Genomic DNA, 461,373 nt, shown 5'->3' on the forward strand with positions numbered 1-461,373 from the left:
TCGTCGTCGGCACGTTTTTTAAGGTAGCGGCGCATGGCGACGGCAGGGGCATCACTGGCAACAGATATTTCGTAGGTGTGGTCATCTACATCACCGAGTACAGCCTCCAACGCGCCCAAGCCCTCAACATCCTCATTGAAGGCGGCGAACAGTTGTTCATGCATGAACTCACCAACCGCCCGGTCATCCTGGGCGAAGTCACGACCGTGGACAATGAAGTAATGCATGGTGCTGTGAGTTTCCGGGGTCAGAATATGGGCCGTGCGGATGTGAAACTCCTTGCGATTTAACGGCGCTATCGCCGAGTCGTAGAATGTGACGCTGACTTGATGCAGCCCGGGTGACAGGAACTCGGAAGTAGCGATGCGTGCAGCGGTACTGCAATCGTCCAGGCCAGTCGTTTTGGCCCATACCGGAGACAGGGTGGTGGGCACTACATTGCGCATCAATTTGTAATGTCCCTCTTTGAGATCAAGTTCGTACGGGGCGCTGGCATAATCTGGCGTGCCAATAGTGGCGGCGTGCAGGAAGGTTAGATGGGTCAGGTCCATCAGATTTTCATGCATGCTGACGTAATTGCCTGGGTGATGGAAATAGCCTGAGGAACACTCCCAGTCGGGTGTCTCGGTCCAAGCCAATTCAGGAGGGCGTCTGGAGTCTGCAAGTTCTGGATCACCCATCCAGATCCACAATAGTGAGCCTTGCTCAAGCAGGGGGTATTCGTGCACACCGATACCCCGAGGGCAGCTACGCTGTGAAGGCACGTTAATCAGGTTGCCTTGAGTGTCATACCGAAAGCCGTGATAGCCGCAGACCAGGACATCACCCTCTAGATGACCACGTGAAAGCGGATAGGAACGATGAGCGCAGCGATCTTCAAGTGCAATGGCTTTGCCGGTTTCGCTGCGATACAACACTACGCGCTTGCCGAGCAGTTTTCGCGATAGCAACTCCCGTGTAACTTCGTTACCGAAAGCGGCTACGTACCATTCGTTAAAGATGAACGGGGTGTCGCGGGTAGCAAGTGGACTCATGGCTTTGCGCGAATTGGCAATGATGTTATTGACAGGCAGGCTCATGGATAGGCTCCTTGTTATTCAGGGTTTACAGGTCCAACACCAACGACTCGGTGCGCGCGCGGGACACACAAATCATCAGGGTTTCACCGCTCGCCTGCTCGGCGTCGGAGAGAACGTAATCACGGTGATCGGGTACTCCGCTGCAAATTGTGGTTTCGCAAGTACCGCAAATACCGGAGCGACAGGAGAACGGTACGTCGATGCCATGGGCTTCCAACGCTTCGAGAATGCTCTGATCTGGGCCTACCTCAATATCCAGGCCACTGCGTTGCAGCGTTACGCTGAAGCAATCGAGTGCTTGCGGAGTCGCGTCACTGGCAGGTTCGGGGGCCGAGAACCACTCAAAGTGAATACGCGGCGCCGGAATGTCTGCGGTGGCGGCCTTGACTGCCTGCATCAGGGGGGCAGGGCCACAGCAGTAGACATGTTCGTCGTCCTGCAGCGAACTGACGAGCGACTCGATATTTAGGAACTGACCGGCGCACTCATCGTTGAAGTGAAAGTGCACTCGTTCCGAGTCCAGAGCCAGCAGCGTTTCGTAGAACGCAGCCCGTTGGCGGTTACGTACAGTATAAAAAAGTCGCCAGTTCTTACCCTGGGCCATGCACCAGCGGATCATCGCCAGGATGGGGGTAATACCAATGCCACCGGCCACAAAACAATAACGCTTGGCGTTGGCATCCAAAGGGAAATTGTTGCGCGGAGCGCTGACCTGAAGCACATCACCCTGGCGTACTTTCGCGTGAATTAAGCGCGATCCGCCGCGACTGGCCGGAGCCAAGCCGACCGCAATGACATAGCGATGGCGCTCGCTGGAATCGTTGAGCAGCGAGTAATGTCGAATTTGACCGTTTTCCAGGCGCACTTCGAGGTGCGCTCCAGGCGTGAAGATCGGTAGCTCCCGAGCGTCGGGGGCTTGTAGTTCTATCAGGGCCACCTCTTTGGCTTCCGCCACGAATTGGGTGACTCGTAAATTCAGGCTGGGCTGGGTCATTGTTATAGGGTCCTGAGGTACTTGGCCGCGAACGCAATGAATGCGCCGCCTGCCGGCTGTCTGACCTGAATAAGCTTACGTAGCATGGGTATTGTTTGCAGTCCTCCCAGAGGAGGACAGGTGGACAGTCGAGTTAGATGCGTCTGGAGAGAACTACGATGATCGGTCCGGGCGTTGTATTTCGGCTGGTTGAGAGAGGCCATACGTGGCGTTTGTCGTCGTGGGATCTAGCTACGTCGAGGGGGGGAAGGGGAGACGCACGCTCAGATGGGTGACGGTTCATCGGCAATCCCAGTTATTGTTGTTGTCCTTGTCAGCTTACTGGGCCTGCAGGGCGAAGCTGTCCTCCGGGAGGTGGACAGGCACGATGATTGTCGGCATGCTATTGGTTAACAAATTAACTATCTGGCTTTTTTCCAGTAGACCTAACACCTGACAATAATAAATATCAGGCAATCGCCATGATCCGTCTCAGTACCCCGCAGGTTTCGACCTTGCCCCAAGGAGTCCGTCATTTCGCGGAGTTGACCAGTCGTTTGGGCACGCCGGAATTTCCCGCTGCGCTGCTGGACTACCTTGGCCAATGGGCGAACTGTCAGCATTTTTCAGTTCTGCGTATGGATGGCGAGCGGCCGCAATTGCTGTCTTTCGGCACCCGGCACCCGGACGCCAGTCTGGTGTTGCGTTGCGGTCAGGCCTATATCGAGCGCTACTATCGACACGACCCTTTGTTCGAGCCGTTACTTGCCGCCCCTGGCCAAGTTGGCCATCTGCTGGCCCAGGATATCCGCTTTATGCCGTATCGAGAGTCGATCTATCAGCGCAATGGCATGATTGAGAGGCTATCGAGCCTGTATCTGGACGAACAAGCGCGGCCGGTGCTGTTCAATCTCTACCGACACCGCGATCAGGGGTTCTTCAGCGACGGTGAGCTGGAGATGTGCGAGTCGCTCAGCCCTTCGTTATTGCAATTACTGCGTGGTCATCTGGCGCTTACCGGATTGAGCGGTACAGTCGATCACCACCAGCAATTGCTCCAGCGTTGTCCTGACCTCACGACGCAAGAGTTGAATATCTGCAGCCGATTACTTCGAGGAATGACTCATGCAGGGATCGCGGCTGATTTGGCAATAAAGGAAAGCACTGTGAAAACCTACCGTAATCGGGCGTTTGATCGACTCGGGATCCACTTTCGCAGTCAGTTGTTTGCGCTGTTCTCTGCGACGAGTTGAAACTTGCGGTGGTTTGTCCGCGGATTCATACCTTGAGATGCACTGGATGAAGTCCCACTCCAAAAGACCATAGAGATTGCGGAAAGCCTGGGGGAGCAGCCGGCAGTGCGGTTGGCGGGTGAGTTGCCGTGCGATTATTCATAATGCAACCATAAACATCTCGTTTAACATAATATACATTATGTGTAATCATGACCAGCTCAGTTGACGCCCTGTGCTGTCGAGATTACTGAAATTCGTTTTACCTTGGCAACGCGTCGGTTCCGGAGGAGTCATCACTGTGCTCTAACTCTTCCGCCACGGCGCGCTTGCCCAGAGCAATTGGCCCATCCGCCTATCGCCGCCACTAGCCCTCCCTGGCAAAATCGGCGGCATGACTTCGCAGTCGGTCAACGAGAAACTTGCCCACGAGATCGCACTGCTCAAACGCTTCAAGTTTGCCAAGCGCAGCGAGCGGTTGAGCCCGAATCAAGCCAGCCTGCTCGACGACTTGATCGATACGGATAATCGCCTATGAACCCGGGAGCGCCACATCACGTTTGTGCTGCAAACGGCGGGTCAGCATTGCAAGCGTCACGGCCAACGCACCGCACGAGCTGATGACCAGCGCCATTGGCAACGCCGTGCCATCGTGAAGCACACCCACCAGCGCGGCCGCTGCTGCCGCCACGCTGAACTGCAGGCAACCGAGCAATGCCGACGCGCTCCCCGCGCGCGCCCATTGCCCGTTCATGGCGCAGGCTGAGGCATTGGGGGCGATGGAGCCCAGGTTGGCAATGCAGATAAACAAGGGCACCAGCAGGTGCCAGAGCTGTTCGGTGCGTAGGCCGGCAATCGCCAACAATGCCAGTGCAGCAGCGAGGTACATCCAGATAACCCGCGACAGCAGGAACGCAGGCCCCTTTTTGCCCACCAATCGGGCATTGAACTGCGAGACCAGAATAAAACCTGCCGCATTGGTACCGAACAGCCAGCCATAGTGCTCAGGCGGCACACCGTACAGCTTGATGAACACGAACGGCGAACCGGCGATGTAAGAAAACATCCCGGCCATGGCGATCCCGCCAGTGAGCGCGTGCCCGAGAAAAATACGATCGCCCAACAAGCGGCGGTACTGCGTCAGTGCGCCAGATAAAGGCAGGCGCGGATGAGTGGCGGGCATGCTTTCCGGCAGGCCCAGCGCCACGGCTATTGAAGCCAGCGCACTGAACGCCGTCAGGCTGATGAAGATCGACTGCCACCCATAGAGGTTGACGAGCAAGCCGCCGAGCATGGGCGCCAGAATCGGCGCCAAGCCCATCACCAGCATCAATTGCGAGAACACTTTGGCCGACTGAACGGCATCGCACCTGTCGCTGACGATCGCTCGGGCAATCACCATCCCAGCACAGCCGCCCAGCGCCTGAACGAAGCGCGCGCCGATCAGCCATTCCAGATTCGGCGCGAAGGCACACGCCAGCGATGCCAGGGTGAAAAGCGAAGCCCCGAAAAGCAGCGGGAAACGTCGCCCGAAGCGATCCGCCACCGGCCCGTAAGCCAGTTGGCCGATGGACAAGCCCAGAAAATATGACGCCAGGGTCAACTGGACATGCTTCTCGTCAGTGCCAAAGGCCAGGGCAATGGCCGGGAAGCCAGGCAGGTAAAAGTCGACGGCCAAAGGGCCGAAGGCGCTTAAGGCACCGAGAATAAGGATCGCGCGCAGGTTCATCAGAGATCCAGACAGTATTCGGAGCAGTTGGGTGCCCGTTGGCAACGGGCATCAAGACGCTAGTTCAAGTCGAGACCTTCCTCGAGTATGGACTGCTGCACGGCTTCACGGCTCTTCACACGCTCGTACCAAGCTTGCAGGTGATGAAGACTGTCAAGATGAAGTGGCGTGTCCTCGTAGGACTTCAGCCAGGACGCCTTAGCCCATCCAGTCACCGCAAACAGGTAGGTGTCAGCGACCGTGAATTGGTCACCCATAAGAAACTGTTTGTCTGAGAGATGCTCGTTAATCCAAGCGTAGCGTTCCTCCAACTTCGGTCTTGCAATCTCGATGTAATCCCCTGCCGGAGCAGCATAAAAGAGCGGAATAAAGCCCTTATGGATCTCCGTTGAAAGGAAGGCGAGCATCTCCTGAAGCTTGTATCTTTCAAACGTTCCGTTGGCTGGAGCAAGGCCTGTTTCGGGATGCTGGTCCGCAAGATATTGAATGATTACAACGCCCTCTAATAGCATTTCACCATTATCCAGCTCAAGCGCAGGAATGTAGCCGTGCGGGTTGACCTTGTAAAAGTTCTTCCCCTGTTCTGTTGTATGATCTTTGAGGTCGACCTTGATGAATTCGACCTTGAGGCCAAGTTCGTTTGCAACGATGTGTGGCGAAAGGGAGCAGGCGCCAGGCTTATAGTAGAGCTTCATTCTGTGATCTCCATGGAATTAATTGTCGTGTTTTAAAATGTGAAGCCTATGTTAGTTCGCTTTGTAAGCGACTCGCTCGCTACGTTTTGCACCGTTTGCATGGTTGAATTACCCATGTGCCACCTTCCCCACAGCCAGAGACAGCGAGTCACCAAGAACGCGCCACAAAGCGGCAAGACGCCGACAGTAGGTGCCTTCACTACAGTAAATCAACTCGACATGAAGGCTGTCGATAACGCCGATATAAGCATCCTGAAACATCGAAATCTCGTTCGCCGACAGGGCTGGATACCTGTTCTCAAGGCTTACGCCAAAGTGTTCACGCAGGCGATCAAGATAGGCCTCAAAGCCACTTGTAACCGATGCCTTCAGCTCCGAAGGCGGAAAAAATGCCGTGCGCAGCAGGAAACGCAGAGCCGCGGAAGATTCGTAGCGGTTTGAAAGGCTGTCCGTGTACAGCTTGCCGGGCTCATCGTTATTCGCCGGGATGCTTGCAAACATCTCTTCGATATAGTGCCTCTCCGTCACCAACGCCAGATTCAGCACGGCGTCGAACAGATCATCCTTGCTTTTGAAGTGCGCATATAACGAAGGCTTGCGCATACCTGCAACGACAGCAATATCATTGAGCGACGAGGCGTCGTATCCACGCTCAGCGAAATGCACCAGGGCGATGTCACAGATTCTGGCTGCCGAAGGGCTCAGCACTTTCATCAGGATATCCTTTTAATCAGTGATTCAACGCGGTGATGTGCTCGGCCCTGCCCTGGCGCACACTGACCCAGGTCAGCGCGCCCACCAGAACGGCGCAGATGATCAGGAATGAGCACCAGGCAATGGCGCCATGGCTGCTCGCCCAACCGGTCAACGGTGTGGCGAAGGCCGAGATGCCAAGCTGAAAAGCGCCCAGCAATGCAGCCGTTGAACCCAGCGCAGTGGTTTGCGAAGACATCACCAGGGTCGTCAATGTGGCTTCTGCAATCCCCAATCCGAGCAGTGCTATCGCGAAACTGGCGGCCAGCCAGTACAAACCTGAACCAGATACCGCTGCGCCGTAGGCCATGACAGAACCTGCAAAGATGCAAAAAGCCCCCGCCGTTGCCATGCGGGCCAAACCGTACTTGCCCACCAGTCTGGTAGACACGACGGCCCCGATAATAATCGCTATGCCGGTTGCGCCAAACAGCGTACCAAACTGGGCAGTAGGCAGCCCGTATTCATTCTGATAAACAAATGTAGCGCCGCCTATATAGGCAAAGAGGAAAAAGAAAACGGCTGACAGCGCTAAGGTAGGCCGTAGAAAACGACTGTCTTTTGCGATGCGCGCATACGTGCGTATCGCCAGTCTCATATTCAATGGCTCGCGCTTTTGCATGGGGAGTGTTTCAGGCAAAACAGCCACCGAATTGACCGCCACCAGCGCACCGAGAACAGCCAGTACCAGCATGACGGCTCGCCATCCGAAATGCGCATCAATGTACCCACCCAACCCCGGGGCGATAATGGGAGCAACACCTTGAATGGTCAGCAGCAAGCCAAAAAGCTTTGCTGCCTGAACGCCCTGAGTGACGTCACGCACTATGCTCATGATGACTACGAACGTCAAAGCACTGCCTATGCCTTGGGCAAATCTTGCCACGAGTAGCCATTCAAGGGTCGGTGCCGCACCTGCAGCCAGCGCACTCATGCTGAACAGCAACAAGCCTGCCATCAGTGGGCGTCGACGGCCCAAGGCGTCGACAACCGGCCCGAACAGCAATTGCCCAAGCCCCATTGCCAACAAAAAGACCGTGAGCGTCAGTTGAATACTGGCAACACTGGTCGAATATTCGACCGCCATTTCGGGCAGGCTTGGCAAATACATCTCGGCGGCTAAGGGTCCCAGTGTGGCGATGGCGCCCAAGGCAATGGCAAACTTCAGCGAAGGATTGCCGGAATGACTCTTTTCCATAACAAACTCACGATTAGCTTCCTACCGGAAGGTAGGAAGGCGTAGCGAGGTTAGCGAGAACCTGGAGTCAAGGTCAAGCCGTTATTTTTCGGTGGTGAGGTTGCAAGGTGTCTAAAGAAACCGGGGCGATTGAATTCCAGCTTCTAACGAAAACGGGTGACATCAGTCACCCGCCAAACATCAAAATGTCGTAGCAAACACCAACTGGGTGTAGACATTTCTATCGTTGTTACCCAACTGCGTCCCCCCCTGTTCTGCGCTCTTGTCTGGCTTGTAGAAACCTACTAACGGCAAAACAGTCAAGTGCTGATTAACGCGCCATTCAGCATACAAGTCGATTTCATGACCATCGGTGTTACTCACATTACGGTCGATGGTGTCGTAGTTGAAGTACATTGCCCCAATGGTCAGATTCTCTAAAGGGGAGGCCTTCAGCGTGACGTTCTGGATACGGGAATTATTGTTGAAGGGGCCAGCATAGTTACTTGCCACTTCACCTTGGAACCATGTGCCGTAGCCACGGCCCGTCCCATAAAACAAGGTGTCATAACCTTCTGAAAAGCGACTGTAGCGATAGCTGGTGCTCGGCACCCACATAACCTCAGCAAAGGTCCATCCGGCTTCCAAATACCAGGCGTCCTCATTCGCCGCATTCGGTTTGTTTTGCCTGGCATATTCACCCGACAAAAACAGGTTTGGCACGCCCGCATTGCCCGCCGCGCGCACGCTGTAGGTCTTCATGCCGTCACGCTCAAGCTGCAGGGGGGAAGCGTACTGTTCAGCGACATTTTTGGTGTTGATGTACGTCAGGCCAACGGTACCCTCTGCAGCCACGTGCTCCAGCGTGCCAACGTACATCTCGGTATTGGCCTGAGAAGGGTTATCGGATTTGAGCCACATCAGATCGCTGCGCCAGCCCTCTTTCCCACCAATGCGCAACACTGCTGTCTTATCGAACGCTTTACGGGCAGCCACGTAGAAAGCGCCCCCTCGGTTGTATTGGCCGTCGCCGAGGCCGCGGCCCGCACTGAACGCGTCGCCCTGAATAAGGAAGCCGTCGCCCACTGCGATATTTTGTCGGCCGAACGAAAGATCGATACCGTCTTTACCAAGGACCTCAAACAAGTTGCCCGAACGCCATCCCAGATAAGCGTCCTCAATCTTGGTCGTGCGTTCAGAGCCATCAGTGTAGCCCGCAGCGTCCCCCTCCCCCCAGGTTGCAGAACTGACTAGCGAGAAGGCACCATAGGCGGTCCCTGCCTCTCCTATCCCTTGTTCGGCACTTACGCCATACTTGATGTAACCCTCCCGCCACGAGGACGATCCCGGTTCTAATCGACCAGAGGCCGGGTAACTTTCACGGCTGTGGAAAACGCCAAACACCGCATCCAGATTAGCATTCAGATGGGTGTCGCCTTGGGAAAAAAGCTCGTAAGCGTGCGCAGGAGTTATCGTATTGAATAGTGCGGCGAGGGTAAAAAAGTGAAGCATGGAATATCGGCGCATGGTTGCATTTCCATTTTTGTTATTGAGTTGAGCGATGCATTAAATGGGTCATCCATCAACCTGCATTTAAATACCGCCAGGATTCTGCAGTCGTTGAAGTAGTTAATGCGAGCGACTAATTAATAGTCGCGATACCTATACCTTCATTCATCTGTTGCGTAGCTTCTTACCACTTCCTCCCAACGATAGGTCGCTTGAGTATTTTTATACCGCGCCTAACGAAAACACTATTGCGTTTACGGCAGCAGCATGAACGCAGCATGATGTATGTAGACCAGTGAACGAGCTCCAAATGGGCTGAGCAACAAGGAATACGGATGCCTACATGAGCACTTACTTTTAAATCTATCACCGGCATATCAGCAGACTTTGCGAAAAACAGTCCGACATAAAAGAACGGATGCTTGTTATGAGCAAGCGCTCGTTAGTTACAAGTACTCCATACTGAAAACGTTGACGTCTAGCTTACTCAGCCCCTCTACGGCACCTTCCGATCAAGCTTTGTTAGCAGTTGTCAGAAGGTACCGTTTTTATATCAGCCAGCCGCTGTGTGGGTACACGCCGTGTGAAGCATCCGTCAATATCAACTCAAAGTATGTAACCTATGCCTGCGAGGGCATCGTCAGCGTTGATCAAACGGATCAACTTGCGCTCAATTTTGAAAGTGTTACTGATACGCTCAAGTTCGTAGACGATGTCCGCGCTGTAATGTTTAAGCGAGTCCTTGCGGAACTCGCGCAGGTTTTGCGCACACCGCACCGTCACTTTCTCATCGCTTTCGAACAGCACCCGAAAGCGAGACAAGCTGCGCACGGTCCGCGGCTGCGGGCTGGTGGAAATCGATTCACCTCCGGTCAGACGCTGGATTCGCAACTGACGCATGTGATGGTCGTCATAGGCATAGTTGAGGGTGTTTTCGAAGTCTTCCTCTTTCGGGTCGATGGGGATGATGTAAGTCCCCTTCTCGCTCCACAAGTTTAACCAAGTGTCGAAGTCGCCATGGTCGAGCATGTCGCCTTCAGCCCAGATAAAAGCGGTGACCTGATTCAGTAATTGCAGGTTCATTTACTTAGTCTCTGCCGTCATCATCTTTTTCCACTGCTGATAAGCAGCACGCATCCCGGTCTCGGCGCTTACGTCGCTGACCAGCCCGTCTTCGGTCGGTTGCTCACCTGGAAGGCCACGGTTGAGCATGATCCACAAGTCATCACCGGCGCTGGCGCCTTTCTGCACACGCTCCCAGGCTTCGGAGTCGTCCGGAGTGCCAAATCCCATAGGCCCCTGGAAGTGCTCGTGCAGACGCAGGCGGTAGCGGTTGGCTACAGCAGGTCCGCCATCCATGGTGATTACGGAGTGATGAATTTCCGTCTCTGTCACCGATATCGGTTGCAACACGCGGAAAAACGCCATGGAACAAGCAACGTTGGGAAACAGGTTGAGGTTGAAACCCGACCCACCGACCGCACGAACAATGCGGCGTACTTGCTGCTCTTCGATGCCGTCTTCGCGCAATTGCGCAGCTAGATCCTCGAAACGCTCTGGAATAGGCTTTTCGAGGTCAGCTTCCAGATCCACCAAGTCGGGAATCATCACCATTACGCTATGCCCATTACCAAGGTCTTCGACATAGCCCGGCCCTTCAACGAAATCGAAAAGCTTAAGAGTTTGCTCATCGACCGATGCCAGAAATGACTTGTGCACCAGCGGGAAGTGGTAGGCGTCGGTGGTGTTCTCCAACTGAATTTTCCAGTTGCCCGGAAAACGGAAACGGTGCTCGCCAGGGACCTTGATCGGATAACCGGCCCCTTGTTTCATGAACAGATCGATCCATTTCTTGGCCGGCCCGAGGAAGTCCACCAGTGGTTCGATATCGTCCTTGAGCGTAGCAAACAGCATGCCTGCGTATTCTTCTACACGCAGGCTGACCAGAGGCAGCTCGCCTTTGTCCAGGCAATCGCCGTAGCTTTCAGGGCTTGGGACGCCACGCAATGAACCATCCAGTGCGTAACTCCAGCCGTGGTAAGGGCAGACAAAACTGTTGGTCTTGCCTTTCTTGTGCTCGCAAACCGTAGCGCCGCGATGGCGACAGCGGTTGAGGTGCACATGGACTTGTTTTTTGCGGTCGCGCACCACAATCACGGGTTGTTTACCGATATAGGTACTTTTGTAGCTACCCGACTCAGGGATTTCGCTGACGTGCGCGACCCAGACCCAAGTACTGTAAAAAATCTTTTCCAACTCGATGTCAAACAGCTTGGCATCGGTGTAAACCGATGTGTGCACACGGTCTGATTTGATCAAGCTTGCAGGGTCCATATCAAGCCCGACAATGTTAATTAAATCGCTCACAATTAATTACCTTTTATCGCAATGTGACGAGAGTCATTTGAAATAACTTTAAGACAGCACACAATGCTCATCAATCGCCGACCGAGAGAGATTTATTGTTTTAAAGACAACAAACGTCCTTCCTCTTGGATCAAGCTTAACGGCAGTGTCGGCAGGCGCTATATCATTTGATCCAGGGTGCCTTAGCGTTCCTGGAACCGCCTTTGAGTAGCCCGTAGAGAAATAAGACAACAAGAAGCAATGGAGTGCCATTGACCCAGGCAGACTCACTGCCCGTTAGCATGCCGTAATTATCGTAGATCAGATAAACAGCAGCACTCAGTCCAGCCAATGCGAGCAGCGGGCTGATTAACGTTTTAAAGTACCGTTGATCGTTGGCTTTTTTGAAGTGAACGACGACTCCCAAGGCAACGAATGTCTGAAGCCCTATCAAACCCAGCGTCGACAACGCGACAGTCACCGGAAATAAGAATACAAAGGCGTCATAGCCCAGGGACGAAGAAACGATAATGGTCAACGAAACCAGAACGGTCACAAGAAGGCTTGCATTGGCGGGGGATTTTTTCTTTTCATGAACAGTTGAAAGAACAACAGGTAAGTGTCTATCTTTTGCCAAGACTTGAACGTACCGAGTCGCCGCATTATGAAGGGATAACAAACAGCAAAAGTTGCTGGTGCATAACATGAGGGCAACAATGGTCGCCATCGTGCTACCCAAGCGGGTTGAGAACAAATTAATGACCAACCCACCCTTCGCTACCGCCGCCTCGTCCTTAATGACGTCAAACCCAATTTCGCCGATGATCAGCCAGATAATGAAAAAGTAAGCAACGCCTACCAACGCTACCGCCAAACGCGTCGCGTGGGGAATGGATTTTTCTGGCTTTCTTGCTTCCATCGCATAAAGCGCAGCAGACTCAACACCGAGGAATGATGCCAGCGCTACCATGAGTCCAACCCCCAGCCCCGGCATCACTATTGCGTCTACCGATATGGCTTGAACCGGGAAAGCGTTAAAACCTTTATCCAAAAATATGGCCAGACCCAGTAAAAAAAGCACAAAGAACTCTGCAAGCACCAAAGGCACCAAGATCTTTGCGGCAAAATCAATATTCGACCGCCCCAGGTAACAGATCGCCCCCACAAATAACACGGTCCATGCTGCAGAGCCGATATCAATCCCAAATGCCTGCATGGTTATGTTCGTGTAATACCCGGACGCCACCGCAATCGCTGTGGTAATCGCCATGTAAGAGGCTAAGGCAACCCATGCAGCCCCCGCACCTACGCGTTGTCCAAAGATCGCCGAGAGGTATTTGTAAAATGCTCCTGCGCCCGGGACCGCACGGATCAATTCGCCATAGCCTATCGCGAAAAAAATCATCAGGATTCCCGCCAGCAGGAATGCTCCGGCAAGACCGGCACCGTTACCGTGCTCAAAAGCAATGGGGGCCGCTGTGAGAACTGCCCCTAACGGCCCGGCGGCTGCAATCACCAATAACGCGATTTTATAAGCACTTAGATTACCTTCGAGTTTCTGGCCGCCTGCACGCACATCTCCAGATAGGGGGTCGGTTAGCTCTGTCATCACAGTTCTCCACTCTATTATTGTATGAATAACGGAAATAAATCGATGCAGCAGCGTCCTTGCGGACCAACGCGAACGCTCCTCAAGCACAAGCGATACCCGCCCGCCGCTCCTTAAAGCCGCAGCTTGGCTGTTCGTCACATCGGTCTTCACTCGTTGCCGAGTTAATGAAACCCTTATCTATTGACTTGCCAAATAAGTATTCAGGAGGCCAGTTCGATCATCCGTCTTCGGTGGCACGACTCATGACGTCTATTCAATCCGGCGTCCAAATAGAGCGTGTCGTCGTCATTTCGGTAATCGGATCGACTCTGGCTCAAGCGCCACGTCGTAATTCGGCACTCTGTAAATTACGCATCACAGGGAATCAGGCTTCATATTGATATGCGGTCTACCGTTATCCTTGCAGCCCTGCTCCACGAAAACGATGACCCCGTGAGCGACATTCGTTGTACTAATTGCAACGCTGCAACCTCTTGGGTGACATACCTGCTCAGATCATCCATCGCCGGAGAAAGAGCTGAGTCGCTTTTTAATTGAACCGCTTGGCCTGGGTGTTTACTGCGCTCGATACCGAGCGCTGATTTTTTCAAAGGAAGGTGCCAGCAATAGCACACAGTCGTGCGTCCTCCCCCTTTGCTCCAATGAGTTGCAGGCTGGTTTTGAGGGAGGAACCCGGGTAGGGAATTGGCACACTCAATGCTGGGTGCCCGCTCAAGTTGAATGGCCTGAGGAAGCGGGTCAGATCGATCACCGATTCACCTTTGAGTACATCAACCAACAGCGGCGGCAGACGAGGCAAACTAGGTAGGACAAGAGTGTCGAAGCGCTCCAGCAAACGATCAACCTGTTCGCTGAATGCAACGCGCACCGCTTCCGCAGCTTGCAGGGCCACGGTATCGGTCTTGGCTGCACGCAGTAACCTCGCCTCAATATCGGCACCCAGCAAAGCATGCCCTGTGTAATGACCATAAGCAGCCCACGTTTCAGCATTGATAACGGTCAATGCGGCTTCGAATGCCTGATCAAGAACCGGCAGCGTGACGACTTCCCAGGTCCAGCCGCGGCGAACCATCTCGTCCCGAATGGCTTCCTCAACAGCCGGATCGCAAGCGACATCGACCAAACCTACCCGGACCTGCCCAAGGGGCTTGTGCGCCGCGAAAGATGAGTCCATTGAAGTCATCGCAGCGACGATTCCCTCAAGATCACGAGCCATTGGCCCTACAACATCAAGAGAACTGGAAGTCGGATACACCCCGCGACGGCTCAAGCGACCGAACGATGGTTTGAGGCCGAACACCCCACAGCAGGCTGCCGGCATGCGAACAGAACCGCCTGTATCAGTGCCCAATGCCACATCCACTTTTCCCTGAGCGACGATGACCGCTGAGCCGCTGGAAGACCCACCAGGTATCCGATCCGGTGCCTGTGGATTAATTGGCGTTCCAGCCCATTCATTAATACCAGTGACACCGAAAGCCAACTCATGCAGCACAGTCTTGCCCATGATTTGCCATCCATCAGCGAGAAGTGCCTTCACAACGGTTGCGTGGTCTTGTGCTGGCGCGGCGTGTTCGAAAGCGCGACTTCCACACCGTGTTGGCCAACCTGCCACATCCAGAGAGTCCTTGATCGCGACTGTCCGGCCCGGCCCGCCGATGCGACATTCAATGACCAGCGGGCTCACAGTGACGCTCCTTGAACATTCTCGAGACGATAGGCGTCAACGCGTTCAGTTGAAAAAGAGGAGATGCGCCAGGCACCTGCGTCCCAGAAAAATTCCACGCTGAGGGCGGCGACAATTGATTCGGATTGGCCAGATTCGTACCGACTGAGTTGTTGCATTACCCACCGCCCTTTCGCTTGAAAACCATCGACCGTTATCTGTTCACCGGAAAGAAAGTGCATGTTTGACACAAAGTGGGGAGCCGGCGGCAGGTAATTCATGAGCATGGCAACTATCGCTTTGCGCCCTTCTAAACGCCCAAACTTAGCGGCATATCGAGATCCGACCCCCTGCCACACTGCGTCCTGGCAGAACAATTGGCCCAGCGCGCTATCGCGCGTGGCAGGTCCGGGAACGTCGCACAAAAACATATACCGACTCAGCAAATGGCGAATCGCAGATTCGGCCTCAAGCACCCGAATACGCTCTTCCAGTAAGGAAATGTCAGAAATAGAGGAAATCATGAAAAGGCTCCTGTCAATTGTGCAAACGAGAGAAGGAAATTAGGGACATACAAACCGAGCAACAATCACAGGAACGAGGGATCGTGTTGCTTTTTAGGCAATGGCATCGACTGATCCTAGACGGAAATATCGCCTGTGCACCACTGGATCAAGCGTTGCCATTACCACAACAAGTGTCGCCTCGAATGTTATCGAGTTCGATAAATCGAACTGTAGGATAAGCGTTGTCTCTTACCTCGTTTAGCCCAAGCACCAGAACTCATGACCCCAATGCTCCAACGCGGATGTGGAGCCGTTAAGCGCAGAAAAAAGCGCAGGACCTTTATGGCTCAGCCAATTGTTCTCAGGCGCTGCGATTTGGACCGTCCGATTCCGATGACAACGGTGTTGAAGGTGAGAGTGCAACCGATCAAATCACGCCCCCGCTGAGAAGGGTTCGCATCAGCGCAAAGAGCAGTATTTCAAAGTGAGAATCAACGACTATGCACAACTCCCCAAATATTGATTTTATATACCTCTCCGAACCGGACATGATTCAGGCAGGCGTTACCAATATGGCCGCCTGCGTGGACACGATGGAAGAGATGTTTTCCCTTATGTACCACGGCGACTACCGCATGGCAGGCCCAAATAACAACTCCCACGGATCGGTTGTCGTATTCCCTGAAAATTCGCCTTTTCCGGACATGCCCAAACCGACCCCCGATCGGCGTTTCATGGCGATGCCTGCATACCTTGGTGGTCGATTTCGGACAGCCGGGATGAAATGGTACGGATCCAATATCGCGAATAGAGAGAAGGGCCTCCCCCGCTCCATCCTTCTATTCGTCCTCAACGATGCCGATACCGGCGCTCCTCTGGCAATCATGTCAGCGAATCTGCTTTCTGCTTATCGAACAGGCGCCGTGCCTGGCGTAGGTGCCCGCCATCTGGCCAGAAAGAATTCGAAGGTGGTTGGCATTCTGGGTCCAGGCGTGATGGCGAAAACCTCGCTTTCGGCATTCGTTGCCGAATGCCCTGGCATTGACACCATTAAAGTAAAGGGACGCGGCCAAAAAAATATTGATGCGTTTACTTCGTGGGTCAGTGAAACTTTTCCTCAGATTGTCAATATTCATGTGGTTGACACCAACGAAGCTGTGGTACGCGACTGTGACATCGTCACCTTCTGCAATTCCGGAGCAATTGGTGATGCCTCTGCCTATCCTGTGGTGAAGCGTGAATGGATAAGCCCTGGTACATTTCTTTCCATGCCCGCCTTGACGAGTATTGATGAAGGCATGGAGACGCCCGACATACGCAAGGTTCTGGACAATCCTGCTCTGTACCAGGCATGGCATGAAGAAAATCCCAAGCCAGTGCACAACATTGTGCCAGTAGTCGGCATACAATTTCTGGATCTGATCGACGAAGGAAGAATGTCACCTGAACAGCTCGAGGATCTGGGCAAGATTGTTGTCGGTGAAGCACCTGGCCGCAAAAATGACGATGAAATAATCATCATGTCAGTCGGTGGCATGCCTGTAGAAGATGTTGCGTGGGGTACTGTGATTTATCGGAACGCGTGTGAAAAAGGCATAGGCGTCAAACTTAATCTCTGGGAGACCCCAACGCTAAGTTGAGGCCGCACGGCCACCGCGCCTTCTGAACGTCATTTGAGTATCGGACAATCCACATGAAAGAAGTTATTAAAGTTAAAACTGGATCCAAGTTTGAAGAGCTGGGTAGCTATTCGCGCCTGGTCGCCGTAGGAGATTTGATTTTCGTTTCTAATACCGCCGGCCGCAATCCCGTAACAAAGGAAATGCCGGAAGACCCGGCTGAGCAGACCCTCCAAGTGCTTGCCAATATAGAACATGCCCTGTCGGCCGTTGACGCTTCGCTTGGCGATATCGTTGCCGCGCGCGTGTTCATACCGTTCGCAAAGGATATAGATATTGTAATGGCCACCTACGCGGAAAAAATGCGCGGCATTAATCCAACGCTGACGCTGACCAGTCCACCGCTTGGATCTGAGATATACAAAGTTGAAATTGAAGTTACCGCCTATCGCGGCGTTTCGCAGGCCACTGTTAAAGAAATCACGATGACTCATAACAACACGTGAAGCTTAGCAGCCCAAGCGCGTAGCCCTTCAGTGCACTTTCGATAACGTCTTCAGTCCCAAGGATAAGAAACGTGGCCCCCTCTATCTCTCCCGTTCAGACTTCTGTCGCTCTTCCTGCCGCCACGACAGTGGTGGTAATCGGAGGGGGCATTATCGGACTCACTGCGGCACTGACGCTGGCAGAACGTGGCATTCCCGTGACGGTACTTGAAAAAGGCAGGATTGCTGGTGAACAATCCTCGCGCAATCTGGGATGGATACGGAAAATGGGGCGGGACAAACTGGACCTCCCCCTCTCGATCGCCGCGGAAAACCTGTGGGGCGCAATGGCGCAACGGCTGAATGCTGATGTCGGCTACAGGCAAACCGGTATTTTGTATACCGCCAGTACAGCCTCGGAGATGGCTTCACATCAAGAATGGTTGAACTCAGTAGCCGGTGCCTCGCTCGACTCGCGCCTGGTCACAGCGAGAGAAATCGCTGAGCTTTCTCCAGGATGCACCGTCGATTGGGCAGGCGGGCTTTATACCGCCTCTGATGGTCGAGCAGAACCTACGCTTGCCAGCAGCTCCATCGCACGAGCGGCTATCGCAAAAGGCGTTACCATCGTGGAGAACTGCGCGGTGCGAGCGTTATCCATGTCAGCCGGCAGAGTAAGCGGTGTTGAAACCGAGCGGGGGGAAGTGCGTTGCAGCCATGTAATCCTCGCCGGCGGTATGTGGTCGAGACGCTTCCTCGCTAGCTTGGGTGTTCCGCTGTTGACGTTGCCGGTAGTCGCCTCGGTCCTTCGAACTGCTCCCCTCACGATAGATGGGATGACGGAGGTCTCAGTAGGCACGCCAGATTTCTCTTTTCGCAAACATCAGGACGGCGGATACATAATTACTAATCGGGGATCTTTCATGGTGCCAATCGTGCCTGACAGCTTGCTGATCGGACACCATTATCTGTCCACACTGCGTTCCCAATGGAAAAATATGAATCTTTCCTTGGGGCGAGAGTTCATGACGGAACTGGCCCTGTCGCGACGCAGCTCTAAGCAAGGTAGCTCTGCTTTCGAGCAGATACGGACAATAGAACCAAACGTCAATCATGGACTGAATCGGGCTGCATTACGCAATCTCACTGAAGCTTGGCCCGCTTTTAAAAAAGCCACCATAGAGCTCGAATGGGCTGGCATGATCGATGTAACACCGGACGGTCTCCCAGTGATATCGCCCGTAGATAAAATTCCGGGTTTGACGCTTGCTTCCGGATTCTCAGGGCATGGCTTTGGCACCTCGCCAGCTGCGGGACAATTGGCAGCTGATCTCGTCACTGGAGACACACCGATTGTTAACCCCGCACCGTATCACCTCAAGCGCCAGCACAACTGATGCCGATAGGAAATCAAGATTAGCTCAGTAATGAAGAGCGCCAAAACGTTAAATTGGCAATGCAGAAGAAGCTATTTCCGTCAGGAAATAGCTTCTTCCTCGCGCTTATACACTGCTTGGAATAGCCAGCTTCCGCTTAACGCACTGCCCCAATAAAGAACCACGCGGAACACATTTAGTCGACTTGACCGCCCTCTTGTTCTCGTCTCCTTTCATACCATGACAGAATAGAAAAACGATTGGTAGATAATTGCGTGCACAGCATCGAGACCACCAAAGTCTTTCTTGCACACACTCGCCCTACAAGCCCCCATCAAACGCCAACTCACCTAGTTTCATTACGCGCAATACAGTGCCGTTTTGCGCCCTCCCCCTTGATACTTCACCGCTTCTTTCTTGCCTTGAATGACATCGATTTTAGATCGTCAAAAGCAACGCGGTGAGACGTGCTAATTAGATCAAAAAGCTATAAGCAGCTTGTAGGTCACTGACCAAAAATACTAAAGGATGCTATTGCTTCGGGGCATTCAGTAGCTTAGATTTATCAACATAATAAAAACCTGATATTGCTTACCGTGCGAGGCACCCATGATAACTTCCCAAACTGAGCTTCAAGACCAACGATTCAAGTATTTGTATTTGAGCTCCAGACTGGGAACCATGCGCGCTGCGGCCGAAGAGTTGGCGCTCGCGGTATCCTCGATCAGTCGCCAGATTGCAAAGCTGGAGTCAGATCTCGGCATTCAACTTATACAAGAAGGTACTCATCGGATCTGCTTAACCGCCGCGGGTCAGGCAGCCGTAGACTACTATATTGAACGCATGGGTCATCACAATCAACTTCTAAAGAAACTTGAACAGCTTAAAGAAGGTTATTTAAATAGAACGAGCATTGCAGTCGGTGAAGGGCTACTGAGTACCCAGGCGATAGGAGAGCTTTATGAATTTTTCAAAGCCAACCGACAATCGCACACTGAGCTTTTAATTGCGCCCTCCCATGAAGTGGAGAGAATGGTCGCGGAAGACGAAGCAGACATCGGGGTGGTATTTTCCCCTACCAAGACTGCGAACATTAATAGACTGCATTCTTTCGACCAGCCCATGAGAGCTATTGTGCACCCCGGTCACCGTCTCGCGGGAAGATCGATACTCAGTCTTCTAGACCTGGCGGAAGAAGATATTGTGTTGCCTCCCAACGAGTACCGCATCAGAGGGATTATCGATCAATTACGAAATGAAAGCAGTGCTTATTTTCAGCCTTACATTACTTCAAACTCATTGAAAATAATGCTGGATCTCACGCGCAACGGTATAGCCTCGACGATACTGAGTGACTTTCCTGTCATCGATGAGTTGTGCAACGGCACCTTAAAAGCGATTCCTATTGATTGCCATGCGCTGAATGTGACGCAGGTTCAAATCATTTCACGCCAATCTAGGAAGCTCTCCCCGCTTTCGCGTGATTTGGTGCATCACTTGGCAATGGCGATAAACGCACAAATCAGGAGAATTCGTAATTTCAGCAGCCGAAATTCCGATAATATTTTCTCGATTCGCAAAAATGCTCTGGCTTCGACCGCGGACTGATCTATTTTTCTTGAGTGATACTTTCCATGATGTGCCAAATAACGGATTTTGCATCCCGAACAATTTTTTCATAGTTCTGCGAAGAGGGCCAATCCACCATGTAAAGCACCATAATCCCATCGACATGCGCGAGCACCTGGGTTGCCACCCGCTTAATGGTATCCCGGGAAACGTCAGGATAAAGCCTCGTAAGGATTGTCGAAAACTTTCGTCGGTAGACTCTGTAGAGCTTACGCTGAAACAAACGAGCCTCTAAATCCCTGAGTGCCATTCCCCAGAGTTCAACGAACATGGCGGTAACATCCAGCCGAGTGAGATCAATAAACAAATAATCCAAAACAGCAGACATCTGTTGCTGCGGACTGCTATAAGCCTCGGCCATAATTCGTTTATAGTTTCTCAAATAGTCATTCACCGTATACCTGACCATCTCGAGAAAAAGTTGATCCTTGGTCGGAAAAAAATACTGAAGATGACTGAGCGACATGTCGACTTTTTTAGCGACACTCCTCATGCTGAAGCCAGCGTTGCCTGAGTCGAGAAACAATACCCGTGCTTCGACTAGAATAGCGGCACGTCGATCTTCAGTCTTTTGATTATTTTTAGCAACCCGCATAGAGAACTTCCTTTTTGCATACTATATGCTCGCGATTATACGACAGTCCCAAGTCGCCTTAAAGGCCTTAGATGATTTATTACGGCCAAGCACAGAGCGTGCCTGGCATGAATGCAGGTACTACGCATCACCCCTTATCGTTAATGCGCGCTCCACACCTCCGCATGATCGGTAAAAAACCACTCGGCATGACACGCAAGTGTAGCATTGAACAATGCCCACCCGGCGGAGTCGCCCTTGTTGCAGCAAGGGCAACAATATGTACCTCTGCTGTCATTGTTGAAGTCTTTTCGGTGAGACATATTAATTCCCAGTACATTTCGCTAGTACGGTAGCGGACCCTGAAATATTAACGATGGGCACTCGATCATGACATTGGCAAATAACTATAAACATCTCTCAGCCGGCGCTAAATCCAGGATTGGAAAACGCACTCAACTCTTTATTAATGGTGAGTTCAGGGACCCGCACTCAGAAGAATATTTTCCTATCCTGGATCCCAGTAACGCTCTTGAATTAGGACAAATTGCCCGGGCAGACCAGTTTGACGTAGACATGGCAGTCGCCTCGGCACGCAAGGCTTTTGAAGATAGCGCCTGGTCTCGAATGAAGCCTTATCAACGTGAAGCGTTGATGTTGCGGCTCGCCGATTTGATCGCGGAAAATGCTCAGGAGCTTTCTGAGCTCGAGACGCTCAGCAGCGGCCGCCTTATTCGTAATACTCGCGCATTCGATGCGGACCTGTCAGTTTATACGCTGCGTTATATGGCGGGCTGGTCCACCAAAATCTCTGGGAAAACCCTGGATTTATCCGTTCCTTACCTGCCGGATCAAAAATTCTTTGGCTTTACCAAGCGATCGCCATTAGGTGTCGTCGCAGCGATCACACCGTGGAACGTGCCGCTTTGCCAAGCGGTATGGAAATTAGCGCCTGTTCTTGCAACGGGGTGCACTATTGTTCTCAAGCCTGCTGAGCAAACCCCGCTCACTACATTGCGTCTAGCTGAATTGTGCAATGAAGCGGGTATTCCACCTGGCGTCGTCAATGTCATTACCGGTTTTGGCCATGAAGTTGGCGCTGCGCTGGTTGAGCACCCTGGCGTTGACAAGATAAGTTTCACAGGCTCGACTGAGACGGGCAAACGCATCGCCGCTATTGCAGCGCCGCTGATGAAAAAATACACGCTTGAACTCGGCGGTAAGTCTCCGGTGGTCATCGCCGAAGATGCTGATTTGAACATTGCTATACCTGGCGCTGCCTGGGCTATTTTCGGTAACCATGGTCAAAATTGCTGCGCAGGTTCTCGACTGTTCGTCCACGAACGACACTACGCTGAAGTCACTGCGGGAGTCGCCGAGATTGCACGTAACATCAAGATTGGCGCAGGTTTGGATTTAGGCTCGCAGATGGGCCCACTCGTGCACCACGCCCACCGGGACAAGGTCATGAGCATGATCCACCAAGGCATTGAGTCTGGCGCAGAGGTGCTGTGTGGAGGCGAAACGATCAACGGCCCTGGTGCTTATATTCAACCTACTATTTTGACCGGTGCCGCGCACAATAGCTTCATTGCCCAAAAGGAGATTTTTGGACCGGTACTGACCGCTTTTTCCTATAAGGACGACCTTGAGGTTATCCAGCGTGCCAATGCCACATCGTTTGGTTTGGGGGCCAGTATCTGGACCAAAAACGTCGACCGGATCACTACCTTTTTCAGCGGTGTGAAGGCAGGCACCGTCTGGATTAACAACCACAACGTGCTGGATCTCAGTCTACCCTTTGGCGGCATGAAGGATTCGGGCGCGGGTCATGAATTGGGTGAGGAAGGTTTACTCGCACACACGTCACTTAAGGCCGGTGTCATGCGTGTTTTTGATCAGACTCAATGAAGATTGGCGAGTCTTCTTTAAACCATCCATATGAATTGTCTTCCCGCGTGCGTACAGGTACTACCCGATGAATGAACTCCTAAACGTAGTCGTGCTTAAACGAGTGCTGCAAGGTGATGATGTGGTCGTCATCGATCTGGCGCGGGCAGACCGCGGCAATTTACCGGCCTTCGAGGCTGGCGCTCATGTTGATGTGCACCTTCCCTCAAGTCTGATCCGCCAATATTCGTTGTGTGGGGATCCGGCTGACGCAGGAATCTATCGCCTAGGCGTTCTGAAAGATCCTCAATCCAGGGGCGGATCCGTTTCAGTCCACCAGCAATTGCGTGAAGGCGTCACGGTGGATATCAGCCTGCCTCGTAACCACTTCCCGCTCGACTTGAATGCCAAGCGCTCAATCCTGCTGGGAGGGGGCATTGGCATCACGCCGATGCTGGCCATGGCATATGCGCTTGAAGCCAAGGGCAAGGCGTTTGAACTGCATTATTGTGCACGCTCACGTAGCCGAAGTGCGTTCCTTGAGGAGTTGGAGCGTTCCAGATTCTCCCATGCCGTCCACCTGCACTTCGACGATGAACCTGAAAGCAAACTGGACCTTAAGCGCGTATTGGGAGGCGGACAGGAGACTTCGCACATTTATACATGTGGACCGGGCGGCTTCATGGAGTGGGTTATCAACAATGCGCTCGAACTCGGCTACCCCGATGCACACATTCACCGTGAATACTTTCAGGCCGACATTGATACCAACGGGTTGGGCTTTGAGGTTGTAGCGGCGCGCAGCGGTAAGAAGGTCAATGTCATGGCCGGGCAGACGATCCATCAGGCACTGGCTGAAGTAGGTATTGCCGTCGAAATATCCTGCGAGCAGGGTGTTTGTGGCACATGCCTTTGTGACGTACTAGAAGGTGAACCGGACCACCGCGATGTCTACCTCACTGCTGATGAAAGAGCGGCGAACGATACGATATTAGTCTGCTGTTCACGATCAAAATCGCCGCGGTTGGTCCTGGACATATAGGCAAAAAATGTTGTCCCGCTGTCACCCTCTCATCGCGGACGCTGGCAAGTGGGCAATGACTATCACGCGCTGTACCGCAGCGCTTATCACGCTCACGCAAACGCATTGAGCACACCAGGTTTTCCTACCCAATTGGTGGTTGGATTTCCTCCGATTTACGCATGACTACTGCCTTGTGCCGGTGACTGTTGGTGCTTTTCAATTCGGCAGTTTCAATCCCATACGGCTTTGGACAAGGGTAGCTGAGAACTTTATGCTTAAAAGAAACCTTCAGAGCTTATGGAAATTTCGATTCCCGTTGCTGCGCATTCTGAGTATCGCGATGGCTCTTCTGCTGGCCTTTGCCTGGGCAGGCGGACTCGTGGGCCCTGGCACTACTACAAAAGAATTTCTGGGTGATTCCCTGGAGAACTTTCCGCCAGGCTATCGACGTGCGCACGGTAAGGGTATTTGTTTCAACGGGACTTTTCAGACCAGCGGCGCGGCCGCCCTGCTGTCGACCTCACGTATTTTTCTACCTGGCAAAATCCCCGCTGTTGGGCGTTTTTCAATCGGTACTGTGGACCCTCATGCGGCCGACAATTCGACGGCGACCGTCAGCATGGCACTCATGCTGGTGGCCGACGATAAGTCACAGTGGCGAATGAAGCTCAACAACGAACCCTACTTCGCGACTCACGATGCAGAGGGTTTCCTGGCGCAGGTCGAAGCCTTTGAACCGGCGGCGGGTACCGGACAACCCTCTCCGGACAAGGTGGCCGCGTTTTTTCATAAATATCCCGAAGCGCGTAAGTATGTCGAGCGAGAGGCGAATGCGACCTGGCCGGCCAGCTTTTCTGGAGCCGAATATAATTCGATCAACGCGTTCGTGCTCATTGCGGCGGATGGGAAGCGTCAACCTGTGCGCTGGTCCATGCGCCCGCGTGCAGCCTTAGCGCCATTGAGCAAAGAGGCTCATGCGCAAGCCAGTCATGACTTCCTGTTTGATGAAATAACTCAGCGTGTGAGCATGGCACCCGTGTATTGGGATCTGGTATTCCAACTGGCCGAGATAGGAGATCCGGTAAACGATCCTTCTCAACCATGGCCAAGCAACCGAAAGGAGCTAATCGCTGGAACGCTAGAGATAAACCAGGTTGTAGAGCAAACCCGTGGGGAATGTCGTGACATTAACTTTGACCCTACGCTTGTACCTCCAGGAATAGCTCTTTCAGACGATCCGGTGCTTGCAGCCCGTGCAGGTATTTATTCCCAGTCCTATAACGCCAGATTACGAGAAATCGGTTTTGGTAAAGCCACTGACGCGGTCGGCAAGAAGGAAATCAAATAATGCATACCCCGCAGAAGCACAACGGTGTGCGGAACTTCAATTTTGCGGCACGCGCTCTGCATTGGCTCATGGCTGTCCTCATCCTGGCCATGCTGTTTATAGGCGTCGGCATGATGTCTTCGCTAACCCTGCGTCCCTGGCTCATAGATCTGCACAGGCCCTTGGGTATAGCCATTCTTCTTTTGGCAATCCTGCGCTTGGGCAATCGGCTCTTAAGCGCCACGCCACCATTGCCTGCCAGCGTCCCTTACTGGCAGGCAATGGTGGCGCATGTATCGCATCTGCTGCTGTACATGCTGATGCTCTGCCTGCCACTGCTCGGTTGGGCAACGTTATCTGCCGGCAATTGGCCGGTTACCATGGTTACGGGCTGGAACCTTCCGCCGATTGCTCCCGTCAGCTCCGTGCTTTACGCCTGGTTTAGGGCCGCACATGGGCTTTTCGCCTGGCTTCTGTTTGTACTGGTAGTAGGACATCTTTGTGCCGCGCTGATGCATGCCTGGATATACCGCGACGGTGTCTTCTCCAGCATCACGCGTAAGGCGCCTGGTGAATAACACGCACCAAGCCGTGCAAAAACGCCAGAGGAGTCCGAAGCAAAAGTCAGGTGGGGTAAAGCAATGACACACATCAACATGGCCACGATCGACCTGAACCTTCTCAGGACTTTTGTGACTATTTGGGAACACCGCAGCCTGACGATCGCCGCCGACCGCCTGCACCTCAGCCAGCCAGCCGTCAGTCATGCACTGCGCCGTCTACGTGATGTTTTTGACGACCCGTTGTTCGTACGAACCGCGACGTCGATGGAGCCGACTGACGCAGCTATTCGCCTGCATGGTCCAGTCGAACACGCGCTGACGATCATCCACAGTGCATTAATGATGTATTCAAACTTCGAACCGAAAACAGCGGATCGCACCTTTCGCATCTCGATGTCGGATATGTCGCAGCTTTATGTGCTGCCGACGGTGATGGAAGTGTTAGCGCGCGAGGCACCGAATGTACGCCTGGATGTGCTCCAAATGCCTATAGAGCAATTGGCCATGGCATTGCGCAAAGGTGATATAGATATTGCCGTGGGCTATCTGGTGGAGCCCGGCGAAGAGTGCATCTACGAAAGCTTGCTAGACGACGAGTTCATTTGCCTATTGCGCAAAGACCATCCCTTTCGTGAAGATGAATTGAATGTCCAGGACATACGCGCCCTGCGCTATGTTGACGTTTCGAGCAACATTACCGGCCATGGTCTGACCGCCGATGCAGCATTCGGTAAGGCCGGCATTCCGCGCGAAATCGCTCTGAAGGTACCCAACTTCACGATTGCCCCGAAAATCGTTGCCAACACAGACCTGGCATTGATTCTGCCACGCGCTATTGCGATGCAGCTTAACCGCGACCAACGCTACCGGCTGTTCAGCCTGCCTATCGAATTGCCATCAATCTCCGTGGGCCTGTACTACCACAGCCGGTTCCTATCGGACGTCGGTATCACCTGGCTGCGGGGGCTATTGATCAGTCTGTTTGCCTCCGACACCACTGGGATTCATAGCGAATGATCCGTACGGCCGTTACGCATGACACCACATCGCATCGGTAAGCTTAAACACCCTTACTCGATTCCCTGTTCAGCAGTTGAAACGAAAGCCCAATTGAACCGCGGGGACCTGAGCCACTCGAAATACAAGTTTTTGCAGCATTCGATTAGGTCCCCCATCAGCAGTGGATGACCCATTGATTTAGGACGCCGAAGTGGCCAGGTCGACGGCTGCAACCCGCCCCAAACGGTGAAAGTTGCGACTAAAATAAATCAGGCTCTCACCATCTTCACGCACCTGAATGTGGTTGATTTCGACAAATAACACCGAGTGCGATCCGACTTCCTTGACATCCACTATGGTCCCTTCAAGGCTTGCCAACGCGTCGTTCAACACGGGTAGGCCCGAGGAACCGGTTCGCCAGTCCTGGTCGGAAAAACGTTTCGCAGGCGGTAGGTCGGTCATGCCAGCAAACTGTCGTGCAACCCCCTCCAGTTGACCGGTCAGAATATTTACGCACAACGCTTTGTTGCCAAGCACCGCCTCATGAATGGAACTGTTGCGGTTGATGCAAACCAGCAACGTGGGAGGCGTATCAGTGACCGAACACACTGCACTGGCAGTTAACCCGAAGCGACCATGGGAGCCGTCGGTAGTAATGACATTTACCGCAGCCGACAACAATGAAAGCGCTTGCCGAAAGTCTTGTTTAGATTGATCGCTTACCATAATCGCTCACCTGAAATAATTAACGTGGTAATGAATGGTGAGACGTCTCACTTGAACGGTCAAATGCGCGTTAGTTATACGAACTATTGATTACAAGAATAGCCATATTTGAAATGCGAAACCGCTTTTTGATAAGCATGGCAAGGCGGTGAATTCCCGCAGATTATTATGATTATTCATATTTCGAATTTGAGTTATCCATGCCCCCCATTCATGCTGGGCGTGTTTACACTCAACCCGGCAGGGACTTATATGAACAGCCAAAACCATTTCGATGTACGCGGCGCAGGCGAACACACGCCCATTAATATCAAGGCGATAACCCTGGATGATGTGATTGCGGAGATTGTCGAGCGCCGTAGCGAGTTTAATCAACTTTCCCATGTCCCGCTGGACATGATCGAAAAAATGAAAACCGTCGGCATCTTCCGCGCCAGTACCCCCAAGTGTTTTGGTGGCGATGCGCTGGCTCCAGGCGAGTTCCTGCGCATTGTAGAGCGGATTTCCGAGGCCGACGGTTCGGTCGGCTGGGTGACCGCGTTCGGCTCAGCCAACATCTACTTGGCGTCGCTCCCCCCGGCGACCCAGGATTTGATTTATGCCAACGGGCCAGACCAAGTCTATGCTGGAGGCCTTTACCCTCTACAACCGGCCAAAGAGATTGAAAATGGCTGGGAAGTCAGCGGTCACTGGCGGTTTGCCAGTGGGTGTAAAGGGGCCGACTGGATTGGCGTTGGCATCGGTGGCACACCGGCCAACGGGGGTGGAGCGGCAGCTGGCAAACCGCTCACCGCAGTGTTCCCCGCAGGCGAAGTGCAGATCGTCGATAACTGGAATGTTGTCGGGATGCAAGGCACGGGTAGCCACGACCTCAAATTGCATAAAAAGACCGTCGGACGCGAGTGGACATTCGTGCGTGGTAGCGCTTCCACCATTGACGAACCCCTCTATCGTTACCCATCCGTGTCCTACCAAGCGCAGGTCCACGCCGCCGTTAACCTTGGGCTGGCACGCGCAGCACTGGACATGGTGATCGCAATGTCGGGCAGCACCAAGACTGTCACCGGTGCCCCACGCTTGGGTGATCGTGCTTATTACCGCAGCGAACTGGGAAAGGCAGAGGCGATGCTGCGCAGTGCACAGGCTTTTTTCTACGAAACGGCCGACGCTGTATGGGCATCGCTTTTGGCCGGTAATCCGGTAACCCTGCATCAGGCAAACTTATTGCGCCTCAGCGCCACCCATGCCGCTCATACCTGCGCAGAGGTCGTCATGAAGGCTTATCGGCTGGCTGGGACCGCGGCGATTTTCAAGGAGAATCGTCTGCAATGGATCGTACGCGACTCCATGGTGGTGACACAGCATGCTTTCCTCGGCGAGTCGACTTATGACGGCGCTGGCGCGCTGTTCGCCGGCATCGAGCCGACCATGCCCTACCCGTGAGCGCCAATCTGCACAGCTGCTTCTACCAAGCAGCTTCAGCGCTCCAAACTGATTCCGTACGAGAAGTACATAACGTTTGTCAGCGAATGCTTACCCGAATGAACGAAGATCGCATCCCGGCTGCTTGGGTTGCAGATGCTCGTAATCGAGTTGCCTCGAACCAACGTCATTCCTGTAAGAAAGTCGGGGAGTGAGCGTTATCGCTTTTAATTCACGTCACGCAGCTTTTTTCGCTCAAGTGCGCCATCAGGTGAACGATAAAAGTTTATGCGCTGGAACATCCGCCGCTGTTTGCGTGGAGCACATTCCATGCCTTGGGAAAAAACATGTCATTACGAAACATGAATATCGCACCGCGCGCATTTCTCGGGTTTTCACTGATTGGCGCGCTCATGCTGATTCTCGGCCTTTTCGCCCTGTCGCAGATGAGCAAGATACGTGCAGCGGGCGATGACGTCGCGCAAAATGGCGTCCCTAGCTTCCAAAGCCTGAATGCCCTCACGGTGGCGGCCGTCCGCCTGCGGGTGCTGTCGTATCGCCTGTTGACTGATCGCGAATCAACTGCCCAGAACAGGACCATCGAATTATTTGCGGAACAAAACCAACAGCTCAACACGTCCCAGGCAACCTACGCCAAACTGATTTCATCCCCCAAAGAACAGTCCGACTACGATGACTATCTGCGGCTGCTGGCTGAATATCGGAGGATCGAGACGCGCCTTGTCAGCCTAAGCCGGGCCGGCAATCTGGAGGAACTGGCCCGCCTGCTGAACACCGAGGCTGCAGCCAACGCCGAACAGATGAACGTGGCGCTGGGCAAGCTTACTGACTTCAATAACGCCCAGTTGGCGATCATCAATCAATCCGCTGCCGACGAGTATAGATTGGCCTTCAATCTGGTTGTCGGCCTCCTCATTATCGCCTCTGTACTGACCGTGTTGTTTGCCTGGCTGCTGACCAAGAGCATCACCCGCCCCATAGCTTTGGCACTTGAAGCGGCTGAAACCATCGCCGAAGGTAATCTGACACGCCCGATCAAGGTCGATGGCACGGACGAAGCGGGTCGGTTGCTGCTCGCCATGCAAAAAATGCAAGAGAAACTGCGCGATACTTTGATGCGTATTTCTGGGTCCGCAACACAGCTGGCTTCGGCTGCCGAGGAGTTGAACGCAGTCACCGATGAAAGCGCCCGTGGTCTGGCGCAGCAGGACAACGAAATAGAGCAAGCCGCGACTGCAGTCAACGAAATGACCAGCGCCGTCGAAGAAGTGGCGCGTAACGCAGTGAGCACTTCCGAGGCGTCAAAAAACGCGACGGCGTCGGCAGCCGATGGCCGGGATCTGGTTCAGGAAACCGTCAACGCTATCGACCGCATGAGCAGCGATGTGCAAAGCACGGCTGATCTGATCGGCGATCTTGCGGAAGAGTCCCGCGACATCGGCAAGGTTCTGGACGTGATTCGCGGCTTGGCGGATCAGACCAACCTGCTTGCGCTGAACGCAGCCATCGAAGCGGCCCGTGCCGGTGAAGCAGGTCGCGGCTTTGCGGTTGTTGCCGATGAAGTGCGCGCTTTGGCCCATCGCACCCAACAGTCCACCAGCGAAATTGAACGCATGGTTGGCAGTATTCAAGGTGGCACCGAAAAAGCGGTCGGTTCAATGCGTAACAGCACTGACCGTGCTGAATCCACCCTGAACATCGCGAAAGGCGCAGGCCTGGCGCTGGAAACCATCAACTCTGCTGTAGTCCAGATCAACGAACGTAACTTGGTCATCGCCGCCGCCGCAGAAGAACAGGCTGCAGTCGCCCGTGAAGTGGACCGCAACCTAATCAACATCCGCGACCTGTCGGCGCAATCCTCTAACGGCGCCGCACAGACCAGCGCCGCCAGCGGCGAGTTGACCCGCTTGGCGGTTGACCTGAACAGCATGGTTTCGAGGTTTAGTTTGTAAGAGAAATCGGAGTCCATCTGTTGGAGCGAGGCTTGTCCGCGAGAGCGATGAGGAGGTATGCCTGATATAGCAAAGCGCCTGTTTCGCAGGCAAGCCAAACCTCGCTCTCACAGGGTTCAATTTTAAACTTGTGAGAGCGGCGTTAAACTGGACGCCAGTTGCAGCTTTATGCCGTATTTCTCTCGGTAAATATCGACGGGTGGTTGTGGTTTTCTTCCATCCGCGCCCTAGGGAAGGTCTGAAGTAATCAGCGATTTTTGATGCCCTCGTTGGCAGAGGTTCAAAAAACGCTGGCTAATCAGAAATCAGACCTCTCCTATTATCAGCTCATCGTTTCACCCTTAAGCGACGCCTCTTCAAGGCGCTTTTCCCTCGTTGCAGACACACCTGTCACACAAACAGAAGCCGTTTTCGCATCATCCATAGGTTCGACAGGGCAATAGCGTGGCCTGCTGCGCGGTGTTTTTCATCAGGCCGCGAAAATGCACTTTCGTGTAGCCAAACTGACACTTGATTACCCGAAACAGGTGTTCGACTTTGACGCGTACCTGGGTCTTGGCGTATTCGATCTTGCGCCGCATACGACCGATCAAACTCTTTTTCCCGCGATTTTTTTTAGCTGCTGGGCCGCGCCTTAATCGACTAGATCATCTTGCAATTTGATGCTCGCGACTCTTGTCCACGCCGGGGTAACCGGCATCTCCAGACACGTACGATTCCTCGCCATGCAGCAATTGATAGACCTGCGTCACGTGCCTCACATTGGCCGCCGTGCCCACCAGGCTATGCACCAAACCCCGACTCGATTTCTCCAAGAAAAATTACGACTAATTCACCCGTACTGATGTCGATAGCTTGTATTTTACTCGAAGACAAGGCGACTACAATTTCCAGCTGCCTATTACTAGCGAATATGAGGGAACCCTTTTTTATGCTTATTTGTAGCAGGGGTTCGCCCCACGACAAAATATGCAAAATTCAGCTGAAAAGATAGTTATAGGTGCGGAATTATCAAGAAAGCCAGCAGCACGATAAATCTTTATTTTTAATTTCTTGCCTTTTTAAGGACATAGCAGTTCTACCGATTTCGTAAATCTCGACATGTGCAGGCTTCTCCGCTGTGCAAGCTGCCCGAGATTCGGGGTTTCAAATTCTGTCAGTTCATATCGCCTCGTTTCCTGAGCCGCTGCGGCAACGGCGATACTTTCTCCGTCTGCCTCCCATTTTCATAGGCCCAACCCTAGGCTTCTCAATTGGCAAAAGTCTCCTGAAACACTAGCGTGTTACCCGCACCGGCAAACGGGACATTTGAGGTATGACTAAGGACAAAATTCACGAACAGATGAAACAGCTCGGATTGGCTGGAAATGCCGAGCTTGAAATACAGGTGCTTGCGATGGTTTTTTACCGTGCCCTCCGCGATACCAAGGTGCAGTGAAATCGAAAGGCTGGAGTGTCCACGCAGGATCATGCTGACGATCAATTGTTCACGGGGGGTTAGTTGATCAGCGGCGAATCGCGAAAAAGCGTTATTCAGGTGCTCTTTCAAGGCTGATGCACTGTCGTCGTGATGAGCGCAAATGCCTTGATAGTGGCGTTGCAGCAATACATCGACCATCGCACGGCAACTCTGTAAACCTTCGAACTGCAAAGCGGAAAACGTTGGAGAAGCGTTCTGTCGCATCAGTGAATAAGCAAGGTGGCCGATGCCCGGCAACGCAGAAATAAATACAATTTCTTCAGCTAATGTGCCCGACTGCATGGAAATACAGGGATGCACATCGGGGGAATTGAAGTAATCACCCTCGAAGAAAGCGTCAGGGGCCAATTCGCTCATGCGATAAAGTCCGGTCGCCTGACCGTGAGCGCAGGCGGTATAAACCGGGTCCAGCAAATACGTACCGTTAAGATAGCTGTGCATCGCCCCCGGTTCGCAAATACCTTGCAGATTGTTGTGCAGTAACACCGGTGAGCCATCCGTTGGGTAAAACAGCACGCAGCTCTGGTCGAAATTCACAACGGCCCACAAAGCCTCATCCAACTGTCGGGCAAAGCCATCACACTGCAGCAATGCGACCAAACCGGGCGTCGCGCAGTGCCATGCGTCAAGGACGGGTGCGGCATCCATGCCACATCTGCCATCCGGAACTGAAATTGCCATGCCATCCCCTTGTCTTTATCCAGTGCGCCCAACCAGCGAGCGCACCCTTAACCCAGCGATAAAGAGCAAGCATATTTCTTGCCACGATTGGTTTAAACCGCTGAAAAACCATTGTCCACAAACAGCTGCGCTCCACTGACAAATGAGGCATCGTCGCTGGCTAAAAACAACGCGGCACGTGCGACCTCCTCCGGCTCGCAAAGCCGCCCTTGCTGCAACTTGATTGCCGCTTCACTGGCATCCACTCCCATCAGTTGCAGATCGCGCAGTTCCCGCTCGCCGTGAGGGGTACGGATAAAACCCGGGGCGACTGCGTTGCAGCGGATACCACGATCACGAAACTCGACGGCAATGGCTCGCGCGAACATCTGGCATGCGCCCTTGCTGGCGTTGTATACGACCTCGCCTGGGGTCGCATACTGCGCGGAGATCGACGAAGTGCACACGATACTGCCCGAGCCTTTGGCGAGCATATGTGGAAGCACCGCCTGAGTGACCAGGTACATGCTCTTGACGTTCACGGCCATAAGCCAGTCCCACTCATGCTCCTGCACGTCCAGAAAAGGTTTCACGATCAAGGTGCCGGCGTGGTTGAAAAGCACGTCCGCCGGGCCAAATTCTGCCAGCCCTCGGGCGATAGCTTCACGAACCTGAACGGCTTGCGAGACATCGGCGCCTAGCCCCAGTGCTTGGCCACCATCGGCAATGATTTGCGACGCCAAGTTGACGGCGGCATCCTCATTCAAGTCGATAATGATTACCTTGGCCCCTTCAACCGCGAACAACCGGCTTGCGGCAGCGCCGCATCCACCGGCGCCGCCGGTGATAATGGCCACTTTTCCGGCCAGACGGCCCTTGCCTTTGGATCGTTCAACATTAGTCATTTTGCGGATTTCCTTCACGACCGCCACTTACGGCGAATGCTTCTTCAGGTGACAACACCAGGCGATGACGACGATAGAAAGCGAAATAGGCAATCCCGATCAGGTACCAGCAAGCAGCTGCGAGGGCCGCCCATTTATAGAGAGGATCGAGAAACTGATAAATCAGTGTCGCGACTGCAATGATGATCACCGCGACTGCTCCGAATATTCCGTAAGGACTGCGATAAGGCCGATGCAAATTAGCGAAGGAGCGCTTCAAGCGAATGTAAGCGAGGCTTTGCAAGATGTAGGAAATCATTCCGGCGAACACAATCATGCTCACCAGAATTCCGCCCATCAGTGCGTTGTTATCCTTGCCGAAAGTAAACCAGCAGAGCATCAGGATACCCAGGGCAGCCAGCGCCCCGGTGGCCAGTGCAATATTCGGCGTATTGCGGGTCGGGTGCGTAACCGATAGCCCGGTTGGCAAGTAACCGGCACGCGACAGCGAATAGATATTGCGTCCTGCGGCAAAGCTGCCCGCCAGGAACGACGCCGCCAGACCCAGCACGGCCACTGCTGACAACAGCTTGCTTGCGGTGTGCCCGAAAATCTCCCGGAAGCCATCGAGTAGCGGCTCCGAGGACGTACTCATGAAGAAGCTGCCGCCGCCGATCGATGCACTGAAAAACAACACACCCAATGCCAATACCGCAAGAATCACGGTGCCCCAAACCAATGCCAGCGGCAAATGCCGGGTCGGGTTATGCGATTCCTCGGCAGTCAACGGCAATTGTTCAATGGCCAGAAACATGTAGACGGCAAACGGCAATGCCAGCATGACGCCGGTCAGTCCGAACGGCAGCCACGGCCCGTTACCGCCCTGCACTTCAACTGGTTTGCCTGCGGCGTCAGCTGCAAGGTTCAGGGCATTACCGGTGAAATCCATATGCGGGTAAGCCGCAATAAAGAACACCACCAACACCGACACCGCCGCGATGGTAATGAGCACGACCGCGCGCATCGAAACCCCTAGACCCCGATTCGAAAGCAGCAGCATGCAGGCATAACCGACGACCCACCAGACAGGTTGCCATTCGGGGCCAGTACCGAAAATTGCAGTCAGGTAGGCCCCCATGAAAAACATGTTCCCCGCAGGGGCCAGGATGAATTCGATGTTCTCCGCAAGGCCTGTACTGAATCCTCCCCATGGGCCCATTGTCGTACGCGCAAAAGAATAGGCGCCGCCGGTATGCGGCAGCGCAGCCGCCATTTCACCGATCGACGAGCAAAGAAACAGATACATGACGGCAATGATCAACAAGGCCAGAAACATGCCACCGAAGCCTTGGGCCAAGCCAAGGTTCCAACCGGAATACTGACCCGCCACCACCGCACCGACGCCAAGAATAAGCAGAGTGAAGAACCCTGCGTGACGCTGCAGGCGACGTTGTTCAAAGTAACCGTTTTCTACGGTTTGGTAACTGATCCCTGATGGGTTAACTGCCGCCGTCGCCGCCGTCGGCGCTTTTGTTGTCGTTCTGTCCACGCGGTGATCCTCCGATATCTCGTTCAGGGCAAACTCCCCGACCGTCATCTTCGAATGCACCGTGCAAGCTGCCTATGTCTCCAAGGGGACATGTCGACGCAGCGTTCTCATCCCCCCTGTCAGATCCTGTAATAAATCGCCTCGTATGAAGTATTGGAAACCGTTGTAGGATTTCTTTCCCAACTATTTCCAGGTCTGTATGAACACCCTCCAGGAACCTCCCAGTCGCCTTTCCAAGAACCGTTTTCTCTCTTGCGCCCCTGCGGTCTGCATACGCGTGTTGCAGCCCCCTTCCCTCGCATTGATCGTCCGAGGGAACGAATAAGCCATGGAATGGATCGTTGACCCCACGGCCTGGTTGGGCCTGCTGACCTTGATCGTGCTGGAGCTGGTGCTCGGCATCGATAACCTTGTATTCATCGCCATCCTGGCCGACAAACTTCCGCCCGAACAGCGCGACCGTGCCCGTATCATCGGCCTGTCCCTGGCATTGCTGATGCGCCTTGGCCTCCTCGCCAGCATCTCCTGGATGGTGACGTTGACCAACCCGCTCTTCGAGGTCTTCGACAAGACATTCTCGGGCCGGGACTTGATCATGCTGTTCGGTGGTGTGTTCCTGTTGTTCAAGGCAACCATGGAGTTGCATGAGCGACTCGAGGGCCACGTGGCGCAGCGTTCCGGCAATGCCGCCTATGCGATGTTCTGGCCGATCGTTGCGCAGATTGTGGTACTGGACGCGGTCTTTTCCCTGGATGCGGTGATCACGGCCGTGGGTATGGTGGAGCACCTGTCGGTCATGATGATCGCGGTGATGTTCTCCATCGGTTTGATGATGATTGCGAGCAAGCCGCTGACAAAATTCGTCAACGGCCACCCTACCGTGATCATGCTGTGCCTGGGCTTCCTGATGATGATCGGCTTCAGCCTCACGGCTGAAGGCCTGGGTTTCCACATTCCAAAAGGCTACTTGTACGCCGCGATTGGTTTCTCGATCCTGATTGAACTGTTCAACCAACTGGCGCGCTCCCGTCGCAAGAAAAGCCTGCAAGGTCTACGGCCGATGCGTGAGCGTACCGCCCATGCGGTGTTGCGCCTGCTGGGCGGCCAAAAGCTGGGGGCCGATGAAGTCGGCGAGGAAATCGCCGACATGCTGGAAGGCGACGAACCGGAGCAGGTTTTCCATCGGCGCGAACGGGTTATGATCAGTGGCGTGCTGCAATTGGCCGAGCGCCCGATACGCAGCGTGATGACGCCTCGTGCGCAAATTGACCACCTCGACTTGGCCAATACAACGGAAGAAATCCGTACGGCGCTGATGCACTCATCCTACTCACGCTTGCCGTTGATTCGGGAAGGACGCGTGGATGAGCCGCTAGGCTTTGTCCATAAGAAAGAACTGCTCAAGGAAATACTGGCGGGCAATCAGCCGAATCTGGAAGTCATGGCGCGCAAAGCCATCAACCTGCTCGACAGCTTCACGATCCTCAATGCACTGGAGCAAATGCGTAAGGAGTCGACCCACATCGCGTTCGTGGTGAACGAGTTCGGTGACTTCGTCGGCCTCCTCACCATGACTGACATCCTGGAATCCATTGCCGGTGAACTGCCGGATGCCAGTGAAATCGAAGGCCCGAATATTGTCGCTCAGGATGGAAGTTTCCTCGTCAGCGGTGCCCTGAACCTCAGTCAGGTCCGCGAGCACATTGGCTTCCAGGCGAAAGCGACAGAGAATTACCAGACGCTTGCCGGGTTGGTGATGAGCCTGCTGGATCGTTTGCCGATCATTGGCGACACGCTCAGTTGCCAAGGGTGGAGCATGACCGTGATGGAGGTTGAAGAGCGTCGGGTGACCAGGGTGCTGTTGCGTCAGGAATAAGCACGGAACGAGGCCGCAGATGCGGCCTTGTTTATTCTCGCCTCGCCTGCCCCAGCGTTTCGTTTACTGTGTCTTGATGAACTCCAGCATCATTTCATTACCGTCGAGAATGTCCGTACAGATCGCTTGCCTCGCTGCGGTGCCGTCGCGATTCTTCAAGGCCGTTAAAACTTCCCAATGGTGCTCGATCGCCATTTGCTCGGAGAAATGGTCATAAGCCAACGCCAGAAGCGGTCCGGTGCGCATCCATAAGCTGTCCAGGAAGCCCCTCAACAGCGGCATTTGGGCAATGTCTGCAAAAAAGAAGTGAAAGGTCTGATTGAGTTTCAAGGCTTCAGTCATGTCTTTACGGTGAATGGCCTCAAGGTTCGCCTTGATGTTGGATTCGATACGCTCCAAGTCCTCTTCGGTAACCATCGAAGCCGCCGTCTCCGCCGCCAACCCCTCCAACGCCAGACGCACAGCGCGAATTTCCAGAAACTGCTGGCTGGTCAAGATAGGCACCCGGATGTCCTTGGGCGTCTTCATGACAAGTGCCTGCTCTTTCGCAAGTTGAAGAATGGCATCGCGCACCGGCGTCACGCTGGTACCCAGCTGCATGGCCAGGTCACGAATGCGGAGCTTGTCATCGGGTTTAAGCTTGCCCGTGACCAAGGCTTCCCGTAGCGATGAATAGACGCTGGTGCCGAGATACGCGTGTTTTATTTCGCCGATTGGGTAGCTCATTTCAGATCCTAATGGTGGGGCTCTTTTGGCGGGAAGCAACGGCCCGACAGCATGAAATGCATGATCGCGGTTTTATGACGAAAAAACCAGCTACACAACATGATGCATCATGCATTATGCTTCATCTTGCAGTCCCATAAAAACCAGCGAGATCATCATGACCACGACACGTTCCTCTCTAGCCGATAAAGACATGCGTCACCAACTGCACCCTTACACCAACGCCCGGGCTCACGAAGAACTGGGGCCTTTGGTGATCGATCGAGGGGACGGCGTGTTCGTCATCGATGAAAACGGCAAACCCTATATCGAAGCCATGGCCGGGTTATGGAGCGCGGCATTGGGATTCAGCAATAAACGGCTGGTGGCGGCGGCTGAAAAGCAGATGTCGACCCTGCCCTTCTATCACCTGTTTGGCCACAAGGCGCACGCCCCCAGCATCGAGCTGGCAGAGAAACTGATCAATATGGCACCGGTGCCGATGAGCAAGGTGTTCTTCACCAACTCCGGCTCCGAAGCCAACGACACCGTGATCAAGCTGGTGTGGTATCTCAATAATGCCCAGGGCAAGCCCGCCCGTAAGAAAATCATCAGCCGTATTGGCGGGTATCACGGTATTACGCTTGCCAGTGCCAGTCTCACCGGTCTGCTCGCAAACCAGCGCGGCTTCGATGTTCCGCTGCCAGGTTTTCTGCATGTGGGTTGCCCGCACCACTATCGCCATGCGCTGCCCCATGAAACCGAAGAACAATTTGCCGATCGCCTGGCCGCTGAACTCGACGCGTTGATCGTGAAGGAAGGCCCGGAAACCATCGCTGCTTTCGTCGGAGAACCCTTGATGGGCGCCGGCGGCGTGATTGTGCCGCCACGTACCTACTGGGAAAAAATCCAGCGAGTGTGCCGCAAGCACGACATCCTGGTGGTGGCGGACGAGGTGATTTGTGGTTTTGGTCGTACCGGGAAGATGTTCGGCAGCCAGACCTTCGGCATCGAGCCGGACATCATGATCCTGTCCAAACAACTGTCTTCGTCCTACCAGCCCATCTCCGCCATCCTGATCAATGACCGGGTGTACCAGGGCATCGCCGACCAGACCAAGTCCTTCGGCGCATTGGGTCACGGTTTTACCGGCGGCGGCCACCCGGTTGCAGCAGCGGTAGCCTTGGAGAACCTGAAGATCATCGACGAGGAAAACCTGGTCGTGCATGCCGCGCACATGGGCGAACTGTTGCGTCGCGGGCTCCAGGGCTTCAGCGATCATCCGCTGGTGGGTGAAGTGCGTGGCGCAGGCCTGATTGCAGCCGTCGAGCTGGTTGCCGATCGCGCCACCAAGGCCCCTCTGGACGCGCCAGGGACGCTGGGGCGCTTCCTCGCTGGCCGTGCTCAGGAGCATGGCATGATCACCCGCAACATGGGTGACGCCATCGCGTTTTGCCCGCCGCTGATCATCAATGAAGATGAAGTGCAGTCCATCGTGGACAGGTTCGGCATGGCGCTGGACGACACCAGCAAGTGGGTCAATGGTTAAGTGAATGTCAGTAAAAAGGCCTGGTGTGAACCAGGCCTTTTTTTATCGCTTGTTGTTTGAGCCGCCGTTGCGTCAGCTCAACTCAGCCAGGAACTCAGGCACCACCTCGAACAAGTCCGCTACCAGGCCGTAGTCGGCCACCTGGAAGATCGGCGCCTCTTCATCCTTGTTGATCGCCACGATCACCTTGGAGTCTTTCATGCCAGCCAAGTGCTGGATCGCGCCGGAGATACCGACGGCGATGTACAGCTGTGGCGCAACGATCTTGCCGGTCTGGCCGACCTGCATGTCGTTGGGCACGAAACCGGCGTCGACCGCGGCGCGGGAAGCACCGACGGCGGCGCCCAGCTTGTCGGCCAGGGCGTAGAGGTGCTTGAAGTTGTCACCGTTCTGCATGCCACGACCGCCGGAAACGACGATCTTGGCCGCGGTCAGTTCAGGACGGTCGGACTTGGCCAATTCTTCGTTGACGAAGCTGGAGATGCCGGCGTCATGAGCAGCAGCGACTGCTTCAACGGCAGCCGAACCACCTTCGGCGGCAACCGGGTCGAAACCGGTGGCACGCACGGTGATGACCTTGACCGCAGCGTTCGATTGCACGGTGGCAATGGCGTTACCGGCGTAGATCGGGCGCTTGAAGGTGTCGGCGCTTTCGACCGAGATGATTTCGGAGATCTGGTCGACGTCCAGTGCGGCGGCCACGCGCGGCAGGATGTTCTTGCCGTTGGAGGTGGCGGCAGCCAGGATGTGGCTGTAACCCTTGCCCAGCTCGGCGACCAGCGGAGCAACGTTTTCCGGCAACTGATGCGCGTAGGCGGCGTTGTCGGCCGACAGCACTTTTGCCACGCCAGCGATTTTCGCAGCGGCTTCGGCAACGGCGCCAGCGCCCTGCCCGGCTACCAGGACGTGGACATCACCACCGATTTTGGCAGCGGCTGCAACGGTGTTCAGCGTGGCCGGAGCCAGCGCTTTGCTATCGTGTTCGGCGATTACCAAGATAGTCATAGTCAGATTACCTTCGCTTCGTTTTTCAGTTTCTCGACCAGTTCAGCCACCGACTTGACCTTGATGCCCGCGCTGCGTGCAGCCGGCGCTTCGACTTTGACGGTCTTGTTGGTGGAGGCGGTGGAAACGCCCAAAGCGTCCGGAGTCAGCACTTCAAGCGGCTTCTTCTTGGCTTTCATGATGTTTGGCAGGGACGCGTAGCGCGGCTCGTTCAAACGCAGGTCGGTGGTGACGATGGCCGGCAGTTTCAGGGAAACGGTCTGCGCGCCGCCGTCGATTTCGCGGGTCACGGCAACGCTGTCGCCGGACACTTCGACTTTCGACGCGAAGGTGCCCTGACCGTAGCCGCTCAATGCCGCGAGCATCTGGCCGGTCTGGTTGTTGTCGCTGTCGATGGCCTGCTTGCCGAGGATCACCAGCTGTGGCTGTTCCTTGTCGACTACGGCCTTGAGCAGCTTGGCCACGGCCAGGGAAGTCAGGTCTTCGGCGGATTCGACGAGGATGGCGCGATCGGCACCCAGTGCCAGCGCGGTGCGCAGTTGTTCCTGGGCGGTGGTCGGGCCGATGGAGACGACGACGATTTCCGTTGCCACGCCCCCCTCTTTTATAGAGAGCTCTTTCAGGCGTACGGCTTCTTCCACGGCGATTTCGCAGAAGGGGTTCATCGACATCTTGACGTTGGCGAGGTCGACGCCGGAGTTGTCCGCCTTGACGCGAACCTTGACGTTATAGTCGACCACTCGCTTTATAGAGACTAGGACCTTCATCAATTACCTCAGTAAGCACAACAGGGTTGTGGAAATGACAGGTCAAACAGCACTGCTGCCGCGGAGCTTTTCGTTGCGCCGGCGCAACCATTCCATCAACAGTAAAAGCACGGCAGAGGCACCGATCATCAACGTGGCTGCAGCCGCGATGGTGGGATTGAGGTTCTCGCGAATGCCGCCAAACATCTGCATCGGCAACGTTCGTTGTGCGGGGCTGGCCAGGAATAACGTCACGACCACCTCGTCAAAAGAAGTCGCGAAGGCGAACAAGGCACCGCTGATGACCCCAGGTGCAATCAAGGGCAGCATCACCTTGCGAAAGGCCATGAGAGGCGGCGCTCCCAAACTGGCGGCTGCACGAGAGTAATTGCGGTCATAGCCCTGCAGCGTCGCCGCCACCGTAATTACAACAAACGGCACCCCCAGCGCCGCGTGAGCCAGTACCAAACCCAGGTAGCTATTGAGCAGATTCAACTGGGCAAAAAAGAAGTACAACGCCACGGCAATGATCACCACGGGCGCAATCATTGGCGAAATCAATACCGCCATGATCAGGCCCTTGCCGCGAAATTCGCCCCGAGCAAGCCCCACCGCCGCCAAGGTGCCGAGCACAGTCGCCAGCAACGTCGCGGCCGGAGCGATCACCAAACTGTTGCGCAACGCCCGCATCCACTCCTGGGAACCAAGAAACTCCTGATACCAGCGCAGAGAGAATCCGCTCAGCGGATAACTGAGGAACGAACCTTCGTTGAAGGACAGCGGCACGATCACCAGGATGGGGACAACCAGAAAAATCAGCAGGCTGAGGCTGAAAAAACTGAAGACCGGCGACCATAAGCGCTCAATCAATGTGGAATGATGATTCATCGAACACCTCATGCGCACTGGGCAGGGTTGGCTGGGCGAGTGATGCGCGAATACACCCAATAAAGCAGCAGGACGATAATCAGCAGCTGACTGCCCAGCGCCGCGGCCATCCCCCAGTTGATGGTGGTATTGGTATAGAACGCGACAAAATAACTGAGCATCTGGTCACCGGGTCCCCCCAGCAATGCCGGCGTGATGTAGTAACCGATGGCCATAATGAACACCAACAGCGCCCCAGCGGTAACGCCGGCAAATGTCTGCGGCACATAGGTCGACCAGAACGCCCTGAAGGGATGGGCGCCCAGTGAAACCGCAGCGCGGACATAGTTGGGCGAGATGCCTTTCATGACCGCATAAAGCGGCAGGATCACAAAGGGCAACAGTATGTGGGTCATGGAGATGTAGACCCCTACCCTGTTGAACACCAGTTGCAGCGGCTGTTCGATCAACCCGAGGCCGATCAACGAACTGTTGATCAACCCGCCGTTCTGCAGCAATACGATCCAGCCCGCGGTACGCACGAGCAAAGAAGTCCAGAACGGCAGCAACACCATGATCAGCAAAAGATTGGCACGACTGCTCGGTTGTTTGGCCAGCCAATAGGCGACCGGATAGCCGAACAGCACACACAACAGCGTGACCACACTGGCCATCCATAACGTACGTAAAAGCACCGACAGATACAGCGCCTGACCTTTAGGCAGTTCAACGATGCTGCCTGTCTGGACGTCCACCTGACGGTCGAAGGCGGCCAGCACGTAATAGGCGGTGATCGGGCGTCCGGCACGCTGGAGGCTGCGCCAGGTACTGGGCTCTGCCCACATGGTCGATTGAGCAATCATCGCTCGACTGATGGATTCAGCGTCAGGTTCAGGCAACTTGCGCAACGCCATCGAGAACAGCGTCCGATAACGGCCATCCTCATAACCCAGCCGTTTGATCAACCCCGGTATCTGTCCTTGGGCCTTGGCTGTTTGCAGATCTTTCACCAGCGCCGAAAAGACCTTTTCATCGGGCCTGCTCTCCCCGTCCCAATCTTGCAATGCCTGGAGCGTAGTCGGTAGCGCCCTGCTGACTTCAGGGTTGTCCAGGCTCTTCCAAAGTATGTTGCCGATGGGAAAGACAAAGCTGATCAGTAGAAAAATCAGTAAGGGCGCGATCAACAGGATTGAACGCTTACGATAAGTCCGTTCGGCGCGCAGCAACCGCTGTTTGAGCGACGAGGACTTTTCGGTTGAATGATCGATAGCCGTCAGGCTGACTTCTGACATGCTGGTCTCCAGATGTGAGGCTGAACCGGCTTCAGGAAACTGAAGCCGGTGGATACTGATTAGTTCGCCGCCCAGGCGTTGAATCGCTGCTCCAACTCTTCGCCGTGCTCGATCCAGAACTCGGTATCTACGCCGCGGGCGCCCTTGAGATTGGCAGGCGCGGTTGGCAAGTCAGGACGTACCTTGGGATCGATCTGCGCAATGGCCTGCGTATTTGTCGGGCCATAGGGAATGGTTTCAGCGAACACCTTCTGATTCTCGGCACGGTTGGCAAAGGCAATGAACTGCTCAGCCAGCGCCTTGTTCTTCGAGCCTTTGACGATCGCCCAGTTATCCAGGTCGTAGAGACTGCCGTTCCAGACAATCGAGAATGGGTGGCCTTCTTTCTGTGCCGCCGTAACGCGCCCATTGTAGGCCGAGGTCATGACCACATCCCCCGAGACCAGCCATTGCATCGGTTGCGCACCGGCTTCCCACCACTGGATGCTCGACTTGATTTCATCCAGTTTTTTGAACGCGCGGTCAACGCCTTCCGGGGTTTCCAGGACGCTGTACAGCTGTCCCTGGGAAACGCCATCGGCGAGCAAAGCAATTTCAAGGGTGAACTTGGCGCTTTTACGCAGTGCGCGTTTACCCGGGTAGGTTTTCACGTCCCAAAAATCCGCCCAACCCGTCGGTGCCTTGGCCAATTTTTTCGAATCGTAGGCCAACACCGTGGACCAGATAAAAATGCCCGCGCCACACTCGCTGACGGCGGTATCGACGAGCTGCTTTTTATCCCCCAATTTCGACCAGTCCAGGGGTTCGAACAGCCCTTCGCTACAGCCCCGCACCAACTCTGGACTTTCCACTTCAACCACATCCCAGCCCACTTGCCCGGTTTCAACCATGGCCTTGATCTTGGCCATCTCGCCATTGAACTCCCCGGCTTCGATGTCGACGTTGTGGGCCTTGGAGAAAGGTTGATAAAAGGCCTTCTCCTGGGCCTGTTTGTTGAGGCCTCCGAAAGACACCACCGTCAGTTGCTGTGCCTGCACCTGGCTTGCCACGCCAGCCATCAATGCTATTACCGCGATTTTCTTGAACATGGGAACGCTCCTCAGCTGTTTTTTAAACGCTTTTTTTATTGATGAACCAATGGATCAAGGGCACTTGCGTCGTGACTGAACCAACTGACAGGGACCGCATTACCCGCAGACCAGTCATCCTGCATCTCGGCGATGGGGACTTTTGCAGTGAACCCCTTGTACCCGGCGACGTTGAGTCGAACCCGAACGTGATCCCCCAGGTAAATCAGTTCTTCGATTCGACCGCTGAGGCTGTGGGCAGAAGATTTATTCAGTTCAACGCGCTCCGGACGAATCGACAGCGAAGTCGCAGCTCCAGCACGTAGAGCCGTGGTGGAACGGGCGCCAACCTCAGAGCCATCAGCCAACCGTACCCGGCACTCGGGTCCTGAAACGGAAACGACCGTGCCTGGCAGTGCGTTGTTTTCACCGATGAAATGGGCGACGAAAGAGTTGCTGGGATGCTCATAGAGCGCTTTGGGCGTATCGATTTGCTGGATCACGCCATCATTGAACACCGCGATACGGTCAGAGAGCGTCAGCGCCTCGGCCTGGTCATGGGTGACGAAGACAACGGTCAGGCCCAACTGGCGATGCAAGCGACGGATTTCGAGCTGCATCTGTTCACGCAGCTGTTTGTCCAGAGCCCCCAACGGCTCATCCATCAACACCAGGCTGGGTTCGAACACCAGCGCGCGAGCCAGGGCGATCCGTTGCTGTTGTCCGCCGGAAAGCTGCGCCGGGTATCGTTCAGCCAGATGCCCAAGCTGAACCATGTCCAAAGCGCGTTTAACTTTCAGCGCTATATCGGCGTTGCTCATGCGCCTGACCTTCAAAGGAAACGCCAGGTTTCGCGCAACGGTCATGTGTGGGAACAGCGCGTAGTTTTGAAACACCATCCCAATCCCACGCTTATGCGGCGCCACCGTATGCAACGGCTGGCCGTCGAGCAAAATCTCACCCTCCGTCGGCGTTTCAAAGCCTGCCAACATCATCAGGCTGGTGGTTTTCCCTGACCCGGAAGGCCCAAGCAGCGTGAGGAACTCACCACGCTGAATATCCAGGTCGAGTTTCTTAACCACCAACTGTTCGCCGTCATAACTCTTCTGCACGCCTCGGAAGCGCACATAAGGAGAGGCAATATTCATGGCATCACCTGCTTATTGTTGTTCTGAAAAAGGGGCTCGGGGTTGCTCGCATTCATTCTAATCACATCTCGCTTTATGATGCATCATGTTTTATGTTTCATGCATCCAAGCAGGAAACGTGCCTACCAGACGCCCTCCTCGCTGCCGGCCCGGCACAACGGGAAACGGTCAGCACGAGGCGCCCTCATCGAGGCGAAAAAAGGGTAAGCGCACCGAACTAGTGCAATCGAAAGCCAGAGAAGATTGGGTTGACAGCCTATATCTGATTCAACATGATGCATCAAACATCAATAAATCATGCGTAACCGGGGACTCTTCCATGAGCGAGAAAAAGACACTCCTGCTGACAGGTGCCAGCCGAGGCATCGGGCATGCGACGGTGAAGCATTTCAATGCGGCGGGTTGGCGTGTGTTTACCGCTTCCCGGCAAAGCTGGGGGGATGAATGCCCATGGGCGGACGGGCAGGACAATCACATTCATCTTGATTTGGAGAACATTGGCAGCATCGAAGCGAGCATCGAGTTGATCAAGCAAAAGCTGGGTGACGGCAAACTGCATGCGCTGGTCGATAACGCCGGTGTCAGTCCAAAAGGGCCTGAAGGCGGTCGGTTGGGTGTTCTGGAGACCGACTATGCAACCTGGTTGCAGGTCTTCAACGTCAATCTGTTCTCAACCGCCCTGCTCGCCCGCGGGTTGTTCGCTGAATTGAAGGCCGCACAAGGCACCATTATCAATGTGACCTCCATTGCCGGTTCAAGGGTGCATCCCTTTGCCGGTGTCGCCTATGCCACTTCAAAAGCCGCGCTGTCGGCCCTGACTCGCGAAATGGCCTATGACTATGGCCAGCACGGGATCCGGGTCAATGCGATCGCCCCAGGTGAAATCGATACGTCGATTCTCTCCCCAGGCACCCAGGATATCGTCGAGCGCAACATTCCAATGCACAGGCTCGGCAAGCCCGAAGAAGTGGCGTCGCTCATTCATTTCCTTTGCACCAATGGCGCTTCGTATATCAATGGCGCCGAGATTCAAGTCAATGGCGGCCAGCATGTCTGAGCCGTCCCGTCTCTTGCTTCACCCATGCGTTTAACTGGAGTCCTGTATGAACTTGCGTGATAGCCGTCTGTTCCGCCAACAAGCCTATATCGCTGGTGTCTGGAGCGACGCGGACAACGAACAACACATCGTGGTCAATAACCCGGCAACGGGCCAGACCTTGGGCCATGTGCCGAAAATGGGTGCCGCCGAAACTCGCCGCGCCATTGAAGCCGCAGAACAAGCACTGCCCGCCTGGCGAGCCCTGACCGCCAAAGAGCGTTCGATCATATTGCGCCGTTGGTTTGACCTGATCCTGGCGAACCAGGATGACCTCGCCCGCCTGATGACCCTCGAGCAAGGCAAGCCGCTTGCCGAAGCCAAGGGCGAAATTGCCTACGCCGCCTCCTTCATCGAGTGGTTTGCCGAAGAAGGCAAACGCGTTTATGGCGACATCATTCCAGGTCATCAACCTGACAAGCGTCTGCTGGTCATCAAGCAGCCCATCGGCGTGACGGCGGCCATTACCCCCTGGAATTTCCCTTGCGCGATGATTACCCGCAAAGCCGGCCCGGCCCTGGCCGCGGGTTGCACCATGGTGATCAAGCCAGCCAGCCAAACGCCCTTCTCCGCCCTGGCGCTCGCAGAACTGGCCTCCCGCGCCGGCATTCCTGACGGCGTATTGAGCGTCGTGACCGGATCGGCTGCACAGATCGGTGCGGAGCTGACCGGCAATCCGATCATCCGCAAGTTGTCGTTCACGGGCTCAACTGAAATCGGCCGCCAGTTGATGGCTGAATGTGCCCAGGACATCAAAAAAATATCGCTGGAACTTGGCGGCAACTCGCCGTTTATCGTGTTCGAAGATGCCGATCTGGACGCGGCTGTCGCAGGCGCCCTCACCTCCAAGTACCGCAATGCCGGCCAAACCTGCGTCTGTGCCAACCGTTTGTATATCCATGACAGCGTCTACGATGCGTTTGCCGATAAATTGCAAACGGCCGTTGCCAAGCTGCGCCTGGGCAATGGGCTGGATGAGGGCATCACCACGGGTCCCTTGATTGATGAGCACGCGGTGTCGAAAGTCCAGGAACACATCGCCGACGCCATCAGCAAAGGTGCACGGATCATCGCAGGCGGTGAGCCCCATGCCCTTGGAGGTACCTTCTTCGAACCGACTATTCTGGTGGACGTGCCCAAACACGCGCTGGTTGCACGGGAAGAAACCTTTGGCCCACTGGCACCGCTGTTCCGCTTCACCGATGAGGCGGATGTGATCGCCCAGGCCAACGATACCGAGTTCGGCCTTGCCGCTTACTTCTTCGCCCGCGACCTCTCCCGGGTATTCCGTGTGGCCGAGGCGCTCGAGTACGGCATCATCGGAATCAACACCGGGATCATCTCCACCGAAACCGCACCTTTCGGCGGTATGAAAGCCTCCGGTTTGGGTCGTGAAGGTTCCAAATACGGCATCGAGGATTATCTGGAAATCAAATACATGTGCCTGGGTGGCATCTAACGATTCAAAGGAGCCGTGACGGTGAGTGTCGATATCGATTGCGTAGTAGTGGGTGCGGGTGTCGTCGGTCTTGCCGTCGCACGCGAAATGGCCCTGGCAGGTAATGAAGTGCTGGTGATTGAAGCCGGAGAAGCGATTGGTATCGGCACAAGCTCGCGTAACTCAGAGGTGATCCATGCCGGGATTTACTACCCGCCCGGCAGTCTTAAGGCCCAGTTGTGCGTCGAGGGCCGGCATGCACTCTATGCCTACTGCGACAGCCATGGCGTCAGCACCCGTAAAACGGGAAAGCTGATCGTCGCCAAGGATGAAGCGCAAGTTCGCCAGTTGGAAGTCTTGCTTGAACGAGGACTGGAGAACGGCGTGGAGGATCTACGCCTGCTCGATCGCGAGCAGGCCCTCGCGCTGGAGCCGGCGCTTGAATGCATCGCCGCTTTGTATTCGCCCTCGACCGGCATCGTGGATTCACATGCATTGATGTTGGCGCTGCAGGGCGACGCCGAAGCGGCGGGCACCACCATTGCATTCTACTCGCCCCTGATCAGCGCCCAGGTTATCGCCGACGGTTTCCTTCTCAATGTCGGGGGCGCGGCACCGATGACGCTGTCCTGCCGCCTGCTGATCAACGCGGCCGGCCTTAAAGCGCCCGCATTGGCCAGGCGCATGGAAGGCTTGCCGCAACAAACGGTGCCTCAGGACTACCTGTGCAAAGGCAGCTACTTCAGCCTGGCCAAACGCGTGCCCTTCACCCATCTCATCTACCCCGCGCCGGAGGCCGCCGGCCTCGGGGTTCACATGACCGTGGACCTGGGCGGCCAAGCGCGTTTCGGCCCGGACACCGAATGGGTCGAGACCGAGGACTATCAGGTCGATCCGGCGCGGGCCGAGGTCTTCTATTCAGCGATTCGCAGCTATTGGCCTGATTTACCGGACAACAGCTTGCAACCCGGGTACAGCGGGATTCGCCCGAAAATTTCCGCCCCGGGCGAACCTGCCAGCGACTTTCTCATCAGCAGTGAACGGCAGCATCACGTTCCGGGCTTGATCAATCTGTTCGGGATCGAATCGCCTGGGTTGACCTCCTGCCTTGCCATTGCCAAGCGGGTTCGGGCGCTGCTTGAGCGCTAGCGGCACGACACTTTTTACACTCAAACGCATCTGTGGCCGACAACACCTCCCTGTGATTGTTGGCGAAGCCCTGTGCGCCCCTAAATAGCCAACGAGCATGCCGATGAAATTCAGCCATAAAATACTGCTGGCCGCCGCCTTGGTCATTACGCTGGCGTTTGCCTCGTTTGCCCGATACAGCGTGCAACTTCAACAGAACTACATCTTGAGCACGATTCAATCCCGTCTCACCGATACGGGCCAAAGCACCGCCAGTCACGTGCAAAACTGGTTTGACGCACGTGTACTGTTGATCCAGAACTTGGGCCAGAACATCGCCCTTGATCCACGTCCGGAACAGATCAAGGCGTTGATTGGACAAAAAGCGCTGACGAGCGAGTTTCTGCAAAACTTCATTGGCCTGGCCGACGGCAGCGTGGTCATGGACCCGGTGACCGACCTGCCCGCCAATTACGATCCACGCACTCGTCCCTGGTACAAGGATTCCGTCGCAAGTAACACGCTGAACTTGAGTGAGCCTTACGTCAGCCAATCGACCCAGCAGTTAGTGCTTTCGATCAATACACCGTTAACCAGCAACGGCCACCTTATCGGTGTCGCCAGCGGTGATCTCAGTCTTGATGCCTTGGAAAAGATGATTGCAAGCCTGAACCTGAACGGCCTCGGCTATGCCTTCCTGGTGAACGCGGATGGAAAGATCCTGGTGAGCCCGAACCGCGAGCACGTGATGAAAACCCTTGGCGACGTCTATGGACAACAGGTGCCTCAACTCAATAATCCGCTCAATATCAGCGTGGAAAACGGCCACGAGAAAATCATCGGTTTCACGCCCATCCGTGGGCTGGCCGGCGTTCAATGGTATGTCGGGATTTCCATCGATCAAGAGAAAGCCTATGCAGCCCTGAGTGAATTGCGCACGTCCGCCATCATCGCAACGCTTGTCACCATTGCAATCGTCATCGCGTTGCTGGGTGGCCTGATTCACTTCTTGATGAAGCCGCTACGGACAATGGGCCAGGCCATGCAAGCCATCGCCGAAGGTGAAGGCGATCTGACCTTGAGACTGGTCGTTCAGAACCGAGATGAATTCGGCACGGTCGCCCTGGCGTTCAACAAGTTTGTCGAGAGGATTCATCGCTCTATTCTCGAAGTGGCCTCTACCACCGAACACATCAATAAAGTGGTGGAACAGGTTCACAGCAGTTCCACCACATCGATGGCCAGCTGCGACAGGCAAACGATCCGAAGCAACAGCATCGCCACTTCGCTCAACGAATTGGGCGCCAGCGCCCAGGAGATCGCACGGAACGCCTCTGACGCTTCCATGCAAGCTTCAACGGCAAAATCTCAAGCCCAGGAAGGCCAAGTCGTGCTATCCAGGACGCTGGCTGCGATCAATGAACTGTCGAACAAAATTCAAATATCGTCGGGCCGGATCGCAGTGTTGAACGGGAAAACGGTCGACATCGGGCGAATCCTTGAAGTGATCAAAAGTATCTCCCAACAAACCAACCTATTGGCGCTGAATGCGGCGATCGAGGCAGCGCGTGCGGGGGAAGCCGGTCGCGGATTCGCTGTCGTCGCAGACGAAGTCAGGAGCCTGGCCCACAGGACCCAATCCTCGGCGGAGGAAATTCAGCAGATGATCGAAGAACTTCAGTCAGACTCCCAGACCTCGGTGACCACCATGGGCGAAAGCCAGCAGTTCAGCGCGCAAAGCATCTTGATTGCCACCCAGGCAGGCGAGCATTTTGATGCCGTGGCCGTTGGGATCGCCTTGATAGATGCGGTGAATCAATCAGTGGCCGCTGCCACAGAAGAGCAGACTTCAGTGATCGAGTTGCTCAATGTCGACATCGTTGAAATCAACACGTTGAACGAGCAATCAGTCCAGTGTCTGAATGCGACGCTCAACGCTTGTCGGCAATTACAGCAGCAGTTTTCTGGACTGTCCCAGCTCGTTGGTTCTTTCCGCGTCTAGGGTACGAGAATTGACGAAGCCAGTGACTCAACCCTGTAAATGACAGCGCACACACTGCTGCTCATCTCCCAGCAAGGCCTGAGGTTTCTCGCAGCCAACGGTGCATAGACTGCACCGTTCGCGGAAGAAGCAGCCACTCGGTAGTTGGCGGTTCCCTGGTAATTCGGTAGGCGCCGCGACTTGCTCGTCGTGCAGTGGCACGCCCAGTCGTGGTACCGCCTCAAGCAACAAACGGGTATAGGGGTGACGTGGCTGATCGAGCACTTGAGCCGCACTGCCCAGTTCAACGATTTGCCCCAGGTACATCACCGCCACCCGATTAGCCATATGACGCACCACTGATACGTTGTGGGATATCAGGATGTAAGTCAGATTGCGCGCACGTTGCAACTCGGCCAACAGGTTGAGAATCTGCGCCTGGACCGAGATGTCCAGCGCCGAGGTGGGCTCGTCCAAGACAATGATATCCGGGTCTGACGAAAGGGCTCGGGCGATGGCGATACGCTGACGCTGCCCCCCGGAAAACTGGTGCGCGAAGCGGTCCAGGTACTCCGGACGGATGCCGACCTGGGCCGCGACCCTGGCGGCTACCTCACGCATCTGCGCATGGTTGACGTGGCCTCGGGCGTATAACGGCTCGGTGATGATTCTCCAGATAGGCAGGCGCGGATCAAGGGACGACTGTGGGTCCTGGAAAACGATCTGAACGTTGCTACGGCCTTCGCCGCTGCGATTGGCCCAGTTCAGCGCCCCGCTGCTGGGCGGCACCAGGCCCATCAACAGCTGGGCCAAGGTGCTCTTGCCGCAACCTGACTCGCCGACAATACCCAGGGTTTCGCCTGCCCGCACCTGAAGATCAATACCGTTCAGGGCGTGGGCATATCCACGTGGCCGCCCCAACCAGTCATTGCTTACGGGGAAACGAACGTGAACATCGTCAAGTTGAAGAATCGTGGAGGCCATCTGAGTGATGGGTCGAAGCACGGCACTGTTCATCACGAAAGCTCCTTGACCGGTAACCAGCACGCACTTTTACGTTGATCATTACCGTTGATGGTGTTGAGACTCGGGCGCTGGGTACAAACCGGCATGGCGTACGCACACCGCTCCTGAAACGTGCAGCCCACGGGCAGAGAGGCCAGGTTCGGCACTTGACCGGGAATGGTCAGCAGCGGTTGGCCCGGCTCGACCATTTCCGGCAGACCACTGAGCAAACCTTGCGTATAGGGATGTTGCGGATTTCCCATGACATCGGCCGTGCGGCCCTCCTCGACCACTGCCCCTGTGTACATGACGTAGACCCGGTCGCAGAACTGCGAAACCAATGCCATGTCATGAGTGATGAGCAAGATGGCCGTGCCCCGCTGCCTGGCTTTTTCTCGTAACAGCAACAGCACCTGGCGTTGCACGGTCACGTCGAGAGCCGTTGTCGGCTCGTCGGCGATCAGCAATTGGGGTTCGCAGGAGAACGCCAGGGCGATCATCACCCGCTGGCGCATACCGCCAGACAGTTCGAAAGGATAACTCTCCAATACCTGTTCCGGACTGGCGATGTGCATGTCGCGCAACAGTGCGATCGCCTTGAGACGGGCTTGGGCGGCGCTGATCTTCTGGTGATGAATGATCACATCGAGCATTTGCCTGCCGATACGCCGGGTCGGGTTCAAGGCGGTCATCGGCTCCTGGAAAATCATCGCGGCATCGCGCCCACGAATCGTCAGTAACTCTTTTTCAGGCGCTGCCAGCATGTCGCGACCGAGCATGCTCAGGCTGCCGGCGGTGATGCGATAGCTGCGCTCGGGCAACAATCGCATACTGAGCATGGCCGTGACTGATTTGCCGGACCCGGACTCGCCGACGACGCCGACGATTTCGCCGGGATTGACGTGCAGCGACACGCCGTTCAGGGCTTTGACATTGTTTTTGTAAGCCGGGAATTCCAGGCTCAGGTTGTCGATGGACAATACTGGACTCGACACATGCATGGTCATTTCCCCTGTTGCCGTGGGTCGAGCAGATCGCGTACGCCATCGCCCAGCAAGTTGAACCCGGTGGCCGTGATCAGAATCGCCAGGCCTGGAAAGGTCGAGTACCACCAGTTATCGAGGATGTAGTTGCGCCCGGTGGCGACCATCGCGCCCCATTCGGCCGTAGGCTGCTGCGCCCCCAGGCCGATAAAGCCCAAGGCCGAGGCCATGAGGATCGCGCTGCCGATATCCAGGCTCAACTGCACCAGCAATGGCGGCATTGCGTTGCGTGCCACGTGCCAGTGCACCACGTGCCAGCGCCCTGCCCCGAAGGTTTGGGCGGCCTTGACGTAACCCATCTCGCGGATGCTCAAGGCTTGGCCACGGGCTAGTCGGACATAGGAAGGAATTCGTACAAGCGTAATCGCCAGCATCGCGTTGAACAGGCTCGCGCCCAACGCAGCCGCCAAGGCCATGATCAGCACCAGCGATGGCACCGACAGCATGATGTCCATCAGGCGCATGATCAATGCGTCGAAACGACCACCGATGACCCCGGAAAAACATCCCAGCAACCCGCCGATAAAACAGGATGCAAAAGCCACGAACAGACCGACACCCACCGACTGCTGGCTACCGAACAGTACGCGGCTGAACAGGTCGCGCCCGACTTCGTCGGTGCCGAACCAATGGGCGCTGGACGGCGGCGCCAGGCGTTCGGCCAAGTTCAGCGCGTTGGGATCGTGACTGGCGAGCCAAGGGGCGAAGACCATGCACAGCAGGACAATACAGGTGATCGCCAGGCCCGCCATGGTCAACGGACTACGGCGGACGCGGTAGGTCAGATAGGCGAGTTTTTCGTTCCAACGCGGGCGACGCGTGGCCATCAGGGTAGCGGACATTTCAACTTACCTCGCCGATGCGTGGGTCGATCACGCGGTACACAATATCGATGGCCATGTTCAGCAGCACGTAGATGAACGAAACCAGAATGGCGAAGCCCATCACCGCCGGGAAGTCCAGCGACTGGATCGACTTGACGACATAGGCACCCATGCCGGGCCAGGCGAAGACCGTTTCGGTCAACACCGCGCCATACAGCAAATCTCCCAGGGTCAGCCCAAGGACAGTCACCGAAGGGATGAGCGCGTTAGGCAGTGCATGGCGCAGGATCACAGTCCATCGGGACAAGCCGTAGGCGCGGGCGGTGCGAATATAGTCTTCGCCGAGTTGATCAAGCATGGCTGAACGAATCTGCCGTGCGACAACGCCCAAGGTCACGAACCCCAGGGTCGCCGCCGGCAGGATCAGATGCTCCACGGCATCGAGAAACAGCGTGCCCTCACCGGCGAGCAGCGAGTCGAGCAGATAAAAACCGCTGATTGTCGGCGGCGGAGCAAGCCCTTCGGACAGCCGCCCGCCTCCGGGCAACCAACCCAGATGCCCGTAGAACAGAACGATTGCCCCCAGGCCGAGCCAAAAGGCTGGCGTTGAAATACCGGTGACCGCCAGGGTCCGGGCGATCTGGTCAATCGCCCGATTGTGGTAAACCGCTGATAGCACGCCAAGCGGCACGCCGGCCAGGATCGCCAGCACCAGCGCTACCAGCGCCAGCTCCAGTGTCGCCGGGAAGAACGTCTGCAAGTCTTCCAGAACGGGACGGCTGGTGCGTATCGAGGTTCCCAGGTCTCCTTGCACCAGGTCCATCAGGTAACGACCGTATTGTTGATACAACGGCAGATCCAATCCCAGTTGATGACGTATGCCGGCCACTAATGCATCGCTGGCACGGTCGCCGGCGATCAATCGAGCAGGATCACCCGGGATCAGGTGCGAAATTGCAAAGGTAATCAGCGAAACGCCGAACACGACCAGCAACAGGCCGAGCAGGCGCTTGCGCAACAAAGTCAGGAAGGCCATTTTGGCACCTCAGTAACACCCGAGACGAAAATCAGAAGCCGCGCCAGCCACGAATGACCAGCGCGAAGGAGCCGGTTTACTTGCTCATGCTGCCCAAGTTGAACACCTGCTCGAGCATGGGGTTGAACACGTAACCCTTGACCGAATCACGCATCGGCAAGGTATAGCTCTTCTGATAGAGGTAGGCGTAGACGCTGTCCTTGAGCACCATTTTCTGCGCGGTCTGGTACAGTTCGACGCGCTTCGCGGTGTCGCTGTTAGCGGCCGCTTCTCGGATCAGTTTGTCGACTTGCGGGTTGCTATAGAACGAGCGGTTGCCTTGCAGACCCTGCATCTTGGAGTCGAACCAGAAGTTCATGAACATGTACGGGTCGGCAAAGTCCGGGCTCCAGGCACCGACCGCGATGTCGTAGTCCGCTTGGCCAACGCGCTCACGCAGCGTGGCATTGGCGAGTTTTTCCAGTTTGAGGTTAATGCCCAGAGGCGCCAACGCAGCTTGCAGGGTCAGGCCGATCGGTTCCCAGTTAGGATCCTTGTCTGAATACATGTAGCTGAGATTGGTGATTTTCTGCGGTGTTTTGGCGAGGCTGTCCTTGGCCGCTGCCATGTCCTGCTTCATCGACGGCAACGAGCTGTCATACGCCCACATGCCGTCCGGGATCGGTCCGTTCAGGAGCTTGGCCTTGTCCCTGAGAATGCCTTTGACAATGCCGTTGTAGTCCACCGCTTCGGTGATCGCACGACGCGCATCGACGCTGGCCAGGGGCCCCTTTTTGTTGTTCAGGTAGAGATAGGTGACCCGTAGCGACGGGAACTCCTTCACCACCACGCCGGGCTTGCTGGCAAGCACGCCGAGCTGGTCTTCGGGCATGTCTTCGATGATGTCCAGGTCACCCCGCTCCAATTGCAAGCGACGCACGGAGGGCTCACCGATGATCTTGATGACCACGGTTTTCAGCGCAGGTTTGGGACCGGCGAAATAGGTGTTCGGCTCCATGGTCAGCGACTGGCCTTTTTGCCAGTTGCTCAAGCGGAAGGGACCGGAGCCTGCGGTATGGCTCGACAGCCAGGCATTGACGTCCGCGCTTTTATTGACCACAGCGGGGTTGATGATCGAAGCGCCATTGTGGGCCAGGGTAAACAGGAACGGCGAGAAAGGCGTCTTCAGGGTGAACCGGATAGTCAGCGGGTCGACAACCGCGACCACCATGTCCTCCGGAAATGCTCCGGAAGGTCCCTGCTTGAGAGTCATCAAGCGATCAAAGGAAAACTTCACCGCGGCGGCATCTACAGGGGCGCCGTCGTCAAATTTGTTGCCTGGTTTGATTTTGAATTCCCAGACCAGATTGTCCGGAGAAACGGTCCAGCTCTCGGCCAGGTCGCCTTGGACTTCGGTGCTGCTTTTGTCGCCTTCGACCTTGTAGCCGACCAGGCGCTGGTACGACGGGTAGGTAATGGTCCAATCGTTGTTATCGAAGGTCACGGCCGGGTCGAGGGTCTGGGGATCAGCGGGCTTGCCGATGACCAGGGTGTCTTGTGGTACAGCCGCTGTCGCGGCCTGCCAGGTACCAAGGCTCAATGCACTGCACAAAATGCTCAGCAATAGCTTGCCGGCGCCGGGAAAGGGTTTGCTGGTCACGGTGTTCATTGGGTTCATGCCGGTTTCCTTGATCATTCGATAGAGGGAAGTACGTCAGGTTTTTTATAAAAGCTATAACCGGGCAGTTGCAGGTAAAACGTAAGTCACGCTGTCTTGTTATTGTTATCAGCCGCACTGAACGTGGGCTGCGCGGTGCTATCTGTTGGTCAATCCGTGGTTTAAACGTCCTCCAGCAAGGGGTAATCGTCGGCATTCGGAAGTTCGTAATGCCACCACTCGGTGGCAATCGCCTGGAAGCCGGCGGCGAGCATGATTCCCACCAACAGCAGTCGATTGCGTTGCACGTCTACTGGCAAGTCGGGATAGAACTGGTGGGACTTCTCTTCCATTGCGTCGAATTCAGTCCCCATATTCAGCGGCTCGCCATCAGCACCGACCAGGGTCAGGTCCACTGCCACGCCACGGCTGTGGTGGGAGCCCAAATGCGGGTCACGCACATAGTCGTTGTTGGGCAGCGCGTCCCACAGCAGGTACTGGGCATAAGGCGGCCGATAAGCGTCATAGATGCGAAGGGTAAACCCGGCCTGACGCGCGAGCTGACTGGCCTTGTACAGACAGCCGGCAGCCTGGTGATGTAACAGGCAACGCGCATCTGGATAAATCACTCTTCCTGCCAGGTTGTCTGCACCGGCGTAGATCAAATCGATTTGCACCTGGTAGCGCTGGGCATCGATCTCTACAAGGGGGCTGTTGTTCACGCCAATACTCCAGTTGGGATTCGGTGGGACAATGAGGATCAGCCTTCGAACTGACCGAAAGCTTTTTGCAATTGACGGTTCTTGGCCAGGCGCTCATCGAGCCGATCCCCGTATTTCTCGGCGACGGCTGACACGATGAGGTTTAACAGGCAGGCCAATGGCGCTGGAGAATCCCAGAACTGCCCGACATCGGTTTTCAGTTGCAAGAGGTCGAGTGGGTAGTCTCGGGCCCAGGGGCACTGCAGGTCGGTGATCAGCGCCAATGGGAGTTTGTCGTCTTTGGCCGCGTCGCAGAAGGTCTGAGTCACGCTGGAATAGGCACGGAAATCCGCAATGATGGCGTAGGGATTGGCGAAGCCGGAATTCAGGGTTTCTGCATAGATGCCGGATAGACCATCGACGTAGTAGACCTTGGGGCGGATGTACTCAAGGTGGCTATGGAACGCGGTGAGAATTCCTCGCGTGGACTGAATGCCGAGAATGAACACTGCGTCGGCTTCGTAGATACGTTGCACGATATCGGCGAAGGCGTCGCTGCGCGCCAAACCGTAGACATACCGAATGGCCTCGAGCTCGCGGCTCAGGGAACGATCAAGAGCATCTTGCTGATTGTTTTCGGCACGAAAGGCGCCGATGCGATCAGTGATAAGCCACGACGCCGGTGTTTCAACGCGCAGGCTTTGTTTGACTTCATCAATGTTCTGGTAGCCAAGGGATCGAAAAAAGCGCCCGACGGAAATCCCAGTGGTGGAGGTCTGCTGCGCGATGCTATCAGCCGACTCGAACGGAAGCTGTTCAGGGTTACCCAACAGATAGCTGGCGATCCGCTTGCCCGTCGGGGTCAAGTTGGAGAACTCTCGCTCCAGCAGCTGCAGGAAGCTGTTCTTTTCCATGGACTTGCAGAACTCCCAAGCGCGAAATGTTACTTTTCTGTCATTATTTTAAACCGTGTTATGAGATTAACATTCGATTTCGAAGCAATACAATGACTATTTTTTTAACCAGACTTACTCCACTCCTCCACCATCGCCTCATAAACCTCTTGGCAAGCGAACTCCGCCGAGACCTTCGCGTCGGCAAAAACCTGATCGCCTGCTGGCGTGAGGCAGGCGTAACCTACCCGCGCATCCCGTGGGTCACTTTGGCGAGACACCAATCCTATTTTTTCAAGCGGCAGCAGGGATTTGGTGACCGCCGATGCTGTCAGCCCCATGCTGTCAGCCAGGTCCGCTCGCCGCAGCCGAGCATTGTGCGCATGTTTCAAGTGGTACAGGATCATGAAGTCACCGAAGCTCAGGCCATGGACGGCAGAGAGCTTGGCATCAACCCGCCGCGCTGCGGAGGTGTATGCCCGGGAGAAGCGAATACAGCGGTCAAGCGTCGAGCCGTTCGCAACAGGTGCAGTAGATTCGTTGTCAGACATTGCAACATTGCTCCAATTCTTGTGGAGAAGGATGTTCAAATCGGGACTCCATAAAATCAAACATGGGCCCCGTTACCTCAAAAGCGTAGGTCTCGCCTTTATCGATATTGCTTCGCATGACCCGCTCACGCCGCAGTTGGGCTCCGCGTCGACTTAGCTGCCTGGAGAACGTCGATTTCCCTGCCCCCAAAGGGCCTAAAACCATATGGACTAATTGCATGCTACCTACTTTCTAGATACTTGAATGCTACAGTATCAAGAAATAGAGCTGACATAACCCGCATCGGATGAACGGCGAAGCCGTCCGAACCACGAAATGGGGCCAGCCAATTGCCCTTCACCTAACCGGCGATCTTTTTTCGAACCATCTTCATCAGGTTCTCACCGACGCCCTCGATGCTTTTGTTCTGCGAAACGACCTGAGCCCCCTCCATCAGGTAAATGAGTTCCATCGCCGCTTCGTTCGGCTCGGGCAAATCAGCCTTGACACAGAGATCCACCAGCCGGAGGAACTGACGTTTCTTATGTTCTTCGATGAGGCGGCGGGCAGGACTTTCTGGCTCAGGTATTTCCGCCAGTGAATTGGTAAACGGACAGCCCCTATAAGACGCCACCGAAAGATCGTGCGCGATGAACGTGGCAAACCCGAGAATCTGCGCCTTGGGATCGCCGACGTACTGTGTCGAAAGCGCTTCAAAAACCTCGGAATATTTATCGACGAGCAGCCGCAGCCACTCAAGCACCAGAGCGTCTTTCGAATCGAAATGCCGGTAGACGGTCATCTTGGTTGACTTGGCCTTTGCCGCGATGGCGTCCACCGTCACTCGACTGATGCCTTCATTGAAAAATAGCTCTTCGGCTGCATCGAGAATCCTTTCTCGGGGGGCTAACTGTGGAATTCGTTCGGGCCGCATGGTGCTCTCCGCTTGACATCGATACTAAACGGTATCTTACTATACCAATAGGTATCGTACGATACCGACAAGTAATCATACCGCTTTGCCAGGTAAATGGCTCGGAGAACGCGATGAGAACCGCTGAATACGCCGAATACGATGCACTGGGTCTCGCTGAGCTGATCGCCAGCGGTCAAGTCACCCAAGCCGAAGTCAATTCTGCGGCACTGTCCGCTATTGAGCAGCTCAATCCAAAGATCAATGCGGTGGTTGAGGTTTGGGAGAATGAACCTCAGGCAGCTACCGGGCCGTTCATGGGCGTACCCTTTCTGGTCAAGGACTTGGGTCTTACCGCCAAAGGGCACTTGAATGAACTGGGCAGTCGCTTGGCTGCCGGGTGCATCGCCGAGGAGGACTCGAACCTGATGACCCGCTTGCGGCAGGCAGGTTTGGTTACCATTGGCAGAACCACCACGCCCGAGTTGGCTGCCAGTACAACCACTGAGTCGGTATTTTCGGGGCCGACACGCAACCCATGGGATCTAAGCCGCAGCGCTGGCGGATCAAGTGGTGGCTCGGCCGCTGCGGTGGCCGCTGGCCTGGTACCTGCGGCGCATGCCACCGATGGCGGTGGTTCTATCCGCGTCCCTTCGGCCTCTACCGGATTATTTGGGCTTAAGTCCAGTCGGGGCAGAGTTTCAATGGGACCGGCGGTGGACGAGGTTTGGGCTGGGCTTGCAGTGCATGGTGTGATCAGTCGAACCGTGCGCGACAGTGCCGCTTTGCTGGATGCAATCGAGGGGGTAGCCGTCGGTGATCCTTTTGAGATTGCCAAGCCACAGCGTTCCTATTTAGCGGAAACGACTCGCGAGCCCGGATCACTACGGATTGGCCTTCTCCTGCATCCATTGAACGCCACTCGCTCCGTCGAACCGGTCGCAGAAGCGACCCGCGATGTTGCTCTCCAGCTCCAAGGCCTGGGTCATTGTGTGGAAGAAGTCTGTTTGGACATTGGTCTGAGTTGGGACAACTTTGTCGAAATGAATGCGCGGTTCTGGTCAGCCAATACCGCTGCCTGGCTCAACGCCATCGCGGCAGGAACTGGCCGCCCCATTGCCGCCAGCACTCTTGAGCCCGCCACTCTTTCGCTGCATCAGATGGGCAGTCAACTTACTGCCATTGATTTGCTTGAGGCCATGCATTTCAGAAATCTCGTGACCCGCAGCATGGGGCACTTCTTCTGCAAGTATGACGTCCTGTTGAGTCCGACGTTGCCAGCGCTGCCCCCTGCAATAGGCACCTATAACGAGGGTCAGCAGCACCTGGATGGCAGGGGCTGGATGGATCGCGTATTCACCCACTCCCCCTTCACCGCGTTAGCGAATGTGACTGGATCTCCGTCCATGTCCATGCCATTGGCGTTTGATCCAGAAAGTGGTCTGCCTATAGGCATGCAGTTCTCAGGGGGCTTTGGTCGAGAGGACGTGCTGTTGCGTCTGGCAGGTCAGCTAGAGCGTGCTTTGCCTTGGACAGCACGCAAACCTGAGGTTTGGGCCGGAAAGCTGTAGCCCGGTGGGTACCTCCCCGCAGTCGGATGCAGTTAAACTGCGCGCCCTCTAATGTCACCTCCAGGAAGGATTCGATGACGTTTCGCCTATTGGGAACTGCTGCGGCCCTACTGCTGCTCTCCGCTTGCTCTAACTATCAGTACAGATCTTTTGCCGGCAATTTAGAGGATCCGACCCTTCGGGTCCTGGACTTGTCCGATGGAGTGGCCGATGCCCCGGTTATCTACTTCGAGACGATGCAGTATCGGGACCTCGGTGTGCCGTTCCATCGCCTGCTCCTGGCAACCCGGGTTGATGGCCAGTCCTTACCTTATGCCGGTAAGCATTCAATCCTGGAGTACTTCGGTTACCAAGCCATTCGGCTGACGCCAGGCACGCACTCTTTGGAATGGTGTTGGGTCTCGATGAATAAACTGGGTACCGGCGGAGGCAAATGCGGCTTCAGTGCCCCGGACATCCGTTTGGAAGCTGGCAAGCGCTACCTGGCCACGTGGTCAGCGTCGACATCGATGATCGGTGTCTCTGGGAGCGAGCAAATGCAGATTAAGGTGAACTCCTACGTGCTTGACAGAGATACCAAGAAGCAGGTCTACCCCTGATAGCAGAATCTTGGCCAGCCCGGTTGGTCGCCGTATGGATTCACAGCCTGCGGCTACGCCAAGCGAAGGCACACCGGGCATAGCCATTGAGTCAAGACCGTCAGGCCGTCACCTCAGGCGGCCTGACTTTCGAGACCCGTGTCTTTTTGAGAAGCCACCGAGGAAACGGTCAGCACACGGGATTGCCTGGTTGATTACGCCTGCAGCCTGCGTAACTCACCGCCCTCCTCCTGCAGACGCTCCAGATACGCGGCGGCGTCCAACAGTTGATAAGGGAAATAAAGCCCTGGCGGAGTCGGTGGCTGGCCGTCCAAGCCGAGCAGCCGTTCCAGAGTCATTGCGACGCTGAGGCCGGTCAAAGGTGCAGCGCCTGCCGGGTGGATGACCGCATGACGTGTATGCAGCGGCTCGCCCTTGAGGCCCTCGCCAACGAGTTCGATGATGATCTCGGTAGACATCGGCCTGCCTTGGCGTCGGCTTGAGCTCACCGCGGTGGCCAGGTTGAACTGGACATTCGGCGCGCCCGTCGCCGTCGCCAGGCCGACGACATCAATGGACGAGAAGCCGGAAGCCTCGATTTCCGTACCATCCACCGCATGGAAGCTTGCCTTGGACGCCTCCCCTTCGCGCCAGACGAAGACACCGTCGCGCCGTGTCAGCGCGGCAGGCAGCATTTTGTTCAGGTGTTCAAAATCGCTGGCGACGGTCGGGCCGCCCGTGTCCTGCTCATCGACCAGTGCGTTGATACGGATGTCGTGAACCCGGCCGAATGCCTGGGCAATGCTCAGCGTCGACACTGTCGTCGCGCCTACCAGCCATTCGTAACCGAGGACAATGGGCGAGGCGTCAGGCCTGTGCATGTACGTCGCAATTTCCGGCGCGATCTCGAAAACGCCGGAGGAAATGCTGAGGTGCGGCACGCCGCGCTTTTGCGCAAAACGCAATCCGGCAAGGGCGTGGTCCATATAAAAGACCACGACGCCGCTGACCGGGCGATCGCCGAGGCCCAGGTCATCTGCGGCGGAGTCAATCAACACGCCCCGCGCCCCGCCCATGTGCTCGGCGGCGCGCTGAGCCTTGGCAAGGTCGCGACCACCGATCAACAGCGGTACGTCGGGATGAGCGGCGCGCAGCGCCCGGGCGGTGTGATGGCCAATGGCGCCAGAACCACCCATTAGCAAGATAGGATCAAGTGACATGGTGTGTTCTCCTTGTCTCTGGTTTAAACCTACTTTCAGTAGGTAAGCTAACACACCATCACATACTTGAACCTACCATTGGTAGGTTTTTATCGGCCAGGAACGAAAACGTGCAGAAAAACACTGAGCACAGCCCCATCAGTTCCCCTCCCCGCCGGCTTGCCAAAGCCGAACGGCGGCGACAGTTGCTGGATACCGCGTTATTGATCGTGCGCGAGGAAGACGCGGATCGCTTGACCTTGGGGCATCTGGCCGTTCGCGCCGGCGTGTCCAAACCGGTGGTCTACGATCATTTCGGTACCCGTTCGGGTCTGTTGATCGAGCTCTACAAGTGGATCGATACCGAGCGGGTCAGCGCTTTCCGTGACGCCATGTCCAAGACTGCCCGGAGCCTGGAAGAGACGGCCCTGGTCCTTGCCAGCGCCTACATTCATTGCGCTGCCGATAACACCGATGAATTCCATGCCGTGGGCGCAGCCCTGGCAGGCAGCGAAGAGAAGGCGGCGGTGTTCCAGGAGCTCTTGGATAACTGTGTGCAGATGTTCATGTCTGTGCTCGAACCTCACACGACGTGGCCAGCGGACGAACTTGAGCGATGCTGCATTGGCCTGGTTGGCGCGGGAGAAGCCCTGTCCGGCGCGTTGGTACGGGGGCGCCATGGCGAGGACGAGGTCATTGAAACATTCGCTTCACTGATTCGCAGCGTCGTAAGGCCGGCTGCGGCGCAGCGTTAGGCACTGGGCATGCTGGTGTTTTCGCCAGGCTCGGTGGATTCATCGCGAGAGACGACTGTTGCTATCAGATAGGCCCGGACTGTAACTGACGCCCTCCTCGCCCTTCGCTTACTGTCGTGGCTCATCCCACGGAGTGATCCCCATGCCGGATACCGCCAATCTCTACCTGTTCGTGGTTGCTGTCGTGCTTCTGCTGATCGTTCCGGGGCCCAACATGGCCTTCGTCACCAGCCACGCGTTGGCCCACGGCTGGCGTGCCGGTGTCGCGGCCGCCCTCGGCATTTCCTTTTCGGACGTGCTGATGACGTTGATGGTCAGTGCTGGCATTGGCGCGCTGGTGATGAGCTGGGCGCCAGCGTTCGACGTGCTGCGCCTGGCCGGGGCCGGGTATCTGCTGTGGCTGGCCTGGCAAGCACTGAGAACGCCGGCCGCGACGCAGGATAGCCAGCTCCAGGCGGCTTCGCTGTGGAAAATCTTCTGCCGAGGCGCCCTCAACAGCCTCTTGAATCCTAAGGCGCTGCTGTTCTTCATGGTGTTCCTGCCGCAGTTCGTCAACGTCAAGGCCGGCGGCGTGAGCCTGCAGTTGATCTTCCTCGGAGCGTTGCTGGCACTGATTGCCCTCGTCTTCCATACCCTGCTGGGTGTTTGCGCCGCGCAGCTCAGGGCGAAACTGGCAAGCGGCGGGATTTCAAGGCGCCTGGGCACATATGGTTTTGCCGGGGTCATGGCAGCGCTGGCGGCACGCCTGTTGTTTCTTGATCGGCCGCTGTGACCTGGGCCAACGATTGTCCTATGCTGACCCCATTCACTGCGGAGCTGGATCCATGTCGACCTCCGAAACCACTCTCCTCCAAAGCTGGCACCACAACGCCCAAGCCTGGATCGAAGCCATCCGCACCGGTGCCATTGAAAGTCGTCAAACGGTCACCGACCAGGCCATGCTGCTCGCGGTACTGAGCCGTCAGCCCGAGCGCGCGCTGGATCTGGGCTGCGGCGAAGGTTGGTTGTTGCGAGCGCTGGCTGAACGGGGCATCGAAGCAGTGGGTGTGGATGGCGACGCGACGCTGGTCGATGCGGCTCGGACGTCAGGTTCCTCGCCGGTGCATCTGGCCAGCTATGAAGCGCTGGTGGAGGCTAAGGTGGACGTCGGCAGCGGCTATGACCTGATCTGCGCCAACTTCGCCCTGTTGCATCAGGACATCATCCCGTTGTTCACCGCGATGAACGCCCTGCTCCGCCCGGGCGGCGCGTTAGTGATCCAGACGCTGCATCCCTGGACGGTGGCGGCGGGTAACTATCAGGACGGCTGGCGCGAAGAAACCTTCGATGGGTTCAAGGGCCAATGGCAACCCATGCCGTGGTACTTGCGCACCTTGTCCAGTTGGCTCAATGCCCTGGACATGGCGGGGTTTCGACTGGTGGGCCTGCAGGAACCGCAGCACCCACAAAGTCCGGTGCCGCAGTCATTGCTTTTGGTGGCCGAGCAATCCCCGTCATGGCGTTAACGACTCGACGGTAAAACACCCCGACCGATATATCCTGCGCGCCTGCATGCCGCGCTTTTGCAGGGTTTTCCTGACGGTTCTGAGGAACATGCCGTGGGAGACAATGATTGTGATCTTCCCTGGCTCATCGCAGCTGTTGTAAAGCTCATCGGCCACACCAAGCGCCCGTTGGTGTTCGGCTTTTCGGGTCGCGGCCCCCAGTGAAATCCCCAGCAACCACAGAATCCTGTGCAACGCGAACCAATGCCTCAAGCCCATCCTCAGGACGGGAATACTGCTTAAGCGCAGGTCATACTCGCGTAATCGAGCATCCTGTCGGATACGCGCCACGTCGAACAACCTACATGCCGTCGCGTAGGCTCTATTGACGGGCGAGGACAGGATGTTGGCTTCGCTCGCCAGGAGCACTTGAGACACGTCCGGCTGGCTCAGGAATGCTGCAATTTCAGCCTCATCAATAGAGGAGGTCTGGTTGTATTCATCCAGCAGAAGCTTGGCCGAACGGGCATTGCAGGGCTGGTAGTCGATCAGCGGGGTGGCATGGCGTATCAGGTAAATCACAGCAACAGCTCCTTGTTTTCCCGGTAAATCCCTTTAGACGCGCACCTGTATACAGGCAACGACGCCATTCATCGAGTGCCATGCTGTGTTATTCAGAGGTAGTGACCCTGTGGCGAGGGAGCTTGCTCCCGCTCGGCGGCGCGGCGTCGAAGACGCGGTGGCCACTTCCTCGCCACAATTTGCCGGTGGGTTTCTTACCACAGCGCCATCGTGTAGCTGACGATCAATCGGTTCTCATCCAGATCGTTGCCAAAATTCGAGCGCACCGTCGCGTTGCGCCATTTCAAGCCCAGCCCCTTCAATGTGCCGTCTTGCACCACATAGGCAATGTCCGTGTTGCGCTCCCATTCCTTGCCTTCGCCCGCGGCGCTGCGCTGGACGTTGTCGCCTGTGATGTAGCGAGTCATGAAGGTCAACCCGGGTACGCCAATGGCCGCAAAGTTGTAGTCATAGCGCGCTTGCCAGGAGCGCTCGTCGACGTTGGCGAAGTCGCCGATCTGCACGAAGTTGACCAGGTACGGATCACTGCGACCGATGTAGGGGAACGGATCGTCGCCGCTCATGCGCTGGTAGCCCAGGCCCAAGGCATGGCCCGCCAGGCTGTAGGTGAACATGGCGCCGAAGGCCTGGTTGTCGAGTTCGCGAAAATTACCGTCTTCGGTACTGCGCGAATAACGCACGTCACTCTTGAATGACTGGCCTGCGCCCATGTCCAAGGTGTGGACGAACCCGAGGTAGTTTTGCTGATAAATGTCTTGCAACTGGCTGTAGCGGTATTGCGCCGTGAGGTTCGGCAGGAACTGATAGTCCGCCCCGGCGAACTGGAACCTGTCGCTGCTGCCGCCGATGCGGTTGGCGGTCATGTCCTGGTAGTCGGTGGAGTCGACAAAGTTGATCTGCGTGAGTTGCCCGGCGGTCAGTTTCAAGCGCTCGATTTCCTGCACGCTCAGTAACCCACCCTTGAACGTTCCCGGCAACAGGCGCGTGTCGTTGGAACTCACCGCCGGGTCCTTGATCTGCAACGTCCCCAGTTTCAAGGTGCTCTTGGACAGGCGCACCTTGGCGGTCAGGCCCAGTTCGCCATAACGGTCTTGGGAACCGCCCGACAAATCCGCTGGCAACAGATTGGTGCCGGCCGTGCCGCCCCCGGAATCCAACTTGAAACCAGCCATGCCCAAGGCATCGAGGCCGAACCCCACGGTCCCGGCGGTGTATCCCGACTCCAGCCGCAGCAGAAAGCCCTGGGCCCATTCCTCGGCCTTGTCCCGTGCCCCTTCCTGGCGAAAGTCGCGGTTGAAGTAGAAGTTGCGAGCCTCCAGGCTGCCCTTGCTGTCGGCGATGAAGTCAGCCTGGGCGCACGGCACGCCGATCAGGCTCAAGCCGAGCAAGGTGCCCGCCGAGGTGCAGGTCCATCGAGGGAATGTGGCGTGTTGCATGGCGCGCTCCTTTTTTGGGCGCGAGCGAACCCTCCAGGGGCTGTGCGCACGCCTCGTTATTGTTGTCATGGGGATGCCGGCGCAGTGGGGCTGCGTCGTGGAGTGGATTCTTTGCGGCGGATCCGCGCAGCGTCAAACGGGAAAAAAGCCGGATCGGACATAAGAAAAATTGATGCGCTCGATGGCCCGATCTGGAGTAACAATTGCAATCATAAGAACCACACGCCTCCCGAGAGCCTTCATGAACCTCAAATTCCTCGAAACCTTCGTCTGGGTCGCCCGGCTGCAAAGCTTCAGCCTCACCGCCGAGAAGATGTTCAGCACCCAGGCGGCGATCTCCAGCCGGATCGCCTCGCTGGAGGAGGAATTGGGCCTGCGCCTGTTCGTGCGCGATTCACGTGGGGTTTCGCTGACACCTGAAGGCCTCAAGGTGCTCGACTACGCCGAACAGATGCTCGACGTCCAACGGGCGTTGAAGCAGTCACTGGACACCAGCAGCCCGCAGCAAGGCCTGGTGCGCATCGGCGTGATGGACACGGTGATCCACACCTGGCTCAGCCCGTTGATGTCGATGCTGATGCAGGCCTTCCCCGCCGTGGAAATCGAAATCACCGCCGACGCCGCCCGCAACCTCTGTGAGCAATTGCAGAAAGGCTACCTGGACATCGTGTTCCAGACCGATCTGGTCCGCCACGAAAGCGTGCGCAACCTGGAATTGGGGCATTACCCCATGCACTGGATCGCCGCCAGCCAGTCGATCTATGCCCGGCCCTATGCGTCGCTGGTGGAGATGGCCAGTGAGCGCATCATCACCTTCGTCAAGCATTCGCGACCGCATCAGGACGTGCTCAACCTGCTGTACGCCCATGGCGTGAGTGCGCCGCGGGTCAGTTGCGTCAATTCGGTCTCAGCCATGACCCGGCTGATTCGCGACGGTTTCGGCATCGGCGCCTTGCCGGCCGCGCTGGTGGCCAAGCCCCTGGCCAGCGGCGAATTGATCCAGCTCGAACCCGGTACCGCCCTGCCCCAATTGGACGTTGTTGCGTCCTGGCGCGCTGGCGTCGGCCTGGAGTTGATCGAGAACATCGTCCAGATGAGTCGCCAGGTGGTCAGCCAGTACGCCGTCGATGTCGGGCCGCAGCGCATGGTCGCGGCCCCCGGTCTGAACAGCCAAGCGCCGCTCGAATAACTTTTAGTTGTCGCGGGGTACCAATATTCCTTGTTGGACGTCATCGCCACGGTGTTCTCAAAGTAGCGAACGAACACTTGGAGAACCCGTGATGACGTCCTTCGAACAACTGCAGCAATGCACGCCTCTGGCCCTGCGCCAAAGCATCGCCGCCGGCCAGTACCAGGGCCATACCAGTGGCCTGTGCCAGGGTCGCGTACAAGCCAATATCGTGATTCTGCCCGGCGATTGGGCCAATGAATTTCTGCGCTACTGCACCCTCAACCGCCAGGCCTGCCCGGTGCTGGACGTGACCGAGCCAGGGGATCCGTTCTTCCGCAACCTGGGCGCCGCCATCGATATCCGTCATGAAGTGCCTCAATACCGGGTCTATCGCCACGGCGAATTGAGCCAATCGCCGCTGGACATCGAACACCTGTGGCAGGACGACTTGGTGGCCTTCGCCCTCGGTTGCTCGTTCTCCTTCGAACAACCCTTGCTGGAGGCCGGCATCCGTTTGCGGCACATTGAGTTGGGGCGCAATGTCGCGATGTTCCAGACCAACATCGACACGCGCCCCACCGCTCGCCTGTCTGGCAAGATGGTGGTGACCATGCGGCCGATGAAAGCCGCCGCCGCCATCCAGGCGATCCAGATTACCGGGCGCATGCCCAATGTTCACGGCGCCCCGGTGCACATCGGCGATCCGTCACTGATCGGCATTCAATCCCTGGACGCGCCGGATTACGGTGATGCCGTGCCGGTTGAAGCGGACGAGATCCCGGTGTTCTGGGCCTGCGGGGTGACACCTCAATCGGTGGTCCAGGCCTCGCGTCCACCGCTGTGCATCACTCACGCCCCTGGCTGCATGCTGGTGACGGACTTATGGAACAGTGATTTGTAGGCCTCGGACGAGGCTGTTTTTCAACCTGAAGGGAGACACGATGAACACTGCTCAGCGCTCGATTCAACAGTACATCCGTGCCAAGGACAGCAACCGCCCGCACCTGCTGGACCAGGCCTTTATCCCGGCTGCTATTCTGGACATGGTCGTGCGCACCGGTTCCATCAGCTTTCCCGACCACCTTGAGGGCCGTACCGCCATTGGCGATGTGCTGGTCACTCGCTTCGGCCAGACCTTCGAAAACGTCTATACGTTCTGCCTGGCCGCCCCGCCACCAGCCAACGTGGAGGCGTTCCAGTGCCGATGGCTGGTGGCGATGTCAGACAAGAACAGCGGCGAGGCGCGGGTCGGTTGTGGCCTATATGACTGGCAGTTCGATCAGCAGTCGCGACTGGTCGAGGGATTGACCATCACCATCGAACACATGAAGACCCTGCCGGCGACCGATCTGCCGATGGTCATGGCCTGGGCATCGAAGTTGGACTATCCATGGTGCCGGCCGGAAGCGGCCATCGATAATGTTCCGGATTTAGCCGAGTTGCGAGAAGTAGTCCTGTACATGGCTAATGCCGAGCAATGAAGAATATGAAACCTGCCTGGCCACTGTGGGAGTAAAGCTTGCTCGCGATGCACGCACCTCGAGTTCCAGGAAGAGCGAGTTATCTTCATCGCGGGCAAGCCATGCTCCCACAGGTTGGGGATAGGCCCGTCGCCACTGTTTCCATGTTTCATGACTGTGCCAAGGGAACTCCGAAGTGAACATCAAGTTTCTCGAAACCTTCGTCTGGGTGGCCCGCCTGAAGAGCTTTCGCCTCACCGCGGAAAAGCTGTTCACCACCCAGGCCTCCATTTCCAGCCGGATCGCCGCCCTGGAGGACGAAATGGGCGTGCGCTTGTTCGTGCGCGACTCCAAAGGGGTGTCGCTCACCTCCGAAGGCCAGCGCGTGCTGGAGTACGCCGAGCGCATCATGGACACCATGCAAAGCATGAAAGCCGTGATCAAGGACCCGCGCCAGGTGCGCGGCCGGATCCGCATTGGCGCGATGGATACGGTGATCCACACCTGGCTCAGCCCCTTGGTGACACGCCTGATGGAATGCTACCCGGCCCTGGAGATCGAACTGTCGGCCGATACCGCAAGCAACCTCTGCTCACAGCTGGAAAAAGGCTACCAGGACATCATTTTCCAGACCGACATCCTGCGCCTGGACAGCGTGCGCAACGCACTGCTGACCCGTTATCCGATGCACTGGGTGGTGCGCACCGGCTCCGCCTATGACCGACACTATGCGTCACTGGAAGACCTGTCCCAGGAACGCATCGTGACGTTCTCGCGCAACTCGCGGCCCCACCAGGACATCCTCAACCTGCTGCACTCGGCCAACATCGTCTCGCCGCGCATCAACTGCGTGAACTCAGCCTCTGCCATCACCCGCCTGGTTCGCGACGGTTTTGGCATCGGCGCCATGCCCGCGGCGCTGGTGGTCGGCGAGCTGGCCCAAGGCACATTGACCTTGGTGGACGGCGTGCCGCTGCCATCGGTCATGGACATCGTCGCCAGTTGGCGGACCGGCGCCGGGATGGAGCGGGTGGAAGACATTGTCAGCCTGACTCGGGAAGTGGTGGGCGAGTTCGTCGCGCAATTGCCGGCAGCGTACCGATTGACGGCGCAAGACTTCAGCGGACTGTAAGTGAACTGCAATATCCCCGACTTATTCTGAACCAAGCGCACTGCGGCGAACGCTGGTTGTGCATGTCGCTTACTCGGAATGATCCAGGGAATCCGCCATGAAGATCAGTGTATTCGGAAGTGGTTACGTAGGTTTGGTGCAAGCCGCCGTGTTGGCCGAGGTAGGCCATGACGTGGTGTGCATGGACATCGACGAACGCAAGGTCGACAGCCTTCGGCAAGGCCAGGTGAGCATTTTCGAGCCCGGCCTGGCCACGCTGGTGCGTGAAGGCCTGGAGGCCGGACGCTTGCACTTCACCTGTGACGAACAGCTTGCCGTGCAACACGGCCAGGTGTTGTTTATCGCGGTGGGCACGCCTTCCCGGGACGATGGCAGTGCCGACCTGAGCCAGGTCCTGGCCGTTGGCGAGGCCGTCGCCCGTTATCGCGAGCAACCGCTCATCGTGGTGGAGAAGTCCACCGTGCCGGTGGGCACCGGTGACGTTCTGCGGGCGCACATCGACAAATGCCTGCTCAAGGCCAGTCGTTTGCTGCAGTTCGATATCGTTTCCAACCCCGAATTCCTCAAGGAAGGCTCGGCGGTCGCCGATTGCCGTCGTCCGGATCGCATCGTGATCGGCTGCGAACGTGATGAAGTGCGCGAAACCATGCGCGACCTGTACGCACCGTTCAACCGCAACCACGACCGGGTCCTGTTCATGGACCTGCGCAGCGCCGAGCTGACCAAATACGCCGCCAACGGCATGCTGGCGACCAAGATCAGCTTCATCAACCAGATCGCCGAACTGGCCGAACACCTGGGGGCCGACATCGAATCCGTGCGCTTGGGCATCGGTGCCGACTCGCGCATTGGCTACCACTTCATTTACCCGGGCTGCGGCTACGGCGGCTCGTGCTTTCCCAAAGACATGCGCGCGCTGATCCACACTGCCGAGCAGGCCCACTGCTCCAGCGACCTGCTGCAAGCGGTGGAAGCCATCAACGGTCGGCAGAAACACAAACTGTTCGAGCGGATCAAGGCGTTCTACCAGGGCGATCTGCGCGGCAAGACCTTCGCGTTGTGGGGCCTGGCCTTCAAGCCCAACACCGACGACATGCGCGATGCGCCGAGTCGCACCCTGTTGGAGTCGCTCTGGGCCGCGGGGGCCAGTGTCCGTGCGTTTGACCCGGAGGCGATGCAGCAGACGCAACTGCTCTATCCCGACGAGACCCGACTCATGCTGATGGGCACGCCAGAGTCGGTGTTGCCGGGGGCCGACGCACTGGTTATCTGCACAGAATGGCAGCCCTTCAAGGCGCCGGACTTCGACTTGATCCGGCAGCGGCTCAAGGCCCCGGTGATTTTCGACGGTCGCAACCTGTTCGACCCGGAACGCATGGCCGACAAGGGCTTCACCTATTTCCCGATGGGTCGCGGCCAGTCACGCAACCTGCCCATTGCCCAGCAAACGTGGTTTCCTGCCTCAAGAAGCGCTTGAGCCCGAGCCTTACCTCAAAATTAATGCACTCAACCAGCATTAATATGAATTTGTAAGCGGAGGTTGTGAGCGGCACACTGTGTACCGTTCCTCCCCCAACTGTTGGAACACTTAAAGGGCTTTCTGGGACTTTCCCGTAAGCCCCTTTTTTTGTTCGTTTTTTGGATTTTCGCTTAATGCTTTCTCGCTGGTTCCCCGCCGCTATCAATACCCGTCCCACCGAATGGAGCCGCGCCGCCATCGGCATGGCGTTGGGGACGATGTTCAGTGTCTGGCTATGTGGCCAGGTCTTTGGTCTTGAGGTAGCGCAGCACCTGATCGGCCCCCTCGGCGCCTCGGCCGTACTGTTGTTTGCCGTGTCCTCGGGCGCCCTCGCCCAGCCCTGGTCGATTGTCGGCGGTTACCTGTGTGCGTCGGTCGTGGCGCTGTTGGTGGCTCATGTATTGGACCGAACCCTGGGCAGCGCCTGCCTGGCGGCCGGCATGGCACTGGTGTTGATGTGCTGGCTGCGTTGCCTGCACCCGCCGGCAGGCGCCCTGGCGGCGACCTTGGTGCTGGCGGACTCGGCCATCATTGCCCTGGACTGGCAGGCCGTCGGCGCGGCCATGCTGGCGGGCTTCGGGCTGCTCTCCTTTGCGCTGGCCTACAACAACCTGACGCGGGTGCGCTATCCCAAGCGCGCCAGCGAGCCGGTGGCCGTCATACCGGCCGACCACCCTCCCGTCGACCGGCAGGCCATCACCGCAGAAGACCTGAAACTGGCTTTGGCGGAAATGGAAGCCTTCTTCGACGTCACCCCGGAAGATCTCGAACAATTGATCCACGTCAGCGAACGAAATGCCAAGCGCCGCAGCATCACGGAGGTTCTTTCACGTCGCGGTTGAGCCTGTGGCTGCTATAAATATGCAGACAGGACCTGCACGTATCCCGGTTGTGCAAGGCAAATTTGCACTGGTACGATCCTGCATGGGTACGCGCGACACAATTCATAAAAAACAATAAAAGCAGGGAGTTAGCGATGACAGCTCAGGTTTCATCCCAAGCTGCGGAAACCATCGAATCCGTGACCCATGAGGTGCTGGTCGACGTTCGCAATCACATTGGCCATTTGACCCTGAACCGCCCCGCCGGCCTCAATGCCCTCACCCTGGGCATGGTGCGCAGCTTGCAGCAACAACTCGATACTTGGGCACTCGACCCACACATTCACGCCGTGGTACTGCGTGGCGCGGGCGACAAGGCCTTCTGCGCCGGCGGTGACATCCGCTCGCTGTACGACAGCTATAAGCAGGGTGACACCCTGCACGAAGATTTCTTCGTCGAGGAATACGCCCTCGACCTGACGATCCACCACTACCGCAAACCGATTCTCGCCTTGATGGACGGCTTCGTGCTGGGCGGCGGCATGGGCCTGGTGCAAGGCGCCGACCTGCGGGTCGTGACCGAACGCAGTCGCCTGGGCATGCCGGAAGTGGCCATCGGTTATTTCCCGGACGTGGGCGGTAGCTATTTCCTGCCGCGCATTCCCGGTGAGCTGGGGATCTACCTGGGTGTCAGCGGCGTACAGATCCGGGCCGCCGACGCGTTGTATTGCGGGCTCGCCGACTGGTACCTCGACAGCCACAAACTTCAGCAACTCAACGAACGTCTCGATCGGCTCGAGTGGCACGACATGCCGCTCAAGGACCTGCAGAACCTGCTGGCCAAACTCGGCCAGCAACAGCTCCCTGCGCCCCCTCTGGCCGACTTACGGCCGGCCATTGACCATTTCTTTGCCCTGCCCGATTTACCGAGCATGGTCGAGCAGTTGCGCCAGGTCACCGTCGCCAACAGCCATGAATGGGCGCTGAAGACCGCCGACGTGCTGGACAGCCGCTCGCCCCTGGCCATGGCCGTGACCCTGGAAATGCTGCGGCGCGGCCGGCATTTGAGCCTGGAAGACTGTTTTGCTCTGGAACTGCACTTGGACCGGCAATGGTTCGAACGCGGTGACCTGATCGAAGGCGTGCGCGCCTTGCTGATCGACAAAGACAAGAGCCCGCGCTGGAACCCGCCGACCCTGGAGGCGCTGGACGCCGACCATGTGACGAGTTTCTTCGACGGCTTCGACGACCACGGGAACTGAGCCATGCACGACCTCGAACTGACCGAAGAACAAGTGATGATCCGCGACATGGCCCGGGACTTCGCCCGTGGTGAAATCGCCCCCCATGCCCAGGCGTGGGAAAAAGCCGGCTGGATTGACGACGGCCTGGTGGCGAAGATGGGCGAACTGGGGCTGTTGGGGATGGTGGTGCCGGAAGAATGGGGCGGTACCTACGTCGATTATGTGGCCTATGCCCTGGCGGTGGAGGAGATCTCCGCCGGCGACGGTGCCACCGGGGCGCTGATGAGCATCCACAACTCGGTGGGTTGCGGGCCAGTCCTGAATTTCGGCACCGATGAACAAAAACAGACGTGGCTGGCCGAGCTCGCCAGTGGACAGGCCATTGGCTGCTTCTGCCTGACCGAGCCCCAGGCTGGCTCCGAGGCCCACAACCTGCGCACCCGGGCCGAACTGCGCGATGGCCAGTGGGTGATCAATGGCGCCAAGCAGTTCGTCAGTAACGGCAAACGGGCGAAACTGGCAATCGTGTTTGCCGTGACCGACCCGGAGCTGGGCAAGAAAGGCATTTCGGCGTTCCTGGTGCCTACCGATACGCCGGGGTTCATCGTCGATCGCACTGAACACAAAATGGGCATTCGCGCCTCGGACACCTGTGCGGTCACCTTGAGCAACTGCACCGTTCCCGAGGCCAACCTGCTGGGGGCTCGCGGCAAAGGCCTGGCGATTGCGCTCTCCAACCTGGAAGGCGGCCGCATCGGCATCGCGGCGCAAGCCTTGGGCATTGCCCGCGCAGCGTTTGAAGCGGCGCTGGCCTACGCCCGTGATCGCGTCCAGTTCGACAAGCCGATCATCGAGCACCAGAGCATCGCCAACCTGCTGGCCGACATGCACACCCGCATCAACGCCACCCGCCTGCTCATCCTCCACGCCGCCCGCCTGCGCAGCGCCGGCAAGCCGTGCTTGTCGGAAGCCTCCCAGGCCAAGCTGTTCGCCTCGGAAATGGCCGAGAAAGTCTGCTCCTCGGCCATACAGATTCACGGTGGCTACGGATACCTCGAGGATTATCCGGTAGAGCGCTACTACCGGGATGCGCGGATCACCCAGATCTATGAAGGATCGAGCGAGATACAGCGGATGGTCATCGCCCGGGAGTTAAAAAACTACCTGGTGTGATGGCTGGGAAAGCATCGCGAGCAAGCTCGCTCCCACAGGTTTGGTGGTGTATGCAGATGCTGAATACACTCCAGATCCCATGTGGGAGCGAGCTTGCTTGCGATAGCGGTGGGTCCGTCACTGAGATGCTGGATGTATCGGCCTCTTCGCGAGCAAGCCCGCTCCCACAGGGTCCGGTGATGTACATAAAAATTGCCTACACCGCAGATCCACTGTGGGAGCGAGCTCGCTCGCGATGGCGTCAGTGAGTACGCCGCATTACTTGTCCTGAAACTCCGCCGCCCGCTTGGCCACGAACGCCGCCATGCCTTCCTTCTGATCCTGCGTCGCGAACGCCGCGTGGAATACCCGGCGCTCGAAACGTACGCCTTCAGACAGGCTGACCTCAAAGGCGCGGTTGACGCTTTCCTTGACCATCATGCTGATGGGCACCGACTTGGAGGCGATCAGCGCGGCGGTTTTCAGCGCATCGTCCAGCAGTTCATCAGCCGGCACGATCCGCGCGACGATGCCGCAACGCTCGGCTTCCACCGCGTCGATAAAGCGCCCGGTCAGGCACATTTCCATGGCCTTGGCCTTGCCCACCGCCCGGGTCAGGCGCTGGGTGCCGCCCATGCCCGGCAACACGCCGAGGTTGATTTCCGGCTGGCCGAACTTGGCATTGTCACCGGCCAGGATGAAATCGCACATCAACGCCAGCTCACAACCACCGCCCAAGGCAAAACCATTCACCGCCGCGATGATCGGCTTGCGGCGGTTGGCCACGCGGTCGCTGTCGCTGAACAGGTCGTCCAGGTAGATCTGCGGGTAAGTCAGCTCAGCCATTTCCTTGATGTCGGCACCGGCTGCGAAGGCTTTTTTCGAGCCCGTCAGCACGATGCAGCCAATCTTCGGATCCGCCTCCAGGCTATCCAACGCCTGGTTCAGTTCGCTGACGATCTGCGCATTCAAGGCGTTCAACGCCTGGGGACGGTTGAGGGTGATCAGGCCGACGCGGTCCTTGATCTCCAATAAAATCGTTTCGTAGCTCATGCAGGACTCCTGTTCAAAGATTGCGCGAAATGACCATGCGCTGAATGTCGCTGGTGCCTTCGTAGATCTGACAGACCCGCACGTCGCGATAAATGCGCTCCAGCGGGAAGTCGTTGAGGTAACCGTAACCACCCAGGGTCTGCAACGCCATGGAGCAGACCTTTTCGGCCATTTCCGAGGCGAACAGCTTGGCCATGGACGCCTCTACCAAAGCCGGCTGGCCACTGTCCCGCAGGGCGGCGGCGTGGTGCACCATTTGCCGGGCTACAGCGATCTGGGTCGCCATATCGGCCAGACGGAACGCCACGGCCTGGTGCTCGATGATCGGCTTGCCGAAACTGGAGCGCTCCCGGGCATAGTCACGGGCAGCCTCGAACGCAGCGCGGGCCATGCCCACCGCTTGCGCCGCGATGCCCACCCGGCCGCCTTCCAGGTTCGCCAGGGCGATCTTGTAGCCCTCACCCTCCTCCCCCAGGCGATTCGCCAGCGGCACCTTCACCTCCTCAAAGAGGATCTGGCACGTGTCGGACGCGTGCTGGCCGAGTTTGTCTTCGACCCGCGCCACGCTGTAGCCCGGCGAATCGGTCGGCACGATGAACGCGCTGATGCCACGCTTGCCGGCGCTCGGATCGGTCACCGCGAACACAATCACCGCCCCGGCGTTCTGCCCGGAGGTGATGAACTGCTTGCAACCGTTGAGCACGTAATGATCGCCCTCCAAGCGCGCCCGCGTCTTGAGGCTGCTGGCGTCCGAACCGGCCTGGGGCTCGGTCAGAGCGAAAGCGCCAAGCATCGCACCGCTGGCCAGAGGCGTGAGGAATTTCGTTTTCTGCTCATCGTTGCCGAACTTGAGGATCGGCACGCAACCCACCGAGTTGTGCACGCTCATGATGGTCGAGCAGGCGCCGTCGCCGGCGGCGATTTCCTCCAGGGTCATGGCGTAGGCCAGGTAACCGGTGTCACAACCGCCCCACTGCTCCGGCACCAACATGCCGAAAAAGCCCAGTTCGGCCATTTCAGCGATGGCTTCTCGGGGGAAACGGTGCTCACGGTCCCATTCGGCGGCGAACGGTTTCAGGCGTTCCTGGGCGAACTGCCGGGCCATGTCGCGGATTTGGGTCTGTTCTTCAGTCGGGAGCATGGGGGTTCCTTAATACAGGCATTCGACGGCCATGGCCGTGGCTTCGCCGCCGCCGATGCAGATCGCCGCGACGCCGCGCTTCAAGCCTTTCTGGCGCAGGGCCGACAACAATGTCACCAGGATCCGCGCGCCAGACGCGCCAATCGGATGGCCCAGCGCGCAGGCGCCGCCGTGGACGTTGACCTTGTCATGGGCGATTTCCAACTTGTCCATGGTCACCAGCCCTACCACGGCAAAGGCCTCGTTGACTTCAAAGAGGTCGACTTGGTCCAGCGACCAACCGGTCTTTTGCATCAGTTTTTTCACGGCACCAATCGGCGCGGTGGGAAACAGGCTCGGAGTATCGGCAAACGCCGCATGGCCGTGGATCACTGCTAGGGGCTTGAGGCCACGCTGGGCCGCCTGGCTCTGGCGCATCAGCACCAGGGCAGCGGCGCCGTCGGAAATGGAACTGGCGTTGGCCGCCGTCACCGTCCCGCCCTCGCGGAACGCCGGCTTGAGCGAGGCAATCTTGTCGATCCGCGCTTTGGGTGGCTGCTCGTCGTGGCGAATGGTCACTTGTTCCTTGCCGACCATGACCTGCAGCGGCACGATCTCGGCGTCGAAACTGCCGTCCTTGATCGCCTGCTGGGCGCGGGTGGTGGACGCAATGGCGAAGGCGTCCTGGGCCTCGCGACTGAAACCGTTGGTTTCGGCGCAATCTTCGGCGAAGGTGCCCATCAATCGACCTTTGTCGTAGGCATCTTCCAGGCCGTCGAGGAACATGTGGTCAAGCACCCGGCCATGGCCCATGCGGTAACCGCCACGGGCGCGATCCAGTAGGTACGGCGCGTTGGACATGCTTTCCATGCCGCCGGCCACCACCACCTCGGCGCTGCCGGCGATGAGCATGTCATGGGCCAGGATCGCCGCTTCCATGCCCGAACCGCACATCTTGTTCAGCGTGGTGCAGCGGGTCGACTTGTCGAGCCCGGCGCCCAGCGCGGCCTGACGTGCCGGTGCCTGGCCCTGGCCAGCGGCGAGCACGCAACCGAACAGCACTTCTTCAACCGCACCCGGCGCGATGCCGGCACGCTCCACGGCGGCCTTGATGGCGAGGGCACCCAGTTGCGGGGCGGTGAGGCTTTTCAGTTCGCCCTGGAAACCGCCCATGGGGGTGCGGACGGCGCTGACGATGACAATAGGATCGTTGGACATCATGAATCCTCCAGACTTATTTGGCTGCCATGCGCAAGGCGCCGTCGAGACGGATCACCTCGCCGTTGAGCATGCTGTTCTCAATGATATGCCTGACCAGCGCCGCGTACTCGGAAGGTTTCCCAAGGCGCGGCGGAAACGGCACGCCGGCGGCCAGGGAGTCGCGCACCTCCGGGGTCATGCCGGCCATCATCGGGGTTTCGAAGATGCCCGGCGCGATGGTCATCACCCGGATACCGAAGCGCGCCAGTTCACGGGCGGCCGGCAGTGTCAGGCTGGCGATGGCGCCTTTGGAGGCCGCGTAAGCCGCCTGGCCGATCTGGCCGTCGAAGGCTGCTACCGAAGCGGTATTGATGATCACCCCACGCTCGCCGTCGGCGTTGGCCTCGCTTTCGGCAATGGCCGCAGCCGCCAAGCGCAGCAAGTTGAAGCTGCCGATCAGGTTGACGTTGATCACTTGGCTGAAGCTGGCCAGTGCGTGGGGGCCGTTCTTGCCGAGGATCTTCTCGCCGCGCACGATACCGGCGCAATTCACCAGGCCATTCAGACCGCCGAACGCATCGACGGTGGCCTTGACCGCCGCTTCAGCCGCCGCTTCGTTGCTGATGTCGGCCACCACGCTCTGGCAACCCAGCTTTTGCGCCTGGGCAGCCACAGCGTCGGCGTTGAGGTCCACCAGCATCACTTTGGCGCCGGCCTTGACCAGCATTTCACCGGTGGCCGCGCCAAGGCCGGAAGCACCGCCGCTGACGAGGAAAATCTTGTTGTCGATCTGCATCATGGTTTCCTTGGGTTCAAGCTGAAACGTTGTGCGCCAAAGTCTCTTGAACCTTGGCGATCTCCTGGTTGCGCAAGATGAAGCGCTGCAACTTGCCGCTTGGGGTTTTCGGCAAGTCGCTGACAAATTCGATTTCACGGGGATAGGCATGGGCCGCCAGGCGCTGGCGCACGTGCAGGCGCAGTTCCTCGGCCAGCTCCGGTGAGGCGCGGTATTGGGTGCTGAGCACCACGAAGGCCTTCACCAACTCGGTGCGTTCCGGATCAGGCTTGCCGATCACCGCCGCTTCCACTACGGCCGGGTGTTCGATCAGAGCGCTTTCCACGTCGAACGGACCGACCCGGTAGCCGGAGGTGGTGATCACATCGTCGCTGCGGCCGACGAAGCTGATGCTGCCGTCCGGGTTCAGTTCCACGGTGTCGCCGCTCAAGTAGTAATCACCAACGAAGGCCTTGGTCGGCGCGCCTTCGTAACCGGCGAACCAGCACATGGGCGACTGGCTGCGGTCCACCGCGAGAATGCCCGGTTCGCCCACGCCCAGCTCGCGCTGGTTTTCATCCAGCACCACGATCCGGTGGCCCGGCGAGGCGAAACCGGCTGCGCCCAGGTGCACCGGGTGTTCCAACCCATGGTGGTTGCACAGCACCATGCCCAGTTCGGTCTGGCCGTAATGGTCGTGGATTACCACGTTCAGGTTGTCGGCGAACCAGCGGATCACCTCCGGGTTCAACGGCTCGCCAGCACTGCTGACGATGCGCAGCTTGCCCTTGATCGAGCGGGCAAACTGCTCGCCGCCGGCAATCAACAGGCGATAGGCCGTGGGTGAGCCGATCAGGTTGGTGATGGCGTATTTGTTGATGATCCGGCAGGTGCTTTCCAGGGTGAACGGGCCATCGTAGAAGGTAATCGGATGCCCCATGGCCAGCGGCCCGGTCACGCCAAAATAAATGCCGTAGGCCCAACCGGGGTCGGCGACGTTCCAGAAGGCGTCTTCAGGGCGCAGGTCCACCGCGTCGCGCATGTAGCTCTGGAACGCCGCGATGGCCTTGAGCGGCACCGACAGCGCCTTGGCGGGGCCCGTGGTGCCGGAGGTGAACATCAGCAGGAACGGGTCTTCGCCGGTGAGCATCAGCGGTTCGCACTCACTGGAAAGGTTCGCCACTTCGGCCCAGAAACTGTAGTCGCCGCGCACGATGCCCTGGCCCTTTTCGCCGCCGACCGTGACGATGGTGGGGCAACCGGCAACTTCGTTTAGCTTGGGACGGTTGACGGCGTCGGTGACGACGACCCGCGCGCCCGAGCTGCCGAGGCGGTGTTCGATGGCCTTGGGCCCGAACGCGGTGAACAGCGGTTGATACACCGCCCCGATGCGCCAGGTGGCCAGTACCACGATCAAGAGTTCCGCGGTACGCGGCAGCAGGCCGGCCACTTTGTCGCCCTGGCCGACGCCTTGGGCGCGTAGAAAATTGGCGAACCGCGCGGCGTTGTCCTGCAGGTCACGGTAGGTCCAGGTGGCGTCGCTGCCGTCACGGCCCTCCCAGAACAAGGCGATGCGACCCGGCAACGCATGCCGGTCGCAACACTCGACACAGGCATTGAGCGCCTCGAGCGAGCCGTGCAGTGCGGCGTTGACGGTGGGCAGGTAATCGAACTGCGACGTGGCGGACGAATAATCGCGCATGACCAGAATCCCTCTGTACTTTTTATTGGTTGGGGGAACCGTGAAGAGCAGGCAAATACTCGCGCCGAAGGGCGGTCGCGGCAATGGTCAAAGCCATCAAGTTGCTTGACTGGTTTGGCCATGGTTCGAGGGATGTGGTGCCAGCCAGGCCGTCATCGCGAGCAAGCTCGCTCCCACAGGGGATTGGTGGTGGGCCTCGATTCTGTGACCGCCCAAGCACTCATGTGGGAGCGAGCTTGCTCGCGAAGGCGGCCTGACAGTCGATCATGATGTGTCTGAACCACCGCTTTCGCGAGCAAGCCCGCTCCCACAGAGGATATGTGGTGGACACGAGTTTTGTGAACGCCCGCAACCCAATGTGGGAGCGAGCTTGCTCGCGAAGGCGGCTGTCCAGCCACTACAAGGGCTGCTTCCAGGCAAATGAATAAACCTTCTCCGGCGCTGGGGACTGGCAGCGCTGGTTATCCGCATCCGCCCCCACCAGGAACCACTCGGCCCGCGAGGTATCGCCAACCCGACGCGCCTTTTGCGGGTCGTAGCAGCGGGCCAGGTCCCGCCCTGGCACCAAGGCAAAGGCCTGCGGGCGGCTGCGCAGCCAAGTGGCAGATTGTTCCAGGGAGTTGCCGTTATAAAAGCCAAAATGCACGATGGGTTGCCGGGCGAACAGCCAATGACCCTCGCGCCATCCCACGAGCACCAACTCGGCATTTGAAGTCAGCCCCGCGACATCACGCATCAAGGTCTGGTGGGGGTTGACACCTTCTCTGTAGGGCTCGATGAAACCGCGCGCAAACCAGGCGCACAACCACACCACCGTCAAGGCAGCGAATACCGCCCTGCCCCTCGGCCACCGGCTGAACCAACGGTGCAGCATCCACGGCACAAGCGGCGCCACCAGCAGGATCAAGGCCGGCAACGCGGGAAAGATATACAGCTTGCGCTTGCCACTGCTCAGGCTGAAGAACAACAGCACCAGAACCACCCACCCCAGCAGCACCAGCACCCGACCGTCGTGCTTGAGCAACTGCCTGCGCCAGGCCGGCACCAGCCATGGCAGCATGAAAAAGATCGGCAGCCAGTACTTCGGAATCACCTGGACAAAGAAGTACCAGAAGGGTTCGCGGTGCTCCCAGGCATTGGCATAACGCCCCGCCGTCTGCTTCAGCAGGATCTCCTGGGCATAGGCCAGGCTGTCGGGACTGCCCTGCCACACGATCCACAACAAAGGCCCGAGCCACAGGGTGATCGCCGCCAGCGCCACAACCAGCCCCAGCCACCAGGCGCCCGCCTTGCCCGGCATGGACACCAGGCCTTTCCACCCTCGGCGCAGCCCATAGGCATAGGGAATCAGCATCAATACCGGTAGGAAACCCACGCCTTTGCTGATGATCCCCAGCCCCATCGCCCCACAGGCCAGGTAATACCAGCGCCACGCCGGGCCGAGCAGCAAATGCCGGCACAAGCCATAGATCCCCAGGATGGTCCAAAGCGCAAGGAAACCATCGATTTGCCCGGTACGCAGGATGCTGTAGGTCTGGTAGGTGGCGAGAAACAACAGCGCGGCGATCACCCCCACGCGTCGCCCCCATAAGCGCCGGCCCAGGTCATACAGACACGCGGTGGCGACGGCGCCGGCCAGCAACGCAGGCAGGTACAGGGCGACTTTCGGCAGGTGGGTCAGTTGCACGAACGACGCCACCGCCCACATGAACAGCGGCGGTTTGTCAGCGTAGATTTCCCCGGCACGATGGGGAATGAACCACGAGCCGTTCTGCAGCATCTCCAGGGCAACGCCGAGGAAGCGCTCTTCATCGACGTTCATCGGTTGGCGCCAGCCCAGGCCCGCGCCGACCATGATCAAAGCCAGCACCACAAGCGCCAGAAGCTCCAACCGCGAGGAAGACAATCGTATTCGCACCGTCTCAGCCTTTCTCGACCAGTTCGCGGTTTTTCTGCCCGTGCTGCTTGGCGATCAACTGCAAATTGCGCAGGTACACGATGAAGCCGAAGGACTGGCCGACAATGAACACCGGGTCTTCGCGGTAGATGGCATAGGCCAGCAACAGTGCGCTACCGATGATGCTCAGGTACCAGAAGCCCACGGGAATCACGCTGCGCTTCTTGTATTCGCTGTACAGCCATTGCAGGGCAAAACGCCCGGTGAAAGCCAGTTGCCCGCCGAAGCCAACGGCCAGCCACAACGTTTCTCTGCCCATGTCACACCTCGGTTTCTTGCGCGTGGATATCCAGTCGGGTGCGCTTGATCAGCCACCACACCCCGAACAGATCGACAATGCCCACCAGCGCCCGGTCGAGGTTGCCGTAATTGGACACCCCGGCCCCACGCTCACGGTGATTCACCGGATGCACCAACATCCGGCCGTTGTGACGGCGGATCAGCGCCGGAATAAAGCGGTGCATGTGATCGAAATACGGCAGGCGCAGAAACGCCTCGCGCTCGATCAATTTGATGCCGCAGCCGGTATCGGGCGTCTGGTCCTTGAGCAGGCTGGCCCGCAGTTTGTTGGCGAACCGCGAGGCCCACCGCTTGCTCGCCGTGTCCCGGCGGTTGACGCGATGCCCCGCCACCAGCTTGACGCCGGCGGGTGTGCCCTCCGAACCGCGTACCAGGTCGAGCATCTTCGGCAGGTCGGCCGGGTCGTTCTGCCCGTCGCCGTCCAAGGTTGCCAACCAATGCCCGCGGGCCAACTCAGCCGCGTGGTAGATCGAGGTGCTCTGCCCGAGGGAGCGGGCGTGGCTGAGCACCCGCAACTGGCGATAGCCACTGCCTTGCAACGCCCGCAGTTCAGCGGCGGTGGCGTCAGTGCTGCCATCGTCCACCACGATGACTTCAAAGGCCTCGTCGGCCAGCGCCGCACGCACTTCTTCCAGCAGCGCAATGAGGTTGCCGGCTTCGTTCTTTGCCGGAATCAGGACCGACACATAAAGGGTTTCGTGCATGACGCTCCTGTAAAAAGCTGAGGGGTTAAACGCGGTAATACGCGCGGTACCAATCGACAAACGACTGCACGCCGACGGGCACCGCAACCTGCGGGCGAAACCCTATGTGTTCTTCCAGTTCACGTGTGTCCGCCCACGTGTCGACCACGTCGCCCGGTTGCAACGGCAGGAAATGCTTGATCGCGGGGATGCCCAAGGCCTCTTCCAGGCACTCGACAAACTGCAAGAGCTTCACCGGCGCGCCGAAGCCGATGTTGTAGAGCTTGTGGCGCACCCCCGTTTCATTGGCCGGCGGCCGCGGCAACAACCGCACCAGGCCTTCGATGATGTCGTCGATATAGGTGAAATCCCGCGACATGGCGCCGTCGTTGTAAAGGTCAATGGCACGACCGTTGAGGATGGCCTCGGTGAATTTGAGCGGCGCCATGTCGGGCCGCCCCCAAGGTCCATACACGGTAAAAAACCGCAGGCCGGTGGTGGGAATGCCATAGAGATGCGAGTAAGCGTGGGCCATCAGTTCATTGGCGCGCTTGGTCGCCGCATAAAAAGACACCGGCTGATCCACCGGGTCGGTCGTGGCATACGGCAGGCGTTCGTTCAAGCCATACACCGAGCTGCTCGAGGCGAACACCAGGTGTGCCGGCCGATGGGCACGGCAGGCTTCCAACACGTTGAGGAATCCCACCAGGTTGCTTTGGGCGTACAGGTCGGGATTGTCGATGGAATAGCGCACGCCAGCCTGGGCCGCCAGGTGAACGACGTACTCGAATGGGGTTTGCGCAAACACCTCCAGCAGCGCCTGTTTGTCGGCCACGTCCAGCCGCAGGAAGCGGAAATTGCGGTATTCGGCCAACAACGCCAGTCGCGCCTGTTTCAACTCGACGCTGTAGTAGCTGTTGAGGTTGTCGATGCCGATGACCTGATGGCCCTCGCGGCACAACCGCCTGGCCGTATGAAAACCGATAAACCCTGCGGCGCCGGTGACCAATACGTTCATGCGTTGCCCAAAACGGTCACGTGCATACACTACCCTGATGGATGGCCCGGCTTTTCCGGCACCTGCACAGGCTTTTATCAAAGAAAAATGACGGTTTTATGAGCGAGCCAGTCAGCTAAGCAAAATCCCCTGTGGGAGCGGGCTTGCTCGCGAAAGCAGTGTGTCAGTCACAGAGATGCTGGTGTTGCCGACCTCTTCGCGAGCAAGCCCGCTCCCACAGGGATTTTCGGTGTCGGATCAGTCGGATTCGTTGAGAATCAGGCTGCGATAATGCCCCGGGTTGGACCCGGACCATTTGCGAAACGCCTTGTAGAAGGAGCTGGCATCGGCGAAGCCCAGGCGCGAGGCGATTTCGACGAAGCTGATGGAGGGCTCGGCCAGCCAGGTGATCGCCAGATCCTTGCGCACGCTGTCCTTGAGGCCTTGGTAGGTCTGGCCCTCCTCCGCCAAGCGGCGGCGCAGGGTCGAGGCGGATACGCACAACTGCTGGGCCAGGGCCTCGGTTTCCGGCCACTGTTCGGCAGGCAATAGCCGCAGGTCGTGGCGGATACGGCTGGCCAGGCTTTGCGGATCGCGGTATTTGACCAGGATGTTGGCCGGGGCCCGGGCCAGGAAGCGCTTGAGTTCATCGGCGTTGCGCCGGATGGGCAGGTCGAGGCATTCGGCGGCGAAAATCATCCGGGTGCGCGGTCGGTCAAAGCGCAGGTTCTGGGAGAACATCACCCGGTAGTCGTCGCAGAAATCCGGCGCCGGGCAACGCAGCTCGACGGACAGAATGGGAATGCGCCGCCCGGCCAGCCAGCAGGCCACGCCATGGACGATCATCCAATAGGTAAAATAGGTAAACGCCCGGCGCGGCGCCTGGTCATCTTCCAGCAGCACGATCTCCGCCAGGCTTTGCTGGCGCATCCACTGGGCCGGCAGGTGTTCGAGCATCAGCGACAGAAACCCCAGTCCCGCCGTCAAGCCGCTCGCCAGCGTGGGCTGGGTCATGGCGCACTGGCAGAGAAACGCCAGGCTGCCGGACTTGAGCTTGCGCGGGTCCATGCCAAAAAACTCGTCATCCAGGCGCTGGGCCAGCAAACGCCAGAGCCGCGCATAGGCATGGGCCGGGACCCGCGCCTGGGCGTCGTCGAGCAGCGCCGGGTCTATGCCGACCTTGCTCAGGACCTCCTCGGTAGCCGTCCCGGGTGCGCAGCTTTGCAACAACGCCTCACGCACCAGCTGGATGGAGATGGTGTCTTTTTCCGACATGGCGCGGGTGTTCACAGGATCCGGTAAAGCAGCCGTTCTATCCGCACCCGGCTGACCCGTTTCAGGAACCGGGCCACGGCCTCGGGGTAATCCGGCAGAGCTTCCAGGTCCAGGTAACGCTCGATCCGGCGGGTGTGGCGGTAGATCTGCTCAAGCTCGGCCTGGCGCGGCGCCAGCAGCTCGCCCTTGGGATCGTCCAGCAACAGCGCGTTTTCCAGGTCCAGGCGAAAGGCCCGCGGGTTGAGGTTGTTGCCGGTCAGCAAGGTGTAGCGCTCATCGACCCACATGCCCTTGAGGTGGTAGGTGTTGTCCCCGTCACGCCACAGATGCAGGTTCAATTGGCCGCTGTCGATCGCGCGCTGATGCCGTTTGGCGAAGCGTCGCAGGCTGATTTCGTAGAGGTATGGCAGCGCCGCGATGATCTTGAATGGCTCGCTCGGCGGAATGTAGAAGTCGTTGGCGGTCTTGTCGCCGACGATGATGTCGATCTTGACCCCACGGGCCAGGGCGCGATTGAGCTCCCGGGTCACGGCCAGGGGCAGGTTGAAATACGGTGTGCAGATGGTCAGTTGCTGGCGGCTGCTGGCAATCAGCTCGCCGATTACCCGGCTCAACGGATTGTTCTTGCCCACGCCCAGCAACGGGCTGACCGACAGGCCGCTCTTATCGAGGCTGCCGACGCTGGTGTCATAGGTCGCGTATTTGAGGCGGCTGCGCAGATCACCGATGTCCTTGCGCAAACTGCGGGTGCTGGGCAGGTTCGGCAGGTCCAGACGATGCACGGCCCTGGAGGTGATCAGGCCATGCTGCACCAGGTGATGCATCGAGTCGGCCAGTGCCGTGTTCTGCAGCAAGTGATAGCGGTCGTAGCGGTATTTGTCGAACTTGTGCAGGTAGACGTTATTGAGGCTGGCGCCGCTGTAGAGCACGCAGTCATCGATCACGAAACCTTTCAAATGCAATACGCCGAACAGTTCACGGGTCTGCACCGGTACACCGTAGATCGGCACTTCGCTGGCATGGGTGCGGGTCTGTTCCTGGTACCACGCCGAGTTGCCCGGCTGCTTCTTGGCGCCGATCAATCCGCGCTGGGCCCGTAGCCAATCCACTACCACGACCACGTCCAGTTCCGGACGCGCCGCTTTGGCGGTATGCAGGGCATCGAGAATTTCCTGGCCGGCCTCGTCCTGTTGCAGGTACAGGGCGACGATGTAGATGCGCTGGGTGGCCTGGGCGATTTTCTCCAGCAGGCAACGGCGGAACTGGGCAGCGCCATCGAGGATGGTCACCGCGTCGGCGGTCAGTGCAAAGCTGCGCAACTTGGGCAGCTGGGAGCGTTTGAAGAGCGACGGCATAGGGCTCGCAAAAGGTCGATTCCGAAGAACGGATGAGCTTACACCATGGATGGGTTCGGGTCTTCCTGTCGGTCGAGAAAAAAACACTTGACCAAGGAGAACGATCATTCTACTTTAGCCAAATGAACGAAATCACTGGTAATGAAACACGAGACATCATCCTCGATGTCGCCGAAAAGTTGATCTATAGAAGTGGCATTGCCGCCACCGGCATGGACCTTCTGGTGAAAACCGCCGGCGTCTCCCGGAAAAGTGTCTATCGCTACTTCGCCAACAAGGACGACCTGATCGTGGCCGCCCTCAAGCGGCGGGACGAGCGCTGGATGCAATGGTTCAGCAGCGAAGTGGACAAGGCGCCCACACCGACTGCGCGGCTGCTCAATTTGTTTACCGTGCTCAAGGGCTGGTTCGACAGCGAAGGTTTTCGCGGCTGTGCCTTCATCAATACCAGCGGCGAAACCGGCGATCCACAAGATCCGGTCCGTCAGGTGGCGAAGATGCACAAACAGAAACTGCTCGATTACGTGACCCGGCTGTGCGTCGAACAACGTGTCGAAGACCCGGAGGCCCTGGCCCGTCAACTACTGATCCTGATCGACGGCGCCATTACCGTGGCGCTGGTCATGGGCGACCACAGCGCAGCTGACCACGCCCAGGACATGCTCAAGATTTTGCTACACGCCTGACCGTTGAACCCTGTGTCATTCATCAACTCATTGGAGATTCGCCATGTCTGCCTCTTCTGAAGTTCGTCCGCCGTTGCCGCCGTTCACCCGTGAATCGGCGATCGAGAAAGTTCGCCTGGCCGAAGACGGCTGGAACTCTCGCGACCCACAAAAAGTATCCCTGGCCTACACGTTGGATACCCAATGGCGTAACCGCGCCGAATTCGCGCACAACCGCGAAGAAGCCAAGGCGTTCCTGACCCGCAAGTGGGCCAAGGAATTGGATTATCGACTGATCAAGGAACTCTGGGCCTTCACCGATAACCGCATCGCCGTGCGTTACGCCTACGAATGGCACGACGACTCGGGCAACTGGTTCCGCTCCTATGGCAACGAAAACTGGGAGTTCGACGAGCAAGGCCTGATGTACAACCGCTACGCCTGCATCAACGACATGCCGATCAAGGAAAACGAGCGCAAGTTCCACTGGCCCCTGGGCCGCCGGCCGGATGATCATCCGGGGTTGTCCGAGTTGGGGTTGTAATCTCCTCGACTGCCCACCGCTATCGCAAGCAGGCTCGCTCCCACATTTGGATTTCAGCGAACACACCTGTTGTGTCCGCCATGGATCCCCTGTGGGAGCGGGCTTGCTCGCGAAAGCGGTGTATCAGCTGGCATTGATGCTGAATGTACCGCCCTCTTCGCGAGCAAGCCCGCTCCCACACTTTTATCGAGTACTTTCAGAAAAAGCTGGTGAATGCATAGCCAGACCAGCGGCCGCTCCAACAGGCTTGACCCACATGCCGCCAGGCATCACATTGCCTGGGCCGGCGATAAGCTCGCTGTTTCGTTGTGCAGCAGACTTTGTGGAGCCCATGACCGCGTCGATCCCGATCCGCCCCCCCTGCCCGCCCGGCGTCTGCGATTGCGGGCGTGATGCCTTGCTGCAAGCGCCTGGCAGCGACCTGCGCATCCTATGCCTGAACCGCCAGGAAGAAAAACGCCTGCTCGAGCGCCTTGAAAACATCCAGAGCCTCGACGAACTCCAGCGCCTGCAACAGCGCCTGTATGAAAACCTGGGGATCCGCCTGCGCGTCGAGCCTGGCTACAACGAAGTGCGGACCATGCGCGGCATCGCCATCGAATTCCAGGACCAGCCCGGCCTGTGCCGCAAGATTCGCCAGTCGATTCCCGCCGCCATCCGCCGAGGGCTGGAAAAACGTCCCGAGATCGCCTGGCGACTGTTGGATGCCCACGATCTGTTTCGCGACATCTGAACCCAGTCAGCTCTTCCTTGGAGCGGCACATCGGTCTAGAAATCCACCGTCGCGGAAAGCAGGTAGGTGCGCGGGGTCGACAGCGTCAAGCCGGGCTCGCTGTCATCCGACGCGCCGGCCGAACTCCAGTAGCGCTTGTCGGCCACGTTTTCGATGTTGGCCCGCAGGGTGATGTTTTTTTCGTCGACCTTGAACCCGTAGCGAGCCCCCACGTCGAAGCGCGTCCAGGCATCGATTTCCTTGGTGTTGGACTGGTCCAGGTACTGCGAGCTGGAATAAATGCCGCGACTGGTCAGGGTCAGGCCCTGTACCGTCGGCACGTCCCACTCGGCGCCGAGGTTGACGTTGTATTTCGGTGTGGCCGGTGCGCGGTTGCCATCGAAACTGCCGTCGGTGGTGTCAGTCAGTTTACTGTCGATGAACATCACGCCGCCGAGCAAGCGGGTTCCCTTCAGCGGCTCGCCAAACACACTCAGCTCCACGCCGGTGTTTTCACGCTTACCGTTCGGGCCGAAGACGCGTGTCGTGGCGTCGGTTGCGTAAGCTGGCTGCTTGATCCGGAACACCGCAGCGGTGACGGCGAACGGACCGGCGTCATACTTGGCACCCACCTCGACCTGGCGGCTGATGAACGGCGGGAAAATCTCATCCTCGTTCACCGCCGTCGATGGCGCGATCTTGCCTTGGCTCAGGCCTTCCATGTAGTTGGCATACAGCGACAGCTTGTCAGTCGCCTTGAACAGGATGCCACCCGAGGGCGAAACCTTTTCCTCATCGTAGGCGGTGTCGCCCTTGACGTTATTCGTCCAGTCATCAACCTTCACCCGTTGCCAGCGAGCGCCGAGGGTCAGCAGCAAGCGATCCTCGAACAACCCAAGGGTGTCGGACAACGCCACGCCGCTGAAGCGGTTCTCGGTGTAGACCTTGTCGTCCTGGCGGGTCGGGTTGCTTGGCGTCGGGGTCTGCACCGGGTCATACAGGTTGCTGCGACCGTTGGCGTAACGGGCGCCGCCATTTTCGAAATCCATGTAGAAATAGCTGGCCGCCAGGTTGACCTCATGGCTCACCGGACCGGTATGGAACCAGTTGCGCACCCCGGCCGTGGCCGTGCGGACATTTTCTTCCCGGGTAAAGTCACGGGGCTGGACAGTGAAATCCCCTGCGTCGTTGGTCACCGAAACGTTGTGCCGAAGGAAATCGTGGTCGCTTTTGCGCGCGCCAACGCCGCCATACAGCATCACCGAATCACTGACATCGAACTCAGCGTTCACCGTGCCAAAGGTGTCCTGGGTGCGCGCCTTGCTCCAGGACTGGGCGTAGTTGTCGCGCACATCACTGGCGTGAGGGATCTGGGCATTGACGCCGACCTGCACGCGTTCCTGGGGCGCGTCGGTGTTACGTTCGGTGTGGCCGATGTCCGTCGAGAGTCGCAGGCGTTCACCGCGAAAGTCCAGGCCCAGTACCGCCATCTCGCGATCCACACTCTGGTGATCCCATTCGGTGTCGCCCGCCTGCTTCACGCCATTGAAACGAATCCCGAACTTGTCTTCTTCACCAAAGCGCCGCCCCACATCCACCGCCCCGCCAAGCTGGTTATTGGAGGCATAGCTGCCGGTGAACGAAGTGATGGGCTTGTCGGTGGCGCGTTTGGGCACCACGTTGATCCCGCCCCCCACGCTGCCTCGCGGCGAGATACCGTTGATGAGCTGGCTCGGCCCCTTGAGGATATCGACGCGCTCGGCCATCTCCATGTCGATCGTGTACGTTGGCAGAATGCCGTAGAGACCGTTGTACGCGACATCGCTGTTGAACAGGCTGAAACCGCGAATGGTGAACTGCTCATAGCGCCCACCCGCCGGGTTGGTGGTGCGGACCGAGGGGTCGCTGGCGATCAGGTCGCCCAGGGTGCGCGCCTGCTGGTTCTTGACCGTCGTGCTGGTGTAGGTGGTCATGCTGAACGGCGTTTCCATGAAATCCCGCGAGCCCAGCAAGCCTTGCGAACCACGCCGTGCCACCTGACCGCCGGCGTACACCAGGCTGTCCGTCGACGCCGTGGCACCGAGAATCGAAGTGGGTGCCAGCTGCAGGCTGCCGCCTTCTGGCGCCGGCATCAGGATGTAGGCCTGCTCCCCCACCGGCTGCAATTGCAGGCCCGAACCCCGCAACAACCGGGCAAACCCCTCTTCCACCCCATACTCCCCCGAAAGCCCGACGCTGTTGCGCCCGCTCACCAAGGCCGGATCCACCGACAGGTTGACCCCCGCCAACCCGGCAAACCGGGTCAACGCCGCGCTGAGGCTGCCGGCCGGCACCTGATAACTGCGCCGGGCGGCTTCTTCGGCTTGGCTCGATGATATGAAAAATGGGCTGGCACCCAGGCTCAGCATGAGGCTCAGGTTCAACAACGGACGCCGGCCGGCAAAGGCCGGGCGCACACGCAAAGGGACAACTGCGGACATTGGAAAGCGCTCTCGTTTTTGTTCAGTTGCCTTGAATGACAAGCGAGACAAAAAAAGGGGACACAAAATCGGAACAGGCCTCAAACCCCGTGGCGAGGGAGCTTGCTCCCGCCGGGGGGCGCAGCGCCCCCAACGAGGCAGACTGCATCAACCTGACACATCGCGGCGGCGGGTTTGGGGTTGCTACGCAACCCAGCGGGAGCAAGCTCCCTCGCCACAGGGGGTTACCGCAAGCCTCAGGCCAGAGTCTGACGAAGCGTCAACGTGACCCAGTAACGGGTGCGCATGTGCACGTCCAACGGCAGGCTGGCCGCCAGCAGCGTGAGGATTCGATCGGTGTTGTCCAAGCGGAAGCTGCCAGTGATTCGCAGGGATTCCAGGGTTTCGTCCCAGCGCAGCACGCCGGGGCGATAGCGGCTCAGTTCCCGCAGGAATTGCCCCAGCGGCTGATCCTGCGCCACCAGTACCCCGTCACGCCAGCCCAGTTGTGCCACGTCGAACGCCCGCACCGGGCCCGCGCCTGAGGCTTGGACGTTGGCCTGCTGACCTTCTTCCAGGCTCAGCGATGGCCCGTGCAGGGGTTGCAGTTGCGCCGAACCGCTGACCACCGACACCCGGCAGTCGCGCTCGCCCAAGTGAAGGCAGACCTCGCCACGCTGGACCGTAATGAGCCCATAAGGTGACTGAACGGACAGCGGTGTGCTCCCGGCGAGTTTGAGGGCCATCTCACCGCGCAGCAGCACCAGGCGCCGTACCTTGAGGTCCAGATCGACGGCGCTGTCGGTGTTCAGTTGCAGCGCACTGCCATCCACCAGCGCCCAGCGCCGTCGCTCGCCTGTGGCGGTGTGCAAATCAGCGCGCCAGGCCTCCAGCGGCAGCTCCCGTCCCAGCAGCCAGGCGGTCGGGACCAATGCCGCGACGCCCAATGCCCGCTTGAGCACCGTTCGCCGGGCCAGCGTCGGGCGGTCCAGGGTTGCCATGCCCAGGGAGGCTGGCACCCCGGCAAAGCGCTGGCGCAATCGCTGGGCCTTCTGCCAGGCCGCCTCGTGGTGAGCGCTGCTGTCGCGCCAGCGTTGCAGGGCCGCCGAGTCGAACGCGTCCCCATCGAACTCCATCAGGGTCAACCAGCGGGCAGCCGCCCGTGCCGCTTCACGCGCCTCGGGGGATAGCGTCGACGACATCAGAAGTCCACCAACAGGCAATGCTCATAGGCCTGGGCCATGTAGCGCTTCACGGTGCGCTCGGAGACTTGCAGGCGCTCGGCGATCTCGCGATAACCCAGGCCTTCAAGCTGACTCCATAAAAAAGCCCGCCGCACCAAGGACGGCAGGCCATCGAGCAATTCGTCCAGGGCTTGCAGGGTTTCCAGCAGCAGCCAACGCTGTTCCGGAGACGGCGCGCAGGCGTCAGGCAGGTTCGCCAAGGCGTCGAGATACGCCTGCTCCAGATTGCGCCGGGTGTAGAAATTGCTCAGCAGGCGTTTACCGACGGTCAGCAGATAAGCCCGGGGTTCGTGCAGATCCGCCAGGGTCTGGGAGCTGGCAAGCACCCGCAGGAAGGTATCCTGGCGCAGGTCCGCCGCATCCCAGGCATTGCCCATGCGCCGGCGCAACCAGCCTTCCAGCCAACTCCCATGGTCACGGTACAACGCATGAAGGGATTGCTCCGTCGGCGTAACTGCATCACACATGTCCAGAAGCCTGCGCAAAATCTCAAATGAGACTGATTCTAATTAATGTTCGCGCAGGAATCCAAGTTGTTTATGCAAAGGATGTTTAAAAACGGGGATGGAATTGGTCGAGAGTCCTGTGGGAGCGAGCTTGCTCGCGATAGCGGAGTATCCGTCAGCCTCTATGTTTCTGACAAACACCGCCATCGCGAGCAAGCTCGCTCCCACAGGCAGGTCTTTTGCGAGCGCTGTTGTCAGTGACTGGCATGCAAGGTCTTCGGCACTTCCGGCATGGCCGAAGAGTGGTGGTTGATGATCTTCCACTGGCCATCGAGTCGCTCATAGAGGAAGGTGTAGCGCGCCTGGACTTCGCGCTTGGAACCATCGGCCTGGGTCAGCGTAAAGGTGTAGACACCGCTGTCCATCGCCGCGTCGGGACCCAGGTGACGGATTTCCCGGTAGTTGATTTGTCCGACCGGTTTGCCCGCCAGGAAATGCTCGAAGTAATCCTGGATCTGCGCCGGCGTGTTGCGCACCTTGTTGGAAACCGTCGGTTGCAAAATCGCATCCGGGGCATAAAGACCGGTCACGGCGGTGGCGCTACCGGTTTGCAGCGCGGCGTTCCAGCGGTCGAACAGCGCGGCGATTTCCCGGTCGTTCACATTCTTGGGTTGCTCGGCCACTGTGCGATACACATAAGGTGTGGCCTCGACAGCCTGGACAAGCGGCGCGCTCAGCAGGAAAAAAGCAGCAATGGCACAGGTTTTCATTTTCATCGGAAGACTCCTTTGGGGTTCAATGAGCCCACTTTGCCGACCTCCCGAGCCTTCGCCATCGGCCAACCGGTGCCAATCGCCTATGCCATTCGGCAGATAGGCCCGGTGCCGGTGACACGGTCTAATGGCATCACCGCGAACCGTTCGATCTTTTTCCATGCTGGAGCCCCCCATGCAAAGCCCGCCCCATGATCCCGGCAGCGCCCTGGCCATCCGCAGCCAGTATCGCCAGTCGCAAAGCCGTGCCGCGCGCCTGGGCCTGCTGCTGGGCACCGGCCATGAATTGACGCAGTTGCCACTGCCGGCCATGCGTCAGCGTGCGCTGCAACGGGCGTGCGCGTTCATGGCGATGGACCACGGCCTGCTGCTGGAATGGGCGCCGGACAACGCGTTGCGCACCCTCGCCAGCCACGGCAGCGCGGAGCGCGTCGACCTGCTCGCCAACCTGGCCCAGCCGCAGATACTCGGCCCGAATTGGCTGGAAGCCCCCGGCAGTGCCCTGCCCCAGGTCCTGCGCATTCCCCTGCGCACCTCAGAGGGCGTGGCGTTCGGGGCATTGCTGCTGGGCAACAGCGTGGCCCTCGGCGCGCCGGACAACGAAGACATCGAGTCGCTGCAATTATTGGCGACGCTGTTGGCGGCGCACCTGGAGAACAGCCGCCTGCTCGAAGCACTCCAAGCCCGCGAGCGAACCATGTCCGAGCTGGTCCACCGCTTGTTCAGCGCCCAGGAAGACGAACGCAAGCGCGTGGCCTACGACCTGCACGACGGCCTGGCGCAAAACCTGGCCGGCTTGCACCAGCGCTTGCAGGGCTTCGCCGGTCGTTGCCCGTCGCTGCCGCCGGCGCTGGCGAGCGAGTTGCAAGCCATCCTCGACCTGGCCCAAGGCTGCGTCGGCGAGGGCCGACAACTGATCGGAGGCCTGCGCCCCCATGTGCTGGACGATTTCGGCTTGTACAAAGCCGTCGACAAGGAGGCCGACCGCCTGCGTGACGCGGGGCTGACCGTGAGCTGGGCCGAACACAGCAGCGTGCGCCTGCCGGGCAACACCGAGATCGCCCTGTTTCGCATTGCCCAGGAAGGCATCAACAACATTCTCAAGCACGCCCAGGCCAGCCGCGTGGGCCTGGGGTTGGCGGTGGAAGATGGCCACGCCAGCCTGCGGGTAGAAGACGATGGCCGTGGTTTTGCTCTGGAACAACCCATCGAGACCAACGGTAGCCGCCACCTGGGCCTGGCCGCCATGCAGGAACGCGCCAACCTGCTGGGCGGCCACCTGGCCTGTTGCAGCCAACCCGGCGCTGGCACCCGCTTGCTCGCCAGCGTGCCGCTACCGTCCGCCGGAGTACAGCCATGAACCGTCCTTTGCGCCTGCTGCTGGCCGATGACCACGAAGTCACCCGCACCGGGTTTGTTAGCATGCTCGCCGACAGCCCGGGGTTCGAGGTCGTCGGCCAGGCCCGCGATGGCCAGGAGGCTCTCGACCTGTGCGAGCGGCTACAGCCGGACATCGCGATTCTTGACATTCGCATGCCGGTCCTCAACGGCCTGGGCGCGGCGCGACTCCTGCAGCAGCGTCAGCCCGGGATCAAAGTGGTGATCTTCACCATGGATGACAGCCCCGATCACCTCGAAGCTGCCATCGGCGCGGGCGCGGTCGGTTACCTGCTCAAGGATGCCAGCCGCGATGAAGTGCTCGACGCGCTCAAACGGGTCGCCCAGGGTGACGAGGCGCTGAACAGTTCCGTCAGCGCGCGTCTGCTGCGGCGCATGGCCGAGCGTGGCGCCAGTGGCACGCCCCAGGTCCAGGCCCTGACCGCCCGTGAACGCCAGGTATTGGGGCTGGTGGCCGGCGGTTTCAGCAATCGAGAGATCGGTGAAAAGCTGGGCATCGCCCCCGGCACGGCCAAGGCCCACGTCGAGCGGGTCATCGGCAAACTGGGCGCCGCCGACCGGACCCAGGCCGCCGTGCGCGGTGTGGCCTTGGGGCTGGTGGCGCAACCCACCGGACAATGGCCATGAGGTTTGTCGCCGCCCGCCGCTGGGCCGACCTGCCGTTGCGGGGCAAGGCCCTGGTGGTGATTTCCCTGCCCCTGGTGGTCCTGCTGCTGTCGCTGGTGCTGATCTACATCACCGAACGCCAGACCGCACGGGCCGAAGAGGATGTGCGCCGGGTACTGCTCGTCCAGGGTGATATCCAGACGGTCCACACCCTGCTGGCCGAGGCCGCGGCCAGCGTGCGCGGTTACCTGCTGACCCGGCGCGAAGATTTCCTGCCCAGCTACGAACAGGCCACGCCGCTGATCCACGCGGCGTTGCAGCGCCTGGACCACAACATTCGCGATGCCAGGATGCGCGAGCACCTCAAGACCATCACCCCGCTGATCGCCGACAAACTCGACGGTTTGCTCGCCTTGCGCAACGGCAAGCGTGACGACCCCGACGCCATCACCGCGATCCTGATCGAAAACAAACAAGTGCTGGACGTTCTGCGCGAGCAGATCAGCGCCATGCGCGTACGTGAGGATGGCTTGCTCGCCGAGCGCAGCGCCGCCGCCTCGGCCACACGCATGCGCCTGCTGTTCGCCACATTGCTGGCGGCGGTGTGCGGATTGCTCGGGGCCATTGTCGCAGTGCTGTTCCTGTCCAAGGGCATTGTCGCCCGGGTCCAGCAGGTGCAAGGCAACGCCCAGCGCCTGGCCTTGGGCCAACCCTTATTGCCACAACCGCCGGAGCAGGACGAAATCGGCCAGCTCGGCACGCGGCTGGTGGAGGCCGGACAGTTGCTCGCCGAACGCGAGCGAGCCCTGCGCGATAACGAGGAGCGCTTGCGGTTGATCATCGACGGGGTGAAGGACTACGGGATCTTCGCCCTGGATGCCCAAGGTTACGTCACCACCTGGAACGCCGGCGCGCAGCGGATCAAGGGCTACACCGAGCAGGAAATCATTGGCCAGCACTTCTCCCTGTTCTACCTGCCCGAGGAATGCCCGGCGCACCCGGACATGGCCCTGCGCGAAGCCACCCGCGACGGGCATTACATGGAGGAAGGCTGGCGTTGCCGTAAGGACGGCAGCCGCTTCTGGGCCAGCGTGGTCATCACCGCCCAGTACGACGGCACGGGCGCCTTGCGCGGTTTTTCCAAGATTACCCGCGACATCACCGACCGACGCGCCGCCGAGATCGCCCTGCGCACTGCCCGCGAAGAAGCAGAAAGCGCCAGCCGGGCCAAGAGCGAATTCCTGTCGCGCATGAGCCACGAACTGCGCACGCCATTGAACGCCATCCTCGGTTTCGCTCAACTGCTGGACATGGACTCCACCGCCGGCCAACGTCCCCAGGTCAGCCACATCCTGCGGGCCGGCCAGCACTTACTGGCGTTGATCAACGAGGTGCTGGACATCGCCCGGATCGAGGCCGGACGCCTGCCCCTGAACATCGAACCGATCGCCCTGGCGACCGTGCTGCACGAAGCCTTGACGCTGGTTTCCCCCATGGCCGCCGACGCCGGGATCCACTTGGTCGACCTGCCTGCACTGCCCGAAGACAGCGGTGTGCTTGCCGATCGCCAGCGCCTGGTGCAGGTGTTGCTCAACCTGTTGTCCAACGCCATCAAATACAACCGACCCGGCGGCAAGGTGCGCCTCGAAGTGAGCGTCCAGGCCCACCAGGTGAGCATCGCCGTCCACGATACCGGCCATGGCATCGCCCCTGACCAGTTGGATCAACTGTTCAAGCCCTTCGAACGCCTGGGCGCCGATCCGCAGGTCGAAGGCACTGGCCTTGGCTTGTCCTTGAGCAAGAACCTGCTGGAGATGATGCAGGGCAGCCTGCAGGTCCACAGCGAGCCCGGGCACGGGTGCTGTTTTACCCTGCGACTGCCCGCCACCCAAGTGATCGGCACGCATTTACCGCCCATCGCCGCCCTGACAGTGACGCGCCCGCCCGTGGACTATCACGGCAAAATCCTCTGCATCGAAGACAACCTGTCGAGCCTCGCGCTGATCGAGACCTTGATGCAGCGCCGGCCCGGCATTCAGCTGTTATCGAGCATGCAAGGCCAGATGGGCCTCGACCTGGCTCGCCAGCACAGCCCACAACTGATCCTGCTGGACGTCACCCTGCCGGACCTGGAAGGCCTGGAAGTCTTGCGGCGCCTGCGCCAGTCCCCGGCCACCGCGGCAACGCCGGTGCTGATGATCACCGCCGATGCCAGCGACCTGACCCATCGTGCCCTGCGCGACGCCGGGGCCACGGCGATTTTGACCAAACCCATCCATATCCAGGCCTTTCTCGGCCACCTCGAGCACTATCTACCGGAGCCCGCATGAATCGCGACTTGCGCATTCTGATCGTCGACGATCAGCGCCCCAACCTGGACCTGATGGAACAACTGCTGGCCCGCGAAGGGCTGCACAATGTGCTGAGCAGCACCGAGCCTTTGCGTACGCTGGACCTGTTCAACAGCTTCGAGCCGGACCTGGTCATCCTCGACCTGCACATGCCGGCGTTCGACGGCTTTGCCGTGCTGGAGCAACTGAACCGACGCATCCCGGCCAACGACTACTTGCCGATCCTGGTCCTGACCGCCGATGCGACCCGAGATACGCGCCTGCGAGCCCTGGCCCTCGGCGCCCGGGATTTCATCAGCAAACCCCTGGATGCGCTGGAAACCATGCTGCGCATCTGGAACCTGCTGGAAACCCGCGCGCTCTATAAAGCGTTGCGCGAGTTGATCCCGTCCCAGCAGATCGAACTGCTGCGCCAGCACCGTCCCGCTGCCGATCCGGTCTAGGTTGGCGGCCGATTCATTAAGGCCATCGAAGCATGGAGGTCACCGAACGAACAAATGAGGTTCTTGGTGGTGATGGGAACGATCAAGTGGCCACACACAAGCCACTGTGGGAGCGAGCTTGCTCGCGATAGGGCCAGGCCAGTCAACATCAATGGCAACGGGTCCACCGCTATCGAGAGCAAGCTCGCTCCCACAGGTATATCTGGCAAGCATGTAGTTCATTTGATCCGGTAGTGAAAGGAGTCATCGGGGTTTAGTGCCCGCGAATGTAGTGCTCCAACTGCCGGATCAAGTCCGCCTGCTCGACAATCGCTTCTTTCACCAGGTCACCGATGGACAACAGGCCGATCAACTGCCCGTTATCCAGCACCGGCAAGTGTCGCAAGTGGCTGTCGGTCATGACTTCCATGCAGCGGTCGATGCTCTGCTGGCTGTCGGCGGTGACCACCGGTGCGCTCATGATGGTGCGCACCGTCGTCCCCACCGATGACCGCCCCTTGAGCACCATCTTGCGCGCGTAGTCCCGCTCGCTGAACACGCCCACCACCTGGCCGTCCTCGATCACCGGCAGCGCGCCGACATTTTTCTCGGCCATGATCTGCAGCGCTTCGAGCACCGTCTGCTCGGGGGCGATGCTGTGAACCTGCTGGTTCTGCACACTCTTGAGTCTCACCAGTTGGGCGGCGGTTTTCATTGTTCATCCCCACATTTAGCTAAAGGCATGTTTGAACCCAGGCCTGTCAGTCAAGGCTTTACCCTGTGGGAGCGAGCTTGCTCGCGATAGCTTTGGGTCAGCAACATCAGCATTGATTGATAAACCGCTATCGCGAGCAAGCTCGCTCCCACAGGTCTTCATGCAGTTTTCAGGTCACCCGATGGTTAGGATCAGTCTTCGCCAATCTCCACCACATCACCATTGAGCCGCACCGGCCACACCCGCAAGCTTTGCTCCGGGTACTCCAGGCAATGGCCGTCTTCCAAGCGGAAATGCTGCTTGTACATCGGCGAGGCAATCACCAGGTCGCCCTTGATGCTGCCCAGCAAGCCACGGCCGATGACGTTGGCACCGGACTTGGGGTCGCGGTTGTCGATGGCGTACAGCGGCTTGTCCTGATGCTCAGGCAGGTACAGCAGCGCCACTTGGCTGCCGTCGTGCCAGGCGACCACGCCGGAGTTGGGCACCAGATCGTCGCGGCTGCACAGGGCCCGCCAGTGCAAGGGTTGCTGGGCGACATCGCGGACGGGAATACGAACGACGTTTGACTGGCTCATCAGAGCACCTCCTCGGTAACGGGAATCAGGTGGAGTTCATGGGCGTGAACCGGCCGACGCTGGCCGCGCTCGCGGACAAAGTGAACGTCCGGATCGCCGCGCTGGTCGTTGACGAAGGTGCGGAAGCGCTTGAGCTTCTCCGGGTCCTTCAAGGCATTGGCCCATTCGCATTCGTAGCGGTCGACCACCAGTTGCATCTGTGCTTCAAGCTCGACGCCCAGGCCCAGGCTGTCGTGGATGATCACGTCCTTGAGGTAATCCAGGCCACCTTCCAGGCTTTCGCGCCAGACCGAGGTCCGTTGCAGCTTGTCGGCGGTGCGGATGTAGAACATCAGGAAGCGGTCGATGTAGCGGATCAGGGTCTCGTCATCCAGGTCGGTGGCGAACAGCTCGGCGTGGCGCGGGCGCATGCCGCCATTGCCGGCCACGTAGAGGTTCCAGCCCTTCTCGGTGGCGATCACGCCGACGTCCTTGCTCTGGGCCTCGGCGCACTCGCGGGTGCAGCCGGACACCGCGAACTTGAGCTTGTGCGGCGAGCGCAGGCCTTTGTAGCGATCCTCAATGGTCAGGGCCATCTGCACGCTGTCCTGCACGCCGTAGCGGCACCAGGTGCTACCCACGCAGGACTTCACCGTGCGCGTGGATTTGCCGTAGGCATGGCCGGTTTCGAAACCGGCTTCGATCAGCTCGGCCCAGATGTCCGGGAGCTGGTGCAACTGGGCGCCGAACAGGTCGATGCGCTGGCCGCCGGTGATCTTGGTGTAGAGATCGTATTTCTTGGCGACCACGCCGATGGCGATGAGTTTGTCGGCGGTGATTTCCCCGCCGGCGATACGCGGCACCACAGAATAGGTGCCGTTTTTCTGCATGTTCGCCATGAAGGTGTCGTTGGTGTCCTGCAACGCCACCAGGGATGGGTCCATGATCGGCTGGTTCCAGCACGACGCCAGGATCGAGCCCACCGCCGGTTTGCACAGGTCGCAGCCGGTGTGACCACGACCGTGCTTGGCCAGCAGTTCTTCGAAACTGATGATGCCTTCCACCCGCACCAGCGCATACAACTCCTGGCGGGTGTAGGCGAAGTGTTCGCACAGGCTCTTGTCGACGCTGACGCCGCGGGCAATCAATTCATGCTCGAACACTTGCTTGACCAGGGCCGCGCAACCACCGCAACCGGTACCGGCCTTGGTGTCGCACTTGAGCTGGCCCAGATCGGTGCAGCCGCCGTCGATGGCCGAGCAGATCGAGCCCTTGGTGACGTTGTGGCACGAGCAGATGGTGGCGGTTTCGGGTAACGCCGCCGGGCCCAGGGTCGGGGCGCCTTCGGACGATGGCAGGATCAGGCTGGCCGCGTCCTTGGGCAAGGCGATGCCGTTCTGCATGTATTGCAGCAAGGTGTCGTAGTAGCTGTTATCACCCACCAGCACCGCGCCGATCACGCGTTTCCCGTCGGCGTCCACCACCAGGCGCCGGTAGCTGGCGCTGGTTTCGTCAATGAACTGGAAGCTGCGCGAACCCGGGGTGTTGCCATGGGCGTCGCCGATGGAGCCGACGTCCACGCCCAGCAACTTGAGCTTGGTGGACATGTCGGCGCCGGTGAAGGCTTCAGCACTTTCGCCGCACAGCCGGGCCGCAACGTTGCGGGCCATCTGGTAGCCCGGGGCGACCAGGCCGAAAATGCTGCCGTTCCAGGCCGCGCATTCGCCGATGGCGAAAATGTCCGGATCGCTGCTCTGGCAATGGTCGTCGATCACCACGCCGCCGCGCGGGCCGATCTGCAGGTCGCTCTGGCGAGCCAGGGCATCCTGGGCGCGGATACCGGCAGAAAACACGATGAGGTCGGTTTCGAGGAAATCGTCGTCGCCGAAATTCATCCTATAACGGTACTGCTCACCAATGCTGATGGACTGGGTGCCCTTGGACAGGTGCACGCCGACGCCCAACTTCTCGATGCGTGCCTTGAGGGCCAAACCGCCCTGGGTGTCCAACTGCACCGGCATCAGCCGTGGGGCGAATTCCACCACATGGGCCTCCAGGCCGAGGGTCTTGAGGGCGTTGGCCGCTTCCAGGCCCAGCAGGCCGCCACCGACCACCACGCCGCGGCGGGCGTTGCTGGCGGCGGCGCGGATCGCGTCCAGGTCCTCCAGGGTGCGATAGACCAGGCACGAATCGCCTTCGGCGCCTTCAATCGGCGGCACGAACGGATAGGAACCGGTGGCGAGCACCAGTTTGTCGTAGCTGATGCGATCCTGCGCGGTCACGACCTGATGCGCATCGCGGTCGATTTCCAGCACCGGCACACCCAGGTGCAACGTGACACCGGGGGTCTGGTACAACGAAGCTTCACCGAGGGCCAGGGACTCGGCGTCACGGCCCGAGAAGTACTCGGACAGGTGCACGCGGTCGTAGGCACGCATCGGCTCTTCACTGAACACATGCACGCGGTAATGATTGAGGGCACCGCGCTCGATCAGTTGCTCGACGCAGTGATGGCCGACCATGCCATTGCCGATCACGATCAGCGTTTGCAGCTTGTTCAGAGAAGCAACGTTGGAATTCATAGAAAGCACCCGACAAAAGCCCATCACGATTTTGAAAGCAAAAAAAAAGACGCCTGAAACCTTGCGGTTCCAGGCGTCTTTGCCTGTTCTGTGCGGTATCGGCCCGGCGACTGCGCCCCGACCTACCGTTATCCCCCGGCCTGCTGGCACTCGATCTTCGTTGACCGACGGGGCTGCCCACTCGACTGTGTTCGCGGTGGGTCTGGATAGCCTCTTGCAGCGAGCGTGCCAAACCTGCTCCACACCCTATTCACGATCGAGCATTCACCGCTAATCCCCTGTGGTAGCGGGCTTGCCCGCGAAGGCGTCAGCTCAGTCACCGCAAGCCAACCGGCGCCCGCCACCGCTGCGCAAGCACCGCCAACTGCCTTGGGATGGTGCGATCACCGCGCCTGCGGCTTCATAAAAGTGCAGTCCGCCATCAGGAGGGGCTTGCTCTGGATATCAGTCGGTCAGTTGGCAGATGGCTGAATGTGCCGCCATCATCGCGAGCAAGCTCGCTCCCACAAGGGTAAGTGATGAGTGCATGTTCAGTTGTGGGAGCCGAGCTTGCTCGCGATAGCCATGGGTCGGCTTGCGCAGATGTTGAATGCACTGACGTCATCGCGAGCAAGCTCAGCTCCCACAGGGGATTGTGGTAATGGCAGGAGGGGCTCGCCAGCATTCCATTGTGGGAGCGAGCTTGCTCGCGATGGCGGTGGGTCAGCTTGAAGGGTTATCGGCGGTCCTGGTCACCATCGCCACAATACTGGCCAGCAGCTCTTCCTTCGCCTCGGCAGCGCTGATTTCCCCGGTGGCGGCGGCATTGGACAGTGCTTCCGCCGCCCCCAGCATCGCCCGCAAACCGGCCTGGGTGATGCCCTTCGTGCCAGCGAACGGTTCCAGTACCGCGCGACACTTGTCGAGAAAAACACCCTCGTATTCGCGCTTGATGCGCTCCAGCTCCGGCGAACTGGTCAATGCCGCGATCACCCCGGGAATCTCCCGGCCTTGCAGCAGCACGCACTCGACGTAGGAAGACGCGATCACCGCCGCCCGGCTTTGCAGGGTGGCGTCGCTGGCGTCGAGGGCCGCATCCATCAGCGCGGTCTGGCGGGCGTCGAAATCCTGGTAAAGCGCTGCCAGCAGCCCGGATCGGCTAATGAAGTGGTCGTAGACGATGGGCTTGGTCACCCCCGCCTGGTCCGCCAATCGGGCCAGCGTCAGGGCGTCGCTGCCCTCCTCGCGCACCAGTCGCCAGGCGACATCGAGCAATTGGCGCTGCCGGTCATGCCGGGATAAACGACGACGAGGTGCAGGCTGCGAATGTGCGTCAGTGCTTGACATGCTAACTTTACCAACCGTAACTTACTAAGCGTAACTTAAGCATACCTGTCATCAAGACCTCGTGACCAGAAGGAGTTTCGCCATGCATGCACTCATCGTTGTGGCTCACCACGATCCGCGCTCCCTCACTCATAGCCTGGCCGGGAAAATCGCCGAGGGCATCACCCGCGCCAACCCTGCCGATACGTTCGAGATCGCCGACCTGGCTGCCGAAGGCTTCGAGCCACGCTTCAGTTTTGCCGACCACGCTGTGCACCACCGCGAGGCCTTGCCACCCGCGGATGTGCTGGCCGAGCAAGCCAGAATCGACCGTGCCGACGCGTTGGTGCTGGTCTATCCGATTTATTGGTGGTCCATGCCCGCGCTGCTCAAGGGCTGGATCGACCGGGTGTTTTCCAACAGCTGGGCGTTCGATTTCAGCCTCGACAAGCCGTTTATCCAGAAGCTGGGGCACTTGCGGATCCATTTGGTAGGCGTCGGTGGCGCCGATGCCGACAGCTTCCAGCGCCACGGCTACGGTGAGGCGATGACCACGCAAATCGACCATGGCATTTTCGGTTATTGCGGCGCCCAGGTAGTGAGTTCCCAGCGTTTGCTCGACTCGGAAACCGCCGATCCGCAACAACATTTGCAGGCCGCCGATGTTATCGGACAGCGCTTGTTCGCAACGCTCGACGAAAACACCCACGCGCCCGCGACTGTATGTGCCTGAGCTCGGAATTAAGCGCTCAGAGCGCCCGACCATGGGCGGCCGACAGCGTCACGTCACGCCCATAGATATCCGGGATGTACACCGCCTGGCCCTGGCTGTCCGCTTGTACTGTCCAGTACCCCAGCAGGATCGGCACGGGTCGGGCCAGCCTGAATTCATGGGTCGACTCAGTGGCCAGCAAGGTGTCGGTGCGTGCGCGTTCGGCCGGGTTGACCAGCAGGTCGCGCAAGTGCATCACTTGCTCGATCCGCACGCAGCCCGAGCTGAAGGCCCGCGGGCCTTTGCTGAACAACGACTGGCTCGGTGTGTCATGCAGGTACACCGAAAACGGGTTGGGAAAACGGATCGCCATTTTGCCCAACGGGTTCTTCGGACCTGGATCCTGACGCAGCATGAGGTTGCCCGGGTGCTCCCAGTCGATATCCTCCGCCAGCAACGGCAGGCCATCACTGTCGAGGATCCTCAGGTTGTGGCGAGCGAGAAACTCCGGGTCATGGCGGATTTCGGGCAGTTTGTCTTCGCGCATAATGGTCGGCGGAATGGTCCAGGTCGGGTTGAGCGTCAGCCGGGTGACGTGGGATTTGAGCAACGGTGTCTGCCGTTGCGCACGCCCCACCTGGGTGCGGGTTTGCCAGACTGGCGCGCCACCCTGGTAAACCGTCAACTGCGCCGCTGCCACGTTTACCAGGACACTGTCAGTCTCCACGTCCTGGGCCAGCCAGCGCATGCGCTCCAGGTTGATGCGCAACTGCTCGCGGCGCATGGCCGGGCTGATGTTCAGCTCGGTGACGGTCCACGGTCCCACCACGCCATCGGCCTGCAACGAATGCTGGGCCTGGAAACTCTTCATCGCCGCCACCAGCATGGGGCTGTAATGCTCGTCGCTCACCTGCGGCGGCGTACTCAGGTAACCCTCGTTGAACAGTCGTTGGGCCAGGGCGGGGACGCGGGCGTCCTGTTTGTCCGGTTGCAACAACGGCCCACCCGGCACCGCTTGCCATTCGGCAAGAGGCTGTTGCCGCAGCCGGGCATAGAGGCCGCGCAGGTTGCGGTAAAGGTCCAGGTTCGGCCGTGCCTGTTCAAAAGCGTCGGCCAGGTTCTGCCGGCCCAGTCCGGCGATGGCCAGCACCACGGCCGGGTGATCCTGGGGCGGTGGGTTGGCCTTCCATACCGGTTCCAGCCGATCTTGAGGCAGGTAGCCGAAACGCAGGTCATGCAAGGCTTGCAGGTAGCGCTGGCTGATGGCGATGTCGGCACAGTGAGTGGCCTGGACTGCCCCCTCGACCGGCAGGTTATAGCGGGCCGGATCCAGGCCGTCATCGGCCAGTTGTTGCAACTGGACCTGCAACGCCGCCCGTCGTTCGTCGTCCGCCCAGACTGCCTGGCCTGCGTTTTGCTGATAGAACGCCTGCAAGTCGAGCAACGTCGGAAAGTCGGCACCCACCGCGACGTCCGGGCACGCAACCACCCATTGCGCCAGGGTGGTCTGCACCAGTGCCGGATCGCTGTCTTCGGCTGTGGCGACCAATGGCGCAGTGAGCAATAAAAGGCTCAGGTAACATGCGGACTTTTTGAACAACTGCTTTACTCCAATCCATGGCCGTCTCGTTGACGGTGAATTTTGCGACAGGTACGACCCGCCATCATGCAGACAAACGAAATCGGACGGGATGCCGCGAACGAACACCACGTTGGAACCCCTTCGCCTGTATCGGGCTTTTTGCGCCGATTCTGCCTGGTCATGCTGGGCCTTGGCATCATTTGCAGCCCGGCGCTGGCCGAAAAAAGCCAAAGCCGCAAACGCTTTACCACAGCCTCGCCCAGGCAGCGCCGGAACTCAATCCCCTGGCGCTCAAAAGTGCCTTGAGCGCCATGCAATGCGCGGTCGCCAATGGTGCCGGCCAAGCCCGCCACTTGGCGGTCATCGATTACTCGCAACCCTCCACGGCCCGGCGCCTGTGGATCTTCGACCTGCGCCAGAAGAAGCTGGTATTGCGCGACTTGGTGGCCCACGGTCAGAATTCGGGAGAAAACTTCGCCACGCAATTTTCCAATCGCCTGGGCAGCTATCAATCCAGCCTGGGACTGTTTCGCACCCAGGAAAGCTACCAGGGCACCCACGGCTATTCACTGCGCATGGATGGCCTGGAGCCGGGCTTCAATGACCTGGCCCGTGATCGGGCGATCGTGATCCATGCCGCCGACTACGTGAACCCGTTGTGGAGCGTGCGCCAGGGCCGTATCGGGCGCAGCCAGGGCTGCCCTGCCGTACGCCCGCAAGTGGCGCGCCAGGTGATCGACAAACTCAAGGGCGGGCAATTCATGTTTTCCTGGTACCCGGACCCGGGTTGGCTCAAGCGTTCGGCCTATCTCAATTGCCAGCCACAACAGGTGGCGAGCATTCTGGCCACCAGCGGCAGTTAGTAGTGCCTTTGTGGCGAGGGGATTTATCCCCGCTGGGCTGCGAAGCAGCCCCAATGCAGCAGACTCATTCTTCCTGACACGCCGAGTTGGCAGGTAGGGCTGCTGCGCAGCCCTGCGGGGATAAATCCCCTCGCCACAGATTGCACCTGCTGAAACGCTGGTTAAAATGCCGGCCTTTCGAATCCCTGGCGTTGCTTGAATGAATTGCGTAGCCCTTCAAACCCTTCACGACCATTTGCTGACCGCCCTGGCATCGGTACCGGAAGAAACCCGCCGCCTGCTCCATGGCCGCGGACGCTGCTGGCCGGGCCTGGAGCAGGTCACTGTCGACTGGTTACAAGGGGTGGTGCTGGTCTCGCTGTTCAAGGAACCGGAACCCACGCACCTGGACGGGTTGATCGCGACGCTGCTGGCGCTGACGACATCGCCAGCCTGGCAACACAGCAAGGCCCATACACTCGCCGTGCAGCATCGCTACCTGCCACAAAGTCTCACCCAATGGTTGGTGGGCGAGCCCATTGATGAATGGACCCTGACCGAAGGCGGCCTGCGCTACCGGATCGACCTGGGCAAGAAGCAGAATAATGGCCTGTTCCTCGACATGCGCTACGGTCGCGACTGGGTGCGGGCCAACGCCTGTGGCAAGCGGGTGCTGAACCTGTTCGCCTACACCTGTGGCTTCTCCGTGGCGGCCATTGCCGGCGGCGCGGAGCATGTGGTCAACCTGGACATGTCCCGAGCGGCCCTGAGCCGCGGCCGTGACAACCATCGGCTGAACGACCACGACCTGAGCCAGGTGAGCTTCCTCGGCCACGACCTGTTCAAGTCCTGGGGCAAGGTGATCAACAGCGGCCCGTACGACCTGGTGATCATTGATCCGCCCACCTTCCAGAAAGGCAGCTTCCTGTTGACCAAGGATTACCAGCGGGTGTTGCGCCGCCTGCCGGAACTGCTGGCCGCCCACGGCACAGTCCTGGCCTGCAGCAACGACCCGGCCACCGGCCCGGATTTCCTCATCGACGGCGTCACCCGCGAAGCGCCCGGGCTGGTGTTCGAAGCGCGCCTGGACAATCCACCGGAATTCCCGGATATCGACCCGGCGTGTGGCCTGAAGGCCTTGGTCTTCAGGGCGACAGCGCCTACGGCACCGGCCACCATGCATTGACCAGCCCCATGGTGATCCGCCGCACCAGCGATTCGACCTCCCGGCTCTTGACCGAACGGTAGATCGCCATGGTCCGCCGCAGTTGGTCCTCGTTGAGCATCACCGGCTGGCGTGCGCTCCAATCCACATCCGTCACGGCCTCGAGCCCCACGCCGCGCCAGACGATCCGGTCGCCCTGGGTGACGGGCTCCAATGGGCTGGGCAGGCTGGCGTCCGGCTGCACCAGGTTGTCCAGCATCACTTGCGGCCAACGGGACGGATTCACCGGCTCGCTGAAGGCCTCCACCAGATCGTCATCCAGCGTATCCCAGAAGGCCAGCCCTTCGGACCAATCGCGGGACATCAGCCCCAGGTAGGGCCGCCAGGCCATTTCTCCCACGCGCGGAGTCTGGTCATTGCTGTTGAAGGTGTCCTGGGCATCGCTGAGCCAGTCGATGAATGCCTCACGGGTCATGTGTAGCTGGCGCTGCGCAAGGTCGGGGTAACGCTCCGTCAGGGCATGGTTCCAATAGACGGAATGCTCGACCAGAAACGCTGAAAAGGGCACGCCTCCCCGAACGAGGCGCGCGCGCATCACCGATTCGAAAAAATGGAAATGCATTTCCAGCTCGGCAAGGTCTGGCGTTTGTCGATCCAGGATACGGGCTTGCAGGCGCGTGCGCAGTTGTTGCAGTTGCTGATCGAAATCGCCAATCAGCAGCGGCAGCGGGTCGTGAGTGTTCTCGTAGCCGATGTAGTGCTGCAAGACAGCGGCCGCCCTCTGGCGATCGGCGAAAGACAACCCGGCAGGCGTCCGCTTATCGGTGTTGCGGATGCCAACAGAGAACCAGTCGATGAAACCTCGCATCCCGGGATCGTCGCGGGCAACCTCCAGCGCTCTCTTGAGCGCCGAGGAAAAGTAGAGCCAATCATCGGCGGTGTACTGGAAAGAGTCGGGATATATGGCGCGCAAGCCCTGGATCTGAAGACTGGGCAATGGATTGTCATCGAGCCATACGGCCACCGAGCCCCGATCCGGCAAGCGGTCGAGCGCGGGCAGCAAGTCATCCTGGATAGTGGTGATGCGGTTGCCTCGAAGATCGAGGACGTACAGAGCGGACGGATGCTTGGCCAGCACCGCCAACGCCAGCGGAGGCACCCGATCGAGCCCGCTCCTGGCCACTCCCAGCTCGTACAGGCTCGTCAGCTCTGGCAAATCGGGTAGGTCCCTGCAATTATTTCCGTTCAGGCGTAGCTCCTGCAAACCCGCCGCGGTACGCAGAAATGCACTGCCCTCATCATCCAGGCGCAGGCCACAGCGCGACAGATCCAGCACACGCAAGTCCGGCAACCGAGTCAGCGCCTGCAGCTGCTCGGGTGTGAAATCCAAGTTTTCGGCCCACACCACCTCACGCAACGTCGGCAGTGCGGCCAGGCTGTCAATGGCTGCAATCACGTCCGCACTGGTTCCCATCTGCGGACCGCTACTGATCCCCGTCAGGTCCAGGGCGGCTATTCTAGTGGGTTCAGCACCGGTCAATGGCGCGAAGACATTTGCGTGCAGATGGAGCGGATTGCCTTCCATTGACAGTTCCACCAGCGAACGTAACTCACCTGCCGCCACCGGAATCGTGGTGAGATGATTGCCCTGCAGGTTCAACGTATCGATGTTGGGGAACAATCTCAGGAAGTCTGAAGGGTCCTCGCTAAGGCCCATATGGCTCAGCGCCACCAAACGGACATGCTCGAAACGTGCACTGATGGGAGGCAACCGACCGACGTCCAAAGCCCCTAAGCGTAATGCCACCTCACTACCCTCCAGCCCCGGTTCGGCTTCGCTCCGCCAGGCACGACGCAATTCACTGGCGATGGCATTGCGTTGCCCAAGCAGGGTCTCACGGTCGTACTGCTGTTCGTTAGGGTGGTGGAAACCCTCATGGTCCACCCACTGGCGCAGCCCATCGTCCAGCGTGGTCCATTCGTTTTCCAGCCGGTCCACCAGCTCGCCCAGGCTGATGCCTTGGTGCCCGGCCTGTTCCGTCAGGTTTGCCTGTAGCTGTATGAGACGCTCCCCTCCATGGCTGGGATAGAGGCGCTCAAGACGCTGCTCCAGGCTGCCGCGCCAGTCGTGCAGCGGCAGTCTGCCACGGCCGCTGAGGGGGTACACCAAGTGCCCGTTCAACCATTGCGGCCGCGATCCGACACTGCCCAGGCGCCTCATCGACAGGTAGGGACGCAGGCCTTGCCGGTCCTCCAGGGCCTGTGCAAGCAACTGGGACCGAAGCTTATCCGCCTCCCAGATATTCAAGCCCAGCGCCTGGCGGGCGTCGTCCGATAGCGCCCGCAGCAGCGCATCCTCCAAACTCATGGGGCTTGCCAATTCTTCGCCGGTTTCGTCAAAGGGGCGGTACTTGTCGCCTTCCTGGCGAATGGTTTTCAAGGGGCCATCATCCCCCACCGTTATCGGATCTTGCAGCTCCCGCAGCCAAACACGCAGATGCACGCGACCCTGTAACCGGGGGGCATCGCCCAGCAGGCCGATGACGATGCGATCGCGATCGACAGTGCCTTCGCCCCGCTCCAGGGCGCGCAAGGCACGGGTAAGGCGCAGCTCGCGCAAGGCTTCGGCGCACTGCTTGCCCAGGTTCTCGGCCACCTTGCCTTCCAGCAAGCGCAACCGATCATGACCTGCAACCTCGTGGACCAGCTCGTTGGCGATGGATTCGGACAGGTTCGGGAACGTCCGAATCACCGGGGCAGCCAAGGGATCACGCCCAACCTGACGGGCCATGGCCGCGTTCACTCGCGAGGCGTTGCGCTCCAGGTACCCGGCCCAGCGTCCGGCCAACAAGCGGCTGCGCTCCAGCGGGCGCAAGCCGAAACTGCGTTGGCCGAGCAGCACGTTTTGCTCGTCCATGCTCAGGGTTTCCAGGATGCGGGCGGCCCAGGCGTCGTGCTCCAGGTCCGCTTTGCTCAACCATAGGAAGCGCGTATCGGCGATGTCACCCACCGGGTAGAGCCTCACGCCGTCGTGGTAGCGCAACGTCAAGCCCTCGGGCCACCCCGGTAGATCGACGAGGGTCTGGACGATGCGAAAATGCCTGCCTCCCGGCGCTTCGCCCCGGCGCAGGCGTTCAATGGTGTGCTGCACCCATTGCCAATTCCGTGCTTCATCCAAGGCATCGGCCAATATCGCCGGCATCGGCCGCCCCTGGACTTGCAGGTAGCGCAAATGCGCCTCGCTGATGCCGACCTGCCGTTGCAAGGCCAGGAGTGCGTTGTCATCCAGCTCGGCGGGGGTCTCGGCAAAGGTCCGCAGCAACGCCAGGTTATCGCGCTGCAACGGGTTGCGATGGGCCCACTGCCAGCCGCGGGCACGGCTCCATTCCAGTGGTGGCGTCACACCTTGGTGCCCGGTTGGCAGGCGCAGGTTCAAAGCGTCCTGTGCTCCCTGTACTTCGAAGTAACGATCCTCGATGCGCACCCACGCCTCGTCTTCCGTGCGCCAGACACCCCAGGCGTCCTGCTCGGCCTCCACGGGGGGTAAGCGTTGCGCTTCGAAGGCACTGACGTCGCCATTCCACAGGCGCGTGGTGCCGTCACGTACCGGCATAGGTTCAACAGATCCACCGACGAAGCCGAGGTAGGCGCCTTGAGCGACCCCGAACAACACGTTGAAGATATGCTCGATCCCTTCTTGCGCGTGGCCTTCGTTGAACGCCTGGATGCCTTCGAAGATTTCGTACACCAGGCGCACGCCACCGACCGCCGCGGCGGTCATGCCGATGGGCGCGCAAAATGGGAAGAAGGTCGCGGCAACCATCAGCGAACGCTCGACAAGGCTCTCCCAATAGTCGAGACGAGCCAGCAGCGCACGCCAGTCCTGGTCCCGGGTCGGGACCATCAGCGCCGAAGCGTTGGCCAGAGCATGGCCGCGCCATTCGTGGTAGCAAGCGTGCCAAGGGGCCTCGCGCAGGTCTTTCAGGCCCCAGGCCACCTTGGGCGTGGGTATCCGGATGTACCGTTGATTGCCATCCTCACCCCACTCGCCCTCGCGCCAGCCGGTGATGCGCGCATGAATTTCCTGGAAGAGATTGAGGTTGTCCGTCACCGTCCACTCCACCTGATCGTGCAGCGCCGTGCCCAGGCTGGCCTGCAGACGCAGCGGAAGGTAATGCATCAGGCCCTGGCGATAGCGGCGTTTGCGCAACCGTTCGGTGAGCTCCGCCGACAGCGCCTGCAAGCTGGGGAACTGCTTGAGCGGCGCCTCGGTGTCATGGGGCATGTGCAAGACGACCGGGCGAACACCCTGGGCATCGCCCTTCAGTCCCCAGTACAACCGGACGCTAAACAATGGGGCCGAGAGCAACTCCAGCGCCTTGACCTCACAGGCCAGGGGGGCGACACGCCGGTCTTCGAGATGAACGCCCACATGGGCCAGCAACCGCTCACCGGTTTCATCCAGGCGCCCTTCCAGCTTGGCTTGGTAGGCGTCATAGGCGAGCTGGCTGCGGGCGTACGCCATGTAGGCTTTGGCAATGGCGGGCACCTCATCGGCAATACGAGGCATTTTCTGTTCGAGCAACTGTCGATAGGCCCCGCCCACATCCATGCGGCGACAGAGGCTGGCGAAACGGGCCGGGGGCGTGGCCAGGGTCGCCCTGTCCGACGGGGCGCCCCCTTGGGAGAACTCCCCTCGCCAGCCCTGGATGAACAGTTCGCCCTTGTTATCGAAATCGCTGCCGGCGACGGCGTCGGCGGGAGGGTAATTGCGCATGACCGCTTCGATCACCGAAAGCGAGGGGTCGGTGACGAAGGAACTTCGCCTGACCCTGGCCCGGCGTACCGCGTCTGCCACCGTGCCGGGGCCAATCACCCGGTTCCAATCCTGTACTTCTGGCTGGGTCTTGAGCCGATCGAGGGTGAACGCATAGGGCCCCGGCAGATCACTGAGCAGTGCATTGAGCGCATCACTGTCGCGCTGCAATTGACGGGTGAGCACTTTGAAACGCGTCTGCCGGGCCCGTGTGGCTCGCGTCAACCAGACGGGGAGCCTGGCGCGGATAAAATCGATATGAGTGTCTTGAGTAGACATGATGGACCTCCTTCCTTGGGGTCGAGTGTTCGTTCGAGCGCTAAAGCACGTTAGTTCTGGCGTGGCCGATGCTCTCCAAATCAACGGTGTTTTGATACCGTCCAACCGTTGCAAGGGATTGCGCGTGATGAAGGTCGATCGCCGCTACATCACCAACGTCAACCACGCCGACACCAGCAGCATCACCGCCATGACCCGATTGAACCGCCCCATCGCCACGGCGGAACGGCAGAACCGTGCGGCGCCGCGGCCCAGGTAGGCCCAGACGGTCATGCAGGGGATGGAAATGGCGAAGAACGCCAGGGACAGCCAGAGGACCCGCACGGTCCGGTCGGCCTCGGCCCCCGCAAAGACGCTGACCACCGCCAACGCCATCATCCAGGTTTTCGGGTTCACCAATTGCAACCCGGCCGCCCCCGCCAGGCCCAGGCGCGGGCCTTCCACCGGGCGGTCCGGGTCGATGGCCTGGGCCGGTGCGCGGAAAATCTGCCAGGCCATCCAACTCAGCCAGGCGATGCCCGCCCATGAGAGCAGTGTTTGAAGCGTGGCATGACGCGCCAGCACATCCCCCAGCCCGGTGCCGACCAGAAGCACCAGCAAGGCCGCTGCAGCACAGGCACCGAGGATGATCGGCACGGTGGTTGCCAGGCCGAAGCGCGAGCTATGGCTCAGCACCAGGATATTGGTCGGGCCCGGGGTGATGGAGGCGACAAACGCGAATAGGGCAAACGGCAGTAACTGGTCCATGGAGCGACTTCTCGGTGGATGATCGATCGTTTGATCATCCCTGGGAAGTCGTGGTCAGTCTGGAACAATTGAGCAGCGCTTACGGTAGTCCGCCGGGCTCAGGCGATAGGCGCGCTGGAACCAGCGGCCCAAGTGGCTCTGGTCGGCAAAACCGAGCATGGCCGCCACCGTACCGGCACTCTCGCCAGAAGCCAGCAAACGCCGGGCCCGGGCCAGGCGCAACTGGATCAGATAGGCATGGGGCGCCAGGCCGAAAGCGGCCTTGAACGCACGGCTCAGGCGAAAACGATCCACGCCGGTGACCCGCGCCAGGTCATCCAGGCCGACGTCGTCGCTCAGGTGGCTGTGCAGATAATCCCGGGCTTGCTGCGCCACCAATGGCAACCGCGGGTCGGGGTTGATCCGTGCTCGCCAGTGCAGGTGTTGGGTCAGGTTGGCCAACAAGGTATCGAGGGCCGTTTGGCGCACGATGCGGATCTCCTGCTCATGCAGGCTCTGGAAGGCCAAGGCCGTGGCACTCGCCAGCCGCGCATCGTCGGTCAAGGTGGCGGCGAACCCCAATTGGGCGTTGTCCGGCGCTACGTCGAACAAGGAACGCAACTCGCGCTCCAACCATTGGGGTTCCAGGTACAACGTGCGGTAGGTAAACCCGTGGTCATGGGGCGCGTTGCCGTCATGCAACTCACCGGGCTCAAGCAGGAACACCTTGCCCGGCGTGCTGTTGTGCTGCTGGCGGCGGCAATGAAACTGCTGCACGCCCTGCTCGGTCACTCCCACCAGGTAGGTGTCATGCCAATGGGGATCATAGGCATGACCCTCGAAATGCGCACGCACGGTCTCGATACCGGACGTGGCGTCCTGCTTGAGATCGATCCAGTTGCGCGCTGTCATGCCCTGTCCCGTTTAACGAATGTGCTCTTGGCAGATTAACTGCTGATCAGGAGCGTGTCTGGAAGATTTGTGCAAACCCTGTGGGGAGCGGACTTGCTAGCGAGGGCGCTCAGTCTGTAAATACACAAGTCGACTGACCCACCGCTATCGCGAGCAAGCTCGCTCCCACAGTTTTTTTGTGGTGTTCACAAGATCGGCATTTCCCTGTGAATCTGTGGGAGCGAGCTTGCTCGCGATGAGGCCGGCACATCAAACATCGTCATCATCTGTGAGACCGCCTTCGCGAGCAGGCTCGCTCCCACAGGGTAACTAACTTCACAGACCTGGTTCCGTCGTCAGGCATCCGGAGTGATCACCGGCAATACCGTCTCCACCGCCAAACGAGCCAATTCAGCATCCTGCTCAGCCTTGACCCCAGACACCCCGATAGCCCCAATGCACTGGCCGTCATGGCGGATCGCCACCCCTCCCTCCAGCATGCCCTGCAGATGCGGAGCACTGAGAAACGCGTAGCGACCGCCATTGATCATGTCCTCGAACACCTTGCTGTCGCGCCGGCCCATGGCAGCCGTGCGGGCTTTTTCGGTGGCGATGTAGGCCGATAACGGCGAGGCATCGTCCAGGCGCAGCAGCCCGAGGGGATGTCCCCCGTCATCCACCACACAAACCGACACCGCCCATTGACGCTGGTGAGCCAGCTCCTTGGCCGCCACCAGCAATTGCGCAACGTCCTGCTCAGTGAGTACCGCTTTGGTCTTCATGCATCACTCCGTGTTGTGCAGCAACAAGCCCGCGAGACAATCAGACACCCGCCCAGCAGGTCCAGGAATACTTCGTTCTGCGAACCATAGCGCACCTGCTGCCGTTCATTGAAGCCCTGGATGCCGGCGGCCTATCGGTTTAAATGATCGCCCCAACGACTCATCAATGGATCCACTGAGATAGACAATCGTCAACTTACCCAGCAAAACCGTTGACAACTAAACTAGTTAAGAGAGTTAATGGATCCACAGATAAAAACAACATCCGCCTGGAGATCCGTCATGTACCCCAAAAACGCCTGGTACGTTGCCTGCACCCCCGATGAAATCGCCGACAAACCCCTGGGTCGCCAGATTTGTGGTGAAAAGATGGTTTTCTACCGGGGGCATGCAGGCAAGGTCGCAGCCGTGGAAGACTTCTGTCCCCATCGCGGCGCCCCGCTTTCCTTGGGGTACGTCGAAAACGGCAACCTGGTATGCGGCTATCACGGGTTGGTGATGGGTGGTGATGGCAAGACCGTCGAGATGCCGGGGCAACGGGTACGGGGATTCCCCTGCAACAAGACCTTTGCGGTGCGGGAACGGTATGGCTTCATTTGGGTCTGGCCCGGTGACCAGGCGCTGGCGGACCCGGCACTGATCCATCACCTGGAATGGGCTGAAAGCGATGAATGGGCCTACGGTGGTGGCCTGTTCCACATCCAGTGCGACTATCGCCTGATGATCGACAACCTGATGGACCTGACCCACGAAACCTATGTCCACGCCTCGAGCATCGGCCAGAAGGAAATCGACGAGGCGCCGCCGGTGACCACCGTCGAAGGTGATGAAGTGGTCACCGCCCGGCATATGGAAAACATCATGGCCCCGCCGTTCTGGCGCATGGCCTTGCGCGGCAACAACCTGGCCGATGACGTGCCGGTGGACCGCTGGCAGATCTGCCGTTTCACCCCGCCCAGCCATGTGTTGATCGAAGTGGGCGTGGCCCACGCCGGCAACGGCGGTTATCACGCCGCGCCGCAATTCAAGGCGTCGAGCATCGTGGTGGATTTCATCACGCCGGAAACCGAAACCTCGATCTGGTATTTCTGGGGCATGGCCCGGCACTTCCAACCGCAGGATGAAGCCCTCACCGCGTCCATTCGCGAAGGCCAAGGCAAGATTTTCAGCGAAGACCTGGAAATGCTCGAACGCCAGCAGCGCAACCTGCTGGACCACCCGCAGCGCAACTTGCTCAAGCTCAACATCGATGCCGGCGGCGTGCAGTCCCGGCGGGTGCTGGAGCGCTGGATCGCACGGGAGCGCGAGCCTCAAGCCGGCTTGATCGCCAGCAGTCATCAGCCGCAACCGGCGGAGCAACGGCCATGATCGAAGTCCAGGTCACGGCGCGACACAACGAGGCCCTCGATATCTGTAGCTACGAACTGACCCGTGTCGACGGCGAGCCATTGCCGGCCTTCACCGCCGGTGCCCATGTCGACGTGCACTTGCCCGGTGGGCTGACTCGCCAGTACTCGCTGTGCAATCATCCCGAGGAACGGCATCGCTACCTCATTGGCGTGCTCAAGGACCCGGCGTCCCGCGGTGGTTCGCGCAGCTTGCACGAACAGATCCAGCCCGGCATGCGCTTGCACATCAGCGAACCACGCAACCTGTTCTCGCTTGCTCCCCACGCCCGACGCAGCCTGCTGTTTGCCGGAGGCATCGGCATTACGCCAATCCTGTGCATGGCCGAGCACCTGGCCCAGAGCGGTGCGACGTTCGAGCTGCATTACTGTGCCCGCTCCCGAGACCGTGCGGCCTTTGTCGAACGCCTGCGCCAAGCCCCTTACGCTGACCGGGTGTTTCTGCATTTCGATGAAGAACCAGAAACCCTGCTGGACGCCGCCAGGGTGTTGGCCGCACCCGATAACGACCTGCATCTCTACGTGTGCGGGCCCGGTGGTTTCATGCAGCACGTGCTCGACACCGCCAAGGGCCAGGGCTGGCAGGAAGACCGCCTGCACCGCGAATACTTCGCCGCCGCCCCTACCGACACCCGCGCCGACGGCAGTTTTTCAGTCAAGCTCGCCCGCAGCGGCCAGGTGTTCGACGTGCCGGCGGACCGCAGCGTGGTGCAGGTGCTGGAGAGCCATGGCATCGAGATTCCGATCTCATGCGAACAAGGTGTGTGCGGCACCTGCCTGACGCGGGTGCTGGAAGGTGTGCCGGAACATCGGGACATGTTTCTGACCGAAGCCGAGCAGGCCTGCAACGACCAGTTCACCCCGTGTTGCTCCAGATCGAAGACCCCGATGTTGGTGCTCGACCTCTAACATCTGAACAACACGGAACACTGTGGGAGCGAGCTTGCTCGCGATGGCGTCAGCTCAGCAACATTGATGGCGACTGACACACCGCAATCGCGAGCAAGCTCGCTCCCACAGGGGATTTGTGGTGAATACAAATCCTCCAATCACACGAAAACCATTGTGGGAGCGAGCTTGCTCGCGATGGCGTCAGCTCAGCAACATTGATGGCGACTGACACACTGCAATCGAGCAAGCTCGCTCCCACAGGGGACTTGTGGTGAGTACAAGTCCTCCAATCACACGAAAACCATTGTGGGAGCGAGCTTGCTCGCGATGGCGTCAGCTCAGCAACATTGATGGCGACTGACACACCGCAATCGCGAGCAAGCTCGCTCCCACAGGGGATTTATGGTGAATGACAGTCCAGCCGTTACCTGCAACCGGGCGGGTTACTCCGAACGCAGAATCACCGTCATCCGCTCGTCAGCCAATGCCGAGCCGAACACTTCGGCGTAGCGCAGGGTCGCATTGGCATGCTCGCGCATGATCGCCTCGGCACGGCCGCTCTGACGATTGATCAGTGCGTCGAACACGGAATGGTGTTGCATGTGGGCATAGTTGAAGCGGCGAAACTCGCCGGCCATGTTCTGGCGGTCCACCGCCAGGGCGGTGACTGAGGCGAATGGCAGATGATCGTTGCGCGCCAGGGCGTCGGCGATCGCCGGGTTGTGGCTGCCTTCGACAATCACCTGATGAAAGCGCATGTTGAGGTCGTGATAGACCTCCAGGTCATCCTCGGTCACATAACCTTTGGCGAACAGTTCATCGCCCTGCACCAGGCATTGCTCAAGTATCGCGCGCGCTTCTTCAGACAAACCATGCTCGGCCGTCTGCCGTGCCGCCAGGCCCTCCAGCACGCCACGTACCTCCACAGCCCCGGCGATTTGCTCGGCGCTGACCGAACGCACCTGGAACCCTCGCCCGCCAAAACGCACCAGCAGCCCTTCCTGCTCCAGGGTGCGGAACGCCATGCGCACCGGCATGCGCGAAACGCCGAACAACTCGGCCGTGGGGATTTCCATCAAGCGCTCGCCAGCGGCCAGCTCACCCGAGGCGATCATCTTGCGCAGCGCAACCAGCACCGTTTGGCCGGGCTTACTCATCCAGGCGATTCCAGAGAAAAGAAGCCGTCATAGTAAAAGGCTTGGCGCAACGTGTCACGGCAAGGCATTGACGCGGAGCCGTGATAAACGCCGGTGGCAACCACCCTGGCTGCCACCGCCGGTGGTTCAAATGCCCGCCAATTCCCGCAACTGCGCCAATGTCTGCTCATCCAGGGTAATCCCCTGCTCATTGGCCTTGCTGCGCTCGCGATGACGACGGTCGCCCGGCAACCGCCGCAGCCCGACGCCATGCATCTGCCTGACCAGTTCCCGGCTGCGCTCGGCGAAGTCTTGCCCGGCGGCCTTGCTGGGGTCGATCACGATCAACAGCTGGCCGGTCCATGGCGTCTTGGCGCCCGGATGATTGCTCCAGTCGAACTCGAAGGAAAAATTCCCGCCTGTCAGGGCGGCCGCCAGCAACTCGACCATCATCGACAGCGCCGAGCCCTTGTGCCCACCAAACGGCAGGAGCGCGCCGCCTTCGAGAATCGCCTTGGGGTCGCGGGTCGGCTGCCCGAGGCTGTCCACGCCCATGCCCGGCGGCAGCAACTCACCCTTGCGCGCGGCAATCTGCACGTCGCCGTGGGCGATGGCGCTGGTGGCCAGGTCGAAGACAATCGGCTCACCGTCGGCTCGTGGCGCGGCAAAGGCGATGGGGTTGGTGCCGAACAATGGACGATCCGCGCCATGGGGCACCACGCACGTCATGCTGTTGACCACGCTCAACGCCACCAGGCCCTCGTAGGCAAACGGCTCGACATCCGGCCAGAGCGCCGCGAAGTGATGGGAATTGCGAATGGCCAGGACGGCGATGCCGGCGCTGCGGGCCTTTTCCACCAGCAATGGCCGCGCCGCAGCCAAGGCTGGCTGGGCAAAGCCATTACCGGCATCCACCGCGACGAACCCTGACGCCACGTCTTCGACCACTGGCACGGCCTTGCCATTGACCCAGCCACTGTTCAGCGTCGAGACATAACCGGGCAGGCGAAACACCCCATGGCTATGGGCACCGTCGCGCTCGGCCCCGGCGCAGTTTTCAGCCAGGCACCGGGCGACGTCGGTCGACGTGCCATGACGCAGGAAAATCTTCTCCAGCAAGCTCACCAGAGCATCGAAGGACAGGGTGCAAGAAGCGGCATGATCGGATGGCGCAGACATCTGAAGCTCCAGAATGATTGTTGGAGGTAGCGACAGCGTAAAGGACCCGCCCGGTGATTAAACACTGTTTCAGGCGCGCACTGTCAATCCTTCCCCAGCGCAGATCAAAGAAGTCCTGCGTGCAATAACTATGTACCACCGTTGCCCATCCATCGTTGCCTAGTCTGGCTGCTTCCGCGCCGTCTTGCGGCGCCTTGATAGAGAAGCAACGATGACCACTGAAACCACGCCACTGCTATTTCCCGAGATATTGAACGCCACTCGCCTGGATGAGTTGAACGCGCTTCATGGGCTGACCCAGGCCGACCTCGACTGGTTGCACCATGTCGCCCTGCCCAGCCATACGCAACGTGCGGCGCAGACGCCGCCGATGGCCGCCGAAACGATTCTGCTCCAAGCCGACAACAAGGTGCCTATCCCATTGGCCGGCTGCTTTACCCTCAAGGCCCTGCCAGATAGCGACGTCAAGCCCGCCTTCCTTTACACACCGGACAGAGGGATCCGCAAATTCAACGACTCGCACGCCCTCGAAAACAAGATCGATGAGATGCTGCAGGACACCGCGGGGCGCGAGGATCTTTTTCGCTACCTGTCGATTTCCCAACGCAGCGAACTGAACAGCACGACCGACATCACCCAAACCAGCCAGATCATCAACGGAGACGTTTTCAAGGCGCAGATCGAAGCCATCGAATACGCCCAGAGCCTCAATGCCCTGGCCATGGTGGATGAGCTGATCAAACTGCCCACACTGACCTCAATGCTGGACCAGGCGTTAAACGAACAGCTGCCCAACTTCGATCAACGACAGGCCCGCGTAGCCCTGCGCAAAGGCGTCCCGCTGGGCGATACCCACGCAATCCCAGTCACTGAAAGCATTGCGCTGAGCGACGCCGTGCTGGTGTACTTCCACCATCAGGGCTGGCCCGCCGGGCATGACGTCGACCTGACTCACCCCGGCACGAGCGCACACACAGCGCAACAATGGGAAGGCATCATCAAGGCCACGGCCAGGAACCTGATCCCCACACTCAGCCAATACATCAATACCTACTGGCAGGCGAACAGCCCGTTCCACCGGTCGCGCCGCGACTTTCTTGCCCGGGTCATTCGTGACGCATTGCGGGCCGCGATCCTGATCGCGCGCGAGAAAGGGCAACTGACCGAAGCGCAAAACCAGGAACTGCTTCGCCTGTTCAGGCCCTCCCGTCGGGACGAACCACTGCTGTTCATCGAAACGATTCGTCTCTGGGAATATCAACCGCACTTCGTCGAATTGGCCGGTTCGTTGATGATCAGCGGCAAGGACCATTACCTCTACACCCCCAACCACGGCCTGCAAAAAGTCGCCAATTACCTGGGTTTCAAGGACGCGTTGCTCAACACCCCCGCCCACACCGAGCCCAGGCAAGCGCTCTACAACCTCTTGAGCCTGGAGGAACGTAACCGTTTCCTGCGCTTCGACCAGCCGCAAGTGTCAGGCGAATCAGTGGACTTGCCGGTGGCCGAGACCCTGGCTGACGGGATCATTGCCAAGCAACTGGACAATCTTCACTACGCGCTGGAAATGTCCCGCCAGGGCGACGTCAACCTCCACTCACTCATCGACAAGGCGCTGGATATCCGCACCTTGATCAACAAAAGCCTGCTGGATCAGAAAACCGATGGGCATTGGGGCACGCGACCGGCGTTTTACGGAGAGCTGCGACCGTCCAACTTCATGGCCGACCAACTGGAGAGGAAGATCAAGAGCTACACCGATGTCGAAGACACTTTTCACACCCGCTTCATCCAGTTGCCGCCCGCCAACACGGCCGCGCTGCAAAGCGGGCTGGACAAGCTGCTGCCTGAACTGACCAACGCTTTCTCACTGGGCCTGCGCGCCGAGGCCGAACTCAGAGAACGTGACGGAACGCTACCGGCAGCCGCCCATGACTTGATCAGGAACGTTTTCGCCCATGACGCCGACCACCCGGACCGTACGCAGCGCCTGGGCGTCAGAGGCTTTCGACCGGATGTCTATTCGTTGAAGCTGACGTGCCACGCTGAAGGGCGCGCGGTTTCCCTGCGCCTGCCCAACTGCTTTTTACTGACCGAGCGCGGCGGTCTGGATACCCCCTACTCGGGCATGGCCATCCTTTGGTCCCCCACCAGCGGCCTACAGGCTTTTACGAGCGTCGACCTGGCCACGGAGCAGTTGAACAAGAATCTGCTGAACACTCGAAAACGCTTTGCCTGGCTGTCGAACCTGGCGCCCGCGCAACGCATACCCCACGGACGCTACCAGCTCCAGGCCTATGAACTGCTGGAAGACAATGTGCTGGTCAATCGGATGAAGTCGTTCATCGAACAGTTCAAGGCCGAGCGCAGTTACTTGAGCACATTGAAAGTCGGGGATTGGAAACTCAGCGGATCGGCGTTGCGCAACAGTCTCGACGCCTTGCTGGCCAAAGGCGCACCCACCAACCTGAAGCGCGCCGTGGACATTGCCCAAGCCAACAGGCGACAACAGAAACTACCCGCCTGGCTCGGCACGGCGTCCCTGGAAGATCGACGCTTGCATATCGAACTGCTCGAGCAATATAAGAACAGCGTGGTCGATGCCAAGGACTACCTGGACGGTATCGAGCCATTGCGCACCCACGTGCATAAAAAGCTCAGGGCGTTACTGGACGCACGCTTCCCTGGAAAAAACCTCGACCCCGACACCCTCCAGATCACACCGAACCTTGCCGTCGTGGGGCCGGCCAGCGCCTTGACCGACTTTGCCTTGAACCACGTCGATGTGACCCGAAACGGCTTCAAGGTTTCGTCGACCGCCCCGCGCAAACTGCCTGACGGCTTGAACGAGACGGCGGTCAGGCAAATATTGTCGTCATTGGATATTTCCACCGCCTATAAAACACAGGTCGTGGACACGCTTTCCGGCTCTGGCGCGCCAGTCCAGCAAAGGAAGCGCCGGTTCCGTCAACAATTACCCTGGCAACTGCTGCAACACGCTCACGCACGGCACCTACAGCAACATCTCTCCAACAAGGCCTTCGACCTGATTCGCCAGGTACTGGATATGCCGGACGCCATCGCCCGCAGCGCGGTTGAAGGCGCCAGCGCGCTGTTTCGCCCCGTGGAGCTGATCAAGACCGGCGGCGCGGCGGCGGTCAAGGCATTGGGGCTCTACCTGGTGGGTTCGAGCGCCCAGGCAACCAACCCCCTTGTCCTGTATTCCCCTTATCACTCGGGTCATTGCTTCACCGAGTTCAAGGACGAAGCGAGCGTGGTCGCGGCCTTCAACACGCCCGGCGCGCTCCAGGACCTGCTGATCCGCCGGCTTCCCGAGAACCAGCAAGCCATTTTCAGGAACCTGTTCGCCTCGACACTTGGGCACCTTTCGGAAATCACCCTGGGTTCCAACCCTATCCGCACCAACCTGCTCGACACGCTGTTCGATGACAACACGAAGTTGCTGGCAGAGCTGTTGAGTTCCCAGGCGCAGGACAAGCGCCAATTCGACTGGACCACTGCCTTGCACCTGTTCAGCTCGGGCATCCGGTTAGTGGGAAGACAGTTGCCGGGCAAACTGACGTTCATAGAGACGCTGTGGGAAAGCTACCAGGACTTCAAGGCGTCTTCCGAGGCCCTGCAAGCGCATGACTGGAAAACCGGCTTGCACAACTTCATCGCCGGCGCCGCCGAGATGGTGTCGCTGGGCCTGCTCAATCGCGACGATACATTCGGCCTGCTCGATCCTGTCTCGCAAACCACCCCCGCGACGGCACCGCTCCACTGGAACGAAATTGCTTCCACGGCCCCGGCTCGCACCGACCTGCAAGCCTTCGAAGCTACAGATATAAGCCTGCTGAACCTGCGAAGAAATCTGTTTGACGGAACCTATGAAGCGATGGGAACCGGCAAGCGTTATGCCTCCATTGCCGGAAAAGTCTTTCAGGTAGCCAACGTCAATCAGGCCTGGCGCATCGTTCATGAAAACGGAGAAGGCCCAATACTGAAAAAATCGTCTGACCGTCAGAAATGGTTGATCGATCCAGAACAACAGACCATTCGCTACGGCAAAGTGATGTCAAGCCTGGCCTATTCATACACCGACTACAAGGCCAGTAGATCACTCAACATCGCCGCGAAGGGCATGGCTGAAATACGCAGAAAATATCCTTACCATGCACATATGATTGTTCAAGCGTTGGAGACGGCAAGGTATTACTCGCTCAATGCCCTCCAGAACGTGACCCAACTCAAACGGCAGGTTTCTTCGGGCTCTCGGCTGGATACTTTTCTCAAGTCTTTTTTTGGCGTCGACACCGTCGATGCCCGTCTTATCAGAAAAATACATGCCGCAGTCTCGCCCATATGCCAGGCGTTGGCTGATCCGTCCTGGGAACTACAGAACGCCGGTCGCGTGGTTATCGGCAACCACAAACACATAGACGATGACGCGAGCGCGTTTGTGTTCGGACCTTCAGCCAACGGAAGAATTTATCTCACTCAGCTTTTCTTCAATACCGGGTTGGATTGGTATAAGAGCGCCGTACCAGAATACTTTGATGTCGACGCCCACGCCCAGGGCGCGACCCTCATCCACGAAATATCCCACCAGCTTTTCAATACGCTCGATATTACTTATGTGGACGCGGCGCTGCCGTTTCTGGACCTGATATCGACAGCGACGCATTTGGGGCAAAAGAAATACGATGGACAAAAAGACCGACAACTCAATGGATTTTCCTTGACCACACCACGAACACAACTGTTCATGGAATGGGACGGTGCCAGCCATGCATTCAAGAGCCTGGAAACCCTTCCCCGACATAGACATATGGTCAGGGAGATTCTAAAGATTACCGGCACCAACACCATGGACGCAGCGCGTGATGCATTTCTGGACCGAACTTTGCCAGACAAACGCATCGACCTCATACTTCGAAACGCCGACTCCCTTACGCTGCTCATCTGTGAGTTAGGGAGACAACTCGATTCGACGCCTTCTCGTTCGACGGACGTATTCTGACTCGCGTTTTTTTGCTCGGAGTGTTCGGTTTGTTGATCTTTTTTTCACGCCAAGTATGCGACGGTAGGCCATGATCCGTGTTTGAGCGAAAAAAACAGGCTCATTGATGCGTAAACGCCATGACGGCAGTTCTCGGCAGCTCATGCCGAAGGTTAGAATGCGGCAAACCAGGACGAATCAATGACCGAACATACCCTCTCGGAAGCCGAATACGACGCCATTACCGATGCCGCAGCCCATTGGTGCATGCGCTTGCATGCCGTCGACTGCACCGATGCCGAACGGCAGGCGTTCAAGCAGTGGCACGATGCCGATCCTCTGCATGCGTTCGAATACGAAGCCATGCGGGAAATCTGGGATGTTGCCGATCATCTGCCACGCGTCGAGTCCACGCCCGCCACTCCAGCGTCCAGGTCTCGGTCGAGCTGGAGTCGGTTGGCTGTCGCCGCCGCAGTGCTCGTCGTGGGCCTCCCCCTGGCTGCCTACACCGGCTGGAACCTGGACTGGATTGCCAATTCCTACGAGCGGTTCGAAGCCGGCACGAGCGTGCGTCATATCACCCTGGGGGACGGCAGCCAGGTGGAACTCAACCTGGGCAGTGAGCTGACCTTTGCCAACTACAAAAACGAACGCCGGGTGACCCTGGAAAAGGGCGAGGCGTTTTTTGACGTCAGCCATGACAAACAGCATCCGTTTGTCGTGCGCGCCGGCCAAGGCCAGGTGCGTGTGACCGGTACGCGCTTCAACGTCTGGATGTACCAGGACCAGGTGCGGGTTACCCTGGTGGAAGGTTCGGTCAGGGTCACCAGCAACCAGGCGCTCACCCGTAACGGCCTGCAACTTTCGCCGGGCATGCAGGCGAGCTACAAGGCGGGCGACCACCAACCCCAAGTCCGAGAGACAGCCCCCAACGACAGTTCGCTGGCGTGGCGCAACGGTAAGTTGGTGTTGGATGACCTGGCCCTGAGCGATGCGCTGCCGCTGATCAACCGCTACCTCGAGCGTCCCGTCATGCTGGCTGACAACAGCACCGGCGGCCTGCGAGTCGGCGGTGTGTACAACATCAGCGAAGTGCAAAACCTCGTGGCTTCGTTGCCCAAAGTCCTGCCGGTCTACCTGACCCAGAACAAGGACGGCAACCCGGTGCTCAATTCCATCGGGCAGCGGCCGGCCCAATAATTGCGTCCCCTGTGGGAGCAAAGCTTGCTCGCGGTAGCGGTGGATCAGTCTGACTGGATTTTGAATGTGCCGCTCTCATCGCGAGCAAGCTCGCTCCCACAGTTTGGATCGCTGCCGGCCTGTAGTTTCCCAAACGCCAAAAATCTCCTGTGGGAGCAGAGCTTGCTCGCGATGACGGAGGGTCAACCTGCATCCATTTTGAATGTGACTGCCCCTTCGCCTGCAAGTACAACAGCGATTATTGCGTCGCCACCCTGCCCGCCTCATCGCGCTCACGGATAATCACAGCCTGATAGTCCGGATCGGCCTTGATCTGCTGTTCGGTGAAGGGCAGCACACTCCACTGCTTCTGCGAAAAAGCCTGGGTCTGGTCGGCCGAATAAGGGGAAGCAGGGTCGCTGGAAATGGAGAACGCCAACAATCCCTGGGCTTGCGGACCTTTACCGTCAAACGTCACCACTTGCAGGTAGCTGGTACCGCTGACCACCTCCCATTTGCCGTTCGCCCCCGGCACGCTCTGGATCGCGTTATAGATGCCCAACTCCCCGGGGCCGCCATGGATCGGCGTCTGTCGGCTGCCGCTGCTGGCCACCTGGACGTCTTGCCATCGGCTGTCCTTCGACAACCCCGCAACCTTCACCGCCGCAACCGAAGCCAACATGGCTTCGCGCACAGCCTTGAGCACCGGTGGTCGCTCGATCGCCAGGCCCCGCGGGGTGTGTTGCGGGTCTTTGGGATCGAACGCAACGCGCCATGAATCAGGCAGCGCCTGCAGCCGTTCCATGATCTGCTGGAAATGTACGAACCCCACACCGCTGTTCAGGCCGGCCTTGCGATCCCAGGCCTTGAGGCTGGCGCAGGCCTCGGCCAATGCCGACGCTTCGGGCTCCAGGTCACCGGCGCAAACGCCGAGCAGGTCCGGCATCACCTGGTCAGCCAGGTACACCTGATCGTCCATGACCATCCGCTGTAAATCTGCCACCTTCACCGGCCCGACCTTGGCCAACTGGCCCAACCGCTGCAGCGCAAAACGCGCCCGCAGGCCCAGCGGCTGGCCTTGCTGGCTGATCACCGGGGAATAACCGGACAACGGCTGTGCAGGGTTGACCATCCAGGCCGAATCGTTGGAGTTCTGCACATAATCGCGGCGCAGCAACTGCGGGAGCTTGTCGGCGGCATAAATGCCCTTTTGCACTGCATTGGAATCGTTGCCCCAGGCGCATTCGCTGCGACTGCCATCCAGCACGATCAGTTGCAGCCCGGCCCGGGGGTCGCTGCACCGGGTCAGTTTGTCGGCGTCGACGTTCGGCACCACCGACACGTTCATGTATAGGCTTTGCCCCTGGTCGTCCACCGCCAGGGTATTGACCCAGGGAATGCCCTGAATCTTATGGACGGCGTCCTGCAAATCCTTGAGCGTGACGGCCTTGTTCATGGCGTACCACTGGGCCAGCACACGATCGTTTTCCAGGTTCGCATCCCGCAGGCTGTAGGCGAATCGGTTGTCCCAGTCCAGCCGGCCGGGCCATTGCACGATCGGGCCGAACTGCGAGCCATAGACCACGCGGGAAACCGTCTGCACCTGGCCGTCGGGTTGCTTGATGTCCACCGCGACCGTCTGCTGGCTCATCGGCACGGATTCGCCATCGAGCAGGTAGCGGGTCGGGTCTTTCGGGTCCAGTTGCAGCCGATACAAGGTGAAATGCTTTGAGCTGTCGACGGTGTGGGTCCAGGCCAGGTGTTGGCTGAAACCGATGTTGATCATCGGCAGGCCCGGCAGCGCCGCGCCCATGACGTCCAGCTTGCCGGGAATGGTCAGGTGCATCTGGTAGAAACGCATGCCGCCCACCCACGGAAAATGCGGGTTCGCCAGCAACATGCCGTGACCATTAAACGAGCGCTCACTGCCGATGGCCAGGGCATTGCTGCCGCGCTCCAGGGCAAAACGCTGCTGCCGGGTCGCGGCAGCGGCGAAACTCGCGGCCGGAGCAGTGGCGAGTGCCGTCGCCTGAGGCGGTTGTGCGCCAGCCAGGGCTTCGGCGAACTGGCCGACGCCGCCTTCCACCAACAAGCGACGGGTCAATTTGACCAGGTCCAGCGCGGTGATCGGCCGCACCCACTCACTGGCGCATTGCTCAGGCAGGCCCTTGGCCTTGCGCTCGGCCAACGCACGGTTGTAGCCCGCCGCATAGCCTTCAACCAGTTGTTGCACTTGAGGCGTCTGGGCCTGCCAGAAACCGGAGACCGCTTGCGGTGTGTTGAGCCAGCTGAAAAACAGATCGCTGGCGCGGTTCTCCCGCTGCTCGACCGTGACCTGCTCGGGCCCGAAGTAACGCGAGCGCTGGGCATTGACCGTGACGATCTCATTGGCCAGCAGGCACAGATTGTCCTGGGCATAGGCATAACCGATGCCATAACCCAGTCCACGTTCGTCCTGAGCCCGGATATGTGGCACGCCAAACCGGGTGCGACGGATCTCGGCACTGGCCTGCTGTCCATCGTCCTGCGCATTGACCACGGGGCTGAGCCCGAGGGCGATCCCCAGAAAAGCGCCTGCAAGGCCAACCCTCGATAACTGCCCGGACATTCTCACGTTCACTCCTGATGAAAACTTCAGAGACCAGGACGGCTGCCGCTGCGCCAGTCGACAAACACTCGGCCCGCCTGGGAAATCACACGCCGCGTGCTGAACCGGAATGTGCCTACCTTGAAAACGAACCGGATGAAAAAAAATTAATGGCCTTGCGCCGCTTGAACACGGGGGTTTGACGAAGCGGGAGCAATTTTTTCACATCATCGTCCTCATGATTGCGCGTCCTCGTTCGTCCTATAACAGGAGAGTATTCGTGACCTTTTCTGATCAGGCTGGTAAGGAGTTTCTGCATGCGTAACGCGCAACTGCCCATGGAGGGCAAGCCAAGGCCAACCGGCGTCTCGCTGAACGCCACTCACCGTGAATTCGACAGGCCGCCAGAGCGCGGCGGCAATGACCACATCAGGCGCCTGCTCAAGAGCTTCGGGCTCAGGACCAGCCTGATTCGTCTTAAAGTCATCGACGCGCTGCTCAAGGCCGCCCACGAAAACCGCTGCCTGGGTGTGCGTGGTGTGCACAGCCAGTTATTGGGGCTGGACATTCCGTTGTCCTTTCTCAGCGTTCGCGAGGTATTGAAGCGCCTGTGCAGCGAAGGGGTCGTGACCCTCAACGCCGATAAAAGCTACCGCCTGCACCCTAGCGCGATGGCCGTGCTCGAGGCCGAGGAATGAAGCCGGCGCTCAGGGCTTGACCTTGCGCCGCATTACGCCGTTGATCACCACCACGATGACCGCCACGGCAATGGCGATGTATTGAAACAACTGCTCGCTGATCATGCCCTTGCCCTGCATCCAGGACAGCCCCAGCATGATAGCCAGGACGACGAGGACGATCAGAATCGAGTATTTCAAACGTTGTGAATGAGTCATTGCCAATTTCCTGAATGTATCCGTTCTGTATCCGAAGGCTTGTCAAGTCCGCACCCTATCGCCTGGATGACGGGTTGCCGACGGCCCCCATGGTACAGCCGAAGGCGTGTCTTCGTGCAATCCGCTCGTTCTATCCCTCGACCAACTGACCTCTAAAGCTGCGTCCTCCCAGGCCGATATAGTCAGGACTGCCCATCCGCCTGCTCCAGAAAGTCGCCTTCGTGCAAGGACTTCCCACATGCCTTCATTCCGAACTATTCAGGCACGCTACACCCTGTTTCTGGTTATTTTCATGCTGGTGCTGTCCCTCCTGACGGTGGTGGGCATCAGTTACCTGGTCGCGCCCAAGCTGCGCCACACCGAAGAGCAAGTGGTCCTGAACCGCATCGCCGAGGTTGCCGAGCAGATCCAGGGCGAATTGAACAAGGTACAGGCGCAGCAACGCAGCATCACCCAGACCATCCCGCTGCTCGACAGCGATGCCATCGACAAAGTGTTGCCGGGGCTGGTGGATCAGTACGGCGAGTTGAAAGTCTTCGGCGGCGGGATCTGGCCCTTGCCCAACCAGCGGGCCGAGGGTCGCAGCAAGTTCAGCACGTTCTGGCACCGCGACGCGTCCGGCAAACTGGTGGTCAATACCTTCTGGAACAGTGACGCCGCGCCCAACTATTACGAACAACCCTGGCACAAGGGCGGCATGGCCACTCCACCGGGCAAATGCGCCTGGGCTGCGGCCTATAAAGATGACGCCAGCGCCGAACCGCGCACCAACTGCGCCATGGCCATCCAGAAAAACGGCGTGCCTTACGGCGTGTCCACCATCGACGTGACCCTGGGCTTCTTCAATGAGCTGGTGGCACGCAAGGAAGCCGACCTGAGCGCCGAGATGCTGATCGTCGAAGGCGACGGCAAGATCATCAGCAACAGTTCGCGCATCAGCGGGCCGATCGTGCTGAAGAACATCAGCGAACTGGCGGCCACCTCGCCATTCGCCGCCCAGGTCAAGGCGGGCCTGGCCCAGCGCGACCAGCCGTTGCAGCGGGTCGAGTTCGACAACAAGGGCGAGGCCAGCACCTTCTTCATGCGCCCTATCGAAGGTTCGCCGTGGTTCCTGGCGACCGCATTGCCGACCCGCCTGATCACCGCCCAGCGCGACGATGTACTGAGCACGTTGAGCCTGCTGCAGATCCCGATGGTGATCCTGCTGGTCTTGATGCAGCTCTACGCGATCCGCCAGTTGACTAATCGCATGAAGGTGCTCAAAGGCAACATCGACGTCTTGTCCACCGGCGATGCCGACCTGACCCGACGCATCACCATCCGGGCCGAGGATGAATTGGGGGCGATTGGTCATTCGGTCAACCGCTTCATCGCTTACCTGCAAGGCATGATCGGTGAAGTCACCCAGGCCACCGGCGCCATGGCGTCGAGCCTGGGCGATCTGCAACGGACCTCGGCCCATACCAGCGAAATCCTGATGCGCCACGCCTCGGAAACCGACCAGACCGTGACCGCCATCACCCAGATGAGCTCTACGGCTGAAAGCGTCGCGCAAAACGCCGCCGAGACTGCGGCGTTCACCCAACGCGCCAACGAGCATGCCGATCGCTCCCGCGTCGTGGTCGGTGAGGCCTCCAGCAGTGTGGTGGCGTTGATCGATGAAGTCGCCAGCGCCACCCGCAAGGTCGAGAGCATGCAACAGGACGCCCAGCGCATCACCGAGATCCTGGGCGTGATCGGCGCCATCGCCGGGCAGACCAACCTGCTGGCGCTCAACGCCGCTATTGAGGCCGCCCGTGCCGGGGAGCAAGGCCGTGGTTTTGCCGTGGTGGCCGACGAAGTCCGCGCCCTCGCCGCCCGTACCCAGGCCAGTACCTCGGAAATCAACGAAATGCTGACCCGCCTGACCCAAGGCGTGAGTTCGTCGGTCTCGGCCATGGAAAACACCCAGGCCAGTTGCCAGTCGGCGGCCGATGCGACCTCCCGAGTCAACTCGGGCCTGGACGAAATGGCCGGCTCGGTCAGCCAGATCAACAGCCTGAGCACCCAGATCGCTACGGCCGCCGAGCAACAGAGCGCGGTGACCGAGGAGATCAATCGCAGCATGGTGCAAATCCGCCACATGGTGGAGGAACTGGTGGAAAGTGGCCTGGCCAGCGAGGCCAACACCCGGCAGCTGCTGGACGCCAATAGTCGGGTGAATACGATCATGGGGCGGTTCAAGGTGCGCTGAAGCGCCCCCATTCACCTGTGTCAGATCTGTGGGAGCAAAGCTTGCTCGCGATAGAGTCGGATCAGCTGCAAGGTTGTGACTGACAAACCGCTATCGCGAGCAAGCTCGCTCCCACAAGACTGCGTTCGTCCTTCCAGCCTGACAATTGTGTAATCCCCGCCTCAGCCCCCTGTCAGCTTGCCCTCGCTACTCTGTTATCCTCCCTCCAAACCGTTCGACAAGAGACCTCCTTCATGGCCAACCCCCTGCACCTGCTCGCCTTGAGCGCCCTGTTCATGACTACCTTGGCCCAGGCCGCCGAACCCGTCACCATCGATGTGCACCGCGACGCCAACTGCGGCTGCTGCAAAAAATGGATTTCACATCTGCAAGAAAATGGCTTCAAGGTCAACGACCATGTCGAGGCCGACATGAGCTCGGTCAAACAACGCCTGGGCGTGGCGCCGAACCTGCGTTCCTGCCACACCGCCGAAATCAACGGCAAATTCGTCGAAGGCCATGTTCCGGCCGACCAAGTGCTTGCGCTGAGCAAGCGCGATGACCTGCTCGGCGTGGCAGCACCGGGCATGCCCATGGGCTCGCCCGGCATGGAAATGGACGGCATGAGCGACGCTTATCAAGTGATCGGCCTGAAAAAAGACGGGACCCAAACTGTAGTGGCGGATTACCCGGCCCACTGATGGGCGAAGCCTATATCGGCTTGTTCCTGGCTGCTTTCGGCGCGGCAACCTTGTTGCCGCTGCAATCCGAAGCATTGTTGGTCGGCCTGTTGCTCAGCGAACGCCATGAGGCCTGGTTGCTGCTGGGGGTCGCCACGACTGGCAATGTCCTGGGTTCGCTGGTGAACTGGTGGCTGGGCACACGCCTGGAACACTTCAAGGACCGGCGCTGGTTTCCGGTCAGCCCGGCCCACTTGGACAAGGCTCGCGTGCACTACCAGCGCTTCGGCCGTTGGTCGCTGCTGCTCAGTTGGCTGCCGATCATCGGCGATCCGTTGACCCTGGTGGCCGGGGTGATGGGTGAGCCGTGGCGCCGCTTCCTGCTGATCGTGACCCTGGCCAAAGGCCTGCGCTATGGCGTGCTCGCCCTCGCCACGCTGGGCTGGATGGGTTGAACATTCGGTCCGTTCGGTTGCCTGTGGTTAATACCGCCATAATCGGGTCGCGCCAGGATCGGCCGCGGCCACAAGGAGATTGACCATGTCCCGAACCCCCACGCGCTGGTTGCCCAGCCTGCTCTTCACCGCCGCCCTGCCCCTGCTCGCCCAGGCCGCCACCCCGCCGGAAGGCCCGGCCTACGGCGCTCAGCTGGAGGGCTTCGAATACCCCTATACCCTCAAGCACTTCGCCTTCCAGTCCCAGGGCAAATCGTTGCAGATGGGCTATATGGACGTGCCGGCCCAAGGCAAGGTCAATGGCCGTACCGTGGTGCTGATGCACGGCAAGAATTTCTGCGCCGCCACCTGGGGCGATTCGATCAAGGTGTTGAGCGAGGCCGGCTACCGGGTCATCGCGGCGGACCAGGTCGGTTTCTGCACCTCGAGCAAACCCGAGCATTACCAGTACAGCTTCCAGCAACTGGCGACCAACACCCAAGCCTTGCTCAAGGCCCTCGGTGTACAGAACGCCATCGTCCTCGGCCATTCCACCGGCGGCATGCTCGCCACCCGCTACGCCTTGCAGTTTCCCGATCAGGTCGAGCGCCTGGCAATGGTCAACCCCATCGGCCTGGAAGACTGGAAAGCCATGGGCGTGCCCTATCGCACCGTGGACCAATGGTACGCCCGTGAGCTGAAAGTCACCGCCGAGGGCATTCGCAATTACGAGCGCACGACCTATTACGCCGGCCGCTGGAGGCCTGAGTTCGACCGTTGGGTGGACATGCTCGCCGGCTTGAACAAGGGCCCGGGTCATACGCAAGTGGCGTGGAACTCGGCGCTGATCTACGACATGATCTTCACCCAGCCGGTCTATTACGAGTTCAAGGACCTGACCGTGCCCACCCTGCTGTTGATCGGTACCTCCGACACCACCGCCATCGGCAGCGACATCGCGCCGCCCGCGGTCAAGGCCAAACTGGGCCACTACGAGGTACTGGGCAAGCAGGTGGCCGGGCTGATTCCCCGCTCGACCCTGGTGGAGTTCCCCAATCTGGGGCATGCCCCGCAGATGGAAGAGCCGGATCGATTCCACAAGGCCCTGCTGGGCTGGCTGGACAAACCCATTCCCTGACGAGGTGTTACATGGCGGTGCAAATAGCAGTCATAGACGATTGGCAAGATGTGGCACGCGATGTGGTGGACTGGTCGGTGCTGGACAGCATCGGCCAGGTGACGTTTCTCCACGACTACCCCGCCGACCGCGACACCCTCGCCGAACGCTTGCAGCGCTTCGAAGTGATTTGCGTGATGCGCGAACGCACCGTGTTCGACGAAGGCCTGCTGCACCGCCTGCCCAATCTCAAGCTGCTGCTTACCGGCGGCATGCGCAATGCCGCCCTGGACCTGAAGGCCGCTGCCGAGCTGGGCATCCAGGTGTGCGGCACCGACAGCTACAAGCACGCCGCGCCCGAATTGACCTGGGCCCTGATCATGGCCCTGACCCGCAACCTGGTGCCGGAAGCCACTGCCTTGCGCGCCGGCCTGTGGCAGCAAGGCCTGGGCGGCGACCTGCACGGCAAGACACTGGCGATCCTCGGCCTGGGTAGCATCGGCACACGGGTGGCGCAGTTCGGCCAGGTGTTCGGCATGCGGGTCATCGCCTGGAGCCAGAACCTCAGCGCCGAGCGGGCTGCCGAAGTCGGCGTGACCTACGTCAGCAAGCAGGCGTTGTTCGAACAGGCCGACATTCTCTCGATCCACCTGGTGCTCGGCGAACGCACTCGCGGCCTGGTGGATGCCCAGGCGCTGGGCTGGATGAAACCCGAAGCGCTGCTGGTCAACACCTCCCGCGGGCCGATCGTCGACGAAACCGCCCTGATCGACGCCCTCCAGCACCAGCGCCTGGCTGGCGCCGCCCTGGACGTCTTCGCCCAGGAACCCCTGCCTGCCGACCACCCCTTCCGCACCCTGGACAACGTACTGGCCACGCCTCATGTGGGTTACGTCAGCCGACAGAATTACCAACAGTTCTATTCCCTGATGATCGAAGACCTGCAGGCCTGGGCAAAGGGCACGCCGATTCGATTGCTGACGCCGGCGGGTTGAATCGAGCCCAATACCCAGAACACTTCTTCCTGTGGGAGCGGGCTTGCTCGCGAATGCTGTCTGCCAGTCACATATTTGCTGACTGATACACCGCATTCGCGAGCAAGCCCGCTCCCACAGAAATAGCGTGTTTCCCTTGCGGAAAATGGCCATCAAAACGCCTCTATTCCACCCGCCCCTTGATGGTGCAACACGCCATTCCATCGCGCACGCCAATGAACCAACCCCCTCCCCCTACACTTTTTTCTTTGCAGGAAACTGCACTTCGTCGGTGCGTATTCCTCTTCGTCGTGTAAGACATTGCCGCTAAAAAACGTGATTGTCGGACAATGCGACGAACCGAGGCGCACCGCTCTAGGATCTGACCTAGACTGCCTAACCGGGGGGAAAACCGACCGGTCATCCAGACGAAAAAAAGTCGAAACTTTTCGCAACGGCGACAGGTCAGGTTAGAGGTAGGGCAACAGCGACTGGTGCAGTCCTTGCACTGGTCATTGCAACAGCTCCTTCAGCTGATTCGCTTCGCCGCGTTTGGGTAGCCGTTCGCTTTCCTTGCGTTGCGCTTGTGCGCCTGGCCGCAGGATTTGGCCAATGAAACAACAGCTCTGGCGCGTGCCGGAAACAGATCGAGAAAATGGGAGATATGTATGATCAGTGCTGCCTTGGAACCACAACACGTCCGTTCTCAATTACCGCCGGCGGCCGAATCGCCGACGGCCCCGGTGCTGGCCACCGGCGGCAAGGCACTGCTCCCCGTCGTTCGACAGAACCCCAATCGCAAGAAAGTCCTGTTCGTCACCTCGGAAATCGCCGACCTGGTCAAGACCGGCGGCCTGGGCGACGTGTCCTCGGCACTGCCCCGGGCCATGGCCGGGCTGCATGATGTCCGGGTGTTGATCCCTGGTTATCCGCAAGTGATGAACAGCGGCAATCCGATCCACGTCGTCGGCGAGCTGGGCGGCCACGCCGCGCTGCCGCCCTGCAAGATCGGGCGCATGGACATGGCCGACGGCCTGGTGATCTACGTACTGATCTGCCCGGAACTGTTTGCCCGCGAAGGCTCGCCCTACGGTGCCAACAACGGCCGCGACTGGCCCGACAACCACATTCGCTTCGCCCGCCTGGGCTTGGCGGCTGCCGACATCGCCGCCAACCTGGCGCAGATCCATTGGTGCCCGGACCTGGTCCACGCCCACGACTGGCCAGCCGGGTTGGCGCCGGCGTACATGCACTGGCGCGGGCAACGCACCCCGACCCTGTTTACCATCCACAACCTGGCGTACCAGGGTGTGGTCAGCTTGGCCTCCTGCCCGGAACTGGGCATCCCCGAGCACGCCCTGCAACAGGAAGGCATGGAGTTCTACGGCAAATTGTCGTTCCTCAAGGCCGGGATGGCCTACTCCAGCCATATCACCACCGTCAGCGCCACCTACGCCCAGGAGATCACCACCCCGGCGTTTGGTTGCGGGCTCGACGGTTTCCTCGCGGCCAAGACCCAACAAGGCTTGCTCAGCGGCATCCCCAACGGCATCGATGAAAGCTGGGACTCGGCCACCGACACTCACCTGTTTCGCCAGTTCGCCATGGGCGACTGGGAAGGCAAGTCCGTCAACGCGAGCCATGTACGGGAACTGTTTGGTCTCGACGATTCCACGGGCCCATTGTTCGCCGTGGTGTCGCGCCTGGTCTACCAGAAAGGCCTGGACCTGACCGAAGCGGTCGCCGAGTTCATCGTCGAGTCCGGCGGCCAGATCGCCATCATCGGCCGCGGCGAACCCGAGGAAGAACAGGCCATGCGCGAGCTGGCGCTGCGCTTTCCCGGCCGCATCGGCGTGCGCATCGGCTTCAACGAAACCGATGCGCGGCGGATGTTCGCCGGCAGCGATTTCCTGCTGATGCCGTCGCGCTATGAGCCCTGCGGCTTGAGCCAGATGTACGCCCAACGTTTCGGCTCGCTGCCGGTGGCGCGCAATACCGGAGGCCTGGCGGACACCATCGAAGATGGCATCACCGGCTTCCTGTTCGATGAATCCACCGTAGAGAGCTATCAACAAGCCTTGAGCCGAGCCTTCAAGGTCTTCGAATTCCCCGACCTGCTCAACGCCATGCGCTGCCGGGCCATGTCTGCGCCGTTCAACTGGTGCAAGGCCGTGGAACCCTATGCCGAACTCTACGAACAGCTGGTGGCGAAGTCACTGGGAAAATCGGCCAGACAATGAGGTAACAATGACGTCAAGGACGCCTGAGACATGGACCCACGGGGCGGTCATGCTGGATGACGAGCACACCCGCTTCGCCCTCTGGGCCCCGGATGCTTTTTTTGTCAGTGTCGAACTCGACACTGGAGATTCAATACCGCTACTGCCCCAAGCCGACGGCTGGTTCATGATCCAGACCCGTTGCCCCGCCGGCACCCGCTATCGCTACAACATCGATGGCGAGCTGGAGGTGCCGGACCCGGCCTCTCGCGCCCAGGCCGGCGACATCGACCGCCACAGCGTGGTGGTCGACCCGCATGCCTACCCGTGGCGGCACACCCAATGGTCCGGCCGCCCCTGGCACGAAGCCGTGATCTACGAATTGCACGTGGGCGCCCTGGGCGGCTTCAACGGCGTCGAACAGCATTTGGCTCGCCTGGCCGGGTTGGGCGTCACCGCCATCGAGCTGATGCCACTGGCGCAGTTTCCCGGCGATCGCAACTGGGGCTACGACGGGGTCCTGCCCTACGCACCCCAGGCCTCCTACGGCACACCTGAACAGCTCAAGCATCTGATCGACAGCGCCCACGGCCATGGGCTGTCCGTCATTCTGGATGTGGTCTACAACCACTTCGGCCCCGACGGCAATTACCTGCACCGCTATGCCAAGGGCTTCTTCCGCGAAGACAAGCACACACCCTGGGGCGCGGCGATTGATTTCCGCCGCCGCGAAGTGCGGGACTTCTTTATCGACAATGCGCTCATGTGGTTGCTGGAGTACCGTTTCGACGGCCTGCGCCTCGACGCGGTACACGCCATCGAAGACCCGGACTTTCTCCAGGAACTGGCGGCCAGGGTGCGCGAACAGGTAGATCCGATCCGGCATGTCTGGCTAACCGTGGAAAACGAACACAACCAGGCCAGCCTGCTGGAACAAGGCTACGACGCCCAGTGGAACGACGACGGCCACAATGCCTTGCACGTGCTGCTGACCGGCGAAACCGACGCCTACTACGCCGACTATGCCGAGCAACCGACGGAACAACTGGCACGCTGCCTGAGCCAGGGTTTCGTCTTCCAGGGCCACCTCAATCGCCACGGCGAATCCCGGGGAGAACCCAGCGGTCACTTGCCACCGAGCGCGTTCGTGCTGTTCCTGCAGAACCACGACCAGGTTGGCAACCGTGCCCTGGGCGAACGCCTGCATCAGCTTGCCGCGCCCCAGGCCGTGCAAGCGGCGACGGCATTGTTGCTGTTGTCACCGATGATCCCACTGCTGTTCATGGGCGACGAGGTGGCGGCCGAACAACCGTTCCTGTTCTTTACCAGTCATCACGGCGAGCTGGCAGAGCTGGTGCGCGAAGGCCGACGCAACGAGTTCAAGGCGTTCAGTGCCTTTGCCGATCCGCAGACACGCGAGCGGATTCCCGACCCGAACGCGGCCAGCACCTTCGAGGCTTCACGGCCAAGCCTGGAACCGCAACGAGCGGAACAGCAGGCCAGCGAGGCGCTGTATCGCCAACTGCTGAAAATCCGCCGTGAAGAGATCGTCCCGCGCCTGCCCGGCGCCCAGGCCCTGGGGGCCGATGTGCTGGGCAACGGCGCCGTCTGCGCGCGCTGGCGACTGGGCGATGGCAGTGTGTTGCGCATCGACCTGAACCTTGGTGATCAGCCCGTCGAACACCACGCCCCGGAAGAGGCACGCATTCTTTTCGAACATCCGCAGCACGTCATGGGTCTGTTGCAACAGGGCGTCCTTGCGCCCCACAGCGCGCTGGTCAGTCTGACGCAGGCGACAACCTTGCCCAACATCACTGGAGAGCGCCTATGAGCGATGCGCAATTGGAAATCCTCGCCAGCCGAGCGGGCCTGGCGGTGGATTGGATCGATGCCAACGGCCGGCCCCAGAAGGTCTCGCCGGCCGTCTTGCGTTCAGTCCTCACTGGCCTGGGCCATCCCGCCGGCAGCGCCCAGGAAATCGACGCCAGCCTGCTGCAGTTGCAGGAAGATCAACAGAACCATCAGCTGCCACCGCTGATCACCGCCGACGTCGGGGCCAGCCTGGACTTGAGCCGCTACTTCAAGGCCGGGACACCTTGCGAAATCAAACTCGAAGACGGCGCGACACTGAACCTGAACCTCGATGCCGACGCCAAGCTGCCGGGGATGATCCCAGTGGGTTATCAGCACGTCAGCATCCGGGACCAGCATTTCACCCTCGCCGTCGCGCCCGCCCGCTGCTACAGCGTGGCCGATGCCGTGGACGACCCGACGCCACGGGCCTGGGGCCTGAGCGCGCAGCTGTATGCCTTGCGACGCCCCGGTGACGGTGGCTTCGGTGACACCCAGGCCCTGGAAGAACTGGCCCGTGTGGCTGGCGAGCGCGGTGCCGAAGCCATTGCCATCAGCCCGATGCACGCGATGTTCAGCAGCGACACCGGGCGCTACAGCCCTTACTCACCGTCCAGCCGACTGTTCCTCAACAGCCTGTACGCCGCGCCCGGCACCATCCTCGGTGAACGCGCCCTGCGCTCCGCTATCGACGCCACCGGCTTGACCAACCAACTGCGCGCCCTGGAAGAGCAGCCGCTGATCGATTGGCCGGTCGCCGCCCAGGCCAAGCAGAAAATCCTCCGCGCCCTGTACGACGGGTTCAGCCAGGGTGCGCACCCGCTGCACGAAGACTTCAGCAGTTTCCGCCACACCAGCGGCGAAGCCTTGGAAAACCATTGCCGCTTCGAGGCCTTGCAGGCCGAACGCGCCGCCCGGGGCGAAAGCCTCGACTGGCGGCAGTGGCCGGAGGAATGGCGCGATCCGCGCAGCTCGGCCCTGGCCCACTTCGCCGAAGAAAATGCCGACGAGATCGGTTTCTACGCCTTTTGCCAATGGTTGATCGCCCGTTGCCTGGAACGCGCCCAGAGCGCAGCCAAATCCAGCGGCATGGGCATCGGCTTGATCGCCGACCTGGCGGTGGGGGCCGATGGCGGTGGCAGCCAGGCCTGGAGTCGCCAGGACGAACTGCTCGCATCGTTGACCGTGGGCGCCCCGCCAGACATTCTCAACCGCTCCGGCCAAGGCTGGGGCATTTCGGCGTTCTCCCCGGAAGGCCTGGTGCGCAACGGCTTTCGCGCCTTCATTGAAATGCTGCGGGCCAACTTCGCCCACGCTGGTGGCCTGCGCATCGATCATGTCATGGGCTTGCAACGGCTCTGGGTGATCCCTAACGACGCCCCGCCCAGCGACGGTGCCTACCTTTATTATCCAGTGGACGACCTGCTGCGCCTGCTGGCACTGGAATCCCATCGGCACCAGGCCATCGTCCTCGGCGAAGACCTCGGTACCGTACCGGAGGGCTTGCGGGACAAACTCAGCGCACGCTCGATCCTCGGCATGCGCGTGCTCTTGTTCGAACAGGACAACACCCACTTCAAGCCTATCCTCGACTGGCCGGACAACGCCTTGGCGACCACCAGCACCCACGACTTGCCGACGCTCAACGGCTGGTGGCACGGTCACGACATCGACTGGAACGCCCGGCTGGACCTGATCGATTCCCCCACCGAAATGGACTGGCGCAAACACCGCGAGCGCGAACGCGAAGGCCTGCGCCAAGTGCTCAACCAGGATCCGCAGAACTTTCGCGAAGAACATCGCGAGACCGACCAGGTGCTGGATGCCAGCGTGCGTTTCCTCGGCCACACCCGCGCGCCGCTGGTGTTGTTGCCGCTCGAAGATGCCCTGGGCATCGAGGAGCAGGCCAACCTGCCTGGTACCACCGACACCCATCCCAATTGGCGCCGCCGCCTCGCCGGGCAAAGCCAGGCGTTGCTGGATCACCCGGACGCCGCCCGGCGTCTGGAAATACTCGCCTGCGCGAGGCTTCAGGCGAACGAGCGTGACCGATGAAACAGACGTTGATCCAACCCCTGCGGGCAACATTGCGCCTGCAGTTTCATAAAGGCTTCACCCTGGACGATGCCATCCCCCAGGTGCCGTACTTCGCCTCGCTGGGCATCAGCCACATTTATGCCTCGCCGCTGCTCAAGGCCCGCGCCGGGTCCATGCACGGCTACGATGTCGTCGACCCGACCCTGGTCAACCCCGAGCTGGGTGGCGAAGCCGCGCTCAAGCGTCTGGTCGCCGCCTTGCGCGAGCACCGGATGGGCTTGATCCTCGACATCGTCTCCAATCACATGGCCGTTGGCGGCAATGACAACCCCTGGTGGCTGGATCTGCTGGAATGGGGACGGCTGAGCCCGTACGGCGAGTTCTTCGACATCCAGTGGCATTCCCCCGACCCGCTGATGGAAGGCCAATTGTTACTGCCGTTCCTGGGCAGCGACTACGGCGTGGCCTTGCAGGAAGGCACCTTGCAACTGCGCTTCGACGCTACCCACGGCAGCTTCTACGTCGAGCACTATGAACACCGCTTCCCGATTTGCCCGATGCACTATGGCGAACTGCTCAAACCGGCCGAAACCCTGCCCGTCGAGCAAGCCGAAACGCTCAAGACCCTGGCTGAGCGCTTCACCACGCTCAATTACCAGACCGATGCCCACACCCTCGCCCGCCCGTTGCAAACGGAGTTGCAGGCGCTGGCGGCACAAACCGGGATCCTGGCCGCCATCGAGGACAACCTGAGTGGCTATGACTCCACCCAGCCCCTGGGTTTCGAACGCCTGCATCAGTTGCTGGAGCGCCAGAGCTACCGCCTCGCCAGCTGGCGCACCGCGGCGGACGATATCAATTGGCGGCGTTTTTTCGATGTCAACGAACTGGGTGGGCTGCGGGTCGAGCGTCCAGCAGTATTCGAAGCCACTCATGCAAAGATCTTCGAGTTGATCGGCGAGGGACTGGTGGACGGGCTGCGGATCGATCACATCGACGGTCTCGCCGACCCTCGGGGTTACTGCCGCAAACTACGCCGACGCGTCGATTCACTGTCGCCGAACCGACACTTGCCGATTTTCGTCGAAAAGATCCTTGGTGATGGCGAGACCTTGCGGCGGGACTGGAACATCGACGGCAGTACCGGTTACGAGTTCATGAACCAGGTCTCGCTGCTGCAGCATGACCCGGCCGGCGCCTCTCCCCTCGCCGAATTCTGGAGCCGGCACAGTGAGCGGCCGGCGCACTTCATCGAAGAAGCCCGCCTGGCCCGCCAGCAGATACTCAATGGCTCCCTGGCCGGGGATTTCGAAAGCGTCGCCCAGGCCTTGCTGCAAGTGGCCCGGGACGATGTGATGACCCGCGACCTGACGCTGGGCGCGATTCGACGGGCCTTGCAGGAGTTGATCGTGCATTTCCCGGTGTACCGCACCTACATCACACCCCTGGGACGCGCCGCCGAAGACGAAGTGTTTTTCAACCAGGCCCTGGAAGGCGCCCGGCAAACCCTCAGCGAAGCCGACTGGCCGGTGCTCGATTGCCTGGCCGGCTGGCTCGGTGGAATGCCCTGGCGGCAACGCCCGCGCGGCAGCCAGCGCAAACGCCTGCGTCACGCCTGCGTGCGCTTCCAGCAACTGACCTCGCCGGCCGCCGCCAAAGCCGTGGAGGACACCGCCCTCTATCGCTCGGCGGTGCTGTTGTCGCGCAATGACGTGGGCTATAACACCGAGCGTTTCAGCGCCCCGGTGCAGGAATTCCACCAGGCGTGTCTCGAACGCCTCGAGCATTTTCCCGACAACCTGATGACCACCGCCACCCACGACCACAAGCGCGGCGAAGACACCCGCGCCAGGCTGGCCGTGCTCAGCGAACGCGCCGACTGGTACGCCGCCTGCGTCGAACAATGGCGCATCCTCGCGCCTTCACTGCACAGCGATCCGGCGGCGCCCTCGGCCGGTGATGAGCTGATCCTTTACCAGGCACTGCTCGGCAGTTGGCCGCTGGACCTTGACCATCAGGACCACAAGGCATTGGCCGCCTACAACGAGCGCCTGTGGCAATGGCAACGCAAGGCCTTGCGTGAAGCCAAGCTGCAAAGCAGTTGGGCGGCGGTCAACGACGCTTACGAACAAGCCACACAGATGTTCCTCGAACGCCTGCTGCTGGGCGATGAGGGGTTGCCCTTGCGCAGCGCCATCGCCGAGGCGGTCCAGGCCGTGGCCCCGGCGGGTGCCCTCAACAGCCTGGCGCAAACTTTGCTGCGCATGACCGTACCCGGCGTACCGGACCTGTACCAAGGCAACGAGTTCTGGGACTTCAGCCTGGTGGACCCGGACAACCGTCGCCCGGTGGATTTCCAGGCACGCCGCGAGGCGATGCGCGCCGAGAACACCCCTACCGCGTTGGTACGCGATTGGCGTGACGGCCGGATCAAGCAAGCCTTGATCGCCAGGGCACTGGCCGTGCGGGCCGAGTATCCGCAGTTATGGCGCCAGGGCCGCTACCAGCCGCTGGAAGTGCTCGGCGAACAGGCCCAGCGGATACTGGCCTTCATGCGCGAGGACTCGCAACAACGGGCGATCATTGTCGTACCGGTCCATGCGGCGCACTTGCTGGAAAACAGTGCCGTGCCGCTGGTGGCTGCGTCGGATTGGGGCGATACCCGCATATCGTTACCGTTCGCCGCCCAGGATGAAAAACTGAAGGGACTTTTTTCAAGCGTCACAGTCACACCCCAAAGGGAGCTGCTGATCAGCACCGCGCTGGGGAATTTCCCGGTCAATGTCTTTATCCAATCTTGAGTTGAATCAGGAGCACTGCGATGAGTACCGACGATAAACGCATTCGCGAATTCGCCTATCAGATCTGGGAGTCCGAGGGTAAACCCACCGGGCAGGAAAAACGCCACTGGGAGATGGCGCGCAAACTGGCCGAAGCCGAAGCGCTGGCGCCCAGCAAGCCACCCAAGGCCGCGAGTAAATCGGCGGCCAGCAAAACCGACGGCGCCAAGCCTGCTGCCGCCAAGAGCACCACGGCCAAGCCTGCCGCAAAAAACACCACACCCAAGGTCAAGCCAGCGGCCAAGCCTACTGCGGCGACTGCCGCGACAGTGCCACCGGCGAACAAGACAGCCGACAAGAAGCCACGAGCACCGCGCAAACCGCCGGCGGTTTGATTCATCCTATCGGTCTCTTCGCCAGGTGGGAGCAAAGCTTGCTCGCGAAGCAGGCGCCTCGATGTCTGAAGGAGCGCATCTCTTCATCGCGGGCAAGCCTTGCTCCCACAAGGAAGCAACTTTGTCCCACATAACGGGATAAATCCCCTCGCTACAGGTGAAGGGTGATGCCATCCCTTTCAAGTGAACCGCACCGCTGTATCTGTCTGTTTTTTGCAGGAGCAACTATGACCCGTCCAAACAAAACCACGCCGCCGCCCGTTATCGAGGCCTCGCGGATTCGTGAAGGGCTGCCTTTTCCACTGGGTGCAACCTGGGATGGCCTCGGGGTCAATTTCGCGCTGTTTTCAGCCAATGCCACCAAGGTCGAACTGTGCATTTTCGATGATGCCGGCGAAGTCGAGCTCGAACGCATCGAGCTGCCGGAGTACACCGACGAGATTTACCACGGTTATCTGCCGGATGCCCACCCGGGATTGATCTACGGCTATCGGGTCTATGGCCCGTACGACCCAGCGAACGGCCATCGCTTCAACCCGAACAAACTGCTGATCGATCCTTACGCCAAGCAACTGGTCGGCCAATTGAAGTGGTCCGAAGCCCTGTTCGGCTACACCATCGGCCACCCCGACGGCGACCTCAGTTTCGATGAGCGTGACAGCGCACCGTTCGTCCCCAAGTGCAAGGTCATCGACCCCGCACACACCTGGGGCCACGACCATCGCGTCAGCGTGCCCTGGGACAAAACCATCCTGTATGAAACCCACGTACGCGGCCTCACCATGCGTCACCCTGCGGTGCCCGAGAACCTGCGCGGCACGTTCGCCGGGCTGATGGTCGACGATGTGCTGGAGCATATCCGCAAGCTGGGCGTTTCTTCGGTGGAGCTGCTGCCCATCCATGCCTTCGTCAATGACCAGCACTTGCTGCATAAAGGCATGACCAATTACTGGGGTTACAACAGCATTGCCTTCTTCGCGCCCGACCCGCGGTACCTGGCCAGCGGCAAGATCGCCGAGTTCAAGGAGATGGTCGCCCACCTGCACGAGGCCAACCTGGAAGTCATCCTCGACGTGGTCTACAACCACACCGCCGAGGGCAACGAACAGGGCCCCACCCTGTCCATGCGCGGCATCGATAACGCCTCGTACTACCGGCTGATGCCCGACGACAAACGCTATTACATCAACGACTCCGGCACCGGCAACACCCTGGACCTGAGCCACCCCTGCGTGCTGCAAATGGTCACCGACTCCCTGCGCTACTGGGCCACGGAAATGCACGTCGATGGCTTCCGCTTCGACCTGGCGACCATTCTCGGTCGTTACCATGACGGTTTCGACGAGCGCCACAGTTTCCTTGTCGCTTGCCGCCAGGACCCGGTGCTGCGCCAGGTGAAAATGATCGCCGAGCCTTGGGACTGTGGCCCCGGTGGCTATCAGGTGGGGCACTTCCCGCCGGGCTGGGTCGAGTGGAACGACAAGTTTCGCGACACGGTGCGGGCCTTCTGGAAGGGGGATGACGGCCAGCTCGCCGACTTCGCCAGCCGAATGACCGCCTCGGGCGAGATGTTCAACCAACGTGGTCGGCGCCCGTACGCCTCGGTGAACTTCGTCACCGCCCATGATGGTTTCACCTTGCATGACCTGGTGTCGTACAACGACAAGCACAACGAAGCCAACGACGAGAACAATCAGGACGGCAGCAACAACAACCTGTCCTGGAACCATGGCGTCGAAGGCCCGACGGATGATCCCGAGATCAACGCGCTACGCCATCGGCAGATGCGCAACTTCTTCGCCACCCTGCTGCTGGCCCAAGGCACGCCGATGATCGTCGCCGGCGACGAATTTGCCCGTACCCAGCACGGCAACAACAACGCCTATTGCCAGGACAGTGAGATCGGCTGGGTCAACTGGGACCTGAGCGAGGATGGCGCGGCGCTGCTCAAGTTCGTCAAACGCCTGATCAAGTTGCGCCTGACCTACCCGATCCTGCGCCGCGGACGCTTCCTGGTGGGCAACTACAACGAGGACATCGGGGTCAAGGATGTGACTTGGCTGGCCCCGGACGGCAGCGAAATGAGCATCGAACAGTGGCAAGACGGCAATGGTCGCTGCCTGGGCATGCTGATGGATGGCCGCGCCCAGGAGACCGGCATTCGACGCAAGGGTGGCGATGCGACGCTGCTGCTGGTGGTCAATGCGCACCATGACATCGTTAACTTCCGCTTGCCGGAAGTCCCCGAGGGCAGTTTCTGGACCTGCATGGTCGACACCAACCAGCCGACCGTTCGTGGCCAGGAGCGCTTCGATTTCGAATCCGAATACTCTGTCACCGGACGCTCGTTGCTGCTGTTCGAGCTGCAACGCGAAGAAGAGGATTGAACGATTCGCAGTTAACCGATGGGAACCGCAAGGATGCGGTTTTTCCAGCCACACCGTTCAGTTTGAAGAAAAAAATGCAGTTCAGACGCACATGTCACGAGACGAATCGGCTGACATGGTCAATACTTCCCCTGCGGTAGTCTCCAGGATTCGGAGCGCTGTGAATCGCAGTCATGCCCACATCGGTGCCATCGGACAGTAGGCCCGGTGCATGGCTGAAAGATTGAACACATACAAGGATGTCACTTATGAAGCCCGCCTCTCGCTTGCCTGGCCGGCAGCACCCGCAAATCTGGAACAGTGCTGCGCAACTGGCCGATATTCCGATCATCAGTACCCAGACACTCATTCCCGCTGGCGCTCGCGCCGTCATCCTTGCCCCGCACCCGGGCGATGAAGTCGGGGCCTGTGGCGGATTGCTGCAATTGCTGAGCAACCTGGACCAGCCTATGTTGCTGATCTCGGTCACCGATGGCGCCCTGGCCCACCCCGGCTCACCATTGTGGAACGACGAACGCCTGCGTACGCACCGTCCCCACCCCCAGGAAAGCGTCGACGCCCTGCATCGCCTGGGCATCGCCGCCCATGGCCTGCAATGGGTGCGCGGCGGTTTTCCGGAAAAAAACCTGGCCGAACACGAAGCCGAGCTGGCCTCTTTTATCACCCGTCACCTGCGACCCGGTGACGTGGTGTTCAGCACCTGGCGCCAGGATGGCGACAGCGACCACGACACCGTCGGACGCGCCGGGGCGCTGGCCGCCGACAGGATCGGGGTGGCGTTCAACGAGCTCCCGGTGTGGGCCTGGCACTGGCCGGTCCGCGAACAAAATAAAATCCCCTGGCACCGGGCCCGCAAACTGCGCCTCGACGTCTGGACCACCGCCCGCAAACGTCACGCCATGCACGCCTACGTCAGCCAACTCGCCGGCGAACCGGCGAGCGGCATCGCCCCCTTGTTGCCCAGGGTCATCCTTGACCGGATGGGTTTGCCCTATGAGATTGTCTTCATCTGAACACGCACCTGTAAAAGCTGGGTTTGTTCGCGGATGGCGGCGGTTCAGACCCACTGCCATCGCGAGCAAGCTCGCTCCCACATTGGAACTGCTACTTCTGTACGCCACCAGTCCCTGTGGGAGCGAGCTTGCTCGCGATGGCGATCGACAAGGGTATGAAAAATCCGGAACTGCCGGTGCCTTGGGTCAGTCGCATGAACAAGTACGTCTGATTCAGGAGTGAACGTGACTCAAGATCCCGATTGGCGAGCCGTCGAACCAATACAAAAATCGGACGCGCCTGCGGCGGTTCATCGACTGCGGGTCCTGACGGTCAACACCCACAAGGGTTTTACCGCCCTCAACCGGCGCTTCATCTTGCCCGAATTGCGCGAAGCGGTGCGCAGTACCGGCGCCGACCTGGTGTTCCTGCAAGAGGTACTGGGTGAACATGACCGCCACGCGTCACGCTACGACAACTGGCCCCAGACGTCCCAGTACGAATTCCTCGCCGACAGCATGTGGAGCGACTTCGCCTACGGCCGTAATGCGGTTTACCCCGATGGTCATCATGGCAACGCCTTGCTCTCCAAATACCCGATCCGCCAGTTTCGCAATCTCGACGTGTCCATCACCGGGCCCGAGCGGCGCGGGTTGTTGCATTGCGTGCTGGATGTGCCGGGCCACGCTGCGGTCCATGGGATCTGCGTGCACCTGAGCCTGTTGGAAAGCCATCGCCAGTTACAACTCAAACTGCTTTGCCAATTGCTCGATTCGCTGCCCGAGGATGCCCCGGTGATCATTGCCGGTGACTTCAACGACTGGCAACTGCGCGGCAACCTCGCCCTTGCCCGCCGTGGTTACCTGCACGAAGCGTTCGAGCAGCACCTTGGCCGCCCCGCCAGGACCTACCCGGCCCGCTTCCCGCTGTTGCGCCTGGACCGCATTTACCTGCGCAACGCCAGCAGTCATTCCCCGCAAATACTGGGCAACAAACCCTGGACCCACCTGAGTGACCACCTGCCGCTTTCGGTGGAAGTGCATTTGTAAAGCGAGCCTTCCCTCCCTCTTTCTGAGCGTTGACCTGTAAGTTCTGACAGTAGCGACGCCCTTTAATCGTTGCTAGGGTGCCTTTCCATACAGCGAGCGTTGCCAGGCCCTGTGTGCCATCTGTTGCGCAACCGATGCTGGAACCGGTGTCCATGGGGATGCCGATGCAGAGGGATAGCACATGATTCGGCACGATAAAGGATTCAATCGGCTGTTCAACGCCTTGTGCGTATCGGCCCCCTTCCTGTTACCCGCATCCTCCGCCATGGCGGCCTGCACGCTGGTACCGACCGCAGGCAATGATTCCTATGTCTGCGACAGCGGCACCAGCCCCGGGCTGACGGACCTTTCGGGTAACAACAGCCTGACCATGCCCACCAACGGCAGCGGCCTCATTACCGGCGACGTCACGTTCGGCGCCGGCGTCGACAGCATCGTGATCAACGCCAACGGCGTGATCGACGGCGATGTACAGCAGGGCTCTGGAGTGGACGATTTCATCATGAATGGCGGCAGGATCCTGTCCCTGGCCCAAGGGGACGGCCTCGATACGTTCGAGATGAACGGTGGAACCATCGTTGACGCATTCGAAGACGGCGACGTTGCGAAGATGACCGGCGGTACCATCGGCCGGGTCGACATGAAACTCGATGACAACGTTTTCGACATGTCAGGCGGCAATATCATTGGCAACCTGGTGACCGGTTTCGGTCAGGACACCATCATCCTCTCCGCGGGACGCATCGGCGGCAATGTCAGCGTCAGCGGCGGCAACGACAGCATCACCGTCAGCGGTGGCGAAATACTCGGCGAGGTCCGGGCCAGTGCCGGCGATGACCAGTTCCAGTGGAGCGGCGGCCTCATTCACTCCGCCGTTTTAATGGGTGTGGGCAACGACACGGCGCAGTTGAGTGCTCTCGATGAAACAACGCTCGCCACCACGCCCAGCGTGGACGGTGAGTTGGGCCAGGACGTCTTGACCTTCGAAGGCAGCACCTCCAGCACCGGCGCCCGTTACCTCAATTGGGAAACGATCAACCTCACCCAAGGCTCCCAACTGGACCTTAACGACACCCTGACCTTGGGTGACACCGCCACCGCCACCGGGACGCTCAACATCGAAAGCGGCAGCACGCTGACGGCGACCCAAGGCGTCATCGCGCCTTTTACCGCCGGTCAACTGGCGACGCTCAACAACGCCGGCACGATAGACCTTACCCAGGGCAACACCCGCACCAACGACACGCTTACCGTCCAGGGCAACTACGTCGGCAACAATGGCCAGCTGCATGTGCAAACGGCCGTTGGTGCCGATGGTTCTGCCAGTGACAAACTGGTGGTCAATGGCGGGACGCTCACCGGCACTACCACCATCATAGTCACGAACCTCGGCGGCACGGGCGCACAGACGACCCAGGACGGTATCGAAGTGGTCCAGGCCCTGGGTGGCGCGGTCAGTGACATCAACGCCTTTTCGCAGGGGCAGTCCATCTCGGCCGGTGCGTTCGATTACCGCCTGTTCAAGGGCGGCGTGACCGGCAATGAAAACAACTGGTACCTGCGCTCCACCGTGGTCGCCGGACCAGTACCAGCCCCCATCCCGACCGCGCCTCCCGCGCCGGGTGCGCCACCCGTGCCGACGCTGCCGCCCTTGCCAACCCCGGTGCCTGGCGCGGCGCCCATCCCGTTGTATCGCCCGGAAGTGCCGACCTGGTCGGTGCTGCCTCCGGCGGCGGCGCAATTGACGTTGATGGCCCTCAGCACATTCCATGATCGTCAAGGTGACCAGCGCCTGCTCACGGAAACCGGCGCATTCGGCGCGGGTTGGGGCCGGGTCTATGGCACAGACCTGAATAAAACCTGGGCCGGCACGGTGACGCCGCAGTTCGATGGGTCGATCAAGGGGTTCCAGGTGGGCAACGATCTATACAGCTCGCAACTGTCCGGCGGCCAGACCCAGCGCATTGGCTTCTTCGTCGGGCACACGGAATTGAACGGCAAGGTCAAAGGCTTCAACCTGGGTTTCGAAGGCCGACACGCCGGCAAGATAGAACTCGACGGCGACAGCTATGGGCTCTACTGGACGCTCACCGACCCTAGCGGCGGCTACGTCGATGCCGTGGTGATGGGCACGCGACTGAACGGCGACAACCGTTCCGAACGCGGCCTGAAAATCGATAATCGCGGGCACGCCCTGACCGTTTCGGCGGAGGCCGGCTATCCCTTCGCGGTAACCTCCGACTGGGTGTTCGAACCCCAAGCCCAGGTCATCCACCAGAAGGTTTCCCTGGATACGCAAAACGATGGGATCTCCAAGGTCGAATTCGATTCCGACGGTGCCTGGACCGGCCGTGTCGGTGCTCGTCTGAAGGGTCGCTATCAGGTCAGCGGCATGCCCGTGGAACCGTACTTGCGCGCCAATCTCTGGCACACGTTTTCCGGTACCGATTCGGTGACGTTCGACGATACGGAGCGGGTCGAGACCCAACAGCGCGCCTCCACTGGCGACTTGGGCGTCGGCGTCATCGTTAGCCTGGCGCCTGCGGTCAATGTTTACGCCGCTGTCAACTACAGCAACAACCTCGACAGCAACCAGCAACAGAGCACAAGCGGCAATATTGGTGTGCGGATCAGTTGGTAGGCAGACGCTGCGACGGAGGTCTTACGCTTAAACAGCCTTCTTAATAACCAATTTAAATCAGCGCTTTATTGGCGCTGATTTCATCTTGCCATTCATCGTTCAGTTTCTTGACGCACTGCCATCAGTCTTCTTGACTACACCGTACTACCCCCGGAAATACAGTCAGGGGCAGGCCTCTGGAACCCGTCAAGACGGGCCGCCAAAGGCTTGCCTCAATCCATTCGGTCGCCCCTCATTCGGGGTAGGAGAGACGCCAAAAAGCGAGAAATGCATGCGATTGCAAGGCAGGCCCCCATGAAAACTTCCCCCCGTCCACAAGCGTTCACCACCCCTTTCCATACCGTTTCTACGTCGTTGCTGCTGCTTTCATCCATGGAGGCCCAGGCCTGGCCTGCCGAGGAAACCGTGCAACCCTGGTACGACCGAACACCGCCCACCCACCTCGATACGGCACTCATCGGAAGTGAGCCTGCTTCCGGCAAAAGCCCCGCCCTGTTCACCTTGCGAAACGACAGCGGCCATACCCAGCGCATGGGGCTGACCAGCGGGCATAACCAAATCATTTCAACCGGCGGCGGCGTGTTGGTGATGCCCGCGCAGGCCGAACCGGGCAAAGATGCCCTCAACCTGAAAGGTTCGAGCCTCGGTGCCTATTGGAGCCTCACCGGCCCTACAGGCTGGCACATCGACCTGAGCGCCAGCGGCGGCCGGGTCAACGGCTACAGCCGTACCGAACAAGGCCAGCGCCAGGCCACCGAAGGCCATGCGGTAACACTGTCGGTTGAAGGTGGCTTTCCCATCGGCATCAGCACCCACTGGGTGGTCGAACCCCAGGCACAACTGATCAACCAGCGCGTCACTCTCGACACACCGAACGCCGAGAACGGCAACGGCGATGAACTGAGCAGTTGGAGCGGTCGTGTTGGCGCACGACTCAAAGGGACCTATCAGGTCAACGGTCTCGGTGTGGAACCCTACCTGCGAACCAACCTGTGGCACACCGTCCAGAACGTTGGCACCGTGTCCCTGGATAAGGTCGACAAGATCAGCAGCAGCCGAAAATCCTCCACCGTCGAAGTCGGCCTGGGCCTGGTGGCACGGGTCACGCCGGCGGTCAGCCTGTATGTCAGCGCCGATTACAGCAGTGACGTCGACGACAACGACCTCAACGGCGTCATTACCAGCATGGGGGTGCGGATGCGCTGGTGATCCCTATCCCGTAGCAGAAGCTGTGTAGGAGCTGTCGAGCGAAGCGAGGCTGCGATCTTTTGATCTTTCACTTGGGACTCAAGTGTTTGGGAAAAGATCGCAGCCTCGCTTCGCTCGGCGGCTCCTACAACGTCGTCCGGCGCAAGCAATCTGCCGCCACTTAAAAAAGGCGTATAACGCTAAAAGCGTTTCCTACCTGCAAGCCGTCCGCCCATGGCTCATTTCATTGATGGAGTAACGACATGACCACCGCCCCCTTCCTCACCAACCTGTTCCCCGGTGCCGCCGACATCCCCGACGCCTACCGCCTCGAAGGGCGGATCGAGCAGCGCGAATACCTGGTCGACGGCGTCTTGAAAACCTGGCAAGGGCCGCTGGCCGTTGTCCGCAGTCCCGTCTACCTGACCGGCGAGTTGGGCGATGAACAAGTGATCCTCGGCAGCACGCCGCTGCTGGATGCCGAGACCGCCCTCTCCGCCCTCGACGCCGCCGTCCGGGCTTACGATCGCGGCCAGGGCCAATGGCCGACGATGCGCGTCGCCGAGCGCATCCGTCACGTGGAAACCTTCCTGGCGCGTATGCGCGAACAGCGCGAGGCCGTAGTCAAGTTGCTGATGTGGGAGATCGGCAAGAACCTCAAGGATTCCCAGAAGGAATTCGACCGTACCTGCGATTACATCGTCGACACTATCAATGCCCTCAAGGAACTGGACCGCCGCTCCAGCCGTTTCGAACTGGAACAGGACACCCTCGGGCAAATCCGCCGCGTTCCCCTCGGCGTGGCCTTGTGCATGGGGCCTTACAACTATCCGCTGAACGAAACCTTCACCACGCTGATCCCTGCCTTGATCATGGGCAACACCGTGGTGTTCAAGCCAGCCAAGCTCGGCGTGCTGTTGGTGCGGCCGCTGCTCGAAGCCTTCCGCGACAGCTTCCCGGCGGGTGTGATCAACGTGATCTACGGCAGCGGCCGGGAAACCGTCAGCGCGCTGATGGCCAGCGGCAAGATCGATATATTCGCCTTCATTGGCACCAACAAGGCCGCAAGCGACCTGAAGAAACTCCACCCGCGCCCGCACCGCTTGCGTGCCGCCCTGGGGCTGGATGCGAAAAACCCCGGGCTGGTGCTGCCGGACGTGGACCTGGACAACGCGGTCAGCGAGGCGTTGACCGGCTCGCTGTCCTTCAACGGCCAACGCTGTACGGCGCTGAAAATCCTGTTTGTCCATGAAGACGTGGCGCCGGCATTCATCGAAAAATTCAACGCCAAGCTCGCCAGCCTGAAACCCGGCATGCCGTGGGAAGACGGTGTGGCGCTGACGCCGTTGCCTGAAGCGGGCAAGGTCGACTACCTGCATTCTCTGGTGGCCGATGCGGTCGCCAAGGGTGCGCAAGTGAAGAATGCCCACGGTGGCGAGTCGCGCAACTCATTCTTCTATCCGGCGGTGTTGTACCCGGTGAACACGGCGATGCGGGTCTACCACGAAGAACAGTTCGGCCCGGTCGTGCCCATCGTGCCGTACCGCGACCTCAATACGGTGGTCGATTACGTACTGGAGTCCGATTTCGGCCAGCAGCTCAGCATTTTCGGCACCAACCCGGCACAAGTCGGCAAGCTGGTGGACACCTTCGCCAACCAGGTCGGCCGCATCAACATCAACGCCCAGTGCCAGCGGGGCCCAGACACCTTCCCGTTCAATGGCCGCAAGAATTCGGCCGAGGGCACCTTGTCCGTTCACGATGCGTTGCGCACCTTTTCCATCCGCACACTGGTGGCGACCAAGTTCCAGGACAGCAACAAGGCGTTGATCAGCGACATCATCCGTGAGCGGGATTCCAACTTCCTGACCACGGACTACATCTTCTGATCCACGCCCGGACGGTGGGCTACGGCAGGGCTGGGCGACGCCACTTGATGCTCCAGCCCTGTTGCATGCCGGCAGCCGCCAGCAGAATCGCCGCCACCCCCAGCCATTGCAGCGGCTCGAGGCGATGGCCGAAGGCGAACCAGTCGACGAAGATCGCTGCGATCGGATAGATGAACGACAATGCCCCGGTCAACGCGGTCGGCAACCGTTGAATGGCGCTGTACAACAGCACGTACATCACGCCGGTGTGCACCATGCCCAGGGTCAATAGGCTGGCCCAGGCCTGGGCGTGTTGCGGCAACACCGAGAAGTTCGCCCAAGGTGCCAACAGCAGCACGCCAGTGCTGACCTGGATCAGCGCGATCAGATGGGGTGGCGTGCCGGTCAGGCGTTTGATGATCAACGCCGCGACGGCGTACAGCAACGCAGCCCCGAGCGCCAACGCAATACCCAGCAGATAGTCACCGCCGCCCTGTCCTTGGTCACCATGGGCACTGACAATGGCCAGCATTCCGAGAAACGACACCGCCAGCCAGAACAGTTTTTGCACGGTGATTTTCTCCCCCAGGAACAACGCCGCCAGCCCTACCAACATGAACGGCTGGACGTTGTACACCGCCGTGCCGATGGCAATCGAAGCACGGGAGTAAGAGGCAAACAGCAATACCCAGTTGCCGACGATCGCCACACCACTGAGCACCGCCAGCAGGAAGGTGGTACGGGTGAGGATGCCGGGGCGCAAAAAGCCGAAACCGGCGCAGATCAATAACAAGGTCACGGCGCCGAACACGCAACGCCAGAACACCACGTCCAGCACCGGCAAACCGGAAACCAGCACGAACCAACCTATGGTTCCGGAAATCAGCATGGCGGCGGTCATTTCCAGCGAACCGCGGCGTAAGGTCTTGTCCATCTTCAGGCTCCTTCAGCAAGTGGACACAGTATGCCGAGCCGACCGGGGCCTTCTCCATGGCTTGAAAAAGGCTAAACTGCCTTTCGACCTTTTTTATCAAGGCAACTTCACGCATTCGCCTAATGGAGCTGAAATGACTGACGACATTGACCAGATCCTCATCAGTGCCCTGATGGAAGATTCCCGACGCTCGCTCAAGGCCCTGGCAAACCTCAGTGGCCTGTCCTCCCCCAGCGTCGCCGAGCGCCTTCGCCGGCTTGAGGAACGCGGCGTGCTCAGGGGCTACACCGTCGAGGTGGACCCCAAGTGCTTCGGCTATCAACTCCAGGCCATCGTGCGTATCCGCCCGCTGCCGGGCCAGTTACAGGAGGTGGAGCGGCAGATCCAGGGCATCGCTGAATTCACCGAATGCGACAAGGTCACCGGCGACGACTGCTTCATCGCGCGCCTGCACGTGCGCTCGATGGAACAGCTGGATACGGTGTTGGACAAGCTCAATATCCACGCCGAGACCAATACGGCCATCGTCAAGAAGACCCCGGTCAAGCGGCGATTGCCGCCGATGGCATAGGCGTCTGCCTGGTTTGCCCTGTGGGAGCGAGCTTGCTCGCGAAGAGGCCAGCCTGTTCAACCTCTTCATTGACTGCGAAACCGCTATCGCGAGCAAGCTCGCTCCCACAGGTTTTGCGGTGCACACGGATTTTGTGCCAGCCAAAGATCCAGTGTGGGAGCGAGCTTGCTCGCGATAGCGGTGGCTCAGCCACATAGATGCTGGGCATCCCCCCGCTCTTGCTTTGCTTTTGATCTTGATCTTGATCTTGATCTGGACGCCCCGTAAACCACGCTGGCCGAACGCAGGCATTGCGCAGTGGGCTCTTCCAAAAGTGCCCCGCCGTCAGGGCGGAACCCTAAGTAGCCGTTACCGAAGAAACGGATATACACACCAACCCATCCAAAAAATGTCAAAAAAAACGGCGCTTTTCATCTCTGAAAAACGCCGTTTCCACTATGTGAACAGCATCACGCCGAAGCGGGCTGTTCACTCATCACAGTACAATCAGTCGTCACGCCCCATCAGGCCAAACAGCTGCAGCAAGCTGACGAACAAGTTGTAGATCGATACATACAGGCTGACAGTCGCCATGATGTAGTTACGCTCGCCGCCATGGATGATAGCGCTGGTCTGATACAGGATGCAGACCGACGAGAACAGCACGAAGCCAGCGCTGATCGCCAGTTGCAGGCCGCTGATCTGGAAGAAGAAGCTAGCCAGCACGGCCCCCATCAAGACGAAGAAACCTGCGGTGATAAAACCGCCGAGGAAACTCATGTCCTTGCGGGAAATCAGCACGTAGGCCGACAAACCACCAAATACCAGGGCGGTCATGGCAAAGGCCGAGCTGACCACTTCGGCGCCGCCCTGCATTTGCAGGTAGCGATTGAGGATCGGGCCGAGCAGGAAGCCCATGAAGCCGGTCAGGGCGAAAGTCGACACCAGGCCCCAGGCCGAATCACGGAGTTTGTTGGTGAGGAAGAAAAGGCCATAGAAACCGATCAGCACGACAAAGATGTTCGGGTAACCCACCCGCATCTGTTGTGCGACGTAGGCCATCACACCGCTGAAAGCGAGTGTGAGTGCCAGCAGGCCATAAGTGTTGCGCAGGACGCGGCTAACCTCTAGCTGCTCAGCCTGCACGCTGTTGTTCACTGCGTAATCCTGTTCGCGCATGGCGACACTCCTCCGGTTTTGAAACATTCAGTGGCAAGGATCATAACAGACGCTCTGTAACAAGCTACGTAGAGAGTTTGACAGTGTGTTTCATTCGGGTATTATGGCGCCCGCAACGCAATACGGAGGTGTGGCCGAGTGGTTTAAGGCAACGGTCTTGAAAACCGTCGACTGTAACAGGTCCATGAGTTCGAATCCCATCGCCTCCGCCATCTTCTAACGTTAAAGCCCTGATTATTCAGGGCTTTTTCGTGTCCGGCATTCGAAATACCTATTGCAGCTTCAGCATTGGAGATCGCTATGGCAAACCCCACCCCGCCACTCAAGGAAAGAAAAGTGACCAGCAAAACCATCGGCTCCATCGTTGCTGCAATCGTCGGCATCGTCTTGTTGTGCGTGCTGTTCGGCAGCTGGTACACGGTCGACGAGACCGAGCGCGGCGTGCTGCTGCGTAACGGAGCGCTGGTCGGGGTGGTTGAACCGGGTCTGTCCTTCAAGACGCCCTTCATCGAATCCGTACGTATGATCAGCGTCCAGAGCCAAGTCACGGCTTATGAAGACCTGCAGGCCTACAGCAAGGATCAACAGTCCGCCCAGCTCAAGGTCTCCGTGTCCTGGCATATCGCCCCTTCCGATGTGGCGAAGGTCTATACCCAGTTCAAGGACCTTGAAGGCATCCGTGACCGGATGATCAGCCGCCAGGTGCCGACCCAGGTGGAAAACGTCTTTGGCAAGTTCAACGCCGTGGCTGCCGTGCAGAACCGCGTTCAACTGGTCAACGATATTTCCACGGCCATCAAGGCCACCATCACCGGGCCCGTGATCATCGACAGCGTCCAGGTCGAAAACATCGATTTCAGCGACGCCTACGAAAAAGCCATCGAAGCGCGCATGGCCGCTGAAGTCCAGGTCAAGACCCGCGAACAACAGCTCGCCACCGAGCAGGTCCAAGCACAGATCCGGGTGACCCAGGCTCAGGCGGAAGCTGATTCGCAGGTAGCCCAAGCCAAGGCAGACGCGCTGGCGACCGAACTGCGCGGCAAAGCCGAAGCCGAGGCTATCAAGGCCCGGGCCCAGGCCTTGGCCAGCAACCAGAACCTGGTGGAACTGACCAAGGCCGAGCGCTGGAATGGCGTGCTGCCCACCACCGTATTGCCGAACAGCGCCCTGCCCTTCATAGACATCAAGTAACGCCACGGGCGCGGCCTGCCTGGTCGCGCCCGCTCCATCCCGGAGCGTCCTCGCAAGCACCGCCCCTCTCGTAGCGCTACACTCGGCAATGAACCCGACGTTCATCGTTAGCAGGGAGCTCAACGTGTACCCAGGCAAAAGCAGACCGACACGATCCACCGTACGACGATTACCTTGCCTCCCCTTCGGCTCATGCCTTGAGCATCTCCCTCTCCCCGGAAATTCACCGAATCCTTCGATCAGTGCCCACAGGAGAACAGCGTGACCACGCTTATAAAAAAATATAAATGGCCCGCCCTGCTGGCCGTCGCGCTCATTGTGTTTTCCGCACTGATATTCTTTTTGATCAAGTCATACACGTACGACTCGTCGACCTACTTCGAATCCCGCGACTTCATTCGTCAGCTCAAACAATCCGACGCGAACTGGAACAGCAAGATCCTGAGGAAAAAGATCGGCGTGAACAGTAACCTGTCACTGGCGCCGCCACCCGAGGCCGACAGTCGCTGGCAGCAGTTGGAACAGCTCAATAACTCCGGTCCTTTGTCGGCGCTTTGGGCGTCCCGGCGCAAGGGTTATGTGGATGCCGTCAAGAACAAGACTTTGCTGGTGGAGCAATTCGAACAACACAACGCCAATCTACGCACGTCCCTGGATGCGTTGCCGCAGGTCGAAGACCAGATTCAAACGCTGCTCAAGGACATGAACATCGAAAGCCCCATGGAGCGCCTGACCGCGGCGTCCAATGTGCTTGAATTGGCCCTGACAACGCTGGAGTTCGCGCTTTATGCCACCACGGATAAAGCCAAGGAAGTGCAAGGCAAGTTAACTGAGCTGGAACCGTACATCGACCGGTTGCCCGCGACCGATCAGACACTCTTCATTAGCCTGATCCAGCACGTCAAGACCGTTATCCAGGAGCAACCGGTCGTCAATGACCTGCTTGACCGCATCAGCGTCATCCCGGTTGCCCAGGAACTGGACAACATCAATGAGCTGTTGAACGAGACACAGCGCAGGACGGCCGCAACCGACCGTCAATACCACATTTACCTGGCCGTGTGCGCCAGCCTGATGGCGCTGTTGATGATCTACCTGGCAGTGCGGTTGGTTCGCAGCTACGCCGTGATCAATCAGATCAACCAGGCGTTGCAATCGTCCAACGAACGCCTGGAAGAGCGCGTGCAGGAGCGCACCCGAGAGCTGATGGAAGCCGAGCGCGAACTGGTGGATGCGGCCCGAATGGCGGGCATGGCCGAAATCGCGACGAATGTGCTGCACAACGTCGGCAATGTGCTCAACAGCGTCAATATTTCTGCCGAGTTGGTGACCCGCAAACTGAGGAGCAGCAAAACGCTCGGACTCACGAAAGCGGTCAACATGATGAATGAACACGCCGAAGATCTTGGCCGGTTCATGACCTTCGATGAAAAAGGCCGGTTGCTGCCGCGTTACTTCAACGAGTTGGTCGACTCCATTGCCGCCGAGCAGAGACTGCTTATCGAGGAATTGGCACAGTTGACCAAGAGCATCGATCACATCAAGGAAATCGTCACGACTCAACAAACTTATGCAGGGGCCGCCAGGCTGATCGAACCGCTCAATATCAGCGACCTGTTCGAAGATGCGCTACGCATGAACTCGGGCGCCCTCAGCCGGCATCACGTCACCGTCATCAAGGATTACCAGGACGTACCCGCGATCATGGGGGACAAGCACAGGTTATTGCTGATCCTGATCAACCTGATCAGCAACGCCAAATTCGCCATGTCGCACATCAGCGAGCATCCGCGGGAAATGACCCTGGGAATCCGTATCCTCGACGAAACGACGTTGTGCCTGAGCGTCAAGGACCGTGGCGAAGGCATTTCCCCGGAGAACCTGGCGCGCATCTTCAACCATGGTTTCACCACCCGCAAGGACGGCCATGGCTTTGGCCTGCACAGTTGCGCCCTGGCGGCGGTTGAAATGAACGGCCGTCTGCATGTCCATAGCGATGGACCGGGGCAAGGGGCCCTGTTTACCCTGGAGATCCCGTTGGAGCTGGCGCGCGCCTGACTGTGTCGCAGCCCCTGTGGCGAGGGAGCTTGCTCCCGCTGGGCTGCGCAGCAGCCCCTTTTGTGAGCGCTTCGCACTCAAGCGGGAGCAAGCTCCCTCGCCACGGGTTTGTCGACTAAACAGTATTGGCGAACATCCACCTATTTGGTGTTTACAGGCCGGCCGCTACGGCTTCTCCGGGTCGGCAACGCAGCCGCGTAGGCCAGCGCTTCCTCGCGGGAAGCAAAGGAGCCCAACCGGTCAGCCTGGGTACAGACTCTCCAAGGGCCGCTGTTTACGCTGAGCACGTCATAACCGTTGATGTGCATTTTCGTCATCATCGCAGTACTCATACTCACCTCCGACTTTAACAAGGGTGCACCGCCTACCATACACGCTGATTGCCCATCGGGACCGACCGGACGTCGCAACACCGACTGCACTCGCGGTGCCTTCAATGGGAATCCGAATCCCACAACCAGTCCCACAGCCCCGGCAAATGGACGGGCTCAGCGCTGTGATCGACCGTCCGGGCCAAGGCCGCTCGCTCCAGTGCCTGGCGGTCATCATAGAACGGCCTGGCGGCGGTCCTCAGACCGTTCGCCTTGGCGCTATCGAGCAGGATCTGCAGGTATTCGCGGGCATGTCGGGCGGTATAACGATTGATGTCGTGAAAGGTCACCACCACCGGGATGACCCCATCCACCGCTGGCAATTGCCCGGCGGCGATGCGCTCGCGCACTTCGGAGAGTTGTCGGGTCAGGTTGATCCGCCGCCGAGGGCTCATCGTAATGCCCCAGACCTTGCCGTCATTTGCGCTCAAGTCGGTCAACAAAATGTGCAGGCCATGTTGTCGATAGGCCGCAGCGGTGCGCCTGTCGAAGCTCCAGAAGGGAGGCCTTACCAGGGACGGTGGCGCGCCAGTCATGGCGGCAATATCACTCCCGCCCTGGGTAAGCGATTGCTCCAGCTCATCAGGGCTCAGGAACCGGTGATTGGTGTGCCAGTAGGTCGCCGTATGAAAGGCCAGCACATGGCCCTCCTGCTGCTCACGATGCATCACCGAGCGGCCAATATCGCTGCCACCGGCCCGTGGCGAGCGGGTCTGCAGAAAAAACACCGCCTTGATGCCGGGCTGTACCGGGTTGTCTGCGAGTGCGTCCAGCACCTCCAGGCTGGGGTTCCAGATAGACGAGGCGCTGGGCCCATCATCGAATGTCAGCAGGAAACGGATTGGGGGTTGTTCGTGCAAGCGTTGTTCGGTTTGCGGCGTCAGTTCGATGGGGGTGCCAATGCAACCCGATAAACCGATGGCGAGGGCTGCTATAAACAGGACCCTGGCGATTTTTTTCATGTTTTGCCTTTAGTTGATGCCGCGTTGCTTCGCCTTTGATCCCTGGCCGACGGTGTTTAAGCCCACCTTGGAGAAGGGTAACCGGGTTTGGTTCCTTGCTGTGAACAATGGCTGTGCGCAAAATTTGCCGTTGCCCCTCGCTTGAGCCTGGTCGGTATTAATGCGACCGTCTGGAAATTCGATGGAATTTTCCGATTGCCTTTGTATCCATCCGTATAGGACTAATTAGGGAGGATTTATGGGCGGGCCATCGCTTTACATCATTGACTACATGCTTCATGGCGAACCCAAGTCATTCATTATTCGCGCAGAAACGATGAATAACTCTGAGGCTTGGCATTGGGCCAGTTGCGACGCGGGGGTCGGGCGCATACCGAAATTCGGCAGGGAGAAGGTCAAGCGGGTTTCCAAGCCCCTTGCGGAAAAATACGGCATTACCGATGTGCGCTGGCGGGCGAGCGTCGCGCCAGCCTGGGTCAAGGAATCCGGCTGACATCACGCGTACCGTTTCCGGCGCGCCGGTTGTCTGACCGGGCGCCGGATTCTTCGACAGATCCGAAATAACTCAACTACGCTTAAACCACAGCATGACCCGCCCCTGGCGGGTTTCGTGCTGCCTCATCAACCCTGAATGGAGGTGTGACATGTCCGAAAAAGAGTCCATCACCACCCTGCTCACTTTGCTGGAATCACGTCAGACCAGGCTCACGGCAGCCTGCAAGGAAATCGCCGATTGGGTCGACCACCAAGGCGGGCACCCTACCGCGGTGCGTATCCGGGACCGGCTCGACGATATCGACAAGGATGCCCCGTCGATCCAGAGCGCGTTGACGTCGCTCAAACCCGCCGAACCGCCACTGCCCAAGTTCCGCTGACGCCTCACGTCAGAAGTGTTTCCCCTTGAGTTCTACCGGTTGGCAAACCGATGGAACGCCATCATTTTTTGCGCCTCGAAATGGATAGGTACTGGTGCAAAAGCCGAAAAGGGAGAATCACATGAATGCCAGAGTCCTGCTATTGATCGCTTGTGCGAGCCCCGCCGCCGTCATGGCCCAAGGCTGCGATGTCATCACCCAGTCCCAGAGCCAGTCGGTTCCGGTAATCGAAAGCCATAGCTGCTACGAATACAAAGGCGTGCCTGCCGAAACCCTGGATTGGTCTTGCAGCAATGAAAGCAAGGGAACGATCAGCACCCAAAAGCGCAAAGTCGAGGGTTGTGACGAAGGGTATGTGGCGACGTGCCAAGCCAGGCTGACCCAGGAAGCGTTGGCCAACCCGCGCTCAACCAGTAAAGACAAGCACGGTGGATCGGCCAACCTTCCCGATAATGCCAAAGTGACGTGGTACTACTACGGGGTCGAGCAGTTGCAGCAGGCCCAGGAAGACTGCGAAAGCACCGGCGGCGAGTGGAAAAACCAGTGACAGCCGGCGCGCAGCGCAGTTTTCGTTTCTAGCCCTTGCTGTGCTCCGGTGACGATGGCCCCTCTTTGATGCCACGAGGGCCGGCGACGCCCCAGATGACCAGGCCCAACACCGGCAGGATGATCAGCAGCAGCGCCCAGCCGGCCTTGGTCCCGGCCGATTTGTCGCTCCGAAAGACACTGACGATCGCCCACAGATCCACGAGCAGCAACAGCACCGCAACAGCGATCCAGAAGTAACTGGCTAATTCAGACATGGCCTAATCCTCTTGTCGGTCCAAGAATTAGGCACAGCCGTTCAGATGCCGTTCAAAGAATTTTCGTCCATGGCGCGTAGATGGCAGCTACCCCCGCTCGTTCAGATAAGCAACCCACTGCTCGTAGGCTTCATGCTGACGCTGGACCGCCTCATCCCAAGTCGATCCGCTCATTTGATGGACACATATGAGCTGCATCATTTCCGCAGTTGCCGCATCGAGCTCCACCAGGAGCTCATGGGATTTGACCTTGAAGTCTTCAACGGTGGTCATCTGTCGTTCCTTCCCGCTACCGGGGCCGGTCATTGCACCCAACATGGATTCATTTTTTCGAAGCTGATTCCCTTTGAGGCGATAGCCGGTCGAAAGCCTGGTGCTGACGGTAAAGAAGATCGACTGAAGCGATGACAGCCTCAAATGAACTCAGTCGTTCCCGCCCCGTCGTGGTCGTACGGATAGGACCCCTGAAAAATCGATATTTGAACGAAGAGATTGATGCCATGCTCAAATATTGCAGATATATTTCAGTTTAATGACAGTCACGGATCGAACACCACCATGAAAATTCGAGCGACCGTCATCTGCGAGGACAATCGCCACATCCTGCTGGTTCGCAAAGCCAACAGTCGTTGGGCGCTACCCGGCGGTACCGTCGAACGCGGCGAGACCCATGCTGAGGCAGCCACCCGGGAATTGGCAGAGGAAACGGGCCTGGATGTCGAGAACCTGCTCTACCTGATGCGAATCAGTGATGGGCAAACCGAGCATCACGTATTCGAAGCGTCAGTCAGCGACTCGACGTCAGCCCGGCCACAGAATGAAATCAGCGACTGCCTCTGGCACCCGTTGGATGCCATTGCTCAGTTGCAGATGAAAAAAGGCATGCGGGACATTCTCGAGGCGTTTCGCCGACGGTTGTGACGAGCCGGTAAACGCTGTCTCACATCGAATAGGTTGCATGATGAATATCATGCAACCTATTGTTTTATAACGTCACTTAACAACAATTAGCGAGATGGGCTCACTTCTTGGTCCAGGCAGTGCTGATGGGATTGAGCACCGTATTCTTTTCCTGCGTGTAGGTCCCGTTCTGCTGCGCTATGGCCTCGCCAGTGTCGACAATCGCGTTCTGGATAAACACGTTCTGTGCATCACCTCGAATGAAGGTGAGCTGGTGATACGCGGTTTTATTACCCCAGTCCGGGGAAGGCAGGGAGATAAACTTCACGGTGTAGGTCTCGTCGGTGTGTTGGCCCTGCAAGACGTAGACACCGTAATGATTTTCTCCCTGAGAGATGATTTTGTATAAACCGTTGCTGTAGTAATAAATTTCCGCATCGGGAAAAGGCTTCTTGTCGTACATTTTCCGATAGTGCAGAACCTGCTTGACGGTCGGCTCGCCAAAGTTCACAGCGAGGGTTTTCCCATCAGCGGACGTTGTCTCCCCGGCGTGTACAGTGCTGCTGCTCATCAAGGCCAACAGGCTCATCGTTGCGATTGTTTTCACTCGATACCTCTCCATGGTTAAGGATCAGCGTGCTGGGCGGGCCTGGACGGGAGATATCCGCCTGGGCACTGCACCTTGCTAATCTCAGCGCCGAGTGTAGAGGTTCACGCCTGAAAATACCCCGAGGCTTTGGTTCCGTTCATGGCAGTTTTCAGAAGCACAAACGAACAAGGGTTTGCATTAGCTTTCGCTCGCAAACCCTTGATTTTAGATGGTGCCCGAAGCCGGAATCGAACCGGCACGCCCTTACGAGCGGGGGATTTTAAGTCCCATGCGTCTACCAGTTTCGCCATTCGGGCGGTAGCGCGGTTAGCCATGGGAGCGTCGGCAGAATCTGATGGCCGATGCCCTGGCTGGTGCAGCAAGAGGGGGAATATATACATCCCTCCCCTGTGAAGCAAGGTAGCTTATGCCCTTTTCAAGACAAAACCTTTCAAATGCTTCGAAATAAAAAAGCTCCGTAAATCATAGATCTACAGAGCTTTTTAAAAGTGGAGGCCGAAGTCGGAATCGAACCGGCGTAGGTGGATTTGCAATCCACTGCATAACCATTTTGCTATTCGGCCTCAAGACGTTTGATGCGATGCAGCCACATCAATCGCGGTACAAACCTGATCAGGAAATCAGCCACTTACTCAGCGCTATCTCCTTGAAAACATTGAGATTTTTTACGTCCCAGTGCGTTCGATGGGCGCAATTATGTACTCATTTGCCTAGGCTGACAACCCCTTGATTTCAAAAAAAATTCGTCTAACGGTCAGCTTCCGTCAGACAGCCACATGGGTGCGAAGGTTTTGGGCTGCTTCGCAACCCAGCGGGAGCAAGCTCCCTCGCCACGGGATGTTACAGGCCTTGGAGGCAGTCGCAGCCCTGCACCATTATGGGTAACATACCGGCCTTCCCGCAGCCCTTCTGCGACCTGCCAAATAAGCCCATTCCATGCCTTTTGAACTCAGCGTTGACCTCACTACCCTCGCTATTCTTGCCGTTGTCGCCTTCATTGCCGGTTTCATCGATGCCATTGCCGGTGGCGGCGGACTGCTGACCACCCCGGCGCTGCTGACCGCAGGCCTGCCACCCCACTTGGTCCTGGGCACCAACAAACTCAGTTCGACCTTCGGCTCGGCGACGGCCAGCTTCACCTTCTACAAGCGCAAGCTGTTCCACCCAAGGCAGTGGACCCACGCCCTCGTCGGCACACTGGTCGGGGCCCTGACCGGCGCCATCGTCGCCCATTACCTGCCTGCCGAGTGGCTGAACAAGATGCTGCCGGTGATCGTCTTCGCCTGCGGCCTGTATCTGTTGTTTGGCGGCACGCCCAAGGCGCCGCTGGACAGCGATGCACCGATCAAGAAGACATGGCAGTCCCCCCAGGGCTTCAGCCTGGGTTTCTATGACGGCGTGGCCGGGCCGGGTACCGGTGCGTTCTGGACGGTCAGCAGCCTGCTGCTCTACCCCATCGACCTGGTCAAGGCCAGTGGCGTGGCGCGCAGCATGAATTTCGTCAGCAACATCGCGGCGCTGTCGGTGTTCATCTTCTCCGGACAAGTGGACTGGGTCATCGGCCTGAGCATGGGCCTGTCGGTGATGGTCGGTGCGTTCTTCGGCGCTCGCACCGCCATCAGCGGCGGCGCGAAGTTCATCCGACCGGTGTTCATCACCGTGGTGCTGGGCTTGACCGTGCGCCTAGCCTGGCAGCACTGGTTCAGCGTGGCCTAAGCGCCGCGCCACGTAAAGGTCGATCAGGTAGCGGGCGATCGAGCGCGAGGCCGGCAACGGCGGCAGGTCGTGGACGTTGAACCATTGGGCGTCCTCGATTTCATCTTCCTGAGGCACGATGTCGCCGCCGGCATATTCAGCGTGAAAACCCAGCATCATCGAATGGGGAAACGGCCAGCATTGGCTGCCCATGTACTGGATGTTCTTCACCTCGATACTGACTTCTTCACGGACCTCGCGCACCAGGCAATCCTCGGCCGACTCGCCGGGCTCGGCAAACCCGGCCAGGGTGCTGTAGACACCCGTGACGAAACGCGGTGAACGGGCCAGCAGGACTTCATCGCCGCGGGTGATCAACACGATCATGCTCGGTGAGATCCGCGGGTAATGGCGCAGATCACAGACATCGCAATACATCGCCCGCTCCAGCCGGATCTGACTCATGCGCTTGCCGCAACTGCCGCAGAAACGATGCTCCCGAGCCCAGGTGCCGATCTGTGCGGCGTAGCCCAACACTTTGTACAGTGTGTGGTCATCCTCGAGCATGAAGGCCCGCAGGCCTTTCCAGTTGCAACCGGGGATGTCCAGCGGGCTGTGCAACTCCAACAGGTAGACCGGCTCGCCATCCAGGTGACCGATGCCATGCTCGGCGAGGATCGCCAGGTCTTGGCGCTTGAGCCATTCGCGGGGAAACAGCGCGCCGTTGTCATCGAACAGAAAGCCTTCCGGGCTGCGGGCCACGGCCCAGCCGCCAGGAAGATCGGTATCGAGTACTGCGGTGGTCCAGCGTGAAATCATGGTCAGTCAATCCAGAAATTCGGGTTTCTGTTTGCTCATATGGGCGGCCATGGCCACGCGCAGGTCGGTCGATTGCAACATGGCGGCGTTCCAGGTGGCGACGTATTCCAGGCCGTCGTCGATGCTATGGTCGCGCATGTAGCTGATCATGGCCTTGGTGCCGGTCACGGCAATCGGCGACTTGGCGGCGATTTCCCGGGCGATGCCCATCACGCCGTCGAGCAGGCTGGCGGTGTCACTGTAGACACGATTGACCAGGCCGATGCTGCGCGCTTCGTCGGCACCGAAGTTGCGCCCCGTATAAGCGAGTTCACGCAGCATGCCGTCCCCGATGATCCGGGGCAAGCGTTGCAATGTGCCAACATCGGCGGCCATGCCGATATCGATCTCCTTGATGGAAAACTGCGCGTCCTCGGCGGCATACCGCATGTCACACGCGGCAATCAGGTCGATGGCACCGCCCAGGCAATAACCCTGGATGGCCGCGAGCACGGGCTTGCGGCAATTGTCCACAGCGTTGAACGAAGCTTGCAGTTGCAGGATCTTGCGCCGCAGCAACCGTGCATTGCGTCCTACGTCCTTGCCCAGCTCGTTGGCCACGCCTGCCAACATCATCAGGTCGATCCCTGAGGAAAAATGCTTGCCGGCACCGCTGAGCACCACCACCCGCGCCTCATCGGTGTCGTCGATCCATTGGAAGATCTCGATGATCTCGCTCCAGAATGCGGCGTTCATCGCGTTGATCTTTTCCGGACGATTGATCTGCACATGGGCGATGTTGTCTGCAAGTTCGACGTGGAACGCTTGGTATTGCGACATGGCAGTGATCCTTTACCGGTTGAAAAGAGGCCTGAACTATAACAAGCCATTGCGATGGGACGTAGGCAGTGCATCGGCCAAAAGCGGGACTGGCCTCACCGCAAGCCATTGTGGGAGCGAGCTTGCTCGCGATAGCGGTGGTTCAGTTTGCAGTGATGTCGATTGTGCCGCCGCCATCGCGAGCAAGCTCGCTCCCACAGGGAATCACAGCGTTCAGCCGTTATTCACTTGCCTGCAACTGCCCATCCCACCCACCACCCAACGCCGCAATCAACTGTACGCTGGCAATCAAGCGGCTCTGTTGCAGGCTCAGCATGCTGCGTTCGTTGCTCAGCGCGGTGGCCTGGACGGTGACCACGTCGAGGTAGGCGATCAGCCCGGCCTTGTACTGGTTCTGGGTCAGGCGCAGGGATTCCCGGGCGGCGTCCAGGGCTTCCTGGCGCACGCGGGCTTCGTCTTCCAGCACCTTGAGCTGGATCATGTAGTTTTCCACTTCGCGCAAGCCGTCGAGCACGGTCTGGCGATAGGTGGCGACGGTCTGGTCATACGCCGCGACGGTGCGGTCGACTTCCGCCGAACGCTGACCGCCATCGAACAGCGTCATCGCCAATTGCGGCCCTACCGACCAGAAGCGGTTCGGCACGCTCACCCAGTTGTCGTAGGTACTGCTGCTGTAGCCGCCACTGAGGCTCAGGGTCAGGTCCGGGTAATACGCTGCCTTGGCGACACCGATGTTGGCGTTGGCGGCCATCACCGAGCGCTCTGCCGAGGCGATGTCCGGCCGGCGTTCGAGCAGTTGCGACGGCAGCGCCACCGGAATCTGCGGCAGCGACGGAATATCTCCAGTCTCGGCCAGGTTGAACTCGGCCGGTGGCAGGCCGATGAGTACGGCGATGGCGTTTTCGAACTGGGCCCGTTGCCAGATCAGGTCGATCAGGTCGCCCTGGGTGGTCTTGAGCTGGTTCTGCGCCTGGGCCACCGCGTCCTTGCCGGACACCCCGGCGCGGTACTGGTTTTCGGTCATTTTCAGCGAGCGTTGATAGTTATCGACGGTGGTCTGCAACAGGCGCTTCTGTTCATCGATCACCCGCAACTGCAAGTAGTTCTGCACCAGTTCCGATTGCTGGCTCAGACGCATCGCCGCCAGATCGGCGAAACTGGCTTGCGCGCTCGCCTCATCGGCTTCCAGGGTGCGGCGCAACTTGCCCCACACATCGGCCTCCCAGCTGACGCCGGCCTGGGCACTGTAGGTGTCGCGAATGCCGCTGGACGAACTGCTCAAGCTCGAACTGCTGCTGCCGGTGCCCTGGCTGGAGCGCGTCTTGCCAACGGTCAGGTCCACGGTGGGGAAAAAGGCGCCACGGGCATTGCGCACCAGTGCCCGGGCCTGCCGGTACTGGGCTTCGGCCTGGGCCACGGTCTGGTTGGACGCGTTGAGCTTGTCCACCAGGCCATTGAGTTGCGTATCGCCGTAGAGCTCCCACCAGGCGCCCCGGGCCAGCGCATCGCTGGGGTTGGCCTGGCGCCAGCCCTGGGCCTCCTTGTACTGCACCGGGGCGGCCGCCGCGGGACGCTGATAATCCGGGCCGATGGCGCAGGCGCTGAGCATCGCCACGCACAGCGCCAGGCTCAGCGCCCGCGAACCACGGACGGTCGCCAGTGTTGCGGCAAGATTGAAAGGCGAACGGTCGGTCATAGCGGAGTTTCCAGGGCAGCATCAGTGCGCACGCCACGCCAGCGGTTGAAGCGATGGCGCAGCTTGTCGAGATAAAGGTAAACCACCGGCGTGGTGTAGAGCGTCAGCACCTGGCTGAACACCAGCCCACCGATGATGGTCAGGCCCAGCGGCTGGCGCATTTCCGAGCCTTCGGCGGCGCCGAGCAGCAGCGGCAAGGCGCCAAGGATCGCCGCCAGTGTGGTCATCAAAATCGGCCGCAACCGCAGCAGGCAGGCGCTGCGGATCGATTCCAGCGGCGTCTGCCCGGCACGCTCCAATTGCAGCGCCAGATCAATCATCAGGATGGCGTTTTTCTTCACCACGCCGATCAGCAGGAACAGCCCCAACAGCGAGATCAGGCTGAACTCGCTACCCAATGCGTAGATCGACAGTAAGGCGCCGACCCCGGCCGATGGCAAGGTGGACAGGATGGTCAGCGGATGAATGTAGCTTTCATACAGCACCCCCAGCACCAGATACACCGCCAGCAACGCGCCGAGAATCATGAACGGCTGGCTCTTCTGGGTGGCCGCGAACGCGTCGGCGGTGCCGGCCATTTTCGCGATGACATCCTCGGGCATCCCGAGCTTGGTAATCGCCCGCTCGATGGCCGCGGTGCCCTGCTCCACCGTGACACCTTCGGCCATGTCGAAAGAAATACCCTCGGACGCAAACTGGCCTTCATGGCTGACCCGGTCATCCTCCAGGCTGTTCTCGTAATGGGCAATGGCCGACAGCGGCACCCTCGCGCCATCGGCGGTGATCACCTGGACCTGTTCGAGCGTACTCGGGTCCTGGGCGTACTTGGGATTGACCTCCATCACCACCTGGTACTGGTTGAGGCTGTCATAGATGGTGGAAATCTGCCGCTGGCTGTAGGCGTTATTGAGCACCGCGGTGACCATATCCATGTCGATGCCCAAGCGCTTGGCCTGGTCGCGATCCACCACCAACGTCACCTGCTGCGCCCCGCCACCGTCGCGGGCGTCGATGGCAGTCAGCTCCGGCAAGGCCCGGAAGGCCGCCACGACCTTGGGGTACCAAGTGCGCAACGAGGCCAGGTCGGCGCTTTGCAAAATGTAGGAGTACTGCGAAGTGGTCTGTTCGCGACCGCCACCGAACTGCAAATCCTGGTCGGCCATCAACATCAATTGGCCGCCGGGGACCTTGGGCATTTCCTTGCGCAGGCGCTCGATGACTTTCTGCGCGGAAATCCCGCGCTCCTTGATCGGCTTGAGGCGCACCAGCATGAAGGCGTTGTTGGTGCCGTTGTTGCCGCCGATGAAACCGGCGACGCTTTGCACCGCCTCGTCCTTGAGCACGGCACGACGGAAGATCTCCATCTTCGGCTGCATCACGTTGAACGACAGCCCATCGTCGCCACGCACGAAACCGATCAGTTGGCCGGTGTCCTGCTGCGGCATGAAGGTCTTCGGCACCACCACATACAACGCGACGTTCACGCCGATGGTCACCAGCAGGCTCAGCAAGGTCAGGCGCCGATGACGCAGCACCCAGTCCAGGCTGGTGGCGTAGCCACGGACCATCCGCTCATTGAGCCCCTGGCTCCAGCGCTGCAAGCGGTTTTCCTGCCCTGGCAGGTGGGGCTTGAGCCAGCGGGCGCAGAGCATCGGCGTGAGGGTCAGCGAGACCACCAGCGACACCACGATGGACGCCGCCAGGGTGATGGAGAATTCACGGAACAGGCTCTCGATGATGCCGCCCATGAACAGGATCGACAGGAACACCGCCACCAGCGAGACGTTCATCGACAGCAGGGTAAAGCCCACCTCCTCGGCTCCCCGGTACGCCGCCTCCATCGGTGGCACGCCTTCGTCGATGTGCCGGGAAATGTTCTCCAGCACCACGATGGCGTCGTCCACCACCAGCCCGGTCGCCAGGATCAGCGCCATCAGCGACAGGTTGTTCAGGGAAAAACCGTACAGGTACATCACCGCAAACGTGCCCACCAGCGACACCGGCACCGCCAGGGTCGGGATGAGTGAGGCGCGGAAATTGCCGAGGAACAGGAACACCACCAGCACCACCAGGGCCACGGCGATCAGCAAGGTCATTTCCGCTTCATGCAGGGTGGCCTTGATCACCGGCGAGCGGTCCATCGCCAGGTTCAGCTTGACGCTGGCCGGCAGCACCGCCTGCAACGCCGGTAGTTGCGCCTTGATCTCGTTGACCGTCTCGATGATGTTGGCGCCAGCCTGGCGGTTGATCACCAGCAGCACAGCGGCATCGTTGTTGAAGAAACCGCTGTTGTAGCGGTCCTCGACGCTGTCGGTGACTTTCGCCACGTCCTTGAGCCGTAGCACCGAGCCGTCCTGGTAGCGGATGATCAGCGTTTCGTAGTCCTTGGCTTTTTCCAACTGGTCGTTGGCCTGGACCTGCCACATGCGCCGATCATCCTCCACCGAACCCTTGGGCCGGCGCACGTTGCTGTCGGCAATGGCCTTACGCACATCGTCCAGGGCCACGCCGTACTGATTAAGCAACTGTGGCTCCAGCTCGATACGCACCGCCGGCAACGAGCTGCCACCGATCTGCACCTCGCCTACGCCCGACACCTGGGACAGGCTCTGGGACAGGATGGTCGACGCCAGGTCGTAGAGCTGGCCTTTTTCCAACACATCCGAGGTCAGCGACAGCACCATGATCGGCGCCTGGGACGGGTTGACCTTCTTGTAGGTGGGCATGCTGCGCATGCCGCTGGGCAACAGGTTGCGCGACGCATTGATGGCCGCCTGCACTTCCCGGGCGGCGCCGTTGATGTCGCGGTCCAGGTCGAATTGCAGGATGACCCGCGTAGAACCCTGGCTGGAACGGCTGCTCATGGTATTGACCCCGGCGATAGCGCCGAAGGAACGCTCCAGCGGCGTTGCCACCGTCGATGCCATCACCTCGGGGCTGGCCCCTGGCAAGTTGGCCTGGACCACGATCACCGGGAAGTCCATTTGCGGCAGGGGCGAAACCGGCAGCAGGCCGAAACACACGCCACCGAGGAGCATGATGGCGAAGCTCAGGAGCATGGTCGCTACCGGGCGGCGGATGAACGGGCCGGAGAGGTTCATAAACGGCTGCCCCAGGCTTCAGGCGACAAACGATAAAGGCTTTTGTGGCGAGGGAGCTGGCTCCCGCTATGTGGGAGCAAGGCTTGCCCGCGATGGACGCGATGCGGTCTTGCAGAATCGAGGCGCCTGTTTCGCGAGCAAGCTTTGCTCCCACAGCCCAGCGGGAGCAAGCTCCCTCGCCACAGAAAGCCCTCATGCTCCGGGATTCCGGGCGCCGCCATCATACCCCCACCTCTTTCGCATCCGGCCTGGCGAACCGCCGCCCCAGTCGATCGAAGTACAGGTAGATCACCGGCGTGGTGAACAACGTCAAGACCTGGCTCACCAACAACCCGCCCACCATCACCAAGCCGAGGGGCTGGCGCAGTTCGGCGCCGGAACCGGTGGCGAGCATCAGCGGCACCGCGCCGAACAAGGCCGCCAGGGTGGTCATCAGGATCGGCCGGAAACGCAGCAACGCCGCCTGGTAGATCGCCGTCTGTGGGTCCATGCCCTGGTTGCGCTCGGCGTCGAGGGCGAAGTCGATCATCATGATCGCGTTCTTCTTGACAATGCCGATCAACAGGATGATGCCGATGATCGCGATCATGCCCAGGTCATTGCCGCTGAGGATCAACGCCAGCAAGGCGCCGATGGCCGCCGAGGGCAAGGTGGAAAGGATGGTGATCGGGTGGATGTAACTCTCGTACAGCACGCCCAGGACGATGTACATGGTCACCACCGCCGCGAGGATCAGCAGCAAGGTACTCGACAACGACGCCTGGAACGCCTGGGCCGCACCCTGGAATTCGGTCTGCACACCCACCGGCATGCCAATGTCCTGCTGGACCTTTTCGATCACCTCCACCGCATGCCCCAAGGCCACGCCCGGCGCCAGGTTGAACGACATCATCACCGCTGGAAACTGGCCGATGTGGGCAATCGCCAGTTGTGCCTGGCGCTCTTCGACCCGGGCCAGGCTCGACAACCGTACCTGCCCGCCATCGGTGGTCTTGACGTGGATCTGGTCCAGCGCCTGCGGCCCGAGCCGTTCCCCGGCCTGGGCCTGCAATACCACGCGGTACTGGCTGGCCTGGGTGTAGATGGTAGAAATCTGCCGCTGACCGAAAGCGTCATACAGCGCATCGGTGATGTTCGACACCGAGACGCCCAGGCGTGAAGCCGCGTCGCGATCGATCACCAGGTAGACCTGCAAGCCCTTGTCCTGCAGGTCGCTGGCCACGTCGGTCAGTTCCGGTTGGCGGCCCAGGGCCTCGACCAGGCGCCCACTCCAGAGGCTGAGCAATTCGGCGTCCGGCGATGACAGGCTGAACTGGTATTGGGTACGGCTGACCCTGTCTTCGATGGTCAGGTCCTGCACCGGCTGCATGAACAGGCGAATGCCCACCAGTCGATCCAGCTGTGGCTGCAAGCGGGCAATGATATCGGTGGCGCTGTCATCCCGTTCGCTGTGGGGCTTGAGGTTGATCAGCAGGCGCCCACTATTGAGCGTGGCGTTGTCGCCGTCCACGCCGATGTAGGACGACAGGCTCTGCACCGCCGGGTCGGCGAGGATCACCTTGGCCAGTTGCTGCTGACGCTCGCTCATGGCAGCAAAGGAGATCGATTGCGGTGCCTCGGAAATGCCCTGGATCACCCCGGTGTCCTGCACCGGGAAAAAGCCCTTGGGCACGGCCAGGTACAGCACCACCGTCAGCACCAGGCTGCCCACCGCCACCAGCAAGGTCAGCGGCTGATGCTTGAGCACCCACTGCAACTTGCGCCCATAGGCGGCGATCAGCCAGTCGATCCAGGCGCCGCTGGCACGGTAGAAACGGCCCTGCTCGGCCTCCTTGGGCTCACGCTTGAGCAAGCGGGCGCACATCATCGGCGTCAGGGTCAGGGACACCACCAGGGAAATCAGGATCGCCACCGCAAGCGTGATGGCGAATTCGCGGAACAAGCGCCCGACCACATCGGCCATGAACAACAGCGGGATCAGCACGGCGATCAGCGACAGCGTCAGGGAAATCAGCGTGAAACCGATCTGCTTCGCGCCCTTTAGCGCGGCCTGCAACGGGCTGTCGCCCTCCTCGATGAAGCGGGCGATGTTCTCCAGCATGACGATGGCGTCGTCCACCACGAAACCGGTGGCGATGGTCAGGGCCATCAGGGTCAGGTTATTGATGGAGAAACCAGCCAGGTACATCACGCCGAAGGTGCCGATCAGCGACAACGGCACGGCCACCGACGGGATGATCGTGGCACTGACGCGACGCAGGAACAGGAATGTCACCATGACCACCAGGGCGATGGCGATCAGCAACTCGTGCTGCACGTCGGTGACCGAGGCGCGGATGGTTTGGGTGCGGTCGGTCAGCACGGTGACGTCCAGGCCGGCCGGCAGGTTATCGGTGATGCTCGGCAGCAGGGCCTTGATCCGGTCCACCACCTCGATGACATTGGCCCCCGGCTGGCGCTGGATGTTCAGCAGCACGGCCTGGTTTTCGTTGGCCCAGGCGGCAAGGCGTTCGTTTTCGGCCCCGTCGACGATCTGCGCCACGTCCTTGAGCCGCAACGGCGCGCCATTGGCGTAGGCCAGGATCAGCTCGGCGTAGTCCTTGGGCGAGGTCAACTGGTCGTTGGCGTCGAGCATCGAGACCCGGGTCGGGCCGTCGAAGTTGCCCTTGGGCTGGTTGACGTTGGAGGCACCGATCAACGTGCGCACATCCGCCAGGTTCAGGCCGTTGGCCGCCAGGGCCTCGGGGTTGACCTTGATTCGCACGGCCTGGCGCTGGCCACCGGCGATGGTGACCATGCCGACGCCGCTGATCTGGGCGATTTTCTGCGCCATGCGGGTGTCCACCAAGTCATTGAGCTTGGGCAGCAGCATGGTCTTGGAGGTGATCGCCAGGGTCAGCACCGGGGTGTCGGCCGGGTTGACCTTGTTGTACACCGGCGGCGCCGGCAGGTCCGTGGGCAGCAGGTTGGTGGCGGCATTGATCGCGGCCTGCACCTGTTGCTCGGCAACGTCCATGTTGATGTCGAGGTTGAAGCGCAGGGTAATCACCGACGCGCCGCCGGAACTGGTGGAGGCCATTTGCGTCAGGCCCGGCATCTGCCCGAACTGCCGCTCCAGGGGCGCGGTGACCGCACTGGTCATCACATCGGGACTGGCGCCCGGGTACAGGGTCATCACGCGGATGGTCGGGTAGTCGACCTGGGGCAATGCCGACACCGGCAGCAACCGGTAAGCGATCAGGCCGGCGAGGATGATCGCCAGCATGCTCAGGGTAGTGGCGACCGGGCGAAGGATGAACAGCCGCGAGATATTCATGCGCCGCCCTTGTTCGCCTTGTCGGCCGTGGCCGGCTCAGCAGGCGCCGCCGCGGACTTGCCCTGCAGGTGCTCGGTCGGCGTGGTGGGCACGTCCTGGCTGTCGTTGACCACTTCCACTTCACTGCCTTCCTTCAAACGATCGGTGCCTTCGAGCACCACCCGATCGCCAGCGACCAGGCCTTCGGTGACCACGGTGTTCGCACCGTCGCTGGCACCGATCTTCAGCTTCTTGATGGTGACCTTCTTGTCGCCCTCCAAGGCGTAGACAAAGGTGCCATTGGTGCCGAACTGGATGGCCGCCGTCGGCGCCAGGACCACGCCTTTGAGAGTGTCGGCCAGCAGGTGGACATTGACGAACTGGTTGGGGAACAGCGACTGGTCGCGGTTGTCGTAGCGTGCCTTGAACTTCAAGGTGCCGGTGGTGACATCGATCTGGTTGTCCAAGCTTTGCAACACACCGCTGGCCTGGAGTTTCACGTCGCCCCGGTCCCAGGCTTCGACGGGCAGCTTCGCCCCGCTGCGATAACGGGCGAGCACCGTATCGAGGTTGTTCTCCGGCAAGGTGAACACGACGCTGATGGGTTGGGTCTGGGTGATGACCGCCAGGGCCGTGGTGTCGTTGGCCGCCACCAGGTTGCCGATGTCCAGTTGCCGCAAGCCTACGCGGCCGGCAATCGGCGCGCGGATCTTGGTGAATTCCAGGTTGAGCTTGGCGTCGTTGACCGCCGCCTGATTGGTCTTGACCGTGCCCTGGTACTGGCCCACCAGCGCGGCTGCAGTGTCGAGGGTCTGCTTGGCAATACTGTCTTCGGCGTACAGGCCGCGATAGCGCTCAAGGTCGACCTGGGCATTTTTCAGTTGGGCCTGGTTCTGCAACAACGTGCCTTCGGCCTGGAGCAAGGCGTTCTGGTACGGGCGTGGGTCGATCTCGGCCAGCAAGTCCCCGGCCTTGACCATTTGCCCCTCTTCGAAGGCGATCTTGACCAACTCGCCACCCACGCGGCTGCGCACGTTGATGGTGTTGAGGGCCGTGACCGTACCCAGCGCCTTGAAGTACAGCGGGAAATCCCCGGTCACCGCCGGCGCCACCCGCACCGGGATTGGCCCCGTCGCCCCGCCGAACCCTGGTCGCATGCCACCGGAGCGGCCCACGTGCCCCGCCGCAGCCTTGTCCCCTGCCCCAGGTTTCTGGGCCGAGCCACCGGGCCAGAATTTCCAGGCCAGCGCCGCAACGACCAGCAGGACGAACAGGCCGAACAGCCAGCGACGGGAATTGCGGGAAACAGAGGATTGCATGGAGTGATCAACCATTGGGCGCGTGAACTTCTTTTACGGGAGGCTGAACGATAAGCACTGGCGGGTATTTAGCAAAGCGCCTTTACCGGCAATTTACGTTGGGCTTACCTTTCGAATAGACAGCTAAGGCCTTGAAGCACAAAAGAAAACGGCCTGGACAAGGCCAGGCCGTTAACAATTGTAATAAATACCTTATTTCATGCTATTTATTTCAGAACAGCCAGGGCCGCGTCGTAGTTCGGCTCTTCAGCGATTTCCTTGACCAGCTCGCTGTGCAGCACGGTGTCGTTTTCGTCCAGCACCACTACGGCACGGGCGGTCAGGCCTTTCAGTGGGCCGTCGGCAATCGCCACGCCGTAGTTCTGAATGAATTCGGCGCCGCGCAGGGTGGACAGGTTCTGGACGTTTTCCAGGCCTTCGGCACCGCAGAAACGCGCCTGGGCAAATGGCAGGTCGGCGGAGATGCACAGCACCACGGTGTTGTTCAGCTCGTTGGCCTGGGCATTGAACTTGCGCACGGAGGTGGCGCAGGTCGGTGTGTCGACGCTCGGGAAAATGTTCAGCACTTTGCGCTTGCCGGCGAAGTCCTTCAGGGAAACGTCCGACAGATTGCCGGCAACCAGGGAAAAGGCTGGCGCCTTGGAACCGGCTTGTGGCAACTGGCCGTTGACTTGGACCGGGTTGCCTTTGAGGGTGACTTGAGCCATGAACGGATTCCTTCTGACAGTTTGAAAATGGTGAGGCCGGAGTTAACCACGAAATACGCCTGCGACCTATGGCCGGACATAAAAAGTCATGGCATCGACACCCCGGCGACGGCGCTGGCTATTTGGCCTTGAGCTGCAGAAACGACTGATGCAGATCCGACGCCCAGCCATCGATGACCCCTTTGACGTCATCGGGCTTCATGACCTGGGATTCGTTGGACAGTGGCTTGCCCGTGCCCTTGCGCACCACCTGGGCGACCACCGAGTTATTGCCACCGTCGAGAAAAACCGCTTCGGTGCCCAGGGTGGTTTCCTGGTCGCGAATACCGCTGGCGGTGCTGACAGCGGCCGCCACCAGCGCAATCGGAACCACCTCATAAGGTTTCAAGCCTTCGGTCTTGCTACTGACGGCAGTGATCGCCGCCCGTATCACCAGTACACCCGGCCCTGGAGCGGTCGCCAGGGGCAAGGATTTCCCGGCTTCCCGCATGAGGGCCTGATCGTAATAGGCGGTGATACCCGACAGCGTGGCCTGGGGGATCTTCACGGTCGCCTGCGGCTTGGGATAAAGCTGCGTCGGCTCGACATAGAGGCTGGTGTATTTGTCCAGGTCAATCTTCGGATCGACCCAACGCATGACCTCGGCCCCCGACGGCGACTTCTCTTCCTTGAGGCGGCTGTAATCGCCCAGGAATCCGGAATATTCATCCGGCTGGGTGACTTTGCTCGAACACCCCGTCAAGGCGAGCGAGGCCATGCAAACAAAGCCGATCATCGACGAAAACTTCATGCTGTCACTCCTGTAAGCCACACGAGGCGGGGCCGGAACTACAGGTATAGCCAATGGACAGGTTTTTGCCTGCCCTGAAAAGAACAAGTGATTCAGCCGCGCTCGCGGGGTATCAGGCTCTGTAATTGTTGTGCGAGGAAGTTTGCATCGAAGGCAAACGTGTCGGGGTCCTTCAACCCATTGGTCCGGCGCCATTGCCATTGCGTCGAGGGCGGCTGGCACACCAGGGAAATACTGCCGTGACGGGTCGCGGTCAGGCCGATGATCGACAAAGAAACCAGTCCGCCCGCGCCCATCACATCCGGCACGAACTCCACCGGTTTACCGGTAATGGCCAAGGTCAGTTTTTCGGTCTTGAAAGCGGATGTTTCTACCGGAACGTTCGAGCCGTGGGCCACATATGTCTCACGGCTCAGTTCCAGCAGGCCGAGCGTCATGACGGGCGCCAGCCATTGCTCGATTTGCCCGTACAGCGCCTTGATCTGCTCTGCCCAAACCGCCGACTGGGCCTGGTGCAGTTGTTTCTTGTGCGCTTCGCTGTCGGCGTAGTGACGAAGCATCTCGCCCAATTGCTGTACATCATCCATGGGCCGTTCCTCGATTAGGGAGTACTGCGAAGCTGGATGATGACAGGTCCAGGACGCCGGCGTACGTAAAAGCCACTTTGTCTGCGTGGCTGACCTCTCAGCGCAGCCGCGCCATGGCGAGGGTGTCCACCCAACGTCCGTCACGCACGGCATAGTCGCGCATCAGGCCTTCGGTTTCGAAGCCGAACTTGCGGTACAGCCCAATGGCCGCTTCGTTGTCGGCGTACACCGTCAGTTCGACCCGGCGCAGGTTCATCCAGTTGTCCGCAACGTCCAGCGCCGCGGCCAGCAGCCTCGACCCCACGCCTTTACCCTGCCAGGCGACAGCCACGCCCATGCCGAGGTTGCCGCAATGGGCCCGACGCACCCGCGAAAATTGCTCCAGCCCCAGGTTGCCGATGACTTCACCCGCGTGCAGGGCCACCAGTTTCAGCAAGCGCTCGTCATCCGTCGCCAGACGCTTGCGCCAGGTTTCGGTGGACTGAAAAGGCATTTGCAACACCTGGCGAGTCACCGCCGGGTCGTTGTAGAGCGCGGTGACACCGGCGATGTGGGCTTCAGTGAAGCGTGCTAGGGTGATCGAAGACTCGGACATAGGGCTCCTTCCTGGAGGCGCGACAAGGCCGAGCACTATAAGCCGCGTCAAGCTGTGGGGGAAACCTGTGGGGCAGTGGTTTTGATACCGAATGTGCTGGCCTCATCGCGAGCAAGCTCGCTCCCACAGGGTTATGGTGATGCAACTAGGTCTGGAACCAATCCCGGCGCTCATCCAGTGTGTGGTGGATCAGCTCACGCAGCATCTGCACCTCTGGCGAACCTTCGGCCAGGGCATTGACGGCCATCCACAAGTGCCGCTGCATCGACAGGCTGAACACTTGCGGCAACGCCACCAGGCCTCGATCGAAGCGGCTCATGTATTGCGGCAACAGACCGATGCAGGCGCTGCAGCGAATCATTTCCAGCATCAATTCGTAGGATTGCACCTGCACCACACCGGCCCGGCGTTGCTCTATCAGCGCGTTCCACGGTGCGAAGCCGTCCACGTGTCGGTCCGCCTGCCATTGCACCAGCATGTAGTCGTTCAGGTCGTCCAGGCAGTCTGGGCGCGTGGCCGGTCGTGAGTAACGTTTGGCGATGTGCGGCACATAGTCCAGCCGCGCCAATCGATCTGCGGGCAACGTGGCAAAGCTCGGCCCCGGCACCGACGCATGGGCATCGCTCAACCACAGCACCAGGTCGGCGCTGACGGCTTGCAGCGCCAGTTCGCTGTCCAGGGTGATGATCTGCAGTCGCACGCTGGCGTTGCGTCGCAGCAACGAAATCAGGTCGCGCCCGAGGATGTCATGCAGAATCGACTCGGCCACGGCCAGGCGAATCAAGGGCTGATCGTTCAAGGGCGGCGCGCTTTCGTGGGCCAGGCTGATCAAGCGCGCCTGCAACTGCCGGCCTTCGCGACTGAGGGTCAAGGCGCTGCCCTGGAAGCTGAACAGCGAACGTTGCAACCGCGCCTCCAACTGCGCCAACTGCTTGCGCAGCCAGGTCGCCTTGACGTTGAGGCTGCGTGCCGCTTGCATGAAACAGCCGCAACGAGCACTGACCAGGAAACACTGCGCCACCTGCGGCTCGATACCACCGGCCATGGCCAGCCACGGGTCGGGGGCACGCAACGGGGTGCGGTATGCGGTGACAGCCTGGCGTCCTGCGGGCTCGATAAAGGTCATGGGTGACTCCCTGTCGGTTGTACGAATACTTGGGGCTGCGCGGCGTTCCAGATACAGCGCTGCTCCCTATGGCGAAGGGATTCATCTGTGGGAGCAAAGCTTGCCCGCGATGAAGATGACGCGGTCTCCCTGGGAACCGAGGCGTTTGCATCGCGAGCAAGCTTTGCTCCCACAGATAAATCCCCTCGCCATAAAAGGTGTCATCTCACAAAGGTGTTCACCTCAAAAAAAATGCCGCGGTTAAAGCCCCTCCTCCAACACCTTGCTCAACTGCGCGCCATCGATGCTCAACGTTGCCGTGTCGAGCATGCCGTCCAGGTACGCCTTGGCGATCTGTTCCTGGCGCTGGGCACGCAGGGCCTGGGTCAGGCGCTCGCGGACTTCGTCCAGGGTCGCCTCTCGGGCCGGTTGTTGTTCGGTGAGCTTGATGACATGGAACCCTGCCGGGCTTTGCACCGGGTCCGACACCGCGCCGACCTTCAAGCGTGCCACCGCCTCACGCACGGGCGGAACCAATTGCTGCAGCGGCTGGAAACCGCTGTCACCGCCGCGCTCGGCACTGGTGCGGTCCTGGGAAAAACGACTGGCCAGGGCACCGAACTCAGCGGGCGACGCCTGGGCCTTTTTACTCAATTCCAGCGCTTGCCGGCGCACCGCCTCCACGGTTTGCGGCTCGGTGGCCGCCAGGAAAATCTGGCTGACCCGGTACAGCGCCGGCGCGGTCCAGTTGGCTTTGCCGGCGTCGTAAGCCTGCTTCAACTCGTCTTCACTGGGATACCCGGCCGGCACCTGGCTGACCGATTGCAAATAGTCGCGAAACACGATCTGCTCAGCCGCCGCTCGTGTTTGCCGCTCCACCTCGGGCCGCTGACGCCAACCCTGGGCATCGGCCTGCTCCAACACGGCTTTTTCCGCCAGGCGGGTACGGATCCAGCCCTCCAGCGCAGCCCGGTTGCCACGCATTTGCTGGCGTACCTCTGGGGCCAGTGCGGCCAGCAAGGTCTTGAGCTCTTCGGGGCTGACCTGCTGGTTGCCCAATCGGGCCAAGCTCGGCGAGTCGGCCGCAACAACGCTGGCGGTCTGCACCGCGGCGACCGGATCGCTGCCCGGCCGCAGGCCCAGCACCAGCGCCACGGCGATCAGGCCCAGCGCTGCGGCACTGATGACGAAGGTCGGCTTTTTCACGATGCGACGGCCTCCTCCAAGGGCGCCTCAACAGGCTCGGCCGGGGTTTGCACCCGCGCCGCGTTCTGGCTGTATTCACGCAGGTAGACAATGAACTCCTGCAACAGTCGATCCCACAGTTCCAGATTGCTGCGCAGATGATCGGCACTCACGCCCGCCGCAACCACCACGTCCATTTCCATCACCAGGAATTCGCCTTGCAGCGACAGCCGGGCAAAGCGCCGCGAAGCGTTCCACAGTTCTGCCAACCCGGCCGGCAACTCGCCCTGTACCCGCAAGGCACAGCTGAAGGTGAAGTCCAGGTATTCCCCCGCCGTCGCCGCAGGATTGCCGAAACGCACAGCAAAACCGATGCCCTGGCTGGCGCTGAGCAGTTGCACGATACCGTTCTGCTCGGTTTCGTTGACCCGATAACCCGCGGCCTGCAACAACTCGGTCAGGGATTTTGCACCGACGTTTTCAATCATTGAGGTCATGTTCGATTCTTCCTTGTTCTATTCAGTGAGTGATCGAGGCCTGGGGCGCATCGAAACGGTTCTTGTAGAGATCATCGCCAAACCCTTGGGCCAGCTCTTCGAAACGCACCCGGGCCTTGGCCGCGAACGGCTGGCGGATCTTCATGATGTCGGTCACATCGATGGTTTCGTAGGCATGCAGCAGCGTCTTGGCGACTTCGTACATCTGCTGATTCTTGACCGAACATTGCTGCACTTGTGTGTCACGCTCGCTCAATTGCGCTTCCAAACGCGCCCGCTCGGTCTCTTTGCCACGGGCCAGGGTCAACAACTCCTCGTAGGCTTTCTTGAACTTGCCGACCTGCTCGTTGCTGGCCGCCACCTGGGCCTGGGCCTGGCTTTGCAGGCTTTGCTGATGCCCGGCCAGTTGCTCGTTCAGGGCCTGGGCCTTGCTCAGTTGCGCGGTCAATTGCTTGATCTGCGCCTGGGCCTCCTTGGCCTGACTCTCCGCCGCCTGCCGGGCAGCGCTGGCCTGGGCCTGCTCGCTTTGCAGGGCTTGCAACTGCGCGGTGGTGCTACGCAGTTGCGCCCGCAGCCGCTCTTCCAGGCCTTCGCCGTGGGCCATGCCACTGAGCAGCAGGCCCAATATCAACAAAGCACTTGGGCATGGGTATTTGGCTCGCCTTTGCATGGGGCCTCCTTGCGCTTAGAAGCGCGTGTTGATTTCAAGCTGCAAGACATCGATGTCGTACGGCGCGCCGTACACCGCTTCGGAACTCAACCAGCGACCGGTGGCGAAGACGTTGCTCGCCAAGCCATAGTTGCCGCCCAGGAAATACCCCTTGGCGTTGGTGCCACCCAGATGGAATGACGAATCGTTGAAGCCGTCCGGCAAGGCGTCCGGCTGGATGTACTTGTAGCCGGCAAACAGGTTCCAGTCGCCTTCGCGCTTGAGTTCCAGGGAGTTGCCAAGGGTGAACTGGAGCATCCAGGCGTTGGCACCGCTTTCCACCTCGCCATCGCTGTCCAGGTTGTTGGCGAACTGCCCCGCGGAGCGCTTGCGCATCTCGCCTTCGTCGTAGCCCAGGTTGTGAACATAATGGGCCTGGCTGCGCAGCTTCAGGTCTTCAGGCAAATCGGTGTCCCACGCGAAGTTCAGGTCCAGCAGGTTGAACTCCGAGGCCAGGCCGACGAATTGCGGCTGTGGCGTGGTGGACGGGTTGAGGGGGTTGGGCGTGATGTCGCGCAACAGGAACACCGTGTTGCCCTTCTGCATGAACGCCACCCGCGTACCGTCGCTGTCGCAACCTGGATCACCGGCCCAGGGCTGACACGGCGAAGAACGCTGGCCTTCGATGTCGTCGAAGCGGTAATAGGCCATCGCCCCCTTGATCCGGTTGCTGTCGTTGATGGCCCAGTTGGCCCCCAGTTGCGCACCGTACAGCCACTTGTTCTCGCTCTCTTCCTTGTCACTGCCGTTGCTGGTGCTGGTGTCGTTGGTGTACTCCACCGGGAAGGCACCGACAGTACCGAAGACGCCCCAGTCCTGGTTGAGCTTTTGGTTGAAATTCGCCGCCACGCCATCGAAGTTCAGGTCACCGGAATACAACAGGTCGGTGGAGAAAAACGGGTTGGCGAAACGCCCGCCCGTCAGGGTCAATTCGTCCGAGGGCTTCCAGGTCAAGTAGCCCTGGTCGAGCCAGATGTCTTTCTTGCCAAAGCCGCCACCGAGGGTCTGAGTGGTGGACACCGGGTTGTTGTCCGAGCCGGTGCCGATGCGGATGCCCGCCGTCCATTGCGGGGCAATCACGGCCTTCATGCCCAGGCGGGCGCGCAGGCGGAACAGGTTTTCCCGGTCTTCGCGGGTATTGAGCAACGGCGGTAGGCTGGAACTGCTGTTGGGGTTGACATCGTAAGGCCCCTTGTCATTGAGTCGGGCGAAGTCGACGATTTCGTTGCTATTGGTGCCTGAGTAATAGCGCGACTCATCCCGCAGGCGAATGTCACCATCAAAACTGATGCGCGAGACCCAATCCGGGAAGGTATTGGGCTGGGCCCAGTTTTCCTGCTTGGCGGTGGCCATGACTTCGGCCTTGACCTGGTCGCGGATCTGCTCACGCACGATGTTCGGCACGTATTGCACCCGCACGTCCCCCGGTGCCCCGGCGGGCGCTGCGGCAACCGCCGTGGCGGCCTGGCGGGCCTGCACGGCTTCCCGCTCGGCCTGGGCGATCAGGCCGTCGGCCTGGTCCTGCTTCAACACGCCCTGCTGCACCAGCAGGCGGATCAGATTGATCGTGGCGTTTTCCGAAGGCGCCGGGGCCGCGGCCGCGTGTCCGGCCAGGCTCAGGACTACCAGGCCGATCGCCCACGACAATCGATTCACATTGGAAATCATCTGCACACAACTCCTGTTGGCAAACTTCAAATAGTCGGTTAACCCGGCCGCCGTCCCTGCAAGGACAGGCGCACGGGCAAGGTCAAGGAGGCCGGTGGCCGTTCACTCAAATGGGGCGCGGCACGCAGGGCGGAAATCACTTGCTCATCCACTTGCGGGTTGCCGCTGGACTTGACCAGCTCGACCCGGGTGATTTCGCCCACGGCACTGAGCCAGACATCGGCCTGCAGCGAGAACGCCAGGCTGCGCAAGTCGGGGTTTTCCCGCAGCAGACGCTGGAAGGTGAACGCCAGGAACTGGCTGTAGGTGCCATTGCCCAAGCGCCCGCCCCCTGCCCCGGCCATACCGCCGCCCTTGCCGGCGCCGATGTTGAACGCGTCGTTGCCGGACTGCGCATCGCCATCCATTTGCATCGGGTTGGCCAGGTCATCCACCGGTGACGGCGGTGCTTCTTCTTCGGGCTTGACCTCTTCGGGCTCCGGGGTCGGCTCTGGCTCGACCACCTTTTCCTCGACCTGAGGCTCGGGTTCCTTGGGTTTCTCCGGCGGCGGTGGGGGCGGAGGCGGCAGCGGGATGATGGTTGGCACTTTTGGCGCCTCTCGCCGTACACCGCTCATGTCGTTGGCCCACTGCCACAGCAGCCAGGCCGCCACGGCGCCCAGCAGCAGGCCGGCAGCCCACTTGAGCAGGCGCAGCGGCGAAGTCTTCACCGGGGGCGGATCGATGGGAAGTCTGGCGGTCATGATCAGCCCTGGCTCGGTTTGCCGGTCACGAGACCGACCTGGGACAGTTCCAGGCGCCGCAACAGATCCAGCACTTCAATGACTTTCTGATACTGCACCGTCGCGTCGCCGCGCACGATCACCGGAAAGTCCGGGCTCTGGGCCTTCTCGATGCGCAGGCGCTCTTCCAGTTCGGCCAGGGTCACCGGATAGGCATCGAGGAAGACCTGCCCGCCGTCGTTCACCGAAATCGCCTTGGTCTTGGCCTCGGACAACGACACCGAGGCGCTGGCCTTGGGCAGGTTGATCTGGATACCCGACACCTGGGCCGTGGCGGTGAGGATGAACATCACCAGCACCACCATGAGCACGTCCACCAGCGGCGTGATGTTGATGCTGTCGACCGCCGCGTCATCGTCGTCATCGTGTGAAGCGTTTACGCTAGCCATGGCGATTTCCTCAGGCCGGTACGGACGATGGGGCGTGATGATTACGGCGATGCGCCGCTTCACCGGACTGGCCTTCACCGTGCATCTCCGCCAGGCGAGTGATGAACTCGTCAACGAAGACCCGCATGTCGGCGCTGACTTCCTTGTTGCGGGTGATCAGGCGGTTGTAGCCAAACAACGCCGGGATCGCGACGAACAGGCCCATGGCGGTGGCGAGCAAGGCCGCGGCCATGCCCGGGGCGATGGCGTTGATGTTCACGTCACCGGCCATGGCCGTGCCGAGGAACACCACCATGATCCCCAGCACGGTGCCGAGCAGGCCGATGTATGGACCTCCGGCGATGGCGTTGGACAGGGACGAGAGCTTCGAACTCAGCGCTTGGTTCTCGCGGGTGCGCACGCCGTCCATGGAACAGCGGATCGCTTCGATGGTGGCCGCTGACACCGACGAGGTGTCAGCACCCTGCTCGCGACGGGTGCGGATTTCCTTGACGGCCACCAGGTACAAGCGCCACAGCGACGAATGTTGCAGACGCTGGGCCAGGTCCTGGTCGTCGGCGAACATTTCCAGGCGCGTGCCGATCCTGGCGAACTGCTCGCGAAAGGCTTCGTTGGCGGCGCTGAGGCGGCTGACCATGCGGTTCTTGCGGATCATGATGATCCACGACTGGAACATCATCAGCACCAGCACCCCGATGATCACCCAAGCGTCGAGCGGCACGGCGTTGAGCAGAAAGCCCAGGCTGCCGAAACCAAAGCCCGACTGCTCTTCATCGACACCGTAGGCCACCAGTTTCGTTTCGGCGCCCTGGGCATTGGCGTCGGCCAACAGCAACGGCGCCGGGCGGGCGACCTTGGACAGGCGCGCTTCGTCCATGGCGCCACTGAAGGGCGCGAAGGCACCGGCGGCAACGTCAGCGCCCAAGGCTATCGGCGCATTGAACGCCGGCATCGCCACGGCGAGGCTCGCGGTTTCACGTCCGTTGACGTACAGCACGACCCGGTCGCCCGAGGCGGTCAGCGCCAGGTGCTGCCACTGGCCAGGGTTCAGCGGCTGGGTCGAGACCGCGCGCTGCTCATTGATCGCTACGAACGGCACACCCTGGTTGACCCCAACCAACAAGCTGGTGGCGGCTTCGCGACGGGCCAGGATGAGTTGCTCGCCGCTGGACTGGTCCTGGCGCAGCCAGGTGCTGAAGGTGAACGCCGCGCCGGCACTGTGTTGCAACGACGGACTGGCCGGCAGCAACAGCGGCTGGCCGTTGAACTGCACGGCCCGCCCGATCACGCCGTCGATGCTCACGCCGGCCGCGCCTTGGGCATTGTTGCCGTAGGCCGTGGTGTCCTTGGGCGGCACGCCGGTGGCGCCGTCGAAGTGGTACAGCGCGGTGTAGTCCGGGTCGAAGGTCAACTGGCCGCTGCTCGTGGCCGGCGCCTTCTGGTTGCCGTAATACATCCACAGGTCCTGACGTTGGCCGCCCTCAACGTTGGGCACGTCGACCCAGATCAGCGCCATGCCCATCAACGGGTCGAAGCTTTCGATCTGGTGATTGAGCACGGTCTTGTCGTCGGCGCTGACGAAACGCAAGTCCGAGCCGTCGTCCTTGACGCCGTCGAAGGTGAAGTTGCCGGTGTGCAGGCGCACCAGCAACGCGGTGCGGCCCAAGGCCTGGGCGATGGCGGCGCCCTGGGGCGTGGTGTCCACCGAAATCTGTTTGCGATAGTGCCAGTCGTCCTGCCACCAGGCGTTGGCGGTCGCCGGAAGCACCAGCCCCAGGCAGATAAACAGGGATAACAATAAGCGTTGCATGGACATGACTCCTGGGTTCAAAACGTCGCTTGCAGGTTGAAGTGCAGGCGCGATTCCTGTTTCGAGGTGTTCGGCCCTTCGAGCAGCGGATAGCCCCAATCGAGGCTGCCGGACAGCCACTTGCTCAAGCTCGCACGGGTGCCGAGGCCGACGCTGGCGAGGCTGTAGTCGGCATCCTGGTCGGGCAGTTCGTCACGCAAATACAGCTGCGCACCTTCGGCGAAGGCATAGAAACGCCACTCCTGGACATAGCTGCCGAGGAACTTGGCCAGGGACGGGGTGCGCAACTCCTGGGACAGCAGGTAGCCGTCATCGCCGGTGCGCTCGGCGGCCAGATAGCCGCGCACCGAGGTGGCGCCACCGGCGGAGAATTGCTCGTTGGAGACCAGCGGCCCGGAGGCGAGTTGGAAAGCGGCCTTGGAGGCGGTCTGCCAGTCGTTGCCGAAGGTGAAGGTGTAATTGCCGTCGCCCTTGAGCACCGCGAAACTGGGGCTGGCGCGATAGCGCTTGTAGTCGAACTCATCGTCGGAGCTGCCATAACCCAGCAGGCTCCGGGTGCCCGCCACCAGGCTCAGGCCGAGGCCCAACTGGCTGTGTTCGGTGTAGCGAAAGCCGTTATAGGCGAAGGTGAATGGCGCGTACTTGAGCGGCGCCTTGTCGCTGGCGCCGCCCAGGTTCAGTTCTTCCTCGAAGTCCTTGAAATCCACCCCGACGGAAAAGCTGTTGGCCCATGCCCCCGTGGACGGCAGGCTGTAGATCGCTGACACCCCGTAGGAATGCCCTTTGCCCAATACGTTGCTGCCACCGACGGTGGCGACGTTGCTGTCGGATTGGTACCCCGAGAACTGCACACTCCAGCGTTCGCTCAGCGGCGCGGTATAGGAACCCGACCAGACCTTGGCGTTTTCGGTGTCCTGGGGCGCAGTGAAGAAAGTCAGCGAAACGCTGTGGCCCAGTTGCCAGAGGTTGTTGTAGCCCAGGCTGGCGACCGTGCGCAGCTTTTCGGTGTCGGCACTGTAGTCGTTGTTCAGCCCCAGGCTGGCTTGCCAGGGATTCTGGTCTTCGACTTGCAAATCCACGTCCATCGTCCCGGGGCGCTGGCCTTCGCGCACCAGCGGCATGACTTGACGTCCCGGGGTCTTGTTCAACAGCGCCAGCTCTGCCTGGACCCGGGCGAAATCCGGTACTTCGCCTTCCTTCAGCGCTGGTACATCATCGCGGATTTCAACGGGCGAATAGTGCTTGGCCCCTACCACCCGCACCCGACCGATCTTGGTCTCGCTGACTTGCAGGTAGACGATGCCGTCTTCGACTTTCTGCTCCGGCAGTTCGACGAACACCGATTGATAACCGCGGGTCTGATAGGCTTTTTGCAGGGCTTCCCGGGCGCCTTCGATGTCGCTCAAGGCCTTTTGCGGACCGAGGAACGGGTACACCGCTTCCTCGATGGCCCGGGCATCGAGCACGGTGTTGCCACGCACGAAATACTCGTTCACATCCACCAGGCGCGCCGGCGCCGCTTCGGCCTCCTGCCCTCCTTCGGCGGCAAAGGCCGACGGCCCCCCGACCGCCAGCAACAGCCAGCCCCACAGCGCCGGCCGCGATTTGAAGAAATGCTCCACATCACCCCCTGAATTCAAAGTACGGCTCAATTGCTTATGGTCGATGTTGTGGCGTGCCGGGCCAGCCAGGTGTGCAGCAGCGCGAAGTTCAAGGAGAACTCCGGCATTTGCAGCAAGGCGCCACAGAACACTTCACCGATGATTTTCTGGATGAGCCGCACCGCCCGTGCATCGCCCAGCAGCGTGGCGAGGTCTCTGCTCAGGACGTTGAAACTCCAGACCTTCTGGTTCAGGTCCAGGCCGACGAACCAGCGGAACAGCAGGTTGTAATTGAGTTGTTCGTAGAGTTGCTGCTCGCTGGGCACCGAATAGAGCAGTTGCAGCAAGAGGATGTGCATGGCGGTTTGCGGCGCGATCAGCATCTGGGCACCGGCGTTGAGGCCTTGCAGCACATCGCGATGGTCATCCAGCAGGTCGTCGATCTGCGGACGCAGCAAGACCAGTGAATGGCCTTGCGGAATGTAGCTGGACACTTCCTTGAGCGCGCCCTGCCAGTCATCCTGGGAAACAATCCAGACCCACGGCGCACCGTAGCGATACACCGAGACCGGCTGTTTGCGCGCCGCCTCGACGATCTTCGACAGCCGCTGGTCAAGCTCCTGCATGCCCACTTTCGAATAACGTTCCATAGTCCCCATCGCCTCACTCCCGGCTTCGCGCCCCGGCTCCAAACGACCTGAAAGGTCCCCTCGAACACGTCACACAGGCATGACGGGAATGGCGATGTGCTACCGAACTTTTGTCATGAAAGCTTCATTTTTGAAGGTGTAGAGGCGTGAGGGTTTTGTGGGAGCGAGCTTGCTCGCGCTAGCGGTGGGTCAGCTTGCGGCGATGTTGGCCGGGCGACCGCCATCGCGAGCAAGCTCGGCTCCCACAAGGGTTCTCGGGTGGTTACAAGATTTGTGTCTACCACCCATTCCAGTGTGGGAGCGAGCTTGCTCGCGATGGCGATGGGTCAGTTGGCGGGGATGTTGGATGGACTGCCGTCTTCGCGAGCAAGCCCGCTCCCACAAGGGTTCTCGGGTGGATACAAGATTTGTGTCCACCACCCATTCCGGTGTGGGAGCGAGCTTGCTCGCGATGGCGGGGGGTCAGGTTGCGGCGATGTTGGCCGGGCGACCGTCATCGCGAGCAAGCTCGGCTCCCACAGGGGTTCTCGGGTGGTTACAAGATTTGTGTCTACCACCCATTCCAGTGTGGGAGCGAGCTTGCTCGCGATGGCGATGGGTCAGTTGGCGGGGATGTTGGATGGACTGCCGTCTTCGCGAGCAAGCCCGCTCCCACAAGGGTTCTCGGGTGGTTACAAGATTTGTATCTACCACCCATTCCAGTGTGGGAGCGAGCTTGCTCGCGATGGCGATGGGTCAGTTGGCGGGGATGTTGGATGGACTGCCGTCTTCGCGAGCAAGCCCGCTCCCACAAGGGTTCTCGGGTGGATACAAGATTTGTGTCCACCACCCATTCCGGTGTGGGAGCGAGCTTGCTCGCGATGGCGGGGGGTCAGGTTGCGGCGATGTTGGCCGGGCGACCGTCATCGCGAGCAAGCTCGGCTCCCACAAGGGTTCTCGGGTGGTTACAAGATTTGTGTCTACCACCCATTCCAGTGTGGGAGCGAGCTTGCTCGCGATGGCGGTGGGTCAGGTTGCATTAATGCCGAAGGGGCCGGCCTCATCGCGAGCAAGCTCGCTCCCACAGGGGATCGGGTGTTGGCGATGAGGCCTGTGCTGTTATTGGTGCTGCACTTGCACCATCGAGCTCACCTGCACCCGCGCCTGCATCTGTTCCGCCCCGCCACCCCGGCGCATGCCCCGGACCGGGCAGGCGTCGAGGTAGTCCAGGCCGATCGCCAGTTTCAGGTGGCGGTCAGGGCGGGTCAGGCGGTTGGTCACGTCGAAGCTGTACCAGCCGTCGTCCAGCCAGGCTTCCGCCCAGGCGTGGCTCGCCAGGTGGCTTTCGTCTTCGGTGCACAGGTAACCGGAGACGTAGCGGGCCGGGATCCCCAGGCTGCGCGCGCAGGCCAGGAACGCATGGGTGTGGTCCTGGCACACCCCGCTCCCCCCGGCAAACGCCTCGGCGGCGGTGCTGTTGACAGCCGTTGTGCCCGGGCTGTAGGGCATGCGGGCGGCCAGACCATTCATCAAGTCGGTCAGCGCCGCTCGATCACGCCGGGCTCCGCATTGCTCCACGGCGAAGGCACTGAGCACGTCATCCGCCTGGGTCAGGCGGCTGGTACGCAGGAACGGCAACGGCGATTGGCTGTCCCCCTCCATCTCCACCGTCTGATCGATCTCCACCTGACCATAAGCCGTCAGCACCAAGGCGCCGTGGGGTTCGTCCATGGTCATCACGTGCAGGATGTTGCCATAAGGGTCGACCTGGCTACGCACCAACCGCGGCAGCTCCAGGTGCCATTCCAGGATGCGCTGGCGCTGAGTGTCCCGGGGCGTCAGGCGCAGGAACTGGATGCTGGTGCAGACTTCATCGGCGTAGCTGTAAGTAGTGTCGTGGCGTATGGACAGTTTCATACGACCTCCAGGTAAGACTCATGGACGGTCTGGCCCAAGTGGCGGATCTGACCAATCAGATCAGTCAGCCATTGGTGCAAGCCCGACGCCAGGATCTCGTCGATTCCGGAATAGCGCAGGCGCGCATTCAGCTCGGCGGCCAGGCGTTGCGCCGGCCGGCCATTGTTGCCCGGCAAGCTGGCGAGGATATGGTCCAGTTCCTCGATGCAGGCATGCAGCGAACGCGGAACGTCGGCCCGCAGCAACAACATCTCGGACACCTGCTCGGCATTGGGCGCGTTGCGGTAGATCTCGTTGAACGCCTCGAACGAAGACAGCGCGCGCAGCAAGGCGCTCCACTGGTAATAGCCGCGGGCCGAATTGTCGCTGACCTCCTCCGACTCCTCGCCGAACATCTCGTAGCGGGCGTCCAGCAGGCGCAGGGTGTTGTCCGCCCGCTCGATAAAGGTCCCCAGGCGAATGAAACAGTAGGCATCGTTGCGCATGATGGTGCCCGACGTCGCGCCACGGAACAGGTGCGAGCGCTCCTTGACCCACTCGCAGAAATGGCTGATGCCATAGCGCCCCAGACCGTTGCTGGCGATGTTGCGCATTTCCAGCCAGGTGGCGTTGATGTTTTCCCACATGTCGGCGGTGATGCGCCCGCGCACGGCATGGGCATTGGTCCGCGCGGCTCGCAGGCAGCTGTAGATACTGCCGGGGTTGGTTTCGTCCAGAGCAAAAAAATGCAGCATGCGCTCGGTGTTGAGCGCGTCATAACGGGCGTTGTAGTCGTCCAGCGTGCCGGCGGCCAGCAGCGACATCGCCAGCTCGGCATGGCCATCGCTGCGCCCGGCCTGGGGCATCAGCGACAGCGAGTAGCTGACTTCGAGCATGCGCGCCAGGTTCTCGGCGCGCTCCAGGTAGCGGGACATCCAATAGAGGTCCGAAGCAGTTCTTGAAAGCATGTCTTAGTCCTCCACTACCCAAGTGTCTTTGGTGCCGCCGCCCTGGGACGAATTCACCACCAGCGAGCCTTCGCGCAGCGCCACGCGGGTCAGCCCGCCGGGCACCAGGCGGGTTTCCTTGCCTGACAGCACGAACGGACGCAGGTCGATGTGGCGCGGTGCGATGCCGCTCTCGACAAACGTCGGGCACGTGGACAGGCTCAAGGTTGGCTGGGCGATGTAGGCTTCGGGACGGGCCTTGAGGCGTGTACGGAAGTCTTCGATTTCCGCCGCCGTGGCCGCAGGGCCGACCAACATGCCGTAGCCGCCGGAGCCTTGGGTTTCCTTGACCACCAGATCGGGCAGGTTGGCCAGCACATGGGACAAGTCCTGGGGTTTGCGGCACTGCCAGGTGGGCACGTTCTTCAGGATCGGCTCTTCGGTGAGGTAGAAGCGGATCATCTCGTCGACGTAGGGGTAGATCGACTTGTCATCGGCCACGCCCGTGCCGACCGCGTTCGCCAGCACCACGTTGCCTGCACGATAAACAGCGATCAGCCCGGGCACGCCCAGCATCGAATCGGGGTTGAACGACAGCGGGTCGAGGTAGGCATCGTCAAGGCGACGATAAATCACGTCCACCTGCCGGGGGCCGGCGGTGGTGCGCATGTACACGTGGTCGTCACGCACGAACAGATCGGCCCCCTCCACCAGCTCCACGCCCATTTCACGGGCCAGGAACGCGTGTTCGAAATAGGCACTGTTGAAGCGTCCCGGGGTCAGCACCACGGCGGTGGGGTTTTCCAGGGGACTGGAGCTTTTGAGGGTATCGAGCAACAGGTTCGGGTAGTGATCGATGGGGGCCACGCGCTGGGCGGCGAAGAGCTCGGGGAACAGGCGCATCATCATCTTGCGGTCTTCGAGCATGTAGCTCACACCGCTGGGGGTGCGCAGGTTGTCTTCCAGCACGTAGTAGCTGCCGTCACCGTCGCGCACCAGGTCGACACCGGCGATATGGGCGTAGATGCCCCGGTGCAGGTTCAGGCCCTGCATCGCAATCTGGTAACCCTCGTTGGCGAGCACCTGTTCGGCAGGAATGATCCCTTCCTTGAGGATGTGCTGCCCATGGTAGATGTCGGCCAAGAACATGTTCAGGGCCTGGACCCGCTGGATGCAGCCACGTTCGACCATTTGCCATTCACTGGCCTTGATGCTGCGCGGGATGATGTCGAACGGAATCAACCGTTCAGTGCCCTGCTCGTCCCCATAGAGGGTGAAGGTGATACCGGCGCGATGGAACAGCAGGTCGGCTTCGCGGCGTCGTTGTTCGAGCAGTTCAAGCGGTGTGTCCGCCAGCCAGCGCGAGAAGGCTTGGTAATGCGGGCGGCAGTCACCCTGGGCGTCATACATTTCATTAAAAAAAGCGTGGGGCATAGCCAACTCCCAGCCGTGTCGTACACGGCATTTCTTATTACGTCGTCATTCCACTCAGTGCGGCCTTGCCTTTTTATGAGCCCTGGTTCTCTTGAATACCTCTTCGGCATGGGTCTCTGATCAGGCCTTTGCGTCCGGATGACGTGCGCCCCCCTGTTTATCTACGTATCGAATACCTCTGGCTGGCTCTGTGGTTCTGGAGTCTTAGCAAGGGCTGTGCCTAAGTGCGGTGCATCGCACCAATGCTGGAAAAACCATCGCAGAACGACAGAAAAGCGAAATTTATTTTCGATTTTGCGACGAAAAACTGTTTGAAGGCTGAAACGTTTATTTCAGTTCCCGGCGTCAATGCCACAAACGGGTCGAATCGGTGCACGCAGGCGGGATGCCGGCGTCGAATGCCCTGAAAAGGGGAAATTTATACCCACCGCTCAAACGCCGGGATTAACCCAACGATAGCTGACACACCGGACTTCGGGGTGATGAATATTCGTGGCGAGGGAGCTTGCTCCCGCTGGGCTGCGAAGCAGCCCTATCACACGTCTATGGAGTGGATGACCTCGAAGGCTGGAAGGTCGGCGCCCAGGCGATCTCGAAGTTCTATCGCACCTTCGATGCCTGGTTCGGCAACAAGCAAGTGCCGGTCAACGGCTTCCTGGCGCCAAGCCCGGAAGAAAAGTTCGCCGAGCGCCCGGAATTCCAGCTGGAAAACATCCGCAAGAACACCATGATCGGCACCCCGCAGCAGGTCGTCGAGCGGATCAAGTATTACCAGGAACTGAGGATGGATGAATTCAGCTTCTGGTGTGACAACAGCCTGCCCCATGCCGAGAAGAAAAAATCCCTGGAGCTGTTCATCCAGCAGGTAGTGCCGGCGTTTCGGTGATCCGCAGCTCTTGAAGTCTGATAGCGGGAGCGCCTGTTCTGGTCAGTCAATTGAACCGCCATCGCGAGCAAGCTCGCTCCCACAGGGGATTCATGGCGAACACAAACTGGATGAGCACCCGCAGCCAATGTGGGAGCGAGCTTGCTCGCGATGGCGGCCGAAATGTGAAGGTGATCCCACAAAAAATGCCCGGACTTCAAAGTCCGGGCATTTTGTTTTCTGAATGGATCAGAACGTTACGCTGGCACTCAGGCGAGCGGTACGTGGTTCACCGACATTGACTTGCACCTCGCTGCCAGTGGAGGACGGGTAGTACTGCTTGTCGAACAGGTTGTCGACATTCAGCTGCAACGACGTCTTGTGCCCGAACACCGGCGACTCCCAACGCAGGAAGGCGTCGGCGACGGTGTAGCTGCTCAGCCAGAAATCGTTGGCGTTGTTGGCGGCGCGTTCGCCGATATAACGCGCACCGGCACCGGCGTGCCAGGTACCGAATTCGGCAGGCACGTTCAGGTGGTGGGACAGGTACAGGCTGGCGGTGTGTTTGGGGGCGTCGGCCAGACGATGGCCTTCGTCGTCCGGATCGTCGAGGATTTCCGTGTGGGTATAGGCGTATGTGCCGATCAGGTCCCAGCGGTCGGCGAGGCGACCGGTGATGTCGAGTTCCAGGCCTTGGGAGCCGACTTTGCCGGCGGCTTCCGACAGCGTCACGCCATTGACCGTGGAGGACGTCACGACGTTTTTCTTGACGATGTCGAACAACGCGAGGTTGATGTTCAGGCCTGGTAGCGGATCGTACTTGGCGCCGATTTCATAGCTGCGACCCTCTTCCGGATCGAAGGTATTGCCGGCGTCATCCACGGTGTCATTGGGCTTGAACGACCGGCTGTAGTTGCCGTACAGCGACAGGGTATCGGTGGCTTTGTAGACCAAGCCGAGGAACGGTACGAAGGCGTCGCCGTTGTCATCGCGATTGACTTCGTAGTCCTTACCAAGCCCTTGGTCGCTGTATTGATCGTAGTGCTGATAACGACCGCCCAATACCAATATCCAGCGATCATCGAGATGCCAGTTGTCCTTCAAATAGACAGAACTGGAGTTCAACTGATTGCGTAGATCACTTTGAGTTGTACTGATCACACTGGGCTCAGCCAAACCGCCATAAACCGGCGACGTGATATCGAAACCAGCTTGAGCCTTTCCACGGTAAGTCTTGCCACGAAACTGATCGGAAACCTGATTATCGACGCCGATCAACAAGTCATGACGCTGGCCGAGCAACTCTTGCTTGCCCATGAAATCCCAACTGGCATAACGGGTTTCGTCGTCGTAGTGCGCGCCGTTGGCGGCTCGCTGAAAAACACCGGTTTTCGACAGGCTCGGCTGCGCGATCGAAAGACTGTACCGATCATTGTTCCACCCATAAGTCACGCGGGTCTTCCACGCCTCGCTCAACTCATACTCAAACCGCGCCGTCGCCGTTTCGCGAATACCGACGCTCTTGGCCCAAGGCTCATCAAGACGCTTGTCGTAGTCGATATCGGCCGGATGCCCATCGGTGAATATCGTTCCCCGATCAAACGGATTTGAATATTCGTTGTATTCATAACTCAGGTTCAACGAAGCCCGTTCCCCCGTCCACGCCAGGGACGGCGCCACCAGGGTGCTCTCATTGACGCCGTAGTTGCGCCAGTAATCCTCATGCTTACGCTCGGCAATCAGTCGATAGGCCAGGCCGGTGTCGCCCAGCGGCCCGGTGGTGTCCAAGGCCATGGTGCCGCCACCTTCGCTGTAGGCCGAGCCGCTCAACGTGGTGCTTTGAACATATTCCGGTTTCTTGCTGATGACGTTGATCAGGCCGCCGGGCTCCAGCGCGCCGTACAGCATCGAGGCCGGGCCCTTGAGCACTTCGACCCGTTCGGTGGTAGCGCTGAAGTTGTGCCCCAGGTTCGAACGCACGCCGTCGCGCAGGATCGAGCCGTCGTCGTTGGTACCGAACCCGCGCTTGACCAGCGAGTCCCGCGAGCCGCCCAAGGTGTTGCCCTGGCTGACGCCGCTGACGAACTTCATCGCGTCGTTCAGCGAGCGCACCTGGTAGTCGGCCAGGGTCTGCTGGGTCACCACGTTGATCGATTGCGCCTCTTCCTTGATCGGTACATCGCTCTTGCTCGCCGTGCTGGCTTGCGACGTCGTATAGCCCTCGTCCTGAGTGACACGACTGCCCTGCACGTTGGTGGTGGGCAGCTCCAGAGTGTCTTGTGCCCTCAAGGGGCTTGCCATGAAACAGCAGGACAGCGCAGGTAAAACACATTTGACGAGGGCATTGCGGTAGGTGAGAGGGGTGGAACGATTCAAGACGCGCACTCACAGAGGGATAGTAATGAGAGCGAATATACTTTGAGAATGATTCCCAGTAAATCCTTCTAACATCTCCCTGCTTGACTCTGCGCACAAAAAAGGGCGCCGGATGATAAGTCCGGCACCCTTGATGCTTCCCTCCCAGTCTCGGGCGGGTGCGGTCAGTGGTCGATGGCGGCACCGGCTCCTCTCGGTACGCGGATGTCTTCGACCAGGTGCTGGATGTGCTCCGGTGGCGGTGCGGTAAAACGTGACACCACCACAGCAGCCAGGAAGTTGAAGAGCATGCCCAACGTACCGATGCCTTCAGGGGAAACCCCCAGCCACCAATGTTCAGCCGTGTTCATCGTCGGGTTGATGAACTTGAAGTAGACGATGTAAGTGAACGTGAAGGTCAGCCCGACGATCATCCCGGCGATCGCGCCTTCGCGGTTCATGCGTTTGGAGAAGATCCCCATGACAATGACCGGGAAGAACGAAGACGCCGCCAACCCGAAGGCGAACGCAACCACCTGGGCGACGAATGCGGGTGGATAGATGCCAAACAATCCGGCAATCAGCACCGCCACACCGGCGGCAATGCGTGCTGCGAGCAACTCCTGCTTTTCGTTGATCCTGGGCATGATGTTGCTTTTGAGCAGGTCATGGGAAATCGAGGTGGAGATCACCAGCAATAACCCCGCCGCCGTCGAAAGCGCCGCCGCCAGGCCACCGGCCGCGATCAACGCGATCACCCACCCCGGCAGGCCGGCGATCTCGGGGTTGGCCAGCACCATGATGTCGTTGTCGACATAGAGTTCATTGGGCACCGGCGAGAGCTGGTTCGTGAGCAATCGTTGCTCATGCGCCCCACGCTCACCGGTAAAACTCGGCGCTCCGACCAGGGCCGCACCCGGGCTGTATTGGATGATGCCGTCGTTGTTCTTGTCCGCCCACGCAATCAGCCCGGAGTTTTCCCAGGCCTTGAACCAGGCCGGCGCGGTGGCATAACTGACGTTAGGGATGGAGGTCAGCAGATTGGTCCGCGCGAACGCCGCCACGGCCGGCGCGGTGGTGTAGAGGATGGCGATGAACAGCAATGCGTAGCCTGCCGACTTGCGTGCATCCCGAACGGTGGGGGTGGTAAAGAACCGCACGATCACGTGAGGCAGGCCCGCGGTGCCGACCATCAGCGCCATGGTGATGAAAAACACATCCATGGTCGACTTGGTGCCATTGGTATAGGCGGTGAAGCCCAATTCAGCGCCCAAACCGTTGAGCCGCTCGATCACGCTCTGCCCCGAGCCGGCGGCCTCGCTGATAAAGCCCAACTGCGGTATCGGGTTGCCGGTGATCATGATCGAGATGAAAATCGCCGGCACCATGTAGGCAAAGATCATCACGCAATACTGCGCCACTTGGGTGTAGGTGATGCCCTTCATGCCGCCCAATACCGAATAAAAGAACACGATGGCCATGCCGATCATGACACCGACGTTGATATCCACTTCCAGGTAACGGGAAAAGACGATCCCGACGCCGCGCATCTGCCCTGCCACATAGGTAAAGGAGATGAAGATCACGCAGATCACCGCCACCACCCGCGCCGTCTGCGAGTAATAACGCGCCCCGACGAACTCGGGTACGGTGAACTTGCCGAATTTTCGCAGGTACGGCGCCAGGCACATTGCCAACAGCACGTAGCCACCGGTCCAGCCCATCAAGTAGACCGAACCATCGTAACCGGCAAAGGCAATGATCCCGGCCATGGAGATGAACGATGCCGCCGACATCCAGTCCGCACCGGTGGCCATGCCGTTGAGCACCGGATGCACGCCCTTGCTGGCGACGTAGTATTCGCTGGTGGAACCGGCACGCGTCCAGATTGCAATCGCGATGTACAACGCAAAGGAGGCGCCTACGACCAGATAGATCAGGGTTTTTGTGTCCATGTGCGCCGCCCTCAGTCTTCGTGAACATCATATTTGCGATCGAGCTGATTCATCTTCCAGACATAGAAGAAGATCTCGAGCACAAAGACGTAGATGGAACCCTGCTGGGCAAACCAGAACCCCAAGGGGGTACCGAAGAAACTGACGGTGTTGAGTGCATCAACCAACAAAATACCGAAGCCGAAGGACACCAGAAACCAGATGGCCAGCAATATCACCATCCAGCGTAGGTTTTCCTTCCAGTAGGCGCGCGCAGCCTGTTGCTTTTCAGTGGACATGGAGGTGCCCTCCCGTTTGTTTTTATTGTTTTGCACTTCAAACCGTAGCAGTCACTGGGCATGACGCTAGTACGACTTTCGTCTAATTCGCGCCATTAAGCATTGACATCCCTGCCTAATCGCCACAGGGAGCGCTAAACAGCATCTAGATGCCGGAGTGATATCAAATCGCCCTACCGTCCTAAAGCTTTGGCGCTCGCGGTCGAATGTATTCCATTAAGAGATTTTTTTGCCCAGGAGCAGCGGCATGCAGACGTTAAAGGCCTTGTACGAGTCTATCGAAATGCAGTTTTTCGATACCCTCACCAAAAAGCTGTCGAGCCTTTTCCTGTTGGTGTTGGTCAGTGGCTTGCTCTATTGGGTAGCCCTCAGCGCCCGCGCCGAGATTTTGCTGCTGTTGCGCAACGCGCAGTTGGACGGCGCATTGCTGGGGCAGATCGAAGACCGGCTCGATAGCCTGACCCATGCCCTGCTCTTCGGCGCGGTCCTGACGCTGGGCATGATCAGCTTCATGGTCTGGTATTTCCGTCATCTCATCGTGCGCCCCGTCACCGCCATGACCAAGGCCCTGGAAGAGATCGCCAACGGCGAAGGCGATCTGTCCAAGGACCTGCCGCTGGTGACTCACGACGAGATCCGCACGCTGGCCGGCACCTGCAACCGATTCCTGGCCAAGCAGCGGGAGATCATCAGCAACGTCCAGGCGCTGACCGTGCACATCGCCGTCGAATCGGCCCGCTCGCTGAAGAACATCAGCGACTCCAGCGACAGCGCCACCCACCAGGCCCGCTTCGCCAAGGAAGTGATGGACCAGAGCAACACCGCCGTGGGCCGCATCGAAGAAGTCTCGCGCCAGACCCAGGGCATCTCCAGCACCACCGCCCAGAACCTGAGCATGGCTCGCGATTCCTACGCCGAGCTACTGGAAGTGACCGGCAACATCAGTGAGATTTCCAGCAGCCTCGGTGAATTTGCCACCCTGGTGAGCGCCCTGAACCAGCGTTCCTCGAGCATCAAGTCGATTGTCGGGTTGATCCAGCAGATCTCTGCCCAGACCAACCTGCTGGCACTCAATGCCGCCATCGAAGCCGCCCGGGCCGGCGAAAGCGGCCGTGGCTTTGCGGTGGTGGCCGATGAAGTGCGGACCCTGGCACAAAACGTCAGCCGGGCCACCGATGATATCTCGCGCAACATCGACGCCATGCTCGATGAAGTCAGTTCCACTCACGAACAGACCACGCAAATCAGCCACAGCGCCCGGGAAACCCAGAAAGTGGTGGAACGCGCCTCTGGCCATTTTGAAAGCATGATCGGCGATTTCGAATCCACCAACGGCAAGCTGGCGGACATCGCCACCCATATCCAGCAATTCGCCGACAGCAACACCGGGATCAATGATCGGGTCACCCAGATTCATGCCGACAGCCAGTTGATCGACCAGCGCATGCAGCATTCGGCAACGGCCACCCGCGACCTGTCCGGCGTGGCCGAAAAGGTCCAGGCGCTGCTCGGTCGCTTCGTACTCGGCCACGGCAAGCTGGATGCCGCCATCACCCGCGCCAGCGAGTGCCGCGACACCCTACAGGTTCGCCTGGAAGCACTGCAACGCGAAGGCCTGAACCTGTTCGATCAGAATTACCAACTGATTCCCGGCACCGATCCCAAGCAGTACATGGCCAGCTACACCGAACGCTTTGCCCAGGTCTGCCAGGAAGAATGCGACAAACTCACCCGCAGCACGCCGGGTGGCAAGGTTTCGTTCATTGTCGACAGCAAGGGCTATTGCCCGGTGAACAACAGCTGGGTCTCCAAGCCGCCGACCGGCGACCGGGCAGTGGATTTGCCGGTGTGCCGCAACAAGCGAATCTTCAACGACCCGATCGGCCTGCGCGCGGCGGGCAACGTCCAGCGCTTCCTGCTGCAGACCTACCTGCGCGATACCGGGGAAATCATGACCGAGATCGACGTCCCGTTCTTCTTTGACGGTCGTCATTGGGGCAATTTGCGGGTGGGCTTCGATGCGGCGGTGTTGTTGGCGGAGTGATCAACACCGCAATCAAGCCAGACAACTACCCCGTGGCGAGGGAGCTTGCTCCCTCGCCACAAGGGATTTGTGGTGTATGCAATTCTTGAGACCACCCCAAAAACAACTGTGGGAGCGAGCTTGCTCGCGATGGCGTCGGGTCAGTCGACATTATCATTAACTGACACTCCGCTATCGCGATCAAGCTCGCTCCCACAAGGGTTCTGTGGCGTATGCAAATGCTGAAACCAACCCAAAACAACTGTGGGAGCGGGCTTGCTCGCGAAAGCGGTGTGTCAGCCACATTATCTGTTAACTGACCCGACGCCTTCGCGAGCAAGCCCGCTCCCACATGGGGTTTGGGTTTAGCTCAACTCAACAACACTTGGGCCCACCCTTGCCGCCGTAACGGGCCTCCTGGCGTTCGCGAAAGAACGCCTCGTAGTCCATCATCGGCTTGTCCGGGTGTTTGGTTTGCATGTGCTCGACGTAGTTGTCGTAGTCGGGCATGCCGACCATCAGGCGGGCGGCCTGACCGAGGTATTTACCCAGGCGACTCAAGTCATTGAACATCGTTGCAATCCTCTATCAAGCGTCTGGCAGGGCCTGGAATGGCGCTTCTTTGTCCGTGCGTTCCTTGGTGCCCCAGGCGGCGATGCCGACCTTGAGCGCGTAGAACAGGATGCTGAAGACCACGAACAGGAACAACACCGTCAGCGTCGCGTTGGTGTAGGCGTTGAACACCACGTGCTGCATCTGCTCGATGCTCTTGGCCGGGGCCAGGATCTGGCCGGCAGCCAGGGCATCGTTGTATTTGCGCGCCAGGGCCAAAAAGCCGATCGCCGGGTTGGCGTCGAACAGCTTGATCAGGCCCGCCGTGGTGGTGCAGATCAGCAGCCAGGCCGCCGGCAGCAGCGTGACCCAGACGTAGCGCTGGCGCTTCATCTTGATCAGTACCACGGTGGCGAGCATCAGGGCGATACCGGCCAGCATCTGGTTGGAGATGCCGAACAGCGGCCACAAGGTGTTGATGCCGCCCAGCGGATCGATCACGCCCTGGTACAACAAGTAACCCCACAGCGCCACGCAGCCGGCGGTGGCGATCAGGTTGGCGGTCCAGGATTCGGTGCGCTTGAGCGCCGGCACGAACGAGCCGAGCAGATCCTGGAGCATGAACCGCCCGGCACGGGTACCGGCGTCCACGGCGGTGAGGATGAACAGCGCTTCGAACAGGATCGCGAAGTGGTACCAGAACGCCATGGTGTTCTCACCCGGCAGCACCGAGTGCAGGATCTGCGCGATACCCACCGCCAGGGTCGGCGCACCGCCGGCACGGGCCAGCACGGTGGTCTCGCCGATGTCCTTGGCCACCGCTTGCAGCGCTTCGGGGGTGATTGCAAAACCCCAGCTGCTGACGGTCTGCGCCACGGCCACCACGTCACCGCCGACGATCGCCGCCGGGCTGTTCATGGCGAAGTACACGCCCGGCTCGATCACCGATGCGGCAACCATCGCCATGATCGCCACGAAGGACTCCATCAGCATGCCGCCGTAACCGATGTAGCGGGCGTTGGTTTCGTTATCCAGCAGCTTGGGCGTGGTGCCCGAGGAAATCAGCGCATGGAAACCCGAGACCGCGCCGCAGGCAATGGTGATGAACAGGAACGGGAACAGCCCGCCCTTCCACACCGGCCCGGTGCCGTCGGTGAACTGGGTCAGTGCCGGCATTTTCAGCTCGGGCATGGTCACCAGGATGCCGATCGCCAGGGCGACGATGGTGCCGATCTTGAGGAATGTGGACAGGTAGTCCCGCGGCGCCAGGATCAGCCACACCGGCAGTACCGCCGCGACGAAACCGTAGCCGATCAGCATCCAGGTGATCTGGATCCCGGTGAAGGTGAAAGCCTTGGCCCAGACCGGGTCGGCGGCGATCTGCCCGCCCAGCCAGATCGAGCCCAGCAGCAACAGCACGCCGATGATCGAGATTTCACCGATGCGGCCCGGGCGGATGTAACGCATGTAGATGCCCATGAACATCGCGATCGGGATGGTCGCCATCACCGTGAAGATCCCCCACGGGCTCTCGGCCAGGGCCTTGACCACGATCAGCGCCAGCACCGCGAGGATGATGATCATGATCAGGAAGCAGCCGAACAGCGCGATGGTGCCGGGGATGCGGCCCATTTCCTCGCGCACCATGTCGCCCAGGGAGCGACCGTTGCGGCGAGTGGACAGGAACAGGACCATGAAGTCCTGCACCGCACCGGCCAGCACCACGCCGGCGATCAGCCAGAGCGTGCCGGGCAAATAGCCCATCTGCGCCGCCAGCACCGGCCCGACCAGCGGCCCCGCGCCGGCAATGGCCGCGAAGTGGTGGCCGAAGAGAATGTGTTTGTTGGTCGGGACATAGTCCAGGCCATCGTTGTTGAGCACGGCGGGGGTGGCCCGACGCGCATCGAGTTGCATCACGTTGTTGGCGATGAAGAGGCTGTAGTAGCGGTAGGCGACCAGGTAGATGGCCACGGCGGCGACGACGATCCAGAGGGCGTTGATGGGTTCGCCGCGGCGCAAGGCCACGACGCTCAACGCACAAGCTCCTAGAACAGCCACGGCAAACCAGGCGAGGTGTTTAACCAGACGGGTTGTCATTGCGTGTCTCCTGCCGATATCCAGAGGATTGCGGCGATTGTTTTTATAGTGTGCCCCGGCTATTCGGAGCCGGCCCAATATCCCTGCAATGGGTCAATAAATAAATCCGTAGTACTACGTAGAACCCCAATTCCCCCTGTGGGAGCAAGGCTTGCCCGCGATAGAGTCAATACGGTCTTTCATACACTGCGGCGCCTGCATCGCGAGCAAGCTTTGCTCCCACATGTCTTGCGCCACAGGTTTTATGCCTCATCCATGGGTTTGGCATATGATGCCGCCATTCGCCTCCCCGCCGAGCCCGGACAGGAGTACAGATGCTGCTCAAACACAAAATCGTCGCCCTCGGGATTTTGCCGCTGGTCCTGGCCATCGCGGTCATCTGCGCCCTGGTGATCTCGCTCAACCGCCAGTTGGGCGACCAGCAGGCACAACTGATCGAAGACAGCATCCTGGCGAGCAAGCGCGCCGAGTTGAAGAACTATGTCGAGATGGCGCAGAGCCTGATCGCCCCGCTGTACGACAACGGCCAGGGCGACGCACGGGCGCAACAGCAGGTCTTGGAAGAGCTGCGCAAGCTCAGTTTCGGCATCAACGGTTACTTCTTCGTGTACGACCGCCAGGGCCGCAGCCTCATGCATGCCCGCCAGTCGGAACTGGTCGGGCAGTACCTCTGGGACATGAAGGACCCCCACGGCCTGCCGGTCATCCAGGCGCTGATCAAAAGCGCCGAGTCAGGCGAAGGGTTCCAGCGCTATGCCTGGAACAAGCCCTCCTCCGGCCAGGTGACCGACAAACTGGCCTATGTCGTGATGCTGGACAAATGGGGCTGGATGCTCGGCACCGGGATTTACCTGGAGGATGTCGAGCGCGCCACCCAGCAGGCCCGTGACGAAGTCGCCCATGGCATCCACACCACCATGCAAGCCATCGCCGCGATCGCGTTGGTGGCGGTCCTGCTGGTGTTTGCCGGCGGCATGACCCTCAACGTCAGCGAACATCGCCTGGCCGACAAAAAGCTGCAGCGCTTGAACCAACGCATCGTCAGCCTGCAGGAAGAAGAACGCTCACGGGTTTCGCGCGAGCTGCATGACGGCATCAGCCAACTGCTGGTGTCGATAAAATTCCAGTTCGAACTGGCCAGCCACGTGTTGGAGAATGGCCAGGAAAACGGCCTGGGCATCCTGAAGAACGCCACCGACCGGCTCGGCGAAGCCATCGGCGAGATCCGCAATATCTCCCACGACTTACGCTCGTCCCTGCTCGACACCTTGGGCCTGCCCGCCGCCATCGGCCAACTCGCCACCGAATTCCAACAGCGCAGCGGGCTGGAAGTGTCCTACCGAAGCAACGAATTCGATTGCCGCCTCGAAAATGGCGCCCCTGTCTCGCTGTTTCGCATTGCCCAGGAAGCCCTGACCAATATCGAGCGCCATGCCGGGGCGAAAAGCGTCGGCATCACCCTGTTCGGCTCCAGCCAGTCCTTGCGCCTGACAGTGGTCGATGACGGCATGGGGTTCAACGTCCCGCAAGTGGAACGCGGTCATGCCGGCATCGGCCTGCGTAACATCCGCGAGCGTGTCGAGCATTTCGGCGGACGCCTGGAAGTGACGTCGGTGCCGGGCCGCAGCGAACTGGACATCCTGCTGCCCATGAATCTCTCGGTCACGGAAAGCTGATGCGCGCCCACGCCAACAGGAGCACTTATCAATGAACCTGCCTCCCGTGATTCGCGTCGCGCTGGTCGATGACCATTCCCTGGTCCGCGACGGCATCAGGGCCCTGCTCTCGGTAATGCCGCAACTGAACGTAGTGGGCGAAGCCGAGAACGGCGCGCAGGCGATCGAAATGGTCGGTCGCTGCCAACCGGACCTGCTGCTGATGGACATCGGCCTCAAGGACAAGAACGGGCTCGAGCTGACCCGACTGCTGGGCAAGCAATACCCCAGCCTCAAGATCCTGATCCTCAGCATGTACGACAATTATGAGTACGTGAGCGAGTCCGTGCGTTCCGGCGCCAGCGGTTACGTGCTCAAGAACGCGCCGTCGCGGGAAATCATCGCGGCCATCGAAGCCATCATCAGCGGCGGTACCTTCTACAGCGCCGAGATAGCCCAGCGGCTCGCCACCGACCCGCACACCGACAACGAGCTGACGCCACGGGAGAGCCAAGTCCTGGCGAAAATGGTCCAGGGCCTGAACAACAAGGAAATGGCCCGTGAACTGGACATCAGCGTACGCACCGTCGAAACCCATCGCCTGAGCATCCGCCGCAAGCTGAACATCGACAAGCCCGCGGCCCTGGTGAAATACGCGATCGACCACGGGATCATTTCCCGCTAGCCCCTTGCTACACTCCCCGGTCTTGTTCCCTTCCCTTGCGAGGCATCCAATCCCGATGAAAACCATAACAAGCTCGATGACGTTCTGTGGCCTGTTGGCGTTCTCCTGCAGCGCCCTGGCCGAGCCGGCACCCTCGCTGCTGGATCAGGTCCTGCAACGTGGCGAACTGAAGGTATGCACCACCGGCGACTACAAGCCCTATACCTTTAAAACCCAAGCAGGCGAATACGAAGGCATCGATATCGACATGGCGCGCTCCCTGGCCGCCAGCCTGGGCGTCAAGGTGCAATGGGTGCAGACCACTTGGAAAACCCTGATGCCGGATATGGTTGCAGGCAAATGCGACATCGGCATGGGCGGGATTTCGGTGACGCTGGAGCGCCAGAAAAAGGCCTATTTCAGTACCACTCTGGACGTGGATGGCAAGATCCCGCTGGTGCGTTGCGAAGACAAGGAGCGCTACCAGACGCTCGAACAGATGAACCAGCCTTCGGTGCGTCTTGTCGAGCCGGCCGGCGGCACCAACGAAGCCTTCGTCCGGGCGTTTCTGCCCAACGGCCAGCTCAGCTTCCATGACAACGTGACCATCTTCCAGCAACTCCTGGACAAGAAAGCCGACGTGATGATTACCGACGCGTCGGAAGCGCTCTACCAGCAAAAACTCAAGCCCGGCCTGTGCGCCGTCAACCCGACCCGCTACCTGCAATATGGCGAGAAGGCCTACCTGCTGCCGCGGGATGACAACACCTGGAAGATGTACGTCGATCAGTGGCTGCACTTGAGTAAAGCCAATGGCAGCTATCAGAAGGTGATTGGGCAATGGCTCGCGGTGCCTGAAGGCCAGTAACGAAACGGTGGTCGCGCACACTCGCCAATACCGGATTTGTGCGCGGCGCCAGGGTCTGGCATGTTGATCCTCTGAAGCGAACAGCCATGAGGCCCCATGCAAATCGAACTCTTGGAAATCAGCGAGCATTTGCATCGCTTTCCCCCATTCGATGACCTGCCCCAGACAACGCTGGAAGACATTGCCCGGCGTGTCGAGGTCGCCTATTTCAAGGCCGGCAGCCCTATCCTCGAAGCAGGTGCTGCCTTACATGACCTGCACTACGTACGCAGTGGTGCAGTCGAGGTGTATCGGCGCGACGGCGAGTTGTATGACCGTCTGGTGGAGGGCGATATTTTCGGTCAGGCCGGCCTGCTACGCAGCAACAAGGTGCGCTTTCCGGCCAAGGCCCTGGAAGATAGCCTGATCTATTTCATCCCGGCGGATGTCATTGCCCAATTGTGCAAGCGGCACGACAGCTTCGCCGATTTTGTCGAAGCCGAAGGTTACTCCAGGCTCAAATCGGCCGTTGAGGCCCAAGGGCGCGCGAGCGATCTGATCCAGCTTAAATCCCGAGCATTGATTTCCCGGAAACTGGTCTGGGTCACGCCACTGACCCGCGTCCAGGAAGCCGCACAGCTGATGACCGAACAAAGCGTTTCCTGTGTCGTCGTCCTGGAGCGGGCCGGGCATAACCCCGGGAAAATGCTCGGCATCGTGACCGACCGGGACCTGCGCACTCGTGTGGTGGCCGCCAACCGCAGCGGCGACACTACCATCGGCGAAGTGATGTCCAACGATCCGGTGTCCATCCAGGCCGACGACTCGCTGTTCGAGGCCATGCTGTGCATGCTTCGAAGCAACATTCACCATCTTCCTGTGATGCATAAGGGCCGCGCCCTGGGCCTGATCAATCTGTCGGACATTATCCGGCACGAGTCCCAGAGCAGCTTGTACCTGGTGAACAGCATCTCCAACCAGACCAGCGTCGAAGGTCTGCGATCATTGCTACGGGATCTACGCGGCACTTACATTCGCATGGTGCGCGACGGTGCCACCGCCCACATGATCGGCAGCGCCATTTCAGGCATTGGTCGCGCCTTCACCCAGCGTCTGCTCGAACTGGCGGAAAGGGAGTTGGGGCCGCCGCCGATTCCCTACTGCTTCATGGTGCTGGGCTCGATGGCCCGGGATGAACAGTTGCTGGTGACCGACCAGGACAACGCCCTGGTGCTGGATGATCGTTTCGACCCGCCCCTGCACGATGAGTACTTCAGGAAGTTGGCCACATTTGTCAGTGACGGGCTCGCCGCGTGCGGCTTCAGTTACTGCAAGGGCGGGATCATGGCGACCAACGCCCAGTGGCGTCAGCCGTTGCGAGTCTGGCGCGACTATTTCACCCAGTGGATTGAAAAACCGAACGCCGCCACCCTGCTTAACGCTTGCATTTTCTTTGATCTGGACGGGGTCTATGGTCGGTTGGAAATGGTCAACGAGCTCAAAGCGCTTTGCGCTGAAAAACCAAAGGCCACGCCAGCCTTCCTGGCGGCAATGGCGCGTAACGCACTGAACAGGACACCGCCCCTGGGTTTCTTCCGCACGTTTGTCATGGAAACCGACGGGGAGCAAAAACAGATCATCAACCTGAAGGGACGTGGCACGGCGCCCCTTACCGACCTGATCCGAATTCATGCGTTGGCTTGCGCAAGTACCGCACAAAACTCCTTTGATCGACTCGAAGCCATCAGCACGACGAAATGGCTGCAACCGCAAGCCATCGATCATCTACGCTACGCATTGGAGTTCCTGTCGATGGTGCGCATACGGCACCAGGTCCATGCCATCGAGCAGGGCCAGACGCCAGACAACTACATCGAGCCCGAGCGCTTTTCAACCATTGAGCGCCACAACCTCAAGGAAGCGTTCCAAGTGTTGAGCAATGCGCAAAAATTCTTGCGCTTCCGCTATCCCGGCCACGCGCGGCCAACACGATGAGCGCTTCACGGAACCCGAACAGGCAGGCAACACCAGACTGGCCAGCGCGCTTTGCACAGCTGGCACAGCAAGCCAGACACCCTCTCTTGCAACGTTTCTACCAGGCCGGCGTTGCCAACGGACAGACGCCGCTGGAGCAGGTGGACCTGCTGGCCTTGGACCTGGAAACCACCGGGTTGGATGCCCGTATCGACAGCATCGTCAGCATTGGCCTGATACCGTTGACGCTAAAGCGGATACGCTGCGGCGCAGCGCTGTACTGGATCATCAAACCCGCGCGACTGACCCACGAATCGGTAACGTTCCATCGCATCACCCACGCAGATATTCGCCATGCCCCCCGGTTGCCGGACATCATGGAACAGCTGCTGGAAGCAATGACGGGGAAGATCATGGTGGTGCACTACCGGGCCATCGAACGTGATTTCCTGGATCAGGCGTTTCGTCACCATTGGGGAGAAGGTCTGCAATTTCCAGTCATTGACACCATGCAACTCGAGGCGCGGCAGGTCCGGGGCCCTCGCAACTGGCTAGACCGACTGTTGCAACGCCCTCTCGCGTCCATCCGGCTGGCGGACAGCCGACCGCGCTATCACCTGCCGCCCTACCACGCCCATCAGGCCTTGACCGATGCCTTGGCCACGGCCGAACTGCTGCAAGCCCAAGTCGCCACTCACTACAGCCCTGACGTTGCGATTGGAGAGCTTTGGGACTGAGGCCGACGATGGACTCTTTCCATCATCGGCACTCGTCGCCCCTCAGGATCGCGGTTCGGACAACAATCCCTTGACCAGCGAAATGCAGCCCAGCAGCAGGACAATGGCGAAGGGCAATCCGGTGGAAACTGCCATGGCCTGCAAGGCAACCAGCCCCCCTCCCAGCAACAATGCGATGGCGATCACGCCTTCAATGACCGCCCAGAAGACCCGCTGCGGAACGGGCGCGTCAACCTTTCCTCCCGCCGTGATCGTATCGATCACCAGCGAGCCGGAGTCCGAGGAGGTGGTGAAGAACACGATCACCAGCACAATGCCCAGCAGCGACGAAATTTCCTTGAGGGGCAGCCCTTCAAGCATGACGAACAGCTTGAGTTCCAGCACGGCATCCGTCACACCGCTAAGCCCCCCCAGGGTGGCCTGATCAATGGCCGTCCCGCCAAAGGTCGTCATCCACAGCACCGACACCAGCGAAGGCACCAGCAATACCGAAATCAGGAACTCACGAACGGTACGGCCACGACTGACCCTCGCGATGAACATGCCCACGAACGGCGACCAACTGATCCACCAGGCCCAGTAGAACGCGGTCCAGCCCTGGGTGAACTCAGTGTCCGTGCGCCCGAAAGGATTGGACAATGCCGGCAGATATTCAACGTAGGTCACCACGTTCTTGAAGAACCCGGTGAGGATGGCCAGGGTTGGCCCCACGACAATGATGAACAGGAGCAACAGGAGCGCCAGGCCCATGTTGATTTCGGACAACAGCTTGACCCCCTTTTCCAGCCCGGCAAGTACCGACCACAGCGCAATCAGGGTGATGCCGATGATCAACAATACCTTGCTGACGTTGGTGGAGCGGATACCGAACAGGTGCTCAATCCCCGCAGCGGCCTGCTCGGCACCGATACCCAGCGATGTCGCCAGCCCAAACAGCGTGGCGAAGACCGCCAGGATGTCGATGATATGACCGGGCCACCCCCAGACACGCTCGCCCAACAGAGGATAAAAAATCGAGCGTATCGATAGCGGCAAGCCTTTGTTGAAGGAAAACAGCGCCAGGGACAACGCAACGATGGCGTAGATGGCCCAAGGATGCAGACCCCAATGAAAGATAGTCGCAGCCATCGCCAGGTCCGCGGCGCCTTTCATGTCACCCTCTGCGCCCTCAAGGGGAGCCCAATCCGTACGCACGCCACTGGCATCGACCGTGACGCCGCCCATTGCGGCGGCGTAATGCGACATCGGCTCCGCAACACCATAGAACATCAGCCCGATGCCCATCCCGGCGGCGAACAACATGGAAAACCACCCCAGGTACGTATGATCCGGTGTGGCGTCGCGACCACCCAACCGAACCCTGCCCAGAGGTGAAACAATCAGCGCCAGGCACAGTAATACGAAGATATTGCCTGCGCTCATGAAGAACCAGGCCAAGTGCCGGGTCAACCAACTGCGCATTGCGCTGAACAGCGGTTCGACTTCGTTTTGCAGGGCTAATGTCATGACGACGAACAGCAAAACGGTGGCAGCAGAGATCAGGAAGACTTTGCCATGGATATCCAGAGAGAACGAAAACTCACCGCTAATATTGTCCTGTCCTATGACATAGTCGGTTTCAATGAGATTTGCCTCGCCGCTGGGGGCTGGTATTCCCTCCGTGCCGGGCGCCTGGGATTTTCCTGATAGATTGCCTACAGGATTTTTACCCACGTGAACCTCCTTTGATGTATGTCACGCGCATGCGTGCCATGGCCTGATTAGTCCCGCCGCTCCAAAATGAAAACGAGATGAGCGTGCCATAGCCTAACAAGTCTGGAGGCATGACCAGGGCATCGAGACCGGCCATGACTGTTCTACAAACGCCAATACGCTCCTAGGGCAAGGCGGCATCTCTGGTTCATGCCTTGGAAAAATTCGGTCGCAGACGCAATGAAGGGCGCCGAGACACTGCTCCGACGCCCTTCATCCCCCAATAGGGTGTGACTTCAACTCAATGGGCGGCACGCACCTTGGCAATCTCGTCATACATCGTCTTCACCAGGTCGCCATCCAAGGATTTAGCGAACTTGTCGACCACCGGTTTCACCCGCTCACGCAAGCGATCTTTCTCGGCTGGGCTGATCTCGTTGACGGTCATCGCAGCCGCCAACGTGGCCTTGGCCTTGTCCATGCTCGCCGCCGTGACTTCACGCTGGAATGCTTGCGCCTCGGCCGCGGCCGCGCGAATCAGCGCTTTCTCATCGTCGTTGAGGCGGTTCCAGGTTTTCTGGCTGATGATCAACGACTGCGGGTTGAAGATATGCCCCGTGACGGAAAGATACTTTTGCACCTCGTAGAACTTGTTGCCCTCAATCACCGTGAAAGGGTTTTCCTGGCCGTCGATGGTGTGCTGCTCCAGGCCGGTGTAGACCTCTGGGAACGCCATCGGCACCGGGTTGGCGCCCAGGGCGGAGAAGGTCTCCAGGTAGATCGGCGACTGGATGACGCGAATCTTCAGGCCCTGCATGTCTTCAAGCTTGGTCACCGGGTGCTTGCTGTTGGTCAGGTTGCGAAAACCCAGGTCCCAATAACCCAGCCCTACCAGCCCTTTGCTGTCCAGTTGCGCCGCCAGTTTCTGCCCGACCGGCCCATCGATGACCGCATGAGCTTCCTCTACGTTGTTGAACAGGAACGGAAAATCGAGCATGGCGTAATCCGGTGCCTGGGCGGCCAGGATGCCGGAGTTGAGCACCGTGATGTCCAGTGTGCCGCCCTGCAACGCCGATACCGTTTGCACATCACCGCCCAACGTACCGCCAGGGAACAGGCGGACCTTGATCTTGCCGCCGCTCTTTTCGCTGAGCAGGTCGGCGAACTTCTGTGCGCCCTGGCCCTGGGGGTGTTCCTTGACGTTCTGGAAGGCGAACCGCAGGGTTCGTTCGCGGATCTCGTCCGCGTGGCTGGCCGCGCCGGTCAACAGCAAGCCCGTCGCGCACGCGCCGGCCAGCAGGGTTTTCATCAGTTTTCCCATGTCACTCTCCGATCGTTATTGTTTTTAAGGTCGAGCTAACAGCACCGGTGTTATCCGGTAAAAAATTTCAATGGCCCCAGGACCAACTGCGGGAACAGGATCAACAGGAACAACACCACAAACTGCGCAAGCATGAACGGCCACACCCCACGCACGATCTCCTCGAAGTCCAGCTTGGCCACCCCGCAAACCACGTTGAGCACAGTGCCCACCGGCGGTGTGATCAGGCCGATGGCCGTGTTGATCAGGAACAGCACGCCGAAGTACACCGGATCGATCCCCGCCTGGATGACGGCTGGCATCAGCACCGGGGTGAGGATGAGGATGGTCGGAGTCATGTCCATCACCGTGCCCACCAGGATGATCAGCACCATCATTACCAGCAGCAGAAAGGTCTGGTTGTCCATGAACGGCGCCAGCAGCTCCGCCAATTGGCCCGGCAGATCGGCGATGGTCACCAGCCACGATGAAACCATGGCCGCCGCCACCAGCAGCATCACCACCGAGGTGGTCTTGGCCGAAGACAGGATCACTTCGTACAACTGGCTGACTTTCATTTCGCGGTAGATCACCAGGGACACGAACAGCGAATAAACCGCCGCGACCACCGCTGCTTCCGTGGGCGTGAAGATGCCGAATTTAAGGCCCAGGATGATGATCAAGGGCAGGCCCATGGCCCAACTGCCGTCGAGCAACGTGCGCAGCACTTCGGCACGAGAACGCTTGGGCGGTGTCTCGACGCTTTCACTGCGAGAGATGTACCACCAGGCCACGGCCAGCGAAGCCCCAAGCATCAGCCCCGGCACGATACCGGCCAGGAACAGCTTGGAAATCGATACCCCGGACGCCACGCCAAAAACGATGAAGCCAATGCTCGGCGGAATGACCGGCGCGATGATGCTGCCGGCGGCGATCAGGCCGGCCGAGCGCCCGCGGTTATGCCCGGCCAACACCATCATCGGCACCAGCAGCGCCGCCAGGGCCGCCGCATCGGCCACGGCCGAACCGGAGAGCGACGCCAGCAGGCAGGACGCGATGATCGCCACGTAACCGAGACCACCGCGCTTGTGCCCTACCAGCGCCATGGCAATGTTGACGATGCGTTTGGACAGGCCACCGACGTTCATGATTTCGCCGGCCAACATGAAGAACGGCACGGCCATCAGCGGAAAACTGTCCGCGCCGTTGAGCAGGTTCTGGGCAATGATTTGCGCATCGAACAGATCCAGGTAAACCATCAACGCCACGCTGACCACGAGCAAGGCAAACGCGATGGGCATGCCCAGCGCCATGCTGCCCATCAAGGACCCGAGGAAAATAACCAGTGTCATGGGTGGGTACTCTTGATGGGGTCAGCGGTGGCGGCGTTATGCGTGCTCACCTCGGCGTCGTTGTCCTTGACCATCACCAGCTCGTCATCCCCCAGCTTGCCGAACAGCGCCAGGTAGAGCTCGTAGAGCAGGATCGGCGCAGCACTGGCGCCGAACACCAGGCCGGCGCCATAGAACAGCGCCATGGACAATCCCGACGCCGGGGCGACTACATCCAGGTTGATCGCCGCCTGTTGCCAACTGCCACTGAAGATCAGCCAGCAGATGTACAACATCAGCAGATGGCCGATGACCAGGCAGATACGCTTGCCGACCGCCGGCAAGCGCTTGACCAGGCTGTCCATGCCCAGGTGGGCACGGTCCTTGAGCGCCACCAGGGCACCGAGAAAAATCATCCAGACGAAGAACCAGCGCGACAGCTCCTCCGACACACTGATGCCCGAGTTGAACGCATAGCGCAGCACCACATTGCCGAACACCAGCACGATCATCGCGACCATGCACAACACGATCAGCAGCTTCAGCAGCTTGAAATACAGATCCACGACTTTTGTCATCTTGGAAACCTCCGAGGCTTGTCGAGCGCCCACATCCCACTGGCGCGATAACTTCTGCAACAGCACTGGACCGCTATCGGATCGAACCTGGGAGGCTGGGGGATGCGTTAGAAAGATGGATCAAGGACAAAGCGTGGGGCGCGCGAATGGGCATGGGGTTTCCTCTATTTTTATTATGGTCTTTGCCACGATGGGCAAGACAGGTGCCGCTAAAATGTACCACCCGGTTAGTTTGGTCAATAACCCAGGCAGGTGCACCACACAAAGCGTGCGATTATCGGTCGGGAGGCTTCGACGACTAATGGGTACCTGGCTTAGGAGCAATCCAATCGGCGTAACTTTCTTATTGCAAGTAACGACTGTGCCTAGTGGGATTTTGCATTTGGAATGGATCCATTTTATTTAATATAAAAACTCAAAATAAATTGAACTTTCAATAGATAATTAAGTTCGCGACCAACTCATTAGTTCTTAAAGCCGTTACCACGACGACTTACAGGCGTCATTCCAGTGGCACGCCGCATTTGGGAACAACGTAAAATAAGGCGCCAAAAAAATCACGGCGCCACGCCTTTTAGTATCAATAGAGTATTAAACAGGCACGAAAATACAAAAAATACCTTTAATATCAATAGCTAATTGAAGTTAAAAAAATCAGAAATCCAACCTTTGCCCCACCACCAAAACACCTTTAAAAAATTATTAATCAACTTATTCATATAAACCTTTGCGCTCACGATGTTTGGTGCTATTAATTCTCCGCCCCGAACTTCAAGATGCCACTACGTCACTTCCTGTGCACGTCAAGCCGCTGTCTGACACCGGGCCAACTTAACTTAAATCGCTTGTTTGCTCGAACGCCCCCATCGCGTCCGGGCGGGCTGTTGTGCGGCGCAGCAAACTGCGCGAGGAAGGGCGTCATCGCAACTCATCATCCACGCATCAGGATCCTCTCGATCTTCGGCACCCGTCCGGAGGCCATCAAGATGGCGCCCTTGGTCAAGGCCCTTGCCGCCGAACCAGGCATCGAGTCGCTGATCTGCGTCACCGGCCAGCATCAGAGCATGCTCAAGCAGGTACTGGATCTGTTCGAGCTCAAGGCCGATTTCACCCTCGACGTGATGACGCCGCACCAGACTCTCAACTCCCTGACCGCCGCGTTGTACGCCGCCATCGACCCGGTGCTGGAACAAACCCGGCCGGATCGGGTGCTGGTTCACGGCGACACCACGTCGGCCATGGTGGCTTCGATGGCCGCCTTCCATCGACGCATCCCCGTCGGCCATGTGGAAGCCGGCCTGCGCACCGGAGACATCTACAGCCCTTGGCCGGAAGAAATGAACCGACGGTGCATCGACCTCGGCGCCGATCTGCTATTCGCCCCCACCGGACAGTCCCGCGATAACTTGCTGGGGGAACGCCTGCAAGGCCGTTGCCTGGTGACCGGCAACACCGTGATCGACGCGCTGCAACTGACGGCCCGGCGCATCAACGACGATGCCCGGTTGCGTAGCGAACTGGACCAACAGTTCCCGTTCCTGCAGACCGGACGCAAACTGCTGCTGGTGACCGGCCACCGCCGGGAAAACTTCGGCGAGGGCTTCCTCGACATCTGCAAGGCCCTGCGCCACCTGGCCCAGCGCCCGGATATCCAGATCGTCTACCCGGTGCACCTCAATCCCAACGTGCTGGGCCCGGTGACCGAGCAACTGGGCGAGTTGCTCAATGTGCATTTGATCAAGCCGCTGGACTACCTGGCGTTCGTGCGCCTGATGCAACACGCCCATGTCATCCTCACCGACTCCGGTGGCGTGCAGGAAGAAGCGCCGTCCCTGGGCAAACCGGTGCTGGTGATGCGCGACGTCACCGAACGCCCGGAAGCAGTGGCGGCGGGCACGGTGCGCCTGGTCGGCACCTCGCCGGCATCGATCATCGCCGGCGTGGATGCGCTGTTCGACGATGACGCGTCATGGCACCGCGCCTCACAAGCGGCCAATCCTTATGGCGACGGCAAGGCCAGCCAACGCATCGTCGATACCTTGATGGGCCGCCCGGTCGACGACTTTGTCGTGGCCCCGCTGCCTGCCCAACGGCAGCCCGTCTATCGGTCGCTGTCCGAGCCACGCGAGCTGCTCGCCGATTTCAACTGAACAACTGCTATTCCCCTTATCAGATCGAGACTTGCCTGAATGAAGCCTTCCGTTGCCATCCCTACGGGTGCGCTCAGCGCCCTTGCCTGTGGCTTGAGCCTGCTCGCGCTCATGCCGACCTTTGCCCTGGCCGCGGACAGCCCGCTGACCCAGGCCATTCATCGACTCAACGCTGATACCCGCCAGACACGTGAGGTTCGCTTGAGCGACCTGGGCATCACGGCGCCGATCCTCTTGAGCGCCAGCGACGCCCGCCGCGAGCTCTACCTGCCGGTCCCCGCCGGCGTTACCCTCGAAGACGCGACGCTGCAACTGGACGCCAGCTACCTCAATGGCGAAGGCGGCCGCAACACCCTGCTGCTGTCCCTCGACGGCTACCCGGTGCGTGCCGAAGGGCTCAGCGAGGCACAAGGCGATGCCAGTGCCACGCTCGGCGTCGACAAGGCCGCACGTGACAACGGTCTGGTGCGCCTGGGCGTTGCCTGGTCCTCGATAGTGTCTCGACCATTGTGCGAAGACGATCGGGTCATCGGTAATGTGCTGCGCATCCAACCTGAAACACGCCTGAACTACAGCTACGACGCCAGCCAGTTGCGCGACGTCGGTGCGGCCTGGGCGGCCCTGCCCGGCGAGCCCGGCATTCTCGTTGCGCCCGGTTCATTGTCCGCCGCCAGCTACGATTCAGCCTGGCGCCTGGGCGTGGCGCTGGAGCGCATCGGCAAACACAGCCGCATCCTGCCCTTCCCCGCCGTGCAAGACAGCGTGGACCTGGGCAACCTGCACATCCCTGCCGAGTTATTGAGCATTCCGGCCTTCGCCAGCCTTAATGGCAAAGGCCCGCACAACTTGGCCAACCCGGCCGAGATCGGCGCACTGCTGGTGTTAGGCCAGACCCCGAACGTCCAGGCTGACCTGGCGATCAACGAGCCTGCGCTGCTCAAAGCTATCAACCAATCCCTGGACGCGTTGCAAAGCCAGGTCCAGGGACTCGACACGACTGCGGCCAGCGCACTGACCCAGTGGCGCGAACAGCACATCAACGCAGCACTCGCAGGCGCCGGCACTGACAACGTACGCCTGGCCCTGCTGGGCACTCGCCCGGTGCTGATGATCGCCCCAGAATCCACCGGCAAAGCCTTGTCCCTGCTCGGTACGGCCTGGAGCAAACTGGCGCGAAGTCGCCAATTGACCGTGAGCGAAGCGCAAACGCCGTTGAGCGAAGACGGCCGTGTGGTCCTGTCGCGACTGGGCGGCGCCCCCGGCACTTTCGACGTGGCGTCACGCTTCGACTGGAGCACTACGTTTCCCCTGGGCAGTGTCGCTTATGACGGTCGCCTGCCCGTCACGGCCGTGGTGGACGTCTCCGCCGCCCCGGGGGCTTCCGATACGGCACCGGTGGCTTCACTGTTTTTCAATGACTTCCTGATTGGTGCGCAGCAACTGACCCCCAACGGTGAATCGCAACGCATCCAGGCCCATATCCCACGTTACGCCCTGGGGTCGCAGAACATATTGCGCGTGTCGTTCCAACGTCAGCCGGTCAGCGACCGCTGCCTGGAAACGCCGCAAGCCTTCCCAGTGTCGGTCCTGCCGACCAGCCATATTGTCGTGGAAAAAACCTCGCTGGACGACGATTTCTCCGGCCTGGCCGCACGCTTCGCCGCCGACACCCAGATCCTGGTGCCCCAGGCCTACCTCGACCAACCGGCCAGCAGCCTGGCGCGGGTCATTGCGGTGGCTGATGCCAGCGGTGTATCGCCGCTGCGAGCGCAGCTCAAGGTGAGCGCTGATCCAAAAGCCGTCGTCAGCCCGGACAAAGCCTTCCTGGCCTTCGAGTTGGCGCTCAAGGGCAGCCAGGAATCGGTCCAGGTCGACGAGCAGGGTCGCCTGCGCATCAACCACAAGGACCAAGTGCTGCTGGACATACAGCCCCTCAACCAATTGGCCTCGCTGCAAGTGGTGCAGAGCTCGGGCCAATACGGGCTGGTCTATCGGACCCTGGGCAATCAGCCGCCAAGCCTGGCCAAGCCAATCGTGCTGACCCGTGGCGACGTGGCGATTCTGGGCAACAACGGCGCCGTGGCGATCCTCGATACCCAGGACCCCAGCGGCAGCCTGTTGATCGGCCGCGAGGAACCCAAGGGGCTGGATGCCTGGCGCAAACCGTCGCTGCTCTGGCTGATTCCAGGCGCCATTATCCTGTTCCTCCTCTTGTTGCTGGCAGGCCGTAGCGCCCGTCGCAATCGCCAGTAACGGTACCCTTCGATGACGTCGCTTTATTGGCCCTATTGGCTGGCCCACTACTACAACTACCTGGAAGCCGCGACCATCGTGGTCGCGGTACTGATCCTGATCTCCAGCCTGGACGATCTGATCATTGACCTGTGGTACTGGTCTCGTCGCCTGTACCGCAAGTTCACCGTGAACCGTCGCTACCGGCCGCTGACCGTCGAGCAATTGTTGGCCCGGGACGAACAGCCCCTGGCGATCATGGTGCCGGCCTGGCTGGAATACGACGTCATCGCACCGATGATCGAGAACATGGTCTCGACACTCGACTACCAGAACTACGTGGTCTTCGTTGGTACGTACATCAACGACCAGCGCACCATCGACGAAGTCGAGCGGATGCGCCGGCGTTACAAACAACTGCACCGCGTGGAAGTGCCCCATGCCGGGCCGACCTGCAAGGCCGACTGCTTGAACTGGGTGATCCAGGCGATTTTCCTCCATGAGAAAACCCATGGCATGACCTTCGCCGGCGTCGTCCTGCACGACAGCGAGGACGTGCTGCATCCGCTTGAACTGCGTCTATTCAACTACCTGTTGCCGCGCAAGGACATGATCCAGTTGCCGGTGGTGTCTCTGGAGCGCAATTGGTACGAATGGGTGGCGGGTGTCTACATGGACGAGTTCGCCGAATGGCATGGCAAGGATCTGGTGGTGCGTGAAAGCATGACCGACACCGTGCCCTCGGCCGGCGTCGGCACCTGCTTCTCCCATCGCGCCCTGCGAGTGCTGGCCGGTGAAACCGAAAACCAGCCGTTCAACACCGACAGTCTCACCGAGGACTACGACGTGGGCGCGCGCTTGGCCAAGGTGGGCATGAATGCGATCTTCGTACGTTTCCCCGTGCAGTTCCGGGTGCTGCGCAAATCCTGGTTCCGCAAACCCTACGAATCGACCCTGACGATGCCACTGTGCGTGCGCGAGTTTTTCCCGGACACGTTTCGCACCGCCTTCCGGCAAAAGGCCCGCTGGACCCTGGGCATCGGCTTGCAAGGCTGGGAGCAGATGGGCTGGAATGGTTCGCTGGCCAACCGATACCTGCTGTTTCGCGACCGCAAGGGGGTAGTGACAGCGTTCATCAGCATCATTGCCTACGCGATCCTGGTGCAACTGCTGGGCCTGATCATCTTGCGCAACAGCGGTTTGTGGGACGTCAGTTTCCCAACGCCTTTTGAAACCAGCAGCGTAATCAAATACCTGTTGCTGGCCAACGGCGTTGCCCTGGCCTGGCGAATCCTGCATCGCTACTACTTCACCACGGTGTTGTACGGCTGGCAGCACGGCTTGCTGTCGATCCCACGCATGTTGGTGGGCAACTTCGTCAACTTCATGGCCGCCGCCCGGGCCTGGCGCATGTTCCTGGTGGGCAAGGTGATGAACCGCAAGCTGGTCTGGGACAAGACCATGCATGACTTCCCATCCACCGACCTGGTCGCCATTGCGCCGCGCCGCTTGGGCAGCGTGCTGTTGTCCTGGCAGGCTATTACCGACACCCACCTGCAAAGCGCCCTGGATGAACAACAGTCGCGCAATGTACCGCTAGGACGGATTTTGCTGAATAACGGCTGGCTGGACGATGAAACCCTGGCCGAAGCCATCGCGTTCCAGAATGACCTGCCCCGGGTCTTCGACGTGGCCGAAAAAACCGCGGCCTCAACCTCGTCACTGACCAGCGAGTTTGCGTTGCGCTGGCGGGCGATTCCCTTGGGGCCCAATGGCGAAGGCCGGGAGCAGATCGCCGTCGCTAATCCGCTTTCCGACGAAGGCTTGCAGCAGGTCAGCGCCGAACTGGGCGGCGAGCCGGTGCAACTGATCGCCAGGGAAAGTGAAATTCTCGCTTTGTTGCGCCAGTTGCCCGCACGCAACGGCCACGCCGTACCGAATGCCAGTGCGCCGCTGCTGGGTGACTTGCTGATCGAAATGGGCCTGCTCGACCGCGATCAGTTCAGCCGTGCCATGTTGCAATATCGTCCGCAGCACCACGGCCGGATCGGCGATTACCTGGTGGACAGCGGCGTGCTGCCCCGGGCAACCATCGAACAAGTGGTGGCCCGTCAGCATAATCTCTACCCAACGGAGCTCCCGGCATGAACCGCCCCTTCCTGACTTTTTTGGCCACGGGGCTGAGCCTGATCCCTGCGTTTGCGCTTGCCGAGACGTTGCCGCTGCCACTGACCGGCCCGGCCTATACCGTTGCCAACGAAGCCTACAGCGCCTACGAGCGCAAGGACTACGACCTGGCCATCGCCAAGGCCCGCGAGGCCCTGCGCCTGCGTGCCGATGTGAAGCGCCTGAACACGCTGATTGAATTGGCCGAGCGGGACAAAAAGCTGCGCGACCAACCTCGGACCGCTGCATCTTCGCGCGCGGCGCCAGCTTCACCGGGTTTCGTCGCGGCGTCCCAGGGGTTCAAGGCCTACGACCGCGAACAATTCGACCTGGCCGCGCAATCGGCCCGCAAGGCCATCAGCCAGGCCCCCCGACGCCGTGAATATCGCCTGTTGCTGATCGACTCCTTGCAACGCCAGCAACACTTGGAAGAAGCCGATCGGGCCACCACCGAGGCCCTCGGCGTCTTTGCCAACGACAACACATTGTTCCTGCGCCGCAAAGCCATTCGCCGCCAATTGGCCGTACCGCTGGCGACCCAGGGCTATCGCGCCCTGGAGCAAGACAACACGACCCGCGCCGTGGACCAGGCGCGCAAAGCCGTGGCCTGGGCTCCAGAGATTGTCGCCAACCAGCAATTGCTCATCAGTGCGCTACTGGCGGCGAAGGATTATCCCGGTGCCGAACAGGCCGCGTCTTCCGCACTGGCGGTGGACGACCGTCAAGCCGCCCCTTGGGTGTTGCGCAGCTATGCCCGTAACCACCAGGGCAAGTCGCAGGCGGCCCAGGATGATCTTGACCAAGCCCAGAGCCTTGCGGGCCTGTCGGCAAGGGAAGCCCGTGACATCCGCTCCGCCCAGGCCCAATCCTCACCCCCCGTCCTGCTCTGCCAGGAAAGTACCTACGGTCTGACCTGCGCCATCTCGCCGGGTAACACCGGCGATCAGGCTCCGGTGAGTGATCTGCAGCTTGCTTACAATGGGGTTCGGGCCGGCGACGACGAAGCTGCCCATGCCGCGTTCCGCAAGGCGGACGCCACCGCTCGACTGGCACCGGCACCCGCCCAGGACGCCGCCTACAACGCCATGCGGGTCCATGAAGACGACGAAGCCGTGGCGTATTTCAAGCGTGTCATCGATGGGCAAAAAACCGCTGAGTCGCCCCTGTCCGCGCAACAGCTGTTCGATACCCGTCGCACCGTGGGCGATGTATCGCGCAGGCTCGGCCTGACCAGCACCACCAGCTATCGTGGCAGCAGCTCCAGTGGCCTGAGCGCCGCCCCGGGCGCCAGTAGCAGCGGCAGCGAAAGCAATGACCTGCTGCAAAACAGCACCGAACTGTCGTGGCGTCCGCTGGGCTATCGCAACGGCCGCTTTGTCGAACTCTATGGGCGCATCACCGACACCCTGTGGAGCAAGAACAGCGATTCGGACACCGGCGCCGATGCCTTGCAAGGCGCCCTCGGCGTGCGGGTCAAGCCCTTCAGTTCGGTCAACATCATGGCCGCCCTTGAACGGACCTTCCCGCTGGGGTCTTCCAATGTCGACGGCGACTGGCTGGTGCGACTGGCCTACGGTTCGAGCATCGGTACCGATCTGCGAGTCGATGTGCCGAGCTGGTGGACCTCGCAGCTGTATGCCGAGGTCGGCCACTACCTCAACGCCTCGCGCAATTACTTCAACAGCGAATGGCAAGTGGGCCGCAGCTACGCCATCGGCGGGACCGGCTCGCGCTGGGTGGCGTTCCCCCATGTCGTCGCGGCGATCGACTACGATTCCAAGATGAAGAGCGAAGCCGGCGGCGGCTTTTCTTCCGGCGACGCCGGAGCGATCGGGATAGGAAACAACGTACGCTATTGGTTCCGGGAAGACGCCTACAACGCGCCACGCTCCTATGTGGATTTTTCCCTGCAATACCGGGCCAGGGTATTTGGCGAAGATCAGGCCAAAGGCGTGTTCGCCCGCCTGACCTACTCCTATTGAGCCCGTGGGTGTGACCGTCGCTCCATCGGCACGAAAAGCGGCTCGCCTTGCCGGGCCGCGACTACACTGCCTCCAGAAGGAACCTGTTTGAAAAGCTTCGCAACGTTAGTCCATCGCAAGACCGTCGCGGCGCTGTTAGTGGTCGCGCTCCTCGGCGCAGGTACAGGGACGTACTACATGAGCACGCTCACTGCGGCACCGAACATCGTCGGCATCGTCTGGCAGCCGGACAACCAGACCGTCGGTATCAGCGGCCATTGGGAAAAACTGGGGGTGCACGCGCTGCTGGTGCAATGGACGGTGGTGGACGACCAAGCCTTCGTGCCCGGCACCGGCTTGACCAGCGTACCGGTACTGCCGGATTGGGCGCGCATCGCCAAGGCGCCCTGGGCCCAGGATGTCATCCTTGGGCTGGCCGGTTATTTCAGCGAGAACCGCTCCCGGGACAATATCGAGCAACTGGCGGCGCTGTCGGAGCGCATCGCCGGGTTGCCGACGCCATTGCATGTCACCGGTTGGTATTTTCCGGCTGAAGTCGACCCCAGTTGGTCGCGCGCCACGGAGCTGCCGGCCTTGCTCGCCAAGCTGCCGCGACCGCTGTGGATCAGCGTCTACGACGGCGCCAATATCGGCCCAGCCGCCACCGCAGACTGGCTCAAGCAATGGCTGCCGAACGACATCGGCGTGTTTTTCCAGGACGGCGTCGGCGTCTACGCCCGCACCGCCCCGGTGGCTCGGAACTACGCCGATGCCCTGCGTGATCGGCTTGGCAAGGATCGCGTGCGGATCATCGTCGAAGCTTTCCGCCCCCAATACGGCGGTGGTTTCCGCTCCGCTACCGTCGCCGAACTCAAGCCACAACTGGCGGCCTATGCAGGCTACCCGCTCTACCTGTTCGACGGGCCGCACTACATGACCCCGGCGTTGGTGGACCAACTGAAGCAAGCCCTCGCCCAGCCCTGACCAGGCACTTGAAGCTATCCGCCCGCCCGCGCTGACTGAGTTTGTATCGGTCTGTATATGAAATGCGGACTGATACGAAATGATGAATTTCACCCTCTTCTGGCACACATCGTCGATACATCTGCGCGTTTAACTGTGCTCACCGGACAGCAGCACCCGGCCTACTCAACTAAACGCAAGGAGAATCACCATGTTCAACTTCTCGAAACTCTCGTCCTTGGCAATCGCCCTGACACTGGTTGGCGGTGTCGGCCTGGCGAACGCTGCCTCGGCAAAGAACGCCCCGGCCCAGGCTGCGCATCAACTGGCGGAAGGCGGGTCTGATCGGTTGATTCAGAATCGTGTGGCTGAAGGAGGCTCTGATCGCTTGATCGAGAATCGCGTGGCAGAAGGTGGGGCCGATCGGTTGCAGGAGTTGCGTGAACGCAGTGCGGTGTGAACACGACTTTGTGACGAGGGAGCTTGCTCCCTCGCCACAAAAGCTCAAAGCTCATTGGCCCAAAACTCAAGCCACATGAGACATGGCTCATGGCTCATGGCTCATGGCTTGATGTTCTTCAGCTCATTGAGCAAGGCGAGCAGTTGCTGCATCTTTTCCTCGCCAAACTGTTCTTCGATCCGCCGATAGTTGCCTTCCATACCCTCGCTCATGGACACGAAACACTGCTGGCCGCGCTCGGTCAGGCCCACGAAGACCCGCCGCTGGTCCTGGCTGGACTTCTGCCGACGCACCAAGCCATCGCGCTCCAGGCGACTGAGCACACCGGTCATGCTCGGCTTGAGAATGCAGGCCTGATGGGCGAGCTGGTGGCTTTCCAACTCACCTTGCTGATGGAGGATGCGGATCACTCGCCACTGCTGCTCCGTGAGGTCATGCTGGTTCAGCGCCGGGCGGAAAAAAGCCATCGCCGCTTCGCGGGCTTGCAACAGCGTCAGGGTCAAAGAAGGTCTGGGGTTGGACATGTTCGAACTGTGTGAATGGGCGAGTCGGCAGCTTAGTGTCGTCGCCAGGCGGCTGCAAGAAGCAAAGCCGCGCTATGTCACTGTGGAAGGGGGTTCTGTGGGAGCAAAGCTTGCTCGCGATGGAGGCGCCTCGATTTCTGAAAGACCTCATCGCCAGTATTCGCGAGCAAGCTTTGCTCCCACAGAAATCCCTCCCGCCACCATTCAGCGCAACCCCGATTGCCGCTGGCGATACTCCCCCGGTGTGAGCTGGGCGTAACGTTGGAAAAACCGGCTGAAATACGCCGGGTCCTTGAAGCCGAGCTGGTAGCAGATTTCATTGGCCGAGCTGCCGGTGAACAACAGCAGTCGCTTGGCCTCCTGCATCAACCGCTCCATGATCAGGCGCTTGGAAGGCAGGTCGGCGATGCGACGGCACACGTCATTGAGGCGCGCCTCGGTCACGCCAATGCCTTCGGCGTAGCGCGACAACGGCCAATGCTGCAGGTAGTGGGCCTCGATCAGCTCGTTGAAGCGGTGAAAGATCTTCAGGTCTTCATGCCGCGCCGGCCTGGCTTCCAGGGAGTTGGAACACAACCGCAGCAAGCTGATCATGATCAGTCGCGTCAACCCGTCCAGCGCCGCGCTGCGCCCCGGATGCCCCGCCACCACCTCCTTGCTCAGTTCCTCGAACAGGAATTCCAGGCGCCGCACCTCCCCCGCCTGCCCAGGCCCCAGTTGCGCCAAGGCCACGCAGGCGGCCGGCATCTGCACGCCAGCCGGCGCCAGGCTCGGGTCAGCATCGATCAGTTGCCACACCAATTGCTGGCGCACCGTCAGCACATGCCCGTCGCTGTCGGCCTCGGTCACGAAGGCATGGGGAATGGTCGGCGGCGTGAGGAAGAACATCGGGCCGGATTCGACGTACTGCTGGTCATCGAGGTATACGCGCACGGTGCCACTCTTGACGTAGTGCACCTGGAAGAACCGGTCGTGGCGGTGCACCGGCATGTTGCGGCCGAAAAAACCCGCCAGGTTGGCGAGCCGGTCGTAATGCACTTCGGCGTCGCTGTAGCGCTGGTCATACACCTGACCAATGTTGATGTTCGGAATCGGCTGGCGGTCGGTCATCACGCAATGCTCGTTTTTATGCTGATTCAGGTACCTGCCGCTCTCATCCTGCACCGAATCTGGCAAGGCAACCAGTGCCGGTCATTCTGTCACGCTTGACGATAGTTAACATCTTAATTATAACTGTTAACACATTAACAATAACCGCAGAGCCCTCATCACTCTGCCATCGCCAGGAGACAAGCATGAGCCGTGCCCTGCATGACGTCGCGACCGGCACCCTGTTCGGGGTCGCGCTGAACTACCAGGGGCTGCTGAAACAGCGCCTCACCGAGTTCGAGCAACCGCCCTATCAGAAGCCGCCGCTCAAGCCCGTTCTGTTCATCAAGACGCCCAATACCCGCAACCGGCACGACGCAGACGTGGTTCACCCAGGTCACGGCGAAAGGCTGCAACCAGGACCGGCCCTTGGCGTGGTGATGGGCAAATCGGCCAGCCGCGTCAGCGCCGCCGAAGCCCTGGACTACCTGGCCGGCTACACCATCGTCAATGAATTCAGCCTCCCGGAAGACAGCTATTACCGCCCCGCCGTCAAGGCCAAGTGCCGGGATGGCTTCTGCGCCATCGGTCCGGAACTGGTGCCGACCGCCCAGGTGACCGACCCCCACAGCCTGGCGATCACGCTGTACGTCAACGGCGAGGTTCGCCAGCAAAACAGCACGGCCAACTTCGTTCGCAACATTCCCCAGTTGATTGCCGAAATCAGCGAGTTCATGACCCTGCATGCCGGCGATGTGCTGATCACCGGTACGCCTGAGGGCCGGGTCGATGTTCTGCCCGGTGACCGTGTCGAAGTGGACATCAGCGGCCTGGGCCGCCTGGTCAATACCGTCGTGGCCGAGCAAACAGGAGCAGATTCATGAAACACGCGCGCATTCGTTTTGAAGGCCAGGAGCACGCCGTCACCGTCGAAGCCCACAACGCCGTGCGCCTGGCCGACGGTCGCCTGCTGGCCGAAGACCAGGTCCAGTGGCTGCCACCGGCCAGCGGCAGCATGTTCGCCCTGGGCCTGAACTACGCCGATCACGCCGCCGAACTGGCGTTCAAGCCACCGACCGAACCCCTGGCGTTCATCAAATCGCCCGGCACCTACACCGGCCACAACCAGGCGACCTGGCGCCCCGACAACGTCGTCTACATGCATTACGAGTGCGAGCTGGTGGCGGTCATCGGCAAAGCCGCGCGCAACGTCAAGCGCGAGGATGCACTGAGCTACCTGGCCGGCTACACCGTGTGCAACGACTACGCGATCCGCGACTTCCTGGAAAACTACTACCGCCCTAACCTGCGGGTGAAGAACCGTGACGCGACAACGCCCGTCGGCCCCTGGATCGTCGATGTGGCCGATGTGCCGGACCCGAGCAACCTGACGCTACGCACCTGGATCAACGGCGAGTTGCGCCAGGAAGGCAGCACCAAGGACATGATTTTCGACATCCCCTACCTGATCGAATACCTGTCCAGCTTCATGACCCTGCAGCCCGGCGACATGATCGCCACCGGCACGCCGGAAGGCCTGGCGGACGTAATGCCCGGTGATGAAGTGGTGGTGGAAGTGGAAGGCGTGGGTCGCCTGGTCAATCGAATCGTTAGCGAAACCGAGTTCTTCGCATCCCGTAAAGAGGCTTGAGCAGCATGATCAAACACTGGATCGACGGCCGTGAGGTCGAAAGCAAAGACGTCTTCGTCAACTACAATCCGGCCACCGGGGAGGCCATCGGCGAAGTCGCCAGCGGCGGAGCCGAGGAAGTCGCCCAAGCGGTCGCGGCGGCCAAGGAAGCGTTTCCGAAATGGGCCAACACCCCAGCCAAGGAACGCGCCCGGCTGATGCGCAAGCTCGGTGAATTGATCGAGCAGAACGTGCCGAAGCTGGCCGAACTGGAAACCCTCGACACCGGTTTGCCGATCCACCAGACCAAGAACGTGCTGATCCCACGCGCCTCCCACAACTTCGATTTCTTTGCTGAAGTCTGCACGCGGATGGACGGCCACACGTATCCGGTCGACGATCAGATGCTCAACTACACCCTGTACCAACCGGTGGGTGTCTGCGCGCTGGTGTCGCCCTGGAACGTGCCGTTCATGACCGCGACCTGGAAGACCGCGCCGTGCCTGGCGCTGGGCAACACGGCTGTGCTGAAGATGTCCGAACTGTCACCGTTGACCGCCAACGAGCTGGGTCGCCTGGCGGTCGAAGCCGGCATTCCCAACGGTGTGTTGAACGTGATCCAGGGCTATGGCGCCACCGCCGGCGATGCGTTGGTGCGCCACCCGGATGTGCGGGCGATCTCTTTCACCGGCGGTACCGCCACCGGCAAGAAAATCATGCAGACCGCCGGGTTGAAAAAGTACTCGATGGAATTGGGCGGCAAGTCGCCGGTGCTGATTTTCGAAGACGCCGACCTCGAACGTGCCCTTGATGCGGCGCTGTTCACGATTTTTTCCCTCAATGGCGAGCGCTGCACCGCCGGCAGCCGGATCTTCATCCAGGAAAGTGTCTACCCACAATTCGTCGCCGAGTTTGCCGCCCGCGCCAAACGCCTGATCGTCGGCGACCCGCAAGACCCGAAAACCCAGGTCGGCTCGATGATCACCCAGGCCCACTACGACAAGGTCACCGGCTACATCAAGATCGGCATCGAAGAAGGCGCCACCCTCCTGGCCGGTGGCCTGGAGCGCCCGGCCAACCTGCCGGCGCACTTGAGCCGCGGCCAGTTCATCCAGCCGACGGTATTCGCCGACGTCAACAATAAGATGCGCATCGCCCAGGAAGAAATCTTCGGTCCGGTGGTGTGCCTGATCCCGTTCAAGGATGAAGCCGAAGCCTTGCAACTGGCCAACGACACCGAATATGGCCTGGCCTCGTATATCTGGACCCAGGACATCGGCAAGGCCCATCGCCTGGCCCACGGCATCGAGGCCGGCATGGTGTTTATCAACAGCCAGAACGTACGCGACCTGCGCCAGCCTTTCGGTGGCGTAAAGGGTTCCGGAACCGGCCGCGAAGGCGGACAGTACAGCTTTGAAGTGTTTGCCGAGATCAAGAACGTTTGCATTTCCATGGGCAGTCATCACATACCGCGTTGGGGGGTATGACGTAGAGAAAATCTGGTGATAAACCTTGTGGCAAGGGGATTTATCCCTGCTCCTGTGGGAGCAAGGCTTGCCCGCGATGAAGACGATGCGGCCTACCAGAAATCGAGTCGCCTGCATCGCGAGCAAGCTTTGCTCCCACAACCGAGATTCAACAAGAACAATTTTTCAGGAGAATCATCATGGGCGAAGTCGTCCTGGCTGCGAAAATCTGCCACGTTCCCTCGATGTACCTGTCGGAGCTGCCCGGCAAGCACCACGGTTGCCGCGCCGCAGCGATTGCCGGCCACAAGGAAATCGGCCGCCGCGCCCGTGAGCTGGGCGCCGATACCGCCGTAGTGTTCGACGTGCACTGGCTGGTCAACAGCGCCTACCACGTCAACAGCGGCGCGCACTTCAAGGGCATCTACACCAGCAACGAGCTGCCGCACTTCATCAAGAACATGGAGTACGAATACTCGGGCGCCCCGGAACTGGGCGAACTGATCGCCGCCGAGGCCAATGCCGTGGATGTGCGCACCCTGGCCCATAACATCCCAAGCCTTGAACTGGAATACGGCACGCTGGTGCCCATGCGCTACATGCACATGGATGTCCCGCAAGACCAGAAATTCAACGTCGTGTCGATTGCCGCCTGGTGCGCCTGGCATCGCCTGCAGGACAGCTTCGCCTTCGGCGCCGCCGTGCGCCGGGCCATCGAGAAAAGCGATCGCAAGGTACTGGTGCTGGCGTCCGGCTCGTTGTCCCACCGCTTTTCCGATGATCGCAACGCCGAAGCCAACATCCATAACTGGACGCGGGAATTCGACAAGCAGGTCGATCTGCATGTCGTCGAAATGTGGCGCCAGGGCCGCTGGAAAGAGTTCTGCGCCATGCTCCCGGACTATGCCGAACACTGCTTCGGCGAAGGCAAGATGCATGACACGGCGATGCTGCTGGGGTTGCTCGGCGGGCCGGACTACGACAAGCCCGCCGAAATCATCACCGAGCCTTTCGGCAGTTCCGGCACCGGACAGATCAACGCCATTTTTCCAGTCTGAACAGCAGCCGCAAGCGACAAGCTGATCGCTTTCAACTTGTCGCTTGCGGCTTACAACTCAAAGCTGCCGACGCAGGAGGCCCCCATGCCCCATTTCATCGCTGAATACACCGACAACATCGAACAACAAGCCGACCTGCCCGGCCTGTTTGAAAAGGTCCATGCCTTGCTGGGCGAAAGCGGCGTATTTCCCCTGGGCGGCATCCGTAGCCGTGGCGTGCGCCTGGACACCTGGCGCATGGCCGACGGCAAGCACGACTACGCCTTCGTGCACATGACCTTGAAAGTCGGCCATGGCCGTGACCTGGCCACCCGCCAGAAAGTCGCGGAAAAACTCTTCGAGGCGATCACCGCGCACTTCGCCGAACTCCAGGCCCAACGCCTGCTGGCCCTGTCATTCGAGATGATCGAGCTGCACGAGCAACTCAACTTCAAGGCCAACAACGTCCACGCCTTCCTCAAGGGCCAGGCCTCCTGAATCCGTCTGCCCCGCACTCCCCATCGGCCTCTCTGACAAAAAGTACAAGATCATGAGCACAGCCAATACCGCCGACACGGCCGGCACCATCGCCCACGACCGCACCCATGCCACCATCACCTGGCGGCTGATGCCGCTGTTGCTGGTCTGTTACCTCTTCGCCCACCTGGACCGCATCAACATTGGCTTCGCGAAGATGCAGATGAGCGCCGACCTGCAGTTCAGCGACACGGTCTACGGCTTCGGCGCCGGCCTGTTCTTCATCGCTTATGCGCTGTTTGGCGTGCCCAGCAACATGGCCCTGGACCGGGTGGGCCCGCGGCGCTGGATCGCCACGCTGATGGTGGTCTGGGGCGCCCTGTCCACCGGCATGTTCCTCATCGAAAGCGCCGCCGGTTTCTACGTGTTGCGCTTTCTGCTGGGCGTGGCCGAGGCCGGTTTCTTTCCTGGCATCCTGGTCTTTCTCAACCGCTGGTATCCGGCCCGGCGCCGGGCCCAGGTGACCGCGTTGTTTGCCATCGCCGTGCCAATGGCCGGGGTGATTGGCGGGCCATTGTCCGGTGGCATTCTCGAGCATTTCCATGACCTTGGCGGCCTGCGCGGCTGGCAGTGGATGTTCGTCATCGAAGGGCTGCCGGTGATCCTGCTCGGCCTCGTTGTGCTCAAGTGCCTGCCGGACAGTTTCGAGACGGTCAACTGGCTCACGCCACACGCCAAGCAACAACTGCGTGAACAACTGAGCCTTGAAGAACAGCGCAAATCCATCACCTCGTTTTCGGCGATTCTCAACAATCCGCAGGTCTGGTTGTTGGTGGCGGTGTACTTCGCCGTGATGCTGGCGGTGAACACCCTGGCCTTCTGGATGCCGACCCTGATCCACGGCGCCGGCATCGGCAGCGACGGCAAGGTTGGGCTGCTCAGCGCAGTGCCCTACCTGGCCGGCTGCTTTTTCATGATCGGTTGCGGACGCTCCTCCGACCGCCATCGCGAACGCCGCTGGCACCTGTGCGTGCCGCTGTTGATGGCCGCGCTGGGCATTGCGGTCGCCGGACTTTCCCCGGGCAATCCGACCCTGGTGCTCAGTGGCCTGATCGTCGCTGGCATGGGCGCCAGCGCGGCGTTGCCGATGTTCTGGCAAATGCCGCCGGCCTTCCTGTCCAACGGCACCCAGGCCGCCGGCATCGCCCTGATCAGTTCCTTCGGCAGCATCGCCTCATTCTTCGCGCCCTACCTGATCGGCTGGATGCGCGACACCACCCAGAGCGCCAGCCTCGCCCTCTATGTGCTGGCCCTGCTCATCGCCCTTGGCGGCTTGCTGGTGCTGCGCACCCGGGCTGCCATCGTCAATCCTCAATAAGAGACCCTTGCCATGCTTGACCAGACCTTCATCCAACAAGCCGCCGCCCGCCTCGACCATGCCGAACGCTCCCGCGAGCAAGTGCGGCAGTTTTCCCTCGACCACCCGGACATCACCATCGAGGATGCCTACGCCATCCAGCGTGCCTGGGTGGCCCAAAAGATCAAGGACGGGCGCAAGTTGGTCGGCCACAAGATCGGCCTGACCTCCCGAGCCATGCAGGTGTCGTCGAACATCACCGAACCGGACTACGGCGCGCTGCTCGATGACATGTTTTTCGATGAAGGCACCGACATCCCGTTCGAACGCTTCATCGTGCCACGGGTGGAAGTGGAGCTGGCGTTCATCCTCGGCAAGCCGTTGAAAGGCCCGAACGTGACCGTGTTCGACGTGCTCGACGCCACCGAATGGGTGATCCCGGCGCTGGAAATCATCGACGCGCGCATCCAGCAGATCGACCCGCAGACCAAGGCGACCCGCAAGGTGTTCGACACCATTTCCGACAACGCCGCCAACGCCGGGGTGGTCATGGGCGGTCGCGCCGTACGCCCGACCGAGATCGACCTGCGCAAGGTACCGGCGGTGCTCTACCGCAACGGCGTGATCGAAGAGTCCGGCGTCTCGGCCGCGGTGCTCAATCACCCGGCCAAAGGCGTGGCCTGGCTGGCGAACAAGCTGGCGGCCTATGACGTCACCCTGCAACCGGGACAGATCATCCTCGGTGGCTCCTTCACCCGCCCCGTGGCCGCCAACCCCGGCGACACCTTCCATGTCGACTACGACATGCTCGGTTCCATCGCCTGCCGTTTCGTCTGATCGGAGAACGCCCCATGGACATGCCCATCAATACCTTCAAGCAACGCCTGCGCAGCGGCGAAGCGCAGATCGGCCTGTGGCTGGGATTGGCCGATGCCTACTGTGCGGAACTGGCGGCCAATGCCGGCTTCGACTGGCTGCTGATCGATGGTGAACACGCGCCCAACGACTTGCGCACCCTGCTCGGCCAGCTCCAGGCCGTGGCGCCCTACCCCAGCCAGCCGGTGATACGTCCGGTAATCGGCGACACGGCGCTGATCAAACAAGTGCTCGATATCGGCGTGCAAACCTTGCTGGTGCCGATGGTGGAAAGCGCCGATCAGGCGCGCGAACTGGTGCGCGCCATCCACTATCCGCCCCACGGTGTCCGCGGGGTCGGCAGTGCGCTGGCCCGGGCGTCGCGCTGGAACAGCATCCCCGGCTACCTCGACAAGGCCGATGAACAGATGTGCCTGCTGGTGCAGATCGAAAGCCGCGAGGGCCTGGCCAATCTGGATGCCATTGCGGCGGTGGAAGGCGTGGATGGGGTCTTCATCGGCCCGGCGGACCTGAGTGCGTCCATGGGCTTTCGCGGTAACCCCGGCCACCCGCAGGTGCAAGCGGCCATCGAAGACGCCATCGCCCGCATCCGCCAGGCTGGCAAGGCCGCCGGGATTCTCAGTGCCGATGAAAAACTGGCCCGCCGCTACATCGAACTCGGCGCGGCGTTTGTCGCCGTGGGCGTGGATACAACGGTGCTGATGCGGGGCTTGCAGACACTGGCGGCGGCGTTCAAGGACACACCAAAACCTGCGACGGGTGGTGTGTACTGATCGGTATCAAATGCCTTGTGGCAAGGGGATCTGTGGGAGCAAAGCTTGCTCGCGAAACAGGCACCTCGGTCTCTGGAAGACCGCAGCGTCTTCATCGCGGGCAAGCCTTGCTCCCACAGAAAACAACCAGCCCAGGTTCTCAGCGCCTGATCGCCTTCAGGTCATTGAGCAAGCCCAGCAACGTCTGCAGTTTTTCCTGCCCCAACTTGTCCTGCAAGCGCTGGTAATTCTCTTCCATGCTCTGGCTCATCGAATCGAAGCTCGCCTGCCCTTGCGGCGCCAGGCGCACCAGCACCCGCCGCTGGTCCTGTTCGGCCTTGCGCCGCACAACCATGCCCGCCGCTTCCATGCGCACCAACACGCCGGTCATGCTGGGCTTGAGGATGCAGGCCAGTTCGGCCAAGCGATTGATCTCCAGCTCATCGTGCTGGCTGAGAATCCGGATGACCCGCCATTGTTGTTCGGTCAAGCCATGTTGATTGAGGGAAGGTCGGAAAAAACCCATGGCCGCTTCGCGGGCCTGTAGCAGGGTCAGGGTCAAGGATTGGCGCGGCTTGGGCATGGAGTAGGTTCGCGAGAAGACTTAGTTAATGAGTTAACTAAATCTTAACAGCTTCCAACTCATGCTGGACTATCCATTCACAGAATCTGGATCAAGCGATGGCCCCTGTGGCGAGGGAGCTTGCTCCCGCTGGGCTGCGCAGCAGCCCCCGGCTCAGCTGTCATAACCCTGTGGGAGCGAGCTTGCTCGCGATAGGGGCCTGCCAGTCAACATCAACATCGACTGGTCGACCGCCATCGCGAGCAAGCTCGCTCCCACAGAAATGCATTTGCCTTACCGGGGCAGATGCCATTCATGTCGCTCAAGCGCCCTTGATCACGCCCTTGAGCACTTGCTTGAAATGTTCGACCTGTTCCTCGCTGAACTGACCGAACACCTTGTCCTGCTGTTCCTTGGCAATCGCCCAGAGCCCTTCGGTCTCATCGATACCCTTGGCGGTCAAGCGTACCCGCTCACCTTCATCGCTCACCAACCCCTTGCGCTTGAGGTTAGCCACGGCTTCTTCGATCTCGCGCACCGGCATCGCCACCTCCCGTTGCAGGTCGCACAGGTTCAGCCCGGCGTCGTTCTCCAGCACCATCAACATCCGCGCCTCACTGGTGCGCAAACCGGTGGACAACTGACGCGGCTGGTAGCTGGCCTGGTAGGCTCGCAGCGCCTGGGTCATCAGGTAGTACAAGTTGTGGCTCAAGCGTCCCTGGAAGTGACTGCTGGGAGACTGGCCCTCTTCCCGTTTGGTCATGCGCGTGTGGGGCAGCACCATCGAGTAGGCGCCCTGGTGATAGAGCAAGGGCGAGCGTCCGAAATCGTCAAAGGCCACGACCTTGCCGATCATGATCCAGTGATCGCCACCGTCGACCTGCTGGAATTTTTCACAGTGAAAACGCGCCGAGCAATCGACGAACACAGGGGCTCCGCCTTCGCCGGTCTCGAACTGGATTTGTGCGAAGCGGTCCTCCTTGGGTCGCGCGAAGTTGTTCGACAGGTCGATCTGGTCGGCGGCCAGCACGTTCACCGCAAAATGGCTGGCGGCTTCGAACACTTCGTGGCTGCTGGAGCGCTTGTCGATGCTCCACAGGATCAGTGGCGGGTCCAGGGACACCGAGTTGAAACTGTTGGCCGTCACCCCGACCTTGCGGCCATCTTCAGTGGCGGCGGTGACCACGGTCACGCCGGTGGCAAAGTTACCCAGGGCCCGGCGGAACGCGCGGGTATCGAAAGCGGTATCGCAAAGACTGGACATGCAAGACTCCCGGCCGCCTCAACGGACGGCCTCGATTATTGTTCTAAGGACAGGCGGTCAAACCATGGACGGATCGGGCTCGAGCCCCATCAGCTCACGACCGAGGATCTGCGCGCAGACGTCGTAGTCGGTGTAGGCATGGGCGCCGGTCAAGTGGGCGTCGCGGAACAGCCGTTGCAACTCGTTGTTCTCGAACCAGGCGCCGCCGCCGGCAGCCTCCATCAAGCGGTCGACGGCCTGGATGCACATCTTGGTGGCATAACCCTGGTTGGTCCGCCAGAACGCCAGGGTTTCCCGGCTGGGGTATTCGTGGCGCTCGCCATGTTCGGCGTGCTCCTGCCAGGTTTTCTCCAGGAAGGCACGGGCCGCCGCCACCTGATGGGTCGACTCGGCCAGGCGCATCAACGCCGGGGTGGCGGCACCGACGGCCGCGCCGGTGTAGGCCCGCACGCGGTTGCGGGTTTTCTCGCGAAAGACCTCCAGCATGCGCTCGGCCACGCCCAGGCTGACCGTGGAGAAACCACTGGCGAAATACGGCCGGTACGGTGAGTAGAAAATCTTGCTGTCGGGGTACAGGCCGAATCCGCCGGACTTGCCTTCCATCATGTCCTTGGCTTTCTGGATCCGGTGTTCCGGCACAAAAGCGTTGTCGATGATCAAGGTCTTGCTGCCACTGCCGCGCATACCCACCGCGAACCAGTCATCGCGAATCTCATAGTCGCTGCGTGGCAGCACCGCAAAGCAATAGTCCTGGGTGCCTTCGGCGTTTTTGCGGCGAAACCCTACGATTGCCCATTCGGCGTGATCGCAGCCGCTGCTCCAACCCATTTCACCACTGAACATCACACCGCCGTCGACTTCTTCGGTGCGGCCAAACGGTGCGATGCTGCTGCTGGCGGTGGCATCCGGGTCATCGCCCCAGATTTCCTGCTGGGCCTTGGCCGGAAACATTGCCAACTGGTGACTGTGGGTACACAACAGGCTCATGGCCCAGGCCGTGCTGGCACAGGCACCGGCCAGCAGCGCGATGCAATCGGCGAACTGCGGCAGGGAAATCTCCAGGCCACCGTACGGTTTCGGCTGGAAGGCCCGGTGCATGCCGATGCTTTTGAGCAAGGCGATATTCTCGGCAGGCACGCTACGGTCTTTCTCCGCCTGGAAGGCGTTGGCGGCAATGGCTGGCAGGAGGGGCTTGAGGTCTTCGAGCAGCGGGTTTGGCTTTTTCATGGACGGGCTCTTTTATTATTAGCGTCTGCCGATCCCGCCTTTGCCCGGCAACCCGAGGTTGCACAAACAGCGAGATCAGTGATTAAGGCCGGTCCAGTATGGGCAATCGCGGGCAGCTGAAAAATGCACCTTCCAGATCCAAGATTGTACTTTTCATGGGCCAGGTTCCGACCCCATGGCGCGCTCGGTCAAATCCTCCGGCATGGAGGATCAAGACAAGCGCCCCGCCAGGGCTCTTAATAGAGCCATCCCCTGCCATGCCCCGCGTAGGCGTGGCAACGGAGTTTCCTTTCACTTTGTCAGGTTGCGTCATGATCAATATCGAAACGCCCACCTATTACACGGCCACCAAGAAATACAACCTCAGCTTCCCCACGCTGGAACAGGACGTGGACGCCGATGTCGTGGTCATTGGCGGTGGTTTCTCCGGCATCAATACCGCCCTGGAGCTCGCCGAAAAAGGCATCACCAACATCGTGGTGCTGGAGGCGCGTTACCTGGGGTTCGGTGGCACCGGGCGCAATGGCGGGCAGATCATGGCCGGCATCGGTCATGACCTGGAAAAGATCAAGAAGGACGTGGGTGAAGACGGCCTGCGCCAGGTCTTCGAGATCAGCGACCTGGGCGCCGACATCATCAAGGATCGTATCGCCAAGTACGCTATCGATGCCGATTTCTGCCACGGTTACGGCTACATGGGCTTCAACGCCCGCCAGGAAAAGACCCTGCGAGCCTGGGAAAAAGACTTCAAGTCGATCAACAGCAAGCACGAGATCCGCTTTCTCGGCGGCTCCGACGTGCAGCAGATCATCGGTTCCAAGGCCTACGGCAGCGCGTTGCTGCACATGGGCGGCGGGCATGTGCACTCGCTGAACCTGCTGCTGGGTGAAGCCAAGGCCCTGGTCAGTCACGGGGTGCGGATTTTCGAAAACAGCCCGGCCCTGGAAGTCAGCTATGGCGAACGCATCACCGTGCGCACCGGACGCGGCTCGGTCAGGGCCAGCAAGCTGCTCTGGGCCTGCGACAGTTTCCTCAACAAGCTGGAACCGGAACTGCACCGCTCGACCATCAACACCTACGCCTTCCAGATGATGACCGAGCCGTTGTCGGACGAACTGATCCAGCGCATCAGCCCGATTCGCGGTGCCTACAGCGATATTCGTCCGGTGATCGACTATTACCGCGTCACCAACGAAAACCGCCTGCTGTTCGGTGCCGCGACGCCATTGGTGGAGCACATTCCCCTGGACCTCAAGGCTTGGAACCGGCGCCTGATGCTGAAGATCTTCCCGTACCTCAAGGACGTAAAGATCGACTTGGCCTGGGGCGGTCCGATGGCCTGCAGCCCGAACCTGTTCCCGCAGATCGGCACTCTGCCCGGCCGCAGCAACGCGTTTTTCGTCCAGGGTTACTCAGGCTTTGGCGTCACCCCGAGCCACATCATCTGCAAGGTGCTGGCCGAAGGCATGAGCGAAGGCTCGGCGCGCTACGACCTGGTCAGTTCGATCCACCGCCCGACCATCATTGGCAAAGACGCCATTCGCCCCTTGCTGCTGACCGCCGGCAAGTCCTGGCACCAGCTGTCGGGCTACTGGAACGGCCGGCGTTGATGGTCATGATGCCAGTCAAATAAGCGAAAACCCTGTGGGAGCGAGCTTGCTCGCGAAGACGGCGCAACAGTCAACCTCATACTGCCTGACCCACCGCTATCGCGAGCAAGCTCGCTCCCACAGGGGCCGAGGTTTAACGGACTGGCACTGGACACACCTCACCTTTGTTTTTTCAATCACCAGGAGTCACTGCCATGCCCCTTACCACCCTCAAAAAAGACATCCAGCTGTCCGACCTGGACGCCTGGGGTACCGTCGCCGATCTTGGTTCACAAATTCTCGAAGGCGAAGTCAAGGCCTTCGGCAAGATGACCTTCGGCGCCCCCACCGACCCGGTCAGCAGCGCCTACTTCGGTACCACCCAAGGCAAGTTCCGGATGGTCTACCCGTTCGCCGAACAAGCTACCGTGGTCACCGGTGAAGTGATCCTCACCGACGAGGCCACCGGCCAGAGCACCCGCTACAAGGCCGGCGACAGCTGGTTCGTGACCAAGGGCACACCGGTGCTGTGGGAAATCGTCAGCGAAAGTTTCGTCAAGCACTACTTCGCGGTAGTCTGACCGCACAGGGCTGCCGGTCCCACCGGCAGCCCCCTTGCGAAGGTAGCGACCATGAGCGTCATTCCTACCCAGGACATCGCCGGCCAGTGCCTGCACGCCTTCACCCAGTTGGTTCCCGTCAGCCGGGCGGCCTTCTACTGCGTGGATCGGCAGTTGCAAGCCCACGACTTCAGCCTCCATGGGATGAGCGGCGATATGCACCGCGACTACCTGGACAATTACCGCCAGTTCGACCCGCTACAGCCGCGCCACTGTGCGTCCAGCGAGCTGGCCGTCGTGCCGTTGGGCCTGGCGATGGCCCGCCAGCCGCTGCGTGACAACCATCGTTATCGCGATTTCCTGCAACGCTACGGCGTGGTCGACGTGGTGGAAGTCTTCGCCCACCGCGATGGTCAGCCCCAAGCCGCGATTTCGTTGCTGCGCACCGCCGAGCAAGGCGTCTTCACCCCTCAGCAGTTGAGCCAACTCAGCGCGTTGCAGGCCTTGCTGCAACTGGCCGTGGCCCATTTACCAACCCATGAAGATGCACTGGCCGACCTGACACCCAAGGAACGCCAGATCGCCTTGCTGCTGCGCCAAGGCGTCAGCAACAAACAATTGGCCCGAGAACTGGAGGTAGGTTTGCCGACCATCAAGACTCACCTGATCCACCTGTTCCGCAAGGTGGGTGTTAGCAGTCGCACCGAGTTGGTCAGCACACTGTTCCTTTGATCAACCATTCGGTTGATAGGCCGCCGTTGCCCGGCACCGCATGATCCGAGTGGCTAATTCAACCACCGGAGCCTTGCACATGAGCACATCTACAGACTGGATCACCGTCGGCGCCCTGGCCGATGGCTTTGCCCCCGAAGCTTTCATCCTGCCAAACCTGGCCGACCTGGACGGCAAGACGTTCACCCTGCATTTCGCCAACGGCTGGCAGATCGAGCATCGCTTCGAGCAAGACACCCTGACCTGGAACGCCGCCGATGGGCACTCCAGCGGCACCGCGACCTACCGGGCCACATCGGTACGCCCGGGCCTGTACCTGGTGGACTTCATCAAGCGCGAAGGCCAGCTGACGTCGTCGGTAAGCCTTGTGATCGATACCGCCAGCGCCGCCTTCACCGCCGTGATCGGCCGTATGCCAAGCCAGCAGGAAACCGGCGAAGGTCTCTACAGCCGGGCGTTGGCCGGCAAGCCACTGACCTCGGTTCAAGCGCAGTTCCTGCACGGCAGCCTCGATCGTCCCTGGCAGCCTGGCCTGTGCCCGCACGCACCGACCACCGAGCTGGTGGGGCTGCGCAACCTGTATCGCTACAGCCCGAGCGAAGTCTACGAACACATTTACCTCAACGACCAGTTCTACTCATGGCAGTGCCTCAAGGGCGTAGAACAAGGCCTGTGCGACACCGATCGCTGCGACACCTACAAGATCGCCGATCAGTTGTACCTGTTCGTGTGGCGGGAAAAGATCATCCCGACCCTGGGGCTGGTGCTGATCGACCTGCAGCAGCACCGCAGCGACGGCAAGATCTTCGGTTACGCCGGTGAGTCTTTCGATGAGTTTTCCAATTTCCCGGTCAGCTCCTACTGCCAGGTGCTCAATCAGACGGAGTATCCCGATGCCTGACTCACGCACCGTCGTGATCACCGGTGCCGGCACCGGCATCGGTGCCGCCTGCGCCCGCCTGTATGCCGCCGAAGGCGCCGATCTGGTGCTGATCGGTCGCCGTCGCGAGCCCCTGGAAGCACTCGCCAAGGACATCGGCGGCCTGGTGCTGGTGGGCGATGCGGCCTGTCCAAACACCTGGGACGGCTTCGTCGAGCAGATTCGCACGCATTATGGCCGTCTCGACGTGCTGCTGGCCTGTGCCGGTGGCTTGGGCATGGGCAGCGCCACCGAGACTCAGCCATCGGCCTGGGAAGCGGCCCTGCGCAGTAACCTCGACAGCGCCTTCTACAGCGCCCGGGCGTGTCTGCCACTGCTGCAGGAAAGCGCTGGCAACATCGTGCTGATCGCCTCCATCGCGTCGTTGGCGGCAGGCCCTCACGTGTGCGGCTACACCACCGCCAAACATGCGCTGCTGGGCCTCAACCGGTCCCTGGCAAGGGATTACGGGCCTCACGGCGTACGGGTCAATGCGGTCTGCCCAGGTTGGGTCCGCACACCCATGGCCGATGAAGAAATGCAGGTGTTGATGCAGTTCCATGGCGAAACGTTGCAGCAGGCCTATGACCGGGTCTGCGCCGACGTGCCGTTGCGCAGGCCGGCCAGTGCGCAGGAAATCGCCAACGTCTGCCGCTTCCTGGCCTCGCCTGATGCGTCGATCATCACCGGAGCAACGCTGGTGGCTGATGGGGGCTCCAGCATCGTCGACGTACCAACCCTGGCCTACAGCCGGATGGAGGCCAGCGATGTCTGAGGATCTGGATTTCACCGGCCAGACGGTACTGGTCACGGGCGGCGCCCAGGGCATTGGCCGGGCCATCGTCGAAGCGTTTGCCCTGCGCGGAGCCCAGGTGGTCATCGCCGACCTGGGCCTGGCCCGGGCCGAGGCAGTGGCCGACGAATTGGCCGCCGTGGGCTGTCAGGTGCAAGCCGTGGGGGTTGACCTGGCCGACGCGACGGCGATCTTCAACATGATGGCCGCGCTGGAGCAACGCTTGGGGAGGCTGGATATCCTGGTGCACAACGCCGGGTATTTTCCGCTGACGCCGTTCGCCGAAATCACCCCGGCGATACTTGAACGAACGCTGGCGGTGAACCTGTCGGCGCTGTTCTGGCTGACCCAGGCGGCGCTGCCGATGTTCCGGCGCCAGGGCCGAGGCTGCGTGCTGGTGACCTCCTCGGTCACCGGTCCGCGGGTGGCGTATCCGGGGCTCAGCCATTACGCGGCCTCCAAGGCCGGGGTCAATGGCTTCATTCGCAACGCCGCGCTGGAACTGGCGGCCGAGAATGTTCGCGTCAACGGGGTCGAACCGGGCATGATCGCCACGCCGGCCATGGCCAACCTGGGCGACGATGAAGTCAACCAGGACATCGCCCGCCGGGTGCCGCTGGGTCGATTGGGCCAACCGAGCGACATCGCCGGCGCCATGCTGTTCCTGGCGTCGAGCCTGGCCAGTTATGTGACCGGGCAGACGTTGGTGGTCGATGGGGGTTCAACCTTGCCGGAGGTTTGAACCTGAGTGGGAGGAGTCAGCTTGCGGTGAGGGTGGATGGACCACCGTCATCGCGAGCAAGCTCGCTCCCACAATTTTTTCCGAGTCGTGCAAGGCATCCGCGACCACCACAGATCCCCTGTGGGAGCGAGCTTGCTCGCGATAACGATCGTCCAGCCAGCGACGACCTTGTTCAAGCCACCCCCTGCCCCACCTGCAAACGACTGGAACGAAATTCCTTGGGCGACAGCTCGAACTGCTTCTTGAACGAACGGCTGAAATGCGCCGAATCGGTAAAGCCCCATTTGTAGGCGATCGAGGTTATGGACTCGTCCCGCAGGAACGGGTTGGTCAGGTCATCGGCGCTGCGCTTGAGCCGGGCCCGCTGGATGTAACGGCAAACGCTGTCGTCCTGCTCTTCGAACAAACGGTACAGATGGCGCACCGAAATATTCAATCGATTGGCCAGGCCCACCGGGCTGAGGCCAGGCTGGGTGAGTGATTCGTCGATGACCTTTTGCACGTAGCTGCGCAAATGGCTGCCTTGCAAGGCCACCCCTTCTTCACGGCCATCGCTCCCCGGCTCCAGGGCCGAGCCCAACAGTGAAACGAAGGCACTCTGCAAGGCTTCACCCTCGCCCGCCGCGCCCTCGCCGTCCGGTGTGTCCTTGCACAGTTGGTCCATCAATACATGCAGCATGCGTCCACAGGCCTTGCTGGACGACACCTTGCCGAAGGTCTTGGTTTCCCCGCCCAATTGCCGCGACACGTCCTGGCGAGACAAGGACAGCACCGCGTGCTCGATCAGGCCGAACGGGGTGATTTCAAGAGCGCCAACGGAATCCATCAACAGCAACTCACCGGGCGCCAACTGGATGCTCCGGCCGTGTTGGGTAATGCGGCAGTAACCGCTGCGCTGGCTGACCAGGAGGCAATCCTGGTCATCATCGTAATCCGCGTTGGGTGAGTGACGCTTGATGTTACCGGCGTTGGTGCGCAGGTTCGCGAGGGCAAGGCCACCCCGATGGACATTCGACACTTCACCAATGAACAACGCGCGATTGAAGGCCAGCTCGGTATCGAAGTGGCCGCAAGTCGCCCGCAGATCCCGGTTCCAGGTATCCAGACCGTCCTGCCCAACCTGTTGCATGCTCATGGCATTCTCCGCAATGGCTTTTTGTTTTTGTACGGCAATAGTTAACATGTTATCTATATGCACGCAACAAGTACCTGATCGCCAGAGCAGTAGCAGGAATGATGCCAGGACAGCACAACAGAATCAGAGCGTTGCCAACACCCGCTGCAGGCCGCTCAAGGTCGCCAGCAAGACGCCGCGCTGTTCGCGGCTCAACGGGATATAGCGACGAAAGGCCGGCATGCGATTGACAACTTCGCTACCGCCCATGTGCTCCAGGCGCACGCACCACTGGCTTCCCTGCAGATCGATGCGCAGCCGTTTGAAATCCAGCGGCATGAGGGCCTGATACAGCGCAGGATCCTTCTCCACAGCCGCCTGCAACCGGACCGCCAGGTCACCGCGCCCATCCCGTTGCCGGCAACGAATGCCACTGCGCCGCACAGCGCCGCCGTGGTGCAATTCCAGGCGTGCCGTGCCCTCTCGGGAAGCAGGCACGCGCAGGACGAACTCGGTCATCACCAGGTGCATCAACAACTGCGACTCGGTGCGTTCGACAATCTCCAAGCGCAAGCCGTCGTCGGTGACTGCCGTGACCATGGCCGGGCCCGCAACCTCGAATCGTGCCAATGCGAGGTTGCGCCGCAAGTGCTCCAGGGTCACCCCGGGCCGATAACCGGCCGGGGCGCGCTGGGTGCTGAACAACTCAAACAGTTTTTGCAGCAGGGTCGACAAACTCGCCCGCAGGTTGCCCTGGCTCATGGGAAAACTCCTTGGCCAGCACGTGTTCCACCGACGCCGGCTTGAATGGATTGACCTTCTGCACCACCAGGGTCCAGAACAAGGCGTACGCCGCTGTGCCGCCGAGCATCACCGCGAAAGGCACGTAGATGTCCGCCGGGTTCATGCCGGGCGGGGTGATGAACCACATGCCCAACACAATGCCGACACTGGACAGGATCTGTGGCAACGGGAACCACGGCGAGCGATAGGCCCGCGGCAGATCAGGGCGACGAATCCGCAGGCTGATCACCGACACGGTCACCAACAGGTAGGCAAAACTCCAGGCGCACACCGCGGCCAGCACCAGGTGCATGATGTTGTCGGGATTACCGCCCAGCCACAGCGCATGCAGGCAAGGAATCAGCATCGCCACCAGGATGCACAGCAACGGCGTCTTGAAGCGTGGATGCAGGTAAGTGAAGACCTTCGGCAACGCGCCGTCCACCGCCATGCCGTAGAGAATCCGCGGCACGCCGGCCATCAGGGTGTTGATGGTCGCCGCACCGGCAAACAGAAAGCCGATGCCCAGCCACATCGGGCCGATATCGCCCATGACCTGTTCGGCGAACCGTGGAATCGCCATGGGGGTGTCCAGCAGATGCACCCCGCTGGTGGCATCGAGCAGCACGTTTTCCACCTGGCGCTTCATCGCCGCGCCGTAGATGAACATGCAGGCGGCAACGCTGAACAAGCCCAGCATCATCGCCCGGGGCATGGTCCGGGCAGACTGGCGCAGGTCCGGCGCCAGCGGCGTGACGAATTCGCAGCCGACAAACATGAACATGGCCATGCCCACCAGCGACAGCACCGTGACCAGATCGGTGCCCACCACGGACGCGCCGAACCAGCCCTCCAGCTCCACCGCCGGCGCGGCGATCAGGCCCAACACGCCGAACACCATCAGGGTGGTCCACATGCCGAACGTCAGGATGATTTCGGCCCGGCCAAAGGCACTGACACCGAACGCGTTGAGCACGCCAAACACCACCACGAACCCCACGCCCAGCAACCAGGAACCGCCCGCCGATTCGGCCAGGGTGTTGAGGTGCTCGAAGTTCACCAGGGCCATGACCCCGGCCAGGATGGTCTCGGCGGTGCCGGCGAACACATGGACAATCAGGTAGGCCGACAAGGTACCGGTAATCGCGAAGAAACGGCCCATGCCACAGTTGATGTAGTCATAGACCGAGCCGGTGGTCGGGAGAATCGATGCGGCCTCGGCGAACGTCGTCGCCTGGGCCAGCATCATCACCACGGCGATCAGCATCGCCACGGCAAAGGCGCTGCCGCCGATGCCAAAGCCCATGGTCGCGGTGAGAATCACGGGGCTTGCCATGATCAGGCCAATGGTGCTGGCCAACGCGGTGGGAAAACCCACCGAACCCCGGTTCAAGTGCTCGGTGAGCCTGTCATTGATCGACATCGTGCAGATCCTCGAAAGCGGATTTTTAGTATGGATGCTACAGCCGTCCAGGAGCCGGCGATCATGCCTTCCCCAACCGGTCCCTGATCGAAACGGCGTTGCGTGCAGCCTTACTCTGCGCCGCACCCACCCTGGGCGTCTTGCCCATGTCTGCCGCCGGTTTTGTTGCTGCCTGCCAACATCGTCACACTGGCGGGCTGGATCAACTCCTTGGCAGGCAGATGAAAGACATCCCCGGGTGCCGCTCCCTTTAATACGCACTCTGCTGTCCTATCACACTGGGGAATCCACCATGGAGCACACACGCCGTACACCTTTGCTACGCAATGCCATCGGCCTGGGCATCGCCCTGCTGGTCGCCGATTCATCGGCCCAGGCTTATGAGCTTTACTCCGACGAAGACACCACCGTCACCGGCAACTTCCTGGCGGTCTATGGACTGTTCAACAGCCGCAAGAACTACGACGGCACCGCCGGTGGTTCGAGCTGGCGCGAAGGCTTCATCAAGTATGGCCTGAGTATCGACCAGACACTCGGCAGCCTGGGTAGCGTCTACGGGACGGCCAACCTGGTCAGCTCCGGCACCTGGGGCGATGGTGATGCGGCCGGCCTGAGCGACGGCTCCGAACGCACCACAAAGTTCGACGAAGCCTTTGCCGGCTGGCGCTCGGGCGACCTGTTCCCGGCACTGGGCAAGGACGGTGTCGACCTGTCCTACGGCCGTCAAGTGATCACCCTCGGCGACGGTTTCATCATCAACGACGATGGCCTGAACCTGGGCAAAGGCGTGGCCGATGGCGAGCTCAACCGAGGCGGCGCCTATTACCTGGCGGCCCGGCATGCCTTCGATAAAACCGCCGTTGTGCGCCTGGGCGGCAAGGAAGGCGTGCATGGCAGCCTGATGTGGCTCAAGTCCGACAACCGCGCCCAGGCCAACACCGAGATGGCCGCCGGCACCTTGGAATACACCGCCGCGCCTGGCACCCTCGGACTGACCTATATTCATGGCATCGATGTCGATGACCGCTACGCCAGTGACTTCCAGAAGCAGCGCGACGGCATGGACATCTACAGCCTGCGCGGCGCCGGGAATGCCGGCATAGAAAACGCCCACTTTTCCTTCGAGTACGCCTGGCAGGACAAGGACGCAGGACCGGAGAAAGCCTGGTACGCCGAAGCCGGATACACCTTCGCCGACCTGCCCTGGACGCCGGACCTGACCTATCGCTACAGCCGCTACTCCAAGGACTGGGACTCGATGTTCAATGGCCAGAACCGTGGCTATGGCACCTGGTTCCAGGGTGAAGTGTCGGGCAACTATGCCGGCCCGTTCAACAGCAACACCGCCATCCAGCACGTCGGCCTCAAGCTCAAACCGGCAGAAAACGTGACCATTGGCGCGTTGTTCTTCGACTACCAGACCCTGCACACCCGCGAAGCGCTGAACCTCGACGCGCAGGAGCTGGACCTGTACGTGGAATGGGCGGTCAATGAACACCTGATCGTCACGCCGCTGGTGGGTTTGTACAAGCCTGAGAAAGATGCGGACAACGGGGGCAATCAGGTCGGCGGCAACGGTACCAACGTCTACAGCCAGTTGGTGGTGGCGGTTCCGTTCTAGACGACTGACCGTAGGAGCTGCCGGAGGCTGCGATCTTTTGATCTTTCGCTTGAGATTCAAGTGCCTGGGAAAAGATCGCAGCCTCGTTGCACTCGTCAGCTCCTACACAGCTCCGGAGGATAGCGATTACCTTGTTTATTTGTGCTGGTGCAACATGGTCTGGATCTGATGGGTCGCCTGCCGGGTGCTTTGCGCCAGCTTGCGTACCTCATCGGCCACCACCGAGAAACCGCGCCCGACCTCACCGGCCCGGGCCGCTTCAATCGCGGCGTTCAAGGCGAGCAGATTGGTCTGGTCGGCGATGCCCTTGATCACCCCCACCACCGTGGCAATCTGGGCATAGGTCACCTGGTTCTGCTCCAGCATGCGCTGATGGGTGGACTGGGCCGAGCGCTCATCGCTGATATCCCGTACCGCACCGATGACCCGGACCAGCTGCCCGCGTGGGTCGCGTACCGCCCGCCCGCGTTCGCGGCACCAGATGTAATCGCGACTCTTGTGACGCATCCGGTATTCGAAGACGTATTCACCGCTGGCCTGGGGATCGAGGATCTCCCGGTCGAAAATGGCCATGATCTTCGGCAGGTCGTCCGGGTGGGTGATACCGACTTGGGCATCCCAGCCATCGGGTAAGTCGTCGGGCCCGTAACCCAGCAGCGAACGGAACTGACTGGAAAAGCGCATACCACTGGCCGGGTGCTGGAGATCACCGTCGACCACGGTAATGTCCCAACAACCTTCCGTCAGGGTCGACTGCAGTAGCTCCCAGATCTGCGCATCCTGATGATGTTGCTGCAGTTGCTGGCTGTGTTCACTCAGACGATGTTCAAGCACCTGCTCGCGCTCGCAGGCTTGCTCCAGTTGCTGGCGAACCTTGTGCAGCTCACGCTCGCTTTGCTGCCATTGCAGGGTTTGCGCCTCCACGTGTGCCTCGACCTGATGCAACTGCGCAGTGGTGATCGCCATCTGCCGCGCATGCTGCTCCAGGACGGTCCGCAGTGGCGGATACGCGCCGAGCATCGGCGTGTCCTCCCTTTCGCCGGCCAGCACACGCTGCACCTGTGCGATCAACGCCAGTTTCTGTTTGTTGGTCTGGAGAAACATCGCCCGCCCCTTTGCCCATCAAGTCGAAACCGAATCTGATCGCAAACCGGCCGGGCTGGCTTGTCCCTGCCTGCACAGGACCTTGCTCCTGGCTGCCAATCGCGCAGGCTGGCAGCCACAGACATACCGCACGGCAGGCACAGTCAAGCCGGGCGGCCGCGCCGGGATTACCCTCGGGCTTTCCCTTGTTCGCGATCAGGAAACCCTCATGAGCGATATTGCCCTGCTGCCTCAGGTCGAAGCCTTTCTCGGTCGACGCCACGCCCTGTTCATCGACGGTGGCTACGTCGAAAGCCAGAGCCGCCAGACGCTGGACGTCGTCAACCCCGCCACTGGCCAAGTCATCGCCCAGATCAGCGACGCCAACCCCAGCGATATCGATGCGGCGGTGGAATCGTCCCGTCGCGGCTTCAAGCAGTGGTCTCAAACCGCGCCGGCGGTGCGCGGTCATGTGCTGCTCAAGTTGGCGGACCTGTTGGAGCGCAACCGCGAAGAGCTGGCGCAGATCGAAACCTGCCAGTCTGGGAAGATCATCCACATCTCTCGCGCCTTCGAGGTCGACCAGGCCGCGCACTTCCTGCGCTACTACGCCGGCTGGGCGACCAAGATCAATGGCGAGACGATCACCCCATCGTTGCCCTCCTTCGCGGGTGAACGCTACACCGCGTTCACCTTGCGCGAACCGGTCGGGGTGGTAGTCGGTATCGTGCCGTGGAATTTTTCCACCATGATCGCCATCTGGAAACTGGCGTCAGCGCTGGTAACTGGTTGCAGTGTCATCATCAAGCCCAGCGAGTTCACCCCCCTGACCATCCTGCGCATCGCCGAACTGGCCATGGAAGCCGGCCTGCCGGCCGGTGCCCTGAACGTGTTGACCGGCGGCGGCCAGGTGGGTAAAGGACTGATCGAACACCCAGGCACCAACAAGGTTTCATTCACCGGTTCGGTACCCACCGGCCTGGCGGTGGGCCAGGCGGCCATGGGCGCCGGGTTGACCCGGGCAACTCTGGAATTGGGTGGGAAGAATGCGGCGGGATTCCTGCGTGATATCGACCCCGAGGTGGCGGTCAACGGCATCATCGAGGCGGGTTTTCTGCATTCAGGGCAAATCTGCGCGGCGGCGGAACGGTTCTTCGTCCACCGCTCGCAGATCGAGTCGATCATGGACAAACTGGCCCAGCGCCTGGGCAAACTCACCATCGGTTCGCCGCTGGACGAACGCACCGAATTCGGCCCTGTGACCAACCGCCAGCACCAGCACAAACTCGCGGAATTCTTCGCCAAGGCCCGTGCGCAGAACAACACCATTGTCCACGGCGGCAAGCTGATCGATGGACCGGGTTGCTACGTCGAGCCGACCATCATCCTCGCCAATCGCCGCGACGACGCCTTGCTCAATGAAGAAACCTTCGGCCCGATCGCCACGTTCTTTCCTTACGACACTGAGGAGGAGCTGCTGGAACTGATGAACGACACGCCCTACGGCCTGAGCGCCAGCCTCTGGACCAACGACCTGGGCAAGGCCCTGCGCATGGTCCCCGCCATCGAAGCCGGCACGGTCTGGGTGAACATGCACACCCTGCTCGACCCGGCCGTGCCTTTTGGTGGCAGCAAATCTTCCGGGATGGGCCGTGAGTTCGGCAGTGCCTTCATTGACGACTACACCGAACTGAAATCGGTGATGATTCGTTACTGAGCAACAAAAGGGCTCTGGAGCCTCCCTCCAGAGCCCTGCCAAAAATCCCCTCTGTGGGAGCGAGCTTGCTCGCGATAGCGGAGGGTCAGCCAACGATGATGTTGAACCTGACACCGCCATCGCGAGCAAGCTCGCTCCCACAGTTTTCCCCGGGTCGTCCAAAGCTTCTGTGCCCACCCAAATCCCCTGTGGGAGCAAGCCCGCCCCTACAATTTCACCGCCGACAGGCGTTGACCGGTGGCACTCGACCGCGCCAGGGTTGGGCGCGCTCCAGTTGGGCAGCCAGGGCCAGCAAGGTGCTTTCCTCGCCAAAACGCCCGGCAAAATGCGCGCCCATCGGCAGGCCATCGGCGCTCCAGGACAACGGCACCGACATCGCCGGCTGGCCGCTGGCATTGAACAGTGCGGTGAACGGCGAATAGCTGTGGTAGCGCTCGATCAGTTGATCCAGGCTCATGCACACATCCTGCAGATCCAGTTCGCCAATCCGCACCGGCTCGCGGGTCAGGACCGGAGTCAGGATCACGTCGTAATCCTGCATGAACACCGCCAACTGCCGGCCGAGAGCATGAATCCATTCCACCGCCGCGGCATATTGGGCGCCGCTGACGTTGCCCTTGTCCCGCAAGATGATCCGAGTGCGCACCTCCAGTTCTTCCGCCTGCACGGCAAACCCACGCATCTGGCCCAGCAGGTCGACATAGTGACGAGAGCTGGCGCCAATGATGGTGAACACATGGTCGAGAAATTCCAGTAATCCCACCGGTAGGCTCACCGGCTCGACACGATGCCCCAGGGCCTCGCACAACCGGGCCGCCTCGCCCACGGCCTGCAGGCTTTGCGGCGCGGTAGGCCAAGGCCCAAGCTGTTCGACCAGGGCGATGCGCAGCGGCTTGGGATCAGCCTGCACCGCCATCACATACGGCAACGCCTGGACCGGTGCGGCATAGGGCGCCCCCAGGTCCATCCCGGCGGTGGCGTCCAACAGCGCCGCACTGTCGCGCACCGACAGGGTGATCGCATGCGGCGTGCCCATCCCCGCCCAGCCCTCGCCCACGATCGGCCCCGACGGCATCAAGCCGCGACTGGGCTTGAACCCGAACACGCCACAGCAAGACGCCGGCACCCGCAATGAACCGCCGCCGTCGTTGCCATGGGCGAACGGCACCACGCGGGCCGCCACCAACGCTGCCGCGCCGCCGCTGGAACCCCCGGCGCTGTGATCATGGCTCCAAGGGTTACGGGTGGCACCAAAGCGCGCGGACTCGGTGGAATACGACGTGCCGAACTCCGGTGAAGTGCTGGTGCCCATCACCTGGCATCCGGCGCGGCGCAAACGCGTCACGACTTCCGATTCGAAGTCCGCCCGAAAGTCCCCCAATGCGCGAGAGCCATTGGTCATCGCCGCGCCGTGGACCGGCGAAAACAGGTCTTTGATCAAGGTCGGCACACCGGCCAGCAGGCCTTGGCCAACCTGTGGCGTGCGCGTCGCTTGCCGGGCAGAATCGTACAAACGCTCGGCCACCGCATTGAGCTGCGGCTCGACCCGCTCGAGGCGCTCGATGGCGGTTTCCAGCAGTTCGCCGGGCTGGACCTCGCCACGCCTGACCCACTCGGCCAGCGCGGTGGCATCTTCACTGTCCATCAGTTGATGGATGTCTTGCATACCCATGTCTCAGATTCCTTATGTCACGACGATTGATGTGAGCCGACGCTGCTCGCCTGCCCCTGGCCCCGTGCGCGCAGGCCGACAGCGACCCAGAGCAGCGCCAAGGCAAAACTGGCCAAGGCCAGCCACTGGATGGCGTGACGCAGGTCACCGGCGAAGACCATCACCAAGGCCACCACCAGCGGACTGACGAATTGGCCGATGTACAGGCACGAGGTAAACCCGCCCATGCCGCGGCCGCGGGTGGTGGCGGTCAAGGCATTCATCACCGGCGCCATCACGTTGGGCACCAGCAATCCGGCCCCCAGGCCCTGGATGAACACCGCCACCAATACTTCGTTGTAGTTTTGCCCGCGCATCAGCAGCCACAGCCCCAGGCCCATCAGGCCGAGCAACAGCGCGTTGCAACCGGCGATGCCGAAGCGGCGGCGCAACAACGGCCACATCAGCGAACCGCCCAAGGTCGCCAACAGGCTCAGTCCCGCCGCCAGACCGATCATCGTGCTGGAGGTGATGCCCAGGCTGACCAACAGCGTCGGCGCCTGGATCGGCATGATGAACGTCAGGACCATGCCGCCCAGGATCATCAGGTAGCCGACCAGCAATTGCAGCACGGCGACCTTGGCCGGCGCCGACTCATCGACGCGCTGCTCGACAACCTGCCGCGTCGCCACGGGCGGCTCCCAGAGCACTTTCATCATGACCGGCACCAGCAGCAGTGGCAGCAAATACAACAGGAACGGCGCACGCCACGAGTGCTCGCCGAGCACACCGCCCACCACGAAGAACAGCGCGCCCACCAAGCCGATGGTCACCACCTGCCGGTTGACGTAGCGCAGCCGCTCCTCACCCTGCCAATAGTCGGCGATCAACGTCGCGCAGCAGGTCATCACCGCCGCCTCCATGCAACCGAACAACAGCCGCGCACCGACAATCGAAGGCAGGCTATCGAGCAGGGCCGGCAACGCGCCGAGCAAGGCGTACAACACCGTGGCAATCACCAGCAACGCCTTGCGCCCGACCCGGTCGGCCAACCAGCCCGCCAAAGGCGCGCACACGGCTATCGCCAGGGCGGGGCCGGTGATCGCCAACGGCACCAGCAGATCGGCGCGCGGTTCCAAGGGGCCGAATTCGGCGCCCAACCGAGGCAGGATCGGCGTGACCATCACCGCGCCCATGATCGTCAGGCTGCTGCCCAGCATCAGTACCCCGCCTTCGCGCCAACTGGCCTGACGTGACGGGGTGGCCGCCGTTGAAACGGAATTTGATTGGTTCATGGCGAGCCCCTTTTAGAAACTGTGAGAAATTCGCAGCGCCGCGGTGTAGCCCTCGGCGCGGTTTCGCGCATCGAGCTCCTTGTAGACATGCAGCCACACCGGGGGTATGCCGGGCTTGAAGTAGCTCACCGCCGGCCCGACCGCCAATACTCGAGCGCGATTGCCCGCGTCCAGGCCCGGTGCATCGTCGTCGGTGAACTGCCGGTAGTAATAGCCACCCACGCCGACGGTCCACGGGCCGACGTGTTGACCCACGGCGAATTCGTGACGGTACTCGACGCCATTCTTGTAGTCGGTGGCGTGGTTGCGCGTATTGATGTCGGCTTCGAAACTGGAAGACACCTCAAAGCCGCTGTCGGAGATATACGTGGCGTTGAGGATCGGCGAGAAGGTCCAGTGATTGAGCCCCGGTGAGATCAAGCGATCCTTGTCGTAATCACCGGTGGGAGCCTGGATCTGGAACTGGGCATTGACGAACAGATTCGGCGACAGGGTCCACTGCAGGATCACCGGCAGCACCTGCATGTCGGCCATGCGAAACGGATCGGCCTCCAAGTCCAACGGGCCGACAGGCGTCTGCACCTGTACCGAAGCGTCCATCTGGAAAAACGGCACGACGGCACCGAAGCCATACTTGGCCCCCAGCACGGTGTAATCGGTCATGCGCATGTAGGCGACGCCGATGGACAAGACATCCAGGGAGAAATTGTTGTCCACGGACTTGCCGTGGCGATCCTTCTGCACGTTGGCCGAATAAAACGCAGTACGCAGGCCGACGGTGCCAAAGGGCGTGGCCGGCGGCATCATGCCCGCGCCAAAATCGTAGACCCCGACCGCCGTGGTCGGCGCGCCGTTTTCGGTGCCATGGGCAGCGCCACACACACCGATCAGCCCCAAGGTCAACCAAGTGCAGCGCCAGGCGTTTGCTTTTTTATTTTGATTCATCGAATGCCCCTCCAACCCTGTGGTGTTGGGGTCATCCTAGGGAGCCGGCCGCTCAGCCGTTATCCGTTTTCAGCACAGTTGCGTGCGACGCAGGGTTTGTGAAGGTGTCTCGCCGAACAGCACCCGATAGTCGCTGGAAAACCGGCTCAAGTGCCAGAACCCCCAGCGTGCCGCCACCTCCTGTACACCGTGGGCGTGGCTGCCGTTGCGCAGTTCACGGCGCACGGCATTGAGGCGCAACGCCCGCAAATAGGCCACGGGGTTGATGCCCAGGGTTTCCTGGAAGCAATACTGCAGTTTGCGTCGGCTGGCACCGATGTGGTTGCACAGGTCGAGGATCGATAGCGGCTCATCGACATGGGCCAAGGCGTACTCCCGGGCGCGGTCGACCATGCGCTTGCGCGCCGTGGGATTGAGCGGCGGCGCCTCGTCCGGTGCTACCAGTTCCAGTATGTGCAGCATCACCGTGTCACGCAGGCCACGGCGAATCGACTCGTACCCCAGCAATGAGTCACGCCCCTGCTCGCCCCCTTCAAGCTCATCGAACAACGCCGCAAGCTCGGCGGGCAGCGTCGAGTTGCCGAGACGGTAACACTTGGGAAGATCGGTAATTCGAAAGCGACTGCCTTGACGCTCCAGCACATGCTCCAACGCCTGCTCATCGATGGCGACACCGAGCAGATCCAGATGCTGGGGCGTGCGCAGCTCGGGCAGGTTATGGCCACGGGCGACCAACAGGCTGGGCTCGACAATCGGGTGCCCGGAGCAAAAGACCGGCCCATCCGCGCTCAGCGGCACGCTGAAGGTGATGGCGCCCTCCCAGGCCATACCCTGCTTGGTCAGGGCCTGATTAGAGCGGTCGCGCACCAGTTGCATCCACTCCGAGCGGAACTCGATCAACTCGCCGTCGAAGCGCCCGGGGGTCAACTGGTCATAGCAAACCTGCCAACCGCCCATGTTCCGGGCATGCTCGTCGATGTCCGTGGTGCGGAACCGATTGATCGGCAGTATCGGCAACCCATCCGAGGAAACCGCTGCCTGCGCCATGTTGTCGTTGTTCATTGACCCGACCTTTGATGATTCCAGGGCTTATGGGTCAAAGCTCAGGCAAGTTCCATTCCGCCCCGCAGGCCGGTCGTGCAATTGTGCCGAAAACGGATACCGGCTCGGATTCAGCTGCCAGCGTCGGCATGGGCCTCTTCGAAGAAATAGTCCTTCCAGCTGTCGGCCTTGTTTTTCAATACGCCCAGTTCATGCAGTTTCTCGGCATAGATGTAGGTGCGTTGCGGAACGACGGTGAAGTCGATTTCGGGGTCGGTGACGATTTTTTCCACCAGCGCCAGCGGCAACTTGGACTGTTCTACGCGGATGTAGGTCTGGGCAGCGGCCGCTTTGTCAGCCTTGATGATGCCTTGCGCCTCCACCAAGGCGTCGTAGAACGCCTTGTAGGTCTTGGGGTTTTCGTCGTGGAATTTTTCCGTGGTGTAGAGCACGTTGAACGTCGCCGGCCCGCCCAGCACATCATAGGAACTGAGCACCTTGTGCACGTTGGGGCTTTGCAGTGCCTGGTACTGGAACGGTGGGCTGGAGAAGTGCGAGTTGATCTCCGACTGGCCGGCGATCAGCGCCGCCGTCGCATCCGGGTGTGGGAGGCTGACCGAGATGTCGTCGAATTTCTTGAAATGATCGTTGCCGAACACCTTGGCGGTTTCGATCTGCAACGTGCGCGACTGGAACCCGACACCCGCCGCCGGGACGGCGATCCGATCCTTGTCGGTGAAGTCCTTGAGGCTCTTGACGTGCGGGTTGTTGGTCAGCAGGTAGTTGGGCATCGACCCCAGCGAGGCGATGGCCTTGACGTTCTGCTTGCCCCGGGTCCGATCCCAGATCGTCAGCATTGGCGGAACGCCCGCCGACACCACATCCAGGGCGCCGGTCAGCAAGGCCTCGTTCATCGCCGTCGCGCCGGAAATGCTGTTCCAGTCCACTTTGATATCCAGGCCCTGGGCCTTGCCATGCTTCTCGATGAGCTGCTGGTCACGCACCACATCGAGGATCAGGTAGCCGATGCCGAATTGCTGGGCGATGCTGATCTTGCCTTCGGCGTGGGCCAAGGGATTGAGCAGCGCAGAGGCCGCCAGGGAAACCAACAAGGTGAGCGCGGAACGCTTGAAAGCCATGGTCGGGTGAACCTCACAGTAAGGGAAAAGACTGAAGATCACGACTTTAAAGCTATAAGAAAATTAATTTAAATACCGGAATAGCATATCAATAGCACCTAAATGTCCGACATCCGGGTCCATGAAATCGCACTCCCGGACACGATCACTTGATAACCTTGCACACCTCCCCTGACGAACACCCAGCTCGAAGCGAACATGAACGAGATGACCCTGGATGTCGGCATCGCCGCCGAGTCCATTTCCCAACCGCGCACCCTGGTATTCCTCGCGTACCCGCAGATGGGCTTGCTGGACCTGACCGGTGCCCAGACCGTGTTCTGGGCCGCCACCAAAGCCATGACCGAACGCGGCCTGCCCGGCTACGCCATGCACACCGCCAGCCTGAAAGGCGGATTGATACAAAGCGCCGAAGGCTTGGTCGTAGACACCCGTGCCCTGCATGAGCTCGACGGAGCGCTCATCGACACGCTGATTGTGCCCGGCGCGCCGGACATACGGCAGGCGATGATCGACTGTGTCGACCTGGTGCAATGGCTGCGGCTGGCCTCGTTCCTGGCCAGGCGCACCGCATCGGTGTGCAGCGGCACGTTCCTCATGGCCCAGGCCGGCTTGCTGGACGGACGCCGGGCCGCCACCCATTGGGCCATGTGCGAGATGCTCAAGAGCATTTTCCCGTCGATTGAAGTGGACCTCGATGCGATCTTCATCCAGCAGGACAACGTGTGGACCTCGGCCGGTGTCAGCGCTGGCATCGACATGGCCCTGGCATTGGTCGAAGCCGACTGCGGTCGCGATGTAGCCCTGCAGGTGGCCCGTGAGTTGGTGGTGTTTCTCAAGCGCCCCGGCGGGCAGGCGCAGTTCAGCCAACTGTTGCAATTGCAGATGCAGGAGAGCGCCGGGTTCGACGAATTGCACGTGTGGATTTCCGAACACCTGGACGACAACAACCTCACCGTCGAGCGGCTAGCACGCCAGGCCAGGATGAGCCCACGCAATTTTTCCCGGGTCTACAAACACCAGACCGGCCGAACCCCGGCCAAAGCCATCGAGCTGTTCCGCCTTGAAGCCGCGCGTCGAATGCTGGAAGACTCCCAGCGCAACATCGACCAGATCGCCCGCGCTTGCGGTTTCGGTGATGAGGAACGCATGCGCCACACCTTCCAGCGTCACCTGTCGATCTCACCTCGGGAATATCGCAACCGGTTTTCTCGCTGAGCGCGAGACTCTTGCAACTGTTCCGTCAGGCCACTCGCTTGGATCGCTCCCGCGCGTCCTCCTGCTCGGCCAGAAGCGCGCTGCAACGGGAACGCAACCAACGCTCCCCCGGATCATTGTGCGAGGCGCCGCGCCAGACCATCGAAAGCGCGTGCTGTGGCAAGCAGACAGGGGCCGCTTGCGCCCGCATGCCGGTCACCACGGCCATCGCCTGGGCAACGTAATCCGGCACGATGGCGATCATGTCGCTCTCGGCCAACAGCACGGGCAAGGCGCTGAACTGCGGCACGGTCAACACCACCCGGCGCTGTCGGCCCATCAGGCATAACGCGCGGTCCGAATCATCGATGACATTGCCCATGGACGACACGACGGCATGAGGCCGACGGCAGAATTCGTCCAGGGTCAGTTCGCCGGGCTGCGAATCGGCGCGCAACAGCATTGGTCGAATCGGCCGCAGCGTCTTGCGCCGGGCATTGGCCGGAAGCTCCAGCGTCGGGCTGATGCCCAGGGAAATCTCGCCGCTGGCCAACAGCTGGGAGACCTGCCATTGATCGGCCCGGCGCACCACCAATGTGGTGCCTGGCGCCTCGACCCGCAAGCGTCGCAATAGCTCCGGCAGCAGCGCGTACTCGACGTCATCGCACAGCCCGATATGGAAGGTCGCCTCGCTGGTGGCCGGCTCAAATGCCTGACAGCGGCTCAAGGCGGCGGCGATGCCATCCAGCGCCGGTGACAGATTGGAGAAGATTTCCCGCGCCCGGGAGGTCGGTTCCATCAACCGCCCCGAACGAATGAACAAGGGGTCATCGAACATCAACCGCAGGCGCGCCAGGGCACTGCTGATCGTTGGCTGGCCGAGAAACAGCTTTTCGCTGACACGGGTCACGTTTCGCTCGTGCATCATGGTTTCGAAGACCACCAGCAGATTGATATCAGCACGACGCAGGTCATTTCTGTTCATCATCGTCGTCGCCCCAGGCACCAGGCCATTGAGTCAGGAGTGGACATGATCGTCGCCTGCGCGCTCCATCAAGGCCTGCGGCGACAAGGTGTTGAAAGCGTAATCCCGAGACAAGCCAGTGTCTGTTGAACGTGGGGACACTCAACTCACCCTTTGGGCGGCTTCATCGATACTTCGGTATATACCCGGCCCCGTATCGAACACCGACTTTGTGGCGAACACTGCCTTTGTGGCGAGGGAGCTTGCTCCCTCGCCACAGGTTTTGTGTTTTGTCCGGCGGTGACGTGGGTTGTTCAAATCCCATTATTGGACCACCAACCTGTGGCGAACACCGACTGTCGTGGCGAGGGTCGGCACCTGGCGGGATTTCAGGGTTTTATGTCCTACCTCAGACAAAGCGGCGCTTCGTAAGATACGAACCGATGCTCTGTCTCCGACATCCCAGAGCGAGACCACGTAAAAACAAAAGGTCTGTCAGCGTGCCCCTACCCTCCGCAATGCTCAAGAACGTCTATGACAGCCTGCGATACAGTCCAAGCCAGAGGGGGCCGCGACTGTCGATGGGCATCAGCACCCACCCACTGGTCAACGCCCTCGGCTGGGCGGTGGGCCTGGTGGTGGCCTGCGGGATTGTCATCATCAACTCCGAAACCCACTCCGACCTGGCCCCGACCCTGCTGTACATCACCTTGTTGTTGATGGCGGCCAACCTGTTCTCCATCAATCTGGTGATCACCGTCGCGCTGATGTGCATGGGTTTGCTCACCGCGATGTTCTTGTACAACGGCGGCTATCACCACTGGGAATCGACCACCGGCTTCTTCCGTTGCCTGACCGCACTGTCCGCCATTGCCTTCCTGGCCCTGCGCAGCAAACAGGCTTCCGACAACCTGCGGCACAACGAGGCCTACCTGATCGGCGCCCAGCGCCTGAGCCAGACCGGCAGCGTGGGCTTTCGCGGTGATCGACAAGCGTTATCCTGGTCGGAGGAATCGGCACGGATATTCGAGTACCCGCCCAGCAAGACGCCGACGGTGTCGATGATGCTGGAGCGCACCCACCCTGAAGACCTGGAGGCGGCCCGCGGGGTTTTCCAACAGGCCGCCGCAGGCGAACCGCAGATCGAGGTCAAGCTGCGGCTGCTGATGCCTGATGGACGCATCAAGCACATCCACATGATCGCCAGCCCCCTGCCCGTCCAGCATGGCCGCTTCCAGTACCTCGGCGCACTCATGGACGTCACCGCCAGCAAGCAGGCCGAAGAAGCGTTGTTCCGCGCCCAGAGCCAACTGGCCCACGTCACGCGCTTGACCTCCCTGGGGGAAATGGCCGCGTCCATTGCCCACGAGGTCAACCAGCCATTGACGGCCATCACCAGCAGCGGCGAAGCCTGCCGCCGGTGGCTTGAACGTGCGGAACCCGATCTCGGGGAAGCCCTGGATTGCCTCGACCGAATCGTCGCCAACGGCTGTCGCGCCAGCGAGGTCATCAACGGTATCAGGGCGTTATCGCGCAAGTGCGACCCGTTGCGCCAGCCCGAGCGACTGGACGACATCGTCCGCGAGACCCTGAACCTGGTCCAGCAGCAACTGGCGCATCATAAAGTGCGGACGAAGGTGGACCTGGCAGCGACCGACAGCCAGGTCAGCGCGGACCGGATACAACTGCAGCAAGTGATCATCAACCTGATCATCAATGCCTGTCACGCCATGGACGGGGTCAAGGTACACGAACGAACCCTGCACCTACGCACCTGGATGGAGGATGACGACGTGCTGCTGGAGGTGACTGACCACGGAACCGGCATTGCCCCCGAGGTCCTGCCGTCCTTGTTCAATGCGTTTTTTACCACCAAGGAAAACGGCCTGGGCATGGGCCTTTCCATCTGCCGGTCCATCATCGATTTCCATGACGGCAGGATCTGGGCGACCAGCGAGGCCGGCCAAGGCACCTCGTTCAGGTTCGCGCTGCCGCGGCTCAGGGGCGCCGCCCTGTCGGGGAGCGAGCAATGAACGCCATGCCACCCAGCCCGCTCATCGACAATGCCCCCATCGTCTATATCGTTGACGACGATGCACCGCTGCGCCAATCCCTCGGCAGCCTGCTGCGCTCCATCGGCCTGCAGGTGCATCTGTTCGATTCGGTCGCGCAGTTCATGAACCATCCCAGGCCCGACCAGCCCAGTTGCCTGGTCCTGGATGTGCGGCTGCAAGGTACCAGCGGCCTGGAGTGCCAACGGGCGCTGGCCGCCGCCAACGTCCAACTGCCGATCGTGTTCATGACCGGCTACGGTGACATCGCCATGACTGTGCGGGCGATGAAGGCCGGAGCGGTGGATTTCCTCGCCAAACCGTTCCGCGAACAAGACCTGATCGACGCCGTGACCGCCGCCCATCACCAGGACCGCCGACGTCGCGACGCCGAACGCGGCCATCAGCAAGTGCTCGACCGCTACGCCACATTGACGCCCCGGGAGCAGCAGGTCATGGCGCTGGCGGTGTCGGGCCTGATGAACAAGCAGATCGCCGGGGAACTGGGCTTGAGCGAAATCACGGTCAAGATTCACCGCGGCCAGGCCATGCGCAAAATGTGCGCACACTCGTTTGCCGATCTGGTGCGCATGGCCCAGGTGCTGGAGTGGCGCGGCGAGCAGTAGAAAGTTCATACACACGTATACTTGGCGGAACCATTGGACGGCGTATCTTGCAGTGACACGGGCGCCTTTATGGCTACCTGATATCACCCCCAGGTATCGACATGTCCAACACCGCAACTATTTCAATCATTGATGACGATGAGTCAGTTCGAATTGCATTGGATGGCTTGTTACGTTCCCACGGATATCGGGTTAAGACATACGCGGGTGCCTTGGACTTTTTATCTTCCTGCGAACTTGAAAACACCGCGTGCCTGATATCGGATATTCAAATGCCTGGCATGAACGGCATTCAGATGTACGATCGATTGTCGGCCCTGGGCATTCATATCCCGACCATCTTCATCACCGGCTACCCTGGCATGTCACCCCGTATCAGCGCGGGTGCGCCCGAGCCGGTGGCATTTTTCCCAAAACCTTTCGACTGCGCTGAATTGATCGCCTGCGTCGAATCGGTACTTGCCCGGTCCGCTTGACTGCGTCGCCCCCCTCATACCTTCGTATAGATCGCCCCTACCCAGGCATAGGCCCGATGACCTTATGTAGAAGTGTTAAATACAGGCCCTGCCAATAAGCTTTCCTACAGCGAACCGAAACTGAATGTGCTCGATGGCAATTCATTGCAGCCAGGCGCTTTTGGAGTACTTCGCGACACGGTCACGCTGAAACAGTTAAACAATTCAACGTATCGATTTTGTCTTCGGGAGCTCATCATGAAACAACATATTCTGGTTGTTGGCGCAGGTTTCGGCGGGGTCTGGAGCGCGTTGAGCGCGGCCCGGCTGTTGGACCAACATGATCGTAATGACGTGCAGATCAGCGTCCTGGCCCCTCAGGCTGAACTGCGCATCCGACCTCGGTTCTACGAACCGGACGTGCACACCATGGCCGCACCGCTGGGTGGTCTGTTCGACGCGGTGGGCGTTAAATTCGTACAAGGCTCGGCGAGCAGTATCGATGTCAGCAACAAACAGGTTGGCTACGTGGATGTGTTCGGTACCCAGGGCACCCTGGGCTATGACCGCCTGGTGCTCGCGGCGGGCAGCCAGCTGGTTCGTCCCGACCTCGAAGGCATGATTGAGCATGCTTTCGACGTTGATGAAATCGAACAGGCAAGCCGTCTCGAAGCCCATATCAAGTCCCTGAAGCGTCTGCCGGACAGCCCGGCCCGCAATACCGTGGTGGTGGCCGGCGGCGGCTTTACCGGCATCGAAACCGCCACCGAAATGCCCGCACGCCTGCGCGCTGTCCTCGGCGAGGACGCAGACATTCGGGTCATCGTGGTGGATCGCGGGGCGCAGATCGGCGCAGCATTGGGCGACGGCATTCGCCCGTCCATTGTCGAAGCGTCCGAGCACCTGGGGATCGAATGGATCCTCAACGCCTCGGTCGAATCGGTGGATGCCGGTGGCGTCACCCTGTCGAGCGGCCAGCGTATCGAGTCCCATACCGTGATCTGGACCGTGGGGTTCCGCGCCAGTCCGTTGACCCAACAGATACCCGCTACCCGCGATCGCCAGGGTCGCCTGCACGTCGATGCCAACCTCAAAGTCCTGGGCCAGAACGACATATTCGCCACCGGTGACGTGGCCTACGCTGCCACCGACACGCTGGGCAACTATGCGGCGATGTCCTGCCAGCACGCCATCGCCCTCGGCCGCTACGCCGGCAACAACGTCGCGGCCGACTTGCTGGGCGTCGCGCCGATGGCCTACAGCCAACCCAAATATGTGACCTGCCTGGACCTGGGCGCCTGGGGCGCGGTGTACACCGAAGGCTGGGATCGCCAGCTCAAGTTGGTCGGGCAGGAAGCCAAGGACCTCAAGACCCAGATCAACACGGTGTGGATCTACCCGCCCGCAGCTGATCGCGCCACCGCCCTGGCCGCCGCCGACCCGTTGATCCCGGTGGCCTAAACCCGGTTCCGCCCCCGGCCAGTCCCTCCTTTCTGCGCCGGTCTTTCCCAGACGCCTGCCAACGATCCTTGGGCAGGCGTTTTTTTCAGGCGCTCGTCCCCAAGCCAGCCTGAATATTGTCATTGCCCAGCAAAATCCGTATCAACGCCCGCCCACCGCCCTCCGTGCACAAGGTAAGGTAGGCAGAAATCATCCGGATCGAGGTGTGTCGTGGCGTCCTATTCCTTGCGTCAGCTAAAGTACTTCGTCACCACCGTCGAATGTGGCAGCGTCGCTGAAGCATCCCGCAAGCTGTACATCGCCCAGCCGTCGATCGCCTCCGCCATCAAGGCCTTGGAAGACAGTTTCGGCGTGCAGTTGCTCATTCGTCATCACGCCCAGGGGGTATCGTTGACGCCTGGCGGCGCGCGGTTCTATCGCAAGGCCCAGGAACTGTTGCGCATGGCCCGGGAGTTCGAGCAGAACGCGCTGGCCGACAACGATGTGGTCAGCGGGCAGATCGACATCGGCTGCTTCGAAACCGTCGCCCCACTCTACCTGCCGCGGCTGATCGCCGGTTTTCGCGAGCGCTTCCCGGGGGTGGAAATCCGCGTGCAGGATGGCGAGCAACAAGAGCTGGTACAAGGCCTCACCGGGGGGCGTTTCGACCTGGCGATTTTCTACGAACACGACCTCGACAGCACCATCGAGACCGAAGCTCTGACGGCGCCGCAACGCCCCTACGCGTTACTGCCCGCGGGGCATCGCTTTGCCGATCAGGCCCAGGTGTCGCTGCGCGACCTGGCCCTCGAACCCATGATCCTGCTGGACGTACAGCCCAGTCGCACCTATTTCGTGAGCATCTTCGAGGAGCTGGGCCTGACCCCCAACATTGTCTTCAGCTCGCCGTCCATTGAGATGGTACGCGGAATGGTCGGCCAGTCCTTTGGTTTTGCCGTACTGGTGACTCGCCCGCACGCCACCTGCACCTACGACGGGCAACACCTGGTGTGCGTCGACATCGCCGAGGACGTGACCGGTTCGGCGCTGGTGGCAGGCTGGCTCAAGCGCGCCCACCTCACCAAGCCGGCCCAGTTGTTTGTCGACTACTGCAAGGAACAGTTCAAGCAATGGCTGGCCTGAGGCCCAATCAACCCTCGCCACAAAAAACACGGTGCTCGCCACTGGTGGGTAGTCGCAAATAATGGGATTTGAATAACCCGCACGGTCACCCTGCCAAACACAAAACCTGTGGCGAGGGAGCTTGCTCCCGCTGGGGCGCGAAGCGCCCCCAGACCAGGCGGGCTGGATCAACCTGGCACACCGCGACAGCAGTGTTGGGGCTGCTGCGCAGCCCAGCGGGAGCAAGCTCCCTCGCCACAAAGGGTTGTGTTCGCAACAGGAGCGGTGCCTAGCGAGCCGCCCAGGCGTTGAAACGTTGTTCCAGTTCCTCGCCATGGTCGACCCAGAACTCCGCGTCCACGGCTTGGGCTTCAGCCAGGTTGGCCTCGGCGGTGGGCAACTGTTCCTGTACCGCCGTCGGCAACAGCGCCAGTGTCTTGCGGTGCACCGGCCCATAAGGGATGTTTTCCGAAAACACCTTCTGGGTCTGCGGCTGGCTGGCAAAGGCAATGAACTGCTCGGCCAGGGCCTTGTTCGGCGTGCCCTTGACCACGGCCCAGTACTCCGGGTCGTACAGGCTCTGGGGCCAGACAATGCTCAGCTTCATGCCTTCCTTTTGCGCCGACGCAATGCGTCCGTTGTAGGCCGCACTCATCGCCACGTCCCCCGCCACCAGCCATTGTGCCGGTTGGGCGCCGGCTTCCCACCATTGAATGTTCGGCTTGATCTGGTCCAGTTTGGCGAAGGCCCGGGATACACCTTCAGGGGTGTTCAACACCTTGTACAGGTCCTGCGCCTTGACCCCATCGGCCAGCAAGGCGATTTCCAAGGTGTACTTGGCCCCCTTGCGCAGGCCTCGCTTGCCCGGGTACTCGGCAACGTTCCAGAAATCCGCCCAGGACCTGGGTGCCTTGGCCAGCTTGGTCTGGTCATAAGCCAGGACCATCGACCACACGTAGGTGGCGACACCACACTCATTGAGTGCACCCGGTACATAGTTGGCCGGGTCGCCAAGGCCGGTCAGGTCGAGCTTTTCGAACAGGCCTTCTTCACAGCCCCGCAACAGCTCGGGGCTTTCCACTTCGACCACGTCCCAACTGGTGTGACCAGCCGCGACCATGGCCTTGATCTTCGACAGTTCGCCGTTGTATTCACCGGCCACGATACTTCCTGCACCGCTGGCGTTGAAAGGTTGGAAGTAGGCCTTGTCCTGGGCCTGCTTGGTGGCGCCGCCAAAGGAAATCACGGTCAAGCTCTGGGGCGCGGCCATGACGCTTGAACTCAACAACGCCAATGCACACGCGATATTGCAACGCAAGGATCTGGACATGAAGCGGTTCCTCGAAAATGCCGGCTCGCCCGCACGAGCCGGCGACGGGACTCAAAGGTGACCGTAAACACGGGCGGTATGGTCTACAGCAAAGGCTCTTGTCGGCCTGTTGGTTGTCGCCTGGCTGACCACCAGGAATCTCCTTCCCTTGAAATCGTTCTCCTCAGGCACCCTTGCGGTCAGCATTCATTGGGTTCACAGAGATGGCTCGCCAAGCGATCCATCAAGCGATCGCAGGCAGCCATTTGTTCAACGCTCACGTATTCGTCGGGCTTGTGCCCCTGGTCCATGCTGCCGGGGCCACAGACCACCGTCGGCACGCCGGCCTGGTGGAACAGGCCGCCTTCGGTGCCAAAGGCGACGGTGCTGAAGGCGTCACTGCCGCACAGTCGCGCAACCAGTTGGGCGGCCGCGCTGTCGGGCGACGTGGCCAGGCCCGGGTAGGCCGACAGCGGTTCGAAGCGGATCGCCGTATCCCGCGCCACCGCCTGCATTGCCGGTAGCAGGGTCTGCTCGGCATAACCTTGCAATTGCTCGGCCACCCCATAGGGATCGAAATCCGGCAAGGCGCGCACTTCGAAATCGAAACGGCAGTCGGCCGGGACGATGTTCAGTGCCGTGCCGCCATGGATTACCCCGACCTGCACCGTGGAGAACGCCGGGTCGAAGCGCAGGTCGTGCCGTGAGGGTTCGGCCAACTGCGCACCGATCTCGCCCAACCGTCCGATCAGGCGCACCGCCTGTTCGATAGCGTTGACCCCGTAAGGGGCATAGGCCGAATGGCAGGCCGCCCCTCGGACATGGCAACGCATCGCCAGCTTGCCTTTGTGCCCCAGCACCGGTCGGAGCTGGGTGGGTTCGCCAATCAGGCACAGGGCCGGTTGCGGAACTCGCCGGACCAACACCTCCAGCAAGCTGTGAACGCCCAGACAACCCACCTCTTCGTCATAGGAAAACGCCAGGTGCACCGGTCGCCGCAGCGGGCTGGACAAGAACACCGGCACCGCCGCGAGCACCGAGGCCAGGTAGCCCTTCATGTCCGCCGTGCCCCGCCCGAACCATTTGCCGTCCATCTCGGTCAGGCAGAACGGATCGACCGTCCAGGCCTGCCCGTCCACCGGCACCACATCGGTGTGTCCGGACAACACCACGCCACCGGGCACCGACGGGCCAATGCTCGCCAGCAGGTTGGCCTTGGTTCGCTCGGCGTTGTAGATCAGCTCGCTGTTCACGCCGTGCTCTTGCAAGTAGTCACGCACGAACTCGATCAAGGCCAGGTTCGAATCGCGGCTGACCGTGGCAAAGCCCACCAGCTTGGCGAGCAGCGCGCGACTGCGCAGCTCACTCATCACCCGGCACTCCATAACTTGGCGCCAGGGTCGGGTTGAGCGCACGGGTCAGGTAATCCTGCAGTTGCGGCTGATAGGCGAGCCAGAGCTTTTCCAGCTCGCCGATGGGATTTTCCTCGGCCCAGTCCACCCGCAGATCGACGATGGGCCAGGTCAGGTCATCGACCACCGACAGCGCCGCCGAATGCACCGCCCCAGCCTCCCCGCCCGCCGCTTGCCCGGCCTGCAACGCGCTCATCAAGCGTGACGCAAGACAGCCACCGCTGTGTTCGAAGGCCGTGACCATGGCCTCGATCACCGCAGCGTTGGCCAACAGATTGCCGGCCGCCACGCATTGCTCACCGGCCACCGCGTTGTGGGTGCCCAGGGTATGCTCGCCGCTGAACATCGCCGTGCGCCCTTCGGCATCGATCACCGCCACCTGGCGGTATTGGCTGTAGCCGTTGCGCGGCAGGGTCCGCTCCAACGCCGCTTGTGCCGCCAGGCCGCCGGCCAGTTCATCGAGAATCTGTGGTCCCAGGGCCGGCAGGGTGATGTTCTGGCTCGACACCGCGCCGACGCCCGCGCGCAACCAGGGGCAACGGGCACCGACGGCAATGCTCGAGGAGCTGATGGCAATGCCCAACTGGCCGGTTTCGGCACAGCGTCCAACGATGGAAAAGGTCATGTTCCGCTCCTTATTCAGGGATCACCGCGATCACGTCGATTTCCATCAGCCACTGCGGCTGGCCCAGGGCACTGACCACCAACCCGGTGGAGATCGGAAACACGCCCTTGAGCCACTTGCCGACCTCCTGGTACACCGGTTCGCGATAGCGCGGGTCGATCAGGTACGTGGTGGTCTTGACGATGTGGCTCAGGTCGCTGCCGGCCTCCTCCAGCAACTGCTTGACGTTGCGCATGGCCTGCTCGGCCTGGGCGCGAGGATCGCCAAGGCCCACCAGTTGGCCGTTGAAGTCAGTGCCGACCTGGCCACGCACGTAGACGGTGTTGCCGGCGCGCACGGCCTGGCACAGGTCGTTGTCCAGCGTCTGGTTCGGGTAGGTGTCCTTGGTATTGAACATGCGAATACGTGTGTGAGTAGGCATCAGCGGACTCCCGAGAGACTGGTTTTCGAACGGTGTGAATCGCTGTCGAGTGCCGGGGCCTGGCGCTGGGCTGCGTCTTGATAGGCGAGGTAAATGCGTTGCTTCACGATGTGGTCGGCAATATGCCGGGCGTCATGCCAGACACCCCAGATGAACGCCGAGCCTCGACGTGACAACCACGGCAAGCCGACGAAATACAGGCCAGGCTCACTGCAAACGCCACGCTGATGCCGAGGCTTGCCATTGGCGCCGAGGGCGTCGACCTTCAGCCAGCTGTAATCCACCGAGTAGCCGGTGGCCCAGATGACGCTGGTCACGCCGGTGGCGAGCAGGTCCAGTTCCAGGATCGGCTGGGTCAGGCATTGCGGGTCGGGCAGCAGGTGGCGGGCTTCAGGTTCGAGCGGCAGGTCCAGGCCGTTACGGGCAATGTAGGCGTCGGCGGCATCCAGCAGCGCCAGGTAGTTTTCGTCGCCGCGGGCGATGTTGTCGGCAAGATTCGGTTCGAAGCTCACCACATTGCCGTTGAACGATTTGGTCAGCCCCACCAGGGTGATGCCCTCGTGGGCCAGCCGGCGAAAATCCACGGTATGGCCGCCACGGGCACCGCTCACGGCGATGGTGACGTGCTCCTTGCCGGGCTGGACCGCCTCCGCATCCCATTCGCCCAGCACGCCCAGCCACCAGCAGAAATCGCGGTTGCGATAGGCCCGTGGCGGGCGGTCGTGGGCCCCCACCGAGAGATAGACCTGCTTGCCAGCGCGCCGCAGTTCATCGGCGATCTGCACGCCCGACGACCCCGCCCCCACCACCAACACCGCCCCCTCGGGCAATTGCCCGGGGTTACGATACTGGGCCGAGTGAAGCTGGGTGACCGTGGCCATATCCGGTGCAATCGGTGGGATCACCGGCCGCTGGAAGGGCCCGGTGGCGACGACCACATGGATCGCTTCGATCAGGCCTTCGGAAGTTTCAACGGTGAAGCCCGGACGACCGACATTGCGCTCCACGCCCCTGACCTCAACGCCGGTACGGATCGGTGCATTGAATTTACGGGCATAGGCTTCGAAGTAATCGGCCACCTGGTCCTTCGTCGCGAAGGCATCCGGGTCGAGCCCTTCGAATTCCAGCCCCGGAAAGCGGTCATGCCAGGCCGGCCCGTTGGCCACCAGCGAATCCCAACGCGCAGTGCGCCAGGCCTCGGCAATGCGGCTGCGCTCCACGACGAGATGAGGCACGCCTTGCCGGCTCAAGTGCTCACTCATGGCCACGCCGGCCTGGCCGGCGCCTATAACAAGCGTATCGATGCGTAGGGTTTCATCAGGCATGTTTGTGCACTTCCGGCAGTAGGTTTGGTTCAGGCAGGCATGGCGCCGCCTCGGGTTCGGTTTTCTTGTTGTTTTGCGGTTGCGGTGATCGAGATGAGGTGTCGAGGCGATTGTGTTGGCAGGCGGGGATTTGCGAAACGAGGGTTTTTGTCGTTGCTGGGAAGGAAAAAAATGGGCTACTGCGCGAGCGTGCTGATCACTGGGACGAGGCGAGTCACTGTGGCGAGGGGATTTATCCCCGCTGGGGCGCGGAGCGGCCCTAATACCAACAACCCGGTGTGTCAGGCAGATTGAGTTGACTGTTTAGAAGGGCTGCTGCGCAGCCCAGCGGGGATAAATCCCCTCGCCACAATATCCAGGAGCGGCACAAATGGGGAGTGTCAGATTTTTTGTGTGCGCGCCGGAAACGCCTTGAGCTCCAGCTTCTCCATCACCAACCCGATGAACGCCGAAACCGCCAGCGGCAACTGCCGCCGGCTCGGATACAACACATTCAGGCCGAAGCCGCTGCGTTGATACTGCGGCAGCACGCGCACCAGCCTTCCGGCTTCCAGGTCGAGAGCGCTCAGTGCCCCTGGCAGCACGGCGATGCCCAGACCGGCGACGGTTGCCCTGCGCAACGCTTGGGCGGTGTTGGCATGGAATCGGCTGGCGATCTGCACGTGTTCCTCGATACCGTCCGGGCCGACGAGTCGCCAGTCGGTCAAGCCGCTGGGGTGGGCGAAGCTCACGCCGTCGTGGTGAGCCAGGTCCTGCAGCGAACGCGGTACGCCGCGTGCGGCAATGTAGGCGGGACTGGCAACCATGCCGTCACCGTCGTTCTGCAGCAGTTGGCGACCGACATACCCAGAGTCCTGCAGCGGACCGCCGCGAAAGGCCACGTCGATGCGGTCGGCAATCAGGTCGACACGGGCATCGCTGAGCACAAAATCGAGTTGCACACGAGGGTGTGCGGCTAAAAAGTCGGCCACCCATTCCATCGGGAAAAAATCGAAAAAATCCGCCGGCGCCGCGATACGCACCAGGCCGCTGGGCTCTTCGCTACCCATCATCAGTTCCTGCCCTGCATCCATCAGACCATCCACCGCCTCCACGCAGCGCTCATAAAACCCCTGGCCCACCTGGGTCAACGTGAGTTTGCGGGTCGAGCGCTGCAGAAGTCGCGACTCCAACTGCGCCTCCAACTGTTGGACCCGGCGGCTGACGGTGTTGGCAGGCATGCCCAAGCGCCTGGCCGCCTCGGCGAAGCTGCCGCTGCGGACCACCTGGACAAACAGCGCGACATCGTTGAGATCGAGCATGGCGCCGACATTCCTTCGTTTAATGGATGAGTTCAATCCGATTGTATCGGCTAATCAATCCATTGGCAGGCACTTATCCTTCTCCCATCGAGGCCCAACGCCCAAGACTTGGAGGCAATCCCATGAACAGCATCGTCGCAGCACCGCCCCGCGCCATCGTCCATCGCACTTCCGGCATCAGCCACGGGCCGATCACCCGACTCATGAGCCCCGGCGATCTGGGCCAGCTCTGCAAGCCGTTCGTGTTTCTCGATCGCATTGCCGCCAAGGCCGACGCCATGCAAAGAGGATTCGGCATGCACCCTCACTCTGGAATCGCCACGCTGACCTATCTGATCGAAGGCCAGGTGATTTACGAAGACACCACCGGCCAATCCGGCACACTGCCCAGCGGCGGCGTGGAATGGATGCAAGCCGGCAACGGTGTATGGCACAGCGGGCGGCCGGTCGCCAGTTCGCCGATCCAAGGCTTCCAGCTCTGGGTGGCGCTGCCGGCGGCTGAAGAAAATGCCCCGCCCCACAGCCTCTATCTGGCACCCTCCGAGATCCCCCGGGAAGGTCCGGCGCGGGTATTGCTCGGCCAATACGGCGCGACCCGCAGCCCTGTTACGGCGCCAGCGGGCATGAATTACCTCGCCGTGCAATTGCAGGACAACGAGCACTGGCGCTACACACCACCGGCCGGGCACAGCGTTGCCTGGCTGGCGGTCAACAGCGGCAGCCTCGATGCGGGCGGCAACGCCAATGCAGGGGAAATGGTGGTATTCGAAGAGTCCGGCGCGGCCATCGACATCGTGGCCCGGGGCGCGACGTCCTTCGTGCTCGGTTCGGCGGTCAAGCATCCCCATGACTTGGTGATGGGCCACTACTCGGTGCACACCAGCGTGGCGGCTCTGGAGAAAGGCGAGCAAGAAATCCAGCGCATCGGCGCCCTTTTGCAGCAAGAGGGTCGGTTGGGCTGACCGACCCTCGATTCAATCCCTGTTCTTAACCGATCCCTTAGAGGTGAATCATGACTGACATCGGTCTCGATCTTCTGTTGTCCCGAGTTCAACTCGGCAAGCTGTCCCTGAAAAACCGCATGATCATGGCGCCGATGACCCGCAGCCGTGCCGGAGCAGGCGATGCGGCCACGGCCCTGATGGCCGAGTATTACAGCCAACGCGCCAGCGCCGGCCTGATCATCAGCGAAGGCTCCCAGGTGTCGGCCCAGGGAAAGGGTTACCTGAGAACGCCGGGGATTTTCACCCCTGAGCAAATCACTGGTTGGAAACAGGTGACCGACGCGGTCCATGCCGAGGGTGGGCAGATGTTTTTGCAGCTCTGGCACGTGGGCCGTCTTTCCCATCCCTTGGTGCAAGTCAACGGCGCCCAACCCGTTGCCCCCTCGGCGATCAAGGCCGATGGCGAGATCTACACCCCCGAAGGCCTCAAGCCCTATGAACTGCCACGGGCGCTGGAGCTCGATGAAATCCCCGGCGTGATCGCCGACTTCCGCCAGGCTGCCGTCAACGCGAAACAGGCCGGTTTCGACGGCGTGGAAATTCACGGCGCCAATGGCTACCTGATCGACCAGTTCCTGCGTGACGGCACCAACCAACGCACCGATGCCTACGGCGGCTCGGTCGAGAATCGCGCCCGTTTCCTCAAGGAGGTCGTCGAGTCGGTGATCGAAGTCTTCGGGGCCAGCCGTGTCGGTGTGCGCCTGTCGCCGATCTTCAGCTACTTCTCGATGAGCGACAGCCACCCACAAGCCACTTTCGACTACACCGCCAGGATGCTCAGCCGCTATGGCCTGGCTTACCTGCACATCGTGGAACTGGGCGAAGGCCCGTTCGACTTCCGGGAGCTCAAGCGCCGCTTCGGCGGGCCCTACATCGCCAATGGCGGCTACAGCGCCGAACGCGCCGCCACCGCCATCAGCCGCGGTGAAGCAGATCTGGTGGCGTTCGGCACACCGTTCCTGGCGAACCCGGACTTGGTGGAGCGTTTCAAACGGGGCCAGGCGCTGAACACCCCTGATGCATCGACGTTCTATCAGGGCAACGAGCGCGGTTATACGGACTATCCGACCCTGGCCAAGGCCCAAGCAGGCCAAGAGGTTTAATAACCGAGACCTGTGGGAGCAAGCCTGCTCGCGATGGCGTCAAGTCAGTCGATATGGAGGTTGACTGACACACCGCATTCGCGAGCAGGCTCGCTCCCACATTTGATCCAGGTCCTCCCCGATCTTCCGGTGGCGCAAGTCCCCTGTGGGAGCGAGCTTGCTCGCGAATGCGGATTGTCAGCCAACAATGATGTCGAATCTGATACCGCCATCGCGAGCAAGCTCGCTCCCACACTGTTGCCGGTTGGCCGCAATATCTACATCCACCATCAATCTCCGGTGGGAGCGGGCTTGCTCGCGAATGCGGATTGTCAGCCAACAATGATGTCGAATCTGATACCGCCATCGCGAGCAAGCTCGCTCCCACACTGTTGCCGGTCGGCCGCAATATCTACATCCACCATCAATCCCCTGTGGGAGCGAGCTTGCTCGCGATAGCGGTGGCTCAGAATGCATCAAACAGTCAGGGCTTTCCGGCACGTCGATCTGAAGCGGCACCACCCGCCTCGGCGCCGGGCCTGGCTGTGTGACGCTCGTGGCCTCGACCAGTGCTGCGATCGCCTGTTCGGCCATGGTCACCACGGGATGGGACAGCACCGCCTGGACCAGCCCCGTCTTCCGTGTCAAAGGAGTCAGGTCGTGGCACACCACTGCGTGCGTGTTCGGCTGGGAGGAACGGGCCGATGAATCCGGGCGTTTCATGCGCAAGGAAATCCAGGCCTACGTCGACAAGTACTTCAGGTAAACGGATTCATTCCAATAACCGGACTAGCCGCGGCTCGATCGCCTGTTCACTCACCTCAAGCAGCGCCAGCGTCACCGGCAGCTTGAACCGCCGCCGGCCGGCGCTGCCAGGGTTGAGGTAGAGCCGCTCGCCCCGCCATTCGATCAGTGGTTTATGGGAATGGCCGGTGATCACCAGTCTCACGCCGGGTTCGAGTGGCGCCGGCACATCCGCGATGTCATGGACCAGCAGTACCGGCCACCCCCCCAGGTCGAATTGCAGGCAATCGGCAAGGTGCCCTGCCCACTCGGCCTCCAGATCGTTGTTCCCGCGCACCACGTGCAGCTCGCCGATGGAAGCCAGGGCGTCGAGGATGTCCGGGCTGCCGATATCACCGGCATGAATGATCCGCTCACAGCCTTGCAGCGCGTTAAGCGCTTCGGGGCGCAGCAGGCCGTGGGTATCGGAAATGACGCCAACTTTCATGAAACCTTTCTCCCCAATCCTGTGCCGCCGCTTATACCTGCCTCGTCGCAGTTAGCTAACATGCTGAATTCGAATAGGATAGGCTGCGTCGTGAAAGGTGCAGACCCATCGTGGAAAGGATATGTCAATGCTCGGACGCAAGCAGCCAGAGCCCAAGATCGAAAGCCCCAATGAAGCCTTTTCCCAGCAGGCTGTGCGGGCCGGAGCTGCATTTCGGTTGACCGTGAGTTTCATGCTCGTGGTCGTCATCGCCTTCCTGGCCGTCGAAGGCTGGCGGACCTGGCGCGACTACCGCGCCGCGTTTGCGTCTGCCCGGGATTCGGTGACGAACCTGGCACGGGCGACCGCCCAGCACGCCGAAGATACGATTCGACAAGTGGATGTGGTTACCGCCGCCCTCGCCGAACGCGTGGAGGGCGACGGCCTGCAGAACATGGACGTTCCGCGCATCCATAAGCTATTGGTGCAGCAAGCCGCCATCATGCCGCAACTGCATGGGCTGTTTATCTACGGCCCGGACGGTCAATGGCTGGTGACGGACAAGGAAGTGATCCCGGAAATGGCGAACAACGCCGACCGCGACTACTTCCAATACCACCGCACCCACGAGGATCAAGGGGTGCGCATCGGCGACGTCGTCAAGAGCCGTTCCACCAACGACCTGATCATTCCCATTTCCCGCCGCTTGAACAACCCCGATGGCTCGTTTGCCGGCGTATTGCTGGGGACCGTGAAGGTCAGCTATTTCGTCGACTACTACGGCGACTTCAAAATCGATGGCAAAGGCGCGCTGGTCCTGGCCAAGCGCAGCGGAACGATCCTGGTCCGACGTCCTTTCGTCGCGTCGGTGATTGGCAAGAGCCTCGTCAACAGCGTGATCTTCCGGGAACATTTACCCACCTCCAATCAAGGGGTTGCCGAAGCCAGGGCCGTCGTCGATGACACCGAGCGCCTGTACGGCTACCGGGCCTTGACCACGTATCCGCTGGTGGTGGAAGCCGGCTTGTCCCGCGAATCGATCATCGCACCCTGGCGCCGCGACCTGTTCAAGACCGGTCTGGTGCTGATTTTCCTGATCGCGATACTGGTGGGCTTCGGGCTCATCGTGTTGAGCCAGCTGCGCTACCGCATGACCATGGAGAAACAGATTCGCAGCGCCCACCAGGCCATGCGCGACATGGCGCTGACCGATAGCCTGACCGGGCTGGGCAACCGCAGGCGCCTGGACATCGCCTTGGCCGATGAAATCCGACTGGCAAGGCGCCAGGGTTCCTCCCTGGCCCTGATCATGCTCGACGTCGATTACTTCAAGCGTTTCAACGACAGGTACGGCCATGCCGCCGGCGACGATTGCCTGCGGGCGATTGCCGCCGCGCTCAGGCAGACCATCAAAAGGCCGGGTGACCTGGCGGTCCGCTATGGCGGTGAAGAATTCACCGTGTTGCTGCCCAACACCGACAGCGCCGGGGCCGCCAAGGTCGCGCAGCAAATCCTCGAAGCCGTCAGGGCCTTGAACATCGAACATGGCGACCATCCCTTGGGCATCGTGACCATCAGCGCGGGCGTCACCACCTGCCTGCCGAGCGGCGAAGACGTCACCCCGGCCATGTTGATCAGGGCCGCCGATGCCTTCTTGTACCTGGCCAAGAACACCGGGCGAAACCGTTGGTGCAGCGCCGGCTCGACGCCGGAGTGAACCCGAAGGGGAGCACCGCGCATCGGTCCGGATCGTGCAAACCCAAGTCCACAGGTGCCTGTAAGGCTCCTGCCGGCTACAATGCGCGCTTCGACCGTGACCAGCCTGACTAAAAACAAATGTCCTTGCCCAAACATCATCTGGAATTGCTCAGCCCCGCCCGCGACGTGACCATCGCCCGCGAGGCCATTCTGCATGGCGCCGACGCCGTGTACATCGGTGGCCCGAGTTTCGGCGCGCGTCACAACGCCTGCAACGAGGTGGGCGATATTGCCCGGCTGGTGGAGTTCGCCCACCGCTACCACGCCCGGGTGTTCACGACCATCAACACCATCCTGCACGACAATGAACTGGAGCCGGCCCGCCAGCTGATCCACCAGTTGTACGATGCCGGTGTCGACGCGTTGATCGTCCAGGACCTGGGGGTGATGGAGCTGGATATCCCGCCTATCGAGCTGCACGCCAGCACCCAGACCGACATCCGCACCCTGGCCCGGGCCAAGTTCCTCGACCAGGCCGGTTTCTCGCAACTGGTCCTGGCCCGTGAGCTGAACCTGCAGGAAATCCGTGCCATCGCCGACGAGACCGATGCGGCCATCGAGTTCTTCATCCACGGTGCGCTGTGCGTGGCCTTTTCCGGCCAGTGCAACATCTCCCACGCCCAGAACGGCCGCAGCGCCAACCGTGGCGACTGCTCCCAGGCCTGTCGCCTACCCTACACCCTCAAGGATGACCAGGGCCGGGTAGTCGCCTATGAAAAACACCTGCTGTCGATGAAAGACAACAACCAGAGCGCCAACATCCGCGCCCTGGTCGAAGCCGGCGTGCGCTCGTTCAAGATCGAAGGGCGCTACAAGGACATGGGCTATGTGAAGAACATCACCGCCTATTACCGCCAGCGCCTGGACGATGTCCTCGAAGACCGCCCGGACCTGGCCCGCGCGTCCAGCGGCCGTACCGCCCACTTCTTCGTCCCCGACCCGGACAAGACCTTCCACCGTGGCAGCACCGACTATTTCGTCAGCGAGCGCAAGATCGACATCGGCGCCTTCGATTCGCCAACCTTTACCGGCGTGCCGGTGGGCGTGGTGGAAAAGGTCGGCAAGCGCGACTTGCAAGTGGTGACCTTCGATCCGTTGTCCAACGGCGACGGGCTCAACGTGCTGGTCAAGCGCGAAGTCGTCGGTTTCCGCGCCAACATCGCCGAGCCCAAGGGTGAATTCGAAGAGGACGGCCAGAAGCGCTACCGCTACCGCGTCGAGCCCAACGAGATGCCGGCCGGGATGTACCAATTGCGCCCCAACCATCCGCTGAGCCGCAACCTGGACCACAACTGGCAGCAAGCGTTGCTCAAGACCTCCTCCGAGCGCCGGGTCGGCCTGGCCTGGGTTGCGCGCCTGGGCGAAGAACGCCTGGAACTGACCGCCACCAGCGAGGAAGGCATCAGCGCCAGCGTCGCCCTGGACGGGCCATTCGGCCTGGCGAACAAGCCGGAACAGGCCTTGGAGCAACTGCATGACCTGCTCGGTCAACTGGGCACCACCGAGTACCACGCCACCGCCATCGAGCTGGATGCGCCCCAGGCGTTCTTCATCCCCAACTCGCAGCTCAAGGCGTTGCGCCGCGAAGCCATCGAAGCCCTGACCGCCGCCCGCATCAAAGCCCACCCGCGCGGTGGCCGCAAGGCCGAGACCAGCCCGCCGCCGGTGTACCCGGAGTCGCACCTGTCGTTCCTGGCCAACGTCTACAACCAGAAGGCCCGGGATTTCTATCATCGCCACGGGGTCAAGCTGATCGATGCGGCGTTCGAGGCCCACGAGGAAACCGGTGAAGTGCCGGTGATGATCACCAAGCACTGCCTTCGTTTCTCGTTCAACCTCTGCCCCAAGCAGGCCAAGGGCGTCACCGGCGTGCGCACCAAGGTCGCGCCGATGCAGTTGATACACGGCGATGAAGTGCTGACGCTGAAGTTCGACTGCAAACCCTGCGAGATGCATGTGGTGGGCAAGATCAAGGGGCACATCCTTGACCTGCCATTGCCCGGCAGCACGGCGCAACCCGTGGTCGGCTACATCAGCCCTGAAGACCTGCTCAAGACGATTCCCCGCGCACCGCATTAAACCCATACCCACCGCCCCTGTGGCAGTGGGTTCTTACAAAACTGGCACCCGCCACGGATCCCCTGTGGGAGCGAGCTTGCTCGCGATGGCGGCGGCACATCCAGCATCAACGCAAGCTGACCCACCGCTATCGCGAGCAAGCTCGCTCCCACATTGGATCTGTGGTGGACTGAGGATTTGTGAACACCCCAAAAAACCTGTGGGAGCCGAGCTTGCTCGCGATGGCGTCAGCAGCATCAGCATCAATGCAAACTGACCCACCGCTATCGCGAGCAAGCTCGCTCCCACATTGGATCTGTGGTGGGCTGAGGATTTGTGAACATCCCAAAAAACCTGTGGGAGCCGAACTTGCTCGCGATGGCGGCGGCACATCCAGCATCAATGCAAGCTGACCCACCGCTATCGCGAGCAAGCTCGCTCCCACATTGGATCCGTGGTGGACTGAGGATTTGTGAACACCCCAAAAAACCTGTGGGAGCCGAGCTTGCTCGCGATGGCGTCAGCAGCATCAGCATCAATGCAAACTGACCCACCGCTATCGCGAGCAAGCTCGCTCCCACATTGGATCCGTGGTGGACTGAGGATTTGTGAACACCCCAAAAAACCTGTGGGAGCCGAGCTTGCTCGCGATGGCGTCAGCAGCATCAGCATCAGCATCAATGCAAGCTGACCCACCGCTTTCGCGAGCAAGCTCGCTCCCACATTGGATCTGTGGTGGACTGAGGATTTGTGAACACCCCAAAAAACCTGTGGGAGCCGAGCTTGCTCGCGATGGCGTCAGCAGCATCAGCATCAATGCAAACTGACCCACCGCTATCGCGAGCAAGCCCGCTCCCACATTGGATCTGTGGTGGACTGAGGATTTGTGAACACCCCAAAAAACCTGTGGGAGCCGAGCTTGCTCGCGATGGCGTCAGCAGCATCAGCATCAGCATCAGCATCAATGCAAGCTGACCCACCGCTTTCGCGAGCAAGCTCCCCACACTGAGTGTCGGGTGGTTGGAATGGATTTTTCATTTCTGCGCCGTTTTCGCTTTCCCGGGCGACAAATCCTGTTCAAAGGGCTCCCCCGCCGCGTGTTCATGGTGCTAGGTTGTAAGTGATTGTTTCATCAAACGATACTTCTCTCCTGCAAAGGAATGCCTGCCACCATGAACTGCCCGTTCAAGCGTCTTGCCGTTGCCACCCTCATACTGTCCAGCCTGTCGTCATTCGCGATGTCGGCCAACGCCAACATCACCGCTCAACAAAGCACGGCCATCGTCAAAACCTTCGCCGATACATCAGTCACCGATTTCAGGCAATTCCTCGCCGAAGTAGCCAAAAGCGACCTCGCCAAAACCGCCAACCTCGGCCCGACCATCAGCGCCTTCCAGGCCAACAAAACCCTGTCGACCGAACAGCAGAACGAAATCCATCGCCTGCTGGGCCTCTACGCCCGAGTGAAATACGGCAAAGCTGCCACCGAGACGCTGAAGGAACTGGTCGCCATCCCGACCTTTCGCAAGGACGGTGTCGCCCAACACGAGAACCCCGAGTTCCTCAAGATCGCCGACAAAATCAAAAGCCTGGCCGAGGCGTTCAACCTGAACTTCCGCAACATCGACAACCGCGTCTATGAGATTTCACTCGAAGGCAGCGGTGACGAAGTCGTCGGTATCCACGCCCATGCCGACGTGGTGCCGGTCACGCCGGAAAACTGGGTGTTGAAAGACGGCACCCGTCTCGATCCGTTCAAGGTCACCCTGGTGGGCGACCGCATGTATGGCCGGGGCACCGAGGACGACAAGAACGGCATCGTCGTGGCGCTCTACGCCATGAAGATCATCAAGGAAGAGAAGCTGCCGCTGGCGCGCAACTTCAAGCTGCTGGTCGACACCACCGAGGAAACCACCGGCGACGCCATTCCCTATTATTTCGAACGCAACCCGACGCCCAACTACAACTTGGCACTGGATGGCGGCTACCCCGTGGTGATTGCCGAGAAAGGCTACGGCACGGTCATGGCCAATTTCCCTCGCCGCGCGGCACAGGGCAAGGGCGCGCAAATCACCGCATTGACCGGCGGCCTGGCGACCAATCAGATTCCGTCGACGTCCGTGGCCACCTTCGCCAGCGACAAGCCCGCCGAGCTGGCCGCCGACCTGCTCAAGGCCGCTACCGACTATGCCAAGCGCAACGGCGGCAATTTCGAAGTGGGCTCCCAGGTCGTCGGCAAAGACGTGCAACTGACCTTCACCGGCGTTTCCGCCCACTCCTCCGAGCCCGAGTCAGGCGTCAACCCGGTGGCACGGATGCTGGACTTCATCAATGGCCTGGACGGCAAGGTTGCGCTCAAACACAACCACATCACCGACGCCGCCCGTTACGCCGCCAACAATTGGGGCTTGGATTACCTGGGCAAAAAATTAGGCATCGGCTTTTCCGATGCGTTCATGGGGCCGCTGACCGCCTCGCTGACCTACGTCGGGATGGATGACAAGACGTTCAAGCTGGCGGTCAACCTGCGGGTACCGGTCGGCAAGACCACAGAAGCCCTCAAGACTGAGATTGCCGACAAGCTGGCCGTCTGGAGCAAGCAATCCCAGGTCGCGGTGGCCTTCGACTACTCCATCGACGCGCCGATGTACCGCAACCCTGAGGGTGAATGGGTCAAGGCACTGCTAGCCGTCGCCACTGAAAATCTCGGCATGGAACACAAATACGGCACCTCCGCCGGCGCCACATCGGTCCATGACCTGCCCAACGGCGTGCAATTCGGCCTGGCGATGCCCGACGTCAAATACACCGGCCACAACGACAACGAGTTCAAGACCGTAGAGCAATTCCTTTTGGACCTGCAGATCGTGACCGAGATGATGGGACGGATCGGGCAGTTGCCGAAGCTCTGATCGGCCTGCACGGGACAGCTATCAAGACCTGTTGGTTTTCATTGTGGCGAGGGAGCTTGCTCCCGCTCGGTTGCGCAGCGACCGCAAGTTTTTTGGGACTGCTGCGCAGTCCAGCGGGAGCAAGCTCCCTCGCCACAGGTTTACCCTTATTCCTTCACCTTATTCCTTCAGGTGAGTGGCGCTGGGGTCAATGACCTTGGCGGTAATGTCGACCAACTCCAGCCCCCAATCCCCATGCAGGTACCAATCGTCCCCGATCATCTCGGCCGGGTGCATCGTTCGATCGGCACCGTTGCCGCAGGCCAGCGCACTGGTCGGACAGTAACGATCACATCCCCAGCAGATGCGCTCGGGATGCTTGGGACTGATGGGAAAAGGCTTTGCCATGACGACCCCGTATGACCGATGGGTGTACCCATACCCTACCCCGCTGGGCCGCTGCCGCCCTTGATCCTGATCAAGAACAGCCGCGCAGGAACGATCCCACGTTCGTTGATCAAAAATTCGCGCTGAAAATTGACAAGAATCATTATTATTCGCAGCGAAGCTTCCTAGACTCGGCGCCATCAATTAGCCAACCAGGAAGTCATCATGCGCACCCTTGCTCCGTTGTCCCTCGCCTTGCTGTTGCTCCCACCGCTGGCCCAGGCCAAGGAATACCCCATCGGCGAACCGCAACTGTGCCCGGGGCTGGAAGTCGGCGCGGTGTACTTGCAACCGATCGAAATGGCCCCCGCTGGGATGATGCGCGCCACGGCGGATTCGGATGTGCACCTGGAAGCGGATATCCGCGCCACGGCGGACAACGAGCAAGGCTTTCAGGAAGGCAGTTTCGTGCCCTATCTCAACGTGTCGTTCCAGCTGAAGAAACAAGGCAACGACACCACGCTCAAAGGCGACTTCCACGCCATGGTTGCCAATGACGGGCCGCACTACGGCGACAACGTCAAGCTGCTCGGCCCGGGCAAATACCAATTGACCTTCACCGTCCTGCCACCGGGTGGCCACGCGTCCCTGGGTCGTCATACCGACAAGGAAACCGGCGTGGCCCCATGGTTCGAGCGCTGCGAACTGCATTATGAATTCGTCTACGCCGGGATCGGTAAAAAAGGCGGGTACTGAACATGAGCCGCCGATCCTGGCCGTCATGCCTGGCCTGGCTGACGCGGGCCGCTCTGCTGCTACCGTCAATCGCCCTGGCCGAACTGCCCACCTATGAATTGAGCATGCGCGACGGGTATTTCACGCCGTCGCAGCTGGAAGTACCCGCCGGGCAACGGTTCAAGATCGTGCTGAAGAATGTCGGCCAGGGCCCGGCGGAGTTCGAAAGCACGCCATTGCGCGTAGAGAAGGTGCTCTCGCCCGGCGTCACGACTTTCGTGGTCATCCATCCGCTGCGCCCCGGGCACTATCCGTTTTTCGATGAATTCAACCCGCAACTGCCCGAGGGCGGGATTCTCGCCCGGTGATCGGCCAGCAGGAGGCGTTTGCATGACTCAATCGATGTTTATTGTCTGGCGCGAAAGCGTCGAAGCGTTGTTGGTGATCGGGATTCTTCAGGCCTGGGCCAGCCAGCAGCAACAGGCCAGCCAACTGCGGCGCTCTGTATGGGCCGGCGCGGCGTTGGGCCTGTTGTTGTCCGGCGTGCTGGCCGGCCTGATCCTACTCGCCGGCGAGGCCATGAGCGGTGCGGCCAATGAGTGGTTCCAGGCGTCGTTGGCACTGGTTGCCAGCCTGTTGATCGTGCAAATGGTCGGCTGGATGCACCGAAACGCGAGGACACTCAAGCATGACCTGACACGCCACGCCGACCAGCGCCTGAGCCGTCAGGGCGGCCTGGGGCTGTTGGTCTTGGCGTTGCTCGCCGTCAGCCGCGAAGGCAGTGAAACCGTGGTTTTCCTGTATGGCGCCGGGACACGCCTGCACGGGCCGCAACTGGGCTTGTTCGCCGTGGGCGCGCTGGCCGGGCTGGTGCTGTCGCTGCTGACCGTCTCCTTGCTGCACAGCAGTCGTCGGTTAATCTCGTGGCCGCGGTTCTTTGCTATCAGCGAAGCGATCCTGCTGCTGTTGGGCGCGGCGTTGCTGGTCAGTGCCATCGAGCGAGTCGGCGGGCAATTGCTGGCGATGGATTGGCCCGAGGCGGTGTATCGCGGCATTGGCGACGCGCTGTGGGACAGCAGCGCATTACTCGACGACGGCCATGGTTTCGGCGGGTTCCTGGCGGATTTCACCGGGTATCGGGCCAGCCCGAGTGCGATGACATTGCTGGTGTGGCTGGGCTATTGGGGGGTGGTCGCGGGTTGGTTGCGGCCACGCAAAGCGGAAACCCTGCCATGCCCGACCTGAACCCCTGGCTGCAACGCCTGGGCGACGGCATGCGCCGCCACGGCGCAACCATTCGTGCAGTGCAATGGGCGGTGGTGCTGTTCTACGCGGTGCTGTTGGTGGTGCCGGCAATGTTGCCATTACCGGACAGCCAGGCGCGGCTGTTGGATAGCCTGACGCTGCTGGCACAGTTCCTGTTCTGGGGAATCTGGTGGCCGTTCGTTTTGCTGTCGATCGTGTTGTTCGGTCGCCTCTGGTGTGGCGTGCTGTGCCCGGAAGGCGCCTTGAGCGAATGGGCCAGCCATTACGGCAAGGGCTTCGGGGTGCCACGCGGGTTGCGTTGGGCCGGCTGGCCGACCCTGGCGTTCTGTCTGACCACGGTCTACGGCCAGTTGATCAGCGTGTACGACTATGCCCAGGCGGCACTGCTGATCCTGGGCGGTTCCACCGTCGCCGCGGTGATCGTCGGCCTGTCGTTCGCCCGGGGCAAGCGGGTGTGGTGCCGTTACCTGTGCCCGGTCAGTGGTGTGTTTGCCCTGCTCGCCCGCTTGGCACCGGTGCACTTCCAGGTGGACGAACAACGCTGGCTGGAAAACCCTGCACCCCGGCGTCCTCCCCCCAATTGCGCGCCGCTGCTGGACATCCGTCGCCTGCGCGGCGCCGCCGATTGCCACGCCTGTGGTCGCTGCAGCGGCCAGCGCGACGCGGTACGGCTGATTGCCCGCTCCAGCAGCGCGGAAATCCTCCAAGCGACGGCCAACACGCTGTCGCCCTGGGACGTTCGCTTGCTGCTGTTCGGCGTCATCGGCCTGGCCATGGGAGCCTTTCAGTGGACCGTCAGCCCCTGGTTCATCGACCTCAAGCAGGGCCTGGCCCAATGGCTGGTGAGTCACGATTGGCTTTGGGCGCTACAGGACAACGCGCCCTGGTGGCTGTTGACCCACTACCCGCAACTCAATGACAGTTTCAGTTGGCTCGATGGTTTTTGCATCGTCGCGTATCTGGGCATGAGTGCTCTGCTGATGGGCACTTCGTTGATGCTATTGATGCGCCTGGCGGCATGGCTCTCGGACGATGCCACAGCCTATCGGCCCCTGGCCCTCACCCTGACGCCTCTTGGCGCTGCCGGGTTGTTCCTCGGCCTGTCGGCCACCACCGTCAAGCTGCTGCGCTATGAAGGGCTGCTGCTGGAATGGGTTTCACCGGTAAGGGCCGCGCTGCTGGTAGCTGCAATTGCCTGGAGCTTGTGGCTGGGCTGGAAACGCCTGCGGTCCACCGTGGCATCGCCGATCCGACGCTTGCCCGCCATGGCATGCCTGGTCCTGGCCAGCAGCCTGGTGGGGTATGGCTGGTGGTTGCAATTCTGGGGTTGGTGATCGAGGGATTGCGAGGGTCTACAAAGTCATGTCCACCACAGGGCCCCTGTGGGAGCGAACCTGCTCGCGATAGCGGTGGATCAGCCTGCATCCATGTTGAATGTACCGCCGTCATCGCGAGCAAGCTCGCTCCCACATTGGTTCCGGGGTGACTGCGAATTATGTATCCGCCACAACGCCCCCTGTGGGAGCGAGCTTGCTCGCGATGGCGGCGTGTCAGTCAGCACTTCTGCAAACTGACACACCGCTACCGGCCACTCAACTGCGCAACACAAACGAGGGGAACAGCTCGCGCAGGGCGGCCCATAACTCCGGCTGCAAGGCCTGCGCCGAGACGCTGGAAAGGTGGGGGTCGAGCATCCGGGCGGTGCGCACCAATTGCACGGCAAATCGGGTGACGCCGCGCTCGCTCAGGCGCCGGGCCAGGGTCAGCAGCCGTTCGGGGTCGAACAGGTGCCAGTGCACCGTCGTGCGACATTCATAATCCACGCCGCTGTCCAGCAGATGATCGAGGCTGCGCCAGTTTGCAGCGCCGCTGCCTTCGACCCGGGTTACATCGAGGGCATCTTCGGGCAAGGCCTTAATGTCGAACCCCACCCAGTCGGCAAGCCCGACCACTTTGGCGAAGGCCGCCGGCTTGATGCCGGCGCTGTGCAGGCCGATGCGAAAGCCCATCTGCCGCACCTCCTCCATGGCTGGCGCCAAGCCGTCCTGCAAGGTCGGCTCGCCGCCGCTGAACACCACGGCGTCGAGCAGATCCTGACGGCGTTGCAGAAACGCCAATACCCGGCACCAATCCACCTCCTCGCTGCCGCGTGGCGGAATCAGTTGCGGGTTATGGCAATAACGACAACGCCAGGCACACCCCTGGCAAAACAGCACACAGGCCAGTTGGCCCGGATAATCGAGGGTGGTCAGGGGCACCATGCCCCCGACCCGTAGCACTCGACTCATGGACGCCCGGCCGCGCGTTCGGTGAAGTGCACCCGCTCGCGGTGCTCGGACTGCTTGCCCGGGTTGAAGGCCGTCACCGGGCGGTGATAACCCATCACTCGGGTCCAGACTTCGCAACGTTGACGCTGTGCTTGTGGAAGGCTTTGCGATGCATTCATGGGTGAAGCTCCTTGCGGTCGATGAATCGGATCAGTGAACGCTGCCTGCCAACTGCTGTTGCAGCAGCAAGGCCTCGTCGCATTTGGGGCAAAACTCGTGTTCGCCGGCCAGATAGCCGTGCACCGGGCAGATGGAAAAGGTCGGCGTGATGGTCAGGTACGGCAGGCGGAAACGTCCCAGGGCCTTGCGCACCAGTTGCTTGCAGGCCTGTGTCGAGGAAATCTGCTCGGCCATGTACAGGTGCAACACGGTGCCGCCGGTGTATTTGCATTGCAGTTCGTCCTGCAGCTCCAGGGCTTCGAAAGGATCGTCGGTGAAGCCCACCGGCAGTTGCGACGAGTTGGTGTAGTACGGCGCAACCGGGCTGCCGGCCTGCAAGATATCCGGGTAGCGCTTGAGGTCTTCCTTGGCGAAGCGGTACGTGGTGCCTTCGGCGGGCGTGGCTTCGAGGTTGTAGAGGTGGCCGGTTTCTTCCTGGAAACGCAGCAGCGTGGCCCGCACGTGATCCAGCAGCTTCAGGGCAAATGCCCGGCCCTGCTCGGTGTGCAGGCCTTGCTGGTCGTCGGTGAAGTTGCGCAGCATTTCATGCAGGCCATTCACGCCGATGGTGGAGAAGTGATTGCGCAACGTGCCGAGGTAGCGCTTGGTGTAAGGGTACAAACCGGCATCCATGTGATGCTGGATGACCTTGCGCTTGACCTCCAGGCTTTCCTTCGCCAGTTCCATCAGGGTATCGATGCGTTGCAGTAACCCGCTGGTGTTGCCTTTGTACAGGTAGCCCAGGCGCGCGCAGTTGATCGTCACCACGCCCAGGGAACCGGTCTGTTCCGCCGAGCCGAACAAACCGCCACCGCGCTTGAGCAGCTCGCGCACGTCCAGCTGCAGGCGGCAGCACATCGACCGCACCTGGTTGGGTTGCATGTCCGAGTTGAGGAAGTTCTGGAAATACGGCAAGCCATAGCGGGCGGTCATTTCGAACAGCCGGTCGGCGTTCTCGCTGTCCCACGGGAAGTCATGGGTGATGTTGTAGGTCGGGATCGGGAAGGTGAAGACCCGGCCTTTCGCATCGCCGGCCTGCATCACCTCGATGTAGGCGCGGTTGATCAGCTCCATTTCCGCTTGCAGGTCACCGTAGGCGAACGGCATCTCCTCGCCACCGATCACCGGGATTTGTTCGCGCAGATCCTCTGGGCACACCCAGTCGAACGTGAGGTTGGTGAACGGGGTTTGCGTGCCCCAGCGCGACGGCACGTTGAGGTTGTAGATGAACTCCTGCAACGACTGGCGGACCTCGTCGTAGCTGAGCTGGTCCTTGCGCACATAGGGCGCCAGGTAGGTGTCGAACGAGCTGAACGCCTGGGCGCCGGCCCATTCGTTTTGCAGGGTGCCGAGGAAATTCACCATCTGCCCCAGGGCGCTGCTCAGGTGCTTGGGCGGCCCGGCCTCGACCCGCCCGGGCACGCCGTTGAGGCCTTCGTGCAACAGGGTGCGCAAGGACCAGCCGGCACAGTAGCCGGCGAGCATGTCCAGGTCGTGGATATGCAGGTCCGCTTCGCGGTGCGCCTCGCCAATGGCCTGGCTGTAGACTTCGTCGAGCCAATAATTGGCGGTGACCTTGCCCGACACGTTGAGGATCAGCCCGCCGAGGGAATACCCCTGGTTGGCGTTGGCCTGTACACGCCAGTCTTCGCGGTCGAGGTATTCGTTCATCGAGGTGGCGACTTCCACCAGCGTACGGCGATCCCGACGCAGGCGTCCGTGTTGCTCGCGATAGACGATGTAGGCGCGCATGGAGAGAAAGAAACCGGCGTCCATCAGCACCCGCTCGACGCGGTCCTGGATCTGCTCGACGTTCAAGCGCGTCTGCCCTTCCAACCGCGCCAATACCGCCTCAAGCAACCCCTCGGCCTCGGCTTCGGCATATTCGCCAGTGGCCTTGCCGGCGGCGATCAGCGCCTGGCGGATCTTGTCCGCATCAAAGGCGACCACACTGCCATCGCGCTTGTGCAAGCGGTTACACCCTACTGAGATCAACGTGCTCTGCATTTTGGCTCCAGACACTACATATAGGCTTTTAATAATCTTAAGACACAATATGCAGTGGAGAGTACGGGCAAAAGCCAGGGTTGCAATTGATCGGCATCAAGAATCGGCAGCGACTATTCGTCAGGCTGAAAGGTCATTTGGCAGCCCCCTGCCCCCCTGTGGGAGTAGGCCTGTGGGAGCAAAGCTTGCTCGCGATGAACGATGACACGGTCTTGCAGTTGAACCGTGTCGCCTGCATCGCGGGCAAGCCTTGCTCCCACAGGCCCGCTCCCACAGAGGTTACGGCGTGACTGTGAGATTTGTATCCACAACAAATCCCCTTGTGGGACCTGAGCAGTGCTCACCCACCGCTCATGTTCATGAACCGCACAATCTGCACCTCCCCGCCGGGGTTAAAGTCGTGGCGCAAGGGTTTGCCGCGCAGCGCCTGCCGCACCGCCTGGATCACCGGTTGATCGTCCAGCGGGTAACGCCGTAGCAAGCCACGCAGGTCGAGGGAGTCTTCTTGTCCCAGGCACAGCAGCAAGCGCCCTTCGACGGTCATGCGCACGCGGTTGCAACTGGCGCAGAAGTTGTGGGTGTTAGGGGAAATGAAACCGATCCGGGTATCCGGATGCTGCTCCAGACGCACATAACGCGCCGGCCCGCCGCTGTTTTCAGTGCTGTCGAGCAGCCGGTGATGGTGAGCGATCTCGGCCCGCACCTCATCGCTGGAACAGAACGACTCGCCCCGGGAACGACCCACATCCCCCAACGGCATTTCCTCAATGAAGCTGATATCGATGTGTTGGTCGATGGCGTACTGCACCAGCGCCGGGACTTCATCGAAGTTTCGGCCCTTCATGACCACGCAGTTGAGCTTGATCCGCTCGAACCCGGCGACCTTCGCCGCTTCAATCCCTGCCAACACTTGATCGAGGTTGCCGTTACGGGTGATCGCCCGAAAACGTTCGCCGTCCAGGCTGTCGAGGCTGATGTTCATGCGCTTGACCCCGGCCTCGACCAGCGGCTGGGCCAATCGCCCCAGCTGCGAGCCGTTGCTGGTCATCACCAGTTCCCGCAGGCCGGGCAATGCCGCTATCTCGCGACACAGCCCGACGATGCCCGGACGGATCAGCGGCTCGCCGCCGGTCAGGCGGATTTTCTTCACCCCCAGGCCGACGAACAGCCGCGCCAGGCGCTGCAACTCCTCCAGGGTCAACACCTGCTGGCGCGGCAGGAACGTCATGTTTTTCGCCATGCAATACACACAACGAAAATCACAACGATCGGTCACCGACATCCGCAAATAATCGATCTGGCGCCCAAACCCGTCCTGCAACACCGCGTTCATGAAGATCTCCCGATTGAGCCCGTGCTCACTGCACCAGCGGCGAGTCGGCGCCCTGAAGGTGAATGCCGCGAATATCCGCTGCACCGATCAAGGTTTGCAGGTACTGCACCAGCGCCTTTTGCCAAACGCCCTGCTGCAACTGAGTGCGAATCGCTGTCGCTACGGCGTCATAAGGCAACGACTGGCCATCGATGCGCTGGTCGATGCTGATCACGTGCCAGCCGTAGCGGCTTTCCAGCGGTTTGCTGGCCAGACCCGCTGGCAGGGTGAACAGTTGGCGCTCCAGTTCGGGCACGGTCTGGCCCTTGCTGATCTGCCCCAGCGAACCGCCCTGCTCCTTCGACGGGCAGGCCGAATACTTCAGCGCCAGTTCGGCGAAGCTGCCCGGGAACTGATCCAACCGCTCCAGCAGCAGCTCGGCCTGCACATGGGCCAGGCTGCGCGCCTCGACATCGTCCGGCGCGCATTCGAGCAGGATGTGCCGCACCGCCAACAACGGCGCACTGTGAAAGCGCGCCCGGTTGCTTTCGTAGTAACGCAGGCAGGTGGCCTCGTCGCACTGCGGCACCTGCACCTCACGTTCAAGCAACAGCCGCGTGGCCGCTTCCTCTTCGTTTTCTCCGGCACCGACCTGCAATGCCAGGCCCAGCTCGGCGATACGCTGCTGGAGCAATTCGCGAATCACCAGGGCCCGAGCGGCCTGGTAGACCGCATCCTCGCGACTGTCAGCCGGGTGATATTGCAGCTCCTGGGCCATCGCCTGCGGGGTGATCGACACCCCGTTGACGCTGATGATCGGCCACTCCTGCTCACTGCTGGCAATCAACTCTGGCGCTTCATCTTCCACCACCGGCCCGGCCTGGGCCGGCTCGAACTGCACGGTCCCAACGGGCTCCACATCGACCACCGGCGGCACTTTTGCCGAGGAACCGCAACCACCGCCCCCGCTACCACCGCCACATCCGCATCCACTCGCCATGATTTTCTCCTCAGAACTTCTGCCGAACGATTTGATAACGACGCCCCAGGTACCAGACCGGCGCACTGACGATGTGAACCAGACGGGTGAACGGGAACAACACGAACAAGGTCAGGCCCAGCACCACGTGGAGCTTGTAGACCAGGCCCACCGGCGCTATCGCGGTAGCAGCTTCCACCGGACGCAACAGCACGGTGTTCTGGGCCCAGTCGGCGAGCATCACCATCACCGAGCCATCCATATGGGCGGTGGAGGCGACGATGGTCATCAGCCCCAACAGCAGTTGCACCAGCAACACCACCAGCACGAGGATGTCCGAGGCATTGGAGGTGGCGCGCACCCGTGGGTCGGTCAGACGACGGTTGAGCAGCATCATCAGGCCGATCAGGCCGAGCACGCCAAAGAAGCCCCCGGAAACCATCGCCAGCAGCTGCTTGTTCTCGGTGCTCAGCACATGGTGGTAGATCGCCGACGGTGTCAGCAGGCCAACGAAGTGACCTGCCAGCACAAACAGCACGCCAACGTGGAACAGGTTGCTGGCCACGCGCATGCCGCGCTTGTTCAGCATCTGGCTCGAACCGGCCTTCCAGGTGTACTGGGACAGGTCAAACCGTGCCCAGCTGCCGAGCAGGCAAATCGCCAAAGCGACATAGGGGTAGACCCCGAACAACAACAGATCCCATTTAGACATTGCCCACCTCCCCGGCTGGCGCTGCGGCCCGCCCTTCATGCTGAAAATCCACCCAGTGCAACGGCACCGCACTTTCGTCCCGCGCCTTGCCAGGCGCGCTGGGCAGTGAACTGCAACGGTCCTGCTGTTCGGCCTTCATGAAATCCACCGCCTCTTCTTCCCAGATCTTGTCCAGGGCTTCGAGGGAGTCGTCCCGTGGCTCGGCCTTCACTTGCTCACGCAACTCGGCCACCGCCACCTGGGGTTCGGCCCCGGCGATTTGCAACAAGGCCCGGAAGCAACTGGCGTAGACGCTTTCGCGTTCGTCCAGGCGCGCCGCGAGCAAGGCCAGCAGGTGCGCCACATCCGCCAGGCCCTCGCGGGCCTCGAGGTCTTCGCGGGTGGAGAGAAACTCCAGGTACAGCGGGATGTAGTCAGGCAACTCTTTGACGCCGATGGCGAAACCGGCCTCTTCGTATTGCGCCATCATGTCCACCATGGCCTGGCCCCGGTCGCGGGACTCGCCGTGGACATGTTCGAACAGCAGCAGCGACAGGGAGCGGCCACGACCGAACAGCGCGCCGTAGTGCTCCTGGCCGTCCATCAGGTCAGTGCCGCAGATCACCTCGAGCAATTGAAACAGGCCGGCGCGCTGCTGGGGACTGATTTCCCGCGCTTGTGCAATGGCCTGTTCCAGCTCGTCGCGACCGGCCACCAGGGTCTCGGTCGGATAATCGAGCAGCAACGAAATCACCTTGAGAATGCGCATGTTCATTCCTCCCACAACTGCACGGTTTTGATCACGTCGCGGCGGTTGGCTTTCTTGCCGCCGAACATGTTGGTGTCGGAGCTGCCGCTGCAGCCGCTGCCGAAGCTGAAACCACAACCGGAGCGTTCGGCGAACGCATCGCTCATGGCGTCTTCACGGTGGGCGCTCGGTACGACGAAGCGGTCTTCGTAGTTGGCGATGGCCAGGTAGCGGTACATCTCTTCCACCTGGTTCACGCTCAGGCCGACGTCGGCCAGCACTTGCAAGTCCTGCACGCCGTCCACTTGTTCGGAACGCTTGTAGGCGCGCATCGCCAGCAGGCGCTTGAGCGCAAGCTTGACCGGTTTCTCATCGCCGGCGGTGAGCATGTTCGCCAGGTAACGCAGCGGAATGCGCAGGCTGTCGACGTCCGGGATCACCCCGTTCATGCCCACGGTGCCGGCCGCGGCGGCGTTCTGGATTGGCGACAGTGGCGGCACATACCAGACCATCGGCAAGGTGCGGTATTCCGGGTGCAGCGGCAGTGCGAGTTTCCAGTCCACGGCCATTTTGTAGACCGGCGAGCGTTGCGCCGAATCGATCACCGACTGCGGCACGCCATCGGCCAGGGCCTGGCGAATCACCGCCGGGTCGTTCGGGTCGAGGAAGATCTCCAGTTGTTTCTCGTACAGGTCCTGCTCGTTGGCGGTGCTGGCCACTTCGCTGATGCGGTCGGCGTCATACAACAGCACACCGAGGTAACGAATCCGTCCGACGCAGGTTTCAGCGCAAACGGTCGGCATGCCGGCTTCGATGCGCGGGTAACAGAAAATGCATTTTTCCGACTTGCCGCTCTTCCAGTTGAAATAGATCTTCTTGTACGGGCAGCCACTGATGCACATGCGCCAGCCGCGGCACTTCTCCTGATCGATCAGGACGATGCCGTCCTCTTCGCGCTTGTAGATCGCGCCGCTCGGGCAGGACGCCGCGCACGCTGGGTTCAGGCAGTGCTCGCACAGGCGCGGCAGGTACATCATGAAGGTGTTTTCGTACTCGCCGTAGATGTCCGCCTGGATCTTGTCGAAGTTCTTGTCCTTGCGCCGTTTGGCAAATTCGGTACCGAGGATCTCCTCCCAGTTCGGGCCCCATTCGATTTTCTGCATGCGCTTGCCCGACACCAGCGAACGTGGCCGTGCGGTGGGCTGATGTTCGCCCAGCGGCGCGGTGTGCAGGTGCTGGTAGTCGAAGTCGAACGGTTCGTAGTAATCGTCCAGGCTCGGCAGGTCCGGGTTGGCGAAGATGTTCGCCAGCACGCGGAACTTGCCGCCAATGCGCGGGTTGATCGAACCGTCGGCGTTGCGGATCCAGCCGCCCTTCCACTTGTCCTGGTTTTCCCATTCCTTGGGATAGCCGATGCCCGGCTTGGATTCGACGTTGTTGAACCAGGCGTATTCCATGCCTTCACGGCTGGTCCAGACGTTTTTGCAGGTAATCGAGCAAGTGTGGCAGCCGATGCATTTGTCCAGGTTCAGGACCATGCCGATTTGTGAGCGAATCTTCATCTCAGTTCTCCTCGATATCAGTCGGCAGTGGACGCGGCAGATCATCGCCACTGGAACCATCGAGCCAATCGACTTTGGACATCTTGCGCACCACGACAAACTCGTCGCGGTTGCAACCGACCGTGCCGTAATAGTTGAAGCCATAGGCCTGTTGGGCGTAGCCACCGATCATGTGGGTGGGCTTGAGCACCACGCGGGTCACCGAGTTGTGGTGGCCGCCCCGGGTCTTGGTGGTTTCCGAACCGGGCACGTTCACAATGCGTTCCTGGGCGTGGTACATCATCACCATGCCTTCCTTGACCCGCTGGCTGACCACCGCCCGGGCGGTCAATGCGCCGTTGACGTTGAAGCACTCGATCCAGTCGTTGTCCTCGATACCGGCGCGCTTGGCGTCGATTTCCGAGAGCCAGACAATCGGTCCGCCACGGCTCAAGGTCAGCATCAGCAGGTTGTCGCTGTAGGTGCTGTGGATGCCCCACTTCTGGTGCGGGGTGATCCAGTTCAGGACGATCTCGGTCTCGCCGTTGCTGCGCTTGCCTTTCACGCCGGCGATGGTGCGGGTGTTGACCGGTGGCCGGTAGCTCATCAACTGCTCGCCGAACGCCTGCATCCATGGGTGATCCTGGTAGAACTGCTGGCGACCGGTGATGGTGCGCCATGGGATCGACTCATGGACGTTGGTGTAGCCGGCGTTGTAGCTCACATGATCGTCTTCCAAGCCAGACCAGGTCGGGCTGGAAATGATCTTGCGCGGCTGGGCCTGGATGTCACGGAAGCGAATCGCCTCGTGCTCCTTCGAGACGGCCAGGTGGCTGTGGTCGATACCGGTGAATTCCGACAGCGCCGCCCAGGCTTTCACCGCGACATGGCCGTTGGTTTCCGGGGCCAGGGACAGGATCACTTCGGCAGCGTCGATGGCGCTGTCGATTTTTGGTCGTCCTTGGCTGATGCCCGCTTCGACTTCCTTGTGGTTCAGCTCACCGAGGAATTTCACTTCGGTGTCGGTGTTCCAGTTGATGCCCTTGCCGCCGTTGCCGAGTTTTTCCAGCATCGGGCCCAGGGAGGTGAACTGCTTGTAGATGTTCGGGTAGTCACGCTCCACCACCTGCAGGTTCGGCGCGTTCTTGCCCGGTACCGGCGCCACGCCGGCGCTTTTCCAATCGGTGCCGCCAAAGGGTTGGGCCAGTTCGCCAACGCTGTCGTGCATCAACGGTACGGTGACCAGGTCTTTCTCTACGCCCAGGTGGCCGACCGACATGGCGGAAAACGCCTTGGCGATACCCTTGTAGATTTCCCAGTCCGAACGCGATTCCCAGGCCGGATCGATAGCGGCCGACAGTGGGTGAATGAACGGGTGCATGTCCGAGGTGTTCATGTCGTCTTTTTCGTACCAGGTGGCGGTCGGCAAGACGATGTCGGAATACACGCAGGTCGAGGACATGCGGAAGTCCAGGGTGGTCACCAAGTCGAGCTTGCCAATGGCGCCCTCGTCGACCCATTCGGCTTCGGTGGGCTTGCACTCGCTGCTATGGCCGATGTCTTCGTTCATCACGCCGTTCTTGGTGCCCAACAGGTACTTGAGCATGTACTCGTGGCCCTTGCCCGAGGAACCCAGCAGGTTGGAACGCCAGATGAACATGTTGCGCGGAAAGTTCACCGGGCTGTCCGGTTGCTCGCAGGCAAAGCGCAGGGAACCGTCCTGCAGCGACTTGACCACGTAGTCCTTGGGGTCCAGGCCCGCGGCGGCGGCATCGCGACAGATGTGCAGCGGGTTGGTGTTGAGCTGCGGCGCGCTGGGCAACCAGCCGGCCCGTTCGGCGCGGATGTTGTAGTCCAGGGCGTGCTCGGGGAACTGCGACTTGTCGGCCAGGGGCGAGAGCACATCGTGCATGCTCATCTTCTCGTGGCGCCATTGCGAACTGTGGCCGTAGAAGAAGCTCGTACCGTTCATCTGCCGTGGCGGACGGTTCCAGTCCAGACCGAAGGCCAGGGGCAGCCAGCCGCATTGCGGACGGAGTTTTTCCTGGCCGACATAGTGGGCCCAGCCGCCACCGGTCTGGCCGACGCAACCGCAGAGCATGAGCATGTTGATCAGCCCGCGGTAGTTCATGTCCATGTGGTACCAGTGGTTCATTGCCGCACCGACGATGATCATCGAGCGTCCTCGGGTCTTGTCGGCGTTGTCGGCAAACTCGCGGGCGATCTGGATCGCCTTCTCGCGGCTCACGCCAGTGATCTGCTCCTGCCAGGCCGGGGTACCGGGCACCGAGGCGTCGTCATAGTCCTTGGCAACGTTGGCGCCGCCCAGGCCACGGTCAATGGCCAGGTTGGCCGCCGACAGGTCAAACACGGTGGCGACTTTCGCCACGCTGCCATCGGCCAGCACCACGCTGTGCACCGGCACCCGGCGGAACTGCACCGCATCACCGGCCACGTGCTGGAAGTACTCCTGGGCTTCACCGGCAAAATACGGGAACGCCACCTCGGCGACGTCGCCGCCGATGAGGCTCAGTTTGAGGTCGATCTCACGCCCCTCACCGCCTTCACGGGGCAGGATGTTCCACTTGCCCTTCTCGCCCCAGCGATAGCCGATGGAGCCTTGGGGTGAAACCAATTCACCGCTGGCATCCAGGGCAATGGTTTTCCACTCCGGGTTGTTTTCCTGGCCGAGGTTGTCGGTCAGGTCGCTGGCCCGCAGGAAACGGTCCGGCTGGAAACCCGCGCCCGGCGCCGCGCCGAGCATCGGCTTGAGCATCACCAGCACTGGCAAGTCGGTGTAGCGCTTGGCGTATTCGGTGAAATAGGCGCTGGGCTTGTCCAGGTGGAATTCTTTGAAGATCACATGGTTGAAGGCCTGGGCCAGCGCGGCGTCAGTGCCCTGCTTGGGGTTGAGCCACAGGTCGGTGAGCTTGGCGACTTCCGAATAGTCCGGGGTGATCGCCACGGTCTTGGTGCCCTTGTAGCGCACCTCCGTGAAGAAGTGGGCGTCAGGGGTACGGGTCTGCGGGACGTTGGAGCCCCAGGCAATGATGTAGTTGGAGTTGTACCAGTCGGCCGATTCCGGCACGTCGGTCTGCTCGCCCCAGACCATCGGCGAAGCGGGCGGCAAGTCGCAATACCAGTCGTAGAAGCTCAGGCACACGCCACCAATCAGTGACAGGTAACGCGAGCCGGCGGCATAGCTGACCATCGACATGGCCGGGATCGGCGAGAAGCCGACCACCCGGTCCGGGCCGTGTTCCTTGACGGTGTAGACGTTGGCGGCGGCGATGATCTCGTTGACTTCTTCCCAGTTGGAACGGATGAAACCACCCATGCCGCGCTTGCTCTTGTACGAGTCAGCCTTGGCCTTGTTCTCGACGATGCTGGCCCAGGCCTCAACAGGCGGCAGGGTCTGCCGGGCTTCGCGCCACAGTTTGAGCAAGGGCTTGCGGATCTTCGGGTACTTGAGCCGGTTGGCGCTGTAGATGTACCAGCTGTAGCTCGCACCGCGGGGGCAGCCGCGGGGCTCGTGGTTCGGCAGATCGTTGCGGGTGCGCGGATAGTCGGTCTGCTGGGTTTCCCAAGTGATCAGGCCGTTCTTGACGTAGATTTTCCACGAGCACGAACCGGTGCAGTTCACCCCATGGGTGGAGCGCACGATCTTGTCGTACTGCCAGCGCGAACGGTAGACGTTCTCCCAGTCGCGGGACTCCTTGCGGGTCTCGCCGTGGCCGTCTGAAAACTCGCCTTGCTTGCGGTTGAAGAACCGCAGTTGATCCAATAAATGACTCACAGTGTCTTCCTCTCAGGCTTGCTCCGCGGGGTCTTCGCCCCGCCCACGCAATAGTTGGATTCGTCTTAGCAGGGTGTCGCCGCGCCTTTGCGGGCGTACCACCACCAGGTCACCACGATGCAGCTCAGGTAGAAGCCGACGAACATGTAGAAGGCCATCTCCGGGCCGCCGGTCAGGGCCATCGAAGTGCCAAATGATTTGGGAATGAAGAACGCCCCGAAGGCGCCCATGGCCGAGCTGAAACCCAGCACCGCGGCCGATTCCTTGCCGGCGTTCTTGAGCGCTTGCTCACGCACCTCGGGCTTTTTGCCCAGGGCGGCTTTTTCATGCAGGGTGCGGAAGATCACCGGGATCATGCGGAAGGTCGAACCGTTGCCCACGCCAGTGGTGATGAACAGCAACATGAACATGCCCAGGAAACCGTAGAAGCTGCCGCCCTCGCCGCCCTTAGGCAGAAAGTGCAGGACACCGAACACCATCACGATCATCAGCACGAAGTTCCACAAGGTGACTTTCGCGCCGCCGAGCTTGTCCGCCAGCCAGCCGCCCAGCGGCCGTACCAGCGCGCCCACCAGCGGGCCGAGGAAAGCGAATTTCAGGGCGATGACTTCTGGGAACGAGGTTTTGATCAGCAGTGGGAACGCGGCGGAGAAACCGATGAACGAGCCGAAGGTCGCCAGGTACAACCAGCACATCAGCCAGTTGTGCTTGCGCTTGAAGATCACCGCCTGTTCGCTGAACGACGCCCGGGCACTGGACAGGTCGTTCATGCCGAACCAGGCAATCAGGGTCACGGCGAGGATGAACGGCACCCAGATGAACCCGGCGTTCTGCAACCACAGCGAGCTGCCATCGGCCAGCACTTGGGGTTGGCCGCCCATGAAACCGAACACACCGAAGGAAATCACCAAAGGCACGCTGAACTGCATCACCGACACGCCCAGGTTGCCCAAGCCGGCGTTCAGGCCCAGGGCAGTGCCCTGCTGGGATTTGGGGTAGAAGAAGCTGATGTTGGACATGCTCGAGGCGAAGTTGCCACCACCAAAGCCGCAGAGCAGCGCGATCAGCACGAACACGCTGTAGGGCGTGCTTGGATCCTGCACCGCGAAGCCCATCCACAGCGCTGGCGCCAGCAATGACGCGGTGCTCAGGGCGGTCCAACGGCGGCCACCGAAGATCGGCACCATGAACGAATAGAAGATGCGCAAGGTCGCGCCGGACAACCCCGGCAACGCCGCCAGCCAGAACAGTTGGTCAGTGGTGAAACTGAAGCCGATGGCGTTCAGGCGCACGATCACCGTGCTCCAGACCATCCACACCGCGAAGGCCAAGAGCAGCGCCGGGATCGAGATCCACAGGTTGCGTCGGGCGGTCAGTTTGCCGCTCTTGCCCCAGAACGCGGGGTCTTCCGGGCGCCAGTCATGAATGACCGGGCCCTTTTCAGGCGTTTGCAGAACGGACATGTTCTTCTCCTTGGGCAATGCTGGAAAACGGGGATTGGCTGGCCGGCGGCTGTTTACCCAGCAGCGGGCGCTTGCGCATTTCGCTGAAGTACATCCAGGTCAGGGAGACCCAGACCACGCCGTACATCAACATGAAGCAGGACGAGCGCACACCGGTGAGGTCCACCAGGGCGCCGAACATGATGGGCAGCACGAACCCGCCCAGGCCGCCGGCCAGACCGACGATGCCGGACACCGCGCCCATGTTTTTCGGGTAGTCGTTGGCGATGTACTTGAAAACCGAGGCCTTGCCGAACGCGAAGGCGATACCCATCACGAACAGCAGCACGGTGAACAGCGTGGCGTTGAGGCCGATGTGGAAATCGACGATGCCGTTGACGGTCTGCACTTGCAGCTGGGTCTGGGGATAGGACAGCAGGAACAGGCAGATCCAGCTGACCCACAACACCCACCAGGTCACGCTCTGGGCGCCCCAACGGTCGGACATCCAGCCACCGACGGCCCGCAGCACGCCACCGGGCAAGGAGAAACACGCCGCCAGCAGCGCCGCGCTTTGCAGGCTGAAGCCGTATTCCTGCACGTAGTACTTGGTCATCCACAAGGCCAGGGCCACGTAGCCGCCGAACACGATCGAGTAGTACTGGCAGTAACGCCACACGGCCGGCTCTTTCAGGGTTTTCAATTGCTCGCGCAACGTGGCACCGCCGGTGCCGCTGTGTTCCTTTTTCTCGCTGGTGAGAAACCAGAACAGCAGCGCGGTGATGAACAGGATGGCGCTGAACACCTTCGGCACCAGGTGCCAGGAGCCGAATGCGATCAGGGCCGGAGCGAGGAACTTGGTCACCGCCGCCCCCGCGTTGCCAGCGCCGAAGACGCCCATGGCAAAACCCTGGTTCTGCTTATCGAACCATTTGGCGACGTAGGCAATGCCCACCGAGAACGAACCACCGGCCAGGCCGACGAACAGCCCCAGCACCAGGAATTGCCAGAAGGCCGTGGCGAGGGTGATCAGGTACAGCGGCAATACGCAGGCGAGCATCAGCAGGAAGAACACGATCCGTCCGCCAAAGCGGTCGGTCAGAAGGCCCAGGGGCAGACGCACCAGCGAGCCGGTCAATACCGGCGTGGCGGCCAGCAGGCCGAACTGGGTTTCGTTGAGGGCCAGCAGTTCCTTGATCGGAACGCCCAGCACGGCAAACATCATCCAGACCATGAAGCACACGGTGAAGGCCAGGGTACTCATCCCGAGTACCAGCCCTTGTTGCACTTGTGCTCGCATCACGAGGCACTCCGTCAGTTCGATGAGCGCAGCCTAGTGATACGAACCCTGCGAAAACTTGACCTGGGTCAACGTGCGCCGGGGCGGTACAGGCCTATGCTTGGCCCGTCTACCTCTAAGGAGGTAGGCCTGGATATCGATGAAACCCTTTGTTTTTCAATATCTTGATCAAGTTGACCGAGGCTTTTATGGAAACGGAACGGTCAGCAACTCTTTAGAGGTAGTGCGCCCAGGATCGGCTCCTACACCCTCAGGTCCAGGGCGCCCCCTATGCTCGGTTCACCGTTTTGCCTCCCAGGCCCCCGGCGATGATGGGTTGGCTGCGCAGTTCCCTGCCCGCTCGCGCCGGGCTGGCGGTGATCCTGATCGCCATCCTGGCCCTGGCCAGTTCCTTGAGCGCCGGTTTGATCGCCTGGTTCAGCCAGGGCGACGCCGCCGCCATCAACACCGCCGGCTCCGTGCGCATGGAGACCTACCACCTGAGCTGGAAACTGGCGGCGGGAGCCAACGACGACCTCCCGGCGATCATCGACAGCCTGCAACAACGCCTCGACAGCCCCGCCCTGCGCGCCGTGCTGGAAGACGGGCCGGAAACCTCCCTGCACAAGAGCTATCGCGACCTCATGCAGCGCTGGAACCAGACCTTGCGTCCGGCCATCGAGCGCGGCGATTCGACGTTTTTCCAAAGCAGCGCCCCTTCTTTCGTTGAGCAACTGGACCAGTTCGTCACCCTGCTGCAACGCCAGAGCGAACACAAACAAGGCTGGCAACAGACGATCCAGGGCATGGCGCTGTTCAGCACCATGATCATCCTGCTGATCGGCCTGTATGAACTGCAGTACGGCGTGATCACGCCCTTGCAGGAACTGGTGGACGCCACCCAGCGCTTTCGTCGTGGCGAATTCCAGGTGCGGGTCAACCATCAGTCCGAGGATGAGCTGGGCCAGTTGGCGACCAGTTTCAACACCATGGCCGAGACCATCGAGCAATCCCACCGCACCTTGGAAAACCAGGTCCAGCAAAAGACCCTGAACCTGCAACAGGCCAACGCCGCCCTCGAATTGCTGTACCAGAGCAGTCGCAGCCTGGCGACACGCCAAGCCAATGCCGAAGGCCTGGATGAGCTGATCCGGCGCTTCCAGCAGCGCTTGCCGGGGTTGCGCCTGACGCTGTGCCTGCAAGGGCAATTGCAGGCCCCGGCCAGGCACCTGCTGGCCCTGCATGGCGCCGCCAGCCGCCAGGTCTGCGCCAGCAGCGATTGCGCCAGTTGCCACCGGCAGAACGCCGCCCGCCCGCAGGCCTTCAGCATCAGCAACCAGGGCACCGAACTGGGTGAGCTCAAGGCACATTTCGTCGATGGTCACGCGGCGCAACCCTGGGAAACCGCGTTGATCCAGGCCCTGGCCAACCTGATCGGCACGTCGCTGTCCCTCAAGCGCCAACGCGAACAGGACCATCGCCTGCTGCTGCTCGATGAACGCACGATCATTGCCCGTGAGCTGCACGACTCCCTGGCCCAGGCCTTGTCGTACATGAAGCTGCAAGTCAGCCGCATGCAGGCCCTGATGCGCCGGGGTGAACCGGTGCAAACCCTGGAGACCGTCACCGGCGAGCTGCGCGAGGGGCTGAACAACGCCTATCGCCAACTGCGTGAACTGCTCACCACCTTCCGCCTGCAGATCCACGACGACGGCCTGGTGGAGGAACTCAAGGACACCGCCGAGGAGTTCTCCAACCGAGGGGATTTCCAGGTGCACCTGTTCATCGACACCCTGGCCTTCGAGCTGTCAGCCAGCGAGCAGATCCACATCCTGCAGATCACCCGCGAGGCCCTGTCCAACTGCCTGCGCCATGCTCATGCACAAAACGCCTGGCTCGAACTGCGCCAGGAAGGCGAGACCGTACGGCTGTCGATCGAAGACGATGGCCGGGGCTTCAGTGGCGAGGTCGACCAGCGCGAACACCATGGCCTGAACATCATGAACGAGCGGGCCCGCAGCCTGCACGGTCAACTGCAGATTCACTCCCGTACACCCCAGGGCACCCGTATCCAGGTGCATTTCCAACCGGAATTCCTGGGCCAACCCACCGAAGGCCTCGCAACATGAACGCCCCCCTGCGCCACACCCTGCTACTGGTCGACGATCACCCGATGATGCGTCGCGGGATCCGCCAGATGCTTGAGCTCGAAGACGATTTGCAGATCGTTGGCGAAGCCAGCCACGGCGAAGAAGCCCTGACCCTGATCGAACCGCTCAAGCCCGACCTGGTGTTGCTGGACAACAACATGCCGCAGATGAACGGCATCGAGACCCTGCGTCGCCTGCGCGCCATGCACTACACCGGCAAGGTGCTGCTGTTCACCGTGTCCGATGCCGAGGACGACATCCGCGACGCCCTGCGCCTGGACGCCAACGGTTACCTGCTCAAGGACATGGAGCCGGAGCTGCTGATCCAGTACATCCGCGACGCCCTCAACGGCGCCCTGGTGATCAGCCCCGGCCTGACCCGCGTCATGGCCCAGGCCCTGCGCTCGCCACCGCGCCAGGCCGATGTGGAACTGACCGAGCGCGAGCGCCAGGTGCTCAAGACCATCGCCGGCGGCTACAGCAACAAGGTCATCGGCCACAAGCTGGGCATCACCGAAGGTACGGTCAAGGTGCATGTGAAGAACCTGCTGCACAAGCTCGGCTTGCGTTCACGGGTCGAGGCGGCGGTGTGGGCGATGGAGCATTTGCGTGGGGCCGGTTAGCCCAGCAAAACACACGCCCTGTGGGAGCAAAACATACGCCCTGTGGGAGCAAAGCTTGCTCGCGATGGCGGTAGTTCAGCTTGCGAAAATGTTGAATGTGCCGCCGCTATCGCGAGCAAGCTTTGCTCCCACAGGGAATTGGCAGCAGATCTGGATTTCGTTCCCCACAGGGTTTTGCCTTGATCGAGAGGCCCATCCCTCTTCCGAGGTAGGCCAGCCGAGGCATAGGCCGACGGTGACTTGGGCTCTACCATGACGGCACCCGGAGGTACGCCATGCTGACCCACCCTTCCATCGTTTTACTGTTGCGTCGTCATCACCTGTTCAGCCAATTGCCGGAGCGGGAATTTGAAGACGTCTGCAACCTGGCCGTCCTCAAGCGCCTGGGTTGCAATAGCACGCTCATGCACCAAGGCGATCCGGCCAAGCGGTTTTTCTTGCTGGTCAGTGGCCAGATCAAACTGTTCCGGGTCACCGGCGAGGGCCAGGAGAACCTGGTGGAAATCATCCAGCCCGGCCAGACCTTCGCCGAGGCCCTGCTGTTCAGCCAGGCCCGTTGCTACCCGGTCAGTGCGTCGGCGATCAAGGACAGTGTGCTAGTGAGTATCGAGGGTACGCATTATCGCAAGGCGCTGGAGGACCAGCCTAAGGTCTGCCTGGCGATCCTGGCGAGCATGAGCATTCATCTGCATCAGCGGCTCAAGGATATCGATAACTTGACCTTGGCCAGTGCCAGTCGGCGGGTGATCAATTTCCTGTTGCAGGAGCGGGATCCGCGGGATGGTCAGGTGGTGTTGCAGGTGTCCAAGCGGCTGGTGGCTTCCAAGCTGGGGATTCAGCCGGAGACGTTTTCGCGGATTCTTCATCGGTTGGTGGATGGGGGGTTGATTGCCATGGAGCGGCGGCAGATTCGTATCTTGTCCGAGGATGGGTTGGAGGGGTATCAGCAGTAGGTTTCTTTGGTGTGAATATCCATTCCTTCGGTTACGGCTGCTTATGGTTCCGCCCTTACGGCGGGTCACTTTTGAAGAGCCCGGAAGCCGGCCCAGTCAAAAGTAACCAAAACGCTTCTGCCCCACCACTCGGCACCTCGCCTAGGCTCGGTGTGCCCGAGATCAACGTCCATCGCGAGGCGGCCTTATAGCCGACCTGGTTCTGGATGAGACCGAGTTTCCCCTGTGGGGTGAGTGTGGGAGCGAGCTTGCTCGCGATTGCGGTGGTTCAACCAACGGAGATGTTGAATGTGCCGACCTCTTCGCGAGCAAGCCCCCCACAAGGATACTGCGGCGTACATAAGTTTTGTGCCTGCTGAAAATCCAGTGTGGGAGCGGGCTTGCTCGCGAAAGCGGTATCACAATCGACGCGGATGCTGAATGCGCTGGCCTCTTCGCGAGCAAGCCCGCTCCCACAGGAGGAACGCGATCCCACCAAGAGCCAGGTCGGCTATCAGGCCGCCTCGCGATGGACGTTGATCTCGGGCGCCCCGTTAACCACGCTGGCCGAACGCAGGCATTGCGCAGTGGGCATCCCGGCATGGATGCCGGGATAGCCGCGCTGGGCCATGGATGGCCCTTCGCGGCGGCCCACGGAGCAATGCCGGAGTGAGGGCACACCGAGCCTAGGCGAGGTGCCGAGTGGTGGGGCAGAAGCGTTTTGGTTACTTTTGCGCTCTTCAAAAGTGACCCGCCGTCAGGGCGGAACCATAAGCCGCCGTTACCGAAGAAATGGATATTCACCCACCCCTAACCCACATCAACCAACGCAACCACCCGCGAAAACACCAACTCCATATCGCGCTCACCGCAATCCACCCCAAACCGCTTGCGCAAACCCAGCTGGTTCAGAATCACATGCACATCCGCCACCAAATCATGCTGCCGCAAACACGCCTGGACACACTGCAACGGACACCCATCCAACGCAATGATCCGCCGCCCCGACCGCGCCTTGTCAACCAGCGGCGGCACACCCCCACCCACCCCGACAATGCAAGACATCTCAGCCAGGCCCGCACGATCCAGCCGCAACGCAACGGTATTGGCCAGTTGCGCCACATTGGAACAACCGGAACACGAATACACCAGAGGCAACACACTCGGGGCTTTCATCAGACCGTCGCCAACCCCTTGCCTGCCCGCTCCAGATTGCGCCACAACCAAACGGGCAATACCTCCGGATCAAGACTGTCGATCAAATTCTTCAACGCCAACCCCAACTCAGTATCCCCCTCAATCACCAACCGCCGACGAAAAAACAACGTATCCGGGTCTTCCTGACGACTGGCCAACAACAGAAACTCACGCCAGTTACCGCTGATGGTGACCTGAGCCTCAGCGCGCTCGACGATGCGCAATCCATCCCGTGCCAGGGTCAGGTACCAGCACAACTTCAGGTCAGGCACGCGCAGGCACAACCAACGCCCACGCAGCACCTCGAACCCGCCATCGCGCAACGGCTCGGCCAGGCAGCGATTGAGCGCCTGCTGCAACGTCAGCCGCTGCACCACGAACGGCACCTTGCCCACCAGCGGCAGCAAACGGTCGGCACCTTTGAGCAGCCATTTCTTCGGACTCAACACAGGCCCGCCTCCTCTACCTTCAACATGCCGGCATGACCGTGCCAGTAACCATTGCAACCCTCCACGAACAGCGGCGGTGCCTCGCCCTGGCGAACCTTGTCAAAGGCCGTGACCACCTCGGTCATGCCCTGGGCCCGCGGGCTCAGGCGCAGTACGTCGGCGCCGCAAGCCAGCAGCGCGTTGTAATCGGCCAGCAGATTCGTCACCTCGCCGGACATCGTCTGGATGCCGTTGAGGGTGAACAACTGTTGGCCTTCCTGACTGCTCAACGCCAGGCCGTCGGGGTAGTTGATGCAACAGAACTGGCAGTCGTCCTTGGGTCGGTTTTCGGCTCGGGCGGTAAAGCAGCGCGCCGAGTACGCCAAGGGCAGATGACCATAGGAAAAAATCTCCACTTCGGGCACCTTGCGGCCCATCTCCCGAACCTGCTCCAGCACATCACCGATCAACGCCGCCGAACATTCCACCGGTGGCACCCAGCGGATCATGCCGCTATCGAGCAATTGCCCCAGGGCATGGCCGTTGTACAGGTTCAGCGCCGGACCGCCGACAAAGGGCAGCTTGCGTTCGGCGAGGAACTGCACCGCGCCCATGTCGTTGGCTTCCACCAACAATTGACCGTTGTCACACAGGCGTCGCAGGGAAGACAGCTCCGAGGCCGCTTCGATCAGCGTCAGGCTCGACAACACAATCTGTGCCTGGCTGCACGCTTGCAGCTCGCGCGCCAACCCCAACCACTGATCCAGGGAGAACGCCCGGCGTTTCGAGCACACGGTTTCTCCCAGGTAAATCACGTCCAGCGGCAAGGCCGACATCTCGGCGTAGAAATTCCCCAGTTGCGCTTTGTCCCAGTAAAACAGGACCGGTCCCAGGCTGAGCTTCATCTGGCCTCCTTCATTGCCATGATCGATGGTAGGCACCCAGGGTGGTCTGGCTGCCTTCGGACAAACCGGCCAGCACCTGGCGCCATTCTTCCCGCACCCGGAACCGTTGCGGCGCGGCCTGATGGGCGTCCAGCGCGGCGCGCCAGACCCGGGTCACTTGTTCAACGTAGGCCGGGCTGCGTTGGCGGCCTTCGATCTTCACCGCTTCGACGCCGATGGCCGTCAGTTCCGGCAGCAGGTCGAGGGTGTCGAGGCTGGTGGGCTCTTCCAGCGCATGGAAGCGCTTGCCGCCCACCAGGAAGCGGCCTTTGCACAGGGTCGGATAACCGGCCGGCTCTTCGGGGGTGTAGCGGTCGATCAGCACCTCGCTCAGGCGTGCACTGAGGCCTTGGGCGTCCTCGCTCCAGCGTACGGCCTTGGCGGGCGAGCAGACGCCGCACAGGTTCGGCGACTCGCCGGTGATGTAGGAAGACAAGTGGCAACGGCCCTCGGCCATGATGCACAGGCTGCCGAAGCCGAAGACTTCGATCGGCACCGGGCTGCCCGCCGCCACCTGCCGCACCTGGGCCAGGGACAGTACGCGTGGCAGCACGGCGCGGCGGATGTCATAGCGCTCTGCATAAAAAGCCAGGGCCGCCGCGTGGGTGGCCGAGCCTTGTACCGACAGGTGCAGCGCCAGTTGTGGATGGCGCTGGCGGGCGTAGCTGAGCACGCCGGGGTCGGCGGCAATCAGGGCATCCACGCCGAAATCGGCGGCACGGTCCACGGCCCGTTGCCAGCGCTCCCAGCCCTTGGGTTGCGGGTAAGTATTGACCGCCACGTACAGTTTGCGTTGGTGCTGGCGGATATGCGCGACAGCCGCGTCGAACTGTTTGTCGTCCATGTTCAGCCCGGCGAAATGCCGGGCATTGGTGTCATCGCGAAAGCCGACATAGACGGCATCGGCGCCTTGGCGCACCGCCGCTTTGAGGGCAGGCAGATTCCCTGCCGGGCAAACCAGTTGCATGGGGCATCCTCGTGAGGAAACTAAGGGCGCCGCCAGTCTAGCCAGCCCTCGGCCAGCGACCTTGACGGCAATCAATTGCCGTCAATGCATCAGGTCGGAGAATGGCAGGTACAGCACCTTGTCGTGCTTGTGCAGTTGCGCCTCACACTCCACCACCGCCAGCCCATCGGCCCAGCACGCGGCCGTCAGCATTGCCGAACTTTGCTGCGGGTGCAGCTCCACGCACAGGTGACCGTTGGCATCCGCAACCAATCTGGCGCGCAGGTACTGTCGACGTCGGTTGCGCTTGAGCCAGTCGAACCCGGCCGGGAGTTGCAACGGCACCGGCAGGACCTTGTCCATGCCCTGGGCCCGGAACAGGAACGGCCGCACGACGATCAGCGCCGTAATCAACGCCGCCGACGGATTACCCGGCAGCCCGATCCAAGGTTTTCCCGCCACATCGCCAAAGGCCAGGGGCTTGCCCGGCTGGATCGCCAGGCGCCAGAGGTCGATGCTGCCCAGGGCTTCGATGGCTTGCTTGAGGTGGTCCTCTTCGCCCACCGAGACACCGCCCGATGAGATCAGCACATCACATTCGGCCGCGGCCAGGCGCAACGCTTGTCGACTGGCCGATAACTGGTCGGGCATGACCCCGAAGTCATGCACCTCAACACCCCAGCCACGCAACAGCGCGGCGAGGCTATGGCGATTGCTGTTGTAGATCTGCCCTGGCGCCAGTGGCTCGCCCGGTTCGCGCAGCTCATTGCCGCTGCTGAGCAAGCCCACTTGCAAGGGGCGATAGACGTCCACCTGAGGGACGCCGGCACCGGCGAGCAAACCCAGTTCCTGGGCGCGCAGACGCGTGCCCGCTTCGAGCAGCCGATCACCTCGACGCAGCTCTTCGCCTTCCTTGCGAACATGGTCACCGCTGTTGACCGATGGCAGCCAAACTCGCTCGCCGTCGACCTGGCAGCTTTCCTGTGGCACCACCGTGTCGGCCCCCGGAGGCAGCGGCGCGCCGGTAAAAATCCGCACGACCTGCCCGGCCTGCAACGGTTCGCCCGGCCCGTCACCGGCGGCGATGCGCCCGACCAACGCCAGGTAGCCGCCATCAACCGGCAGGTCAGCGGCCCGCAGGGCATAGCCGTCCATCGCGCTGTTGTCCCAGGCCGGCAGGTTCATCGGGCACACGATATCGGAGGCCAACACCCGCGCCAGGGCTTGATCAAGGCCGACTCGTTGCACGGGCGGTGGCGGCGGTGCCTGGTCGAGCAGATGCCGGATCGCTTCATCCACCGGCATCAGCACGCCGCTGTCGCATACCCGGCCGCTCACGAGCGCGTCTCGCACGCCGTCGGGGCGATGCCGTCCTGGGGCTTGAGATGCGGGGTGAAATTGCACGGGCCGGTGCGGCTGTCCAATTGCCCCGCCAGGATCTGCTCCCAACCGGTCCGACAAGCGCCCGGCGAACCCGGCAAGCAGCACACCAGCACGCCATTGCTCATGCCCGCCAAAGCGCGGGATTGCAGGGTGGACATGCCGATCTCAGCCAGCGACACCTGGCGGAACAATTCGCCGAAACCGTCCACCTGTTTGTCCAGCAACGGCGCCACCGCTTGGGGCGTGTTGTCGCGCGGGGTAAAACCGGTGCCGCCGGTCATCAGCACCACCTGCACCTTGGGGTCGGCGATCCATTGGGAGACCTGGGCACGGATCTGGTAGATATCGTCCTTCACCAGCCCACGGTCGATGAGCACGTGCCCAGCGGTTTGCAGCAGATCCGCCAGGGTCTGGCCCGAGGTGTCGGTGTCGAAGGTTCGAGTATCGCTAATGGTAAGGACCGCGATGTTCAGCGGTTGAAAGAGGCGTTGCGTCAGATGGGCCATGATCAGCCGTCCTGTCAGAAAAGATGGCCCAGCCTGAACCGCAATCGTTGCCCGGCCTATTCCTCCTTGGAGGTACCTCCCTTGGCACCCCATGCAAGAACGATCCTATTCCCGTAGGAGCTGCCGAGCGTAGCGAGGCTGCGATCTTTCCAGGGCCACTTGAGTCTCAAGCGAAAGATCAAAAGATCGCAGCCTTCGGCAGCTCCTACAAAGGCATCCATTCAGGGTGCCAGGCGACTACGTTGCCAGGAGCCGTCTTGCAGACGGTAGTCGAGCCGATCGTGCAAACGGTCGGCGCGGCCCTGCCAGAACTCCAGGCGTTCGGGCCGCAGGCAATAGCCGCCCCAATGGTCGGGACGCCGCACGGGCTGATCGGCGAAGCGTTGTTCAGTCTGCGCCAGCAAGATTTCCAGCGCGGCCCGATCCGCCAGAGGGCGACTTTGTGGCGACGCCCAGGCACCCAGGCGACTGCCTACGGAACGGGACTCGAAGTAGGCATCCGACAGCGCTGGATCGAGTTTGTGGACCGGCCCTTCGATGCGCACTTGCCGCTCCAGCCCCGGCCAGAAAAATGTCATGGCCGCCCTGGGATTGGCCGCCAGATCCTGGCCCTTGGCACTGTCGTAGTTGCCGAAAAACGAAAAACCCTGGGCGTCGAAGCCCTTGAGCAACAAGATCCGACAATGAGGCCGACCCTGTTCGTCCATCGTCGCCAGGGCCATGGCGTTGGCTTCCACGGGTGGACTTTCGGTGTCGCGGGCCTGTTGCATCCAGAGCGTGAACAAAGCCATGGGATCGTCGGGTGCCTGGGCTTCATCCAGTCCATTGAGGGTGTACTGGCGGCGCATTTTGGCTAGGGAAAGGGGCATGAGGGTGATCTCCACAATGGGTTTGGGCCAGTGTGGAGTCGGCCGGGTTGCCGGGCCTTGATCGTCGTCAATGCCGGTTCTTGTGGTGAATTGAAGGGCGCTATCGCGAGCAAGCTCGCTCCCACAGGGGACTTGTGAACACAGCAGATCACCTGTGGGAGCGAGCTTGCTCGCGATGAAGGCAACGCGGTCTAACAGATCAACGGCTACTTAAGCCCCAACCGCCGCGCCAGCTTATGCAAGTTGCTCGGATCCACCTCCAACAACCGCGCCGCCCCCGCCCAGTTCTGCCCGCAACGCTCCAGGGCGTTGAGGATCGCCTGTCGCTGACAACCATCGACGGCTTCGCTCAACGGCTGGATCGGTGCATCGAGCGCCTCCGGGGGCGCCTCCAGCAACGCATGGGCCGTGGCGGTGTTAGCGTTGACGTCCAGGTCCAGCACCTGCGGCTCCAGGGTCATGATCAGGCTGCGACTGGCACCGCGGCTCAGTTGCTTTAACGCCGCGCGACTGATCACGTGCTCCAGCTCCCGTACATTGCCGGGCCAACTGTACGCCAACAACGCCTGTTCGGCCGCCGGTGACAGGCGCAAGCCGCGCAAGCCCAGGCGTGTGCGGTTCAGTTCGAGAAAGTGTCCGGCCAGCATCAACACATCGTGGCCACGCTCACGCAGCGGCGGGATCGGCACCGGGTAGACCGAAAGCCGGTGGTACAGGTCGGCGCGAAACAGCCCGTCGCGAATGCTGTCGGGCAAGTGCCGGTTGGTGGCGGCGATGATCCGCACATCGACGTGCAACGGCTTGTCCGCCCCCAAGCGCTGGATCTCACCGTTCTGCAGGGTGCGCAGCAACTTGGCCTGCACACTCAACGGCAACTCACCGACCTCATCGAGAAACAGCGTGCCGCCATTGGCCGCATCGAAACGCCCGGCGCGGTCGGTGGTCGCCCCGGAGAACGCACCTTTGACGTGGCCGAACAACTCGCTTTCGGCCAGGGACTCGGGCAATGCTGCGCAGTTGACCTGGACCAGCGGCTTGTGACCGCGCCGGGACAAGCGATGCAGGCGGCGGGCGAACAGCTCCTTGCCCACACCGGTTTCCCCCAGCAATAGCACCGGCAATTCGGAGTCGGCCAGCACATCCAGCTCGTTGAGCAATTGCTGCAAACCTTCGCTGCGCCCAAGGATCTCGCCCTCCTCGGCTGGCAAGCGCAGGTCGGTCTGGTCGCTGCGCGATGCCCGCAGGCTACGGTTTTCCTGTTCAAGTCGAGTGACCCTCACCGCCGCCTCGATCTGCAGCGTGCAGCGCTTGAGTTCCTCCCGGGCGCGGCTGTCGAAGGTGCCGGCGTGCAACGCATCCAGGGTGATCGCACCCCAGAGCCGGCCTTCCACGTACAGGCTCACGCCCATGCAGTCATGCACCGGCAGGGGTTCACCGACGTGGTTGTCGAGCAAGCCGTCATAAGGATCCGGCAAACGACTGTCCGGTTCGAACCAGGTGGGTTCGCGCGAGGCCATGATCGCCGCCAGGCGCGGGTGCTGGGCAATCACGAAGCGTCGTCCCAGCGCCTCGTGGACCAGACCCACTGTGGCCACGGGCCTGAGGCTGTCGTCGTCCAGACGCAGCAACCCCACGGCGCCACTGTTGAAGTATTCGCGCAGGGTCTGCACCAGGCGCTGCAATCGCACCGCATTGGGCAGCTCGACGATCAGGTCGGCGGCCAGGCTTTCACGCAGCATGGTAGTGATGACCCTCCAGGGTTCGTTTGACCCTTCACAGTCAGGGTGACAATCACCCTGTAAAAAATTTAAGGCTTAGTTTTCAGTCAGTTACATTTGGCACGCCGGCTGCAAAGAGAGTGCTCATCTGTCCCTCCCCGGGATTCAACCCAAGGAAGCATGATGAGCCTCGACCTGCTGGAACAAAGCCTGGGCCAACTGGCCTGCGACATTCCCGGTGCGACCCGCACCTTCCATCATTACAACCTCGACTTCTGCTGCGGTGGGCAAAAATCCTTGCGCGAAGCCGCGCTGGGCAAAGGCCTCAACCCGCTGCTGATCGCCGATGCCCTCAGCACCTTGCAAGCCGCCGGGGAACTGGGCCATGACTGGCGCGACGAGCCCCAGGCGCTGTTGATCGCCCACATCCTGGAACGCTACCACGCGCGCCACCGCGAACAACTGCCGGAATTGATCCGCCTGGCCCGGCGCGTCGAACAGGTCCATGGTGCCCGGGCCAGTTGCCCCAACGGCCTGGCCGATCACTTGCAGGACATGTATCAGGAACTCGAAGGCCACATGCTCAAGGAAGAACAGGTGCTGTTCCCGATGCTGCAGCAGGGCCTGGGCGAACGGGCCTCGGCGCCGATCCAGGTCCTGCGCTATGAACACGACCAGCACGGTGAAGCCCTGGAAACCATGCTCGCCCTGACCGACCAGATCACCCCGCCCTCCGACGCCTGCAACACCTGGCGCGCCCTGTACCGCGGGCTGGTGGAGTTTCGCGACGACCTGATGCAGCACATCCACCTGGAAAACAATGTGTTGTTCGTCAATGCGATGAAGCCCGCTCGCTGACCATCAAGCACTGCATACCCCTTGTGGGAGCGAGCTTGCTCGCGATAGCGGTGGATCAGAAAACTCAATACTGACTGATCCGACGCCATCGCGAGCAAGCTCGCTCCCACAGGGGATTGGTGGTGTCCAGCCTGTTTTGCAACCCCCATGAATCAAGTGCTGGCTTTCACCCTCTTGCTCAAAACTGCCAATAGAACATGGCCTTCGCCAACACCACGATCAGTACCATGTGCCCCAGGATACTGCGCCGCAGCCAGCAGGCGCGGCTGGGTGTCAGGCAGCCGCGCTTGAGCCAGTACGCCAGCCACACATAGTGCCCGACGATGCTCAGCGCCAGCAGGATCTTCAGGCTCAGCAGCAGGCCGAAGCTGTTGCTCAACGGCTGGCTCAATGCGCCGCGATGTTGCCAGGCCAGGGCCAGGCCGGCGCCGTACAACACCAGCACCACGCCATGCAGTACATGCCGCGAGCGCTGGGCAATCGCCTGATCAGCGCCTTCCCTGACGATCTGCGTCAAAGGCCGGCGGGCGGCATGCCAGATGAACACCTCAAAAAACAGCGTGCCAATGAAGGCGATCGCCGCCAACAGGTGCGTGACCAGCAAGACCCCGTACATCATCGATCCCCTCCGCCCCATCGACTCATCCCGGATGCCCATCCACCCGGGTCTGCAACAGCATCGGGCCATAACGCCAAGCATAGAGGCCGAACGCCAATGTCCAACACAGCGCCGCCAGCCACAGCCCAACCAGCGGCAACAGCAGCACCAACAGCACACGACTCAGGCACGCCAGGTTCAGCAGGATAAAGGCCAGGGTCATGCCCGCCGGTGGCTCCAGGGCTCGCCCGGTATGGCCCAGGCTGACGCGGGCAATCATCGCCAGGATCAAACCGGCCATGGCACCGATGGTCAGGCTGTGCACCGCCAGGCTCGGGTTCACCGGCATCCCGAAGTGCCACAGCGCCATGCCCAGGCAAGCCACCGCCAGCCAAGCGTAGGCCAGGTGCAACGACCACAGCAGCGGCACCCGCCACAAGTCCCGATCGTGCCAACGCACCAGTCGAATCCCGTGGCCCACCGCCAACGCGGCGAACAACAGGCCGACCCAGGCGCTGGCCACCAGCGCCGGACCGAAGGCATATAACAACGCCACCAGCGCCGCACCCGCCAGCAACAAGCGATCGAGCCACGGCCAAGGGGCCACGCCCTCGACCCGCCCAAGGCCGCGCTGGGTAAAGAATGGAATCACGCGCCCGCCGATCAACCCCATCATCGCCGCCACCAGCCACAGGCCGGTGAGCACGCTCTGGCGCTGCAAGCCTTCGTTGTGCTGCACCAGGCCATACACGGATAACCCATCGGCGGCGGCCAACAACAGCAATACCAGGACAATCGGGTAATTGCGCTTCTGCCGCACACGCCACAACGTCACGCCCATCAACACAGCGACCGCCAGGGCAAAACCCAACTCCAGCAGCGTCAGCAACGGCCAGGGCGCATCGACCAGCCAGGCCAGCCGCGCGCCGAGCCACAGCGACGCCAGCGCGGCCAAGCGCTTGCCACTGAGCCCCGGGGTGCCGGTCCAGGTTTGCACCGCCGTCAGCAGGAACCCGGCGATGATCGCCAGGCCGAAGCCGAACAACAATTCATGTCGGTGCCAGGCCAACCAGCCGCCGGCCGGCTGCCAGGTCGACAAGCGCCCGGTAAACGCCGCGAGCCAAAAGGGAATGGCCAGCAGCGCCAGCACGCAACCGGCCAGAAAGAACGGCCGAAACGCCAGGCGCCACAGCGGCGCGATGGCCATGGCCTTGCGACGGTCAAGCACTTGCATACATCACTCCTTTGCCTCGCCAAACCGTCAGCGAGGTACGACAAACCAGGGTTCGAATGATCGGCTATCGACGCCAGCAGGCCTTGTCTCAGATCAAGCCAGCGCATCGGCAACCTCCCGCCTCGAACAGGCACTTGCAAGGGGCTTGCCGAACTGGGTCATTGTGGGAGCTCACTTAAGGCATTCGATAAACCCGTGGCGAGGGAGCTTGCTCCCGCTGGGCCGCGAAGCGGCCCCTAAACCCGCCAAATGCGGAGCATCAGACACTCCGCACCCGCCGGTTTACGACTGCTTCGCAGCCGAGCGGGAGCAAGCTCCCTCGCCACAGGTCCATCACTTTTTTTGTGTACAGCATTGTGCTTCCACAGGGACTGTAGTCGAACGGGGTATTTATGACCCTGTCATGGTCGTTTTAACCCTATTGCGCCAGGGTCATTTCTACCCTCACCAGCCCCAACGCCCCACGAATCAAAGCACCCGGGCCTGGCCCGGCTCTTGCTCAGGCACGGCATTACCTTTGTTGCCGGGGTCATCCATGAAATCCGTCGTTCTGCCGCTTACCTGGTTCGTCGTGCTCACCTGCGTCCTGGCGCTTGCCAGCGGCCTGTCCCTGAGCCTGGTCTGACCCCGCTCACTTCTTTCGCCACTACAAGGATCCATGCCATGGTGCTCCACCGTGTCCATCACCAGATTCTGCGCAGCCATCATCTGTTCGAGCCCTTGAACGAAGAACAGCTCGACGAATTGATGAGCAACAGCCAGTTGCTGAGCATCGACAAGGGCGACCCGTTGTTCCGCCAGGGAGAACCGGCGCAGGCGTTTTACTTCGTGATTTCCGGGGCGGTGAAAATCTACCGGCTGACCCCGGACGGCCAGGAAAAAGTCTTCGAGGTGATCGGCGAGCGCCAGACCTTCGCCGAAGCCATGATGCTGATGGACACGCCCAACTACGTCGCGTCCGCCGAAGCCGTCGGTCCGACCCAGTTGTATCGGCTGTCCAACGCCACCTACATGCGCCTGCTGCAAAGCAACAGCCGGCTGACCTTCGCCCTGCTCGGCAAGCTCTGCGTGCGCCTGCACCAACGGGTCAACGAAATTGAAACCCTGTCACTGAAAAACGCCACTCACCGCGTGGTGCGCTACCTGCTGACGCAACTGGTGCGCCTGCAAACCGTCGACAGCCAGTTCGAACTGCCGATGGCCAAGCAGTTGATCGCCGGGCACCTGTCGATCCAGCCGGAAACCTTTTCGCGGATCATCCGGCGCCTGATCGATGAAAAAATCATCACCCAGGACGGTCGCCAGATCGCCATTCTCGATCGCCTGCGCCTGGAGCAATTCGAATGAGCGCGCAGCCCACTTGCCTGTATTGCCAAAGAGCCAACCCTGTCGATACCACCGAATGCCGCCAGTGCGGCATGCCCCTGCCGGCCGAGGCTGCATTGGCCGGTGAACGTCGGCTGCGGCGCTTCAGTTGGTTCTGTGTCGGGCTGACGGTCTTCTGCATCGTCATGTTCTTCTGGCTGCCTCGCAGCATCGTCTGAACCCTCAATCCTGAGTCAACTGCCGGTACAACTGCGGTAGACGCAGCGGCAGTTGCTCGGGCTGGCGAATCAAGGTGTAGCCGTTGGCCCCGAACATGTACGGCAGGTAATCCCCCGCTTCGCGATCGATGGTAATGCAGAACGGCGTCAACCCTTCGCGTCGCGCCTCAAGCACCGCCTGGCGGGTGTCTTCCACACCGTAGCGTCCCTCGTAAAGGTCCAGGTCATTGGGCTTGCCGTCACTGAGCAGCAACAACAATTTGCGCCGCCGCCTGCAGCCCGCCAACCGTTGCGTGGCCTGGCGAATCGCTGCGCCCATGCGCGTGTAGTAACCGGGCTTGAGGCCCTGGATGCGTCCGCGGGTGTGATCGTCGTAACGCTGGTTGAAGGCCTTGAGCTCATGCATGCGCACCTGCTGGCGGCGCAGGGAAGAGAACCCGTACAAAGCGAAATCATCCCCCAGCACCGACAGGGTTTCGCCGAACAGCAACAGGCTGTCGCGGATCACATCGATCACCCGGTGCTCGTCGTTGAGGTGGGCATCGGTGGACATCGACAAGTCGGCCAGCAGCAGGCAGGCCAGGTCGCGGCGGGTCTGGCGCTGGTCCATGAACAGGCCGCGTTCGCTGCACTGGCCGTGCTGGCGCTCGACATGAAAGTCCAGCCAGGCTTGCAGATCCAGCTCCGAACCTTGGGTTTGCTGGCGCAACCATTGGCGATCGTTGCGCAAGTGTTCGAACTGGCGACGCAGGCGCTGGGCCGAGCTTCGCAGGCGTGCGGGCAACGGCTGGGGCTGGCAATCGCGGGGGGTAAAGGTTTGCAGACTGACGAAGTCGTCTTGCAGGCGTTGCTTGCGGTAATCCCATTCCGGCAACAGGATGCCCGCGCCCAACGGGATGTCATCCACATCGGCCGGAGGCAGGTCCAGGTGCAGTTTCAAGCCACCGCCCTTGCGCACGCGGGTGCGCGACAAGGTCAACTGATCCAGGTCCTCGGCGACGCGAGCGGCGTCCGGGTCTTCGCTGTCATCCGCCCAGCGATCCAGGTCCACGTGTTCGGTCCAACTGAACAGGTTTTCCAGGCGCACGATCAGCAGCCCACCGTCACGGCTGCTGTCATCGATTCGCTCGGCGCGCTTGCGCCCGCCCTGTTGCTCGCCGGACGGCGTGGCCAGGTATTGCTCGGACTCTTCGAGGTTGGCGGCCTGGGGATTGGCCAGGTGTTGGGGTGGGTAGAGCCACAGCGGCAACGGCCAGGCGGCCCGTTCGCTGCGGGGAAAATGTTCGACACTGCCCGGTTCGCGCAAGGCTTGGCACAACACCCGCTCCAGGGCGGCTTCGCCCGGGTTGAGCGTGGCCGGGTCGGGACGCAGGGACAGGTGCGCGTCCACCAGCCGCCGGTAGCGAGGGCGCAGCGCCGGGTAGCGCTTCAGCACGGCCAGGGTCCAGCGCTGATTGTCTCGCCCCCAGTGCTTCATCGGTCCCGACTGCGCGGCCAGCAACGCCAGCCAGCGGTACAGTTCTTGGTTGAGCTCGATATCGGGGAACGCCGCCAGGCTCGCCGGCAGGCGCAGGTTATCGCCATCGCACCAGGCCAAAGGCACTTGCTTGCAGGTGCCGGCGATCTGCTGCAACAGGTTGCGACGCAGCAACAGGTCGCGGTCGCTGACCGCTTCCACCCCCAGGTGACGCGCACCGCCGGTGGCGCGAAACAGCACCTGCAGCGCACGGTGCCGGGGGACCAGCTCGACCCGAGCCTCCGGAAAATCGGCACTGGCCCGGCGGGTGATAAAACGGTGCCAGACACTGCCGACCCATTCTTCCAGCTCCAGGGTGAATGCCATGGTTATTTCCTCTTAAGCCGAGCCCATTGTGGCGAGGGGATTTGTGTGGGAGCAAAGCTTGCTCGCGAAACAGGCGCCTTGATCTCTGAAAGACTGCATCGCCCCCATCGCGGGCAAGCCTTGCTCCACATAAATCCCCTCGCCACAAATGGGTCCGGATTAACAATTGTGGTGTGTTACGAAGGCACCACCGCCGCCGGTGCACGCAGGGCCGCACGGCCACGTTGACGGAAGCTGAACAGGTAGCAGAGCAGCCCGGCCAGGAACCCGACGCCGCTGACCAGTCGTGCCCAGAACAGCGGTTTCAAATGATCCATCGTCGCCATGAACGGCAAGGCACTGCCATCCTCCATCCACCGCTGCAACCAGACCTGGACCACACCAGCTGCGGTGAGGAACAAGGTGATCATCACCATCGACAAGGTCATCAACCAGAAGCCCCAGATCTCCAACCGCTGGGAGCGCTCGTCCGCCGCTTCACCCAAGCCGCGCAAGCGTGGCATGGCGTAGCTGATCAGCGTCATCACGATCATTGCGTAAGCACCGTAGAAGGCCAGGTGACCGTGGGCCGCGGTCAGTTGCGAACCGTGGGTGTAGTAGTTGACTGGCGCCAGGGTGTGCAAGAAACCCCAGACGCCCGCGCCAAAGAACGCGGTGACCGTAGTGCCCTTGGCCCATAGCGTGGCGGCGCGGTTCGGATGCTGCCGACGACGGTTTTTCACCATGCTGAAGGCGAAGACCACCATCGCCAGGAACGGCAGCGGTTCCAGCGCGGAGAAGATCGAGCCGACCCACAACCAGACCTCAGGCGCGCCGATCCAGAAGAAGTGGTGGCCGGTGCCGATGATCCCGGTGATCAGCGCCATGGCGATGATCACGTAGAGCCATTTTTCAACCACTTCGCGGTCCACACCGGTGATCTTGATCAGAACGAAGGCAAGCATCGACCCCATGATCAGTTCCCAGACGCCTTCCACCCAAAGATGCACCACCCACCACCAGTAGAACTTGTCGCGGGCGAGGTTTTCCGGGTTGTAGAAGGAGAACAGGAAGAACACCGCCAGACCGATCAGCCCGGTCATCATCACCATGCTGACCGTGGTCTTGCGACCTTTGAGCAGGGTCATGCCGATGTTGTAGAGAAAGCCCAGGCACACCACCACGATGCCCATTTTGGTGATGGTCGGCTGCTCCAGGAATTCGCGGCCCATGGTCGGCAGCAGGTCGTTGCCGGTGAACTTCGCCAGCGTCGCATAAGGCACCGAGAGGTAACCCAGGATTGTCGCCACGCCTGCGGCGGCAAATACCCAGAACAACACCAGCGCCAGTTTCGGGCTGTGCAGTTCGCGGTCGGCCTCCTCCGGTATCAGGTAATACGCCGCGCCCATGAAGCCGAACAGCAGCCAGACGATCAGCAGGTTGGTGTGGACCATGCGGGCCACGTTGAACGGAATCAGCGGGAACAGGAAGTCGCCGACCACGTATTGCAAGCCCATGATCAAACCGAACAGCACCTGCCCGAGGAACAACATCAGGGCAAACACGAAGTAGGGTTTGGCGACGGCCTGTGAGGCGAATTTCAGATGCGGATTAGCCATGCTCATCTCTCAGCCCTCCTTGTTTGGCGGCCAGCCATTGGTGTTGATTTTCGAGCTCCACTTGAGGAACTCGGCGATGTCGTCGACTTCCTGCTCGCTCAGGTTGAACTGCGGCATGGCCCGACGACCCGGCACGTTCAGCGGTTGCATTTTCATCCAGGCCTGCAGGAACGGCTTGAAGGCCTCGTCGCCACCGCGCCGGTTCACGACGTTGCCCAGCTCCGGCGCAAAATACGCGCCCTCGCCCAGCAGGGTATGGCAACCGATGCAATTGTTGCGCTCCCAGACGCCCTTGCCGCGTATCACCGACTCCGTCAATTGCGCCTGGTTGCTGCGTTCGGGAAAGGTCTGTTCCGTGTGGTAGGTCAGGGCCAGGAATATCAGAAAGAAGAAGATGCTTCCCCCGAAGTAAATATTCCTGGCCATGCCTTTGGTGAAGGTATCTGACATGGTCACTTCCTCATTGCTTGGCGTGACCATTTTAGGAAGCGAGGGGTCTGAAACCGCTTGATGGCGATCAAGAATCTCCGATGGTTTTGCTGGGTTGTTCCAGCGCTGCCCAAAAGCCAGGTGAGCTTTTGTGTTTTGCTGGGTTGTTCCAACACCGCCCGAAAGCCAGGTGAGCTGTTGTGGCGAGGGAGCTTGCTCCCGCTGGGTTGCGAAGCGACCCTAAAACCTGCTGACGCGGTGTGTCAGATGGATTGAGTGTTGCTGTTGGGGCTGCTTCACAGCCCAGCGGGAGCAAGCTCCCTCGCCACAGGGGATTGCGTCGGGAATCAGAGCGTGAATGAGATTGCAATCGCGAGCACCATCGCCCAACTCAACACCAACCGCCGCCACAACCGCGGCGCATGGCGCAGTTCCATGAAACCGTCGGCGATCAGCCAGGCCTTGGTCACCGCGACCGCCAGGATGGCAATGGACACCAACCCGCTGGCAGCGACCTGGCCCAGGGCGACGGTGCCGGTGCTCAGCACAGCCAGCGTCATCCAGCAGGCGATCAAGACACGGGAAGCCGACATGAGCACCTCCGCTCAACCGAGAATGTAGACAACCGGGAACAGCAGCACCCAGACCAGATCCACCATGTGCCAATACAGCACACCGGATTCCAGCCCACTGTCGCACTGCGACCCATAGCGACCTCGCCGGCAACCCTCGGCAAGCCAGGCAAGGATCACCATGCCCAGTAGCACATGGAGGAAATGAAACGCAGTGAGGATCCAGTACAAGGTGAAGAATGTGTTGTGCTCCATCCCCAAGCCGTTCGCCAACAGATGGGCGTACTCCGTGAGTTTGATCGCCACATAGCCGCAGGCGAGCAACAACGCCCCGCACAATAACAGCGCGGCTCGACGCGGTCGGTCGTGCCTGACTTGCTCTTGGGCCAGGGCGGCGAGCAGGCCGGCAGTCAACAAGCTGAGGGTCATCGCCAGCCCCGTGGACCGGTCCAGCAACTGCCGGCCCTCGCTGAACATCTGCGGATGCAACGCCTGGGCAACGGTGAACGCCAGGATCAACAGCGCAAACACCGACAACTCGGCGAGGATGAAAAACCACATCGCCAGATCCCCGGGCAAGCGCCGGGACACGCCAGCGGTTTCAGCCGAAGTGGACATCGACCACATCCATCAACGCGGCAACGGTCTGCGGGTCGTCGCTCAACGGCTCGGCCAGGCACGCCAGGCAGGCTTGGCGCGGGTCCATGCCGGAACCGATCATGCGCGCGGCGAAAATCAACAGGCGCGTCGAGGCCACCTCTTCAAGGTCGTGCTGATCGAGCCGGCGCAGCGCCTGCCCGAGCCGCACCACCTGGGCCGCCAGGGCGATGTCCACGCCCGCCTCGCGGGCGACGATGCGCTCTTCATCGGCCACCGCCGGATAGCCAAAGCGCATCGCCACGAAACGCTGGCGCGTGCTGGGTTTCATGCCCTTGAGCAGGTTCTGGTAACCGGGGTTGTACGACACCACCAGCATGAAGGACGGCGGCGCCTGCAGCACTTCGCCGGTGCGCTCCAGGTACAACTGCCGGCGATCATCGGCCAGCGGGTGCAGCACCACCGCCGTGTCCTGGCGCGCTTCGACCACTTCATCCAGATAGCAGATACCGCCCTCACGCACGGCCCGGGTCAAGGGGCCGTCCTGCCACCAGGTGCCCTGGGCGCCGATCAGGTGACGGCCCACCAGGTCGGCCGCGCTCAAGTCATCGTGGCAGGCGACGGTGTACAGCGGCAGCTTCAGCCGATGGGCCATGTGCTGGACGAAACGGGTCTTGCCGCAACCCGTGGGGCCTTTGATCAGCACCGGCATGCCGTGATGCCAGGCCTGTTCGAACAGCGCCTGCTCGTTGTCCTGGGGTTGATAAAAGGGTTCGTCGGGGTGCTGCAAAGTGTGGATAGCGTTCATGGCGGGGGCCTGATCAGACAACACGATTGGCGGTCACGCTACGGTGCCCTGCGACAACCTGGCAAGGGCGGCGGCCGGCAAACTTGATCGCCGTCAAGCGGCTCACCACCGCCCTGGGCATAGCCTTGCATCGCACCAAGAACCTGCGCGCCGAACGTCAACTACAGCGCAGCGCGGGCCATGCCTGAGGAGAAATGGAATGCTGATCAGCCACAAAAAAACGTGGGCCCTGAGGGTGACGGCGCTGTGTACAGCGCTGGTTGCTCCCTACGCCTTCGCCGACCAACCCACCACGCCGGAACCGTCCCGCGTGGTCAAGACCGAAGGCGCGCCGGACCTGAGCCAGGCCGACTTCGACTCGGCCAAGGAAATCTATTTCCAGCGCTGCGCCGGCTGCCACGGGGTGCTGCGCAAAGGCGCCACCGGCAAACCGCTGACACCCGACATCACCCAGTCTCGCGGCCAGGCTTACCTGGAAGCGCTGATCACCTACGGCTCGGCCGCGGGCATGCCGAACTGGGGCACCTCCAACGCCCTGACCAAAGACCAGATCACGGTGATGGCCAAGTTCATCCAGCACACCCCGCCGACACCGCCGGAATGGGGCATGGCCGAAACCCTCAAGACCTGGAAGGTCCTGGTCAAGCCTGAAGACCGGCCGACCAAACAGCTCAACAGCCTCAACCTGCAGAACCTGTTCTCGGTGACCCTGCGCGACGACGGCAAGATCGCCTTGATCGACGGCGACAGCAAGAAAATCGTCAAGCTGATCGACACCGGTTACGCGGTGCACATCTCGCGCATCTCGGCGTCGGGCCGCTACCTGTTGGTGATCGGTCGGGACGCCAAGATCGACATGATAGACCTGTGGCCGAAAGAGCCGACCAAGGTCGCGGAAATCAAGGTCGGTATCGAAGCCCGCTCGGTGGAGACCTCCAAGTTCAAGGGCTACGAGGACAAGTACACCGTCGCCGGTTCCTACTGGCCGCCGCAGTTCACCATCATGGACGGCGAGACCCTGGAGCCCAAGCAAATCGTCTCGACCCGGGGCATGACCGTCGACACCCAGCAATACCATCCCGAGCCTCGCGTCGCGGCCATTATCGCCTCCCACGAATGGCCGGAGTTCATCGTCAACGTCAAGGAAACCGGCAAGGTGATGCTGGTCAACTACCAAGACATCAAGAACCTCACCATCACTAGCATCGACGCCGCGCCGTTCCTCCATGACGGCGGTTGGGACAGCAGCCATCGCTACTTCATGACGGCCGCCAACAACTCCAACAAGGTTGCGGTGATCGACTCCAAGGAACGCAAGCTCACCGCCCTGGTGGACGTCGGCAAGACCCCGCACCCGGGCCGCGGCGCCAACTTCAACCATCCACTCTATGGGCCGGTCTGGGCGACCAGCCACTTGGGCGATGCCGGGGTTTCGCTGATTGGCACCGACCCGGCCAAGCATCCGCAATACGCCTGGAAACAGGTCGCTTCGCTGCAGGGCCAGGGTGGCGGTTCGCTGTTCATCAAGACCCACCCCGCGTCGCGCCACCTGTATGTCGACACCACCCTCAGCCCCGACACCAAGCTCAGCCAGTCGGTGGCAGTGTTCAACATCGACAAGCTCGACGCCGGCTACACCGTGCTGCCGATTGCCGAATACGCCGGCATCAAGAAAGGCGCGTTGCGCGTGGTGCAACCGGAATACAACAAGGCCGGCGACGAGGTCTGGTTCTCGGTCTGGAGTGGTCAGGAAGACGAGTCGGCGCTGGTGGTGATCGACGACAAGACCCTCAAGGTCAAGAACGTGATCAAGGACAAGCGCCTGATCACCCCGACCGGGAAATTCAACGTCTACAACACCCAACACGACATCTATTGAGCCCCATCAATAAGAGGAAAAACCATGAAGCCTATTCTGATTGCCCTGGCCTTGACTGCCGCCTACAGCCTGCCGGCGTTGGCGCAGGACGGCCCGACGTTGTTCAAGAGCAAACCCTGCGCCGCCTGCCATTCCATCGACACCAAGGTGGTGGGCCCGGCGCTCAAGGAGGTCGCGGCAAAAAACGCCGGCGTCGCCGGGGCCCAGGACGTGCTCGCCAAGCACATCAAGGAAGGCACGCAAGGCAACTGGGGACCGATGCCGATGCCGGCCAATCCGGTGACGGAAGAGGAAGCCAAGATCCTGGCGGCGTGGGTCTTGACCCTTAAATAACTTTGACTGAGGGCATCTCCCTGTGGCGAGGAGAGTTATGTGGGAGCAAGGCTTGCCCGCGATGGCTGCGATGCGGTCTTTCAGAGATCAAGGCGGCTGTTTCGCGAGCAAGCTTTGCTCCCACATACCCCTCGCCACAAAGGCCGTGCGCGACTTTATTTCTTGTTCAGGAGGACGTCATGGAACGACACAGCTCTGCAACCTTGATAACCACCCTCCTCTTTGTTTTCTCTTCCTGCGCGCTGGCCGCTCCCGACAGCCAGCGCCAGGCCCGATTGCAACACCTGCTGGACCAGGACTGTGGCGCCTGCCACGGCCTGTACCTGACCGGCGGCCTCGGCCCGCCCCTGACCCACGAAGCCCTGGCCGGAAAATCCCGCGACAGCCTCATCGCCACCGTCACCCTCGGACGGCCCGGCAGTGCCATGCCCGGTTGGGCAGCGTTGCTTTCACCCGACGACATTTGCTGGCTGGTGGACCGGCTCCTTCAAGGAAAACCCGCCTCATGATCCGTTCCTTCCTGTCCTCCACGGCCATCGCCCTGCTGCTCTGCGGTTGCGCCCAGACACCGTTGCGCGGCACCGGCGACTTGGGCGTGGTGGTGGAGCGCGCCAGCGGCAGCCTGCAAATCATCGAAAGCGACACCCGCACCGCCCTCGCCCGCGTTGAAGGTCTGGGCGATTTATCCCACGCCTCGGTGGTGTTCTCCCGTGACCAGCGCTACGCCTATGTGTTCGGCCGTGATGGTGGCCTGAGCAAAGTCGACCTGCTGGGCGCGCGCATCGAGCGCCGGATCATCCAGGGCGGCAACAGCATCGGCGGCGCGATCAGCCAGGACGGCAAGCTGATCGCCGTCTCCAACTACGAGCCCGGTGGTGTCAAGGTGTTCGATGCCCAGACCCTGGAACAAGTCGCCGACATCCCGGCCACATCGTTGCCCGGCGGCCAAAAACGTTCACGGGTGGTCGGCTTGGTGGATGCGCCGGGACAACGTTTCGTGTTCAGCCTGTTCGACACCGGCGAAATCTGGACCGCCGACTTCAGCCAGGGCCTCACCCCGCGCATCGAGCGTTTCACCGCCATCGGGCTGCAACCCTACGACGCCCTGATCACCCCGGACGGGCGCTATTACATGGCCGGGCTGTTCGGTGAAGACGGCATGGCCCAACTCGATCTCTGGCATCCGGAGCGCGGGGTGAAACGGGTGTTGGGGCGTTACGGGCGCGGCCAGGCGCGACTCCCGGTGTACAAAATGCCGCATCTGGAAGGCTGGGCCCTGGCCGACCAGCAAGCCTTCGTGCCTGCCGTCGGGCATCACCAGGTGTTGGTGATGAATGCCCAGGACTGGCAGCAGACCGACGCCATCGCCGTGGCCGGCCAACCGGTATTCGTCACGGCGCGACCGGACGGCCGGCAGCTGTGGGTCAACTTTGCCTACCCGGACAACGACCGCGTCCAGGTCATCGACACCCAGACCCACGCCATCGTCGCCGACCTGCGGCCCGGCCCGGCCGTGCTGCACATGGAGTTCACCGCCCGGGGCGACCAACTGTGGCTGTCGGCCCGGGACGGTGGCGAGGTCCAGGTCTGGGACCCGTATCGGCTCGAGCGCCTGGGCAGCCTGCCGGCCCTGAGCCCCAGCGGCATTTTCTTCAGCAGCCGTGCGCACAAGCCGGGGTACTGACCATGACACCCAACTCACTGGCCCGGCGCCTGATCGATCGATTCCAGCATGGCCTGCCGTTGTGCGCCGAGCCCTATCAAGCCATGGCCCAGGCCTTGGGCTGCAGCGAGGCGCAGGTCATCAACTGCCTGCACCACCTGCAAGTCGCCGGGACCTTATCGCGGGTCGGTCCGGTGTTCGAACACACCCGGGCCGGGGCCAGCACCCTCGCCGCCCTGGCCGTGCCCGAAGAGCGTTTGCACCAGGTAGCGGCACGCGTCAGCCAATACCCGGAAGTCAATCACAACTACGCCCGGGAGCATCGCTACAACCTCTGGTTCGTGCTGACCGGCCCCAACCGGGCGCACCTGGACAACATCCTCCACGAACTGGAACGCGACACCGGTCTGACGCCACTGGACCTGCCCATGCTCACCGCCTACCGCATCGACCTGGGCTTTGCCCTGGAGGCCATCTCATGAAAAACGCCCTGAGCGAGCAACAGTCACTGGCACTGCGCCGTCTACTGGAAACCGGCCTGCCCCTGACACCGCGTCCCTTCCAGGCGCTGGCCGAGCAGATCGAGGCCAGCGAGCCACAGGTGCTCGAGCAGGTGCAGCGCTGGCATGAACAGGGGCTGTTCCGGCGCGTCGGCCTGGTGGTCAACCATCGCGCCCTGGGATTTGCCGCCAACGCCATGCTGGTGCTGGACGTGCCGGACGCCTTGGTCGATGAAGTCGGCCGTCGCCTCGGTCAGGCCCCCGGCATCAGTCTTTGCTACCAGCGCCCGCGGCGCCTGCCCCAGTGGCAATACAACCTGTTCTGCATGATCCACGGACGCCAGCGTGACCGTGTCGAGGCTCAGGTCCAGGCGCTGCTTGAAGAACATCTGCTGGACGACCTGCCCCACCAGTTGCTGTTCAGCACGCAGTTGTTCAAGCAATGCGGTGGACGTTTCGCCGCACCGGCCGGAGCCCGTATCGATGGATGACCTGGACCGTCGCCTGATCAATCGCCTGCAACTGGGCATGCCCCTAGTGCGCCACCCTTGGCAAGCCCTGGCCCAAGAGCTGGACAGCAGCAGTAGCGAGTTGCTCGACCGCCTGCATGAGCTGCTCAACGACGGTGTACTCACCCGCTTCGGCCCGATGTTCGACATCGATCGCCTGGGCGGTACGTTCACCCTGGCGGCGCTGGCGGTGCCCGAGCCGCGCTTCGACACCATCGCCGAGCTGCTCGCCGACATGCCCGAAGTCGCCCACAACTACCGCCGCGAGCACACCTGGAACATGTGGTTCGTGCTCGCCTGCCCCAGCGAACAGGCGATCCACGACACCCTGCTGCGCATCGAACATTTGACCGGCCTGGTGCCGCTGAACCTGCCCAAAGAGGAGACCTACCATGTCGGCCTGTATTTCCCCGTCTGAGTCTTCGTGGCAAGCGCCGCCACGGCGGGATGAAACACCCCTGGCCCTGCGCCTGGTGGAACTGACCCAGGCCGGCCTGCCCTTGCTCGAAGACCCCTGGGCCTGGCTGGCCGAGCAACTGGGCTTGAACGTGGAATCCACCCTCGACCTGCTCAAGCGCCTGCAAGCCGAAGGGGCGATCCGGCGCATCGCCGCCGTGCCCAATCACTACCGCCTGGGTTATCGCCACAACGGCATGACGGTCTGGGACGTGGCCGATGCCGACATTTCGCGCCTCGGCGCCCTGCTGGGGGCGCAGCCCTTCGTCAGCCACTGCTACCGGCGCCCGCGTCGGCCCGGTTGGCGCTACAACCTGTTCGCCATGATCCATGGCCGCAGTCGCGAAGAAATCGACAGTTACCGTGAACACTTGCGCCACCTGCTGGGGGACGCCTGCACCGGCGACGACATGCTGGTGAGCAGCCGCATCCTGAAAAAACCGGCCTGCGCCTGACGCCTGTGGGAGCAACGCTTGCTCGCCAAACAGGGGCGTCGGTTTTATGAAGGACCGCATCGGCTTCATCGCGGGCAAGCCTTGCTCCCACCACGCCTTGCTCCCACGGAGCGACTTATGTTGAGGATCAGCCACTACCTGCGAGCCCTGGCCGGGCACTGCCCCGCCCCACGCGTCGCGCCACCGGGCAGCCCCCGTCCGCCAGTGGTGATCTGGAACCTGCTCAGGCGTTGCAACCTGACCTGCAAGCACTGCTATGCGACATCGGCCGACAGCGTGTTTCGCGATGAACTGGACACCGTTGCAGCGCTCAAGGTCATCGACGACCTGCATGACGCTGGGGTGCGCGTGCTGATCCTGTCCGGTGGTGAACCGCTGCTGCGCGACGATCTGTTCCAGCTCAGCGCCTATGCCCGCGGCAAGGGCTTTTTCCTCGCCCTGTCCACCAACGGCACGCTGATCGACGCGTCCAATATTCAGCAGATTGCGGCGGCGAACTTCGATTACGTGGGCATCAGCATCGATGGCCTGGAAGCGACCCACGATGAATTCCGTCAGCTCAAAGGCAGTTTCGCCAGCTCCATGGCGGCCATCCGGCTCTGCCGCGAGCAAGGGATCCGGGTCGGCTTGCGCACCACCCTCACCCAGCAAAACCATACCCAGTTACCGCGCTTGCTGGATTTGATGAATGAATACGACGTACAGAAATTCTATCTGTCGCATCTGAACTACAGCGGACGCGGCAAGCGCAGTCGCAAACTCGATGCCCACCAGCAAATGAGTCGCGAGGCCATGACCTTGATCTTCGAGCGGGCCTGGCACGACATCGAACAAGGCCGCGACAGTGACTTCGTCAGCGGCAACAACGACGCCGATGCAATCCTGCTGCTGCACTGGGTATCCCGGCACCTGCCCCACCACTACGCCGCACTGGAGCAGATGCTGCGGGCCTGGGGCGGCAATGCGTCGGGCAGCGGCATCGCCAACATCGACAACACCGGCGAGGTCCACCCCGACACCTATTGGTGGCAGCACTCGGTGGGCAACGTTCGCCAGACGCCGTTCAAGAGCCTCTGGCTGGAGCGTCCCGACGCCCTGCTCTTGAAGCTGCGCGAACACCCTCGAGCCGTGGGCGGCCGTTGTGGGCAATGCCGCTGGCTGGACATCTGCAACGGCAATACCCGTACCCGCGCCTGGGCCGACGGCGACCTGTGGGGCCAGGACCCCGGCTGCCACCTCAGCGATGACGAAATTGGCCTGCACGCGATTCCCAGCGTTGCGATGCCCTGCGCCCGATAACCCAACGGCGAACCTGATGACGAACCAAGGAAGTCCCATGCCTGCCTCCATCGTTTTGCCCGCTGCCCTGCAATCGCCCTTCAGACCGGGTGAAGTCGCCCTGGTCGGCGCCGGTCCCGGTGACCCGGGCCTGTTGACCTTGCGCGCCTGGAGCCTGTTGACGCAGGCCGACGCGGTGGTCTACGACCGCTTGATCAGCCCGCAATTGCTCAATCTGATCCCCCTGCCCTGCGCCCGGCACTACGTCGGCAAGGCCGCCGGTTGCCACAGCCTGCCCCAGCCACAAATCAACGAACTGCTGGCCGACCTGGCCGATCAGGGACAACGGGTAGTGCGGCTCAAGGGCGGTGATCCGTTCATCTTCGGTCGCGGTGCCGAGGAGCTGGAGTATCTCCTGGCCCGGGGTATCAATTGCCAAGTCGTGCCCGGCATCACCGCCGCGGCCGGTTGCAGCACCTATGCCGGCATTCCTCTGACCCATCGCGACCTGGTCAACTCCTGTCGCTTCATCACCGGTCATCTGCACCGCGAAGGCGACTTGGACCTGCCCTGGCAAAGCCTCGCGGATGACAGCCAGACCCTGGTGTTCTACATGGGCTTGTCAAACCTCGGCACCATCGCCACGCGGCTGATGGCTGCGGGCCTGGCGGCTGACACGCCGGCGGCGTTGATCAGCAACGGCACGCGCCCCGACCAGCAGGTCCTGCGCGGGACCCTCCAGCAACTGCCGGACATGTCGCGGGTCTGCGCCGAAGGCCTACCGACCTTGACGGTGATCGGCAAGGTGGTCGGTTTGTTTGCCCATCAGTTGCTGGAGCATCCGGCACGCCTGCACCCGGTCACGCTGGTTCAGCCGGGTATCGCGAGGGTGGCATCATGAGGATCGGCTGGCTGGCCCCGTTGCTGTGGATCGGCGCCGTCCAGGGTGCCACGGTGCCTGAGCCGGACCTGGCATTGGCTGAGCAGGACTACCAGCGACACTGCCAGCAGTGCCACGGAGTCAATCGCATCGGCGCTGCCGGCCCGGCGCTGTTGCCCCAGAGCCTGAGCCGGATCAAGCCCGACGAGATCCGCCAGGTGATCGCCAATGGCCGCCCGGCCAGCCAGATGGCGGCGTTTGGCACGGTGCTGGCGCCTGCGCAGATCGATGGCCTGACCCACTATCTCCAGCGTCCGCCCGCCGTCGAACCAACCTGGAGCGAGGACGACACACGCCGCAGCCATCGCCTGCTGGCGGATGTCGTCGCCCTGCCCGATAAACCCCAACACCACGCCGATCCGCTGAACCTGTTCGTGGTGGTGGAGGCTGGCGACCATCACGTCGATATCGTCGACGGCGATCGCTTCGAGGTCCTGGCGCGCTTCGCCTCACACTTCGCGCTGCATGGCGGACCGAAGTTTTCGCCGGACGGACGCTTCGTCTATTTCGCCTCCCGGGACGGCTGGATCAGCCTGTATGACCTGCACAACCTCACGCTCATCGCCGAGGTGCGGGCCGGGCTCAATACCCGCAACCTGGCGGTGAGCAAGGACGGGCGCTGGGTGCTAGTGGGCAACACCCTGCCGGGCAACGTGGTGGTGCTGGATGCCCGTGACCTGTCGCTGGTCAAGACGGTTGCAACGGTGGGGCTGAACGGCCAGGCCTCGCGGGTCAGTGCGGTTTATACCGCGCCGCCGCGGGACAGCTTCATCGTGGCCTTGAAAGACGTGAAAGAGGTCTGGGAGCTGTCCACCGGGCCGAACCCGGACTTCGTGCCCCGGCGGATCGAGGCCGAGGATTACCTCGATGATTTTTCCTTCTCGCCCGATTACCGGCAATTGCTCGCCACCTCGCGCAAGGCCCAGGGCGGCCAAGTGATCGACCTCGACACGGGGCGGATCGTCTCTGATATCGCGCTGCCGGGCATGCCGCACCTGGGCTCGGGGACCTATTGGAAACGCGATGGGCACTGGGTGTTCGCCACGCCCAACATCAGCAAGGGGCTGATCTCGGTGATCGACTTCGACACCTGGAAAGTCATCCAGCAGATCCCCACCCTGGGGCCGGGTTTCTTCCTGCGCAGCCATGCCAACTCCCGCTACGCCTGGACCGATGTGTTCTTCGGCCCCGACAACGATGCCATTCACCTGATCGACAAACAGACCCTGGAAATCGCCCACACCCTGCGGCCCATGCCCGGCAAGACCGCCGCCCACGTCGAGTTCACCCGCGACGGCCGCTACTTGCTGCTGAGTATCTGGGACACCGATGGCGCGCTGATCGTCTACGACAGCGACACCCTCAAGGAAATCAAGCGCCTGCCCATGAACAAGCCTTCGGGCAAGTACAACGTCGGCAACAAGATCGAGTTTGCCGAGGGGACGTCCCACTGAAAAAAAGGGGGCTGATGCGCAGCCCCCAATAGCAAAGGCCTGTGGGAGCAAGGCTTGCCCGCGATGAACGATAACGCGGTTCAGCTGCTCGACCGCGGCGCGGCTATCGCGGGCAAGCCTTGCTCCCACAGACGGCGTCGGACCCAAAGGATCCAACTCTTACCAGGTAAGCACCGCCCCCACCGCAAAGGTATCGGTGTCTTCATTCTGGGCACTGGTGTCGTGGCCGTTGATTTCGAACTGGTTGTACTCGGCCACGAGCTTGAGGTTGTCGTTGATGTCGTGGAACAGCGCGATGCCCCGGGTTTCGTAATCGGCACCACTGCCCACCACGCCGTTGCCGTCGTCATCGGTCTTGCCGTAGGACAGCGCCAGGCGGTTCTTGCCCAGTTTGTACGAGCCCTGCAACAGGTAGCCCTTGCTGTCGACATTACGCAGGGTGGCTTCACCGGCGTTGTTGGTGAAGAACGGGTTGATGCCCTTGGCCTGGAACCCCGAGCCGGTGAGGGACAACCCACCCATCTTCGCCTGCACGCCATAGCCCAGGCCCTTGGAAGTCACCGATTCGACGGTGGAGTCGGTGTTGTCCGAGGTCTGGTAGCTGCCGTTGAGCCAGCTGTAGATCTTCGCCCCGCCCAGGTCGAACTGGTAGGTGATCTCGCTCTCGGTGCGCGGGTTTTCCTGGTAGGCCTTGCCGGTGGCGCTGTTGTCGTTGGTGTCCACCGGGTCCATGATCCCCACCGCCACCCGTAGCCCGTCCATCACTGGCGTGCGGTAGGTGATCTGCGAGGTCGGGAACGGGTACGGATAACCGCTGCCGATGTTGCCGAACGAGACGCCACCGCCGTCCACCAGCCCCAGGGTGTCACTGACCTGGCCGTAACCGGCGAGCAGTTCGTCCAGCAGGATGTTGGAGCGGGCAAACAGGCCGAAGTCCTTGCCGACCAATACCTCGCCCCACTCCGGGTTGGCCACGGTGCCGTAGAACTGGCGCACGTCGATGGCGGTGTCGGTGCCGTTGGTTTCGCTGTCGTTGATGGTCACCCAGAACGAGGCCCGGGCGCCGAGCTTGAGGTCATCGACCTGCTTGCCCATGTTGAAACCCAGGTAGTTGGGCAGAAAACCCATCTTGACCCGCGCCTGCCGACGGTCGTACTGCTCACCGGCGCGGTCCACGTCGCTGTTGACGTAAAAGGCGTTGATGTAGCCGTCGGTGGAAAAGGTGGTCTGGTCCTTGTCGTACAGCATGATTTCAGCGTTGGCCCAAGGCGTCAGGCCCAGGCTGGAAAGACCGGCGATGACCGCAGGTAAAAAACGCAGGCAGGTATTTTTATTGTTGTGCATGGCGCGCTCCGCAACAGGGGACGGGATGTCGGAGGCGATTATCGAAAGGCGCCAGGGCGCGTCATACACTGCCTTGGAGGCAATTGGCGGATGCTTTGGAAGCTCGGGCCCGGCGCGGCAGTTTGGACGTAAGACTGCGATGCAGGTGGGCGCGGCAGTTTGGGTGTAAGACGGCGAGACTGGCGGGTGCGGTACTTTGGGTGTGGGCCGGTTGTCCTGCCAGTTGATCGTTGGGTGGCCACCAACCCTGTGGGAGCGAGCTTGCTCGCGATGGCGGCGAATCATTCAACATTGATGTCGACTGACACACCGCTATCGCGAGCAAGCTCGCTCCCACAGGTTTCCACCGCGTTGCTTTTGTGGCTTCAGAACCTCGGCTTGACGGTCTTCCAATCCGGCCGGTAGCGCTGCATCTGCCGCACATCGTCACGCTGGCGGATGCCGCAGCTGAGGAACTGATCATGCAGCTTGCCCAGTTGATCCCGGTCCAATTCCAAGCCAAGGCCCGGCGCCCGGGTGATCTTCACGCAGCCATCGACAATCGGCAGCTTGCCGCCCTTGATCACTTCTTCATCCGGCTCCTGCCAGGGGTAATGGGTGTCGCAGGCGTAGTCCAGGTTCGGCACCGCGGCCGCCACGTGGGCCATGGCCATGAGGCTGATACCCAGGTGCGAGTTCGAATGCATCGACACGCCCAGGCCAAAGGTGTTGCACATTTTCGCCAGGACCTGGGTGTCCCGCAGGCCGCCCCAGTAATGGTGGTCGGCCAACACAATCTGCACGCTGTTCAGCGCCACGCTGCGGCGGAACTCATCAAAATCGGTGACCACCATATTGGTCGCCAGCGGCAGCCCCGTGCGCTTGTGCAGCTCGGCCATGCCTTCCAGCCCTGGCGTCGGATCTTCGTAATACTGCAGGTCATCCCCCAGCAGCTCGGCCATGCGAATCGAGGTTTGCAGGGACCAGTTGCCATTGGGGTCGATGCGCAACGGGTAGCCAGGGAAGGCCTGTTTCAGCGCCTTGATGCAGGCGACTTCATGCTCCGGATCAAGGGCGCCGGCCTTGAGCTTGATGCTCTTGAAGCCATAGTCCTGGATCATCCGCCGGGCCTGGGCGACGATCTGCTGTTCGTTGAGCGCTTCGCCCCAACTGTCTGGCGGGTACGGCGAATCGATGTGCTCGGCGTACTTGAAAAACAAGTAGGCACTGAACGGGATCTCGTCGCGAATCGCGCCGCCCAGCAGGTCCACCAGCGGCACGTTCAGGTAATGGGCCTGCAAATCCAGGAAGGCCACTTCGAACGCCGAATAGGCATTGCTCACCGCTTTGCTCGCGTGGGACCCCGGCGCCAGTTCGGCACCGGCAACGCTGGCCGGTTTCTGCGCGGCGACGGTCGTCTGGACGATGGCCCGCAACTGATTGAGGTTGAACGGGTCCAGGCCGATCAACTGGCTCTGCAGTTGCTGCTGGATCGCCAGGGCCGGGGCATCGCCGTAGCTCTCCCCCAGACCGATGTAACCGTTGTCGCTCTCGATCTCGATGATCGAACGCAACGCGAACGGCTCATGGATGCCGCTGGCGTTGAGCAAGGGTGGATCGCGAAAAGCGATGGGAGTGACGGTGACGCGTTTGATCTTCATACAACGGCTCCCGATGGGCCAGGGTTCAAGGCTTGAGGTTTTTCCGGTTGACCGGCAACGGTTTCAGGTCGGCCGGACAGTGAGTTCGGCGTATCGCGGCCCGGCTTGGTGCGGGCAAAGAAAATCACCACGGCGGCAACCAGGGAGGTGATTGCCAGCCCATACAGCCCACCCTCGATGGACCCAGTGGTCTGTTCCAGGAAACCGAAGGCCGTGGGCGCCACGAAGCCGCCGAGGTTACCGATGGAATTGATCAGGGCGATCACCGCCGCCGCGATGCGCGCATCCAGGTAGCCTTGGGGAATCGGCCAGAACAGCGCCGAGGCCGCCTTGAAGCCGATGGCCGCGAAACAGATCGCCACGAAGGCAAAGATCGGCCCGCCGGTGGTGGACATGAACATGCCGAACGCAGCGATCACCAGCGTCACCGCGACCCAGGCCTGCTGAAATTTCCATTTGCCGGCCAGGGCGGCAAAACCGTACATCGCGATGATGGAAATGATCCACGGAATGGAATTGAGCAAACCGACCTGGAAGTCCCCCAGGTTGCCCATCTTCTTGATCATGCTCGGTAGCCAGAACGTGGCGCCGTAGATGGTCAGGGCGATGGAAAAGTAGATGAAACAGAACAGCGCGATCTGTCGGTCGGCCAGCAACTTGAACATCGACGGCTTGACCACTTGCGCGGCTTCCCGGGCCCGTTGCTCTTCGGCGATGGCGGCGATCAATACGGTTTTCTCTTCAGCCGTCAGCCATTTGGCCTGGCTCGGGTGCGATTGCAGCCAGAACCAGACAAACCCGCACAGCACGATGGAGGCGAAACCTTCGATCAGGAACATCCACTGCCAGCCATGCAAGCCCATCCCACTGATGTGCAGCAAGGCGCCGGACACCGGGCCGGAAATCACCGAGGCAATGGCCGACCCACTCAGGAAGATCGCCATCGCCTTGCCGCGCTCATTGGCAGGCAGCCATTGGGTGAAGTAGTAGATGATGCCGGGAAAGAATCCCGCCTCCGCCGCGCCGAGGATGAAGCGCAGCACGTAAAAACTGGTCTCGCCGCGCACAAAGGCCATGGCCATGGCCGCCGCGCCCCAGGTGAACATGATGCGCGTCAGCCAGGCCCGCGCGCCGTAGCGTTGCAATAGCATGTTGGACGGGACTTCGAACAGCGCGTAGCCGATGAAGAACAGCCCGGCGCCGAGCCCGTAGGCCGCGGCGCCGATGCCCAGGTCGGTTTCCAGGTGACTGCGCACGAAGCCGATATTAACCCGGTCGATGTAGTTGACGATGAACATCACCACCACCAACGGCAGGACATGACGTTTGACCTTGGCCGCCGCGAGCGCCAGGGTGCTGTCATGGGTGGAGTCCGTTACGTTATTCAAGGGGGGCCTCCCGATCATTGTTTTTGTGAGGAACGGGAGGATGATGGACGCGGTGGATTGTTCCCGTCTAATCTAACTTGGCACTTGATTGATACTCGGATTGAATCAATGTTTGAACTGGCCCAGTTGCGCTGCTTCACCACCGTGGCGACCGAACTCAACTTCCGTCGTGCCGCCGAACGCCTGAACATGACCCAACCGCCGCTGAGCCGGCAGATCCAATTGCTGGAACATCACCTGGGCGTCGAGCTGTTCACCCGCAGCACCCGCAGCGTGGCGCTCACCGCCGCCGGCCGGGCGTTTTTCATCGAGGCACAGAACCTGTTGGAACAGGCGCAACAAGCCGCCGTGGCGGCCCGGCGTTTCGCCCAGGGCGACATCGGTTCGGTGACCATCAGCTTCGTCGGCAGCGCGGTGTACGAGTTCTTGCCCAAGGTGATTGCCGAGGCCCGGCTGAAACAACCCCAGGTCAAAATCGTCCTGGCGGAGATGAACACCTACCAACAGCACGAAGCCCTGCGCGCCCGGCGCATCGACCTGGGCATCGTCCGCTCACCGCTGCTGGAAACCGGCTACGCCACCGAATGCCTGGTGCGCGAGCCCTTCGTGCTGGCGGTGCCCGCCGGGCATCCGCTGGCCAGCGCCGAAACCGTCAGCGTCCAGGACCTGGATGGACAGCCGTTCCTGATGTACTCCCACGCCGCCTACCCACCCTTCAACGAACTGCTCACCGGCATGCTGCGCTCGGCCCAGGTCGCGCCGCAATTCGTGCAATGGCTGGGGTCGTCGCTGACGATCCTGGCGCTGGTCAACGCCGGCATGGGTCTGGCCCTGGTACCGCGTTGCGCCACCAGCGTGGTGTTCAAGCAGGTGGTATTTCGCGAGATCGACCTGGGCGAAGGGGTGCAGAGCGAGTTGCACCTGGTGTGGCGCGAGGACAACGACAACCCAGCGTTCACCATGTTGCTGGAAGGGATTCGGGGGGCGGTGCGGGAAGGGTTGTGAATCGGATTCCGACCGCCAGCTGCACTTCCGTGGCGAGGGAGCTTGCTCCCGCTGGGCTCTGTAGGAGCTGGCGAAGCCTGCGATCTTTTGATCTTTTGATCTTTCGCTTGAGATTCAAGTGTTTGGGGAAAGATCGCAGCCTCGTTGCACTCGACAGCTCCTACACGGCTCCTACACGTCCAGCGGGAGCAAGCTCCCTCGCCACATGGCCAGCGCCCTTGAGCCCTGTGTCTGATGGGTTTGCCTGCACCCTATTCCAGTCCTTCCCTACAAGTTGTACGATGACAGACGAGCACGCTTCGCTCGCGTTCCTGATACCTACAACAACAAGGAAATCCCCATGAAAAAAGCGACATTGGTCATCGGCTTCTTGTGCCTGTTCAGCGGCTATGCAGCGGCAGCCGCGACATCGCCCGAGCAGGAAGTGGCCCAGGCGGTCGATCATTTGACCCAAGCCATGCTGCACAAAGACATCCCCCAACTCCAGGCGCTGGCCGCCGAGAACCTGACCTACGGGCACTCCAGCGGCAACATCCAGGACAAGAAAGCCTTCATCGCCGACATTGAAACGGGCAAGAGTGCGTTCAAGACCCTGGAAATGAAGAACCAGAAAATCACCTTGTCGGGTGATGTGGCGCTGGTGCGCAATCATTTCTCGGCGCAGGCGCTCAAGGGCACAGAGGTGGTGCCGACGGAGATCGAGAACTTCCAGATCTGGCAGAAGCAGAAGGATGGCAAGTGGCTGCTGATCGGGCGTCAGGCGTTTCGGTTCTGATAAGGGGCTGGGCCGGAAACCTCTGCGGCAAGCGCATTATTTGAGCGTGTGGTAATCCATTGTGGCGAGGGAGCTTGCTCCCGCTGGGCGGCGTAGCGGCCCTTTTTTGCGGTTGCTTCGCAACCGAGCGGGAGCAAGCTCCCTCGCCACAAGGATGTCTTTTCAGCCCTGACGCCTTGCTTCAGGCTCCGGCCCATTGCTGGCGGTACTGCAACAGGAAATCCACAAAAGCGCGCACCCGTTGCGGTACGTACCGGCCATGGGGATACAGCAAGGTAAACGGACGTGAGCGACCCGCGAAAGGCGCAAGCACCTCCACCAATTGCCCGTTGGCCAGTTCCTGCTCCACGATGAACTTGTAGGTCTGGAACAAACCGGCGCCATGTTTGGCCAGCGTCACGCCACCAAGCACATCGTCCGAACAACAGTACCCCCCTTCGCCGAATACCTCCTTTTCCTTGCCTTCGACATTGAACAACCAGGAAATCCGTCGCCCGCTACTGGGCAATTCGAACTGGATGCACTCGTGATCGTCCAGGTCTGCAAGAGCCTGGGGCGTGCCGGCCCTACGCAGATATTCCGGGGAGGCGACCACCACCAGTTTCGCGTCTTCCAGCAGCCGGGCGATCATCGACGAGTCGGGTTGGGCCCGCACCCGGATGGCGAGGTCATAACCTTCGGCAACAAAATCGATGTTTCGATTGCTCAGGTGCAGGTCCACGCTGACTTGCGGGTACAGCGCCCGAAAGGCCGGCAGCAAGGGCAGGATGCGGTGATGGCCGTAAGTGGTGGGCAGGCTGATGCGCAGTTGCCCGGACGGCACCGATTGCGCGCCCATCATTTCCTGTTGCGCCTCGACCAGTTGCGTCAGCGCTTGCCGGCATTGCTCGAAATAGGTCCTGCCGGCTTCGGTCAGGCGGATACTGCGGGTGGTGCGCACGAAAAGCCGTGAGCCCAGGCGTTCTTCCAGGCGAAAGATCGAGCGGCTCACCGCCGCCGGGGTCACCCCCGCCAGCTGCGCCGCGGCCGTGAAACTGCCCGCCTCCGCCGCCAGGCAGAACAGTTCTATGCTGCCTAGCTGCAGGTCTTCGAAATGACGCTTCATGATTCATTACACCGCGTATCAACTGAAGTTTCGAAAAGCCTGTTTATCAGTCTGCGGCATATAAATACAGTGGCCTTCCAACAAGCGGGCATTGTCCTGCGTCCATTTCCCACCAGCTGGAGTGCAACATGCCTTTCGTCAATGTGCGAATTACCCGAGACGGCGTCACCCGTGAACAGAAAGCCCAGGTGATTTCCGAAATCACCGAAACCCTCCAGCGCGTGCTGGGCAAGGATCCGCATTTGACCCATATCGTGATCGAGGAAGTCGACACCGATAACTGGGGATACGCGGGGATGACGACGACGCAGTATCGAAGTCTTCCCAAGGAATAACGCTCCACCCTTGCGAGCCCGGTCCGATTGACCGGGCTTTTTTCTGCCTGCCAACCCGGGAACATTGTGGGAGCGAGCTTGCTCGCGATTGCGGTGAGTCAGTCACATCAATGCCGACTGACCTGGCGCTATCGCGAGCAAGCTCGCTCCCACAGGGGATTGCTGGCGAACGCGGGTTTGCGATCAGCCGGGAACATTGTGGGAGCGAGCTTGCTCGCGATTGCGGTGAGCCAGTCACATCAATGCCGACTGACCTGGCGCTACCGCGAGCAAGCTCGCTCCCACAGGGGATTGCTGGCGAACGCGGGTTTGCGATCAGCCGGGAACATTATGGGAGCGAGCTTGCTCGCGATTGCGGTGAGTCAGTCACATCAATGCCGACTGACCTGGCGCTATCGCGAGCAAGCTCGCTCCCACAGGGGTTATGTGTTGCCCTTGCCATTAATTACATGGCGTATCAACTCAAGTACCAGAAGCCTTATTTATCAAACCCTGAGGCATCAATACCCTGAGCTCAACCACCGCCATACAGGCGCAGCGGTTCCCTTTAATGTGATCAGGAGTCAATCATGAGCCTCAACAAAACCGTCATCATCACCGGCGCTTCCAGCGGTATCGGCCTGGGTCTGGTCAAGGCGTTCCTGGGTCGGGGGTATAACGTGGTGGGCAATGCCCGCTCCCCATCCGGCCTGGAGGCTGCCGCTGCTCAACTCGGTCACCCGGCCGGTTTCATTGGCGTGGCCGGCGACATTGCTGACCCGGCCACTTCAACCGCCCTCATCGCCCAAGCCGTCGAGGCGTTTGGCGCCGTTGACGGGCTGGTGAACAATGCCGGTTTCTTCCTGCCAAAACCCTTCGTCGAATACAGCCCCCAGGATCTGGACGCGCTGCTGGACACCAACCTCAAGGGTCTGGTCTACGCCAGCCAGGCCGCTGCCGCGCACATGATCGGGCGCCAGCAAGGCTTCATCATCAACATTTCAGCCGCTGTGGCCCTGCAGCCGAACATCCAGGTGCCGGCGGCGCTGCCAGTGTTGATCAAGGGCGGCGTCAACCAGATGACCCGCGCCCTGGCCCTGGAACTGTCGCCCCACAACATTAAGGTCAACGCGGTCGCCCCCGGCATCATCGACACGCCGATGCACGACCCGGCGCACCGCGACTTCCTCGACAACCTGGCCCCGGCCGGCCGCGTGGGCACCATCGAGGAAATTGCCGAGGCCGTGTTGTACCTGGCGAGCGCTGACTTCACGACGGGCGCGATACTGCCGGTGGACGGCGGGATGAGCACAGGCAAGTGGTAAAAGAAAAACCCCGGAGGCAGGACCTCCGGGGTTTTCATGACGCACGGGATTCAGAGCGTGTAGGAGATGCCGGCCTGCACGGTTCGTGGTGCGCCTGGGTAGGCGTAGACGCCACCAAATGCGCCTTCCTCATAATCGGCGTCGAACAGATTCTTCAGGTCCAGGTTGAGGCGGATCCGCTCGTTGACCTTGTAGTAGCCGAGCAGGTCCACAACGGTGTAGCTGTCCATGGTAAAGGTGGTGGCCGCCGTATTGCCGGCCCGCTCATCGACATACTTGGCGCCCAGGCCCAGGCCGAGACCCTTGAGGCCACCGTCCTGGAACTCGTAGACGTTCAACAGGCTGAAGGAGTTCTTGGGCACGTTAAGCAAGCGGGTGCCGGACGGGATATTGATGTCCTTGGTCACTTCGGCATCTACATACGCGTAGCCACCGATCACACGCCATTCTGGCGTTAAATTGCCCGCCACATTCAAGTCGAAACCACGGCTGCGCACTTCCCCGGCAGCCACGTTGAAGGTGGAATCCAGCGGATCGGGCGTGAGTACGTTGCGCTTTTCAATCTGGTAGATCGCCGCGTCGACGCTCAACTGCCGATCCAGCGCTTCCCACTTGACGCCCATTTCGTAGGACTTGCCCTCTTCCGGCTTAAACCCCTCACCCTGCCCCTGGCGACTGGCTCCGGTGTTGGGTTTGAACGAGCGCGCGGTGTTGGCGTAGAGCGCAACGGTATCGGTCAGATCGTAGATCACCCCCAGGCGTGGGGTGACGGCATTTTCAGTCTTGTCCCAGTTACGGCTACCGGGCCGAGCCTGAGGGACGAAGGATTCGTACTCATGCTCGAAATGCTCGAAACGCGCCCCTGCCAACACCTTCAGGCGCTCAGTCAGCGCCACCTGATCCTGGACAAACACGCCAAACGTCTTGAGATTTTCCTGGTCATTTGTGGGCGTGCGCGTCAACGCCGGGCGTGGCTGGCCATGCACCGGATCGAAAATATCGATCGGGTAGGCACCGCCGGCGCCAGAGGATCGCTGGATGATGGACTGGTAGTCGTAGTCTTCATACTCGATACCCGTCAACAACGTGTGCTCGAAGCCGCCGGTGGAAAAATGCCCGGTGAGGTTGAGCTGGGTGTCCCGATCGGTCCATTCCAGCTTGCGGTAATTGAAGTTACGACTCAGCGTGCGCCCATCGGCTCCGATGCTGTTGCCTTCCACCGCGTTGCCCTGCAAGGTGCCGTCGAGCCACTGGGTTCCACCGGCCAAGGTCCAGTCGTCATTGAGCATGTGCTCGAAACGCACCTGCAGCATGTTGTTGTCGTTGTGCAGTTTGCCCACGTCTTTCTCGCCGAAGAACGTATCGCGCGAGGCGGTGCCGCGCTGGCCGGCGTAATGGGTCAGGCCACGGTCCAGCGGCGCATTGTTACGCATGAAATCGCCTTCGAAGGTCAGGCGCGTGGTGTCGTTGACCTGCCAGCTCACCACCGGCGCGATGCCGTAGCGCTCGGTCTCGACGTGGTCGCGGAATGTGTCACCGCCCTCACCGATCACGTTCAAGCGATAGGCCAGGCGCCCTTCTTCGTCCAGCGGACCAGACGCGTCCAGCGTGCCGCGACGCATCCCTTGGTCGCTGACCTGGCTGCCCAGGGTCACCGTGCGCTCGGCCAACGGCTGCTTGGACACCACATTGAAGGTGCCGCCCGGATCGCCACGGCCATAGAGCATGGTGGCCGGGCCGCGCAGGACTTCCAGCCGCTCGATGGTGTTGGCGTCCGGCATGTTCGGGTAGCCACGGTTGATTGGAAAGCCGTTGCGGTAGAACTCACCGGTGGTGAAACCACGGACGGTAAAGGTGGTCAGTCCCTGGCCGCCGAAGTTATTGCCCCGGCCTACGCCGCCGGCGTAATCGAGGGCGTCTTGCAGGCGCGTGGCGCTGAGGTCTTCGACCACGTCGCGGGACACCACGGAAATCGATTGCGGGGTTTCATGGATCGCGGTGTCGGTACGGGTGGCACTGGCCGAACGGGTGGCGTGATAGCCCTTCACCGGGCCTTGTGCTGATTCATAGTCGGCATTACCGACGATATCCGTGGCTTGCAACTCAAGGGAGGCCGGCTTGGCAGGGATTGGTTCTTCGGCCCAGGTAGGAACGGAATAAGCCTGGAGCACACACAGTGAAACGAGAATCCGACGCATCGATGCACAATCCTAATGGAAACAAGCCACCCACATCGGGAGGCTGACAAAAATGTGTCGCGAAAGATACAGCAACTCATTGTCGTTTGATATCTATTCCCATTAACACCGATGTTTTTTGACCGGTCAGTCCGCCATCGCGAGCAAGCTTTGCTCCCACAGGGAGAGCAGGGGCCAATCACAAGACTTGTACCCGCTGAAGATCCCTGTGGGAGCAAAGCTTGCTCGCGATGGCGCCAGAACAATCCCCCCATACCCTATAGGCCCACCGCAATCGACTCCTGCTCCACCCGCTGGAAGAACACCTGCGCACGATGATCCTGGGTATAAGCCACGTTCAACCGCAACCAATCGCACGCCTCGCCCTGGGGCAGGAACGTCGAGCCCTGAGACAATTGGACCTGCAACTCCCGGGCGATCTGCTGCACCCGCTGTGCCGCCAGGCACCGCGGCCTGGCCCAGACGAACAAGCCTCCCATCGGCTCGGCAAACACATCCCAGTGGGTCGGGTCCAGTTGGCGCAGCGTACTTGCCATCTGCTTGTTCAGGCGCTGGCGCAAGCGCTGGATCAGCTTGCGATAAGCACCGTTGGCCAACAATGTCGCCACCACGTTTTCCGCCAGCAGCGAACAACCGATGCCGGTAATCATCTTGACTTCGGCCAGGCGCTGGATGATGTCGGGCTGGGCGACCACGTAACCGATGCGCAGCGAACTGGACAGCGTCTTGGAAAAACTCGCCAAGTAGATCACCCGGTCCAGGGCATCCAGGGAGGCCAGGCGGGACGTCGGGCCATTCTGGAAATCGGCGTAGATGTCGTCCTCTATGAGGCGAAAGTCGTGGGCCGTTGCCAGTTGCAGCAGACGATAGGCCACGCTCGGCGCCAGGCTGGTGCCGGTGGGGTTCTGGTACATGCTGTTGATGAAGAAATACGAGGGCCTGTGCTCGCCGAGGAGCTGTTCCAGGCGGGCGATGTCCGGGCCTTGTGCGGTTCTGGGCACCGCCACGGTCTTGACCCCGTGCAGCTTCAGCAGATTGAACAGGTTGTAATAGCCGGGGCTTTCCACCAGCACCAGGTCACCGGGCTTGAGCAGGGTTCGCACCAGTAGGTCGAGGCCCTGGCTGGCGCCTTGGGTGGTGATGATCTGTGCCGGGTCGACGTGAATGTCGATCAGGCCCAGGCGTTTTTGCAGGTGCAGGCGCAGTTGAGGCGAGCCCAGCGGGGTGCTGTAGTTGAACAACGCGTGATTGTCGCTGCGCACCACCTGACGGATCGCCTGGCCCAGGTCGGTGTCGTCACGCCAGGCGTCGGGCAGCCAGCCGCAACCGAGCTTGAGCTGCGTCGCTTCATTGTCGAACAACCGCCACGGCGCGTTATCCGTTTCAGGTACCGGTTCCACCGCCCGGGCCAACTGCTGCGCGACAAAAAAGCCCGCGCCATGCCGAGACTCCAGCACCCCGCTGGCAACCAGTTGGTCATAGGCCTTGATCACGCTCGACAGGCTCAGGCCATTTTCCCGGGCCAACTGGCGAATGGACGGCATCCGCGCGCCGGGGCGTATGCCATGGGCGTTGATCCAGCCCGTAAGGTGCGTCACGAGCTGCCGGATCAAGGACTCGGAAACATTGCGATCAATCTTCAGGTCCACGGCGGGCACTCTTGGCTAAGTGTTCTCTATTTTTTAGCAAACAGTTAAACACAAATGGCCTGGGTCTGTTTCTTGTTTGCGTTGTGCCTGGCGGTGATAGTCCTCGGGACTTCATGCACACCTTTAAGGAACACCCTTGAACCCACAGCATCGACATTCCTGGGGACTGGCTTTCGGCCTCTGCCTGATCACCCTCGCGGTCAACCTGCAGGCGCCGCTGTACACCACCTACGCGCAGTTATCCGGCTACGGGGCCGGCGCCACGGCGGTGGCGTTTTCCGGTTATGTGCTGGGGGTGCTGCCGGTCCTGCTGGCGTTCGGTGGGTTGGCCGACCGGGTGGGCCGCAAGCCGTTGATCCTGGTCGCGCTCGGGCTGTCGATGCTGGCGACGCTGGTGACCTTGCTCTGGCCGAACCTGGTGGCGCTGGGCGTGGCACGCCTGATGATGGGGGTCGGCACGGGGTTGGCCTCGGCCACGTCGACCGCCTATATGACCGAGCTCATGGCAACCGGCGATGCCCGCTCGCCGGCCAACCGGGTCACCGCCAGCACCTCCCTGGGTTTTGGCCTCGGCGCGGCGTTGACCAGTCTGTTCCTGTTCGTCCATCACAGCGCCACGCCCGGCAGCTTCTGGTTGCAACTGATGTTGGCCGCCATCGCGATTGTCGTGGTCTGGCGGCTCCCGGACCCAGCGCTGAAAATCAAAGACGCGCCGCTGCTGCGCCTGCCATTGTTTCCCGCCGGCAGCCTGCCCTACAGTTTTTCCATGCTGTTGGCCTGGGCGACTTCGGGCCTGGTTATCGCCCTATTGCCGTCTGTACTGGCGACCCACGATTTGCAGCGTTGGTCGGGTCTATCGACCTTCACGGTCATCAGTTGCGGCTTGCTCTTCCAGCCTTGGGTGCGGCGCATGCCGCCGGCCAGGGCCACGGGTCTGGGCCTGTTGATCCTGCCGGCGAGCTACGCGCTGCTGGCTTGGGGCGCAAGCGCCGGCTCCCTGCTCGCCGTGCTGCTGGGGGCATTGGGGGCCAGCAGCGCCTGCTACGGTTTCCTGTACCTCGGTGGTTTGTCAGCTATCACGGCCATGGCCGGGGCGGAGAAAGCCCGGATCAGCGCCGGGTTCTTCCTGTTCGCCTATGTCGGGTTCAGCATCCCGGTGGTGGTGACCGGGCTGCTGGCTGACGCTTTTGGCGCTGACGTGGCGTTGATCGTGTTCGGCCTGGCGCTGCTGGCGGGGGCGTCGGTCACTGGGTGGCGCATCGTCCGGACAGAGGCTTATGGGACTCGCCTGTCCCACTGCTGAGCACAAAACCTTGTGGCGAGGGGATTTATCCCCGTTGGGCTGCGCAGCAGCCCCAAGATGAGCAGTTCCTATCTACCTGACACACCGCAATGTCAGGTTTTAGGGCTGCTACGCAGCCCAACGGGGATAAATCCCCTCGCCACAGTTCCGTACCCTTGGCGGCTTCATCGCCTGCTTCAAGGACCACCCCGGCAAAGTCGTATACCATATCCCCACCTAAGCCGAATGACCCGCCGCCGTGACTTTATCCAAGTTCAACCTGCCCGACCTGGGCAACACCCCTTCCACCTCGGAAATCATCACCCGCCACCTGCGCGATGCCATCGTGGCCGGACACTTTGCCGAGGACGAGCCGATTCGCCAGGATGACATCGCCCGCCAGTTCAACGTCAGCAAGATCCCCGTGCGCGAAGCCCTCAAGCGTCTGGAGGCCGAGGGCCTGGTGATGTTCCAGCGCAATCGCGGGGCGATGGTGACGCGCATTTCCGAGGCGGAGCTGGCGCAGATGTTCGAGGTGCGCATGCTCCTGGAAGACAAAGTGCTGCGCCTGGCGATCCCCAACATGACCGAAGACACCTTCGTCCGCGCCGAAGGCATCTGCCAGGAGTTCGTCGGTGAAGACGACGTGGGCCGTTGGGCCGAATTGAACTGGCAACTGCATGCGTGCCTCTACGAGCCGGCGCAACGGCCGTTCATGGTGAGTCTGATTCGCTCGGTCCACGACAAGCTGGAGCGGTACTTGCGCATGCAGATGAGCCTGTCAGCCGGTAAGGACCGTGCCGATCATGAGCACCGGGAAATCATCAAGGCCTGCCGCGCCGGTGATGTCGAACGGGCCGTGGCGCTGCTGGACGAACACATCGCAGGAGTCTGCGAGACCTTGTTCAAGTTCCTGCCTTCCAGCCATTGATGGGCTGGCACTGTGCCGATTTCGTCATCGGCGACAGATAAAACCATCAAGCCGTCCCCCCTGGACGCGGGCCACGCTTGCCGTTACTCATCTGAACGGACGTGGCCCTCCCATGAAACGTATCACCGTGATCGATTCCCACACCGGCGGCGAGCCGACCCGACTGGTCACCGACGGCTTTCCTGACCTGGGCCTGGGCAGCATGGCCGAGCGCAAGCAACGCCTGGCCATGGAGCATGACGCGTGGCGCACCGCCTGCGTGCTGGAACCCCGGGGCAGCGATGTGCTGGTGGGGGCGCTGCTCTGTGAGCCGGTGGACCCAAGCGCCTGTGCCGGCGTGATCTTTTTCAATAACAGTGGCTACCTGGGCATGTGCGGCCACGGCACCATCGGGCTGGTGGCGTCACTGGCCCACCTGGGCAGGATCGGCCCCGGCGTGCACAGTATCGAAACCCCGGTGGGCACGGTACAGGCCACCTTGCACGAAGACCGCTCGGTCAGCGTGCGCAACGTACCGGCCTACCGTTACCGCCAGGCGCTGGCCCTGGAGGTGCCGGGCATCGGCCAGGTAGTCGGCGATGTGGCCTGGGGCGGCAACTGGTTTTTCCTGATCGCCGAACATGGCCAGCGGGTGGCCGGCGATAACCTCGACGCGTTGACCGCCTACACCTACGCCGTGCAGCAAGCCTTGGAGCAGCAGGGTTTTCGCGGTGAGGACGGCGGCCTGATCGACCACATCGAACTGTTTGCCGATGACCCGCACGCCGACAGCCGCAACTTCGTGCTCTGCCCGGGCAAGGCCTATGACCGCTCCCCTTGCGGCACCGGCACCAGCGCCAAACTGGCGTGCCTGGCGGCCGATGGAAAACTGCAACCCGGGCAGATCTGGCACCAGGCCAGTGTGATTGGCAGCGAGTTCGAGGGCTCCTACGAACGCTTGGGCGAGCGCATCGTGCCGACCATTCGCGGCCGTGCCTACATCAGTGCCGAAACCACCCTGATCATCGAAGCGGATGACCCGTTCGCCTGGGGCATACGTCCGTGAGCGAGGGCCATGTCGCCGACGTGATCATCATCGGCGCGGGCATCATTGGCGCGGCCTGTGCCCAGGCATTGGCCCAGCGCAATCTGAATGTGTTGGTGCTGGACGCCGGTTGGCACGGGGCCACGGCGGCCGGCATGGGACATCTGCTGGTGCTGGATGACAACCCGGCGGAATTGGCACTCAGTCAATACTCCCTGCAACGCTGGCGCGAACTGGCCCCGGCACTGCCCGAGGCCTGCGCCTGGCGCAACAACGGCACCTTATGGCTGGCGGCCAATGCCGAGGAAATGGCCGTGGCCCACACTAAGTACCTGAACCTGGTGGCCCATGGCGAAGCCTGTGAATTGATCGGCCAAGCCACCCTGCACCAGCGTGAACCCGAACTGCGCCCAGGGCTGGAAGGCGGATTGCTGATCAGGGGCGACGGCATCCTCTACGCCCCGGCAGCCGCCCGCTGGATGCTGGACGCGCCTAACATCCGCCAGCAACGGGCACAGGTCAGCGAAATCGACGGCGCTCGCGTACGCCTCGATGATGGGCGCTGGTTGAGCGCCGAGGCGGTGGTCCTCGCCAATGGCATCCAGGCCACCGAGTTATGCCCGGAACTGCCGATCGAGCCGAAGAAAGGCCACCTGCTGATCACCGACCGCTACCCCGCCACCGTCACCCACACCTTGGTGGAGCTGGGCTACGTCACCAGTGCCCATAACGCCAGCGGACCGTCGGTGGCGTGCAATATCCAGCCACGCCCGACCGGGCAATTGTTCATCGGTGCCTCGCGGCAGTTCGGCACCGTCGACCCGCAGGTGGAAGGCTGGATGCTGGCGAAGATGCTCAAGCGTGCCGTCGACTACATGCCTGGGCTGGCGCATCTGAACGGCATCAGGGCCTGGACCGGTTTCCGCGCAGCAAGCCCCGACGGCTTGCCCCTGGTGGGCCGACATCCGCAGCGCACGGGACTGTGGCTGGCGGTCGGTCACGAAGGCCTGGGCGTCACCACCGCGCCCGCGACGGCCGACCTGCTGGTGACGCAGTTGTTCGACGAGACCTCGCCATTGCCCGCGCAGCCTTACCTGCCGCAGCGTTTCCTCGGAGAACCCGCCCATGCCTGAAGCCCGACACACTTCCCCTGTTTGCTCCGGGGATAGGCTTAACCCCGTGGCGAGGGAGCTTGCTCCCGCTGGGGCGCGAAGCGGCCCTGTTTTGGGTCTGCTGCGCAGCCCAGCGGGAGCAAGCTCCCTCGCCACAGGTTCTGGGGGCGCTCAAGACATCCGCTTCGCCAAGGAGGATTGGACCCATGCCTGACCTATTTCTGGACGGCCGCCCGCTGTCAGTCGCCCATGGCACCAGCGTCGCGGCGGCATTGGCGTTGGGTGCGGACGGTTGCAGTCGTACCTCGGTCAGCGGCCAGCGCCGTGCTCCGTTGTGCGGCATGGGCGTCTGCCAGGAATGCCGGGTGCTGATCGATGGTCGTCGCCGTCTGGCCTGCCAGACCTTGTGCCTCGATGGCATGCACGTGCAGACCCGACCATGAACGAAACCACCGACCTGCTGATCATCGGCGCCGGCCCCGCCGGCATGGCCGCCGCCCTCGCGGCGGCAAGCAGTGGTGCGCGCATCGTGCTGCTGGACGACAACCCGCTGCCCGGCGGGCAGATCTGGCGCGACGGCCCCCAGGCCAACCTGCCCAGCGCCGCCCGACGCCTGCGCGATCAACTGCACACCTGCGCCAACGTACGCTGCCATGCCGGCACCCGCGTGATCGCCTGCGCAGGGGATAAAACCTTGCTGGTGGAAGATGCCGAGCGCGGTTGGCAGATCCGCTACGAGCGCTTGATTCTCTGTACCGGTGCCCGTGAGCTGCTGTTGCCGTTTCCCGGCTGGACACTGCCCGGCGTGACCGGCGCCGGCGGGTTGCAGGCGCTGATCAAGGGCGGCTTGCCGGTGCGCGGCGAACGGTTGGTCATCGCCGGCAGCGGCCCCTTGCTGCTGGCCAGTGCCGCCACGGCAACACATCAGGGCGCACAGGTGCTGCGCATCGCCGAGCAGGCCCGTCGCGGCGCCGTGGCCGGTTTCGCCGCGCAATTGCCACGCTGGCCGGGGAAGTTTTTCCAAGCGTTCAGTCTGTTCGACCGGCATTACCGCACCGACACCCATGTGGTAGAGGCGCTCGGACGGGAGCGGCTGGAGGGCGTGCGCCTGCAACAGCAAGGCAAGATGATTGAACTGGCCTGCGACCGACTCGCCTGCGGTTTCGGGCTCGTTCCCAATACCCAGTTGGGCCAGGCCCTGGGCTGCGCGGTGGAGGACCAGGCGCTGGCGGTTGACGCCTGGCAAGCGACCTCGCGCCGTGAACATTACGCCGCCGGTGAGTGCACCGGTTTCGGCGGCAGCGAACTGGCGCTGGTGGAAGGCGCCATCGCCGGGCATGCTGCCGTTGGTAATAGCGCCGCCGCCCAACTGCTGTGGCCGCGTCGTGCACGTTGGCAGGGGTTCGCCCGGGCCTTGAACACGGCCTTCGCCCTCGATCCACGGCTCAAGAACCTGGCCACGGCGGACACCCTGGTCTGCCGCTGCGAGGACGTGCCCTATGGCGAACTAGCCGGCCATGACAACTGGCGCGAAGCAAAACTGGCAAGCCGCTGCGGCATGGGCGCGTGCCAGGGCCGAGTCTGCGCCGCCGCCCTGGAACACCTGTTCGGCTGGACACCGCCCACCCCTCGCCCACCCTTCAGCCCGGCGCGGATCGAAACCCTGCTGAACCTGGAAGAAACCCCACCCTCCTGACCTCAACACACATCCCACTCTGACCTGCCTAGTCATACAACCTGCACTCACCGCAATTCCCTGTGGGAGCTGAGCTTGCTCGCGATAGCGGTGGGCCAGTTGATAGAGATGCTGCCTGTGCCGCCGTCATCGCGAGCAAGCTCGGCTCCCACAGGGGATTGTCATACCCCCCAGATCTGTGAACACACCGGAACCCTGTGGGAGCGAGCTTGCTCGCGATAGCGGCGTGACACGCACTACATTTTCGACTGACACTCCGCCATCGCACCCACAAAAAAGACAACGCCGGCCATGTACCCCTCGCTCACTTCCCTAGCCCCCTGCGACCTCGACACCCTGCTACGCAGCCTGAAGCCCATCGCCCCGCTACTGGACACCCTCGCGGACGTGGTGTTTTTCATCAAGGACCAGCAGGCCCGCTACGCCTTCGTCAACCAGACCCTGGCCCGGCGCTGCGGTTTCAAACACAGCGGAGACCTGCTGGGCCTCACTGCCGAACAAGTGTTCCCCGAACGCTTCGGCCCGCTGTACACCGAGCAGGACCGGCGGGTGCTGGCCAGCGGGCGGGAGTTGGCCGACCAGCTCGAACTGCATTTGTATTACGGCAACCAGCCCGTATGGTGCCTGACCCACAAGCTCGCCCTGCATGACCCAAACGGCCAGATCGTCGGCCTTGCCGGCATTTCCCGCGACCTGCAACTGCCGCAATCGAACCACCCGGCGTTCCACAAACTGGCGGCGGTGGACGCCCATATCAAGCAGCACTTCGCCCGCCCCATCAGCCTTGCCGAGCTGACCGCCATCGCCGAATTGTCGGTGGCGCAGCTGGAACGGCACTGCAAACGCATCTTCCAACTCACACCACGGCAAATGATTCACAAGGCAAGGCTGGAAGAAGCCTCGCGACTGTTGCTCGACAAGGACCTGCCGATCACCGAGATCGCCCTGCGCTGCGGTTACACCGATCACAGCGCCTTCAGTCGCCAGTTCCGCGCCCTGACCAGCCTGTCACCCAGCCAATATCGGGAGAATCAGCGCTAAGTCATGTTCCCTGATGGGGCGCCAAGCCCCGTGGTTGCTCCCATCTGTAACACCCGTCACCAACGTTGCACCGTGCCTTGGTGTGGCACGGCCCTGCAGGAAAGCCTCTAGATCAGCGTTCCGGTGGAATTGCCAGAACTGAACCCCAAACAGGCACGCCGATTGCTTATTTAATATCGTATACGAAATCCTCAATACGATATCTCACCGCATTTATTCGACAGCGAGGCATTTATGAAAAACCCTGCATTGGCCGTAGCCCTCAGCGTTGTCCTCACCCCGCTTTTCATTGCCCCCGCCCACGCCGACAAGCTCGACGACATCATCGGCTCCGGCAAACTGCGCTGCGCCGTGACCCTGGACTTCCCACCCATGGGCTTTCGTGATGAAAAAAACAACCCGGCGGGCTTCGACGTGGACTATTGCCACGACCTGGCGAAGGTCCTCGGCGTCGAGGCCGAAGTGGTGGAGACCCCATTCTCCGACCGAATCCCCGCGCTGCTGTCCGGCCGCGCCGACGTCATCGTCGCCTCCACCTCCGACACCTTGGAGCGAGCCAAGACCGTCGGCCTGACCGTGCCCTACTTCGCCTTCCAGATGGTGGTGCTGACCCGCGACAACACCGGCATCAACAGCTACGCCGACCTCAAGGGCAAGGCCTTGGGTAACACCAGCAGCACCTACGAAGCCATCGCCCTGGAGAAGGACCAGAAGAGCTGGGGCAGCGGCAGCTTCCGCGCCTACCAGTCGCAGAACGACACCCTGCTGGCCGTCGCCCAGGGGCACATCGACGCCACCGTGGTGACCAACACCGTGGCCGCCGCGACCATCAAGTCAGGCAAGTACAAGGGCCTGAAGATCGCCGGTGACGCGCCCTACGTCATCGACTACGTGTCCCTCGGCGCCAAGCGCAGCGAGTACGGCTTGCTCAACTACCTCAACCTGTTCGTCAACCAGCAGGTGCGCACGGGCCGCTACAAGGAGCTGTTCGTCAAATGGGTCGGCACCGACATCCCGCCGGCCAACCTGACCGTTCCCCAGGTCTACTACTGAGGATCGGCGCATGCCAAGCACGCCTGTCCGTGTGAAAGGCCGCAGCCTGGTGGAGGGTGCCGCCCAGGGCGCCCTGCTGTTCGCCGAGGTGGGACTGAGCTTCTGGGGCGGGGTCGATCCAGCCAGCGGCGAGGTCATCGACCGCCACCATCCCTTGAGTGGGGAGCGCCTGGCCGGGCGCGTATTGGCGATTCCCAGCGGACGCGGCTCCTGCACCGGCAGCAGCGTCTTGATGGAGCTGATCAGCAACGGCCACGCCCCCGCAGCCCTGGTGCTGGCCGAAGCCGATGAAATCCTGACCTTGGGCGTGCTGGTGGCGCAGGTGATTTTCCAGCGTTCGCTGCCGGTGTTGTGCGTGGGACATGAGGCCTTCAATGGGTTGCGCGGCCAGGGTTTTGTCCGCCTTGAAGGCGACGTCCTGACCCTCACCGGGCGCCGCCCCAACGACGGTTGGCAAGGTTCGGACGCAGTGTCGCAGCCGCCTACCGCCTCGACCCTGGCGCTGACCGAACAAGACCGGGCATTGCTCGACGGCAGCCACGGCAAGGCCGCCCAGGTGGCCATGCAGATCGTGCTGCGCATGGCCGAAATCCAGGGTGCCACGCAATTGCTGGACGTGACCCAGGCCCACATCGACGGCTGCATCTACACCGGCCCGGCCAGCCTGCGCTTTGCCGAACAACTGGTGCAGTGGGGCGCGCAGGTGCGCATCCCCACCACCCTCAATGCCATCTCAGTGGACCAGCGTCGCTGGCGCGAGCTGGGCGTCGATCCGGCCCTGGGCGAGCCGGCCAGTGCCTTGGGCGACGCCTACATGGCGATGGGCGCCCAACTGAGTTTCACCTGTGCGCCCTACCTGCTGGACACCGCGCCAAAGACCGGCGAGCAAATCGTCTGGGCCGAATCCAACGCGGTGGTCTATGCCAACAGCGTGCTGGGCGCTCGCACGCAGAAGTACCCGGACTTCCTCGACATCTGTATCGCCCTGTGCGGGCGAGCCCCCTTGTCCGGCTGCCATCTCGACGCCCCCCGCAAGGCCCAACTGATTGTCGACGTGCCGGCGCTGGGCAAGGTCGATGACAGCTTCTATCCGCTGTTGGGCTATCACATCGGCAGCCTGGCCGGCCGGCGCGTTCCGCTGATACGCGGCCTGGAACACGCCGCGCCGAGCCTGGACGACCTCAAGGCCTTCGGCGCCGCGTTCGCCACCACCAGCGCCGCGCCGCTGTTTCACATCGCCGGGGTGACACCGGAAGCCCTCGACCCGGCCGAGGTCCTGGAGCGCGACGTCGCGTTGCCGCGGGAAAGCGTCGACGCCGCGGGGCTGCTTGCCAGTTGGCGCGAGCTCAACAGCGCCCGGGACAACTGGGTGGACGTAGTCTCACTGGGCAATCCGCATTTCTCCCTCAGCGAATTCGCCGCCCTCGCGACCTTGTGCGCGGGCCGGGTCAAGCATCCGTATGTGGTGCTGGCGATCACTTGCGGCCGGGCGGTGCTGGAACAGGCCCGCAAAGCCGGGTATCTGACCGCCATCGAGGCCTTCGGCGCGGTGCTGGTAACCGACACTTGTTGGTGCATGTTGGGTGAGCCGGTGATCCCGCCCCAGGCCACCACGCTGATGACCAACTCCGGTAAATACGCCCACTACGCACCCGGCCTGGTCGGTCGCGGGGTGCACTTTGCCGCCCTCGCCGATTGCGTCGAGGCCGCGTGCACCGCCGCGACTCGCGGCCAGCCGCCGACGTGGCTGCAACCCTCCGCCCGCACCGGGAGCCCGACCCATGTTTGACTACAGCTTCCAATGGCGCCCGGCCTTGCGCGCCCTGCCCGACATGCTCGCCGGGGCCTGGGTGACCTTCGAGACCGCCGCGCTGTCGATGATCTTCGGCGTGCTGATCGCCCTGGTGCTGACAGTGATGCGCCAGGCCCCGAATCGCCTGCTGCGGGGTGTGGGCAATGGCTGGGTGTCCATCGCCCGCAACACGCCTTCGCTGTTCCAGATCTACATCCTCTACTTCGGCCTCGGCTCCCTCGGGCTGCACGTCAGTTCCTGGCTGGCCTTGCTGGCCGGGATCACCTTCAACAACGCCGGCTACCTGGCGGAAAACTTTCGCGGCGGCCTCAAGGCCGTGCCCGGTACGCAAATGCGCGCCGCCCGCTCCCTGGGGATGAGCGCCTTCCAGGCCTACCGGATGATCATCGTCCCGCAGCTGTTGCGCATCGTCTTCTACCCGTTGACCAACCAGATGGTCTGGGCGGTGCTGATGACGTCCCTGGGGGTGGTGGTCGGCCTGAACAACGACCTCACAGGTGTCACCCAGGAATACAACGTCAAGACCTTCCGCACCTTCGAATACTTCGCCCTCGCGGCGGTGCTGTATTACCTGATCGCCAAGCTGATCGTCGGGCTGGCCCGGCTGTTGTCCTGGCGCTTGTTTCGTTACTGAGGAGGGTGGGACATGTTTTCTACAAGCCTCAGCGTTAACGACCTGCTGTATTTGCTCGAGGGGGCCTGGGTCACGCTGCAACTGACCGTGTGGTCGATCCTGCTGGGCACCCTCGCCGGCTTGCTGTTCGGCCTGTTGCGGGCGTTGTTGCCGCGGGCCAGCCTGCCACTGGCCTGGCTGCTGGACGTGTTTCGCAGTGTGCCGCTGCTGATCCAGTTCGTGCTGTTCAACTCCCTCAAGAGTATCGCCGGCCTGAACCTCAGCGCCTTTGCCGTCGGTTGCATCGTCCTCGGGATCTACGCCGCCGCGTACTTCACCGAGATCGTTCGAGGGGGCGTGCTGGCGGTGCCGTTGAGCACCCGCCGGGCCAGTCGGTCGCTGGGCCTGAGCTATGCGCAGGACCTGCGTTTCATTGTCCTGCCGATTGCCACGCGGGTGGCCTTTCCCGGCTGGCTGAACCTGGTGCTGGGGGTGATGAAGGACACCGCGCTGGTGATGTGGATCGGCATCGTCGAATTGCTGCGGGCCTCGCAAACCATCGTCACGCGCATTCAGGAACCCCTGCTGGTGCTGTGCATCGCGGGCCTCATTTACTACGTCATGAGCCTGGTGGTTGCCCGTCTCGGCGCACGCCTGGAAAGAAGGTGGCAGGAAAATGATTGAGATCGAAAACGTGCACAAATCCTTCGGTGACCTGGAAGTGGTCAAGGGTGTGAGCCTGACGGTGGACAAGGGCGAAGTGGTGTCGATCATCGGCGGTTCGGGCTCGGGCAAGTCGACCCTGTTGATGTGCATCAATGGTCTGGAGCCGATCCAGAAAGGCAGCATTCGCGTGGACGGTATCGAGGTCCATGACCGCGCCACCGACCTCAATCGCCTGCGGCAGAAGATCGGCATCGTGTTCCAGCAATGGAACGCCTTCCCCCACCTGACCGTACTGGAAAACGTCATGCTCGCGCCGCGCAAGGTGTTGGGCAAGAGCCGCCAGGATGCCGAGGCGCTGGCGGTGAAGCAGCTTGAACACGTGGGCCTGGGGGACAAGCTCAAGGCCTTTCCCGGCAAGCTTTCCGGCGGCCAGCAGCAGCGCATGGCGATCGCCCGGGCGCTGGCGATGTCGCCGGACTACATGCTCTTCGACGAAGCCACCTCGGCCCTCGACCCGCAACTGGTGGGTGAAGTGCTGGACACCATGCGCATGCTCGCCGAAGACGGCATGACCATGGTGCTGGTGACCCACGAGATCCGCTTCGCCCGGGACGTATCCGACCGCGTGGCGTTCTTTTGCAATGGCCGGGTCCATGAGATCGGGCCACCGGACCAGGTGATTGGTCATCCGGTGCAGCCGGAGACGGCGGCTTTTCTCAAGTCAGTGAAATAGCGGATGGCCCCATCGCGAGCAAGCTCGCTCCCACAGGGTTGCGCGGCGTACACAAAAACAATGTGGGAGCGAGCTTGCTCGCGATGAGGCCCAACCAGACAACACAAGGATTTGACTCATGCGCTCATCGAAAATCATCCATGTAGTCAGCTGCCACGCCGAAGGCGAAGTCGGCGATGTGATCGTCGGCGGCGTCGCCCCACCACCCGGAGCCACGGTGTGGGAGCAATCACGCTGGATCGCCCAGGACCAGACCCTGCGCAACTTCGTCCTCAACGAGCCCCGTGGTGGCGTGTTCCGCCACGTCAACCTGCTGGTGCCGGCCAAGGATCCGCAGGCGCAAATGGCCTGGATCATCATGGAACCGGCCGACACCCCGCCGATGTCCGGCTCCAACTCGCTGTGCGTCGCCACCGTGTTGCTGGACAGCGGCATCCTGCCGATGACCGAACCCCAGACCCGCCTGGTACTGGAAGCGCCGGGCGGCCTGATCGAAGCGGTGGCCGACTGCCGCGACGGCAAGGTGCAACGGGTCGAGATCAAGAACGTGCCCTCCTTCGCCGACCGCCTCGATGCCTGGATCGAAGTCGAGGGGCTGGGGTCGCTGCAGGTGGACACTGCCTACGGCGGCGACAGCTTCGTCATCGTCGACGCCCAGCGCCTGGGTTTTGCTATCCGTCCTGATGAAGCGGCCGAATTGGTGGCCGTGGGGCTGAAAATCACCCGGGCCGCCAACGAACAACTGGGTTTTGTCCATCCTTTGAACCCGGACTGGTCGCATATCTCGTTTTGCCAGATCGCCGCGCCCATCGTCCAGGAGAGCGGCATCGCCACTGGCGCCAACGCCGTGGTGATCCAGCCCGGCAAGATCGACCGCTCCCCCACCGGCACCGGCTGCTCGGCGCGCATGGCGGTGCTGCACGCCAAGGGTTTAATGCACGTGGGCGAGCGGTTTATCGGTCGCTCGATCATCGGCTCCGAATTCCACTGCCGCATCGACTCACTGACCGATGTGGCCGGACGCCCGGCGATTTACCCGTGCATCGCCGGGCGGGCGTGGATCACCGGGACTCATCAACTGTTGCTCGACCCGGCCGATCCGTGGCCGCAGGGGTATCGGCTTTCGGATACCTGGCCGGGCGCATGACTTCCAGATTTTCACACAGCCCTGTGGGAGCAAGGCTTGCCCGCGATGAAGATGACGCGGTCTTCCAGGGGAACCGAGGTGCCTGCATCGCGAGCAAGCTTTGCTCCCACAAATGCCTTCGCCACAAACCATTAACAATCGGAGACAACCCATGAGCAAACGTATCAACTGGAGCGGCGTGTTCCCTGCCGTCACCACTCAATTCAACGACGACTTCTCCATCAACCTGGAAAAAACCCACCAAGTGATTTCCAACGTCATCCGCGATGGCGTTTCCGGCCTGGTGGTCTGCGGGTCGGTGGGGGAAAACACCTCCCTGAGCGCCGAGGAAAAAATCGCCGTGACCGAAGTGGCGGTGGACGCCTCCCGTGGTCGCGTGCCAGTGATCTGCGGCGTGGCCGAGTTCACCAGCGTGCAGGCCGCCAAGGTCGCCAACGCGGTGCGCAAGGTCGGTGTCGACGGGGTGATGCTGATGCCGGCGCTAGTCTACGGCTCCAAACCCTTCGAGACCGCCGAGCATTTCCGCTACGTGGCCCGCCACGCCGATGTGCCGTTGATGGTCTACAACAACCCGCCGATCTACAAGAATGACGTGACACCGGACATCCTGATTTCCCTGGCCGATTGCGACAACGTGGTGTGTTTCAAGGACTCCTCCGGCGACACCCGGCGTTTCATCGACGTGCGCAATGAAGTCGGTGACCGTTTTGTGTTGTTCGCAGGCCTGGACGATGTGGTGCTGGAAAGCCTTGCCGTGGGCGCCGAAGGTTGGGTCTCGGGCATGTCCAACGTGTTCCCGAAGGAGGGCGAAACCATTTTCCGCCTGGCGCGCGCCGGCCGCTTCGCCGAGGCGATGCCGATCTACGAATGGCTGATGCCGATCCTGCACCTGGACGCCCGCGCCGACCTGGTGCAATGCATCAAGCTGTGCGAAGCCATCGCCGGCCGCGGCAGCGCCCTCACCCGCCCACCTCGCCTGGCCTTGCCAGAAGAAGATCGAGTGTATGTGGAGCAGATCATGGCCAAGGCCATGGCCAATCGGCCGGTGTTGCCGGATGTGGGGCTTTAAGAACCGACCCGGCACGCCAGGTAGGTAAAGAAACCCATGTGGGAGCGGGCTTGCTCGCGAAAGCGGTCTGTCTGATATGACTATGCTGCATGTGCCGCCGTCTTCGCGAGCAAGCCCGCTCCCACAGGATTGATGGTGAATACCGAATCGTGAACACACGCAATGAAACTGTGGGAGCGAGCTTGCTCGCGATAGCGGTCTGTCTGAATCGACTATGCTGGATAGGCCGCCATCATCGCGAGCAAGCTCGCTCCCACAAGGATTCAAGGTATCCCATGAATTATTTCCTTGCTCAGGCCCTGAACAATCAATGGGCCAACCACAGGCTGCTCGGCGCCTGCGCGCAGTTGAGCGAGGCCGACTACGCCGCGCCGCGCACGGGATTCTTCCCGTCCATCCAAGCCACGCTTTGCCACATCCTGGAAGTGGACCGCTATTACCTCACCGCCCTGGAAGGCGACCGGGACGGCCAGATAAAAGACTTTTCCGAGACCCTGGCCTTTGCCCAACTGATGCACAACCAGACCCGAACCGACCAGCGGCTGGTGGCGTTCTGCGAAGCCCTGCGGGAAGACGACCCCGCCCGCTCCGTCGACCTGGTGCGTGCCGACGGTGTGGTGCGCGAACGAATCGACCGGCTGCTGTTGCACCTGTTCGAACATCAGATCCATCATCGTGGACAAGTCCACGCCATGCTCAGCGCCACCCACGTAGAGCCACCCCAACTCGATGAGTTTTTTCTCGATTGCGACCGTCGGTTCCGCGAAGACGAGGAACAGTTGCTTCAACTCGATGAACGGCGGGTCTGGCGCGAATACCTGCCCGGTTGAACCGGCCACCCAAAGGAGACCTTGCCATGAACGTTATCCTTCGTTGCATCGGTTTGGCGTTGATGCTGATCACCACCGCAGCACTCGCTCACCACGGCTGGAGCGAATACGACGCCAGCAACCCCTTGGAGCTCGACGGCACCATCAAGGAAGCAGGGTATTCCCATCCCCATGGCTACGTGCGCCTGCAGACCACCGACAAAACCTGGACCGTCGTGCTGGCCCCGCCTTCACGCATGGAGAATCGGGGGCTGACCAAAGACATGCTCAAAGCGGGTAACCGCGCCACCGTGGTCGGCTATGCGAACCGCAACAAACCCGACGAATTACGCGCCGAACGCATCATCATCGGCGACAAGACCACCGAGTTGCGCTGATGCAGGCTTCCCAGGCAGGCTCAGCCCAAGGCTGGATGGACCGGTTGGCCGACTCGTCCCTGGGGTTGGCCATGCGCAGCGAGCTGTGGCTCTATCCGCTGGTGGAAGTGGTGCACATCGTCGGCTTTTCGATATTGGTGGGCGCGGTGGTGATGTTCGACCTGCGCCTCCTCGGGCTGTCCAAGGGCATCGCCGTGACCGCGCTGGCCCGCCACCTGCTGCCCTGGGCCGTTGCGGCCCTGCTGTTGATAGTGCCTGCCGGGTTGATGATGTTCAGTGCGCATCCCCATGACTTTGCCGGCAACAATGTCTTCATTCTCAAGCTTTGCCTGATCGCGGCGGCGGGCCTCAATGCCCTGTTGTTTCACGTTGGAACCTACCGTTCGGTCGAGCAATGGAACACCGGCCACAAGGCGCCGGGCGTGGCCAGACTTCAAGCACTGCTATCCATGGCGCTATGGGTCTCGGTCATTCTCTGCGGTCGATTGCTGGCCTATACCTGAACTACACCTGAGCTACACCTGGAAAAAAAGGCGATGGCCGCTGCCGGCCATCGCCAAATCGCCCACCCGGGCGCTCTCAGATCCGTGCGGGAGACACGATGATCTTCACGTTGTGCTCCTTGTTGTTCACCAGCTCCTCGAAGCCCTGCCCGACGATCTCCTCCAACTGGATGCGCCCGGTCACCAGCGGCGAGATGTCCAAGCGTCCGTCGGCGATGAAGGCAATCACATCGGCGAACTCACCGTTGTAGGCCAGCGCGCCAAGCACCTGCTTTTCGGTGGAGACCAGGTCAAAGAAGTTGAACTCGCTCGGTTCCTCGAAAATACCCACCAACACACACTTGCCAGCCTTGCGGATCAGGTCGATGGCGAACTTGGCGGTGTGCTTGTTGCCAATGCATTCGAAACTGACATCGGCCCCCAGGCCAGCGGTCAGCCGGCGGACTTCAGCCAGGGCATCACACTCGTTCGGATCGATCACGTGGCTGGCGCCGACTTCCAGAGCCTTGGCCTTGCGCGCACCGGACATTTCCAGGGCGATCACCTGGGCCGCGCCAGCCGCCTTGGCGCACATGATGGTGCACAGGCCGATGGTCCCGGCACCGACCACCACGACGTTCTGGCCCAGCAGACTGCCGGCCTTTTTCACCGCATGCATGCCCACCGCCAACGGCTCGATCAACGCACCGGCCTCGGTCGGAAAGTCGGCGGGCAGTTTGTAGAGCAGGTTGGCCGGCACGTTGACCAATTCCGCGAACGCACCGTTGTTCATCAGCCCAGTGAAGGCCAGGTTTTCGCAGATGTTGTAGAGCCCATGGGTACAGTAATAACAAGTGCCGCAGTGCTGGCAGGCGTCCGCCGCCACGGGCTCGCCGACACTGAAACCCTCGACGCCAGCGCCCAGTTCGACGATCTCGCCGCAGAACTCATGGCCGAGGATGCATTGGCCCTTGATCCCGGTCAGCGGGTGTGGCGCGTCCACCGGGATAAATACTGGCCCGGCCACGTATTCATGCAGGTCAGAGCCACAGATACCGCACCATTGCACACGGATCTGCACCCAACCGGCAGGCGGCGCAACCGGCAGTGGCACGTCTTCGACGCGGATGTCGTTGCGGCCATGCCAGACGGCGGCGCGCATGCTGCGGGTCGGCTTGATTGAAACGTTCATAACGTTACCTCCAGAATGTTCAGGGACGATGACACCTGCCACCGCCTACTTGATCAGTGCTGCTTGATGAACCCGAGGATCAGCCGGTTGACCTGCTCGGCCGCTTCCATCTGCACCATGTGCCCCTGGCCGGAAAGCACTTCGACCTGGGCACTCAACCCTTCGCTGTGGGCCACGGGGATGATTGCGTCGTCGCTGCCCCAGATCAGCAGGGTCGGTACGTGGCCGGCCTGCACCACTTCACGCAGGTCCATCTGCTGGCGACCGTCGACGAACAGCGTCGCGGACAGTTGCCGCAGGGCGGCGTCCACGCCTTCCAGGCGCTTGTACTTGAGCATGTCGTCGAGCATCTGCCGGTTGACCAGCTCGGCATTGGAGAACAGTTGCATCAGTGGCGGCTTGAGGGCGTTGCGGTTGGCCGCTTCGACGAAAGCTTGCAGGTAGCTGCCGTTGATCTCCGTCCCCAACCCGGCGCTGCCGATCAAGGTCAGCGACCGAACCCGCTGGGGCATCAAGCGCGCGACATTCAGCGACACCGCCCCACCCATGGAATGCCCCACCAGGTGCACAGCGTTGATGTCCAGGTGATCGAGCAAGGCCAGCACCACGCCGCTCAGCTCGTCCAGGTCGCCGCGTTGCAGGGTTTTCGACGATTCGCCATGGCCCGGCAGATCCAGGGCAATGACCCGTCGCCCGGCAGCCAGTGCTTCATGGTTGAACAGCCAGTTGTTCAGGTCGCCGCCGAAACCGTGCACCAGCACCAGCGGCGTGCCGCCCTCGCCGCGCTCGAAATAGCGGATCACCCGGCCGTCCAGCTCGACTTTCTGCGGTTTCGGGCCGCGGTCTTCATCGGCCGCGTCACCGGGCACGAAGTTGGATTGGAACTGCTCGATGACCGCGTCGATCTCGGCCTCGCTGGCCTCGCCCTCAACGACGATACCGAGCAAGGCGCCGACCGCCAGAGTTTCATCCTGGTGGGCGATTTGTCGGCGCAGGATTCCAGAGAACGGCGCCTCGACGCTGCTGGAGATTTTGTCGGTCTCGACGTCCATCACTTCCTCGCCCTTGGTGATGGCCTGGCCCTCCTCCTTGAGCCAGGCATCGACCCGGCCCTCGGTCATCGACAGGCCCCACTTGGGCATGGTCAGGGTAAAAATCTGGCTCATCAGCGCTTGCTCCACTCGATCACGTTGAGCACGGCTTGTTCGATCTTCGCCGCGTCAGGGATGTACAGGTCTTCCAGGGCATCGGAGAACGGCACCGGGGTGTGCGGCGCGGTGACCATTTCGATCGGCGCCTTGAGTGCGCCAAAGGCTTTTTGCGCCACCAGCGCGGAAATATCGGTAGCCATGGAGCAACGCGGGTTGGCCTCGTCGATCACCACCAGGCGTCCGGTCTTCTCGACACTTTCCAGGATGCTGTTCTCGTCCAGCGGGCTGGTGGTGCGCAGATCGATCACTTCGCAGTCAATGCCGCGCCCCGCCAGGCTGCGTGCGGCGTCCATCGCGGTGTTGACCAGCCGCCCGTAGGACACCAGGGTCACGTCCTTGCCGTCGCGCAGGAAGTTGGCCTCGCCGAACGGTACGGTGTAGAGCTCTTCCGGCACGTCGCCCTGCATGCTGTAGAGCAACTTGTGCTCGCAGAAGATCACCGGGTCGTTGTCGCGGATCGCCTGGATCAGCAGGCCCTTGGCGTCGTAAGGCGATGACGGACACACGACTTTCAGCCCCGGAATGTGCGTCCACAGGGACGTAAGCATCTGCGAATGCTGGGCGGCGGCGCGCAGGCCGGCGCCGACCATGGTGCGGATCACCAGGGGCGTGGAGGCCTTGCCGCCGAACATGTAGCGAAACTTCGCCGCCTGGTTGAGGATCTGGTCCAGGCAGCAGCCGGCAAAGTCGACGAACATCAGCTCGCACACCGGGCGCACGCCACAGGTGGCGGCGCCGACCGCCGCACCGACGTAACCGATTTCCGACAGCGGCGTGTCCAGCACGCGCCCGGGGAACTGATCGTAAAGGCCCTTGGTGACGCCGAGCACGCCGCCCCAGGCATCGTTTTCACCGGGCGCGCCGGCGCCACCGGCCACGTCCTCACCCATGATGAAGACGCTTGAGTCGCGGCGCATTTCCTGGGCCAGGGCTTCGTTGATTGCCTGCTGATAGCTGATTTTTCTCGCCATGATGGGATTCTCTATTTTTGTTATTCAGGGGGGCGTTCAGGGATAGCTGACGTAGACGTCGGTCAGCAGGTCCGCCGCAGAGGGCTTGGGATCGGACTTGGCCTTGTGCACGGCGTTTTCGATCAGCAGGTCCACTTCCTTGTCGATCTGGTCCAACTGCTCGACGGTGAGCAAGCCGGCCCGGGTGGTGCGCTCGCGGAACTGCATCAGGCAGTCCTGGTTTTCGCGGAAATGCTTGACCTCGTCCGGCGCCCGATAGGTCTGGGCGTCGCCCTCGAAGTGGCCGTAGTAGCGGGTCAGCTTGACCTCGATCAGCGACGGCCCTTCGCCGGCACGGGCGCGTTCGACGGCGGCCCCGGCGGCTTCATGCACGGCAAAGAAATCGAAACCATCCACCGTCACCCCAGGCATGCCGAAGCCGGCCGCGCGGTCGGCGATGTGATCGCAGGCCACCGACCAATTGGAAGCGGTGGCTTCGGCGTAGCCGTTATTTTCCGCGACGAACAGGCACGGCAGGTTCCACACCGAGGCCATGTTCATGGCTTCGAACACCGCGCCTTCGTTGGAGCCGCCGTCGCCGAAAAACACCACGGCGACGCTGTCGGTGCCCTTGAGCCGGGCCGCCAGGGCAGCGCCCACCACCAGCGGCGCGCCGGCACCGACAATGCCATTGGCGCCAAGCATGCCTTTCTCGAAGTCGGCGATGTGCATCGAGCCGCCCTTGCCTTGGCAGACGCCGGTTTTCTTGCCGTAGATCTCGGCCATCATCCCGTAGACGTCCACGCCCTTGGCGATGCAATGGCCGTGGCCACGGTGGTTGGACGCGATGCAATCGTCATCGCCCAGGTGGGCCATGACCCCGGCGGCCGACGCTTCTTCGCCGGCATACAGGTGAACGAAACCGGGAATCTCGCCCGTGGCGAACTCCACGTGCAGGCGCTCTTCGAAGGCGCGGATGGTGCGCATCACCTGGTAGGCATGCAGCAGTTGATCGTGGGTGAGCGGTGTCGACATTTTTATTCTCCTGGGGTGTCTTCTTGAAGATTCAGAGGGTGTTGCGGGTGTTCGCGGCCGATGGCCAGCAAACGCTGTTGCGCGGCGTAGGCCAGCACCGCGTTGACGTCGATGCTCAGCGGGCCGCCGGCATCGAGGGTGACCGTGGGCCGGTCATGGACGTTGAATTCGATTTCCCGCTCGCCGTCCAAGGCCAAGGTGCCGCTGGAGAGCGATAGGCTGTGGGCGATGCCGGACTCCAAAGGGCCGGCGGCAAGCACCCCGCAGCCCTGCAACAGGCCGGGCGCGAGCGGCACCAGCAGCGCTTCGGGGGATTGCGGGTCGAGGCGCATCCAGGCGCCGCCCGGTGCCTGGCGTGACACCGGAAACCACAAGCCGCACAACGCCGACAGGCCAATGGATTGCGGTTCGGCGAAGGTCACGAAGACTTCGGCCAGGTCCTGTGCCCGACTGATGGCCCGGGCGCCGACAAAGCGCAGCGGCGACACGGCGACGTCCACCAGGGCAACTTCGCGCAGGCCACGTCCGGCATCGCAGACCAGCAAGCGCTTATTGCGACGCAAGCCGATCTGCGCCGGGATCCGCCCGCTGGCGTACAACCCACCGGCCAATCCGGCACTGGTGGCCTCGCGCAATTCAGGAAAGGCGTTGTTGGTGCCGGTGGACAGGGTCAACAATGGGATGTCCCCCACTTCGGCGGCCACCGCCTTGTGGGTGCCGTCGCCGCCGAGCACGGCGATCAGCGCCACCTCGCGCTCGGCCATCAGGCGCGCGGCCCGGCGGGTATCTTCGACGGTCTGGCGCAGGGTCAGGTCGAGAAACTCCAGGGCCGGCCAGTGGCTGCTGCGGGCCTGGCGGCTGTGGCTGTTCTTCAGCACGGCGGCGGCCATGCCGATCATGTCGGTGGGCATCAACACCTGCTCGATGCCGGTGGCGCCAAAAGCGGCCAGCAGGCGCTGGATTACCGAGACCTTGTCGGTGCTGGAAAACAGCCCGGCATTGGCGGTCAGGCGCCTCACGTCACGGCCCGATGCGGGATTGGCGATGATGCCCACGGTCAGTGGCCGACGGCTCATGGCGCCACCGAGGAAGGAACAGGCGAACGGCCTGGGCAGGAGGACCCTCGACAGGAAAACATAGACACCTCGTTGTTATTATTGGATGACCCGTCGAAGCGGGCTCCAGAGGTAGAGCAAGGGCGGTGCCAGCTACGGGAAACATCCTGGAGATGGCCGGGCCAGAGCGGTCAAGCCGTAATTTTCGATGAGACGAAGCGAGCCCCGGTGAGACGCGCCATGTCAGCCTGCACGAGGTGGCGGCGAGACGCTGAGACGTGGCGTCTCACCCCTGCCCGAATAATCCGTCGAGCTTGTCTGCACCCAGCGAACGGCGCTTAATGTGCGCACAACGACAAGAAGCTGAATCGGAGGCCCCATGCTTTCCGCTCACTCCCGGGCGCACGTGGATTGCGTCAGCCGCGTGGTGAAAAACGCGAACCAATTGCCACAACTGCCCGTCCCGGACCTGATCCTTGACTCCTGGCGCCGGTCCATGGAGCAACATCACCTGGACCCCGGTTCGCTGCAGGGCCCGCGCATCCTCTCCCAGGACGTGCTCAAGCAATGCCGTGAGCGCTCCGAGCTGTTCCTCAATATCGCCAGCGAAGAAGTGGCCCGCCTCCATGGCCGGGTCCGCGATGCCGACTACTGCGTGCTACTCACCGATGCCCAGGGCCAGACCATCGACTACCGGGTGGAAACCACGATCCGCAATGACTGCCGCAAGGCCGGGCTGTACCTGGGTACCTGTTGGTCGGAGGGTGAAGAAGGCACCTGCGGCGTGGCGGCGGTGCTCACGGGTAAGGCCCCGGTGACGGTGCACAAGCGTGATCATTTCCGCGCGGCGTTCATTGGCCTGACTTGCTCCGCCGCCCCGGTGTTCGACCCCCAGGGTGAATTGCTCGGGGTGCTGGATGTTTCGGCGGTGCGCTCGCCGGACGATCGCCGTTCGCAGCACCTAATCCGGCAAATGGTGGTGCAGAGCGCCCGGGAGATCGAACAGGCGTTTTTCATGAGCAGCGCCCAGGGTTACTGGGTGCTGCGGGCCCATCGCAACGCCGGCTACGTCGACAGCCAGCCGGACTTCCTGTTCGCCTGGGACGACGACGGTTGCCTGCAAGCCTTGAACCCGGCCGCCCGCCAATACCTGTTGCAACATTACGGGCAGTTGCCGCAACACATCGGCCAAGTCTTCGACCCGCAACGGCTGCACCGTGCCCGGGACGAAAGCCTCTGCCCCCTCGATCACGCGTTGCATGGCCGCTTGAGCGCGCCTCGCCAGCGCGCCAGCCCGCGTCCGCGAGTGGCGATGACGCCTGCCGAGATCGATCCGCGCCTGGCCGACAGCCTGCGCCTGGCGGTACGGGTCAAGGATCGCAACCTGCCGGTGCTGATCCAGGGCGAAACCGGTTCCGGCAAGGAAGTGTTCGCCCGGCAGTTGCACCAGGCCAGCCAGCGCCGTGATCGCCCTTTCGTGGCGTTGAACTGCGCCGCCATCCCCGAAAGCCTGATCGAGAGCGAATTATTCGGCTACGTCGCCGGCGCCTTCACCGGTGCCTCGGCCAAAGGCATGCAGGGCTTGTTGCAACAAGCCGATGGCGGCACCTTGTTCCTGGATGAAATCGGCGACATGCCGCTGGCCTTGCAGACCCGCCTGTTGCGGGTGCTGGCCGAGGGTGAAGTAGCGCCGCTGGGGGCATCGCGCCGCAAGGCCGTGGATATTCAGGTGGTCTGTGCCACCCACCGCGACCTGGAGACCCTGGTGGCCGCCGGCGAGTTTCGTGAGGATTTGTACTTCCGCCTCGGCGGCGCGCGTTTCCAGCTACCGCCGTTGCGCGAACGCAGCGACCGGCTGGCGCTGATCAATCGGATTCTTGCCGAGGAGTCGGCGTTGTGTGGAGGGACGGTGCAACTGAGCGCCGCGGCGCTGGAATACCTGCTCGGTTATCACTGGCCGGGCAATGTCCGCCAGTTGCGCCATGTGCTGCGCTACGCCTGCGCGGTGTGTGAAGCCAGTGTGGTTCAGCTCAGCCACTTGCCCGAGTCATTGCACAACAGGGACGCCGCCGATCAGGGACCGGAGCCGAGCGCCAGCCCGGAACGCCAGGCACTGCTCGATGCGCTGGTGCGCCACCGCTGGAAACCCACCGCCGCCGCCCGGGCCCTGGGCATTTCCCGGGCGACCCTGTATCGGCGGGTGCATCAGCACGGTATCGAGATGCCAGGCCGCAGCCCGGCCTGAGGCCTATCGGCGCGCCAATTCATGACGGACACATTGCTCGTAGTAGGTCTGCTTGACCGCAGCCGGCTTGAGACGCGAAGCGCTGTTGTAGGTCTGCTCGGTAATGCCCAAGGCAGTCATGCGCATCCAGGGCCGGGGAAACTTGCGCACTTGCAGCTTCTTGCGCGCGCCGTACAGGCTGACGCCAGACAACTTCGACGCCTGCGCACCCGCCGCGATGTCCGAACCCCAGCGGCACACCGATTGCTGGTTCTGCGTCAGCGCCCTGGCCTGGGCCTCAAGCGAGACGGCGGCCAGGAGAAACGTCGCTACGACCCACATAGAAATACGCATAGGTTTGTCGCCCAACTTTCTGAAAGGAAAGAAGTTTGACTGTATGCAAATGAGCAAGGGGCCAGCATTTGCACGCCACTCTCGAATCTGCATGCAATCCTGTGGCGAGGGAGCTTGCTCCCGCTGGGCTGCGAAGCGGCCCCATGAAAGCCGTGACAAACTCGGTGTGTCAGGCAAATACAGGGGGCCGCTTCGCGCCCCAGCGGGAGCAAGCTCCCTCGCCACGGGGAACGGCTTGCCTTCGCCATCTGCGATACCCATCCCCAAGTGGCCCATCAATCTAGAAATAGATAGAGAACATAGCTACAACACATTGAAATTAAACAATTTCTATCAACTCATTGACTCATCTTCGCCTCCTGCAACAGTTGCTGGATCACCTGCTCCTGCTCGCCATAACGCCCTTCGCCAAAATGGCTGTAGCGCACCTGCCCCTTGGCATCGATGAAGTAATGGGCCGGCCAGTATTGATTGTTGAAGGCGCGCCAGATCGCATACTGGTTGTCGATCGCCACCGGGTAGTGGATGTCCAGCTTGCGCACCTGCTCACGCACGTTGTCGATGATCTTCTCGTAGCCGTATTCCGGGGTGTGGACACCGATCACCACCAGCCCGTCCTGTTCATACTTCTTCGCCCAACCGTTCACATAGGGCAAGGTGTGCTGGCAGTTGATGCAGTCGTAGGTCCAGAAGTCCACCAACACCACCTTGCCCCGCAGGGACTCGCTGTTCAGCGCAGGCGAGTTCAGCCATTGCACCGCACCGTCCAGCGAAGGCATGGTGCCCTGGGATTCTAGGGTCGGCATGGCGCTTGCGTCGGCCTTGCTCACCACATAGTCGATGGCCTTGGGCACGTTCTCCAGCAGGCTTTTTTCCAAGGTGGCCGATTGTTGAGACGACGTGGCCGCCAACAACCGGTCATCCGCCCCCGTGCCGATCGCCACGGCCGCCAGCAACACCGCCAGCCCCGTTCCCCGGCGCAACCAGGTGGTGATCGGCAGTGAGAGTTTCAAGCGCCCGACCAGACCACGCCCGGCCAGGATCAGGGTGCCCAGGGACAAGGCGCTGCCCAGGCCATAGGCGAGCAACAACAGGCTGGTTTGTGCGCTGGCACCTTGCAGCATGGCGCCGGTCAGGATCACCCCAAGTATCGGTCCGGCGCACGGTGCCCAGAGCAGCCCGGTGGCGACCCCAATCAGCACCGAGGCCACAGGTCCGGCCATCCGCCCGGCCCCGGCGTCCAGACGATTGCCCAGGCTGACCAGCGGCCGCGCCAGCCAGATGCCGACCCGGCTGAAAATCAGCGACAGCGCGAACACCACCATCACCACCAAGGCGACTTGCCGGCCGACGCTGCTGGCGCGCACCACCCATTCGCTGCTGACCACCGCCAGGCTGGAGACCAGGGCGAACGTCAACACCATGCCGCCGAGGGTCAGCAGCACCGAACCACGGGAGCGATCGGCCCGGGCAAACAGAAACGGCACCACCGGAAGAATACAGGGGCTGAGGATCGTCAGGATCCCGCCTAGAAAAGCGATCAGAAGCATGGCAACACCTCAACATAAAAGGGCGACGCAAAACCTGTGGCGAGGGAGCTTGCTCCCGCTGGGCTGCGAAGCGGCCCCGAAAATGACCTGACAACGCGGTGTGTCAGACCGATATGGGGGGCCGCTTCGCGCCCCAGCGGGAGCAAGCTCCCTCGCCACAAAAGCAGCTCAGTTCTGGTTGCTGCAGTTATCGGACAACTTGCGATAGTCCAGCGCCTGCTTGTGGCCTGCCGAATCCAGGTAAGTCATGTGGGCGTTGACCACGCCGCAGGTGGGCTCGGCGTCTTCGGACAGGGAAAGCACCTTCTGGATGTCCAGGTGGCTGCCGTAGGTATAGCTGTGCGCTTGCACGTTGCTTTCGGCCCGGGCCGACAGGGTGCAGATGTTCAGCGCGGCAAAAAGGCAGGCAGCGTAGAGGGCTTTGGTGTTCATGGCGATTCCTCGATTCAATGGGGTTTGTCTGCCGAGGCCCGTTGTGTTGCCTCGATGGATGCCATTGAATGCCCCGCAGGTATCGCGTCTGTATCGAGCCAGGTGGCTTTTTGCATCGCTGTGTATCCGTCGCGCGCCAGATACACTGCAATACAAACCGCCGCGAGCCGGGCTGGCCGGCGCCTGTAGACTGCGCACAACGAAACGCCGAGGAGCTGGACACCATGGATCATGTCGATCACGTGTTGATAGTGGATGACGATCGCGAGATCAGAGAGCTGGTTGGCAACTACCTGAAAAAGAACGGCCTGCGCACCACCGTCGTCGCCGACGGCCGGCAGATGCGCGCCTTCCTGGAAACCACCCCGGTGGACCTGATCGTGCTGGACATCATGATGCCCGGTGACGACGGCCTGGTGCTGTGCCGGGAGCTGCGGGCCGGCAAGCACAAGGCCACGCCGGTGCTGATGCTCACCGCGCGCAACGACGAAACCGACCGCATCATCGGCCTGGAAATGGGTGCCGATGATTACCTGGTCAAGCCGTTCGCCGCCCGTGAACTGCTGGCGCGGATCAACGCCGTGCTGCGCCGCACCCGCATGCTGCCGCCCAACCTGGTGGTCACCGAAAGCGGTCGCCTGCTGGCGTTCGGACGCTGGCGCCTGGACACCACCGCCCGCCACCTGCTGGACACCGACGGCACCATGGTTGCCTTGAGCGGCGCCGAGTATCGTTTGTTGCGGGTATTCCTCGATCATCCGCAACGGGTACTCAACCGCGACCAGTTGCTTAACCTCACCCAGGGCCGGGACGCCGACCTGTTCGATCGTTCCATTGATCTGCTGGTCAGCCGCCTGCGCCAGCGTCTGCTGGACGACGCCCGGGAACCAGCCTACATCAAGACCGTGCGCAGCGAAGGCTACGTGTTCTCGCTGCCGGTGGAGATCCTCGAGGCGTCGGTATGAGCCTGCCGCTGCGTTGGCCGCGGACTCTGGCCTCCAGGTTGTCGCTGATCTTCCTGATCGGCCTGATCCTGGCCCAGGGCCTGTCCTTCGGCGCCCAGTACTACGAGCGCTACCAGAGTGCCAGGTCGACCATGCTCGGCAACCTGGAAACCGATGTCTCGACCTCCGTCGCCATTCTCGACCGCCTGCCTGCCGCCGAACGCCCGGCCTGGCTGCCGAAACTCGCCCGGCGCAACTATGGCTACCTGCTCGACGAAGGCCAGCCTGGCCAACCGATGGACCTGGCCGACGCGCCGATCTCGGTCAGTTCGATCCAGGAAGCCATCGGCCAGGCCTATGGCCTGACCTTCCAGCAGATTCCCGGGCCGAAAATGCACTATCAAGCGCATCTGCGCCTGGGGGATGGCAGCCCGCTGACCATCGATGTGCGTCCGGCGATGATGCCCCTCTCCCCCTGGCTGCCGATGGTGTTGCTGGGGCAGTTGGCACTATTGATCGGCTGCACCTGGCTGGCCGTGCGCATCGCCGTCGGCCCCCTGACCCGGCTGGCCCAGGCGGTGGAAACCCTCGACCCGAACGCCCACAGCGTCCGGCTGGACGAAAAAGGCCCGACTGAAGTGGTGCATGCGGCCAAGGCCTTCAACGCCATGCAGGACCGCATCGCCGCCTACCTCAAGGAGCGCATGCAGTTGCTGGCGGCGATTTCCCATGACTTGCAGACGCCCATCACACGTATGAAGCTGCGGGCCGAGTTCATGGACGAAGGGATCGAACGGGACAAACTGTGGAGCGACTTGAGCGAAATGGAACACCTGGTGCGGGAAGGCGTGGCCTATGCCCGCAGCATCCACGGCGCCACCGAGGCCAGTTGCCGGATCAGCCTGGATGCGTTTCTCGACAGCCTGGTGTTCGACTACCAGGACACCGGCAAGGACGTGCAACTGTCCGGGAAAAACGCCGCCGTGATCGACACCCGCCCCCATGCCCTGCGGCGGGTGCTGGTCAATCTGGTGGACAACGCCTTGAAATTCGGCGGTGCGGCGCAGATCCAGGTGCAACGGGCCGACAACGGGCAACTGGCAATCCAGGTGCTGGACCGTGGCCCCGGGATCAGCGAGCAGGAACTGGCCGAGGTGCTCAAGCCGTTCTACCGGGTGGAGAGTTCGCGCAACCGGGAAACCGGCGGCACCGGCCTGGGCTTGGCCATCGCCCAGCAACTGGCGATCGCCATGGGCGGCTCCCTGACCCTGAGCAACCGCGACGGCGGCGGCCTCTGCGCCGAGCTGCGCCTGGCATTCGCAAGCTGACACCGCCCCTGTGGGAGCGAGCTTGCTCGCGATAGCGGTGTATCAGCCGGCATCCACTCAATTGACCCGACGCCATCGCGAGCAAGCTCGCTCCCACACCGTTCCGAGGCGCTACAAATATGGGTGCCTTACCCAATTCCCCTGTGGGAGCGAGCTTGCTCGCGATAGCGGTGTGTCTGCCGGCATCCATTCAACTGACCCGACGCCATCGCGAGCAAGCTCGCTCCCACACCGTTCCGAGGCGCTACAAATATGGGTGCCTCACCCAATTCCCCTGTGGGAGCGAGCTTGCTCGCGATAGCGGTGTGTCTGCCGGCATCCATTCAACTGACCTGACGCCATCGCGAGCAAGCTCGCTCCCACACCGTTCCGAGGCGCTACAAATATGGGTGCCTCACCCAATTCCCCTGTGGGAGCGAGCTTGCTCGCGATAGCGGTGTGTCTGCCGGTATCCATTCAACTGACCTGACGCCATCGCGAGCAAGCTCGCTCCCACAGGGGTTTGGTCAAGTTGGGATGCGGTTTGTATGCCAGTGTGTCTACGGATAATCGACATACACAAACTTGCACAATGCTGCGTCGCGGACACACCCTGCTTACACCCGCTTGAAAGACTCCCTTGTATCCCCGGCGACTATCCCGACCGGGTCTCGACATCCAAGGAGCCGTTACATGCCTACCGCAACTGCATCCCCCCTTCGTTTCCAGGGCTGGTCGCTGTTCAGCCTGCTCGCCGCCCTGGTGCTGTTGATGACCGGGTTGATCCTGGTGCTCAACCCGGACCTGACCGAAGGCGTGCGCAGTGCCATTCGCGCCACGGCGCGTTCGTCCTTCGCCTTGTTCCTGCTGGCCTTCACCGCCTCGGCATTCGCGGTGCTGGTGCCCTCGCCCCTGAGCCGGTCGCTGGTGCGTGAACGGCGCTTCATCGGACTGGCCTTTGCCTTTTCCCACCTGGTCCATGCCGTGCTGATCTACAGCTACGGCCAGCTCAACACCGAGTTCTGGCCCGGCCGCACCACCCTCGGCAACGTGCCCGGCACCGTGGGCTACGTGTTCATCCTGCTGCTGGCGCTGACCTCGTTCAAAAGCACCACGCGCCTGATCGGTTTCAAGGCCTGGAAGCGCCTGCATGTCACCGGTATGTGGGTGCTGGCGGCGATCTTTGCCTATTCCAACTTCAAGCGCATCCCCATGAGCGACTGGTACGTGCTGCCCTTCGGCCTGATTTGCGCCGCTACCGCCATCCGCCTGGTGGGCAAGCTAGCCCAGGCCATCCAGCGTCACCAACGGTCACAACACGCCGCTTGAGCCCTGGGAGATCGGTCATGTACTCAAATGTCTTGAAAACACTGCATATCCAGCTCGATAACATCGGGGCATGGCTCGCGCCGCTGGGCCTGCGCCTGTTCCTGGCCTGGGAGTTTTTCGAATCCGGACTGGAGAAATGGAACGGCGAGAACTGGTTCGCCGATATCCAGTCCGCCTTCCCGTTCCCCTTCGACCATGTACCGGCCCTGTGGAATTGGGAACTGGCAATATCGGCCGAGCTGATCGGCGCCATCGCCCTGTTGATCGGCTTGGGCACACGCCTGTCGGCGCTGGTGCTGATCGTCGTCACCGTGGTGGCGACCGCTGCCGTGCACTGGCCGGCGGACTGGTCGAGCCTGAGCGAACTGGCCCAGGGGTATGCGATTACCAACAAGGGACATGGCAACTTCAAGCTGCCATTGATCTACCTGGTGACGTTGCTGCCGTTGCTGCTGCAGGGGGCTGGAAAATTGAGTGTGGATGCCCTGCTGAAGACCGGGCTGCATCACCAAAACAAGGCCTGACAAAAATCCCTGTGGGAGCGAGCTTGCTGTGGGAGCAAGGCTTGCCCGCGATACAGACGACCCGGTCAATCAGTCAGGCCAAGGGCGCCCCATCGCGAGCAAGCTTTGCTCCCACAGCAGCCCCTCACAAGGGCTAGCATTTCAATGGGCAGACTACTGCTGCACGCCAACAACCCCTTCCACCTGCATCCGCCGCAACAGCGCGACGGCGCTGTCCATGAACTCGAACGAAGCCACCCCTGCCTCCCGTGCCAACGCCAGCAACTGCCCTCGCCCCGCCAACCCGGGATCTTCCTCGATGCGTTGCAAAAGCCGCCAGGCCAGCGGGCTGAGTTCGGAAAAACGCACCTCAAACCCAGGCGTGCGCCGCACCAGCAACAGCGTCGGCTGGGCCGGTGGCGTCGAAGGCTGGTAGTTCGGTGCCAGGCGATGCACCGGCCACTGGTACGCCAGCGGCCAGGCCAGGGGGGAGACATGCAGCGGCAGATCGAGCAAAGCGGCCTCGTCATGAGCCAGCAACGGCTCGGCCTCGGACTGCAGCAGCGCCATCTCGACCCACTCGTAGTGCGCCAGCTCCGCCACGAACGGCGGCCAGTCCGGCGACGGCTGGGCGGCGAGGTAGGCCACAAACTCCTCGGCGATTTCGCCGAACTTCGGCGTGGCACAGCGATGCTCCCGCAAGAAACGGCGCACGCAGGCACGCCAACGCTCCTGTCCCAGCACGCCCACCAATACCGGGAAGGTGCCGCTGAGCAGCGAGCGCATGTTTTCGAAGATCAGGTCGCGATAGACCTGCGCCCGCGCCGCGTCCATGCCGGCTGGGACCGGGCAGTGTTCCGGGTCACGCAGGTACCGGGTCAGCGCCTGTTGCTGCTGATGCAGCGTTTGTCGGGCCTCAGCCATGGGTCACCGCCTGCCGGGTGACGGCCGGGTGTTGCAACTGGCGAATGGTCTGTAATTCGGCCACCAGCGCGGCATAGGGCGGGAAATTGAAGTCCCGTTCGAGCAAGGTCGGCTGCACGCCGAAACGTGCGTAGGCCTGGGCCAGCAGCGCCCAGACCACTGGCTTGACCGGCGCGCCATGGCTGTCGATTTTCAGCGTGTCGGACTCGTCGTAATGCCCGGCCACATGCATCGCGACCACCCGCCCCGGCTCGAGGCCCGCCAGGAATGCCTGGGGGGCGAAACCGTGATTGACCGAGTTGACGTAGACGTTGTTGACGTCCAGCAACAGGTCGCAATCGGCTTCGCGCAACACCGCCCGGGTGAACTCCAGCTCGCTCATGTCGTGTTGGGGGGCGGCGTAATAAGAGACATTTTCCACCGCCAGGCGCCGCCCCAGCACATCCTGGGCCTGACGGATCCGCGCCGCCACGTGATGCACCGCTTCTTCGGTAAAGGGTAGCGGCAACAGGTCATACAAATGCCCGTCATCGCCGCAGTAGCTCAAGTGCTCGCTGTACAACGGCACGTTGAAACGTTCGAGGAAAGCGCGCACCTGGCCGAGAAATGCCAGGTCCAGCGGCGCCGGCCCACCCAAAGACAACGACAGGCCATGGCACGTCAACGGATAACGTTCGGCCAGCGAATGCAGAGCGGCGCCATGAGGGCCGCCGATTCCGATCCAGTTTTCCGGGGCCACTTCGAGAAAGTCGAAATCCCCGGTCGGTGCCTGGCGCAGTTCATCGAGCAAGGCCCGGCGCAGGCCGAGGCCTGCCGAAGGTTGAGGTAAATTCAACATGGACACATCTCCTGGGAAAGCAAGAGATGAGGAAGCGCAGCGAATGGTGCCAGTCGAACACCAAACTTGTGGCGAGGGGATTTATCCCCGCTGGGCTGCGAAGCAGCCCTGAAGCCTGCCAACTCGGTGTGCCAGGAAGATTGAGTCTGCTGCATTGGGGCTGCTGCGCAGCCCAGCGGGGATAAATCCCCTCGCCACATAGACAGCGCATGGCTCCTTTCTCATTTCGGCCATTCGCATACGCCCCTCACCCGTTAGAAATCAGGACTCGATAGCCGCCCCACACTTGCCTTCGCCACATTTGCCTTCCGCGGTCTTCGCCTGGGCCGACAGGTATTGCTTGGCTTCCGGCAACGAGATGCCGCCGTCATGGTTGGCGTCGATCTTGTCGAACTCCGCCGCACGCTCCGGTGCCGCGGCGATGAACTCGTCCCGCGAGACCTGACCATCGTGGTTTTTATCGGTCTTGGCGAACTTGTCTTCGCCGCACTTGCCTTCGGCGGGTTTCTTCACGGTATCGGCCGCCGCCAGGGTGTAGCCCTGGGCCAGATCGTTCATGGTCAAGGCCGAAGCCGCCGTGGAAAGACCCAGGCCACCGACCAGGGCCAGGCCGAGTGCAAGGGACGAATTGCGAGAGAAGTTGAGCATGGGGTATTCCTCTGACGATTGACGATTAAGGCGCCAGTCACCCGCACCGAAGCTCGGTGTCGGCTGGCTGGCGTAGTTAATCGCCGGTGTGTATCCGGCCTGTGTCTCCGGCCCGGGCCTTCGTCAAGCAGGTGTATCTGGGCCGGTGCGGTACACATTGCGATACACGCCCGCCCGGCCTCAGGTCCCTGGCGTTGAAAAAATCGAAACCTTGGAAGGCCTGCACCGGTCAAGTCCTGTATGAACGTCAACCGCTGCGCGTCGCGCCAAGCGCCCGCGGCCTGAAACGAGGGACAGACATGAGCATGACCGTCGGTGATTTTCTGGTGGAACGTCTTTATGAATGGGGGGTTCGCCGCATCTATGGCTATCCGGGCGATGGCATCAACGGCGTGTTTGGCGCCTTGAACCGCGCCGAGGGAAAAATCCGCTTCATCCAGGCCCGCCACGAGGAAATGGCCGCGTTCATGGCCTGCGCCCACGCCAAGTTCACCGGCGAGCTGGGGGTCTGCATCGCCACCTCCGGGCCCGGCGCGTCCCACTTGGTGACTGGCCTCTACGACGCCCGGATGGACCACATGCCCGTGCTCGCCATCTGCGGCCAACAGGCCCGCGCCGCGCTGGGCGGGCATTACCAGCAGGAACTGGACCTGGTCAGCCTGTTCAAGGACGTGGCCGGAGCGTTCGTGCAGCAAGCCAGCGTGCCCGCCCAGGTGCGCCACCTGGTGGACCGTGCCGTACGCACGGCGGTGGGCGAGCGCCGGGTCACGGCGCTGATCCTGCCGAACGACCTGCAAGACATGGAATACACCGCGCCGCGCCACAAGCACGGTACGGTTCACTCCGGCGTCGGCTACCGCAAGCCCAGCATCGTCCCCTACGAAGAGGACCTGCGCAAAGCCGCCGAGGTCCTCAATGCCGGCAAGAAAGTCGCCATCCTGGTCGGTGCCGGCGCGCTGCACGCCACCGACGAAGTGATCGCCATCGCCGAGAAACTTGGCGCTGGCGTGGCCAAGGCGCTGCTGGGCAAGGCCGCCCTGCCCGATGACCTGCCCTGGGTCACCGGCACCATCGGCCTGCTCGGCACCGAGCCCAGCGACAACCTCATGGCCGGCTGCGACACGTTGCTGATGATCGGCTCCGGCTTCCCCTACGCCGAGTTCCTGCCCCCAGAAGGCCAGGCCCGGGGTGTGCAGATCGACATTCAGGCGGACATGCTCAGCCTGCGCTACCCCATGGAAGTCAACCTGCACGGCGACAGCGTCGACACCTTGCGCGCCCTGCTGCCGCTGATCGAAGAAAAACCCGACCGCGCCTGGCGCAAGAAAATCGAACATTGGCGCGAACGCTGGGACCGGACCCTGGAAAACCGCGCCCGGGTATCCGCCAAGCCGATCAACCCGCAACGGGTCACCTTCGAACTGTCGCCGCGGCTGCCGGACCGCGCCATCATCACCTGCGATTCCGGGTCCTGCGCCAACTGGTTCGCCCGGGACATCAAGATCCGTCGCGGCATGATGTGTTCGCTGTCCGGTGGCCTGGCGTCGATGGGCGCGGCCGTGCCTTATGCCATCGCGGCGAAGTTCTGTCATCCGGAGCGGCCGGTGATCGCCCTGGTAGGCGACGGCGCCATGCAGATGAACAACATGGCCGAGCTGATCACCGTCGCCAAATACTGGCGCACCTGGGCCAACGGCAGCTGGATCTGCGCGGTGTTCAACAATCGGGATTTGAACCAGGTCACCTGGGAACAGCGGGTGATGGAGGGCGATCCGAAATTCGCCGCCTCCCAGGACATCCCCGACGTGCCCTACCACCTGTTCGCCGAATCCATTGGCCTGAAGGGCATCCTGGTGCTGCATGAGGACGACGTGGCCACGGCCTGGGAAACCGCGCTGGTGGCGGATCGTCCGGTGCTGATCGAATTTCGCACCGACCCCGACGTTCCACCGCTGCCGCCGCACATCAAGCTGGAACAGGCGAAGAAGTTTGCCTCGACCCTGCTCCAGGGCGACCCGAACGAGCGAGGCATCGTGGTCGAGACCGCCAAGCAGGTATTGAGCAGCCTGCTGCCGGGTCATCGCACGGATAAAGAGTAAGGCTGACGCGATGCCGCCGTTGAGCTGCATCGTCACTATGAACCGTCCCCGCGGCTGATGTTCTGCGTGCTGTGGGGATGGCTGGCCGTGCCTTGCAACCGATGGTGGCAGGCCGTGACCGTGGGCCAGTCGCTGCCCAGCTCATGCGTTTCAAGACCCGCACAGGAGGAAAACAACGCAGCCTGTCGGCCCCTTCGTTAACACGACTCAGTAAATCAGCCCACCCGCCGATATAAGACAGGTGCGGGTGAAATCGCTTTTTGGCTGATGACTTATCTTTATGATTGAAAATGCTGGCAATGACTCGACTGTCCTCTCCCCGGGCTCGCCAACCCGTAGCTTCACCCGTCGCACTTTTCCGGCCATCATGCTCCTGCTGTTTGTCATGTCCGCCTTGGCGATCGCCGTGCTGCTCAACATCACCGGCGCCCAGGATCGGCGCGCCCGTGAGCAGAGCCTGTTTTTCGCCCAGCGGGCCATCGAGGGGATTCGCACCGGCATCGGCCGGGACCTGAGCGACTATTCCAAGTGGAGCGACGCCTACCGGCACCTGCATGTCGAGGTCGACAAGGAATGGGCCTATGACCAGGAAAACGTCGGCAGCAGCGTGTATTCGCTCTACGGTTACCAGGCGGTGTTTGTCATTTCCCCGACCGGCAAGACCGTCTATTCGGTGATCGATGGCCAGATGAGCGACGTCGATGCCGACACTTGGCTGGCCGGTGACCTGCGCGCCCTGTGGAGCAAAGCCAGCACCGAGGAAAATCACGACGAAGTGGTCGTCGAGATGCTGCATCACGAAGACGCCCCAGCGTTCGTCGCCGTGTCCGCCATCACCACCGGCACAGACAACAGCGTGGCGCAAATTCCCGGCCCGCCCAGCCTGATGCTCTTCGTCAAGGTCCTGGACCCCGGCGCCCTGGAAAACCTGGCGCAGAACTTCGCCCTGCCCGATGCCCATATCGCCAGGACACCGGGCCCAGCCGATACCGCCCAACTGCTGCTCGACGACCTGACCCTGGAGGCCCTGGCCTGGCGACCACAAACCCCGGGCCAGGACCTGCGCAAGATCCTGCTGCCGTTGCTGGCCGTGGCGTTACTGGTGCTGGGGATCCTGGCCCTGGCCGTTCTGCGCCATGCCTTGGTCATGCTTCGCGCCCAGGAAAGCCAATACGCCAGCCTGCTGGCTCACCGCAAGGCGCTGGAACGCAGTGAAGAACGTTTCCGCGACATTGCCGAAGTCTCCTCCGACTGGTTGTGGGAGGTCGATTCGACCGGGACCCTGACCTATCTGTCGGAACGCTTCGAACAAGTGACCGGGTTCAACCCCACGGAATGGCTGGGCAAACCCCTGCACCGGCTGCTCCACCCCCATGGCGGCTCGATCTCGATTGCCCAATGGCTGCTCGGCGGTGCCAACAGCCTCTCATCGGCGCCGCTGCTGTGCGAGTACACCGCGCGCAACCAGCGCATCCGCACCTGCAAACTCTCGGTACGGGCCATCGAGGCCGGCACCCTGGGTTTTCGCGGCACCGCCACCGACATCACCGACGAGTTGCGGGCGCTGGCCCAGATCAAGCACCTTTCCTTGCACGATCCGCTGACCGGGCTGGCCAACCGCAACCGTTTGTTCGATTGCCTGCGTGAACACCTGGGCCGACCTGATCGCCCGCCCCCTGGCGTTGCTGAACCTGGACATGGACCGGTTCAAGCCGGTCAACGACTCCCTGGGCCATGCCGTGGGCGATAAAGTGCTCAAGGAAGTGGCGCATATTCTCCAGCAAAACGTGCGTGGCACCGATCTGGTGGCGCGGCTGGGGGGGGATGAGTTTGTCATCGTCATGCCCGATCCCGGCGACGCCGACAATCTCGATCAACTCTGTGAACGGCTGATCGACTGCATGCAACGGCCCATGCACCTGGACGGCAATACGCTGTACCTGGGGGTGAGCATCGGTGTCGCCTGGTCGCAGCCCGGTGACGAACGGGCCGATGAATTGTTGCGCCACGCCGATATCGCCTTGTATGCGGCCAAGGCCGCGGGCCGCAACACCTGGCGCGTGTACGTGGAAGCCATGGGCAACCTGGCCCGCGACCGGCGGCAATACGAGCAGCAACTGCGCGACGCCATGCAACGGGATCAACTGGAACTGCGCTACTTGCCGCGCTTCGACGTGAGCGCCGAGCAACTGCACGGTTTCGAAGCCCAGACCTTCTGGCACCATCCCGAGAAAGGTGAACTGGGTGGGGCCGACTTCATACCGGTGGCCGAAACCTCTGGCCAACTGGAGGAGCTGGGCACCTGGATGTTGATCAACGTCTGTGAAGAGGCCGCGACCTGGCCGAACGCCGTCAATGTCTCCATCGCGGTTTCCCCCCGGTGGTTCAACAGCAGCTTCCTGCTCAACCAGGTGCAAGAAGCCCTCGAAGCAAGCGGCCTGGCGCCTCAGCGGCTGACCCTGGAAGTGGCCGAAGGCGTCCTGCTGGCCGACCACAAGACCGTCGCCAGCACCCTCCATGCGCTCAAGGACCTCGGCGTGCGGATCAACATAGACAAATTCGGCACCAGTATCGCCTCCCTTCGCGAAGTACTGAACCAGCCGTTCGATGGCATCCGCTTCGATCGCAACATCCTCTCGCAGCTGGGCCTGGAGGACGACAAGGAGGGCGTCCTGGCGATGATCCGCTTGAGCCGCAGCGTAGGGCTCATGGTCACCGCCGAAGGCATCGAAAACGCCCGGCAATTCAGCCAACTGCGCAACGTGGCCTGCGACCATGTCCAAGGCCCCTACTTCGGCGCGGCCCTGGCCCGCTCGGAAATGGCCTCGTTCTTCACCACGCCGCGGTGGCTGTAGCCCACTTCTCCACCGCTATCGCGAGCAAGCTCGCTCCCACAATGGGCCTGTATCGGACCCAAAACCTGAGGTCACCCAATGACCCTGTGGGAGCGGGCTTGCTCGCGATGACGCCAGCACAGCCAACATATATGCCAGCAGGTCCAACGCCTTCGCGAGCAAGCCCGCTCCCACAATGGGCAAGGGGTGCATGCAAAAACTCATGGACACCCCAGATCCCTGTGGGAGCGAGCTTGCTCGCGATGACGCCAGCACAGCCAACCTCACCGCAAGCTCAATCCCTACAAACTCAACCGCCCCCGCTCCTCCTCGGTCAGCCGCTGGCGGTTCTGCTCGTCCAAAGGTCCCGCACCCAGGACCTGCACCGGGCTGGCCGGATCATAGGCCCGAGGCGCTTCGCGGCTGGCGCCGTCGCGGGACGGGGCCAGTTGTTCGGAGCCAAAACTCACCACCTGCACGGTGAACACCGACGCCTGGTTCTGCCGCGCCGCGTTCTGTTGCTGACGGGCCACGTCTTCAGCCGCCTGCGTCGCCGAAGACGCCGCCGAACTGGCCGAGGTGATGGCCCCGGTGTTCACCGAAGCCGCCAGCGGCACGCCGGTGGATTTGCCCTGGGTCTGGATGTTGGCCGCGTTCACCACGGTCAACGCCGCGATGTTGACGTTGCCCGACACCCTGATCCCCGCCTCGCCCGCATCGATGGTGCCCAACGGCGCGATCAGGTCGATATCCCCCGGCGCCACTTTGGCAATCGGGTTGAGGGTGGCGATACCGGCGCCGGTGCTCGGCACCGACGGCGACAGGGTTACGTTGCCCCAGGTGTCGTACAAGCGCTTGGGCGGCGTGTACACCACGGTGGTCTTCGAACCCCGACCGGCGTTGATGTCGCCCTGGGCCGACCAACCGAGGATCGAGCCACCGAAGGTGGTCATGATCCGGCTCTGCCCCAGCAGGATGCTGTTCTGCGCATACAACTGGATATCGCCCTCGCCCTGGGTAATGACCCCGGCGGTGGACGGCGGCGCGTTGCCTTCGATGCCGAACGTCTGCCCGCCACCCGGGGTCAGCATCTGGATACTGCCACCAAAATCGGTGTGCACCCCCGCCCCGCCGAACATGGTGATGTCGCCCTTGTAGGTGATCGCATTGCCCGCCACATCCTTGCTCGGGAACAACAAGTCGATAGCTTCCCGACCGCGCAGGTAGCTGCCCTGGCGCACGCCGCCCACTTCGTTGTACTCACGGCCACCGGCCTTGAGCTCAGCGAAGTACGCATCCCGGGCAAACACCCGCTGCTGCTCCGCCGGCAGTGCCGCGAAGAAGCTGCGGGCCTGCTCGGTGTCGCCGCTGAAGCCGAAGCGTTCCTTGAGCCAATCCACCAGTTCCACCTCGTAGGTCTTGGCAACTTTACCGTCCTGATTTGCCAAGGGCACACCGGCCAAAGCCTGGTTCGCCGGGTCCAGGTACGCCTTGACGAAGCGTTCGTAATCCGCCCCGTTGAGGCCCGCGCCGGCTTGCAGCACCAGGCTCGCCCCAGGACGCGAATCCCCTGGCACCACCGCGCCGAGGCTGGTGATGCTGACCTTGTCGTCCATCAGGATATTGCGCCCGGCGGTGATCTCCAGCAGGCCGGGGCCGGCGACGTTGAAGTTGCTGTAGAGGATGTCGCGCCCGGCTGAAACGATGGAGATGTCGGTGGGGTTGTTGTGGATGAAGAGGTTGCCGGCGCTGGTGTAATCCCCCGCGTCGAAGTTCTGATTCAGCGAGCCGCCCAGTGGTATGCCACTGCTGACAATATCTCGTCCAGCCATCATCCGTACAGGTCCGGCGCCTTCGTATGCGATTCGCCCCGGCCATCTGCCAGTGGAGGCTGATGCAATCGACCGTCCAGTGGTCACTGCCAGCAAGTCTCCTTCAAGCGCATAGAAGCGAGCAGGATCGACATTGAGAGCCCACTCACTGGAGGCGCTGCTGGTGTCGAAAGCAAGCAGCGGCAATATGTTCGCACTGGGACGCGTGGGGTTGCCATCGGCTGAGAGATTGCTGGCCTTTATGACTAAACCATCCATACCGACAAAGGCTGGCCGAAACGGCGTCGCCAGGGCCGCAGACGATGCACCGGAACGACTGACTGAAATATCGCCGCCGTAGATGGAATCACCGGCCATGAATTGCAACTCGCTATTGCTGCCAGGAGCAAGCAACAGGGCTGGGCGATTGGTGCCGTCGTAGCCGGTTCCGTCCCATACCGAGGACTGGCCATAGTAAAGGCTGCCACTGGCCGCCACAGCCCTCAGGATCGAAGGGTAGACCACGGCCAGATCCGTGGCCGTAGCGCTAATAAAAGGCGTCAGGTTGCCTCCAGACGACCACAAGTCGATCGCCGTATTGGCCGTCCACAACGAAAACCAGCTCACGCCAGATCCGTTAGTCGTGCCATCTTTGAAGGGCGATACGCTCATCATCGGCGCTCGACCCGGGTCCGCTACGTCCATCACTACCAGGTCGCCCGACGTTGTCAGATCGAACGTGGCATCGCCCGGCATCAAGGTCAGCCCGCCTGTTGGCAGGCTACGTGTGGCTTTGAAGGAGTCGTACGCACGCGTTTCCCCCGGAGACTGTGCCGAAGCAACGTTGCCATAGCGCAGATCGATTCGACCGATGGCGCCACTATCGACCTGCGCGTGTCCCCGCAAGTTAATGACCGCACCGTTGAGATGCCCGTCCGTGAGCAGGCCGCCGGGATTCAAGACACCACCCACACGCAGGTTGAGATCTCCGCCGCCGGTCAGTTGCAGGCTGCCATCGGCGCCCACACGCCCGGTGCTGCCCACGGCAAGAACCAGTCCTTGACTGCGGCTGTTGATGGTCGGTTCAAGACGACTCCCTGCCATTTGATCGATCACCCCGGCATCACCCGCGACCTGAACATTCAGGTTACCGCCGCCCAGGGTACCGAACCCCGTAAACCCGACCATCAAATCAGCCTTGCCGTCCTTCGCTGCCGTGTAACTGCCAAAATTGATCCACCAAGCGGTGGGTTGGATCTGCGAGCCGGTAGCGCTTGAACCGTTGCCCTGGCGCCACAGCCAATTACCGACGTTGACCGTATCGTAACCAACGTCTCCTCCATTGGGTCGCCCTAAATTCGTACTCGATACGTCCAGGCTATTACCGGTCAGACTGCCGCCAACCTTCAAACTCAGGTTACCGCCAAAGTCCGGGTACCAGGCGCGATAAAGACTGTTGGTACCGCCATCCACAAACTGCTCGTTTTCACCCAGCGCGTCATTGAGCACCTTGTCCGCCGCCCCCCGCGCCTTGGGCTGGTTGTACGGGTCGTTGGCGTAAGTCTCGCTGACCGAACTGCCTGCGGTGTAGACACCGTACAGCGAGTCCATTTTCAAATCGCCCGCAGACAATAGCTCCAAGTCCGCTGCGCCCGTGCGAATGACACTCCAGCGTTGGCTGCCGACTTTATAATCGGCCTGTCCCGAGGCTTTGCAATAGGTTGGATTCTCACTGCACAACTCAGGGTACCCGATGGCATCGAAATCAATCGGCTGGCCGGCGAGACTTGGGTCCCCCCATTCGATTGCACCCACTTCAGTCCAGACATAGCCACTGCTGACCTTGCAGTAACCTGGCATATCCGTACAGAGTTCAGGGTAATCAATCGCTTCGAAGTCGATCGGCTTGCCCGCCATGCTGGTGTCGCCAAAAAAATCTAACGATCCGGCTTCAGTCCACAACATTGCGCCAGCCTTGGCTGCACCAAACATGCCGTAGTGACTGTCAGCCAAATGCAGATCACCGCCAGCCAGCACAGGCCGCACGACCCGACTGTCCGCCGCCTGCGTATCGGCACCGGCCACCAGTCGCAGTGACCAGGACTGCGACCCCTCGGCCAGCATCGGTGCGATGGCCCAGTTGCTCCCCGCCACTTCCGGGCGCAACTGCACCGACTCGACACCGGCCGGCAGCTTGATGTCGGTACCTGAAGGAATTTTCGAACCCACACTCAGTGCCAGGGCGCCCTTGAGACGCACGACGTTTCTCGCGCTCGCAATGCCTGGCAAGGCAACGCCTTTGGGCCAGATGAGGCTGCCAATGGTTGCGCTGCTGCCCAGCAAACTGCCCGCCCCCAACACCGTGCCCGCTTCAAGGGTTTGATTCGAAGCCAATAAAGTGCCGGCCGCGAACAACAGGTTACCCGAGGCGCCATGCACCGCCGCGGCCAGCACCGTGCCCGCCGGCAGCACCAACGGCTGATCCAGCGTCGCGGCGACCGGCAGCCGCGTCCCCGCCGCCAGGGTAGCGCCCTTGAGCGGCACGTCGAAGTTGAGCACCGAGCCGGCCGGAAACGCCGTGTCGTCCGCCAGGGTCACGCCGGTACCGGGCACGACAATATCGCCCGCCGCGAAATCAATGCCCGGCAACAGCACCCAGCCTTTGTCATCGTTGCTGGCCGGCGGCTGGGCGAACCCGTCGGTGATGCTGCCGTAGATGTTCAGGTCACCCCCGGCCCGCAGCGTCAGGCTTCCAGATTCGCCGGAACCGTAGACGGTCTCGTCCAGGACGTTATGCGGATTGAGACTTTCGTAACGATAGCGCGACAGGTCCAGGTCACCCTGGACAACCAGGTCACCATCGGCCGTCGCGCTTACTACTTCCACACCAGGGCGCAGATGGAAAACGTCGCGATAGCGGCTGTTGTTCAGCCCAGCGAGCTTGCGCTGCAACAGATCGTTGTTGGCGCGGGCGTTAGTGATAAAAGCAGTGTTGTCGTCATGTACATCCTCCAGCCACGCTTGATTGATGACCTGATAAGGCCGACCGCTGGCCGCCGGCACGTTGATCAGCGGCGCGTCGCTGTATTGCCACATGGCAACCAGCGCGATCGAGCGGGCGCCTTGTACATCCAGGGCACCGACGGCATCGATAGCCACGTCGCCACCCGACACGCCACCCAATCGTGGTGCGCTGAGCTGCAACGTGCCGCGAGCACGCCCGTCATTCATGCCGGGTGCACTACCCAGCGCGACCTCGGTACCGTGACGCAGGTCGATGCGGGCGCCGTGACCCAAGCTCAGGAGGCCTTCCCGAGCGGTCAAGTCGACAATGGCGCGGTTCGGCGAGTCGATGATCTTGCCGTAGCTGTCCACGCGCAGGCGTCGACCATGGGCGTCGAGCACAGCACCGCTGCCCAGGGTCAGGGCATTCTTGGCGGCCAGATAAATGCTGCCGACCCGCTCACCGCTGGCGTCCACCGTGCCGTTGACCAGCAGACTGCCATTGTCCAGGGACACGTCGATGGACGAAGCCTTGAGTTCGTTGCCGATCACCAGGTCACCCTGCTTGAGCTGGAAGCTGCGAGAGCCGAATACCTGACCGTCGTTCAATCGTTGGTTCAACGCCGCGAACTGCTCGCGAAGGTTGCCGCTGCCGCCCAGGTGTTGGGCCTGGACCTCCACTCCGCCGGCCAGATACGGCATGGCGGTGCCCCCGGCGTCATATTCGCCCGTGCTGCTGCCGAGAATCCGCCCCTGCAAATCAACGATCCCGGCTGCCTCGGCCAGGGCCACCGCACTGAGCCGGCCAGCCTGGTTGTTGCGAGCCGAGAGGTCGATGCTCGATCCATCGGCCTGGCGGATGTTGCCGTTCCGGCTCTGCAGGATCACCTCACCACCAGGGCTGTAGCGTGTCACATCATTGAATGTGACGGTGCGGCCCGCCACGTCGATCAGCGCCTCATCGGCCAGGGTCAGGTCATCCGTCGCGCTCAGGGTCAGCTTGCCGCTGGGCAGCATCACCGCGCTGGCAAGGTTGAGGCTCGCGCCTTTGATGGACAACTCACCCCCAAGCCCGGAGACAGTGCCCGGCTTAGCGGTCGTGCCCGCTACATTGACCGCCCCGCCTGCGGTGATGCGGTTGACCGAACCGGCTTCACCGGTCAGCAACGGGGTGAGGATATTCAGGTTGCCGCCGCTGTAAACGTAGCCCGTTTTCGCATCATAGGCCCCCTGGCTCTGATACACCGCCAGGCTACCCTTGTGGTTGGCGGTCAGGCGTTCGCTGGCGCTGAGGTTGACGCTGGCGAATCCCAATGCGAGACGGTCCAGGGTGGTGACCGAGCCAGGCTGGGTGAAGTCACCGTAGCCGAACTCGATACGCTGGGCCTGGATGTCCAGGCGACCGGCCCCGGTGCCGGCACCGCCGGCAATCACCGAACCCGGCGCGCCAACGGCACCGTTCCAGATCAGGTTGGCGGTGCGAATGGTCGCCACGTCATTGGCGCTGCCGGCACCATAGATGGCCGGGGTGCTGAGCATCAGGTTATTCAGGCGCGACTTGCCTGTTGTCGGATCATAGGTGTCGAGGCTGACTGTGCCGTAGAAATTCAGCGCCTGACTGGCCGACAGTTCGAGGGTTTCCAGGGCCGGAGCACCGTATTCGGTGTCCCCGCGCAACAAGCGATCGAGCACGGCCTGGCTCAGGGTCAGACCGGCAGGCAGGACTTGGCGCGTCGCCACATCGCTCAGGGCCTGGGCGGTGCCGACGTTGATATTGCTCAGGGCCAGGGTCAGGTGACGGGTGCCGTAGCGCACCTGATCGTCCAGCGTCAAGCTACCCCCGGTGGTGGCGACAAGACTACCTTCGGAGTGAATTCTCGTGACACCGCTGCAGGGCGTCAGGCTGCAGCCGCCGATATTGATGGAGCTTGTGCCGCCCGATGAGGGCGCCAGTACATTGAGCAAGCCATTGGAGGCGGCCAGCATGCTGAAATTAAGTGATTTCTCATTGAGGTTATAGATAAAACCATCACGAGCATCGTAAGCGGCCTTACCCCGTCCTATGGTGTTGATGGCGGCGCCTTGTTCCACCAACAGCTCGCCGCCACCGGACAGTAGGAAAACCTCCGGTGCTGCCAACGTCGCACCTTCACGCAGTATCACTCTAGGTGACACTCTAAACGGCGTGAGGTAATTGCCACTCTGGCCATAGCTGACCGAAAACAGACCGCCGATTACCTGACGCGAAGCGTTCAATGCATTGAGGCTCTCGGCGTTAAGGGTTACACCATCGAAACCAGTCGTGGCCCCACGCCCATCGGCAACCACTTCAAACGCAGTGCTGCTACTGCCCAGCACCGTGACGGTGCCGCCATAGCCCCCGGTTTGAGGCGCGAATTTGCCAATGCCCTTGAAGGTGAATGCCTGATCTCCCGCGCCCTTGGCCAGGTTCAACCTCAAGGTTTTGGCGTCTATCGGCAACATTGCCCGCGGTACGCCCAAGCGAACAGCATCGGCCGCGGCGAATTGAGCGTAGCTGGTTTCGTTGTATTGCGAGTAACGACGCAGCACCTCGCCCGAAGTCAGGATGAGCTGGCTGGACAAGCTGTTGCGCTGCCCGGTATTCGCCACCGACAGCACCCCGGCGGTGGTCCAGGAACCGTTGCGCATCTGTTGCGCGCCGGTTGTGGCACCTTGTCCAGCTACACCGTTGACCTCGACCCGGAACGCCCCTGGCAGCAAGGCGTAGGTGGACGGCATCAGGGTATAGGTACCGGCGGCGAGCCCTGGCACACCGGCGCCAATGGTAATGTGCTGACCTATCCTGGGATCCACCGCGCCACCTTCGGGGTCGACCGGCGCGTACTGGCTCTGATTGCCCGGCACGATGGCGTAGACCGGGTTGCTGGACAACCCCGGCAAGGTGAAACCGCCATTGGCGCTGATTTGCACCAGCGGGTTGAAGCGCGCATCGGTGGAACCGCCACGGCCGGAGATGAAACCTGCGCCGAGCAACTCACCGCCACCGGACAGATCGAGCACCGCGCCTTCTTGCGCCACCACAGATCGACCGCCCAGAATCACCCCGATGTTCAAATCGGAGTTTCCGTTGGGCACCGCTCCCTGTCCCAGCAACACGACCTTCTTGCCAGCGTACGTATAATTTTGACCATCGACGGTGCCGCCATACGGCAGGACCAGGCCCAGACCACTGACCGACGTCAGGCTGCCCGGTAACAGCTCCACTCGATCAGTGGTACCTGAGCCATCGTTTATGCCGAGTTCAATCAACCCCAACGGTGCCCGTACCACGCCGCCCTGCTCGATCTTCGCGCTGCCCAATTGCAAGCGCCCAAATGCCGAATAAGGCACTGCAGGTGTGACCTGGGTAGTACGCTCAATGACCAAGCTGCGCTCCGGGTCATAGACAGGGGCACTGGCACTGGTATACCCAGCCAACACCCGTGCTCCAACCCCGGTTGCCGGATACAGCTGCGCCGCTTGCAACACCATGTCCGAAGGGGTCAGCAATTGGGTGGTAAAGCCCGTAGGCAATCCGTCACTGGATAACCCTGCCAGGAATCGCAAATCACCCCGGCTGCGTAGCTGAACCCTGTCGAAACCGGCGCGTTCCAGCGCGACGGTACCGCCGTCGGCCTGCCTCACCGTGCCTTTGCTACTGAACATCACGCTACCCTGAACATCCAGCAGGTCCGCATTGACGGAAAGCACCGTCTTGTTCGCCAATAGCGACACTCCGCCGCCATCGACTATTGGCCGGGTATAGCGGTCGAAACTCGGTCGACTGGCCGTCAGCCCCGTCGCTAGGGCCAGCAACACGTGGGGGGCATTGAGCTCGACCCGGGTATTGGCTGGCGCGGTTGCGCTCAATCCAAAGCTGCGGGCGTACAGGCTCAGGCTTTGGCCGAGAGACATCGACAGGTCGCCATCGACGCTCATCAGGCCGTTGCTTAACAGGGACAGGCTATCGAAACCACCGGCCTGGACCTGATCGACACCTAGCCGGCCGTGACCATAGACCAGCGAATCCGCCGAGGTTTCAGCCGTATCGCTCAGCGGGCTCGCCTGGGCGGCTTGCGCCAGCACCAGTTCACGCACCTTCAACACCCGGTCACTGACCGCACTCCTGAAGTAATAGGGCGTTTCCAGCGCTACCGACAAACTACCGCCTGCGGCCCCTGCTCCCCCCGAATGGGCGCTGAACGAACCGTTCAGGTACAGGCCATTGGCCGACGCCAGGGAAATGCTGCCGCCATTGCTCGCCACCGACGTACGCCCCTGGCCTGGGATATCCAGCACGGCCTGGCTACCATCCGCTTGCAGACGCGCGCCGTCGCGCACCACCACAAACAATTCGGACGCCGAAGTCGATCCTTTCGCGGCATCGATCTGGCCGCCGATGACAATCTGCCCGCCGTCGCGCACCAGGCCGTAATTCTGACCGCGCATGTCCCGAGCTGTTACGGCCCGGCTCGATACATCGATCAGTGCTTGCTCACCTAGCCAGATGGAACGGCCGTGGCCCTGGGCATTGACTTGATCGCGGACCGTATCGCTGACGCTCAACTCGGTGAGACTGACCCGACCGCCCCACGCATTAAGGGTACCGTTGGCAGTCAACTGACCGATGCTGCGCACATCGATGCCCTGCCCCGGATCGACGCTGATCACGCTGCCCTTGCCCAGGCTCAACACCGTGCAGGCCATGTCGGCGGCGCTGGAACTCGCGGTGCCGGCAGTGAGGCTCAGGCTCGCGCCACGACGCTGTGTCATGACGCCTTTGATCGCATCTTCCTGGTACAGCTCCGGCGTCCAGCGCTGCAACGCATCGTCCGGTTCTGCGCCGCTGCCGGTGCTCAACGCCTGCTCGCCAAAACGGTACACCGGCATTGTCACATCGACCTTGGTTCCGTCGGCCACGCTCAGGCCTTCGTTACCGGTGATGTCATAGGCGGAGAAACCCTTGTCGAAGAAATCGCCGCCCAGTTGCAGGGTGCCCGGTTCAAGCGGCGAACCACTGTTGCCGATCAGCACTTTATTGGCCGCCAGCTTCAAGGTCCCGCCGCCATTCACGCCGGTGCCGCGCAGTTCACCGTCAAGGTTCAAGGCGCCGTTACCGGACGACGCGCCGGTACTGGCGGTCAGGGTCAGGTCACCGCCCTTGCCGCCGCGAGTCTTGCCATCGGCCATGACCGCAGCACCGGAACTGACGTCGATCAGACTGCCCTGGCGCACATCGATGTCGCCACTGCTGCGCACGGACACAGTGCCGCCATTGAGGAACGGCAGACCTTGGCGGTCGTTGCCGTCAAGCAGCAAATTGCTCCACCGCCCAGCGGCGTTCAACGTCACGCCCTCGCCCAAGGTGACCGCGGCACGCTGACCGGTGGCGGGCGAAAGCACGACATCTCCCATCTGGAAATTATCGGTTCTGACCTGCTTAAGCACGTTACCCAAGGCAATGCGACCGCTGCGGGCCGTCAGGTCGGCGTTCACTTCGACCTGCGGCGCGTAAAGCGTGATCTCACCGCCGTCGGCGACTTTGAGCGTGCCATCAACTTTGATGCCTTCAGCCGCTGCTACCTTGACCGCGCCGAGCTGGAAGCCATTGAGCAGTTCGTTATCCAGCACCAACTTGCCTTGCCGGTCGCTGCCGACCACCGAGGTCAGGTCAAGGCCGGCAGCAATCTTGTCGGCCACCTTGCTGACGGTGATCTGATCGAGCGTGGGGTTCAAGCCGCTGTTGATCACGCCGCTGGTCTTGTCATAGATCGGCGTGTAGCGGCCCACCCATAACTGCGCCCGTTGGGCCACGGCGTTTTGCGATTGCTGGTAACCGTCGAGGTTGAGGTTCGGTGCCTGAGTCTGGCGCTCGCCCTGGTAGACCTCGCCAACGATCTGGCCTTCCAGCACCGCGTTGCGCGTCGACACCACCAGCTTGCCGGCATCACGGCCGACGGTGTAGCCAGCTTCAAAGCGCTGTCGTGGGGCGATCAGCGGGTTGTAGTAGTAATCAGTCTGGCCCCAGCGTTGGCTGTGGTCTTCGTAGCCCTTGTAAATCCCGGTGTAGAGGATGTCCCCCGGTGCCTTGGACAAGTCATACAAACGCCCATTGGGGCCCTTGAGCCAGGACTGGCGTAGGTAGCCGCTCTGCACATCCAAAGTGCCGCCGGACAGGTTCAGTTGCGCCGCCTGCTGGGTCACCACGTCGTTGCCGGTGAACGTCAGGGTGCCGCCTTGAGCAGCCCACTCACCGACGCTGTGGCCTCGGGTCCCCAAATAACCGCCGACTTCCAACAGCCCACCCGCCGTGTACCAACGGTCGGTGGCGTAACCGTTGGTGCCCGCCGGCACGTAGATCAAGTCACGCACGTCCACCCACACATCGTTGTTGGTCAGCTTGCCGCCCTCGCGGTTCACCGGCGCATCACGCTGCTCGTTGCCCTGGACGTTGACCTTGATGGAATTGGACTCCATTGCCACCTTGACGCCGATGGCGCCGGAGACATCGATCACCGCGCCATCGCGCACCAGGCTGCGACCGGCGGCGCTGACCGCGACCTGGCCGCCGGTGGCCAGGGTGATGGAGCCGTTCTGGAAGTCGACGCTGCCGCCACTGACGATCTCGACTCGGGACTGGTCGGTGCGATCGACAACGCTGCTGAGGTTGTTGAACTGGCCGGTGATCAGGTTGTTCGGCGTGCCATCCAGGCCGGCCGGTCCGGCATTGCGCTGGCTGTCCAGGGCACTGCCGCCGGCGGCATCGAGCAGCACCGCCGTGGCACTGCCCTGCCCCAGGGTCACGCTACCGGTGCTGTCGCTGAAAGCGTTGAGCAGGTGCACGGTGCCACGGGTGTCCACTGAACTGGTGGCGACGGCCACGCCGTTCTGCTCGACCCGGTGTCCGGTGAGGGTGATGTCGCCGGTGCTGGCCTGGATCAGGCCGCTGTTGATCACCGTGCCGGCGCTGCTGCCGGGCTTGAGGGACGTTGCGACCTCGTTGCCACGGGTGGTGGAACGCAGGTTGCCGCTGGTGCCCTGGCCGCGCCGGATGTAGAAGCTGTCGCCCGCCGCCAGGGTGGTCTGGCCCTTGGCGGTGATGATGGAGCCGGCGTTCTCCACTTCGCTACCCAGCAGCAAGGCATAGCCACCCCCGGCCGTGGAGGTGGCGGCACGATGGGTTTCGATCAGCGCGCCCTGCTGCACTTCAACCTTGCCCGCCGCGTCGGTGAAGGTCGGTTGGCTGCCGGTGGCATCGACGTACAAGCCGCGCTTACTGAATTGCTCATCGCTGATGTTGGCCGCCACCGCCGCCAGGTTACGCACGTTGACCTGGCTGCTGCCGCTGAAAATGATGCCGTTGCGGTTGACCAGCATCACCGTGCCATTGCCTTTGATCTGGCCCTGGATCTGGCTCGGTCGCGCCTGGGGGTCGTTGACTCGGTTGAGCACGGCCCAGTCCGACTGCTGCTGGAAATCCACCGTGGTGTTGCGCCCGACGTTGAAGGTTTCCCAGTTGAGAATCGCTTTGTCGGCGGTCTGCTCGATCTTCACTGTGGTCTTGCCACCGGTCTGGGTCTGCTGCGGTCCCTTGGCGTTGAGCCAGCCCTGGGTCAGGCTGTTATCGACCTTGAGCCCACCCTCGCCCAAGCCGTCGGGCACGACCTGTACCTGACCGAGCGCGGCTTGCCGTCCGGCGGCCTGGGCCGCCTGCTGGGCCGCGATGGCGGCCACGGTGTTGTTGAGGTTGGTCAGCGAACGCTGCAACTGCGCATTGGCTCGTTGTTGCTGCGCCAGGGGCGGCGGCATGCCTGGCTGCGCCGTCGTGGGCCGCCCCGTACCACCACCGGCCTGGGACGTGCCCTTGGCGGCAAACCAGGCCGAACTGAACGCCGTCGCCGCGTGGGCATTGCCCGCCACCATCAGCAGCGCAATGGCCTGGGCCAGCGGCTTGAGCCGCAACATCGACAACTCGCCATCGCGACGTGGAGCATTCAGGTTCGTCTGGGGTTTGCTGCGCAGCATCCTACTCATCCTTTCGGGTTCGCTCTAAGGGGTCGCAACGCGGTGGTATCAAGCTGCCAGCGTTGGTTATAGGGGATAGGCGGTTACAGCCGCTCGGGACCGAACGGATGTCATGAAAATTTCATATGGATATGTTGGTGGGGGTGTGATGCAAAAAATCAGCAACGACTTGCGTCGTTGCTGATTGATGTTGCGTGTCGCTCAGGCATGGTGTTACAGCGGACGACCGATACCGTTGCAGACGTTGGTGTTGCCGATGCTCTGAGCGCTGGTCGCGGTCAGGAAGGTATTGCGCACAGCCAATTTCCAGCCGGCAGGCAGTGGTACGAAGCGGTTTGCGGTGATTGCTGCGTCGTTGCTACTGGCGACGGTGCCGTTGTAATGACGGGTGAAGAAGTCGCGCACCTGAGTGGTTTGTGCCGCGTTGGCGTAGCACTGGCTGAAGATCAAGTTGGTGAAGCCCAGGATCGGATAGCCGGTGCTTGGGTAAGCCACGACGCTTGGATCGTTAGGGTTGGTGGTTGCGGCGAACACCGGCACCCAGGCGTTCGGGTTGGCGCGGTTGCCGGCTGCTGGTACTGGGACAGCAGCGATGGCGGTCGAAACGTTGGCAGGGGCTGGGGAAACACCGGCAACGCGAGCGACCTTGGTGGCGTCATCCAGACCGGCCAGAGTAGTAGCGGCGTAATCCGGGCTCATGTAGGTGATGCGACCTTGTGCAGCGTTCAATGCAGTCATCACAGCCTGGCTGCCTGTAGCAGCAACGGCGTTGGCTGGCAGGCCACCGCTGTAGCTGGAAGCGAAGTTGGTAGTGATGGCGAAGGTGCCGGTTTCAGCGCACTTGGCATTCAGGAAGCGAGTGAACAGCTCGGTAGTGCCGCTGCTCTCTGCACGATAAACCACGACGATCGGATCGGTACTACCGGAACCAGTGATATCGTTCCAGGTAGTCAGACGGCCGGAGAACACGCCACACAACTGATTGACAGTCAAATCGACGTTGCCAGTACCCGTCTTGTTGAACGGAATGGCAACCGAAGTGGCGACCGAAGGCACTTGGATCAATGGACCCCAGGCGGCGCCGTGGGCGCTGACGTAGGTGCTTAGTTCAGTAGCGCTGAGCTTGGAGTCGCTGCCCGCCCAGTGCACGTTCTTGCTGGTGTCGCCAGGCACGAACTTGGTGTAGTCGTTGGTCAGGAAAGCAGACTTGCCAGCACCACTGCCCACGCCGATGTAAGGGGCAAAACCGGCAGTCAGTACACCGGAGGTCTGGTACAGCGGCTGAGGCAAGGTAGCACCACCGCCATTGACATCAGCCATGGCGGCCTGAGCGGCGCAGAGGCCGGCGAGGGTCAGGGATACCGCGAGAACGTTGCGCTTAAACATGAAGAATCTCCTTTCATCGTGTTCGTACGTAGGTTGGGGTGACGCGTGCTTGCCGTCATGGCGCTCGGTCCTGTGCCGATGGCGATGGGGTGAGGCCATGGGTTAGAAATTCGCAGCTTCCGGTGACAGATAAAGGAAAAAACCTCGGGAGCTGAGGGATGTTTTTCGAGTTTTTTCCTCGGGTGTTCGAGGGCTCTGCGCCGTGGGTTCAGGCGGTTTTTCCAGGGGGATGGCGAGGACTGGCCGTGGAGGTGGCGGCGCACGGTTGCCGGGCGGCGGAAGATGACAGAACGAGGAACCCGAGTTTGGCAATGGGAAGGCTCGGGAGGTGAGGCTATACAGGAAAAAACTTAACGATGAACCCCTACACCTGTAGGGTCGTCAGCAATCGGTTTTCGACGCTAATGTATCCATCAATAGTTCCCACCATGCTTGTGCAGCTGGAATTCTCGTGGCATCCGGGAGCGTCGGATGGAGTCACTAAGGCTAGGAGCCTTTTCATGTCAATGACAAACCGTTTTCGTCTGGTTACTCAGTGCCTAAACAACACTATTGAAAAGAAGGCCGCAGCACTCGGCTATGCCAACTTGATTATGTTCATGTGTAGCCGTTCTCATACGTTTCAGATGCGTACACTGCATTTTTGGTTGGTGCCCGCGATTGATCATCAGCAGATTGTGTTCTTCTTTGACTCCACAGCAAGGCCTATGGGCTATGTTACGTGGGCATATCTAGCACCGGATGCTGAGCAGCGAATGCTGACGGATCCCAACTTTCTGCTGCACCCGTCGGAATGGAATGAAGGGGGGCGGACGTGGATAATCGATTTTTGTTTTCCCTCTGGTGGTGCTAAGGATGCCATCAGTACATTAAAGAAAATATTTCGAGAGAATGGCATCCCTCAAATATTTTGGGCACGCAGGAGTTTTGACTTCACAATCAAGAAAACCGGACGCTATAGCCTGTCGAAATCACCGACGGACGGACTGTGCGCATCAATCTCATGAAGAAAATAATTGCCATTCTAGCCTCATTATTGTTCGGCATTACTATAGGTGTGATCGCTGATCACTGGGAGTTAAATCTATGCATTAAAGGCTTAGCCATTGGACTTGCAGTACATGCATCATTTCGTTTTTTTGGAATCAATCCAAAAAGATCAAAACAAGCACAACTGAAAAAAAATATTAATTTAAAGGCAGGACATTGACATGAGAGATCTCACCGAAGAAGAACAACTTATGATTTTCGGCGCAGGCAACACCGTTGTCTCAGCAGAAACGGTAGGAGCGTCAATCGGAGCAGGTGTTGGAAGTAGATTCGGAGGCGCAGGCGCCGCAGTGGGTGGCATTGTAGGCGGGGCGATGGGTAACTTTGTTGGTGGCCTCTCCAACGTCAAGCCGATGCCTAGGAGTCAGATTCCTGTCGCTGGAATACCTCCAGCAGGAAGTTTTGGTGGTTTTGGTGGCCTTGGAGCGACCGGAGCGTAGTTTCAGCGTTGACGATTCATTGAACCAACTGGTTGATCTCGATGATCGGCAACAGCACCGCCATGACGATCACCAGTACCACCCCGCCCATGACCACGATCATCAACGGCTCCAACAGTGCGGTCATGCCCATGGCACGGCGTTCGATGTCGCGGGACAGGGTCTGCGCGGCGCGTTCGAGCATTGGTGGTAGACAGCCGGTTTTCTCGCCGCTGGCGATCAGGTGGATCAGCACCGGTGGGAAGACTTTTTCCACCCGCAGCGCCGCCGCCAGGTTGACCCCTTCGCGGACTTTGGCCGTGGCCTCGCTGACACTCTGGCTCAGGCGGTCGTTGGACAGCGTCTGGCGCGCGGCCTCAAGCGCGCGCAGCAACGGCACCCCGGCTCCGCCGAGAATCGCCAGGGTCGAGGCAAACCGCGCCGTGTTGAGGCCCAGAACGAAACGCCCGATCAGCGGCAGGCGCAACACCCGTGCGTGCCAGTTCAACCGTGCCGCTGGTTTGCGCAAGTACAGGCGCCAACTCCAGAACCCACCGGCCAGCACGCCAAAGCACAACCAGCCCCAGGCACGGATGAAATCACTGGCGGTGAGCATCGCCACGGTCAGCGCGGGCAGGTCCTGGCGGGCCTGGGAAAATGCACTGACCACCTGCGGCACCACGTAGCTGAGCAGGAAAATCACGATGGCGACCGACACCAGCCCCACCACTCCGGGGTAGATGAACGCCGTGAGAATCTTGCCCCGCAGGTTGTTGCGTTCCTCGATGTAGTCCGCCAACCGCTCCATCACCTGGGCCAGGTCGCCGGACTCTTCACCGGCGGCAATCAACGCCCGATAGATTTCCGGAAAGTCTCGGGGCCGTGCCGCCAGGGCTTCGGCCAGGCGCATGCCGCTGCGCACATCGGCGCGTACCGCGCTCAGGGTCTGGGCGATGTGCTTGCGCTCGGCCTGTTCCACCGTGGCGCTCAACGCGGCTTCCAACGGCAGGCTGGCGCCCAGCAGGCTCGCCAGTTGCCGGGTGGCCCAGGCCAGGTCGTTGTCCGAGAGCTTGGCGCTGAACAAACCACCGCCGTTGGCCGGTGTCGTGTTGCGCTCGACCTGCACTTGCAATGCCGTCAGCCCGCGACTGCGCAACAGGTTGAAAGCCGCCCCCTGGCTGTCGGCTTCCAAGTGTCCGGATTCGATCTTGCCCTGGGCATCGGCGGCCTCGAAACGGTAGCGATTCATCAGGCGTCCCGTGTCACGCGCAGGATTTCTTCAGGGGCCGTGGTGCCACTGCGCACCCAACGCTCGCCATCCTCGCGCATGCTGAACATCCCGGCCTGGCGAGCGGCGGCGCGCAGTGCCTGCTCCCCCGCCCCCTGGTGGATCAGCGTGCGGATGTCGTCGTCGATGCAGAACAGTTCATGGATACCGGTGCGCCCGCTGTAGCCGGTCTGGTTACAGCTCGGGCACCCCACCGGGCGCCAGGAGCCGGGCGTGGCCGGATCCGGCTGCTTGCACTGCGGGCACAACCTGCGCACCAGTCGCTGGGCCAGCACGCCGAGCATCGACGAGGCCAGCAGGAACGGCTCGACGCCCATGTCGATCAAGCGGTTGACGGCCGACACCGCGTCATTGGTGTGCAGCGTCGCCAACACCAGGTGACCGGTGAGGGAGGCCTGCACGGCGATTTGCGCGGTTTCCAGGTCGCGGATTTCGCCGATCATGATGATGTCCGGGTCTTGGCGCAGGATCGCGCGCAGGGCCAGGGCGAAGGTCATGTCGATCTTGGCGTTGACCTGGATCTGGCTGATGCCCGGCAGGTCGTATTCCACTGGGTCTTCCACGGTGAGGATGTTGTGCACGCTGGCGTCCAGCCGAGCCAGGGCGGCGTAGAGGCTGGTGGTCTTGCCGCTGCCGGTGGGGCCGGTGACCAGGACGATGCCGTGGGCCTGGCGGATCAGGTGATCGAGCTTGGCCAGCACATCCGGGTCCATCCCCAGGGTTTCCAGTTGCAGGCGTCCGGCCTGCTTGTCCAGCAACCGCATCACCACCCGTTCGCCGTGGCCGGTGGGCACCGTCGAGACGCGGATATCGATCGGTCGCCCGGCCACGCGCAAGGCGATGCGGCCGTCCTGAGGCAGGCGTTTTTCGGCGATGTCGAGCTGGGCCATGATCTTGATCCGCGACACCAGCGCGCCGTGCAGGGCCTTGCGCGGCGAAACCACATCGCGCAGGGTGCCGTCGACGCGGTAGCGCACCACCGAATGGCTCTCGTAGGGTTCGATGTGGATGTCGCTGGCCTCGTCCCGTGCGGCCTGGGTCAGCAAGGCGTTGATCATGCGGATCACCGGCGCGCCGTCCTGGGTGTCCAGCAGGTCGGTGATCTCGGGAATATCCTGCATCAACCGGTCGAGGTCGACTTCGTTCTCCGCCGCACCCACGACTGCGGCGGCACTGCCGGTGTCGGCGTAGGCCGTGTTGAGCAACCCGTCGAGTTCCTCGTCACGCACCCGCTCCAGGCGTACCTCGCCGAACTGGCGGCGCACTTCACTGATGGACCAGCCCGGCGTGGAGGGACACACCATCAACACCGTGCCTTCGTCGGACTGGCGCAGCACCAGGCGTTGGGCCTTGGCCCAGGCGTATGGGAGGGTGTTCATGCCGGCACCTCAGGTCCAAGAAACACACATGTCCCCTGTGGGAGCGAGCTTGCTCGCGATAGCGGTGGGTCAGTTGCAATGATGTTGAGCGAACTGCCGTCATCGCGAGCAAGCTCGCTCCCACAGTGTCTTGGGGTGACCTCAGTATTGTGCATGCCGCGAACTCCCATAGGTTGGGTGTTCATCAGCGAGCGCCTCCTTCGACCGGCACTGCCTTGATCGCCGCCCTGGGCGTTTGCAGGCTCACGGGCGCCGCCCCCGGAATTGCCCGGGCCGAGGCTGGCAGTTGCGGCGCCTGCATGTCCGGCATCGCCCAGCTGCGATCCGGTTGCAGCAGGCCTTGGGCGCGGCGCATGAAGTCGTAGCGGTTGAGGGTGATGCCGCGTCCCGCCGCCGTGTCGCGGATGATGTAGGGCCGCAGGAACACCATCAGGTTGGTCTTGGAGATCTGTCGCCGCTCGTTGCGAAACAGCGCCCCAATTCCAGGGATCGTCGACAACCACGGCACCGCGTCGTTGCTCTGGCTGTAGCCATCCTGCAGCAGCCCGCCAAGGACCATGATCTGCCCGTCGTCCAACAGGATGCTGGTGTCGATGGCGCGCTTGTTGGTGACGATCCCCGTGGTGCTCGAAGCGCGATTGTCGACGCTGCTAACTTCCTGATAGATATCGAGCTTGACCGTCCCACCTTCGGAAATCTGCGGCCGGACATTGAGCTTCAAACCCACCTCCTCGCGGGTCACGGTCTGGAACGGGTTGTTGCTGGTGCCACCGCCGCCGGTGACGTAGCTGCCGCTGACGAAGGGAATGGTCTGGCCGACGAAAATGCTCGCAGCTTCGTTGTCCAGGGTCAGCAGGTTCGGCGTCGACAGCACATTGGTGCCGCCCTTGCTCTTCAAGGCCCGGGCCAGGACCTTGAGGTCGAGGATCTTGCCGATGCCGGGAATGTCCACGGTGCCGTTGACTAGGCCCAGGTTCAGGCCTTGGGGCAGCACGTCGATGCTGGTCTTGCCATTGAGGTTGAGCCCGCTGCCACCGAGGTTGACCCCACCGATTACACCGCTGCCGCCCAGGTTGCCGCTCTGCCATTGCACGCCGAACTCGCTGGCGTCGTCCTCGCCGACCTCGACGATCAAGCTCTCGATCACCACTTGGGCGCGACGCTGGTCCAGCAGGTCGATGACTTCCCGCAGGTTGCGGTACAGCGGGTCCGGCGCGGAGATCAGCAAGGTGTTGGTGGTGGCGTCGGCCTGGATGGTCACACCGCCGGCGCTGAACGCGGTGTTCTGTTCGTTTTTCGTCGAAGCGGAGGTGGTCCCGTTGCTGCCCTGGGCGTAGCCGTTGCTGGTGGTCGACGCACTGCCGCTGGTGGTGCTGCTGGTGCCATCGCCACTGCTGCCCTGCCCGCTCTGGCCATTGGTGCTGCCACCCATGCCACTGAGTACCGAGCGCGAGTTGTCGTTGCCCTCGCCTTCGCTTTCCCCGGTGAGCAAGCCGCGCAGGGCCTGGGCCAGTTTGCCGGCCTGGGCATTGCGCAGGTATACCACGTGCAGGTTGCTCGGGTTGTTCTGGGCGTTGTCGAGCTTGTAGATCAGGTTGCGCGCCAGCTCCGTGCGCTCGGGGCTGCCGGCGCGGATGATGATGGAATTGGAGCGCGGGTCGCCGATCACGTTGATTTTCTGGGTCTGGTCGCCGCCCTGGGTTTCCAGCAGGTCGGAAACCATCTGCGCGATGTCGACAGCGATGCCGTTGTGGATCGGCACCACGTCGGTGTCGATGGCACTCGGGGTGTCGATGCCCTCGATGAGCTGCGCCACCCGCGCCAGGTTTTCAGCGTAATCGGTGACGACAATGGTGTTGTTGCCCGGGTAGGCATTGATCGGGTTGTTCGGCGACACGATCGGGCGCAGCACCGGGATCAGGTTCACCGCGTTTTCGTATTGCAGGCGGAAGGTGCGTGTCAGCATGCCGTTGCCGGCCGGTTTGTCGGCGCTGTAGATCGGCCCGCCCAGCAGCTTGGCGTCGGCCTCCGGCACCACCTGGGCCACGCCACCGACGTCCACCACGCTGAAGCCTTGCATGCGCAGGGCGGCCAGCAACATGTCGTAGGCCTGGTGAGCCGGGACCTGGCCTTCGGAAACCAGCGTCAGGTTGCCCTTGACCCGCGGGTCCACCAGGAATTGTTGGCCGGTGGAACGGGACAAGGCCCGCACCACCGCCTGGATATCCGCCTCGACGAAATTCAGCGTCACCGGTTGATCCCCCAGGGGCGTGCGCGCCGGCACATTGCTGCGGGGTTCTCGGGCACGGGCGGTGAGGTCGACCTGATGCCGCACCGCGGGCTTGCGTTCACGCAGGTCCTGGGCCCGCTGGCGATCGAGCAATGCATCGCCGCTACGCTGGGTACTTCCCAACGGAACACCCAGCTCGCTGTCCACCAGCAACGGCGGCTGCGACGCGGGCGGCGTGCTGTTGCAGGCACTCAACGCCAGCAACAACAGCGGCGCGGCCTTGCGCCAATGACGTGGGTATCGGGCCCCTTTCATGAAGCTTCCTTAGCGCTTTGCGCCTGATCCATGCGAACGGTTCCGGACAGTGTGCCGGCGCTGTTGTCGAGGTTGTCGTGATTATCGGGATTGGCAAGGGCGGTGCGCTGCAAACGGGCCTCGATCACTTCCAGGGAGAACTGCCGTGGGTTGCCCAGCAGCCAGCTGATCACTGCCTCCGCCGGGGCCTGGTCGAACGTGAGCTGCCAAGTGCTGGGTTGCTCGGTGCCGGACGCTTGCAACTGGTAGTGCTGGCTCAAGCCGCTGGCATCCAGGCTCTGGCGCAAGGCGACTTCGAGGGGCTGGTCTTGGGCAGGCCCGGCGACGTCACGCAACAGCACTTCAAGGGCTTCGGTTTGCGACCGTAGCTTCGGGGTTTCCGCTTGCCAGTAGGCGATGGTCTTGAGCGGTGGCTCAATCAACGCGAGCCAGACCAGACAGCCGCCCAACACCAACGCAGCCAGGGCCACAGCAGCTTGCTCGCGCACGGCAAGCCCCTGCCAGAACGTGCGCAAACGCGTACGAAAAGTTTGCAAACGGACCCATGCCAGGGACAGGGAGTGCTTATTCATCGTCGGCGTCCGGGGTTTCGTCGGAGGAATCCTGGGTACCCTGGCCGGCCGGGGCCACCCGCAGGCGCCAGCCCTGGTCGATGGCGGCGACGTCGATGCCGGCCTGGGCCAGGGGGATTTTCCAATCTTCTTCGGCGGTGGTTTTCTGCGCCTCGGCCACGACACTCAGGCGCAATTCACCGTTCTCGAACACCAATGCCTGGACATTGCCGCTCATGAACGGCATGGCGCTGCCCGCTTGCTGCACCAGGCTGGCAAAGCGTTGGGCCGGGTCGGTCGCCGCACCGCTCTGGCGCGCCGCGACCTGCTGGCGTGCCTGTTGCAGCGGGTTGAGGATCACCGGCAACTCGGGAAACGCCTGTTTCACCCGCTGGCTCATCTGCGCCTTGAGCCGTTGGCCCTGGGCCGCTTCGCGGGCGGCGTAGAGGTTCAGCCCGACCACCCACACCGCCAGCGCTACCGCGCAGATCGCCGCCGCCCGGCCCCAGCCACCGCGTGCGACGGCGTTGCGTGAAAGGCCGGCATGCAAGCCCCAGCCCGGCGCCGGGCCAGTCCAGCGTTGGCTTTCAGCCAAGGTATTGATCGAAGGTTGCGGCGCAGCCTCGCCGACCCAGTGCAACCCGGCGCCCGTTTCCAGCAGCCACTCGTCCAGCGCCTCCTCCTGCAACGGTTGCACCACGGCGTGCTGCAGGCCATGACGCACCAGCAGATGGTCGTCCTCGATACAGGCCACCGGCCCCGACAGCACCGGCAAGGCGTAGGCCGCCGGATAGAGGCCGCGCAGCTTCATGCCGGCCTGGTGCACCAGCCGCCCCAGATGGGCGAGGGATTCACGGTCCAGCCAGGCGATCTGCACTTGCCCATCAACGTCGCGCGGACTGTGGGCCACCTGCATGTGTTCGCTGGCACCGAGCATCAGGGCCTGGGCTGCGCACGTCACCGCTGCGGTGATCTTGGCCGCCGGCAACGACGGCAACTCCAGGCGAGTCAACAGGCTGTCGCGGGGATGAAGGAAACACTCCACCGAAAGGTTTTTGCCGCCCTGGCCCAACGCCCGGAGGCTGCTAAGGCCTTGCTCGCGAACCTGGCCCTGGCGATCCAGCCAAGCAAACGCCACCACACTGTCGAGGTCCAGGCTGCCCAGCGGCACCAGGGCAATGCGCAAGCGCGTCATACGCCCACCCTTGACCAGATCACCTGGGGCAAACGGTCCTCGGTGCGTTGCAGCAATGCGTCCAGTTCGACCCGCCGCTGACCGCTGCGCGCCTGGCCCCGCAGGCGGAACCAGTCACTGGTGATGCCGACCTTGACGCTGGCGGTCTCCAGCTCCGGCATGCGCAGGCGATTGACGAAATCCCCGCGGTTGATAAACCAGTGGCCGCCGTCGCGCTCCCTGACCAGGGCCTCGGCCCGTTGCAGCGACAGCCCCGGCACGTAGGCGGCCAGCACCGGGGCACTGGCGGTATTGCCATTGATCCAGGTGTTGGCCGGCAGGATCGTCACGTACGGCGTCAGTGTGTCCAGTAACCGCGTGGTGACGCCCTTGACGCTGCGCAGGTCTTGCAAGGTACGCAGCATCGGGCGCGTCGGGGCCAGCGGCGTGTTGTCGGCCTCTGGCGAGGTTTCGCGGCCGCTGTTGAAGGTATTGGCCTTTGGCGCCTGATCCAGCCGCTGCGGATTCAACAGGCGCGGATAGGCCTCGACCACCCTTTCGACGATGCGCGTGCGGACCGTCGCAGCCACGCCCAACTGCTGGCACAGGCGTTCGAAGGCGCGCACTTGTTCCTCGTCCACGCGCTCATTGGCGACGAGGTTGCGCAGGTTGAACTTGCCTTGCTCATCTTCCAGCTGGCCTTCGAACGGCGTGTCAACCTGGCCTGAGCCCGGCATCACGATGGGTTTCGCCCAGGGTTGGCCGAAGCGCGTCAGTGGATCGCGCTGGCGGGCGTCCCAGAGCAACTGGCGACTCAGTTGCAAGCCACCCTGCAACTGCGCCGCGCCTTGGACGCGCAACTGCTCGGCCTCCAGGCTGCGGGTGAACAGGGTCTGGCGGGTCAGCATGCCGCCGGCGATGACCGCCACCACGGCAGCGATCAGCAAGGCACTGATCACCGCCATGCCGCGCTGCTTCGCCGCGAGGGGCGAATCCGTTCGCATCACGGCCCTTACAACTGCCAGGAGCCAATGTCGGCATTCACGCCGTCGCCATCAGGCTGGCCGTCGGCCCCCAGGGAAAAGATATCGACTTCGCCGTTGGCACCGGGGTTGAGGTAGTTGTAGGGGCGGCCCCATGGGTCGTTGGGCAGGCGCTCGAGGTAGGAGCGCCAGGTGCCGTTTTTCGCGTCGGCCGGTTTCTCCACCAGCACCTTGAGGCCCTGGTTCATGCTCGGGTAACTGCCGTGATCCAGGCGGTACAGCTTCAAGGCTTGCATCAGGCCGCCAATGTCCTGTTTCGCCGCCGTTGCCCGCGCCTGGTCGGGACGGTCGAGGACCTTGGGCACCACCATCGCCGCCAGGATGCCGAGGATCACTACCACGACCATGATTTCGATCAGGGTGAAACCCAACTGCCCGCGAGGGCCTTGGGAGCGGGCGTTGTAACGGGCGATCTGCATCTCGACGGTCCTTCGCTGGATTCGATTCGAGGCGCAGTGTTGCAAGAAAATATGTCAGTGATATTGAAATTGCTCAGGAGCTTGCGTCGTCAATCGGTCACGAACGTCGGCTAGCGTTGCAGGTTGTCCTCGCCCTCGAGCCCGCGCCATGCCACGCCCTGCTCCGCAAGCCGGCTTCACCCTGATCGAAGTGCTGGTGGCCCTGGCGATCATCGCCGTGGCCATGTCGGCCGCCGTGCGCGTGGCCGCGGTGATGACCCAGAGCAACGGCCTGTTGCGGGACAAATCCATCGCGCTGCTGGCCGCCCGCAGCCAACTGGCGCAGTTGCGTCTGGAAGGCCGTTTTGCCCAGGGTTCGAAAGTGTTCGAGTGCGACCAGGGGCGCTTGCTGCTGCGCTGCGAACAGACCCTGCGCCCGGTGGAAAACGGTCGACTGCTGCGGGTTGAACTGAGCGTGTCGGACCGCAGTCGCGAAGCACCGCCGTTGGCTCGGTTGGAGACGTTGGTCAGCCGGGAGAAACCTTGAGCGTTGTGGGCTAACACATCCTTTGTGGCGAGAGGTTTATCTGTGGGAGCAAGGCTTGCCCGCGATACAGGCGCCTCATTTCCTCGGAGACTGCGTCGTCTTCATCGCGGGCAAGCCTTGCTCCCACAGGGGAGGCAAACTCACTGAATCCGGCAACCGGGCCAGGACCAGTCGGGTCTGCTCCTTGCCCCGCTCGATGACCACCGCCTGCGCCTCGATCGCCACCAGCCGCACCCCTTGGGCCACGCGCTCACCCACCAGGAAACTGCGCGGCGGTCCGTCGTTGAGGCTGAGGATCGCCACGGCGGCGTGGGTGCCGGCCATCACCCCGCTGACCTTGATGTCCACCGGTGCCGGCTGGTTGGAGAACCATTGCAACGCCGGGTTATCGGAACGCTCGGCCATGCGTTGCGGGGCGACGTCCGAGGTGCGGGACTCGGCCGAGGTGAGCAGCAGCGAAGACCAGGTCGCCACCCCGGCCAACGCCGCCAACAAGCCCACGGCCTGGACGATTTGCGCCGGGGACACACGCTCGATGAACGCCATGGCCTGAATCTCCTTTTTTTGATTCCAGCTTGCAGCGTACGCGTCAATTCTCTCCGTTTTATTTCACATCCTTATCATCTTCACCGTGCAGAGTGACCTTTACGCAAAGGAGCGCGCATGAACCTCGGCAAGCAACGCGGTTTTACCCTGATCGAATTGATGGTGGTGCTGGTGATCATCGGCATCGCCAGTGCCGCCGTGAGCCTGAGCATCAAGCCGGACCCGTTGAAGTTGCTGCGCCAGGATGGCGAACGGCTGGTGCAGCTGTTGCAACTGGCCCAGACCGAAGCGCGCACCGACGGGCGGCCGATTACCTGGCGATGGGACGCCAAGGGCTTTGGCTTCAGTCGCCGCGCGGACCGGGGCACCGGGGTTGATCGCTTCGAGGACGACCCGCAACTGCGTCGACGGCGCTGGCAGAGTCCGTCGATGGAGGTTCGCGTGGAACCCAGGCAGCGGGTCGTGCTGAATGCCGAGTGGATCGGCGAGCCCTTGCAGATCCGCTTGTCGGACGGCCAGAACAGCCTCACCGTGCAACGCAGTGCCGCCGGACGGGTGCAACTCCAATGAGCGCCCGGCAGGCGGGTTTCACCTTGCTGGAAGTGATGGTGGCGATCCTGCTGATGGCGGTGGTCAGTCTGATCGCCTGGCGCGGGCTGGACAGCGTGACCCGTGCCGACAGCCATTTGCAGGCCAGTACCGAACAGACCGAAGCGCTGCTGCGGGTCTTGAACCAACTGGAGCGCGACGTCGCCCTGCGCGCCAGCATCGAGCTGAGCGAACCGGTCAAACCCGGCGTCGACGACCCGCCCTCGACCGCGCCGCCCGCCCTCACCGTGCGCAGCACCGAAGGCCGGGGCTTTCGCCTGGATGTGATCCGCGTGGCGGCGGCCCAGGAAGGCGATCTGCAACGGGTGCGTTGGTGGCTCAAGGGCGACACGCTTTACCGCGCCCAAGGCCAGGCCCGCAACCGCTACCCCCTGCCCGCACCCGGCCCGGGCGTGGCCGTGCTCAGTGACGTCAGCGACGCCGGCCTGCGGTACTGGGACACGGAGAAAGGCTGGCGCAAACTCAGCGGCAACCGCCAGGAAAACCCGACGGGCATCGAGATCAGCCTGAGTCGCCAGACACCCCAAGGCGTCGAGAAATATCGGCAAGTATTAGGGCCACTGGAATAAGCCGAACAACACTGTCCCCTGTGGGAGCGAGCTTGCTCGCGATAGCGGTGGGTCTGTTGAAGAGGATGTCGAATGTGCCGGCCCCATCGCGAGCAAGCTCGCTCCCACAGGGTTATGGAGTGAACCGAAGACTTGAGCCAAGCACTGGTTCCTGGTGGGAGCGGGCTTGCTCGCGAAAGCGGCATGACAGTCGACATTGATGTCGAGCCTACAGGCCTCTTCGCGAGCAAGCCCGCTCCCACAGGGTTATTGGGTGGCCTCAGGTTTTGGGCCCGGCATAAGTCCCTTGTGGGAGCGAGCTTGCTCGCGATGAGGCCCGCCCAGACGCCGCTGGCCTCAGCTCAGTACCACCACCCCACCCGGCAATTCGGTGCATTTGGCGCCGTAGGCATCACGGATCAACAGCGCCACGCCCGCCAACTGGTCGAGGCGAAACCGTGCGTGGACCTTGCGCTGGCCCAGCTCGCGGTTGAGCAGCAACAACATGCCGGGACGGTAGCGGTTGATTTCGTCGATGACGCTGGCCAGGGACGCGTCGTTGAACACCAGGACCTGCTCACGCCAGGCAATGGCGGCCGACACATCGGCACGCTTGAGAACGCCCACCTGGTGAGGGTCGTAAGTCAGCTGCATACCCGGTTCCAGGCGAAACCGCTGGCCTTGCACCTCGACCTGCACCACGCCCTCCAGGCAGGTCGCGCAGACGCTCTGGTCGGTGTAGCGGATGTTGAAGCGTGCCCGGGCGGCGCTGATCCAACCGGCGCCGGCCCGGACGCTGACCACCTGGGCACTGCGCCCCTGCACTTCAATTTCGCCACTGAGCAACTCCAACCCTTGTCCGCCATCGGCCAGCGCGTGGCGGCTGAGACGGGTCTGGGTATTGAGCTCCAGGCTGACGCCCTCGGCCAATTCCACTCGGCGCTGTTCGCCGACATCGGTGATGTAGTCGGCCCCCAACCCGGAAACACCGCCGGGCACCGTGGCGCGGATCAACAGGAAAGCCGCCGATGCGGCGATGGCGCCACCCAACAACGCCCGACGGCCGAAATGCCGGGGCGCCTGCAACGCCGCGGCGGCGGGTTGCAGCCCCTGCCACAGCACCTTGGCCTGTTCAAAGGCCTGCGCATGTTCGGGGCTTTGCCCGCACCACAAGCGCAAGGCCCGGGCATCGGCCACGGTGGCGCGCCCCGAGGTCAGCAGGATCAGCCAATCTCGGGCCTCGCTGGCCAATCGGGCCTGGGGCGTGGCGTCAGGGGAAGCGATGCTGAAGATGTTCAAGCGCACACACACTCATGAAAGGGTCGGGTCTCTACTCTCAAGACGGTTTTCCCGCGCCGGGACCGAACCGCTGAATGACTTTTCTTTCCAGGCGCAGGGCACAATGCCCCAGCGCCGCCTTGATTTCCTTCTCCACCATGCGGGTGGAAATACCGAAGCGCTGGGAGATTTCCAGATGCGGCGCTTCTTCCAGGCGGGCGGCGATGAAAATCCTGCGACGGCGCGCCGGCAGTTCGTACAAGGCCTTGAGCAAGGTCTGCAACTCCTTCTGCCCACCCACCACCCGCGCCGGGTCCAGCGCTTCATCCGAGACCTGCAGCAATTCCTCGATTTCATCGCCCGTAAGCAAGCGTGCATCGGCCTGCCGACGATCGGCGGCGATGTTCAGGGCCATGCGATACAGATAAGCATTGGGCTGGGCGATGTCCGGCGTGTCGACCATGCGATCGACCCGTAGGTAGGTTTCATGCAGCACGTCGTTGGCCAGTTCCTCGGAGCCCAGGCGTCTGCGCAGGCGCACCCTGAAATCCTCATAGGAGGTGAGAAACAACTTCACCAACGGGCTGCGACCGATGTCTTTCATCGCCCGGACACCCCTTCCCCTGTCATGCATTCCATGCTTCTTCCTGATGAGTCGGGTAACAAAAGCAGGGTCACCGGCTGGCGCAACGAACTGGGCGCGGGGCGGTCGATCCTGAGGTTTTGCAAACTGTTGACCAAGGCCTTGTCCCGCATCAGGTCGCCCGTGGAACTGACCAGGCGGCTGTGCTGGACCACGCCGTCCCGGCCGATCCACACTTGCAGCACCGCCCGAAAACTGCCTGGGCGGGTCAACGGTGAACGACATAAATTGCGCTGGATGACCGTCTGGATGGCTGCCGCGTAGTTGCTGTCACTCATGCCCGGAGTGACACCGGCAGGCAGCGGAACCTCGCGGACCCGAACCGGCTGCAACGTGAACGCATCCGCCCGGGCATAATGCGCCGCCAGCCCGGTGCCGCTGAGCAACACCCGCAACCCGTCGGAGGGGGTGAACCGCCCCTGCACGCCCAGCGTTTGGCGCTGGCTCGACAACTGATGGTCCACCAGCACCGCCATGCCCGTAGCGCGACTGAACTGCTCTAGCGCCGTGGTCAGTTCCTGGGGCGCGATGTCCAGGTCCACCAGGCCAACCGCCTGGATCGGCCCGGCCAGCAGACACAGCAACACCATCAGCCACCCCAAGGGCACGCTGGTCAATCCACGTCCGCGTTCGCCCCCGGCTCTGCCCTGCTGCACAACTGACGTATCCGTTGAAAATCGTCATCCTGAGGGGTGTTTATGAATGTCGTATGACAACTGATACAAATCCTCCAGGCCGCACTAGACTGATGCCCTGACAACGCACCGTCCGCTGCCGCGGGCCAGGAGGTCGGAGATGAAACAGTGGATGAACATGATCGCAGGCCTCGGGCTGTGCATGGCCCTGCCCTGGGCCCAGGGCGAAGAAGCCCCGGCCTGTATCGAGGTGACTGTCGGTGGCTACAAGACCCCCGACTACAACTGCCTCAGCCGGCAGATGGGTAACGACCCGCAGGCCGCGAAGGCGGCGCAACAGGCCCAAGAGGCCATGAACGTGCCGGTCAATGAACGCGCACCGAACAGCATCGGCCTGGCAACCCCGGCGGCCACGGGGGTGCGCATGGGTAATACGTTTGGCACCTCGGTCAAACCGCAAAGGCCGCCGGCTCCGGCTAACAACTCACCCCTGACAAAGTAACGACACTGCTTTTTGTGGCGAGGGGATTTATCCCCGTTGGGGCGCGAAGCGGCCCAAAAGCATACAACTCAATCCTTCTGAAACACCGAGATACAGGCGTTTAGGGCTGCTACGCAGCCCAACGGGGATAAATCCCCTCGCCACAAAAGCAGCTCGCCACAGGAACACACTTAGGAGCTTGCTCCAGACAATCACCCCCCCGGACTCTGGCGAAAACTCACCGCCAGCCGGTTCCAGCTGTTGATGGTGCTGATCGCCAGGGTCAGGTCCACCAGTTCCTCCTCGCTGAAGCAGGCCCGGGCCTGGGCATAGACGTCATCGGGGACCTGGCTCTGCGCCAACAGCGTCACCGCCTCGGTCCAGGCCAGGGCGGCGCGTTCGCGAGCCGTGAAGAAACCACTGTCGCGCCATACCGCCACCGCGTAGAGCCGCCGCTCGGTCTCGCCCTGACGCCGCGCTTCCACCGAATGCATGTCGGTGCAGAAGGCACAGCCATTGAGTTGCGAGGCGCGGATCTTGATCAGGTGCAGCAGCGCCGGTTCGATACTCAGGCGACTGGTCAGGGCTTCCAGGCCGATCATGGCGCGCATCGCCCCGGGGGATGCGGTGTAGTAATCCAGACGCGGGCTCATGGCGGGCTCCGTGGCATTCGAGAACTTCACGGTAGGCCCTGAGACTGGGCAATGACAGGTCCAATTCGTCGAAAAAACCGGGGACAAGTCCAATGAACGGGATTTTCTCCACGCAACTTCTATGCAGTCGCACAATGCGGGTAATCTTGCGCCTTTGATGCTGGCCGCCAACAATCGCCCAGGAGCTTGCGGGTATGGAACTTCATGTTGTCATCAACGGCCGCAAGGACCTGTCGGGCCAGTTGTATCAACAGTTGCGCAGCGCCATCGAAAGCGGTCGCCTGGCCGCTGGCACGCAACTGCCGCCCAGCCGCCTGCTGGCCGAGCAACTGGGGGTCTCGCGCAAGACCGTCTCCGACACCTACGCCCAACTGACCTACGAGAACTTCCTCACCGGCATCATCGGCAAAGGCACCTACGTCAATGCGCGGCCGGCCAAAGTCGTGCGCAAGCAAAGCCACCGCGAGCTGGCCGGCGCCGACGTCGTCGAGGCCTGGCGCACCATGCCGGACCTGATGCGCCATCCCACCCTCGAAGGTGCGTTGCGCTACGACTTCATCGGCGGCGCCACCGGCAAGGGCCAGTTTCCGCTGGACGACTGGCGGCGCTGCACTGCCCACGCGCTGCGCCAGATCGCCAGCGCCAAGGGCTTCTACAGCCAGCCCGAAGGCCTGCCGTCGCTGCGCAATGCCATTGCCCGGCACATCGCGTTTTCTCGCGGGGTCAATTGCCAGGATGAAGACGTCGTGGTGTGCAACGGCGCGCAACAGGCCCTGGACCTGATTTCGCGGGTATTGACCCGCCCCGGCAGCCTGGTGGCCATGGAAGATCCGGGTTACCCGCCGGCGCGCTTGCTGTTCGGCTCCCAGGGCGCCACGGTGGCCGGGGTGCCGGTGGACGAGCACGGCATGCGGGTGGACCTGATCCCCGACGGCACGCGGTTGATTTATGTGACGCCCTCCCACCAGTTTCCCCTGGGCATGCCCATGAGCCAGGCCCGCCGCGAGGCCTTGCTGGCGCGCGCCTATGAGCTGGGGGCAATCATCATCGAAGACGACTACGACAGCGAATTCCGCTACGAAGGCCGGCCCGCCGATTCGTTGCAGAGCCTGGATGAGCGCGGCATCGTCGCGTACGTCGGCACCTTCTCCAAGACCCTGTTGCCGGAGCTGCGGCTCGGTTACGCAATCCTGCCGCCAGCGATCCTTGAAGCGGTGATCCTGGCCAAGCGCCTCACCGACCAGCACACCTCTACCCTGCCCCAATGGGCACTGGCCAAGTTCATCGCCGAAGGCTGTCTGCTCAAGCACATCCGCCGCTGCCACACCCTGTACGCCGGGCGCCGTGAGCGGATCCTGGCGCGCATGGCCGGGGACTTGTCACCCTGGTTCGAGGCCGTGCCCACCACTGCGGGCTTTCATATGGCGGTGTTGTGCAAGGTGCCGATGGACCTGGCGCTGGTGATCGAGCTGGCGAGAAAAGCCGAGGTCGGGCTCTACAGCCTCGCGGGCTTTTTTAATGATGTGCCTGTGCGGCCGGGCCTGTTCTTCGGTTTCGGTGCGATCGAAACCCTGGACATCGACATCGCCCTCGACCGTTTGCGCGACATTCTGCAGCAGGTGGCCTGAGGATTGGACTGGGCATTTATCCGCCCATTGGCTGTTTGAGCCTTGCATCGCCAGGCCTATCCTGCACGGGTGTCATTGCGAGTAAACACCCCCGTCCGACTTGATTCAGGAGCCTGAAACAATGTCTCGCCAAGTGATCAATACCGTACAGGTGCAAGCCGCCGCCGGTCGCTCGGAAGAACTGGGCCGGCAATTGCAGCAAATCGTCGAGACCCTGCGCGCGCTCCCAGGCTGCGATGCCTATCTGGTCGACCGTTGCCCGGACGATGGCGACCGCTGGAACGTCAGCGCCCGCTGGCAATCGGAAGCGGCCATGCAAGCCCACTTCAATTGCCCTGAAGTGCAAGGCTTCATCAGCCTGATCGACAACCGTCTGGCCCGAAGCGTGGATTTCAATAGTTTTCCGATTGTCTGAGGCCCACAACTTCATCCCTGCCTAGCCAAGTTGTGGCGAGGGGATTTATCCCCGCTGGGCTGCGCAGCAGCCCCAAAATCTTCGTATCGGCGACGGATCTGGCGAGTGCTGCGCACTCGAGCGGGGATAAATCCCCTCGCCACAAAAGCGCTCACCAGCCAATAGCCTCATTGGCCCAGCCCATTGGTCTACCCACCTTCCGAAAGATTGGACGTTTGCTTGCGCCACCCTGGGGCTTAGGGTGAACCCATCGTCGCGACAGCGCGAAATCACTCGAAACCACACAGGCCTTACCCCCATGAAAACCCTCTGTCTGTTTGCCGCCCTCAGCCTGCTGCCCATGACCCAAGCCTACGCCCACGAAGCCGCGCCGTCGGAGAAGGTCACGGTGTTGCAGGAGCAAATGCTAAAAAACGTTCCAGGCAAAAAAGCCATGATGCTGACCGTCAACTATGCCCCCGGCCAAGCGTCCATTGCCCACAAACACGAAGGCACGGCCATGGCCTATGTGCTGGAAGGCGCCATCACCTCCCAGGTCAAGGGCGAGCCGGCGAAGACCTACAAGGCCGGGGAGTTCTGGTATGAAGCGGCGGGGTCCGAGCACCTTGTGTCGAAAAACGCCAGCGCGAGCCAACCGGCGAAATTGCTGGTGTTCATGGTGATGGGAGAGGATGAGGCGGTGTTGATTCCGCTGAAAAACTGACCCGCCGAGACGTAGTCCCCCTGTGGGAGCGAGCTTGCTCGCGATGGCGGTGGATCAGTCAAGTTCAATGTCGCTGACCCACCGCTATCGCGAGCAAGCTCGCTCCCACAGAGGCCACAGTGAATCTTTAAATCAAAAAAAGCCCCGCATCTCTCAATGCGGGGCTTTTCCATTCAACGTCGGATCAGTTGGCCGTCTTGACCTGCTGACCACTCATCGCCACGTCCAACAGTTCGCGGTTGGCCACCGCGTACATGGCGTAGTCGGTGCCGCTGGCGGCGCGGATGTCCACCAGCATGGCACGCCAGCGCTCGACCATATCGTGATGCTGCTCCAGCCACAGCGCCAGGCGGGTTTCCACGTCCTGGGCGCCATCGCCCTCTTGCAGGACCGAGATGGTGATCGCCCGTTGCTGCCAGTCGACGTCATCGCGGAACGCTTCGCGGGCCAGGGCCTGCCAGTTGTTTTCCACCGGCAGAGCGCTGATCTGTTGCAGGTACCAGGTAATGTCCAGGGCGCTGCCCACGGCGAAGTAAGCCTTGGCCACATCGGCGGCGTTCTGGCCGGTGACGTCGGACGCCTCGATGATCGGCAACAAGGTGTACAAGTGCGTGGTGCCGGCAACCATGCGCGCCAGCAGCTCTGGCACGCCGGCCGCGACGTAAGCCTGGTAGCGGGTCTGCCAGCCTTCGCGGGTCGGGCCTTCCAGCAGTTCGTCGAGCTTGAGGCCCAACGCCGCCAGGTGCGGACCGAAGTGCGCGACGTCACGGGCAGCGTTCTGCTCGTTGCGGCGGCTGCGCAGGAACCAGCGCGTGGCGCGACGGCCCAGGCGCATCAGCTCGTCCATCAGCTCCAGTTGCACGTCGGCCGAGACCTGGTGGTCCAGGGCTTCAATCTGACGGAACCAGTGCGGGAGGTGGAAGATGTCACGCACGATCACATAAGCGCCAGCCACGTTTGCCGGGCTCATGCCCGTAGACTCTTTCAACCGCTGGACGAAGGTGATGCCCATGTGGTTGACCAGGTCGTTGGCGATCTGGGTGCTGACGATCTCGCGTTTCAGGCGATGGCGACGCATGGCCTCGGAGAACTTGCTCACCAGCGTCGGCGGGAACGCGGTTTCCATGTCACGGGTCAGGTAATCGTCGTCCGGTACCAGGGAGTTGAGCAGCGCTTCCTTGAGGTCGATCTTGCTGTAGGAGATCAGCACCGACAGTTCGGCACGGGTCAGGCCATGGCCCGCCGCGACACGTTCGGCCAGTTGCTCTTCAGTCGGCAGGAACTCGATGGCGCGGTCCAGCTTGCCCCGGGCTTCCAGATCGTTCATCAGGCGCTTGTATTCGGCGATCCGCACAAAGGCGCGGCGTGCCGCCAGGGACAGGGCCTGGGTCTGCTTGTAGTTGTTGCCCAACACCAAGCCACCAACTTCGTCGGTCATGCTCGCCAGCAACTGGTTGCGTTGCTTGTCGGTCATGTCGCCGGCCTGCACCACTTCGTTGAGCAGGATCTTGATGTTCACTTCGTGGTCGGAGCAGTCCACACCACCGGCGTTGTCGATGAAGTCGGTGTTGGAACCGCCGCCATTGAGGCCGAATTCGACGCGACCCAGTTGGGTCATGCCCAGGTTGCCGCCCTCGCCCACGACCTTGCAGCGCAGTTCGTTGCCGTTCACCCGCAGCGCATCGTTGGCCTTGTCGCCGACATCGGCGTGGCTTTCGGTGCTGGCCTTGACGTAAGTACCGATACCGCCGTTCCACAACAGGTCCACCGGCGCCTTGAGCAAGGCGTTGAGCAGTTCGGTCGGGGTCAGTTTGTCGGCCTTGATGTCGAAGCGCTCTTTCATCTGTGGCGAGATGGCGATGCTTTTCGCGCTGCGCGAGAAGATACCGCCACCTTCGGACATGATGCTGGCGTCGTAGTCGGTCCAGGCCGAACGCGGCAGGTCGAACAGGCGCTTGCGCTCGGCAAAGCTGCTGGCAGGCTCCGGGTTCGGGTCGATGAAGATGTGCAGGTGGTTGAAGGCCGCGACCAGTTGCAGCTTGTCGGACATCAACAAGCCGTTGCCGAACACGTCGCCGGCCATGTCGCCGACACCCACCACGGTGATGCTGTCTTCCTGGACATTGATGCCGCGCTCGCGGAAGTGACGCTGAACGCCGACCCACGCGCCCTTGGCGGTGATGCCCATTTTCTTGTGGTCGTAGCCGGCCGAACCGCCGGAGGCGAACGCATCGCCCAGCCAGAAGCCGTAGTCGATGGCGATGCCGTTGGCGATGTCGGAGAAGGTTGCAGTGCCCTTGTCCGCCGCGACCACCAGGTACGGGTCATCGTCGTCATGCCGCACGACGTTGGCCGGTGGAACCAGCGCGCCGTCCTTGAGGTTGTCGGTGATGTCCAACAGGCCCGAGATGAAGATGCGGTAGCAGGCGATGCCCTCGGCCGCGATCTCGTCCCGGCTGCCGCCCAGCGGCAGGCGACGTGGCAGGAAACCACCCTTGGCGCCTACCGGCACGATCACCGAGTTCTTCACTTGCTGGGCTTTTACCAGGCCCAGCACTTCGGTGCGGTAGTCTTCTTCACGGTCGGACCAGCGCAGGCCACCGCGAGCAACGTTGCCGAAGCGCAGGTGCACGCCTTCGACCCGTGGCGAGTAGACGAAGATCTCGAACTTGGGCACCGGTTTCGGCAGTTCCGGGATCAGGTGCGGGTTGAACTTGAAGCTGAAGTAGGACTTGTTCTGGCCGTTGGCGTCGGTCTGGTAGAAGTTGGTCCGCAGGGTGGCCTTGATCAGGTCCAGGTAGCGACGCAGGATACGGTCTTCGTTGAGCACCTGGACGTCGTCCAAGGCCGAGAGGATCGCTTGCTCCAGACGCAGTTGCTTGTCTTCCAGGTCATCGCCACTGAGCTTGCGCGCCAGGTAGAAGCGGGTCTTGAACAACCGGGTCAGCTCGCGAGCGATGTCGGTGTGGTTGTTCAGGGTGCTGGCGATGTAACCCAGGTCGAAGCCCAGGCGGATCTGCTTCAGGTAACGGGCATAGGCACGCAACAGCGCCACGTCACGCCATGGCAGGCCGGCGGTCAGCACCAGGCGGTTGAACGCATCGTTCTCGGCATCGCCACGCACGATGTGGACGAAGGCGTCCTGCAAGGTGTCGTTGAGTTGCTGGATGTCCAGGTCCAGGCCTTCGGCGGCGGTGAAGGCGAAATCATGAATCCAGAACTCGCGGCCGTTGGTGTGGCGCAGGCGGTACGGGAATTCGCCCAGCACGCGCAGGCCGAGGTTTTCCAGGATCGGCAGCACGTCGGACAGCGCCAGCGGCGTGTCGGCGTGATACAGCTTGCAGTGCAGCTCGCGCTGGCCGGAGACCTGGCCCAGTGGCTGGTAGAAGCTCATGACCAGCGGGTTCTTTTCGTTCAGGCTCAGCAGGTGCTGCATGTCGACCACGGCCGAATGCGCGGCAAAGCGCTCGCGGTAGCCGGCCGGGAAGCCTTTGGGGAAATCCGACAGCACGTTGGTGCCTTGGGCTTCGCCGAAGCTCTCGATGACCAGGCTGGCGTAGTCGTCCTTCCAGCTGCGGCAGGCCTGCACGACTTCTTTTTCCAGCAGCAACGGGTCGATGTCGAGGCGGTTCTTCGGATCCACCCGCAGGATCAACTGCACACGGGCCAGTACGGATTCGGAGAAGAAGGTCCAGAACTCGCAGTCCGAAGCCTTCAGGCGATCCATCAGCACTTGCTGGATCTTCTGGCGCACTTCGGTGGAATAGATATCACGTGGCACGTAGGCCAGGCAGTAGCAGAAACGGCCATACGGGTCTTTGCGCAGGAACACGCGGATCTTGTTGCGTTCCTGGATCTGCACGATGGACATGACGGTACTGAACAGCTCGTCCACCGGGGTCTGGAACAGGTCGTCACGGGGCAGCACTTCGACCACCTGGGCCAGTTCCTTGCCCAGATGCGCCTTGGCCTGGAAGCCCGAGCGACGCTCGATTTCCGCAACCTTGCGGCGGATATATGGGATGACCCGCACGCTCTCGCCATACACCGAAGAGGTGTACAGGCCCATGAAGCGGCATTCCTTGATGACCTTGCCGTTGGCGTCGATCTCGCGGATCGACACGTAGTCCGGGTAGGCCGGACGGTGTACGCGGCTCGGGTGCGCGGCCTTGGCGAACGACAGCAGGGTCGGTTCGCGCAGGTAGGCGACGGCGTAGTCTTCGATGCGCAGGTCTTCGGCGGTCAGGCCGGCGCGCAGCAATTTGGTCAGGCCGAGGAACGACTCGGGGTTGTACTCGATGTGACCGCCGTCGGCCTCATCGCGTACCACGAACTCTTCGTAGCCCAGGAAGGTGAAGTGGTTGCCCACCAGCCATTCCAGGAAACTCTTGATCTCGCTCTTTTCATCAGCGTCGATGGCGTAGGCGCTGCTGTCCAGGCTGTCGAGGATTTCCTGGACCTTGGCTTTCATCGGTTCGAAATCCGCCACGGCCACGCGCACTTCGCCCAGCACTTGCTCAAGTTCCTTGCTCAGGACGTTGAGTTCGGCGGCGTTGGCGCAGCGGTCGATCTCCAGGTACATCAACGACTCTTGCAGGATATCGTCGCCCTGGGTGCCTTTTGGCAGGATTTCCAGCAATTCGCCCTTGCTGCCGCGACGCACGCTCAGCACGGTGGTTTGCAGGGTATGGATGCTGTAGCCGCGACGGTTCAGCTCGGTGCGGACCGAGTCCACCAGGAACGGCAGGTCGTGATGCAGCACTTCCACGGCCGTGTGGGTCGACTGCCAGCCGTGGCGTTCGTAATCGGGGTTGTAGACGCGCACCTGCGGTTGCGTGTGATCGAAGCGCTCAAGCAGGCGCCAGGCAGACAGGGTGCAGCCGGCGAGGTCGGACAACCGGCGCTGGGTAAGTTCATCGAGGGAAATGATGCCGAAGAATTGTTCAGCGAACAGCGCCACTTGTGGCAGTGCCTGTTCACTGATGTGCTGCGCCAGTGCCGCTTGCAGTTGGTGCTGGAAGTCGGCTTTGCTGGCTGCGGTGAAGAACGCCATCTGTGGTACTCCGCTTGGGCTTGTTATTGATTGAAGCGTCGCGTGCAACCCCTGCGGGGCTGTCGGCCATCCCGTTCCTGATTCTCGGGCAGAGGAAACAGGATGACAGGTGGGTGAAGCTGGACACGACCCGCAGGTCACATCCTTTTCCATGTAATTTTCCTGTCATGGACACCTGCAAAAACCACCCAGGGGTGGCCTTGGCGGGTGCACATCCGTTGCGCAGCTTAACGAGTGCGACAACCTGCCTGCTTGCAGCGCTGCGACATATTCGGTCATCGGCTAGCTAAACAGCCGGTACGCACCGAACAACCCTAGCAGGCTGGGGACCAAACGGCACCCCGAGGCGGTAAACCAGCAGAAAATCCTTCAGGCTGGCAAAATCCACTTTTCGCACCCCGCAGGTGCACTCGATCCTGGAGCCATCACCATGCAAATGACCACCGCCCTTCTGATCGCCAACCCGTGCGACGACGAAGAAGACAACATGGCCATGCTCTGCTGCCACAGCGCCCAGGGCGAAATGTTCCTGATGACGCGCTACCCCGACGAAGACGAATTGGAAATCGCCCTTGATGGAGAGCCTTCGACATTGGACGGCGTCAAGGTCACCCTCAGCCCTACCCGCCTGCTGATTGAAATTGCCCCGGCGGATGCCGATGCGCTCAACGGCGACGATGTGCTGGAGATCATCCACGACACCGACGCGGCGGACCTGGCGGAAGTGGAACTGACGTTGCAGAACATCCTCAAGGGGACGGGGACCTATATAAGCCAGCTCTGACTCCCAAGGCGACCCCTCGCCACAGGATCAGTGCGCCAGCTGTTATTCGTCTTTCTGCACGAGATTGCCGTCAGCGTCATAGACCAGGTACTCGTCATCGTTATTCGGATCCCTTACGTAGTAACGGGCCTCATTGCCGTTATCCGGCACCTTCATGCTGGTGTAGGACCCCAGTGCCTTGATCACCTTGTTGTCCTGACTGATCAAGACCAGCCCGGAACCACCACCGGCCCGGATGGCCGCGGCGTAACGGGTCTGAAACGCGTTGATCTGGCTGTAATCCAGCGGCACCCGCAGCCTGCCCGCCAGGTCGATGGCACCGTAGCTACCATCCCGGGCGACCACCGCCATGCCGTTGGAAAACGGTGTCACTTCGTCATACGGCAACTTGATGGGTAGCCGCGCGCCCTGGCGATCGATAAACGCGAATTTCCGGCTTTTAGTGTCCTGCACCAGCAGCGGTTGCTGACCCACAAACCGGCCTATCACGTTGTCACCCTGAAGGTTGATCCGTTTACCTTCCAGGTCGAAAACGTCCTGATGACGCCGATCGGGGGCACTGGCGTAGAGCAAACCCTCGCTGTGCTCGATGCCCGAGAATTGCGTCGGCAGGATCTGCTTGCCATCCAGGGTATAGGCACCGTACAGGCCCTCCGTGACATCGGTTCGCTTGCCGAGACGGGCGATGAACAGGTTGTCGGTCACGGTGGGGTTGACGAATTTCATCGGCAACACGAAACGGTGACTCCTGGCATCGTAAAGCCCATATGGGCCGTTGGTTTCACGCTCCACCAACAGCAGGCCATTGCTCAATACCTCGACGATGTGCTCGAACGGCAACTCCACGAGCTTGTTGCTACCGGCGGGGAAATAGGCGAGCTGGCTGCGCAACGCCTGCCACTGCGAGTCCGGGTCGCTGGACTTCTCCGGGGAAAACAACGTGTAGGTATCGGCCATCTGGCTATCTTGCACCTGCACCCAACGGGGCTTGATCAACCACTGGCCGGCCTGGTCGATGAAGCCGTAGCGCTCGGCGTTCCGGTCCAGGGCGATGTACCGCGCTTGGGCTGCAAGGACGTTGTCGACCTGGGTGAACGCCACGGTGTTGTCTTCCATCGGATCGAGCACATGGATGACGATACGTTGCGGGGCCGCCTCGAATTGATAATCGACCTCGGTGTTTTTCAACGGTCCCACCTGTGCGGCCAGCGCCTCGGTCAAGCGCTGCAACTGCTGTTGCACCGCCTGACCGGTCTTGAGCTGCTTGAGATCGTCCTTGGTCTGCAGCAACGCCTTGTAATAGTCATGCAACGCCGCGATATCGCCATCGGAGGGGAACGCCCGAGCGTTGTTACCGTTGCTGTAGAGCGCCCTGCCCGCATCATCCAGCCCCTGCACCACGAAGGTCGACGATTTCGGCGTACTCAAGCGCACGGAGGCGCTGCCATCACCCAGGGCGGTGAGCTGGAAGGACTGGCCGTCGTCCAGGGTCACTTTCGGGTGATCCTTGTCCAGCACCACTTTCTTGAACGCCGGGTAGCTGCGGTACGCGACTGTCAGGCCGAGACTCGCCAGCGGTTTGTTCACCGACAGTGCAAAGGCGTCATGGGACGAGATCGTGTCGTCGGACTCTACCTCAGGCGACCCCTTGAGCTCGGCGAAGGTTTTTTCGCTGCCATCGCGAAAACGCAGGCGCTGCGGCAGGTATTGCTCGGCCGCCGGCTCATCCGGCGTGGCGGCACGCTTCCAGAGCGGATCAAGGCTGCTGGTATCGAGCCGCACCTCAGAACCCTCGGCGAACAGCCGCTGGGTAAAACGCAGGCCCTGGATCGACGCCAGTTCAGCTTTCAGTTGCGCACTTGTGAACGGCACAAACAGCGGCTCGTATTGCAGCGGCTGCTCATCGGCAGGCTCGTTCGTCTCGACGGTCAGGCTCAGTTGCACATCACTGACCAACTCCAAGGACCTGAGGCTTTCACCGGCGTCCTGAATCAAGTAGTTGAGGCGTTTCTCCACCTCGGGCGGTGCCAGCGTGCCGATGTCTTCCATGCCCCCTTCGTTCAGTTGCTCGGCGGCGAAACCTTCATCGGCCGGCGCGCCGCTGTGGCGAAACAGGTAATAGGACGTAAAGCCCACCACCAACAAGGTCACACTCAGTATCGACAGCAATCTCAAGCGAGGCTGGGTAAAGTTCATGGTGGCTTCGGTAGTCACAGGGCAGGGAAAGGCAGGCAGCTAACCACACGGCCTTACGCGCTGCAAATCGGCTGGAGGGGTCGGTTCTGATGAGGATCTGTCTGGATCGTCGCCCCTGTGGGACTGAAGCGAACCACCGTCGGTCGTGCCTCTGACACGTCGCCCTTGACGATCGATTGGGTTCTGGTGTTTCCTGAAACCGGTTTCAGAGCCACTAATAAATCCAATAAGCAGGTTTCAATCCGTGAATTCTTTCTCCGCCGCCCAGCGCAACCGCGTGACCATGCTCGACGTCGCCGAACGCGCCGGGGTCTCCAAGGCCAGTGTCTCGCGTTTCATCGGCGAGGACCGCGCCCTGCTCTCCGAGGCCATCGCCCGGCGTATCGAGCAGGCCATCAGTGAGCTGGGATACCGGCCGAACCAGATGGCCCGCGGCCTCAAGCGCGGGCGCACACGCCTGATCGGCATGCTGGTGGCCGATATCCGCAACCCTTATTCGATTGCCGTGATGCATGGCGTGGAAACCGCCTGTCGTCGCCACGGCTACAGCTTGGTGGTGTGCAACACCGACCGCGATGACGAGCAGGAACGCCAGCACCTGGCACTGCTGCGCGCCTACAACATCGAAGGGCTGATCGTGAACACCTTGGGTCACCACCGTGACGAACTGTTCGAACTGCGCAGCGAAATGCCTCTGGTGCTGGTGGATCGCAAGGTCGATCAGCTCGACAGCGACCTGGTCGGGCTGGACAACCCGGCGGCCGTCGAAATGGCCCTTGATCACCTCGAACAACGGGGCTACCGCGACCTATTGCTGGTGACCGAACCGTTCGATGGCACCAGTTCGCGAATCGAGCGGGTCGGGAGTTTCAACGCCGGCATCCAACGACGCCCTGCCCTGGCCGGCGCCGTGGTGGAAACCTGTGATCAGTTGACCACGCGCATCAAGACCTTTCTTGCCCAGCCTGGCCATGGCCCCAAGGCGTTGTTCTGCGCCAATGGCATCGCCGCCCTGGCCGCCACGACGGTATTGCGCGAGCTGGGTTGTCACTTGTTCGACGACGTGGGCCTGATCGCCCTCGATGACCTGGATTGGTACCCCCTGGTGGGCAGCGGCATAACAGCCCTGGCCCAACCGACAGCGCAGATCGGCGCCAGCGCGTTCGAGTGCCTGCTCAAGCGCTTGCGCGGTGACAACGGGCCGGTGCGGACCCTGGATTTTGCGGCGCGGTTGATTGAGCGTGGGTCGACGCTTGGGAATGGTCGGTGATGGTGAGGGACCTATCGCGAGCAAGCTCGCTCCCACAGGGATCTTCAGTGCGCCACAGATCCAGTGTGGGAGCGAGCTTGCTCGCGATGAGGCACTGAAGCGCACCACCCTTTTTTTGAACAAAACTGAAACCGGTTTCAGAGGTATAACAACAATGCACAATCCACCCGTCTCCATCAGTCTTTCCAGCTACGGCGCCGACCTGGTGCGGCAGCATGGCCAAGGCCGTTTCATCGACCTGTTGGCCGCTGCCGGTGCCTCACGCATCGAATGGCGCGAAGAATTGCTCACCACCGAACAGCCCACTGAATTGGCCGCCGCTGCCCGGGCCCAGGGGCTGCAAAGTATCTTCTCGTCACCACTGGAACTGTGGCTCGCCGGCCAGTCCAGGCCCAACCCCGCCCTGGCGCTGGCCTTGCAACGCGGCGAGGCGTTCGGTTCGACTTGGCTGAAAGTCTCCCTCGGTCATTTCACCGACTCCAATGACCTGTCGGCACTGGCCCAGGTGCTCGCCGCGAGCCCGGTGCAGTTGCTGGTGGAAAACGACCAGACCTTGCAGGGCGGACGGATAGAACCGTTGCAACGGTTCTTCACGGCCGTGGAGCACCAAGCGCTGACCGTCGCCATGACCTTCGACATTGGCAACTGGCAATGGCAGGACCAATCGGCCGCCGTGGCCGCCCGACAGCTCGGACGGCATGTGGCGTATGTGCACTGCAAGGCCGTGGCCCGGCGCGCCGACGGCAAACTCGTCGCCGTGCCTCCGGGCATGACCGACCTGCACCTGTGGGAACAACTGCTCAAGCACATGCCCCCTGGCGTGATGCGAGCCGCCGAATACCCGCTGCAAGGCGATGACCTGCTGCAATTAACCGCTAGCCATGTCGCCACCCTGTCCCGCCTCGGGCAATCACGCCGGGAGCCTGTCCATGTCTGAATTCGATGTGCTGTCGTTCGGCGAAACCATGGCGATGCTGGTAGCGGATCAGCACGGTGACCTGGCCAGCGTCGACCAGTTTCACAAACGCATCGCCGGAGCCGACAGTAACGTGGCCATTGGGCTTTCGCGGCTGGGCTTCAAGGTGGCGTGGCTGAGCCGGGTCGGCGCCGATTCACTGGGGCGCTTCGTGACACAGACGCTGGAAAACGAAGGCCTGGATTGTCGTCACGTGGCGGTCGACCCGGAGCACCCCACCGGCTTTCAGTTCAAATCTCGTACCGTCGATGGCAGCGACCCGCAAGTCGAGTATTTCCGGCGCGGCTCGGCGGCCAGTCATTTGTCGATCGACTCCATCGCCCCAGCGTTGCTTGAAGCGCGTCACTTGCACGCCACTGGCATCGTCCCGGCGCTGTCGGTCACGGCCCGCGAAATGTCCTTTGAATTGATGAGCCGCGTGCGCGAGGCCGGCCGCAGCCTGTCGTTCGACCCGAACCTGAGGCCGAGCCTATGGCGCAGCGAGGCGATGATGATCACCGAAATCAATCGCCTCGCCGCCCTCGCCCACTGGGTCTTGCCGGGGCTTGGCGAAGGCCGGCTGCTGACTGGTTTCGACGATCCGGCTGACATCGCCGCGTTCTACTTGGACCAAGGCGCCGAAATCGTCGTGATCAAGCTCGGCGCGGACGGCGCCTATTACCGCACGCCGCAGGACGAAGGCGTCATCGCCGGCGTGCCGGTGGCCCAGGTGGTGGACACCGTGGGCGCCGGGGATGGCTTCGCCGTCGGCCTGATCAGCGCATTGCTCGAAGGCCGCGCCATCCCCGAGGCCGTGCAGCGCGCCAACTGGATTGGCAGCCGCGCGGTGCAGAGCCGTGGGGATATGGAAGGGTTGCCGACGCGCCTTGAGTTATTGGCTGAATTTGAAACCGTCGATCGCGAGCAAGCTCGCTCCCACATAGGGTCGAGTTAACCCCTGTGGGAGCGAGCTTGCTCGCGATTGAAGCCACCACAAACGCACCTGCTGCAACAAAAACAACAAGCTCAGGAGTCAACGACATGCAAACGCTCAACCTCGCCACCCGCCGCTGGTGGTACATCATGCCCATCGTCTTCATCACCTACAGCCTGGCCTACCTCGACCGTGCCAACTATGGCTTTGCCGCCGCCTCGGGCATGGCCGAAGACCTGATGATCACCCCAGGACTCTCGTCGCTGCTGGGCGCACTGTTTTTCCTCGGCTACTTTTTCTTTCAGGTCCCGGGGGCGATCTACGCGCAAAAGCACAGCGTGAAGAAGCTGATCTTCGTCAGCCTGATCCTCTGGGGTTCTCTGGCCACCCTGACAGGCGTGGTCTCCAACGCTTACTGGCTGATCGTGATCCGCTTCATGCTCGGGGTAGTCGAGGCCGCCGTCATGCCGGCGATGCTGGTGTACCTGTGCCACTGGTTCACCCGGGCCGAACGCTCGCGCGCCAATACCTTCCTGATCCTCGGCAACCCGGTGACCATGCTGTGGATGTCCGTGGTCTCGGGTTACCTGGTGCAGCAATTCGACTGGCGCTGGATGTTCATCATCGAAGGCCTGCCGGCGGTGCTCTGGGCCTTTATCTGGTGGCGCCTGGCCGATGATCGTCCGGCCCAGGCCAAGTGGCTCAGCGACCAGGAAAAACACGACCTGGAAAGTGCCTTGGCGGCCGAACAGGTCGGCATCAAGGCGGTGAAGAACTACGCCGAAGCCTTCCGTTCACCCAAGGTGATCATCCTGGCGTTGCAGTTTTTCTGCTGGAGCATCGGCGTCTACGGGTTTGTGCTGTGGTTGCCGTCGATCCTCAAGGCCGGCTTGCAGATGAACATGGTCGAGGCCGGGTGGCTGTCGTCCTTGCCGTACCTGGCGGCGGTGATCGGCATGCTGGTGGTGTCCTGGGCGTCGGACAAGGCGCAGAAGCGCAAGCGTTTTGTCTGGCCGCCGCTGCTGATCGCCTCCATCGCGTTCTACGCCTCTTACCTGCTGGGGGCCGAGCACTTCTGGTGGTCCTATGGTTTGCTGGTGGTCGCCGGCGCTTGCATGTACGCGCCCTACGGTCCGTTCTTCGCCATCGTTCCGGAAATCCTCCCGGCCAACGTCGCTGGCGGCGCCATGGCCTTGATCAACAGCATGGGCGCGCTGGGGTCGTTCGGCGGCTCGTACCTGGTGGGCTACCTCAACGGCACCACCGGCTCCCCTGGCATGTCCTTCCTGTTGATGAGCGGCGCGTTGCTGCTCTCGGTGGTGCTGACCCTCGCCCTCAAGCCCGGCGCCAGCGACCGGGACGTCTCCAACCCCGCGACGCCACACCCGGCGCCCGCCCGTTCCTGAATCGAGACCCATCCCATGAAAAAGCACGTGGTGTTGTACAAAACGCTGTCACCTCAATTGATGGCTCGCCTGCAAGCCCAGGCCCAAGTCACGCTCATCGAACGCCTGGATGCCCAGGGCCTGGCGCAACTGCGCGACGCCCTCCCCACCGCCCACGGCCTGCTCGGCGCCAGCCTCAAGCTGGATGCGGCGCTGCTGGACCTGGCGCCGAACCTGCAAGCCATCGCCAGCGTCTCGGTGGGAGTCGATAACTACGACATCGACTACCTGACCGAACGCCGGATCCTGCTCAGCAACACCCCGGACGTGCTGACCGAAACCACCGCCGACACTGGGTTCGCCCTGATCCTGGCAACCGCCCGGCGCGTGGTGGAACTGGCCAATCTGATCCGCGAAGGCGGCTGGCAACAGAGCATCGGCCCCCGGCATTTCGGCACCGACGTCCATGGCAAGACCTTGGGTATCATCGGCATGGGGCGCATCGGCGAAGCCTTGGCCCAACGCGGGCACTTCGGCTTCGGCATGCCAGTGCTCTACCACAGCCATTCGCCCAAGCCTGCGGTCGAGCAGCGTTTCAACGCCCGTTATTGCAGCCTCGAAACGCTGTTGCGGCAGGCGGACTTTATCTGCCTGACCCTGCCCTTGACCGCTGAGACTCAAGGGCTGATCGGTGCCCAAGCGTTCGCGCAGATGCGTCCCGAGAGCATCTTCATCAACATCTCCCGAGGCAAGGTGGTGGATGAAACGGCGCTGATCGAGGCCCTGCGCAACAAACAGATCCGTGGCGCGGGGCTGGATGTATTCGAGCGCGAACCCTTGAATGCCGATTCGCCGCTATTGCAGATGGACAACGTGGTCGCGACGCCGCACATGGGCTCGGCCACCCACGAGACCCGGGAAGCGATGGCGCGCTGTGCGGTGGACAACCTGTTGGCGGCATTGGCGGGGGAGCGGCCGGTGAATCTGGTGAATGCGGGGGCGTGGAAAGGCTGACCTATTGCCGCCTTCGAATATGCCATCGCGAGCAGGGTCGCGATGGCAACTGTGTTCATCTAGATGTGCACGCAACACAACCTTTCCGGGCAGATTATCCTTTTGATCCTTGCTTAAAATAATATAAACATCCCAAACGGAGAGAACAGTAGAGAGAGACCACACTTTCAACAAAGCAGCTACATTCCTACACCCCCCTCCTACTCAATGACAAGAACGAACCTACGTCAGCCTCGGAAGTCGCGCAATAGCCTTTCACTTCACCCCAATGCTATTAATTAATCACTTGCGAACAATCGCAAGTTGGGCGCTCGCGTCGCGACGCCCATTAACTACATTGGAGTACATCGACATGGGTAGGAAACGCTCTGAAATAAATCATACCTTTTTTGGCCTGCCGCAAGCATTAGGCCTTTCTAAAGACCTCCTCGCAACGGAAGCCGATTTTTTCGCATCGCTGACCAACTAAGCCAGTGACCGATTAATTATCGGCAAACAGATGCCGAAAGGTTCTTCTTTCGGCATCCTTCAATGGAGATCCATATGTCAGAACGAGAACTATCACCCACCGAAGCGCTATTCAATATCATGTCCACGCTCCATACACTGGGTCTCAGTGCAGTAACACGGTATACGACACCATCCAAGCTAGTAGCGACGGCAGAACTGTTTGATGGCAACGATAACTTCGTTGAATCGGGGGCTGGCAAAGGACCAGACTCACTAATAGGTGCACTGGCAGAAAGCATTGAACACTTCAGCACGTTTCAGCCTCTTGCTGATGCTCCCATACTATATAGCACCGACAATATAGCGACTCAAAAAGCAGTTACAGAAGATGGGATTTTTACCAGCCTGCCTCACACCGAAAAATTAATCGAGTGCTTTAGGCTTACCTCGCTCAACAATAATGAAGATCTATTCGCGCCGTGCGTCCTTCTATGCCCTAAAACGACGCAAAACATCCACGAAGATTCGCATTCCGCACTGCGCTTTCTATCTCGCTACTCATCAAATTCAGGAATTGCTTTTGGTTGCACAGAGAACGAAGCACTATTACATGGTGCCCACGAAACAATCGAGAGGCATATCCTGTCTCTTTTCTACATGGCTGTCTGTGGCCTTGGTCCGACAATGGAGCTATACACACCTTCTACCGACTTGCTTCAAACAGCGCTCAGGAGCCACCCCGTTGCATTGGCGTCAGCGAACAGCCTGCAAGTGATCGTTATCAAGGACGTGCTGTCAGTTTATTTTGCAGTAGCATTTCCCAAAGCGGGCCCTGGAGTGCACCATCTTTCACCCATTGGCTCCGGATGCTCGCTTGAAATCCATACTGCAATCCAAAGAGCAGTTACTGAACAGTTCCAGTCCGAAGACTTATATGATGCCGTTGAAGAATCTATAGATAGCCAAACCTTTGATCTACTATCTAAATCAAGGCACCTGAAACACCTGATTGACTTCGCACCCGTCACAAGAGCGACACTCCCTATAATTGACACCCCTGCACACATCGACTCTTTGACAGTTTCCGCACAACTAGAAGCACTGCAAAAAAACTTATCAAACAAAGGAATGAAAATATTTCGCCGAACGGTAGCCCGTTTTTCAGACAACAGCATCGTCACTCAAATTTATATTCCAGGACTTGAGCGCTTTAACATCATTAGAAACGGTCGCCTAGTGGTACCTCAGTACGTGTTACGCGGTTGAACCATCGAACACGAAGCAACCAGGAGCGAGTACATGCACAGCATCCGGACAATGATAAAAAACGCCTATAAAAAATACACCAAACTTCTAGCGATGACTATAGCCACAATCATCGCACTCAAATTCATCACACTTGCCCCTCCACTGTTACTCGGAACCATCATCGACACCCTGCAAGGCAGCAGAAACCCAGCATCCAGCACCCTGCTCGCACTGACGACAGGCCTGATTGTCGCGGGATGCATTCATGCCATCATCACTCCGCTGCAAATCCATGCGCTGTCCAAGCTGGTACAGAGCATTATCATGAACGCTTCCATTGAGTGGATCACCGAACTCATAGGCAAAGAGTTTGCGTCATTCAACTCTTGGAGAATCGGCCGTTTCATCAAATCGGTCGAGCGCGGAATTACTGCGCACGAGCAACTACTCACTTTCATTGTAACCATTGCACTTCCCGTATTCTTGGAATTCGTAGTTGTTGGAACTGCTTTCATTTACATCGGGGGCGGTGAGATTTTTTTGAGCATGACGGCGTTCGGAATTATTTATCTGGCAGCCACCCATAAAATTATCAGATGGCGGAGAAAGCACATCGATGCAGTCAATGAACAGGAAGATGAATTAAGTGCCCATCTCTACAACACCCTCAACGCGGGAAAAATCATAAAACTGGAAAGTGCCATACCTACTGCGCTGCACCCGTTGAACGCGGCGTTCGAGCGTTATGCCAACGCTGCGGTAACCACGGCATCATCTGGCGGCCTGCTAAGCACCGCCAAGATACTGTTCGTAAGCCTTTCCACCGGGGGATTGCTCTACTGGGGCGTCGTGGACCAACTTTCGAGTCATCCCAGTATCAGTGTCGGGCAGCTGGTTGCCATTTTTTCAATCGCGGGGAATTATCTGCTCAGTATTTCAACCTTGACTGAAGGGTATCGTGTTCTTGATCAGTTCCTTGCAGACCAGCGTCAATTTCAAGGCCTGCTATCACTTCCGGATTTCGATCGCAGCAATCGGCTGGCCTGGGTTGATTTCCAGCGGCCCTCAGTTCTGGAACTCGGCCCCTGCGAAGTGGCAGGAACGGGACCGCTTCGCCTGTCGATCAAGCGTTCCCTGGCATTTGCTCAAGGGCAGTCAGTGGCCGTTACGGGCCCTAGCGGCGCAGGCAAGACCACTTTTCTGGAAGTCCTCGCCGGGCTTGATGCATCAAAGCGAGACCAACTGAGTATCGACTCGGTACCGGTCTCACTTTTGTCCGGTCAAGCTCACTTGGACGCCTTGAGATACTGCCCCCAACAACCGCGGTTTCTGGAAGGCTCTTTTGAACAATCGGTTCTGTTCGGAGGCAGCGCATCGCCGATTTTGTCTAGAGCCATACGGCAATTGGAACTGGATGAGATCGTGACAACACGGCAGATCAGCGAAAATGCATCGAATATCTCCGGAGGCGAAGCCAAACGCCTATCACTGCTGCGCCTGATCAACAAGCCCGGAAAATTCAATTTGTTCGACGAGCCAAGCGCATCCATCGAACCTAGGCTGACCACGCCTCTTTGGGACCTGTTATTCGACGTTTTTGCCGGGCAGGGGTTGATATGTGTCACCCATGACGTTGACCACCTATATCGGTTTGACCGGGTCATTGTGATGCATGACGGGGCAATCGTGGAGGATGGTCCGTGGCGGGATCTAATCGACAGGCCAGCAATCAGGCTGCTGGTGGATGAGATTCGGATGCAAAACTAGCGGAAAGCGGAAATATGAGGTGCCGGATCTACTAAGGTAATCGCGAGCAAGCTCCACACTGATCTCGGGTGTTCATGGCTTCGGTGTTCACCGCCAACCCCTGTGGGAGCTGAGCTTGCTCGCGATGGCGGTGGCTCAGGCTGCATTGAAGTCGAATGTCCCGCCGTCATCGCGAGCAAGCTCGGCTCCCACACTGATCTCGGGTGCTAATCGAATCGGTGTTCACCACAGGTCTCTGTGGGAGCGGGCTTGCTCGCGAAGGCTTCGTGTCAGGCAACCTTCTCATCGGCTGACACACCGCCTTCGCGAGCAAGCCCGCTCCCACACCAGATCCAAACCGATCACAAATCCGCACACCAGACAAAATCCCGTTAGTCGCCAACCCCCGCCATGCATTAAAGTAACGCCCCCAGCCCCGGCGTTATCCGAACGCCTGGGGCCACCCTTTCCAGGAACAGTCACCGATGGAACATCGTGAAGCGCTGCTTGCGCTGCGAACCTTTCTTTCAACGCAGATTCTCGGCCAGGAAAAACTCATCGAGCGCCTGCTCATCGCCCTGCTCGCCGACGGTCATATGCTGGTGGAAGGCGCGCCTGGGCTGGCCAAGACCAAGGCCATCAAAGAGCTGGCCGAGGGCATCGAAGCGCAGTTCCATCGCATCCAGTTCACCCCCGACCTGCTGCCCGCCGACATCACCGGCACGGAAATCTACCGCCCGGAAACCGGTAGCTTCGTGTTCCAGCAAGGGCCGATTTTCCACAACCTGGTGTTGGCGGACGAAATCAACCGCGCCCCGGCCAAGGTCCAGTCGGCCCTGCTCGAAGCCATGGCCGAGCGTCAGGTCAGTGTCGGGCGCAGCACCTATGAACTGTCGCCGCTGTTCCTGGTGATGGCCACGCAGAACCCGATCGAGCAGGAAGGCACCTACCCGCTGCCCGAAGCCCAGCTCGACCGGTTCCTGATGCACGTCAAGATTGGCTTTCCCGATGCTGCCGTGGAACGCCGCATCCTCCAGCAGGCCCGGGGTGAAGCACTGAACGGCGAAACCAAGCCCGAACGCCGCGTGAGCCAGCAGGCGATCTTCTCCGCCCGCAAGGAAATCCTCGGGTTGTACATGGCCGACGCCGTGGAGGAATACCTGGTGCAACTGATCATGGCCACTCGCAACCCGGCCAAGTTCGATCCGGAAATGGCCGAGTGGATCGCCTACGGCGCCAGTCCGCGGGGTTCCATCGCCCTGGACCGCTGCGCCCGTGCCCATGCCTGGCTGGCCGGACGCGACTTTGTCAGCCCGGAAGATATCCAGGCCGTGCTGTTCGACGTGCTGCGCCATCGCATCATCCTGTCGTTCGAAGCCGAGGCCGCCGGCATCGACCAGGATCGGGTCGTGCAGCGGATTCTCGACGTCGTCGCTGTCGCTTGAGCATGCGTCATGAATAACCCCCTGGCGCCCGCACCGGGCATCCGCGTCAGCCTTTCGGAGCTGATCGAGATGCGCCATCGCGTGCGCGAGGTGCAACTGTTCTCGACACCGGGCCAGCGCAGCCCGCTGATCGGCTTGCATCACTCCAAGCTGCGCGGGCGCGGGGTGGATTTCGACCAGGTGCGGGTCTATCAGGCCGGCGACGACGTACGCACCATTGACTGGCGCGTCACCGCCCGGACCCAGGAGCCCCACACCAAGCTGTTCCACGAAGAGCGGGAGCGGCCGATCTTCATCATGATCGAGCAAAGCCATCGGTTGTTCTTCGGCTCGGGGCTGATGTTCAAATCGGTACTCGCCGCCCAGGCCGCCAGCCTGATCGGCTGGGCCGCGCTGGGGCATAACGACCGGGTCGGCGGCCTGGTGTTCGGCAACAACACCCATTACGAGGTCAAGCCGCGACGCAGCAAACAGAGCCTGTTGCAATTGCTCAACCGGCTGGTGCGGGTCAACCAGTCACTGCACACCGAGGGCGAGCCGGACCGCGACTCGTTCGGCATCGCCCTGCGCCGGGCCCGGGAAGTGCTGCGGCCCGGCAGCCTGGTGATCGTGATTTGCGACGAACGTGCCCTGTCCAACAGCGCCGAGCAGCAACTGAGCCTGCTGTCACGCCATTGCGACTTGTTGCTGCTGCCGCTGTCCGACCCGCTGGATCACGCCTTGCCCGCCGCCGGCTTGCTGCGTTTCGCCCAGCGCGACGCCCAACTGGAGCTCGACACCCTGAATTTCGAACTGCGCCAGGCCTATCGCGCCCAGGCCGAGGCCCGCCAGGCGCGTTGGGAACTGCTGGCGCAGAAGCTGCGAATCCTGATGATGCCCCTGAGCACCCAGGGCGACATGGTCGAGCAGTTGCGTGAATACCTGAACCCCAAGCGGGCCGGGAAAAGCCGATGAGCAGTCTCGATCAATTGCAGCCGCTGATGGCGCCACCGCCCATTGGCTTCTGGCCGCCCGCGCCGGGCTGGTGGTTGCTGCTGGTGATGTTGCCCTTGCTCGGCCTGGGGCTGTGGCAATTGCGCCGGTTCATTCCCGCCAAGCGCATCACCGACCGCAGCGAGCAACCCCTGGACCCGGTGCGCCTGGCCGCCCTGGCCGAACTCGCCCGGCTGCCCAAGCCCTACGACGGCGCCCCGGCCGGTGCCTGGTTGCAGCAACTTAACGGGCTGCTCAAGCGCCTGTGTCGCAACCACTACCCCTACAGCCAGAGCCACACCCTCAACGGGCGCAAATGGCTGGCCTTCCTGGATAACCGTTGCCCGGCCGCCGGCCTGACACGCTGGATGGTACTGGTGGAAGGCGCCTACAAGCCCGAATGCAAGCTCGATGACAAAGCCATCGCCGGCCTGACCCAGGCGGTGGAAATCTGGATCCGCAAACATGTTTGAATTCGCCTGGCCGTGGGTGTTCGCCCTGTTGCCGCTGCCCTGGCTGATGCGCCTGGTGCTGCCGGCGGCCGACAGCGGTGAGCCGGCGCTCAAGGTCAGTTTCCTCGACGACCTGGAAGGCCTGGTGGGCCGTCGGGCCCGGGCCAATCTGCCGACCTGGCGACAACAAGCGCCCTTTATCCTGCTCTGGCTGCTGTTGCTGATCGCCGCCGCCCGGCCGCAGTGGCTGGGAGAACCGCTGCCCATTGCCGCCAGCGGTCGCGACCTGCTGGTGGCGGTGGACGTCTCGGGCTCCATGGACTTTCCCGACATGCAGTGGAAGGACGAAGAGGTCAGCCGCCTCGCGCTGGTCCAGCACATGCTCGGGGATTTTCTCGAAGGCCGCGAAGGTGACCGGGTCGGCCTGATCCTGTTCGGCAGCCAGGCCTATTTGCAGGCACCGCTGACCTTCGACCGCCGCACCGTACGTCGTTGGCTCGACGAGGCGCGCATCGGCATCGCCGGCAAGAACACCGCCATCGGCGATGCCATCGGCCTGGCCCTCAAGCGCCTGCGCCAACGTCCGGCCCACAGTCGTGTGTTGATCCTGGTCACTGATGGTGCCAACAACGGCGGCGAAATCGATCCATTGACCGCCGCGCAACTGGCCGCCGATGAGGGCGTGAAAATCTACCCGATCGGCATCGGTGCCGACCCGGAGCAAAGCGGCACCGCAGGCTTCCTCGGCGTCAACCCGAGCCTGGACCTCGACGAACCGACCCTCAAGGACATTGCCCAGGTCACGGGCGGTCGCTATTTTCGGGCCCAGGATGGTGAGCAATTGCTGGCGATCAAGACCACCCTCGACCAGCTCGAACCGGTGACCCAGCAACCGACCCAGGCGCGCCCTGCCCTGGCGCTGTATCACTGGCCCCTGGCCGTTGCGCTGCTGTTGAGCATGTTGCTGGTGGCCCGGGCGCGCTGGCCGGACAATCCGCTGCAACGCCTGCTCAACCAAGCACTGTTCCGGCCGGCCCAACACACCGAGTGGCGCCAGCGGCTCAAGCGCCTGCGCTTGCGGAGGCGTCGATGATCGCCCTCTGGCCACACTGGCTACGCCCCTGGTTCGTGTTGCTGCTGCCGTTGCTGGGCTGGTTGCTCTGGCAACTGTGGCATCGGCAGAAACGCGTGGGACGCTGGCAGATGATCCTGCCGCCGGCCTTTCATGCCGTACTGCTCAGTGGTGGCAGTGGCCGGGAAAGCCGGCTGCCGTGGATTGCCCTGGGCCTGGGCTGGCTGTTGATCGTGCTGGCGTTGCTGGGGCCGAGCTGGGCGCGGGTCGAACAGACCAGCCAGAAACCCGCCGATCCGCTGGTGGTGATACTGGAACTGACCCCGGAAATGCTCGCCACCGATGTCCCGCCCACGCGCTTGGAACAGGCCCGGCGCAAGGTGCTGGACCTGTTGCAGAACCGCAGCGATGCCCAGACCGCGATCATCGTCTATGCCGGCAGCGCCCACACGCTGGTGCCGCTGTCCGACGACCTGGCCACCAGCACCAACCTGCTCGAAGCCCTCGCGCCATCGATCATGCCCCAAAGCGGTCATCGCGCCGATCTGGCCGTTCATAAAGCCATGGCCCTGCTGGATCAAGGTGAACTCGGTCACGGTCGGATCCTGCTGATCGGTTCGTCGTTGAACGAACAGGAACGTCAAGGCATCCGCCAGGTCCTGGACGGTTCCACCACACAATGGCTGATGCTGGGCATCGGTACCCGCGAAGGCGCACCGGTGGCCCAGGCCGATGGCAGTTACCTCAAGGATGCCCAAGGCTCGATCCTGGTGCCGCGCCTGGACAACCCGGGCCTCAAGGCCTTCGCCAACGAACTGGACGGCCGCTACCGACCGGCGCGGCTGGACGACAGCGACCTGCGCGGCCTGGGCCTGCTGGACGGTCCTCGTCACCTGCGCAGTGACGGCCAGACGTTGCGCCTGGACACCTGGGCCGACCAGGGTTATTGGCTGCTCCTGCCGTTGTTGCTGTTGGCCGCCTGCGCCGGGCGTCGAGGCTGGCTGTTCTGCCTGCCGCTGCTGTTCGTCTTGCCGCAAACCGGCCATGCCTTCGAATTCCAGGACCTGTGGTTGCGCCCCGACCAACAGGGCCAGCACTTGCTCAAGCAGAAGCGCCCCGCCGAAGCCGCCGTCCACTTCGAAGACAGCCAATGGCAAGGCGTCGCCCTGTACGAAGCCGGCCAATACGGCGAAGCCGCCCAGCGTTTCGCCGAAGGCAACGACGCCCGTGCCCACTACAATCGTGGCAATGCCCTGGCCCGGAGCGGTGAGCTGGAAGCCGCACTCGATGCCTATGAACAAGCCCTGGAATTACAACCCGACCTGCGCCCGGCCCAGACCAACAAGGCCCTGGTACAGAACCTGCTGAAGGAACAGGCACCACCGACGACGCCAGAGCCCAAGCCTGTCGAAAGCGAGGAAGCGGGCCCTGCCGAGCAAACGCCGGATAGCACTTCGACGAGTCAAACTTCCGAAGCGGGTCAACCTTCCACCGAGGCCACCACGACGCCGGACCAATCCCAGCCTCCACGGACGGCACAAGCGCCCACCGCCCAGGATGTGCCGGGCAGCGAGCTGCCTGACGAGCAGACCACCACGCCGCCGCTGCGTCCCGCCGCCGGCCAGCGCAATGAAGAAGAACAACGCCAGGCCATGGAACAATGGCTGCGCCAGATCCCGGACAATCCCGGCGAGCTGCTCAGGCGTAAATTCTGGTATGAACAGCAAAGCCATCAGGCCCAGGGAAAAACCCCATGACCCGCTTCACCTCCTACCTCCTCGTCTTGCTGCTCTGGGCCTCTGGAACCCAGGCTGCACAGCTGACGGCCAGTGTGGACCGCAGCCGCCTGAACTCCGGGGAAACGGTGGAACTGACCCTGGAATCCAATGACGCCACGTTGTTCGGCAAACCCGACCTGGGCCCGCTCCAGGCCTTGTTCGATGTGCGCGGCACCCGCCAGGTCAACCAACTGACCACCCTCGACGGCGAGAACCGCGCCACCACCCGCTGGATCGTCACCCTACTGCCGCGTCGAAGCGGCACCGTGGTCATTCCTCCACTGCAACTGGGCGAGGTGAGCAGCCAGCCCATCACCCTGCAAGTCATCGAAAGCGAAACCCGCAATGCCTCGGGGACCTTGGCGCCTGTGTTCATCGAGGCCAGCCTCGACCAGCGCGACGTGTACGTGCAGGCCCAGGCGATCCTGACCCTGCGCATCTACCATTCGGTGTCGCTGTACGACGACAGTAGCCTGACGCCGCTGCACATCCCCGATGCCCGCACCGAACAACTGGGGGAATCGCGCACCTATGAAAAGGTCATCAACGATGTGCGCCACGGCGTGATCGAACTGCGTTATGGCATCTACCCGCAGCGCAGCGGCGAGTTGACGATCCCGGCCCAGACCTTCAGCGCTACCCTGGTCGAACCGGTGACCCAGGACGCCGCACCTTCAGGTCCCAAGCCCGGCCAATTGATGCGGGTCAGTTCCGAGCTACTGCAACTGAGCGTCAAGCCCAAGCCCGCCAGCTACCCGGCCGACGTGCCTTGGTTGCCGGCACGCAGCCTGTCCTTGAGCGAAAGCTGGAGCCCGGAACCGACCCACAGCCAGGTCGGCGACTCCCTGACCCGCAGCCTGACCCTGGAAGCCGAAGGCCTGGCCAGCGCCCAGTTGCCACCGCTGCCAGCCACCGAGATCAATGGCCTGCGGCGTTATCCGGACCAGCCGGTACTCAGCAGCCGCAGCAGTGAACGCGGGTTGGTGGGCAGTCGCGAAGACCGCGAGGCGCTGGTGCCCAACCGCAGCGGCACCATCGAGCTGCCTCCGGTGGAAGTGGTCTGGTGGAACACTCTGGAGGATCATCTGGATCGCACCAGCCTCCCGGCGCGAACCCTGCAAGTGGCGAACAATCCGAGCCTGATGGTGGATACGCCCGCCGGCACGGCGCAGATCGTCACTGACCGTCGAGAGCGACAGCCTGTGGTATTGGCAATTGAGCAGCCTGATCCTGGCCTGCACCACGCTGCTCGGCTTTGGCCTGTGGTGGCGAGCCCGCTCGCAGCCCGCCGTCCTGCGCGCGACCCAGGCCGGGCCAAGCCCGCGCACCCTGCTGGATGATCTCAAGCGCACCTGCCTGGCCAACGACCCCCACGCCACTCGCCAGGCCCTGGACGCCTGGGCCCGCCAGCAACCGGAGACCCTGGCCGACATGGCGGCGCGCTTCGTGCCGCTGTCCGACGCCTTGGACGGCCTCAACGGCGCGCTCTACAGCGAGACCGGCCAGCATTGGCAGGGTGAAGACCTGTGGCGGGCCATTCGCACCATCCCGCCCACCGAAGGGGCGCTGGATTCGGCGGGTGATTCGGGATTGCCGCCGCTTTATCCTAAATAAACCGCTCTTTTTTGTAGCTTTGTAGCTTTTGAGCTTTTGAGCTTTTGAGCTTTTGAGCTTTTGAGCTTTTGTGGCGAGGGAGCTTGCTCCCGCTCGATTGCGCAGCAATCGCAAAACAAGGGCCGCTGCGCAGCCCAGCGGGAGCAAGCTCCCTCGCCACAGGATCGCGCTGCAGCAGATACCTCGAAGTTGAACAAGTCCTCCCCCCAGTTTCCCAGTAAACTCTGCTTCTTTTAGCCGCCCCCCTCTTCACCGCGGCCATTATCTGTTTTCTGGAGTTTGCCTTGCGTCTGTTTCACACCTCCGACTGGCACCTGGGACAAAACCTGCACGGTCAGGAACGCGATTTCGAACACGCCTGTTTCCTCGACTGGCTGCTGCGTCAGCTGACCCACGAAAAACCCGACGTGCTGTTGATCGCCGGCGACATCTTCGACACCGTCAACCCGCCGGTCAAAGCCCAGGAGCGGCTCTACGATTTCATCGTCAGCGCCCATGAACAAAACGCCAACCTGACCATCGTGATGATCGCCGGCAACCACGACTCCGGCTCGCGTATCGAATTGCCTGCGCCGCTGATGCGACGCTTGCGCACCCACGCCCTGGGCCGGGTGTTGTGGCTGGACGACGGCCAATTGGATGTCGAGCGCCTGTTGCTGCCGTTGCCCGATGCCAAGGGCAAGGTCAAGGCGTGGTGCCTGGCCCTGCCGTTCCTGCGCCCCGCCGAAGTCACCGGCGCGCAACTGGGCGACGACTACCTGCGGGGTATCGGCCAGGTGCATGAGTGGCTGATCGCCGCGGCCAACAGCAAGCGCAAGAAAGGCCAGGCGCTGATCGCCATCAGCCATGCGCATATGGCCGGCGGTTCGGTGTCCGAGGATTCCGAGCGCAGCCTGATCATCGGCAACGCCGAGGCCCTGCCCGCCAGCCTGTTCGGCCCGAGCATCAGCTACGTCGCCCTCGGTCACTTGCACAAGCCGCAGAAGGTCAACGGTGAAGAGCGCATCCGCTACAGCGGCTCGCCGATCCCGCTGTCATTCTCGGAGATTGGTTACCAGCATCAGATCCTCGACATCACCCTGGACGGCGAGACCCTGGTCAAGGTCGAACCCCGCCTGATTCCCCGGGCCGTCAACCTGCAACGCCTGGGCCCGGCGCCCCTGGCCGATATCCTGGGGCAACTCAAGGACCTGCCCGACATCGACCTGCTGGCCGACGTCCAGCGCCAACCCTGGCTGGAAGTGCGGGTGCGCCTCGACGAACCGCAGCCCGACCTGCGCCACCAGGTTGAAACCGCGCTGCAAGGCAAGGCCGTGCGCCTGGTACGGATCGCCGCCGAGTACGCCGGCAACGGTGGCGCCGGCAGTGCCGATGACGGCAGCGCGCTGGTGGAACTGGATCAACTCAGCCCGCAGGAACTGTTCAGCCGCGCCTGGCAGAACACCTACGGCAACGAAGTGGACGAACAGACCCTCAAGGACTTTGCCGTGCTGTTGCAAGACGTGCAGATGGAGAACGAGCAGCCATGAAGATTCTCGCCATCCGCCTGAAGAACCTGGCGTCCCTGGCCGGGCCGTTTGAAATTGATTTCACCGCCGAACCCTTGGCCAGTGCCGGCCTGTTCGCCATCACCGGTCCCACTGGCGCCGGCAAGAGCACGCTGCTCGACGCCTTGTGCCTGGCGCTGTTCGGCGCCGTGCCGCGCCTCAACAACACCGGTCGCGATGCCAAGGTGCCGGACGTCGATGGTGAGATTGCCACGGGCGATCCGCGCACGCTGTTGCGCCGTGGCACCGGCGATGGCTTTGCCGAAGTGGATTTTCGCGGCATCGACGGGCGCCGCTACCGGGCCCGCTGGGAAGCCAATCGCGCCCGGGAAAAGGCCGGCGGCAAGTTGCAAGCCAGCCGCCAGAGCCTGCGGGACCTGGACAACGATCAACTGCTGGCGAGCCAGAAAGGCGAATACAAGACCCAGCTCGAAGCCGCCCTGGGCCTGAATTTCGAGCAGTTCACCCGCGCCGTGTTGCTGGCCCAGAGCGAGTTCAGCGCGTTCCTCAAGGCCGATGACAACGACCGCAGCGAACTGCTGGAAAAACTCACCGACACCGCCCTGTATACCCGCCTCGGCCGCCGTGCCTTCGACAAGGCCAAGCAAGCCAAGGACAGCCACCGGCAGTTGCAGGACCAGGCCACCGGTGTCACGCCTTTGGCCCCCGAGGCCCGGGCCGAGCTCGACCAGCGCTTCAACGACGCCCAGCAACAACTCAAGACCCAACAGGCGCAACTCAAGCAACTGGAGCAGCAACACACCTGGCTGCGCGACCTGCGCCAGTTGCAGGACGAACACACCAGCGCCGCCGAGCAGTTGCAACAGGCCCAGGCCGATTGGAACGCCCTGGCCGACGAACGCCTGAAACTGACCCGCCTGGAACAACTGGCGCCCCAACGCCATCAGTTCATCCGCCAGACGGAGTTGAGCCGGCAACTCGACCCCTTGGCCGCGCAGATCCAGCAGCTCACCCAGCAGCAAATCGACCTGCACCAACAGCAAGCCGAACTGGAAACAGGCCTGGGCGTCACGCAACTGGCACTGGCTGAGGCTCGACAACAAAGCAGCGACAGCGCGCCGTTATTGCGCCAAGCTTTTGAAGAGCAAAGCACCCTCGCCCGCCTTGTCAGGGACGCCAGCCAGTCCGCCGAGCGCCAGGAACAGGCGCAACAGGCCTGCAGCGAAGGCCAGCGAGCCATCGACACCTTGCTCGATCAGCAAAAACAGGTGGTCGAGCGCTTGCAGCGAATCGCCGGCGAACTTGAACAAAGCACGCACCTGGCACCGCTGAGCGACGCCTGGAACGCCTATCGCGACCGCCTCCAACAACTGATGCTGATCGGCAATCGCCTGAACCAGGGCCAGGCCGAACTCGCCACGCTGGAACAAGGTGCCGCCCGTGCCGCCGAGGAATTGGCCAACCGCCGGCAAGACCTCGAGGTGCTGTACAAGGAAGCCGGCGCCGAACCCGAGGCCGTGGCCGAACAAATCCAATTGCTCGGAACCCTGCTGCAAGACAACCGCAAGCAACTGCGCGCCTTCGAAGACCTGACCCGGCTGTGGGCCAGTCAGCAAGAGCTGGACAAACGGGGGGCCGAGCTTGAGCAACGCCAACAACAAGCGTTGCAGGAGCGTGACCGCCTGGTGCGTGAGGGCGGCGAAGCCAAGGCCGAACTGACCCTCGCCGAACAGACCCTGACCGTGACCCGCGCACTGCTGGAACGCCAGCGCCTGGCCCGCAGCGAAAGCGTCGAACAGCTGCGCGCACAGTTGCAGGACGAGCAGCCCTGCCCGGTGTGTGGCAGCGTCGAGCATCCTTATCATCAGCCCGAAGCCCTGCTGGAAAACCTCGGGCGCTTCGATGAAACCGAAGAGGCCAACGCCCGCAAAGCCGTCGAGCAGCTCAATGAAAAAGTCATCGACCTGCGGGCGCAGTACAGCGGGGTCATCGCCCAGCTCAAGGAACTCAAACAGCAACAGGAACAGCTCGCCAGCCAGCAACAAGGCCTGGCACCCAGCCTGGAAGCTCACCCGCTGTCGGCGCAACTGCTGGCCCAGGACTCGAACAAGCGTGACGCCTGGCTGACCCAACAGAACAGCCAATTGCACCTGCGCATCAGCCAGGACGAACAACGGCAAGCCGCCCTGCTGACTTTGCAGCAGGACGTCGCACGCATGGGCCAGCGCCTGCGCGAAGCCGAAGCCACCAGCCAGCAGGCCTCACAGCACCTGGGCAACCAGCAGCAAGAACTGGCCCGCGATCGTCAGCGCCTGGACGAGGAATTGAACCACTTCAGCACCCTGCTGCCGGCCGACACCTTGCAGGCCTTGCGCAGCGAGCCCGCCGCGACCTTCTTGCAACTGGACCAGCAGATCGCCCAGCGCCTGGAGCAATTGGAGCAGCAGCGCGACGAACTGAGCGAACAACTCCAGCGCCAGCAGACCCTGGAGAAAGAACAGGACCGCCAGCAGACCCGCATTCAGCAACTGGAAGCGTCCCGCCTGCAATTCAACGCCCTGAGCGAGCAACAGCAGGCCTGCCAGGAGAAACTCGCGCAACTGCTCGGCGAACACCCCAGTGCCGAACACTGGCAGCACCAACTCGACCAGCGCCTGGAACAGACCCGGGAGGCCGAGGCGACGGCCAACCAGCAGTTGCAGCAAGTGCGCAACAACCTTGTGCAATTGGCCGCCGAACTCAAGGCCCGCCAGGAGCAGGCGCAAACCCTGGACCACGAACTTCAGGCGCTGGCCACGGGTATCGCGCAGTGGCGCGCCGGCCACCCTGAACTGGACGATGCCGCCCTTGAGGCCCTGCTCAGCCTGGACGAGCAACACGTCGGCCAGTTGCGCCAGCGCTTGCTCAACAGCGAAAAAGCCATCGAACAGGCCCGCGTATTGCTCACCGAACGCGAGCAGCGCCTGCACAACCACCAGGCCCAGCACAACGGCAACCTGGCGCCCGAGCAACTGGCCGAAGCCCTCGTCGAACTGCAAACTCAATTCGCCGCCAGCGAACAGCGTTGCGCCGAACTGCGCGCCGAACAGGCCGAGGACCAGCGCCGACAGAACGCCAATCAGGCCCTGGCCCGGCAGATCGAACAGGCCTACGCCGAGTACCAGCGCTGGGCGCGCCTCGATGCCCTGATCGGCTCGGCCACCGGTGACCGCTTCCGCAAGTTGGCCCAGGCCTACAACCTCGACTTGCTGGTGCATCACGCCAATGCCCAACTGCGACAACTGGTGCGCCGGTACCGGCTCAAGCGCGGCGGCAGCATGCTCGGGTTGCTGGTGATGGACACGGAAATGGGCGATGAACTGCGCTCGGTGCATTCGTTGTCCGGCGGCGAAACCTTTCTGGTCTCCCTCGCCCTGGCCTTGGGCCTGGCCTCGATGGCCTCCAGCACATTGAAGATCGAATCGCTGTTCATCGACGAAGGCTTCGGTAGCCTCGACCCTGAATCGCTGCAACTGGCGATGGACGCCCTCGACGGCTTGCAGGCCCAGGGCCGCAAGGTCGCGGTGATTTCACACGTGCAGGAAATGCACGAGCGGATCCCGGTGCAGATCCAGGTGCGGCGCCAAGGCAACGGGTTGAGTACGGTGGAGGTGAAATGAGCCGCGCCACGCTCTATTCCTTCCGCCGCTGCCCCTATGCGATGCGCGCGCGCATGGCATTGCGTTACAGCGCGGTCGACGTGGCAATTGTCGAAGTCAGCCTGAAGGCCAAGCCAGCCGAGATGCTCGCCCTCTCCAGCAAAGGCACGGTGCCGGTGCTGCAGGTCGATGGCCGGGTGATCGATGAAAGCCTGGAGATCATGAACTGGGCCTTGGCCCAGCACGATCCGCAAGACTGGAGGCTACGGGACGATGCCGACGGCCAGGCGTTGACGGCGGCGTTGATCGAGGAAAACGACCAGGTGTTCAAACTGCACTTGAATCGCTACAAATACCCCGAACGCCACCCCGAGTACCCGAAGGAGCGTTACCGCCACGAGGGTGAGGCCTTTCTACGCCGCCTGGAGGCATTGCTTGAGACCCGGCCGTTTCTGGTGGCGGAGCACCAGAGCTTGGCCGATGCGGCGCTGATGCCATTCGTGCGGCAGTTCGCCCATGTCGACCGCGACTGGTTTGCCCAGGCGCCCTATCCCCGGCTACAGGATTGGTTGCAGAGGTATCTGGAGTCCGAGTTGTTCGTGGCGATCATGGTCAAGTAACCATTTGCTCGGTGAGCGCACTTTTGTAATCAAAGGAGCTTGTGGCTAAGGGAAATTCTGTGGCGAGGGAGCTTGCTCCCGCTGGGCCGCGCAGCGGACCCTTTTGCGATTGCTGCGCAATCGAGCGGGAGCAAGCTCCCTCGCCACAAAGGCAATCAAGCAACCCCGTTGCGGCCTGATCCAATCAGTCGCTCAGCAAACTCAATAATCGCTCACGCGCCACTTCCAACTCGCCCGCATCCGGTTGGGCCGCCGAAACAATCGGCGTGGAATAGAGAAACAGCAGCATCACTGCCAAACGCATCGCCATGGTGTCGATCCTTATCTGCGAAGGAGTCAATTTATCAGCGTCAAATTTAAACACATGGCCAAGTGATATTACAGCAGGATTTCTTCAGAAACGGCGAAGCCTGCGATCTTTTCTCTTTCACCCGATGTTCAGTGAAGATGAAAAGATCGCAGGCTTCAGTCGTTGCACGAGATTTCAGTGTTGATTCTTGTGGTCCAGCGCCGCATAGAAGTTGGCGCTTTGTTGCAGGTATTTCTCGGTGTAGCTGTGGGTGCGGTTTTTCTTGTCGCTGATCTCGACGCTGGCACTGGCGGGCAGCGCCACGGTGGCAGAGATGGCGGAAGCGGCGATCACGGAGAAGAGATTCAGATTCATGGCGGTAGACCTCGGATTCAGTTGGCTGACTTGCCCGGTTGGGCCGTGGAGCAAACTTACGCGCCGAGGCGTCTCGCCTTGAAATGCTTTGTAATACTAGCGACTATCAGTCTCGTTGATACAACGGTGCAGGCCCCGAAAACCGGGGCCTGCGGTCTATTGACGGACGATGAACTTCAGGTCGCTCGGCGCCTCCATCGGCATTTTCTGCACGGTTTTACCCAGCAGGCCGGTCTTCGGATCACGCTCGACCACCACGATCTGGTTGCTCTTCTGGTTGGCAATCAACAGGAATTTCCCGCTCGGATCGAGGCTGAACTCCCGCGGATGATCGCCTTCCACCGAGCGCCGCTGCAGCTCTTTGAGCGTGCCGGCGGCCGGGTCGATGGCGAACACCAGCACTTCGTTGGTGGTGCCACGGTTGCTGACGTAGAGGAACTTGCCATCCCTGGAAGCATGCAACGCAGCCGCCGCCCTGCCCGGCTGGGGTTTGCCGGCGGCCAGGTCGACCAGTTGGCGCTGGGTAAGGCGACCGTCCTGGTAATCGAACACCGCCACTTGCGCGCTCATTTCCATGGTCAGCCAGGCGTGCTTGCCGTCAGCGCTGAACAGCAGGTGACGCGGGCCGCTGCCAGGTGGCAACTGCACGAAGGCCGGGGCGGCGGCGGTCAGTGGCAGCTCGGGATTGGCCTTGGGGTCGTAGCGGTAGATGAACACCTTGTCCGCCCCCAGGTCGTTGGCGAACACGTACCTGCCATCGGGCGACGACACCGCCGCGTGCACGTGGGCCGACATCTGCCGCTCGGGGTTGACCCGGCTCGGCTGATGACTGCTCAATTGCACCACCGGCGACAGCGTGCCGTCAGCGCCCAGCGGCAACACCGCCAGGGTGCCGCCCGGGTCTTCCACCACCGAATAGTTGCTGACCAGCAAATGCCGGCCATCGCCGCTGAGGCTGGAGTGGGTCGGCTCGTTGCCCAGGGATTGCACCTGGTTGATCAGGCTGATGGCATGGGTCTTCGGGTCGATGGCGTAGCTGCTGACCTTGCCCACCGGGTCTTTCTGGCCCGGTCCGTTTTCGTTGACCACAAACAGCCGGGTCATGTCCTTGGAAAGGGTCAGCCATGAAGGGTTGTCAGTCTTGATCACTTGCAACGGGTTCGCGTCGATCTGGCCAGTACGGCTGTCGAACTGCAACCGGTAGATACCTTGGCTCTGCCCGGCAGTGTAGGACCCCACCAGCAGTTGATGACGTTCTTCGGTGTCCGCCTGGACGCCCATGGCCCCCAGGCTTCCGGCCATCAACAGCGGCCAGAGACTACGCACTTTCATCTTCGTCGTCCTCATCGTCGTGACCGCCGAATGCCTTTATGCACTCCAGATGGTGATCACCCGAATCACTGGTGATGACCCAGTGATTGCGGGTTGTATCGAAGGTCGCGGCCTGCATCTGCGCCGGTGTGAAACGCCAATGCTCGCGGGTACGACCGTTCATGCACTCGACGTGCAGTTGATCCTGCTCGTCGAGGGAAAAATCGAACGCATGCAGCTTGTCAATGATCAGCATGTCGCAGGTTTCAAGGGTATCGAGCAGGGTGTCGGTTACGGCAGTCATGGTGATCAGTCGGTCATTGGGAAAGTTGCCATGATAACCCAATGTGGGAGTGGGCCTTGGGCCATAAGGTTCGAAAGCGTTTCGACGGGTAGATCGCCATCGCGAGCAAGCGCTCCCACAGAGGTTCTGTATTGAACATGAATGTTGCATCTGCCGACGATCAAATGTGGGAGCGAGCTTGCTCGCGATAGCGGTGGAGCAGTGGCGCGGGTACCTGTTCCTTACCCCACAAAAGTTCGACGTAGTGAGACTCCCCACCTCCAGTCGCGCCAGACAACCTTGATAACCCCCTCCTGCAAGCACCGAGTCGCAGGGCCAATTGCGTACCTCTCCACAAAGCCGGTAGGAACTCATCCCAGACGATCAAAACACTGGCATCATGCCCTTTTTCCTTGCACTCATGGAGTGACAGTGACGAATCTAAGTGCCGCCCCTGAGTTTGCACCCGCTTCTACTTTATCGCCCTACCGCTTCTTTCCCCGGCTCGGGATGTTTGTGCTGGCCACCCTGATCGTCTTCCTGGCCGCGATGCCCGAGGTCCTTTTCGTCCCCGCGGACATGCAGGCCTACCTGACGTTCACGACCACCTCGGGCATCACCGCGCTCGTTCTCCTCGCCCTCTTCGCCTTGCAATACCGCGCCGATTCGCGCACGCAGTGGCGCGGCCATGCCATTCGCAAACCCCTGCAGTGGGGGGCGATCAGCATTATCGGGACCTACCTGCTTTTTGGGGTCGCCGTCTTCGTGCTCGGGTTGCCGCGTGAGGTGTTCATGGCCGAGCTCCTGGACGGGCTCAACAGTTGGCAGGTTGCGATCAAGATTGCCTCGCTGATCGTGCTGCCGCCCATCACCGAAGAGCTGTTCTTCCGCCATTACATGCTCCGGCTGTTTCCCTACGAGAACAGCCGTGCCTGGACATGGATCGCGATCATCGTGACCTCAGCCATCTTCGCCGGCATGCACATCCAATACGGGAATTGGATAACCGTCGTGCTGATCTTCGCCTGTGGCGGCGTGTTCGCCGTTGCCAGGGTGGTCAGCGGTGGCCTGCTGGTGCCGGTGCTCCTGCATTCGCTGGCCGAAGTTGTCGCACTGACCACGGACAAGTCTTTCTCGTTGATGGGGCTTTACGGTTGAGCCAGCAGTGCCAGGCCAGCGACCCTCTACGGCTTCACGGCGCCTGAACCTCGGCGTGCGGCAGAGGGATCTCACCTATCTGCGGGTAGTGCATGGTCAAGACCGCCCACCTCAAGCCCTCCACGCCTGGCACGGTGCCCGATGCCTTGGATGAATGCTCGATGTAGCCGGCATACTCCTCAATGTACTGGAGGTGCTTTTCCCAGCGCGCCTGGTCAAAGTTCACGCCAAAGATAATGACGCTGCCCGTTGCTACCTTTTCCGCCTGGGATTTCAGCCGGGTCATGTACCAATAATCTTTGGCGGCACTTTCAAACATCTTGCCCTGGTTGGCATTGGCGAAAGGTGTCTTGAGTTCAATGAAGTGAAAGCGCTTTTCATCCTGGTCGCGAATCCACAAATCGCATTGTTTGGTGAGGATGTCCATCTGCGACCAACGCTGATCGAGCGCCACCTTGTACTCGACGCCAACGTCCGCCAGCTCACGGTCGGGACCACGAAGTCGACGGGCGTGGATCAGCCAGAAATAAAACTCGAACTTCAGCCAGCCCTCGAAACCGTTGGCCAGGGCACTGATGGAGGACGGCAGGTATTTGCGGTCCTCTTCCCACGATTGCATGAATTCGCAGAACGCTGACGCGACGTTTGGGATGCCGGGCATGGATCACTTCCTTGTAATGGCCTAAAGACTGTAGGCATAGTGCCACCACCCTGCCGAGGGCCACAATACCAAGCTATGATTCGCCAACGTCAGCACTTCAAACAAGGTCAACCATGAACACCCACACAGCCTGTCTCGGACTGCTTGCCTTGACGCTCTCCTTCATGGGCGAGCCCGTCCAGGCCTCAACGTGGCAGATCTGCCAGATGGAGCTGCGCATCGTCGAGGTGCTGAAACAACCCTATCCTCAGCTTCAGGCGCAGGTGATGAAAGTCAGGCCGAAGACCTCTTCGGTGGAGTGTCCGGCGCAAGGCTCGTTACTCACCTTCACTCCGGAAACCCCGGACTACCAAGCCACGCTCCCTCGCCGCCAATGGCCCGGGAAAGGACAGTCGGTACAGGTCGACTACCGTTACCTGGATGGCGTCTGTAAGGGCGACGGCAACTCGTATGCGTGTCGTATCAAGCATTACCCGGTGGTGAGTCGGTAAGCAGCCGGCTGAAGACCGTGGAATTTTTCAAGTCAGTGATGGCCTCATCGCGAGCAAGCTCGCTCCCACAGGGGATTGCGGGTGTTCACAGCATTCCGACCTATCACACCCCCTTGTGGGAGCGAGCTTGCTCGCGATGACGTCGGCACATCCAACCTCAATGCAACTCAAGCCAACAGCTCAGTGATCCAACGGACCTGCCGTGTGATGTCGTGCAGTTTCTCTTCGGGCACAGCCTGCCGCGCCTTGGCAAAGCTGGTGAGGGTCTTTTGCTTCTGGCGCAACAGGCGTTGCCACTTGGCCAGGAAAATCGGGGTTCGGGCTTGCATCTGCAGTGGGCCGAAGTACAGCTGCTCGGCGGTGTACGTCACCGGCCCGGCGCGCTCGGCGACGATGATCTCGTAGTAGAAACGGTTTTCCCGCAGCACTTCCTCGCAAAGGATGCGGTAGTCGTTCTCCATCAGCCATTGGCGCAGCGGTTGTTCGCCGCCGTTGGGTTGCAGGATCAGCCGCTCCCGCCCGCTCAGCCGAGCTTTGCCACTGTCCAGGATGTCGCGGATCGTTTCGCCGCCCATGCCACAGAGACTGATCGCCGTGATCTCGTCTTCCGGCTCGATTGCCGCCAGGCCGTCGGCCAGGCGCACGCTGATCCATTGCTCCAGGCCATTCTCGCCCACGGTGCGCTCGGCGGCGCGCAACGGCGTCAACGCCACCTCGCCGGCCACCGCCGTCTCAATAGCGCCACGGCGCAGCAAGGCCACCGGCAGGTAAGCGTGATCCGAGCCGATATCGGCCAGGCGCGCACCCGCCGGCATATGCGCCGCCACGCGCTCCAGGCGCATGGACAAGGTCTGTTCGTTCAACTGCAGTTCCCTGGGTTAATCGTAGAACGGCTCGACCGCCGTCCGACTGCCGACAAAAAAGCTGTCCGCGACCAACCGCAGTGGCTGCAGGTCCATGTCACTGGCTTTGTCGTTGATCAGTTGCTGGAAATGCCGATATACCGCGGCGTACTCACCTTCCTCGGAGACGGCCTGGCGCACGCCATCGATGCTCAACAGCGCACCGCCGTTGTCCAGGCGCAGGACGCCTTCGGCGCAGCGAATCTCGATGCTCCAGAGTTCATCATGACCATGGTCGAAATCGAACTCCGCACGAATATCGAGGTGACGCGCGTCGGCCATCTTGATGCTGGCGGCAATCGGCGACTGGCAGTTGTCCGGCACGCGCAACTCGGCGGACTCCACGAACAACGGCAACGCCAACAAATGGGTCGCAATCGACAAGGCATTGATGCCCGGATCGAAGACACCCAGGCCACCGGGCTGCCAGATCCACGCCTGGCCGGGGTGCCACTTGCGCACGTCTTCCTTCCAATCGATCTGGACGCTGTGCACGGTGCGACTGGCCAGCCAGTCACGGGCGGCTTCGATGCCCGGGGCGTAACGGGAATGCCAGGCGAACAGGCCGCTGACGTCTTGCTCGCGAACTTGCTCCACCAAGGCCATGGCCTCGCCCAGGGTGGCGCACGGCGGTTTTTCCACCAGGACGTGTTTACCGGCCGCCAGCGCTTGTTGCACCAGGGCAAATCGACCTTGTGGCGGCGTGCAAAACGCAATCGCATCGACGTGCGGGCCGTTTTCGAGCAGCTCGCCCAGGGACCGGAAGTTCTCCACCCCGGCGCAGGGTTGCCCTTGCGTGGCGACCGCCACCAGTTGAAATGCGGGGTTGGCGTGGATGGCTGGAACGTGTTGATCCTGGGCAATCTTGCCGTAGCCCACCAGGCCGAGACGAATCGGTTGCATCGATGACTCCTGATTTTTTGTACTTGTGATCGGGCAGCAAACTAGACGCAAATCGCCTGGCGGACAATGGGGGCCGTGCAGTATCTATCCGATTGTCGAGTTCACGGCGGCAAAGGCATCAGGTACGGCGCTGTTCACGGGCAGCCGTCACGACGTTGGTCACCCGGCCGAAGAAGGGTTCGAGTCGCTCACGGGGCGCATCGTGCTCCACCACCAGGGCGGCGACTTCTTCGCAGGAGGCCACCTGGTAGTGGGCAACGCTGGACAGCTTTTCATTGGTCACCGCCGCGATCACCTGCCCACTTGCCGCGACCACCGCGCGCTTGAACTCCGCGTCGTCCAGGCCGAACGCCGTGACGCCATTGTCGGGATCGATGGCGCAGGCGCCGAGGACACACACGTCGAAACTGAATTGGCGCAATTGCTGGACAGCCGTCAGCCCGATCACACCTCCCGCGTTTGGACTCAAGCGGCCACCCAGCAGGATGACCTCGGCGCGGGGCAGTTTCATCAACTGAACCGCAATCAACGGCGAATTGGTGGTGAGGGTCAATTGCAGGTGCGGATCGATAGCGCAGGCGACGGCCAGGTTGGTCGACCCGGCGTCGATAAACACGTGTTGGCCCGCGCGCAACAATGCAGCGGCCGCTTGGCCGAGGCTGCCCTTGCGCGCCGGGTCTTTACGCACGCGCGCCTCCATCGACCCTTCGGCAGCGGGCAAGAGTATCGCGCCGCCATAAACGCGCTTGCACACCCCCGCCGCTGCCAATGCGCCCAGATCACGCCGGATCGAGTGTTCGGAGACATTGAATTCGCTGGCCAGGTCAGCCGCGATCACCCGGCCATACCGAGCGAGACGCTGGCTGATCAATTGCTGGCGTTCGCCGGGGAACGTTTCGTGAGGAGAAGTCATGATGCTACAACCTGCATAAACGAGCACTAATGATCACAAACGAGCAAATAGTGCCGATTATGCAGCGAGGCGTCAAACCCGCTCGTTCAAGCGGGCTGCCAAACGTTAAAGCTCAAGCGCCCCAGGGACATTCGTGCCCATACCCAAGGGCAGGAAAGGTTGAATCTCGTCGATCTCCTCGGCACTGAGGCGCAGCTGCGAGCCGGCAATCAGCCCATCGACCTGTCCGGGACGGCGAGCACCGACGATGGCGCCGGCCACCACCGGTTTGCGCAGCGCCCAGGCGATGGCGACTGCCGCCGCGCTCACCCCGTGCCGTTCACCAATACCGGCCAAAACCTCGACCAACGCCAGGTTCGCGCTCAAGCGAGGCTCCTGGAAATCCGCGCTTCGGGCCTTTCGCCAATCGTCGTCGGGCAATTGGGCGATGCGCTCACGCGTCATGCTACCGGACAGCAGTCCCGATTGAAGGGTGGAATAGGCCAGGACACCCATTCCGGCCTGCTCGCAAAATGGCAGGACGTCCTCCTCGATGTCCCGCATCAAGGCGGAATAAGGCGGCTGGAGTGAGATGATCTCGGTCACCGCCTGAGCCCGCTTGAGTTGCGCGACATCAAAATTGGAGACGCCGATAGCGCGGATTTTCCCCTGCTCGCGGGCGGTGACCAACGCCGAAAGTGCCTCCTCGATCCCTTCACTGCTGCCGTCGGCAGGAAAGGCCGGCCAGTGGATCTGATAAAGGTCGATGGTTTCGACTTGCAGTCGGCGCAAACTTGCCTCGACCTCGGCGAGCAATGACCCAGGCGCCAGCGAGTGTGAAATTGCCTTGGTGACCGGGTCCCAGACCAGACTGCCCTTGGTGAACACCAACGGACGCCGCGAAGCCGGCACCCGGCGCAACAGCTGCCCGACCAGTCGCTCGGCATGGCCCAGCCCATAAACCGCCGCCGTATCGATCCAGTTCACCCCGCGCTCGACAGCGTATTCAAGGGCGCCCAGGCTGTCCTCGTCGTCCTGCGCGCCCCAACTGTATTCCCAGCCGGTGCCAGCAATGGCCCAGGTTCCCAGGCCAATGGGCGAAATCAGGAAGTCCGATGATCCAAGACGATTGGTTTGCATAGCCAGTTCTCCACAGATGAGGCAGGCAGTATCCGTGAGCGATCTCATGACGATAAGATGGGTAATCGTATTTGAACTACTGAGCATTATTCATGAGTCAGCATCCCGACCTTTCCGAGCTGGATGCCTTTGCCGCCGTCGCTCGCCATCGCAGCTTTCGCAAGGCCGCCGACGAGCGGGGTGTTTCGGCCTCGGCATTGAGCCACGCAATGCGGGCGCTGGAAGCACGCCTGGGTGTCAGGCTGCTCAACCGCACCACGCGCAGCGTGACCCCGACCGAGGCCGGCCACCAACTATTGGCAACGCTGGCCCCTACCCTGCAGCAGGTTGCCGATGCCTTGACGCAGTTGACCTCGCTGCAGGACGTGCCCGCCGGCAAGCTTCGCCTCAACGTGGCGCGTCCGGCGGCGCGTGCAGTATTTGCGAAAGTACTTGGGCCATTCGTGGCCAGGTATCCGCGCATTCAATTGGAACTGGTCACCGATGATGGCTTGACCGATATCGTGAGCGGCGGTTTTGACGCCGGCGTGCGCTTTGGCGAAAGCCTGGCCGGTGACATGATCGCCGTCCCTGTCGGCCCCCCTCAATCGTTCGTGACCGTGGCCGCGCCAACCTACCTGGCCGCGAAGGGGATTGCCCAGGTTCCACGGGATTTGCTCGACCATGCCTGCATCGCCCGGCGTTTTCCCAGCGGCAAACTCTACGCTTGGGAGTATCAGGCAGAGGGGCAACCGATCCGTTTGTCCGTCACCGGCCCGCTCATGCTTGAAGACGATGCTTTGATGATCCATGCGGCGAAAGATGGCGCCGGGATTGCCTACGTCTACGAGGAATTGGCGCGCGATGACCTGCGCAGTGGGTATCTCACGGAACTGCTTGCGCAATGGAAAGCGCCGCCGAGCCGGTTTTTTCTCTATTACCCCAGCCGACGCCATGTGCCACCGGCCCTGAAAGCGCTCATCGAGTTCATCCGAGCGGATGATTGGCTAACCTGAAACCGGCAGGCAAAAAAAGCCCCGCGACCGAAGACGGTGCGGGGCAAGGGAATTGGTTGGTTGCGGCCAACCAAAGGAGCACGGTGAAAACGTTTACGGGCCGGTCAGATGCATTCCTGTGCGGCGCGTTCAAAACTCGAAGGCAGGAGGTTGGAGGCCAGCAAGTGCCGCTCGTAGATGAATACCTTGCCGCCGTTGCCGGCCTTGTAGGCCTCCAGCACGTTGTCCGCCGACACCTTGCTCGGCACCACGATGCGGTAGCTGCGCTGGGTCTGCGAGACCATCGGGTTCAAGGCATTGCCCTGCAACTTCGGTACGACGCATTCGGCGTATTGGGCCGGTGTCTTGCTGGTCTGCAAGGTCAGGGTCGGGTCGTTCGGTGCAGAGGCACAACCGGCCAGCAATAACGGGGAAAACGCCAGGGCAAGCAAAAATAAAGGGCGCATGGGTTGGGGGTCCTGAAAATAAAAATACTGGGCTGCGTGTTCGATGGCGCTGATTTTCCAATGATTGCCGGCAAAGCAGAACTTGCATTTGGTAATGGTCACTATTACTCCTAGCAATAGTTGCCAGCCGAGAAAGATTGATGAGGTATAGCCATGAGAACGTTTGATCTGATTCGCGACGCGGTATTGCCCGACTTCCGTGAGCGGGTGGCGGACTACCTGATCCAGTACGAAAGCGTGCTGTTGAGCAGCACCGAACCTGAGCCGGAGCTCAAGCGGGCCACGGCCAATCAATTGCGCGGTTATCTGCGCGGGCTGAACACGATGCGGGTATTGGACATGGCGGATTGGGAAGAGTTGGATCGGCGGGTGGTGGATACGTGGCTTTAGCGCCCGGCTGGATGCGCCCTGTTCACCAACCGTTGCACCCACGCGGCATCCTCGTCATTGACCACCCCATAGCGGTTCGGCGGTAGAAAATTCCAGTGATGGGCGGCCTCGTCCAGGCGCTTGAGCTCATCGGCAGACATCCAGTACGGCGTCTCCACCAATGGCATCGGCGCACCGTCGAAACGCCTACCCAGTTGCAGGTTCGTGCCCGGGGCGAAAGCAATCGTCAGTTGCTGACGGGGTCGCACCAGCTTGTCCGGCGCCGGCATTTGCCCTACCCGGCCGTAGCTGAAGTTGCCCGGATATTGCTCCTTGAGCACCAGCCAATGCCCCGCCGCGGTCTTGGCCAGGATCCATTGCGACACACCGCTGTCTTGCACGCATTTCAGTTTGCCGTCGCTCCATTGCATGAGGGTGTTGCAGTCCGGGTCATAGTTGTTGGACCACAGGCTGATGCCGGAGACCAGGGTATGGTGTTCGAGCTCGACCAGTCCTTGGTCGAGCATCGACTGCCAATAGCGCTTGGTCGGGTCGCGTGTATCGCGCAAGAAGTTGTGCAGGATCCACGCAGCCATGAACAGCAAGGTGGCGAACACCAGCCAGCCAAAGGAGGCCCCGACGATCCGGTCAAGGTCAACGCCTGGGGCGGATAACCCCTGATAGACCAGCAACCCCAGCAGAAACGCAATGCCCGGCAGCACCGGGCCCAGGCACAACGGTGGCACCAGCACCACGATCCAGCTGAAGCGATGCATGGCCGCGCGCTCACGCGCCCAGGCCTGCTCCTGGGCAAGCATGGGCGCCTGCTCCCGGGGTCCGATGTCAGGATCGGGGGTCTGGAAGCGTGTGAACAGGTTGTAGATGTCATCGCTCATGGATCGGATCATGCCCTTGAAATCATCATGGTCGGGCTCCCCTTCGGGACGCCCTTTGACGCTGAAACAGGCGTATTATCCGGGTAACCCAGCGTCCTGTAGACACACATTCATGCCCATCTCCCAAACTCGCCCTTCACCCGCGCCCTTGCTCAAACCAGGCGAGACAGTGGTCCTGTTCGATGGTGTTTGTAAACTGTGCAATGGCTGGGCGAGGTTCCTGATCCGCCACGACCGCGACCGACGCGTGCGGTTAGCCTCCGTCCAGTCGCCCGAAGGACAAGCCTTGCTTGCCTGGGCAGGCTTACCCTTGCAGCAGTTCGACACCATGGCAGTGGTTCGTGATCGGCATTACTGGGTGCGTTCGGATGCGATTTTTGAAGTCGTAGCCCTGCTGCCTTGGGCCTGGCGCCCGGTGAAACTGCTGCGCTACGTCCCCCGCATGCTTCGGGACTGGGCCTATGATCGCATTGCCCTGAATCGTTATCGGCTGTTTGGCAAACACGACATATGCCTGTTGCCGAACGCGGATCATGAACGGCGTTTCTTGAAAATGTCCACGCCTGGGACCAACCCGCTGGAACGGGTCGATACTTAACCCAGCAATAGCTCGATCCACTGACGTGGCGTCATCTTCGTCACCATGATCAGCACGATGACAAACATCCCCAAAAAGCCCAGAACCCCCATCCAGAACCACTTCTGATACACGGATGAGTATCGATCATCGAGCGTCCGCCCATCCCCCACCGCGCTCGACGCCATTACGTATAAGCGCTTCTGGAGCACCAGCACCGGAAGCCAGAGCGCGCCCACGCAAAAGAAGATGATCAGCGACGTCATGATCCATTCAGTGATCAGGGGGAGTCCGGCCAGCCTCATTAGCAGATAACCCGTTACTATCTGAATAAAACCCGCCGGCGTGGTAATCCAGGTGTCGAATCGGACGACCGTCCTGGCCACATGGGCAATGACTTGCGGGTTGGCGGTGCGGCTGGCGGCGATCAGGTAGAGGTATGACCCCATGCCGAAGCCGAACAGGAAAATGGCCGCGATCACATGGATGTACTTCACGCACAGATAGAGCATGGTCAACCCTGCCCGTCAGAGAAATGCACGGACAGGCTGAGGTTTTGTGGATCGTTGATGGCGGCCATGTATTCGTCGACGGTGATTTCACCCACACAGGCCCGAGCACCGGGCTCGGGCAGATACCCTTGGGCAACTTTTGCCGCCAAAGCAACGGCTGCACAGCTGGGAATTTCCGGCCCTTTGTCGTTCATGGCGCAGAGCTGGACGTTCAACGACAGCGGCTCGTCATCGGCACCGATGCCATGGACGTCGATGTACATTGCGCTTTTGCCATCGCCAAATCGTTCGAACCAGAGCCCCCATCGATGAAGCCTGGCCGCCCAAGGGACATGGTCACGCACCATCCCCATCCTCATTGCCCAGGCCAGCAGGTAGTTGGCAATGCCGCCGAGCTTCAGACCAGCGCCGGCCTTGAAGCTCAGGGTCTGGGCACCATAGCGGCCGGCGAAGATATCCATGTCCGGCACGTCGACATTGGCCAATACCCGGGTGCCCATAGAGTGCATTCTGCGAAGCGTCAGATCCTGCCATCCCAGGACCTCATGCACTCGGCCATTCCTGAGTTGCTTGATCGGCTTACCCGCATAAGCGAGAACGCCTTCGACGGTGGATAACCCCGGCATCTTGGCCGAAGAGGAAATCCCATGCTCGATCGTGTCAATGCGTTTAAAACGATGCCGCTGCTGATCGATGAGGGCGGCCGAGAGCGTCGGCACTGAGCTGCAACCACTGAGGATCGCCACGCCTGCCTGTTTTGCCCGGGCGTCGAGTGCGCCAATGCCGGTGACAAAGGCCCTGGAATCGGACAGGTCACAGTAGTTCACGCCCGCGTCGATGCAGCTCTCGGCGACTGCATAGGATTGCCCTTGAAAGGGGCCGCCGGTATGAATGACCCATTGGATGTTCATCAAGCCAAGGATGGATTTGAAGCCTGGCCCCATGGCATCGCCGCACCAACTTTCACACACAGTGCCCGATTGAGCGTTCAACTCATCGACTTTGCGCTGCAGTTTTCGAGCGTCACGCCCCGAAATCACCAGTTCTACACCTGGCATCACCACCAGATGCCTGGAAACGATACTGCCGAAATTTCCATACCCACCGACCACCATGACCCTGAGCGTCATTCCATCCGTCCCTAAATATTCGATGAACCCCGCAACCTTGCCACAAGGAAGACGCGGTGGTGTACCCCTTGTGGAGGCGGGTCGCTGTCCCTCGCCACAGGAGCGGTTCGGTGGTGGGTCAGTGAGTGGCCGTATTTGTCCCCTGCTGGTACTCCCGGGGCGTGCAGCCGAATTCGCGGCGGAACACGGTGTGCAGGTATTGCGCCGATTTAAAGCCGCAATTCTGGGCGATGTCGGCAATCGGCGCGTTGGTGTTTTCCAGTCCGTTGGCGGCGGCGGCCAGTTTGAAGCGCAGGATTTCGTCGTGGACGCTACAACCCCGCTCCTTGCGAAAATGCGCCTCCAGCGATGAACGCGATACCCCTACATAAGCCGCCACTTGGGCCGTCTTGATGCCCTGGCAGGCGTATTGGCGGATGAAGAGCAGTGCCTGCATGACATAAGGGTTGCCCAACGGTTGATGCAGGCTCGATACCTGCACATTGATCGCATCCGGCGGGACCAGAATCTGCGTGCCCGTGGACGGCATGCCGTGCAGCATCTGATGGAGCAGGCGTGCGGCGGTGCGGCCCATGGTCTCGGTGCCTTGGATCACCGAGCTCAATGGCACCCGCGTCAGGCTGCGGGTCAGGGGATCGTTGTCGATGCCGATCAACGCCACTTGCTCCGGCACGGCGATCCCGGCTGTCAGGCAAGCTTGCAGCAGTTGCCGGGCGCGGGCGTCGCTGACGGCGATGATGCCGATAGGTTTGGGCAGGCTTTGCAGCCAGGCGATCTGCTGTTCGACGGCGCTGTCCCAGAGCGGTGCGCTGGTGCCCATGCCACGATAGACCTCGGCGTGCAGGCCATCGCGCTGCACCAGCCGGCGAAAGGCTTTCTCCCGTTCCTGGGCCCAGCGATTGGCTTGTGCTTCAGGCAGGCTGAAACAGGCGAAACGGGTCAGCCCGGCCTCGATCAGGTGCTCGTAGGCCAATTTCATCAATGCATCATTGTCGGTGGCGACGTAGGGAATGCCCTTCGGGTAGGCGCGCTCATCCTGATAGGAACCGCCCACCGCCACCACCGGCAGCTTGATCCCGGCCAGCGCCTCGCCGATCAGCGGGTCGTCGAAATCGGCAATGATCCCGTCGCCCTGCCAGCGCTCGATGCCTTTCAAACGGCAGAGAAAATCTTCCTCGAGAAACAAGTCCCAGGACGCACGCGTGCTGCTCAGGTAGTTGCCGATACCACTGATGATGCCGCGGTCGTAGATCTTGCTGCCATTGAACAGCAACGCAATGCGGTGAACGGGCGGGACGGTTTTCATTGGTTTAACCCTGTGCCGGTCGACACAGACTAGGCGCGCGGACAGCGAATCTCAATACTCAAAATCGAACTGCCCGTTGGTGATTTTCATAATCAGCAGCCACGGGGCCGGCGTTAGTATCGGGACACCGCCAAGAATAAAAAGGAAACCCGCTCATGCCGTACTTCCCCGGTGTCGACAAGATTCGCTATGAAGGCCCCACCAGCGATTCGTCGCTTGCCTTCCGTCACTACGACGCCAACAAGTTGGTGCTCGGTAAACCCATGCGCGAGCACCTGCGCATGGCGGTCTGCTACTGGCACACCTTCGTCTGGCCGGGGTCGGATGTGTTCGGTGCCGGTACCTTCAAGCGCCCATGGCAGCACGCCGGGGATCCGATGGAAGTGGCCATCGGCAAGGCCGAAGCGGCCTTTGAGTTCTTCTCCAAACTGGGCATCGACTACTACTGCTTCCACGACACCGACGTCGCCCCGGAAGGCAATTCGCTGAAGGAGTACCGCAACCACTTCGCCCAGATGGTCGACCACCTGGAGCGCCATCAGGAACAGACCGGGATCAAGCTGCTGTGGGGCACCGCCAACTGCTTCAGCAACCCGCGCTTTGCCGCAGGCGCCGCCAGTAACCCCGATCCGGAAGTGTTCGCCTGCGCCGCCGCGCAAGTGTTCAGCGCGATGAACGCCACCCAACGCCTCAAGGGCGCCAACTACGTGTTGTGGGGCGGTCGTGAAGGCTACG

General features: G+C 61.2%; 388 protein-coding genes, 3 tRNA genes and 11 pseudogenes (2 of these 402 only partly in view). 197 read left to right on the top strand and 205 right to left on the bottom strand.

Features of this window, described 5'->3' with window-relative positions; translation table 11 throughout:
- On the bottom strand, positions 1-1,079 hold the 5' portion of the coding sequence (locus tag AB4N80_RS19675) for a Rieske 2Fe-2S domain-containing protein (RefSeq protein WP_460078391.1). 31 nt of this gene lie to the left of the window's left edge; 1,079 of the gene's 1,110 nt are visible here — the first part of the coding sequence; the start codon lies at positions 1,077-1,079; its stop codon lies off the left edge, out of view.
- Positions 1,080-1,104: 25 nt separating this feature from the next.
- Positions 1,105-2,073, bottom strand: a complete 969-nt coding sequence (locus AB4N80_RS19680) for a PDR/VanB family oxidoreductase (protein WP_122564774.1) — start codon at positions 2,071-2,073, stop codon at positions 1,105-1,107.
- Positions 2,074-2,534: 461 nt separating this feature from the next.
- Between AB4N80_RS19680 and AB4N80_RS19685 the strand changes: the two genes are divergently transcribed.
- Together AB4N80_RS19685 and AB4N80_RS19690 are read left to right on the top strand one after the other, a co-directional pair.
- Positions 2,535-3,305 (top strand): helix-turn-helix domain-containing protein, encoded by a 771-nt coding sequence (locus tag AB4N80_RS19685; RefSeq protein WP_122564773.1) that lies wholly within the window; start codon positions 2,535-2,537, stop codon positions 3,303-3,305.
- Positions 3,306-3,687: 382 nt separating this feature from the next.
- Positions 3,688-3,810: pseudogene (locus tag AB4N80_RS19690) on the top strand (transposase domain-containing protein); the annotation flags it as partial.
- Positions 3,811-3,816: 6 nt separating this feature from the next.
- On the opposite strand, the gene AB4N80_RS19695 reads toward AB4N80_RS19690, so the two are convergent.
- The 10 genes from AB4N80_RS19695 to AB4N80_RS19740 all read right to left on the bottom strand — a co-directional run bounded on the left by AB4N80_RS19695 (position 3,817) and on the right by AB4N80_RS19740 (position 15,295).
- On the bottom strand, positions 3,817-5,013 hold the full coding sequence (locus AB4N80_RS19695) for a multidrug effflux MFS transporter (protein WP_460078395.1): 1,197 nt from the start codon (positions 5,011-5,013) through the stop codon (positions 3,817-3,819).
- A gap of 59 nt (positions 5,014-5,072) precedes the next feature.
- Positions 5,073-5,708 carry a glutathione transferase GstA gene (gstA, locus tag AB4N80_RS19700; RefSeq protein ID WP_122564771.1) on the bottom strand — a complete coding sequence of 212 codons (636 nt, stop codon included), beginning with the start codon at positions 5,706-5,708 and terminating at the stop codon, positions 5,073-5,075.
- A 108-nt stretch (positions 5,709-5,816) separates the two neighbouring features.
- Positions 5,817-6,422, bottom strand: coding sequence for a TetR/AcrR family transcriptional regulator (locus AB4N80_RS19705; protein ID WP_460078398.1), 606 nt, complete (start codon positions 6,420-6,422; stop codon positions 5,817-5,819).
- Positions 6,423-6,438: 16 nt separating this feature from the next.
- The gene (locus tag AB4N80_RS19710; protein WP_122564769.1) at positions 6,439-7,659 is read right to left on the bottom strand and encodes a multidrug effflux MFS transporter; all 1,221 of its coding nucleotides are present in this window, start codon (positions 7,657-7,659) and stop codon (positions 6,439-6,441) included.
- Between the two features lie 180 nt (positions 7,660-7,839).
- On the bottom strand, positions 7,840-9,150 hold the full coding sequence (locus AB4N80_RS19715) for an alginate export family protein (protein ID WP_460083119.1): 1,311 nt from the start codon (positions 9,148-9,150) through the stop codon (positions 7,840-7,842).
- Between the two features lie 603 nt (positions 9,151-9,753).
- Positions 9,754-10,230: an aromatic-ring-hydroxylating dioxygenase subunit beta gene (locus AB4N80_RS19720; protein WP_122564767.1), complete on the bottom strand. Its 477-nt coding sequence runs from the start codon at positions 10,228-10,230 to the stop codon at positions 9,754-9,756.
- Complete coding sequence (locus AB4N80_RS19725; RefSeq protein ID WP_122564766.1) at positions 10,231-11,514, bottom strand: aromatic ring-hydroxylating oxygenase subunit alpha; 1,284 nt, start codon at positions 11,512-11,514, stop codon at positions 10,231-10,233.
- A 163-nt stretch (positions 11,515-11,677) separates the two neighbouring features.
- On the bottom strand, positions 11,678-13,102 hold the full coding sequence (locus tag AB4N80_RS19730; protein ID WP_122564765.1) for an APC family permease: 1,425 nt from the start codon (positions 13,100-13,102) through the stop codon (positions 11,678-11,680).
- Positions 13,103-13,691: 589 nt separating this feature from the next.
- Positions 13,692-14,792: an amidase gene (locus AB4N80_RS19735; protein WP_122564764.1), complete on the bottom strand. Its 1,101-nt coding sequence runs from the start codon at positions 14,790-14,792 to the stop codon at positions 13,692-13,694.
- Positions 14,789-15,295 carry a nuclear transport factor 2 family protein gene (locus tag AB4N80_RS19740; protein WP_460078403.1) on the bottom strand — a complete coding sequence of 169 codons (507 nt, stop codon included), beginning with the start codon at positions 15,293-15,295 and terminating at the stop codon, positions 14,789-14,791. The genes AB4N80_RS19735 and AB4N80_RS19740 overlap by 4 nt, the downstream gene beginning before the upstream one ends.
- 482 nt (positions 15,296-15,777) lie before the next feature.
- Here AB4N80_RS19740 and AB4N80_RS19745 point away from each other — a divergent pair, with 482 nt between their 5' ends.
- From AB4N80_RS19745 to AB4N80_RS19760, 4 genes are all read left to right on the top strand, one after another.
- A complete protein-coding gene (locus AB4N80_RS19745; protein WP_305492380.1) occupies positions 15,778-16,917 on the top strand; it encodes a tyramine oxidase subunit B in 1,140 nt (379 codons plus the stop codon).
- A gap of 53 nt (positions 16,918-16,970) precedes the next feature.
- The gene (locus AB4N80_RS19750; protein ID WP_122564761.1) at positions 16,971-17,402 is read left to right on the top strand and encodes a Rid family hydrolase; all 432 of its coding nucleotides are present in this window, start codon (positions 16,971-16,973) and stop codon (positions 17,400-17,402) included.
- Between the two features lie 71 nt (positions 17,403-17,473).
- Positions 17,474-18,778 (top strand): NAD(P)/FAD-dependent oxidoreductase, encoded by a 1,305-nt coding sequence (locus AB4N80_RS19755; protein ID WP_122564760.1) that lies wholly within the window; start codon positions 17,474-17,476, stop codon positions 18,776-18,778.
- A 588-nt stretch (positions 18,779-19,366) separates the two neighbouring features.
- Positions 19,367-20,365, top strand: a complete 999-nt coding sequence (locus AB4N80_RS19760; protein ID WP_205929570.1) for a LysR family transcriptional regulator — start codon at positions 19,367-19,369, stop codon at positions 20,363-20,365.
- A gap of 1 nt (position 20,366) precedes the next feature.
- Here the strand turns inward: AB4N80_RS19760 and AB4N80_RS19765 are convergent, their stop codons facing one another.
- Complete coding sequence (locus AB4N80_RS19765) at positions 20,367-20,981, bottom strand: TetR/AcrR family transcriptional regulator (RefSeq protein WP_122564759.1); 615 nt, start codon at positions 20,979-20,981, stop codon at positions 20,367-20,369.
- A 369-nt stretch (positions 20,982-21,350) separates the two neighbouring features.
- Between AB4N80_RS19765 and AB4N80_RS19770 the strand changes: the two genes are divergently transcribed.
- The 5 genes from AB4N80_RS19770 to AB4N80_RS19790 all read left to right on the top strand — a co-directional run bounded on the left by AB4N80_RS19770 (position 21,351) and on the right by AB4N80_RS19790 (position 26,781).
- Positions 21,351-22,871, top strand: coding sequence for an aldehyde dehydrogenase family protein (locus AB4N80_RS19770; protein WP_122564758.1), 1,521 nt, complete (start codon positions 21,351-21,353; stop codon positions 22,869-22,871).
- A 67-nt stretch (positions 22,872-22,938) separates the two neighbouring features.
- Positions 22,939-23,892, top strand: a complete 954-nt coding sequence (locus tag AB4N80_RS19775) for a PDR/VanB family oxidoreductase (RefSeq protein ID WP_122564757.1) — start codon at positions 22,939-22,941, stop codon at positions 23,890-23,892.
- 175 nt (positions 23,893-24,067) lie between these two features.
- Entirely contained in the window at positions 24,068-25,222 is a 1,155-nt protein-coding gene (locus AB4N80_RS19780; protein WP_460078410.1) for a catalase family peroxidase, read from the top strand.
- Positions 25,222-25,779 (top strand): cytochrome b, encoded by a 558-nt coding sequence (locus AB4N80_RS19785; RefSeq protein ID WP_122564755.1) that lies wholly within the window; start codon positions 25,222-25,224, stop codon positions 25,777-25,779. Before AB4N80_RS19780 ends, AB4N80_RS19785 begins: the two co-directional genes overlap by 1 nt.
- Positions 25,780-25,842: 63 nt before the next feature.
- Positions 25,843-26,781 carry a LysR family transcriptional regulator gene (locus tag AB4N80_RS19790; RefSeq protein WP_122564754.1) on the top strand — a complete coding sequence of 313 codons (939 nt, stop codon included), beginning with the start codon at positions 25,843-25,845 and terminating at the stop codon, positions 26,779-26,781.
- A 180-nt stretch (positions 26,782-26,961) separates the two neighbouring features.
- On the opposite strand, the gene AB4N80_RS19795 is transcribed toward AB4N80_RS19790, so the two are convergent.
- A complete protein-coding gene (locus AB4N80_RS19795; RefSeq protein ID WP_122564753.1) occupies positions 26,962-27,489 on the bottom strand; it encodes a flavin reductase in 528 nt (175 codons plus the stop codon).
- A 252-nt stretch (positions 27,490-27,741) separates the two neighbouring features.
- Between AB4N80_RS19795 and AB4N80_RS19800 the strand changes: the two genes are divergently transcribed.
- The 3 genes and pseudogenes from AB4N80_RS19800 to AB4N80_RS19810 all read left to right on the top strand — a co-directional run.
- A complete protein-coding gene (locus AB4N80_RS19800) occupies positions 27,742-28,932 on the top strand; it encodes an acyl-CoA dehydrogenase family protein (protein WP_122564752.1) in 1,191 nt (396 codons plus the stop codon).
- A gap of 392 nt (positions 28,933-29,324) precedes the next feature.
- A pseudogene (locus AB4N80_RS19805) lies at positions 29,325-29,738 on the top strand (MCP four helix bundle domain-containing protein); the annotation flags it as partial.
- Between the two features lie 51 nt (positions 29,739-29,789).
- Positions 29,790-30,884, top strand: a pseudogene (locus tag AB4N80_RS19810) (methyl-accepting chemotaxis protein); the annotation flags it as partial.
- Between the two features lie 390 nt (positions 30,885-31,274).
- On the opposite strand, the pseudogene AB4N80_RS19815 reads toward AB4N80_RS19810, so the two are convergent.
- From AB4N80_RS19815 to AB4N80_RS19830, 4 genes and pseudogenes are all read right to left on the bottom strand, one after another.
- A pseudogene (locus AB4N80_RS19815) lies at positions 31,275-31,681 on the bottom strand (transposase); the annotation flags it as partial.
- A gap of 452 nt (positions 31,682-32,133) precedes the next feature.
- Positions 32,134-33,045, bottom strand: coding sequence for a helix-turn-helix transcriptional regulator (locus tag AB4N80_RS19820; RefSeq protein WP_460078412.1), 912 nt, complete (start codon positions 33,043-33,045; stop codon positions 32,134-32,136).
- Between the two features lie 92 nt (positions 33,046-33,137).
- Positions 33,138-33,929 (bottom strand): SDR family NAD(P)-dependent oxidoreductase, encoded by a 792-nt coding sequence (locus tag AB4N80_RS19825; RefSeq protein WP_460078414.1) that lies wholly within the window; start codon positions 33,927-33,929, stop codon positions 33,138-33,140.
- Positions 33,922-35,505 (bottom strand): amino acid permease, encoded by a 1,584-nt coding sequence (locus AB4N80_RS19830; protein ID WP_240998391.1) that lies wholly within the window; start codon positions 35,503-35,505, stop codon positions 33,922-33,924. Before AB4N80_RS19830 ends, AB4N80_RS19825 begins: the two co-directional genes overlap by 8 nt.
- A 280-nt stretch (positions 35,506-35,785) precedes the next feature.
- Between AB4N80_RS19830 and AB4N80_RS19835 the strand changes: the two genes are divergently transcribed.
- Entirely contained in the window at positions 35,786-37,333 is a 1,548-nt protein-coding gene (locus AB4N80_RS19835) for a TerC family protein (RefSeq protein ID WP_354339688.1), read from the top strand.
- Positions 37,334-37,396: 63 nt separating this feature from the next.
- On the opposite strand, the gene AB4N80_RS19840 is transcribed toward AB4N80_RS19835, so the two are convergent.
- Positions 37,397-38,059 (bottom strand): GntR family transcriptional regulator, encoded by a 663-nt coding sequence (locus AB4N80_RS19840; RefSeq protein ID WP_122564747.1) that lies wholly within the window; start codon positions 38,057-38,059, stop codon positions 37,397-37,399.
- A gap of 157 nt (positions 38,060-38,216) precedes the next feature.
- Between AB4N80_RS19840 and AB4N80_RS19845 the strand changes: the two genes are divergently transcribed.
- The gene (locus AB4N80_RS19845) at positions 38,217-39,587 is read left to right on the top strand and encodes an aspartate aminotransferase family protein (protein WP_122564746.1); all 1,371 of its coding nucleotides are present in this window, start codon (positions 38,217-38,219) and stop codon (positions 39,585-39,587) included.
- 72 nt (positions 39,588-39,659) lie between these two features.
- Here the strand turns inward: AB4N80_RS19845 and AB4N80_RS19850 are convergent, their stop codons facing one another.
- Genes AB4N80_RS19850 through AB4N80_RS19875 form a run of 6 tightly spaced genes read right to left on the bottom strand, consistent with a single transcriptional unit; the run spans position 39,660 to position 45,712 of the window.
- Positions 39,660-40,592: an electron transfer flavoprotein subunit alpha/FixB family protein gene (locus tag AB4N80_RS19850; protein ID WP_460078420.1), complete on the bottom strand. Its 933-nt coding sequence runs from the start codon at positions 40,590-40,592 to the stop codon at positions 39,660-39,662.
- A 2-nt stretch (positions 40,593-40,594) separates the two neighbouring features.
- Entirely contained in the window at positions 40,595-41,359 is a 765-nt protein-coding gene (locus AB4N80_RS19855) for an electron transfer flavoprotein subunit beta/FixA family protein (RefSeq protein ID WP_460078422.1), read from the bottom strand.
- Between the two features lie 42 nt (positions 41,360-41,401).
- The gene (locus AB4N80_RS19860) at positions 41,402-42,238 is read right to left on the bottom strand and encodes an ABC transporter permease (protein WP_436278770.1); all 837 of its coding nucleotides are present in this window, start codon (positions 42,236-42,238) and stop codon (positions 41,402-41,404) included.
- Positions 42,235-43,497 carry an ABC transporter permease gene (locus AB4N80_RS19865; RefSeq protein WP_122568625.1) on the bottom strand — a complete coding sequence of 421 codons (1,263 nt, stop codon included), beginning with the start codon at positions 43,495-43,497 and terminating at the stop codon, positions 42,235-42,237. Before AB4N80_RS19865 ends, AB4N80_RS19860 begins: the two co-directional genes overlap by 4 nt.
- A 59-nt stretch (positions 43,498-43,556) precedes the next feature.
- Positions 43,557-44,585, bottom strand: coding sequence for an ABC transporter substrate-binding protein (locus tag AB4N80_RS19870; protein ID WP_122568624.1), 1,029 nt, complete (start codon positions 44,583-44,585; stop codon positions 43,557-43,559).
- Between the two features lie 35 nt (positions 44,586-44,620).
- A complete protein-coding gene (locus AB4N80_RS19875) occupies positions 44,621-45,712 on the bottom strand; it encodes an ABC transporter ATP-binding protein (RefSeq protein ID WP_122568623.1) in 1,092 nt (363 codons plus the stop codon).
- 319 nt (positions 45,713-46,031) lie between these two features.
- On the opposite strand from AB4N80_RS19875, the gene AB4N80_RS19880 reads away from it, so the two are divergent.
- The 5 genes and pseudogenes from AB4N80_RS19880 (at position 46,032) to AB4N80_RS19900 (ending at position 51,376) form a co-directional block, all read left to right on the top strand.
- Positions 46,032-46,769 carry an SDR family NAD(P)-dependent oxidoreductase gene (locus AB4N80_RS19880; protein WP_122568622.1) on the top strand — a complete coding sequence of 246 codons (738 nt, stop codon included), beginning with the start codon at positions 46,032-46,034 and terminating at the stop codon, positions 46,767-46,769.
- A 46-nt stretch (positions 46,770-46,815) separates the two neighbouring features.
- Complete coding sequence (gene gabD, locus AB4N80_RS19885; protein WP_122568621.1) at positions 46,816-48,267, top strand: NADP-dependent succinate-semialdehyde dehydrogenase; 1,452 nt, start codon at positions 46,816-46,818, stop codon at positions 48,265-48,267.
- A 21-nt stretch (positions 48,268-48,288) separates the two neighbouring features.
- Complete coding sequence (locus AB4N80_RS19890) at positions 48,289-49,395, top strand: NAD(P)/FAD-dependent oxidoreductase (RefSeq protein WP_122568620.1); 1,107 nt, start codon at positions 48,289-48,291, stop codon at positions 49,393-49,395.
- A gap of 103 nt (positions 49,396-49,498) precedes the next feature.
- Positions 49,499-50,470 (top strand): annotated as a pseudogene (locus AB4N80_RS19895) (cache domain-containing protein); the annotation flags it as partial.
- A 141-nt stretch (positions 50,471-50,611) separates the two neighbouring features.
- On the top strand, positions 50,612-51,376 hold the full coding sequence (locus AB4N80_RS19900) for a methyl-accepting chemotaxis protein (RefSeq protein WP_436278772.1): 765 nt from the start codon (positions 50,612-50,614) through the stop codon (positions 51,374-51,376).
- 27 nt (positions 51,377-51,403) lie between these two features.
- Here the strand turns inward: AB4N80_RS19900 and AB4N80_RS19905 are convergent, their stop codons facing one another.
- From AB4N80_RS19905 to AB4N80_RS19945, 9 genes are all read right to left on the bottom strand, one after another.
- The gene (locus AB4N80_RS19905; RefSeq protein WP_460078427.1) at positions 51,404-52,372 is read right to left on the bottom strand and encodes an ABC transporter ATP-binding protein; all 969 of its coding nucleotides are present in this window, start codon (positions 52,370-52,372) and stop codon (positions 51,404-51,406) included.
- Positions 52,372-53,361 carry an ABC transporter ATP-binding protein gene (locus AB4N80_RS19910; RefSeq protein ID WP_122568617.1) on the bottom strand — a complete coding sequence of 330 codons (990 nt, stop codon included), beginning with the start codon at positions 53,359-53,361 and terminating at the stop codon, positions 52,372-52,374. Before AB4N80_RS19910 ends, AB4N80_RS19905 begins: the two co-directional genes overlap by 1 nt.
- Positions 53,362-53,363: 2 nt before the next feature.
- Positions 53,364-54,245 carry a D,D-dipeptide ABC transporter permease gene (ddpC, locus tag AB4N80_RS19915; protein WP_122568616.1) on the bottom strand — a complete coding sequence of 294 codons (882 nt, stop codon included), beginning with the start codon at positions 54,243-54,245 and terminating at the stop codon, positions 53,364-53,366.
- Position 54,246: 1 nt separating this feature from the next.
- Positions 54,247-55,263 (bottom strand): ABC transporter permease, encoded by a 1,017-nt coding sequence (locus tag AB4N80_RS19920; RefSeq protein WP_122568615.1) that lies wholly within the window; start codon positions 55,261-55,263, stop codon positions 54,247-54,249.
- Positions 55,264-55,339: 76 nt separating this feature from the next.
- Entirely contained in the window at positions 55,340-56,920 is a 1,581-nt protein-coding gene (locus AB4N80_RS19925) for an ABC transporter substrate-binding protein (RefSeq protein WP_460090409.1), read from the bottom strand.
- Between the two features lie 161 nt (positions 56,921-57,081).
- The gene (gene ddpX, locus AB4N80_RS19930; protein ID WP_122568613.1) at positions 57,082-57,621 is read right to left on the bottom strand and encodes a D-alanyl-D-alanine dipeptidase; all 540 of its coding nucleotides are present in this window, start codon (positions 57,619-57,621) and stop codon (positions 57,082-57,084) included.
- A 38-nt stretch (positions 57,622-57,659) separates the two neighbouring features.
- On the bottom strand, positions 57,660-58,514 hold the full coding sequence (locus tag AB4N80_RS19935; RefSeq protein ID WP_122568612.1) for a MurR/RpiR family transcriptional regulator: 855 nt from the start codon (positions 58,512-58,514) through the stop codon (positions 57,660-57,662).
- Positions 58,515-58,618: 104 nt separating this feature from the next.
- Positions 58,619-59,083: a MarR family winged helix-turn-helix transcriptional regulator gene (locus AB4N80_RS19940; RefSeq protein WP_354338663.1), complete on the bottom strand. Its 465-nt coding sequence runs from the start codon at positions 59,081-59,083 to the stop codon at positions 58,619-58,621.
- A 302-nt stretch (positions 59,084-59,385) separates the two neighbouring features.
- Positions 59,386-59,958, bottom strand: coding sequence for a TetR/AcrR family transcriptional regulator (locus AB4N80_RS19945; RefSeq protein ID WP_122568609.1), 573 nt, complete (start codon positions 59,956-59,958; stop codon positions 59,386-59,388).
- Positions 59,959-60,071: 113 nt separating this feature from the next.
- On the opposite strand from AB4N80_RS19945, the gene AB4N80_RS19950 reads away from it, so the two are divergent.
- Complete coding sequence (locus AB4N80_RS19950; protein WP_305471076.1) at positions 60,072-61,508, top strand: amidase; 1,437 nt, start codon at positions 60,072-60,074, stop codon at positions 61,506-61,508.
- A gap of 74 nt (positions 61,509-61,582) precedes the next feature.
- Entirely contained in the window at positions 61,583-62,107 is a 525-nt protein-coding gene (locus AB4N80_RS19955; protein WP_122568607.1) for a hypothetical protein, read from the top strand.
- Between the two features lie 194 nt (positions 62,108-62,301).
- Here AB4N80_RS19955 and AB4N80_RS19960 read toward each other — a convergent pair whose 3' ends face one another.
- Positions 62,302-63,306 (bottom strand): NAD(P)-dependent oxidoreductase, encoded by a 1,005-nt coding sequence (locus AB4N80_RS19960; protein ID WP_122568606.1) that lies wholly within the window; start codon positions 63,304-63,306, stop codon positions 62,302-62,304.
- A gap of 110 nt (positions 63,307-63,416) precedes the next feature.
- Between AB4N80_RS19960 and AB4N80_RS19965 the strand changes: the two genes are divergently transcribed.
- The 3 genes from AB4N80_RS19965 (at position 63,417) to AB4N80_RS19975 (ending at position 65,545) form a co-directional block, all read left to right on the top strand.
- A complete protein-coding gene (locus AB4N80_RS19965) occupies positions 63,417-64,040 on the top strand; it encodes a TetR/AcrR family transcriptional regulator (RefSeq protein ID WP_305471074.1) in 624 nt (207 codons plus the stop codon).
- A 142-nt stretch (positions 64,041-64,182) separates the two neighbouring features.
- Complete coding sequence (locus tag AB4N80_RS19970; protein WP_122568605.1) at positions 64,183-64,812, top strand: LysE family translocator; 630 nt, start codon at positions 64,183-64,185, stop codon at positions 64,810-64,812.
- Between the two features lie 52 nt (positions 64,813-64,864).
- A complete protein-coding gene (locus AB4N80_RS19975; RefSeq protein ID WP_122568604.1) occupies positions 64,865-65,545 on the top strand; it encodes a class I SAM-dependent methyltransferase in 681 nt (226 codons plus the stop codon).
- Here the strand turns inward: AB4N80_RS19975 and AB4N80_RS19980 are convergent.
- Positions 65,534-66,106 (bottom strand): histidine phosphatase family protein, encoded by a 573-nt coding sequence (locus tag AB4N80_RS19980; protein ID WP_122568603.1) that lies wholly within the window; start codon positions 66,104-66,106, stop codon positions 65,534-65,536. The genes AB4N80_RS19975 and AB4N80_RS19980 overlap by 12 nt on opposite strands.
- Positions 66,107-66,300: 194 nt before the next feature.
- Positions 66,301-67,542: an OprD family porin gene (locus tag AB4N80_RS19985; protein ID WP_460078438.1), complete on the bottom strand. Its 1,242-nt coding sequence runs from the start codon at positions 67,540-67,542 to the stop codon at positions 66,301-66,303.
- A 241-nt stretch (positions 67,543-67,783) separates the two neighbouring features.
- On the opposite strand from AB4N80_RS19985, the gene AB4N80_RS19990 reads away from it, so the two are divergent.
- From AB4N80_RS19990 to AB4N80_RS20025, 8 genes are all read left to right on the top strand, one after another.
- Positions 67,784-68,731, top strand: coding sequence for a LysR family transcriptional regulator (locus AB4N80_RS19990; RefSeq protein WP_122568601.1), 948 nt, complete (start codon positions 67,784-67,786; stop codon positions 68,729-68,731).
- 91 nt (positions 68,732-68,822) lie between these two features.
- Positions 68,823-69,614, top strand: a complete 792-nt coding sequence (locus tag AB4N80_RS19995) for a putative hydro-lyase (protein ID WP_122568600.1) — start codon at positions 68,823-68,825, stop codon at positions 69,612-69,614.
- 40 nt (positions 69,615-69,654) lie between these two features.
- Positions 69,655-70,194 (top strand): hypothetical protein, encoded by a 540-nt coding sequence (locus AB4N80_RS20000; RefSeq protein ID WP_122568599.1) that lies wholly within the window; start codon positions 69,655-69,657, stop codon positions 70,192-70,194.
- Between the two features lie 175 nt (positions 70,195-70,369).
- Positions 70,370-71,305: a LysR family transcriptional regulator gene (locus AB4N80_RS20005; protein WP_122568598.1), complete on the top strand. Its 936-nt coding sequence runs from the start codon at positions 70,370-70,372 to the stop codon at positions 71,303-71,305.
- 97 nt (positions 71,306-71,402) lie between these two features.
- Positions 71,403-72,782, top strand: coding sequence for a UDP-glucose dehydrogenase family protein (locus tag AB4N80_RS20010; RefSeq protein ID WP_122568597.1), 1,380 nt, complete (start codon positions 71,403-71,405; stop codon positions 72,780-72,782).
- Between the two features lie 176 nt (positions 72,783-72,958).
- Positions 72,959-73,666: an HPP family protein gene (locus AB4N80_RS20015; protein WP_460078444.1), complete on the top strand. Its 708-nt coding sequence runs from the start codon at positions 72,959-72,961 to the stop codon at positions 73,664-73,666.
- Between the two features lie 134 nt (positions 73,667-73,800).
- Positions 73,801-74,907: an enoyl-CoA hydratase/isomerase family protein gene (locus AB4N80_RS20020; RefSeq protein WP_305471061.1), complete on the top strand. Its 1,107-nt coding sequence runs from the start codon at positions 73,801-73,803 to the stop codon at positions 74,905-74,907.
- Between the two features lie 3 nt (positions 74,908-74,910).
- The gene (locus AB4N80_RS20025; RefSeq protein ID WP_122568594.1) at positions 74,911-76,062 is read left to right on the top strand and encodes an acyl-CoA dehydrogenase family protein; all 1,152 of its coding nucleotides are present in this window, start codon (positions 74,911-74,913) and stop codon (positions 76,060-76,062) included.
- A 258-nt stretch (positions 76,063-76,320) separates the two neighbouring features.
- On the opposite strand, the gene AB4N80_RS20030 is transcribed toward AB4N80_RS20025, so the two are convergent.
- The 11 genes from AB4N80_RS20030 to pssA all read right to left on the bottom strand — a co-directional run bounded on the left by AB4N80_RS20030 (position 76,321) and on the right by pssA (position 88,458).
- A complete protein-coding gene (locus tag AB4N80_RS20030) occupies positions 76,321-77,094 on the bottom strand; it encodes an enoyl-CoA hydratase (RefSeq protein ID WP_024617255.1) in 774 nt (257 codons plus the stop codon).
- A gap of 13 nt (positions 77,095-77,107) precedes the next feature.
- Complete coding sequence (locus tag AB4N80_RS20035; RefSeq protein WP_305492369.1) at positions 77,108-78,235, bottom strand: acyl-CoA dehydrogenase; 1,128 nt, start codon at positions 78,233-78,235, stop codon at positions 77,108-77,110.
- A 9-nt stretch (positions 78,236-78,244) separates the two neighbouring features.
- Positions 78,245-79,432: an acetyl-CoA C-acyltransferase gene (locus tag AB4N80_RS20040; protein WP_122568630.1), complete on the bottom strand. Its 1,188-nt coding sequence runs from the start codon at positions 79,430-79,432 to the stop codon at positions 78,245-78,247.
- Between the two features lie 16 nt (positions 79,433-79,448).
- Entirely contained in the window at positions 79,449-80,210 is a 762-nt protein-coding gene (locus AB4N80_RS20045) for an SDR family NAD(P)-dependent oxidoreductase (protein ID WP_122568592.1), read from the bottom strand.
- 16 nt (positions 80,211-80,226) lie between these two features.
- On the bottom strand, positions 80,227-81,891 hold the full coding sequence (locus tag AB4N80_RS20050) for an AMP-binding protein (RefSeq protein ID WP_305492367.1): 1,665 nt from the start codon (positions 81,889-81,891) through the stop codon (positions 80,227-80,229).
- A 397-nt stretch (positions 81,892-82,288) separates the two neighbouring features.
- Positions 82,289-83,746: an ArnT family glycosyltransferase gene (locus AB4N80_RS20055; protein WP_460083123.1), complete on the bottom strand. Its 1,458-nt coding sequence runs from the start codon at positions 83,744-83,746 to the stop codon at positions 82,289-82,291.
- Positions 83,747-83,813: 67 nt separating this feature from the next.
- Entirely contained in the window at positions 83,814-84,107 is a 294-nt protein-coding gene (locus AB4N80_RS20060; protein WP_122568589.1) for a lipid-A-disaccharide synthase N-terminal domain-containing protein, read from the bottom strand.
- A 1-nt stretch (position 84,108) separates the two neighbouring features.
- Positions 84,109-84,852 (bottom strand): glycosyltransferase family 2 protein, encoded by a 744-nt coding sequence (locus AB4N80_RS20065; protein ID WP_122568588.1) that lies wholly within the window; start codon positions 84,850-84,852, stop codon positions 84,109-84,111.
- A gap of 25 nt (positions 84,853-84,877) precedes the next feature.
- Complete coding sequence (locus AB4N80_RS20070) at positions 84,878-85,849, bottom strand: NAD-dependent epimerase (RefSeq protein ID WP_122568629.1); 972 nt, start codon at positions 85,847-85,849, stop codon at positions 84,878-84,880.
- Positions 85,850-86,086: 237 nt separating this feature from the next.
- Positions 86,087-87,103, bottom strand: coding sequence for an AraC family transcriptional regulator (locus tag AB4N80_RS20075; protein ID WP_460078453.1), 1,017 nt, complete (start codon positions 87,101-87,103; stop codon positions 86,087-86,089).
- Between the two features lie 11 nt (positions 87,104-87,114).
- Positions 87,115-88,458 carry a CDP-diacylglycerol--serine O-phosphatidyltransferase gene (gene pssA / locus AB4N80_RS20080; protein ID WP_460078456.1) on the bottom strand — a complete coding sequence of 448 codons (1,344 nt, stop codon included), beginning with the start codon at positions 88,456-88,458 and terminating at the stop codon, positions 87,115-87,117.
- 122 nt (positions 88,459-88,580) lie between these two features.
- Here pssA and AB4N80_RS20085 point away from each other — a divergent pair, with 122 nt between their 5' ends.
- The 3 genes from AB4N80_RS20085 (at position 88,581) to AB4N80_RS20095 (ending at position 90,400) form a co-directional block, all read left to right on the top strand.
- Entirely contained in the window at positions 88,581-89,144 is a 564-nt protein-coding gene (locus AB4N80_RS20085) for a TetR/AcrR family transcriptional regulator (protein ID WP_122568586.1), read from the top strand.
- A 43-nt stretch (positions 89,145-89,187) separates the two neighbouring features.
- The gene (locus AB4N80_RS20090; protein WP_122568585.1) at positions 89,188-89,667 is read left to right on the top strand and encodes a nuclear transport factor 2 family protein; all 480 of its coding nucleotides are present in this window, start codon (positions 89,188-89,190) and stop codon (positions 89,665-89,667) included.
- Positions 89,668-89,998: 331 nt separating this feature from the next.
- A complete protein-coding gene (locus tag AB4N80_RS20095) occupies positions 89,999-90,400 on the top strand; it encodes a hypothetical protein (protein WP_122568584.1) in 402 nt (133 codons plus the stop codon).
- A 35-nt stretch (positions 90,401-90,435) separates the two neighbouring features.
- On the opposite strand, the gene AB4N80_RS20100 is transcribed toward AB4N80_RS20095, so the two are convergent.
- The 4 genes from AB4N80_RS20100 to AB4N80_RS20115 all read right to left on the bottom strand — a co-directional run bounded on the left by AB4N80_RS20100 (position 90,436) and on the right by AB4N80_RS20115 (position 95,304).
- Positions 90,436-92,859, bottom strand: a complete 2,424-nt coding sequence (locus AB4N80_RS20100; RefSeq protein ID WP_460078459.1) for a TonB-dependent siderophore receptor — start codon at positions 92,857-92,859, stop codon at positions 90,436-90,438.
- Positions 92,860-93,095: 236 nt separating this feature from the next.
- Positions 93,096-94,040 (bottom strand): FecR domain-containing protein, encoded by a 945-nt coding sequence (locus tag AB4N80_RS20105; protein WP_305481524.1) that lies wholly within the window; start codon positions 94,038-94,040, stop codon positions 93,096-93,098.
- On the bottom strand, positions 94,040-94,549 hold the full coding sequence (locus AB4N80_RS20110; protein ID WP_122568581.1) for a sigma-70 family RNA polymerase sigma factor: 510 nt from the start codon (positions 94,547-94,549) through the stop codon (positions 94,040-94,042). Before AB4N80_RS20110 ends, AB4N80_RS20105 begins: the two co-directional genes overlap by 1 nt.
- A gap of 233 nt (positions 94,550-94,782) precedes the next feature.
- On the bottom strand, positions 94,783-95,304 hold the full coding sequence (locus AB4N80_RS20115; protein WP_122568580.1) for an SgcJ/EcaC family oxidoreductase: 522 nt from the start codon (positions 95,302-95,304) through the stop codon (positions 94,783-94,785).
- Positions 95,305-95,476: 172 nt separating this feature from the next.
- Here AB4N80_RS20115 and AB4N80_RS20120 point away from each other — a divergent pair, with 172 nt between their 5' ends.
- From AB4N80_RS20120 to AB4N80_RS20135, 4 genes are read left to right on the top strand one after another with little or no spacing between them, the layout of a single operon-like run.
- Positions 95,477-96,661 (top strand): sensor histidine kinase, encoded by a 1,185-nt coding sequence (locus tag AB4N80_RS20120; protein WP_460078464.1) that lies wholly within the window; start codon positions 95,477-95,479, stop codon positions 96,659-96,661.
- Positions 96,658-97,326 (top strand): response regulator, encoded by a 669-nt coding sequence (locus AB4N80_RS20125; RefSeq protein WP_305471037.1) that lies wholly within the window; start codon positions 96,658-96,660, stop codon positions 97,324-97,326. Before AB4N80_RS20120 ends, AB4N80_RS20125 begins: the two co-directional genes overlap by 4 nt.
- Positions 97,323-99,635, top strand: a complete 2,313-nt coding sequence (locus AB4N80_RS20130) for an ATP-binding protein (protein WP_460078468.1) — start codon at positions 97,323-97,325, stop codon at positions 99,633-99,635. Before AB4N80_RS20125 ends, AB4N80_RS20130 begins: the two co-directional genes overlap by 4 nt.
- Positions 99,632-100,099, top strand: coding sequence for a response regulator (locus AB4N80_RS20135; RefSeq protein WP_092164443.1), 468 nt, complete (start codon positions 99,632-99,634; stop codon positions 100,097-100,099). Before AB4N80_RS20130 ends, AB4N80_RS20135 begins: the two co-directional genes overlap by 4 nt.
- Positions 100,100-100,352: 253 nt before the next feature.
- Here AB4N80_RS20135 and AB4N80_RS20140 read toward each other — a convergent pair whose 3' ends face one another.
- The 4 genes from AB4N80_RS20140 to AB4N80_RS20155 form a co-directional block, all read right to left on the bottom strand.
- Positions 100,353-100,793, bottom strand: coding sequence for a CBS domain-containing protein (locus tag AB4N80_RS20140; RefSeq protein ID WP_003202071.1), 441 nt, complete (start codon positions 100,791-100,793; stop codon positions 100,353-100,355).
- A 191-nt stretch (positions 100,794-100,984) separates the two neighbouring features.
- A complete protein-coding gene (gene nirD, locus AB4N80_RS20145) occupies positions 100,985-101,371 on the bottom strand; it encodes a nitrite reductase small subunit NirD (RefSeq protein WP_354338687.1) in 387 nt (128 codons plus the stop codon).
- Entirely contained in the window at positions 101,371-103,932 is a 2,562-nt protein-coding gene (nirB, locus tag AB4N80_RS20150; protein WP_122568575.1) for a nitrite reductase large subunit NirB, read from the bottom strand. Before nirB ends, nirD begins: the two co-directional genes overlap by 1 nt.
- A gap of 702 nt (positions 103,933-104,634) precedes the next feature.
- On the bottom strand, positions 104,635-105,258 hold the full coding sequence (locus tag AB4N80_RS20155; protein ID WP_122568574.1) for a TetR/AcrR family transcriptional regulator: 624 nt from the start codon (positions 105,256-105,258) through the stop codon (positions 104,635-104,637).
- An 82-nt stretch (positions 105,259-105,340) separates the two neighbouring features.
- On the opposite strand from AB4N80_RS20155, the gene AB4N80_RS20160 reads away from it, so the two are divergent.
- Positions 105,341-105,970, top strand: coding sequence for an NAD(P)H-dependent oxidoreductase (locus AB4N80_RS20160; protein WP_122568573.1), 630 nt, complete (start codon positions 105,341-105,343; stop codon positions 105,968-105,970).
- A gap of 16 nt (positions 105,971-105,986) precedes the next feature.
- Here the strand turns inward: AB4N80_RS20160 and AB4N80_RS20165 are convergent, their stop codons facing one another.
- Entirely contained in the window at positions 105,987-107,549 is a 1,563-nt protein-coding gene (locus tag AB4N80_RS20165) for a L,D-transpeptidase family protein (protein ID WP_122568572.1), read from the bottom strand.
- Between the two features lie 162 nt (positions 107,550-107,711).
- Here AB4N80_RS20165 and AB4N80_RS20170 point away from each other — a divergent pair.
- Positions 107,712-108,394 (top strand): annotated as a pseudogene (locus AB4N80_RS20170) (murein L,D-transpeptidase catalytic domain family protein).
- A 199-nt stretch (positions 108,395-108,593) separates the two neighbouring features.
- Positions 108,594-109,559 carry a class I SAM-dependent methyltransferase gene (locus tag AB4N80_RS20175; protein WP_122568571.1) on the top strand — a complete coding sequence of 322 codons (966 nt, stop codon included), beginning with the start codon at positions 108,594-108,596 and terminating at the stop codon, positions 109,557-109,559.
- Here the strand turns inward: AB4N80_RS20175 and AB4N80_RS20180 are convergent.
- The 4 genes from AB4N80_RS20180 to AB4N80_RS20195 form a co-directional block, all read right to left on the bottom strand.
- Complete coding sequence (locus AB4N80_RS20180; protein WP_122568570.1) at positions 109,534-114,633, bottom strand: dermonecrotic toxin domain-containing protein; 5,100 nt, start codon at positions 114,631-114,633, stop codon at positions 109,534-109,536. The genes AB4N80_RS20175 and AB4N80_RS20180 overlap by 26 nt on opposite strands.
- Before the next feature lie 144 nt (positions 114,634-114,777).
- Complete coding sequence (locus tag AB4N80_RS20185) at positions 114,778-115,380, bottom strand: LysE family translocator (protein WP_122568569.1); 603 nt, start codon at positions 115,378-115,380, stop codon at positions 114,778-114,780.
- Between the two features lie 54 nt (positions 115,381-115,434).
- Entirely contained in the window at positions 115,435-116,271 is an 837-nt protein-coding gene (locus AB4N80_RS20190) for an AraC family transcriptional regulator (RefSeq protein WP_122568568.1), read from the bottom strand.
- Between the two features lie 335 nt (positions 116,272-116,606).
- The gene (locus AB4N80_RS20195; protein ID WP_122568567.1) at positions 116,607-117,032 is read right to left on the bottom strand and encodes a GlcG/HbpS family heme-binding protein; all 426 of its coding nucleotides are present in this window, start codon (positions 117,030-117,032) and stop codon (positions 116,607-116,609) included.
- A 282-nt stretch (positions 117,033-117,314) separates the two neighbouring features.
- On the opposite strand from AB4N80_RS20195, the gene AB4N80_RS20200 reads away from it, so the two are divergent.
- Together AB4N80_RS20200 and AB4N80_RS20205 are read left to right on the top strand one after the other, a co-directional pair.
- Positions 117,315-118,400, top strand: coding sequence for a Rieske 2Fe-2S domain-containing protein (locus tag AB4N80_RS20200; protein ID WP_460078477.1), 1,086 nt, complete (start codon positions 117,315-117,317; stop codon positions 118,398-118,400).
- Positions 118,397-119,347, top strand: a complete 951-nt coding sequence (locus AB4N80_RS20205) for a PDR/VanB family oxidoreductase (protein ID WP_460078480.1) — start codon at positions 118,397-118,399, stop codon at positions 119,345-119,347. Before AB4N80_RS20200 ends, AB4N80_RS20205 begins: the two co-directional genes overlap by 4 nt.
- Before the next feature lie 425 nt (positions 119,348-119,772).
- On the opposite strand, the gene AB4N80_RS20210 is transcribed toward AB4N80_RS20205, so the two are convergent.
- Positions 119,773-120,486: a GntR family transcriptional regulator gene (locus tag AB4N80_RS20210; RefSeq protein ID WP_092164402.1), complete on the bottom strand. Its 714-nt coding sequence runs from the start codon at positions 120,484-120,486 to the stop codon at positions 119,773-119,775.
- 126 nt (positions 120,487-120,612) lie between these two features.
- On the bottom strand, positions 120,613-121,644 hold the full coding sequence (locus tag AB4N80_RS20215; RefSeq protein ID WP_122568564.1) for an Ldh family oxidoreductase: 1,032 nt from the start codon (positions 121,642-121,644) through the stop codon (positions 120,613-120,615).
- 211 nt (positions 121,645-121,855) lie between these two features.
- On the opposite strand from AB4N80_RS20215, the gene AB4N80_RS20220 reads away from it, so the two are divergent.
- Both AB4N80_RS20220 and AB4N80_RS20225 read left to right on the top strand, forming a co-directional pair.
- Positions 121,856-126,667, top strand: a complete 4,812-nt coding sequence (locus AB4N80_RS20220) for a dermonecrotic toxin domain-containing protein (RefSeq protein WP_460078484.1) — start codon at positions 121,856-121,858, stop codon at positions 126,665-126,667.
- Between the two features lie 180 nt (positions 126,668-126,847).
- Entirely contained in the window at positions 126,848-127,846 is a 999-nt protein-coding gene (locus AB4N80_RS20225; protein ID WP_305471014.1) for a FecR family protein, read from the top strand.
- Between the two features lie 238 nt (positions 127,847-128,084).
- Here the strand turns inward: AB4N80_RS20225 and pvdQ are convergent, their stop codons facing one another.
- Positions 128,085-130,433, bottom strand: coding sequence for a bifunctional acylase PvdQ (gene pvdQ, locus AB4N80_RS20230; RefSeq protein WP_460078488.1), 2,349 nt, complete (start codon positions 130,431-130,433; stop codon positions 128,085-128,087).
- Between the two features lie 296 nt (positions 130,434-130,729).
- Between pvdQ and AB4N80_RS20235 the strand changes: the two genes are divergently transcribed.
- On the top strand, positions 130,730-131,110 hold the full coding sequence (locus AB4N80_RS20235) for a fe2+ zn2+ uptake regulation protein (RefSeq protein ID WP_122568560.1): 381 nt from the start codon (positions 130,730-130,732) through the stop codon (positions 131,108-131,110).
- Positions 131,111-131,119: 9 nt separating this feature from the next.
- Here AB4N80_RS20235 and AB4N80_RS20240 read toward each other — a convergent pair whose 3' ends face one another.
- Positions 131,120-131,308 (bottom strand): hypothetical protein, encoded by a 189-nt coding sequence (locus AB4N80_RS20240; RefSeq protein ID WP_042731964.1) that lies wholly within the window; start codon positions 131,306-131,308, stop codon positions 131,120-131,122.
- Positions 131,309-131,546: 238 nt separating this feature from the next.
- On the opposite strand from AB4N80_RS20240, the gene AB4N80_RS20245 reads away from it, so the two are divergent.
- The 16 genes from AB4N80_RS20245 (at position 131,547) to AB4N80_RS20320 (ending at position 156,154) form a co-directional block, all read left to right on the top strand.
- Positions 131,547-133,541, top strand: coding sequence for a methyl-accepting chemotaxis protein (locus tag AB4N80_RS20245; protein WP_460078492.1), 1,995 nt, complete (start codon positions 131,547-131,549; stop codon positions 133,539-133,541).
- A 233-nt stretch (positions 133,542-133,774) separates the two neighbouring features.
- On the top strand, positions 133,775-134,221 hold the full coding sequence (locus tag AB4N80_RS20250) for a DUF411 domain-containing protein (protein WP_060742242.1): 447 nt from the start codon (positions 133,775-133,777) through the stop codon (positions 134,219-134,221).
- Positions 134,221-134,655, top strand: a complete 435-nt coding sequence (locus tag AB4N80_RS20255; protein WP_460078494.1) for a YqaA family protein — start codon at positions 134,221-134,223, stop codon at positions 134,653-134,655. The genes AB4N80_RS20250 and AB4N80_RS20255 overlap by 1 nt, the downstream gene beginning before the upstream one ends.
- Before the next feature lie 85 nt (positions 134,656-134,740).
- Positions 134,741-135,772, top strand: a complete 1,032-nt coding sequence (locus tag AB4N80_RS20260) for an alpha/beta fold hydrolase (protein WP_460078496.1) — start codon at positions 134,741-134,743, stop codon at positions 135,770-135,772.
- Between the two features lie 11 nt (positions 135,773-135,783).
- Entirely contained in the window at positions 135,784-136,746 is a 963-nt protein-coding gene (locus AB4N80_RS20265) for a D-2-hydroxyacid dehydrogenase family protein (RefSeq protein WP_305481507.1), read from the top strand.
- Between the two features lie 647 nt (positions 136,747-137,393).
- Complete coding sequence (glgA, locus tag AB4N80_RS20270; protein ID WP_122564608.1) at positions 137,394-138,965, top strand: glycogen synthase GlgA; 1,572 nt, start codon at positions 137,394-137,396, stop codon at positions 138,963-138,965.
- 7 nt (positions 138,966-138,972) lie between these two features.
- A complete protein-coding gene (gene treZ, locus AB4N80_RS20275) occupies positions 138,973-140,775 on the top strand; it encodes a malto-oligosyltrehalose trehalohydrolase (RefSeq protein ID WP_122564609.1) in 1,803 nt (600 codons plus the stop codon).
- Complete coding sequence (gene malQ / locus AB4N80_RS20280; RefSeq protein WP_354338715.1) at positions 140,772-142,850, top strand: 4-alpha-glucanotransferase; 2,079 nt, start codon at positions 140,772-140,774, stop codon at positions 142,848-142,850. Before treZ ends, malQ begins: the two co-directional genes overlap by 4 nt.
- Positions 142,847-145,633: a malto-oligosyltrehalose synthase gene (locus AB4N80_RS20285; RefSeq protein WP_460090406.1), complete on the top strand. Its 2,787-nt coding sequence runs from the start codon at positions 142,847-142,849 to the stop codon at positions 145,631-145,633. The genes malQ and AB4N80_RS20285 overlap by 4 nt, the downstream gene beginning before the upstream one ends.
- Positions 145,634-145,653: 20 nt before the next feature.
- Complete coding sequence (locus AB4N80_RS20290; protein WP_122564612.1) at positions 145,654-146,007, top strand: DUF2934 domain-containing protein; 354 nt, start codon at positions 145,654-145,656, stop codon at positions 146,005-146,007.
- Positions 146,008-146,234: 227 nt separating this feature from the next.
- Complete coding sequence (gene glgX / locus AB4N80_RS20295; protein ID WP_122564613.1) at positions 146,235-148,394, top strand: glycogen debranching protein GlgX; 2,160 nt, start codon at positions 146,235-146,237, stop codon at positions 148,392-148,394.
- 248 nt (positions 148,395-148,642) lie between these two features.
- Positions 148,643-149,407 carry a PIG-L deacetylase family protein gene (locus AB4N80_RS20300; RefSeq protein WP_122564614.1) on the top strand — a complete coding sequence of 255 codons (765 nt, stop codon included), beginning with the start codon at positions 148,643-148,645 and terminating at the stop codon, positions 149,405-149,407.
- 225 nt (positions 149,408-149,632) lie between these two features.
- Entirely contained in the window at positions 149,633-150,436 is an 804-nt protein-coding gene (locus tag AB4N80_RS20305) for an endonuclease/exonuclease/phosphatase family protein (protein ID WP_305470995.1), read from the top strand.
- A gap of 181 nt (positions 150,437-150,617) precedes the next feature.
- Complete coding sequence (locus AB4N80_RS20310) at positions 150,618-153,077, top strand: autotransporter family protein (RefSeq protein WP_460078502.1); 2,460 nt, start codon at positions 150,618-150,620, stop codon at positions 153,075-153,077.
- Between the two features lie 294 nt (positions 153,078-153,371).
- Complete coding sequence (locus AB4N80_RS20315) at positions 153,372-154,286, top strand: autotransporter domain-containing protein (RefSeq protein ID WP_460078504.1); 915 nt, start codon at positions 153,372-153,374, stop codon at positions 154,284-154,286.
- A gap of 242 nt (positions 154,287-154,528) precedes the next feature.
- Positions 154,529-156,154, top strand: a complete 1,626-nt coding sequence (locus AB4N80_RS20320) for an NADP-dependent glyceraldehyde-3-phosphate dehydrogenase (RefSeq protein WP_354338722.1) — start codon at positions 154,529-154,531, stop codon at positions 156,152-156,154.
- Positions 156,155-156,173: 19 nt separating this feature from the next.
- Here the strand turns inward: AB4N80_RS20320 and AB4N80_RS20325 are convergent, their stop codons facing one another.
- On the bottom strand, positions 156,174-157,067 hold the full coding sequence (locus tag AB4N80_RS20325; protein WP_122564619.1) for a DMT family transporter: 894 nt from the start codon (positions 157,065-157,067) through the stop codon (positions 156,174-156,176).
- A gap of 133 nt (positions 157,068-157,200) precedes the next feature.
- Here AB4N80_RS20325 and AB4N80_RS20330 point away from each other — a divergent pair, with 133 nt between their 5' ends.
- Positions 157,201-157,638, top strand: a complete 438-nt coding sequence (locus AB4N80_RS20330; RefSeq protein WP_122564620.1) for an Lrp/AsnC family transcriptional regulator — start codon at positions 157,201-157,203, stop codon at positions 157,636-157,638.
- A gap of 486 nt (positions 157,639-158,124) precedes the next feature.
- On the opposite strand, the gene AB4N80_RS20335 is transcribed toward AB4N80_RS20330, so the two are convergent.
- Positions 158,125-158,796 (bottom strand): Bax inhibitor-1/YccA family protein, encoded by a 672-nt coding sequence (locus AB4N80_RS20335; protein ID WP_122564621.1) that lies wholly within the window; start codon positions 158,794-158,796, stop codon positions 158,125-158,127.
- Positions 158,797-158,920: 124 nt separating this feature from the next.
- On the opposite strand from AB4N80_RS20335, the gene AB4N80_RS20340 reads away from it, so the two are divergent.
- From AB4N80_RS20340 to AB4N80_RS20350, 3 genes are all read left to right on the top strand, one after another.
- Positions 158,921-159,008: transfer RNA gene (locus AB4N80_RS20340), tRNA-Ser, on the top strand.
- Between the two features lie 124 nt (positions 159,009-159,132).
- The gene (locus tag AB4N80_RS20345; RefSeq protein ID WP_122564622.1) at positions 159,133-159,987 is read left to right on the top strand and encodes an SPFH domain-containing protein; all 855 of its coding nucleotides are present in this window, start codon (positions 159,133-159,135) and stop codon (positions 159,985-159,987) included.
- A gap of 261 nt (positions 159,988-160,248) precedes the next feature.
- On the top strand, positions 160,249-162,045 hold the full coding sequence (locus tag AB4N80_RS20350) for a DAHL domain-containing protein (protein WP_305470988.1): 1,797 nt from the start codon (positions 160,249-160,251) through the stop codon (positions 162,043-162,045).
- Positions 162,046-162,185: 140 nt separating this feature from the next.
- Here the strand turns inward: AB4N80_RS20350 and AB4N80_RS20355 are convergent, their stop codons facing one another.
- Both AB4N80_RS20355 and AB4N80_RS20360 read right to left on the bottom strand, forming a co-directional pair.
- On the bottom strand, positions 162,186-162,377 hold the full coding sequence (locus AB4N80_RS20355; protein ID WP_122564624.1) for a DUF2188 domain-containing protein: 192 nt from the start codon (positions 162,375-162,377) through the stop codon (positions 162,186-162,188).
- A gap of 101 nt (positions 162,378-162,478) precedes the next feature.
- Positions 162,479-163,378 carry a polysaccharide deacetylase family protein gene (locus tag AB4N80_RS20360; RefSeq protein WP_354338727.1) on the bottom strand — a complete coding sequence of 300 codons (900 nt, stop codon included), beginning with the start codon at positions 163,376-163,378 and terminating at the stop codon, positions 162,479-162,481.
- Positions 163,379-163,616: 238 nt separating this feature from the next.
- Here AB4N80_RS20360 and AB4N80_RS20365 point away from each other — a divergent pair, with 238 nt between their 5' ends.
- The 3 genes from AB4N80_RS20365 (at position 163,617) to AB4N80_RS20375 (ending at position 164,800) form a co-directional block, all read left to right on the top strand.
- Positions 163,617-163,871, top strand: a complete 255-nt coding sequence (locus tag AB4N80_RS20365; protein WP_122564626.1) for a DUF6555 family protein — start codon at positions 163,617-163,619, stop codon at positions 163,869-163,871.
- Between the two features lie 151 nt (positions 163,872-164,022).
- Positions 164,023-164,253, top strand: a complete 231-nt coding sequence (locus AB4N80_RS20370; RefSeq protein WP_460078510.1) for a hypothetical protein — start codon at positions 164,023-164,025, stop codon at positions 164,251-164,253.
- A 121-nt stretch (positions 164,254-164,374) separates the two neighbouring features.
- Positions 164,375-164,800, top strand: a complete 426-nt coding sequence (locus AB4N80_RS20375; protein ID WP_460078513.1) for a hypothetical protein — start codon at positions 164,375-164,377, stop codon at positions 164,798-164,800.
- 28 nt (positions 164,801-164,828) lie between these two features.
- On the opposite strand, the gene AB4N80_RS20380 is transcribed toward AB4N80_RS20375, so the two are convergent.
- Together AB4N80_RS20380 and AB4N80_RS20385 are read right to left on the bottom strand one after the other, a co-directional pair.
- A complete protein-coding gene (locus tag AB4N80_RS20380; protein ID WP_042731642.1) occupies positions 164,829-165,056 on the bottom strand; it encodes a PLD nuclease N-terminal domain-containing protein in 228 nt (75 codons plus the stop codon).
- 87 nt (positions 165,057-165,143) lie between these two features.
- The gene (locus tag AB4N80_RS20385) at positions 165,144-165,329 is read right to left on the bottom strand and encodes a hypothetical protein (protein ID WP_460078516.1); all 186 of its coding nucleotides are present in this window, start codon (positions 165,327-165,329) and stop codon (positions 165,144-165,146) included.
- A gap of 285 nt (positions 165,330-165,614) precedes the next feature.
- On the opposite strand from AB4N80_RS20385, the gene AB4N80_RS20390 reads away from it, so the two are divergent.
- Positions 165,615-165,977, top strand: a complete 363-nt coding sequence (locus AB4N80_RS20390) for an NUDIX hydrolase (RefSeq protein ID WP_122564630.1) — start codon at positions 165,615-165,617, stop codon at positions 165,975-165,977.
- A gap of 100 nt (positions 165,978-166,077) precedes the next feature.
- Here the strand turns inward: AB4N80_RS20390 and AB4N80_RS20395 are convergent, their stop codons facing one another.
- The 3 genes from AB4N80_RS20395 to AB4N80_RS20405 all read right to left on the bottom strand — a co-directional run bounded on the left by AB4N80_RS20395 (position 166,078) and on the right by AB4N80_RS20405 (position 167,129).
- Positions 166,078-166,545 (bottom strand): hypothetical protein, encoded by a 468-nt coding sequence (locus AB4N80_RS20395; protein WP_436278773.1) that lies wholly within the window; start codon positions 166,543-166,545, stop codon positions 166,078-166,080.
- Positions 166,546-166,775: 230 nt separating this feature from the next.
- Positions 166,776-166,862: transfer RNA gene (locus AB4N80_RS20400), tRNA-Leu, on the bottom strand.
- Between the two features lie 193 nt (positions 166,863-167,055).
- Positions 167,056-167,129: transfer RNA gene (locus tag AB4N80_RS20405), tRNA-Cys, on the bottom strand.
- Between the two features lie 373 nt (positions 167,130-167,502).
- On the opposite strand from AB4N80_RS20405, the gene AB4N80_RS20410 reads away from it, so the two are divergent.
- Entirely contained in the window at positions 167,503-168,282 is a 780-nt protein-coding gene (locus AB4N80_RS20410) for a TSUP family transporter (RefSeq protein ID WP_122564632.1), read from the top strand.
- Here AB4N80_RS20410 and nudC read toward each other — a convergent pair.
- The 23 genes from nudC to AB4N80_RS20525 all read right to left on the bottom strand — a co-directional run bounded on the left by nudC (position 168,250) and on the right by AB4N80_RS20525 (position 196,641).
- Positions 168,250-169,080, bottom strand: coding sequence for an NAD(+) diphosphatase (gene nudC / locus AB4N80_RS20415; RefSeq protein ID WP_460078520.1), 831 nt, complete (start codon positions 169,078-169,080; stop codon positions 168,250-168,252). The genes AB4N80_RS20410 and nudC overlap by 33 nt on opposite strands.
- 6 nt (positions 169,081-169,086) lie before the next feature.
- Entirely contained in the window at positions 169,087-169,899 is an 813-nt protein-coding gene (locus tag AB4N80_RS20420; protein ID WP_305470944.1) for a crotonase/enoyl-CoA hydratase family protein, read from the bottom strand.
- A gap of 220 nt (positions 169,900-170,119) precedes the next feature.
- Positions 170,120-171,595 carry an efflux transporter outer membrane subunit gene (locus AB4N80_RS20425; protein WP_122564635.1) on the bottom strand — a complete coding sequence of 492 codons (1,476 nt, stop codon included), beginning with the start codon at positions 171,593-171,595 and terminating at the stop codon, positions 170,120-170,122.
- Entirely contained in the window at positions 171,592-174,696 is a 3,105-nt protein-coding gene (locus AB4N80_RS20430) for an efflux RND transporter permease subunit (protein WP_305470940.1), read from the bottom strand. The genes AB4N80_RS20425 and AB4N80_RS20430 overlap by 4 nt, the downstream gene beginning before the upstream one ends.
- Positions 174,697-174,916: 220 nt before the next feature.
- Positions 174,917-178,012, bottom strand: coding sequence for an MdtB/MuxB family multidrug efflux RND transporter permease subunit (locus AB4N80_RS20435; RefSeq protein ID WP_122564637.1), 3,096 nt, complete (start codon positions 178,010-178,012; stop codon positions 174,917-174,919).
- Positions 178,009-179,325, bottom strand: a complete 1,317-nt coding sequence (locus tag AB4N80_RS20440; RefSeq protein WP_122564638.1) for an MdtA/MuxA family multidrug efflux RND transporter periplasmic adaptor subunit — start codon at positions 179,323-179,325, stop codon at positions 178,009-178,011. The genes AB4N80_RS20435 and AB4N80_RS20440 overlap by 4 nt, the downstream gene beginning before the upstream one ends.
- Before the next feature lie 191 nt (positions 179,326-179,516).
- Entirely contained in the window at positions 179,517-180,017 is a 501-nt protein-coding gene (gene tpx / locus AB4N80_RS20445) for a thiol peroxidase (RefSeq protein ID WP_024779993.1), read from the bottom strand.
- A 118-nt stretch (positions 180,018-180,135) separates the two neighbouring features.
- On the bottom strand, positions 180,136-180,807 hold the full coding sequence (locus tag AB4N80_RS20450) for a DUF3313 domain-containing protein (RefSeq protein WP_122564639.1): 672 nt from the start codon (positions 180,805-180,807) through the stop codon (positions 180,136-180,138).
- A 92-nt stretch (positions 180,808-180,899) separates the two neighbouring features.
- Positions 180,900-181,394, bottom strand: a complete 495-nt coding sequence (locus AB4N80_RS20455) for a hypothetical protein (RefSeq protein ID WP_122564640.1) — start codon at positions 181,392-181,394, stop codon at positions 180,900-180,902.
- A gap of 97 nt (positions 181,395-181,491) precedes the next feature.
- The gene (locus AB4N80_RS20460; RefSeq protein ID WP_122564641.1) at positions 181,492-181,989 is read right to left on the bottom strand and encodes a GNAT family N-acetyltransferase; all 498 of its coding nucleotides are present in this window, start codon (positions 181,987-181,989) and stop codon (positions 181,492-181,494) included.
- Between the two features lie 145 nt (positions 181,990-182,134).
- Positions 182,135-183,115: a LysR family transcriptional regulator gene (locus AB4N80_RS20465; protein WP_122564642.1), complete on the bottom strand. Its 981-nt coding sequence runs from the start codon at positions 183,113-183,115 to the stop codon at positions 182,135-182,137.
- Positions 183,116-183,355: 240 nt separating this feature from the next.
- Positions 183,356-184,300, bottom strand: a complete 945-nt coding sequence (locus tag AB4N80_RS20470; protein ID WP_122564643.1) for a peptidylprolyl isomerase — start codon at positions 184,298-184,300, stop codon at positions 183,356-183,358.
- Complete coding sequence (locus AB4N80_RS20475) at positions 184,297-184,776, bottom strand: YbjN domain-containing protein (protein ID WP_122564644.1); 480 nt, start codon at positions 184,774-184,776, stop codon at positions 184,297-184,299. The genes AB4N80_RS20470 and AB4N80_RS20475 overlap by 4 nt, the downstream gene beginning before the upstream one ends.
- Positions 184,777-184,798: 22 nt before the next feature.
- Positions 184,799-185,446: a DNA repair protein gene (locus tag AB4N80_RS20480; protein WP_122564645.1), complete on the bottom strand. Its 648-nt coding sequence runs from the start codon at positions 185,444-185,446 to the stop codon at positions 184,799-184,801.
- A 15-nt stretch (positions 185,447-185,461) separates the two neighbouring features.
- Positions 185,462-187,153 (bottom strand): putative porin, encoded by a 1,692-nt coding sequence (locus AB4N80_RS20485; protein WP_122564646.1) that lies wholly within the window; start codon positions 187,151-187,153, stop codon positions 185,462-185,464.
- A gap of 38 nt (positions 187,154-187,191) precedes the next feature.
- Positions 187,192-187,896 carry an energy transducer TonB family protein gene (locus tag AB4N80_RS20490; protein WP_063321357.1) on the bottom strand — a complete coding sequence of 235 codons (705 nt, stop codon included), beginning with the start codon at positions 187,894-187,896 and terminating at the stop codon, positions 187,192-187,194.
- Between the two features lie 2 nt (positions 187,897-187,898).
- Positions 187,899-188,324, bottom strand: a complete 426-nt coding sequence (locus tag AB4N80_RS20495; protein ID WP_003201710.1) for an ExbD/TolR family protein — start codon at positions 188,322-188,324, stop codon at positions 187,899-187,901.
- Between the two features lie 10 nt (positions 188,325-188,334).
- Positions 188,335-190,134: a DUF2341 domain-containing protein gene (locus AB4N80_RS20500; protein ID WP_305470928.1), complete on the bottom strand. Its 1,800-nt coding sequence runs from the start codon at positions 190,132-190,134 to the stop codon at positions 188,335-188,337.
- 17 nt (positions 190,135-190,151) lie between these two features.
- Positions 190,152-191,714, bottom strand: a complete 1,563-nt coding sequence (locus AB4N80_RS20505; RefSeq protein ID WP_439800567.1) for a ShlB/FhaC/HecB family hemolysin secretion/activation protein — start codon at positions 191,712-191,714, stop codon at positions 190,152-190,154.
- A 68-nt stretch (positions 191,715-191,782) separates the two neighbouring features.
- Positions 191,783-192,385: a transposase gene (locus AB4N80_RS20510; protein ID WP_436278771.1), complete on the bottom strand. Its 603-nt coding sequence runs from the start codon at positions 192,383-192,385 to the stop codon at positions 191,783-191,785.
- A gap of 1,098 nt (positions 192,386-193,483) precedes the next feature.
- Positions 193,484-194,281 carry a transglutaminase family protein gene (locus AB4N80_RS20515; RefSeq protein ID WP_460090403.1) on the bottom strand — a complete coding sequence of 266 codons (798 nt, stop codon included), beginning with the start codon at positions 194,279-194,281 and terminating at the stop codon, positions 193,484-193,486.
- Positions 194,278-195,228 (bottom strand): alpha-E domain-containing protein, encoded by a 951-nt coding sequence (locus AB4N80_RS20520; protein ID WP_003201699.1) that lies wholly within the window; start codon positions 195,226-195,228, stop codon positions 194,278-194,280. The genes AB4N80_RS20515 and AB4N80_RS20520 overlap by 4 nt, the downstream gene beginning before the upstream one ends.
- 3 nt (positions 195,229-195,231) lie before the next feature.
- Entirely contained in the window at positions 195,232-196,641 is a 1,410-nt protein-coding gene (locus AB4N80_RS20525) for a circularly permuted type 2 ATP-grasp protein (protein ID WP_122564651.1), read from the bottom strand.
- 553 nt (positions 196,642-197,194) lie between these two features.
- Here AB4N80_RS20525 and AB4N80_RS20530 point away from each other — a divergent pair.
- Positions 197,195-197,527: pseudogene (locus tag AB4N80_RS20530) on the top strand (LLM class flavin-dependent oxidoreductase); the annotation flags it as partial.
- Between the two features lie 228 nt (positions 197,528-197,755).
- On the opposite strand, the gene AB4N80_RS20535 reads toward AB4N80_RS20530, so the two are convergent.
- The 3 genes from AB4N80_RS20535 to AB4N80_RS20545 form a co-directional block, all read right to left on the bottom strand.
- Positions 197,756-199,807 carry a TonB-dependent siderophore receptor gene (locus AB4N80_RS20535; RefSeq protein WP_240998381.1) on the bottom strand — a complete coding sequence of 684 codons (2,052 nt, stop codon included), beginning with the start codon at positions 199,805-199,807 and terminating at the stop codon, positions 197,756-197,758.
- Positions 199,808-200,046: 239 nt separating this feature from the next.
- Positions 200,047-201,816 (bottom strand): sodium:solute symporter family protein, encoded by a 1,770-nt coding sequence (locus tag AB4N80_RS20540; RefSeq protein WP_122564653.1) that lies wholly within the window; start codon positions 201,814-201,816, stop codon positions 200,047-200,049.
- An 11-nt stretch (positions 201,817-201,827) separates the two neighbouring features.
- The gene (locus tag AB4N80_RS20545) at positions 201,828-202,094 is read right to left on the bottom strand and encodes a DUF4212 domain-containing protein (protein ID WP_122564654.1); all 267 of its coding nucleotides are present in this window, start codon (positions 202,092-202,094) and stop codon (positions 201,828-201,830) included.
- A gap of 247 nt (positions 202,095-202,341) precedes the next feature.
- Between AB4N80_RS20545 and AB4N80_RS20550 the strand changes: the two genes are divergently transcribed.
- Positions 202,342-204,138, top strand: a complete 1,797-nt coding sequence (locus AB4N80_RS20550; RefSeq protein ID WP_122564655.1) for a methyl-accepting chemotaxis protein — start codon at positions 202,342-202,344, stop codon at positions 204,136-204,138.
- A 354-nt stretch (positions 204,139-204,492) separates the two neighbouring features.
- On the opposite strand, the gene AB4N80_RS20555 is transcribed toward AB4N80_RS20550, so the two are convergent.
- Both AB4N80_RS20555 and AB4N80_RS20560 read right to left on the bottom strand, forming a co-directional pair.
- Positions 204,493-204,690: a YbdD/YjiX family protein gene (locus AB4N80_RS20555; RefSeq protein WP_003182142.1), complete on the bottom strand. Its 198-nt coding sequence runs from the start codon at positions 204,688-204,690 to the stop codon at positions 204,493-204,495.
- A 15-nt stretch (positions 204,691-204,705) separates the two neighbouring features.
- Complete coding sequence (locus AB4N80_RS20560) at positions 204,706-206,766, bottom strand: carbon starvation CstA family protein (RefSeq protein ID WP_305470919.1); 2,061 nt, start codon at positions 206,764-206,766, stop codon at positions 204,706-204,708.
- A gap of 314 nt (positions 206,767-207,080) precedes the next feature.
- Here AB4N80_RS20560 and AB4N80_RS20565 point away from each other — a divergent pair, with 314 nt between their 5' ends.
- From AB4N80_RS20565 to AB4N80_RS20585, 5 genes are all read left to right on the top strand, one after another.
- The gene (locus AB4N80_RS20565) at positions 207,081-208,442 is read left to right on the top strand and encodes a cache domain-containing protein (RefSeq protein WP_305470917.1); all 1,362 of its coding nucleotides are present in this window, start codon (positions 207,081-207,083) and stop codon (positions 208,440-208,442) included.
- A 31-nt stretch (positions 208,443-208,473) separates the two neighbouring features.
- On the top strand, positions 208,474-209,106 hold the full coding sequence (locus AB4N80_RS20570; protein ID WP_354339596.1) for a response regulator transcription factor: 633 nt from the start codon (positions 208,474-208,476) through the stop codon (positions 209,104-209,106).
- 55 nt (positions 209,107-209,161) lie between these two features.
- Entirely contained in the window at positions 209,162-209,953 is a 792-nt protein-coding gene (locus AB4N80_RS20575; RefSeq protein WP_122569422.1) for a transporter substrate-binding domain-containing protein, read from the top strand.
- Positions 209,954-210,049: 96 nt separating this feature from the next.
- On the top strand, positions 210,050-211,927 hold the full coding sequence (locus tag AB4N80_RS20580; protein WP_305470913.1) for a DUF294 nucleotidyltransferase-like domain-containing protein: 1,878 nt from the start codon (positions 210,050-210,052) through the stop codon (positions 211,925-211,927).
- Positions 211,924-212,643, top strand: a complete 720-nt coding sequence (locus tag AB4N80_RS20585; RefSeq protein WP_305470912.1) for a 3'-5' exonuclease — start codon at positions 211,924-211,926, stop codon at positions 212,641-212,643. The genes AB4N80_RS20580 and AB4N80_RS20585 overlap by 4 nt, the downstream gene beginning before the upstream one ends.
- A gap of 42 nt (positions 212,644-212,685) precedes the next feature.
- Here AB4N80_RS20585 and AB4N80_RS20590 read toward each other — a convergent pair whose 3' ends face one another.
- The 4 genes from AB4N80_RS20590 to AB4N80_RS20605 form a co-directional block, all read right to left on the bottom strand.
- On the bottom strand, positions 212,686-214,356 hold the full coding sequence (locus AB4N80_RS20590; RefSeq protein WP_460090401.1) for a BCCT family transporter: 1,671 nt from the start codon (positions 214,354-214,356) through the stop codon (positions 212,686-212,688).
- A gap of 280 nt (positions 214,357-214,636) precedes the next feature.
- Complete coding sequence (locus AB4N80_RS20595; RefSeq protein WP_122569426.1) at positions 214,637-215,656, bottom strand: TRAP transporter substrate-binding protein; 1,020 nt, start codon at positions 215,654-215,656, stop codon at positions 214,637-214,639.
- 50 nt (positions 215,657-215,706) lie between these two features.
- Positions 215,707-216,987 (bottom strand): TRAP transporter large permease subunit, encoded by a 1,281-nt coding sequence (locus AB4N80_RS20600; protein WP_122569427.1) that lies wholly within the window; start codon positions 216,985-216,987, stop codon positions 215,707-215,709.
- Positions 216,984-217,544, bottom strand: coding sequence for a TRAP transporter small permease (locus AB4N80_RS20605; RefSeq protein ID WP_122569428.1), 561 nt, complete (start codon positions 217,542-217,544; stop codon positions 216,984-216,986). The genes AB4N80_RS20600 and AB4N80_RS20605 overlap by 4 nt, the downstream gene beginning before the upstream one ends.
- A gap of 920 nt (positions 217,545-218,464) precedes the next feature.
- Here AB4N80_RS20605 and wecB point away from each other — a divergent pair.
- From wecB to AB4N80_RS20635, 6 genes are all read left to right on the top strand, one after another.
- Positions 218,465-219,694 (top strand): non-hydrolyzing UDP-N-acetylglucosamine 2-epimerase, encoded by a 1,230-nt coding sequence (gene wecB / locus AB4N80_RS20610; protein ID WP_460083128.1) that lies wholly within the window; start codon positions 218,465-218,467, stop codon positions 219,692-219,694.
- A gap of 39 nt (positions 219,695-219,733) precedes the next feature.
- Entirely contained in the window at positions 219,734-221,947 is a 2,214-nt protein-coding gene (locus AB4N80_RS20615) for a hypothetical protein (protein WP_460078541.1), read from the top strand.
- A gap of 12 nt (positions 221,948-221,959) precedes the next feature.
- Positions 221,960-224,074, top strand: a complete 2,115-nt coding sequence (locus AB4N80_RS20620; RefSeq protein ID WP_122569430.1) for a glycosyl transferase family protein — start codon at positions 221,960-221,962, stop codon at positions 224,072-224,074.
- Entirely contained in the window at positions 224,071-226,074 is a 2,004-nt protein-coding gene (locus AB4N80_RS20625; protein WP_460090399.1) for an NfrA family protein, read from the top strand. Before AB4N80_RS20620 ends, AB4N80_RS20625 begins: the two co-directional genes overlap by 4 nt.
- An 87-nt stretch (positions 226,075-226,161) precedes the next feature.
- Positions 226,162-227,037 carry an alpha-amylase family protein gene (locus tag AB4N80_RS20630; protein ID WP_122569432.1) on the top strand — a complete coding sequence of 292 codons (876 nt, stop codon included), beginning with the start codon at positions 226,162-226,164 and terminating at the stop codon, positions 227,035-227,037.
- A gap of 190 nt (positions 227,038-227,227) precedes the next feature.
- Entirely contained in the window at positions 227,228-227,476 is a 249-nt protein-coding gene (locus tag AB4N80_RS20635; RefSeq protein ID WP_122569433.1) for a phage infection protein, read from the top strand.
- 101 nt (positions 227,477-227,577) lie between these two features.
- On the opposite strand, the gene hpaR (AB4N80_RS20640) is transcribed toward AB4N80_RS20635, so the two are convergent.
- Both hpaR (AB4N80_RS20640) and hpaA read right to left on the bottom strand, forming a co-directional pair.
- Positions 227,578-228,000, bottom strand: a complete 423-nt coding sequence (gene hpaR, locus AB4N80_RS20640; protein WP_122569434.1) for a homoprotocatechuate degradation operon regulator HpaR — start codon at positions 227,998-228,000, stop codon at positions 227,578-227,580.
- A gap of 204 nt (positions 228,001-228,204) precedes the next feature.
- Positions 228,205-229,110: a 4-hydroxyphenylacetate catabolism regulatory protein HpaA gene (gene hpaA, locus AB4N80_RS20645; RefSeq protein ID WP_122569435.1), complete on the bottom strand. Its 906-nt coding sequence runs from the start codon at positions 229,108-229,110 to the stop codon at positions 228,205-228,207.
- A 185-nt stretch (positions 229,111-229,295) separates the two neighbouring features.
- Here hpaA and AB4N80_RS20650 point away from each other — a divergent pair, with 185 nt between their 5' ends.
- From AB4N80_RS20650 to hpaI, 8 genes are all read left to right on the top strand, one after another.
- Positions 229,296-229,973 carry a fumarylacetoacetate hydrolase family protein gene (locus tag AB4N80_RS20650; RefSeq protein ID WP_460078551.1) on the top strand — a complete coding sequence of 226 codons (678 nt, stop codon included), beginning with the start codon at positions 229,296-229,298 and terminating at the stop codon, positions 229,971-229,973.
- Positions 229,970-230,740: a fumarylacetoacetate hydrolase family protein gene (locus AB4N80_RS20655; protein WP_122569437.1), complete on the top strand. Its 771-nt coding sequence runs from the start codon at positions 229,970-229,972 to the stop codon at positions 230,738-230,740. The genes AB4N80_RS20650 and AB4N80_RS20655 overlap by 4 nt, the downstream gene beginning before the upstream one ends.
- Before the next feature lie 5 nt (positions 230,741-230,745).
- Complete coding sequence (hpaE, locus tag AB4N80_RS20660; RefSeq protein ID WP_122569438.1) at positions 230,746-232,206, top strand: 5-carboxymethyl-2-hydroxymuconate semialdehyde dehydrogenase; 1,461 nt, start codon at positions 230,746-230,748, stop codon at positions 232,204-232,206.
- 179 nt (positions 232,207-232,385) lie between these two features.
- Positions 232,386-233,243, top strand: a complete 858-nt coding sequence (gene hpaD / locus AB4N80_RS20665) for a 3,4-dihydroxyphenylacetate 2,3-dioxygenase (RefSeq protein WP_122569439.1) — start codon at positions 232,386-232,388, stop codon at positions 233,241-233,243.
- A gap of 84 nt (positions 233,244-233,327) precedes the next feature.
- Positions 233,328-233,720, top strand: coding sequence for a tautomerase family protein (locus AB4N80_RS20670; protein WP_122569440.1), 393 nt, complete (start codon positions 233,328-233,330; stop codon positions 233,718-233,720).
- A gap of 52 nt (positions 233,721-233,772) precedes the next feature.
- A complete protein-coding gene (locus AB4N80_RS20675; RefSeq protein WP_305470899.1) occupies positions 233,773-235,077 on the top strand; it encodes an MFS transporter in 1,305 nt (434 codons plus the stop codon).
- A gap of 12 nt (positions 235,078-235,089) precedes the next feature.
- Complete coding sequence (gene hpaH / locus AB4N80_RS20680; protein WP_122569442.1) at positions 235,090-235,893, top strand: 2-oxo-hept-4-ene-1,7-dioate hydratase; 804 nt, start codon at positions 235,090-235,092, stop codon at positions 235,891-235,893.
- Positions 235,894-235,907: 14 nt separating this feature from the next.
- Positions 235,908-236,705: a 4-hydroxy-2-oxoheptanedioate aldolase gene (hpaI, locus tag AB4N80_RS20685; RefSeq protein WP_122569443.1), complete on the top strand. Its 798-nt coding sequence runs from the start codon at positions 235,908-235,910 to the stop codon at positions 236,703-236,705.
- Positions 236,706-236,844: 139 nt separating this feature from the next.
- Here hpaI and hpaR (AB4N80_RS20690) read toward each other — a convergent pair whose 3' ends face one another.
- From hpaR (AB4N80_RS20690) to AB4N80_RS20700, 3 genes are all read right to left on the bottom strand, one after another.
- Positions 236,845-237,267, bottom strand: coding sequence for a homoprotocatechuate degradation operon regulator HpaR (hpaR, locus tag AB4N80_RS20690; protein ID WP_122569444.1), 423 nt, complete (start codon positions 237,265-237,267; stop codon positions 236,845-236,847).
- 301 nt (positions 237,268-237,568) lie between these two features.
- Positions 237,569-238,510, bottom strand: a complete 942-nt coding sequence (locus AB4N80_RS20695; RefSeq protein ID WP_122569445.1) for a p-hydroxyphenylacetate 3-hydroxylase reductase component — start codon at positions 238,508-238,510, stop codon at positions 237,569-237,571.
- Positions 238,511-238,567: 57 nt separating this feature from the next.
- Positions 238,568-239,737 carry a p-hydroxyphenylacetate 3-hydroxylase oxygenase component gene (locus AB4N80_RS20700; protein WP_122569446.1) on the bottom strand — a complete coding sequence of 390 codons (1,170 nt, stop codon included), beginning with the start codon at positions 239,735-239,737 and terminating at the stop codon, positions 238,568-238,570.
- Between the two features lie 311 nt (positions 239,738-240,048).
- Between AB4N80_RS20700 and AB4N80_RS20705 the strand changes: the two genes are divergently transcribed.
- The 6 genes from AB4N80_RS20705 (at position 240,049) to AB4N80_RS20730 (ending at position 245,072) form a co-directional block, all read left to right on the top strand.
- Positions 240,049-241,347: an NAD(P)/FAD-dependent oxidoreductase gene (locus tag AB4N80_RS20705; protein ID WP_122569447.1), complete on the top strand. Its 1,299-nt coding sequence runs from the start codon at positions 240,049-240,051 to the stop codon at positions 241,345-241,347.
- A gap of 194 nt (positions 241,348-241,541) precedes the next feature.
- A complete protein-coding gene (locus AB4N80_RS20710; RefSeq protein WP_122569448.1) occupies positions 241,542-241,907 on the top strand; it encodes a cupin domain-containing protein in 366 nt (121 codons plus the stop codon).
- A 51-nt stretch (positions 241,908-241,958) separates the two neighbouring features.
- The gene (locus AB4N80_RS20715; RefSeq protein ID WP_122569449.1) at positions 241,959-242,618 is read left to right on the top strand and encodes a helix-turn-helix domain-containing protein; all 660 of its coding nucleotides are present in this window, start codon (positions 241,959-241,961) and stop codon (positions 242,616-242,618) included.
- 79 nt (positions 242,619-242,697) lie between these two features.
- Complete coding sequence (locus AB4N80_RS20720; protein WP_122569450.1) at positions 242,698-243,519, top strand: molybdenum cofactor biosynthesis F family protein; 822 nt, start codon at positions 242,698-242,700, stop codon at positions 243,517-243,519.
- Positions 243,512-244,312 carry an SDR family NAD(P)-dependent oxidoreductase gene (locus AB4N80_RS20725; protein ID WP_122569451.1) on the top strand — a complete coding sequence of 267 codons (801 nt, stop codon included), beginning with the start codon at positions 243,512-243,514 and terminating at the stop codon, positions 244,310-244,312. Before AB4N80_RS20720 ends, AB4N80_RS20725 begins: the two co-directional genes overlap by 8 nt.
- Positions 244,305-245,072 (top strand): SDR family oxidoreductase, encoded by a 768-nt coding sequence (locus AB4N80_RS20730; protein ID WP_122569452.1) that lies wholly within the window; start codon positions 244,305-244,307, stop codon positions 245,070-245,072. Before AB4N80_RS20725 ends, AB4N80_RS20730 begins: the two co-directional genes overlap by 8 nt.
- Positions 245,073-245,244: 172 nt before the next feature.
- Here the strand turns inward: AB4N80_RS20730 and feaR are convergent, their stop codons facing one another.
- From feaR to AB4N80_RS20745, 3 genes are all read right to left on the bottom strand, one after another.
- Positions 245,245-246,207, bottom strand: a complete 963-nt coding sequence (feaR, locus tag AB4N80_RS20735; protein WP_305470894.1) for a transcriptional regulator FeaR — start codon at positions 246,205-246,207, stop codon at positions 245,245-245,247.
- 123 nt (positions 246,208-246,330) lie between these two features.
- The gene (locus AB4N80_RS20740; protein ID WP_163006915.1) at positions 246,331-246,948 is read right to left on the bottom strand and encodes a DUF3156 family protein; all 618 of its coding nucleotides are present in this window, start codon (positions 246,946-246,948) and stop codon (positions 246,331-246,333) included.
- The gene (locus tag AB4N80_RS20745; RefSeq protein WP_122569454.1) at positions 246,893-248,392 is read right to left on the bottom strand and encodes an APC family permease; all 1,500 of its coding nucleotides are present in this window, start codon (positions 248,390-248,392) and stop codon (positions 246,893-246,895) included. Before AB4N80_RS20745 ends, AB4N80_RS20740 begins: the two co-directional genes overlap by 56 nt.
- A 292-nt stretch (positions 248,393-248,684) precedes the next feature.
- Here AB4N80_RS20745 and AB4N80_RS20750 point away from each other — a divergent pair, with 292 nt between their 5' ends.
- Entirely contained in the window at positions 248,685-250,013 is a 1,329-nt protein-coding gene (locus tag AB4N80_RS20750; protein WP_122569455.1) for an alginate export family protein, read from the top strand.
- 144 nt (positions 250,014-250,157) lie between these two features.
- Here the strand turns inward: AB4N80_RS20750 and AB4N80_RS20755 are convergent.
- Positions 250,158-250,349, bottom strand: a pseudogene (locus tag AB4N80_RS20755) (methyl-accepting chemotaxis protein); the annotation flags it as partial.
- 105 nt (positions 250,350-250,454) lie between these two features.
- Positions 250,455-251,117, bottom strand: a pseudogene (locus AB4N80_RS20760) (PAS domain-containing protein); the annotation flags it as partial.
- 208 nt (positions 251,118-251,325) lie between these two features.
- On the opposite strand from AB4N80_RS20760, the gene AB4N80_RS20765 reads away from it, so the two are divergent.
- Positions 251,326-252,813 carry an aldehyde dehydrogenase family protein gene (locus AB4N80_RS20765; protein ID WP_122569458.1) on the top strand — a complete coding sequence of 496 codons (1,488 nt, stop codon included), beginning with the start codon at positions 251,326-251,328 and terminating at the stop codon, positions 252,811-252,813.
- Between the two features lie 214 nt (positions 252,814-253,027).
- Here AB4N80_RS20765 and AB4N80_RS20770 read toward each other — a convergent pair whose 3' ends face one another.
- The 5 genes from AB4N80_RS20770 to AB4N80_RS20790 all read right to left on the bottom strand — a co-directional run bounded on the left by AB4N80_RS20770 (position 253,028) and on the right by AB4N80_RS20790 (position 258,884).
- Positions 253,028-254,485: an amidase gene (locus AB4N80_RS20770; protein WP_460078567.1), complete on the bottom strand. Its 1,458-nt coding sequence runs from the start codon at positions 254,483-254,485 to the stop codon at positions 253,028-253,030.
- Positions 254,486-254,502: 17 nt separating this feature from the next.
- The gene (locus AB4N80_RS20775) at positions 254,503-255,759 is read right to left on the bottom strand and encodes an MFS transporter (RefSeq protein ID WP_122569460.1); all 1,257 of its coding nucleotides are present in this window, start codon (positions 255,757-255,759) and stop codon (positions 254,503-254,505) included.
- 12 nt (positions 255,760-255,771) lie between these two features.
- Positions 255,772-256,704, bottom strand: a complete 933-nt coding sequence (locus AB4N80_RS20780; protein ID WP_305492298.1) for a SphA family protein — start codon at positions 256,702-256,704, stop codon at positions 255,772-255,774.
- A gap of 69 nt (positions 256,705-256,773) precedes the next feature.
- Positions 256,774-257,766 carry a helix-turn-helix domain-containing protein gene (locus AB4N80_RS20785; protein ID WP_122569462.1) on the bottom strand — a complete coding sequence of 331 codons (993 nt, stop codon included), beginning with the start codon at positions 257,764-257,766 and terminating at the stop codon, positions 256,774-256,776.
- A gap of 110 nt (positions 257,767-257,876) precedes the next feature.
- Complete coding sequence (locus AB4N80_RS20790) at positions 257,877-258,884, bottom strand: ABC transporter substrate-binding protein (RefSeq protein ID WP_305470880.1); 1,008 nt, start codon at positions 258,882-258,884, stop codon at positions 257,877-257,879.
- Between the two features lie 207 nt (positions 258,885-259,091).
- Between AB4N80_RS20790 and AB4N80_RS20795 the strand changes: the two genes are divergently transcribed.
- Positions 259,092-260,102, top strand: a complete 1,011-nt coding sequence (locus AB4N80_RS20795) for a GlxA family transcriptional regulator (protein ID WP_460083131.1) — start codon at positions 259,092-259,094, stop codon at positions 260,100-260,102.
- Between the two features lie 25 nt (positions 260,103-260,127).
- Here AB4N80_RS20795 and AB4N80_RS20800 read toward each other — a convergent pair whose 3' ends face one another.
- Positions 260,128-261,069: a LysR family transcriptional regulator gene (locus AB4N80_RS20800; protein ID WP_305470875.1), complete on the bottom strand. Its 942-nt coding sequence runs from the start codon at positions 261,067-261,069 to the stop codon at positions 260,128-260,130.
- A gap of 557 nt (positions 261,070-261,626) precedes the next feature.
- On the opposite strand from AB4N80_RS20800, the gene AB4N80_RS20805 reads away from it, so the two are divergent.
- From AB4N80_RS20805 to AB4N80_RS20825, 5 genes are all read left to right on the top strand, one after another.
- Entirely contained in the window at positions 261,627-263,078 is a 1,452-nt protein-coding gene (locus AB4N80_RS20805) for an ATP-binding protein (protein ID WP_122569465.1), read from the top strand.
- Positions 263,075-263,722: a response regulator transcription factor gene (locus AB4N80_RS20810; RefSeq protein WP_436278780.1), complete on the top strand. Its 648-nt coding sequence runs from the start codon at positions 263,075-263,077 to the stop codon at positions 263,720-263,722. Before AB4N80_RS20805 ends, AB4N80_RS20810 begins: the two co-directional genes overlap by 4 nt.
- Positions 263,723-263,823: 101 nt before the next feature.
- Entirely contained in the window at positions 263,824-264,198 is a 375-nt protein-coding gene (locus tag AB4N80_RS20815; RefSeq protein WP_305481474.1) for a response regulator transcription factor, read from the top strand.
- 237 nt (positions 264,199-264,435) lie between these two features.
- Entirely contained in the window at positions 264,436-265,638 is a 1,203-nt protein-coding gene (locus AB4N80_RS20820) for an NAD(P)/FAD-dependent oxidoreductase (protein ID WP_122569467.1), read from the top strand.
- Positions 265,639-265,848: 210 nt separating this feature from the next.
- Entirely contained in the window at positions 265,849-266,760 is a 912-nt protein-coding gene (locus AB4N80_RS20825) for a LysR substrate-binding domain-containing protein (RefSeq protein ID WP_460078575.1), read from the top strand.
- A gap of 268 nt (positions 266,761-267,028) precedes the next feature.
- Here the strand turns inward: AB4N80_RS20825 and AB4N80_RS20830 are convergent, their stop codons facing one another.
- The 6 genes from AB4N80_RS20830 to AB4N80_RS20855 all read right to left on the bottom strand — a co-directional run bounded on the left by AB4N80_RS20830 (position 267,029) and on the right by AB4N80_RS20855 (position 273,132).
- Entirely contained in the window at positions 267,029-268,009 is a 981-nt protein-coding gene (locus AB4N80_RS20830) for an ABC transporter substrate-binding protein (RefSeq protein WP_436278784.1), read from the bottom strand.
- Between the two features lie 239 nt (positions 268,010-268,248).
- A complete protein-coding gene (gene argE / locus AB4N80_RS20835; RefSeq protein ID WP_122569470.1) occupies positions 268,249-269,418 on the bottom strand; it encodes an acetylornithine deacetylase in 1,170 nt (389 codons plus the stop codon).
- Entirely contained in the window at positions 269,411-270,085 is a 675-nt protein-coding gene (locus AB4N80_RS20840) for a DUF1028 domain-containing protein (protein WP_122569471.1), read from the bottom strand. Before AB4N80_RS20840 ends, argE begins: the two co-directional genes overlap by 8 nt.
- A gap of 10 nt (positions 270,086-270,095) precedes the next feature.
- Entirely contained in the window at positions 270,096-270,506 is a 411-nt protein-coding gene (locus AB4N80_RS20845; RefSeq protein WP_003201555.1) for a RidA family protein, read from the bottom strand.
- The gene (locus AB4N80_RS20850; RefSeq protein WP_460078578.1) at positions 270,506-271,831 is read right to left on the bottom strand and encodes a flavin-containing monooxygenase; all 1,326 of its coding nucleotides are present in this window, start codon (positions 271,829-271,831) and stop codon (positions 270,506-270,508) included. The genes AB4N80_RS20845 and AB4N80_RS20850 overlap by 1 nt, the downstream gene beginning before the upstream one ends.
- A gap of 380 nt (positions 271,832-272,211) precedes the next feature.
- Positions 272,212-273,132, bottom strand: coding sequence for a LysR family transcriptional regulator (locus AB4N80_RS20855; RefSeq protein ID WP_122569473.1), 921 nt, complete (start codon positions 273,130-273,132; stop codon positions 272,212-272,214).
- 122 nt (positions 273,133-273,254) lie between these two features.
- Between AB4N80_RS20855 and AB4N80_RS20860 the strand changes: the two genes are divergently transcribed.
- From AB4N80_RS20860 to AB4N80_RS20870, 3 genes are all read left to right on the top strand, one after another.
- Positions 273,255-274,094: a pirin family protein gene (locus AB4N80_RS20860; protein ID WP_305470858.1), complete on the top strand. Its 840-nt coding sequence runs from the start codon at positions 273,255-273,257 to the stop codon at positions 274,092-274,094.
- Between the two features lie 50 nt (positions 274,095-274,144).
- On the top strand, positions 274,145-275,239 hold the full coding sequence (locus AB4N80_RS20865; RefSeq protein ID WP_460078581.1) for an alkene reductase: 1,095 nt from the start codon (positions 274,145-274,147) through the stop codon (positions 275,237-275,239).
- 535 nt (positions 275,240-275,774) lie between these two features.
- On the top strand, positions 275,775-275,984 hold the full coding sequence (locus tag AB4N80_RS20870; RefSeq protein WP_460078584.1) for a hypothetical protein: 210 nt from the start codon (positions 275,775-275,777) through the stop codon (positions 275,982-275,984).
- Positions 275,985-275,990: 6 nt separating this feature from the next.
- On the opposite strand, the gene AB4N80_RS20875 is transcribed toward AB4N80_RS20870, so the two are convergent.
- Positions 275,991-276,449: a metallophosphoesterase family protein gene (locus AB4N80_RS20875; protein WP_354339611.1), complete on the bottom strand. Its 459-nt coding sequence runs from the start codon at positions 276,447-276,449 to the stop codon at positions 275,991-275,993.
- Between the two features lie 127 nt (positions 276,450-276,576).
- On the opposite strand from AB4N80_RS20875, the gene AB4N80_RS20880 reads away from it, so the two are divergent.
- The 3 genes from AB4N80_RS20880 to AB4N80_RS20890 all read left to right on the top strand — a co-directional run bounded on the left by AB4N80_RS20880 (position 276,577) and on the right by AB4N80_RS20890 (position 283,156).
- Positions 276,577-278,145, top strand: a complete 1,569-nt coding sequence (locus AB4N80_RS20880; RefSeq protein WP_122569477.1) for a sensor domain-containing diguanylate cyclase — start codon at positions 276,577-276,579, stop codon at positions 278,143-278,145.
- Positions 278,146-278,264: 119 nt separating this feature from the next.
- Positions 278,265-280,265 (top strand): peptidase U32 family protein, encoded by a 2,001-nt coding sequence (locus AB4N80_RS20885; RefSeq protein ID WP_122569478.1) that lies wholly within the window; start codon positions 278,265-278,267, stop codon positions 280,263-280,265.
- A 1,151-nt stretch (positions 280,266-281,416) separates the two neighbouring features.
- Entirely contained in the window at positions 281,417-283,156 is a 1,740-nt protein-coding gene (locus tag AB4N80_RS20890; RefSeq protein ID WP_460078588.1) for a dipeptidase, read from the top strand.
- A gap of 159 nt (positions 283,157-283,315) precedes the next feature.
- Here the strand turns inward: AB4N80_RS20890 and AB4N80_RS20895 are convergent, their stop codons facing one another.
- Complete coding sequence (locus AB4N80_RS20895) at positions 283,316-283,543, bottom strand: DUF3079 domain-containing protein (protein ID WP_122566513.1); 228 nt, start codon at positions 283,541-283,543, stop codon at positions 283,316-283,318.
- A 204-nt stretch (positions 283,544-283,747) separates the two neighbouring features.
- Between AB4N80_RS20895 and AB4N80_RS20900 the strand changes: the two genes are divergently transcribed.
- The 4 genes from AB4N80_RS20900 to AB4N80_RS20915 are packed head-to-tail and all read left to right on the top strand — an operon-like array spanning position 283,748 to position 286,857.
- Positions 283,748-284,278 (top strand): iron transporter, encoded by a 531-nt coding sequence (locus tag AB4N80_RS20900; protein ID WP_460078591.1) that lies wholly within the window; start codon positions 283,748-283,750, stop codon positions 284,276-284,278.
- Positions 284,279-284,280: 2 nt separating this feature from the next.
- Positions 284,281-284,625 carry a cupredoxin domain-containing protein gene (locus AB4N80_RS20905; RefSeq protein ID WP_122566511.1) on the top strand — a complete coding sequence of 115 codons (345 nt, stop codon included), beginning with the start codon at positions 284,281-284,283 and terminating at the stop codon, positions 284,623-284,625.
- A 22-nt stretch (positions 284,626-284,647) separates the two neighbouring features.
- Positions 284,648-285,502 carry an FTR1 family iron permease gene (locus AB4N80_RS20910; protein WP_460078594.1) on the top strand — a complete coding sequence of 285 codons (855 nt, stop codon included), beginning with the start codon at positions 284,648-284,650 and terminating at the stop codon, positions 285,500-285,502.
- Positions 285,490-286,857: a 4Fe-4S binding protein gene (locus AB4N80_RS20915; protein WP_460078597.1), complete on the top strand. Its 1,368-nt coding sequence runs from the start codon at positions 285,490-285,492 to the stop codon at positions 286,855-286,857. Before AB4N80_RS20910 ends, AB4N80_RS20915 begins: the two co-directional genes overlap by 13 nt.
- Positions 286,858-287,115: 258 nt before the next feature.
- On the opposite strand, the gene AB4N80_RS20920 is transcribed toward AB4N80_RS20915, so the two are convergent.
- From AB4N80_RS20920 to AB4N80_RS20970, 11 genes are all read right to left on the bottom strand, one after another.
- On the bottom strand, positions 287,116-287,811 hold the full coding sequence (locus tag AB4N80_RS20920) for an anaerobic ribonucleoside-triphosphate reductase activating protein (protein WP_122566507.1): 696 nt from the start codon (positions 287,809-287,811) through the stop codon (positions 287,116-287,118).
- Complete coding sequence (gene nrdD / locus AB4N80_RS20925; RefSeq protein ID WP_014339185.1) at positions 287,808-287,969, bottom strand: anaerobic ribonucleoside-triphosphate reductase; 162 nt, start codon at positions 287,967-287,969, stop codon at positions 287,808-287,810. The genes AB4N80_RS20920 and nrdD overlap by 4 nt, the downstream gene beginning before the upstream one ends.
- A gap of 31 nt (positions 287,970-288,000) precedes the next feature.
- On the bottom strand, positions 288,001-290,016 hold the full coding sequence (locus AB4N80_RS20930) for a ribonucleoside triphosphate reductase (protein WP_122566506.1): 2,016 nt from the start codon (positions 290,014-290,016) through the stop codon (positions 288,001-288,003).
- A 340-nt stretch (positions 290,017-290,356) separates the two neighbouring features.
- Positions 290,357-291,349 (bottom strand): GTP 3',8-cyclase MoaA, encoded by a 993-nt coding sequence (gene moaA, locus AB4N80_RS20935; RefSeq protein ID WP_305470843.1) that lies wholly within the window; start codon positions 291,347-291,349, stop codon positions 290,357-290,359.
- Between the two features lie 25 nt (positions 291,350-291,374).
- Positions 291,375-292,328 carry a peptidylprolyl isomerase gene (locus AB4N80_RS20940; protein ID WP_460078603.1) on the bottom strand — a complete coding sequence of 318 codons (954 nt, stop codon included), beginning with the start codon at positions 292,326-292,328 and terminating at the stop codon, positions 291,375-291,377.
- 10 nt (positions 292,329-292,338) lie between these two features.
- Positions 292,339-293,019 carry a respiratory nitrate reductase subunit gamma gene (gene narI, locus AB4N80_RS20945; protein ID WP_122566502.1) on the bottom strand — a complete coding sequence of 227 codons (681 nt, stop codon included), beginning with the start codon at positions 293,017-293,019 and terminating at the stop codon, positions 292,339-292,341.
- Positions 293,012-293,767 carry a nitrate reductase molybdenum cofactor assembly chaperone gene (narJ, locus tag AB4N80_RS20950; protein ID WP_122566501.1) on the bottom strand — a complete coding sequence of 252 codons (756 nt, stop codon included), beginning with the start codon at positions 293,765-293,767 and terminating at the stop codon, positions 293,012-293,014. The genes narI and narJ overlap by 8 nt, the downstream gene beginning before the upstream one ends.
- 2 nt (positions 293,768-293,769) lie before the next feature.
- Positions 293,770-295,308, bottom strand: a complete 1,539-nt coding sequence (gene narH / locus AB4N80_RS20955) for a nitrate reductase subunit beta (RefSeq protein WP_122566500.1) — start codon at positions 295,306-295,308, stop codon at positions 293,770-293,772.
- Between the two features lies 1 nt (position 295,309).
- On the bottom strand, positions 295,310-299,083 hold the full coding sequence (locus tag AB4N80_RS20960; protein ID WP_122566499.1) for a nitrate reductase subunit alpha: 3,774 nt from the start codon (positions 299,081-299,083) through the stop codon (positions 295,310-295,312).
- Positions 299,084-299,148: 65 nt separating this feature from the next.
- Positions 299,149-300,546, bottom strand: coding sequence for a NarK family nitrate/nitrite MFS transporter (locus tag AB4N80_RS20965; RefSeq protein ID WP_305470833.1), 1,398 nt, complete (start codon positions 300,544-300,546; stop codon positions 299,149-299,151).
- Positions 300,524-301,825, bottom strand: a complete 1,302-nt coding sequence (locus AB4N80_RS20970) for an MFS transporter (protein WP_436278785.1) — start codon at positions 301,823-301,825, stop codon at positions 300,524-300,526. The genes AB4N80_RS20965 and AB4N80_RS20970 overlap by 23 nt, the downstream gene beginning before the upstream one ends.
- 308 nt (positions 301,826-302,133) lie before the next feature.
- Here AB4N80_RS20970 and AB4N80_RS20975 point away from each other — a divergent pair, with 308 nt between their 5' ends.
- The 3 genes from AB4N80_RS20975 (at position 302,134) to AB4N80_RS20985 (ending at position 305,530) form a co-directional block, all read left to right on the top strand.
- Positions 302,134-303,933 carry a HAMP domain-containing protein gene (locus tag AB4N80_RS20975; protein ID WP_460078609.1) on the top strand — a complete coding sequence of 600 codons (1,800 nt, stop codon included), beginning with the start codon at positions 302,134-302,136 and terminating at the stop codon, positions 303,931-303,933.
- Positions 303,930-304,577, top strand: a complete 648-nt coding sequence (gene narL / locus AB4N80_RS20980; RefSeq protein WP_003202460.1) for a two-component system response regulator NarL — start codon at positions 303,930-303,932, stop codon at positions 304,575-304,577. The genes AB4N80_RS20975 and narL overlap by 4 nt, the downstream gene beginning before the upstream one ends.
- 275 nt (positions 304,578-304,852) lie before the next feature.
- Positions 304,853-305,530 carry a Crp/Fnr family transcriptional regulator gene (locus tag AB4N80_RS20985; protein ID WP_122566494.1) on the top strand — a complete coding sequence of 226 codons (678 nt, stop codon included), beginning with the start codon at positions 304,853-304,855 and terminating at the stop codon, positions 305,528-305,530.
- Between the two features lie 493 nt (positions 305,531-306,023).
- On the opposite strand, the gene AB4N80_RS20990 is transcribed toward AB4N80_RS20985, so the two are convergent.
- From AB4N80_RS20990 to norR, 9 genes are all read right to left on the bottom strand, one after another.
- Positions 306,024-306,188, bottom strand: a complete 165-nt coding sequence (locus AB4N80_RS20990) for a hypothetical protein (protein WP_163006746.1) — start codon at positions 306,186-306,188, stop codon at positions 306,024-306,026.
- 131 nt (positions 306,189-306,319) lie between these two features.
- Positions 306,320-306,685, bottom strand: a complete 366-nt coding sequence (locus AB4N80_RS20995) for a putative zinc-binding protein (protein ID WP_122566493.1) — start codon at positions 306,683-306,685, stop codon at positions 306,320-306,322.
- Positions 306,685-307,155 carry a ubiquinone anaerobic biosynthesis accessory factor UbiT gene (ubiT, locus tag AB4N80_RS21000; protein WP_354339166.1) on the bottom strand — a complete coding sequence of 157 codons (471 nt, stop codon included), beginning with the start codon at positions 307,153-307,155 and terminating at the stop codon, positions 306,685-306,687. The genes AB4N80_RS20995 and ubiT overlap by 1 nt, the downstream gene beginning before the upstream one ends.
- Positions 307,149-308,039, bottom strand: a complete 891-nt coding sequence (locus tag AB4N80_RS21005; protein ID WP_305492269.1) for a U32 family peptidase — start codon at positions 308,037-308,039, stop codon at positions 307,149-307,151. Before AB4N80_RS21005 ends, ubiT begins: the two co-directional genes overlap by 7 nt.
- A gap of 10 nt (positions 308,040-308,049) precedes the next feature.
- On the bottom strand, positions 308,050-309,045 hold the full coding sequence (gene ubiU, locus AB4N80_RS21010; protein ID WP_460078615.1) for a ubiquinone anaerobic biosynthesis protein UbiU: 996 nt from the start codon (positions 309,043-309,045) through the stop codon (positions 308,050-308,052).
- A gap of 81 nt (positions 309,046-309,126) precedes the next feature.
- A complete protein-coding gene (locus tag AB4N80_RS21015) occupies positions 309,127-310,362 on the bottom strand; it encodes a molybdopterin molybdotransferase MoeA (protein WP_460078618.1) in 1,236 nt (411 codons plus the stop codon).
- Complete coding sequence (moaB, locus tag AB4N80_RS21020; RefSeq protein ID WP_018613453.1) at positions 310,359-310,913, bottom strand: molybdenum cofactor biosynthesis protein B; 555 nt, start codon at positions 310,911-310,913, stop codon at positions 310,359-310,361. Before moaB ends, AB4N80_RS21015 begins: the two co-directional genes overlap by 4 nt.
- 221 nt (positions 310,914-311,134) lie before the next feature.
- Positions 311,135-311,782 carry a pyridoxamine 5'-phosphate oxidase gene (pdxH, locus tag AB4N80_RS21025; protein ID WP_460078622.1) on the bottom strand — a complete coding sequence of 216 codons (648 nt, stop codon included), beginning with the start codon at positions 311,780-311,782 and terminating at the stop codon, positions 311,135-311,137.
- A gap of 206 nt (positions 311,783-311,988) precedes the next feature.
- On the bottom strand, positions 311,989-313,521 hold the full coding sequence (gene norR / locus AB4N80_RS21030; protein ID WP_305481461.1) for a nitric oxide reductase transcriptional regulator NorR: 1,533 nt from the start codon (positions 313,519-313,521) through the stop codon (positions 311,989-311,991).
- A gap of 162 nt (positions 313,522-313,683) precedes the next feature.
- On the opposite strand from norR, the gene ytfE reads away from it, so the two are divergent.
- On the top strand, positions 313,684-314,358 hold the full coding sequence (gene ytfE / locus AB4N80_RS21035; protein WP_122566485.1) for an iron-sulfur cluster repair protein YtfE: 675 nt from the start codon (positions 313,684-313,686) through the stop codon (positions 314,356-314,358).
- Between the two features lie 178 nt (positions 314,359-314,536).
- On the opposite strand, the gene AB4N80_RS21040 is transcribed toward ytfE, so the two are convergent.
- The gene (locus AB4N80_RS21040) at positions 314,537-314,974 is read right to left on the bottom strand and encodes a hypothetical protein (RefSeq protein WP_305471196.1); all 438 of its coding nucleotides are present in this window, start codon (positions 314,972-314,974) and stop codon (positions 314,537-314,539) included.
- A 25-nt stretch (positions 314,975-314,999) separates the two neighbouring features.
- Entirely contained in the window at positions 315,000-316,190 is a 1,191-nt protein-coding gene (locus tag AB4N80_RS21045) for an NnrS family protein (RefSeq protein WP_460078625.1), read from the bottom strand.
- A gap of 663 nt (positions 316,191-316,853) precedes the next feature.
- On the opposite strand from AB4N80_RS21045, the gene AB4N80_RS21050 reads away from it, so the two are divergent.
- Together AB4N80_RS21050 and AB4N80_RS21055 are read left to right on the top strand one after the other, a co-directional pair.
- Complete coding sequence (locus AB4N80_RS21050) at positions 316,854-317,537, top strand: Crp/Fnr family transcriptional regulator (protein WP_060742081.1); 684 nt, start codon at positions 316,854-316,856, stop codon at positions 317,535-317,537.
- The gene (locus AB4N80_RS21055; RefSeq protein WP_305492265.1) at positions 317,534-317,734 is read left to right on the top strand and encodes a protein DnrP; all 201 of its coding nucleotides are present in this window, start codon (positions 317,534-317,536) and stop codon (positions 317,732-317,734) included. Before AB4N80_RS21050 ends, AB4N80_RS21055 begins: the two co-directional genes overlap by 4 nt.
- 4 nt (positions 317,735-317,738) lie before the next feature.
- On the opposite strand, the gene AB4N80_RS21060 is transcribed toward AB4N80_RS21055, so the two are convergent.
- The 6 genes from AB4N80_RS21060 to AB4N80_RS21085 all read right to left on the bottom strand — a co-directional run bounded on the left by AB4N80_RS21060 (position 317,739) and on the right by AB4N80_RS21085 (position 323,581).
- Positions 317,739-319,577 carry a nitric oxide reductase activation protein NorD gene (locus AB4N80_RS21060; protein WP_122566482.1) on the bottom strand — a complete coding sequence of 613 codons (1,839 nt, stop codon included), beginning with the start codon at positions 319,575-319,577 and terminating at the stop codon, positions 317,739-317,741.
- Positions 319,578-319,753: 176 nt separating this feature from the next.
- Positions 319,754-321,181 carry a cbb3-type cytochrome c oxidase subunit I gene (locus AB4N80_RS21065; RefSeq protein WP_305470809.1) on the bottom strand — a complete coding sequence of 476 codons (1,428 nt, stop codon included), beginning with the start codon at positions 321,179-321,181 and terminating at the stop codon, positions 319,754-319,756.
- 3 nt (positions 321,182-321,184) lie between these two features.
- A complete protein-coding gene (locus AB4N80_RS21070) occupies positions 321,185-321,625 on the bottom strand; it encodes a c-type cytochrome (protein WP_003202495.1) in 441 nt (146 codons plus the stop codon).
- Positions 321,626-321,951: 326 nt separating this feature from the next.
- Positions 321,952-322,197 carry a cytochrome C oxidase subunit IV family protein gene (locus AB4N80_RS21075; protein ID WP_122566480.1) on the bottom strand — a complete coding sequence of 82 codons (246 nt, stop codon included), beginning with the start codon at positions 322,195-322,197 and terminating at the stop codon, positions 321,952-321,954.
- Between the two features lie 12 nt (positions 322,198-322,209).
- Positions 322,210-322,794, bottom strand: coding sequence for a cytochrome c oxidase subunit 3 (locus tag AB4N80_RS21080; protein WP_460078630.1), 585 nt, complete (start codon positions 322,792-322,794; stop codon positions 322,210-322,212).
- A complete protein-coding gene (locus AB4N80_RS21085; protein WP_122566478.1) occupies positions 322,778-323,581 on the bottom strand; it encodes a CbbQ/NirQ/NorQ/GpvN family protein in 804 nt (267 codons plus the stop codon). The genes AB4N80_RS21080 and AB4N80_RS21085 overlap by 17 nt, the downstream gene beginning before the upstream one ends.
- Positions 323,582-323,780: 199 nt before the next feature.
- On the opposite strand from AB4N80_RS21085, the gene nirS reads away from it, so the two are divergent.
- The 11 genes and pseudogenes from nirS (at position 323,781) to AB4N80_RS21140 (ending at position 333,048) form a co-directional block, all read left to right on the top strand.
- Complete coding sequence (gene nirS, locus AB4N80_RS21090; RefSeq protein WP_122566477.1) at positions 323,781-325,460, top strand: nitrite reductase; 1,680 nt, start codon at positions 323,781-323,783, stop codon at positions 325,458-325,460.
- A gap of 24 nt (positions 325,461-325,484) precedes the next feature.
- Positions 325,485-325,793, top strand: coding sequence for a c-type cytochrome (locus AB4N80_RS21095; protein ID WP_053119574.1), 309 nt, complete (start codon positions 325,485-325,487; stop codon positions 325,791-325,793).
- 179 nt (positions 325,794-325,972) lie between these two features.
- Positions 325,973-326,302, top strand: coding sequence for a c-type cytochrome (locus AB4N80_RS21100; RefSeq protein WP_122566476.1), 330 nt, complete (start codon positions 325,973-325,975; stop codon positions 326,300-326,302).
- The gene (locus AB4N80_RS21105; protein WP_122566475.1) at positions 326,299-327,477 is read left to right on the top strand and encodes a cytochrome D1 domain-containing protein; all 1,179 of its coding nucleotides are present in this window, start codon (positions 326,299-326,301) and stop codon (positions 327,475-327,477) included. The genes AB4N80_RS21100 and AB4N80_RS21105 overlap by 4 nt, the downstream gene beginning before the upstream one ends.
- 2 nt (positions 327,478-327,479) lie before the next feature.
- Positions 327,480-327,938, top strand: a complete 459-nt coding sequence (locus AB4N80_RS21110) for an Lrp/AsnC family transcriptional regulator (RefSeq protein WP_460078636.1) — start codon at positions 327,480-327,482, stop codon at positions 327,936-327,938.
- On the top strand, positions 327,935-328,447 hold the full coding sequence (gene ahbB / locus AB4N80_RS21115) for a siroheme decarboxylase subunit beta (RefSeq protein WP_122566473.1): 513 nt from the start codon (positions 327,935-327,937) through the stop codon (positions 328,445-328,447). The genes AB4N80_RS21110 and ahbB (AB4N80_RS21115) overlap by 4 nt, the downstream gene beginning before the upstream one ends.
- On the top strand, positions 328,440-328,883 hold the full coding sequence (locus AB4N80_RS21120; RefSeq protein ID WP_354339150.1) for an Lrp/AsnC family transcriptional regulator: 444 nt from the start codon (positions 328,440-328,442) through the stop codon (positions 328,881-328,883). Before ahbB (AB4N80_RS21115) ends, AB4N80_RS21120 begins: the two co-directional genes overlap by 8 nt.
- A pseudogene (ahbB, locus tag AB4N80_RS21125) lies at positions 328,858-329,426 on the top strand (siroheme decarboxylase subunit beta). The gene AB4N80_RS21120 and the pseudogene ahbB (AB4N80_RS21125) overlap by 26 nt, the downstream one beginning before the upstream one ends.
- A gap of 67 nt (positions 329,427-329,493) precedes the next feature.
- The gene (nirJ, locus tag AB4N80_RS21130) at positions 329,494-330,675 is read left to right on the top strand and encodes a heme d1 biosynthesis radical SAM protein NirJ (protein ID WP_122566470.1); all 1,182 of its coding nucleotides are present in this window, start codon (positions 329,494-329,496) and stop codon (positions 330,673-330,675) included.
- Positions 330,676-330,712: 37 nt separating this feature from the next.
- Entirely contained in the window at positions 330,713-331,555 is an 843-nt protein-coding gene (gene cobA, locus AB4N80_RS21135; protein ID WP_122566469.1) for a uroporphyrinogen-III C-methyltransferase, read from the top strand.
- The gene (locus tag AB4N80_RS21140; protein ID WP_460078645.1) at positions 331,552-333,048 is read left to right on the top strand and encodes a cytochrome D1 domain-containing protein; all 1,497 of its coding nucleotides are present in this window, start codon (positions 331,552-331,554) and stop codon (positions 333,046-333,048) included. The genes cobA and AB4N80_RS21140 overlap by 4 nt, the downstream gene beginning before the upstream one ends.
- A 159-nt stretch (positions 333,049-333,207) precedes the next feature.
- On the opposite strand, the gene AB4N80_RS21145 is transcribed toward AB4N80_RS21140, so the two are convergent.
- The 3 genes from AB4N80_RS21145 to AB4N80_RS21155 form a co-directional block, all read right to left on the bottom strand.
- Positions 333,208-334,392: a porin gene (locus AB4N80_RS21145; RefSeq protein WP_122566467.1), complete on the bottom strand. Its 1,185-nt coding sequence runs from the start codon at positions 334,390-334,392 to the stop codon at positions 333,208-333,210.
- A 365-nt stretch (positions 334,393-334,757) separates the two neighbouring features.
- Complete coding sequence (locus tag AB4N80_RS21150; protein ID WP_460078647.1) at positions 334,758-336,032, bottom strand: glucarate dehydratase family protein; 1,275 nt, start codon at positions 336,030-336,032, stop codon at positions 334,758-334,760.
- Entirely contained in the window at positions 336,029-337,420 is a 1,392-nt protein-coding gene (locus tag AB4N80_RS21155) for an MFS transporter (protein ID WP_460078649.1), read from the bottom strand. Before AB4N80_RS21155 ends, AB4N80_RS21150 begins: the two co-directional genes overlap by 4 nt.
- Positions 337,421-337,528: 108 nt before the next feature.
- Here AB4N80_RS21155 and AB4N80_RS21160 point away from each other — a divergent pair, with 108 nt between their 5' ends.
- Both AB4N80_RS21160 and AB4N80_RS21165 read left to right on the top strand, forming a co-directional pair.
- Entirely contained in the window at positions 337,529-338,425 is an 897-nt protein-coding gene (locus AB4N80_RS21160) for a LysR family transcriptional regulator (RefSeq protein WP_122566464.1), read from the top strand.
- A 340-nt stretch (positions 338,426-338,765) separates the two neighbouring features.
- The gene (locus tag AB4N80_RS21165) at positions 338,766-339,200 is read left to right on the top strand and encodes a nuclear transport factor 2 family protein (RefSeq protein WP_122566463.1); all 435 of its coding nucleotides are present in this window, start codon (positions 338,766-338,768) and stop codon (positions 339,198-339,200) included.
- A 181-nt stretch (positions 339,201-339,381) separates the two neighbouring features.
- On the opposite strand, the gene AB4N80_RS21170 is transcribed toward AB4N80_RS21165, so the two are convergent.
- A complete protein-coding gene (locus AB4N80_RS21170; protein ID WP_305481451.1) occupies positions 339,382-340,305 on the bottom strand; it encodes a LysR family transcriptional regulator in 924 nt (307 codons plus the stop codon).
- A 128-nt stretch (positions 340,306-340,433) separates the two neighbouring features.
- Between AB4N80_RS21170 and AB4N80_RS21175 the strand changes: the two genes are divergently transcribed.
- Together AB4N80_RS21175 and AB4N80_RS21180 are read left to right on the top strand one after the other, a co-directional pair.
- Positions 340,434-340,640: a tautomerase family protein gene (locus tag AB4N80_RS21175; protein WP_003202537.1), complete on the top strand. Its 207-nt coding sequence runs from the start codon at positions 340,434-340,436 to the stop codon at positions 340,638-340,640.
- Positions 340,641-341,209: 569 nt separating this feature from the next.
- Positions 341,210-341,944, top strand: coding sequence for an SDR family NAD(P)-dependent oxidoreductase (locus AB4N80_RS21180; RefSeq protein WP_354339141.1), 735 nt, complete (start codon positions 341,210-341,212; stop codon positions 341,942-341,944).
- A gap of 50 nt (positions 341,945-341,994) precedes the next feature.
- Here AB4N80_RS21180 and AB4N80_RS21185 read toward each other — a convergent pair whose 3' ends face one another.
- Both AB4N80_RS21185 and AB4N80_RS21190 read right to left on the bottom strand, forming a co-directional pair.
- Positions 341,995-344,142 carry a TonB-dependent siderophore receptor gene (locus AB4N80_RS21185; protein ID WP_354339139.1) on the bottom strand — a complete coding sequence of 716 codons (2,148 nt, stop codon included), beginning with the start codon at positions 344,140-344,142 and terminating at the stop codon, positions 341,995-341,997.
- Positions 344,143-344,399: 257 nt separating this feature from the next.
- On the bottom strand, positions 344,400-345,791 hold the full coding sequence (locus AB4N80_RS21190; RefSeq protein WP_460078655.1) for an aminotransferase-like domain-containing protein: 1,392 nt from the start codon (positions 345,789-345,791) through the stop codon (positions 344,400-344,402).
- A 136-nt stretch (positions 345,792-345,927) separates the two neighbouring features.
- Here AB4N80_RS21190 and AB4N80_RS21195 point away from each other — a divergent pair, with 136 nt between their 5' ends.
- The 17 genes from AB4N80_RS21195 to AB4N80_RS21275 all read left to right on the top strand — a co-directional run bounded on the left by AB4N80_RS21195 (position 345,928) and on the right by AB4N80_RS21275 (position 361,681).
- Positions 345,928-347,094, top strand: a complete 1,167-nt coding sequence (locus AB4N80_RS21195) for an MFS transporter (RefSeq protein WP_460078658.1) — start codon at positions 345,928-345,930, stop codon at positions 347,092-347,094.
- 238 nt (positions 347,095-347,332) lie between these two features.
- A complete protein-coding gene (locus AB4N80_RS21200; RefSeq protein WP_122566457.1) occupies positions 347,333-348,004 on the top strand; it encodes a GntR family transcriptional regulator in 672 nt (223 codons plus the stop codon).
- Between the two features lie 112 nt (positions 348,005-348,116).
- On the top strand, positions 348,117-349,049 hold the full coding sequence (locus tag AB4N80_RS21205; RefSeq protein ID WP_460078661.1) for a 4-hydroxyproline epimerase: 933 nt from the start codon (positions 348,117-348,119) through the stop codon (positions 349,047-349,049).
- Complete coding sequence (locus AB4N80_RS21210) at positions 349,046-350,161, top strand: NAD(P)/FAD-dependent oxidoreductase (RefSeq protein WP_305492259.1); 1,116 nt, start codon at positions 349,046-349,048, stop codon at positions 350,159-350,161. The genes AB4N80_RS21205 and AB4N80_RS21210 overlap by 4 nt, the downstream gene beginning before the upstream one ends.
- 185 nt (positions 350,162-350,346) lie before the next feature.
- The gene (locus AB4N80_RS21215) at positions 350,347-350,583 is read left to right on the top strand and encodes a 2Fe-2S iron-sulfur cluster-binding protein (protein WP_122566454.1); all 237 of its coding nucleotides are present in this window, start codon (positions 350,347-350,349) and stop codon (positions 350,581-350,583) included.
- Positions 350,580-351,836, top strand: coding sequence for an FAD-dependent oxidoreductase (locus AB4N80_RS21220; RefSeq protein WP_460078664.1), 1,257 nt, complete (start codon positions 350,580-350,582; stop codon positions 351,834-351,836). The genes AB4N80_RS21215 and AB4N80_RS21220 overlap by 4 nt, the downstream gene beginning before the upstream one ends.
- Positions 351,837-352,127: 291 nt before the next feature.
- Complete coding sequence (locus AB4N80_RS21225) at positions 352,128-352,877, top strand: AraC family transcriptional regulator (RefSeq protein ID WP_122566452.1); 750 nt, start codon at positions 352,128-352,130, stop codon at positions 352,875-352,877.
- A gap of 234 nt (positions 352,878-353,111) precedes the next feature.
- Complete coding sequence (locus tag AB4N80_RS21230) at positions 353,112-353,930, top strand: ABC transporter substrate-binding protein (RefSeq protein ID WP_122566451.1); 819 nt, start codon at positions 353,112-353,114, stop codon at positions 353,928-353,930.
- Positions 353,931-353,940: 10 nt separating this feature from the next.
- The gene (gene lhpI / locus AB4N80_RS21235; RefSeq protein WP_460078668.1) at positions 353,941-355,719 is read left to right on the top strand and encodes a cis-3-hydroxy-L-proline dehydratase; all 1,779 of its coding nucleotides are present in this window, start codon (positions 353,941-353,943) and stop codon (positions 355,717-355,719) included.
- Positions 355,712-356,377, top strand: a complete 666-nt coding sequence (locus AB4N80_RS21240; RefSeq protein WP_060742046.1) for an amino acid ABC transporter permease — start codon at positions 355,712-355,714, stop codon at positions 356,375-356,377. The genes lhpI and AB4N80_RS21240 overlap by 8 nt, the downstream gene beginning before the upstream one ends.
- Before the next feature lie 12 nt (positions 356,378-356,389).
- Positions 356,390-357,040, top strand: coding sequence for an amino acid ABC transporter permease (locus AB4N80_RS21245; RefSeq protein ID WP_305481443.1), 651 nt, complete (start codon positions 356,390-356,392; stop codon positions 357,038-357,040).
- Entirely contained in the window at positions 357,033-357,755 is a 723-nt protein-coding gene (locus tag AB4N80_RS21250; protein ID WP_122566449.1) for an amino acid ABC transporter ATP-binding protein, read from the top strand. The genes AB4N80_RS21245 and AB4N80_RS21250 overlap by 8 nt, the downstream gene beginning before the upstream one ends.
- A 118-nt stretch (positions 357,756-357,873) precedes the next feature.
- On the top strand, positions 357,874-358,902 hold the full coding sequence (locus tag AB4N80_RS21255) for a trans-3-hydroxy-L-proline dehydratase (RefSeq protein WP_460078671.1): 1,029 nt from the start codon (positions 357,874-357,876) through the stop codon (positions 358,900-358,902).
- 151 nt (positions 358,903-359,053) lie between these two features.
- On the top strand, positions 359,054-359,971 hold the full coding sequence (locus tag AB4N80_RS21260; RefSeq protein WP_283557217.1) for a dihydrodipicolinate synthase family protein: 918 nt from the start codon (positions 359,054-359,056) through the stop codon (positions 359,969-359,971).
- Positions 359,972-360,246: 275 nt separating this feature from the next.
- Entirely contained in the window at positions 360,247-360,801 is a 555-nt protein-coding gene (locus tag AB4N80_RS21265) for a DinB family protein (protein WP_122566446.1), read from the top strand.
- A 26-nt stretch (positions 360,802-360,827) separates the two neighbouring features.
- Positions 360,828-361,178, top strand: coding sequence for a DUF6152 family protein (locus AB4N80_RS21270; protein ID WP_122566445.1), 351 nt, complete (start codon positions 360,828-360,830; stop codon positions 361,176-361,178).
- Positions 361,178-361,681: a DUF6644 family protein gene (locus AB4N80_RS21275; protein WP_122566444.1), complete on the top strand. Its 504-nt coding sequence runs from the start codon at positions 361,178-361,180 to the stop codon at positions 361,679-361,681. The genes AB4N80_RS21270 and AB4N80_RS21275 overlap by 1 nt, the downstream gene beginning before the upstream one ends.
- A gap of 76 nt (positions 361,682-361,757) precedes the next feature.
- On the opposite strand, the gene AB4N80_RS21280 is transcribed toward AB4N80_RS21275, so the two are convergent.
- The 5 genes from AB4N80_RS21280 to AB4N80_RS21300 all read right to left on the bottom strand — a co-directional run bounded on the left by AB4N80_RS21280 (position 361,758) and on the right by AB4N80_RS21300 (position 367,124).
- The gene (locus AB4N80_RS21280; RefSeq protein ID WP_240998454.1) at positions 361,758-362,822 is read right to left on the bottom strand and encodes a 2,3-butanediol dehydrogenase; all 1,065 of its coding nucleotides are present in this window, start codon (positions 362,820-362,822) and stop codon (positions 361,758-361,760) included.
- Between the two features lie 83 nt (positions 362,823-362,905).
- Positions 362,906-364,018, bottom strand: a complete 1,113-nt coding sequence (locus AB4N80_RS21285) for an acetoin dehydrogenase dihydrolipoyllysine-residue acetyltransferase subunit (RefSeq protein ID WP_460078676.1) — start codon at positions 364,016-364,018, stop codon at positions 362,906-362,908.
- Complete coding sequence (locus AB4N80_RS21290) at positions 364,018-365,034, bottom strand: alpha-ketoacid dehydrogenase subunit beta (RefSeq protein ID WP_460078679.1); 1,017 nt, start codon at positions 365,032-365,034, stop codon at positions 364,018-364,020. The genes AB4N80_RS21285 and AB4N80_RS21290 overlap by 1 nt, the downstream gene beginning before the upstream one ends.
- 36 nt (positions 365,035-365,070) lie before the next feature.
- Complete coding sequence (locus AB4N80_RS21295; protein ID WP_122566440.1) at positions 365,071-366,048, bottom strand: thiamine pyrophosphate-dependent dehydrogenase E1 component subunit alpha; 978 nt, start codon at positions 366,046-366,048, stop codon at positions 365,071-365,073.
- A 2-nt stretch (positions 366,049-366,050) separates the two neighbouring features.
- Positions 366,051-367,124 carry an ATP-NAD kinase family protein gene (locus AB4N80_RS21300; RefSeq protein ID WP_122566439.1) on the bottom strand — a complete coding sequence of 358 codons (1,074 nt, stop codon included), beginning with the start codon at positions 367,122-367,124 and terminating at the stop codon, positions 366,051-366,053.
- Between the two features lie 358 nt (positions 367,125-367,482).
- Between AB4N80_RS21300 and AB4N80_RS21305 the strand changes: the two genes are divergently transcribed.
- Positions 367,483-369,348, top strand: a complete 1,866-nt coding sequence (locus AB4N80_RS21305) for a sigma-54-dependent Fis family transcriptional regulator (protein WP_460078683.1) — start codon at positions 367,483-367,485, stop codon at positions 369,346-369,348.
- Between the two features lie 3 nt (positions 369,349-369,351).
- Here the strand turns inward: AB4N80_RS21305 and AB4N80_RS21310 are convergent, their stop codons facing one another.
- The 3 genes from AB4N80_RS21310 to AB4N80_RS21320 all read right to left on the bottom strand — a co-directional run bounded on the left by AB4N80_RS21310 (position 369,352) and on the right by AB4N80_RS21320 (position 371,663).
- Complete coding sequence (locus AB4N80_RS21310; protein WP_053119980.1) at positions 369,352-369,681, bottom strand: hypothetical protein; 330 nt, start codon at positions 369,679-369,681, stop codon at positions 369,352-369,354.
- Between the two features lie 338 nt (positions 369,682-370,019).
- Entirely contained in the window at positions 370,020-371,231 is a 1,212-nt protein-coding gene (locus AB4N80_RS21315) for a cytochrome c biogenesis protein DipZ (RefSeq protein ID WP_122566437.1), read from the bottom strand.
- Between the two features lie 168 nt (positions 371,232-371,399).
- Positions 371,400-371,663, bottom strand: coding sequence for a DUF2790 domain-containing protein (locus tag AB4N80_RS21320; protein ID WP_122566436.1), 264 nt, complete (start codon positions 371,661-371,663; stop codon positions 371,400-371,402).
- A gap of 224 nt (positions 371,664-371,887) precedes the next feature.
- Here AB4N80_RS21320 and AB4N80_RS21325 point away from each other — a divergent pair, with 224 nt between their 5' ends.
- The 4 genes from AB4N80_RS21325 (at position 371,888) to AB4N80_RS21340 (ending at position 375,767) form a co-directional block, all read left to right on the top strand.
- Positions 371,888-372,628 (top strand): response regulator, encoded by a 741-nt coding sequence (locus AB4N80_RS21325; RefSeq protein ID WP_003202589.1) that lies wholly within the window; start codon positions 371,888-371,890, stop codon positions 372,626-372,628.
- Positions 372,625-373,935 (top strand): ATP-binding protein, encoded by a 1,311-nt coding sequence (locus AB4N80_RS21330; protein ID WP_122566435.1) that lies wholly within the window; start codon positions 372,625-372,627, stop codon positions 373,933-373,935. The genes AB4N80_RS21325 and AB4N80_RS21330 overlap by 4 nt, the downstream gene beginning before the upstream one ends.
- Positions 373,936-374,607: 672 nt before the next feature.
- Positions 374,608-375,243, top strand: coding sequence for a ferric reductase-like transmembrane domain-containing protein (locus tag AB4N80_RS21335; protein WP_305470746.1), 636 nt, complete (start codon positions 374,608-374,610; stop codon positions 375,241-375,243).
- 17 nt (positions 375,244-375,260) lie between these two features.
- On the top strand, positions 375,261-375,767 hold the full coding sequence (locus AB4N80_RS21340) for an HvfX family Cu-binding RiPP maturation protein (protein ID WP_460090394.1): 507 nt from the start codon (positions 375,261-375,263) through the stop codon (positions 375,765-375,767).
- A 153-nt stretch (positions 375,768-375,920) separates the two neighbouring features.
- Here the strand turns inward: AB4N80_RS21340 and AB4N80_RS21345 are convergent, their stop codons facing one another.
- The 3 genes from AB4N80_RS21345 to AB4N80_RS21355 form a co-directional block, all read right to left on the bottom strand.
- A complete protein-coding gene (locus AB4N80_RS21345; RefSeq protein ID WP_305492248.1) occupies positions 375,921-376,670 on the bottom strand; it encodes an HvfC family RiPP maturation protein in 750 nt (249 codons plus the stop codon).
- Positions 376,663-377,508, bottom strand: coding sequence for an HvfB family MNIO-type RiPP peptide maturase (locus AB4N80_RS21350; protein ID WP_354339108.1), 846 nt, complete (start codon positions 377,506-377,508; stop codon positions 376,663-376,665). The genes AB4N80_RS21345 and AB4N80_RS21350 overlap by 8 nt, the downstream gene beginning before the upstream one ends.
- A gap of 261 nt (positions 377,509-377,769) precedes the next feature.
- On the bottom strand, positions 377,770-378,156 hold the full coding sequence (locus tag AB4N80_RS21355) for an HvfA family oxazolone/thioamide-modified RiPP metallophore (RefSeq protein WP_053119671.1): 387 nt from the start codon (positions 378,154-378,156) through the stop codon (positions 377,770-377,772).
- A 299-nt stretch (positions 378,157-378,455) separates the two neighbouring features.
- Between AB4N80_RS21355 and AB4N80_RS21360 the strand changes: the two genes are divergently transcribed.
- The 3 genes from AB4N80_RS21360 (at position 378,456) to AB4N80_RS21370 (ending at position 383,110) form a co-directional block, all read left to right on the top strand.
- Positions 378,456-380,255, top strand: coding sequence for a thiamine pyrophosphate-requiring protein (locus tag AB4N80_RS21360; RefSeq protein ID WP_460078689.1), 1,800 nt, complete (start codon positions 378,456-378,458; stop codon positions 380,253-380,255).
- Between the two features lie 280 nt (positions 380,256-380,535).
- Positions 380,536-382,005: a sensor domain-containing diguanylate cyclase gene (locus AB4N80_RS21365; protein ID WP_460096067.1), complete on the top strand. Its 1,470-nt coding sequence runs from the start codon at positions 380,536-380,538 to the stop codon at positions 382,003-382,005.
- Positions 381,899-383,110, top strand: coding sequence for a putative bifunctional diguanylate cyclase/phosphodiesterase (locus tag AB4N80_RS21370; protein ID WP_460096068.1), 1,212 nt, complete (start codon positions 381,899-381,901; stop codon positions 383,108-383,110). Before AB4N80_RS21365 ends, AB4N80_RS21370 begins: the two co-directional genes overlap by 107 nt.
- A 281-nt stretch (positions 383,111-383,391) precedes the next feature.
- Here the strand turns inward: AB4N80_RS21370 and AB4N80_RS21375 are convergent, their stop codons facing one another.
- Both AB4N80_RS21375 and AB4N80_RS21380 read right to left on the bottom strand, forming a co-directional pair.
- Positions 383,392-395,949 carry a filamentous haemagglutinin family protein gene (locus AB4N80_RS21375; protein WP_460090392.1) on the bottom strand — a complete coding sequence of 4,186 codons (12,558 nt, stop codon included), beginning with the start codon at positions 395,947-395,949 and terminating at the stop codon, positions 383,392-383,394.
- A 213-nt stretch (positions 395,950-396,162) separates the two neighbouring features.
- Positions 396,163-397,335: a substrate-binding domain-containing protein gene (locus tag AB4N80_RS21380; protein ID WP_122566427.1), complete on the bottom strand. Its 1,173-nt coding sequence runs from the start codon at positions 397,333-397,335 to the stop codon at positions 396,163-396,165.
- A 500-nt stretch (positions 397,336-397,835) separates the two neighbouring features.
- Between AB4N80_RS21380 and AB4N80_RS21385 the strand changes: the two genes are divergently transcribed.
- Positions 397,836-398,342 (top strand): toxin-activating lysine-acyltransferase, encoded by a 507-nt coding sequence (locus tag AB4N80_RS21385; RefSeq protein WP_354339101.1) that lies wholly within the window; start codon positions 397,836-397,838, stop codon positions 398,340-398,342.
- Complete coding sequence (locus tag AB4N80_RS21390; RefSeq protein WP_163006747.1) at positions 398,324-398,545, top strand: hypothetical protein; 222 nt, start codon at positions 398,324-398,326, stop codon at positions 398,543-398,545. The genes AB4N80_RS21385 and AB4N80_RS21390 overlap by 19 nt, the downstream gene beginning before the upstream one ends.
- A gap of 296 nt (positions 398,546-398,841) precedes the next feature.
- Here AB4N80_RS21390 and gspF read toward each other — a convergent pair whose 3' ends face one another.
- From gspF to gspG, 7 genes are all read right to left on the bottom strand, one after another.
- Positions 398,842-400,053, bottom strand: coding sequence for a type II secretion system inner membrane protein GspF (gene gspF, locus AB4N80_RS21395; RefSeq protein WP_122566425.1), 1,212 nt, complete (start codon positions 400,051-400,053; stop codon positions 398,842-398,844).
- Positions 400,053-401,471, bottom strand: coding sequence for a type II secretion system ATPase GspE (gene gspE / locus AB4N80_RS21400; RefSeq protein WP_460078697.1), 1,419 nt, complete (start codon positions 401,469-401,471; stop codon positions 400,053-400,055). The genes gspF and gspE overlap by 1 nt, the downstream gene beginning before the upstream one ends.
- Positions 401,472-401,655: 184 nt before the next feature.
- Entirely contained in the window at positions 401,656-404,016 is a 2,361-nt protein-coding gene (gene gspD / locus AB4N80_RS21405) for a type II secretion system secretin GspD (protein WP_460078699.1), read from the bottom strand.
- On the bottom strand, positions 404,013-404,588 hold the full coding sequence (gene gspM, locus AB4N80_RS21410) for a type II secretion system protein GspM (RefSeq protein ID WP_354339095.1): 576 nt from the start codon (positions 404,586-404,588) through the stop codon (positions 404,013-404,015). Before gspM ends, gspD begins: the two co-directional genes overlap by 4 nt.
- On the bottom strand, positions 404,581-405,762 hold the full coding sequence (gspL, locus tag AB4N80_RS21415; RefSeq protein WP_354339093.1) for a type II secretion system protein GspL: 1,182 nt from the start codon (positions 405,760-405,762) through the stop codon (positions 404,581-404,583). The genes gspM and gspL overlap by 8 nt, the downstream gene beginning before the upstream one ends.
- The gene (gene gspK / locus AB4N80_RS21420) at positions 405,759-406,745 is read right to left on the bottom strand and encodes a type II secretion system minor pseudopilin GspK (protein WP_460078703.1); all 987 of its coding nucleotides are present in this window, start codon (positions 406,743-406,745) and stop codon (positions 405,759-405,761) included. The genes gspL and gspK overlap by 4 nt, the downstream gene beginning before the upstream one ends.
- 8 nt (positions 406,746-406,753) lie before the next feature.
- Positions 406,754-407,203 carry a type II secretion system major pseudopilin GspG gene (gene gspG / locus AB4N80_RS21425; protein ID WP_122566419.1) on the bottom strand — a complete coding sequence of 150 codons (450 nt, stop codon included), beginning with the start codon at positions 407,201-407,203 and terminating at the stop codon, positions 406,754-406,756.
- A gap of 148 nt (positions 407,204-407,351) precedes the next feature.
- Between gspG and gspI the strand changes: the two genes are divergently transcribed.
- On the top strand, positions 407,352-407,729 hold the full coding sequence (gene gspI, locus AB4N80_RS21430; RefSeq protein WP_122566418.1) for a type II secretion system minor pseudopilin GspI: 378 nt from the start codon (positions 407,352-407,354) through the stop codon (positions 407,727-407,729).
- A gap of 75 nt (positions 407,730-407,804) precedes the next feature.
- Here the strand turns inward: gspI and AB4N80_RS21435 are convergent, their stop codons facing one another.
- Entirely contained in the window at positions 407,805-408,275 is a 471-nt protein-coding gene (locus AB4N80_RS21435) for a type II secretion system protein N (protein WP_460078706.1), read from the bottom strand.
- A 117-nt stretch (positions 408,276-408,392) separates the two neighbouring features.
- Between AB4N80_RS21435 and gspH the strand changes: the two genes are divergently transcribed.
- Positions 408,393-408,845: a type II secretion system minor pseudopilin GspH gene (gspH, locus tag AB4N80_RS21440; RefSeq protein WP_092445040.1), complete on the top strand. Its 453-nt coding sequence runs from the start codon at positions 408,393-408,395 to the stop codon at positions 408,843-408,845.
- Positions 408,842-409,453, top strand: coding sequence for a type II secretion system protein GspJ (locus AB4N80_RS21445; RefSeq protein WP_122566416.1), 612 nt, complete (start codon positions 408,842-408,844; stop codon positions 409,451-409,453). Before gspH ends, AB4N80_RS21445 begins: the two co-directional genes overlap by 4 nt.
- 336 nt (positions 409,454-409,789) lie before the next feature.
- On the opposite strand, the gene AB4N80_RS21450 is transcribed toward AB4N80_RS21445, so the two are convergent.
- From AB4N80_RS21450 to AB4N80_RS21460, 3 genes are read right to left on the bottom strand one after another with little or no spacing between them, the layout of a single operon-like run.
- Positions 409,790-410,731 carry a FecR family protein gene (locus tag AB4N80_RS21450; protein ID WP_122566521.1) on the bottom strand — a complete coding sequence of 314 codons (942 nt, stop codon included), beginning with the start codon at positions 410,729-410,731 and terminating at the stop codon, positions 409,790-409,792.
- Positions 410,732-410,768: 37 nt separating this feature from the next.
- Positions 410,769-411,314: a sigma-70 family RNA polymerase sigma factor gene (locus AB4N80_RS21455; RefSeq protein WP_060742015.1), complete on the bottom strand. Its 546-nt coding sequence runs from the start codon at positions 411,312-411,314 to the stop codon at positions 410,769-410,771.
- Positions 411,311-411,943: a secretin and TonB N-terminal domain-containing protein gene (locus AB4N80_RS21460; protein WP_122566520.1), complete on the bottom strand. Its 633-nt coding sequence runs from the start codon at positions 411,941-411,943 to the stop codon at positions 411,311-411,313. The genes AB4N80_RS21455 and AB4N80_RS21460 overlap by 4 nt, the downstream gene beginning before the upstream one ends.
- Positions 411,944-412,148: 205 nt before the next feature.
- Between AB4N80_RS21460 and AB4N80_RS21465 the strand changes: the two genes are divergently transcribed.
- Positions 412,149-412,490, top strand: a complete 342-nt coding sequence (locus AB4N80_RS21465; protein ID WP_122566415.1) for a hypothetical protein — start codon at positions 412,149-412,151, stop codon at positions 412,488-412,490.
- 191 nt (positions 412,491-412,681) lie between these two features.
- On the opposite strand, the gene AB4N80_RS21470 is transcribed toward AB4N80_RS21465, so the two are convergent.
- Positions 412,682-413,122: a carboxymuconolactone decarboxylase family protein gene (locus AB4N80_RS21470; protein ID WP_122566414.1), complete on the bottom strand. Its 441-nt coding sequence runs from the start codon at positions 413,120-413,122 to the stop codon at positions 412,682-412,684.
- 194 nt (positions 413,123-413,316) lie between these two features.
- Here AB4N80_RS21470 and pdxR point away from each other — a divergent pair, with 194 nt between their 5' ends.
- The 3 genes from pdxR to AB4N80_RS21485 all read left to right on the top strand — a co-directional run bounded on the left by pdxR (position 413,317) and on the right by AB4N80_RS21485 (position 415,868).
- Positions 413,317-414,750 carry a MocR-like pyridoxine biosynthesis transcription factor PdxR gene (pdxR, locus tag AB4N80_RS21475; protein ID WP_122566413.1) on the top strand — a complete coding sequence of 478 codons (1,434 nt, stop codon included), beginning with the start codon at positions 413,317-413,319 and terminating at the stop codon, positions 414,748-414,750.
- Positions 414,751-414,871: 121 nt separating this feature from the next.
- Positions 414,872-415,165: a putative quinol monooxygenase gene (locus tag AB4N80_RS21480; protein ID WP_122566412.1), complete on the top strand. Its 294-nt coding sequence runs from the start codon at positions 414,872-414,874 to the stop codon at positions 415,163-415,165.
- Positions 415,166-415,463: 298 nt separating this feature from the next.
- Positions 415,464-415,868, top strand: a complete 405-nt coding sequence (locus AB4N80_RS21485; RefSeq protein WP_122566411.1) for a cupin domain-containing protein — start codon at positions 415,464-415,466, stop codon at positions 415,866-415,868.
- A gap of 184 nt (positions 415,869-416,052) precedes the next feature.
- Here AB4N80_RS21485 and AB4N80_RS21490 read toward each other — a convergent pair whose 3' ends face one another.
- Positions 416,053-420,921: an NAD-glutamate dehydrogenase gene (locus tag AB4N80_RS21490; RefSeq protein ID WP_122566410.1), complete on the bottom strand. Its 4,869-nt coding sequence runs from the start codon at positions 420,919-420,921 to the stop codon at positions 416,053-416,055.
- A gap of 430 nt (positions 420,922-421,351) precedes the next feature.
- Here AB4N80_RS21490 and AB4N80_RS21495 point away from each other — a divergent pair, with 430 nt between their 5' ends.
- Positions 421,352-421,705: a hypothetical protein gene (locus AB4N80_RS21495; RefSeq protein WP_046062747.1), complete on the top strand. Its 354-nt coding sequence runs from the start codon at positions 421,352-421,354 to the stop codon at positions 421,703-421,705.
- Positions 421,706-421,747: 42 nt separating this feature from the next.
- On the opposite strand, the gene AB4N80_RS21500 is transcribed toward AB4N80_RS21495, so the two are convergent.
- The gene (locus AB4N80_RS21500; RefSeq protein WP_460078711.1) at positions 421,748-423,901 is read right to left on the bottom strand and encodes a WG repeat-containing protein; all 2,154 of its coding nucleotides are present in this window, start codon (positions 423,899-423,901) and stop codon (positions 421,748-421,750) included.
- 244 nt (positions 423,902-424,145) lie between these two features.
- On the opposite strand from AB4N80_RS21500, the gene AB4N80_RS21505 reads away from it, so the two are divergent.
- The 16 genes and pseudogenes from AB4N80_RS21505 (at position 424,146) to AB4N80_RS21580 (ending at position 446,002) form a co-directional block, all read left to right on the top strand.
- Positions 424,146-425,171 (top strand): LacI family DNA-binding transcriptional regulator, encoded by a 1,026-nt coding sequence (locus AB4N80_RS21505; RefSeq protein WP_305492229.1) that lies wholly within the window; start codon positions 424,146-424,148, stop codon positions 425,169-425,171.
- A 154-nt stretch (positions 425,172-425,325) separates the two neighbouring features.
- On the top strand, positions 425,326-426,108 hold the full coding sequence (locus AB4N80_RS21510) for a sugar phosphate isomerase/epimerase family protein (protein ID WP_122566407.1): 783 nt from the start codon (positions 425,326-425,328) through the stop codon (positions 426,106-426,108).
- Entirely contained in the window at positions 426,101-427,081 is a 981-nt protein-coding gene (locus tag AB4N80_RS21515; protein ID WP_122566406.1) for a sugar kinase, read from the top strand. The genes AB4N80_RS21510 and AB4N80_RS21515 overlap by 8 nt, the downstream gene beginning before the upstream one ends.
- An 86-nt stretch (positions 427,082-427,167) precedes the next feature.
- Complete coding sequence (locus AB4N80_RS21520) at positions 427,168-428,466, top strand: MFS transporter (RefSeq protein ID WP_122566405.1); 1,299 nt, start codon at positions 427,168-427,170, stop codon at positions 428,464-428,466.
- A 15-nt stretch (positions 428,467-428,481) separates the two neighbouring features.
- The gene (locus AB4N80_RS21525) at positions 428,482-429,459 is read left to right on the top strand and encodes a 2-hydroxyacid dehydrogenase (RefSeq protein ID WP_122566404.1); all 978 of its coding nucleotides are present in this window, start codon (positions 428,482-428,484) and stop codon (positions 429,457-429,459) included.
- A 543-nt stretch (positions 429,460-430,002) separates the two neighbouring features.
- Positions 430,003-431,175: a YcaO-like family protein gene (locus AB4N80_RS21530; protein WP_460078717.1), complete on the top strand. Its 1,173-nt coding sequence runs from the start codon at positions 430,003-430,005 to the stop codon at positions 431,173-431,175.
- A 33-nt stretch (positions 431,176-431,208) separates the two neighbouring features.
- Positions 431,209-432,924: an ATP-binding cassette domain-containing protein gene (locus AB4N80_RS21535; RefSeq protein ID WP_122566403.1), complete on the top strand. Its 1,716-nt coding sequence runs from the start codon at positions 431,209-431,211 to the stop codon at positions 432,922-432,924.
- Between the two features lie 464 nt (positions 432,925-433,388).
- A complete protein-coding gene (locus AB4N80_RS21540; protein ID WP_039589986.1) occupies positions 433,389-434,348 on the top strand; it encodes an AAA family ATPase in 960 nt (319 codons plus the stop codon).
- Positions 434,349-434,357: 9 nt separating this feature from the next.
- Complete coding sequence (locus AB4N80_RS21545) at positions 434,358-435,302, top strand: DUF58 domain-containing protein (RefSeq protein ID WP_122566401.1); 945 nt, start codon at positions 434,358-434,360, stop codon at positions 435,300-435,302.
- Positions 435,299-435,793 (top strand): DUF4381 domain-containing protein, encoded by a 495-nt coding sequence (locus AB4N80_RS21550; protein ID WP_122566400.1) that lies wholly within the window; start codon positions 435,299-435,301, stop codon positions 435,791-435,793. The genes AB4N80_RS21545 and AB4N80_RS21550 overlap by 4 nt, the downstream gene beginning before the upstream one ends.
- A complete protein-coding gene (locus AB4N80_RS21555; protein WP_122566399.1) occupies positions 435,786-436,865 on the top strand; it encodes a vWA domain-containing protein in 1,080 nt (359 codons plus the stop codon). Before AB4N80_RS21550 ends, AB4N80_RS21555 begins: the two co-directional genes overlap by 8 nt.
- The gene (locus AB4N80_RS21560) at positions 436,862-438,601 is read left to right on the top strand and encodes a tetratricopeptide repeat protein (RefSeq protein ID WP_122566398.1); all 1,740 of its coding nucleotides are present in this window, start codon (positions 436,862-436,864) and stop codon (positions 438,599-438,601) included. The genes AB4N80_RS21555 and AB4N80_RS21560 overlap by 4 nt, the downstream gene beginning before the upstream one ends.
- Positions 438,598-440,236: pseudogene (locus tag AB4N80_RS21565) on the top strand (BatD family protein). The gene AB4N80_RS21560 and the pseudogene AB4N80_RS21565 overlap by 4 nt, the downstream one beginning before the upstream one ends.
- Positions 440,237-440,520: 284 nt before the next feature.
- Positions 440,521-441,765: an exonuclease SbcCD subunit D C-terminal domain-containing protein gene (locus AB4N80_RS21570; protein WP_460078727.1), complete on the top strand. Its 1,245-nt coding sequence runs from the start codon at positions 440,521-440,523 to the stop codon at positions 441,763-441,765.
- Complete coding sequence (locus AB4N80_RS21575) at positions 441,762-445,403, top strand: AAA family ATPase (protein ID WP_460078729.1); 3,642 nt, start codon at positions 441,762-441,764, stop codon at positions 445,401-445,403. Before AB4N80_RS21570 ends, AB4N80_RS21575 begins: the two co-directional genes overlap by 4 nt.
- The gene (locus tag AB4N80_RS21580; RefSeq protein WP_354339069.1) at positions 445,400-446,002 is read left to right on the top strand and encodes a glutathione S-transferase; all 603 of its coding nucleotides are present in this window, start codon (positions 445,400-445,402) and stop codon (positions 446,000-446,002) included. Before AB4N80_RS21575 ends, AB4N80_RS21580 begins: the two co-directional genes overlap by 4 nt.
- Positions 446,003-446,186: 184 nt before the next feature.
- Here the strand turns inward: AB4N80_RS21580 and AB4N80_RS21585 are convergent, their stop codons facing one another.
- The 4 genes from AB4N80_RS21585 to AB4N80_RS21600 all read right to left on the bottom strand — a co-directional run bounded on the left by AB4N80_RS21585 (position 446,187) and on the right by AB4N80_RS21600 (position 448,323).
- Positions 446,187-446,312, bottom strand: a complete 126-nt coding sequence (locus tag AB4N80_RS21585; protein WP_256587218.1) for a hypothetical protein — start codon at positions 446,310-446,312, stop codon at positions 446,187-446,189.
- 174 nt (positions 446,313-446,486) lie between these two features.
- On the bottom strand, positions 446,487-446,666 hold the full coding sequence (locus tag AB4N80_RS21590) for a hypothetical protein (RefSeq protein ID WP_122566393.1): 180 nt from the start codon (positions 446,664-446,666) through the stop codon (positions 446,487-446,489).
- A 156-nt stretch (positions 446,667-446,822) separates the two neighbouring features.
- A complete protein-coding gene (locus AB4N80_RS21595) occupies positions 446,823-447,998 on the bottom strand; it encodes a lactonase family protein (RefSeq protein ID WP_305492218.1) in 1,176 nt (391 codons plus the stop codon).
- A complete protein-coding gene (locus tag AB4N80_RS21600) occupies positions 447,985-448,323 on the bottom strand; it encodes a DUF5629 family protein (RefSeq protein WP_122566391.1) in 339 nt (112 codons plus the stop codon). Before AB4N80_RS21600 ends, AB4N80_RS21595 begins: the two co-directional genes overlap by 14 nt.
- A 369-nt stretch (positions 448,324-448,692) precedes the next feature.
- Here AB4N80_RS21600 and AB4N80_RS21605 point away from each other — a divergent pair, with 369 nt between their 5' ends.
- Complete coding sequence (locus AB4N80_RS21605) at positions 448,693-449,418, top strand: CPBP family intramembrane glutamic endopeptidase (RefSeq protein WP_460078734.1); 726 nt, start codon at positions 448,693-448,695, stop codon at positions 449,416-449,418.
- 34 nt (positions 449,419-449,452) lie between these two features.
- Here AB4N80_RS21605 and AB4N80_RS21610 read toward each other — a convergent pair whose 3' ends face one another.
- Positions 449,453-450,079, bottom strand: coding sequence for a hypothetical protein (locus tag AB4N80_RS21610; RefSeq protein WP_354339064.1), 627 nt, complete (start codon positions 450,077-450,079; stop codon positions 449,453-449,455).
- A 113-nt stretch (positions 450,080-450,192) separates the two neighbouring features.
- Here AB4N80_RS21610 and AB4N80_RS21615 point away from each other — a divergent pair, with 113 nt between their 5' ends.
- On the top strand, positions 450,193-450,570 hold the full coding sequence (locus AB4N80_RS21615; protein WP_122566389.1) for a hypothetical protein: 378 nt from the start codon (positions 450,193-450,195) through the stop codon (positions 450,568-450,570).
- Between the two features lie 167 nt (positions 450,571-450,737).
- Here AB4N80_RS21615 and AB4N80_RS21620 read toward each other — a convergent pair whose 3' ends face one another.
- From AB4N80_RS21620 to AB4N80_RS21635, 4 genes are all read right to left on the bottom strand, one after another.
- A complete protein-coding gene (locus AB4N80_RS21620) occupies positions 450,738-451,433 on the bottom strand; it encodes a tRNA (adenine(22)-N(1))-methyltransferase (RefSeq protein ID WP_305470677.1) in 696 nt (231 codons plus the stop codon).
- Between the two features lie 15 nt (positions 451,434-451,448).
- Positions 451,449-452,375, bottom strand: coding sequence for a Gfo/Idh/MocA family protein (locus AB4N80_RS21625; protein WP_122566387.1), 927 nt, complete (start codon positions 452,373-452,375; stop codon positions 451,449-451,451).
- Between the two features lie 118 nt (positions 452,376-452,493).
- Positions 452,494-453,288, bottom strand: a complete 795-nt coding sequence (locus tag AB4N80_RS21630) for a DeoR/GlpR family DNA-binding transcription regulator (RefSeq protein WP_122566386.1) — start codon at positions 453,286-453,288, stop codon at positions 452,494-452,496.
- Positions 453,289-453,393: 105 nt separating this feature from the next.
- Positions 453,394-454,407, bottom strand: coding sequence for an aldo/keto reductase (locus tag AB4N80_RS21635; RefSeq protein WP_122566385.1), 1,014 nt, complete (start codon positions 454,405-454,407; stop codon positions 453,394-453,396).
- 92 nt (positions 454,408-454,499) lie between these two features.
- Here AB4N80_RS21635 and AB4N80_RS21640 point away from each other — a divergent pair, with 92 nt between their 5' ends.
- A complete protein-coding gene (locus AB4N80_RS21640) occupies positions 454,500-455,402 on the top strand; it encodes a LysR family transcriptional regulator (protein ID WP_122566384.1) in 903 nt (300 codons plus the stop codon).
- Between the two features lie 104 nt (positions 455,403-455,506).
- Here AB4N80_RS21640 and AB4N80_RS21645 read toward each other — a convergent pair whose 3' ends face one another.
- Entirely contained in the window at positions 455,507-455,848 is a 342-nt protein-coding gene (locus AB4N80_RS21645; RefSeq protein WP_122566518.1) for a hypothetical protein, read from the bottom strand.
- A gap of 153 nt (positions 455,849-456,001) precedes the next feature.
- Here AB4N80_RS21645 and AB4N80_RS21650 point away from each other — a divergent pair, with 153 nt between their 5' ends.
- Entirely contained in the window at positions 456,002-456,238 is a 237-nt protein-coding gene (locus tag AB4N80_RS21650) for a hypothetical protein (RefSeq protein ID WP_460078740.1), read from the top strand.
- On the opposite strand, the gene AB4N80_RS21655 is transcribed toward AB4N80_RS21650, so the two are convergent.
- Positions 456,235-457,113, bottom strand: coding sequence for a hypothetical protein (locus tag AB4N80_RS21655; protein ID WP_122566382.1), 879 nt, complete (start codon positions 457,111-457,113; stop codon positions 456,235-456,237). The two genes, AB4N80_RS21650 and AB4N80_RS21655, sit on opposite strands and share 4 nt — an antisense overlap.
- Positions 457,114-457,225: 112 nt before the next feature.
- Here AB4N80_RS21655 and AB4N80_RS21660 point away from each other — a divergent pair, with 112 nt between their 5' ends.
- Positions 457,226-457,711 (top strand): thiol-disulfide oxidoreductase DCC family protein, encoded by a 486-nt coding sequence (locus tag AB4N80_RS21660; RefSeq protein ID WP_122566381.1) that lies wholly within the window; start codon positions 457,226-457,228, stop codon positions 457,709-457,711.
- Here AB4N80_RS21660 and AB4N80_RS21665 read toward each other — a convergent pair.
- The 3 genes from AB4N80_RS21665 to AB4N80_RS21675 form a co-directional block, all read right to left on the bottom strand.
- Positions 457,708-458,202, bottom strand: coding sequence for a DUF2269 family protein (locus AB4N80_RS21665; RefSeq protein WP_122566380.1), 495 nt, complete (start codon positions 458,200-458,202; stop codon positions 457,708-457,710). The two genes, AB4N80_RS21660 and AB4N80_RS21665, sit on opposite strands and share 4 nt — an antisense overlap.
- A 2-nt stretch (positions 458,203-458,204) precedes the next feature.
- Positions 458,205-459,332, bottom strand: a complete 1,128-nt coding sequence (locus AB4N80_RS21670) for a saccharopine dehydrogenase family protein (RefSeq protein ID WP_460078744.1) — start codon at positions 459,330-459,332, stop codon at positions 458,205-458,207.
- 118 nt (positions 459,333-459,450) lie between these two features.
- Positions 459,451-460,638 carry a XylR family transcriptional regulator gene (locus tag AB4N80_RS21675; RefSeq protein WP_122566378.1) on the bottom strand — a complete coding sequence of 396 codons (1,188 nt, stop codon included), beginning with the start codon at positions 460,636-460,638 and terminating at the stop codon, positions 459,451-459,453.
- Positions 460,639-460,793: 155 nt separating this feature from the next.
- On the opposite strand from AB4N80_RS21675, the gene xylA reads away from it, so the two are divergent.
- Positions 460,794-461,373: the 5' portion of a xylose isomerase gene (gene xylA, locus AB4N80_RS21680; protein WP_122566377.1), read on the top strand. Its footprint extends 737 nt past the window's final position; the window shows 580 of its 1,317 coding nt (coding positions 1-580); the start codon lies at positions 460,794-460,796; its stop codon lies off the right edge, out of view.

Source organism: Pseudomonas sp. H3_A02 (assembly GCF_054671965.1).

What these genes read in the sequence shown, in the direction of transcription:
- AB4N80_RS20185 (WP_122568569.1), bottom strand. Translation starts at nt 115,380, where the DNA reads ATGGACCAGTTACTGCCGTTTGCCCTATTCGCGTTTGTCGCCTCCATC.
- glgA (WP_122564608.1), top strand. Translation starts at nt 137,394, where the DNA reads ATGATCAGTGCTGCCTTGGAACCACAACACGTCCGTTCTCAATTACCG.
- AB4N80_RS19920 (WP_122568615.1), bottom strand. Translation starts at nt 55,263, where the DNA reads ATGGCCTTCCTGACTTTGTTGCGCAAGCGCCTGCTCGGCCTGTTGCTG.
- nirS (WP_122566477.1), top strand. Translation starts at nt 323,781, where the DNA reads ATGCTGATCAGCCACAAAAAAACGTGGGCCCTGAGGGTGACGGCGCTG.
- AB4N80_RS20220 (WP_460078484.1), top strand. Translation starts at nt 121,856, where the DNA reads ATGACCACTGAAACCACGCCACTGCTATTTCCCGAGATATTGAACGCC.
- AB4N80_RS20335 (WP_122564621.1), bottom strand. Translation starts at nt 158,796, where the DNA reads ATGCGCGAACAGGATTACGCAGTGAACAACAGCGTGCAGGCTGAGCAG.
- nirB (WP_122568575.1), bottom strand. Translation starts at nt 103,932, where the DNA reads ATGAATTCCAACGTTGCTTCTCTGAACAAGCTGCAAACGCTGATCGTG.
- AB4N80_RS20815 (WP_305481474.1), top strand. Translation starts at nt 263,824, where the DNA reads ATGTCCAACACCGCAACTATTTCAATCATTGATGACGATGAGTCAGTT.
- AB4N80_RS21585 (WP_256587218.1), bottom strand. Translation starts at nt 446,312, where the DNA reads ATGGCGATGCGTTTGGCAGTGATGCTGCTGTTTCTCTATTCCACGCCG.
- hpaI (WP_122569443.1), top strand. Translation starts at nt 235,908, where the DNA reads ATGGACATGCCCATCAATACCTTCAAGCAACGCCTGCGCAGCGGCGAA.
- AB4N80_RS20065 (WP_122568588.1), bottom strand. Translation starts at nt 84,852, where the DNA reads ATGCACGAAACCCTTTATGTGTCGGTCCTGATTCCGGCAAAGAACGAA.
- AB4N80_RS20030 (WP_024617255.1), bottom strand. Translation starts at nt 77,094, where the DNA reads ATGAGCTACGAAACGATTTTATTGGAGATCAAGGACCGCGTCGGCCTG.
- AB4N80_RS21225 (WP_122566452.1), top strand. Translation starts at nt 352,128, where the DNA reads ATGTACCCCTCGCTCACTTCCCTAGCCCCCTGCGACCTCGACACCCTG.
- nirJ (WP_122566470.1), top strand. Translation starts at nt 329,494, where the DNA reads ATGTTGAGGATCAGCCACTACCTGCGAGCCCTGGCCGGGCACTGCCCC.
- AB4N80_RS20830 (WP_436278784.1), bottom strand. Translation starts at nt 268,009, where the DNA reads ATGGCCGCGCCCCAGAGCTTGACCGTGATTTCCTTTGGCGGCGCCACC.
- AB4N80_RS21350 (WP_354339108.1), bottom strand. Translation starts at nt 377,508, where the DNA reads ATGTTGAATTTACCTCAACCTTCGGCAGGCCTCGGCCTGCGCCGGGCC.
- narI (WP_122566502.1), bottom strand. Translation starts at nt 293,019, where the DNA reads ATGTCTAAATGGGATCTGTTGTTGTTCGGGGTCTACCCCTATGTCGCT.
- AB4N80_RS20805 (WP_122569465.1), top strand. Translation starts at nt 261,627, where the DNA reads ATGGGCATCAGCACCCACCCACTGGTCAACGCCCTCGGCTGGGCGGTG.
- AB4N80_RS20240 (WP_042731964.1), bottom strand. Translation starts at nt 131,308, where the DNA reads ATGACTCATTCACAACGTTTGAAATACTCGATTCTGATCGTCCTCGTC.
- AB4N80_RS21500 (WP_460078711.1), bottom strand. Translation starts at nt 423,901, where the DNA reads ATGAACTTTACCCAGCCTCGCTTGAGATTGCTGTCGATACTGAGTGTG.
- AB4N80_RS21150 (WP_460078647.1), bottom strand. Translation starts at nt 336,032, where the DNA reads ATGAAGATCAAACGCGTCACCGTCACTCCCATCGCTTTTCGCGATCCA.
- AB4N80_RS20880 (WP_122569477.1), top strand. Translation starts at nt 276,577, where the DNA reads ATGCTCGGACGCAAGCAGCCAGAGCCCAAGATCGAAAGCCCCAATGAA.
- AB4N80_RS20000 (WP_122568599.1), top strand. Translation starts at nt 69,655, where the DNA reads ATGAACACTGCTCAGCGCTCGATTCAACAGTACATCCGTGCCAAGGAC.
- AB4N80_RS20090 (WP_122568585.1), top strand. Translation starts at nt 89,188, where the DNA reads ATGTCTGCCTCTTCTGAAGTTCGTCCGCCGTTGCCGCCGTTCACCCGT.
- AB4N80_RS20720 (WP_122569450.1), top strand. Translation starts at nt 242,698, where the DNA reads ATGAGCACATCTACAGACTGGATCACCGTCGGCGCCCTGGCCGATGGC.
- AB4N80_RS19830 (WP_240998391.1), bottom strand. Translation starts at nt 35,505, where the DNA reads ATGACGGTCGGGGAGTTTGCCCTGAACGAGATATCGGAGGATCACCGC.
- AB4N80_RS21645 (WP_122566518.1), bottom strand. Translation starts at nt 455,848, where the DNA reads ATGCGCCCTTTATTTTTGCTTGCCCTGGCGTTTTCCCCGTTATTGCTG.
- AB4N80_RS21575 (WP_460078729.1), top strand. Translation starts at nt 441,762, where the DNA reads ATGAAGATTCTCGCCATCCGCCTGAAGAACCTGGCGTCCCTGGCCGGG.
- AB4N80_RS21145 (WP_122566467.1), bottom strand. Translation starts at nt 334,392, where the DNA reads ATGCACAACAATAAAAATACCTGCCTGCGTTTTTTACCTGCGGTCATC.
- AB4N80_RS19935 (WP_122568612.1), bottom strand. Translation starts at nt 58,514, where the DNA reads ATGGAAAAGAACAGCTTCCTGCAGCTGCTGGAGCGAGAGTTCTCCAAC.
- gspH (WP_092445040.1), top strand. Translation starts at nt 408,393, where the DNA reads ATGAACCTCGGCAAGCAACGCGGTTTTACCCTGATCGAATTGATGGTG.
- AB4N80_RS20360 (WP_354338727.1), bottom strand. Translation starts at nt 163,378, where the DNA reads ATGAAAAAAATCGCCAGGGTCCTGTTTATAGCAGCCCTCGCCATCGGT.
- AB4N80_RS21495 (WP_046062747.1), top strand. Translation starts at nt 421,352, where the DNA reads ATGCAAATGACCACCGCCCTTCTGATCGCCAACCCGTGCGACGACGAA.
- AB4N80_RS20290 (WP_122564612.1), top strand. Translation starts at nt 145,654, where the DNA reads ATGAGTACCGACGATAAACGCATTCGCGAATTCGCCTATCAGATCTGG.
- AB4N80_RS19870 (WP_122568624.1), bottom strand. Translation starts at nt 44,585, where the DNA reads ATGTTCAAGAAAATCGCGGTAATAGCATTGATGGCTGGCGTGGCAAGC.
- AB4N80_RS19880 (WP_122568622.1), top strand. Translation starts at nt 46,032, where the DNA reads ATGAGCGAGAAAAAGACACTCCTGCTGACAGGTGCCAGCCGAGGCATC.
- AB4N80_RS21305 (WP_460078683.1), top strand. Translation starts at nt 367,483, where the DNA reads ATGCTTTCCGCTCACTCCCGGGCGCACGTGGATTGCGTCAGCCGCGTG.
- hpaE (WP_122569438.1), top strand. Translation starts at nt 230,746, where the DNA reads ATGATCAAACACTGGATCGACGGCCGTGAGGTCGAAAGCAAAGACGTC.
- AB4N80_RS19855 (WP_460078422.1), bottom strand. Translation starts at nt 41,359, where the DNA reads ATGAAGGTCCTAGTCTCTATAAAGCGAGTGGTCGACTATAACGTCAAG.
- AB4N80_RS19950 (WP_305471076.1), top strand. Translation starts at nt 60,072, where the DNA reads ATGAGAACCGCTGAATACGCCGAATACGATGCACTGGGTCTCGCTGAG.
- AB4N80_RS19680 (WP_122564774.1), bottom strand. Translation starts at nt 2,073, where the DNA reads ATGACCCAGCCCAGCCTGAATTTACGAGTCACCCAATTCGTGGCGGAA.
- AB4N80_RS20040 (WP_122568630.1), bottom strand. Translation starts at nt 79,432, where the DNA reads ATGTCCAACGATCCTATTGTCATCGTCAGCGCCGTCCGCACCCCCATG.
- tpx (WP_024779993.1), bottom strand. Translation starts at nt 180,017, where the DNA reads ATGGCTCAAGTCACCCTCAAAGGCAACCCGGTCCAAGTCAACGGCCAG.
- AB4N80_RS20700 (WP_122569446.1), bottom strand. Translation starts at nt 239,737, where the DNA reads ATGAAAAAGCCAAACCCGCTGCTCGAAGACCTCAAGCCCCTCCTGCCA.
- AB4N80_RS20120 (WP_460078464.1), top strand. Translation starts at nt 95,477, where the DNA reads ATGCAAAGCCCGCCCCATGATCCCGGCAGCGCCCTGGCCATCCGCAGC.
- gspK (WP_460078703.1), bottom strand. Translation starts at nt 406,745, where the DNA reads ATGCGAACGGATTCGCCCCTCGCGGCGAAGCAGCGCGGCATGGCGGTG.
- moaB (WP_018613453.1), bottom strand. Translation starts at nt 310,913, where the DNA reads ATGGCCCATCTGACGCAACGCCTCTTTCAACCGCTGAACATCGCGGTC.
- AB4N80_RS20050 (WP_305492367.1), bottom strand. Translation starts at nt 81,891, where the DNA reads ATGCGCGATTATTCGTCCGCCACGTCGCAGTTCGATTACCTGCCCACC.
- AB4N80_RS20865 (WP_460078581.1), top strand. Translation starts at nt 274,145, where the DNA reads ATGACTGACATCGGTCTCGATCTTCTGTTGTCCCGAGTTCAACTCGGC.
- AB4N80_RS20465 (WP_122564642.1), bottom strand. Translation starts at nt 183,115, where the DNA reads ATGACCTTTATCGAGCCCGCAGGACGCCAGGCTGTCACCGCATACCGC.
- AB4N80_RS20300 (WP_122564614.1), top strand. Translation starts at nt 148,643, where the DNA reads ATGAAGCCCGCCTCTCGCTTGCCTGGCCGGCAGCACCCGCAAATCTGG.
- AB4N80_RS19820 (WP_460078412.1), bottom strand. Translation starts at nt 33,045, where the DNA reads ATGGCAATTTCAGTTCCGGATGGCAGATGTGGCATGGATGCCGCACCC.
- AB4N80_RS20525 (WP_122564651.1), bottom strand. Translation starts at nt 196,641, where the DNA reads ATGCCCCACGCTTTTTTTAATGAAATGTATGACGCCCAGGGTGACTGC.
- AB4N80_RS21295 (WP_122566440.1), bottom strand. Translation starts at nt 366,048, where the DNA reads ATGTCGACACCGCTCACCCACGATCAACTGCTGCATGCCTACCAGGTG.
- gspM (WP_354339095.1), bottom strand. Translation starts at nt 404,588, where the DNA reads ATGAATAAGCACTCCCTGTCCCTGGCATGGGTCCGTTTGCAAACTTTT.
- AB4N80_RS21550 (WP_122566400.1), top strand. Translation starts at nt 435,299, where the DNA reads ATGAGCAGTCTCGATCAATTGCAGCCGCTGATGGCGCCACCGCCCATT.
- AB4N80_RS20115 (WP_122568580.1), bottom strand. Translation starts at nt 95,304, where the DNA reads ATGAAAATGAAAACCTGTGCCATTGCTGCTTTTTTCCTGCTGAGCGCG.
- AB4N80_RS21075 (WP_122566480.1), bottom strand. Translation starts at nt 322,197, where the DNA reads ATGTCGGCTTCCCGTGTCTTGATCGCCTGCTGGATGACGCTGGCTGTG.
- AB4N80_RS19875 (WP_122568623.1), bottom strand. Translation starts at nt 45,712, where the DNA reads ATGAATATTGCCTCTCCTTATGTGCGCTTCCGAGGCGTGCAGAAGAGT.
- AB4N80_RS21335 (WP_305470746.1), top strand. Translation starts at nt 374,608, where the DNA reads ATGCCTACCGCAACTGCATCCCCCCTTCGTTTCCAGGGCTGGTCGCTG.
- AB4N80_RS21245 (WP_305481443.1), top strand. Translation starts at nt 356,390, where the DNA reads ATGTTTTCTACAAGCCTCAGCGTTAACGACCTGCTGTATTTGCTCGAG.
- AB4N80_RS21080 (WP_460078630.1), bottom strand. Translation starts at nt 322,794, where the DNA reads ATGTCCACTTCGGCTGAAACCGCTGGCGTGTCCCGGCGCTTGCCCGGG.
- AB4N80_RS20330 (WP_122564620.1), top strand. Translation starts at nt 157,201, where the DNA reads ATGACTGACGACATTGACCAGATCCTCATCAGTGCCCTGATGGAAGAT.
- AB4N80_RS19945 (WP_122568609.1), bottom strand. Translation starts at nt 59,958, where the DNA reads ATGCGGCCCGAACGAATTCCACAGTTAGCCCCCCGAGAAAGGATTCTC.
- AB4N80_RS20175 (WP_122568571.1), top strand. Translation starts at nt 108,594, where the DNA reads ATGAATTGCGTAGCCCTTCAAACCCTTCACGACCATTTGCTGACCGCC.
- AB4N80_RS19925 (WP_460090409.1), bottom strand. Translation starts at nt 56,920, where the DNA reads ATGAACCCAATGAACACCGTGACCAGCAAACCCTTTCCCGGCGCCGGC.
- AB4N80_RS21275 (WP_122566444.1), top strand. Translation starts at nt 361,178, where the DNA reads ATGCAGGCTTCCCAGGCAGGCTCAGCCCAAGGCTGGATGGACCGGTTG.
- AB4N80_RS19715 (WP_460083119.1), bottom strand. Translation starts at nt 9,150, where the DNA reads ATGCTTCACTTTTTTACCCTCGCCGCACTATTCAATACGATAACTCCT.
- AB4N80_RS20740 (WP_163006915.1), bottom strand. Translation starts at nt 246,948, where the DNA reads ATGAGCCAGGGCAACCTGCGGGCGAGTTTGTCGACCCTGCTGCAAAAA.
- AB4N80_RS20995 (WP_122566493.1), bottom strand. Translation starts at nt 306,685, where the DNA reads ATGAAAGCCCCGAGTGTGTTGCCTCTGGTGTATTCGTGTTCCGGTTGT.
- AB4N80_RS20570 (WP_354339596.1), top strand. Translation starts at nt 208,474, where the DNA reads ATGAACCTGCCTCCCGTGATTCGCGTCGCGCTGGTCGATGACCATTCC.
- AB4N80_RS20070 (WP_122568629.1), bottom strand. Translation starts at nt 85,849, where the DNA reads ATGAACGTATTGGTCACCGGCGCCGCAGGGTTTATCGGTTTTCATACG.
- nrdD (WP_014339185.1), bottom strand. Translation starts at nt 287,969, where the DNA reads ATGAATGCATCGCAAAGCCTTCCACAAGCACAGCGTCAACGTTGCGAA.
- AB4N80_RS21490 (WP_122566410.1), bottom strand. Translation starts at nt 420,921, where the DNA reads ATGGCGTTCTTCACCGCAGCCAGCAAAGCCGACTTCCAGCACCAACTG.
- AB4N80_RS20390 (WP_122564630.1), top strand. Translation starts at nt 165,615, where the DNA reads ATGAAAATTCGAGCGACCGTCATCTGCGAGGACAATCGCCACATCCTG.
- narL (WP_003202460.1), top strand. Translation starts at nt 303,930, where the DNA reads ATGAACGCCCCCCTGCGCCACACCCTGCTACTGGTCGACGATCACCCG.
- AB4N80_RS20180 (WP_122568570.1), bottom strand. Translation starts at nt 114,633, where the DNA reads ATGTCTACTCAAGACACTCATATCGATTTTATCCGCGCCAGGCTCCCC.
- AB4N80_RS19825 (WP_460078414.1), bottom strand. Translation starts at nt 33,929, where the DNA reads ATGACTAATGTTGAACGATCCAAAGGCAAGGGCCGTCTGGCCGGAAAA.
- AB4N80_RS21045 (WP_460078625.1), bottom strand. Translation starts at nt 316,190, where the DNA reads ATGCAAGTGCTTGACCGTCGCAAGGCCATGGCCATCGCGCCGCTGTGG.
- AB4N80_RS21140 (WP_460078645.1), top strand. Translation starts at nt 331,552, where the DNA reads ATGAGGATCGGCTGGCTGGCCCCGTTGCTGTGGATCGGCGCCGTCCAG.
- AB4N80_RS21205 (WP_460078661.1), top strand. Translation starts at nt 348,117, where the DNA reads ATGAAACGTATCACCGTGATCGATTCCCACACCGGCGGCGAGCCGACC.
- narH (WP_122566500.1), bottom strand. Translation starts at nt 295,308, where the DNA reads ATGAAGATTCGCTCACAAATCGGCATGGTCCTGAACCTGGACAAATGC.
- nudC (WP_460078520.1), bottom strand. Translation starts at nt 169,080, where the DNA reads ATGATTTCACGCTGGACCACCGCAGTACTCGATACCGATCTTCCTGGC.
- AB4N80_RS19745 (WP_305492380.1), top strand. Translation starts at nt 15,778, where the DNA reads ATGCACAACTCCCCAAATATTGATTTTATATACCTCTCCGAACCGGAC.
- AB4N80_RS21460 (WP_122566520.1), bottom strand. Translation starts at nt 411,943, where the DNA reads ATGGTGTTGCTGTGTCTGCTGGCCGGGCCGATCCAGGCGGTTGGCCTG.
- AB4N80_RS20855 (WP_122569473.1), bottom strand. Translation starts at nt 273,132, where the DNA reads ATGCTCGATCTCAACGATGTCGCGCTGTTTGTCCAGGTGGTCCGCAGC.
- AB4N80_RS20045 (WP_122568592.1), bottom strand. Translation starts at nt 80,210, where the DNA reads ATGCAGATCGACAACAAGATTTTCCTCGTCAGCGGCGGTGCTTCCGGC.
- AB4N80_RS20155 (WP_122568574.1), bottom strand. Translation starts at nt 105,258, where the DNA reads ATGTCAAGCACTGACGCACATTCGCAGCCTGCACCTCGTCGTCGTTTA.
- hpaR (WP_122569444.1), bottom strand. Translation starts at nt 237,267, where the DNA reads ATGCCCAAGCCGCGCCAATCCTTGACCCTGACCCTGCTACAGGCCCGC.
- AB4N80_RS21290 (WP_460078679.1), bottom strand. Translation starts at nt 365,034, where the DNA reads ATGGCGAGAAAAATCAGCTATCAGCAGGCAATCAACGAAGCCCTGGCC.
- AB4N80_RS21300 (WP_122566439.1), bottom strand. Translation starts at nt 367,124, where the DNA reads ATGAGCCGTCGGCCACTGACCGTGGGCATCATCGCCAATCCCGCATCG.
- ytfE (WP_122566485.1), top strand. Translation starts at nt 313,684, where the DNA reads ATGAGCCTCGACCTGCTGGAACAAAGCCTGGGCCAACTGGCCTGCGAC.
- AB4N80_RS21315 (WP_122566437.1), bottom strand. Translation starts at nt 371,231, where the DNA reads ATGCTTCTGATCGCTTTTCTAGGCGGGATCCTGACGATCCTCAGCCCC.
- AB4N80_RS20460 (WP_122564641.1), bottom strand. Translation starts at nt 181,989, where the DNA reads ATGTCCGAGTCTTCGATCACCCTAGCACGCTTCACTGAAGCCCACATC.
- AB4N80_RS21640 (WP_122566384.1), top strand. Translation starts at nt 454,500, where the DNA reads ATGAGTCAGCATCCCGACCTTTCCGAGCTGGATGCCTTTGCCGCCGTC.
- gabD (WP_122568621.1), top strand. Translation starts at nt 46,816, where the DNA reads ATGAACTTGCGTGATAGCCGTCTGTTCCGCCAACAAGCCTATATCGCT.
- AB4N80_RS20810 (WP_436278780.1), top strand. Translation starts at nt 263,075, where the DNA reads ATGAACGCCATGCCACCCAGCCCGCTCATCGACAATGCCCCCATCGTC.
- AB4N80_RS19840 (WP_122564747.1), bottom strand. Translation starts at nt 38,059, where the DNA reads ATGAGCTACCCAATCGGCGAAATAAAACACGCGTATCTCGGCACCAGC.
- AB4N80_RS20585 (WP_305470912.1), top strand. Translation starts at nt 211,924, where the DNA reads ATGAGCGCTTCACGGAACCCGAACAGGCAGGCAACACCAGACTGGCCA.
- AB4N80_RS20550 (WP_122564655.1), top strand. Translation starts at nt 202,342, where the DNA reads ATGCAGACGTTAAAGGCCTTGTACGAGTCTATCGAAATGCAGTTTTTC.
- AB4N80_RS19800 (WP_122564752.1), top strand. Translation starts at nt 27,742, where the DNA reads ATGAACAGCCAAAACCATTTCGATGTACGCGGCGCAGGCGAACACACG.
- AB4N80_RS20845 (WP_003201555.1), bottom strand. Translation starts at nt 270,506, where the DNA reads ATGCCTACTCACACACGTATTCGCATGTTCAATACCAAGGACACCTAC.
- AB4N80_RS19705 (WP_460078398.1), bottom strand. Translation starts at nt 6,422, where the DNA reads ATGAAAGTGCTGAGCCCTTCGGCAGCCAGAATCTGTGACATCGCCCTG.
- AB4N80_RS21265 (WP_122566446.1), top strand. Translation starts at nt 360,247, where the DNA reads ATGAATTATTTCCTTGCTCAGGCCCTGAACAATCAATGGGCCAACCAC.
- AB4N80_RS20010 (WP_122568597.1), top strand. Translation starts at nt 71,403, where the DNA reads ATGAAGATCAGTGTATTCGGAAGTGGTTACGTAGGTTTGGTGCAAGCC.
- AB4N80_RS21005 (WP_305492269.1), bottom strand. Translation starts at nt 308,039, where the DNA reads ATGAAGCTCAGCCTGGGACCGGTCCTGTTTTACTGGGACAAAGCGCAA.
- AB4N80_RS20560 (WP_305470919.1), bottom strand. Translation starts at nt 206,766, where the DNA reads ATGACAACCCGTCTGGTTAAACACCTCGCCTGGTTTGCCGTGGCTGTT.
- AB4N80_RS19795 (WP_122564753.1), bottom strand. Translation starts at nt 27,489, where the DNA reads ATGGTAAGCGATCAATCTAAACAAGACTTTCGGCAAGCGCTTTCATTG.
- AB4N80_RS19785 (WP_122564755.1), top strand. Translation starts at nt 25,222, where the DNA reads ATGCATACCCCGCAGAAGCACAACGGTGTGCGGAACTTCAATTTTGCG.
- AB4N80_RS20930 (WP_122566506.1), bottom strand. Translation starts at nt 290,016, where the DNA reads ATGCAGAGCACGTTGATCTCAGTAGGGTGTAACCGCTTGCACAAGCGC.
- AB4N80_RS20820 (WP_122569467.1), top strand. Translation starts at nt 264,436, where the DNA reads ATGAAACAACATATTCTGGTTGTTGGCGCAGGTTTCGGCGGGGTCTGG.
- AB4N80_RS21040 (WP_305471196.1), bottom strand. Translation starts at nt 314,974, where the DNA reads ATGTACGGGGTCTTGCTGGTCACGCACCTGTTGGCGGCGATCGCCTTC.
- AB4N80_RS20095 (WP_122568584.1), top strand. Translation starts at nt 89,999, where the DNA reads ATGACCGCGTCGATCCCGATCCGCCCCCCCTGCCCGCCCGGCGTCTGC.
- AB4N80_RS21255 (WP_460078671.1), top strand. Translation starts at nt 357,874, where the DNA reads ATGCGCTCATCGAAAATCATCCATGTAGTCAGCTGCCACGCCGAAGGC.
- AB4N80_RS19760 (WP_205929570.1), top strand. Translation starts at nt 19,367, where the DNA reads ATGATAACTTCCCAAACTGAGCTTCAAGACCAACGATTCAAGTATTTG.
- ubiU (WP_460078615.1), bottom strand. Translation starts at nt 309,045, where the DNA reads ATGCAACTGGTTTGCCCGGCAGGGAATCTGCCTGCCCTCAAAGCGGCG.
- AB4N80_RS21385 (WP_354339101.1), top strand. Translation starts at nt 397,836, where the DNA reads ATGTCAATGACAAACCGTTTTCGTCTGGTTACTCAGTGCCTAAACAAC.
- AB4N80_RS21180 (WP_354339141.1), top strand. Translation starts at nt 341,210, where the DNA reads ATGAGCCTCAACAAAACCGTCATCATCACCGGCGCTTCCAGCGGTATC.
- AB4N80_RS21520 (WP_122566405.1), top strand. Translation starts at nt 427,168, where the DNA reads ATGCAAACGCTCAACCTCGCCACCCGCCGCTGGTGGTACATCATGCCC.
- AB4N80_RS20540 (WP_122564653.1), bottom strand. Translation starts at nt 201,816, where the DNA reads ATGGACACAAAAACCCTGATCTATCTGGTCGTAGGCGCCTCCTTTGCG.
- AB4N80_RS21165 (WP_122566463.1), top strand. Translation starts at nt 338,766, where the DNA reads ATGAAAAAAGCGACATTGGTCATCGGCTTCTTGTGCCTGTTCAGCGGC.
- AB4N80_RS21095 (WP_053119574.1), top strand. Translation starts at nt 325,485, where the DNA reads ATGAAGCCTATTCTGATTGCCCTGGCCTTGACTGCCGCCTACAGCCTG.
- AB4N80_RS20060 (WP_122568589.1), bottom strand. Translation starts at nt 84,107, where the DNA reads ATGGGCAGAGAAACGTTGTGGCTGGCCGTTGGCTTCGGCGGGCAACTG.
- AB4N80_RS21660 (WP_122566381.1), top strand. Translation starts at nt 457,226, where the DNA reads ATGCCCATCTCCCAAACTCGCCCTTCACCCGCGCCCTTGCTCAAACCA.
- AB4N80_RS20850 (WP_460078578.1), bottom strand. Translation starts at nt 271,831, where the DNA reads ATGCCTGATGAAACCCTACGCATCGATACGCTTGTTATAGGCGCCGGC.
- AB4N80_RS20430 (WP_305470940.1), bottom strand. Translation starts at nt 174,696, where the DNA reads ATGAACCTCTCCGGCCCGTTCATCCGCCGCCCGGTAGCGACCATGCTC.
- AB4N80_RS20800 (WP_305470875.1), bottom strand. Translation starts at nt 261,069, where the DNA reads ATGATGAACAGAAATGACCTGCGTCGTGCTGATATCAATCTGCTGGTG.
- AB4N80_RS21170 (WP_305481451.1), bottom strand. Translation starts at nt 340,305, where the DNA reads ATGAAGCGTCATTTCGAAGACCTGCAGCTAGGCAGCATAGAACTGTTC.
- AB4N80_RS21610 (WP_354339064.1), bottom strand. Translation starts at nt 450,079, where the DNA reads ATGCCCGGCATCCCAAACGTCGCGTCAGCGTTCTGCGAATTCATGCAA.
- AB4N80_RS21650 (WP_460078740.1), top strand. Translation starts at nt 456,002, where the DNA reads ATGAGAACGTTTGATCTGATTCGCGACGCGGTATTGCCCGACTTCCGT.
- AB4N80_RS19960 (WP_122568606.1), bottom strand. Translation starts at nt 63,306, where the DNA reads ATGTCACTTGATCCTATCTTGCTAATGGGTGGTTCTGGCGCCATTGGC.
- AB4N80_RS20035 (WP_305492369.1), bottom strand. Translation starts at nt 78,235, where the DNA reads ATGCTCCCGACTGAAGAACAGACCCAAATCCGCGACATGGCCCGGCAG.
- AB4N80_RS19775 (WP_122564757.1), top strand. Translation starts at nt 22,939, where the DNA reads ATGAATGAACTCCTAAACGTAGTCGTGCTTAAACGAGTGCTGCAAGGT.
- AB4N80_RS20250 (WP_060742242.1), top strand. Translation starts at nt 133,775, where the DNA reads ATGGCCAACCCCCTGCACCTGCTCGCCTTGAGCGCCCTGTTCATGACT.
- AB4N80_RS21100 (WP_122566476.1), top strand. Translation starts at nt 325,973, where the DNA reads ATGGAACGACACAGCTCTGCAACCTTGATAACCACCCTCCTCTTTGTT.
- AB4N80_RS21250 (WP_122566449.1), top strand. Translation starts at nt 357,033, where the DNA reads ATGATTGAGATCGAAAACGTGCACAAATCCTTCGGTGACCTGGAAGTG.
- AB4N80_RS19865 (WP_122568625.1), bottom strand. Translation starts at nt 43,497, where the DNA reads ATGTCAGAAGTCAGCCTGACGGCTATCGATCATTCAACCGAAAAGTCC.
- AB4N80_RS19770 (WP_122564758.1), top strand. Translation starts at nt 21,351, where the DNA reads ATGACATTGGCAAATAACTATAAACATCTCTCAGCCGGCGCTAAATCC.
- AB4N80_RS20750 (WP_122569455.1), top strand. Translation starts at nt 248,685, where the DNA reads ATGGAGCACACACGCCGTACACCTTTGCTACGCAATGCCATCGGCCTG.
- AB4N80_RS20940 (WP_460078603.1), bottom strand. Translation starts at nt 292,328, where the DNA reads ATGGCGAGTGGATGCGGATGTGGCGGTGGTAGCGGGGGCGGTGGTTGC.
- gspF (WP_122566425.1), bottom strand. Translation starts at nt 400,053, where the DNA reads ATGAATCGCTACCGTTTCGAGGCCGCCGATGCCCAGGGCAAGATCGAA.
- AB4N80_RS21380 (WP_122566427.1), bottom strand. Translation starts at nt 397,335, where the DNA reads ATGTTTAAGCGCAACGTTCTCGCGGTATCCCTGACCCTCGCCGGCCTC.
- AB4N80_RS21270 (WP_122566445.1), top strand. Translation starts at nt 360,828, where the DNA reads ATGAACGTTATCCTTCGTTGCATCGGTTTGGCGTTGATGCTGATCACC.
- AB4N80_RS19850 (WP_460078420.1), bottom strand. Translation starts at nt 40,592, where the DNA reads ATGACTATCTTGGTAATCGCCGAACACGATAGCAAAGCGCTGGCTCCG.
- AB4N80_RS21560 (WP_122566398.1), top strand. Translation starts at nt 436,862, where the DNA reads ATGATCGCCCTCTGGCCACACTGGCTACGCCCCTGGTTCGTGTTGCTG.
- AB4N80_RS20600 (WP_122569427.1), bottom strand. Translation starts at nt 216,987, where the DNA reads ATGACACTGGTTATTTTCCTCGGGTCCTTGATGGGCAGCATGGCGCTG.
- AB4N80_RS20705 (WP_122569447.1), top strand. Translation starts at nt 240,049, where the DNA reads ATGATCAATATCGAAACGCCCACCTATTACACGGCCACCAAGAAATAC.
- AB4N80_RS20435 (WP_122564637.1), bottom strand. Translation starts at nt 178,012, where the DNA reads ATGAATATCTCGCGGCTGTTCATCCTTCGCCCGGTCGCCACTACCCTG.
- AB4N80_RS21465 (WP_122566415.1), top strand. Translation starts at nt 412,149, where the DNA reads ATGAAACAGTGGATGAACATGATCGCAGGCCTCGGGCTGTGCATGGCC.
- AB4N80_RS21355 (WP_053119671.1), bottom strand. Translation starts at nt 378,156, where the DNA reads ATGCTCAACTTCTCTCGCAATTCGTCCCTTGCACTCGGCCTGGCCCTG.
- AB4N80_RS21060 (WP_122566482.1), bottom strand. Translation starts at nt 319,577, where the DNA reads ATGGCATTCACCCTGGAGCTGGAAGAATGGGTCGGCAGTGTCTGGCAC.
- AB4N80_RS21070 (WP_003202495.1), bottom strand. Translation starts at nt 321,625, where the DNA reads ATGTCAGATACCTTCACCAAAGGCATGGCCAGGAATATTTACTTCGGG.
- AB4N80_RS21510 (WP_122566407.1), top strand. Translation starts at nt 425,326, where the DNA reads ATGCACAATCCACCCGTCTCCATCAGTCTTTCCAGCTACGGCGCCGAC.
- AB4N80_RS20490 (WP_063321357.1), bottom strand. Translation starts at nt 187,896, where the DNA reads ATGACCGCCAGACTTCCCATCGATCCGCCCCCGGTGAAGACTTCGCCG.
- AB4N80_RS20495 (WP_003201710.1), bottom strand. Translation starts at nt 188,324, where the DNA reads ATGGCTAGCGTAAACGCTTCACACGATGACGACGATGACGCGGCGGTC.
- AB4N80_RS21630 (WP_122566386.1), bottom strand. Translation starts at nt 453,288, where the DNA reads ATGACTTCTCCTCACGAAACGTTCCCCGGCGAACGCCAGCAATTGATC.
- AB4N80_RS20130 (WP_460078468.1), top strand. Translation starts at nt 97,323, where the DNA reads ATGAGGTTTGTCGCCGCCCGCCGCTGGGCCGACCTGCCGTTGCGGGGC.
- AB4N80_RS20970 (WP_436278785.1), bottom strand. Translation starts at nt 301,825, where the DNA reads ATGCGAGCACAAGTGCAACAAGGGCTGGTACTCGGGATGAGTACCCTG.
- AB4N80_RS20135 (WP_092164443.1), top strand. Translation starts at nt 99,632, where the DNA reads ATGAATCGCGACTTGCGCATTCTGATCGTCGACGATCAGCGCCCCAAC.
- AB4N80_RS21580 (WP_354339069.1), top strand. Translation starts at nt 445,400, where the DNA reads ATGAGCCGCGCCACGCTCTATTCCTTCCGCCGCTGCCCCTATGCGATG.
- AB4N80_RS19740 (WP_460078403.1), bottom strand. Translation starts at nt 15,295, where the DNA reads ATGATTTCCTCTATTTCTGACATTTCCTTACTGGAAGAGCGTATTCGG.
- AB4N80_RS20255 (WP_460078494.1), top strand. Translation starts at nt 134,221, where the DNA reads ATGGGCGAAGCCTATATCGGCTTGTTCCTGGCTGCTTTCGGCGCGGCA.
- feaR (WP_305470894.1), bottom strand. Translation starts at nt 246,207, where the DNA reads ATGAGCATGCAACAGGTTGGGCAGGACGGTCTGGATACCTGGAACCGG.
- AB4N80_RS19990 (WP_122568601.1), top strand. Translation starts at nt 67,784, where the DNA reads ATGAACCTCAAATTCCTCGAAACCTTCGTCTGGGTCGCCCGGCTGCAA.
- AB4N80_RS20385 (WP_460078516.1), bottom strand. Translation starts at nt 165,329, where the DNA reads ATGACCACCGTTGAAGACTTCAAGGTCAAATCCCATGAGCTCCTGGTG.
- AB4N80_RS21230 (WP_122566451.1), top strand. Translation starts at nt 353,112, where the DNA reads ATGAAAAACCCTGCATTGGCCGTAGCCCTCAGCGTTGTCCTCACCCCG.
- AB4N80_RS19695 (WP_460078395.1), bottom strand. Translation starts at nt 5,013, where the DNA reads ATGAACCTGCGCGCGATCCTTATTCTCGGTGCCTTAAGCGCCTTCGGC.
- AB4N80_RS19835 (WP_354339688.1), top strand. Translation starts at nt 35,786, where the DNA reads ATGGAATGGATCGTTGACCCCACGGCCTGGTTGGGCCTGCTGACCTTG.
- AB4N80_RS20545 (WP_122564654.1), bottom strand. Translation starts at nt 202,094, where the DNA reads ATGTCCACTGAAAAGCAACAGGCTGCGCGCGCCTACTGGAAGGAAAAC.
- AB4N80_RS20055 (WP_460083123.1), bottom strand. Translation starts at nt 83,746, where the DNA reads ATGGTCGGCGCGGGCCTGGGCTGGCGCCAACCGATGAACGTCGATGAA.
- AB4N80_RS21545 (WP_122566401.1), top strand. Translation starts at nt 434,358, where the DNA reads ATGAATAACCCCCTGGCGCCCGCACCGGGCATCCGCGTCAGCCTTTCG.
- AB4N80_RS20235 (WP_122568560.1), top strand. Translation starts at nt 130,730, where the DNA reads ATGCGTAACGCGCAACTGCCCATGGAGGGCAAGCCAAGGCCAACCGGC.
- AB4N80_RS20075 (WP_460078453.1), bottom strand. Translation starts at nt 87,103, where the DNA reads ATGTCGGAAAAAGACACCATCTCCATCCAGCTGGTGCGTGAGGCGTTG.
- AB4N80_RS21310 (WP_053119980.1), bottom strand. Translation starts at nt 369,681, where the DNA reads ATGCGTATTTCTATGTGGGTCGTAGCGACGTTTCTCCTGGCCGCCGTC.
- AB4N80_RS21050 (WP_060742081.1), top strand. Translation starts at nt 316,854, where the DNA reads ATGGTGCTCCACCGTGTCCATCACCAGATTCTGCGCAGCCATCATCTG.
- moaA (WP_305470843.1), bottom strand. Translation starts at nt 291,349, where the DNA reads ATGAACGCGGTGTTGCAGGACGGGTTTGGGCGCCAGATCGATTATTTG.
- AB4N80_RS21485 (WP_122566411.1), top strand. Translation starts at nt 415,464, where the DNA reads ATGAAAACCCTCTGTCTGTTTGCCGCCCTCAGCCTGCTGCCCATGACC.
- argE (WP_122569470.1), bottom strand. Translation starts at nt 269,418, where the DNA reads ATGAGTGAGCTGCGCAGTCGCGCGCTGCTCGCCAAGCTGGTGGGCTTT.
- AB4N80_RS19730 (WP_122564765.1), bottom strand. Translation starts at nt 13,102, where the DNA reads ATGACAGAGCTAACCGACCCCCTATCTGGAGATGTGCGTGCAGGCGGC.
- AB4N80_RS19790 (WP_122564754.1), top strand. Translation starts at nt 25,843, where the DNA reads ATGACACACATCAACATGGCCACGATCGACCTGAACCTTCTCAGGACT.
- AB4N80_RS21635 (WP_122566385.1), bottom strand. Translation starts at nt 454,407, where the DNA reads ATGCAAACCAATCGTCTTGGATCATCGGACTTCCTGATTTCGCCCATT.
- AB4N80_RS21365 (WP_460096067.1), top strand. Translation starts at nt 380,536, where the DNA reads ATGATTGAAAATGCTGGCAATGACTCGACTGTCCTCTCCCCGGGCTCG.
- AB4N80_RS20265 (WP_305481507.1), top strand. Translation starts at nt 135,784, where the DNA reads ATGGCGGTGCAAATAGCAGTCATAGACGATTGGCAAGATGTGGCACGC.
- AB4N80_RS20860 (WP_305470858.1), top strand. Translation starts at nt 273,255, where the DNA reads ATGAACAGCATCGTCGCAGCACCGCCCCGCGCCATCGTCCATCGCACT.
- AB4N80_RS20310 (WP_460078502.1), top strand. Translation starts at nt 150,618, where the DNA reads ATGATTCGGCACGATAAAGGATTCAATCGGCTGTTCAACGCCTTGTGC.
- AB4N80_RS20710 (WP_122569448.1), top strand. Translation starts at nt 241,542, where the DNA reads ATGCCCCTTACCACCCTCAAAAAAGACATCCAGCTGTCCGACCTGGAC.
- AB4N80_RS20905 (WP_122566511.1), top strand. Translation starts at nt 284,281, where the DNA reads ATGAGCCGCCGATCCTGGCCGTCATGCCTGGCCTGGCTGACGCGGGCC.
- AB4N80_RS19985 (WP_460078438.1), bottom strand. Translation starts at nt 67,542, where the DNA reads ATGCAACACGCCACATTCCCTCGATGGACCTGCACCTCGGCGGGCACC.
- AB4N80_RS20450 (WP_122564639.1), bottom strand. Translation starts at nt 180,807, where the DNA reads ATGAAGTTTTCGTCGATGATCGGCTTTGTTTGCATGGCCTCGCTCGCC.
- AB4N80_RS20765 (WP_122569458.1), top strand. Translation starts at nt 251,326, where the DNA reads ATGAGCGATATTGCCCTGCTGCCTCAGGTCGAAGCCTTTCTCGGTCGA.
- hpaA (WP_122569435.1), bottom strand. Translation starts at nt 229,110, where the DNA reads ATGACCGACCGCCAGCCGATTCCGAACATCAACATTGGTCAGGTGTAT.
- AB4N80_RS21470 (WP_122566414.1), bottom strand. Translation starts at nt 413,122, where the DNA reads ATGAGCCCGCGTCTGGATTACTACACCGCATCCCCCGGGGCGATGCGC.
- AB4N80_RS20965 (WP_305470833.1), bottom strand. Translation starts at nt 300,546, where the DNA reads ATGTCCGTTCTGCAAACGCCTGAAAAGGGCCCGGTCATTCATGACTGG.
- AB4N80_RS21445 (WP_122566416.1), top strand. Translation starts at nt 408,842, where the DNA reads ATGAGCGCCCGGCAGGCGGGTTTCACCTTGCTGGAAGTGATGGTGGCG.
- AB4N80_RS20025 (WP_122568594.1), top strand. Translation starts at nt 74,911, where the DNA reads ATGCACGACCTCGAACTGACCGAAGAACAAGTGATGATCCGCGACATG.
- glgX (WP_122564613.1), top strand. Translation starts at nt 146,235, where the DNA reads ATGACCCGTCCAAACAAAACCACGCCGCCGCCCGTTATCGAGGCCTCG.
- pssA (WP_460078456.1), bottom strand. Translation starts at nt 88,458, where the DNA reads ATGCCGTCGCTCTTCAAACGCTCCCAGCTGCCCAAGTTGCGCAGCTTT.
- AB4N80_RS20425 (WP_122564635.1), bottom strand. Translation starts at nt 171,595, where the DNA reads ATGACCGACCGTTCGCCTTTCAATCTTGCCGCAACACTGGCGACCGTC.
- AB4N80_RS20875 (WP_354339611.1), bottom strand. Translation starts at nt 276,449, where the DNA reads ATGAAAGTTGGCGTCATTTCCGATACCCACGGCCTGCTGCGCCCCGAA.
- AB4N80_RS21340 (WP_460090394.1), top strand. Translation starts at nt 375,261, where the DNA reads ATGTACTCAAATGTCTTGAAAACACTGCATATCCAGCTCGATAACATC.
- AB4N80_RS20215 (WP_122568564.1), bottom strand. Translation starts at nt 121,644, where the DNA reads ATGTCTGCGCCATCCGATCATGCCGCTTCTTGCACCCTGTCCTTCGAT.
- AB4N80_RS20770 (WP_460078567.1), bottom strand. Translation starts at nt 254,485, where the DNA reads ATGGGTATGCAAGACATCCATCAACTGATGGACAGTGAAGATGCCACC.
- AB4N80_RS20535 (WP_240998381.1), bottom strand. Translation starts at nt 199,807, where the DNA reads ATGGCAAGCCCCTTGAGGGCACAAGACACTCTGGAGCTGCCCACCACC.
- AB4N80_RS19995 (WP_122568600.1), top strand. Translation starts at nt 68,823, where the DNA reads ATGACGTCCTTCGAACAACTGCAGCAATGCACGCCTCTGGCCCTGCGC.
- AB4N80_RS21175 (WP_003202537.1), top strand. Translation starts at nt 340,434, where the DNA reads ATGCCTTTCGTCAATGTGCGAATTACCCGAGACGGCGTCACCCGTGAA.
- AB4N80_RS21595 (WP_305492218.1), bottom strand. Translation starts at nt 447,998, where the DNA reads ATGAAAGTGCGTAGTCTCTGGCCGCTGTTGATGGCCGGAAGCCTGGGG.
- AB4N80_RS21670 (WP_460078744.1), bottom strand. Translation starts at nt 459,332, where the DNA reads ATGACGCTCAGGGTCATGGTGGTCGGTGGGTATGGAAATTTCGGCAGT.
- treZ (WP_122564609.1), top strand. Translation starts at nt 138,973, where the DNA reads ATGACGTCAAGGACGCCTGAGACATGGACCCACGGGGCGGTCATGCTG.
- AB4N80_RS19970 (WP_122568605.1), top strand. Translation starts at nt 64,183, where the DNA reads ATGCCGGATACCGCCAATCTCTACCTGTTCGTGGTTGCTGTCGTGCTT.
- AB4N80_RS20110 (WP_122568581.1), bottom strand. Translation starts at nt 94,549, where the DNA reads ATGTGTGATGCAGTTACGCCGACGGAGCAATCCCTTCATGCGTTGTAC.
- cobA (WP_122566469.1), top strand. Translation starts at nt 330,713, where the DNA reads ATGCCTGCCTCCATCGTTTTGCCCGCTGCCCTGCAATCGCCCTTCAGA.
- gspI (WP_122566418.1), top strand. Translation starts at nt 407,352, where the DNA reads ATGCCACGCCCTGCTCCGCAAGCCGGCTTCACCCTGATCGAAGTGCTG.
- AB4N80_RS20695 (WP_122569445.1), bottom strand. Translation starts at nt 238,510, where the DNA reads ATGTCCAGTCTTTGCGATACCGCTTTCGATACCCGCGCGTTCCGCCGG.
- AB4N80_RS20210 (WP_092164402.1), bottom strand. Translation starts at nt 120,486, where the DNA reads ATGAGTAAGCCCGGCCAAACGGTGCTGGTTGCGCTGCGCAAGATGATC.
- AB4N80_RS20635 (WP_122569433.1), top strand. Translation starts at nt 227,228, where the DNA reads ATGTTCAACTTCTCGAAACTCTCGTCCTTGGCAATCGCCCTGACACTG.
- narJ (WP_122566501.1), bottom strand. Translation starts at nt 293,767, where the DNA reads ATGCGCATTCTCAAGGTGATTTCGTTGCTGCTCGATTATCCGACCGAG.
- AB4N80_RS21285 (WP_460078676.1), bottom strand. Translation starts at nt 364,018, where the DNA reads ATGAGCCAGATTTTTACCCTGACCATGCCCAAGTGGGGCCTGTCGATG.
- AB4N80_RS21455 (WP_060742015.1), bottom strand. Translation starts at nt 411,314, where the DNA reads ATGAAAGACATCGGTCGCAGCCCGTTGGTGAAGTTGTTTCTCACCTCC.
- AB4N80_RS20670 (WP_122569440.1), top strand. Translation starts at nt 233,328, where the DNA reads ATGCCCCATTTCATCGCTGAATACACCGACAACATCGAACAACAAGCC.
- AB4N80_RS21555 (WP_122566399.1), top strand. Translation starts at nt 435,786, where the DNA reads ATGTTTGAATTCGCCTGGCCGTGGGTGTTCGCCCTGTTGCCGCTGCCC.
- AB4N80_RS21280 (WP_240998454.1), bottom strand. Translation starts at nt 362,822, where the DNA reads ATGCGCGCCGCCGTCTGGCATGGCCGCAACGACATCCGCGTCGAAGAC.
- hpaR (WP_122569434.1), bottom strand. Translation starts at nt 228,000, where the DNA reads ATGTCCAACCCCAGACCTTCTTTGACCCTGACGCTGTTGCAAGCCCGC.
- AB4N80_RS21240 (WP_060742046.1), top strand. Translation starts at nt 355,712, where the DNA reads ATGTTTGACTACAGCTTCCAATGGCGCCCGGCCTTGCGCGCCCTGCCC.
- AB4N80_RS19900 (WP_436278772.1), top strand. Translation starts at nt 50,612, where the DNA reads ATGGCCAGCTGCGACAGGCAAACGATCCGAAGCAACAGCATCGCCACT.
- gstA (WP_122564771.1), bottom strand. Translation starts at nt 5,708, where the DNA reads ATGAAGCTCTACTATAAGCCTGGCGCCTGCTCCCTTTCGCCACACATC.
- hpaH (WP_122569442.1), top strand. Translation starts at nt 235,090, where the DNA reads ATGCTTGACCAGACCTTCATCCAACAAGCCGCCGCCCGCCTCGACCAT.
- AB4N80_RS20790 (WP_305470880.1), bottom strand. Translation starts at nt 258,884, where the DNA reads ATGGCTTTCAAGCGTTCCGCGCTCACCTTGTTGGTTTCCCTGGCGGCC.
- AB4N80_RS20125 (WP_305471037.1), top strand. Translation starts at nt 96,658, where the DNA reads ATGAACCGTCCTTTGCGCCTGCTGCTGGCCGATGACCACGAAGTCACC.
- gspG (WP_122566419.1), bottom strand. Translation starts at nt 407,203, where the DNA reads ATGCAGATCGCCCGTTACAACGCCCGCTCCCAAGGCCCTCGCGGGCAG.
- AB4N80_RS20515 (WP_460090403.1), bottom strand. Translation starts at nt 194,281, where the DNA reads ATGAAACTGTCCATACGCCACGACACTACTTACAGCTACGCCGATGAA.
- AB4N80_RS20745 (WP_122569454.1), bottom strand. Translation starts at nt 248,392, where the DNA reads ATGTCGATCAATGACAGGCTCACCGAGCACTTGAACCGGGGTTCGGTG.
- AB4N80_RS20620 (WP_122569430.1), top strand. Translation starts at nt 221,960, where the DNA reads ATGACGTCGCTTTATTGGCCCTATTGGCTGGCCCACTACTACAACTAC.
- AB4N80_RS20785 (WP_122569462.1), bottom strand. Translation starts at nt 257,766, where the DNA reads ATGAACAACGACAACATGGCGCAGGCAGCGGTTTCCTCGGATGGGTTG.
- AB4N80_RS20195 (WP_122568567.1), bottom strand. Translation starts at nt 117,032, where the DNA reads ATGAAGACCAAAGCGGTACTCACTGAGCAGGACGTTGCGCAATTGCTG.
- AB4N80_RS20420 (WP_305470944.1), bottom strand. Translation starts at nt 169,899, where the DNA reads ATGTCGCAATACCAAGCGTTCCACGTCGAACTTGCAGACAACATCGCC.
- AB4N80_RS20725 (WP_122569451.1), top strand. Translation starts at nt 243,512, where the DNA reads ATGCCTGACTCACGCACCGTCGTGATCACCGGTGCCGGCACCGGCATC.
- AB4N80_RS19910 (WP_122568617.1), bottom strand. Translation starts at nt 53,361, where the DNA reads ATGCATGTGTCGAGTCCAGTATTGTCCATCGACAACCTGAGCCTGGAA.
- AB4N80_RS20555 (WP_003182142.1), bottom strand. Translation starts at nt 204,690, where the DNA reads ATGTTCAATGACTTGAGTCGCCTGGGTAAATACCTCGGTCAGGCCGCC.
- hpaD (WP_122569439.1), top strand. Translation starts at nt 232,386, where the DNA reads ATGGGCGAAGTCGTCCTGGCTGCGAAAATCTGCCACGTTCCCTCGATG.
- AB4N80_RS19710 (WP_122564769.1), bottom strand. Translation starts at nt 7,659, where the DNA reads ATGGAAAAGAGTCATTCCGGCAATCCTTCGCTGAAGTTTGCCATTGCC.
- AB4N80_RS21535 (WP_122566403.1), top strand. Translation starts at nt 431,209, where the DNA reads ATGCACAGCATCCGGACAATGATAAAAAACGCCTATAAAAAATACACC.
- lhpI (WP_460078668.1), top strand. Translation starts at nt 353,941, where the DNA reads ATGCCAAGCACGCCTGTCCGTGTGAAAGGCCGCAGCCTGGTGGAGGGT.
- AB4N80_RS20840 (WP_122569471.1), bottom strand. Translation starts at nt 270,085, where the DNA reads ATGACCTTTTCCATCGTTGGACGCTGTGCCGAAACCGGCCAGTTGGGC.
- AB4N80_RS20260 (WP_460078496.1), top strand. Translation starts at nt 134,741, where the DNA reads ATGTCCCGAACCCCCACGCGCTGGTTGCCCAGCCTGCTCTTCACCGCC.
- AB4N80_RS19750 (WP_122564761.1), top strand. Translation starts at nt 16,971, where the DNA reads ATGAAAGAAGTTATTAAAGTTAAAACTGGATCCAAGTTTGAAGAGCTG.
- AB4N80_RS19955 (WP_122568607.1), top strand. Translation starts at nt 61,583, where the DNA reads ATGACGTTTCGCCTATTGGGAACTGCTGCGGCCCTACTGCTGCTCTCC.
- AB4N80_RS21525 (WP_122566404.1), top strand. Translation starts at nt 428,482, where the DNA reads ATGAAAAAGCACGTGGTGTTGTACAAAACGCTGTCACCTCAATTGATG.
- gspD (WP_460078699.1), bottom strand. Translation starts at nt 404,016, where the DNA reads ATGAAAGGGGCCCGATACCCACGTCATTGGCGCAAGGCCGCGCCGCTG.
- AB4N80_RS21345 (WP_305492248.1), bottom strand. Translation starts at nt 376,670, where the DNA reads ATGGCTGAGGCCCGACAAACGCTGCATCAGCAGCAACAGGCGCTGACC.
- AB4N80_RS21215 (WP_122566454.1), top strand. Translation starts at nt 350,347, where the DNA reads ATGCCTGACCTATTTCTGGACGGCCGCCCGCTGTCAGTCGCCCATGGC.
- AB4N80_RS21360 (WP_460078689.1), top strand. Translation starts at nt 378,456, where the DNA reads ATGAGCATGACCGTCGGTGATTTTCTGGTGGAACGTCTTTATGAATGG.
- AB4N80_RS21615 (WP_122566389.1), top strand. Translation starts at nt 450,193, where the DNA reads ATGAACACCCACACAGCCTGTCTCGGACTGCTTGCCTTGACGCTCTCC.
- AB4N80_RS21375 (WP_460090392.1), bottom strand. Translation starts at nt 395,949, where the DNA reads ATGCTGCGCAGCAAACCCCAGACGAACCTGAATGCTCCACGTCGCGAT.
- norR (WP_305481461.1), bottom strand. Translation starts at nt 313,521, where the DNA reads ATGCTGCGTGAAAGCCTGGCCGCCGACCTGATCGTCGAGCTGCCCAAT.
- AB4N80_RS21160 (WP_122566464.1), top strand. Translation starts at nt 337,529, where the DNA reads ATGTTTGAACTGGCCCAGTTGCGCTGCTTCACCACCGTGGCGACCGAA.
- AB4N80_RS20915 (WP_460078597.1), top strand. Translation starts at nt 285,490, where the DNA reads ATGCCCGACCTGAACCCCTGGCTGCAACGCCTGGGCGACGGCATGCGC.
- AB4N80_RS21185 (WP_354339139.1), bottom strand. Translation starts at nt 344,142, where the DNA reads ATGCGTCGGATTCTCGTTTCACTGTGTGTGCTCCAGGCTTATTCCGTT.
- AB4N80_RS20715 (WP_122569449.1), top strand. Translation starts at nt 241,959, where the DNA reads ATGAGCGTCATTCCTACCCAGGACATCGCCGGCCAGTGCCTGCACGCC.
- malQ (WP_354338715.1), top strand. Translation starts at nt 140,772, where the DNA reads ATGAGCGATGCGCAATTGGAAATCCTCGCCAGCCGAGCGGGCCTGGCG.
- AB4N80_RS20730 (WP_122569452.1), top strand. Translation starts at nt 244,305, where the DNA reads ATGTCTGAGGATCTGGATTTCACCGGCCAGACGGTACTGGTCACGGGC.
- AB4N80_RS21655 (WP_122566382.1), bottom strand. Translation starts at nt 457,113, where the DNA reads ATGAGCGATGACATCTACAACCTGTTCACACGCTTCCAGACCCCCGAT.
- AB4N80_RS20410 (WP_122564632.1), top strand. Translation starts at nt 167,503, where the DNA reads ATGCCTTTTGAACTCAGCGTTGACCTCACTACCCTCGCTATTCTTGCC.
- AB4N80_RS20380 (WP_042731642.1), bottom strand. Translation starts at nt 165,056, where the DNA reads ATGTCTGAATTAGCCAGTTACTTCTGGATCGCTGTTGCGGTGCTGTTG.
- AB4N80_RS19720 (WP_122564767.1), bottom strand. Translation starts at nt 10,230, where the DNA reads ATGAACCTGCAATTACTGAATCAGGTCACCGCTTTTATCTGGGCTGAA.
- AB4N80_RS20475 (WP_122564644.1), bottom strand. Translation starts at nt 184,776, where the DNA reads ATGACCTCAATGATTGAAAACGTCGGTGCAAAATCCCTGACCGAGTTG.
- AB4N80_RS20100 (WP_460078459.1), bottom strand. Translation starts at nt 92,859, where the DNA reads ATGTCCGCAGTTGTCCCTTTGCGTGTGCGCCCGGCCTTTGCCGGCCGG.
- pdxR (WP_122566413.1), top strand. Translation starts at nt 413,317, where the DNA reads ATGGAACTTCATGTTGTCATCAACGGCCGCAAGGACCTGTCGGGCCAG.
- AB4N80_RS20625 (WP_460090399.1), top strand. Translation starts at nt 224,071, where the DNA reads ATGAACCGCCCCTTCCTGACTTTTTTGGCCACGGGGCTGAGCCTGATC.
- AB4N80_RS20480 (WP_122564645.1), bottom strand. Translation starts at nt 185,446, where the DNA reads ATGCAAAGGCGAGCCAAATACCCATGCCCAAGTGCTTTGTTGATATTG.
- AB4N80_RS21085 (WP_122566478.1), bottom strand. Translation starts at nt 323,581, where the DNA reads ATGAACGCTATCCACACTTTGCAGCACCCCGACGAACCCTTTTATCAA.
- AB4N80_RS20375 (WP_460078513.1), top strand. Translation starts at nt 164,375, where the DNA reads ATGAATGCCAGAGTCCTGCTATTGATCGCTTGTGCGAGCCCCGCCGCC.
- AB4N80_RS20920 (WP_122566507.1), bottom strand. Translation starts at nt 287,811, where the DNA reads ATGAGTCGAGTGCTACGGGTCGGGGGCATGGTGCCCCTGACCACCCTC.
- AB4N80_RS20975 (WP_460078609.1), top strand. Translation starts at nt 302,134, where the DNA reads ATGATGGGTTGGCTGCGCAGTTCCCTGCCCGCTCGCGCCGGGCTGGCG.
- AB4N80_RS20655 (WP_122569437.1), top strand. Translation starts at nt 229,970, where the DNA reads ATGAAACACGCGCGCATTCGTTTTGAAGGCCAGGAGCACGCCGTCACC.
- pdxH (WP_460078622.1), bottom strand. Translation starts at nt 311,782, where the DNA reads ATGCCCCTTTCCCTAGCCAAAATGCGCCGCCAGTACACCCTCAATGGA.
- AB4N80_RS20395 (WP_436278773.1), bottom strand. Translation starts at nt 166,545, where the DNA reads ATGAGCCTGTTGGCCTTGATGAGCAGCAGCACTGTACACGCCGGGGAG.
- AB4N80_RS21055 (WP_305492265.1), top strand. Translation starts at nt 317,534, where the DNA reads ATGAGCGCGCAGCCCACTTGCCTGTATTGCCAAAGAGCCAACCCTGTC.
- AB4N80_RS20285 (WP_460090406.1), top strand. Translation starts at nt 142,847, where the DNA reads ATGAAACAGACGTTGATCCAACCCCTGCGGGCAACATTGCGCCTGCAG.
- AB4N80_RS21110 (WP_460078636.1), top strand. Translation starts at nt 327,480, where the DNA reads ATGACACCCAACTCACTGGCCCGGCGCCTGATCGATCGATTCCAGCAT.
- AB4N80_RS21320 (WP_122566436.1), bottom strand. Translation starts at nt 371,663, where the DNA reads ATGAACACCAAAGCCCTCTACGCTGCCTGCCTTTTTGCCGCGCTGAAC.
- AB4N80_RS21065 (WP_305470809.1), bottom strand. Translation starts at nt 321,181, where the DNA reads ATGAGCATGGCTAATCCGCATCTGAAATTCGCCTCACAGGCCGTCGCC.
- AB4N80_RS20575 (WP_122569422.1), top strand. Translation starts at nt 209,162, where the DNA reads ATGAAAACCATAACAAGCTCGATGACGTTCTGTGGCCTGTTGGCGTTC.
- AB4N80_RS21530 (WP_460078717.1), top strand. Translation starts at nt 430,003, where the DNA reads ATGTCAGAACGAGAACTATCACCCACCGAAGCGCTATTCAATATCATG.
- AB4N80_RS21330 (WP_122566435.1), top strand. Translation starts at nt 372,625, where the DNA reads ATGAGCCTGCCGCTGCGTTGGCCGCGGACTCTGGCCTCCAGGTTGTCG.
- AB4N80_RS20205 (WP_460078480.1), top strand. Translation starts at nt 118,397, where the DNA reads ATGATCGAAGTCCAGGTCACGGCGCGACACAACGAGGCCCTCGATATC.
- AB4N80_RS20605 (WP_122569428.1), bottom strand. Translation starts at nt 217,544, where the DNA reads ATGACAAAAGTCGTGGATCTGTATTTCAAGCTGCTGAAGCTGCTGATC.
- AB4N80_RS20595 (WP_122569426.1), bottom strand. Translation starts at nt 215,656, where the DNA reads ATGGGAAAACTGATGAAAACCCTGCTGGCCGGCGCGTGCGCGACGGGC.
- AB4N80_RS21515 (WP_122566406.1), top strand. Translation starts at nt 426,101, where the DNA reads ATGTCTGAATTCGATGTGCTGTCGTTCGGCGAAACCATGGCGATGCTG.
- AB4N80_RS20140 (WP_003202071.1), bottom strand. Translation starts at nt 100,793, where the DNA reads ATGAAAACCGCCGCCCAACTGGTGAGACTCAAGAGTGTGCAGAACCAG.
- AB4N80_RS20245 (WP_460078492.1), top strand. Translation starts at nt 131,547, where the DNA reads ATGCCTTCATTCCGAACTATTCAGGCACGCTACACCCTGTTTCTGGTT.
- AB4N80_RS20510 (WP_436278771.1), bottom strand. Translation starts at nt 192,385, where the DNA reads ATGGAACGTTATTCGAAAGTGGGCATGCAGGAGCTTGACCAGCGGCTG.
- AB4N80_RS20015 (WP_460078444.1), top strand. Translation starts at nt 72,959, where the DNA reads ATGCTTTCTCGCTGGTTCCCCGCCGCTATCAATACCCGTCCCACCGAA.
- AB4N80_RS20650 (WP_460078551.1), top strand. Translation starts at nt 229,296, where the DNA reads ATGAGCCGTGCCCTGCATGACGTCGCGACCGGCACCCTGTTCGGGGTC.
- AB4N80_RS20225 (WP_305471014.1), top strand. Translation starts at nt 126,848, where the DNA reads ATGACCGAACATACCCTCTCGGAAGCCGAATACGACGCCATTACCGAT.
- AB4N80_RS19685 (WP_122564773.1), top strand. Translation starts at nt 2,535, where the DNA reads ATGATCCGTCTCAGTACCCCGCAGGTTTCGACCTTGCCCCAAGGAGTC.
- AB4N80_RS20020 (WP_305471061.1), top strand. Translation starts at nt 73,801, where the DNA reads ATGACAGCTCAGGTTTCATCCCAAGCTGCGGAAACCATCGAATCCGTG.
- AB4N80_RS21665 (WP_122566380.1), bottom strand. Translation starts at nt 458,202, where the DNA reads ATGCTCTATCTGTGCGTGAAGTACATCCATGTGATCGCGGCCATTTTC.
- AB4N80_RS21105 (WP_122566475.1), top strand. Translation starts at nt 326,299, where the DNA reads ATGATCCGTTCCTTCCTGTCCTCCACGGCCATCGCCCTGCTGCTCTGC.
- AB4N80_RS20775 (WP_122569460.1), bottom strand. Translation starts at nt 255,759, where the DNA reads ATGAACCAATCAAATTCCGTTTCAACGGCGGCCACCCCGTCACGTCAG.
- AB4N80_RS20910 (WP_460078594.1), top strand. Translation starts at nt 284,648, where the DNA reads ATGACTCAATCGATGTTTATTGTCTGGCGCGAAAGCGTCGAAGCGTTG.
- AB4N80_RS19905 (WP_460078427.1), bottom strand. Translation starts at nt 52,372, where the DNA reads ATGAACAGTGCCGTGCTTCGACCCATCACTCAGATGGCCTCCACGATT.
- AB4N80_RS19845 (WP_122564746.1), top strand. Translation starts at nt 38,217, where the DNA reads ATGACCACGACACGTTCCTCTCTAGCCGATAAAGACATGCGTCACCAA.
- AB4N80_RS21540 (WP_039589986.1), top strand. Translation starts at nt 433,389, where the DNA reads ATGGAACATCGTGAAGCGCTGCTTGCGCTGCGAACCTTTCTTTCAACG.
- AB4N80_RS19975 (WP_122568604.1), top strand. Translation starts at nt 64,865, where the DNA reads ATGTCGACCTCCGAAACCACTCTCCTCCAAAGCTGGCACCACAACGCC.
- AB4N80_RS20780 (WP_305492298.1), bottom strand. Translation starts at nt 256,704, where the DNA reads ATGAATCAAAATAAAAAAGCAAACGCCTGGCGCTGCACTTGGTTGACC.
- AB4N80_RS20885 (WP_122569478.1), top strand. Translation starts at nt 278,265, where the DNA reads ATGTCCTTGCCCAAACATCATCTGGAATTGCTCAGCCCCGCCCGCGAC.
- AB4N80_RS20190 (WP_122568568.1), bottom strand. Translation starts at nt 116,271, where the DNA reads ATGACAGCGCGCAACTGGATCGATCTCAAGCAGGACGCCACGTCCGGT.
- pvdQ (WP_460078488.1), bottom strand. Translation starts at nt 130,433, where the DNA reads ATGTCCGGGCAGTTATCGAGGGTTGGCCTTGCAGGCGCTTTTCTGGGG.
- AB4N80_RS20085 (WP_122568586.1), top strand. Translation starts at nt 88,581, where the DNA reads ATGAACGAAATCACTGGTAATGAAACACGAGACATCATCCTCGATGTC.
- AB4N80_RS20895 (WP_122566513.1), bottom strand. Translation starts at nt 283,543, where the DNA reads ATGGCAAAGCCTTTTCCCATCAGTCCCAAGCATCCCGAGCGCATCTGC.
- AB4N80_RS21260 (WP_283557217.1), top strand. Translation starts at nt 359,054, where the DNA reads ATGAGCAAACGTATCAACTGGAGCGGCGTGTTCCCTGCCGTCACCACT.
- AB4N80_RS20985 (WP_122566494.1), top strand. Translation starts at nt 304,853, where the DNA reads ATGCTGACCCACCCTTCCATCGTTTTACTGTTGCGTCGTCATCACCTG.
- AB4N80_RS20455 (WP_122564640.1), bottom strand. Translation starts at nt 181,394, where the DNA reads ATGGATGATGTACAGCAATTGGGCGAGATGCTTCGTCACTACGCCGAC.
- nirD (WP_354338687.1), bottom strand. Translation starts at nt 101,371, where the DNA reads ATGAGCCAGTCAAACGTCGTTCGTATTCCCGTCCGCGATGTCGCCCAG.
- AB4N80_RS20160 (WP_122568573.1), top strand. Translation starts at nt 105,341, where the DNA reads ATGCATGCACTCATCGTTGTGGCTCACCACGATCCGCGCTCCCTCACT.
- AB4N80_RS20795 (WP_460083131.1), top strand. Translation starts at nt 259,092, where the DNA reads ATGACCCTGGATGTCGGCATCGCCGCCGAGTCCATTTCCCAACCGCGC.
- AB4N80_RS21480 (WP_122566412.1), top strand. Translation starts at nt 414,872, where the DNA reads ATGTCTCGCCAAGTGATCAATACCGTACAGGTGCAAGCCGCCGCCGGT.
- AB4N80_RS19860 (WP_436278770.1), bottom strand. Translation starts at nt 42,238, where the DNA reads ATGAGGTGTTCGATGAATCATCATTCCACATTGATTGAGCGCTTATGG.
- AB4N80_RS20565 (WP_305470917.1), top strand. Translation starts at nt 207,081, where the DNA reads ATGCTGCTCAAACACAAAATCGTCGCCCTCGGGATTTTGCCGCTGGTC.
- AB4N80_RS20900 (WP_460078591.1), top strand. Translation starts at nt 283,748, where the DNA reads ATGCGCACCCTTGCTCCGTTGTCCCTCGCCTTGCTGTTGCTCCCACCG.
- AB4N80_RS20315 (WP_460078504.1), top strand. Translation starts at nt 153,372, where the DNA reads ATGAAAACTTCCCCCCGTCCACAAGCGTTCACCACCCCTTTCCATACC.
- AB4N80_RS20580 (WP_305470913.1), top strand. Translation starts at nt 210,050, where the DNA reads ATGCAAATCGAACTCTTGGAAATCAGCGAGCATTTGCATCGCTTTCCC.
- AB4N80_RS21220 (WP_460078664.1), top strand. Translation starts at nt 350,580, where the DNA reads ATGAACGAAACCACCGACCTGCTGATCATCGGCGCCGGCCCCGCCGGC.
- gspL (WP_354339093.1), bottom strand. Translation starts at nt 405,762, where the DNA reads ATGACGCGCTTGCGCATTGCCCTGGTGCCGCTGGGCAGCCTGGACCTC.
- AB4N80_RS20320 (WP_354338722.1), top strand. Translation starts at nt 154,529, where the DNA reads ATGACCACCGCCCCCTTCCTCACCAACCTGTTCCCCGGTGCCGCCGAC.
- AB4N80_RS20615 (WP_460078541.1), top strand. Translation starts at nt 219,734, where the DNA reads ATGAAGCCTTCCGTTGCCATCCCTACGGGTGCGCTCAGCGCCCTTGCC.
- AB4N80_RS21325 (WP_003202589.1), top strand. Translation starts at nt 371,888, where the DNA reads ATGGATCATGTCGATCACGTGTTGATAGTGGATGACGATCGCGAGATC.
- AB4N80_RS20440 (WP_122564638.1), bottom strand. Translation starts at nt 179,325, where the DNA reads ATGGTTGATCACTCCATGCAATCCTCTGTTTCCCGCAATTCCCGTCGC.
- AB4N80_RS21675 (WP_122566378.1), bottom strand. Translation starts at nt 460,638, where the DNA reads ATGAAAACCGTCCCGCCCGTTCACCGCATTGCGTTGCTGTTCAATGGC.
- AB4N80_RS19765 (WP_122564759.1), bottom strand. Translation starts at nt 20,981, where the DNA reads ATGCGGGTTGCTAAAAATAATCAAAAGACTGAAGATCGACGTGCCGCT.
- AB4N80_RS20200 (WP_460078477.1), top strand. Translation starts at nt 117,315, where the DNA reads ATGTACCCCAAAAACGCCTGGTACGTTGCCTGCACCCCCGATGAAATC.
- AB4N80_RS20500 (WP_305470928.1), bottom strand. Translation starts at nt 190,134, where the DNA reads ATGCAACGCTTATTGTTATCCCTGTTTATCTGCCTGGGGCTGGTGCTT.
- AB4N80_RS20520 (WP_003201699.1), bottom strand. Translation starts at nt 195,228, where the DNA reads ATGCTTTCAAGAACTGCTTCGGACCTCTATTGGATGTCCCGCTACCTG.
- AB4N80_RS21435 (WP_460078706.1), bottom strand. Translation starts at nt 408,275, where the DNA reads ATGGCGTTCATCGAGCGTGTGTCCCCGGCGCAAATCGTCCAGGCCGTG.
- AB4N80_RS21590 (WP_122566393.1), bottom strand. Translation starts at nt 446,666, where the DNA reads ATGAATCTGAATCTCTTCTCCGTGATCGCCGCTTCCGCCATCTCTGCC.
- AB4N80_RS20675 (WP_305470899.1), top strand. Translation starts at nt 233,773, where the DNA reads ATGAGCACAGCCAATACCGCCGACACGGCCGGCACCATCGCCCACGAC.
- AB4N80_RS20370 (WP_460078510.1), top strand. Translation starts at nt 164,023, where the DNA reads ATGTCCGAAAAAGAGTCCATCACCACCCTGCTCACTTTGCTGGAATCA.
- ahbB (WP_122566473.1), top strand. Translation starts at nt 327,935, where the DNA reads ATGAAAAACGCCCTGAGCGAGCAACAGTCACTGGCACTGCGCCGTCTA.
- ddpC (WP_122568616.1), bottom strand. Translation starts at nt 54,245, where the DNA reads ATGTCCGCTACCCTGATGGCCACGCGTCGCCCGCGTTGGAACGAAAAA.
- AB4N80_RS20355 (WP_122564624.1), bottom strand. Translation starts at nt 162,377, where the DNA reads ATGAGTACTGCGATGATGACGAAAATGCACATCAACGGTTATGACGTG.
- AB4N80_RS21625 (WP_122566387.1), bottom strand. Translation starts at nt 452,375, where the DNA reads ATGCAACCGATTCGTCTCGGCCTGGTGGGCTACGGCAAGATTGCCCAG.
- AB4N80_RS21120 (WP_354339150.1), top strand. Translation starts at nt 328,440, where the DNA reads ATGGATGACCTGGACCGTCGCCTGATCAATCGCCTGCAACTGGGCATG.
- AB4N80_RS20890 (WP_460078588.1), top strand. Translation starts at nt 281,417, where the DNA reads ATGAACTGCCCGTTCAAGCGTCTTGCCGTTGCCACCCTCATACTGTCC.
- AB4N80_RS20485 (WP_122564646.1), bottom strand. Translation starts at nt 187,153, where the DNA reads ATGATTTCCAATGTGAATCGATTGTCGTGGGCGATCGGCCTGGTAGTC.
- AB4N80_RS20105 (WP_305481524.1), bottom strand. Translation starts at nt 94,040, where the DNA reads ATGTCGTCGACGCTATCCCCCGAGGCGCGTGAAGCGGCACGGGCGGCT.
- gspE (WP_460078697.1), bottom strand. Translation starts at nt 401,471, where the DNA reads ATGAACACCCTCCCATACGCCTGGGCCAAGGCCCAACGCCTGGTGCTG.
- AB4N80_RS20365 (WP_122564626.1), top strand. Translation starts at nt 163,617, where the DNA reads ATGGGCGGGCCATCGCTTTACATCATTGACTACATGCTTCATGGCGAA.
- AB4N80_RS20325 (WP_122564619.1), bottom strand. Translation starts at nt 157,067, where the DNA reads ATGGACAAGACCTTACGCCGCGGTTCGCTGGAAATGACCGCCGCCATG.